The following is a 461,373-nucleotide window of genomic DNA, read 5'->3' on the forward strand; positions in this document are numbered from 1 at the left end:
GAGAAAGGAGAAGTCATTGATGAAAAACGAATTAATTCAAACTCAAAGTTTTGATAATCGCTATTCATTTTGTTTTGTTTTACAATTGAATCACAAGTGTCATAAATCATGTTTGCAATATCAATCTGTAAACGTTGTCCATCTAAAGCATGACGACGACGTTTGTAAACAAACTCACGTTGCGCATTCATAATATCGTCATACTCTAATAAACGCTTACGAATACCGAAGTTGTTTTCTTCTACTTTCTTTTGTGCTCTTTCAATAGATTTTGAAATCATAGAATGTTGAATTACTTCACCTTCTTTTAATCCCATTCTATCCATCATTTTAGCAATTCTATCAGAACCAAATAAACGCATTAAGTTATCGTCTAAGGCAACATAAAACTGTGATGAACCTACATCTCCTTGACGTCCTGCACGACCACGTAACTGACGGTCTACACGACGAGAATCATGACGCTCTGTACCAATAATAGCCAAACCACCAGCGGCTTTTACTTCGTCAGATAATTTAATATCTGTACCACGACCTGCCATGTTGGTTGCAATTGTAACAACTCCTGGTTTACCAGCTTCAGCAACTACATCTGCTTCACGTTTGTGTAGCTTTGCATTTAGTATATTGTGAGGAATCTTACGCATTTGTAACATTCTACCTAATAATTCTGAAATTTCTACTGATGTTGTTCCAATTAAAACTGGACGACCTTGTTTAGATAGTCCAACAACATCTTCAATTACAGCATTGTATTTTTCTCTTGTTGTTTTATAAACTAAATCTTGTTTATCATCACGAGCAATTGGTTTATTGGTAGGGATTTCAACTACATCTAATTTATAGATTTCCCAGAATTCACCAGCTTCCGTAATTGCTGTACCTGTCATTCCAGATAGCTTACGGTACATTCTGAAGTAGTTTTGTAATGTAACTGTAGCAAAAGTTTGAGTAGCATCTTCAATTTTTACATTCTCTTTTGCTTCAATTGCTTGGTGTAATCCATCTGAGTAACGACGACCGTCCATAATACGACCTGTTTGCTCATCTACAATCATTACTTTATTATCCATAACTACATACTCAACATCTTTTTCAAAAACAGTATATGCTTTTAAAAGTTGATTCATAGTATGAATACGTTCGCTCTTTACACTAAAATCTCTGTATAATTCTTCTTTTTGATTAGCTTTTTCTTCAGGTGAATTATCACTATTGTCAATTTCTCCAACTTTTACACTAATATCTGGTAAAACGAAGAAAGTAGCATTTTGAGTTTTTTCTGATAAGTGAGCAATACCTTTATCGGTTAAATCAATTTGATTGTTTTTTTCATCAACAGTAAACCATAATTCAGCATCTACTTCTGGCATTAACTTATTGTTATCTTGCATGTAGAAGTTTTCTGTCTTTTGAAGAATTTGTTTGATTCCTTCTTGAGATAAGAACTTGATTAAAGCTTTGTTTTTTGGTAAACCTCTGTAAACTCTCAATAATAAGAATCCACCTTCTTTGGTATCTCCCTCTTTTAATAAAGCTTTAGCTTCTGCTAATACACCAACTAAATATTTATTTTGGAAAGAAACTAAATCGGCAACTAAAGGTTTTAATTCGTTAAATTCATGACGATCTCCTTGAGGAACTGGTCCAGAAATAATTAAAGGAGTACGAGCGTCATCAACTAAAACCGAATCTACTTCATCAATAATTGCATAATTAGGAGCTCTTTGTACTAAATCCTTCTTAGAGCTAGCCATATTATCACGTAAATAATCGAAACCAAATTCGTTATTTGTACCGTAAGTAATGTCTGCGTTATATGCTTTTCTACGTTCTTCAGAGTTTGGCTGGTGGAAATCAATACAGTCTGTAGATAATCCATGGAACTCAAATATTGGAGCCATCCAAGCACGGTCACGTTTTGCTAAGTAGTCATTTACAGTTACTACGTGAACTCCGTTACCAGTTAAAGCATTTAAGTATACAGGTAGGGTAGATACTAAGGTTTTTCCTTCCCCTGTCATCATCTCTGCAATTTTACCTTGATGTAAAACAGAACCACCAATTAATTGCACGTCATAATGAATCATATCCCAAGTTACTTCTTTACCTGCTGCATCCCACGAATTCGCCCAATAAGCCTTGTCATCTTCTAAGCTTACATGATCTCTGGTTGCTGATAATTCTCTATCAAAAGCAGTTGCAGTAACTTCTAGTTCTTCATTTTTAGTAAAACGTCTAGCTGTTTCTTTTACAAGAGCAAAAGCTTCAGGCATAATGTCTAATAATACAGCTTCAGAAGCTTCATAAGCTTCATCCCTTAATTTGTCAATTTCTGCATAAATTTCTTCTTGACGATCAATGTCTGAATTTAAAGCTTCTTCTTCTAAAGTAGCTATAGAATCGTTAAATGATTTAGTAGCCTCCTTTATTTTAGATTTAAATTCGATTGTTTTAGCCCGAAGGTCATCATTAGATAAATTGTTTAATGAACTCTCAAAAGATCGTACTTTTTCAACGATCGGTTGTAGAGACTTTAAGTCTTTTTGTTGTTTGTCACCAACAAATAGTTTTAGAATCGAATTTAAAACGCTCATTTGTAAAATATTGTTTTATAGCAGATTAAATGTGTTTTTAATCTACTGCTGTATGTTTATAATTTATGTGCTTAAAAGTAAGCAAAAAAAAAGCCTCTAATAGAGACTTTTTATGATTGTATTTTTAGTATTCGTCTTCGTTCCAAAGATAATCTTCTTCAGTCGGATAATCTGGCCAAATTTCAATTATAGAATCGTATGCCTCACCTTCATCTTCAATATCCTGTAAATTTTCTACCACTTCTAAGGGTGCCCCAGTACGAATAGCGTAATCGATTAATTCGTCTTTAGTTGCAGGCCAAGGTGCATCTGCTAAATATGATGCTAGTTCAAGTGTCCAATACATTTCTTTATCTGTTTATTAAGATTTTCGCAAAAATAATTTTTTTTTGTAAAAAGTCAAGTTTTTTTTAAAAAATGTTAAATCAATAAAAAAAGAACTTAGTTATAATTTTTCCGGAATCCATTTAACTTCTTCCGCTTTTAAATCTTGGGTCAACTTTCGTGCCAGTACAAAAAGATAGTCAGAAAGTCTGTTTAAATACATTAAAATACTGTCATTAATGGTTTCTTCTTCGTTTAAAGCCACCGATAAACGTTCGGCTCTACGACATACACATCGTGCTATGTGACAAAATGACACTGTTTGATGGCCTCCAGGTAAAATAAAATGAGTCATTTGAGGTAACATTTTATTCATTAAATCAATTTCATTTTCTAAAAACTGGATAGAATCATCAGAGATTTTATAAATATTTAATCGTTCTTTTCCACTTTTTAAAGTTTCTTTTTCCGGAGGTGTAGCTAACATAGCTCCCAAAGTAAATAAATCACTTTGGATTTTGGAGAGTGTACTTTTTGTTAACGTATCAATATCTTGATCTCTAATTAAACCAATATAAGAATTAAGTTCATCTACAGTACCATAACTTTCTATTCTTAAATGATGTTTAGGAACTCGAGTTCCTCCAAAAAGAGAAGTAGAACCTTTGTCTCCTGTTTTAGTGTATATTTTCATTAATTATTTTTTAATATTCGTGTTCGTATTTATTTAACTTCTCCATTATATATTCTGGACAACGAATTGGCTTTTTTGTTTTCATATCAATAAAAGCCAAAATAGTATTACCTGTACATATTAACTCTCCTTCTTGGTTTGTGATTTCATAGTCAAATTCTATTTTTATAGAAGGTGCTTTTTTGATAAATGTACTAATAGTTAATTCATCATCATATAAGGCTGATTTTTTAAATTTACAAGATAATGAAATTACAGGAAGCATCACACCTGTTTTTTCCATATATTTGTATGTAACGCCTAAAGAGCGTAGCCACTCGGTTCGGCCAATTTCAAAAAATTGCGCATAATTACCATGGTAAACAACGCCCATTTGATCGGTTTCTGCATATCGTACTCGAACCGAAGTTTTATGTTTTTTCAAAATGTTTTTTGTATTTTAATTATAATTAACGTTACGGAAAAAATAATTAAAAATCAATAGCAATTTGATTTTTTTATACTGAATTTTATTCACACTTTTGTTCAGCCAGACGGAGAGTCTGGAGTCCCCAATAGATCTGAATAAAAATTTAACAACTTTAAAATAGTTTTTAACTCAAATGACAAAAACTGCTGATTCAGTTTGGATGGAATGTTTATCTTTTATAAAAGATAATATTAAACCCCAAGCATACAAAACTTGGTTCGAACCTATTAAGCCTATAAAATTGGCCGGGGAAGCGCTTACGGTACAAGTGCCAAGTAAATTTTTTTATGAATGGTTAGAGGAACATTATATTAAGTTATTAAGAGTAGCTCTAGTTCGTGAATTAGGAAATGATGCTAAACTGATTTATGATGTTCGTATGGAAAATACATACAGCAGTAATAGTCCACAAACAGTTAAAATTCCAAGTTCTAATCGTAACCCATTGAAGCCTCAAAAGGTAACAATGCCTTTGGAGTCTAAAAGAGAATTAAAAAACCCTTTTATAATTCCTGGATTACAAAAAGTTAAGATAGAATCTCAATTAAATCCAAACTATAATTTTGCAAATTTTGTAGAGGGTGATTCTAATAGGTTAGCTCGTTCTGCCAGTATGGCAGTTGCTAACAAGCCTGGAGGAACTTCATTTAATCCATTATTAATATATGGTGGAGTTGGATTAGGTAAAACACATTTAGGTCACGCTATTGGTGTTGAAATAAAAGATAAATACCCAGATAAAACAGTTTTATATATTTCTTCTGAGAAATTTACACAACAGTTTATCGATTCGGTAAAATCAAATACTAGAAATGATTTTATTCATTTCTATCAAATGATTGATGTATTAATTATTGATGATGTACAATTCCTTTCAGGAAAAGCAGGTACACAAGATGTATTTTTCCATATATTCAATCATTTACATCAAAATGGTAAACAGGTAATTTTAACTTCTGATAAAGCGCCTGTTGACATGCAAGATATTGAGCAGCGATTATTATCTCGTTTTAAATGGGGGTTATCTGCTGAACTACAATCTCCAGATTTTGAAACTCGTATTTCTATACTTCAAAATAAGTTATATAGAGATGGAGTAGAAATGCCTGAAGAAATAGTTGAATATATTGCAAAGAATATTAAATCGAATGTTCGTGAATTAGAAGGTGTTATTATTTCTATGATTGCACAAGCGTCTTTTAATAGAAAAGAATTTACAATTGAGTTAGCGAAACAAATTGTAGATAAGTTTGTGAAGAATACTAAGAAAGAACTTTCTATAGATTACATTCAAAAAGTAGTATCTAAATATTTTGATATGGATGTTGCTACTTTACAGTCTAAAACGCGTAAAAGACATATAGTTCAAGCACGTCAATTAGCAATGTATTTTGCAAAACGTATGACTAAGTCGTCTTTAGCTAGTATTGGAAGTCAAATAGGGAAGAGAGATCATGCTACTGTATTGCATGCTTGTAAAACAGTTGATAACTTAACTGAGACGGATAAACAGTTTAAGAAATACGTAGAAGATTTAAGAAAGAAATTAACTTTGTAATACGATTTTATGAAAAAAATACTGATGGTTTGTTTAGGGAATATTTGTCGTTCTCCTTTAGCCGAAGGTATTTTACAATCTAAATTATCGTCACAATCATTTTTTGTTGATTCTGCTGGTACTGCTGGATATCATGTAGGTGAGTTACCTGATAGAAGATCAATTGAAGTAGCAAAGAAATATGGTATTGATATTACCAATCAACAATCGAGAAAGTTTGTTAAATCAGACTTTAAAGATTTTGATTTAATCTATGCTATGGATGAGAGTAATTATAATAACATCGTTTCTATGACTGATGATTATAATGAAATTCAGAAAGTAAAAATGATTTTGAACGAGTTATATCCTAATGAAAATAGGAGTGTACCTGATCCGTACTATGGAGGAGATCAAGGTTTCGAGAATGTATATAGAATGTTAGATGAAGCATGTAGTATTGTTGCATCAAAATTAGAGAAATAATGAAAGGGAAATTATACTTAATTCCTACTACATTAGGAGATACAGAACCTTTAGAGGTAATGCCATTATCGGTAAAAAAAGTAATTGAGCATCTTGATTATTTTATTGTTGAAAATGAAAAATCAGCAAGAAGATTTATAAAAAGAATTACACCAACAAAAGCTCAATCTTCATTACAATTAATGTTATTAGATAAGTATTCTGATGATTTTGAAACACAAAATTATTTAGATATTTGTGATAAAGGAGTTTCTATTGGTTTGTTATCAGAAGCAGGAGTTCCTGCTGTTGCTGATCCAGGAGCTACAATTGTAAAATTAGCACATGAAAAAGGAGTGCAAGTGGTACCGTTAGTAGGACCTTCTTCTATTTTATTAGCAATGATGGGTTCTGGAATGAATGGACAAAATTTTGCTTTTAATGGATATTTGCCTATAGATAAATCAGATAGAAAGAGAGCGATTAAAGATTTAGAAAAGCTTTCTAGGGATAAAAATCAATCTCAAATTTTTATTGAAACGCCTTATAGAAATGAAAAAATGTTAGACGATTTACGTGCTACCTTATCGCCGGATACTCGTATTTGTGTGGCTTGTGATATAACATTGCCGTCTGAGTATATTAAAACACATACGGCAAAACAATGGAAAAGCGTAAAGCCAGATTTACACAAACGACCTACGATATTTATAATTCATAAATAAAAAAAAGACATCTTATCAAGATGTCTTTTTTTATAACATTAATTAATTTTGATTTATACAGTAGGTTTTTTATTTGCTGTAATGTTTGAAACATCATAACCAGCAAACTTCTTCATATACGATTGTATAGAAGTACCAAATGCATCATTGAATTGGAACACTCCATTTGAGCGTAAATACTTTTTAACATTACCTGCACCACTTAAATGTGCTGCGGCTAAAATACCAGACTCGGTTATTTTTACTCCATTAATAGTTTTACCAACACTTCTTCTGATGTCTTTTCTAAGAATCCATTTGTTTACTTTACAGTAAGCTATAAAAGCTTTTTCTTGTAATTCTGGATTTTTTAAGAAATGATTAGTGTTGTAAATTCTAAATCTTTTTAGAGTTTCTTTTCCGAATTGGTATTTACCTAAATAACCAAGCTTATTAATAACTCGGTACCTTCCTTGAGATTCTTTAAAAGCTAATGCTTCTTTAAAACCAACAAAATCTTTTAATAAAAAAGGTATGTTAACTCCAGTAGTACGATATTCGACTATTGGTGTAGTATTGGTAGTAATCTCTTTTTCTTTTCTTTCCCCTGGTGTTGTAAAACTAGCAAATAATACAAAACCTATGAATACAAATATTAAATATCTGATAATTAGTTACTTTCTGTTTAGCGCTGCAAATATACGACTATTTTTTGTAACTGTTTATAATTCAGTGTGTTAGGTGTTTTTGTGAATTGTCAAAATAAAAATAAAATCATTTTTTTTCTGAGAATTGAATAAAGAAAAACCTCTTTTTTTGATTTATTATCAGGAATTAAGATTTTTTTATGAAAATAAATTTTTGTTAAATTTAACGTCTAATACCTCTTTGACTAATCCATTTTTGATACTTAGCTGCGTTTCTGTTATGTTGCGCTAATGACTTTGCAAAATCGTGAAAACCAATTTTTTCTGTACTAGCACACATGTAATAATAATTGTGTTTTTTATAGTTTAAAACAGCATCTATAGAAGAAACATCAGGCATTGCAATTAAAGACGGTGGAAGTCCTGTATGCATATAAGTATTATAGGGAGATTTTATTTCTTTGTCTTTATTCAATACACGTTTTACAACAAAATCCTGACCTTTTAATTGTTTTATAGCGTATATAAGAGTTGGGTCGGCTTGTAATGGCCAATTATCTTTTAATCGATTTAGATATAATCCAGCTACAATAGGGCGCTCACTTTTTTGAGCTGTTTCTTTTTGTACAATTGAAGCAAGTGCTATAACTTCACTTTTAGTTAAGTTTAGTTTTTTAGCTTTATCTAATCTTGATTGATTCCAAAAACGTTTGTATTCACGCAACATTTTATCACGAAACTTATTTGCAGAAGTATTCCAGTAAAATTGATAGCTATTTGGAATGTAGATTTCTAAAGCGGTTTGTTTGTTGAATCCGTTTTTAGCTAAGAATGTTTCATCTGTCATAGCTTGTAACAAAGAAATAGAATCGGTTTCAATTTGTTGCGCAATTCTTCCTGCTAATTTTTCTAAGGTATCTTGATTATTGAAAGAAACTTTTACAGGAGTTTGATTACCACTTCTTAATAAGTTTACAACATCATTCATGTTCATTCCTTTTTTAAGAATGTATTTACCACCTTTAGGTTTGGTAAACTTTTTCTTTTCGGCCACCCAAATAAAATTTTCAGGTTTATTAATGTATTCAGTCAAAAGTTTTTTTACATCTATTAGATGGTAGTTGGAACCAATATAAATGGCTCCATCTTTTTTTACTGCGTTTCCAAATATTTTTTGGTAAAAGTTAAAACCAATAATTCCACCAACTACAAATAAGATGGCAATTACTCCGTATATTATTTTTTTATTCATTGATTAATTGAAATAAAATTTCGTCTTTATAAATTCCTTTGTTTAAAATCCAATCTTTTTTGACACCTATTTTCTGAAAGTTATGTTTCGAAAAAAGAACTATACTGTTAGTATTATCAAAAGTAATATTAGCATACAATTGATGTAGTTGCAAATGTGTAAAACTATAATTAATTAAAAGTTGAAGAGCTTCTGAAGCAAATCCGTTTTTTTGAAAGTCAGGGTGAATTAAGATACCTATTCCTGCTCTTTTGTGTAAAGGATTAAAATCAAAAAGATCAATCATTCCTATAGATTTTAATGAAACTTGATCTTCAATAACTAAACGTAGTTGTTTTGCTTCAAAAATATCTAAATGAGCATTTTCTAAATATTGTTTTAAAAGGTATTTAGAAAAGGGTACTTGAGTATGACTCACTTCCCAAAAAGTTTCATTGTTTTCAATTTGAAACAAAAACTCCAAATCTTCAGGCTCAAGAGCTCTTAAGTTTATATGTGTACCTTTTAAAGTATTCATTATAATTCTATTTCACCTTTGAATACACAAACAGCTGGTCCTTCTAAAAATATATTAGAATAACTACCATTGTTTTCTTCAAAATGAACTTTTAATAAACCACCTTCAACAGGAAGGTTAATTGAGGTTTCAGTTGTTTTTTTAGTGGCATGCATAGCAATAGCAACAGCAGTAACACCAGTGCCACAAGCTAAGGTTTCGTCTTCAACACCTTTTTCATAGGTTCTAACTCTAAAAGTATCAGTGGTAAGTTGTTCAACAAAATTAACATTACTGCCCGTTTCACCATATATGTTATAACGAATGTCTTTCCCTTTTTCAAAAACAGGAAAGTTATCTAAGTTGTCTACCATTTCTACATGATGTTGAGTACCAGTGTTCGCAAATGTATAAGTGTCTTTTATAATAACTTCATTAACATCTATCATATGAAGAGAAACTAATCCATTGTTTATTTCAGCATAATGCTTACCATCAAAAGCAGTAAAAGTTGTTTTAGAGTCAATAATGTTTAACTGTTTAGCAAAAGCAACGGCACATCTTCCACCATTACCACACATTGTTTCACTACCATCGGCATTAAAATAAATCATTCTAAAATCTGTAGCAGTATTATTTTCTAAAAGAATCACACCATCTGCACCAATTCCAAAATGTCTGTCACATAATTTAGTAATAATGTCAACGTTATTTTTTGGAAAGGTTTTTGTTCTATTATCGACTATAATAAAGTCATTTCCTGTTCCTTGATATTTGTAAAATGTCATCTTCATACGAGGCAAAGATACATATTTTCTTTGTTGAGCAGCAGTGTTAAATAGCGGTTAAAATCAGTTAAAAAGAAGTTAAACAGATTTGAGGAAAATGTTAAAATAGTATATTTGAGATATTAAATTTTGTAAGAATATGAAAAAAGTATTTAGAACCTTAGGGATAGCGTTTTTTGGTGGAGTTGTTGCACTTGCAGGATATAAAATAGCCATTGAAGAACCTCAAGTAATAGTTGAAAAAACTGTAGAACCAACTTTACAAACAGTAAAAGCGAGTTATACACCAACCGTAATTAATTCATCGTCTAAACCAACTGACTTTACAGAAGCAGCTGAAAAAACGGTAAATGCGGTAGTACACGTAAAAAATACAGCAATTAGAACACAACAAAATCCATGGGCAGAATTGTTTTATGGAAGTGGAAGCGGAACTAAAAAATATCAGCAAGTAGGAACAGGAAGTGGAGTAATAATTTCTCCTGATGGTTATATTGTAACTAATAATCATGTAATTGAAGGAGCTAATGAGATTGAAATTACATTAAATAACCACAAGAAATTAAAAGCTGAGTTGATAGGTGCAGACAAGGATAACGATATTGCTTTATTAAAAGTAGAAACAGACGAAGATTTACCTAATTTACCATTTGGAAATTCAGATAATGCAAAAGTAGGAGAGTGGGTATTAGCAGTTGGAAACCCTTATAATTTAACATCAACAGTAACAGCTGGAATTGTTAGTGCAAAAGGAAGAGATTTAGATGGGAATAGTAATGTTGAAGCTTTTATACAAACTGATGCTGCAGTAAATCCAGGAAATAGTGGAGGAGCCTTAGTAAATACAAGAGGAGAATTGGTAGGGATTAATACAGCAATATCTTCTAAAACTGGTTCTTTTATAGGGTATTCTTTTGCAGTGCCATCTAATATTGCAAAGAAAATTGTTGATGACTTATTAGAGTTTGGTTCGGTACAACAAGCAATTATTGGAATTAAAATTGATACTAGTGCTAATGATATTGAAGGGGTGAAAATTGGAGAAATTACTGAAGATAGTGAAGCATTAAAAGCAGGGTTGAGAAAAGGAGATGTTATTAAGGGGGTTAATGATGTGAAAATATCTAAGTTTTCAGATTTAAAAGGACAGTTGACTGCAAAACGTCCAGGAGATTATATTAATGTTACAGTGGATAGAGATGGAGATGAGTTAACTAAAGTTGTAAAATTAACTAAGTTAGTTAAATTACCTATAAGTAGATATTTAAGGACTGAGTTTGAAGATGTAAATTCTAAAGATAAAAAGAAGTTTGATATTAATGGAGGAGCAAAAATTAATAGAACAGAAAATAGAGACTTTAAAGAATATGGGATAGGCAAAGGCTATATCTTGACAAAAATTAACGGAAAAAAAGTTACTTCAGCAGCTGAAGCAGTTAGGATATTAGATAGTAATTCAAACAGAAGGTTTCTTATAGAAATGGTTAGTCCTTCTGGAGAAATAGAAAGATTTAGATATTAAGCTTTATGTATTAATAAAATAAAAAATCTCGTTAAATAATTTTAACGAGATTTTTTATTTGTAAAGGTTTACGAAATCGTTTGAAATAAGTATTTTTGCAGCAAAATTTAAAAATTTTAGTTAACACACAACTATGTCAACAATAACAAATTACGAAAAAGAAGTAGTAAGTCAAGCGCAAGTTCGAAGAGCTACGGTTGAGTTTATTAACATCGTTAACGATTTATGGTACGATAAGTCTATCGAATTAGTTTTATTTAGAAATCCATTAGTAGATAAAAGAGCTAGTGAAGTTTTAAATTTAATTGATTACGCAAAAGAATTCGTAGCCAAGCCAATTTCAATTAGCGATGCTTTAGAAATAGCAAAGGCAATTCAGTCAATCGATTTACCACCATCAAAATTAGATATTGGTAAATTAGCTTATGAGTATCATTTACAAGATGATGAGAGTGCTGACAAAGTTTCATTTGTACAAAATCAATTAAGTGATGCTACTGGAGCAGAAAGTATTCAGCCAAAAGATGTAGTATTATATGGTTTTGGACGTATTGGACGTTTATTAGCTCGTGAGTTAATGACTAAAATGGGTAAAGGTTCTCAGTTAAGATTAAGAGCTGTAGTTACTCGTGGTGAAATTAACGAAGCGGTATTAGAAAAAAGAGCTTCTTTATTAAGTATTGATTCTGTTCACGGAGATTTCTTAGGAACTGTTCAAGTTGATGCTGATAATAACGCATTAATTATTAACGGAACTACTGTGTATATGATTTCTGCTGCTAAACCAGAAGATATCGACTATACAGCTTATGGAATTAACGATGCTTTAATTATTGATAATACAGGTGCTTTTAGAGACGATAAAGCTTTAGCAAGACACTTAGTGCCTAATGGAGCAAGTAAAGTATTGTTAACAGCACCAGGGAAAGGAATTCCTAATATTGTGCATGGTGTAAACCATAAAGAAAACAATCCTGACAACGTAGATATTTTCTCAGCGGCATCTTGTACAACAAATGCAATTACACCAATCTTAAAAGTTTTAGAAGATAATTTCGGAATTAAGAAAGGGCATTTAGAAACAATACATGCATATACTAACGATCAGAACTTAGTAGATAATATGCATAAAAAATACCGTAGAGGTAGAGCAGCTGCTTTAAATATGGTAATTACAGAAACTGGAGCAGGTAAAGCAGTAGCAAAAGCTTTACCAGCATTAGAAGGAAAATTAACTTCAAGTGCTATTCGTGTACCAGTGCCAAACGGATCGTTAGCAATTTTAAATTTACAGTTAAATTCTAACACAACTGTTGAGGCAGTAAATGCTATTATGAAGCAGTATGCATTAGAAGGAGATTTAGTAGAGCAAATTCAATATTCATTAAATAATGAATTAGTGTCTTCTGATATTGTAGGAACTACTGCACCATCAATTTTTGATAGTAAAGCTACAATTGCAGACGGAGATACAATTGTAATATATATATGGTATGACAATGAATATGGGTATTCTCATCAAGTAATGCGTTTAGCTAAACACATAGCTAAAGTTCGTCGTTATACATATTATTAGAATATTAAGAAATTAATAATAAAAGCCGAAACATTTGTTTGTTTCGGCTTTTTTTTTATTTTTGGGTAGATTAATCCCCTAAAACCCCCTAAAAATGAAAAAAGTAATCACAATATTTGTGTTGATACTTAGCTTCGCTTCTGTTTCTTATTCTCAAGAAGCCAACTCTCAAGAAGCCAACTCTCAAGAAATTAACGAAAAAGAATTTTTAACTTCAGGTAAATGGTTTGTAGAAACTGTTCAAATAGGTAATGAAGTTCAAAAATTTTCTCAAAAAGACAGTTGGATGGTTTTTCATGCCGATGGAAATTATCAAGTGGTTATGAGTAACCATGAAAAGAATGGTCATTGGAAATTGAATAAAGAGCACAAAGTAATTTTAGAAGAAGAAAGTCAAGAAACAGATTTAAAAATTGAAGTTTTAAGTGAAACAGAACTTTTATTTTCTGCAACCGATGGTGATGTTGCTTATTCAATGAAGTTGAGTAAGTAGTATTAATCTTAAAAGTATTTAAAAAGCCGAAGTTTAGACTTCGGCTTTTTTGTTTATAAGATGTTTTTATGGAGTTAAAATCTAAAAATCTTTTCCTTAATTTAGCAATTAAACTACGTATATGAGAACACTAATAATAACACTATTATTTTTATTAATTACAAAAACTATGAATTCACAAGAACTACCTTATTATGAGATTCCTCAAGCACCTAAAGAATACACAGAAGGAACTGTAGCAAGTAGAATGATAGATGGATTAGGGTTTCGTTATTATTGGGCTACTGAAGGGTTAAAAGAAAAAGATTTACAATACAAGCCAAGTAAAGAGGCTAGAAATATGTTTGATACCCTTGATCATATTTTAGTGTTGTCAATAATGACTTTAAGTGCTGTTGAAGAAACAGAAATGAAGTTTCCAAAAGAAGGTTCGTTAACGTTTGCTGAGATGCGTAAACTAACATTAGAAAACTTTAAAAAATCAAGCGATATTTTAAGAACCTCTAATGATCTTTCAAAATACGTAATGAAAATAAATAGAGGAAATGGAAAAGTACAAGAATATCCATTCTGGAATCAATTAAACGGACCGATAGCAGATGCAATTTGGCATGTAGGACAAGTAGTTTCTTTCAGACGTACAGCTGGTAATCCATTACCAAAAGGACCTAGTTTTTTAACAGGAACAGTTAGGAAATAAGATGCAAAAGAATGGCATGCTACTAGCTTTGGTAGAAGAGTATAAAAGAGCAGCTAAAGATTATATAGAAATACTGAAATATATTTCTGACAAAGAGTTTCTGGAGATCAGAGATTATAAATCTAAAGATCCAGATTGTAAATCAATACAAACAGTAACATTTCATATAGTTCAGTCAGGTTATACATATGCTAATTACATACAATCTATTAGTAATAATAATTGGTTAGAGTATAAATCAAGTATGACTACTACTAAAGTTGCTATTAATGAAATAGAAAAAATGCTAGAGTATACTAAAATATCATTTCATGATAATTGGTATAAATCAAATAAAGAAATAGAAAAATATTCGTTTGAAACTAGATGGGGTGTAACCTATGATTTGGAACAATTGCTGGAACATGCAATTGTACATGTTTTGAGACATAGAAGACAGGTAGAGAATTTTTTGAAGAAAGATTAAATGACTATAGAACAAAAAATACAACAATTAAGAGAGGAATTAAGAGAACATAATCATAACTATTATGTGTTGGATAATGCAACAATATCTGATTATGAGTTTGATATAAAATTAAAAGAACTTGAAAAGCTAGAGGAAGAAAATCCACAGTTTTTTGATGCAAACTCACCAACACAACGAGTTGGAGGAGGAATTACTAAAAACTTTGAAACGCTTACTCATAAAAACAGAATGTATTCTTTAGATAATTCTTATTCAAAAGAAGATTTGTTAGACTGGGAAAAACGAATTCAAAAGATTTTAGGAACAGAAGATATTGAGTATACCTGTGAATTAAAATATGATGGAGCTTCTATAAATTTAACTTTTGAAAAAGGAGAGTTTGTAAAAGCAGTAACTCGCGGAGATGGTTTTCAAGGAGATAATGTAACCACTAATATTCGTACCATAAAATCAATTCCACTGAAACCAAAAGGTGATTTTGTTTCTGATTTTGAAATGAGAGGAGAAATTATTTTACCACTCGATGGGTTTAATAAAATGAATGAAGAGCGTTTAGCAAAAGGAGAAGAAGCTTATAGGAATCCTAGAAATACAGCAAGTGGAAGTTTGAAATTGCAAGATAGCACTGAAGTAGCAAAACGTCCGTTAGATTGTTTGTTGTATCAAGTAGTTACTGATGAGCGTAAATATAAAACACATTTTGAAAGTTTAGAAAATGCAAGGAAAGTGGGATTTAAAGTTCCAAAAACAATTGCATTGGCAAAATCGATAGATGAAGTTTTTGAGTTTGTCAATCATTGGGATGAAAAGCGACATGATTTACCTTATGAAACAGATGGAGTTGTAATCAAAGTAAATAATTTACAGCAGCAAGAAGAGTTAGGATATACAGCAAAGGCACCACGTTGGGCTATAGCATATAAGTTTAAAGCAGAACAGGTTTCTACAGTTTTAAATGAAATTACTTATCAAGTAGGAAGAACAGGAGCTATTACTCCAGTAGCAAATTTAGAGCCTGTAGAATTAGCGGGAACAATTGTTAAAAGAGCTTCATTGCATAATGCTGATCAGATAGAGAAACTAGATATTCGAATAAATGATACCGTTTTTGTAGAAAAAGGAGGGGAAATTATTCCTAAAATTATTAAGGTAGATTTGTCAAAAAGACCAGTAGATTCAGAACCTACCAAATACGCTACTAATTGTCCTGAATGCGATACTGAGTTGATAAGAACAGAAGGTGATGCCAAGCATTATTGTCCAAATGAGTTTGGTTGTGCGCCACAAATAACAGGAAGAATTCAGCATTATATCAGTAGAAAAGCAATGGATATTGATGGGTTAGGAGGAGAAACTGTTGATTTATTACGTAAAGAAGGTTTGATACAGAATTATGCCGATTTATATGATTTAAAGGTTGAGCAAGTAATTCCTTTAGAGAGAATGGCTGAAAAGTCAGCTCAAAATATGGTAGATGGAATAGAGAAGTCGAAAGAAATTCCATTTGAAAAAGTATTATTTGCATTAGGAATTCGATTTGTAGGAGAAACAGTAGCAAAAAAATTAGCAAAACATTTTAAGTCGATAGATAATTTAATGGCTGCCAATTTTGAAACGCTAGTTGCTGTTGATGAAATAGGAGATAGAATAGCCCAAAGTATTATTGATTTTTCTAACGATTTAGGGAATATTCAGTTGATAGATCGCTTAAAAGCTTATGGAGTGCAATTGGAAGTTTCAGCAGAAAGTTTAGAAAATCAAACCGATAAATTACAAGGAAAAGTGTTTGTAGTTTCAGGAGTTTTTCATCAGATGAGCCGAAATGAATTGAAAAAAGCAATTGAAGACAACGGAGGTAAGGTAAGTTCATCAATTTCTAAAAAAACAACATACATAGTAGCAGGAGATAATATGGGACCTAGCAAGCTAACAAAAGCAGAAAACTTAGGAATTCCGATTATTTCAGAACAAGATTTTATTGATATGATTAGTTAATACAAAAACTGTTATATGAAGTTTTATCGATTATCAGCAAACAGTTTCCAATGGCATGCAGTTTTAGAAAGGAATAAGCTTCATAAAGTTGTAGTACCAATAAATAAGGATGAATTTATTGTAAAAGAAAATTATCCTATTAAAATGGAATTGGTAGATGCATATAACAATATTAAAGAGTGGAAGGAGGAAACTCCCTTTGTAGATATTATTCGCTGGTCAAATGATTTCACTATAGGTGGAAACCAACCAGAAAAAGCAGCATTGTTAATCATTAACAAAAGACTAAAGCAAGTATTAGAAAAGTATAGGTTGCCACTACATCGTTTTTATCCAGTACAGATGTATTGTAAATACACGAAAGAAAAAAAGGATAATTATTTTTTATTTCATATGATTGGAGATGGTGTATATGGCGATGAAAATGTGTATTATGAAAAGTGCACTTTTGAAGAGTATACTAGAGATGAAGATGATGAAAAAGTATTTGTTCGAAAATATCCTGAAGGTATAATCAAATCAAGTAAAGATTATATTGATGTTAAGATGAATAGAAGTGAAAAAATAGCTTTAGGATCTTATGAGGATATTGATATACCAGGAGATATGTATACTAATGATTTTAATTATATAGATAAGGTATTTAAATATAATTATGATGTTTTATGGGGTACACCAAACGTCATTTATGTAAGTGAAGAAATAAAAAATGAATTAGTAGCTTTAAATTGTACTAATGCACTTTTTATTGAAGTTCCATATAATATGGTTCGCCCTTTTGAGTATAAGAAAGAATTATAAATGAAAATAGTATTATAAATAAAAGTATAATGACCAAACAAACCAAAATCGCTATTACATCAATATTATTTTTGTTAGTAGCCATAACAGATGTATATGCAGTAATAACAGAAACTAAAAGTTTAGAAATAGAAATAATTTTTAAACCATTATTAATGACAACACTAGTAATAGTGTATTTGGTTTCAGTAAAAAAGCCTAATTTTTGGCTAATTTCCGCGTTGTTTTTCTCTTTTTGGGGAGATGTATTTTTGTTAGATGAAGTAAATTATTTTGTGTTTGGACTAGGATCATTTTTAATAGCACATATTATGTATATTAAAATGACATCGCAGCTTTTAAAAAAGCCATCTATAAATAAAATACTAAAAGCAGCAATTATTTTTATTGCATTATTTGGAGGAGTATTATTCTTAATTATTGATAACTTAGGAGAGATGTTGTTACCAGTAATAGTGTATGGTGTGGCAATTTCAGCATTTGGAACGAGTGCTTTATTAAATTATCAACAAGAAAAATCAACAGAAAACACCTGGTTATTATTAGGAGCAATTTTATTTATTGCCTCAGATAGTTTAATCGCTTTAAATAATTTCTATACACCTAAAAAATTATTCGTAATAGCTATTATAGTATTATATGTGGTATCTCAATACTTAATAGTAAAAGCTATGATAGCTAAAAAACAGTAATTTTAAAATGGAAAAGCCAAGACTTTCTCGGTTAACACAATTAGTAACTATGTTACAATCTAAACGATTGATAACAGCAAGAGAGTTGGCAGAAAAGTTCAATGTAAGTATCCGAACTATTTATAGAGATATTAGAACTTTAGAAAATTCAGGAGTGCCTATTGTTACTGAGGAAGGAAAAGGATATTTTTTACAGGAAGGGTATCAGTTACCGCCAGTAATGTTTTCGGAAGAAGAAGCAAATGCTTTAATTACAGCAGAACAATTAATTATAAAAAACAAGGATACCTCATTTGTAGAAAACTATTCAAATGCAATTACTAAAATAAAAGCTGTTTTAAAATATTCACAAAAAGATAAAGCAGATTTACTTTCAAAAAGAATTGTATTTCGATTCAATCAAGAAAAAGAGCAATCGAGTAATTATTTGATGCAGTTACAAACAGCAATTACAAATTTTCAGTTATTAGAAATAGAATATCATTCACTTCAAAATAAAACAACCAAAAGATTTGTTGAACCATTTGCGATGTATAGTACCAATTTAAATTGGTTGTTAATAGCTTTTTGTAGGTTGCGTAATGAATTTAGAGCATTTCGAATAGATTGTATACAAAAAGTTGTTGTAACTGGAGAACACTTTGAGTCTCATAATATGACTTTGGAAGATTATTTTAAGATGTATATTCAAAAATATTCTGATACCCCTGACAAACCCTTGTCATAAGCTGCTTTTATTTTTGTGTAAACATTAAAAAATATAACAATGAACACATTAAAAAAAGAAGCATTTTATGTAGTTGGAATTTCAATAAGAACTACAAATGAAAATGGAAAAGCAATGCAAGATATTCCTGCATTATGGCAACGGTTTATGAAAGAGGGTGTTATAAACAAGCTTTCAAATAGAGTAGGAGATGAAAGTTATGCTGTTTATACAGATTACGAAAAAGATCATACAAAACCTTATACAATGATTTTAGGATACAAAGTAGAAAACTTAGAAAACATCCCAGAAGGAATGATTGGTAAAAAAATTGAAGCATCTAGTTATGAAAAATTTGTAGCGAAGGGTGATTTAACAAAAACAGCAGTTGTTGATGAATGGATGAAAATATGGAATTCGGATATTAACAGAACTTATACATCCGATTTTGAAATCTACGGGAACAAAGCTCAAGACCCAACAAATGGAGAAGCAGAAATATTTATAGCAGTTCAATAAATGACAAATTTAGATAACTTTTATTTCGATAAAGAAGAACCAGTTAAAGGTTGTTTATTGGCGTTAAAAAGTATTATCCAAAATTATCATCCAGATTTAAAAGAACAATGGAAGTATCGGTTACCTTGTTTTATGTTAAAGAATAAAATATTTTGTTATTTGTGGGTAGATAGAAAAACTCAGTTCCCGTATATAGCTATAGGAAATGGAGTTAAAATAGAGCATCCAGATTTGATTCAAGGAAATAGAACTTTTGTAAAGTTGTTACTAATAAATCCGAATGAAGATATTCCCATAGAAAAGATTCATCAGATTTTTGATATGGCAATGAAATTGCATTAAAAAAAGCGAGTTTAGAAAGTTCTAAACTCGCTTTTCAGTTAACAAATTCAAAAAAGGAAATTATAATTTGTTTCCTATAAAAGGAATATCTTTTCTATTTATAATTAATAAAATAATACCAGCAATTAAAGTTATAACTGCACTAATAAATAAAGCACCTCCATCATTATTATGCTCTATTCCTAGTTTTGTCAAGTGTCCCATAATAGCACCACCCATAAGACCAACAGTTAAAATAGCTCCTAGCCATGTTTTTTTAGGAATAAATAATAAAATTGAAGCTATCAACTCTAAAACTCCAGTTCCTATTCTCATACTAGCTTCATTTTCTCCAGCTAGTTTAGTAAATAAATCTATACTTTCTTGAGCACCAGAGAATTTAAAAAACAAAGTTTGTAGCATAATAATAGCAGCTATCAGTTTTAAAATAAGTGGTAAATATTTTTTCATTATTATTGGTTTTGTTGTTTTAGACGAGCTCTTTTTTATTCCTTACATATACATAAAGTACTATTTTTGCTTTATGAGAAAAATTATATTTTACCTACTAGTATTTTCGGTATTAACAGGATGCAAAACCGAAAAAATGTCATTAAATTTTTTGAATGAATTTGTTGTTAAAGATTCTTTACAGTTTGAAAATGCAATTGTTGGAGGAATTTCAGGAATAGATTATTATAATAATGAGTATTATATGGTAGTTGACGATGCCAGAAATCCAAGAATTTTAGTTGGAGATATACTTATTGAAAAAGATTCAATAAAATCGGTAGAATTCAAAAAAACAATTGAAATAAAAGATACCACAAGTTCTTTTTATAAGAATAATGTGTTGGATTTAGAGTCTGTTTTCGTATACAATAATCAGTTTAATTTAGTTAGTGAAGGTTCTATAAGAAGAGGGAAAAATCCATCGATATTTACAACAAATATGCAAGGTGAATTTGAAGAAGAAATAACAATACCAAGTTACTTTGAAGCAAATTCTAAAGCAAGACCAAAACATAATGGAGCTTTTGAAAGTTCATCTAAAAGTTTTGATAACAAAGGGTTTTGGGCAGCAATGGAAGCACCATTAGAAGCAGATGGAGAAGAACCAACATTTCATGAAACTAAATCACCTATTAGAATTACATATTTTGACAATGTAACTCAAAAAGCAACTAAACAGTTTGCGTATCAACTAGAAAAAATTGATAAACCAGCAAAAGGAAAAATAAATTTAAATGGAGCTACTGCCATTTTAGAGTATGCTGAAAATAGTTTTTTTATTGTTGAAAGGATATACCAAAGTGGTTATGGAAGTTATGGAAATACGATTAGAATTTTCAAAGCTACAAAAACAAAAGAATCAACAAATACTCTAAGTATGTCATCGTTGAAAAATGAAAAATATGTGCCTTTAAAAAAAGAATTGCTTTTCGATTTCAACAATGTTAAAAATCAGTTGGGAGAAGGATTTATAGATAATATTGAAGGTATTACTTTAGGACCTAAATTATCTAATGGTAATCAATCATTAATTTTAGTTGCTGATGATAATTTTCAAGTATATGGAAAACAACTAAATCAGTTTTTATTATTAGAAATAGTGGATAAATAATGTACATTAGCATTCGTAATTTTTTAAAATGATAAGTAAATTCAAATATAAATCGATTCAGAAGGCTTATAATGGTTTTGTAGACAAGAATATACATAAAAACCATAAAAGTAATTTAATAAAAAAGGTTGCTATTTTATTAGATAATGAATCTCTGGTTAATGTAATGATATCTAATTTAACAAGTAAATTACCTTTTAAAAAAGAAAATATTACAGTACTAATATTTAGAGAGTATTCTAAAAAAGATGAAGAATCTCCATTGTTTTTTTCAGACAATGATTTTGGCTTTAATGCGAGTTTAAAATCAGACAATTTAAAAGAGTTTGTTAAAAAAGAGTATGATTTACTTATTAATTATACAAAGACTCCTAATTTATATACGAATATGGTAACTTTGTTATCACAATCTGATTTAAAGGCAGGTTTTGCAAATATTGACGATAGATTATATGATATTGTTATATCAGATGAAGGTCAAAATGAAGCAATTTTAAATCAGGAACTAAAAAAATATTTAACGATTTTAAATAAAATATAATGCAAAAATTTGTTGGTACTGGAGTTGCATTAGTTACTCCTTTTAACGAAGATTTAAGTGTAGATTTTGAAGCACTTAGAAGGTTAGTAAACTTTAATATTGATAACGGAATTAATTATTTGGTTATTAATGGAACAACCGGAGAAAGCGGTACTATAACAAAACAAGAAAAGGAAGAAATTATAAAGGTAATAGTTGAAGAGAACAAAGGACGATTACCTTTAGTGTTAGGAGTAGGTGGAAATAACACTCAAGTAGTTGTAGATGAGTTAAAATCGTTAGATTTATCAGATATAGATGCAATTTTATCAGTAGCACCTTATTACAGTAAACCTACGCAAGAAGGTTTTTACCAGCATTATAAAGCAATTTCATTAGCAAGTCCGAAACCTATTATTTTATATAATGTACCAGGTAGAACTTCAAAGAATATGGAGCCTGCAACAACTTTACGTTTAGCGAATGATTTTGAAAATATTATAGCGGTAAAAGAAGCAGGAAATAATCAGCAACAATATTTAGAATTATTAAAAAATAAACCTGAAGATTTTTTAATAATTTCTGGTGATGATGATTTAGCACTAGGTGTAGTATTAGCAGGAGGATCGGGAGTAATATCTGTAATAGGTCAAGGATTACCTAAAGAATTCTCTAGAATGATTCAATTAGGTTTAGAAGGTAAAAATAAAGAAGGTTATGAAATTCATTATAAATTAATGGATATTGTAAATTATATTTTTGAAGAAAATAATCCAGCAGGAATAAAAGCAGTATTAGAAAAACAAGGAATTTGTTTAGATAAAGTGCGTTTACCTTTGGTTACTGCTTCAGAAGAGTTGCAAACTAAAATTTCAGACTTTATAGATAATCTATAATTTGTCTAAAGAAAAATTCAATATAACTAAGACTACAATTGTTTAATTGTAGTCTTTTTTTAGCATCTTTGTATAAAGAAAGATCTAGTTAAATAGAATAGAGAGTAAATATGTTATCAAAAAAAATCGAAAAAGCTTTAAACGAGCAAATAAAAATAGAAGCAGAATCATCACAAGTATATTTATCAATGGCATGTTGGGCAGAAATTCAAGGATTTGAAGGAGTTGCACAATTTATGTATGCTCATTCAGATGAGGAACGTATGCATATGTTGAAATTGGTAAAGTTTGTAAATGAAAGAGGAGGGCATGCTCATGTATCAGAATTAGCAGCACCACCAACAGAATTTGGGTCATTTAAAGATATGTTTCAAACATTATTTGATCACGAAGTAATGGTGTCAAAATCAATAAACGATTTAGTGCATATTACATTGGAAGAAAGAGATTATGCAACACATAATTTCTTACAGTGGTATGTTTCTGAGCAAATAGAAGAAGAAGCATTGGCAAGAACTATTTTAGATAAAATCAACTTAATTGGAGACGATAAAGGAGGGTTGTATTTGTTCGATAATGATGTAAAGCAAATAGTTGTTCAAGGAGCTGATAATACGGCAGAGTAAGATTAACAAACATTTAGGAAATCTTTGGATTTTTTATAACAGATTTTATAGTTTATTGCAATACTCTATTTAGAGTAAAAAATCGTTTTAATAATCCATAAATAATCACTAATTTTGCCAGATGCAAAAAATTAAAAATTTAGCGTACTTATTTGTCATGCTTTTGATATTATCTTCTTGTGGAGAATATCAAAAAGTGTTGAATAAAGGGACTATAGAGGAACAATACAAAATGGCTGTAAAAATGTACGAAGCACAAAAGTACAGTAAAGCCTTACGTTTATTTGAAAAAGTTACACCATCTTATAGAGGTAAACCCCAAATGGAACGTATACAGTTTATGGTTTCACAGTCAAATTTTAATGTAAAGAATTATAGTTCAGCAGGGTACTATTTTAATAGATTTACAAGAAACTATCCAAAGAGTTCTAAAAGAGAAGAAGCTGCATTTTTATCTGCATTAAGTTATTACAAAGCAGCACCTCGTTTTAGTTTAGATCCAACAGATACTGAAAAAGCATTAGAAGCTTTCCAAGGATTTATAGATAATTTTCCAAATTCAGAAAAATTAGGAGAGGCTAATAAATATTACGCAGAGCTACGAGGTAAATTAGAAAAGAAAGCATTTGAAATAGCAAAGACTTATTATCGTACTGCTGATTATGATTCTAGAAATTATAGAGCAGCAATAGTAGCATTCGATAACTTATTATCAGATTATTTAGGAACTAAATATAAAGAGGAAGCTTTGTTTTATCGTTTAAAAGCAGCTCACGATTTTGTATTAAAGAGTACAGAACGTAGAAAAGCAGAAAGAATTAAAGCAGCAATTAAAGCTTACGAAAAATTAAAGAAAAACTTTCCTGAGTCTAAATTCATGAAAGAATCTGATATAATGTTATCTACATTAAATAAAGAACAAGAACAATTAGTTAAAAGTTAGAAAATGGATTATAAAGAAACGAAAGCAGCATTAAGTACTATAACTTATGACAAAGAAGCTATCGAAGCTCCAACAGATAATATCTATGAAGCTATTTCAATTATAGCTAAAAGAGCTGCACAAATTAATTCTGATTTAAAGAAAGAATTAGTAGATAAGTTAGACGAATTTGCTACTTATAACGACAGTTTAGAAGAAATTTTTGAGAATAAAGAACAAATTGAAGTTTCTAAGTTTTACGAGCGTTTACCAAAGCCACATGCAATTGCAGTGGAAGAATGGTTAAATGATAGAGTATATCACAGAACTCCAGACTCAGAATAATATGTCTGTATTAAGCGGTAAAAAAGTTTTACTTGGCGTTACCGCTGGTATAGCTGCATACAAAACAGCGAACTTAGTTCGTCTATTTATAAAATCAGGCGCAGAAGTCAAAGTAGTAATGACTCCTGCGTCTAAAGATTTTATTACTCCTCTTACATTATCTACATTATCTAAAAACCCAGTTCATTCAACTTTTTATGAAAAAGAAGATGAAAATGAACTTTGGAATAATCACGTCGATTTAGGATTGTGGGCAGATTTAATGATAATTGCTCCAGCAACTGCAAATACCTTATCAAAAATGACTAATGGTACTTGCGATAATTTGTTATTAGCAACTTACTTATCAGCAAAATGTCCAGTATATTTTGCACCTGCAATGGATTTAGATATGTATCAACATCCATCAACAAAAGACAGTATAAATAGCTTGGAAAGTTTTGGTAATATATTAATACCAGCAGCTTCAGGTGAGTTAGCTAGTGGACTTGTAGGAGAGGGACGTATGGCTGAACCAGAGGATATAGTATCGTTTATTGAAAATGATATTGTTTCAAAATTACCACTCCGAGGAAAAAAAGTATTGTTAACGGCTGGACCAACCTATGAGGCTTTAGATCCTGTTCGTTTTATTGGAAATCATTCCTCAGGAAAAATGGGGTTTGAAGTAGCCAAAACAGCAGCTAACTTAGGTGCTGAAGTTTATTTAGTAGCAGGACCTTCACATCAAAAGGTTAGCCATTCATTTATTCATAGAATAGATGTAAAGTCGGCACAAGACATGTATGAGGCTTGTCATAAATACTATAAAGAGGTAGATATTGCAATTTTATCTGCGGCTGTTGCTGATTATAGACCAAAAAATATAGCTACTCAGAAAATAAAAAAGAAAGAAACAGCGTTAACAATTGAGTTAGAACCAACAAAGGATATTTTAAAATCACTTGGTGAGATAAAAGAAAATCAATTGTTGGTAGGATTTGCATTAGAAACAAATAATGAAGTAGAAAATGCAAAAAGTAAAATTGCACGTAAAAATTTAGATTTAATTGTATTAAATTCGTTACAAGATAAAGGTGCTGGTTTTGCTACCGATACTAATAAGATAACTATAATTGATGCCAATTTCAACGAAAAATCATTTGATTTAAAATCGAAGAAAGAAGTATCAAAAGATATAATTAACGAAATAATACATAAACTAAATGCGTAAGTTTCTTTTTTTAATTTTTATTTTATCATCAGTTTTTACAATTCAATCACAAGAATTAAATGCATTAGTAACTATTAATGCAGATAAAGTTCAGAGTAGTAATAAACAAGTATATGAAACATTGCAAAAAGCATTAACAGAATTTATTAATGATAAGCAATGGACAAATAAAAAATTTAAACAACAGGAACGTATTAATTGTGCATTTACAATTATAGTAGACGAGCAAAGCGGAAATAATTTTAAAGCGAGCTTACAAATACAATCTACACGACCAGTTTATAATTCAACATATGCATCGCCAATTTTAAATATTAACGATACTAATTTTAATTTTCGTTACAATGAATTTGATCCATTAAACTTTAATCCTAATGTTTATGAATCAAATTTAATATCAACGATAGCGTTTTATGTATATGTTATCTTAGGAGTTGATGCAGATACATTTGCTTTAAAAGGAGGAACAAATTATTTGCAACAAGCAGAAAATGTAATGCTGCAGGCTCAATCAAATGGAGAAACAGGTTGGCAAAATCAAGTAGGAAAGCAAAACAGATTTGCATTGATAGATAACTTATTAGCATCAAATTTTAGTACATTACGTACCATTTATTATGATTATCATAGAAAAGGTTTTGATAATTTTGCTGATAATGTTGATGGAGCAAAGGAAGTTATAGAATCTAGTGTTATAAACTTAGATAAGTTGCATAATGTAGCTATCGGAAATTATATGATTCGTGTTTTCTTAGATGCTAAAGGAGATGAAATAGCAAGAATATTTTCTGATGGTAAGCCAACTAGAAAAGTTCAAGAAATGAGAAGCGTACTAGAAAAAATAGCACCAACTTATAAAGATAAGTGGAGAAAAATAGAATAAAAATTTAGTGCAAACTAAGAGTATTATAAAAGCTATAATGTAATAATCATTATAGCTTTTTTTGTGATGTTAATTATCCTAAAAATAGTTTTTCAAATGGTATTTCTAATACTTTAGCTATCTGATGCAAGCGAATAATAGTTAGGGTTGTTTTACCACTTTCTATCTTACTGTAAGCATTTTGACTAATTTGAAGTAGATTAGCCATCTTATCTTGAGAGAGTCCTTTCCTTAAACGTTCTAAGCGTATATTTTCTTTAATAATTTTAATATTCTCATCCATACTTTTCAATATGTCTTATATATCAAGACAATAAATAATTAGTTTGTATAAGTCGGGAGAATATAGCTTAACAAATTTATTAAATTAAAGTTATAAAAACAGTTTAAAAAGTGAATTTTAAGAAAATCAAAACCTAAGGTTGTATTTTAAAACTACAAGCTATAAAACAATAGAGTTATTAATTTAATAAGTAAAGTTTTATTAAATCTTATATTATTCTTTCTATAAAAATGAATTTTTAATTCCCTCAAAATCCTTACTTTTATTTTTTCTAAAAAGTGAGATTTGTTAACACATTTATCTATACATAATTATGCATTAATCAATCAATTATCGATTGATTACACAAAAGGTTTATCAATAATAACAGGTGAAACAGGAGCTGGAAAATCCATTTTATTAGGAGCTTTGGGCTTGGTAATGGGGAATCGTGCCGATTTATCATCTTTAAAGAATACAGAAAAGAAATGTGTAATAGAAGCACAGTTTGATGTAGAAGGTTATTCTTTACAAAACTTATTTAAGAAGTTAGATCTTGATTATGAAGCGGAGACTATTATAAGAAGAGAGATTTTACCTTCAGGAAAATCAAGAGCATTTGTAAATGATACACCAGTTACTTTATCGGTATTAACTTCTTTAAAAGGAAGATTGATAGATATTCATTCACAGCATCAGACTATGGAATTATCTGATGTAGGTTTTCAGTTCTCTGTAATTGATGCTTTGGCTAAAAATCAAGCAAAAGTAGCATCCTACCAAAGAGGAATGGTGAAGTATAATTCTCTTAAAAAAGAATTAAAAACACTTCAAGAAGAAACTGAAAAATCTAAAGAACAATACGAATATAACTTACACTTATTTAAAGAACTTGAAGAGGCTGACTTAAAAGAAGGTGAGCAAGAGATTTTAGAAGAAAAGCTTGATAAATTAAATAATATTGAAGAGATAAAATTAAATTTATCAGAAGCTTTACAAACTTCTATCAACGAAGAAATAGGAATTCAGAGTTTGCTTCACTCATTAGAAAATAACTTACAGAAAATTAGTTCTTTTTCTAAAAATTATGAAGAACTATCTAATAGAATCTCTAGTGTAAAGATAGAATTGGACGATGTTATTTCTGAATTAGAAACAGCCAATGAAGATGTTGAGTTTAATCCTAATGAGATTGAGGAATTAAATGATAGATTACAATTAATTTATAATTTACAAAAAAAGCATTCGGTAGATTCTATAAAAGAATTATTAGCTATTTATGAATCGTTGTCGGAAAAAGTAGCTCAAGTTGAAGATGCAGGAGGTTTACTAGAAGCAAAAAAATCAGAAATTAATGAGGTTGCTAAAAAGCTCGATGAAGTAGCAGCCATGATTACAAAATCTAGAAATAAAGCAATTCCTAAATTACAAAAGGAGTTAGAGTTTTTATTAGCAGAGTTAGGAATGCCAAATGCTCGTTTTTCAATAGAGTTAACCGATTCTGAAACTTATTTATCAAACGGAAAAGATAATTTAGCATTCTTATTTTCGGCAAACAAAGGAGGGAATTTTGGAGAGCTTAAAAAAGTAGCATCTGGAGGTGAACTTTCTAGAATTATGTTATCGATTAAAAAAATATTATCAAAAAATATACAATTACCAACCATTATTTTTGATGAAATTGATACAGGAGTATCCGGTGAAGTATCTAACAAAATTGCAAAGATTATGGAAGATATGGGAGCTAACATGCAGGTAATTACAATAACACACTTACCACAAATAGCAGCAAAAGGAGCAAGACATTACAAAGTATTTAAAGGAGAAGAAAAAGGAGTTACTACTTCTAACTTAAAAGTACTATCTGAAGAAGAGCGTATTGTGGAAATAGCAGAGATGTTAAGCGGGAAAGATATTTCAGAAAGCGCCTTAACCCACGCCAAAGAATTATTAAATTAAGGTATATTTGCTGAACAAACGAACAACTATATTTAAAAATATAAAATAATATGTATAACTTATTAAAAGGTAAAAAAGGAATTATTTTTGGAGCATTAGATGAAAATTCTATTGCTTGGAAAGTTGCGGAGCGTGCTCATGAAGAAGGAGCGGAATTTGTTTTAACCAATGCACCTATAGCAATGCGTATGGGGCAAATTAAAGAGTTAGCAGCAAAAACTGGATCTGAAATTATTCCTGCAGATGCTACTTCTATGGAAGATTTAACAAACTTAGTTGAAAAGTCTATGGAAATTTTAGGTGGAAAAATAGATTTTGTATTACACTCTATAGGAATGTCGGTAAATGTACGTAAAGGACGTCATTATACTGATTCTAAATATGATTTTACAACAAAAGGATGGGACGTTTCAGCTGTGTCATTTCACAAAGTAATGAACGTTTTATACAATAAGCAAGCTATGAATGAATGGGGAAGTATTGTTGCATTAACTTATATGGCAGCACAAAGAGTATTTCCTGATTATAATGATATGGCTGACAATAAAGCTTATTTAGAGTCTATTGCTCGTAGTTTCGGTTACTTCTTTGGAAGAGATCATAAAGTACGTGTAAATACAATTTCACAGTCACCTACACCAACAACAGCTGGACAAGGAGTTAAAGGTTTTGATGGATTTATTTCTTATGCAGAAAAAATGTCTCCATTAGGAAATGCTACTGCTTTAGAGTGTGCTGATTATACAATTTCATTATTCTCTGATTTAACAAAGAAAGTAACGTTACAAAACTTATTTCATGATGGAGGATTCTCTAACATGGGAGTGAGTGATGCAGTAATGGAAAAATTTACTGAAGAGTAATTTTTAGATAAAGAAAAAAATAAAATGCAAATCGTTAGATTTGCATTTTTTATTGATATATACAGTTATGAACACAATTTTACACATTGAGAAGGAGCTTGAATCATTAAGACAAGAGCTAAAAACACATGATTTATATACATCGTTAAAAGATATTGAAGATGTAAAAACATTTATGGAATCTCACGTATTTGCAGTTTGGGATTTTATGTCGTTGTTAAAAGCATTGCAACAAAATTTAACTTGTGTTAATTTACCGTGGCTTCCAGTAGCAAACTCAACTACAGCTCAATTTATAAATGAAATTGTATTAGGAGAAGAAACAGATGTAAATGAGTTAGGAGAGCCTAAGAGTCATTTCGAGATGTATATCGATGCTATGAGGCAAGCAGGAGCAGATACTTCTCAAATAGCTAAATTTATATCAAAACTTATTGATGGTGAAAATATTCAAGAAGCCTTACAAAGTGTAAACGCTATTGATGAAGTAAAAGAGTTTATAAACTTTACTTTTGAAGTAATAGCAACTTCTCAACCTCATATTATAGCTTCAAGTTTTACATTTGGTAGAGAAGATGTAATACCAGATATGTTTTTAGAAATAGTAAAAAATACTGAAGAAAAGGAAAGTTCTAATTATAGTAAACTTACTTATTATTTGAATAGACATATTGAATTGGATGGAGATGAACATGGGCCTTTATCATTAAAAATGATTGAAGAATTATGTGGTACAGATCAACAAAAGTGGGATGATGTATTGTACTATGCAAAAGAATCTTTAGCAAAAAGAATTAATCTTTGGAAAGGTATTACTAAACAAATAAATGAAAGTGTTTTAGTATAATGGAATTAAATTTTTCTATAATAGTTCCGGTATATAATCGGCCAAAAGAAATTGATGAATTATTAGAAAGTCTTACCAAACAAGATTTTCAGCATAATTTTGAAGTACTTATTATAGAAGATGGATCAGAGAATTCTTCAGAGGAAATAGTTGATAGCTATAAAGAGAAATTAAATCTTCATTATTTTTTTAAAGAGAATAGTGGGGCAGGAGCTAGTAGAAATTATGGAATGGAAAAAGCTTCTGGAAACTATTTTATTATACTTGATTCTGATGTGATTGTTCCTCAGCAGTATTTATCTGAAGTTTACCAAAGATTAGAAGAAAAATACACTGATGCTTTTGGAGGACCAGATGCTGCACATGAAAGTTTTACAACACTTCAAAAAGCAATAAACTACTCGATGACTTCTATTTTAACAACAGGAGGAATTAGAGGTAAGAAAAAAGGAGTTGGGAAATTTCAACCGAGGAGTTTTAATTTTGGATTGTCAAAAAAAGCTTTTCTAGCAACCAAAGGTTTTTCTAAAATGAAAACTGGAGAAGATATCGATTTAAGTTTTCGATTATGGGAAGAAGGTTTTGAAACTCAATTGATAGAAACAGCCTATGTGTATCATAAGAGAAGAAGTACTATAAAACAATTTTTTAAGCAAACTTTTTCTTTTGGGACAGCAAGGCCTATCTTAAATAAAAAATACCCAGAAACAGCTAAAATCACTTTTTGGTTTCCAAGTTTATTCATTATTGGATTAGATATTGCTATTATAACAGCCTTATTTGGAATATGGCAGTTTTTAGCTTTTTATGGAGTTTATTTTACTTTTCTATTCATCGATTCATTATTTCAAAATAAAAGCTTTAAAGTAGCTTTTTTTAGTATTATAACTACACTTACACAGTTTTATGGATATGGTTTGGGATTTCTTCAATCTCAATTTATAAAAAAATAAAAGCTCCCAATTTCTTGAGAGCTTTTTTATTTATCTACTAATCAATATTATTTTTCAGGATTTAATACTCCTAGAATATAACCATTGGTTAAATATTTTTTAGCAACTTTCTGAATATCTTTTTTAGTTAAAGCATTTACGCGATCTTCAAAAGATGTAGCATCAGAATCATCATTCTTTTGGTAGTCAACATTTTTAATTGTTCTTAACCAAAAACGATTTTTCTTAAGATCTTCTTTATGATCAGCAATCATTGCTTTTTTAGTTTTCATTAAATCTTCTTCAGTTGGACCATTTTTAACAATGTCAGCAACTTGATTAACAGAAATTGTTTTTAATTTCTCAACATTTTCTGGAGCACAAGGGAATGAAATATTAAAACGATACCATCCGTATGGCATTTTTGAAATACGTCCTCTAGTTCTAGAAGAATAAACTCCTCCTTCTTTTTCACGTAATTTTTCAGTTAATTTAATACCTACAATTTCTCCTAAACTAGTAAAAGCTAAAGCGTCTTTCTTATTGTATTTAGCTTTACCTTGGTAAGTAATACTTACGTTACTTTTTGGATCTTTACCTTTCAATACAGTTTTTGAGTGTGATCCTGATAAAGGTCTGAAAGAACTTACTTTGTATGATTCATTAGAATTTTTACCAGGTAAACTAGCTATATATTTCTTAGAGAACTCTGCAAGTTTATTCTCATCAACGTTACCTACAAAATAGAAGTTAAAATCACCAGCATCAGCAAAACGCTCTTGGTACTTCTTATAAGCTAAATTATAATCAGCTTTTTCATATTTTTCAGGTGTTGGAAAACCAGTATAACGAGTATTTCCTTCGTTCATAAATTCAGACATTTCTTTTTGAAAGAAGAAGTTTGGACTAGCTAATAAGTTTCCTAAGAATCCTTTTTGCTTGTTAACATATGATTTAAATGCTTTTTCATCTTTATTTAAAGAAGTGAAATATAAATGAACCATTTGGAAAAGCTCTTCTAAGTTTTTAGGAGAAGCAGAACCTCTAAACCCTTCACTTAATCCACCAATATATGGATTAACACGTACAATTTTACCAGACATCATCTTAGATAAGTCATTTTTAGAGTAGTTGTTAATTCCAGCTTGCGATAATGCTCCATTAGCAAAAGAAGTAGCTTTTAACTCTTCATCTGTGTATAAAGAAGTACCTCCAAAACTGAATGCATCAAATAAAATTTCATCATTTTTAAAATCAGTCTTTTTGAAAGTAACTTTAGCACCGTTGCTTAATACAAATGTTTTAGTACCTAATTTTTTGTTTTCAGTTGTTTTAACAATTGTTCCAGCAGTTGGAGCTTTAGTAATTAAAGAAGTAGCTACAGCTTTATCTTCATAAGGCTTTAAATCTTTTGTTTTTACATTGTTTAAAGCGTCTAAAACTTGTTGTTCAGTTACTACCTTTTTAGGTCCAGTAATAACAACTACACGATTATCATCATGTAAAAAGTTTTTAATAATGTTGTTAACTTCATCAAGTTGAACAGAAGGTAATAACATTTGGTGAGCTTTGTATTCCCAATCAATACTAGGGATTGGTTCTTTGTCTAAATAGTTACTTACGTATTCACCAACAATTCTGTTAGACTCTCTTTTATCTTTGTCTTTAAAAGCTTTTTCAATACGAGCAACTACATTCTTTTTAGCTCTATCTAATTCACCTTGTTTAAATCCATATCTCTTTACACGCTCGCTTTCGTCTAATAAAGCTTGTAATCCTTTTAATTGACCATCAGCACTAGTTCCAGCCATAGATTGGTAAGCGTTTTTACCTCTAGCCCAAGTACCTCCATGGTAACTAAATCCGTAAACAAAAGGTGGCTTTTCGCTGTTACGTAATTCGTCTAAACGATTGTTTAACATTTGAGCGAATAAAGACTTCACTAAAGAGTTTCTATAGTCACCAACAGTTACTTCAGGTTTAGCTTCGTCATAATCTTTGTACATTAATTGTACTCTAGAAAAAGGAGCTTCTTTATCAGCTTCAATAGCGATAAAAGTTTCTTTATGATTCTTTAAAGGAGCAACCTCTCTTTTTCTTGGGTTTTTAGCCGCAGGAATTTTACCGAAGTGTGATTTAATTTTTTCTTCTAAGGTTTTTACGTCAACATCTCCAACAGCAACAACAGCCATTAAATCTGGACGGTACCAATCTTTATGAAAACGACGAATACTTTCATGTTTAAAGTTTTCGATGCTTTCTTTAGTTCCAATAGGTAATCTTTGAGCATATTTAGAACCATGCATTACCTTAGGTAAGTATTTTTCTAACATACGACTGTCTGCACCTCTACGAGAACGGTATTCTTCTAAAACAACACCACGCTCTTCATCAATGTCTTTTCCTTCTAATAATGCTCCATGTGCCCAGTCTTCAAGAATTTGAAAACCTTTTTCTAACTTAGTTTCATCATCACTTGGAATAGGTAAAATATATACTGTTTCATCAAAACCAGTATAAGCATTTAAGTGTGCACCAAATTTTACACCAATAGATTGTAAATAATCTACTAATTCATTTTTCTTAAAGTTTTTAGTACCATTAAAGTTCATGTGCTCCATGAAGTGAGCTAAACCTAATTGGTCATTATCTTCAAGAATAGATCCAGCGTTGACAGCTAAACGTAGTTCAACTTTGTTAGCTGGTTTAGGGTTTTGTTTAATGTAATATGTAATTCCATTAGATAGTTTACCTATCTTAACTGAAGGATCAGTTGGAATTTTCATAGAACGAATTTTTTCCTTTTTAGAAAGCTGTTGCTTTCTTTCTTTGGCAATTTGACTGTAACCAGATGTGGCTATCAAAGCGAGGGATAACCCCCATAAAATTTTTCTCATAGTATTATCTATAAATTGATTGAATTGCTAATATACTATGATAAAATTAGAAACTAAAAGTTTAGTTGTTAATTAGTGTTAAAAAAAAGGCTCTCAATTTTTTGAGAGCCTTTTTTTTAAATAATATCTAAAATATTTTCTGGAGGACGTCCAATAACAGCTTTGTTGCCATTAACAACAATAGGGCGTTCTATAAGTTTAGGGTTGGTTATCATTGCATCTATAATTTCTGAATCAGATAAATCTTTTCCTTTAAACTCTTCTTTCCATATTTTTTCATTTTTTCGGACTAATTCAATAGGGGATATGTTAAGTAAGCTAATAACTTCTGTTAATTCTTCTTTACTAGGAATATTATCTAAGTATTTTACTATCTCAAATTCTTTTCCAGATTCTTCCAAAATTTGTAAACCGTTGCGAGATTTACTACATCTATTGTTATGGTATATTTTTATCATTATTTTTCTTTTTGTCCGTTTAACATTAAATAAGCCTTTAAAAAAGGATTAATATTTCCATCCATTACAGCATCCACATTACCAGTTTCGTGAGCTGTACGAACATCCTTTACAAGTTTGTACGGATGCATTACATAGTTACGTATTTGACTTCCCCATTCATTTTTCATCTTATTGGCTTCAATATCGGCACGAGCAGCTAAACGTTTTTGTAACTCAATCTCATATAATTGTGATTTAAGCATTTGTAAAGCAGTAGCTCTATTATCGTGTTGAGAGCGTGAATTAGAACATTGAATTTGAATTCCAGTTGGTTTATGGTGTAATTGAACTTTAGTTTCTACTTTGTTTACATTTTGTCCACCAGCACCACTTGAACGTGCAGTTGTAATTTCAATGTCAGCAGGGTTTATTTCAATTTCTATAGAATCATCAGCAACAGGATACACATATACAGAAGCAAAAGATGTATGACGCTTGGCATTGCTATCAAAAGGGGAAATTCTAACTAAACGATGTACACCGTTTTCACCTTTTAACCATCCGAAAGCATAATCACCCTCAACTTCAATTGTTACTGTTTTAATACCAGCGGTATCTCCAGCTTGGTAGTTTAAAGTTTTTAATTTAAAACCTTGTTTTTCTGCCCACATGGTATACATACGAAATAACATCTCGGTCCAATCACAACTTTCAGTTCCTCCAGCACCAGCTGTTATTTGTATGGTAGCACTTAAACTATCTCCTTCATCAGATAGCATATTTTTAAATTCGATATCTTCTAAGTAAGTAGCGGTTTTTTCAAATTGTTCAACAACTTCAGCCTCTTCAACATCTCCTTCTTTATAAAAATCGTATAAAACCGTAAGATCTTCATTCATTGTAACAATTGAATTATAATCATTTACCCATTTTTTTTTAAAACGAAGGGATTTCATTAATATCTCAGCTTCTTTCGGATTGTTCCAAAAGTCAGGATCCGCAGTTTTTTCTTCTTCATTGTTAATTTCAATTAACTTCTTGTCAATTTCTAAATAACCTTTTAACTTGCCGATTCGTTCAGTAACATTTTTTAACTGTTCGTGTGTAATCATAATGCAAAAATACATTTAAAAATCGTAGTTAAAAATGGAAATAAACTTAATAAGCGATACAGTAACAAAACCAACCGAAGGAATGCTAAAAGCAATGATGAATGCTGAAGTTGGCGATGATGTGTTTGGTGCTGATCCTACTGTAAATTTATTACAAGATAAAGTTGCCAAATTATTTGGAATGGAGGCGGCTTTATTTTTCCCATCAGGAACCATGGCAAATCAAGCGGCTATAAAGATACATACGCAACCTGGTGATAGAATGTTTTGCGATAAATGGGCACATGTGTATAATTACGAAGGTGGTGGAGCAGCTTTTAATTCAGGGATAACTTCATATTTAATTGATGGTGATAGAGGAATGTTTACAGCAGAACAATTAGAAAATGCTGTATCTGGTAGAGCAGATATTCATGTTCCTTTTAATCGATTAGTTTGTATTGAAAATACAACTAATAAAGGAGGTGGTGCATGCTGGGATTTTGAAGAATTAGTAAAAATAGGTAAAGTAACCAGAGATTATAATTTAGCATATCATTTGGATGGTGCTCGTTTGTTTAATGCATTAGTTGCTAAAAATGAAACACCTCAACAATATGGTGAATTGTTTGATACAATTTCTATTTGTTTATCAAAAGGATTAGGAGCACCAGTGGGGTCAGTTTTAGTAGGAAGCAAAAAGCATATAGAAAGAGCATTACGTGTACGTAAGTTATTTGGAGGAGGAATGCGACAAGCAGGTTTTTTAGCTGCAGCTGGAATTTATGCATTAGACAACTTAATAGATCGTTTAGCTGATGATCATTCAAGAGCAAAAGCAATAGGTGAGGTTTTAGAAAATTGTTCGTATGTAAAAAAAGTAGAGCCTATTGAAACCAATATTGTAATCTTTTATGTAAATGATAATATTGATTCAATGGACTTTATTGAAAAAATGAAGCAAAAAGGTATTTTGTTAATTTCTATGGGAGAAGGCAAATTACGAATCGTTACTCATCTTGATTTTACAGATGAGATGTTAACTATTTTGCTTGATGAATTAAAATCATTCTAATAAAAAAGAGGAAGTTTTAACTTCCTCTTTTTTATTAGTTTAAATCTTCGAGTTTAGATAACTCTTTATAGTTTTTATTTAATTTTCTTAATAGAACTCCGTAGATTATTCTATAGAACAACCAAAGGATAAGTACCATAAATCCTAATAAGAAAACAGTAGCTACAATTAATGAAATTAATAAGTGCTGTTTATTGTCAGGCGTTGCAATTCCTTGACTATGATAATAATCTATTAACAAATCTAAATCTGAGAATACAAAACATAGCAGAAAAACATTTGCAAGTACTACATATAAAAGATTAAAATATACATAGTATTTTACTGTTTTTCTTGTTTTTAAAATTTTCTGAAGTAAGACTTTGGTAGTATCAGAAATAGAAATTGATTTATAATTTTTATAAAAAAAGTATAAGAATACAACTATAACAAAATAATGAAGATATACACTTACCTTAACTAAGCTATTTAAATGTAATTGCTCGTATACTTCTGTATAGGATGATCCTACAAAAAAGATGTTTAATCCAGCCCAAAATATGAGCTCTAAAATTCCAATAATAAAAATCCATTTAACAATAGATGACGACTTGGAGTGAGCCATCTTATAGATATCAACTTTAGAAACTCTATCGGTTTCTTCTGGCTGATTATCCCATGCTTTTTTATACTTATCTAAATCCATTTATTATTATGGGTTTAATATTTTTTTTAATTTTTCTTTAGCTCTGTTCATTTTTACTCTTGCATTTACTTCACTAATACCTAATGTTTCTGATATTTCTTTGTAAGGTTTGTCTTCTAAATACAAAAAGATAAGAGCTTTATCAATATCGTTTAGTTTTCTAATAGCATTATATAATGCTTTCAGTTGTAATTCTTCAGTCTCATCATAATCTTCAGCCTTAATTTTAAAAGTGTAGTCGGTAATGTCTTGAGTTTTTACAGTTCTGGTAGATTTTCTGTACAAAGAAATAGCAGTATTTAATGCTACTCGATACATCCATGTACTAAATTTAGCATCACCTCTAAACTTACTATAGTTTTTCCATAACTGAATTGTTATCTCCTGAAATAAATCATTGTGTGCATCTTGGTTGGTAGTATATATTCTACATACCTTATGTACAATGTTTTGATTTGCTTCAAAATCAGATAAAAATTTATTTTCTAGTTTCTTTTCCACTAAGTTTAGTCCAGTTGATAAATTATAAGTAGCTCAAAAATACAAATTGTTACAGTTCATCCTAAAAAAAATACAATTGAGTTCCTTTTAGTTTTAAAAACAGCTTAATGTCTAGACATTTGTAGTGTATTAACCAACAAATTAAAAGAGATGAAATTTTTTACAACAGTTTTTTTAGTAAGCTTGTTTTTTATAGTAGGAAAAATATCAGCACAAAATAGAACGGTGACAGCAACAGTTATGAATGCTACAACGGATGAAGGTAAAATAAGTTATGCTTTGTTTACTAAAGATAATTTTAGAAAAGAACCAGTTTTAGCAAAAACGTCAAAAATTACTAAAGGAAAAAGTACCGTAGTTTTTGAAAATGTACCTGAAGGAGAGTATGCACTTATTTGTTTCCATGATAAAAATAACAACGATAAAATGGACTTTGAACCGAATGGTATGCCAATGGAAGATTATGGAGTGTCTACTAATAATATAAATCGGTTTGGACCTCCTCAATATGATCAAATCAAATTTTTAGTTGATGATAAAAATGTATCTTTAGAAATTAGATTTTAATCACAATATTTAGAAGACAAAAGATGAAAACAAGAGCAGAAATATTCTCTCCAAAGGAATTAAAAAAAGGTGTATTCTTAGCTTTAAAAATTACATTAATATTTGGAGTATTCTTTTTCTTAATAGGAGGAGGGAGTTATACGATTAAAGGTTTTCTAATGTCGTTAAGTATATCTGCTTTATATTCTTTTGGATTAGGTTTTGGGCAAGGGCTTTTAAACGATTATTTAAGTACTAAGTGGGATTGGGTAACTAAAACGAATACACGTGTTTGGGTAGGTATAGTAGCTACTTTTTTATATACAGTACCAGCTATTTTAATAATAGATTATATACTGTTTATAATAATACAAGGAAGAGATATAGCGTTGTTTTTTAAGAGCCCCTTACTATGGATTCACTTATTTTGGATACAATTTTCTTTTGGAGTTTCTGCTTTTTTACATGCAAGAGGTTTCATGTTAGAGTGGAAAAGAGCAGCAAATAAAGAAACTACGCAGCATGAAATAGTAGCAAAGACTGAAACAGCGAAGTTTGAAACATTAAAAAGTCAATTAGACCCTCACTTTTTATTCAATAGTTTAAATGTATTAACCTCTTTAATAGGTGAAAATACTAGACAAGCTGAAAGGTTTACTACTAAATTATCAAAAGTTTACCGATATGTTTTAGAGCAAAGGAATAAAGAATTAGTACCAATAAAAGAAGAGTTACAATTTGCTAGAACATATATGGAATTGTTACAAATGCGTTTCGAAGATGCTGTCAAATTTACAATACCAAGTGAGATAAGTAATCCAGAGTTAAAAATAGTTCCATTATCGTTACAGTTGCTACTAGAGAATGCAGTAAAGCATAATGTAGTTTCTTCAGCAAAACCTTTGGAAATAAAGATTTTTGAAGAGAATGGATTTTTACAAATTCAAAATAATATAAACCCTAAAGAAGCAATAGGTAAGAGTACTAAAGTAGGGTTAAGGAATATAGCAGATCGTTATGGTTTAATAACTAACAGAGCTGTTGAAATAAAAAATAATAATAAAACATTTACAGTGAGTTTACCACTGTTAACAAAATCAAATACAATGAATTATAATACAAACGATTTAGAGAATAGTAAGTATGTAAAAGCAGTTGAAAGAGTAGAGAAGTTAAAAGAGTTCTATCAAAACTTAATATCATACTGTTTAGTAATACCTTTTTTAGTTTTTATCAATTTAAAGACGTACTCAGGTTTCCAGTGGTTTTGGTTTCCAATGATAGGTTGGGGAATAGGTTTAGTTTTCCATTATTTAGAAGTGAATAATTACAATTTATTCTTAGGTAAAAATTGGGAGGAGCGTAAGATCAACGAGATTTTAAAAGATGAAGAAAAATATAGATAAGATGGAAAGAGAACACACAGAAGAGTATAGGTACGCCAGAGCAAAAAAGAAGGTAGAAAAGATAAAAGGTTTATACATACATTTAATAGTAACAGTTTTAATAATTCCAGTCTTAATTTTTATCAACTTAAAGTTTGTACCTGATCATTACTGGTTTTATTACCCAATAATTGGGATGTCAGTAGGATTATTTTTTCACTGGATGGGAGTCTTTGGATTTGAAAGAATAGGATTTGGAAAAGATTGGGAAGAACAAAAAATTAAAGAATTTTTAAAAGAAGAAAAGTAATCATGGATACTAAATATACTGAAGAAAAACAATACTTAGCAGCTAAAAAAAGAATTAAAGAAATTAAAGGGTTTTATGCTCATCTTTTTGTGAATGTTTTATCAATCATAATAATAGTAGCAGTAAATTTAATATTCTCTCCTTATTATCACTGGTTTTGGTTTGCTGTAGCAGGAATATGTATTGCTACATTTATCCATTGGATGCTTGTTTTTGGAAAAGAAATTTTTGGATTTGGAAAAGATTGGGAGGATAAGAAAATCAAAGAGTATTTAGAAAAAAAGAAATAAAATGGAAAGAGATTATACACAAGAACATAAGTACTTATTAGCTAAGAAGAAAGTAGAAAAGATAAAAGGCTTCTATTGGCACTTAGCAGCATATATAGCGGTAAATATTTTTATATCAACAGTTATCGTTATAGGATTAACAACAGAAGAGAATAAATCTTTTGTAGAAGCTATAACTCATTTTGGAGTGTATGCAACCTGGCTTTTTTGGGGAATAGGTTTATTTTTTCATTGGCTAGGAACATTCGGAACAAATATCTTTTTTAATAAAGATTGGGAAAATAGGAAGATTGAAGAATATATAAAGGAGTTTGATGAAAAAAGAAGATAAATATTTACAGGCTCAGAAGAAAGTAGCTAAACAAAAGAGTTTTTATAATCACTTACAAGTGTTTGTCATAATGATGATTGTAATTATTGTTTTCTCAGATACAATATTCAACTTTTTTGAAGAGCATATTTCTAATCAAAATACTTTAAAATGGATAAGAACTAATATTTGGATAAATTCATTGTTATGGGCATTTGGCCTTTTTATTAATGGTATTTATGCATTTAAAAATAAGATTTCTATTATAGAAAACTGGGAAAAGAAAAAGATAGAAGATATAATGAATAAAAATTAACTGACTATGGACTCAAAACAACAATCAGATAAATATATAAAAGCTAGAAAAAGAGTAGAAGACATAAAAAAGTTTTATAAGCATTTAACATTCTATATTTTAATAAATTTAGTTTTCATAGGATATAGAATTTTTAAAGATATTGATTATGGTAGTACTTTTGTAGAAGCTTTTACAGATATTAGCAATTATAAAATCTTTTTTTGGTGGGGCGTGATTTTGATACTACATGGAGTTAGTGTTTTTGGAAAGGATGTACTTTTTAATAAAGAGTGGGAAGAAAGAAAAGTTAAAGAATACATGGATAAAAATTAAAAATTGATAATGAAAGTATTAATAATTGAAGATGAAAAACCAGCAGCTAGGAGGTTAAATAGAATGTTAGCTGAATTAGGAATAGAAATAGAAACAATGTTACATTCCGTAGAAGAATCTATTAATTGGTTTCAAAAGAATGAGCATCCTGATTTAATTTTTTTAGACATTCAACTATCTGATGGTTTATCATTCGAAATTTTTGAAGAAGTAGAAGTAAAATCGGCAATAATTTTTACTACAGCTTATGATGAATACGCGTTAAAAGCGTTTAAATTAAACTCCATAGATTATTTATTAAAACCAATTGATGAGGACGAATTAAAAATTGCTGTTGATAAATTTAAAGAAAACCAGCCTAAACAATCGGATGTTCAAGTTAATATTGATGATATTAGAAAGTTATTAATTAATCCAGTTGATAGGAAATTCAAAAAGCGTTTTACTATAAAAGTAGGACAACACATAAAAATTATACATGTAGATGAAATAGAGTGCTTTTATTCAGAAAATAAATCAACTTATATTCATACTAATTCAAATAGAAATTACTTGATAGACCATTCACTAGAACATTGGCAAGAACAACTAGATCCTGAGCAATTCTTTCGAGTAAATAGAACCTATATTATTCATATAAATGCTATAAAAGATATTATTTCGTATACTAATTCACGCTTAAAATTAGTACTACACTCATTTAATGAAGCAGAAATAATTGTTAGTAGAGAACGAGTAAAAGATTTTAAAAATTGGATAGATTAAATTTAAACTTAGTACTAGTAAAATAGACTAATACTAAGTTTAATTTAGGATGAGTTATTTTCCTTTAGCTTTAATAAAGTCGGAAATTAAATAACTTATAAATTTACCTACTTGTCCTGCGGCTGTTTCATTATTCATTACAGCAGGAGCTCCTTCACAAATATGTATATAAGAAGCATTTGGGTTTTTAGCAAAGAAATGTACAAACTGTCTAGCTTGTAAAGAAGTAAAACCACTAGGAGTCATAGCACTACTAGGAAAGTTTTGAATACAATCTAAGTCTATTTCAATACCAAAAGGTTTATCTTGAATAAAATTTGAAGCACGTTCAAGTTCACTCTCAAAAGAAAGGCTTTTATAAACCTCTAATTCTTCGTAAGTATTATAATCAATATTGGATTTATCTTGCATGTAATCAAAAATATACTGAGGCGTATAATTTTCATGCAAACCAAACATAAAGTACTTATCTAGATAATTACGTTCTATAGCATAAGAAAATCCATTTCCACTATGACGTTCTTCTAATTGACGTAAATCGGTATGCGCATCTAAATTGATAACATTAATAGCTTGTTGTTTCGCTTCAGAAAAACCTTTTAAATTTCCGTAAGAGTTATTATGTCCACCGCCAATTACAATTGGAATTTTATCAGCTTCAATAATCAATTTAATAACTTCTGAAAGTTTTTGATCAATAGCTTTTACGAGTAAGTCACCTTTATTTCGATCGCTTTTATCAAAATAAGAAACATCTTCTAAATAGTCTAAGTATCCTAAAACAAAAATATTTTCTCCGTTGATAAATTGATTTTCTTGTGTACTTAAGAATGCTTTTAAAGCAGGAGTAAAAGCTGTATGAGCACCACCATTTCCATAATTCATTTTTACACCAATATCTTCAGGTACTCCAAGAATTACAAATTTAGCAGATGAATTATTTAGTTCTTCAATAATGTTAGAACTATCAGATATGGTTTGTATTAGCTCACCAAGTTTAGTTTCTCCTCTTCTAAGACTAACAAAATTTTTGATGTCGTGTTCTGAAAATGTACGTAACATATTAAATAGCTTTTCCATTAATAAAAACGGAATCAATTAATATTGATCCAAAATTATAAGGAATAGCACCATAACTTAAAATTTCTTTTGTAATAATAAAGTTTGCTTTTTTTCCTTTAGTAATGCTCCCAACTTCATCAGAAAGGTTCATGGCATAAGCACCATTAATGGTTGCGGCATTAATAGCTTCTTCCGGAGTCATTTTCATTTTAATACATGCAGTAGCTACAACAAAATTCATATTACCAGAAGGAGTAGAACCAGGATTAAAATCTGTAGCTAAGGCTAATGGTAAACCAGCGTTTATAATATCGCGAGCAGGTGTGTAAGGAATACTTAGAAAATAAGAACAAGAAGGTAAAGCAACAGGCATTGTTTCCGAACCTTTTAATGTTTCAATATCATCGGCATTCATAACTTCTAAATGATCAACAGATAAAGCGTCGTGTTTAACACTTACTTGAACTCCACCTATAGTAGTAAATTGATTTACATGTACTTTTGGAGTTAAACCATATTGTTTTCCAGCTGATAAAATTCTATCAGTATCTTCAACAGAGAAATAACCAGTTTCACAAAAAGCATCTATAAATTCAGCTAAATTTTCTGATGCTATTTTAGGAAGCATTTCATTAATAATTAAATTAATATATCCTTCTTTATTATTTTTATATTCAGATGGGAAAGCATGAGCACCTAAGAATGTTGCTTTGATAGGTAAGTTATAATTTTCTCTTAATTTTTTTATAACACGTAACATTTTTAGTTCAGCATCAACAGTTAAACCATATCCAGATTTAATTTCAACTGCACCTGTACCTTGTTTCATAACTTCTTCTAAACGAACAGAAGATTGTTTATATAGTTCTTCTTCAGAAGTTTCTTGCAGCTTTTTTGCTGAATTTAAAATACCTCCACCGTTATTAGCTATCTCTTCATAAGATAAACCATTAATACGATCAACAAATTCTTGTTCTCTATTTCCTGCATACACAATGTGTGTATGAGAATCGCACCAAGTAGGAAGTATCATTTTACCAGTACAATCAACAGTTTCATCAGCAGAAACAGATAACTCATTCATAGGGCCAAAGTCAACAATTCTATCATCTTTTAAAAGTAAAAAAGCATTTTTTATGGTGGGTAAATTCTTCATTTCATTCCCACTTACTTTTTTTATAGAGTGATCTCTCACCTGAATTAATTCCTTGATATTTATCAATAATGTTGTCATATGTTGTTCTTAAATTTGGCTAAAACAAATTTACATTAAAAACGATTAATTATGGTTTATTTTTTAGGATTGATTAGCTTTTTAATACTCACATTTATTTCACTAATTCATTTATATTGGTTTGCAGGAGGAAAATGGGGATTTAATCAAGTAATACCAACGAAATTAAATGGGGAGGTAGTATTAAAACCAAAATGGATTGATAGCTTATTTGTTGGAGTATTTTTATTAGTTATTGCTATGCTCTTTGCTACTAAGGCAAATCTTTTTCAAATAGAAATGATACCTGAATGGTTTCTAAAGTATGGACTATATATAGTCTCTGGTGTTTTTACACTACGTGCTGTAGGAGAGTTTAAGTATGTTGGTTTTTTTAAGAAAGTAACAGAAACAAAATTTGCAAAAAACGATTCTAAATATTTTTCTCCTTTGTGTTTATTTTTAGGAGTCATCGCTATATTAATAGAAGTATATTAGATATAAAAAAAGCGCAAAACTAATATTTTGCGCTTTTTTGTTATTATCGAGGAATAAGTTTATTTTTTTCCGAAAATGCCACCTAATAGTCCACCAAGTAAACCACCAGATTTTTGTTGACTACTACCGCCTCCTAAAACCATTCCAGCAACATCATCTACAATACTTCCATCTCCATCAGCGTCTAAAATTTGTTCTAAAAAGCTTTGTTCTTTTTGAGCAGAACTTCCACCAAGTAATCCACCTAATAAACCACCAAGATCACCAGAATTACTTACATTATTTTGTCTAGATTGCTTTCCTAAAACTCCCATTAAGATAGGAGCAGCTGTTTTTAAAATATCACCAACAGCGCCAGCATCCATTCCAGATTTTTGCCCAATAACTTGTTCAACACCTTGTTGCTTGCTTCCTAACACGTGTCCTAAAATTTTACTACCATCTTGTAAAACATCAGCATTAACTCCTCCTTTGAATAAGTCACCTAAATTATCTAAAATACCACCATCGTGTTTATTTAAAGCTCCCATTAATCCCTCTGCTCCTTGAGAGGTAGCTGAATTACGTTGCATTGCTTTCATTAATACAGGTAAAGCCATTGTTAATACGCTACTAGTTTTGTTAGTATCTTGACCTGTTGAACCTGCTACACCAGATATAATTGTTTTCCCTAAGTCGCTGTTTAGTAAATCTAAAATTCCTGCCATTTTTTATTATAATAAGATTAGTAAATAGTTTTCAATAATTGAGACACAAGTTACATATTTAAGGTCACATTTTTTTTAAATATTTATTTTTACCTTACAGCCGTTAAAAAACTAAATAGATTACATGAAAAAACTGGCTTTACACTGGCAAATTTTAATAGGAATGGTATTAGGAATTCTTTTCGGGTTTCTAGCATTACAATTTGGTTGGAATAGTTTTATTAAAGATTGGATAAAACCATTAGGTACCATATTTGTTAAATTATTAAAATTAATAGCAGTACCATTAATTGTAGCTTCACTAATAAAGGGAATTTCAGACTTAAAAGATATTTCTAAATTTAAAAATATTGGTGTAAGAACAATGTTAATTTATATTGGTACAACAGTGGTAGCAATTACGATAGGATTAGCGTTAGTAAATATAATACAACCAGGAGATGGAATATCACAAGCTACAGTAGATAAGCTAACCAATACATATGCAAATAACTCTAGCATAACAGCTAAGATTACAGAAGCAAACAAACAGCAAAGTAGTGGACCATTACAATTTGTGGTTGATATGGTTCCAGATAATGCAGTAAAAGCTATGAGTAATAATAAAGCAATGTTGCAAGTAATTTTCTTTACTATTTTCTTAGGAATTTCAATGTTATTAATAGGAGAGAAGAAAGCAGAACCATTAAAGAACTTTTTCGATTCCTTAAATGAAGCGATATTAAAAATGGTAGATATTATAATGTTAATTTCACCTTATGCAGTATTTGCTTTATTAGCTAATGTTGTAGTTACTTCAGGAGATCCAGATATTTTATTAGCCTTATTAAAATACTCAGGAGTTGTTATTTTAGGTTTAATCTTCATGATTGTTTTCTATTCAATATTGGTAAGTGTTTATGCAAAGAAAAACCCATTCTGGGTATTAAAGCAATTAAGTCCAGCACAGTTATTAGCGTTTTCAACAAGTTCGAGTGCTGCAACTTTACCAGTAACTATGGAAAGAGTAGAGGAGCATATTGGGGTAGATAAAGAAGTGTCTAGTTTTGTATTACCAGTTGGAGCTACTATTAATATGGATGGAACAAGTTTATACCAGGCAGTAGCGGCTGTATTTGTTATGCAAGTTTTATGGCCAGAAGGATTAGGTTTTGCAAATCAAATGTCAATAGTTTTAACAGCATTATTAGCATCTATAGGTAGTGCTGCTGTACCAGGAGCAGGAATGGTTATGTTAGTAATCGTATTAGAATCAATAGGATTTCCAAAAGACTTGTATCCGGTAGCTTTGGCATTAATTTTTGCAGTAGATAGACCATTAGACATGTTACGTACAACAATTAATGTAACAGGAGATGCTACAGTTTCTATGATCGTAGCAAAATCAGTAGGTAAATTAGGAAAACCAAATCCAAAAAACTGGGATGATAATTATGATGAGGTAAAATAATTTTTAACCTTTATTCCATATAAAAAAAAATATTACTTTTATAAACACCACTGTAGCTTTTACATTGGTGTTTATTTGTCTAAAAAGACTGATAAAAACTAACTAAATTAACTTAATACAATTTTATTGAATGAACATTTGTTTTTTAATGTATCCTTGGGAGGAAATAAACCCTGAGAATGATTCAACATTAACACTTATTCATGAGTGTGCTAAAAGAGGACATGGTGTTGCCATTTGTACGCCTTCTAATTTAACAATACGTAATAGTATAACAAATGCATTTTGTACAATTATAGAAAGAATGGATAAAGTTCCTTCAAGTATAAAGTCTTATTATAAAAAAGCAACCACACGAGAAGAAATGTTGCCATTAGCAGGTTTTGACGCTATTTTTATGAGAGCAAATCCACCATTAGATCCATTAATGTTAAACTTCTTAGATTCTGTAAAGGATGATGTATTTGTAATAAATTCTGTTCAAGGAATGCGAGAAGCGAATAATAAGTTATATACAGCGGTTTTTGAAGACCCTAACAATGAAATTATTCCAGTTACACACGTTTCAAAGAATAAAGGATATTTAATTAAAACAATTGAAGAATCAGAAGCTGATAAAATGATTCTAAAACCATTAAATGGTTATGGAGGGTCAGGAGTAATTCTAATAGAAAAATCGGCAATGGGTAATATTAATTCATTATTGGATTTTTACATTAGTAAAAGTGATGGTTCATCAGATTATGTAATTCTTCAAGAGTATATTGAAGGAGCAGAAAAAGGAGATGTACGTATTTTATTACTAAATGGTTTACCAATTGGTGCTATGAAACGTATACCAGGTGAAAAAGATCACCGTTCTAATGTTACGGCTGGAGGAAGAGTGGAAAAACATAAACTTACCAAGGCAGAAAAAATACTTTGTGAAAAAATAGGGCCAAAATTAGTGAAAGATGGGTTGTATTTCGTTGGAATAGATGTTATTGGAGGTAAACTAGTTGAGGTTAATGTAATGAGTCCAGGAGGAATAACTTACATTAATAAAGTTTCAAAAGTAAAGCTTCAAGAAAAAGTAATAGACTTTTTAGAAAGTAAAGTATTAGAAAAGAATGCTGCTTTTATTAGAATGACTAATTTAAAAAGAACAGTAGATGAAGCTTAATGTAAATGAAGCGATTGTTACTGTAAAATGGTTATATCAAAATTTAAAAGCAGAAAACTTAATAATATTAGACGCTACCATAACTAAAGTAGGAACTACAGGAAATAAAGGGCAAGTAAAACAACAAATACCAAATGCTGTTTTTTTCGATTTAAAAAATGTTTTTTTAGATAAAAATGGAGAGTTTCCTAATACCATCCCTTCAGAAAAATATTTCCAAGAAGAAGTACAAAAGTTAGGAATAAACAAGGATAGTTGTATTGTTGTTTATGACGATTTAGGAGTGTATTCAGCTCCTAGAGTGTGGTGGCTGTTTAAAACTTTTGGTTTTAATAATATAGCAGTATTGAATGGAGGACTACCAAACTGGTTAAAACATGATTATTCAGTTGAGGTTCCAAAATTTAAAGAAATCGTTAAAGGTGATTTTACTGCAAATTATAAGAGTGAAAAAGTAGGTTTTGTAAAAGATGTATTAGAAGCATCAAATAAAGAAGAATTAATATTAGATGCTCGTTCAAAAGGAAGATTTCACGCCACAGTAGCAGAACCTAGAACAGATTTAAGAGGAGGTCATATTCCAAATTCTAAAAATTTACCATATTCTGAATTACAAAGAGAAGGAATGATGAAATCAAAAGAAGAGCTCCAAGAAATATTTCAAAAGTTAAATCCTAAAAATGAAGAAGCTATTTTTTCATGCGGATCAGGAATAACGGCTTGTATTTTGGCATTAGGAAGCGAAATATCAGGAAATAAAAATTATAAAGTATACGATGGTTCATGGACAGAATGGGCCAGTAAAATAGAATTACCAATAGAGAAATAGATGAGTTTAGATTGGACGAAAAGAGAGTTTGAAGTATATGTTTTATTATACGCAGCACACTGTAATCATATTGAAACAAAAGAAGAGCGAGCATATATATTATCGAAAGTAGATGAAGCTACTTTTAATAAAATGCATACTGAGATTGTGGTAGAAACAGAGCACCAAAATTTAGAAAAAATACAAACTTATTTGAATGAAAACTCGTATTCTATTCAAGATAAAAGAGAATTAATTCAAGATATAAAAGAAGTTTTTTTTGCTGATGGAACTGTGGATGCAGTTGAAAAAAAAGTATTTTCATTGTTGCAGAAAATTTTAAGTTAGTATGGTAAAACTTACTATTGAAGAGATTATTCAAAAAATTCAAAATGAAGAAATTTTTGAAGCAGTATCAAGCGATTATTCTTTTACTCTAAAAATAGAGGAGTATGTACCTTATGTGTGTGGAGCAGTTCATGATGGACATCAATTCAGAAAGGAATTGTGGGAAAACTGTATTCATACAGAATATGAAAGATGGTACGAAGAAGATCCAGCAACCAAAGCTATGGTTCAATCACATCCAATAGTAATCGCAGGTTTAGATTCTCGTTTTGAATACGATTTGAATAGAGCACCAGAAACGGCAATTTATAACGATGCTTGGGGAAAACAATTATGGAAAAAACCTCTTTCAGAAGAAAATAGAAATATAAGCCTAGCAAAGCATACTAATTTTTACAAAGTAGTATCGAGCCTTATTTCTAAAATAGAAGAAAAATTTGGCTGTTGTATAGTATACGATATGCATTCTTATAATTGGCAACGTTGGGATAGAGAAGTGCCTACATGGAACCTGGGGACTAAAAACGTAAACAATGAAAAATATGGTGATTTTATAGAATCGTGGAGAGAAATTCTAGAAAAAACACCAATGCCTAATGGGATTCAATCTACTTCTAAAATTAATGATACCTTTCAAGGAAATGGCTATTTTTTAAAACACATAACTAGCAATTTTACGAATACATTAGTTCTAGCAACAGAAATAGCAAAAGTATATTGTGATGAATTAACTCAGGTTATGTACCCAGAAGTTGTAATTGCAGTAGAAGATTACTTAAAAACGGCGTTAAAAAAGCATGCTGAAGCTTTTTATAAAGTACACAAGTTGTAAATTTGTACCACTTTTTGAAAACGAATAATGATGAATGAGACTCAAGTAGATAAGAAGTCACTTATTGAAATAGATAATTATATAGATACTTTAGTAAAAAAAATAGAGCTATTGAGCTATGTAAATCCAGTTAATATAGAAGAAGAAAAACAAAAGTTTTTTGCATCAAAATATTTAACAGATCCACAGTTTAAGTATCCTAAAAGAGATTTTGATAAGTTTAAATTACATCGTAAGTTTTTTACATTACCGTTAGAGTCGATAGAAGATGAGACAATTCGTAATTTATATGAAGAAATAATTTATTCTTATTCGGGTTTAATCCAATGTATAGAAACAATAGGAGAGGGTAAAAAGTTTTATTATAACAGCTTACGATCATTTGGAACACCAACAGAAGATGATGTAGAAAATGCGAAGTTTATTTTACATTTTGAAGATGAGGTGGATGTAGATAATATTTTTGCTCCGAAATATAGCCCAGAAGAAGCAGAAGAGATATTTAGGGAATATAGTACTAACTATGAGTTTGATTACAATATCAAACAATCAACAACTATGAGTGCTATAGCTATGGTTTTAAACAATATTAAAACCTTAGTTATAAATGGAAATCATACATTTTCAGAAAACGAAATGGCAATTTTAACTCACCATGAAATTGGAGTACATATGGTTACAACAATGAATGGCTTAGAGCATTCATTAAAGATTTTTTCACACGGATTTCCTAATAATGTAGAAACCCAAGAGGGGTTAGCAGTTTTTAGTGAGTATATGTCTGGAAACTTAACTCTTAAAAGGTTAAAAGAATTGGCATATAGAGTGTTGGCGGTAAATGGACTGGCAAAAGGTTATTCTTTTTCAAAAACTTTTAGATCATTGCATAATACGTATGATTTAGATAGAGAACATGCTTTTTATATAACAGTAAGAGCTTATAGAGGAGGAGGATTTACAAAAGATTATTTGTATTTAACTGGTTTAAAGAAGATTTACGATTATTATCAGTCGGGAAAAGATTTGAGTTTGCTGTTAACAGGAAAAGTTTCGTTAGATTTTATTGAAGATATAGAATATTTGATGAAGAATAATTATGCTGTAAAAGCGAAGCACGTAACAAAAGCATATTCTCAAAACTTGAATAAGAATACAACCATAGATTTTATTTTAAAAAACTTAAAATAAGGAAGTAAAAAGCTGTTATATCAGCTTTTTTACTTCTTGCTTTAAAAATGTTATTGATGTTTGTGTAGGATTTTCACTTTGGGAATAATCAATCAAAATATTTTCACGAAAATCTTTGGCAGTTTCAGCAGTTTCAGCAGATTTTCTAAATTTAGCAATAATACCAAGTTTTGCAGCTAAAATAGCTTTCCAACTATCTTCAGAAACATATAATTGTTGTACTAAGTTATGTTCAAATTCTTGTTCAATATTAGCAATTAATAATTGTAAATAATTATTGGTATCATCACCAATAGGTTTAACACGAGTTAATAATTTTGTAGGATTAATACGTTCGCAAAACAATAATAAACGCTCATAAGCTTGAAGCTTAATAGGTAAACTTTCACGTTTTTTCTCAACTAAAGCCTGAAATTTTTTTTCACTATTATCTTGTTCAATAAATCGGCTTAAAATTAAATAAGCAACACCTCCAGTAATTAAAGCAGGTAAGGCATAAGCTAATCCTTCTAAAATTTGATCTTCCATTTTTTATGTAATTATTCGAAAGGCTAAGATACAAGTCTTCTTTAAAAAGAAGATGTAGAAGCGATATAAAAAATAGAATTATATTTGTGAATAAAAAAAGGCGTACATTCTTTATAAAACCTAAAAGAATGGTTAATTTTCCGTTTTCAAAATTCTTTCAACTTTTTTCTATTGAATACTTATTTAGAACAACTTAACGAACCACAAAGAGCAGCCGTTTTACAAAAAGATGGCCCAATGATAATTATTGCAGGTGCAGGATCAGGAAAAACAAGAGTTTTAACCTACCGTATTGCACATATGATGCAACAAGGAGTAGATTCTTTCAATATTTTATCGTTAACCTTTACAAATAAGGCGGCACGTGAAATGAAAGAACGTATTGCAGGAGTTGTGGGACATAGTGAAGCAAAAAATTTATGGATGGGAACATTCCACTCGGTTTTTGCAAGAATATTACGTTCAGAAGCAGATCGTTTAGGATATCCATCTAATTTTACCATATACGATTCACAAGATTCAGTTCGATTGATTACAACAATAATCAGAGAAATGAAATTGGATAAAGACCGTTACAAACCAAAGCAAATTTTAAGTAGAATATCTTCGTTTAAAAATAGCTTGATAACGGTAAGAGCATATTTCAATAATTCAGATTTACAGCAGGCAGATTTAGAAGCTAGTAGACCTAGAGTAGGAGATATTTATAAGGCATATGTAGATAGATGCTTTAAGTCTGGGGCTATGGATTTTGATGATTTACTATTGAGAACGAATGAATTATTGACACGTTTCCCAGAAGTTTTAGCAAAATATCAAGATCGTTTTAGATATATCATGGTAGATGAGTACCAAGATACAAACCACTCACAATATTTAATTGTAAGAGCATTAGCAGATCGTTTTCAAAACATTTGTGTAGTAGGGGATGATTCACAGAGTATTTATAGCTTCCGTGGGGCAAATATTAATAATATTTTAAATTTCCAGAAAGATTATCCAGATGTTAAAACTTTCAAGTTAGAGCAAAATTATCGATCAACAGGAAACATAGTAGAAGCTGCAAATAGCGTAATAGACAAGAATAAAACGAAGTTAGATAAGGAAGTTTGGACAGCAAATGATGCAGGAGAAAGCATCAAAATAATGCGAACAATTTCCGATGGAGAAGAAGGACGTTTTGTAGCACAATCAATATGGGAAAACCAAATAAATAATCAGCTAACAAGTGATTCATTTGCTATATTATATCGTACCAATGCACAATCAAGAGCAATAGAGGATGCATTACGAAAGAAAGATATAAAGTATAAAATCTACGGAGGAATATCGTTTTATCAAAGAAAGGAAATCAAAGATTTGTTATCATACTTACGTATGCTAATAAATCCAAATGATGAGGAAGCTTTAAAAAGGATTATCAATTATCCAGCTCGTGGAATTGGAGCAACAACGGTAGATAAATTAGCAATTGCTGCAAATCATTATAAAAAATCAATTTTTGAAATCTTACTGAATTTAGATAAGGTAGATATTAAGATAAATTCAGGAACAAAAAACAAACTTGAGAATTTTGTTAGAATGATACAGCGTTTTCAAATTGAAGCTCAAAAGATGAATGCTTTTGAAGTTGCAGATTTGGTTGTAAAACAAACGCAGTTAGTAAAAGATTTACAAAAAGACGGTACACCAGAAGGAGTAAATAAGGTAGAAAATGTTCAGGAATTATTGAATGGAGTAAAAGACTTTATTACCGATAAAATAGAGACAGGAGAAGACGCGTCATTAACATCATTCTTAGAAGATGTAGCGCTTGCAACCGATTTTGATAGTGAAAAAGACGATACACCTTGTGTGTCTTTAATGACTATTCACTTATCAAAAGGACTAGAGTATCCATACGTGTACATAGTTGGTTTAGAAGAAAGTTTATTCCCTTCGGCAATGAGTATGAATACACGAAGTGAATTAGAAGAGGAACGACGTTTATTCTATGTGGCCTTAACAAGAGCGGAAAAAGTAGCGTATTTAACTTATGCACAAACACGTTATCGTTGGGGAAAACTTACTGATGGAGAACCAAGTCGTTTCTTAGAAGAAATAGATGATAAATTTGTAGAGCATTTAGCACCAAAAGCACCAGAACCATCGGCAAACAGGTTTATAGATGCTAGTTTATTTGATGATACACCAAATAAAATTCGTTTTCAAAAACCAATTAAGAAAAAACGAAAAGAGTTCTTATCGAAAAAGGAAAAACCAAATTTAGTACCACCAAAAAGTAAAATGAAGAAGGTGTCGGAAGTAAATTCAAAAATGAATTTATTTGATGGAGAAATAGTGGTAGGGAACTTTGTAGAACACAATCGATTTGGTACAGGAGAAGTAATTGCTTTAGAAGGTAAAGGACCAAATAAAAAAGCAGAAATTAAATTTGGTACAGTAGGGAAGAAGAAATTATTACTACAATTCGCAAAATTAAAAGTAATCGGATAGTTAATTCATAATAATTACCTATTTTGCGTATATAAATAAAGAGAAAATGACGTTTGATTTAGAATATAATTCGGAAAGGGATAATTTAATAATTCCCGAATACGGAAGACATATACAGAAATTAGTAGATCATTGTGTAGCTTTAGAAACAAAAGAAGAAAGAAACACAATGGCTAAAGCTATTATAGATGTAATGGGGAATTTACAACCTCATTTACGTGATGTTCCAGATTTTAAACACAAATTATGGGATCAGCTTCATATTATTGCCGATTTTAAATTGGATGTAGATTCGCCTTATGAAACACCATCAAAAGAAGAATTAACAGAAAAGCCAGCAAAATTAGCATATCCAAAATCAGCTTCAAGGTATCGTTATTATGGAAATAACATTCAAACCATGATTGATATTGCATTAACATGGGAAGAAGGAGATAAAAGAGAAGCTTTAGTGTTTACAATAGCAAATCATATGAAAAAATGCTATTTAAACTGGAATAAAGACACGGTTGAAGATGCAGTTATTTTTAAGCATTTATACGATTTATCTGGTAAAAAAATAGATTTGAGAGATTCGGAAGAAGTATTATCAGAAAGTAAAAGTTTACTAAGAAAAAGAAATAATCAAGGGCAGAATAAAGGAGGCCAAAAAGGAAAATCTAACTACAGTAATAAATATAGAAAAAAGTAAATGGCATCATTTAAAATTGAAGGAGGTCACAAATTAAACGGAGTAATTACACCTCAGGGAGCGAAAAATGAAGCATTACAAATTATATGCGCAGTCTTATTAACTTCAGAAAAAGTAATCATTAATAATATTCCAGATATTATTGATGTAAATAAGTTAATTTTTATCTTAGGAGAGTTAGGTGTTAAAATTGAAAAATTAGGACCAAACTCATACAGTTTTCAAGCAGATGATATTAATTTAGGATACTTAGAATCAGCTGAATTTAAGAGAGATGGAAGTTCGTTAAGAGGGTCAATTATGATAGTTGGACCATTATTAGCGCGTTTTGGAAAAGGATATATTCCACGTCCAGGAGGAGATAAAATAGGTCGTAGAAGATTAGATACACACTTCGAAGGATTTATCAATTTAGGAGCAAAATTTCGTTATAATAAAGAAGAATATTTCTACGGAGTAGAAACAGAAACAGGATTAGTAGGAACAGATATGTTACTTGATGAGGCATCAGTAACAGGAACAGCAAATATTGTTATGGCAGCAGTATTAGCTAAAGGAACTACTACAATTTATAATGCAGCCTGTGAGCCATATATTCAACAATTATCAAAAATGTTGAACTCAATGGGAGCGAAAATATCAGGAGTTGGCTCTAACTTATTAACTATTGAAGGAGTAGAGTCTCTAGGAGGTTGTGAACATAGAGTATTACCTGATATGATTGAAATAGGAAGTTGGATTGGTATGGCAGCAATGACACGATCTGAATTAACTATTAAAGATGTTAGCTGGAAAGATTTAGGTCAAATACCAAGTGTATTTAGAAAATTAGGAATCAATTTAGAAAAAAGAGGTGACGATATTTTCATCCCAGAGCAAGAGAGTTATGAAATTCAAAACTATATAGATGGATCTGTATTAACAGTTTCTGATGCACCTTGGCCAGGATTTACTCCAGATTTATTAAGTATAGTATTAGTGGTAGCTACTCAAGCAAAAGGAACAGTTTTGATACATCAAAAAATGTTTGAAAGTCGCTTATTCTTTGTAGATAAGTTGATTGATATGGGGGCTAAAGTAATTTTATGTGATCCTCATAGAGCTACAGTTATTGGACATAACTTCGAATCGCAATTAAAAGCTACTAAGATGACTTCACCTGATATTAGAGCTGGTATTTCTTTATTAATAGCAGCATTATCAGCAAAAGGAACTAGTATTATTAATAATATTGAGCAAATAGATAGAGGGTATGAAAATATTGAAGCCCGTTTAAAATCTATTGGAGCTAAAATAGAAAGAATTGAAGATTAGTCTATTTTAATAGAACAAAATACATTTAGAGTTAAAAAAAATCGTGTCGACTTGACACGATTTTTTTATTAACTTTTTTTAATGATGATCGTGATCGTCATGCTTTGATTTTTCTTCAGACATCATTTTATGATCTTCTTTTTTTATAGTGTTGTGCTCTCTTACTATTTTTTTATGATCCTCAATCATTTGTTGCTGCTCTTCTTGAATTTTTCTATGGTCTTTCATCATTTGTTCTAAAGAAATTTTTCCCGTCATATGATTTTCCTCAAGAGATTTATGCTCATTAATTAATCTTTTATGATTATTAATTAATACATCATGAGATTTTAAAATATTGGCATGTGCTTTTTCGTTTTCTAAATGCAAGGAGTCATTTTCTATATCTTTATGAGAATTCATCATATGAGAATGATCGTGGCTCATGTGATCATGTGTTTTTTCCATTTCTTCATGTATTTTAAGCATTCTTTTATATTCTACAATAAATGCTTTATGTTCATCAGAATCGGCTATGTTTTGTTTACAGGATAAGGTTGTTAAAAGAAATAAAAACAAAAATGTTTTTCCTAAGATTGATTTCATAAGAGGTAAAATTTGAATTACAAGATAAAAAAATAAGTTTAGATAAAGCTTAAAATGAAATATGAACGTGGCATAATTTTTATTATTAATAAAAAATTATTGAAGCACAGAGTCTCGTATTAAACTAAAAATTGGATGATAAAATTTTTATAGTTTTCTTTTTAACGGCTCATTAACAAGCCTACCAATAGATTTTCCTATTTTTGAAAAACAAAGAAAAGAATTTATGAAGTTTCAAAAACCCTTTACATTATTAATTATCTTTTTTACAATAACCTTATTTTCACAAACAAGTGATATATACAGAGGAGAAAAAGATAAAGTTCATGACTTGATTCATACCAAATTAAAAGTAGATTTTAATTTTGAAAATAAAGAGTTAAACGGGGAAGAATGGGTGACTTTAAAACCTCATTTTTATGAAACTTCAAAAGTAACATTAGATGCAAAGGCTATGCTTATTCATAAGGTATCTATGAATAACAAACCACTAGAATATAATTATGATAATTTTGAGTTAATTATAGATTTACCTCGTGCTTATAAAAGAGATGAACAGTTTACAATTTATATAAAATATACTGCGCGCCCAGAAAAGGTAAAGCAAAAAGGGAGTGCAGCTATAACTTCGGCAAAAGGATTATATTTTATAAATCCAACAGGATTGGATGAAAATAAACCTACACAAATTTGGACACAAGGAGAAACAGAGGCGAGTAGCTGCTGGTTTCCAACAATAGATGCACCAAATCAAAAAACATCACAAGAAATTTATATCACAGTACCTAATAAGTTTGTTACACTTTCAAATGGAAAATTAGAAAAGCAAACTAATAATGCTAATGGTACTAGAACCGATTATTGGAATTTTACTCAAAAACACGCACCATATTTATTCTTTATGGGAATTGGTGAATATGAAATAGTAAAAGATACTTATAAAAATATTCCAGTTGATTATTATGTAGAAAAAAAATATGCTCCATATGCAAAAGAGATTTTTGGAAATACACCAGAAATGCTTGCTTTTTTCTCTAAAATAACGGGGATAGAATATCCTTGGAATAAGTATGCTCAGATAGTTGGACGCGATTATGTTAGTGGAGCAATGGAGAATACTACAGCCGTTATTCATGGAGAAAAAGCTTATCAAGTACCAGGTCAGTTAATAGACGATAATGTACAAGAAAATACAATAGCACATGAAGCATTTCATCATTGGTTTGGAGATTTGGTAACAGCAGAAAGTTGGAGTAACCTAACAGTAAATGAAAGCTTTGCTAACTACAGTGAGTATTTATGGAGAGAGTATAAATATGGAAAAGAAGATGCAGATTCACATTTATTTGAAGATACAGAAGCTTATAAAAATGGTCAAAATTTCGACAAACATTTAGTACGTTTTAACTATGATGACAAAGAAGATATGTTTGATGCTGTTAGTTATAACAAAGGAGGAGCTATTTTACATATGTTACGAAAATACTTAGGAGATGAAGCGTTTTATGCAGGTTTAAATAAATATTTAACAGCAAATAAATACGGAGCAGCTGAGGCACATCAATTACGTTTAGCATTTGAAGAAGTAACAGGAAAAGATTTAAACTGGTTTTTTAATCAATGGTATTTTAACAGTGGACATCCAAAGTTAGAAATATCATATGATTATAATAAATTAAGAAAAACAGTAACAGTTAATATTATTCAAAATCAAGCAAATGAATTTAAATTCCCTTTTGCAATAGATATTTTTGAAGGAAACAAACGTACGCGTCATAATGTATTTGTAGAAGGAAAAGATGCATCGTTTACTTTTCCTTTTGTAAAACACCCAGATTTAATTCAGGTAAATGCTGATGGAGTTTTATTATGTGATGTAGTTGAAAATAAAGTTTTAAGTGATTATATACATCAACTAAAACATGCAGAAAATTATATGCATAAAAGAGAAGCTTTATTAGAAGTAGGAAAAAAGCAAGATGATAAAAAAGCTTTCAATGCAATAGCTAATGCTATGAGTGATGATTTTTATAAAATAAGAATTTTAGCATTAGAAAATATAAACTTAATTAATAAGTATTCTAAAAAGAGGGTTATTGATAAGATTATGCAAATAGCTATGAATGATCCTAAAACATTAGTACAAGCAGCAGCCATTGAAACTTTAGGGAAATTAACAGACCCAGAATTAAAGTCAGTTTTCGAAAAAGGTTTAAAAAGCAAATCATATTCTGTTTTAGGAAAGTCGTTAGTAGGAATGTATTATATAGACAAAGCCTTAGCTATTGAAAAATCTAAAACATTACCTATAGAGGTAAAGAAAATTATCGCAACTCCATTAACAAGAATCTATTTAGAAGAGAATGATGATGAGGAATTAACATTTATTGCTGGTAATGTAATGTCAGGTATGTTTTTAAGTCAGAATAAAAAAATACAGAAACTATACAAAAAAGCATTCGATAAAATTGCAAAAAGTAATAAAACAGCTGCAATTCAGAATTTAGCAGACGATATAGTAGCAAAAGGATTACAGTATAAGCAATATAATTTTGATAAAGTAGGTGTAAATTTATTACGCCAAATAGCTCAAAAACAAAAGAAAGAAAAGTTAAGTAATCAAGAAAAAAATATTGCAATCGTAAGAGTTGCGATGGCTAAATTACTAGAGTAAAAAAATAGTTTTTAAATAAAAAAGAATCCTTAGTTTTGGCACAATAGTTGTCTTTCCTATCGAAACTTAAATTTTATGAACAAAACTACTTTACTACTACTATCTTCAATCTTTATTATGCTTTCGTGTAGTAGTGTAAAAACTACAGAAAAAGCAATTAATTCAGGTGATTATGAAAAAGCTATTTCATTATCTATAAAAAACTTAGCAAGAAATAAGTATAAGAAAAAGAATCAGCCTTATGTTATTATGCTTAAGAATGCTTTTAATAAAGCAGTAGATAGAGATGTATCTAAAATAGAATTTTTAGAAAAGGAGAATAATCCAGAAAATTTAGAAACTATTTATAGTTTATATCAAAGATTAAATAATAGACAAGAACGAATCAAACCATTATTACCTTTAAAAGATGTTATATCAGGTAATAATGTTAGTTTTCGAATTGTAAACTATGACGATCAAATTATAACTTCAAAAGAAAACTATTCAAACTTTTTATATCAAAAAGCTAAAGATTTGTTAGCAAACGGAAGTTATAATAAAATGAATTATAGAAGAGCTTTTGATGAGTTTCAATACTTAGATAAAATCAATCCAAACTATAAAAATACGAGGAGTTTAATAGAGGAAGCACATGCGAAAGGAACTGATTTTGTTTTCTTATCGGTACATAATGAAACAAGACAAATTATTCCTAGAAGGTTAGAAAATGACTTATTAGCAATTGATACTTATGGGTTAAATGATTTATGGACAGTATACCATTCAAAAAGAGACTCAAGAGTAAGATATGATTTTGATTTAGAGTTAAATCTAAGAAACATAGATGTTTCTCCTGAACAAATTCGAGAAAAAGAAATTGTTAAAGAAAGACGAATCAAAGATGGATTTAAATATTTAAAAAACGATCAAGGAGCGTTTGTAAAAGATAGTTTAGGAAATAAAATTAAAGTAGATAAATTTAGAAAAGTAAGATGTCACTTATATAAATTTACTCAATTTAAAAGTAGTAAAGTGAGTGGTGTTGTTAAATATATAGATAATGCAAATAATCAATTAGTAGAAAGATTTCCAATTCAAAGTGAATTTGTTTTTGAACATATTTATGCAGATTATGATGGAGACAAAAGAGCTTTAGACGATACGTTTTTAGGATTAATTAAAGTTAGAGCAGTACGTTTTCCATCAAATGAGCAAATGGTTTATGATACAGGAAGGGATTTAAAACAAAAACTTAAAGCCATTGTAACACGTAATAAGTTCAGACATTAAAACAAGAATTAAATAATATAAAGCTCTCGCATTAAGTGGGAGTTTTTTATTTTTATACTCTATGGATTTATTTTCTCAATTTACCGAATCACCTATTAATCTACTTCCGAAAGACGGAACTGTAAACTATCATGGTATAGTTTTAAGTAGGGAAGAGGCTGATAAATATTATGATGTTCTTTTAAATTCTATAGCTTGGAAAAATGATGAAGCTATTGTTTTTGGAAAATTAATAACTACAAAACGAAAAGTAGCTTGGTATGCAGAAAAGCCATTTGAATATTCATATTCGAATAGAACCAAAACAGCACTTATTTTCAATGAAGAATTATTAGAGTTAAAAGAATTGGTTGAAAAAGAAACTAAAGAAACGTATAATTCATGCTTACTGAATTTATATCACGATGGTTCTGAAGGAATGGCTTGGCATTCGGATGGAGAAAAAGATTTAAAGAAAAATGGAGCAATAGCATCGTTAACTTTAGGAGCAGAGCGTAAGTTTGGGTTTAAACACAAAGAAACCAAAGAAACAGTTTATAAAGTCTTAGAGCATGGTTCTTTGTTGGTGATGAAAGATGAAACACAAACACATTGGTTACATAGATTACCACCAACAAAAAAGGTACATAGACCCAGAATAAATTTAACTTTTAGAACAATAGAAGAGTAAAAGCTTCTAAAAATTATTCAGCATATCCATTTTTAAGAGCATAAACTGCCAAACCAACTCTAGATTTTAATTCAAGTTTTTCAAATAAACTATCCCTATAATTTTCAACAGTTCTAGGGCTGCAAAACATTTTTTCAGAAATTTCTTTATAAGTCATTTCAGTGGTTGTATATTTTAAAAACTCAATTTCTCTTTCAGTTAAATTATTTTTTAAATCAGCATTAATTGTATCATTACTTATAGAAGTTAAAATTTTACTAGAAGCCCAATCAGGGAAATAATGTCCTTTTTCTATAAGTTTTATTAGACCTTCTTCGAGTAAAGCTGGTTGTGTATTTTTAAGCATATATCCTTTAGCACCATTTTTAATCATTTTTATTAAGCTTTGTTCATCGTCTTGCATACTTAAAGCCATGATTAATATATCCGGATAGTTTTCTTTAATCCATTTAGCAGTTTCAAAACCATCCATTATAGGCATACTAATATCCAGTAAAACTAAGTCAGGAATAATATGTTTAGATTCTAATTTGTTCTTAAAATCAACACCATTTTCACTAAGATGAACAACTTTAAATTGATTAAAGTTGGAGATAATACTTTTTAAAGCATTTGCAATTAAAACATGATCGTCAATGATAGCTATGGTATATTTCATATTACAGAGGGATTTCTATGGTAAATATAGTACCATTACTATTACTTTTCATATCAAACTTTCCGTTAATCATCTCAATTCGTTTTTTCATGTTTTTTAGTCCAATACCAGTTGTTTTAACATTTGCGATATCAAAACCATCACCATTATCTATTAATTTTAAAAATAAGGTGTTATGAGTATTAAAAATAGATATTTCTATAGAATCACAATTAGCATGTTTTATACTGTTTTGCAGAAATTCTTGAGTAATTCGTAATAAAATACTTTTAGTTTGGTATGAAGATAAGTTAAGATTCAAATCATCTTTAAAAAGAATAGTATGAGTTTTTAAAACTTCTATTTTTTTACATTCAACTTTAATAAGTTCAGAAATAGTGTTTTTTTCAACAGTGTCGTCTGTTAATGTTTTAGAAAGTAATCGTAATTCTGTTAAAGATTCATTGATAATATTATTAACTGTATCAATGTTTTTCATAATATCTTCAGTCTTATTTTCAAAAACAAGTTGTTGTAGATATAAACTAGATAAAGTTAATTTTTGACCTATATTATCATGAATTTCTCTACCTATATACTTCATTGTTTGACTCTGTATTTCCATTTGTGTTTTTAACAACTCTTTTTTATGGAGCACGTCAATTGTTTCTAGCTCTCTTAAATGAGCCCTTTTTTTTATTCTATATTGTCTAATGAAAATAATTATTGCAGATATAAAGGCAATAAAGATTACATTAAAAATGATTAGCATTATTTTGAATGATGTTTCCCCCATATAAAAGAAGCTGCAAATAATAAATACATTAAATAATTAGATATGAGAAAGTATATATAATACATATTCCAAATGTGTATATACTTATCTTTAATCAAAATATCATTAAAGGCAAAAAAAGGATATGTTCCAATATAGAATAAAATAACTCCCACAGTTATGTAAAACATTTTATTTCTATTAAACTCCAGAATATTATCGTTTTTAATTTGCTTTATAAATTCTAATACAACTAAAAAACTAAGTAAAATAGTTCCTACTGTTAAATTTATAGCATATGACAACCTCATTTTTTCTATATATAAGTCAATAGGTATATATGTAGATACATAGACTAGAAGAAATATAAAAAATAATCTTTTTAGTTTTAGAGATTTGTATGCGTATAGCCAATAGAAAAATATGTATTGAATGGGTATACCAAAAAAAGTATAATAATAATTATTGTAAAGTGGGTTGTCTCCCAAGGAAAATAAATCAAAAGTCCATACTAATTCTTGCAAGAAAATGAAGATAAGATATATGCAAAACCATTTCCAATAAGTTTCCTTTAATCTAAAAAAATAAATAAAAGCAACTAAAGCAGAAAGGAATTCAACTCCTATTAAGATTTTATGCAATACTGGGTAATAATTCAATGGAAAAAAGATTTAAAAACCAGATCCTTCAAAAGAATTAGGAGGGAATAATCCACCATGATTTTGAACAACACTACTTGTAGTAGAAGAGCTTGGAGCTTTTGATAACAAACTTAAAGTTACTAGAGGTGTTTCAGGATTAGAATAATCGTTATTTTTTTGTTTACCACGCACATCTTGTAGTTTTTTAGTATACGTTCTTACATCTGTGGGGTTAAAATCGTAATAAGTATCATCTCTTTTAATAGTAGGCATTATTACAATTGTATGTAGTTTTTCATATTGCTCAGTAATAGGATCGTTCATAAAAACATCTAAAGCACCAGCATATTTAGAATTTTTCCATTCTTTTCTTTCAGGATAAGCAGCATAATATATTCGTACTCCTAAATCTTTATCAGATAAAGTACTGTCTTTGCTTTTAGAAATGGCTTCTATATGATATACAAATCGTTTTAAGGTTTCTAAATCAAAAGAAATAGCTTGTGCATCATTGATTCCTAAATTTCCATTAATCTCATTTAATTGATTTTTTTTATAACCATTAATCATGTCTTTTACTAATCCAACAGGTAATTTACTCAAAGGAGCTCTAGAATAATTTGAACAGATAACTTTTTTTTTATGAGTACTAAAAATTTTAGAGGATGAACAGTTATAAATAGTAAATAGCGTGAAAGCTATGATAGCTGTGAAAATAAAATGTACTTTTTTCATAATTATTTGGTTTGTTGACTTTTATCTACTGCAAAATAACAATTAATAAGCATTTTTTAAGAAGAATAAAGGACCTAAAACGAAAAGGTTAATCAACCTATATATAATTAGTTATATACCGTTGCTTTTTTAGTTGAACACTCATAAAAATAACTTTGAGATTGAAGGAAATTTGGAATAGTTAAAACAGGGAAGCCGAAAACTGTATTGAATTAGAGTAGGTTAATAAAAATTTTTTACTATGGCAGTTAATGCAATCGGACCTACTCTCGCAGGTGGTCGACAGCCAATAGTGGCCAATGGGTATGAGCTACTTTATTATCCAGATGCCAACAATTATGAGCTTCAAAAGAATGGAAGCGCACCAGTATTTTATTGGTTACCAAATTATGTTCATCTTGCTAGAAAAGATGGTAAAGATGATGGAGATTTAATGTTTAATCTTATTCGTTTTGCAGGAGTACAAAGCTCAAATGCTAATGTTGGAGTTTCTGAAGAGGAAGGCCAAAGAGAGGTTGCAGGAGGAGTTTTAGGTTTTACAGTGAACAGTGCTCCACCAAATCATGTTTTAGAAGAATCTCAACGAAAAATTATTGAACAATTTGAAGGAAGTAGAGATTTTTTCTGGGGAATTAAAAATAATGTAACTCCTATTTTTAGACCTGTGATTATTACTGATAATCAAACAAGTATTACTAATTTATCTCCAAATGAGGATGGTAGTGTAATTGAGCCTGTTACTCCTGTTACAGATGAACCATTACCACCAGGAGCAAGAAGTACACAACCTGTAAACTATGTTAAAAGACCCGTTCCTTCTTTTTTGAGTAAGAGAGATTTTAGTGCAAGAAATTATGGGAAGAATAAATCAAAATTAGAGCCTTGGACTTGGAAAATGCAAGGAGAAGGAACAGGAAGTATTGACCCTATGGGACAAAACGCTTTTACAGCATTAGTTGGGACTTATCCTGCAAGTATTTTGTGGAGTGCATTTCATGGATCATATACGCCTATAAATGTAGCTATGAATGTAAAAATGCCTTTTTGGATACCTGCATTTGAAATAACAATAAGAGGTAATTGGGAGCGTATTTTCGAACATTTTTCAGCTAATGCAAAGGGAAGGTATTTATGGTATTCTGCTGATGTAAAGGCTGAAATTAATAATATGAGAATTAACGGAACCATAGATGTTGATGTAAAAATCAATAATGCTATGATTCCTAATCCTGAAGAAGTTGCTAAAGAAGTGGTGGAACGAACAGACTTTGTTGTTCAAAAGTTTATGGAGCAAGCTAAGACTGTAATTTTTGACCCACCAAAACCAGATGTTGAAGCAGCAGAAAGCTCTGGAGGATTGTTTGGTCTTTGGGGAGGTGGTATGGCTTTAAAATATAGAAGAGATAGCACTAACTTAAGTCTATATTACCATGAAACTAGACAAGTTTCTTATCTACAAGAACATCTAATTAGTAGTTCTTTAGAGGGAATGGCTGAAGAAATAGAAAGAAATCCAGAAAAAGAGCCTTTGTATTTTCAAACATTGTATTTAGATGATTGGCCAAGAAAATTAGCTAGAGTTGTAAAGCCAGTTTGCAATTGGCCAAAGCTTGGTGATAAATGGGTAGGTGAACCAGTATCACATATGAGTGTTCAAGTGGGATACCCAAATACTAGAGGAGAAATTATGTGGACAGGGTCTATTCCTCCATTCCAAGCATCAGATGCCTCAGATCGTACTTGGGAGTGTGCTATCACTCAAAAATTAGAAGAGCATGTAGAAAACCCTCCTATAGATTGGAAAGCTGGGTTAACATATGTGAAGCGAAAAGTGAGTATGCTTGAACCGCCAGATCCATTTGAGTTTCCAAATAATAGAGTTCAAATAGAAGATAATGAAATAGAACTTGATCCAGGTGAAAACGGAACTTTAACCAACGATATTATTCTAGAGGTAAGAGCTGATGATGCAAGCCGTATACGCCTAGGTCCAATTAATATGAATGTTTTCTTAGAAAATGCTAAACAGTTTGTAGAAGTTACTTTTCAAGCTACAGATGAAAATGGAGATGAAATTGTAGATGATAATGGTAATGTAAGATTTGATCCAGTAGCATTTAGATTCGATTATGATACTCAAACACAAGGAAAATATTGGTCTGTATTTACTTCAGATAAAACTGTACACGCTTATTATAAATACAAAGTACGTGTTGTAGTTCAAGGAAGTCTATTCACTAAAGGAATGGAATGGAGTGGACCATGGAAAAGAGGAGCAGGAAGTGGACCATTAATTATAAGTGTTCCTACCCCAGAAGAAGAAGGAGTTGTTGTGGTACGTACTGTAAATATTCCTGAGCGTTTAGCACATGATGAAGATTTTACACCACCAACGATTAACCAACCACCATCTACTAAATCTGTTAAAGAACCAGATGTTATAGTGCCTGCTAACGGAATATTTTCAGTAGGAGCTAAGAAGAATAAACCTATGAAGAGGGTTTTAAGTATGCAACCACCATCAATAAACTAATAGGTTAATAACTAATCAAGATAGCTGAGTTTGACAATTTACGTTTTGTCAAACTCAAGCTTTAAACTAAAATAAAAAGGAAATGTATTCAAAATTTACAACTTATACAGAAAAGATAAATAAGAACACTTCTGTACAATCGGAAAGAGCATTCCCTTTTTCTATTGGTTTTGATAAGGATAAGTCTAAAACAAAGCTAGATGTTGTTATGTCTAGAGAAAGTGACGAAATAAATACAGATAGTATTCTACACACTACATCAAATCTTAATATATTATTTACACCTTCTAGGAAGTCTCAATTACCATTTATACAAGAAGGAGAAATTTCTTTAATAGATAAAAAATCTAATATAATAGTAAATCAAACATTAGGAGGTTTATTAGAGTCTATTCAATTTCGAGTTAATTTTAGTAATGAGATTATAAGAAAACTTATAACTATTGAAGAAAGAGATGATAGGACTTTAAGTATAAAATATACTTTTAAATGTTATGATGTTTGGAAAAAAGAATCAGTCTTATTTAAGGATACTATTCCTTTATTTCATAGTATTAAAGAGGCTTTAAGAGAGAACATAAACTACTATTATATTGAAAAGAATACGTTACAGTTAAAGCAATATTTACCTAAGAAATATAAAAAGAAGTATATTCAAAAAACAATTGTTCATGCTACTAACTTACATAAAGCTAACCAACTTTTTAAATTAAATAATTCAAATAAGATTTCTTCAAATATCTTATCAACTAATGTAGCAACGGTTTTAAAACCAGAATTTAATCAGTTGTCATTAATTTCAAGTTTAAATATTATAAAGAAAGAAAGCTATCCAAAAATCAATAGTTTAAAAGATAATTTCTGGAGAGATTTTAAGTATAAAAAACTTTATTGGGTAAAACCAGATTTTAAAATTAAATTTCCTAAAAATGGAATTTCTTTTAATAACTCACCATTTAAATTTAGTTTTAAGAAAATAGGTATAATGCCCAATGGTTCTCAAGCTATAGAAGGTAAGTTTGTTATTAATATAGAGAGTTTTATAAATAAAGATTGGATAAAATCGATTCCAAAGAATACAAGAAAAAAGCTTTTAAAAAGATTAACAACAAATTATAAGATAAAGTTACCTTATATAGATAAAAATGGGAAAAAGAAACATACTTATTTATACTCATCTATATCTAAAAGAGAAGGACAAACAATTAGTTTAGAGTTTAATGTATCTAATAACTGGGTAAGATTATTATATGCCGCACTTTCCACACCAACATTGTCTGATAGTTCAAAAGCAAGTTTATTGATAAATTATAGTTTCAAATCTATGGTGAAAAAAGAGGATACAATGCTTCATTTATTTTCTGGACTACATATAGGAACATATTTATCTCTAAATAATTTTAAACCTAATTTACAAAAGAAGAATTTAAAGAACGTTTCAATCGATACTTCAGAGGTTACGAGAGTACTATCGAAAAAAACTAAAAATAACTTTACTCCTGTACTGGTAAATAACTATAAATTGAATTACAATGTTGCTAATCTCAATACGATTTTAAAAGATAAATACATTTATAAGGAAAGTAGTTTGAACAAAACAATACCTCTTTCTTTTGATTGTACAAAGTATGGAGATTATTATACAGAAGAAGTAAATGATGGTTTTAAGTCAATAGGATGTAGTGAGCCTATGAAAATTGGTCAAATAAAGCATGTACTTTATTCTAAAATAAATGAACTAACACATCCAAAATATGAAGTATACAAATCAAATATAAGTCCAGAGTTATTTATTGTGGTTCCTAACAGATATATTATATCGAGAAGATTGGAAAATCCAGAGAAGTTTTCTCCAGAATTATTTTTACATGGAGCTATAGACATAGAAGATTATGAAAATAGTTTGTGTGTTGTAGATTTAAAATTAGAACCAGATATTTCTTATCAGGAGAGAGTAGCACTAAAGAAATTATTAAATAATTATACAGCTCATGAACCTAATATAAAATATATTACAGAAGGCGATGGGGAAGAAACATTTAATTGGAATTTATCAGGAGCTATTATTGAAAATTCAAATACTTATTCATATGATCATTATATAAGAGGTACGTTTGAAACTAATATAAGAAATTCACAATTATGTAAGTCTCTTCTAGAAAATGGAGGTGTAACAGGACTTTATACTAAGAAATTAGATGAAGGTTTACTACTGAGAAGTCAATTAATAGTTTCTCTCGATTATATATCTCAACCATGGTCTGGCGAAGGAGTGAAAATAGAGTATCAAGGTAATAAAGTAAAATTGGTTAATAATTTAGAAAGTCCAATTTATATAGATAGACTTTATGTAGTTGATTCAAAAGATACTTTTATACCTGTTCAAAAGTATATCGTCTCTAAAGAGTATTCTTCGGTTAAAAATGAAGATAAGTCTAAAAATTTACTACCAATCTTTTCAATTCAAACAGATCAACAAGCTTTATCAGAAAACTATACATACATAGAAGATTTATTTCAACAAATTATTTGCTTCGATTTTCTTTCAAGTGATGATTTTGGACAGCTTTTAGAAGTTTATATAGGATGTGAAAACAAACCACCTTATACAAAACTAGAATTTTCTGAAGGTGTATTTCAAAAAGAAATAGATCTATTAATACCTATAGATGAAATAGTATCAAGTACTCAATTCGGATATTATATAAAATACAAAACAAAAGAAAACTTAATAGTTGAGTCTAATTGGGTGTCACACAATTTTTCTCAGCAAGGAAGTATAATTAACATAAAACAAAATACAATAACCTAAAACTTTTAATTATGGCAAGAGGAATTTCATTACACATCGGAATAAATGAGGTAGATCCAACAATATATGGAAGCAAGTTACCTTTATCGGGCTGTGTAAATGATGCGAACGATTTATCTCGCATTGCAAATAGACAAGGATATGAAACTACCGTTTTATTAGATGACCAAGCTACATCTTCAAATATCACACAACAAATTACTAGAGCAGCCAGAACACTTCAAAATGGAGACATCTTTTTTATTTCATATTCTGGACACGGATCTTCAATACCTAACACAACGTCTGATAGTGAGCCAGATGGACAAGATGAGTCTTGGGTACTTTATAACAGACAATTTTTAGATGATGAACTGTATAGTTTATGGTTGAGATTTAAAGAAGGTGTTAGAATTTTTGTTTTATCAGATAGCTGTCATAGTGGTACTATGTTAAAGTCTATGATTTTAAATCAGAAAATGAAGCGATCAAAAATGTCTTTAAAAACTATTACAAAAAACTTCGATAAAGAAGTTTTAAAAACTGTAGAAAAAGAAGCAGAGGATAATGTAAAAGTGAGATTACTTCCAGCAGAAAAGAGTTATGAAAACTATATGAATAACCAAGAATTCTATCAAGAAATTCAGTATAGAAATAGTAATGTAAAATCTCAAAATTTAAAAGCTTCTATTATTTTAATTTCTGGTTGTCAAGATCATCAATTTAGTTATGATTATGGAACAAATGGTCTTTTTACAAGTAAAGTAAAAGAGACATGGAATTCAGGAAGATATTCTAAGAATTATAGTCAATTTCACAGAGAAATAAAACAAAAAGTACTAGCTCAGCAATCAGATCAAGAACCAAATTTTATGAGTATTGGTAAAAACTTAAGTACATTTACAAGTAATAAGCCTTTTATTATTAATGCTCCAGGATGGCCAATTTCTGGAGTTAATAATAATAATGATACTTCTGATAATAATAACGAAAATAATTCAACAGGAGCTCCTAGAGTTATAGTACCAAGTACATGGAATACTGCAGATGGAATACCAGAATTTGAAATTATTAAAGGAGCTAATAATTATTATTACATAGAAATAGTTAATGACGAACAGCTTTTTGATTATGGATACTGGGAGAATAATGGAAATTCTCAAAACAGTTTCTTTTCTTGGGATGATAGTACAGTAAGTAACCGATTAACAAGTAATCGTTTTTCAATACCATTACATGTATGGAATCAATTGAGAGAATCTTCAACTTTATATGTTAGAATAGGAACTACATCTAGCGCAAATGATTCTGAATGGGATAATCATATGGTGTCAGAAAGTACTCCATCTATGCAAATCGTTTCGAGTAATCATTCAAATAATAATAATTCCAACAATAATCCAATAAACAATAACAATCCAATTGATAATGGAGATGATAATAATGGTTATACTGATTTATCTCAAAGTTTATCTGGATCTGTGGGAGCAAGAAGTGAAAACAAGCCTAGTGATGTATTATTAGTACAATCGTTACTTAATAAAGTACCTATTTCGGAAGGTGGGCCAACTACTCAGCTCAAAGAGGATGGAAAGTATGGTTCTAAAACTCGTAATGCTATTGCAAGATTCCAAAGAAATCAAGATTTAGTGGCTTCAGGAAGAATAGAGCCAGATGATTTAACATTTACTCAACTTAAATTAATGAGTGGAGTAGTACGATTATGTAGTGTGTAATTTAGATTAAGTATAAAACCCCTAGATAATTGTTTTCTGGGGGTTTTAGTTTTATTTCAATTGATCAAAAAAGGTTAAATTATAATCAGGTAATAATTTTGGATTGGTAATTTTTATAAAATCTTTTAAAACTAAATCAGGTCTAACAGGAGCTAATTCAAAGTATAAAAACCCACCAGTTTTTCCTCTTTTACTTCCAATAGTATAAACATTCCCATTATTTAAAGCATCAAATTCTTTGTAATGATTATTTGCACTTACTAATTGTTCTTTGGTTTCAAATAAGCCACAACCTATCCAATAATCGGCATGCTTACCTTTATCTAAAATACTTTCAAAACTCAATTGTAAACTACCAGTGCCTTTAGTATTTTTCCATAAATAATTTAAGTTAGCGTCTTTTAAATAAGTTGCCATAAAACTTTCTCCTGCAGGAACATTCCATACATTTTTAAACATACTACCAGATAAAACTGTAGGTTGTTTACCTTTATTGTTTTTAGCTATTTCTTTAGCTTTCAGATAATTTTGTTCTATAGTTTTAAAAATACTATCAGCTTCTTTTTCTTTATTAAGTAAAGCACCAAAAAATTTAATCCATTCAGCTCTCCCTAAAGGAGTTTCTTCTAGCCAATCTCCATTAAAAATGACAGGAATTCCAGTTTTTTTAATGTTTTCATATAATTTATTATTAGGATGTAATGAAAAAGCAATAACTAATTCAGGATGTAAATCCATTAACTTTTCAGTATTCATATTCTGTTCAGAACCTAGCTCAACAATTTTACCTTCTTCAATTCGTTTTCTAGTTTTTTCTGAAGAAATGTATTTTGTGTGAGGAAATCCTATTAATTTTTCCTCACTACTTAACAGTTCTAACATAGGTACGTGAGTAGTACTTGTAACAACTAATCTTTCAATAGGAGTTTTTATTTCATTTTTAGAAATATTAGTACTATTACTAAGAGTATAAACAAATTGTTTTTTTGAGTTTTGAAATACTCTTTTAAATACTAGTTTTTTTTGCCCATCTTGTGTGATAATATCAAATCCTTTGGCGTATTTGATAGGGCTACTAATAGTTTCTGATTTAGAAATTTCTTTATTTTCGGATTTCTTGCATTGAAGAAATAAAAAAGAAATGACGATAAGTAAAGTATTATATTTCATTTTAATTATAAGGTGAATTTTATAATATGACCGTAATTTAATTTTAAATCAAAAGATTTATCTAAAGGAGTTTTATTTATATAAGCCGATAAACTTCTTATAACACCAGCATGTGTTACAATAACAATTCGTTCTTTATTGAGTAATAATATTTCATTTAAGAAATTAACTGTTCTTGTATGTAAATCAAGATAAGACTCTCCATTTGTTGCAGGAATATTAACAAAATCATTCATCCATGTATCAAGTTCCTCTTTATTAATATCATTCCATTTTTTTAATTCCCAATCACCAAAATCAAGTTCTTTTAAACGATCGTCAAAGTTAATTGTATTACTTAATTCTTTAGCTAATAATTTACAACGCTTTAAAGGGCTTGAAAAATATAGAGTATCAGAATTATTAAAATTAATTTCTTTTACAATAGGTTTAATTTCTTCACGAAATGTGGTAGCTACAGTAATATCTGCTTGTCCATAGCAAACTCCTTTTTCAATATCTGGTGTTGTATGACGAACTAAAATAATTTCCATATAACTAATAATGATAAATAAAAAACTACTTCTGAAACTTGCTGTAAAGCACCTGCACAATCACCAGTTTGACCACCAATCCACTTTTTAAAAAAATACCCCATATATAAATATGTGATTATTAATGGAATTAGTACACCAAAGATTTTATAGTTTTCAAAAAATAGAAGAGGTAAAAGCCCAAAGAAACCAGAAATAATAATTGATTTAGTACTCATTTTCTGAGTTGTAGGTTTCACTTTAGAACTGTCAATATCTCTTACATATTCATGTGTATATAGTAATATTGTAGCTATAAATCTACTTATAGTGTGCCCAGCAATTATGATTAAAGGAATATTTTTTGAGTTTATGCTAAGTTCATATAAACTTACTGTTTTTAATGAAAGTATAGAGACCAAACCAACAACTCCAAAAGTACCTAACCTAGAATCTTTCATTATTGTTAGAATTTTTTCTTTAGTCCAGCCACCACCAAAACCATCACAAACATCAGCAAAACCATCTTCATGAAAAGCTCCTGTGGCCCAGATTGAAGCAACAATACTAAGTATAATAGAAATAGCTGGATTGAAAACATGAGAAGCGCCATAATATATAGTTGCAGAAATAGCTCCAATAAGTGCTCCAACTAAAGAAAAATATCGACTACTTTTATTTAAAATTTCTGGAGAGTGATTAATCCATTTAGGACAAGGGATTCTAGTGAAAAATAGTACTGCAGTCAAAAAATAGTGAACTTGTTTTTTCATAATAAATTTAAGCTTCTGAAACATTTGCACTTTTGAAAGTAGCCATTTCATTTAAAAAACTAATAGCTGACTTTACAATAGGAAAAGCAATTGCCGCACCTGTTCCTTCACCTAAGCGTAAACCTAAATTAAGTAAAGGTTTTATATTTAAAAAATCTAACATTTTTTCATGTCCTTGTTCACCTGACGTATGGCAAAAGATACAATAATCTAATACGTTTTTATCAATAGCTTGTGCAGCCAGTAATGCTGAAGTAACAATAAAACCATCAATTAAAATAGTCATTTTTAAAGATGCAGCTTCTAAAATAGCTCCACATATCATTACAATTTCAAAACCACCAAAAGAAGCTAATGCATCTATTGGAGATTGTATTTGTTTGATATGTAAATCAAAAGCTTTACGAAGAATTTCTGCTTTTTTAATAACACCTTCATCATTTAATCCTGTTCCTTTTCCAACACATTTTTCAATTGGAATGGTAGTGAAATAACTCATTAAAAGAGATGCTGATGAGGTATTACCTATTCCCATTTCCCCAAAGCCAATAACATTGGTACCGTTCTTAAATATTTCTTGAACAATTTGTTTCCCTTTATTTAAAGTTAACAAACATTCTTCAGTATTCATTGCTTTTTCTATACTGTAGTCTTTAGTTCCTTTTGAAATTTTAGCATCTATTAGGTTAGGAGAAGTTTCAAAATTAGCATTTACACCTGCATCTACTATTTTTAGCTTTATGTTGTTTTGATTACAAAAAGAATTAATAGCAGCTCCATTGTTTAAAAAATTATAAACCATTTGTTGCGTAACTTCTTGCGGGTATGGAGTAACTGAATTAGAATTTACAATACCATGATCACCAGCAAAAACAACTATTGAAGGCTTTGATAGAGTAGGAGAAAGAGTGTTTTGAATTAACCCTATTTGTAAAGCGATATCTTCTAATACACCTAAAGAACCTATAGGTTTTGTTTTAAAATCTATTTTCTCTTGTAATTGACCTTTAATATTTTCTGATAAAGGATTTATGTTAGTAGTATACATTGGTGGTTATTTTAAAGTTAAAGGTAAACCAGATACCATGAATGTGGCTTTATCGGCTTTTTTTGCTATATATTGATTTACCCAACCTTGTAGTTCTGTAAATTTTCTTCCAGATTCAGAATTAGCATGTAATCCCATACCAATTTCATTAGAAATAATAATAATTTTTGCATCTATTTTTGCCAAAGCATCAATTTCCTTTTTAGCTAATTTTAATGCTTGTTCAATATCATATTTAGTATCTACAAAAAAGTTGGTAAGCCATAAGGTAACACAATCAATAACTACGGTCATTTCTTTAGTGATTTTTGTACTGATTAGTTTTTCTTCTTCAATGGTAGTCCAACGTTCGTCTCTATCCGAAATATGTCTGTTTACTCGTTTTTTAAAATCATCATCCCAAATTCTAGAAGTAGCTAAATAATACGGAGTATTTGATAATGATTCGGCTAATTGCTGAGCATAACTACTTTTCCCTGATCGCTCACCACCTGTTATATAATAAATCATGTTGAAGAAATAAATTGTAAGCAAATATTGGAAAGATTTTTTAGAAAAAGAAAATTATAAATGAGAACTATGTATTTTTGCGAACCAAATTTAAATATCTATGAAAGTATCTTCTTTTATGCCAGCAGTAACTCAAATGATTTATGATATGGGGTTGCAAGATTATTTACAAGGAATCACATTTGAATGTCCAGCAATTGCTTTGCAAGAAAAGAAGGTTGCAGTTAGGTACAAATTAGAAGGTAAAACATTAACAAGTAAAGAAATTACAGCTATTTTTTCAAAGACTAAAGCTGAAGGAGGTACTTTATATTATGTAGATGAACCAGTTTTAGAGAATATAGCTCCAGATATTATTTTTACACAAGATGTATGTGATGTTTGTCAAATAGATACCGAATCGGTAGCAAAATCAGCATATAAATTAAAAAAGACTCCAGAGTTAATTTCTATAACACCAAATTCTTTAGAAGATGTATTTGATAATGCACTTACTATAGCTAGAGCTATGAATAAAGAAGAAGTAGGAATTAATTATGTAAATAAACTAAGAGAGCGAATTTATAATATTGTAGATGTTCAAAGAGCTAATAGAATTCAATCAAAAAGTGTAATGTTGCTTGAATGGATTGATCCCTTATTTAATTGTGGTCATTGGATTCCTCATCAAATAGGCTATGCAGGAGGAATAGACTTGTTATCGCATCCTTCTGGAGATAGCATTGTTATTTCATGGGATAAAATTGTAAAATATGATCCAGAGGTATTGGTAATTGCTCCGTGTGGTTATGGAATTGAAAGGGCGTTAGAAGATATGACGTTTTTAGAAGAAAAACCAGAATGGAAAAATTTAAAAGCTGTTAAAAATGGAGAAGTTTATATAGCAGACTTTGCTATGTTTACACAATCATCAGCTGGTACTTTAGTAGATGGAATAGAGTGTTTAGCGTCAATGATACACCCTAAATATTACAATATTTCTGATAATCTAAAAAGAAAATTCTCAAAATATAATGATTTAATTGGAGATAATTTATAATAAAGTTATAGATTTGCCCCGATTTTTGGTTTTTCTTTATTTTCAATAGAGAAAATTAAAAGGGAATTCAGTTAAAATCTGAAGCTGTTCCCGCAACTGTAAGCTGTAAAGCTTGTAACTAAAACTTTTTGCCACTGTTTATTAACGGGAAGGTAAGTTACAAGACGCAAGCCAGGAGACCTGCCAAGAAAAATATGTAAAACTTTCGGGATAAAAGTTAGCGTACTTAAAACTTTTTTGTACAAAAATTTAACCTGATTAATTGTAAAATTAAATCATTATCAATGAAAAAACAATTACTAATTGTTGGTGCGGTAGCATTGTCTTTTGCTAGCACAAAATCTTTTGCTCAAGAGCAAGAAAAATCAGAAATTTTAGATGAAGTGGTAATCACGGATTCAAGGTTTAAATTAAAAAAGGAAAATTCGGGGAAAGTTGTTCATAAGATAACAGCAGAAACTATTAAAAAAAATCAAGGGAGAAATTTAGTTGATTTAATTAATACTGTAGCAGGTATTGAAATTAATGGAAACACAAGTTCTAATGGACAAAACATAGGACTTTTTGTAAGAGGGGGAAGAACTAAAGAAGTTGTTGTATTAATTGATGGAGTTCAAGTTTCAAACCCAGCAGGTGTCTCAGGAGGCTACGATTTAAGGTTATTAGACCTAAATGAAGTAGAGTCTGTTGAAATTATAAAAGGTGCTGCAAGTACATTATATGGTACTGGAGCGACTACAGCAGTAATCAATATTAAGTTAAAAGAAGCAAAAAGCGGTCATGTTAATACAGATTTAGCTTTACTTTTTGGTACAAATAACACACAAGACTCTGAAGACGGAACTATTATTCAAACCAATGCTAATGTAAATGGTAAGATTAATAAATTTAATTATTTAGTTGGTTTTTCATCACTACAAGCAAACGGAATTTCGGCAGCAAAATCAGAAAATGCTAATCAAGTATTTGATGGAGATGCTTTTCAAAGAGTTGGAACTAATTTAAAATTAGGGTATAGATTTAATAACAAATTCAAAATTAACGCTTTTGGTAGTTATAGTGAATTTGATAATAATTATGATGCAGGTGCTTTTGCAGATGGAAATAACTTTTCAGAAGATGTAAGTTATAGAGTTGGAATAGCTCCAGAGTATAAATACGAAAATGGAAGTATTCATTTAAACGCTGCTTATAGTAAATATAAAAGTGATAGAACAGCAACATCATCTCCAGGGAGAAGTTATGGAGAAAACTATATCATTGATGCATATGTGAAACATAAATTTGATAATTTATACTTAGTTGGAGGTATTAACTATCAAGAGAATAGTATTGAGACTTATGCGATACCTTTTGGACAAACAGAAATTACTAAAACAGTATATAATGAAGAACCAATAGCTAGGTTAATTGATCCATACGTAAACGCAGTATATGTATCTGATTTTGGATTAAATATCAATGCAGGGGTTAGATTAAATAACCACAATAAATATGGAAATCATTTTGTATATAATGCAAACCCATCTTATACTATAAAGCAAGAAAATGGGTATGTTAAGTTTTTAGGATCATATAGTACTGCATTCTTAGCACCATCAGTTCAAGAATTATATGCATCATGGGGAAATGTAGATTTAGAACCTCAAGAAAGTACTACTTATGAAGGAGGAGTAGAATATAAATTTAATTCGCTTGTATTAAATGCAGTTTACTTTAACAGAGATGTAGAAAATATTATAGCATATAACTCAACAACTTTTAAAATGGATAACTTTGGAGATACTACTATTAAAGGTTTAGAGTTTACAGCAAATTATTCTGTAACTAAAGATTTACAATTAAATGCTAATTATGCTTATACTAAAAATGATGATTTAGCAATTAGAATTCCAAAGCATAAAATCAATGCTGGTGTAAACTATACTTATAAAGCAACAAACTTAGGATTAAATTATCAATATGTAAGCGATAGAGATGATACAGATTTTAGATCTTGGCCAAGTGTTAATACAGTTTTAGAATCATATTCTCTTTTAGATTTTTCAGCTAATCATAAGTTAAACGATAATATTAGATTAATGTTTAATGTATCTAATATCTTTAATGAAGATTACCAAGAAGTTTTCGGATTCTCAACAAGGGGAAGAAACTTTAAATTCGGTTTAGGATTTAATTTCTAATAGAAAAGAAAATATTTAAAATGAAAAACGCACTTTTAAGTGCGTTTTTTTATTCTAAAAACTTTTCTCGAATTTCTTTGGTAGGAATCATGCATTCTTCTTTTTTTCCAAACCATTTATATCTATTCTTAGCAATATAATCGTATACTAGGTTACGTAAAGCTTTAGGAAATATCATTAAAAAGTTAGTAAGTTTCCATATACCACCAAATTCCTTCATAACTTTTAAGGCTGCGGTCGATTTTATATAATAAGTACTACCAGGATCATAAAGAATTATGGAGTCAACTTTTGATATATCGATACTTAAATGATCTGTAATTTTTTTGCCAATTTCAGATTGTAATGAAGCAAAAACAAATTGATTTTTTTTGTCATAATTTATAGTTTTCAGCACAGCATTATTGCAAAAGTTGCAGATGCCATCAAATAAAATTATTTTTTTATTAGCAGGTAAATCAATCATTTATATATATTTAAAATAGGTTAAAAAATAAATAACCTTAAAATATTGTAACATAAATCAAAATTAAGCGTCTAGTAGAAAAGTAAATAGGGATTTAACATTTTATTACCAATAAAAATATGAATCAGTATTTATTTTAGTAAAAAAATAAACTAACGCAATGATTCGAATAGAAAACTTACACAAATCTTATCCTATAGGAAAAGACTCACTTCACGTTTTAAAGGGATTAGATTTACACATAAAGGAAGGAGAATTTGTATCAATCATGGGATCTTCTGGATCTGGAAAATCTACTTTGTTAAATATTGTAGGATTATTGGATGGGCATGATGAAGGTACTTATTACTTGAATGGTCAATTGATAGAAGATTTAAATGAGAAAAAAGCAGCAGTTTTACGAAATAAATTTTTAGGTTTTGTATTTCAATCTTTCAATCTAATATCTTACAAAACAGCTCTTGAAAATGTAGCTTTACCATTATATTATAAGGGAATGGCAAGAAAAGAGAGGTTAAAAATAGCTTTAGAGTATTTAGAAAAAGTTGGTTTAAAAGAATGGGCAAACCATTTGCCAAATGAACTTTCAGGAGGGCAAAAACAGCGTGTGGCAATAGCTAGAGCTTTAGTAACAAAGCCTAAAGTAGTATTAGCAGATGAGCCAACTGGGGCATTAGATTCTACTACAACAGATTCTGTAATGGATTTGTTAAAAGAAATTAATGACGAAGGGATGACAGTTTTTGTAATTACACATGAGGAAGAGGTTGCAGAGCAAACTAATAGAGTTGTTCGTTTGAAAGATGGTATTATTATTAGTGACGAACTTACTTCTAAAACTAAAAACAAAGCTAAAGCAGTATAATTATGTTTGATTTAGATCGTTGGAGAGAAATATTTCAAAGCATAAGTAAAAATAAGTTAAGATCAATAATGTCTGGCTTTACGGTAGCTTTTGCTATACTTTTATTTACCTTATTATTTGGTATTGTAAGTGGATTAAGTAATTCTTTTAAAGGTGCTTTTGTAGATGATGCACAAAACTCTATGTTTATTAGAGTATGGAAAACATCAAAGCCATATAAAGGATTGCAAACAGGAAGAAGAATTCAATTAAAAAATAAGGATTTTGATTACGTTAAAGATGAATATGAAGATAAAATTCAGCATTTAACAGCCCGTATATATAAAAGTGTAAATATTTCTTATAAAAATAAATCAGATAATTATCGCTTAAGAGCTGTTCATCCAGATCACCAGTTTTTAGAGAAAACTATAATGGATGAAGGAAGGTATATTAATGAAAGAGATATTAAAGAAAAAGCCAAAGTTATTGTTATTGGTAGACTTGTAAAGCAAGATTTATTTGGAGAAAAGCCAGCTTTAGGTAAAAGAGTAAATGTTAGTGGAATATCTTATAAAGTTATTGGAATTTTTTCTGATGATGGAGGGGATAATGAAGAACGTCAAACTTATATGCCAGTTACTACGGCACAAATGATTTATGGTAATAATGATCACATAAGTCAAATAAATATTGGTTATGATCCTAAGTTAACTTTAGATCAAGCGATTGCTTTTGGAAATCAAATGGAAAGAGATTTGCGTAAAAAACTAGGCATTCATCCAGATGATCAAAGTGCACTATCTGTTCGAAATATGGCAGAAGCAAATAAAGGAATTGGAACTTTTATGCTAGCTTTATATTTTATAGTAATTTTTGTAGGATCAGGAACTTTAATTGCTGGAATTATAGGAATTAGTAACATTATGATTTTTGTTATCAAAGAGCGTACAAAGGAATTTGGAATTAGAAAGGCGTTAGGAGCTAAACCATCATCTATTGTAGGAATGGTAGTACAAGAATCTGTATTAATAACAACAATAGCAGGTTATCTAGGACTGTCATTAGGAACTTATGTTTTAAGTTTAATAGGAGATAGTTTGGAAAAATATTTTATTAAAGATCCGAGTGTAAGTCCAGGAATTGTTATTGGAGCAACGATTGTTTTAATATTATCAGGTTTAATAGCGGGTTATGTACCAGCTAAAAGGGCAGCAGGAATCAAACCAATTGTAGCATTAAGAGCAGATTAATTATGAGATTTTTATTTGATTCAGATACTTGGCAAGAGATTTACGGAAGTATTCGTAAAAATAAAATTAGAACAGTAATTACTATTATAGGTGTTCTTTGGGGAATTTTCTTATTAGTTGTTCTTTTAGGAGCAGCTAGAGGAATGGAAAATAACTTTAAAAAGATTTTCGGGAATTTTGCAACTAATAGTGTATTTATATGGACTCAATCTACTGATACACCTTTTAAAGGATTTCAAAAAGGTAGACGATTCTTGCCAACTTTAACCGATGTTAAAATACTAGAAGAAGAATATAGTAAAGAAATAAAGTTATTAGCACCTAGAAGTCAAACAAATGCACAACTAATTAAAGGATTCAAGTCAGGAAGTTTTCAAGTAAGTGGAGATTATCCAGTATTAGATCAAGTACAAAAAAAGGACTTGATTTATGGAAGGTTTCTAAATGAGAATGACATTGCTTCAAAATCTAAGGTTGTTGTAATTGCTGAAGATATTTATAAACAACTGTTTGATAAAAATGAAAAACCGGTAGGTCAATACATAAAAGTAAATAATATTAACTTTAAAGTTATTGGAGTTTACAAAAGATCTAATGGTATAAGTTTTGACGGGGATACAGCTTATATTCCATTTACAACATATCAACAGATATATAATATGGGAGATAAAATTCATTGGATGATGATTACAGCTAATGAAGGAGTAAATATTAAACAGTTAGAAAAAGATGTATTATTAACTTTAAAAAACTTGCATAATGTACATCCTGAAGATAAGAGAGCTTTTGGAAGTGTGAATTTAGGAGTTGAAATTGCAAAGTTTACAGGTTTTTTAACAGGGATGCAATTTTTAACTTGGTTTGTAGGTATAGCAACCTTAATAGCAGGTGTATTTGCAATTGGTAACATTCTTCTAATAACCGTAAAAGAACGTACAAAGGAAATAGGAATAAGAAGAGCTCTTGGAGCTACACCAATTAGTATCAGACAGCAAGTTATATTAGAATCAGTTTTTTTAACAACAATAGCTGGTATGTTAGGAATTGTTTTTGGAGCGTTGGTTTTATTCTTTATAGATTCAGCGTTTGGACAAGGGCCAGATCCAACATTAGTAAATCCAACAGTAAACATTCCAATTATTTTAATAGCATTTACAACTTTAGTAATTTTAGGAACATTAATAGGGTTAATCCCTGCCTACATGGCAACAATAGTTAAACCAATAGAAGCATTAAGAGAAGAATAAATCAACAATAAATCATGAGTAAAAGAGCAAAAATTATTTTAGGAATTGTTTTAGTACTATTTGTAGTAGCATTAATTTGGTTCGGGAAAAAGAATAAGAAAAATATTGTAGAATTTGAAACTGAAAAACCATTTAGAACAACGATAGTTAAAAAAACGGTTGCAACGGGAAAAGTAATTCCTTTAGAAGAAGTAGAAATTAAACCTCAAATAACAGGTATTGTTGACAAAATTTTGGTTGAAGAGGGAGCAATTGTAAAAGTAGGAGATTTAATTGCTACAGTAAGAGTAGTACCAAATGTAGCTTCTTTAAATAGAGCAAATGGTAGTGTTAAAAATGCAAAGTTATCATTTGAAAATGCAAAGGTTCAGTTTGATAGAAATAAAAAATTGTTTGATAGAGGTGTAATTTCTCGCCAAGCATTTGAAACTTCAGAATTAAATTATAACAATGCTAAACAAGCATTATCTAATGCACGTTCTGACATGGATATTATAAAAAAGGGAACAACTTCTGGGTTAGGAAATGCAGCAAATACTAGTATTAGAGCAACTACATCTGGTATGGTTGTAGAGATTCCAGTTAAAAAAGGATATCAGGTAACACAAACAAATGATTTTAACGCAGGAACTACAATTGCTCGAATTGCTGATATGACCAAAATGATTTTTGAAGGAAAAGTAGATGAGTCAGAAGTAGGAAAGTTAATCAAAGGAACAGATATAGAAGTTTCTTTAGGAGCAATAGAAGAGAAAAAATTCCCTGCAAAGTTAAATTTCATAGCACCAAAAGGAACAGAAGAAGGAGGAGCGGTACAGTTTAAAATTAAAGCTGATGTAACTTTAGATGATAAATATTTTATTAGAGCAGGATATAGTGCAAATGCAGATATAGTTTTAGAAAAAAAGGACAGTGTTTTATCTATCAAAGAAGCATTATTAAAGTTTGATAAGAAAACAGAAAATCCATATGTAGAAATTAAAGTAAATGATGACAAGTTTGAGAAAAGAGATGTTAAACTTGGAACGTCAGATGGTGTAAATGTAGAGATTTTAGGAGGTATAACTAAAGATGATGAAATCAAAATTTGGAACAAAGCTTCAAAAGATAAAAAGAAGGATAGTTAATTAAAAGAAAAAAGATTATAATAAAAAAAAGCAGCTCAGTGAGCTGCTTTTTTATTGTTATAGGTTAAAATTATCCTTTATAAAAAGGCAATTTAACAACCTTAGCAGGTATTTGTTTTTTACGTACTTGTATAAAGATTTCAGAATCAACTTTTGATAATTCCTTAGGAACATAACCTAAACCAATTCCTTTACCTAAAGAAGGACTCATTGTTCCAGAAGTAACTCTTCCTATTTTGTTTCCTTCAGCATCTACAATGTCATAATCATGACGAGGAATACCACGTTCAGTTAATTCAAAAGCAACTAGTTTTCTAGTAACTCCAGCTTCTTTTTGAGCTTTTAAAGCTTCAGCATTTACAAAGTCTTTTGTAAACTTAGTAATCCATCCTAAACCAGCTTCAAGAGGAGAAGTAGTATCGTCAATATCATTACCATATAAACAGTATCCCATTTCTAAACGTAAAGTGTCACGAGCAGCTAAACCAATAGGCTTAATTCCCCAGTCGGCACCAGCTTCAAAGACTTTATTCCATACAGCTTCTACATCTTCGTTCTTAACATAAATTTCAAATCCACCAGAACCTGTGTATCCAGTAGCAGAAACAATTACGTTTGGTAAACCAGCAAAATCAGTAATTTCAAAAGTATAAAACTTAATAGCAGATAAATCTACAGAAGTTAACGATTGCATTGCTTCAGCCGCTTTAGGACCTTGAATTGCTAATAAAGACCAATCGTCAGAACGATCTTCCATTTCAACATTTAAATCGTTATGTTGAGAAATCCAATTCCAATCTTTTTCAATATTGGAAGCATTTACAACTAGCATATATTCGTTTTCGCTAATCATGTAAATAATCAAATCATCAACAATTCCACCATCAGCGTTTGGCATACAACTATACTGCGCTTTACCAGGCACTAATTTTGAAGCATCATTAGATGATATTTTTTGAATTAAAGCCAAAGCATTTTCTCCTTTTAAGAAAAACTCACCCATGTGACTTACATCAAAAACACCAACACCTTTTCTTACAGTTTCGTGTTCAATATTTACACCTTCATATTGTACAGGCATGTTATAACCAGCAAAAGGAACTAGTTTTGCTCCTAAGCCTTCATGAATATGTGTTAAAGCAGTATTTTTCATTTTAAAATTGTTTGTTTTAAAGTATCGCTAAAATATTGAAAAATTGAGAAACAAATAGTCAGATTCTATTTAATATTTTAATGAATTATTACCTAAAAATATGTTAATATTTCCTTGTTATCAGTGAAAGAATCTTACATTTGAGTGTAATAAAACTTAAAAAATGTTAAAGAAAATACTATTTGTTTGTTTATTAGGAACTCTTAATACTTTAATAGCTCAAACTCCGACTGATTATTTATCAGCAGATTTTCATAAAAATAGAAGAGAGATATTACGCTCTAAAATGCCTAAAAACTCTGTAGCAGTAGTATTTGCTAATCCAATTAGAAATAGAGCAAATGATGTTGATTATGTTTTTCATCAAGATCCAAATTTTTATTATTTAACAGGATATCGCGAACCTAATGCAGTTTTAGTATTGTTTTCAGAAAATCAAACGGATGCTAGCGGAAAGACTTATAATGAAATTTTATACGTACAAAAGAATGATCCTAGAGCAGAAATGTGGAATGGTAAACGATTAGGAATAGAAGGAGCAAAAAAAGAATTAGGTTTTAAGATTGCTAAAAATGCAGAAGATTTTATTTCAGACAAATTAAATTTTAAAAATTTTGATAAGGTTTTTATAGAAAAATTTAAAGACGATTATAGAAACTCAGAAGGAAATAAAGCTGAAATATATGACCTTGTTAATGAGTTTAAAAATAAATCAGGTTATAGTGCATCATCACTTTTATCAAAAGAAAAAAGGTATGTGTATGAGTTAATAAAATCTACACCTATAGAAAATAGTGCTAATGTTGCTCAAGTAATAGGAAAAGTAATTACATACTACCCAAGTTTTAAGAATGATGAATTATTAATGGGGTATAAAAATGCTACAAACAACAAGCTTAAAAAAGAATTTCAAGAGAAAGCAGCTGTAAAGCTTAATTTGAAATCTAATATTGATCTTCAGTTTTTACCAACTCGATTTGCAGAAATGAGAGAAGTAAAAACACCAGAAGAAATGAAGTTGTTAACCAAAGCAATTCGTATTTCAGCAATAGGACAAATTGAAATGATGAAAGCTATGAAACCTGAAATGTCTGAAACAGAAATTCAAGGAATTCATGAGTTTGTATATAAAAAGTACGGAGCAGAATATGAAGGATATCCATCAATAGTTGGAGCAGGAAATAATGGATGTATTTTACATTATATAGAAAATAATAAAACTAGAGTAAACGACGAGTTAGTATTAATGGATTTAGGAGCAGAATATAGAGGTTATACTGCCGATGTAACTAGAACTATTCCTGCTAATGGTAAATTTTCTCCAGAGCAAAAAGCAATTTATAATATTGTTTTAAAAGCTCAAAATGCTGGTATAGCAGTTTCTAAAGTTGGAAACCAATTTTGGCAACCAGGTCAAGAAGCAAAACAAGTTATTAATCAAGGTTTATTAGATTTAGGAATTATCAAATCATTAGATGAGAAACATATGTATTTTCCTCACGGAACATCGCATCATATTGGATTAGATGTACATGATCCAGGAACTTATGGAAAGTTTCAAGAGAATATGGTTATTACTGTAGAACCAGGAATTTATATACCAGAAGGAAGTAAGTGTGATAAGAAATGGTGGGGAATTGCTGTTCGTATTGAGGATGATATTTTAATAACTAAAAATGGTCCTGTAAACTTATCAGAAGAAGCACCGAGAACTGTAAAAGCAATTGAAAAAATGATGGCAAAGAAAAGTGTCTTGAACGATTTTGTATTGCCAAATTTAGATTAATGAAGTTTACCAAAAAATCAATATCAAACATTGTATTTGTTATCATTATTGGATTACTAATATATCCACCTACTAAAGTGTATTTTATTAGATTAATATCTTTTTCTCCATCTACCATCAAAGTAGAAAAAAGGGAGCATTTAAAAACATACAATTGGAATTTAAAAGGCTTAAATACTGAAAGCATAGATTTTAATAAGGTAAAAAATAAAGTAGTTTTTGTTAGCTTTTGGGCTACTTGGTGTCCTCCTTGTAGAGCAGAAATGCCAAGTATTCAGAAATTATATAATGATTATAAAGATAAAGTTGAATTTATTTTTGTGAGTAACGAAGATTGGAGTACTATCTCTGATTTTTATAAGAAAAACAATTACAAATTACCTACATATAGTCCTTTAAGTAAAAGACCAGTAGAGTTTAATAGCCAAACAATACCAGCTACGTTTATAGTAGATAAAAAAGGAGCTATTGCCATGATGAAAAAAGGACCAGCAGATTGGAATAGTACAAAAGTTAGAGAATTATTAGATAGATTGACTGAGTAAAACTATTACTTTTGCAATCTTTAAATCAAATATGAGTCAAGAGCAACCAAATAACCCATTACACGGAATAAAATTAGCAACAATGCTAGAAGAACTATATTTAGAATATGGTTGGGAAGAAATGGGAGAGATGTTAAACATTAATGTTTTTAAAAAGAATCCAACGTATAAATCGAGTTTAAAGTTTTTAAGAACAACTCCTTGGGCAAGAGCAAAAGTTGAAAAGTTATATTTAAAAATGATCAGCTAAAACTTTATTAGCTTAAAACCAGTTCACTCCATTCTTTTGGATTTTCAAGCATAGGGAAGTGTCCTGTGTTTTCTAACCATACTAATTTGTTATTAGGAATTTCTTTATGCAGTTGTTCGCCAATAGCTTTAACAGCAATAGGGTCGTGAGTAGCCCAAACTATTTTGGTTGGAATTTCAGTATTAATTAATGCACCAATCCAACGATTCCAAAAGAAATAACGTTCGTTTATATAATTGCTTAATAAGTGGATTACATTTCTACCATTGTTATAATTAATTTGGAACCACATTTCATCTAGCTCTTGTTGAGTTACTTTAGATTTATCAAAATAAATTTTACGAATATTTCTATTGAAAATAGCTTGATTGGCCAATTTAGCAACCCATTTACCAGTTAGTTTGTTCTTTAGTAATTTCTGAATAGTTCTTAGTTTAGCTAATTCAATATGCATGCTACCATTGCATAGAATAAGTTTATCAATTGTAATTTTTAATTGATGTTGATTACTTCTAGCAATAATTTCAGTAGCTACACTAGTTCCATAATCATGTGCTAAGAGAGTTACATTTTCCAGATTTAATTTTTCCCATAGCAAAAGAGCTATATCCGCTTGTTCAATTAAAGAATAAGAGTAATTTAAAGGTTTGTCAGAAAAACCAAAACCTAGATGATCGTGAATAATTACTCTATAATGTTTAGTTAAATAGGGGAGTGTTTTGTAGTAATCAAAAGAGGAGGTAGGATATCCATGTAGAATAACAAGGGTGTTATTAGATGTGCCTTCATCTATCACAAAAACTTGTTGATTATTAACTGTTAAGAATTTTCCTTTGTTTTTCCATTCTAATGAAGTCATAAATACACTGATTTTTCTGTTTACAATGTAGTGTTTTTTGTGTAGTTTTGAATTCATTCAAAAAATAGATTTTTATCCATTTCATCGACGTCATATTACCCATTCCTCTACAAAAAACCTTTACTTATTCGGTAACAGAAGCAGAGTTTTCATTCCTTAAAAAAGGAATGCGGGTAGCAGTATCTTTTGGAAAAAGTAAAATTTATACAGCCTTGGTATTTGATATACATCAGAATGCGCCAGAACTGTACGAAGCAAAAGATATTCATCAAATATTAGATGATAAGCCTATTGTAAATGAGTTACAATTAAAGCATTGGCAGTGGATTTCTAATTATTATTTGTGTTCTTTAGGAGATGTATATAGAGCTGCATTGCCTTCTGCATTTTTATTAGAAAGTGAGACTATTATTTATAAAAATGAATCTTTTAAAGAAGAAGATATTTTAACAGATGAAGAGTTTTTAATTTTTGAAGCTTTACAACATCATTCTCAATTAACTATTCATCAAGTCGCTGATATATTAGGGAAGAAAACAGTTTTACCCATTATTAATGGACTGATTGAAAAAAGTGCCGTTTACATTAAAGAAGAAATTTACGAAACGTATAAACCTAAGCTGGTTAAATATGTTCGATTAAATACTTTATATAATTCTAATGAGGCGCTTCAAGGTTTATTAGAAGAACTTTCAAGAGCTAAAAAACAACGAGAAGCTGTTCTTACATATTTTCAATTAGCAGCTTCTAAAAAGCCAATAAAAGCAAAAGAATTAGAAGAAAAATCAGGAGTTTCTTCTGCTGTTTTAAAAGCTTTAGTAGAAAAGGATATTTTAGAATTCTATCAAATACAAACTGATAGAATCAATTATCAAGGAGAAACGAATGAAACCAAAGCATTAAATAAGTTTCAAGAAGAAGCTTTTAATGAAGTAAAAACTTCTTTTGAAAATCAAAATGTTACTTTATTACATGGGGTAACAGGCTCAGGAAAGACAGAGATTTATGTAAAGTTGATTAAGGAAGTTATCGCTTCTGGAAAACAAGTATTGTTTTTGCTGCCAGAAATAGCTTTGACTACCCAAATAATAACTCGTTTACAAAATTACTTTGGAAACTTTATATCGGTATTTCATTCAAAGTATTCAATGAATGAACGTGTAGAAGTATGGAATAATGTGTTAGATAATAAACCTAAAGCACAAATAATTTTAGGAGCACGTTCTTCAGGTTTTTTACCTTTTTCAAATTTAGGATTAATTGTAGTTGATGAAGAACATGAATCTTCTTACAAACAGTTTGAACCATCGCCAAGATATAATGCACGTGATGCCGCCGTAGTTTTAGGACATTTGCATAAAGCAAAAGTATTATTAGGATCTGCAACACCATCTTTAGAAAGTTACTATAATGCTACTCAAAATAAGTATGGTTTTGTTGAGTTAACAAGACGTTTTGGTAATATTCAATTACCAAAAATTGAACTGATTGATGTTAAAGAGAAGCATCGAAAAAAGGAAATGAATGGGCACTTTTCCGATCGTTTATTAAAAATGATGAACGAAGCTTTAGAGGAAAAAGAGCAAGTTATATTATTTCAAAATAGGAGAGGTTTCTCGCCTGTAGTAGAGTGTACTACTTGTGGAGTATCTCCTCAGTGCCCTAATTGTGATGTAAGTTTAACCTATCACAAATTCCGAAAAGAATTAAAATGTCATTATTGCCATTATCAAAGAGCAATGCCTCATAGTTGTGGAGCTTGTGGTAGTAATACTTTAGATACTAAAGGTTTTGGAACGGAACAAATTGAGTTGGAGTTAAAAGAGCTATTCCCAAATCATAATATTGGGAGAATGGATTTAGACACGACTCGGGGTAAGTATGGATATCAAAAAATAATTGGTGCTTTTGAGGCTCAAGAAATTGATATTTTGGTAGGAACTCAAATGCTTTCAAAAGGGTTAGATTTTGAAAACGTATCATTGGTTGGTATTTTAAATGCCGATTCTATGTTGAATTTCCCTGATTTTAGAGCACACGAACGCGCATATCAGTTAATGGTACAAGTATCGGGAAGGGCAGGACGAACAAAGAAACAAGGTAATGTAGCTATACAAACGTACAATCCATATCATCAAATATTACAACAAGTTTCTACAACCAATTATGCAGAAATGTATAAGGAGCAATTACAAGATAGATGGCAGTTTCATTATCCTCCTTATTACAGATTGATTAAAATTACGTTGAAACATAAAGATTATACGAGGGTAGATAGTGGTATAAACTGGTTAGCAAAGTCATTACAAAATATATTTCAAGAAAATGTTTTAGGACCAACAGCGCCAGCAGTTTCTCGTATTCGAAATCAGTATATTAAGAATTTAGTGATAAAAATTCCACCGAAACAGTCACTAGGAAAAACAAAAGAGCAGTTGATGAAAGTTAAAAATACTTTTGAAGCTGTAAAAGATTTTAGACCTATCCGCTTTATTATTGATGTGGATGCTTATTAAGTGGTTACAATTAGTTTATTAAAAAAAAATCTTAAAGAAGATAAGATTACCTTCTTTAAGATTAATTAGTAGACTTTATTTAGCCCACCAAAGTTTGGTATCTAAATTATCAGGCCCTTGAGCAGCAATTGCAGCATCATAGTTAACCTTATTGATATTTGGAGTAGTAGTAGCGTATGCTTGTCTTTGTGGTATATCTGTACCTTGTAATAAAATAGCTGGTTTTACAATGGTAGCTGGACCTCCAATTCTTCTCCATTCTGCCCAAGATTCATAACCTTGCATAAATAAAGCTACCCATTTTTGTTCTGCTATTGATTGCATCCCATTGTAAGGATAATTATTAACAAAATTGTCAGCATCAGTAGAAGCAACATTCCATTGTTTCATAGATTCTTTTATACCATTTTTAAAATAAGTTTCAGCATTACCAGTCATCCATCCAAGTTCTACAGCCTCTGCCATAGAAAACTGTACTTGTGCAGCTGTAAATATAATACCTGGGGCTGTTGCGTTATAAATGATATCTTTAGTAATGAAAGAGAAATTGTCAACTAAGTCATTTCCACTTCCATAATCAGCTCCAATAAACCTTGTGCCATTACCAACAGAAGAACTTACAGCAGGGTCTGCATATTTGGCTAATCTAGGGTCTTGAGGAGCTGTATCAGTACCGTTTCCTATCATATAATTAACAATTACATCAGACATTAAATAATCTTTACGAGTTTCAAAAGCATCTTGCCAAGGATTATCATTGTTATCATTTGCTAAAAAAGTATAATAAATATTATCACCAGACTGTTTTATTGCGCCAGTAATAGCTTCGTTAAATTTAGACTTTGCGTATCCTCCCAATTCAGTATCTCTTTTAGATAAACGAAGAGCCATAATCACTTTTAAAGTGTTTCCAAATTGTCTCCATCGGTCCATATTACCATTAAATATAATATCTCCTTCTGGTACTCCAGAAGTTATTTTTGAAAGTGCATTATCAATCTCTTGAATTAGTCCTTTATAAACAGTTTCTTGAGAATCTAAACGAGGTTTTATTAAATCAAGACCTTTAAGAGCATCTGTATATGGTATATATCCCCATCTGTCTGTCATGGTATGTAATAGGTAAACACGAGCTAAAGTAGCAACAACAATAGTATTTGTTGAGTTTGAACTAGAATTAGCTTCATTTAAATCAATTACTGTTTTAAGATCATATAAAGGGTTAGCATAAAGCCCGTAATATGACCAATTTAAAGTAGCATATCTACTTTGATCTGGATATTGACCATTTGATAAATACTGTGTATAAAGCATTGGTGTTCTTTCAGTAACTTGTGTTCCTATAGACCTTAAAGCATTAGCCAATAATCCAGAACTAGAAGCTACTGATGATTGGTTTGGGTTTATATTTGTATCTCCAAAATCAACTGTTTCACAGCTTATTAGTAAAATACTAGAAAATAAGAACAGTAAAAATTTATTTATTATCGTTTTCATCGTATTGAATTTTTAATTAAAATGTTAGTTTAGCATTCAGACCAATAGTTCGAGCACTTGGTAATTGACCGTTTTCGATATAATTATAATTCCCACGGCCTTCAATTTCAGAAGGATCCACTCCTTTTATATCTGATTTTATAAGCCAAACATTATTTGCAAATAAACCTAGGTTGATATTTGTAAAAGGTGTTTTTTCTAAAATAGCACTAGGTAAGTTATAATCAATTCTAATAGTTCTGAGTTTGATGTATGTAGCATCATTTATAAATTCTTCATGAACATTTCTTAAGTTACTTCTCCATAAAACATAAGGGTTTACTAAGAATTGTTGCGCTACGCCATTAGCATCTACACCAGATGTTAATTGTCCTCCTGAATCAGAGTTAGCATTTGCAAGATTTACAGACCATGGAGTGCTAGTAGTACCTGTAATTGTGTTACGAACAGGGTTTCCTAAAGAGTTGTTTCCTACAGTTTCAATACCTTGTCCTCCATAATTGCTATATCTTCTAGTAACTCCATAAAATTTACCGCCAAATTGATAATCAAAACCTAAGGCTAGGTTAAAGTTTTTATAAGTAAAATTAGTAGTTAAACCACCTGTAAAGTCAGGTAAAATAGAGCCTAAGTATTTATTTGTATCATATTCATATAAACCATTAGATGTAAGTATTTTATTTCCATTAGCATCACGTCTATAGGCATTACCATAAATAGCTCCCCATTCTTCACCTACACGTTCTTGTAACTGTGGCCCCCAGCTATTTAAAATATTAATATCTACACCATCAGCAATGTAATCAACAGTTTTTTTAAGAGAAGCAATATTGAAGTCAATATTCCATTCAAAATTGTCTGTTTTTATAGGAACTAGATTTAATGAAAGTTCAAAACCTTTAGTAGTTTGTTTTCCAGCATTACTATAAAAACCAGTAATACCAGTAGAACCAGGTACAGTAACCCATGAAGGAAGTTCTTCATCATTTCTTTTAAAATAAGTGAAATCTAAACCAATCCTATTTTTTAAAAATTTAAGCTGAGTTCCAAATTCTAATTCTTTTTTATTACCTCCTCTTAGTGTTGGATTAACTCCAGCGTTTGGTACTGTTGATGTTCCTGTAGATCCATAAGGGACTTCTGTAGTGTATGTTTGAGTTAAAGCATATGGATTAGGGAAATATGGAGCTTCAGCTAGTCCAACTCTAATTTTCCCAAAAGAAATAAGATCATTGTTTTTAATCAGTTTAGAAAAAACAAAAGAACCAGAAATACCAAAACTAGTAATTTTATTCTTGTTTGGATTAGCTGTAGAGCCCCAATCATTTCTGTAAGTACTTTCTACAAATAACATATCTTTATATCCTACAGATAGTGAGGTAAACAAAGCTTTTCTTTTGGTTTCTACTTTACCTGCATCATAATCAGGTCTATTTACTGAAGTAGTAATGCTATAAAAACCAGGTGTTGTCATTCCTCCAACAGTATTAGTTGTACTATACCTATCTAGTTGGTTCGTTATTTCAAAACCTGCATAAGCAGATAAATCAAAATCGTTAAACTTTTTAGTATAATTTGCCATACCAGTAATTTCATCCTTGACATTACTTCTAATACTTTCGAAATACCAAGGAAGACCAGAGGTGTTAGAATTTAAACCTCCCCAAGCTGCTCTATCATTATAGTTATAACTGTTATATGATTTTTTGAAAAGGATATCTACATTTAAATTTTCGTTGAATTTATAATTCGCACCAAAAGCTCCAAACAAGGCATTTTTATCTTGCTCTTTTAAGTTTTCATAAATTTCAAAATAAGGAGAATCCCAATATAATGGCTTTGAATTAGTAGGAGAGGAAATGTTCCAAGAATAAATATTTCCATTATGCTTATAGTTTTTTAATCTTTTCATGTCTAACTGACGTTGCCACCATTGATTAAAGTTTGAACCTAAGTTACCATAGTTATTATCTGGATCGTTTTTTGTGTATCTATTTGTATAGTTAGCACTTACTCTAAAATTTAATTTTTTATTGATATCATAATCAGTGTTAATACTAACAGTAATAGTTTTACGTTTTGTATTTTCTAAAATTAGCTCTTGATCAATTTTTGTAATAGTAGTTCTAATATTATAATCTTCACCACCTTTTAAAAAAGTTAAAGAGTTATTTTGAGTAATACCAGTTTGGAAAAAATCTTTGATATTGTTGGGATTAGCTGTCCATGCTCTTAATTTTCCATACTCACTGGTGTTTGGTATCCATGAATCCCAATGACGTACCATTTGACCTTCTAACCTAGGTCCCCAAGATTCATCAGCGGAATATGTAGGGGTTTTTTGACCATTATAATCTGTAAAATAACCTATTGCATTGGTGTATCTTTCTGGATGACCACTTGGTTTTCCATCATTAGCATAACCACCTCCATATTCATTCTGATATTCTTGCATTAAATAAACCTCAGAAAAAGCAACACTTGTACTAAATTCAATAGAAGACTTGCCATCTTTAGCTTTTTTTGTAGTAATTACAATTGCTCCATTTCTACCTTCAGGACCATATATTGCTGTAGCTGCTAATCCTTTAAGAATTGTCATAGATTCAATATCTTCAGTATTAACATCAGAACTTGCATTTAATTTAATACCGTCTACTACATATAAAACATTACTTTCACCTCTTAATCTAATGTTTGAGTTTTTAAAAGTAGAAGTAGGTTGACCGGTGAATTGAACACCAGCAACTTTACCTGCTATAGCTGTACTGATATCTGTTTCTTTTGTTCTTGTAAGATCTTCTCCTTTTACGGTTTGTTGAGAGTAACCTAATGCTTTTGCTTCTCTTTTTATCCCTAAACCTGTGATAACAACTTCATTAAGAATATTATCTGCATTGGTCATTATTAAATTGATTTTGTTTGAAGAGCTTACTGTTACCTCTGTAGTTTTCATTCCCATAAAACTAAAAATGAGAACATCTCCAGTTTTTGCCTTGATGGTATATTTTCCATCAAAATTAGTTTCGGTACCTATGGATGAATCTTTTTTGATAATGTTTACTCCTGGAAGTGGACCTGCTGTGTCAGATACAATTCCTGAGATAGTTCTTTCTTGAGCAAATGTAATTTGGACAAGAAGCACTAGAATTAGCGTTAAAACTCCATTAAAGTTGTTTTTCATATGTGTTGTTTTTGATTAAAAAGTCATTTTCTATATGAAAACAGGAGTGAATACTTATGATTACTTGATACTTAAATACTATTTAAAGCCTAGTAAAAAAAAGTACTGTCTTGTATTGAAACTAACTATTGATTAAAATTGATTAGCATTAAAATTGATATGTTCTAGAAAACAATATGTTATAATGCGGCTCAATTTTAATTAAAATCAAAGCTTTTACACATGATGAATTAATAAACGGATACTTTTGTGTAATAAACGGTATGATATATTGAATAAACGGAAAAACCAAACAATTTATAAGACTTGAAAAAATGAAGAAGAAAGTAGAGAAAATTTACTGTTTTCGATTGTGTATTGAAAAATTGAATTATTGATTGTAATTTCTATTTTAAAGATTTTGTTTTCAGATTGATTAAAATTGCATTAAAATATAAAGGTAGTATCAAAGTTTATATTTTATCTTAGTATTATTCACTCGTACGAGTGAGCAACAATCACACGCTCGGGTGAGCATCTTTCACAGGTACGAGTGAGCAATACTCACTCGCTCGAGTGAATTTAAGTCACAAGATATGGTGAGTGGAATTAAGATATTATAGAGTCGCTTTAGGTTTAAACAGATTTACTGAAACCGTTGCTAAATCTGAATTAGGAAACTTTCTAAAAGTATTTTTATCAGAAACCAATCCAATATCTTCCATAGTTTTCATGTATTCGTCTAATTCTATAATATATTGATCTGAATATCCATGTGTAGCATCATAGGCAGTAGCCGCTGTTTTCCCTATGTTTTTAGCTACTAATTCTGGTTTAGATGTGTGGAGTTCTATTAATAACAATCCGAACTTACTAATAAAAGGTGTCCATTTATTAAAATGCTGTTTTAATGATTCTATAACATAGTTATTGTTTAAACGTTCTCCTTTGTACGCATAGGAACCAGTAGAAGAAGTAACAGTAAGATTTGAATTCGGTTTTGGTGTTTCCCAAATTCTATTATGATCTAAAAACGTACGAACATTTAATAAATCGGAGAGATTAATACCATATTTGTTTTGCAAGTCTTCCGACATAGCTTTAGGGTTTCCAATATCACCCCAAATTACTTTTGCCCAAATATCGGCTTGTACCAAGTTTTTTCTAGTTATTTTTAATGCAGCTTCGTTATAATCTACACCAATAAGCAATAGGGGATAGTCTTCTAAAACTTTTCCTCGATTGGTTTGATTTTCTATTACATTGAATAAGTGTTTTAAGAATGCACCGTTTCCACAGCCTACATCTAAAATACCTTTAGGTTGCTCATGAATTGGTTTGTTGAATAAATCAATCACAATTTCATCAATAACTCTAAAATATGCTGCATGAGCTCCACCGCTTCCCCAAACATTCATTTCTCTATCTACATGAATTTCATCGTTATGAATACTTGGAGTATCAAACATTTTTGGATCTCCAAAAATAAGCTTATCTAGTTTTCTAAGTGTAGGGATATAAGAAACCGTTACTCCATAAGCACTAGCTCTTCTGGCAAAAAACAATCCTTTATCGGTAAATTCATAAGAACCGTTACTTTTTTTAAACCAGCCTAATTCTGAAAGAATATTTAATAAGCGACCAAAGTTTTCTGCATCGCTATGAAACTCTTCTGCCGTGAATTTTGTTTGCATAAAGTATTTATGAAACATCCCACTCATTCCTAACAAAACTATAGTTGGACCTACAATGATTCCTTCTATATGTGTTAAGATTTGTTCTAGAATTTTATTGTTATCTATATTGTTTATTCCAAACTTAATTTTAAAGTTTTTATATAACTCTTCTAGTTTTAAAAAAGGTTCTTTTTCAAATTTTCTAGCACTATAAGCTTCCGAAAACTGTAGTAATTTAAAAGCTTCTTTATATAAATGAAAAAGTGAAAATGCTATTTTGGAGTTTTCATTTGTTTCAAAATGAACGTTGTTTTGAGTATTGTCCACTGTTTGAATAAGCCAACCTTGAGAGCATAGAGTTCTTAAAGCTACATTTAAATATCCTTCATTAGCTTTAAATTCTGTAGTTATTTCTGATAGTGTAACCGATTTGTTTTTTAAGATATAATCAGTAATTCCTTTTTCAAATAACACATAAGCTGATGGACATGTAACTATACCATCTAAATGTCTAAACAATTGACTTCTTAGGATGGTTTTTTCTTGTTTGGTTAGCATATAAGACTTTTTGTCTTAAATATAATTAAATAAGTTTAAAAGTGTCTTATAAACAGGGGGTTAATGTGTATGGTGTATTGAGTTTTTTACTTGTAAACTGGAGAGATTGTTTTTATCCAGATTTTTCCCGTTTTCGTTGATTCCTTTGTTTGTTTAATACAATTGCCTCTAGAATCTTTAGTTTTACAACTAACACGAATAATATCTACTGGTTTACCATCTTTATCGGTTATAATAATTTTTGAAAGCTCTTTATTAGTGTATTTATATTGATGTGTATAAAAAGTTGTAAAACGATCTTCTATTTTATTAATAAGGCCATTATCATTATGGTAAACAATGATTTCGTTTTTTTTGTATTGTTTTTGGGTATAGCAACTAATTCGTTCTCGTTGTTTTGTTTTCCAACGCATTTTGCAATAGTAAGGTTCTTTGTTGGGATAACTTCGTTTTTCAAACCATAACTTTTTTTCAGTTTCCTCTAATGTATTTCCTTTGCTGTCTATTGTTTTTGATATTTTTACTCGACCATTTTTAGTAAAATGAAGTGTTTTGGTAGAGATTAAATTTTCTTCTCCATTTTCTACAGTATACGTTTTTTCAACCATACTGATTATATCACTAGAGTAACCGTGTTTTTTTAAGTATTTCTTAGAAACACATGAAGGTAATAATAGTATAATAAGTAAGTAAAGTGCTAACCGTTTCATTAGTATGGTTTTATACCTTTTTAATATACTAAATATTTTTTAAGATTTCATCGTAAACAAAACTATAATAATCGTGATACTGAGGGAGTAATGTATTGCTAAGTTCTTTTGTTTTGAGTAAAGTTTTTAATTCAAATAGTTTAAGCTCATCAACTTCTTCTTCCTGAATTTTTAATTGATGGATAGGCACTGTAAGTTTAGTTATATATACATGATGAAACTCATTATCTATAATACCGTTAGCATGATTTACCATGTGTTTTCTAGTTCCTATTTTGCACAAACTTTCTGAAGAGATTGAAAAACCAATTTCTTCATAAACCTCTCTAAGGGCAGCTTCTTCTATGTTTTCTCCAGCAGCAACATGCCCAGCAACAGAAATGTCCCAGAGTCCAGGAAAAACCTTTTTTGTTAAAGCACGCTTTTGTAATAGTATTTGTTGATCTGAAGTGTATATCCAAATATGAACAGTAGGGTGGAAGTAGCCAAATTTGTGAGCTTCGGATTTTAAACAAGTTTCACCGGTATAGTTTCCAAATTCGTCAACAATATCAATTAATTCATCCATAGAAGCAAAAAATCCCGCGTAAAGCGGGATTATAATTTTATTTGAAATAAGAGAAATCTTCTCCGTTTTCTATTTTTAATAATGTTTCGTAAATCATTTTAATTACATTTTCTACATCTTCTCTGTGTACCATTTCTACAGTAGTATGCATATAACGTAATGGTAATGAAATTAATGCAGAAGCAACTCCTCCGTTACTATATGCAAAAGCATCGGTATCTGTACCAGTTGCTCTCGATAATGCTGAACGTTGGAAAGGAATTTCTTTTTCTTCAGCTGTTTCTGTAATTAAATCGCGTAGTTTTTGTTGTACAGCAGGAGCATAAGCTACTACAGGTCCTTTCCCCATTTCTAAATGACCTTCTTTTTTCTTGTCAATCATTGGGGTAGTAGTATCATGAGTAACGTCTGTTACAATAGCTACATTTGGTTTAATTGTTTGGGTAATCATTTCTGCGCCACGTAAACCAATTTCTTCCTGTACAGAGTTTGTTACGTATAAACCGAAAGGTAATTTCTTTTTATTTTCGTGAAGTAAACGAGCAACTTCAGCAATCATAAATCCTCCCATACGATTGTCTAAAGCACGGCAAACAAATTTATTTCCGTTTAAAACATGGAATTCGTCTGGATAGGTAATTACGCAACCTACATGGATACCTAATTTTTCAACTTCTTCTTTAGTTGCACAACCTGTATCAATAAAGATATTATCTGGCTTTGGAGCTTCTTCTTTAGCTCTATTACGTGTATGAATAGCTGGCCATCCAAAAACTCCTTTTACAATACCATTTTTGGTATGAATGTTTACTATTTTACTTGGAGCTATTTGGTGATCACTTCCTCCGTTGCGTATTACATAAATTAATCCGTTGTCAGAAATATAATTTACATACCATGAAATTTCATCAGCATGCCCTTCAATAACAACTTTATATTTTGCATCTGGATTTATAACTCCAACCGCAGTACCATAAGTGTCAGTAATAAACTCATCTACATATGGTCTTAAGTAATCCATCCAAATTTTTTGCCCTTCCCATTCATATCCAGTTGGAGCAGCATTGTTTAAGTATTTTTCTAAGAAATCAATTGATTTCTCATTTAAAATTGATTTATTTTCTGACATAATATCTTTAAATTATGATTTTTATTCTTCTTTTTTAACATCTGATCCCCAAAAACGACGACTTTCAATAAACTCTTCTTGTTCTTGTAACTGTTTTGGAGTTAATACTTTTAAAAATGAAGGATGCTGTTCTATTGCATATTCAATTTTTTCTACAATACTAGCTACTTCTTCATTTTCATAATCTATTTCTAAAGGCTCTTTTATAACCATAGATTGTAAAACATTACGTTTTTTAATCATCAATCCTTTTTTATCAAAAGAACGTCTAAAACCATCAATAACAATAGGAACTACTGTTGGTTTAAAGGTTTTTATAATATGAGCTGTACCTCTTCGAATTGGTTTAAATGGAGTAGTGGTACCTTGTGGAAAAGTAATTACCCAACCATCATCTAAGGCCTTACCTATGTTTGAGATGTCAGACATTTTTACTTGTCGTTTAATATCTTTACCAGAACTTCTCCATGTTCTTTCTACAGAAACCGAACCTACATAAGCAAATATTTTTGGTAACAAACCAGCACGCATGGTTTCTCCTGCCGCTACATAATAAATATTTAGTTTAGGATTCCACAAATAACCTACATTCCTAATATTGTCATCACGTCCTTTTAGGGCTGCATTGAATACATGGAACATGGCTGCTACGTCTGCAAAATATGTTTGATGATTTGAAATAAAAAGAACGTTCTTATCTGGAAGGTTTCTTAATATTTCAGATCCTTCAATTTGTAATTGATTAAATTTTCGATATCTACTGTGTGATATTACACCAAGTGTTTGTATAAGAAACCTTTTAATGAATAATATATGTCCAAAAGGATTCCTTTTAAATAAAGGCATTTATAGTTGATTTTATTAGTGTAAAAGCTAAATTACAAAAGAAAAAGAAAATATTTACTGTTTTAATAAATCTTTAATTTCTGATAACATCATTGCAGTAGCTCCCCAAACAATGTAATCGTTTAATTTAAAGCATGGTACGTCTATGTTTTTCATGTAAGAAGTTTCCATTTCTTTTGAGGTCAAATTGTCATCGTTTAATAAATCGCTAGTCAAAACTTCTATAAGGTTTGCAACTTCATTGTTAGGAGTAAACTTCGGTTTTTCAGAAAGTAAGCCTAAAAAAGGAGTTACTAAAAAGTTACTAGGAGGAATGTAAGAGTCTGAAAGTTGACGAATTACTCTAATTGTATTAGAAACAATTCCTACCTCTTCAAAGGTTTCTCTTAACGCAGTTTCTTGAAGATTCTTATCATTTTTCTCAATTTTTCCTCCAGGAAAACTAACTTGTGCAGAATGGGTACCGTTATAACTAGCCCTTTCAGTTAGCAAAAATCGAGTTTGATTGTTGTCATCTGGGTAAAACAAAGCTAAAACCGCAGCTTTTCTTGGATTTTTACTGTCTATTAACTCTTGAGAGAATTGAGTTCTCAGTTTAGGAGCGAGCTTAAATTGTGAAGTTAATCCGCCTAAAGGTTTGTTTTGTAACTCTTCTATTTGATTTATAAAATCAGAAAAAACCATTCGCTTTTAGTATTTTTAGAACAAACATATTAATTTACAAGGTGAAACGTAAATAATTTGGCTTGAATTTTGATTTAAAACCAATTAGAATAAAATTATAAGAATGAATAGAAAAAATAAATATCAAAAATTAGTACTGAGTTTAATTTTTGATGCTATGGGACTTTTATCGTATGCAATACCTGGTTTAGGTGAATTGTTTGACGTCGTTTGGGCACCAGCTTCTGCCTATTTAATGACAAAAATGTATAAAGGAAATAAAGGAAAGATTGCAGCTGCGGTTACTTTTATAGAAGAGGCTATGCCAGGTTTAGATATTATACCAACGTTTACACTTATGTGGTTGTATACCTATGTGTTTAAATCTTCAAAAGAACCTAAAAAAACAATAGAAGTATAATAAAAATAAAAAGGCAGCCTATAGAAGAGCTGCCTTTTTCGAAATTAAATAATTAAACAAATTACTTTTTCATAAACTTCTTGGTAAATGATCTTTGGTTATCATTTACTTCTATAATATACATTCCTGTATTTAAGTCACGTATGTCTATTTGTCTGTTAATTTTACCCTGCATTACAGTTTGACCTACATAATTTGTAATTTTATAATTAGCTTCTCTACCATCAGCTAATTTTAATACGATATAATCTGTAGATGGGTTAGGGTATACCTTAGCATCAAAGATAGGTTCTTCATTACCTAATTGTCCATCAATTTGAACAGTTGTCATAGCCTTAGAAGAATTACTAATATTTACTGTATAATCTTCAACTTCTCCATAAGAAATAGTTTCACAAGGAGTTGGAGCTGCATTCCATTTCATAGAAACACGCATTCTTGTTGTTCCTAATGTAGCAGATGAAGGTACAGTAAAGTTATAAGATAAATTTCCTGCACTAGAAGAAGAACCAGATACTACTTCTTCAGAAGATTCAAAAGTTCCATTTTGGTTGAAGTCAATCCATACTTTCCAATATTCTGTATATGAAGAACTAGCAAAACCAGCACTTACAACAATTGTATTGCTTCCTATTGCAATATTAGCTGTTTGAGAAGTGAAATCGCCATAACCTCCATTAGCAGATGTCACATTTGAAATGCCACCAATTGCTACGTTATCTATGTACTCATAGTTTACATTACTTCCTTTAGAATCACAATAAGTAATTGTAGGAGATTTAGTAGTAACCCCAATTACATTACTTGCTGTAGAAATATTACCAGCTTGATCTTTTGCTTTTACAGAAAAAGTATAATTTGTACCAGCTGTTAAGTTTGTAACAGTATAGTTTGTACTAGTTACAGTTGTTATTTTAGTACTTCCTCTGAATACATCATAACCACTTACACCAACATTATCAGTAGAGGCAGTCCATGCTAAGTTTACAGAAGTTTGTGTTACGTTTGAAGCTGTTAAACTACTTGGAGCAGATGGAGCTGTAGTGTCTGGAATTGATAATGTTGTAATAAATACTTTATTACTTAGTGCAGAAATATTACCAGCAGCATCTATTGCTTTAATAGAATAGTTATATGCGGTATCGGCAGATAAACCAGTTACAGCATAAGATACAGTTGTTACAGTTGCTATTTTTGAATCGTTTTGATATACCTCGTACCCAGTAACACCAACATTATCCATAGAAGCTGTCCATGCTAAATTTACAGTAGTTTGTGTTAAGTTTGAAGTAACTAAGTTAGAAGGTGCACTTGGAGCTGTAGTGTCAGCAGAAGAACCACCATCGATAGTATGACTACCTAATCCACTAAATGTATCTTTAGCTAAAGTATTCCATTCAGCTACTGTATAAGTGGTATTTGGTGATTTTACAGATGATTTTCTTTGGAATGTTTGATCTTTTCCAAAGTTAGCACTATTGTTTTGGTCTCCAATGATATCAATTAGAGTACTTCCTTTAAATAAAGCTACGGCATCATTACCATTAAAGTTCATTACTGAACTATTAGTTAATTGTGCTTTGTTTTTTACTGTAGTTGAAGCACTACTATGTGCAATAACAAAAACATCACCATTATTTAATTGACCAGTTAATGTTAAGGTATTAGACCATGTACCACCACCATTGGTTGCTTTTTTAATAGAGTATCCACTTAAATCAACTGTTGCTCCAGTAAAATTAGCTATTTCAATAGCTTTGTTATAAGAAGAACCTTCAACATATTCAGAGAATAATAATTCAGTTGCAGTTCCATTTCCACCTGAACCACCGCTTGTTGTGGTTACACTAACAGCATTACTTGCTGCAGAAACATTAGCTGCTGCATCGTAAGCTTTTACAGTAAAATTGTATGAAGTACCAGCTGTTAATCCAGTAACTGTTGTACTTGTACTTGTTGATGTAGCTACTTGTGTACTTCCATTGAAAATATTATAACCAGTTACAGCTGTATTATCTGTAGATGCAGTCCAAGCTAAATCAACAGTTGTCTGTGTAATATTTGAAGCTACTAATCCAGAAGGAGTAGTTGGTGCTTGTGTGTCTGTGTTTCCACCATTTCCAAATAAATCTTCCGCTTGTGGACCACCCCAAATTTGAGTTGCTAAAGCTGGATTATCTATAAAAGGGTTACGATTTCCTTGTAATTGTTCTAATACTGGGTTACGTTGTTTTTCTAAATCCGATACTGGATCTTCAGCATTCCATTGTAAGAATAAGTCGATCATGTTTGGATCTGTAGCTACAGTGTTACCAACACCAACACCAGTTGGCAAAGATTGGTTACCGTAACGCAAGTACATGTACATCATCATACGAGCTACATCACCTTTCCATTCGTCACCTGGATACCAGTTACCTTGTGGGGTAGCACCAGAATTTCCAGAACCAGCAGCAAACTTACGGTTACTACGTGATGAGTTTCTTTGAGCGTCACATGGCCTTAAGTTATGTGCATCAGCACCAGGACCACTTGTTCCTAAGTTAGGGTTAGCTAAAGATTTTGAATATACATGCTCACGATTCCATACGCCTGATCCTCCACCGTGGTTATCTTTTCCACGAGTACGATCGTTAGTAATATCAGAATCAGAATCATTCCAACCATAAATCAATACCACTTTAGTATTGTCTGTTGGATCTAGATCTGTTTGTTTTAATGCGTTCCAAACACCTGGTGTATAAGTTAAAATAGATGTATGTGAACCAATAATTTTAACAGCTAATGCATCTTTTAATGCAGCTCCTGTTTGGTTTAAGTTAACATCATTATAATAAGAAGGTATTTGTTGGGAGAAAACTGATAACGACGCTATCAGAAAAACGAAGGGTAATAGTTTTTTCATTGTTTGGGATTTAACGTTATGTTAGGTTTGGCAAAATTAACACTTTTTTAACATGTTTCTATGTTACCTAAATGTTAAGGATTAATAAGTTATCAACAGTTTTTATTGAAAATAACGTATTTTATAGTTAAAAGTCTTGTCATTTTCATGACAAGACTTTAATTTTTTTGAGGGGTGAAAGTTATTTTTTAATGAATTTTTTAGTGAATGAACGTTGTCCATCATTCACTTCAATAATATATAATCCATTATGTAAATTAGCTATATTGATAGTAGCATGGCTAACTTTTCCAGATAATACTTTTTGACCTATAGTATTGGTTATTTTGTAGTTAGCGTCTCTGTTATCGCTCAATTGTAATTTGATAAAGTTTACAGCTGGGTTTGGTGATACATTGGCACTAAAAATAGGAGCTTCATTTCCTAATTTTCCGTCTGCTATAATAGATTGATTAATGTTTTTAGCACTTACACCAATATTAACGGAATAATCTTCAACTTCTCCATAAGGGATTGTTTCACAAGGAGTAGGAGCTAAGTTCCATTTCATAGAAACACGCATTCTTGTTTTTCCTGACAATGCTGAAGAAGGAACTGTAAAACTATAAGATAAATTTCCTGCACTAGAAGAAGAACCGCTTACCACTTCTTCATTACTTTCAAAAGTTCCGTTTTTATTAAAGTCAATCCATACTTTCCAAAACTCAGTATAAGAGGTACTAGCAAAACCAGCACTAACAATAATAGTATTACTACCGTAGCTTAAATTAGCTGTTTGAGAAGTAAAGTTTCCATAGCCTGAATTTGAAGAAGTAGCATTTGATATACCACCAATGGCAACATTATCTATGTATTCGTAACTAGAATTATTTCCTTTAGAATCACAGTAAGTAACTGTAACAGACTTGGTAGTAATACCAACTACATTACTAGAAGCAGAAATATTACCAGCAGTATCTTTAGCCTTTACAGAAAATGTGTAATTAGTTGCAGCTGTTAGTCCAGTAACTGAATAACTAGTATTTGTAGTTGTTCCTATTTTGGTTGTTCCTCTATAAATATCATACCCAGTTACTGCAGTATTATCAGTAGCAGCTGTCCAAGATAAATTTGCAGAAGTTTGTGTTACTGATGATACTGTTAAGTTAGATGGAGCCGTTGGAACTTGAGTATCAGGAGGAGTTCCTCCTTCAATAGTATGGTTTCCTAAACCACTAAAAGTATCTTTAGATAAAGTATTCCACTCAGAAGAGGTATAACTTGAGTTAGGAGATGTAATAGTAGATTTTCTTTGTAAAGTTTTGTCCTGAGCAAAAGTAGATGAGCTAGTTGGGTTACCAATTAAATCAATTAAAGTATTACCTTTAAATAATCCAATAGCATCATTACCATTAAAAGATAAAACACTTGTATTGGTTAATTGAGCTTTATTTTTAATAGAAGTTGTAGCACTACTATGAGCAATTACATATACTTTTCCATTGGTTAACTGACCAGTTAAATTTAAAGTGCTAGTCCATCCGCCTCCGTTAGAAGCTTTCTTTAAAGAATATCCAGATAAGTTTATCGTAGTTCCAGTATAGTTAGCTAATTCTAAAGCTTTGTTATTAGATGAACCTTCAACATACTCAGAAATTAATAAGTCAGAAGCATTTCCTGAAGATGGAGTAGAAGAAGTAGTTATGTTTACTGTATTACTAGCCGTAGAAATATTATTTGCAGCATCTTTAGCTTTTATAGAAAAAGAATACGCTGTTGCAGCAGTTAAACCAATAACTGAATAAGTAATATTTGTTGTTGTACTTATTTTTGTTGATCCATTATAAATATCATAACCAACTACACCTACATTATCAGTAGCAGCATTCCACGATAAATTCACAGAGTTTTCAGTAATATTAGAAGTTGTTAAATTAGAAGGAGCAGTTGGAGCTTGTGTGTCTGATGATCCACCACCATTTCCAAATAAATCTTCAGCTTGAGGACCTCCCCAAATTTTAGTAGCAAAAGCAGGGTTATCTATAAAAGGATTACGATTTCCTTGTAATCCTTGGATAATAGGGTTACGTTGCTTTTCAAAATCAGACACAGGATCTTCAGCATTCCATTGTAATAATAGGTTAATCATATTACTATCTGAAGAGTTCGTTGTACCAATAGCTACGTTACTAGGTAAACATTGGTTTCCGTAGCGTAAATACATATACATCATCATACGAGCTACATCACCTTTCCACTCGTCACCAGGATACCATCCACCAGATGCGTTACCAGCATTTCCAGAGCCAGTGACAAATTTTTTACTACTTCTTTGAGAGTTAAAAGAAATATCTGCTGGTCTAACATGATGTGCATCTGCACCAGCACCAGAAGTTCCTAAATTAGGATTTCCTAACGATTTAGGATAAACATGTTCTCTGTTCCATTGAGTTCCAGCAGAACCACCATTTGCGTCTTTACTACGAGTTCTGTCAGTTATATAATTACCATCAGTATCACTATAACCATATATTAAAACTACTTTAGAGTTGTTATTTGGATCTAAATCAGATTGTTTTAAAGCGTTCCAAATACCTGGAGTGTATGATAAGTTTGTTGTATGTGTGCTAATTATTTTAGTTGATAATGCATTTTTTAAAGAGGCGCCTGACTGATTTAAATTAACGTCGTTGTAATAAGAAGGCACTTGAGAAAATACTGATATAGAAGCTATCAGCAAAATGAAGGGTAATAATTTTTTCATTTAAAAAAGTTATGATTATTTAATTTAAGAGGGGGATGCAAAAAAACAATAATAAAAAAGCATCAATGTTATCAAATCGTTAACAGTCAGTAAAGTAAATGCTATGAAAAAGGAATTCGATTTATTCCTTAAATTTATGTAAATTTGCGGGCTTAAATTAGAGATTGATTATGAAGATATCATACAATTGGTTACGACAATTTTTACAAACTGACTGGGAAGCAGAAAAAACAGGAGAACTATTAACAGATTTAGGTCTTGAAGTAGAAGGAATTGAAACTGTTGAAAGCATTAAAGGAAGTTTAAAAGGGGTAGTTGTAGGCGAAGTAAAAACATGTATTAAACATCCTAATGCAGACAAGTTAAAAGTTACTACTGTTGATTTAGGAGATGGTAATCCAGTGCAAATAGTTTGTGGAGCACCAAATGTAGATGCTGGACAAAAAGTACCTGTAGCTACTGTTGGAACAACCTTGTATGATGAAAAAGGTGAAGGCTTTAAAATAAAGAAAGGAAAAATTAGAGGAGAAGAGAGTCATGGAATGATTTGTGCCGAAGACGAATTAGGTTTAGGTAAAGGTCATGATGGAATTATGGTTTTAGATGAAGCTTTAGTTCCTGGAACTCCTTGTTCTGAGGTTTTTAATATTGAAACTGATTATGTTTTTGAAATTGGATTAACTCCAAATCGTGCTGATGCAATGAGCCATTTTGGTGTTGCTCGTGATTTACGCGCAGGATTAATTCAACAAGGAACAAACTTAGAGTTAATTTCACCTTCAGTATCAGATTTCCACGTTGATGAGCGTACTCAGAAAATTGATATTGAAATAGAAGATAAAAATTTGGTTCCTCGTTATTGTGGAATTACAATTACAGATATAGAAGTAAAGGAGTCTCCAGAATGGATTCAAAATAGATTAAAAGCGATAGGTATAGCTCCTAAGAATAATGTAGTAGATATTACAAACTATGTTTTACATGAATTAGGACAGCCATTACATGCTTTTGATGCGAATAAGATTAAAGGTAGTAAAGTAGTTGTTAAAACTTTAGAACAAGGTACTAAGTTTACTACTTTAGATGAAGTTGAAAGAGAGTTGTCTTCTGAAGATATTATGATTTGTGATGCTGATGATAATCCATTATGTATTGGTGGAGTTTTTGGAGGGATCAAATCAGGAGTAACTGAGCACACTACCACTATCTTTTTAGAAAGTGCTTATTTTAACCCAGTTTCTGTTCGTAAAACAGCTAAGAGACATGCGTTAAATACTGATGCTTCTTTCCGTTTTGAAAGAGGAATAGATATCAATTTAACAAAATATGCATTAAAACGCGCAGCTTTATTAATTGAAGAATATGCTGGTGGAAAAATGTCATCAGATGTTTTAGATTTTTATCCAGAAAAGATTGAAGATTTTCAGGTATTCTTATCGTATGAAAATGCTTATAGATTAATAGGGCAGGAAATTCCAAAGGAAACTATTAAAAATATCTTAGCATCTTTAGAGATAAAAATTAACAGTGAAACTGCTGGAGGTTTAGGATTAACAATTCCATCTTATCGAGTAGATGTTCAGCGTGAAGCAGATATTATTGAAGAAATTTTAAGAGTTTACGGATATAATAATGTTGAATTCTCACATAAATTAAATACTTCTATTTCTTTTGATAGTGATAAAGAGGTAAAAATTGAAAATATTGTTGCAAACCAATTAACGTCATTAGGATTTAATGAAACAATGGCAAATTCTTTGACTAAAGCTGATTATGTTGATTTATCAGAGAATTTAAATCCTGCATATAATGTAGAGATGTTAAATCCATTGAGTAATGATTTAAAGGTAATGCGCCAATCATTATTATTTAGTGGTTTAGAATCTGTTGCTTACAATATTAACAGAAAAAATAACGCATTGAAATTTTATGAGTTCGGTAAAACGTATCATAAATTTGAAAGCGGATATCAAGAAGATAAGCATTTAACATTATTTGTTACAGGTAATAGAACAAAAGAAAGCTGGAAAACAGCAACACAAACTTCAGATTTCTTTTACTTAAAAGGAATTGTAACAAATATTTTAAGTCGCTTAGGATTAGATAAATTAAAAACAACTCCAGTAAAAACTGATATATTCTCAGAAGGTATTGTGTTAAGTTTAGGAAAAACTAAACTGGTAGAGTTTGGTGTTGTTAAGAGAGGAATTTTAAAAGAATTTTCTATAAAACAAGAAGTGTTATTTGCAGATTTTAACTGGCAAAACATTTTAACTTTTGTAGGAAAAAAGAAAATCAAAGTAACCGATTTACCAAAATTCCCAGCTGTTAAACGTGACTTAGCTTTATTGTTAGACTCTAAAGTAGAATTTAAAGAATTATATAATTTGGCTTTTCAATCAGAGAAGAAATTATTAAAAGAAGTTGATTTATTTGATGTATATGAAGGAGATAAATTACCAGAAGGTAAAAAATCATATGCAGTAAGTTTTGTTTTACAAGACGAAAATAAAACGTTGGCTGACAAGCAAATTGATAAAATAATGAAAAAATTACAGCAAACATTCGAAAAGAATTTAGAAGCTGTTTTAAGATAATTCAGAAGCTCCAATTGTATTGGGGCTTTTTTTATATTTAATTATTATGTATAAACTAATCATCCGTCCAATATTTTTTCTTTTCGATCCAGAAAAGATTCATCATTTTACTTTTTCATTGGTAAAGTTTTTATCCAAAATACCATTAATGTCTTCTTTGTTTAGAGGATTATATCAGGTAAATGATAAAAAATTGGAAAGAAATCTATTTGGATTAACTTTTAAAAATCCTGTAGGACTTGCTGCTGGTTTTGATAAAAATGCAGTGTTGTATAATGAGTTAGCCGATTTTGGTTTTGGATTTGTAGAGATAGGAACTGTAACTCCTAAAGGGCAGGCTGGGAATCCGAAAAAGCGATTGTTTCGTTTAAAAGACGACCAAGGAATTATTAATCGTATGGGGTTTAATAATGAAGGATTAGCTACTGCAATAGAGCAATTAAAAAAGAACAAAGGAAAAATTATTCTTGGAGGTAATATTGGTAAAAATACCAATACAGCTCCAGAAGATTATACAGAGGATTATGTAGAGTGCTTTAAAGGATTGCATCCTTACGTAGATTACTTTGTGTTAAATGTGAGTTGTCCAAATGTTGGAAGTCACGCAAAATTAGATGATGTAGATTATTTAAAAGAATTAATTACGGAGGTTCAAAAGTTGAACAATCAAGAGTCTGTTCAAAAGCCTATTTTATTAAAAATAGCTCCAGATTTGAACAATCAACAGTTGGATGAAATTATAGAGTTAGTTGCTGAAACTAAAATAGATGGAGTTATAGCTTCAAATACTTCTGTAAATAGAGAAGGACTAAAAGCCTCAAAAGAACGATTGGAAAAAATTGGTAATGGAGGTTTGAGTGGACAGCCAGTAAAAGAAAGAAGCACAAGAGTTATAAAATATTTAGCAGACAATTCAAATAAGGCATTTCCAATCATTGGAGTAGGAGGTATTCATTCAGAAAAAGATGCTTTAGAAAAACTTGATGCTGGTGCAGATTTAGTTCAGATTTATACAGGTTTTATTTATGAAGGACCAAGCTTGGTAAAGAGAATCAATAAAGCTATTTTAGCAAAAAGTTAATAAATGATTGAAACCCTAATCTCTTTTGTTTTAGCTACTGGAACACTAGCTTTTTCACCAGGACCAGACAATATATTTGTTTTAACACAAAGTATCGTAAACGGAAAAAAATATGGATTAGCAACTGTAGCTGGATTAATGACTGGTTGTATTATTCATACTACCTTAGTAGCCTTTGGAGTTTCAGAAATTATAAATCAAAACCCTAAATTGTTTTTTATTATAAAACTATTGGGAGCAGGGTATCTTTTGTATTTAGCTTATCAAGTATATAGAAGCGATGCTAAAATTGCATTTTCAACAGAGAATGTAGAAAAAAAGACAACTTTTGAATTGTTTAAAAAAGGATTTTGGATGAATGTTTTAAATCCGAAAGTGACTATTTTCTTTTTGGCTTTTTTTCCGCAATTTCTGTTTTCGGATAGTCTTTCAAATGTATTACAGTTTTATGTTTTAGGAGGTTTATTTATACTAACATCGTTCGTAATATTTTCTACAATAGCTATTTTAGCAGGTACTATTTCAGAATCTATAAAAAAGAATGCCCAAATAGGAGTTTACCTAAAATGGGCACAAATAGTTGTTTTTGTTGGAATTGCAGTTTTAATTTTGCTATAAATTAATCTTCTTCCTTTTTAGTAAGTCTTTTTAAAGCTCTTCTAGAACTTCTATTTTCTGGATTAATAGCTAATGATTTTTTATAGTATTCTGTAGCTTTTATAGTATCTTTCATTTTTAAATAAGCATCACCGGTACTGTCGTAAGTATTAGAGCTTTTAGGGTATAATTCAATATTGATTTTAAAAACATTAAGAGCTTTTTCAAATTCTTTATTTGATAAATAACGATAACCTAAACGATTTAAACTTCTTTCTCTAATAACAGGGTTTAAACTATCTTTTTGCTTAATGGCTTTATATCCTTTTAAAGCGGCTTCAAAATTATTTTCAGCTAAGTATTCACTAGGAGTTTTTTCACCTTCTTTAAGTTTGTTGAAAATGTAAACTTTATCATGATGTTCACGTTTTTTTGCTAATTCAATTTTATTTTGTGCTGTGTTAAATATTAGTTTTTCGTTTAATTCACGAGCATAAAAAGTACTATCATTAACTTTTAGAGGTTCTAAATTTTGACCACGCCATGTTAAAAATAACTTTCCTTCGTTAAATTTTACTTCTATAGTTTCATCAGCATTAAAAAAATAACGACCAGAGGCATTCTTAATAAACTCTTCAGAGTTTTTATTTGAGGTACAGTTGGTTAGGAGTAGTAATAAGGAAATAAAAAATAGTTTAGTTTTCATTGTTTGGTATAGCTTTTTGTAAAAATATAATAATATGACGACTGATTGTAAAAATAGTTACAAGTTTCTTATAAAGAATTAGTTGGCATAAGAATTGACCTATATAAGGAAAGAAAACAAAAAAGCAACACGTATAGTGTTGTTTATTAGAAGATTAAGGTTTTTGTAGTGCTTTTTGTATTAAGTGTACTAATAGAAAAATGCCACTATGACAGATATAAAAGATTATGAGTAAACCCAAAATAATACATTTAGACAACTTGTCGCTTCAGGATGCTTTTAATGAAAATTCTGAATTAATTCCTTTGTTAACTCCAGAGGATGAAGAAATAATAAATAAAGAAGAAGTACCTTCTGAGTTACCAATTTTACCTTTAAGGAATACAGTGTTATTTCCAGGTGTGGTGATTCCTATAACTGCTGGAAGAGATAAGTCTATTCAATTAATTAAAGATGCTAATGAAGGAGATAAAATTGTAGGTGTAGTAGCACAAAAAAATAGTGATGTAGAGAATCCAGGTATAGATGATATTCATAAAACGGGTGTAGTTGCGCAAATTTTAAGAGTTCTTAAAATGCCAGATGGTAACACAACTGTTATTATACAAGGAAAAAAACGCTTTGAAATTGATGAGATTACACAAGATACTCCATATTTAAAAGCTAAAGTTAGAGAGGCAAAAGAGGAAAGAGATATTGATGATGAAAAAGAGTTTAATGCAATAATTGATTCTATCAAAGATTTAGCTTTAGAGGTAATTAAAGAAAATCCAATGTTACCTTCTGAAGCTTCTTTTGCAATTAAGAACATTCAATCAAATTCATTTTTAGTGAACTTTATTTCATCTAATATGGAATTGAGTGTTTCAAATAAACAAGTTTTACTTGAAAAGGATAACTTAAAAGAAAGAGCGCTTTTAACTTTAAAAAACTTAGATAAAGAGCTTCAAAAGTTACAATTACGTAATGATATTCAGTCAAAAACAAGATCAGATTTAGATCAACAACAACGTGAATATTATTTACATCAGCAATTAAAAACAATTCAAGACGAGTTAGGTGGAGTTTCTCACGACCAAGAGTTGGAAGAAATGAAAACAAAGGCAAAGTCTAAGAAATGGAATAAAAATGTTGCTGAAACATTTGAGAAGGAAATAAATCGTTTAAGAAGAATGAATCCTCAAATGGCTGAATATGGTGTGCAACGTAATTATTTAGAGTTGATGTTAGAATTACCTTGGGGAGAATATTCTGAGGATAAATTTGACTTGAAAAAAGCTCAAAAAATATTAGATAGAGATCACTTTGGACTTGAAAAAGTTAAAGAACGTATTATTGAACATTTAGCTGTATTAAAATTACGTGGAGACATGAAGTCACCAATAATTTGTTTATACGGTCCTCCAGGTGTTGGAAAAACTTCGTTAGGTAAATCAGTTGCTGAAGCTTTAGGTCGTAAGTATGTACGTATGTCATTAGGTGGTTTACGTGATGAAGCTGAAATTAGAGGACATCGTAAAACTTATATTGGAGCTATGCCTGGTCGTTTAATTCAAAACCTTAAAAAGGCGGGTACTTCAAATCCTGTATTTGTATTAGATGAAATAGATAAATTAAGTCAAAGTCATCAAGGAGACCCATCTTCTGCTATGTTAGAAGTGTTAGATCCTGAACAAAATACAGAGTTTTATGATAATTATTTAGAGGTTGGTTATGATCTTTCTAAAGTGTTATTTATAGCTACTGCTAATAATTTAGGACAAATACCTTGGGCATTACGCGATCGTATGGAGCTTATCAATGTAACAGGGTATACTATTGAAGAGAAGGTTGAAATCGCAAAAAAGTATTTATTTCCTAAGCAATTAAAAGAGCATGGATTATCAACTGAACATTTAACGGTTGGTAAAAAGCAAATAGAAAAAATTGTAGAAGGTTATACAAGAGAATCTGGTGTTCGTGGTCTTGAAAAGCAAGTAGCGAAAGTAGTGCGTTTTGCAGCAAAATCAATAGCGATGGAGGAGGAGTATAACGTTTCTCTAACAGATGAAGATATTGAAACTATTTTAGGGCCTGCTCGTTTAGAACGCGACAAGTATGAAAGCAATGATGTAGCTGGTGTAGTTACAGGTTTAGCTTGGACAAGTGTTGGTGGAGATATTTTATTTATTGAGTCTATTTTATCGAAAGGAAAAGGAAGCTTATCTATTACGGGTAATTTAGGTACAGTTATGAAAGAGTCTTCAACCATAGCAATGAAGTATATTAAAGCTAATGCTGAAGAGTTTGGAATTAAACCTGAGGTTTTAGATAAATACGATGTTCATATTCATGTGCCAGAAGGAGCAACTCCTAAAGATGGACCGAGTGCTGGTATTACTATGTTAACTTCATTGGTGTCTGTATTTACACAGAGAAAAGTAAAAAATAAAATAGCAATGACAGGAGAAATTACTTTACGTGGTAAGGTATTGCCTGTTGGAGGGATTAAAGAAAAAATATTGGCTGCTAAAAGAGCAAATATTAAAGAAATAATTCTTTGTGCTGACAACAAAAAAGACATTGATGAAATTAAAGCTAGTTATTTAAAAGGCTTAACTTTCCATTATGTAACTGAAATGAGTGAAGTAATTAATATTGCCCTTACGAAGCAAAAAGTGAAAAATGCTAAAAAGATATAATTAGATTTTATATAAATTTAAAAAGGGTTAAACTATTATAATAGTTTAACCCTTTTTTTTTAGATATAGCCTATATGCTCATCATCCTCTTCAACTGGTATAATACACCAGCATCCGTAATAAGTACAATCTAAAATCCATCCACGAGGACAATGTATTTGGCCTCCATTAATAGTTCGTTGTTCATCTTTTTTTAGGATAGTACCTAAGTTTGAAATTGATTTTAACATGGTTAGTTGTTTTTAATTTGTCCTTACTCTATTTAATGCTTTTCAGGTTTCGCATTTTAAGATTAGATCTTTTAAAGAATGATTTTTAATTTTTTTAGTAGGCTTATGCGATTATCATATTTTTTTCTGAAAAAGATTCTAATTCTTTTTTATAGAAAAAGTTTTTGTTAAAATCAGTTGAGTCTAAGTAGTTAATAATTTCTGTAGGATTAATTTTTTCTACATTTTCTTTTTCATGTAAGTCTGGAAAACAAGAAATAAAGTATCCTTGTATATGTGCTATAAGTTTAATTAAGTCTTTACAGTAAACAGATGGATTGTTGAAACCATTTTCTTTGCTATATCGATGTACCAATCTGCCTCCTTTGCAAATTACATTTAAAGGGCATTCTTGACATTGCTTACATAGTTTAGAGTTAATATTATTAAAGTATAACTTTCCTAGAGAGGTTTTTTTAATATCCTGAAAGCTATTGTCTTTAATATTAAAACCAGTTTTTGTAAAACCATGTCCACATGCTTTTAAAGAATCTATAGCTTCAATTTCCCCATTTGTTTCTATGACTAACACGGTAGATTCATTTATGGGGTTCTCGTTAAGCATGGTTAAGGAGTTTAATAGCCCTATAAAAATAGGGATTTTATATCGTTGAGAATCGTTAACCCATATGTTAAATAGCTCGATTAACCAGTCTCCCATAATAGTTTTTTCTTTATTAAAAGGATAGCTATTATGAGTATAATCTGGAATAAGGAAATTCACATAGCTAACTCTCATTTTTTTGAAACTATTGTAAACTTCTAGAGGAGTTTCTTTTACATTAATTACACATGCTATATCTGCAAAATTCATTTCTTTTTTTAAAAGAGTTACACCTTTAAAGACATCATTATAACTTCCATTACCTTTATGATCGACTCTAAACATGTCATGCGCTTTTTGTGTGCCGTCCACGCTAACGCTAGGGGAAATGTTTAATTCTTTAAATAAACGAATCCAGCTTTCATCCAATAGAACACCATTGGTTTGTAAATCAAAAGAAAAAACTACATCATTGAGTTCATTCTGAATTTCTTTTACTTTAGATGTAAAGTCTATAAAAAATTGTTTTGGAGCGAGTAGAGGTTCTCCACCATGGAATAGAAAAGAAAACTCTTTTTTATTATACTCTTGTATATATTTTTTGGTTTTGTTAATAATGTTATCAACAATTTTAGTAGACATAAACTTAGGTTGTTTTTTATAAGTTGTATCCCCTAAATTGTACATAAAACAATATGAGCAATTGAGATTGCATCTGCTGGCAACTTTTATAGCTAAAGAATTGAAATTCATGATTTAATTATTAATTAATATAAATCAAGGAAACTATATCAAGTATAATTTCCTTGATTTTTAAATTTATGTATTAGTGTGGAATACCAGTGCTAATACCTATTACTTCATGAGTATGGTCAGCTTCTAAAAACTTAACACATCTTTTTAATTTATTGCTCCAGACTAATCCTTTTGGACATCGTCCGCCACCGCCACCAGTAGGGTAATAAATAATGTCATCTGATGATGAACCTATACCTATGTCACCTCCTCTAATAGGTGACAAGTCGTTAATTTCTAAGTTTGAAAACTTTTCAATTCCTTTAGATAAAAAAAATGTTTTTTTCATTGGATTAAAATTTAGTTAGTATGCTTACTCTAGTTATTTTAATAGAATATCTACATTTTCAGCTTCCTATAGATATTTATAAGTTGTATTTAAGTTTATTAATGAGAATAAAAAGAAGTACTTATTTGTATCATTCTATATCACAAATATTGAATGTAAAATGTGATAAATGAAGGAAAGAAGGTTGTGATTTATAAAATAGGGAGGTACTATTTTAAAATTATGGTATAATAAAAAAATAGATAACATGTTGTTTTACAGTAGTTTTTAGAAGTGTAAGAAAGAGGAAACAAGAATTAAGTAATATCAGAGTTAAAAAGATATAAATTGAACTAACTTAAATTAATTAATCATGAAATTATTAACAATTAGCACTTTAGAATCTTTTCAGCTAACAAGAGTAGAGCAGAGGAATATAACGGCAAAAGGAACTAAATTAAATGGTGGACCTGACACGGATGGAGAAGAAGATTGTTCTCCACCACCTCCACCAGGAGTTATTTTAGAGAAAAAAACAGTTTACTGCTTAGAACCACCTGTTTTTATGTAAATATTATTTAATGATAACTTCCTTGTCAATTTTTTCAATGAATTGATAAGGAGTTATTCCTGTGTGCTTTTTAAAAATTCGAGTAAAGGATTTAGCATTTTTATAACCTCCAATTTCACCAATAGCTTGCGTTGTATACGCTCTGATTTTTTTGTCTTCACTCAATTTTTTTGTAATATAATTAATCCTTAGTTCGTTGGTGTATTCACTAAAACTCATTTTTTTGTATTCTTTTATTACTTTAGAAAGATAAGTAGTGTTAGTACCAATTTTTTTAGCTGCATTATATAGGTTAAAATCATCTTTTAAAAAATATAATTTTTCTTCAATTTTAGATAACCCCTTAATAATTTGTTGGTGTTGCTCATCTTTTATTTTTAAGTCACTAGTTGTAATAGTGTCTTTTTCTTTTTGAGAAACTCTAGTTAACAAATCATTTAACCGTGATTTTGCTTTCTTTTTTTCTCTTATATTTTTGAAAACAAAAAAGCTTGTAAATCCTAGTATTAGAATTAAGCTAATAACAATGATATTGTAGTAAAAAGCTCTTTTGTTATTGTCTTTATTTAGGGCGTTAATTTTTTTTGTAAAATTAATTTCCTTGGCAGTTTTATATGCTTCTTTGAATTGTTGCTTTTCTCTTGTAGATATTTTATCATATGCATTTAAAAAGGTGTTTAAGTAATAATTAGCAGAATCTACTTTCTTTTGGTTTAAGTAAATTTTAGAGAGATAATTATTTGCATGCATATAATTATAGTCCAATAGTGTGTCGTTTTTTATATGAAGGGCTTTTAAAAAGTTGTTTTTAGCTTTTTTTAAATTCTTAGCCATATAATAATTAACAGCAGTATTGTAATAGCCTTTATATAAATAAGAATATGATTTGTATTTATGAAAAATCTCTAAACTCTTTTCAAGATAAAGATTAGCTTTGGTGTATTCCTTTTTTAAAGTGTGAATAGTTCCCAAGCCATAATAAGTTCTACCGTAATAATAAGAATCATCCTTAAGATTATTGTTTTTAAGAATAGAGTTGTAATAGTATAAAGATGAGTCTGCATATTGTATTTGTAAAGTGTCGTTTTTATACATAGTAGCATAAATAGCGCCAATATTAAGAGAAGTTTTTAGTTTGTTGATTTGAAATTTACTTCCTAACTTTTCTTTACTTATTTCTAGTAAAAAGTGTTTTTCTTTAGTTTTTAATAAAGCTTCATTAAGCTCTTCCATGTCTTGATATATAAGAGCTATGTTTCCTTTTATTTTAATAATTCGCTCTATATCTTTTGTTTCAATGGCGTAGGCTTCTGCTTTTGTGTAGTTTTTAAGAGCTTGTTTAGTAAGACCTCTTCGTTTTTTAGTATTTCCTAGGAGTATGTGAATATCAAATAAGATATTGTAATTCTCTTTTTTTAAAGAAATTTTGGGTAAATATTTAGAGATACTATCTTTAAAAAAATTGATATCTACAATTTGTTTTTCTCTTGTTTTTATATATTCAATGGCGGAATATGCAAAAGTTTTATAAGGGATGTTGTTGGTTTTAACAAGTTTATTCATGTAAAATAAAGTACTGTCTATTCCGATTTTTCTATTTAAATAAAATTTCTTTTTTAAATCTATTAATTCATTTTCATTTAAAGTTGTGTTGGTTTGAGAAAATAAAAGAGTAGAGGAGAAGAATACTAAGAATAGTGAAGAGATATATTTTAGCATAAGGGTTGAGGGACAATTGATTATTTACTGCAAAATATAAAAAAAAGAGACTAGTTTAAAACAAAGTCTCTTTTATAAAGATAAAACTTATATAGAAATTATAATTAATACAAGTAGTTTAAGGCAATTCTGTCATTTTGGTTAAATTCCCCAGAAGAATTACTACTGAAACATGCTAGCATTAAAGAGGTTGGATCATAACCAGCTGTTGTACCAGGTATAGGAATAGCACCAACACCAGCTTGTCCTTCGTTTACATTTTGTCCACAACTTCGTCTAGTTTGCCAATCGGTATGTCTAAATCCAACAGAATGACCAATTTCATGTGTAATTACATGCTCAATTACATCAAGACTGAAGTTTCCTAAACCGTGAATTTCTACCCATTTATAAGGTTTTCCATTAGAAGGAAAGCCAGCAGATCCTCCAGCGCCAACAGCGTTTGCATCTACGTAAACAAGCATGTCTTGAGGAGAATAATTTGTACCGAAAGTTAAATTAAACTGAATATCTAAATTAAGTTCGTTATAGTTTTCTACAGCCATTCTTAATGCTGTTTGTTCTCTTGAAGATAAACCATAACCATCATTAGCATTATATCCCATTATATTAATAATAGTACCTCTGTCTACTAAATTACTTGTTCTATAATTTTTGCCTAAATATTGACCGACTTTTTCAAAGTTCATAATTTGCTCATGACTTAAATATATGTCGCCTTCTACAAGATATCTGTCTCTCGAAGTGCCATCAGGTAAGTGTTGTTTTGATAGAGTAACATTATCTGTGTTAATGTTAAAGTCTTTTAATTTAGTTAAGATTTGTTTTGGTATTTGTGCATCTTGATTTAAAGAAGTTTCATTATCACTACAGCTTGTAGTTAAAGTTATTACAGCTAATAATGATAAAATTTGAAGGGTGATTTTTTTCATTTTTTTAATTAGTTTGATTAATAATTAATTGCTAGAAATTTCTATGCATCAAAAATGAAATATTAAAACCGATTATATTTTGATTTAAATCAAAATATAATCGGTTTTTTTAAATATATAGTTGTTATTTAGGTGTTAGTTTAGGGAATATTTAGTTTTTTTAGTATTTATTTAACACTTAAATAAGAGAAGTTGTAGCTGATTCCGAAATTTAGATAAGAACTACTTAAACTTCCTCCACGAGCTTTAACATACCCTAATCCTGCTCGTAAATTAAGTTTGTCTGTTAGTTTGTAATTAACACCAGCACTTGGTTTTACTATTAAACCTTGTCCTGTGCTAATTCCGCCTCCACCAGCAGCTCCTGCTAATGCTTGTAAAAATACAGAAGTGGTATTATTAAAGAAAGTGTTTGATTGTACTCCTAAACCAACAATTCCTTCAGCATACGCTCCAGCATCACCAAAATTAGCAAAAGAAGTTTGTCCAGCACCGTAAATATATTTATTAAAGAAAAAGTTAACTTGTAAAGATATTTGGTGCATGTCTTGATTTATGCCAGTATCTCTAGCTGCATTTAAATATAAGTCTTGTTTAATAATAGCTTCTAACCCTTTAAGTTTTGCTGTAGAAAAACTATTTTCTTCAGATTCTATACCGTCTTTGTCAATATAATATTTAAGTCCAAAACCTAGAGTAGAGGAAGTGAAGTGTCCGTCAGGACTCATTAGATATCCTTTATTTATTGATCCATAAACATTGTTAAATAATTTTTGTTCAATAGAGATGTCAGGGTAAATTAAAAAACCCCCTTTAGTGTCTACACCACCGCCGCCTCCGGCTCCAACACCGAATTTAGCTAAAATATTAGTTCTATTTTTATTCATAGACAAATGATAACCACCTCCTAATAAGATGTCCATATAGCCTGCTTTGATTCCATGATAAGCCCCATCAGCCTTTACAAAAAAGAAAATATTATCATTCAAATAAGAATTAAATTCAAAACCAGCTAAGCGTATGGTTTTTCCTTTAAGATTTCCTTTGGTAACAGAAAGGTTGTTAAGATGAACTAATAAAGAAGCTCGGTTTCTTTTTTGATTCCATGAGGTATTGGTTAGGTTTTCTATTGAAAAAGATTGCTCTCTTTCTTTAAAGCTAGTAAAATCAAAAGATAAAGGAATTTGTACAGCAACATTAAACTGACTGCTATTGATGTTACCTTTATCAAAAAAGTTGATATAACTATAACCAGCGGTAGCAGAAAAATATTTGAAATCATAACCTAAGTTAAAGTGAGGTAAAATAAAAGCTCCACCACCATCAGGAGCAGAAGCACCACCACCGCCACCGAAATGGAAACCAGTATCTAAAAATAATTTTTTTGTTATTTTTTGTTGAATACCAGCATTGATTCCTAATGTGAAAAAACCGCCTCTAATTCCGCCCACAGCTCCATAGAATCCAAGCCCTGCATAACTCCAATCATTAAGTTTTAAATTATAATGAAGCCCTGTAAAATCCATGTTTTCTTCATTGCCTGGCATTTTTATAGATAAAAAGTCTAATTGTCCAAAACCTTTTTGGGTTTCTTTAGCTGGTATGTTAGTTTGGGCATAAAAAAAATGAACACTCATTATTAAACCTAATATGAGTGCTCTTTTACTAATTTTATTTAGCATTAAATATGTTTTGTTTTAATTGTGTATTTTTTGACGTTTTCCATTTATGTATGAAGCTACAAATGCATCATCAAATCCAACTTTTACTAATTCTCTTTGTAGTTTTTTAGCTTCTTTTAAAGTAGAAAATAAACCTATAGAATATTTAAAATATCCATCAGAACTTGTTACTGTAGAAGGAATTGTTTTTGAAGATAATAGCGGGTGATTTCTTTTAGAAAAAACACCTATTTGTACTGAATATATAGTTTTTCCAGAAGTCTTTTTTGATACATCAGAAGCAGCTTTGCTAATGTCTAAAGAACTGTTACTAGTAGATTCATCGTTATTGGTATTAACTGCATCTCCAGATTTAGCTTGAGCTCTAGCTTTTCTTTTAGCTCTAGCTTGTGCTCTTTTAACACTGTCTAATACTCTAAGAGCTTCATTTTTCTTTATAGTAGCTATTTCGTCAGTAGAAGAAAAAGAGCTACCACCATTGTTCGTGTAAAAGTAATAAGTGGCTGCTAAAGAAGCTCCTAATAAAAGGCCTAAGACGATAGGAATAATTTTAGACTTCTTTTTAAAAGAGTCATATTCTTCTTGAACTTGGCTTAATTCATTTTCAGCTTCTTCTCTTTTTAACTTTGAATTGTCTAAGTCTTCTTGCATTAACTTAAACTTTTCTTCTTCTATAAAAGGCATAATTGGTGGTTAATTAATGTTAAATTATTTTACTAAAATACAAATCTTTTTTAATTAGCCTTTTTCAACAGTTATTATTACTGTTTTAGAGGCTGGAGTATGACTAATTCTAGCTTTACTTTGTATTGGAACTAAAACATTTGCTTCAGGAAAATACGTAGCTGTACACTGTCTTGGTATGCTATATGGTATAACTAAAAATCCATTTGCAATTCTTCTTTCTCCTTTAAAATGACTTACTAAGTTTACTTTGTCAAGTTTAGATAAACCTTGGTTTTTCATATCATTTGGATTCATAAAAATAACTCTACGCTCATTTAAAACACCTCTATAGCGGTCGTTTAATCCATAAATAGTGGTATTGTATTGATCATGAGTACGAATAGTCATTAACATAAATTGATTGCTTTCTAAAGCTACATCTGATGGTAGGTTTAAAGTAAAGTTAGCTTTCCCCGTTGCTGTAGGAGTATAGTTATTATCTCTTGCGTTGTTTGGAAGGTAAAACCCACCTTTATTTCTAACTCGTTTATTATAATTGTCAAAACCAGGGATGGTAGCTTCAATTTTATTTCGAATTAAATCATAGTTAGTAACTAATGATTTCCATTCAGTAGTAGAATTTTTTAAAGTAGCTTCGGCAATTCCTGCTACAATAGCTGGTTCGCTAAGTAATTCTGAAGATGATGGTGATAAATGACCATTAGATTGGTGTACAACTCCCATAGAATTTTCTACAGAAACAAATTGTTCTCCACTAGCTTGAATATCCTTTTCAGATCGTCCTAAACAAGGAAGTATTAAAGCTTGTTTTCCATGTACTAAGTGACTTCTATTTAGTTTTGTTGAAACTTGAACGGTTAAATTACAATTTCTCAACGCTTCAGCTGTGTATTCAGTATCTGGTGTAGCTGAAATAAAGTTCCCCCCCATACCAATGAATACCTTAGCTTCATTTTTATGCATAGCTTCAATAGCTGCAACTACATCGTAACCATGTTTGCGAGGAGCTTTGAAATTAAATTCTTTTTCTAGATTGTCTAAAAATGAATCTTTTGGCTTTTCCCAAATTCCCATGGTTCTATCTCCTTGTACATTGGAATGCCCACGAACTGGACAGGTACCAGCTCCTTTTTTACCAATACTACCTTTTAAAAGAAGTAGATTGACTAATTCTCTAATATTGTCTACAGCATTTTTATGTTGAGTTAATCCCATTGCCCAACAGATTATAATCTTGTCGTTATTTATAATTAACTCTGTAGCTTCTTTAATGGTTTCAATAGATAAGCCAGTTTGAGGTAGTAACTCTTCTATGGTATAGTTGTCTAAATCATTTAAAAATTCATCTACACCATGCGTTTTTTCTTTTATAAATTGATGATTGAAAACAGTGTTTGGTTCTTTGTTTTCCTTTTCTTTCATCAATTTTAAGATGATTTTCAATAAAGCTACATCTCCATTTATTTTTACTTGAAGAAACAAATCGGTTAATTTGTCACCAGAACCTAACCATTTTAAAGGGTTTTGAGGATCAACATAATTCATTAATCCAACTTCAGGTAATGGATTAATAGTCATTATTTTTCCACCGTTTTTTTTAGTATTTCTTAATGCTGTAAGCATTCTTGGGTGATTGGTTCCTGGGTTTTGCCCCATTACAATGACTAAATCTGCATGATTAAAATCGTCTAAAGTTACAGATCCTTTACCAATTCCAAGTGTTTCAGATAAGGCGCTACCACTACTTTCGTGACACATATTAGAGCAGTCTGGTAGATTATTTGTACCAAATTGACGAACAAATAATTGGTATAAGTAAGCAGCTTCATTGCTAGTTCTTCCAGAAGTGTAAAATATAGCTTCATCTGGAGAGCTCAAGCTATTTAATTCTTTACCTATAAGGTTAAAAGCTTCTTTCCAAGATATCTCTTCATAATTATTTGATCCTTCTCTTAAAATCATAGGGTGCGTAATACGACCACTTTTTCCAATTTTATAATCAGACCATTCAGACATTTCTTGAACTGAATGTGTTGCAAAGAATAGGGGAGATACCCTATTTTTTGTAGCTTCTTCAGCAACTGCTTTTGCTCCATTTTCACAGTATTCTGCAAGAAAAGCTCTCTTTTCATCTGGGTCTGGCCATGCGCAACCTGGGCAATCAAAACCATTTATTTGGTTAAGATTTTGAAGCAGGCTAATTCCCTTACTAACTCCAGTTTCTGAAAAAACATGGTTTAAAGCAGATTTTATAGCTTTGGTTCCAACTGCTTTTTTAGGAATATCAATTAATTTAATTCCTGTTAGCTCTTCTGGTGGTTGAGCGTGTGTTTTTTTATCACTCATAATTTATATATTGAGGATTAGAATATATTGTCATTTTGTTGTTTCGGCTAAAACCGATTAAGCAAATACCAAATTCCTTAGCAAAATCTACTGCTAAAGATGAGCAAGCTGAAACAGCAATTATTATAGGTATTTTTGCTAGAAAAGCTTTGGAAACTATTTCGTAAGAAACACGTCCGCTTACTAGCATGTAATTGGTCGATTTTAAAAGATTTTTATTTAATAAATCACCAATACATTTATCTACTGCATTATGTCTACCTATGTCTTCCTTTATGGTTAAAAGGTTTTGTTTTCTGTCAAAAAGTGCACAGGCATGACTACCACCTGTAATTGAAAATAATTTCTGCATATTGTTCATTTTCAAATACATTGAGTCTTTTATGTGAAGTGATTCTTTATGTTTTTTAGTGAGTGGTTTGTCTTCTGTTTTTAAATCTTTTATTTCTTTTTTTCCGCAAATTCCACAGGATGAAACAGAAAGCAAAGTGCGTTTATTTAAGTATCCTTTACCTAGCTTTTCTTTTGGGATAAAAACATTTAAAATTGATGAATAATCTTTGTTTTCTTCAATCGTTTCTATTTTTAAATCTGAAGTTTTTTTGTAAATATCTTCAGCATACAATAAACCTCTAATAAGTTCTTTATCATCTCCAGGAGTTCTCATAACAACAGTATAAGATTCTGAATTAATGTTTATTTGAAGAGGAGCTTCAATAACAAGACTATCTTCAATTTCAGATACTTGATTGTTGGATAATTTTATGGATTGATAGGTACTTGCTTGTTTCATGCTGTAAACAAATGTACTTAAAAGTAAGTGAATTGAAAAGCCTTGTTTGAGGCCAAGGCCTTTCGGTATGTTTTATCACCCCTTAATAAACAAAACACACCCAGATAGGGTAACCTTCTTTAATGCACAACGAAAAAAAGAAAAATATATTGTAATAGTTTGATTACTCTTTGCTACAATCTACTATAATTAGTTCGTTGTTAAGGTTTTTTGTGAAAAATAGATAGGTGTCACCACCATCTTTAATTTTAGTTTCTAATCGTATTTGAGCTACTGTTTTAGGGAAATTTCGAGTGGAGATATTAGCTTTTTCTGCTTTTATAAATTTTTTGACTTTCTTTTTATTGTATGGGTAAATATTATTTATTTTAAATATTCTACCAGGGAAATTTTCTACTAATTCTTCAGAAGTATATAGATGAGAATGTTGCTGTAGTTTATTAATTTTTAATTGATAAGAAACCTCTGTAAATCCTCCAGATTTCAAAATTGAAGCGTTTGGCTCATATAGGTAATTCTGTGGTAAAGAATAGGTTTCTGTAGATTGGTTTTTAAAAATAAAATTAAAATATTGAACACTGTTATTCAGTGTGTTATGTGTTTTTATTTGAATTGATTCTTTATGGTTTTTTTCTAATAGGAATAATAATTCTTTTACTTCATTTTTTAGTGAAATAATATGAATTTCTTTTACAAATTTTAATTCATTAATAGTAGATGTAATGTCTAATATTGGTGAATTTTTAATGAGTATTTTATTGGCTTTTGTAAATAAGAAATCAATGTTTTCTGGAACATTAGGAAGGCAATCTTTAAGTAAAAACACTTTTCCTTTTATATCGTGTCTTCTAGAAGGATCAATATAAATACAGTCTAGTTTTTCATTAAACTGTTTTAAAAAATCAATTCCATTTTGAGCTATAGTTTGAATATTTGTAATACCTAGTTTTTCATAATTGTATTTTACAATTGCAGATAATTGTTCATTAATTTCGCAATGAACAACCTTTTTAAAATTTTTAGAAAAAGCTAAGCAATCGACTCCAAATCCACCAGTAAGATCAATGATAGTATCTCCAGAGACCAGTTTCGATTTATACTCGGCGGTTATTTCAGATGATGTTTGTTCTATACTTAATTTTTCTGGGTAATAGATATTCTGAGTATTAAACCAAGTAGGTAATTTCTTTTCAGATTTTTGTTTGGCTACAATCTGATTAGCTAATTCTTGGATAGTAATATTATTAAAAGGACTTCCTTTTAAAATCAGTTTATTAATATCAGCTTTTAAATTCTGTTGGATGTATAATTGAACATCTGGTTGTAAAATAGCTTTGTTCACTGTAAAATAAGAATCTTATAGTATTACTAATATTTTTGAAGCTCCATAATGATAAAAAAGGTTAGTTATATCCTTTTACATCTCCCATGTCTAATGTTCCAATTGAAAGCTCATGTTTAGTAGGTAAAATAGCTCCAGATTGAGTGGTTGTCCAATCATTCCAAGAGGCTTCCATACCTCCTGTAGGTATAATAGATACCCACATTTTATATGCAATGGGTTTGTAGTTATCGTCTAAAATCCATAAATAAGAATCACCAGGAGTTGATCCTCCAGTTGTATATGTAATCATAAGAGCATCCTTATTTTCGTGTTGTACTATTTTACGCTCTATACCATCTTCAAAAACTTTGTAAGGTGCAACTAACCAAAAACTATCGTTATTAAAATAATCGATAGCCTTTTTTAATGTTTTTGGAGCGTCAACTTGTTTGTTGTCGATGAATACACTGCTGTTTTCTTGATTTTTTGTGTGCAAAACCACTCTATTGTTATCCCAAGAAATTTCAACAATATTGTTTTGCTTATCCCATTTATAAAAATGTTTACCTCTAAAACTCCATTCTAAAAAACGAGTATTTTTATATGCTTCATAGTTTAATGCTTTTAGCATTTTATTAGCTAAAACATCAGCTTTTTTGTTGCTTTTTCCTTCAGGTAAACCTTCGTTGTTTACGTAGTAAAAAATAGTAAGTCCAATAATTAAAAGTAAAATTATTGCTCCGAAAATTTTTAAAAACTTCTTCATGTTTAACTTAGTAGTTGTTTAATTCCTTCTGCTAGTTTGTTTGCTGCTTTTGGTTGTTTTCTAAACCATAATTCTGGTTCTACAAGCTCTAATTCAGCGATAGCTAATTTACCATTATTATCTGTAAAAATATCTACTCTAGCATAAATAGGTTCTTCTTTGCAGGCTTTTATAGCTTTTTCAGCAAAATTGATTTCTTTCTGAGTTGGTGTGTAGTTTTCAATAGTACCTCCAAAGTCGTCTTGTACTCGAAAATCTCCTTTTTTTGCTGTCTTTAAAATAGCATGTGTAAATTTTCCATTAATTACTACAAGGGAAATTTCTCCTTTATCAATAATATTTTGTTGGAAAGGTTGAAGAATCATTGCTTCTTCTTTTATTAGTTGAGAGAATGTTTCTTCGTATTGTTCTATGTTTTTTGAATTAATTTTATAAGTGTGTCTTCCACCACCTGAAACACATGGTTTTAAAACAAATTCCGATAAGTTAAATTGAGTAGCTAGACTTTTTAGGTTTTTAGTTTCACCTATTTCTATAAAATAAGATTCGCATATATGAACTCCTTGCTTTTGTAAATCTAGCAAGTAATGCTTGTCGATATTCCATCTAATGATGTTTTCAGAGTTTAATAGGGTCGTTTGTTTACTAACTTTATTTAACCAACTTGAAAATTCTTGAAAGTGTTTATGGTAATCCCAAGTAGATCTAAACAGTATATATTTAGTTTGAGACCAATCAAAGTTTTTATCATTCCAAGATAATCGAAGTACTTTTAAATTAAGTTTTTCTAAAGCAACTTTAATATAGTTGTCCTCGTTAAGTACATTTTTTACGATGTTGTTATTCTCAACAGGTTTTAAGTGTTCATTGTCTGTAAGAATAACAACATCGTAAGTTTTCATAATATTAAATGATTTTATAAAATTATTTAGAATAGAATAATTGTGTAAAATAATAATGTCCGGCATTATTTTTTTCAACACCTATTCCAGTATGAGTATAGTTACCTTCAATGTTTTTTCTGTGTCCACTACTATTTAGCCAAGCGTTAACAACTTCTTCTGCGGTTTTTTGATGAGAGGCTACGTTTTCTGCTGCGCTTTTTGCGTTGTCTAAATTTTGCAATTCTTTGAATCGATCATCAAACATATCATGGTTAATTTTACTAATCCCAATCATATATTTTGTGTGTTTTAAAGCTATTGCTGAAACTTCGTTATTAAGAGTAAGTTCAGATTTACCTATACTAACTCTATGTTGATTAACAAGTTTATGAATTTGTTGTGTAATCGTGGCGTTTTCTCCAGAGATTAAGTTTTCAGAGTTGTTGTCGCTACAAGAAATAAAAAATAAAGTTACAAATAGGGTTATTAGGGATTTTTTTAACAACATAGTTAAATTTTAAGGGGGTTAATAAAGTCGGCTAATGTACTATTTATTTTGATTATAATAATTTGTAACGTGCTGAGGAATTTCAATTCCTTCTTTTAAATTTTCATCAGAAATAGGAGGTAGGACTATTTGTTTAATTGGTACCAAACCAGCCCAAACATCTAAATTGTAATCTTCTGGTTCATCAGCTACTCCAACATCTCTAATTTTAGCAGAAGCTGTTTCAATAGTCATTTCTACAACCATGGTTCTGTCTAATTCTTCTTGATGCATTGGACGTATTCCATCCCATCGACCTTTCATCATATGTTCCATAAAACAAAATAAAGCAGCATCTTTTTCTTCAGGATTTGTAACCTTTTTAACCGGCCCAAATAGAGTTGCTGATCTATAATTTACTGAATGATGTAATCCAGAACGCGCCAAGACTAAGGCGTCTAAATGCATCACGGTCATGCTCATTTCTTTAGCTTCTAGAAGAGCTAATAGCATTCTGTTGGCTTGTGAACCATGTAGGTATATTTTGTTGTCTTTTCTTCCGTAAGCCATTGGGAGTGTAATAGCTCCTCCTTGATAAACATAGCTTACATAACCAATAAAACCAGCGTCTAAAATGGTGTTAATTTTTTCAACATCGTAAGTAGCTCTATTTTGCCCCCTTTTTACTCTGTTTAGTTTTGATTTTGAATATTCTTTCATGATTTAATTTTTTTAGATAAAACGAAGTTTTCATAAGAGTTTCCATTAACTAAGAAATCTAATTTTCCTGTGTCTTTAAATTCATTTCTTTTGTAAAAACGTATGGCTCTTTCGTTTTTGATGTAAACAGAAAGCCATATGGTATCTAATTGTAATTCTTTAGCTTTCGATTCGATGAAGGTTAATAGTTGTTGTCCAATTTTTAAAGGAATAAAATCATTTAAAATGTATATTCTTTCTAATCTACAACTATTGGTAGACGTTATACTTTCATGTGTTGCATTAAGTACTAATTTTGCGTATCCGGCTGGTAGGTTGTTTACATATAAGATGTAGAATAAGTTGTTATCGTTATCTATATCTTCTTTAATTTTTGCGATTGAAAATGCTTTATTATTGTAGGCTAATAGGTCATTTTTATCATTAATAAAATGACCATGAGATTCACTGTAAGTTATTCTTCCAAGTAAAGCTAAAACTTCAACATTGGTTTCTGTTGCTTTTCTAATATGTATTGTTTTATCTTCTTTCTGGTTTAACATCTTTAAATTTTTCTGAGTTTATTTTTGTTTTTGATAGTTCTTTTGGCTTGAAAATGCGATTAGATGAAGCAGGATATTTTTCAATCATTTTTAAAGGTCGAATAGGCCTTTCCACAAAATTTCCCGAGCAACTTGGGCAAACATTTTCAAAAATTTCTAAAGCACAAGTTTTACAATAAGTACATTCAAAAGAGCAAATCATAGCCTCGGTTGATGTATTAGGCAAATCTTTATTGCAGTGTTCGCAATTTGGTCTAATTTCTAACATTATAAATAGCGTTCTTTAATAATCTCTATATGCCAAATGCTATGCCCTAATAAAACAAAAGCACAAGCTCTAGCTGATATTTGAGATTCACTGGCAGTTCCTATGTTTTGTAAGTTATTTTCTGAAATACTATTTATCAGGTTTATTGAATACAAACGAGTTGTAGTAAATTCATGAATTAATTCTTCTAACGATTTGTTGTTAGCTTGCGACGGAGAAATGTATATGTTTTGATCAAAGCCAGCTAAAGCAGTTTTATCGTTTCTGGCAATTCGTAAGAATCGATACATAAAAATTCGTTCAGTATCTATAATATGTTGCAATACTTCTTTAATACTCCATTTTTCTGGTTGATAGCGATACTCTAATTTATCTTCAGGTATGGAAGAAAAGAAGTTAATTACCATGTTTTTATCTTCTTCAAAGCCTTTTGAAAGACTTATATTATTAGCAACCTTATTGATGTATCTAGAAAAGTATTCGTTGTATTCAGTAATTTTTAAATCTTGTTTAAGCATGTTTTGTTGTTTTGTTATCCAAAAATACTATTTTTATGGACTATTATATTAGTCCAGAATAAAAAGAGTTTGTAGTCCAGATGTTTCCGTATAAAACTAGTTTCAAAATTAATAGAGATGTAAAAGAGCCTTTGTATTTGCAATTAGCAAATCAATTTATTGTTTTTATAAAGGAAGGAAATCTTTCATCTGGTACAAAATTATTGGGAACAAGAAGTTTTGCTGAATTACTGAATGTGCATCGAAAAACAATTGTAGCTTGTTATGAAGAATTGGCGTTGCAAGGTTGGGTTGAAAGCATTCCGAAAAAAGGAACATTTGTACATGGTAATCTCCCTTTGTTAAATACAACTAGTATTGTAGAAGAGAGTGTTAAGAAAGAAAAGTTGAAGGCAGGCTTTTCTTTTTATGAAAATAATGAGTTGTTGTCAAAAGGAGAAAAAGAATCATCTGATATGATTTATATAAATGATGGGACTTCTGATGAAAGATTAACTCCGATAGAAGAAATAGTTAGAACTTATAGAAGAATAGCGTCAAAACAAAGTGTTTATAAAGAGTTTGGCTATGGTTCAACTTTTGGAAATATTAAGCTAAGAGAAACATTGGTTGGTTATTTGAATGAGACAAGAGGGTTGCAGATTTCAAAAGAGAATATTTTAATTACTCGTGGTAGCCAAATGGGAATTTGGTTATCGTCGAAACTATTATTAAAAGAAGGAGATAATATTATAGTTGGTGAAACTAATTATGCTTCAGCTGATGTAACTTTTTTACATCAAAAAGCAAACTTATTACGTGTATTGGTAGATGAAAATGGTATTGTAACTGAAGAAATTGAAAAGCAGTGTAAAAAACAGCAGATTAAAGCTGTGTATGTAACATCACATCATCACCATCCAACAACGGTTACATTATCGGCTGAAAGGAGGATTCATTTATTAAACTTAGCTAAAAAATATAAGTTTGCGATTATTGAAGATGATTATGATTACGATTTTAATTATAATCATGCGCCAATTTTACCTTTAGCGAGCCATGATGTTAATGGAAATGTAATTTATATAGGTTCTGTTTGTAAAACTGTAGCTCCAGTATTTAGAATAGGTTATTTAATTGCTTCAAAAGAGTTTGTAGATGAAGCTTCTAAATTACGTGGTTTTGTAGATAGGCAAGGTGATGCGTTATTAGAACTTACTTTTGCCGATTTTATTAAGTCGGGAGATTTGGATAGACATATTAGAAAAGTATTGAAGATTTATAAAGCACGTCGAGATTTATTTTGTGGTTTGTTAAAAGAGAAGTTATCAGACTGTTTTCAATTTGAAATACCAAAAGGAGGTATGGCTGTGTGGATTCGCTTGAATAAAAAATATTCATGGAAACAGGTTTATGAAGAAGGATATAAACATCAGTTAGAGATAGGAGAGTGGTATCGATATGATATAGCAAAAACAGGACATAATGCTATAAGGATGGGGTTTGCGAGTTATAATGAAAAAGAAATATATGACTTGATAAATAAATTAGTTTTGGTTTTTAAAAAGTTAAAAGCACAATAATGTTATTTATTGTGCTTTTATTGTGGTTTTGATATAATTATATTTTAATGCTTTGTAAAGAAACTTAATTTAAGTTTTAAATGGCATTTTTAAGTTGATGTGAAAAATCCTTCATTAAATCATTAATACTATCATATTCTTTAAATAACAAGCTTAATAAACTCGTAGAATTTTCTTCTGATTTTTTTTGCTGTTCACTAGAAGCTGTACTATTATTTAAAACTTTTAGTTGATACTCTTGTTGAAATGATTTAATAAAGCTTTTGAATTCATCATCAGTATTGGTTTGCTGAATATTGATAGCTTTATAAGACTGCATTTAACTCGATTTTATATTTGTTTAGCATAGTTCTAGTTAAAGCTAAATTTGCTTTTTTGCTATCTACTGCTAGGTAAATAAAGTAATCACCTCCAGGTGACATATTAATAACGTGAATGTGGTTGTCTAATTTAAAATGGATATCTCTTAGGTTTTCGTCTAAACCAAGAGTTTTAATAGCTTCTCTTTTGGAATTAATGATAGATACGTTAAAAGCAGATGCTAATGCTGGGTCAAAATCTGGATCAACTGAATCTGACATTAATGATTCTCCTGTTGACATTTCTGCAACACTAATTGCAATAAATCCTGGGATGTTTTCTTTTACGTTTTTGATTAAATCTTTTAAAATTTGTTCCATGGTCTGGGGGACTTAAGTGTTTTTAAATAATTAATTTTTGAGTGTTTTTCATTTGTTTTTTTAACATTAAACTTAGTAATCCAATGTTGGTGGCTTTGTCTGTCAAAAAACATAAAACATACTCTTCGTGTTTAAAAAGTAAGAGCGTTTCATTAGTAGATTTTAAGATTATTTCGTTTAATTCTGTATTGAAGAACAGATTAAAAAAGTTTTCGGACATATTAAAGATAACAGCATCAAAAGCTGCTATTTTTTCTTTAAGGTCTACAAGTTCATTTTCCTTTGGAAAAAAGTCAACTATTTGCCCTTCATGATCTATTAAAAAAATAGCTTTGCTGTTTGTATCCGTAAGTAGTTTTTGTAAATCCAATTTTTCTTAATCTTTTGTCTTATTAGCTAATATACAGAAAATTAAGATTATAAAAAAAATGAAATTCGCTTTTATAAGTCGTTTTTTTTGGATATTTTAATCATTCTATCATTGTTAAAAATATCCTTTCTAAGCTCATTAGTTGAGAACTTTTTATCCTCTAACATTTTTAAAGTTTCTTGACCTAAATATTGATTTATTTCAAAGAATAAAAGCCCATTATTAGTTAAATGGATTTTAGCTAAATCAGCTATCTTTTCATAAAAAACTAAAGGGTTATCATCATCAACAAATAAAGCCAAATGAGGTTCGTTTTGTAAAACGTTATTTTTAATTTCTACTTTTTCTAAGTTTCTAACATAAGGAGGGTTAGAAACAATAATATCGTATTGTTTAGGTAAAGAATTGGTGTTAAGGATGTCTTTTTCTAAAAACTCAACATTTACCTGATTAAGTTTAGCATTTTGTTTGGCTGTTTCTAATGCTTTTTCAGAAATATCTATGCTTGTAACATCAACATTAGATAAATTCTTTTTTAAACTAATAGGAATGCATCCTGAACCGGTTCCAATATCTAAGATTGATAGCTTTTTATTAGAGTCGAACTCTTTTCTCATAGAATTGACCTCTTGAATAATCCATTCTACAAGTTCTTCGGTTTCAGGGCGAGGAATTAGTGTGTGATTGTTTACTTTAAATGGTAATCCAAAAAACTCAGTATGCCCAATGATGTATTGAATAGGTTCTTCATTTAAAAGTCTTTCTAAGGCATTATTTAAAACTGTTTCTTTTTCTGTAGGAATTTCAAAATCTGGTTTCATGATTATATCAATTCTCTGTAGTTCCAAATACTCTTCAACCAAATAAGTGAAAAAGGTGTCAATTTCTGTTGTAGGATAGGTACCAATTAATTTTCCTATGAATTGTTCTTTGTATTCTTTTAATTCCATTTGTTTTTTTTATTAATGTAGCTTATAGCTCTATAGAAATTAATATAATTGGCATCGTTAGAAAAAACTTCAGCAGTATCTATTGTATTATTACTTAAATTCTTTATTAATATTTTATTGTTTATTTGTTTGTGGAATGTATAGTTGAAATTTATCAAAGACTTATTTAGTTTTTGATAATTTATAAGGAGACTATTTATTGAATCTCTCTTTTTTAAAGAGTATTTAGTGCTTAATTTTATTGTATCGATATTAAAAAAAAATCCTTTAGCTAAAAAATTTTCTAGATAATAATGATATTCTATTTGATATTCTTTTTCTTTTTTAACTAAAGAATAATATCCACAAGTATCCCATATAGTATCTAATTTATCTTTTTTAAAATAAGATTCATCAATATTAAATTGATTATCAAAAGGGTTGTAAGTTGGTTTTTCTTTGCAACTTAATAGAAGTGCAAAACAAATTAAAATATGTTTTTTCATAACCTTATATCTTAATTCGTTTAAATATTATAATTTTTTAAGCATCCAAACATTACAAGAGTAATGTCCTGTATTTCCCATTGGCTTGTCTAGATTTGTAAAACCATTTTTTTTATACAAAGCTCTAGCAGCTTCCATGTAAGGCATGGTTTCTAAATAACACTGGGTATAACCTTGTTTTTTAGCTTCGGTTAAACAATGATCTATTAGTTTACTTCCTAATCCTTTTCCTCTAGTAATAGGTAAGAAATACATTTTTTGAAATTCACAAATAGCCTCTTCAGTACCTTCTAATTTTGCAAAACCTGCGCCTCCAACAATTTTGTTATTATGTTCAATTACAAAATAAGAAGCATTTTCTTTTTCGTAAGTTTCAAACATTTGATCGGTAGCCTTGTCTTCATAAGCAGTGCCTACTTTAGGAGCTCCAAGTTCAATTAATACTTCACGGATTATTTGTGCTACTTGTTGATTGTCATTAGGTTGTATTTCTCGAATAATAAAATCAGAGGGTGTCATAGGAATACCTTATTTTTGCACTGCAAATTAGCTAAAAAATGAGAATTCGTATGAAGAAATTGGTGTTTTTTGTAGTGGTATTACTTGTTATTGGTTGTTCTGTAAAAGAAAAACCAGTATTTATTAAGGTTGATGATGTAAAGATTATGTCTATAACACCAGATACAATACATTTAAATGCAAATGCTTTTTTTAAAAATCCTAACGATATTGGAGGGAAAATATCTACAGATGAAATAAAAGTTTTGGTTAATGGAGATGAAATGGCCAAAGTGTCTTCAGAAGTGTTTAAAGTTCCAGCAAGAAAGGAGTTTGCAATTCCATTAAAAGTTGTTATTCCTACTAAGAAAGTATTTTCTAGTGAAGGCGGTGGAATTTTAGGAGGATTGATTAATTCATTACTAAGCAAAAGTAAAAGTGTAAAAGTTCAGTTTAAAGGAGATATAAAATATAAAGTTTTAGGATTTTCACATATTTATTCCATTGATAAAACTGAAGATATTAAAATAAAACTATAGCTTTTTTGAATCACGAAAAATACATAAAACGCTGTTTAGAATTAGCAGAGAAAGGCATAGGTACTGCACGTCCTAATCCATCTGTTGGGGCAGTGGTTGTTTATCAAGATCGTATTATAGGCGAAGGATATACAAGCGCCTATGGGGGAAATCATGCAGAAGTAAATGCAATTCATGCAGTTAAGAATAAAGAACAGTTAAAGGAAGCTACTATATATGTAACGCTAGAGCCATGTTCGCATTATGGTAAAACACCACCTTGTGCAGATTTAATTGTTAGAAGTCAAATACCTAATGTGGTAATTGGTTGTATCGATACGAATAGTTTGGTAGCAGGAAAAGGTGTAGAGCGATTAAGAAAAGCAGGATGCTCTGTAACAGTAGGAATGTTAGAAAAAGAGTGTAAAGAGCAGCATAAACGGTTTTTCACAGTACAAAACAAAAAGCGTCCGTATATCATATTAAAATGGGCGGAAACCAATGATGGTTTTGTAGCTCCTATGACTAAAGATGAACAAAAACCAGTTTGGATTTCAAATCAATATTCACAACAATTAGTTCATAAGTGGAGAAGTGAAGAACATGCCATTTTGGTTGGAACTAATACAGTAATAGCTGATAATCCTTCGTTAACTGCACGCAGTTGGACTGGGCATAATCCTATAAGAATAGTATTGGATAAAAACTTGAGAATATCACAAGAAGCAAATGTATTTGATGGTAATGTGAAAACTATTCTTGTAACAGAAACTAGAGAAGAGGAGAGGCAGATTTCAGAAGAAAAAGAAAATGTTATTTATGAAGAAATAGATTTCAAAACAAATATTCCTCAGCAGATATGTGAAGTTTTACAAAAACACCATATTCAATCGGTAATTGTAGAAGGAGGTACAAAAACTTTGCAAACATTTATAGATGCTGAATTATGGGATGAAGCTAGAGTTTTTGTAGGTAATACAGAATTTGGAAATGGAGTTAAGGCTCCAGAGATAAAAGGAAAAATAATAAATAAAGAAAGCATCGATAACGATGTGTTAAAGATATATTTAAATGATTAAAAACATCATTTTTGATTTTGGTGATATATTCATCAATTTAGATAAGGAAGCAACCTATAGAGAATTAGCAAAATTAGGAGTAACTGATATTTCTCAAGATATGATAGAAACCTATTATAAATATGAGATGGGGCTAATTTCTACTGATGAATTTGTTGATTTTTATCAAGTAAAATTTCCGCAATTAAATAGAGAAGATTTAGTAAATGCATGGAATGCTATTTTGTTAGATTTTCCATTGCATAGGTTAGAGTTTCTTAAAGAACTTGTTGCTTCAAAAAAATACCGAATATTTTTATTAAGTAATACGAACGATTTGCATATTTCGTGGATTCAAAATGATTGGGGAGCAGCATTATATAATGAATTTAAAAGTTGTTTTGAGCAATTTTATTTATCGCATGAGATAAACTTTAGAAAGCCGAATGCGAATATTTATGAATTTGTGTTGAATGAAAATAATTTGAATCCATCTGAAACAATCTTTATTGATGATACAGAAGAAAATACAAATGCAGCAAAAGAATTAGGAATACACGTTTGGAATTTAGCTCCTGGAAAAGAAGATGTAGTTGATTTATTAAAGAGGAAAGAATTTTAAAGTGGATTATTTAATATTAAGTGTTTTAGTCTCTAGTTTATTGTTTGTAATCTTTAAGCTATTTGATGTTTTTAAGATTAATACATTACAAGCTATCGTAGTAAATTATGCTATAGCTTTATCTTTTGGTTTATTTACTTCCGATATATCAATGTCTGTAGTAGAAATACCAGATCAGCCGTGGTTTTTTGGAGCATTTTGTTTAGGTTTTTTATTCATAACAGTATTCAATGTTATGGGGCTTACAGCACAGAAAAACGGACTTTCGGTAGCTTCAGTTGCAGGGAAAATGTCGGTAGTTATTCCTATAATTGTAGGAATTGTTGTTTATAAAGAAAGTGTTGGTTTTGTAAAGGTTGTAGGGATCTTGATGGCTTTGGTAGCAGTTTATTTATCATCAGCAAAAAGTGATACTTCTCCCGTAAAGTTTAAAAATTTAGTATTTCCATTATTGTTATTTGTTGGTTCTGGATGTATTGATGCAGGATTGAAATATGTAGAAAGTACATCTGTACCAGACGGAACAGTACCTATGTTTTTAGGAACAATATTCGGTTGTGCATTTATATTAGGTACCTTTTTTGTAATTATCCAAATGATTAACGGTAAGTTTCAGTTTCATTGGAAAAATTTGATAGGAGGGATAGCTTTGGGTATTCCAAATTATTATTCAATGGAGTTTTTAATTAAAGCATTGCAAACAAAAGGATTGGAGAGTTCTACTATATTTACTATCAACAATGTGTCAATTGTAATATTGACTACTGTTTTTGCTTTGTTGTTTTTTAAGGAAAGATTGATTAAAAAGAATTGGGTGGGCATAGGATTAGCGATAATTAGTATTTTATTAGTAGCTTCGGCATAATGGAAGAGATTAAAGACACATATAAAACAATTGATGTTCCTTCAGAGGAAACCTTATTTAAAGATAGAAACAGTAAGTTTTTTGGTTATGCATTTCCTGTATTTTCTGAAGAAGATATCAAAGAAGCTTTAGAAGGTTTAAAAAAGAAACATCATTCTGCACGTCATTTTTGTTATGCATGGCAACTTGGTACTGAAAAGATTAGATTTAGAGCTAATGATGATGGTGAACCAAGTAATTCGGCAGGACAACCAATTTATGGGCAAATTCAGACCTTTGAAGTAACTAATATATTGATAGTATCTGTTCGTTATTTTGGAGGAACTAAACTAGGAGTAGGAGGTTTAATAAACGCTTATCGAACTTCAGCTCAATTTGCTTTAGAAGTATCAGAAATTATTGAGAAAACAATAGATATTCGATATAAATTGACTTTTGAATACGATATGATGAATAAAGTTCAACGTATTATAAAAGAAAGAAATTTAACTATCGTGGCTCAAAAATTAGAAATGAATTGCGAGTATACTATTTCTGTTCGTAAAAAAGAATCACAAACCATATTTGAAATTTTTGACACGCTATTTAAGGTGGAGATTGAAGAGTTAGAATAAGCTTTTAAGAAAAATGGTGTTAAAAAATAGTATATTATTAATAACTTCAATTTTTTTGTTCTCTTGTGTAGAGAAAAAGAGCTCTTTATGTATTGATAAGGTAAAATTAAAAAGGTTTTACAATAGACCAGCTCCAGATGTTATTACATTTTTTGTAAAAAAATAATGAATTGCTTGATAGTTCATTAGTAGAGAATTTGGATAAGTATTATTTTTTAAAAGGTGCTGATACTTTAGGGTACGGTAATTATCTTAGATTTTATAATAAGGATAATAGTATAAAAATAGTTTTACTTTCTTCAAGCTTTATGAATCAAAAAGATACCTCTTTTATAAAAAGACAACTTGCAGAAGGGGAACTATTATTAAACTTTGTAAATAATGATAAGTTATATTTAGGTCTTTGTCAAGAAGAATAGAATACCGGCTCCCGCACGATTGCATCGTGTGGTAAAAAGAAATAAGAATTAATTTCAGAATTTTTAATAGGAAAAACTACTTTAAGAAATTGAAGTAGTTTTTTTATTTTAGACGAAAATTGTAAAATGCTATGATTTTCGTAGAGTTTAATTAAATAAAACTAAATGTGTTTATCACTAGTCAGAGACTAGCGGGAGTTGGGTAGGTCAGATATAGTGGTCGGTGCTATTATAACAACAGTATTGTCTGGAGGTACTTCAACTTTATTAATACTTATAGCTTTTGGGATTTAACCTAATTTAAAAGGAATAAAATATGAATAAAACCAAAATATTATTAATAGTCGCTATTTTAAGTTTCTTTATTTATTACTTAATATCTCTTAGTTCAGCGATAGGAGATTCGTTTTCAAAAAAAGAATTTGTTAGTGAACCAAATGATTATAAAGATATTTTAAAAAGAGATAATTCTGATTTAGCTTATAAGTATACCTTATCTGTAGATTCTATATCTTCTGTTTCAGTTTATACTTATGATAAATTTAAATCCAAGTTTGTATTAATTGTTTTTAAAAAGAGAATTAATAAAATAACGAGTTTACAGAGTTCTACACTCTTTTTAAATGAACGATCTAATAAGTCTTCAAGAAAGGTTTATACTAACTTTTTTTCACTCAGTGGCTTGAGTTATTCGTTTGGTAGTCATTTAAATATTAATAAAATTAATTTATATATAAAGGGGTTTAAAGATGATTATATAAAAGATAAAACTGTAGACAAAGTATACCTATCATTTCCTTTAAACAAGACTTTTGGATTGTCTTACAATAATAACAATAGTATTGATTTACAATGTGATTTGAATGATTCAAACATTGAAGAGTTTAATGAACTAATGATTCTAAAAAGAAATGAATTTGTATACTTTATTTATTTGAAGCCTTTTAGTGAAAATAATAATGAAAGTTTAATACTAAAAGATTTGATTAAGTAATAATAAGTAATCAATGTTATTAGATATTCCCTCGCTCCCGCACGATTGTATCGTGTGGTATAAGAAAATAAGAATTAATAAGATTAACTCTTTCATGTAACTGAATAAGTGTAAATAAGAAAATTGTTTATGGTTATATAACCAGTAATGAGGTTAAATCTTTTAAAATCAAAAGCTTTGTAGGTTATTTCAATAAAACTTCGTAAATTTGCACGCCTTTTTACAAGAACAGGTTTATAAAAGGTGTAAAATATATTTATAAAAGTTTAATTTCTCTTTGAGTTAGTATTGTAAAAAATCTGGCTAACAAAAAGATACAAAATTTATTTCAGACATGTCTGAAGAAACAAAAAAAGCTGCAGAAGCAGTAAACCCAGCAGAATTTTTAGCTAACTTTAACTGGCACAAATACGAAGAAGGTATTGACGAAGTTGATGAGTCTAAATTAAAAGAATTTGAAAAAGCCTTAGAAGGTACAGTAGGTTTCGTAAACGAGCGTGATGTAATCGAAGGTGAAGTAACAAGAATTACTGATAGAGATGCAATCATCGATATCAACTCTAAGTCTGAAGGAGTTATTTCTTTAAACGAATTCCGTTACAACCCAAATTTAGCTGTTGGTGATAGAGTTGAAGTATTAGTTGATAAAAGAGAAGATTCTTCTGGTCAATTAGTATTATCTCACAAAAAAGCACGTGTAATTAAAGCTTGGGATCGTGTTAACAATGCACACGAAACTGGAGAAATCGTTAACGGTTTTGTTAAGTGTAGAACTCGTGGAGGTATGATCGTTGATGTATTTGGTATTGAAGCATTCTTACCAGGTTCTCAAATTGATGTGAAGCCTATCCGTGACTACGATCAATATGTAGAGAAAACTATGGAATTCAAAGTTGTAAAAATCAACCACGAATTTAAAAACGTAGTAGTATCTCATAAAGCATTAATCGAAGCTGATTTAGAAGATCAAAAACGTGAAATCATCGGTCAATTAGAAAAAGGACAAGTATTAGAAGGTGTTGTTAAAAACATTACTTCTTATGGTGTGTTTGTTGACTTAGGTGGTGTTGACGGATTAGTACATATTACTGATTTATCTTGGTCTCGTATCAACCACCCTAATGAGGTTGTTGAATTAGATCAAAAATTAAATGTTGTAATCTTAGACTTTGATGATAACAAGTCTAGAATCCAATTAGGATTAAAACAATTATCAGCTCACCCATGGGAAGCTTTAAATGCTGACTTAAAAGTTGGAGATAAAGTAAAAGGTAAAGTTGTTGTTTTAGCTGATTACGGTGCATTTGTAGAGGTTGAAGAAGGAGTTGAAGGATTAATTCACGTATCTGAAATGTCTTGGTCTACTCACTTACGTTCTGCTCAAGATTTCGTAAAAGTTGGTGATGAAGTAGAAGCTCAAATCTTAACATTAGATCGTGAAGATCGTAAGATGTCTTTAGGTATGAAGCAATTACACCCAGATCCATGGACAGATATTACTACTAAGTACCCTGTAGGTTCTACTCACACTGGTACTGTACGTAACTATACTAACTTCGGTGTATTCGTAGAATTAGAAGAAGGTATTGACGGATTAGTATATATCTCTGATTTATCTTGGACTAAGAAAATTAAGCACCCATCAGATTTCGTAACTGTTGGTGATAAGTTAGATGTTCAAGTATTAGAATTAGACGTTGAAAACCGTAAGTTAAACTTAGGTCACAAGCAAACTCAAGATAACCCTTGGGATGCTCATGAAGCTACGTATGCAATCGGATCAACTCACGAAGGTACTATTAAAGAAAAGAATGATAAAGGTGCTACAGTAGTATTCGCTGATGGAATTGAAGCATTTGCTCCAACTCGTTTCTTAGAAAAAGAAGACGGATCGAAATTAGCTAAAGGAGATACTGTACAGTTTATCGTAACTGAATTTAGTAAAGAATACCGTAGAATTGTTGTTTCTCATACTTCTATCTTTAGAGAAGAAGAAAAGAAAAACATCAAGGCTGCTGCTAAGAAAGCTGCTGATGTAGAGAAAACTACATTAGGTGATATCGGTGGATTAGCTGAGTTAAAGAAGAAAATGGAAGGAAAATAATTTTCTAAACATTTATACCTATAAAACCGCTACAATTGTAGCGGTTTTTTTATGCTCTTAATTGTAACATTTGTTACAGTTAAAGACGTTTAGTTTTTAAGTTAATTTCTTAAATACCATTATATTTGTACCCTAATAAAAATTAATATGACACTTATAAAATCAATATCAGGAATCAGAGGTACAATAGGGGGAGCTACAGGAGATAACCTTACACCGATTGATGCTGTCAAATTTGCTTCAGCATATGGAGCATTCATAAAAAAAAGAAATCCAGAAGCTGAAAAAATTAAAGTAGTTATAGGAAGAGATGCACGTATTTCTGGTAAAATGATAAGTAACCTAGTAGCCAATACTTTAGTTGGTTTAGGAATTAATGTAGTCGATTTAGGATTGTCTACAACACCAACGGTAGAAGTAGCAGTACCGTTAGAAAAAGCACAGGGAGGTATTATCTTAACTGCTTCTCATAATCCAAAACAATGGAATGCTTTAAAATTATTGAACGAAAAAGGGGAGTTTTTAAATGGAGCAGATGGTGAAGAAATTTTAAAGTTAGCTGAAAGTGAAGATTTTTCTTTTGCTGAAGTTGATGATTTAGGTTCATACAAAAAGAATAAGAAGTATCTAAAAAAGCATATCAAAGAAGTTTTAAAGTTAGATTTAGTAGACGTAAAGGCTATTAAAAAAGCTAAGTTTAAAGTGGTAGTAGATGGAGTTAATTCTACAGGAGGTGTATTTATTCCAGCTTTATTAAAAGAATTAGGAGTAAAATGTATCGAATTATATTGTGAGCCAAATGGACAGTTTCCACACAATCCAGAGCCATTAAAAGAGCACTTAACTGATATTTCAGAATTAGTAGTAAAAAAGAAAGCCGATTTAGGAATTGTTGTGGATCCAGATGTAGATCGTTTAGCATTAATTTCTGAAGACGGGTCAATGTTTGGTGAAGAATATACATTAGTTGCTTGTGCCGATTATGTATTAGGAAGATTAGGTGGAGGAAACACAGTATCAAACTTATCATCATCAAGAGCATTAAGAGATGTTACAGAAAAGCACGGGGGAACATATACAGCTTCTGCAGTAGGAGAAGTAAACGTAGTGCAAATGATGAAGGATACCGATACAGTAATTGGTGGAGAAGGAAATGGAGGAATTATTTATCCAGCTTCTCACTACGGAAGAGATTCATTAGTAGGAGTTGCTTTATTCTTATCGCATTTAGCACATAAAAAAATGTCTTGTAAAGAATTAAGAGATTCATATCCAAGTTACTTTATGAGTAAAAATAAAATCCAGTTGACACCACAAATTGATGTTGATAAGATTTTAGAAACAATGGCTGATAAGTATAAAAATGAAGAAGTAAATACTATAGATGGAGTAAAAATAGATTTTGCTGAAGAGTGGGTACACTTACGTAAATCGAATACAGAGCCTATTATTCGAATTTATACAGAAGCAAAATCACAAGAAAAAGCAGATTCACTGGCTGAAAGAGTGATAGAAGAAATCAAAGCAATAATAAAATAAGAAAATAACAACGCGTTGAAATTAAGAATAGTGAGTTTATTAATGATGTTATTAACAACATCATTAATAGTAGGGCAAGAGAAAGAAGAAAAAGTAAGAGAGAAAAAGAAAGTTACAAATAAAGGAAAGTTCTTTGTTTACTGGGGTTGGAACTGGGCAGATTACTCTGATTCTGATATCCGATTTAAAGGTGAAAACTACGATTTTACATTATCTAATGTAAGAGCAAAAGACAGACCTACTAAGTTTTCTTTTAGAGATTATTTTCACCCAGGGAGAATTACCATTCCACAAACAAACTATAGAATAGGATATTTCTTTAAAGAGAATTATACAATTTCTATTGGGGTTGATCATATGAAATATGTAATGGTAAATGATCAGGATGTAACCATAAACGGAAATATAAATATAGGAAACGCAAAGTACGATGGTACTTATAACAATCAGACAATTAAGTTAACAGACGATTTCTTACGTTTTGAGCATACTGATGGTTTAAACTATGTAAATGTAGAAGTAAAACGATTTGACGATGTAAGTCACTGGTTTGGATTAAATATGGAAAACTTACAAATTAACTTAACAGAAGGAGTAGGTGCAGGTATTTTATTTCCAAGAAGTAACACAAAGTTATTAGAAAAAGAAAGATACGATGAATTTCATTTATCGGGTTACGGAATGTCTATAGGAGCAGGGTTAAATATCGCTTTCTTAAAACACTTCTTTATACAAGCCGATTTAAAAGGTGGATACATCAATATGTCTGACATAAGAACAACAATGAATCCAGCAGATAGTGCTTCTCAAAGTTTTTACTTTTTTGAAAACACTATATTAATAGGAGGTAAGTTTAGACTATAATTAAACAAAAAATATTAATTGGTTAATATTATAAATCTATTAGACTAGATAGTTTATTAATCTTAATTTTAACTGTAATACAATCTAATTATGAATTTAGAGCAATATTTTGATAAATTTAGAAAAAACATTGTAGGAATCGATCAAACCTACCAGTCGCCTTATGGTGAACAAAAAATGGTATATACAGATTGGACTGCTAGTGGTAGATTGTATAGACCTATTGAGGAACAGTTATTATACAAATTTGGACCTTTTGTAGCCAATACACATACAGAAACATCAACTTCTGGTGCAGCTATGACCTTAGCATATCATGAGGCAAGAAATATTATAAAGCGTCATGTAAATGCATCAAAAGATGATGTTTTAATTACGGAAGGTTCTGGAATGACTGGAGTTGTAAACAAGTTTCAACGAATTTTAGGTTTAAAAGTAACTGAAAGTTTAAAAGATCATACACAAGTTCCAGCGGAGTTAAAACCAATTGTTTTTGTATCTCATATGGAGCACCATTCAAACCAAACATCATGGATAGAAACAATTGCCGATGTTGTAGTAGTACCATGTAACGATGCAGGTTTGGTATGCTTAAAAAAGTTTGAGGAAACAATCCAGAAATACAAAGACAGACCAATTAAAATAGCTTCAATAGTAGCAGGTTCAAATGTAACAGGAATTAAAACTCAGTACCATAAAGTAGCTGCATTGATACATAAATATGGTGGACTTTGTTTTGTTGATTTTGCTTGCTCAGCACCCTATGTTGATATCAACATGCACCCAGAAAAAGAAGATGAGTATTTAGATGCTATTTTCTTTTCTCCACACAAGTTTTTAGGTGGACCTGGAAGTTCTGGAGTACTTATTTTTAATAAGAAATTATACAAAAATATGGTGCCAGATAACCCAGGAGGAGGTACAGTAAGTTACACAAATCCTTGGGGAGAACATGACTATTTTGATGATGTAGAAACACGTGAAGATGGTGGTACACCAGCTTTTTTACAAACAATTAAAATAGCTTTATCAATTCAGGTAAAAGACCAAATGGGAACAGAAAACATGAAAAAACGTGAGGATGAAATAAATCCAATCATTTTTGATTGTTTAGAGAACTTAGATGGCGTTCAAATATTAGCACCAAACCATAAAGATAGATTAAGTATCTTCTCGTTTTACTTTGAAAAGTATCACTTTAATTTAGTAGTAAAATTATTAAATGATCGATTTGGAATTCAAACAAGAGGAGGGTGTTCTTGTGCTGGTACTTATGGACACTTTTTATTGAACGTAGATCAAAATACTTCACATAAAATAAAAGATCAAATATTAGAAGGATGTAATACCGAAAAACCAGGATGGGTACGTTTGTCAGTACACCCAACCATTACAAATGAAGAGGTTAATTACATCTGTAATTCATTAAATACATTAGCTAATAATATAGAAGAGTGGTCGAAAGATTATACATATGATATGCAAAAAAACGATTATATTCATATATCAGCCACACCTATAGAAAAAGAGCTAGTGGCAAACTGGTTTTCTTTATAACAATATATGAAACAAATAGCATCTTCTTTTTTAGAAAATAATTATTCAACAATTAAAGAAAGTGAAATATCTGGTAGATGGATTACCTTAAAAGATATTGAACCACTATATGAAAAATTAACTACTTCTATTCAAAAGAAAGTAATAGGAGTATCAGAAGAAGGAAGAGATATTTATCAATTAAAATTTGGTTCAGGAAAAAGAAAAATTCTTATTTGGAGCCAAATGCATGGTAATGAAAGTACAGGGACCAAAGCATTATTTGATTTCTTAAACTTTATAAAAGATTTTTCAGATTCTGAAATAGTAAAAGCTATTGAAGAAAGCTGTGAGATAGTTATGATACCAATGTTAAATCCAGATGGAGCAGAGGTATACACTCGAGTTAATGCTAATAATATAGATTTAAATAGAGATGCTGTAGCACTGGAAGCTAAAGAAAGTAAGCTGTTAAGAAAAATATTGGATGCATTTAATCCAGAGTTTTGTTTTAATTTACACGATCAAAGAACCATTTTTGGTGTAGAAGGAACTAAAAATCCAGCAACAATTTCATTTTTAGCGCCATCAGAAGATATTTCAAGAAAAGTTACAAATGGTAGAAAAGAGACCATGAATGTAATTGTAGCTATGAATTCGTTATTACAAGAATTTATTCCAAATCATATTGGACGTTATACAGATGAATTTTATCCAACAGCAACAGGAGATAATTTCCAAAAGTTAGGGCACAATACAATTTTAATTGAAGCAGGACATTATCAGGAAGATTATGACCGAGAAATGGCGAGAAAATTTAATTTTTTCGCACTATTACAGGGAATTTATCACATTTCTACAGCAAAAAACTTTGAAAATTATACCGATTATTTTTCTATTCCAAACAATATCAAGAACTTCTATGATGTAATTTATAGAACAAAAAATAATGAAAAAGATGTAGCATATCAGTATGTCGAGAAAGTAGAAAATGGTAAATTTGCACTCACCTTAACTAGAGAAAAGGAAGGAAATTTATCAACCTTTCTAGGTCATAAAGAATTCAATAAAAATAACTAAAAATTAAACTTTTGTTAAACTAAGTTGTTTTTATTTGTAAAAAAAACATATTTTAGCAGTATTACTTGAAGAAAACAAAAAAAATGAAGAAGTTCGTACTAGATGAAATCGATCACCAAATTTTAGACATTTTAATTGAAAATGCTCGTACTCCTTTTACAGACATAGCAAAGAAATTATTAGTATCGGCTGGTACTATTCATGTTCGTGTAAAAAAGATGGAAGATGAAGGAATTATTCAAGGATCTACATTAACCTTGAACTATGAAAAAATGGGATATTCGTTTATAGCCCATGTAGGTGTATTTTTAGAAAAAACATCTATGACGCAGCACGTTTTAGATAATTTACGCTTAATACCAAATGTAACGGTTGCTTATGTTACTGCTGGAAAATATAATATATTTTGTAAAGTAAGAGCAAAAAGCACAAACGATGCAAAAGATATTATTTATCAAATTGATGATATTCATGGTGTAAACCGTACAGAAACTATGATTTCTTTAGAAGAAAGTATTAATGATAAAAAGCGTTTAATGCACGCTATTTTTAAAGAAATTTAATTTTAGGATAAATTAATTAAAAAAGGGTTACATAAAAATGTAACCCTTTTTTAATATTATTAGTTTTTAAATATTCCAATTAAATTTCCCGAAAAGAATATTCCAATCATTAGGAAGCTTTGTTTCTAATATCATTTCCTTGTTAGATATTGGGTGCTTAAATGTCAAAGAATATGCATGAAGAAAAAGGTTTTCACAGTTAAAGTTTTCTATAAACATAGTATTATGATTCTTATCACCATATTTAGGATCACCAATTAGAGGGTGACTTATCTTATTCATATGAATACGTAATTGATGTAAGCGCCCTGTTTTGGGAGATAATTTAACTAAGCTATACCGTGAAGTATCATAAGGTTTTACAGGAATATCAAGAGTTATCTTATCTACTAATTCAAGTAAAGTCTCAGCTTCTTTATGCACATTTGCATCTCTACCTTTTACAGGAGAATCAATTATTTTTGCTTCAGGAGCATGTCCTCGAACAATTCCATAATATGTTTTTTGAATTTCATTATTGGTAAACAATTCTTGGAACTTAGAAACAAAAGAAGTTTCTTTTGCTAATAGAATAATACCAGAAGTTTTTCTGTCTAGTCTATGAATAGGGTAAAACTTCTTTCCAAATTGATTAAATAATAATTGTAATAAAGAGTCTTCATCAGAAACATTTCTAGAATGATGTGCATGATGTACAACAACATTATTAGGTTTAGATACACAAATAATATATTCGTCCTCAAAAAGTATGTCTAATGCCATAATTAGCTTTTTACTGCTTTAAGTTTAGTAGTTTTTAATAAAACTATTGATAAGGTACCACAAACTAGAAATCCAATGAATAACGGAAGGGTAGTGGTAATAACAAATTTACCTATAAAAGTAGCTATAGGTACAGCCATAATTGTAGAAACAAATCCATTAATAGCCGCTCCAATACCAGCAATATGTCCTACAGGTTGCATAGCAAGTGCTCTTAAGTTTCCAAATAGAAAACCAATTGCAAAAAATTGTAAAGCAAAGAAGGTTAATAAAATTACAATACTTGGGTTTTCTTTTTGATAAAATAAAAAGATATATAAAATTGGAATCAATGTAAATACAACCAAAAAGACAGAAACCAATTTATACATACCAAATTTCATAACGAAAGTTCCGTTTAAAAAAGTAGCAAAACCTACAGCTATTGCAAGACCTGCGAAGATGTATGGAAACTCATCTACTAAATGATATTGTTCTTGAAATATTTGTTGAGATGCACTTAAATAAACCATAAAGGATCCAGTGATAAATCCAGATATTAAAGTAAAAACAATGGCTTGTTTATGCTTTATGAATTCTTTAGTACCAGTAATAAATAATTGGAAAGAAAATTTAATTTTATTCTCTTCCTTTAAAGTTTCTGGTTGACGTTTCCATAGCCAAATCATGACAATAACTCCAAAAATTAACTGACTATAAAATATAGATTTCCACCCATAAATATCTAACATTAACTTACCTATTGCTGGTGCTACAACTGGAACCATGATAAAAATAACAACAATAAACGACATTATTTTAGCCATATAATCGCCACTAAAAGAGTCTCTAACCATAGCTATGCTTATCGTTCTAGGAGCTGATAATCCAATTCCTTGAAGTATTCTACCAAAAACCATCATTTCAATAGAAGAGGCACTTACACAAATAAAACTAGCAATGACAAAAAGTATAAAACCACCATAAATTATGGGTTTTCTACCTAAGCTATCGGAAATAGGGCCAGATATTAATTGACCAAAACCTAAACCTAAGAAAATCATTGTTACAAGTAATTGATTATCACTTGATGCTTGTTGTATGTTAAGAGATAATCCTATTTGTTCTAAAGCAGGTAATAAAGCATCTATTGATAAAGCTACTAACGACATTAATGAGGCCATTAAAGCTATGAATTCTAATTTAGAATTGTTTTCTTGTTTTTGCATTCGGCAAAAATACTGCGTTTATCTTCAGTATAACCATTTATAACCAAAAAAAGACCATTTTTATACAATGGTCTTTTTAAAACAAACAAATAGAAAAAACTACTCAATAATTTTTTCCAATAACCTAACTAAGTCTTTTATTTTTTCTTTATTTCTTACCGAAAGTTTTTTACCATTATACTTTAATATCGTAGAAGGTAAATCTCTTATAGTTTCATTTTTTATATTGAAATCAACTTTTTTAAGTTCATCTTCAATTTCCTGTAATTGATTTTTAGAAAGAGAGAATTTATGTTCACCTTCTAAAGTTACATTTTGTAATCCCTTATAAATTACTTTACCATCATTATAAACATACATGTCAAAAACGGGACATTTACCCATACATGGAGTTTTACCATAATATAATAACGGAGTCTCTTTCATGTTTTTAGATAAAGAACAGCTACTAAGAACAGTAAAAAATAATAAGTATAATAACGATTGTTTCATATTTAATAGTTTAAAAATGACGCCATCAAGAGATAAATGATTGAAGGGTAGTATAGAAGGGTATTTACTCTCAACAGCGCCTTTTAACGTATATAAATTATTAATGTCTACATTTAGTTTTATAAGGATTTCCAAAAGTATTAGCTTGTTTCCATTTACCAGGTTCAGGTAATTCAATTGCATAAGCTTTACCTTTTCCTCTGAGCTGTAAATTTTTTCTAATATGATTTCTAAATTCTAACAATTCATTCTTTTCATACATTAGAAGAATTTTCTTTTCAGCTATAGTATTACCAACTGGTTTATCTTTTCTAGTAATGAATGTTGCAAATACTTCGGCAATATCCTCAGGAGGGTTTGTTGAGGCATATTGGGTTACAAACTTTTCTTTATGTTTATTATAGAATTTTTGTTGAGACTCTTGATCTTTTTTAGCTATTTGATATTCATCCCAAATATCTTTCCAATATTTTCCATGTAATTCATTTATATAAGAATTGTCTTTAGCACAACCTTCTCCTGGAAAATAGTTTTTACAATTTTCTGCTGTAATGGCAGCATTCAATTGAGTGTCGTTTAAAGTTAAAACATGCCCAAATTCATGAATAATAGTATAAGAAACTTCTCCACCAGCATTAAAACCACCTTGATAAGCATAATTAATAGCAATACCCATTTTCCAACTAGATAAATCTTTTTTTAATTGTACTACAAAACCAGCACTTCCAGAAACTGAGCCATTGTAAATTAAAAATTCACCCATTTTTTTTCGTTGATTTAATGGTACTATCTTTTTTACTAAATCCCATATCTGATTATGTTTAGCAACATCTTTCTGATATTCTAAATCTTGCCCAGTAACTTTATAATCTTTGATTTTTGAAATATTATCGCCATCAATTTTATATAAAGTAATTTCACCATCACTACCTTGTTCTTGACTACCAGTGTTTCCAGAATTTGAACCGTTAGAGTTACCAGTAGCATTAGCATTAGAAGGGATTACAATAGTATCATCATTGTTACACGAGTTTATCACTAAAATTGATAAAACAATGAAAAGAGGTATAATTAATCTTTTGATTTTCTTCATAATGTTTAAATTTTAATTAGTAACTAAATCCGCGCGGTTATATAAGTTAAACAGCAATAACAAAATCTACCCTACTTAAAAAAATGCATCTATGATTTTTATCATAGAATAAAGAATTGTTTCTACTGAAATTTGTGCTTATAGATAATGTAAAATCGAATTATTATGAAAGTATTTAAATTTCTCTCAGCATTTTTACTGTTATTCTCATTAACAGGTTATGCACAACAATTACAAATTGATGCTGAAATACGTCCTCGTGCAGAATACAGACATGGCTTTAAAACGTTATTTCCAGATAACGCAAAAGCAGCTTTATTTACATCGCAAAGAACACGTGTAAATATTGATTATAGAATTGAGAAATTGAACTTTTATGTAAGTGTTCAAGACGTTAGAGTTTGGGGAGATGTACCTCAATTAAATTCAAGCGATTCAAATGGATTAAGTATACACCAAGCATGGGGAGAAATTATGTTAGACTCTAATTTTTCTTTAAAACTAGGGCGTCAAGAAATTGTTTACGATGATAGTAGAATGTTTGGTAATGTAGCTTGGGCACAACAAGCTAGAAGTCATGATTTGGCGCTATTAAAATATAGAAAAAACACTTTTAAGTTAGATGTTGGTTTAGCGTTCAATCAGTCTAGAGAAAATATTATTGGTACAAACCTAACAACACCCAATACATATAAAGCATTACAGTATGCATGGATTCATAAAGATTTTGAGAATTTCTCAGGTAGTTTTTTATTCTTGAATAATGGACTACAATCTACTTCTGGAATAAAATATAGCCAAACTGTTGGTACACATTTAAAAGCTAAAAGAAATAAATTAAATATAGCGGCTAATATCTTTTATCAGTTTGGAAACGATGTTAATAACAATGATTTAAGCGCTTATTTATTTGGTTTAGAATCAAACTACAAGGTAACAAACAAAACAACTGTAGGTTTAGGTGTTGAGTTACAAAGCGGTAACGATTACAATATTGCAAGTGGAAAGAACAATGCTTTTAATCCTTTTTATGGAACAAACCACAAGTTTAATGGGTTTATGGACTATTTCTATGTTGGAAATCACATAAACAGTGTAGGGTTATTAGATATTTATGCTAAAGCAAATTTTAAATTAAATCCAAAATCTAATTTAACAGCATTTGTTCATAATTTTTCTGCTGCTGCCGACATCAATAGCACAGTTTCAAAACAGCTAGGAACAGAAGTAGATCTTGTTTATGGATATAGATTTACTAAAGAAATTGGAGTTAAAGCTGGGTATTCTCACTTATTTGCTTCAGAAGGAATGAGAGCATTAAAAGGAAACTTTGAAAATACCAACAACTGGGGATGGGTAATGGTAACTATTAATCCTGTATTATTTAAAACGAAAAATAAATAGTTATGGTAGTGTCAAGAGAAAAAACAGTAGCAGCGTATGTTACCGAAAATATTAAAACTGCACATATTTTCAAGAAGCATGGAATAGATTTTTGTTGTGGAGGAGCTATTACGGTAGAAAAAGCTTGTAAAAAAAACAATGTTGACCAAGCAATTTTAGAAAAAGAGCTTTCTGAAGTAGATAAAGTGGTAGATAAATTGCAAGACTTTGATAGTTGGAGCTTAGATTTTTTAATAGTTTATATTGAAAATCTTCACCATACATATGTAAGAGAAAGTCTTCCTTTATTATCTCAATATGCTAATAAGGTAGCAAAAGTTCATGGACATCATTATGAAGAAGTAATTATAGTAAATAAGCTCTTTCATGAAGTAGCAAACGAGTTAATTTCTCACATGCAAAAAGAAGAGCAAATTTTATTTCCATTTATAAATCAGTTGGTAGATGCCAAAAAGAAAAAGGAAGTATATAAACGACCTCCATTTGGCACCGTAAATAATCCAATTAAAATGATGGAGCATGAGCATGAAAATGCAGGAGGTGTTTTAAAGGAAATAGCTAGGTTAACAAACAATTATACACCACCAGAAGGAGCGTGTAATACGTTTAAAGCTTTATATGCTAAACTAGAAGAGTTTGAACAAGATTTACATCAGCATATACATTTAGAAAATAACATTTTACATCCAAAGGCTATTAAGTTAGAAAAAGAGTTAACAGCCTCTTAAAGATAAAAACAAAAGACTTGAATTTTAATCGCGAAATATTACCAAATAAAAAATCTAAATGGAGAAAAGTAGCTATTGTTTTAATAGGAATAGTTACAGGATTAGGTTTTTTTATGGCAAAAGAGGCTTCTTTAGTTTCTTATATGTCAGATGATCCCTTGGCATGTGTAAACTGTCATGTAATGACGCCTATGTACAATAGTTGGATGCATAGTTCGCATAGAGAGCAAGCTTCTTGTAATGATTGTCATGTACCACATGATAATGTTTTTAACAAATATTATTTCAAAGCTAAGGATGGTTTATTTCATGCTTCGGTTTTTACAGCAAGAGCAGAACCAGAGGTAATGTTTATGAGAGAAGCTTCACAAGAAGTAGTACAAAACAATTGTATAAGATGTCATATACAACAGGTAACACAAGTAAAATACGACGGTTGGCTTGAAAATCATCAAGAAAATAGAACAGAACGTAAATGTTGGTCTTGTCATCAAGAACTTCCCCATGGTACGGTGCATGGAATTTCTACTATAAGAAATAACATTGCTCCAATCCCCACAGATAATGTAGAAACGGTAATTCCAGAATGGCTTAATCAACAAATAAAAAAGTAACAAAACAATGAAAAACAAATTATTATTCTTAGTAACTGTAGTAGTCGTTTTTCTACTAGGGCTACTAGCTTCAAGCATTGTAAATAGAAAAAATGAAGCAAAGTATAAATACGTACCTCAGGTAGAAATTAGCGAAAATGAGCCTAGAAATGAAGAATGGGGTAAAAATTTTCCGGCAGAGTATCAATCTTTCTTACAAACTGAAAAAAGTGATTTTGAATCTTTTCAAGGAGGTTCGAAAATGAGAGATATGTTAGAAGAAGACACTCGTTTAGTAGTACTTTGGGCTGGTTATGGTTTTTCAAAAGATTATAGTCAAGGTCGTGGTCACCAAAATGCAGTGGTCGATTTACAAAACAGTTTAAGAACTGGAGGGCCTAAAGGAAAAGGAGATGGACCAATGCCAGCTACTTGTTGGACATGTAAAAGTCCTGATGTACCTAGGTTGATGAATGAAGTTGGAATTACAGAGTTTTATAAAGGAAAATGGGCCGATAAAGGACATGAAGTAATAAATCCAATAGGTTGTGCAGATTGTCACGATTCAAAAACAATGAAACTTACAATTACCAGACCAGCATTGGTAGAAGCTTTTGAAGCAATGGGTAAAGACATTAACAAAGCAACTCACCAAGAAATGCGTTCGTTAGTATGTGCACAGTGCCATGTTGAGTATTATTTTGATAAGAAAAAACCAGGTAAAGAAGGAGTTCCATATTTAACATTTCCATGGAAAAACGGAATGTCTGTTGAGGCAATGGAAAAGTATTATGATGATATGAATTTTAAAGATTGGACGCACAAATTAAGTAAAGCTCCTATGTTAAAAGCACAACATCCAGGGTATGAAACTTATTTAACAGGAGTACACGCAGATAGAGGGGTTTCTTGTGCCGATTGCCATATGCCTTATAAGAGTGAAGGTGGACAGAAATTTACCGATCACCATATACAATCTCCAATGAATAATGTAGCAAATTCATGTCAAGTTTGCCATAGAGAAGAAGCAGATAAGTTAAAAGCAAATGTATATGAGCGTCAACAAAAATCTACAGAAGCAAGGTTAAAGCTAGAAGATGCTTTAGTAAGAATGCATGTAGAAGCAAAAAAATGTTGGGACTTAGGAGCTACAGAAGAACAAATGAAAGATATTTTGATGGATATCCGTCATGCTCAATGGCGTTGGGATTATGCAGCAGCTTCACACGGTGCTTCTTTTCACTCACCAGTAGAAACGGGTAGAGTTATAGCAAGTGGTTTGGACAAAGCTACAGAAGGACGTGTAAAATTAGCTCGTTTGTTAGCAGAATTAGGGTACAATAAGCCTGTAGAAATGCCAGATATTTCTACTAAAGAGAAAGCACAAGCATACATAGGCTTAGACATGGAAAAACTTCATAAAGAAAAGGAAGAGTTTAAACAAAATTTACTTCCAAAATGGTTAGAGGAAGCAAAAGAAAGAGAAAAGACTTACGGAAGTAAAAAAGTTTCTTTGAATTAATTAAAACTTCAGTGTTTAGATGTTAAAAGATAATTTTTAGAGGTTAAACTTTAAAAATTATCTTTTTTAAATAAGTAAAATATGCAAAAACTATATAAAATTTTATCATCATCTTCATTAGCATTACTATTATTGCTAGTATTTGCAATTGCTATGGGAGTAGCTACCTTTGTTGAAAACGATTACGGAACAGCTGTTGCTTGGGCTAGTATTTATGATGCTTGGTGGTTTGAAATAGTAATGTTAGGACTAGGAATTAGTTTCTTTTTGCATATTTTTAAATACAATTTGTTAAGTAAGCGTAAGTGGGCTATTTTTCTTTTTCATTTAGCCTTTGTTATTGTTTTGTTTGGTGCTGGAATAACACGTTATACTTCTTATAGCGGGATTATGCGTATTAGAGAAGGAGCAACTTCAAATGTAATTATTTCAGATACCAAACTATTATCAGCTACATTTATAAAGGACAATCAACGTAAAACGACTCAAGAAAAATTACAACTCTCTCCTTTAAGAGATAATAGTTTTCATTTTCAAGAAAATATAAAGAATACACCTATTTCAATTTCATTTAAAGAGTATGTAGCGGATGCATCTCCTGAAGTAATTACAGATAGCATTATAGGAGTTCCTTTACTTAAAATGGTTACAACGACAGGTAATGGAAGGAATACAATTTATTTACAAAAAGGAGAAATAGAAAAAATAGGAAAACATCAGCATGAAGTTGGATTTGAAGCTAATAAAGAAGGAATTATTAATATTATAGAGGAAGATGGTAAGTTTAAAATGATTACTCCACATCCAATAGATTTCTTTATGATGTCAAATCAGCAAGCTGGTAGAATTAAACATGATAGCTTACAAGAAATTAATTTAAGAACTTTATTTAGATCGGGCGATTTTTCATTTGTACCTACTTCATACCATCCAAAAGGAAAGTTTAAGTTAATAAGTTCAGCAAAAAGCAAAACAGATAACGATGTTTCTTTAGACGATGCTCTTATTGTAAATCTAACTGTAGGAAAAGAAACACAAGAAGTAAACTTATTATACAGAGAAGGTTTTTTACCAATAAAACATCAAGTAGATTTTAAAGATGGAACGCAAGTTATTTTGTCTTACGGAGCTGGAGCAATTCAGACACCATTTTCTATAAAGTTAAATGATTTTCAACTAGAAAGATATCCAGGATCGTCTAGTCCATCTGCTTATGCAAGTGAAGTAACCGTAATAGATCAAAAAGAAAACTTTGATTATCGTATTTTTATGAATAACGTTTTAGATTATAAAGGATTTCGTTTTTTTCAAGCAAGTTATGATACAGACGAAAAAGGAACGGTGCTTTCTGTTAATCACGATTTTTTAGGTACTTGGGTAACTTATTTGGGCTATTTATTAATGGGAATAGGGATGTTTTTTACTTTTTTTGGAAAGGCTTCACGTTTCCAACTTATAAATAAAAAATTAAAGAAATTGAAAATTAAAGCTACAATTATAGCGCTTCTTTTAATTACATTTAATTCAACATTTGCTATAACTAAACAAGATTCTATACCTAAAGAAATAGCTATTGAAAGATTAGTTTCTTCCTTAGAAATAGATAAACAACAATCAGAAATATTTGGACGTTTGTTAGTTCAAGATTTAGATGGTCGTATTAAACCAATTAATACATTGGCATCTGAATGTGTTCGAAAAATTTCTCGAAAATCAAATTTTAAATACCCAATTGCTACTGGAACAATAAAATTGGATGTAAATCAAGTTTTTTTAGGAATGCACATGGTGCCACAATTATGGCAAAGAATTCCAATTATTAAAGCAGATGTTGATAAAACAGGAGACTTATTAAAAGATGTAATTCAAGGTAAAAATGGTTTATACTCATTTATTAGTTTTTTAGATAAAGAAGGAAATTACTTATTATCAAATGAAGTAGAAGAAGCCAATAAAAAGAAACCTGCCGAACGTAATGAGTTTGATAAAGAGGTTTTAAAGATTGATGAGCGTTTTAATATTTTGTATAACTTATTTACAGGGAACTATTTAAAAATATTTCCTAAAAAAGGAGATGAGAATAATACATGGTATAGTTATAATCATCATTTTAATGATTTTACTGAAGAAGATGCACGTTTTACTAAAACAATTTTACCAAGTTATTTTAAAGATTTAGAACAAGGGAAATATAAAGAAGCTTATCAAAAAATGCTTTATATTAAAAAGTATCAGGAAGTGTTAAGTGCTGATATTATTCCAACAGAAGAAAGAGTAGAAGCAGAGCTATGGTATAACAAAGCGAATATAAATTTTTGGTTGTTCCAAGTATTTTTCACTGTAGGACTTTTACTTCTAATCTTAGCCGTGGTAAAGATGTTTGCTGAAAAGAGATGGATTAATTTTTTATGGAATGGATTAATTTTAATCACATTAGTATCTTTCTTATTCTTTACATTTAATATTATTTTAAGATGGTATATAGCTCAACACGCACCATGGAGTAATGGATATGAAATGCTTATTTTTGTAGCTTGGTGCTTACTTTTAAGTGGTTTGATAACTTTTAGAAAGTCAGATTTTTCATTGCCATTAGCTACTTTGTTTACTGGAGCTTTATTATTTGTAAGTTATTTGGATTGGTTAAATCCAGAGATAACCAACTTAATGCCTGTATTAAAATCGTATTGGTTAAAAATACACGTAGCTACAATTGTAAGTAGTTACGCACCATTAGCTTTATCGGCAGTTTTAGGAGTTATGGCGTTGTTTTTAATGTTATTTAAAACAAAAAAGAACAAAACTATTATAGAGTTAAAAATTAAAGAACTTAGCTATATAAATGAACTTTCTATGACTATAGGATTGTTTACTTTATCTATAGGAACGTTTTTAGGAGGAGTATGGGCAAATGAAAGTTGGGGACGCTATTGGGCATGGGATCCAAAAGAAACCTGGGCATTAATTAGTATAATAGTTTATGCAATTGTTTTACACTTACGTTTTGTACCAAAGTTGAATAATTTCTTTGTTATCAATACAGCAAGTATGTTTGCTTTTTGGTCAATTATTATGACTTCTTTTGGTGTAAATTATTATTTATCAGGTTTACACAGTTATGCTTCAGGAGATCCTGTACCAATACCAAGTTTTGTGTATGTAATTCTATTTAGTATGATTTTATTAACTGTTTTAGTAGTATACAAACGAAAGCAATCGATAAAATAACATTATGAATTTCGAATTTTGTTAGAAAAATATAATAGAAAACTCCATAGTCAATAAAGATTATGGAGTTTTTAATTATAAGGGGAGGGGAAAAATGAAAAGTTTTATAACGAAAATCTTTTGGCAGCTTCTCGTTCTAATTCTTCTCTAAAATTTGGATGAGCAATAGAAATTAAAGCTTTTGCTCGTTGCTTTAAACTTTTACCAAATAAATTAACTACTCCATATTCTGTTGCTACATAATGAACATGGGCTCTTGTTGTAGTAACACCAGCTCCTTCTTTTAAGAAAGGTGTAATTTTTGAAATTCCTTTAGGTGTCATTGATGGCATAGCAATAATAGCTTTTCCTTCTTTAGATAAAGATGCTCCACGGATAAAATCCATTTGACCACCTACACCAGAATACTGGTATTTACCAATAGTATCGGCACAAACTTGCCCAGTTAAATCAATTTCAATAGCACTATTAATAGCTGTTACTTTTGGATTTAATTTAATAAGTGAGGTATCGTTTGTATAACCAGCTTCTTTAAAGTGTACTAAAGGATTATCGTCAATAAAATCATATAGTTTTTGAGAACCTACAGCAAAACAAGTAACAATTTTACCTGTTTTAATTTCTTTCTCTTCACCAGTAATAATCCCTTTTTCTACTAAGGGAAGAATACCATCAGAAAACATTTCGGTATGAATTCCTAATCGTTTATGATTGGTTAGGTTATGAAGCACAGCATTTGGAATATTTCCAATACCCATCTGTAAAGTAGCACCATCATCAATTAATCCAGCAACGTGTTTTCCTATTTGAGATTCAATTTCAGAAGGACTTCCTGTAATAGATTCGTGTATTGGTGAATTTACTTCAACAGCATAATCAATGTTTTTAATATGGATTATTCCATCACCATGTGTTCTAGGTACATTTGGATTTATTTGAGCAATAACTACTTTGGCCGTTTGAATAGCTGGTAAGGTAATATCTACAGATACTCCTAAAGAACAATATCCATGCTTATCTGGAGGAGAAACTTGAATAAAAGCTACATCTAAAGGATAAATTCCTCTTCTAAACAACCAGTGAATTTCACTCAAGAAAATAGGCACATAATCACCATTATTTGTGTTAACTCCTTTTCTAACATTGTTTCCTACAAAACAACTAATCAACTTAAAAGAATTAGAATATGGTTCTTCTAAGTATTTAGCTTCACCATGTGTATGAATTTGAATAATTTCTACATTAGATAGCTCTTTATAACGCTCACATAAATTATCTATTAATACATTAGGAGTCATTGCTGCTCCTTGAAAAAATATTTTATCGTTAGATTTTACAATTGAAACAGCTTCCTCTGCGGTTACAATTTTCATCATATCTCTACTCATCATTTTGTTTTATTTATTGCAAAGTTCCGCCGAAAGCTGATGGTATAAAATGATAAAAATCATATTAGTTTTAAGATTATTTTTATCTCATATTCCGTATTTTTACAAGTATGCTATCATCAAATAATTTCTTGCAAAAACATAGTAAAATAGCTTTAGGTTATTTTTTTATCATAGCTTTTTTAGGCGTTTTATTGCGTTTGTTTTCTGTTTATGATTTATCGTTTACTTATCGGTTTGTAGTGCATACACACTCACATATTGCCTTATTAGGGTGGGTATATACAGCTATAACAACACTCATTTTTAAGATGTATTTGAGTGAATTAAATATAAAAAGTAAATATCAGAAAATATTTTGGGCAACTCAAGTAACTATCATAGGAATGTTAGTTACATTTCCATTTACTGGATATGCTTTATTTTCTATTATTTTTTCTACACTATTTTTAATTGTTTCATATATATATGCATACATATTGTTTAAGCATACCCCTGTAGAACAGAAAAAAACACATTCCTATCAATGTGTTCGTATAGCTTTATGGTATATGATTATCTCTAGTATTGGTCCATGGGCTTTGGGAGTAATTATGAAAACAGCAGGAAGTGGTTCCGATTTATATAAGAACGCAATTTATTTTTACCTTCATTTTCAATACAATGGATGGTTTATTTTAGCATTGTTTGGTATTGGATTCTATATTTTAGAAAAACAAAATATTCGAATTTCTAAGAGCGTTTTTAATATATTCTTTTGGTTAATGAATCTTGGAGTTATTTTAACTTTTGGTATTTCATTATTATGGATGAAACCTCATCTTGGAGTTTATTTAGTTTCAGGGTTAGGTGCTGTATTTCAATTAATATCATTCATTTATTTAATATATAAATTAAGAGATTCTAAAGAAAAAATTAAAAAGTCATATTCAGGTTTTTTCCTTAAAACATTAAAAGTGGTAGTTCTTTTATTTTTCTTAAAACTAGTGTTTCAATTATTAGGAACAATTCCAGAAATAGCAAATAGAACTGCTTCGAATATAGATTTAGTTATAGGCTATTTGCATTGGATTTTTTTAGGAGTAGTTAGTATTTGTTTACTACTGTTTTTGTATAGTTTTAAACTTGTAACTTTGTCAAAAAGAAGTATTGCTTTTTATGTAACTGGATTTCTTTTAACCGAAGTGCTAATTTTTTATAAGGCGCTAACTTCTTGGTTTAATCTATTACTAATTAATTTTTATTTCGAAGCTTTAGTTATTGTTAGTTTTATATTTTTTATAGCGATAACTTACATTTTTATGAGTCAGTTTAAACGAAAATAATAAAGACTAAAACATCTTTTTTATTACTTTTATATAAAAAACGTGAATGTTATCAAATGCTTGTAAATATGCTATTCGATCAGTACTTTATTTAGCTATTCATAATGAAGAAAATAGTAGAGTAGGAGTAAAAAAAATTGCTGAAGAGTTAAGTGTACCTCAACCTTTCTTAGCAAAATTATTACAACAGCTTACAAAAAGTAAATTAGTTTCTTCTTCAAAAGGTCCAACAGGAGGTTTTTATTTGAATGAACTCAACTTTAAGAATACTGTTTGGGATATTATAAAAAGTATAGACGGAACCGATAAGTTTGATCAATGCTTTATGGGATTGTCTTCTTGTGACGATAAAAATCCTTGTCCCGTTCATTTTACAGTTGCTCCATTTAAAAAGAAATTAATGGACGATTTTAAAGACAAAACCATTAGAGAGTTTACAAAAGAGATAAAAATTAAAGGAAGACATATTTCTTTAAAGCAATTAGATGTAAACTAATTCAAGTTAAAAGTCTTTCTTTTTTGATTTTAAAACAATTTTCCAAGTAGGTAAAACTACCCATAATATTAAAACAATACTTGAGAGTAACATTCCAAAGTTAGTTCCAAAGAACTTTTGAAACACAGCTCCTGTATAGCCTAATAAGGCTGAAATATCTAGTTTTAATAGAATTAATATTCTCGATAGGTCTACAGGATTAAAAAGTGTAGAGAATAGAGAAAATTGATCTAAAGGATACTCTTGAAAAACAATTAAAGAAATTAGAAATAAGCCGTCATAAATAACTGCTAAAAACAACCATAATAAAATAGCATAACCAAATCCTTTTATTTTGTTTTCATTAGCTAAACCAATATTAAATGCTAAAGCCACGAAAATAAAGGTTAAAAAAGCACCAATAGCTAATAAAGAAATAAAGTTAAAAATAGCAGAAGATTGTATTACTCCATAGGCTAAAAAAGGTATGCCTAAACCTAATACTAAACTTAGAGAAAGAGATAGAGAGACTCCAGTATATTGTCCTAAAAATATGGTACTTCTTTTTAAAGGTTGTGCTAATAAAAGTTCTGTAAATTCCCTTGAATTATAATAGTACATAATTCCGAAAATGGTTCCTATTAAAGGAGTTAGTACCACTATAATATTCATTAAGGTAATCACAGCTTTAGAGGTATCATTATTTAGAAATAATAAAACAAAACCAATAACTAAATAAAAGAAGAAATATACATAACTCCATCTACTTCGTAGTAAATCCGAAAAACTATATTTTAATATTTTAAGCATGTTCCTTAGTTAAAATGTTAGCAATTGCATGTTCTAAATCAGTTTGATTGGTTTGCTCTTTTAGTTGCTCAATTTTTCCTTTAAAGTGAATTTTTCCATCTAAAAGAAACACAATTTCATCAGACATTTCTTCAACAAAACTCATGATATGAGAAGTAATTAAAATGGTTTTTCCTTTTTCTTTCTCCCATTTAATCAATTCTTTTAAATGCAGTAATGAAATAGGGTCTAAACCAGTTGTAGGTTCATCTAGTATTATTAAATCACTATTAAACATAAAGGTTAACACCAAGTTGACTTTTTGTTTGGTACCTCCAGATAAATTCCCAAGTTTTTGTTTTAAAAAAGGTTGCAACCCAAAGAGTTCTATCAACCCTGAATCTAAAGCTTCTTTTGTACGAACATCTTTAATCATTTGAATTAACTCTGATACAGTAAGGTTCTCAGGGAAATTAGCAATTTGCGGTAGGTAATTTATGTTATTGCGATAGGTGTGCTTTTTTAAAATATCCTTGTCGTTTATTTTAATAGTTCCCTTATCAGGAATTACCATTCCTAAGATACTTTTTATAAGCGTAGTTTTTCCAGAACCATTTGGACCTAGTATTGCAAAAATTCCTTTAGACTGAATATCTAAATCCAATTCTTTCAATACAGTAATTTTACCAAAAGTTTTATGTAAGTTTTTAATGTGTATCATTTTATCTTGTTCATTGATGGTTCTTTATCTACTAAATTATCTGGAGTAAATGCTGGTGATATTTTTTCAGAAAAATTGATAATATCTACAAACAAACTTCTTAACAATACTATTGCTTCTGGAGTCTTATTTACTACATAAGAAAAGAGTTTTACAGGTCTGTATGGTACATCTCCAATTCCGTTTTTATCTAAATCATAACCTGTATAAGAGCTCCAGTAATTGTTATTAAAACTATTGTCATTTAGTTTACTATTGTATGATAAATCGAAAGAATTGTTTAAAAAATTATTTCTATAAAATTTATTAGCATAGCAAGCTCCGGCTATTTTTAAAGCCCATCCGTTACTAGTAAAAGTATTTTTAGAATAGTTAATTCTTGTAGATCCTTCAATATTAATTGCTGTAGTGTTTTCTTGAAAGGTATTGTTATTAATTTCAGCATCATAAATTTCTTTTAATAACAATCCATAGGAAGCTGTTCCCCAATTTTTTAAAAAGGTATTGTTGGTCATTGTTATAAACTTTGAAAACATTACTGCTACACCTGAACCGTTATTTTCAAAAGTATTATGATGATATTCATCGTTGTTAGAGAACATAAAATGTAACCCATATCGTAAGTTTTTAAAACTTGAGTTATTAAGAACCTTACTATGGGTTACAAATTCAAAATAGATACCGTCTCTTAAATTATGAACTTTATTCTCTTCTATGAGAACATTAGAACTATGCCATAAGTGAATACCATTTCCCGATCCTGCTTCATCTTTAGCTTCACTAGAAATATGGTTGTTTTTGATAAGTCCATGGTGAGATTTTTCAATTAAAATCCCGAAAAACACAGTTTTTAAACGAACATTTTCAATCTTAAAATGCTTGCTTTTAGAAATGTAGATAGCAGCAAAATCTTTGGTGTAACTTTTACCTACATTTTCTAAAGTAATTCCATTAATAGCAACACTATCTGAAGCTATTTTAAGAATGTATCCTTTTTTATTTCCATTAATAATGGCTTCTTTATTGCCTATAATAGTTAAAGGTTTATTTATAAATATATCATGTTCGTTATATACACCTTTTCCTAAATAAATGGAATCATGTTTAGAAGCTACTTTAACCGCTTCTTGTATTGTTTTAATTTTACAATTAGAACAAACACGTAGCTGTTGCGCATTCACAAACATTCCAGTAAAAAGGAAGATACAAGTGATTATATGATATGTAACTTTTAGTTTCATTTAAAATAGTAAACCAGTTCTAAAACTAACTCCAACCAATACAAATAGAATACTTACAAGGGTAACTAGAATAATATGAGCAGCTAATGGTTTTAGTTTTCTTTTTGGGATTAGAAAAAAACGTGCATGAATGGCTAATGCTAGTGTGGTTGCTAATAAAACTAGTTTTAGTATTATATGTTTAGAAAGATAAGACTCTAATGTAAACCAACTAGCTAGCTCAGGTACTCGAATTAAAGCCAATGATATACCACTAATAACCAGTACTAATAAAGCAGGTAACCCCACAGGTTCATATGCCTTTTCAAAATTTTCAACTATTGAAAAATCATTCTTTTTTAAGGCTTTTGGGAGAAAACGAATAGCCAGAATTAAATGGCCTCCAACCCAAATTGAAGCAGCAATAATATGTACAAAAATTAAAAGTGAATACATTTTTAATGTGTTAAATAGCGTATTTAATACCTAACTGAAAAGATAAATCTTCGTCCATTTGAATACCATTGTAGTTTTCATAAATAGGAGCACCAGCTTCAATACCAATTCTAAAATTTTTAAAGCTCGAATTTTGATTAAACATAAGATTAAAACCTAGAAATGTTTTTATTTTTTCGCCACCATAGTTATTGGTGTTTGCAGTAGGAACCATCATAGGGTTAAGCTCAGTATCTCTTCCTGATATTTTACCTTGAGAAATACCTAAAACTCTTCCGGAAATGCTAATCCAATTGGCAACTTTGTAAGCTCCCCAAATATTAATCTGTTGTGTATTTCCTAATCTGTAATCTTGACTATTGGTTCCTGTTCTGAAGGTAAATAAAGGTTGTACTCCCCAAGAAATGTATTCGGTATTTCCTTTATAAGTTGCACCCAGGGTAATATCAAAAGTACCAGAACCTAGCTGCATAGCATAAGGAAGTTTGGCATTTTGCATCATAGGAGTATCATCTTTCTGTTTAATGTTACCAATTGGGATGTTTAATGTACCATTTAAGTGGATAGAAGTATTCATTTTATTATAAATGCTATACAATGCACCTAATTTTAAATCCCCAAATCCAGAAGAACTTGTAGAAAAATCTCTAAACATGGTATTACCGCCCATCATCATACGAGCTTTTAAATTCATCTTATTTCTAACAAAATTTTGCATTAGCATAAGAGTTAACTTATCAGAAGGAGCATACATTACTCCTAACATATACATATCCATAGTCATATTTTGTGGAGCAACCATGTATGTATTAAAAATAGAAGTGTTATTTATAGTAGAAGTTCCAGAACGATTCCCGTCCATTTCCATATTCATATAACGAAACGAAACCATAAACCCATTTTTTGAGTGTAAATGATCTCCCATTACGCCAATTGGTGCATGTGCATCAGGCCTATTATGGTGCTTATGATGATGTTCTGTATGTCCAATTTTATTAGTATTAAAAGCATTTCTAATTTCTTGCCATGTATATAGTTTTCCTTTCTTAGTTTTTAGGATTAACTCAGCTTCTTTTTTAGTTTTAAAAGCAGATAAGTTAGCGCCCATAGGACTTTTAATAGCATTACTAATTAGATAAGTAGCTGTTATAGCATTAATTTGTTTACCACTGTTATAATCGGCAACTGTTAGGTTAGAAATAGTAGTTGTTTTTTGCTCTTTTAAATAATTAGCAAGGCATTCAATAGCATCAAAGTTTAGAACTTTATTAGTGTTTGTTGTTGCTTGAGCATTATGTAATTTATCTTTAATAAGCATATTACATTGAATACACTGATTATAAGAATCTTGGTTTTGAGAAATAGCTGTTTTATTTAAAAATAGAACAACAATTAGGCAAAACAAATAATATTTTGCTTTCATTTTTTTTGATTGATTTTATTGTTGAATTCTAGTTATATTGTCTTAATTGAAGTGCTCTTTGATAGCTTCCCAATTAAATATGTTATTTCCATTAAGTTTAGCCTCGCTTTCAGTAGCGTAAGCTGATAAATATGCGCCCATAGGGCTTTTAATTTGTTTATTTATTAGATAAGTAGCCTCAGTAGCATTAATTAATTTTTCAGGCTTTGTATAGTCTGTTACTAAGATATGTGCTAAAGAGTTTTCTTCCTTGTTTTTAATATCGTTTAGCATACATTCCGTTGCATCGTATTTAGATGCTCTCCCTTTTTTAGTAACAATTTGTGCTGCGAATTTCTTCTCTACAATTGTCATCTTACAAAAGCTACAAGCGTCGGTACCATAATCAATTTTTTGAGGTTCCACTGTACAGCTAGCTAATAGGAGTAAGGCAAATAAAAAGATAAAAGGCTTTATATAATTCATACTAATTCTTTTTGGTTTGTTTTTTTCCTATGAAATAAGAAGAAAGTGTTAATAACATACCTATAAACATAAAGTAAGCTCCTAATCTAGGATAAGAATGTGCTGTAAAGTTTAAGATTTCTTTAGTTCCCAATAAAGGAGGTTGAAATCCCATAACAGAGCCATCAGGGTTGGTAAACTTCATAATTGCTTTTGGATCTAAATTATGTCCGTAGTCATATTCCCATAAGTAGAAATCGTACATACCCGCAATACCTAAAATAGTCATCACTATAAACCAACCTAAATACCATTTGTAGTTTGCTTTTAATCCTATAAGTACTCCTAAAGCTACCATAATTCCAATTACTACAGGAAAAACTTTAAATTCAGGAATAGTTTTAGGTATGTATTGCATTCCTACATAATGATTCATTAAATTGATATTTTTAATATCAAACTCATTAGTATCAGAAAACTTATTGATATAAATATCCATTCCAAGCGGAGTAGGGTATTGTGGAGCTTCTAAGGTAATATTCCATAAAGGGAATATAAAGAGACCTAATAATAATAAAGCACCAGCTATCATTGTAATTTTAGGCTGTTTCATCTTTTGCTTATTTAATTTTTGATGAAAGGCTGCTTGAAAACATATTCAATCTCAAAACTCAAGCAGCCAGTCAATCAAAAAAAATTAATTACTCACCATCTAAAGACCAGGATAATTCTATGTTAGAGCTTTTAGGGGATACTCTAACATATCCTTGCATCTCTTGATGCAGCGCCGAACAAAAATCAGTACAATAGAATGGCCAAACACCTACTTGTTTTGGTTCCCATAAAAATGTTTCAGTTTGTCCAGGCATAATTAATAATTCAGAAGTATTTGCACCAATCATGCTTACTCCATGGGGAACATCGTAATCTTGTTCTAAGTTGGTAATATGGAAGTATACTTTATCGCCTACTTTAATTCCTTCAATGTTGTCAGGGGCAAAGTGACTACGAATCATGGTCATGTATACATGTACAGTATTACCATCTCTAACTACTTTAGCATCTGCTTCGCTTTTAGTTACAAAAGGATGTTTATTATCTTCTAATTTGAAAAACTTTTTAGAACGAGGTTTTACTAAATCAGCAGGAATACCAGCAGCATAATGAGGCTCTCCAACAGTAGGGAAATCTAGTAATAGCTCCATTTTTTCTCCAGAAATATCATATAACTGTGCCGACTGTGTTACTTCTGGACCTGTAGGTAAATAACGGTCTTTTGTTATTTTATTCATAACCAATACGTATTTACCAAATGGTTTACGAGAGTTTCCTCCAGGAACCATTAAGTGTCCAGGTGAATAATAAGTAGGCTTTCTATCGATTACTTCCCATGAACCTAATTTCCATTTTACAACTTCGGAAGAAATAAAGAACGTAGTATAAGCATTTCCTTCATTATCAAATTCTGTATGTAAAGGTCCTAAACCTGCTTGCTTTACACTACCAGCATTAATAGCTTCAAAATTCAAAATAGGAATTCCGTATGCGTCACCATCAAAAGATTTATCTTCAATAGCTTTCATCATCTTACTGTAAGAGTGTACCGTTAAATCTGCTGATAATTTTCCACTACCTACAATGTATTCACCATCAGGACTCACATCACAACCGTGAGGAGATTTAGGGGTAGGTAAGAAATAAATTGCTCCAGGTACTTCAGAAGGATCAATAACTAAAACTTCTTTTTTCATGGTAGATGTTGCTGAATGTGTATGCTCATCATATACATTATGGGCATAGTTAGCAGGCATCTTTTTTCCTCCTCCGTTTTTTACATAATCAGCTACTTTTTTCCAGTTAATAGCCGTAATAAAGTCTTTATCATTTTGTGAAGCATTTACTTCTAATAATGTATTTGCTTCTTCAGTATTGTAAGTGGTAAAGAAAAACCAATCTTTAGAATCTCCTCGTCCGGGATGTGCTTTGTCATAATCGAATCCAGGCATTAAAATTTGAAACTCTAAATCCATTCCTCCATCTTCTGGATCTACTTTAATAAATGATAAGGCTCCTTTAAAATTACCTTTGTATTCTTTAATAGGCATATCTCTTTGAGGGACTGGTATAGCAAAACGAGTTCCTGCTACTACATACTCTGTATTTTCTGTTACATATGACGAACTGTGGTTCCCTGCTGTATTAGGAATCTCAATGATTTCAGTAGTTTCAAAAGTAGACAAGTCTATCTTAGCAATACGAGGTGTATTGTTTCCATTGATAAATACAAATCGACCATCTAAAACACCATTGGTTTGAGAGATATCAGGGTGATGGGCATCATCCCAAGGAATAAAGCCATGAGAAGTATTTAGCATTGGTTTGGTTTCTTCGTTAAATCCCCAAGCTTTTTCAGCATCTACTGAAAATACAGGAATAACTTTAAATAATCTTCCAGATGGTAATCCATATACAGATAATTGTCCACTGAATCCACCAGATACAAAGGCATAGAATTCATCGTGTTCTCCAGGAGCTACGTATACTTTATCAGCATTATTTCCTGATAATACACCGTTGCTGGTTCCTTTTTTATTATTGTTCCCGCAGCTAATCAAAAACAGTGATGATGAGATTATTGCAAGAAATATTTTAATTGTAGTTTTCATAAATTCTTGTTTTTGGTTGTTATAAGGTTCTGAAATATTCTAATACAGCTCTTGATTCTTTTTCAGTTAAATTCTGATTTGCCATTGGAGAACCATTGAACTTGATTAGTAATTCTTTAGCTATAGGATCTTTTTTTACCATTTCTTCTGGGTTTAAAATCATATTCATAACCCATTCTGGAGAACGTCTTTCTAGGATACCTGTAGGGTTTGGTCCTATAAATTTTCTATTTACTCTATGACATGATGAACACTTATTTTTAAATAATAGTTTACCTTCTTCAGCCATTGCTGTATTAATTGTAGGATCTAATTTTAAAGATTTAACAGGACCTATTCCTTTATTGTTTAAATCAATTGTTCCGCTTTCAGTAGCTTTTTTTACTACTTTTTTAGCAGGTGTTTTCTTTACTGCTTCTTTAGATACTGTTGAAGAATTATAAGAAGGTCTTTTTTTATCATTACCACCACAGCTTATGAAAACTATGATTAGAAGCGTTGTTAGTAGGTTTTGTAATTTCATATGCTAAATTGATTTAAGGATTAGTTATCTTTAGGTACTAAGACATCTCCAATAACATGGACCCATCCGTTACTTACTTTTACCGATTTTAAAATTTTTGTATTTCCCACATATAAATCGTTACCTTGTTTTGTAACATCTAAATATTTCCCAGATGCCATATATAGCTTTCTGTTTTTTCTAACATTTTTCTCCAAAGTTTTTATTGGGTAATTAGCTGGAGCTACATGGTTTTTGAGTACAAAAGCTAACTGTGATTTGTTTTCTGGTTTTAATAATGTTTCTACGGTTCCTTCAGGAAGTTTATCGAAAGCTGTATTGATAGGAGCGAATACAGTTAATGGACCAGCATTTACAAGTGCATCTTCTACACCTGCGGCTTTTACAGCTACGACCAATGTTTTAAAATTATCTAAGGATTTTGCTACTTGTAAAGCATTTGCTTCAGAATCTTTATCAACTACTGCTGCTTGTCCTTTATGTACTGTTGTAGTAGCTTTTGTATCATTATTAGAAGCTTGATTTTTAGTCTCTTTACATGAGATAAAAAAGACCAAAAGTATAAATGATAGTAAGGGAATTTTTATTTTCATCTGTGTAAGATTTATAATTCATGTACAAATTTATGGAGCAGTTTTAAGTTAAAATATGATTAATATCATATTAAAAGACTTTTTTATCTTTTATTAATTTGTAGTTAATCTATTTCGTGTAATTTTTTTAACTGTTTGTCTAAATACTTCCAACAATTCATATTAATTGTATCGAAAATATCAATCATCTTTTTTCCATAGGGGGTAAGTTTAGTTCCACCACCTTTTGAGCCTCCAGTACTTTTTATAACAATAGGTTTGTGGTTTGATTTATTAACAGAGTCTATTAAATTCCAAGCCTTTTTATAAGACATTCCTAGTTCTTTAGCCGATTTTGATATAGAGTTAGTCCTATGAATAGATTTTAATAGTTTTATTCTTCCTTCCCCTAAAAACATCTTGTTATCAGCCTCAATCCATATCCTACTTTTTATTTTATATATCATAATCAAATGTTTAATAGCTCAAAACTATTTTAAATAGTAAAAGCTAACTATGATATATATCACTCTTGCTTATTCTTATTTATACTAAAAATAAATTAATAAAATATTAAAGGTTTTACGCTTTACTAAGTGATTGAAATCTAAGATTCTGTAAGGGTTTCGTTATATTTATGGAGATATAACGTTTTGATAAACTGTTAGTTATGATAAATGTCATATGATTCCTATTGAGTATTTCTGTAATTTGTTAAACAATTAAATATCAATTTTCTATGCCTATTAAAAGTTATTTAGCACATCCACACGAAGGAAAAAAAGAAGAGCTTCAACAAGCAATTTCTGTTTTAAATGGCTGTGAAATTATACCTGCTGAAAATCAAAATGTTCTTGTAGTTGTTACAGAGACTAAAGATGATGCAGAAGATAAAAAGTTAAAAGAAGTTATAGAAACCATAAAGAGTTTAAAATTACTAGCCTTGGTTTCAGGATTTAATACACCAATAAAATAGATACCATATGAGCGCCTCATTATCAAGTAGACGAAGTTTTATAAAAAAAATGGCTGCTACTGCAGCAATGACAGCTGCAGCAGCTATGTTCCCTGGAATTATTTTTGCTAACGAGCAATTAGAAGGAGTAGAGGGAAGAAGTTTAGATTGGAAAAAAGGACCATGTCGTTTTTGCGGTGTAGGTTGTGGAATTCTAGTCGGAGTAGAAAATGGAAAAGCAGTTGCCGTTAAAGGTGATCCAAATTCTACAGTAAATAAAGGATTACTATGTGTAAAAGGATACCATCAAATAATGTGTATTCAAGCAAAAGATAGATTAGAGCATGCTTTAGTTAAAAAGAATGGAGTCTATGTAAAAACACCACTTAATGAAGCTTTAGATATAGTAGCGAATAAGATGAAAGAAACCATTGAAAAACATGGTAAAGATTCTGTTGCAATGTATACTTCTGGGCAATCTACAATACCCGAAGGCTATGTAGCTTCTAAATTCATGAAAGGAGCTATTGGTACTAATAATTTAGATTGTAATGCTCGTTTATGTATGGCAAGTGCTGTTGCTGGTTTCTTAACCACGTTTGGTGCAGATGAGCCTATGGGATGTTATGAAGATTTCGATTACGCAGATTACTACATAACTTGGGGTAATAATATGGCTGAAATGCATCCAGTTTTATTTTCTAGAATGTTAGAGCAAAAAAATATTAGAGGTGCTAAGATTATCGATTTTGCTACTAGAACAACACGTTCTAGTATGGCAGCGGATAGATCTATATTGTTTCAACCTCAAACAGATTTAGCAGTTGGTAATGCTATTTGTTATGAGATTATAAATAATGGTTGGGTAAATAAATCTTTTGTAGAGAAGTACTGTAATTTTAGTAAAGGACTTACTAAGATGGGGTATGGATTAGAAGATAAATATAAGTTTAAAGACAAACCCACAAAAATAAACTTCGAAGAGTACAAGGCTTTTTTAGAAGACTATTCTCCAGAGAAAGTATCAAAACTAACGAAAGTTTCTGTAAAAGATATTAAGTATTTAGCTTCAATATATGGTGATCCAAACAAAAAAGTAATGTCATTATGGTGTATGGGAGTTAATCAACATACCAGAGGTACATGGATGAATAATATTATTTATAATATTCATTTATTAACTGGTAAAATTTCACAACCAGGTAATGGTCCTTTCTCTTTAACAGGTCAGCCTTCAGCTTGTGGTACTGCACGTGAGGTAGGAACATTTACACACAAGTTGCCTAAAGGAGTTGTAATGAATCCTAAGCATAGAGCTAAAGCAGCTAAAATATGGAAAGTTCCAGTGGAAAAAATCCCTGCTAAACCTACATATCATGCTACAGAGATGTTTAGAGCAGTAGATAGAGGTGATATTAAGTTTATATGGACACAAGCAGTAAACCCACTAGTGTCTTTACCAAGAACAAGTAGATTCCGTCCAGGGATGGAAAAAAAATCTTGTTTCGTAGTTGTATCAGATGTATTTCCAACTCCAACTTCTGATGTTGCAGATGTTATTTTACCTGCATCTTGGCATATAGAAAAATCTGGATTATATGGAAATTCAGAACGAAGAACTCAACACTGGGATAAAATGGTAGAAGGACCTGGAGAAACAACCCCAGATGCTTGGATGTTTATAGAAGTAGCGAAACGTATGGGGTATGGTGATTTGTTCCCTTATTCAAGAGAAAACCATGTTGAAGAAATTTATAATGAATACCGTCAATTTCATGCAGGTAAAAAGCATAACATGGCTCCAATTGAAGTTCTTAAAAAAGAATCGGGTGTAATATGGCCTTATGTAAATGGAAAATCGACACAATGGCGTTTTAATTCTAAATATGATCCTGCTTGTAGCAATGGAGAAGAGTTTCATTTTTATGGAAAGCCAGATGGTAAAGCTGTAATATGGCAACGTCCATACGAACCAGCGCCAGAAGTACCAGATAATGAATATCCATTTTGGTTAAATACAGGACGTGTAATTGAACATTGGCATACAGGCTCTATGACACGTAGAATCCCTGTTTTACATAAAGCAATGCCAAATGCTTATGTTGAGTTTCATCCAGAAGATGCAAATGCCTTAGGAATTAGAAATGGAGAAAAAGTTAAGGTTTCTTCTCGTAGAGGATCTTGTGTATTACCTGCATCAATAAACGAAAGAGGTTTACCAACTAAAGGTCAGGTTTTTGTTCCCTTCTTTGATGAAAACATGTTAATCAACGATGTTACTTTAGATGCTTTTTGTCCTATTTCTAAAGAGCCAGATTATAAAAAGTGTGCAGTTAAAGTAGAAAAAGTATAAGGTCATGAGAAAACGATTAGGTATTATATCTTTATTTGTAATTCTTTTTATTGCTTTTATTGCAATATGGAATTATAGCTATCAGACTGGAAGAGAGGATACATATGTTCTCATAAAAGAAAGCGGGCTAACTCCAATTATCCCATTAGAAAAAGGTGTTTTTAAACGTTCAAAGCATGCTTTAGATTATGTTGAAATGCCTGTAGATGAAACGCATCAACGAAGCATGAAAAATTATTATAATAATAGAGCCTTCTATGGTGCGCCACCAAGTATTCCTCATGATGTAAATAGTGAGAGAAACATGGGAGAGAATAGTTGTTTAAAGTGTCACGAAAATGGAGGATATGTAGAGAAATTTAAAGCATACACACCTGTTACTCCTCATCCCGAACTGGTAAATTGTCGTCAATGTCATGTTCCGCAGAAAAGTAATTCATTATTTGTAGCAAATAACTTTAAAAAAGGCACTATTCCTACAGTAGGTAATAATAATGCTTTATTGGGGAGTCCACCAGCAATTCCACATCAATTACAATTAAGAGAAAATTGTTTAGCATGTCATGCAGGACCTAGTGCACCTAAAGAAATTAGAGTATCGCACCCAGAAAGAATTAATTGTCGTCAGTGTCACGTACCTAATAATAAAGTAACAGTAGATATAGGAAACTTTATCAGAAAAATGGAAAACTAATGAAGAAAAATAAATACATAAAATTAGTTAGTTACTTGTTTGTCATTGCTTTTTTAATGATTTCATGTAAACACAAAGAACACGAGTATCATAGTATTACAGATAAGATAGAGGCAGAGAGTAAGCATTATAAAGGAGTGTCGGTTTCATCAGAAAATTTTATTGATGGTTTAAACATGATTGAAGTAACAGAAAACGAAATCACGTTTAAAATACCTACAAGAAAAGATAAAATTAAATCTTTTAAATGCACAGAATGTCATACACAACCTTTGGCTAAGATGAAATCTGGAGATATCAAAAAGGCGCATTGGAATATTAAACTAAATCATGCAAATTCTAATACAATGAATTGCACTACATGTCATAATAGCGATAATATGGATGAGTTAAGAAGTATTACTGGACATGGAATAGATTTTAATAAAAGTTACAAACTATGTAGTCAATGCCATCAAAAGCAATATAAAGATTGGACTGGCGGAGCACATGGAAAAATAATTAATAGTTGGGCACCACCTAGAGCATCAATGACATGTGTAAACTGTCATAATCCGCACTCGCCAAGTTTTCATACTAAGTGGCCAGCACGATTTAATACACAAAAAGTTAAAGAACGTAAATAATTTAGGCATGAGCAATAACAATAAAAAATGGTTTACTCTAAACCTAAATAGCAGACATAAACAAAAATCAAATTCTTGCGGATGTGGTAAGATAGAAGGAGGATGTAATTCTAATTCTTCAAAGAAAGAACTTAGCAAAGAAGAATTCTTTGAAGCAGCAGTTGATGCATCTATAGGGGAAGAACGTCATAGAGATGGTTTTGAACAAGTTTTTGATGTGAAAATGGATAGGCGTAGTGCTTTTAAAAAGCTAACAGCAAGTTTATTAATAGGAGCTGGAGCGGTAACAACTTCTTGTAGTGTAACAACAAGTAGTGATACTAAAGAGAAAGCTCAAATAGACTGGGAAGAGCAATTTAAAGGAAACTATAAATTGATGACGGATGAAGAGAAGGAAGCAACAGTGAATAGATTAGTTCGTTCATATCAATTACGTACAGGAAAAACAATAAACATGTCTTCTAAAAATGCAGAAGAGGATGTGTTATTTGGATATGCATTTAATATATCAAAATGTCAAGGATATATGGATTGTGTAAGTGCCTGTGTTGAAGAAAATAATCAAGATAGAAATTCTCAAATGCAGTACATTCGAATTCATGAAATGAAGGATGGAAAAGGCTTTAATTTTAATGAAGCTGATGATAATTATTATCATGAAGTACCAGCAGAAGGACATTTCTATATGGGAACCCAGTGTTTTCATTGTGATAACCCACCATGTGTTGAGGTTTGCCCAGTACAAGCAACTTGGAGAGAAAAAGATGGTTTGGTAGTGGTCGATTATGATTGGTGTGTAGGATGTAGATACTGTATGGCAGCTTGTCCATATGACGGACGTCGATTCAATTGGAGTAAGCCTGAAGTTCCTGAAGAAGAGATTAATAAAAATCAACATTACTTAGGAAATAGAATGCGTAAAAAAGGAGTCATGGAAAAATGTACTTTCTGTGTACAGCGTTCTAGAGCTGGAAAAAATCCAGCTTGTGTAGAGGCATGTCCTACGGGGGCTAGAATTTTTGGAAACCTACTAGATCCAAATAGTTCTATACGTTGGGTGCTAGAAAATAAAAAAGTATTCAGATTAAAAGAAGATTTAGGTACAGAACCAAAGTTCTGGTACTTCATGGACTAAAATATATAGTATGAGAAGACTTAAAGTTTTTACAAGTTTAGTAAAAGACAGTTTAAATATAATTACACAAGGTTCTAAAAAGTACCACTTATGGATGGCTTTTTTAACTTTAGTAATGCTTGTTGGAATGTATTGTTATTCAATTCAACTAGAACATGGACTTAGTGTAACCGGAATGACAGATAGAGTTAGTTGGGGATTATATATTTCTAACTTTACATTCTTAGTAGGAGTAGCGGCTGCGGCAGTTATGCTGGTAATGCCAACCTATGTATTAAAGGATATTGATTTTAAACAAGCGGTATTAATAGGAGAGGGGCTTGCAGTAGCAGCTCTTATTATGTGTTTAGCTTTTGTAGTAGCAGACATGGGAGGACCTTCTGTATTATGGCATATGATACCAGGTATTGGAGTTTTTAATTTTCCAAATTCAATGTTAACTTGGGATGTAATTGTTTTAAATGGATACTTATTTTTAAATATTACAATTCCATTTTATATATTATTTAGGCACTATCAAGGAAAAGAATCTAAAAAGAGTGTTTATGTACCAGGAGCAATATTATCAGTTTTTTGGGCAGTAGGAATACACTTAGTAACAGCATTTTTATATCAAGGATTACAAGCACGACCGTTTTGGAATAATGCCTTGTTAGGACCTCGCTTTTTAGCTTCTGCATTTGCAGCTGGACCAGCTTTAATTATTATAGTATTGGCTATTATAAGATCGTTTACAGCATTTAAAATAGAAGACAAAACTTTGAAGAAGTTAGCAATGGTAGTTACTGTTGCTGCTCAGATTAATATTATTATGTTAATTTCTGAATTATTTAAAGAGTTTTATGCCCCTACGCATCACAGTGAAAGTGCTTATTATCTGTTTTTTGGTTTGGATGGAAAAACGGCTTTGTTACCTTGGATATGGACAGCTATTTCTTTAAATGTATTAGCAACGGTAATACTAACGTTTCATAAGCTACGTAACAATTTAAAAGTATTATACTTTGCTTGTTTTATTCTTTTTATAGCAATTTGGATAGAAAAAGGTTTTGGCTTAATAGTACCAGGTTTTATTCCAGGACCTTATGGTAAAATAGCAGAGTATACGCCAACAGCAATAGAAATAGGTGTTACACTAGGTATTTGGGCAATGGGAGCTTTAATTTTTACAGTTTTAGCTAAAACAGCAATTGGTATAGAAACTGGAAAGTTGAGGTATAAGAAATAGTAAAAAATAATTGGAAATATTTTATTTGTAGAAGAGTGATTTTTTAAGGGAAATCACTCTTTTTTATACAGTGATTTTTTTGTTCTATTAATTTTGTCTATCGAAATAAACTTGTTATTTTCGTTCTCGAAATGTCAAAATTTAAAGCCGGGGGGCTTTTGTTAAGACTAACTTCGAAAAGGAACTGAAAGTGTTCCTTTTTTTTTGCCTATTTCTAGCAAAATCATATCCAAGTAAATCAGAAAATAAAAAAATAATGTAGCATAAAACTCCTATTAAGTTTAATGCTACATGTTAGTATAATTTGCTTTTTTTAAAGCCTTATAAGAATAAGGTTTAATTTAAGAAATAAGTATTAAGCAAGTAAAAGTGAATAATAAAAGAAGGAATAATAAAAAGGATTTAATTTTTCTCATAATGGCATTTATTTTAAATAATAACGGTTGAATAGCAGAAAACCCTACCAACACTGCCAATAAAATAGAAACCAAGGGAGTTTTTAAAATAAGAATAGTATAAAAAAAGAGAAGAAGTTATCACCTCCAGACACTTCTTCTCAAATAACTAACTAATCTATCAAACTGTAAAAATGAAAAATCAAATTTTAAATCTATACTTCAAAGATAGTTTAGAGATATACTTGTTTTAATGAAAATTAGATGAAGAGAAATAAAGTATCGATGAATGGTGTTTTTCTGAAAGTTAACAGAAATTAGAAATATTAAAAATGACAAGTAAATCATTAATTATAAATATTTTATTGCTGAAGTGAAATTTTTAAAAATTATTGTTTTTTTAAATTAAAAATACTATATTGTAGTTATCTTATTGAGACGTCAATAAGATTTCTTTTTCATAGCAATTTTCCCACTCAATTTTTTGAGTGGGTTTTTTTATTTATACTATTTAATTTATTTGCAATTAGAATTAATTCCTTTAAAAAAGCATTAATCAATAAGCTGTTTTATGACTAGTTTTTTGAGACAAGTAAGCCTGTTTTCCAGTAAAATGAGTTTTTATCAGCTGGTTCACTATCTAATACACAATCACCAGTTAATATAGTATACATATAAGTTGCTGAGGTTTTATCTAAGTATCTATGTATACCCAAGTTATCGTTATAAGAAGATTGAGAAGGAATAGCTTCGTTTTTAAATTTTAGAATAAATTTAAAAGCTATTTTTATTTTACAGAACCTTTTTGTAGTATCAAATACCAATAAAAATTAATACAAGTGTTCTAAAAATAAAAGTAAATACAAATGTATAGTAAACGTAAGTATTAAAAGATAAAAGAATATTTTTCTTATCGTAATACATTATACGTACCCCCGTAGAAATAAACATCAGTAAGATTGAGAAATAAAATATTATATTATGAAAATATGTAGCTGTGTTGATTAATAAAATTGTATAACCTATGGCAATTATAATACAAATTAGTATATCTAAAACATTGCATACTTTTTGAGTAAAACTAGTTTCATTAGCGTTTAGTTTCTCAGGTTCATTTTTAGATAAACTTAGTAGGGGGAATAAATTAATCATAGAGTAAAAATTTAAAATTTAACTCATGTAATAAATAGCTTTAAGAAGCTGGATTTAAACGATTAAATATATCTTTTGCACCATTACCTATGGTAGAAAATATTTTTTGATTCTTAATAGCTAAAGTCCTTAATTTTTTAATAGCTTTTAATCCATCAGAATCAATTTCTTTTATCTTATCAAGGTTAATTACCGTTTTCTTGTTTTTTGAAATATAATGTTCAAAATAGGTAATAAAAGACTTAACTGTTGTACAGTTAATTTTTCCTTTTAAATAAAAAATTCCTTTTTTTTCTGAGATTTGTAAAGCCATGATATAATATTTAAAGTGTTTGAGTATGGTAAATATCTGATTAATAACGTTTTTAAGTGTGTTTCTTTCGTTAAAACGCAATTTACCTTCGATAAAAAGATGAAAATTAATAGATAAAATAAAATTCTATTAAGTAATAAAAATACTTATGCTTCTAATTAAGAATGTAGAAGTAAATTATAGAACAAATAAAATTGGAATGCGAAAAAGCCTATAAAAAGCTTATGGCAGCTATTTTATAGGCAAGAATAATTATTGGTTAATATTTTCTAAGATGAAATTAAAGGGAGTAGCGCTTACACCAGATCCACCACCAGTCATTACTATATCAGCACTTTGAATTCCTGATAAATTAATTTCAGTATTAATATTAGATATTATGGAAGCATTCATTTCTTCGCCTTCCTGAATTTGAGAAACAACTCCAATGTTGATTTTAGGTTGAAATTCAAAAACAGCCTTTTGTCCTGGAACTAAATTGGTTTTAGAGGCTAATAGTTTACCATCTTTATAACAATTAGCATTGATAGCTCCAGATGTTAAATTATTTCTAATTTCAACTTCTTTAGTACTATAGGCAGGAGTAGCTGATTTTTGTAGAACATCACCAGATGCATCTTTAATCATTTCAAAAGCATCACCATCATATGCTTGCATTTGTGGAGTAAAATTTCCATAAGAATCGCTTGCGCTAACATCAAAATGCAAAGGATATGTAAAAGGATGATTATCCAACCTTCCACAGTTTTCAATCACTTTCCATGCAATTGCGGTTTCATTAAAATTTTCAGCAACATTTTGTTGAAAGATAACAATACTACTGTTATTAACATCAGCTGATCGATTGATAAAGTTTAATTTAATCTTTTCCATGATTAATATAGTTTTATAAAGTTTGGTTATAGTTGATACTTAATAATTTTTAAAAGCATCAAATTTTAATTATCTAAAGTACTGTATGAGGGTTAAAGTTTACATAGTTAGAAACCTCAGAAAAGGTGAGGTAAAACACTATATCTAAAAGAGGAAAATAATTAGAAAGTAAAACTCTGAAGAAGTCAAAAAAAGCTCCCGAAGGAGCCTAAGAAAAGGGAATTAAATTGTGAAAACTTATATAATCTCTTTTATAACTTTTTTCAAATAAAATATGAGGGCGCAAAAATATATGGTCACAAAATGTTTTTAATCTAAAAAACCGTAAAATAAGTAAGGTAATACCGTAAAATATGTACAAAAAAAAAGAAGCGTCCCCCCGGATAACTTCTTTTTAACTAATTAATCAAACTATAAAATGAAAAACAAAATCTTAATTTATACTTCAAAGATAGAGTAGGAGTCGAGTTGAATTTTGTCTTTTTAGATAAAAAGAGTTAAAGTATCGTTGAATAGTATTCTTTAACAAATAAGTAGAATATTGAGAGTGATTTATAAAAAGAATAAATAAAGAATTCAAAAATAAAAAAATCTGTATATCACAATAAATAGTGGTATACAGATTTTTTTCTGTGCACATAGCGGGAGTCGAACCCGCACGTCCTTACGAACACAAGCCCCTCAATTTAGTACACTAATTTTAGTGTATTTTTAAATACTGTTTTTCAGTAAGTTAGTTTTTTGAGTTAATATTAATTGTTTATTAGTTATATGTACTTTTTTATGTACTGTTTTCAAAAGTAAATTATTTAAAAATTTTTGAATATCAATAGTTTTATATGTTTGTTAATTATTTTTTAGACTAAAATATTCTTTTGTTTTTCTATCAACTATAGTCAAAATAGCATAGATTTCATTAAGACTGTTTTCGTTATCATTTAGAATTAATAAATCTTCATTTAGTCTATTTTGATTATTTAAGAGATCTTTTTCTACTTTAAGCCCTTTCCAAGTATCATTAATAAATTCTCTTCTTATTGATTTAATCTTATCAAATTTATCATGGAATAAGCTAATACCTATGTAACTTTCATAAATGAGAATTAAACCATATATTTTATCCAATTCTTTTTTTGATAATTGTTTACCATGCTCAAGTGTTTTATCAGTAATACTCTGGAGTTTTATAGTTAAAACTATATTCCTTAACTGATAAGTAAAATGGCAAAGGTTTTGAACATTCATAAGTAGCATAAAAATTATTCTAGGTTGAACAGTGTTTTTATGTTCTTCAAAGTCTGTTTTTAACTTGTGTGTAAATTCTCTTATTGAAAGAAGATCTTTTTTGGGTGAGTTTTAACACTAGGTTCATGATATTCTAATTTTTCCAATGTCAACAAATTCAATACTAATCCAATTTGTTTTTTTAAATAATATTGAAAATTCCTTTTTGCTCTAAATTCTTCATATTTTTTCTGAAAATAAGGAATCAATACAGACGCTATAAGAGCTAATATTGCAACAAGTAAAGTCCAAGCATTCCAGTTTATGTTATTTTGCATAAGTGTTTATTTTATTGTTAAGTTTTCCAATTCAGACCTTAACATTTCATGTATATTATCAATAATAGTATAATAGCTTTTATTGCTTTCATTATCAATCATTAAGCTGTTATACTGACTTTCTACAGACTCTGAAAATTCAAAAGAACGTTGTTTAATTTCAAACAAATACTTTCTTAAATCTCCACAAAATTGAATTATGGGATTTAGTCTATCATCATAAGCCTTAGTTTTTTTTAGTTCGAGAGCATTAGTTATGAAGAATAATAAAACATTTTCATTAATTTCCTCAAAATCGGTCTCATTTATTGGTTGATTATCATCATTAAAATTGCTATTGATAATATTGTAATAACGAGCTACTGTTTCATTAGCCAATCTACTTGCTTTGTATGATAAATATGTTTCTCTATTATTTTCAGATAAGTACAAATTAATAAACTTCGATAATTCATTCATCAATTGGATTAAATTATCTCTGATATTCATTTTCTTTTGAAATAAATCTTTTGAATGAGCCTCATGTTTTTCATAAATATCATCAAAAAACTCAGGTAAGAAATCTAATATATTATATAAATTACTAAAGTCTTTAATCCAATCGGTATTTTTATTTAGGAAATAACTAAAGCCCTTAAATATAGAAAGTCTATCAATTTCTAAAACTCGAGTGTATTTTTTTGACGGAGTTCTAAGTAAATTATTAGTTTTGAAAGGATTGTTTCTTTCTTCTTCATAATATTTTTTAATTTCCGTAGCCTTTAAGTTAATATCATTCTTTATTGTTCCTAGATCAACTTTCAATAAATTTAGTTTATTTAAACAGTCTTTTCTTTCATCTTCAATTTTTTCAGTTCTATCTTTTTCAAACTCTTCATTAAATTGAGATATCTGTATTTGATTTGCTTTAATCTGCATATAAAAAGCTAAAAAAGTAATTAGAACTCCAATTAATGCTATAAAAGGATTTAGAATACCTCCAATTGTATCACCGATTTGACCAGTTTTTGAAAAATCCAACCTTTCAATGGAAGACGGAGCTGTGAAAATTAAAGGTGATAAAAATGTAAAAATTAGTAGTAAAACTGATAGACCAATTATAAAGTAGGTAATTCCATCCCAATTTTTAATTTCTTTTTTGCTTTTTCTCATTTTATAATAACAATTGTGTTTAGTGTAAACTCAAATAAGGGTTTCTCAAAAATAGCAAAAAGAGTTATAATTAAATACGGAAAACAGTAATCTAAAATGGAATTATTTATATGTACTTTTTTTAAGTATATAATAGGAGAGAAGGCTTGTACGTATCACTATTTGAAACCTAGATAATTCAGTATTGTAAGAGTGGTTCTATGTCCTTTTCTATGTACTTTTTTTAAAAAAGTTACTAGCCTAATGAAAAGTATAAAAAAACACCTACAATTTAACTTGTAAGTGTTTGAAAATAAATAGTTTGATTTTGTGCACATAGTGGGAGTCGAACCCACACGTTCTTACGAACACAAGCCCCTCAAGCCTGCGCGTCTACCAATTCCGCCATACGTGCATAAACTAAAAAAGTTAAGCAAATGCTTAACTTTTTGGTGACCGGGCTGGGGCTCGAACCCAGGACCCTCTCCTTAAAAGGGAGATGCTCTACCAACTGAGCTACCCGGTCATTGCTTCCTTGCAAAAGCGGTTGCAAATATACAACTGTTCTTTAACCTAAAAAAGCTTTTTTGTAATAATTTTTACTCATATTTGTAACTGCTTAATTATTAGTTTATGAAAATTGTTTTATTAGGGTACATGGCGAGTGGAAAATCTACAATTGGTAGGTTATATGCCAAAAAAAAGGGAATTTCTTTGATTGATTTGGACGATTATATTGAAGAAAAGGAACAAAGATCCATTTCAGAAATTTTTGAAACTAAAGGAGAAATATATTTTAGAAAGCAAGAACATTTCTATTTAAAAGAATTGTTAGCCCTTGATGCAAGTTTTATTTTAGCTTTAGGAGGAGGAACTCCTTGTTATGCTGGTAATATGGAATTGTTGTTAGCAGATACAAATGTAAAAACAGTATATATGCAAACAAGCATAAATACAATTGTTGAAAGGCTTAAAAATGAAAGAAACAAGCGTCCTTTAGTAGCAAGACTTAGCGAAGAAGAATTGCCAGAATATATAGCCAAGCATTTATTTGAAAGAAGTTACTTTTATAATAAAGCAACTATAAAACTTAAAATAGATAATAAAAAAGAGGAAGAGCTTCTTTTGGAATTAGAAGAAAACATTAATCTAAATAAGCAATAGTTTCGTTTTCTTTAAACTCAACAGTTACATGCTCTTTAATAGAAGTAGAAAGAGATATTCCTTTAAAATCAGCTTTTACAGGATATTTCTTATGATTTCTATTCACTAATACAGCTGTTTTAAAACGTTTTAAAGGTACGTCTAAAAAATGCTTTACACCATATATAAGAGTCGTACCTGAATTTAAAACATCATCAACTAAAACTAATGATTTGTTTTCGTACTCATTTACTTTTAAAGAAGTTTTAATAGGTGTAATAGGATTTTTCTTATCTATAGAAACTTTACATAACACAGGCTTCAAAGTAGAAATCTTAGATAATACTTCCACTATTTTTTCAGCAAACAAATAACCATTATTAGCAATTCCAGCTATAATAATTTCATTTTCATTACTATTACTCTCATAAATTTGAAAAGCAATTCTACGAATTTTTTGTTCTATTTGAGTATTTGTTAAAATAATAGTCTCAGCAGATGTCATGTTGTTCTAATTTTGTGTAAAGTTATTATAAATTAAAGTCTTTTTCACTAGAATCTTCATAATAATCGTCAATATCACGTCGATCTTTTTTGGTAGGCCTTCCTGTACCTTTCTTTCTATAATAATCTTTCGAATATTTTAATAATTCAGTTTTATCAAATTCCTCTTTAGGAGTCAAATCTTTTCTATATAAATCAACCAATTTAGCACCAACTCTATTAGGTGGAATGTCTAAAACTTTAATCTTATAGTTGATTTGATTTTTTCTGATGGTAATTTCTTCGTTTCCAAAGATGTCTTTTGATGGTTTTAAATTGGTACCATCAATTTTAACATGTCCTTTTTTACAAGCTTCTGTAGCTATGCTACGTGTTTTAAATAAACGAATACACCACAGATATTTATCAATTCTCATATAAAAAGGTTAAAATTTAAAATACATTTTTTACAAAGGTATAAAAATGGTAAATTGCGCGTTAAAATTTCAAAACTAAATGATAAAATTTAAATCTTTTTTTTACGCCGCTATAGTTAGTGTTGTTTTATATTCATGTGGAGGATCAAGTACTGTTGCTAATTTTGACCATGAAGCTCAAGCTGTAATAGATAACGATTCTTTAGTAGCTTTTTTGAAGAACAACTATTACAATGCAACTTTAGACTCGGTTAAAGTAATTGATAATGGTCAAACGTCTTTATTTGATGATCCTAACTTAAAAACAAAGGATGTAAAAGAAAACGATATTGATTATAAATTATATTATTATGTTAATAGGGTGGGGACTCCAGTTCCAACTAAAGGATTTCCTACAGTAATGGATTCTGTATATGCTAAATATAGAGGACAAAGAATTATTAGAAGAGATAGTTTAAGCCCAGATTTTGATAAAAATACAACGTGGTTCTCACTTAATCGTGTAATTAGAGGATGGACACATAGTTTTGTACACTTCAAAGGAGGTGAAAATGTAACTAATAATGGACCTATCACTTATATAAATGGTGGTAAAGGAATATTATTTATACCTTCTGGTTTAGCATATAGAAATTTACCTCAAGGTTCTATTTTACCAAATGATAAATTACTTTTTTATATTGAGCTTTGGGATATTGTTGAAAACACAGATGATGATTTAGACGGTGTTCCTTCAATTTTTGAAGATGTTGATGGTGATGGTGACCCAAGAAATGATGATACAGATGGAGATAATAGACCTAATTACGCCGATACAGATGATGACGGTGATGGTAAATTAACGAAAGATGAAGATGCAAATGGAGATGGAGATCCAAGAAATGATTTTAGTGATCCAAACAATCCAACATTACCAGATTATTTAAATAGAGATATTAGATAAAATTAAAAAGCCGAAGTTTAGAAACTTCGGCTTTTTTGTGTATAAAATTATATTTTATAATCTATATGATAAACCAACAATAATTTGATTTACTCTTGTGTCAAAATTAACAGTATTCGTGTTTAATAAACTACTTTCTGTATCAGAAAAAGCCCTTTCCCAACGTACATCTAAACCTAATTTACCTAAGTCAATTCCAGCTCCTAGTTGCATTCCAACAGAAAAACCATCAGCTTTTACATTAGTTATATCGCTTATACTGAAATCTCCATCAAGAACATATTGAAAAGAAGGTCCAGCAAAAATACGTCCAATACCAAAAACTTTTTTTCCTAATAATACAGGAATATCAATTTTTCTAAACTCATAGCTAGTAGTACTTGGATTTGCAGATTTAGGTAAATAAACAACTTCGTTACTTAATTGTGTATACACTAATTCAGGTTGAATAAATAAACCTAAAATAGGAATTTTTCCACGTAACCAAATACCGGCGTGAAATCCTGTTTTACTTTTTGCTCCACTAAGAATATCACTACTTACATTTGAAATAGATTTAGAATTATAGTTAACTCCACCTTTAATTCCAAAATGTATTTGACTTTGTGCAAACTGAATACTTCCTATAAAAAGAAGCACGATTAAAATTACTTTTTTCATCTTTTTTTGATTTGAGTGTATGTATAAAACTTATTTTTAATTAATATATTGGATGAGTATAAATGAAGAAGCACCATTTTAGTATTAAAATGATGCTCCTAATTTTATGTTTTGAAAGTTTATTTTCTAGAAATTACTTTTTCAACAGCCTTAATGATTGCTTTATCATTTATTTCGTATTTCTCCATTAATTCAGCAGGAGTAGCAGATTCACCAAAAGTATCATTTACAGCAACAAATTCTTGTGGAGTAGGGGCGTTAGTAGCTAAACAGCGAGCAACGCTTTCTCCTAAACCTCCATATTTATTATGTTCTTCAGCAGTAACAATACAACCAGTTTTAGCAACAGATTTTAAAATAATCTCTTCATCTAAAGGTTTAATTGTATGTATGTTGATTACTTCAGCAGAAATTCCTTTTTCTTCTAATTGTTCTGCAGCTTGTAAAGCTTCCCAAACTAAGTGTCCAGTTGCTACAATAGTAACATCGTTTCCTTCTGTTAATTTAATTCCTTTACCAATCTCAAAAGGCTCGTCAGTCATAAATACCGGTACTTTTGGTCTACCAAAACGTAAGTAAACTGGTCCGTCAAAATCCGCAATAGCAATAGTAGCTGCTTTTGTTTGACTGTAATCACAAGTATTAATAACTGTCATACCAGGTAACATTTTCATTAAACCTATGTCTTCTAAAATTTGGTGTGTAGCTCCATCTTCACCTAAAGTTAATCCGGCATGAGAAGCACAAATTTTTACATTTTTATCTGAATAAGCAATTGATTGACGGATTTGATCGTAAACACGACCAGTAGAAAAGTTTGCAAAAGTTCCTGTAAAAGGAATTTTACCTCCTATAGTTAATCCAGCTGCAATTCCCATCATATTAGCTTCTGCAATACCAATTTGGAAAAAACGCTCAGGATGATTTTTTTGAAAATCTCCCATTTTTAACGATCCAGTTAAGTCTGCACATAATGCAACAACATTTTCGTTTGTTTTTCCTAATTCAGTTAAACCATCACCAAATCCAGATCTGGTATCTTTTTTTTCAGTATAAGTATATTTTTTCATCAGTTATGTTGTGTGAAATACGGGTCAAAAATAATCTTTTATAAAAATGTATGCTACAAATTTATCAATTCTTTGTAAAGTTTATGAACAGGAAAGCCCATAACATTAAAATAACTACCTTCTAGCTTTGTAATTCCTATTTTACCAATCCACTCTTGAATACCATAAGCCCCAGCTTTATCAAAGGGTTTGTAGGTATTTATATAATAGTTAATTTCATCATCGGTAAGTTCTTTAAATGTTACTATTGTTGTATCATTTAATATATGCTTATGTTCTTTTCCTGATAAACATATAGAAGTTATTACCTGATGCGTATTGTTTGATAACTCTTTAAGCATTTGAAAGGCCTCTTCATAATTTTTAGGTTTACCAAGTGCTTTGTTATTAAACCAAACAATAGTGTCTGATGTAATTAAAAGATCGTTATCATTTAGTTCATCTATAAAAGGTTTCGATTTTAAGTCTGCTAAAAAATCAGTTATTTCTGTACCTAATAATTCAGGTGGATAAATTTCTTCAACCTCTTTCGTTCTTATTTCAAAATCAATATCTAAATCTTTAAGAAGTTGTTGCCTTCTAGGTGAATTAGATGCGAGAATAATATTGTAATTGGATAGTTTATTTGATAACATATTTAAAATAGTAAGTAACAACAGGAATACTAAAAATACCTAGTAAATAGGCTATATTAATTGCTCTAGAGGCTAATTTATATCCTTTAGGACTATTCGCATTGATTAAATAATACATAATAATTAATTCAGGAATCGTGCAAAGTAGAAAAATAGCTAATAAAAAGACTCTACTTTTAATATAGGTTACAGAAAAATATAATACAATAATACATATGGCTATAACTAAAATTAAAGCTATATTTCTAGTCCTTTTTCTTCCTAAAATAACGGGCAATGTTGTGTTTTTTTGAGAATAATCATAATCTATTCTATTAATATCAATTACAGTATCTCTAAGGAGATTACTTAAAAAAGAAAGTATAGCAAATAAAATAGCAATAGATTGTAATTTAAAAAATAAATCCCATTGTGTTGGAGTTAAATTGATTGGAGCATCAAACCATAAAACGATTAGAATTATAAAAGGCTTTAAAAACGAGCTACCAATACTATTAATAAACGTTTTATTCATAGTGTTAGCTGCATAAATAATGGTAGCAATTAAGCAGCAAATGAAAATAAAACTATAATAAGGTTTGTTTATTTTAAATGACAATAAAGTTCCTAGGGAAATACCTAAAAATGAAAAAAGAATCACAAATTTCTTTATCTTATGAAGAGGAAAAACATTTTTTTTTCCTTTTTTTCGTCTGTAATAACTAGACAAATAACCTGTAGCTATTATAAAAGAAGTAGCTAATGCTAAAATGCTTAAATCTAAAAAAGACAGTGTTGTTTTAAAACCACAACCATATAAGAAGCAGTATTTAAAGAGAAAGAGGATAAAGGTAAAATAGAGAAGTTCTTTCCAACGAATTATATTAAAAAAAACAGAAAGCATTAATTAAATGCTTTTTTAATTCTTGCCAAATTCTTTTTGTTATCTCTATCTTTTATAGTTTGGCGTTTATCGTGAGTCTTTTTTCCTTTAGCTAAAGCTATTTCAAGTTTAGCCCAACCGTTTTCATTGATAAAAAGCTTTAAAGGGACTATAGTGTTTCCTTTGGCTTCAACTTCTCTTTCAAGTTTTTTTAATTCACGTTTATTTAATAATAAACGGCGTTCACTTTTAGGTTTATGATTATAGCTATTTCCAAAAGCGTATTCTTCAATATACATATTAATAACAAAAAGCTCTCCTCGATCATTAAATTCACAAAAACTTTCGGTAATACGAGCCTTACTAAGTCTTATCGATTTTATTTCAGTACCTGTAAGTTGAATCCCAGCTGTATATTTATCAAGTATCTCGTATTCAAAACGAGCTTTTTTATTCTGTATGTTGATGTTTTTTTGCATAAGTAATAGCAAATATAAATATAATTGTTAAGCTTATTTATAAAAATAATAAACTATGATTTTAGTCATGATTTTAGATAAACCTTCAAAGTAATTTTGTCTTAGAAATAAGTGAATAATTAAATTTAAAAATTATGAAAAAATTAGTGTTAGGCTTAATTTTCGGGGCATTATTAGTAGGGAATATAAATGCTCAAGAAAAAACAAAAGATGAGAAAAAATGGCAAGCTAGATTTAGATGGGTGTCTGTAATGCCTAATGAATCTGCTACAATAGGAACTATTGGAGGAGATGTTGAAATTAGTAACAGTTTTATCCCTGAACTTGATTTTACCTACTTTTTTACTGAAAACATTGCTGCTGAATTAATTTTAGGAACTACGAAACATAATGTAAATGCTGTAGGAACAGCTTTAGGTAATGTAGATTTAGGGCATGTATGGTTGTTACCTCCAACTTTAACGGTACAATACCACTTTAATTTAAATAAATTTAGACCTTATGTAGGTGCTGGTGGTAACTATACTATTTTTTATAGTGCTAATCCAGGTGCTGTTGTTGATGTATCTTACAAAAACTCTTTTGGTTATGCATTTCAAGCTGGATTTGATTATGATTTAGATGACACATGGTTTTTAAATGTAGATGCTAAATACATAGGTTTAAGTACAGATGTTACTGTAAATGCTGGAGCTGCTACTGTTCCTGCTGATGTAGATATTAATCCATTATTAATTGGTTTTGGTATTGGTATGAGGTTTTAATTACTATTTGATATTAATGAAAAAGCAACCTTTTTGGGTTGCTTTTTTTATTAACATAACTTTAAATTTTATCATATAATATTCTTGTAGTTTTGTTAAAACAAACAGTAAAATAAAACTTATGCGTTATATGTATGCAATTTGTATACTATTCTTAGTTTCTTGTAAACCTCAGTTTACAGCACAAGAGATAGTAGACAAATCAATAGAAAACTCTAATTTGAGTGCGTTAAAAAATGCTACAATTTCTTTTAATTTTAGAAAGAAATTTTATCAAGCTAACAGGAATAATGGTCTTTTTGAATTTATTAAAGAAGAAAAAAAAGATTCTTTAACTATTAAAGATATATTATCAAATGATAGTTTTAAACGATATGTAAATGATAGTTTGGTTGAATTATCAGAGAAAAAACAAAAAGGGTATGGAAATTCGGTAAACTCAGTACATTATTTCTCAATTTTACCTTTAGGATTAAATGATAAAGCTGTTTTTAAGAAAATATTAGAGGAAACTATCGTAAAAGGAAAAGACTATTACAAAATAGAAGTAACTTTTAGTGAAGAGGGTGGTGGAACCGATTTTGACGATGTGTTTATTTATTGGTTTTCTAAAGATAACTTTCAGTTAGATTATTTAGCTTATAAATACCATACAAATGGTGGAGGAATACGTTTTAGAGATGTAAAAAAAGAAACGTTGGTCGACGGAATTCGTATTGTAGATTATAATAACTACAAACCTTTAAATAAAGACATCGATTTTTATAAGATCGATAAATTATACGATGAAGGAAAACTTAAAAAAGTTTCTGAAATTATTCTAGAAAATGTTCAAATTAAATTAAACCAATAGAAGTTAATCTACTTTTAATAAAGTAGGAGACTTCACATTATCAATGGTTGTAATGATGTACAAATTTGCATTATTACGATCATTGATAAAATCATATTTTTCTTCATCTAAAATTTTATTAGCTAAAGTCGGAGTTGTATTGCTATGACCAACCACTAAAACTGTTTTTCCTTTAGTTGCTTTTTCAAATTCTGAATCAAATAAATTCTTTGGATTGTATGAAAGTACTTCTAAATTTTGATTTTTTGCCGTCGGAGCAGCAGTCTGTTGTGTTCTTTTGTAGTTAGTAGCATAAATCATATCGAAATCAACATCTTTAAGAACTTCAGCCCATTTTTTTGCTCGAGCTAATCCTTTTTCATTTAGATTAGGATCTTTATTAGTAGCATCAGTTCTGTCTTTTTCGGCATGACGAATTAAATAGTAAGTTGTTGTAACAGTTTCTTTTTTAGTACAAGAACTTATGATGAATAATAAGATAAAAAGTTTAAAGTATTTCATTTCCTAATCGTTAAAGTATCTAGCTTGTTTAATGTATAAATTTCTATTATTGCCATCAATTTTAAACTCGATGTCTAAGCCAAAATTAAGAAAGGTTTTTCGTCTTTTATAAACTTTTTTATAAAAGTATTTTTTTATAGTATAAAGTTGTTTTGATAAATTTAAAATTTCATCTTCAGAAAGTATCAATTTGTTTTTACTTAAGCTTGAATAGGTAATAACTTCAATAACTTCTTTATTAGAGTATAATTCAACATCAGCTCCTTCGTAACATAAAATTTGCTCGCTTACAATATCTTTATTTGGATTTACAACTGGTTCTTCACCTAGTTGGATATTGATGACATTTCCATAAAAATCTTTTCGATATAAGTTTTTTGTAATTGCTACACCATTTGCTATTTCATTAGGAAAAGAACGATGTGCTAAAATTCCCATTGCTACTGTTTTTTGATTGATATTAAATAATTCTCGTTCTAAAAATGCTGATTTGTTCCATAGGCTAGCCCAAACTTTTTTTATAGCCTTGGCAAATGTTTTTTTTGAATCATTTAAAACACCAGTTTTCGATGTGTATAAACCAGCACCGCTAAAACCAATAATATCTTCTGCATTGGTAGAGCTTCTAAAGCGAATTCTATCATAATTACAATTACTACTAATTCTTTTATTGATGTTAGCGATTAATACAGAATCAATAGGAGCTTTTTTTATTTCTTTTTTTATTTTTTTTAGGTTGATAAATAGCAAACTATCATTTTTAAATGTATTATAATCATCAATAGTTTTATGGATGAGTTTATCAATATTATGTTTTTTAATATGTTGTAAATAATAGTAAAAAGGAATTGCAAAAGAACATTCTGGAACTTTAAAATTAGAATTTAAAGATAACTTGTATAATTCTCCAAAATTAGCAGCTTTTCCACCTACAGCATCAATCATCTTATGATGTAAGTCCTTTCCAGAAATTAACTGATCAATTTTACTGTTAATGTCTAAATCTTTTAATTTTCTTTTTCTCTCTTTAGTTTTTCTATCAAATTTCTTTTTTGAAATAGTTTTAATTAAAAAAGTGTCTGGTTTAACTTCAAAAGAAACATAATTTCCATTTTTTTCTTTTAGAAGAGGGTTGGTATAAGCATTTTTATAGGTTGCAACAGGTATTTTTCTATTAATCCCTAAAACTGAGATATGACTTAAAGGTGTTTGCATTCTAGTAGTAATTACTCCATTTACAATGGGTAATCTTAAAACAGGTTTGTTTACCACAACAATATCAGTCTTGTCGATTTTTTCATTTTCTAAATTATCAATGTCAATGAAACGTAGTTTTCCATAAGATTTATTTAAAGAAATAGGTTGATAAATTTGGTTGCCATAAATCTCATTTGCTGAAATTGTAGGAATTGATAACTGTTTTTTTTCTTTAACTAATCTAGATGTGTTTAAGAAGAACTTAAAATTTTTAAAATAAGAAGTACTTTTAATCTTATTGTATAGAAAAATAATGTCTTGAACACTCATTTTATCAGCAGGAGATAGCTCTAAAGTATAAGTGTTTAGGTTTTGATAGTAGTTAATATTGGCGAGTAAGAATCGTTTGTTTTTGTGCTGTTCTTTGTAATTATACTTGTTGAAATTGTCTAAAGGAATGTTGTATTCTAAGTAGTTTATAACAAACTCATAGTGATATTTATAAGTTTTACTGTTGGTATAATACAGTTTTTTATTTTTTAAGTTGTAAACTATTTTTAGCGATTTTACAAAGCCATATTTGTTAGATAATGGTTTGTGAGATAGCTTATTAAATTCTTCAATTGTTTTTAAACTGCCTTTATAATTTTGCGCATGTAAGTTAAACGCAAGAAATAAAAAAGTTACTATTGTAATTAAAGGCTTCATCAAATTGTAGAATAATGGATAACAATATCCGTGGTGTTGTTAAGGTAGTCAATCTTTTTTACATCAATTTTTTGAATTGTAATGTTCAATTGTTTTTCAATAGATTTTATTAATTCTTGTTCATCTTGAAGATTAAAGTTTTCAGTGTTAGCATAAGTAATTGTAGTGGTTTTTAATTTCTTATGCATGAAGATTTTTTCTAATACTCCAATAAAAACTATAACGATGATGTTTGAAAGTATAAGCTCTTTATAGTAATGCCATTCGGTTAAAGAATTAATAATAGATAAGCCTATAATGGAGAATAGGTAAGTCATTTCTTTAATACTAATAGCCGAAGTTCTGTAGCGGATAATTCCAAAAATAGCAAAGAGCCCTAAAGCAAAACCTAGTTGTAATTCAATACTTTTAAGGAGATAACAAAGCAAAAAAACGATTAATCCGATAATGAAATAGGTAAAAACATAATCGCTGTTCTTGTTCGATTTATAATAAATAAAACGAATTATTATGACTGAAATAACAATGTTTATGAGTAGTTTAAGTAGAAATTCATTCATTGATGGCTGTATTGTTTCTACTAAAATAGGAAATTATTAGATTCCTATAAATAAGAAAAGCCAAAACACAAAGGTTTTGACTTTTCTAAATAACTATAGATAAACAAACTATTAATTTTCTACTAAATTGGATTGGTTTCTAAAAACTAATTTATCGTCAAAAGCATCCAATAAAATAATGCTGTCAGTTGTTATTTTACCTGATAATATTTCTTTAGATAATTGGTTTAATACCTGTTTTTGTATGACACGTTTTACTGGGCGTGCTCCAAATTCAGGTTGAAAACCTTTTTCAGCTAAATAACCAATAGCTTCATCCGTAGCATCTAGAGTAATTCCTTGCTCTGATACCATTTTCTTTACGCTGTTTAGCTGTAATTGCACTATTTGCTTAATATTATCTTGCAATAAAGGTGTAAACATAATAATGTCGTCAATTCTATTTAAAAACTCAGGACGAACTGTTTGTTTTAATAATCCTAAAACTTCAGTTTTAGCGGTTTCCATGGTAGAGTAAACATCTCCTTTAAAGTTTTCAAACTTTTCTTGAATTATATGACTTCCCATATTTGAAGTCATAATAATAATCGTGTTTTTAAAATCAGCTACACGACCTTTATTATCAGTTAATCTACCTTCATCTAAAACTTGTAAAAGAATATTAAAAGTATCAGGATGAGCTTTTTCAATTTCATCCAATAAAACTACCGAATATGGCTTTCTTCTAACAGCTTCGGTTAATTGTCCACCTTCATCATAACCAACATATCCTGGAGGTGCTCCAACTAAACGACTTACTGAATGACGTTCTTGATATTCACTCATATCAATACGAGTCATTGCATTTTCATCATCAAATAAATAATCAGCTAAAGCTTTTGCTAATTCTGTTTTACCAACTCCAGTAGTTCCTAGGAATAAGAAACTTCCAATTGGTTTATTAGGATTTTGTAATCCTGCTCTTGATCTACGTACAGCATCAGAAACAGCTTCAATAGCTTCTTCTTGTCCAACAACACGTTTATGCAATTCGTCTTCTAATTTTAGAAGCTTTTCTCTTTCAGACTGTAACATTTTAGTTACAGGTACACCAGTCCATTTTGCAACAACTTCTGCAATGTCATCGTAAGTAACTTCTTCTTTAATTAAAGCATTCTCACTTTGATTTGCTAAAATTTCTTGTTGTGTTTCTAATGCTTCCTGAGCCTCTTTTATTTTACCATAACGTATTTCAGCAACCTTTCCGTAATCTCCTTGACGTTCAGCTTTTTCAGCTTCTACTTTGTAGTTTTCAATATCTGTTTTTAATTGTTGAACAGCATCTACAACACTTTTTTCAGATTGCCATTTAGCATTTATTTCATTGCGTTCTTCTTTCAAGTTAGCAATATCTGCATTTAACGATTTTAACTTTATTTCATCATTTTCTCGTTTAATAGCTTCAATTTCTATCTCTAACTGCATTATTTTACGATCTAAGACATCTAATTCTTCTGGCTTAGAGTTGATTTCCATTCGTAATTTAGAAGCAGCTTCATCCATTAAATCAATGGCTTTGTCTGGTAAAAAACGATTGGTAATATAACGTTGCGATAATTCTACAGCTCCAATAATGGCCTCATCTTTAATACGAACTTTATGATGCGTTTCGTACTTATCTTTAATACCACGTAAGATTGAAATAGCGCTTTCAGTATCTGGTTCATCTACCAATACTTTTTGAAAACGACGTTCTAAAGCTTTATCTTTTTCAAAATACTTTTGATATTCATCTAGGGTAGTGGCACCAATTGCTCTTAATTCACCACGAGCTAAGGCAGGTTTTAAAATATTAGCAGCATCCATAGCTCCTTGACCGCCTCCAGCACCAACTAATGTGTGGATTTCGTCTATAAATAAAACAATGTCACCTTCTGAAGTAGTAACTTCTTTTACAACCGACTTTAAACGCTCTTCAAATTCACCTTTGTATTTTGCTCCCGCGATTAAAGCCCCCATGTCTAAAGAAAAAATTTGTTTTTCTTTTAAGTTTTCAGGAACATCACCACGGATAATCCTATGAGCTAAACCTTCTGCAATAGCAGTTTTACCAGTACCTGGTTCACCTACTAAAATTGGATTGTTTTTTGTTCTTCTTGATAAAATTTGAAGTAAACGACGAATTTCTTCATCACGCCCAATAACAGGATCTAATTTTCCATCTTGTGCTAATTGATTTAAGTTTTTAGCATATTTATTTAATGAATTATACGTTTCTTCTGCACTTTGAGATGTAACACGATCTCCTTTACGTAATTCATTAATAGCAGCCATGACTAACTTTTCAGTAGCTCCTTGATCTTTTAAAGCTTGTCCAATTCCGCTTTTAGATTTTATAATGGCAAGTATTAAATGCTCGATAGATACGTATTCATCGTTTATTTTTTTTGCAATAATACTTGCTTCATTTAAAGTTTTACTTGCTTCTCTAGAAAGCATTATATCGACACCAGAAACTTTAGAGTAACTTTCTAGTTGTTTGTCTAAAATTTGCTGTACAACATCTAAATTGATGTTGAGTTTTTTTAATATAAATGGTAACACATTTTCATCAACTAAAGAAATAGCCTTAAAAATATGCTCATTTTCTATTTGATTATGACCATAACTTTGCGCTAATTGCTGCGCTTGTTGAATGGTTTCTTGTGATTTTATTGTATAATTGTTAAAATTCATGTTTTGTAGATTTCAAATTCAATACCATTCAAAAAAAAGTGAATAAAACGGTCAAAATGTCTTTGTTTTTATTGTTTTCACTGACTTTTTGACTTGTTGAAAGGAATTGTAAATTGAGGCGACAGAATCAAAAAAATAGTAATGGGTATATTAAATTCAATATTTGGTAGTAAAAAAGCTAAAAAAGAGGAACAACAATCATTTGTAAATTGGATTCCTTTAACTTCAATAAATCAATTAGAAGAAATCAAAAAACAATCTAAAAATGAAGCTGTAGCTATTTTTAAGCATTCGACAAGATGTGGTATTAGTAGTATGGCTATAAAACGTTTTGTAAACAGTTTTGATGAGTCGATGAAAGACTTTAAAGTGTACTATTTAGATTTACTTTCTTATAGGGATTTATCAAATGAGGTAGGGTATGAATTTCAAGTTTTACACCAATCACCTCAGTTATTGGTAATTAAAAATGGAATAGCTGTAGCACATGCTTCACACTATAGTATTGCTCAAATTGATTTAAAAAGTTTTTAAAAAACCTAGTGTTTATTGTTGTATTTATCTAAATACATCGTAATTTTGCGTCTCCCAAAAAAGTTTAAAATTGAGTAACGAAACAACGACGACTTCACAAGCTCCTAAAGGAAAAAGCTTATATAGCTACCAAAAGGATGCGCTTAATAGAATTTTTAAAAGTTTTGAAAATGCTCCCCCAAATTATCATCTGTTATATCAGTTACCAACAGGAGGAGGGAAGACAGTAATTTTCTCAGAAATTACACGTCAATTTTTAAAACATTATCAAAAGAAAGTTTTGATAATGACACACCGTATAGAGCTTTGTAAGCAAACAGCTAGAATGCTAAGCGAATTTGGTGTTGAAAATAAAATTATAGATAGTAAAGCTAGCTTAGACGATCAAGGTCAATATGATTGTTTTGTAGCAATGGTTGAAACACTTAACAATCGTTTGAACGACGATATGTTAGATATTTCAGATGTTGGATTAGTAATTATTGATGAGGCTCACTATAATTCGTTTACCAAATTATTTAAGTTTTTTGATAAGTCGTTTGTTCTTGGTGTTACAGCAACTCCATTAAGTTCGAATATCAAATTACCAATGCGAGATAATTATGATGAGTTAATTGCTGGTGAAAGTATTGGTAACTTAATTCAGAATGAATATTTAGCAAAAGCAAATGTATATTCATATAATGTAGGTTTAACGTCATTAGAAGTTGGTGCCAATGGTGATTATACCGTAAAGTCTTCAGAGGATTTATATACAAATACAGACATGTTATCTAAGCTTTTACAAGCTTATGAAGAACGTGCTAAAGGAACTAAAACACTTATCTTTAATAATGGTATTAATACTTCATTACATGTATTTGATACTTTTAAGAAAGCAGGATATCCAATTGCTCATTTAGATAATACAAATACTAAAAAAGAGAGAGATTTTATATTACAGTGGTTTCATAAAACACCAAATGCTATTATTACTTCTGTAAGTATTTTAACAACTGGATTTGATGAACCATCAGTACAATCTATTATTTTAAATAGAGCTACAAAATCATTAACATTATACTACCAAATGATTGGTAGAGGTTCTCGTATTTTACCAGGGAAATCTGAATTCAATGTAATTGATTTAGGTAATAATTTCCACCGTTTTGGACCTTGGGGAGCTGATTTAGATTGGCAAAAAATGTTTAGATCACCTAATTTCTATTTAGATAATTTATTATCAGATGAAGAAATTGAAAGTGATTTTAGATATGAATTACCTGCAGATGTAAAAGAAGAATTTTCAAATTCTACCGATTTATATTTTGATGTAAAACGAGTGTATGTAGATACAATTCAGGCAGGTCAATCTTCTAAAAAGGTACTTGAAAAATCAATAGAACACCACGCAAAACTTTGTATTGAAAATAGTGAAGACGTTTTTGATGCTTTAATTTTAGCTAAAAAACTAGGTGGTGATATTGATGATAGAATTTTTAGATATTCTAAGTGTATTTGTAAGAGTACACACAATTTTATAGATTGGTTACAAGATGATTATAGAAAGAAATTAAATACGTATTTACGTAATAATTTTGATGAAGTTTACGAACAAATTCACGGTCATCCACCTCCAGAAGAAGAATAAAAAATAGATTCTTAGTTCAAATTATTTAGAGTCCTATTTAAACTACGAACCGTAATTCCTAAATAGTTAGCAATATCTTTTTTAGAAAATACTTTATCGAAGTTTGGATAGGATTTTTTTAGTTTTAAAATATTTTCTTCAATAGAATACGATTGTTGAAAAGAGTGTCTTGGTGCTTTGTAAGCAATTTTAGCTGCAAGTGATTTCATCACAAGTCTATTAAAAATAGGATCGTTTTCAAGTAATTGAGTATAGTTTTGGTGAGAAATTTTATATAACTCTACTTCAGAAATGGCTTCAATGCTACAAAAGCTTAATTTTCCACTAAAAACTTCTAATTCACCAAATTCCATTCCTTCTCCTAAGAATTCTTGAATAAAATCTTTTCCATTTTCATCAGATAAATAGCATTTAGTAATACCACTTTTGATAATGAATAATGAATGATAGCGCTTATCTTGTTTTAAAATAATCTCTTTTGAAGTATACTTTTCTAGTGTAAAATAATCTAAATGTTTTTCAACTAGAACTTCAACATAGGATAGAAAATCAGGATTTATTCGAATCATTTTTATAGTTGGGACATTTGTCCTTTTATAAGAATTATAATAGCTAGTTTTTTGCAGTGTAAAATTATAAATAATGAATTACATGAAGGGTTTTTTAGAGCAAATAAATTTTATAAAAGAAATAGATAAACTAAAGTATATACAACGAAAAACAAGGTTGTTTAATAGTGATAGATGTGAGAATGATGCAGAGCATAGTTGGCATTTAGCAATGATGACAATTATTTTAGCAGAACATTCTGATGTTAAGATAGATATTTTAAAAGTTTTAAAAATGGTTTTGATTCATGACATTGTTGAAATTGATTCGGGAGATGTTTTTATTTTTGATAATGATAAGAACCATAAAAATACTTTTGAAGAATTAAAAGCTGCCAAAAGAATATTTGGATTATTACCAGAGAAACAGGCTAAGGAATTTATTGAGATATGGTTAGAATTTGAAGAAGGAGAAACCAATGAAGCCAAATTTGCCAAAGCAATGGATCGTTTTGAACCTATTTTACAAAATGTTTCTAATAGTGGAGGAACTTGGAAAGAATACAATGTTCCGTTGGACAAAGTATTAAAAAAGACGAGTCCAATTGAAAATGGATCGAAATTAATATGGGATTATTCAAAAAAAGAAATAGAAGAAGTATTTACATCATTCTAAATGAAAACAACAAACACTAAATTATATTCTACAAGTTTTATTCTTGTTTGTATTAGCTCGTTATTTTTTTCAGCAAGTTACAATATGTTAATTCCTGAATTACCAAATTATATAAGTGGTTTAGGAGGAGCAGAATACAAAGGATTAATTATTGCATTGTTTACGTTAACAGCAGGTTTATCAAGACCTTTTAGTGGTAAGCTTACAGATACTGTTGGGCGTAAACCAATTATGATTTTTGGTGCGTTAGTTTGTATTATCTGTGGGGCTTTATATCCAATTTTAACAACTGTATCAGGATTTTTATTCTTACGTTTATTACATGGGTTTTCTACAGGTTTTAGTCCAACAGCCATTGCAGCTTATGTATCAGACATTATACCTAAAAATAGACTAGGAGAGGCCATGGGAATTCAAGGACTTTGTTTTAGTTCTGGTTTAGCCTTAGGGCCAGCTTTGGGGAGTTATATTAAACTTTATACAAGTTATACGATTCTTTTTTATAGTTCATCATTACTAGCATTGCTATCTATTGTATTAATTTTTAGAGTAAAAGAAACTTTAATCAATACTCAAAAAATACAGTATGCTACATTTAAAATAGCTAAAGGAGATATAATTGCTAAAGAAGCATTGCCGTCAGCAGTTATAACATTTGTAACTTACTTAGGTTTTGGAGTTATTTTAACCTTAATACCAGATTGGAGTGAGCATTTAACAATTATAAATAAGGGAACATTTTTTATTGTATTTACAATTTCGTCTTTATTTATAAGAATGATAGCAGGAAAAGTTTCTGATAAATACGGAAGAATAATAGTGATCCAAATAGGACTTTTAGTTTTAGCTATTTCACTGGTTTTATTGGGCTATTTAAATTTTAAAAATGGCTTATTAATTAGCGCAGCCATATATGGTTTAGCTATGGGGATTTTATCGCCAACAATTAATGCTTGGACAATAGATCTAAGTAATCCATTAACCAAAGGAAAATCTATAGCAACAATGTATATTGCTTTAGAGGCAGGAATTGGGCTTGGTGCATTTTTCTCTGGTTGGTATTATAGAGATGATATTTTAAAGATTCCTATTACTTTTTATACCTGTGCTTTTTTTGTTGTTGTTGGCTTGTATTATATTACTAGGTTAAAAAAGAAATAAAGATTATAAATAAAAAAAGATGCTCAAAATGAGCATCTTTTTATTATAAATTATATGGTTTTACTATTCTATAGCAGGTAAAATTTTACCAACACACTCACCAAAACCAATACGTACTTTATCGTTTTTAGAATATCCACGCATAATAACTGTATCGTGATCGTTGATAAACTTACGTTCTGTACCATCATTCATCTTAATAGGATTTTGACCTCTCCAAGTTAATTCAAGCATAGAACCAAAACTATCTTTAGTAGGACCAGAAATAGTTCCACTTCCCATCATATCTCCAGCGTTTACAGGACATCCATTTACAGTATGATGTGCTAATTGCTGAGCCATAGTCCAGTACATATACTTAAAGTTTGAATTACAAACTACAGTTTCTTCTGCATTTTCTGGTTGAATAGCCATTTGTAAGTTAATATCATAACTTCCTTTTCCTTCTTTTCTTAAGTATGGTAAAGGTTCGTGAACTTGTTTAGGATTTTCAACTCTAAAAGGCTCTAAAGCATCTAAAGTAACAATCCAAGGAGAAATAGTAGAAGCAAAGTTCTTTCCTAAGAAAGGACCTAACGGCACATATTCCCAAGCTTGTATATCACGAGCAGACCAATCGTTAAATAATACCAATCCGAAAATATAATCTTCAGTTTCTTCGATTGGAATACGTTCTCCTAGATGGTTAGAAGCCGTAGTTATAAATGCCATTTCCAATTCAAAATCTAATAATTTTGAAGGACCAAAGTTAGGAGTAGTTTCTCCTTCACTAGGTCTTTGTTGTCCTAAAGGGCGACGAATAGGTGTTCCTGATGGAATAATAGAAGAACTTCTTCCATGGTATCCGATAGGTATGTGTAACCAGTTTGGTAATAAAGCATTTTCAGGATCACGGAATAAAGAACCTACGTTTGTAGCATGTTCTTTACTAGCATAGAAATCTGTATAATCACCTACAGCAACAGGCAATTGCATTTCTACATCTTCCATTCTAAAAATTACCTTGTCTTTATGATCTGCATTGTCACGTAATTTACCATTAGTAACATCAAAAATATCGGCAATTCTATTTCTAACTAAACGCCAAGTTTTTCTACCGTCGGCAATAAAGTCATTTAAAGTATCTTGTAAGAAAATATCATCAGTAAGAGGAATACCTTCAAAATATCCAAGTTGGTGTAAGGCCCCTAAATCAATAGCAAAATCACCAATTCTAGTACCAATAGTAATAATATCGTCTTTAGTAATAAATACTCCAAAAGGAATATTTTGGATAGGGAAATCAGAGTCTTCTTTAACAGTTAACCAAGATTTTCTATTAGGATTATTCGCAGTAATTTCCATTGAATTTGTTGTGTTTTATTTTACATCAAACCTACATATTTTTTTCAATTTTACCCAATTTCATGGTTAAAAAATTAGAAAAGAAAATAATAATTTATTGTTATATAAAACTTAAAATAAATACAGATGAAATGAATTGACTTTATCGCATAATCGTAGCAGTAATGCTTATTAAAGTCTATTTTTAACTATATTCGCTTATAAAATGCTATACAATATTTCAAATTACTTCCTATATAAATTAATCTAATGAAAATGAATATAAGACAAGAAAGAATAACCGATTTTAAAGAAGTTTTCAGTTTAATAAAAAAAGCCTTTAAAGACGAGCAGTTTAGTGATCATAAAGAACAGTTTTTAGTAGAAAGATTAAGAAAATCAGAAGCTTTTATACCAGAATTATCTTTAGTTGCAGAGATAGACGGAAAAATTGTTGGTCATATTTTAATTACCAAGTTAAAAATTAAAAATGCTATGAATGAATTTGAATCTTTAGCATTAGCACCAGTTTCAGTATTACCAACATATCAAAATAGAGGAATAGGTGGGAAACTAATTATTGAAGCACATCAAAAAGCAACAGATTTAGGATATACATCAATTGTTTTATTAGGACACGAAAATTATTATCCACGATTTGGATACAAGCAAGCAAGTGAATATGGTATTGAGTTGCCATTTGAAGTTCCAAAAGAGAATTGTATGGTAATTGAGTTAGTAGAGGATGGATTGAAAGGTGTTAGTGGAACTGTTGAATATCCAAAAGAATTTAATGAATAAATAATGAAATTTATTACCCGTTCTACATTATCAACAATAGAAAAGCTAGAGATTTTTGAATTATGGAACAATGAATATCCAGAAAAGCTGTCTTATGCTACCATAGATGAGTTTGACCAATATCTTCAAAATTTGTTAGGTCAATCTCACATACTTTTAGTTGATGAAAACGAAAAAATTAGAGGTTGGTATTTTGATTTTGAACGTGATAATGAAAGATGGTTTGCTATAATTTTAGATTCAAGTGTTCATGGACATGGTTTCGGTACTAAAATATTAGATTTAGCCAAACAAAAGGAGAAAGAGTTAAACGGATGGGTAATAGATCATAATTTGGATAAAAAGAAAAATGGTGATTTGTATAGTTCACCCTTAAATTTTTACCTTAAAAATGGATTTAAAAAATTAGCTAAAAATAGATTGGAATTGGAAAAGATTTCTGCTGTAAAAATAAAATGGTCAGGGATAAATTAACATACTTTTTTGAATGAAAAATTTTGAAGAACGCTTAAAAGGAGGGCATCCAAATTCTTTGGGGAATACGGTTGAAATTGTAGAGGAAGTTTTAGCTGAAAACGAACTTTTTAATGAATTATTCAATTGTTATCACAGTAATGATGAAGTTGTTCGATTGCGTACTTCAAATGCAATGAAAAGGATTTGTAAGGTAAAAAAGATACTCTTAATTCCTTATATCGATTTGTTTTTAACCGACATAGCTCAAATAGATCAAGCGTCAACTCAATGGACTTTAGCACAATTGTTTGAAGTATTAGAAGCGGATATGAATGATAAACAAATTGAACAGGCAAAGAGCATTATGAAAAGAAATCTTGCTAGCCATAACGATTGGATAGTTCTTAATCAAACAATGGTTACATTAACAAAATGGTCAATAAGTGATATAGAGTTAAAAGAATGGTTATTCCCGCACTTGCTAAGGTTAACATCAGATAAAAGAAAGTCTGTTGCTGGAAGAGCAGAAAAGATGATTGATAAATTGAAAAAATAAAAAAACGGAAGGATTTTCCCTCCATTTTATTCAACATACATAATAGAATAATGACATTAGAAAAGTATTCAAAAGAATTAATTTTAGTTTTAGATAAGCTAAAAATAACCCCAACAGTAAAGTCAGATATCAATAACAATATTAAAGCACATTTAGAGAATAATAATGATTATCTGGCTCTGGAGTATTTACTAAATTGTATTTCGGAGTTAGAGTTAGAAGTTGATTCAGACTTAAAAAATAAAATATATTCACTTGGAGAATTTATAGAGTTAGATAAAGATGACATTGATGAATTAATCAAACCAATGCCAAGGATAGACCTACAAAATAAAACTGAAGCAGAAAAAGGAGAGGTTTTATGTTATTGGTTTGAAAATAAGAATATTGGTCTTGAAAAAAAGCGATATCATAAAATAATAATTCCATTAAAGACGTTTGATTCTGGTTTAGATGTATCGCAACCTGAAGAAACTAGCATTATATCAGAATGGATTTCATTAGATAGGAAGGATCCCTTTGATTTGGATAATTTAACTATAACTACAACTCCTGAAGATAATACTGAAACATCAGTATATATAGGTACTAGGTATAATCCATGTGATATAAAAAAGATGAAATTCGAAAAAGTTGATGATAATTTATATAAAGTAACCTGTGAATTATTTATTGAATTTGAATATGAAATGGTAGCTAAAAATGAGTTCTTTAAATTTTCTACTTTACTTGAAGTAAATAGAAATATCATAGAAGAATAAAGCTGAATTTATAGCTAGAATATCAACACTACTTAAGGAGTTAAAAAAATCTAATTAAAACCTAATAATGATAAGAAAAGCCACAGAAAAAGATGTTGATCAAATTTGGGAGATTTTTCAAGCTGTCATAAAAACAGAAGATACCTATGTTTTTTCACCAGAAACACCTAAAACCGATTTACAAAAACACTGGTTTGCAAGTTATATGCATACATACGTATTTGAAGAAGAAGGGCAAATTCTAGGAACTTATATTGTAAAACCTAATCAGATTGATTTAGGAAGTCATATTTCCAATGCAAGTTATATGGTTTCTCCAAAAGCTCAAGGAAAAGGTATTGGTAAAAAATTGTGTGAGCATTCTCTAAAATTAGCCAAAGACCTAGGTTTTATTGGAATGCAGTTTAATATTGTGGTGAGTACCAATAAAGGAGCAGTTGCTCTTTGGAAGAAGTTTGGTTTTGAAATTATTGGTACAACTCCCAAAGCATTCAAACATAAAACACTAGGACTAGTAGATGCTTATATTATGTATAAAGAATTATAAAAGGATATTTAAAATAGAAAAAAATCAGCACTCAATAAGTGTTGATTTTTTTTATACAAAACATCAAAGAAAAAGAGGTAAAATAAGATTAAAATAAAGCTAAAATTGCATAAATCTTAATTAATAAAATTAGTACATTTGACTACTTATTTAACAACATAGCAAGATGCGAAAAGATCATCAAATATTTGATTTAATTCAAGAAGAAAAAGAACGTCAACTACATGGTTTAGAGTTGATAGCTTCTGAAAATTTTGTAAGTGAGCAAGTAATGGAAGCTCAAGGTTCTATTTTAACCAATAAATATGCTGAAGGATATCCTGGTAAACGTTACTATGGAGGATGTGAAGTTGTAGATGTTGTAGAACAAATAGCTATCGATAGAGCTAAACAGTTATTTGGAGCTGAATATGTAAACGTTCAACCACATTCTGGTTCTCAGGCAAATACAGCTGTTTTTGCTGCTTGTTTAAAGCCAGGTGATACTATTTTAGGTTTCGATTTATCTCATGGAGGACATTTAACACACGGTTCGCCAGTAAACTTCTCTGGAAAATTATACAATCCAGTGTTTTATGGAGTAGATAAAGCTACAGGTATTATTGATTATGATCATTTAGAGCAACAAGCTAAAGAGCACAAGCCAAAGTTAATTATTGCTGGAGCTTCTGCTTATTCTCGTGATATCGATTTTAAAAAGTTTAGAGAAGTAGCTGATAGTGTTGGTGCTATTTTAATGGCAGATATTTCACACCCAGCAGGATTAATTGCAAAAGGTATTTTATCGGATCCATTACCTCATTGTCATATTGTAACAACAACTACGCATAAAACATTACGTGGACCTCGTGGAGGAATGATTATGATTGGAAAAGACTTTGAAAATCCGTTTGGATTAAAATTAAAGTCAGGGAAATTAAAGAAAATGTCAACATTGATAAATTCAGCAGTTTTCCCAGGAAACCAAGGTGGACCATTAGAGCACGTTATTGCAGCTAAAGCAGTTGCTTTTGGTGAAGCTTTAACTGATGAGTTCTTAGAATATCAATTACAAGTAAAAGAAAATGCACAAGCAATGGCTAAAGCATTTGTAGCTAAAGGATACGATATTATTTCTGGAGGAACTGATAACCACTGTATGTTAATCGATTTACGTAACAAAGACATTACTGGAAAAGAAGCTGAGGAAGCTTTAGGTAAGGCTGAAATTACAGTAAATAAAAACATGGTACCATTTGATACTCAAAGTCCATTTGTAACTTCAGGAATCCGTGTTGGTACTGCTGCTGTAACTACAAGAGGATTAGTTGAGTCTGATATGGAAACTGTAGTAGACTTAATTGATGAAGCATTAATGAACGCTGGAAACGACGAAGCTTTAGAGCAAATAGGAGAGAAGGTATACGATTTAATGCACGACAAGAGATTATTTGTAATGTAGAAATACCATTCTTATAGATATAAAAAAAGCGACCATTTGGTCGCTTTTTTTATTCGTTATCTTCAGCTCTTTCTATAATAGTTTGTGGTAAAGCCTTTTTAGCTTTAGCTCCCATTTTCTTTAGCTTTTCTACACTAGTTATTAGATTTCCTCTACCATCTACTAATTTGTTCATGGCAGCGGTATAATCAGCTTTGGTACCATCTATTTTCTTACCAATACTGATTAAATCTTTTAATAAACCTTCAAACTTATCGTATAAAGCACCAGCTTGCCTAGCAATTTCAATGGCATTACGCTGTTGCTTTTCGTTATTCCACATAGTATCAATAGTACGTAAAGTGGCTAATAAGGTAGTTGGAGTTACAATTACAATATTTCTTTCAAATGCTTTATTATATAAAGTATTGTCAAGGTTTAAAGCTACTGCAAATGCAGGTTCAATAGGAACAAAAAGTAGCACAAAATCAGGAGAAGCTATTTTATAAATATCTTCATATTTCTTGTCAGATAATTGTTCTACGTGACGTTTTAAAGAGTTTAAATGTTCTTTTAAAAAACGTTCTTTTTCTGCTTCATCTTCAGCATTTACATATTGTTCATAAGCAGTAAGCGATACTTTTGAATCGACAATCATTTTCTTATTGTCTGGTAAATGAATTACAACATCAGGTAAAATTCTTTTTCCTTCTTCATTGGTAAAACTTTGCTGAACAAAATACTCTCTATCTTTTTCTAAACCAGATTTTTCTAAAACTCTTTCTAAAACCAATTCTCCCCAGTTTCCTTGAGTTTTACTATCACCTTTCAATGCTTTGGTAAGATTTATAGCTTCTTTACTCATTTGAGCATTTAGTTCTTTTAAACCTAATAATTGCTCTTTTAAGGCAGAATGCATAGAAATACTTTCTTTTTGAGTATCGTCTACTTTCTTTTCAAAAGTTTTAATTTTTTCCTGTAACGGATTTAAAATATTTTGAATATTTTCTTTGTTTTGAGCGGTAAATTTAGTCGACTTTTCATCTAAAATTTTGTTCGCTAAATTTTCAAATTCTTTGGTGAATTTATCTTGAAGCTTTTCAACTTCTTCTTTATTTTCGTTTAATTTTAATTGAAGATTTTTCAACTCTTCATTTTTTCTAGCCAATTCAATACTAGAAAACTCTTTTTCACGTCTAATCTCTTCAATTTCCTTAACTTTTTCTTCAAGGCGATTCTGAATTTCTCTTTTTTGAACCTCCATATTAGATTGGTTAATTTCTATAGCAGACATTTCTTTTTCCAAATCAGAAACCACCTGTTTCGTCTTTAATTTAGAAATTAACGTACCAATTATAAAACCTAAAATAAGGGTAAATAAAGCTACTAATATGATTATAAGAGTTGTATTCATTGAGTTTTTATAAATTTAAAAGAAAACAAATATAGCACAAGATAGGTTAAAAATGTTTGATTTTTATAAGGAAAACCGTATCATTGGCTTTTCCTTTTTAATCGATGATATCAAAATTTATATATACCAAAGTTTTAGGTTGGAAATTAGAGGGTAGTTTCCCTGAAAACCTAAAAAAATATGTAGTTATAGGAGCTCCACATACGAGTTGGAAAGATTTTCCTATTGCTATTTTGGCTAGAAATTCATGGGGTGTTCCTATTAATTTTATAGCTAAAAAATCCTTGTTTAAACCACCATTTGGATTTATTTTCAGATGGTTAGGAGGGAGGCCTGTTGATAGAACTAAAACCTCCAATAAAGTAGATGCGATTGTAGCTGTATTTAATAAACACGATGAGTTTAGACTAGCTCTTTCACCAGAAGGAACTCGCCAGAAAGTAAAAAGCTGGAAAACTGGATTTTACTATATAGCCAAAGGTGCCAATGTACCAATTGTTATGTTCACTTTCGATTTTGAAAACAAAACCGTAAGAGTTTCTGAACCTTACTATACTACTGACGATATGGACAAAGACTTTAAACATTTTTATAATTATTATAGAAATGTAAAAGGTGCAATACCTGAGTTATTTGTGTTGCCAGACGAGGTTGAATAAAAAGATACTTTACAACATAAAAAAGGTTCTGATTAATACATCAGAACCTTTTTATTTTTAAGTCGTTATCTTAATTTCTAATCTCTGTTAATTTTGCCGATAATTCATCTTTCATAGCGCTATTTGCAGCACTCAAAGGAAGCTGATTAGCATTCATAAAATTTGTATTCTCTAAAGGATCGCTCGCTAAATTGAATAAGGCTTCGCTACCATCGTTGTATAAAATATATTTATGAGTAGCATTTCTAATAGTATAGTCTACAGTACCATCGTCGTTTCCATCTTCTATAAACGTATAATCTCTACTGTTATCATTGGTATTTTGAGTAAGTAAACTTTTAAAACTTCTACTATCGTGTATAGAAGAAACACTAACACCAGCAATATCGGCAATGGTTGCAAATAAATCGGTAAGATTAATCAATGCATCTTCGGTTTGATTAAATCGAGTAACACCTTTTCCGCCAATAATCATTGGTATATTGATTCCTCCTTGAAATAAGGTTCCTTTTCCTTTTTTATATCCCTGTAATACTTGATTTGGAGTACCGTTATCACCAATAAATATAATAATGGTATTATCTCTTACTTCTTGACTCATAGAGCTTAATAAACGCCCATATTCGCTATCCATAGCTTCAATCATAGCTAAATAGTACGGTAATGGATTAGCATCTATACTAGCTTGATCTGAAGGTAAAGCTCCTTGGCTATGTAAATCATTTGGTGGTAAGTGAAAAGGCGTATGTGGTGCATTGTATGCTAACCATAAAAACCATGGTTTTGTTTGGTCTTTAACCCAGTCTATAGCTAAGTCGGTAACCTTCGTGGTTGCATATTCTGTAGATGTTTGAGTTTGCCCATTAATGGTTAAATTCCAATTAGTATACGATTGTAAACCACCGCTTAATGGTCCAGCATAATAATCGATTCCCATATTATTAGGATGGTTGGCGTTTTTAGATAAATGCCATTTCCCAATTACGGCACTGCTATACGAATTGCTTGCATTTGATTTGATATAATCTTGTAAAGCAACTTCTGTAGTAGATAAAGGATCATCAACTTTTAAAACACCGTTTCTAATTCCGTATTTCCCAGTTATAATAGAAGCTCTGGTTGGAGAACAAGTAGGATTAGACCATGCATTATTAAATCGTACACCAGAATTAATTAAATTTTGCAGATTCGGCATTGTTGGTTTTTGATTTCCAATACTGTATCCTGGAGTTGCATCTAAGCCCATATCATCGGCAATAACAAACAGTATATTAGGAGCGCTTTCATTTTGTGTAGGGTTTCCATCTGGGTTTTCATTAACTATGGAGTCAGAAGAACTACATGAAATGATAAAGAAAGAAGTAACAGCAAAAAATAGTATACGTTTTATGTGAGTAGTCATATCAAGGGTTTTTAATGTGTTATGTTTATTTAGACAGCTAAAACCTCAAATAGTTTAATTTACTCAATAATTTTAAGCTTTTAAAAGCTTGTTTACGTTTATTTTATACAATTTTCCAATGGGAATGCTATATTCTTCTATAGTTATTTTATTGCCTTCAATGCTCTTAATATGTTTTAAACCAATGGCAAATGACTTGTGTACTTGTAAAAAGTTTTCTGGAGGTAAAACTTCTAACATTTCAGAAATTTTCTCTCTTACAGTAACTGTTTGTTTTGTTGTAATTACTTTGGTATAGTTTCCAGCAGCTTCAATAAATAAAATATCATCGGTTTCTACTTTGATATGACTTTTGTTTTGTCGCAAAAACAACTGTTTGTTAGTTTTAGAGGTCTCTGTATTAATAGTAGAAGACTGTTTAGTGCTATTTTGTGGTGTATCAATTACCTTATTTACGGCTTTTAAAAAACGTTCAAAACTGAATGGTTTTAAGAGGTAATCAACAACGTTTAGTTCGTAGCTTTCCAAAGCAAATTCACTATAAGCCGTAGTAACAATAACTTTAGGAGGATTTGATAATGTTTTTAAAAAATCGAAACCTTTTAGTTTGGGCATATTCAGGTCTAAAAAAATCAAATCAACAGTGTGTTCACTTAAATAGCTTAAAGCTTCAATAGCGTCGTAACAATGCTTTTTAAATTCTAAATTAGGAAGCAAATCACAATAATCTTTAATAATATCGTGAGCTATAGGTTCATCATCAACAATAATATAGGTAATCATAATTTAGAAATGTTCAATTGAGATTTGTATACATCATTGGTTTTATAAAAGGACAATGTATGTGTTTTTGGATATACCAATGCAAGTCTACGTTTTAAATTTTGCAAACCAATGCCTCCTTTTTCGTCATTAACAACAGTTTCATCAAAATTGTTTTCAATATCAAAATAAACGTTGTTTTTTTCGGCTTTCATATTGATATAAACATAAGCATTATTTCTTAAATTTTCTACTCCATGTTTAAAAGCATTCTCTAAAAGTATGATAAATAACAAGGGCATTACTTCATAATCGTTTCCTTCAATATCGTAGTTAAATTGAATATCAATGTTTTTGCGGTATCGCATTTTATGAAGCTCAATATAGGTTTGTAAATAACTTATTTCTTCCGATAAAAGCACGGTTTCTTTTTGTCCGTCGTAAATACTATATCGCATCATATCAGAAAGCTTTAAAATCAGTTCTTTTGCCTTTTTAGAATCTTTATCAACCAAGCCATATAAGTTATTTAGCATGTTAAAGAAAAAATGAGGACTTACTTGACTTTTTAAATGTAGTAATTCAGCATTTTTCTTTTCCTTTTTAAGACTCAAAATAGATTTTATCTGTTTAAAAATCCATCTAATCAATAAAAAGAAGAGAAGTAAGAAATAAAAAAAACTAAAAGTTACAAAAGGCTCACTGCTTCCAAAAGCATCATTAAATATCAGAATAATGACTGCTATAAAGATTAATATAAACCAAGAAAGTTTTTTAGGAATTCGTTTAAACATATGGGTATTTGCGTGTAATTCAAGTTCAATATTAGACAAATTAATTGCTACCAACAAATTAGTTGACAAACAAACTTTAGGAAGTGATAAACGTTAATTTTTAAGTGATAAAGAGCCTTTATAACGCCATGAAACCTTTGTAACACGGTTTGTATTCCATACATCACAAATACTTTTTTAGCGCATGGTTAGCGGTTAGGTTTGCTTTAAACAATTAAAAATTAACTACATGGAACTTATCATAGAAAACCTATCAAAAACCTATTCAAATGGCGTGCAAGCCTTGCAAAATATATCCTTAGAAATTCCAAATGGAATGTTTGGTTTGTTAGGACCAAATGGAGCGGGTAAATCTACTTTAATGCGTACGATTGCTACACTGCAAGAAGCAGACAAAGGTTCTATTAAACTTGGGAATTTAGATGTTTTAAAGCAAAAAAATGACATCCGAAAAGTATTAGGTTATTTACCACAACAGTTTGGATTGTACCCAAAAATATCGGCAGAAGTATTGTTAAATCATTTTGCTGTACTTAAGGGAATTACCAACAAAGGAGAACGAAAAGAAATAGTAGAAAGTCTTTTACACAAAACAAATTTATACAAGGTTAGAAAACAAAATCTTCATGGATTTTCTGGCGGAATGAAACAGCGTTTTGGTATAGCACAAGCCTTATTAAACAGTCCAAAATTATTAATAGTAGACGAGCCTACAGCGGGATTAGATCCTTTTGAACGCAATCGTTTTTATAATATTCTCAGTGAAATAGGGGAGAACACGGTGGTTATTTTATCAACTCATATTGTAGAGGATGTAAAAGAGCTGTGCACCAATATGGCCATTATAAACCAAGGACAAGTATTGCTTAAAGGAAATCCAGTGCAAATTATAGATAGTTTGAAAGGAAAGATATATGAGAAAACAATTCAGAAAGAAGAATTAAAAAGTTATAAGCAAGCTTATCATGTAATTAGCGAAAAGTTGTTTCTGGGAAAACCAATTATAAATATTCTAAGTGAAAGCAATCCACATAACGGTTTTACACCAGTTAAGGCAAGTTTAGAGGATGTGTATTTCTCTCAAATATTTGGAGCAAATAATCAATTAAAACAAGTTGTATAATATGTGGTACGAGATATTTAAATTCGAATTAAAGTACAGAGCTAAACGTGCAGATACTTATGTGTTTTTTCTAGTACTTTTCTTGTTTTCAATGGTTGGTGTCGACTTTATTTTTCAAGGAATGGAGTTTACCACAATTAAAAAGAACGCTCCATTGGTTATTGCCAAAACTATGGGCGCTATTACCGGAATTTTTATGATACTTGCTTCTATGATTATGGGAGTAGCTGTATTGCGCGATTTTGAATACAATATAGAATCACTAATGTATGTAAATCCCATAAAGAAAAAAGAGTATTTGTTAGGACGCTTTTTAGGTTCATTTACTGTATTATTTTTTGTGTTTACAGGGATTTTATTCGGAATGATTTTAGGCGAATTTATGCCATGGCATAATCCAAATGACCTGAATCCTTTTAGCTTGTCTGTTTACTTAAAACCATTTGTAATTATTACGTTGCCAATACTTTTATTTGGAGCCTGTTTGTTTTTTGTAACAGGAGCTTTAAGTAGAAAATTGGTGGTAGTTTACACGCAAGGAGTGGTGTTTTTTGTAGCGTTTATGCTAACAAAAGAGATAAAGAATGAGTATTTACAAGCTATTATGGATCCATTTTCCTTAACTACTTTAACCTTGCTTACCGATTCTTGGAGCATTGTAGATCGTAATGTATTTAATATTCCTTTTAGTGGAGTTTTATTGTACAACAAGCTGTTTTGGATGCTATTAGGCGTAGTTATTTTATGGTTTGGATATAGCAAATTCAGTTTTAATTTAATTCGAAATAAACGCTTAAAAAAGAAAGGTTTAGCAACAACAATTACAGAAGAGCATTCAAATTATGCGACTAAAATTCCGCAGTTTACATTTCAAAAAGAGTTGCAAACAAAATGGACACAGTTTTTACATTTATCGTGGTTTTATTTTGTCAATATCTGTAAGCAGCCATCTTTTTGGGCAATTATGATTTGCGGAATGATTATCATTCTCATCAATTCGGTAAGTTTAGGAACCATTTATGGTGTAGACAGTTACCCAAAAACATATTTTATAGTAGAAGAACTTCAAGAAACTTCTTCGTACTTTTTTATCATCTTATTAGTGTTCTATTCAGGAGAAATAATTTGGAAAGAAAGAGGCGCAAATGTAAACCTGATATACGATGCAACACCAATTTCAAACTTTATTAGTTTATTGAGTAAATACGTGGGATTATTGCTGATTTATATGGTGTTAATAGCTACGTTGATACTCACAGGAATCATTTTTCAAACCCTAAATGGTTATTATGATTATGAGCTGGAAGTTTACTTTTATGGATTCTTTTTAGAAGTATTGCCATTTTTAGCCTTGTACACTTGTATAGCCATCTTTGCGCAGGTAGTAACCAACCGTAAGTTTGTAGGAATCTTAGCTGTACTGTTATTTTTTATGTTCAATATAGCCTTGGCTGTTATGGGCTACGACCATGATTTGTATTGGTTTGGAGGAAGCTCTTTAGGAAAATATTCCGATATGAATGGCTATGGACACCTTTTAAAACCTTATTTATACATTAAAAGCTATTGGTTTTTAGTTGGATTGTTGCTACTTATTTTAGGAGCTATACTTTCGGTAAGAGGAACAGAAAACAGTCTTAAAAAACGATGGAGTAGTGGTAAGTACAGTATGAGTAAGCGCTTAAAAACCTTTACAATTGTAGTATTTTGTTCGTTTTTAGGGCTAGGAACCTACATTTATTACAATACTAATGTTTTAAACAAGTACTGGTCAAATACTGAAGAAATAGCCTTTAGAGCTTCTTATGAAAAGGAATTAAAGAAGTTTGAATATATCAAGCAGCCCAAAATAACTACCGTCAATTTACAGGTTGAATTGTATCCTGAAAAGCAAAATTATACAGCAAAAGGAAGTTATATATTAAAGAATACCAGTGAGATTCCAATTGACAAAATTCATGTTCAAAAGAAGATAGAAGACTATGTTTCGCTTAAAAATGTCACTTTTGAAGGAGGTGCTAAGCTAGACAATCGTTATCAAAAATACGATTATAGTATTTACCAATTAAACAAGACGTTACAGCCTGGAGACTCAATTAAAATGAGTTTTGTACAAGAATATACAAGTCAAGGTTTTGAGATGAAAAGCAGCAATCAAAGCATCGTACACAATGGTACATTTTTTAACAATAATAGCTTTCCAACCTTAGGATATAACAGAAAGTATGAGCTTAGAAATACAAACGATAGAGCAGAATTCGATTTGCCAAAACGATTGAATAAAGCTAGAAGGGAAGATGCTAACGAATTGGAAAATGCACGTTCTGGAAGCGACTCTGATGGAATACAGCTTGAAATTGTTATTGGAACTAACAAAAATCAAACAGCGGTAGCTCCAGGGAATTTGGTAAAGCAATGGAAATCAAACAATAGAAGTTATTTTCATTATAAAACTGCCATTCCAATTATTAATTTTTATTCAATAGTATCGGCAGAATATGAACTAGTAAAAGATACTTGGGTAGCACCAAAAACTAAAAACTTAGTTGAATTAGAAGTGTATTATCATAAAGGACACGAATACAACTTACAACGTATGATGGATGCTATGAAAAAGTCTTTTGAATATTATAGCACACATTTTAGTCCGTACCAATACGACCATATGCGTATTACCGAGTTTCCGCGTTATGCACAATTTGCACAGTCGTTTCCTGGAACGGTGCCATTTTCTGAAGCTATGGGATTTGTATTAAATATTGATGATGAAAAAGATGTAGACATGGCGTTTTTTATAACAGCACACGAATTGGCACATCAATGGTTTGGTATGCAAGTAGAGGCTGCCAATGTACAAGGACAGCATTTTATTTTAGAAACTCTATCACAATATGCAGCATTAATGGTGCTTAAAAAACATTTTTCTAAAGAGAAAGTAGCTCAGTTTTTAGAATTACAACAAACAGATTATAAAGAAGGATTGCGTAAGGAATCAAAGCAAGAACCTTCGTTAGCATTGGTTGAAAATCAGTCGTATGTATACTATGCAAAAGGAGCAATAAACATGTATAAATTGCAAGAAGAAATAGGAGAAGACACTGTAAATATGGCGTTAAAATCGTTTATAGCAGACTGGCATAGTCAACATGGAAAGCTAAAAACAGTCACTAAACGATACGCTACAAGCAAAGATTTACTAGCATATATTAAAAATGTAACACCAGAAAGCAAGCAAGAGCTTATAAATGAGTTATTTAAATAGTGAAATATGATTATAAAAAGGAATTTCTAAAAATTCCTTTTTATAGTTTTATCTATAATTAATTGATATTCAACGAGTAAAACTAACCGTTGAACGATTATTTTCCCAAATAGCTGATAATTTTCATAATATCAAGTATAAAATTTAGATATATGAAAACGCAGCCAACACCAATCAAATTTATCAAAGCTTACGGAAATCAGTACGAAATAAAGTTTCCGAATTTAAAAAAGCCTCTAACAGTAACACGTTATTATTACGAACGTTTGGTTAACAGTCCTGAAGAGTTTACGTTCATTTAATCTTCAGGACTAGAGGTGTTTATGAATATGATTGATTTCTATGAGAAAATATAAATAGGGCTGTTTTACAAACATTCTATTTAACATAATATAAATTATAGTACAAATGTCTTATTTTGTAATTTATGGGTTTTCGTCATTTGATAGCTATAATTCCATATTATGTAAAATATCCCAGAATATGCAGAACTACTATAGAAACATCTTGCTGGGGTCATTAAACATTTTTAAGCGGTTTGCTTCGCAGTGTTGTTTTCATTTGTATCTATAATTAGCCGTTATGTAAAATTGCCGCGCCCAACCGCTAGATTGTTTTTAAAAAATTAAATGCTTTATGGCATTTATTTTTAAACTCAATTTGCCATCGCTTGGCCACACCAAAAAAAGCTAAACCTTTTGCTCTTAATTATAATTCTCGTATTCGAGGAAAATCCTGCAAGATTTTTTTCTACGACATTCTCGTAAGATTGCCACAAGAGTATAAAATTTTCCCTGACTCAAATCCACGCTCTAAAATTTCTATACACTTGTTCACTATATAACTATAATTAAACATTTTTAGAGTTTGCATATCTTTTTGTCTTAATACAAAAAGAAACAAAAAAATCAAGGCTGCACAAAACTTTGGAAACAATGTACGGCTCAATCGCTATATTTTAGAAAACATTGGAACGTTTTAAGATTACTTAGAACTTGCTTTATAACTTAGTTATTATTAAGAATATGTATTGTTAACCCTCTAAAATATGCACGCTCATTCACCTATTGTTTTAGCCAAAGTTTTCTGAGGCCGTTTTGCCAACGCTAAATCTGGGTAAAAACGCAGGCTCTATTTTACATAATGTTATAATATTAGTAAATCTATAATTTTAGTATTCTATTCATCTGTATTTACGATTAACAAAAACTGCGGATTATAATCTTCATCAATATTTGATTGTTTTTCAGTTCGATTTCTAAATTGACTTATTAATTCTTCAGAATTGGTTTTCAAAATTGGGATTAAATCTTCATCATCAAAAAAGTTATCTCCTCCAAATGGAAAGAAAAAAAAGAAATTTAGTTTACCTGCTTTTTTAATTCTTCTGTATATTTTATTAATCTCTTCAGCCATTTGAATAGTTAAATATGACAATTCGTGAAATGGAACTGCAAGATGCTTTCTTGTCTTTTTATGAAAATAAAATAAATGAGGGAAATATCTTAAATCATATAAATTTGGTCTAATTCTTAAACCATCGTTAAAATGATAATCTCTGAATTTTTTACTTTGAAGCATTTTGACTGAATAAGCTGAAGCTACTGTTATTCCTAAACTTTTTTCATCAAATGATGTCACAGAATTATAGTGATTTTCTAAAATTAAGCTATTAGCAACAATATGATTAAAAAAAGCATACATTGCCAAACTAGAATTTTTTCTTGAGTAGTTAATTAATTTTTCTGTTTGAGGGAAATGCATTGAATCATAACTACTTGAAATATTCTTGCCAAACAATCTTTTAGCTTGTATAAAAAATCTAACATAATTCCCTTTGGACTTAGAACCAATTACTAATTCAAAATCGTAACCTTTTAATGATTCTTCATTACCTGAAATCATATTTATCTCTTCAATTTCTTTACAAGAACTTCTAATAATTTCTTTTAAAGCCATTGTAGTAAGCGCTTCCTCTCTAACTTCAAATATTTTAAACCCTTTTCCTTGAGGAACTGGTTCTAATTCATCCCATACTTTATATGCTGCTTTTTTTAAAGCATATTCTAATGTCATAATTTTTAAGGGTTTAATTTAGTTTTGTACTATAAAAAATCAACCTCTTCCCTCCCATCGTTTTTGATAATTAATTCTAAGTGATGGCGTTGTAATTCTGATTTTAGGAAATCTAAGGCAATCATTTTGTAGATACTAATAACTCTCTAATATCTACATCGAGTATTTCAGCAATTCTTTTTAAATCTTTTAAGTGTGGTTGTGATTTATTATTGCAAAAAGCTGTTACAGAAGTCGTGCTTTTCCCCAATTCTTCCGCAAGCCAAACTTGCGATTTGCCTTGAATTACTAAAACTTCTTTTATTCTATTTATCCTTTCTATTGCCATATTTATTAATGTATTCTACATTAAATATATAATACATACTTAACAAAACATAAGTTTAAGTTAACTTTTAGTAACCTAAACTTGTATTTTTAAAATTTAATTTATAAGTTTGAGTTAACTTTATGTAAGTTTAAATTACATAAATGTAATTTTTAATTAAATTTTCATTGTTAATAACTTTATTTCAAATTTTATGCCATATCCTAAATATACTAAAGCCGATCTAGAGAGAATCGTATATACACAACTAGATAACTTAAATGCCATTCACGACTTGTTACGCATTATGAAACTTCAAAATGAACTTATTGAAAATGCCAATAAGAAATTAAAAGATGAAGTGATTGACTTTAAGAAACGGGTTAATTATGGAAAATAATATAAATTTATTTTGCAAACGTCCATTTAAAATCTTTAAGTCTTAAAGGGAATAATTTATCAGATTCTATTTTTTCATTAATTAAACTATGTATGGTTAGCAAGGTTTTATATTTATCTTTTATAATCTTACCTTTTATAGATGTTTTGCTATGTAACGAATCAAGAATCTTAAAAAAATCTACATCATTATCTTTGATGGATTGTTCTAACTCTTGAAATTCTTCAATATTCATTATAACAAGTGGCCAAATAATATGGTCTTTAGATTTTAGATTAATATTTTCTTCAATTAACATTTTTTCAAATTGTTGCCGTAAAGGAAAATTAAAAAGCCCACAAGATAATATAGGTTCATTAACAAGTATTATAGGATATAAATGTATTTTTCGATTCAAATTCAGTCCCTCATCGCTAAGATGATGCTTATACGTATGGAAGTTCTTCATCGTATCTACCATTTGAGTTAATCCAAAGCTTTTATAAAATTTTCCTAAATCTAATGCTTTAAATTCTTCAACGTTCGTAACGCTTTTATATCCATCAACCATATTGATAAAATTGCTTTTCACTTCAATACAAGCAATTTTTTGTTTCTGACGAATATAGACATCTGCAATTTCTATTTCTGATTTAGCAGGGAGCATAATTTTTAACTCATCGAACATTTTTATTGTATAATCCTGTTTGTGGTTAAACGTATTGGAGATAACATCTTCCACAAGTGGTTCAAAAAATTTTGAACCAATAAAATTCCCCCAATCTGTTCGGTTTAAATCTGAATGAGTCTTTAAATAATCAAACCAAAAATCATTAATAAAAAATGAATCCATTTTCTCTAATAAAAATGCCATATCTAAAACTGCAAATCCAGTATACATATCAGAACTTAAAGGTTCCCATGAAAATATTGGGCTTTTTTTAACGGGTAGAAAATCTAATGTTTTTACATCATCATGATTTATAATTTTCAATGGTGTATCAGCACTAAAGCCTTTAATTATTTCGATTATTGCTTTTTGTTCATTATCAATTTTCAGGTGATAAATTTTTAGGTTTTCATCATACATTTTTAAAAATGAAAATATAAATACCTTAAAGAATTCTTCTATGTCGTCAAGCCCATATTTATCTTTGAAATAATTAACTAGATGTTCTTTAATAGAATCATCGTTCATTAAACTTTTAAGAAAAAAAGCTGATTTATATAGCTTCGTTAAGCTATTAATTGAAATATTATATTGATTTAAGGGTATTTGATTAAAAGCAAAAAACTCAAAATAATTAATTCCCTGTTCTGTAAATTTTTCAAGAGGTTCTTCATTTGAAAATTTTAAAATTCTCTCATTACAAACAAGTAAATAATCTAAAATACCAATTCTTTCATCAAACGTATATTGCGTTTTATTTTCAGTTAAAAATGAATTTGACTGCAAAATCTCATTTAAAGCGTATAAACATGTTCCTCTTGTAAAAAGGCTATATTGATTCGGTAGGTTACTTAAATGATAAGCATAATCTTGAAACTTTTTAATATACTCAACAGGAGAGTTTTTTTCGTCTTGCAACAAGATTGCTTTTAAACATTCGATTTGAGTTTCTCTTGAATCATCACTATTACGATATCCTTGAGGCTGCAGTAGTGTATTTATTTTTGAAATAGTTACTATAATCTCATTTTTAGGTAAATGTGCTAATAACTGAAGTGGATTTTCTGGAATTGGCTTATTATAGTAAATAGAGTATTTTAAAATTATTCCAATCAAAATGTTCTTATATATTTTTTATTTTTCTTAATGTTCCAATAATTAACAACGAATGTAATACTCGCTCACTTGTACTTCTACTTGAAGAACTAGGTTCACTCAATCCATGGCATATCTTATTTCTCAAATTCCAACCTCTCGGGTCTGTATATAAAGCTCTAAAATATAATTGAATATCTTCTCCTAAAGTATATTTAACAATGTCATCAAGTAATAGTTTATTGAATGTTTTTAGCTGAAATGCATCTAGAGAAGATGGTTCTAAAACAACTCCGTTATTCTGTTCTATTAAGTTTCTTATCGAAGTTTCAATCTGTGGAATAAGTAGATGTTCGCATACGACAAAATCATTATCAAAATATGCTTGAATACCTTTACGTATTACGTTAATTCTACTTTCAGATAAAATTGCAGAATCTTTTATAAAATTTACAAAATCATCAACAACATAATTAAGTTCGTTAATTAATCTGTAAAATATTCTATTCGTATAAAACGAGTTATATTGAAAATCTTGAGAAATATAATGGAGTATATTTCCAATTAAATCATTTTCAAGAGTACCTATATTTGCAATCTCTCTTCCTGTTTCGTCTATAATGCTTTTACCAAACAAGTTACTCAATACATGCTTTTTTGCAGACTCTTTTAATGACTGTATTACAAGGTCTATTCGTGGAGTAAAAAAATGAATTAACTTATAAAAGACTTCATTCTTTGTTCCTGTAGTTATAGGGATAATTATTTCATCAATTTCTTCTTTGGTTATTTGGACTTCTGAAGTTATCAATTGCATTTCATCCAATACCTTAGTGCCAATTTCTTTAATCTTTATTAATAATTCATCAGATTCATTTTTCATTCCATATTCGGAATACAATTTTTGTAAATCCTTAATAGCGCCTTGATACTGAAGAACCAACGGATATTCTTTTTTATTTATGATAGAATCTCCATGTATACGCAAAACTCTATGAGCATCATTAAGTTTATTCTTTTTTCTGTAATATGGTGCAAGTCTTTTAATAACACATTCAGAAGCCCAAGTGTTTAGTTCATTTTCTGAAGTTACATCAACTAAACGTTGTTCTAGCTTTTGTAGAATTGTTGATTTTTCAAGTTCAGATAATTGAATTTTAGGATTATTTAATAATACATCAAAAGAAAAGCCCCAAAGTCCAGGTTTGTCATTTTCTCCAATCTCATGTTCAAGTGCAAGTATTACTTCTTTAGATTTATTTATTAATTCTTTATTATTTATAGAGATTGCAACAGAAATTGCTCTTTTAATTTTCCGTATTAAATCAATTCCATTTTGTAGTCTACCCTCTACAATTATTATTAAAGATTCAATATATAATATAGCAATATGATGAGATGGTTTTCTAGATGTAACATGAGAAGTAAAATCCCATACTAATCCTGCATATCTAGCTTTTAGAACTGGATTTGTTACTTGATTTGCTCTTGTTTCCCAATAGTCTATAATATCACTATTAACGTCCTTAATTGATGGGATTTCAACTGACGTTCCATCTTCTTGTGGAAAACGAGCAAATGAACCAAAATAAGTTCCCCAATCACTCATGTTTTGATTATTTTCCATGAATTTAAAACCAATGATTTCCGCTTTTACTTTACTGCAATCATCAGTATTAGAAATACTTTGAAACTTTTTTAAGATGTTAGTTTCAAGATGATAATCATTTTCAAGTTCAATATAAATATCGTCTAACATATTTTAAATTTATTTCAAGAAATATAGTGCAACAGATTAATTAAGGGAGAGTTTAAATCTACAAAATATCGTAGGGATTATTATAAAGGAAAACCGTAAACATTTGAATATTTATCAATTTAATCCCATTCCATACACATTTTGCCTCCACTCCTCTGCCCTTTCTGCAAAAAGAGTATTCCATTACATTTTTTAAAGAAACTTTTGGAAAGAAAAAAATCCAAGAAAATTGGGTTTAAAAAACTTCGCTTTTCACCAAAGCAAAGTTACATAACGCAGAACATTATAGTACAAATGTCAATATTTGTTGTTTATGTGTTGTATGCCATTTGTAAGCTATAATTCTATACTATGTAAAATATCACAGAAACTGCTTTAATTCTTTTTAATATTCAGTACTTGGGTCATTAAAATTTCAAATACGCGATTCTCACAGATTGTGATTTTTGATTTACAAGGAAAGTCATTTGTAGCTATAATTTGCCATTATGTAAAATTGCCGCTACCAAACGCACGATTGTTTTTTAAAATCAAATTGTTATCACAATTTATTTTACACACAATTATCCATCGCTTGCCAACGCCAAAAAAAGCAAATGCTTTTAGCTTAGTATTTATAATTCGTCTATAATTGAAATTCTCGTTGTAAAAAGTTTTCAGAAAGTTATCGTTAAAATTACGCAACAGTACAAAATTTTCTCTTGCTCAAATCCTTACTTAAAAATTTCTGTACACTTGCTTTATTCTCACTTTCATTATAATATTCTTTTAATTGTAGCTTCTAATATTATGTAAAATAGAAATTGAAACTGTAGAACTTCTAAAGGTTTTATTTATCTTTTTTTCTTGATAAAAAAGAAACAAAAAAATCAAGACTGCATAAAACTTTGGAAACAATTAACGGTTCCTTACGCTATATTTTAGGAAACCTTGTAACTAACCAAGATTACTAAAGAAAATAGTTTAAAACGCATAAACACCAATAAAAACAGGAACTAAATCCCTAAAATATGGTCGCTCCACTCACCTATTGTTTTGACCAAAGTTTTATGAGGTCGGCAAAAAAACTACATCTGAATGCCATTTTGAGACTCGATTGGTCCAGGTATATCGGAGTCATCATCACCTATCATTTGTCTAATATCGATTTCTATTCCACGTGACATAGTTGTTATTGGAACATCATTAGCGATACCTTCAAATGGATTTTCAGAGACTTCTCCAATACGTTCCATAGTATGAAAAATCCAAGAAATTACAATGCTAAATGGAATTGTGAACCACACAAAATGGGTGCCAATAAATTCAATTATATAATGAAAGCCACCTTCAGGATAAGGTTTCCAAGTTTCAACCAATTCTAAGACTATATTACCAATTTTGTCAAACTCATGCATCATGCCAAAGGGTAATAATGCCACGAAAATCCAAATAAAGAAGCGGTTTAAAGTCGCAAACTGCCTTGGATATGGAAAGTTCTTAATGCGCTCTGCTTTACCTTGTAAGGTGAAGAATTCTACCATCATCTGCTCCATTTCTAAAAATGAAAACTCCCAAATATGTCCACTTTCTTTCAGCTTACGTAATTGTTTAGATTGTAAATTGATACAAGCTGTTTGTTTATTGTTTTTGCTTAAAATGTATTCTTTATCATCTTCGGTAACATAACCATCTAACTCTGCGGCTAAAGTGAACTTACGTTCATTAATCTGAATACCTTCCATATACTCCTTATCTGATTTATTTTTGCTAGAAAGTTCCCATGGTTTTGGTGTACGAAGCGCGTGACGCAATGAAGTCATCCACGCAACATGACGCATAATCAGTTGTTTTTTTATTTTAAAAAGTTCGTCTTCAGAATAGTGTTCTTTAGCATGTTCATTGGTAATAAAATCGTTTGCCATAATAGCAAATGATCGAGATGCATTAACAATACCTCCCCAAATTTTACGAGCTTCCCAAAGACGTCCATATGACGCATTGTTTTTAAATGAAATTATAAACGCGAGTGCTGTACCTACTAATCCAATTGGTAACCAAGGCAAGTGTAACCAATACCATTTAAATACTGAATATAATATGACAGGAATTAACGATAGAATTACAAAAATGTAAATATAACGCCTTGTCCAACCAAGCATTTCTTTAACAGAATAATTTCTTCTTGTTAACATGAATTAAAATTTAATATGTTGACTAAAATACGATTGATTTATCATAAAGCAATTTAATGCGAATTTAGATTGCTTTCAAAGCCTCTACTAACACATCAGGATTAGGACGTTTGGTATAGTCTATAGAATACTCTACGTATTTAATAACACCATCAGTTCCAATAATAAAACGCGCTGGTATTGGTAAGGTCCATGAATCATCGCCATTGTAATTTGGTAAGCTTATTTTGAAAGCATCCTTATATAAGGATTTAAGTGGATCTTTCATTGTCCAACGTAAACCAAATTGTGCTGCAATTTTATTTTCTGTGTCACTAAGTAAATCAAAGTTTAATCTTTGTCTCTCTACTATTTGCTTGTTTTGCTTTTCTAATTGTGGAGAAATACTTAACATCGTTGCGTTTTGTGCTTCGAACTGAGACTTGTAACGCTTTAAATTACCTAAATCCAAATTACAATAAGGACACCAAACGCCTCTGTAAAATGTAATGATTAAATCACCTTTTTGTAATAATTCTTTACTTGAAATCATTTTGCCTTCCTGGTTTGGAAGTAAAAATTCTGGCGCTATATCTCCTACTTTCAATATACTTTCTCCAATGCCAGAAGTTTCTAAATCTTTAGTTGCTTGATGCATAATAGCAACATTTTCTTGAGGCATACTTCCCTCTATCTTTGCTTTTAATTTTGCTAAACTCTCTTCTAATGTCATGACTTAATTGTTTAAAATATACTGCTTTATATGCTCATCAAAACGTATAAAATCATTTTCAATATCTGGGTTTTTCATAACGTCATAAGCTACAAATGTTGGTAAAGCTTCCATACCAAAGAATTTAAAATTTAGGTGTGTTGGCAAGAATAAATCGTCTACACTATTTCCTGAGAAGAACCATTGGCCTTTGTCATTAAAAGCATTTTTTGGTGCATTAAAGGTTAGGGACAACATGTATTTTTTACCAGTTAAGGTTCCTCCTGTTCCATACTGTTTTGAAGCATCTTCTCTTGTACGACCATCACCAGCACATAATCTACCATCCATTCCAAAAGAGTATACATAGTCCTGATATTTTTTGAAGCTCCATGGTGTTCCCATCCAATTTACAGGTGATTGTACAATAACAATGTCTGCCCATTGATGCTTAGAAATTTCATCATCAATATTATAGTCGTCTTTCATTGTTGTGGTTTTTATTTCAAAATCTTCGTTTGGCAACAGATCTTTTAAACGACTTACCAAACTCTTGTTAAGCTCTCCTTTAGAGAATTCGTATTCCTCATGAGCATTAATTATGAATATGTTTTTCATTTTCTTTACTTTTAAATAAATTGTTTCACAAAGATACTATTAATAGTTTATTTTTGATACTATTGTAAATTTTTTGCTTAAATTTGTGGTAACAAAAAAGTAACTATGGCACGTAAAGTAATTGATAATCCCAATCATTGTTCTTTGGTTCATGCAATGAATATCATTGGTGGTAAATGGAAACCTATTATAATTTATCTCTTAGCTAATGGCAGCTTAAGATTTGGGAAGCTCTTGATATTTATTCCAAATATTTCTAAAAAAGTACTGACTGAACAACTTAGAGAGTTAGAAAGTGATGGTCTAATTATTAGGGAACGCTTTTCTGAGATACCACCAAGAGTTGAATATTCGTTGTCTAAAAAAGGTGAAGCCTTACTCCCTATTTTAAAGCAGTTAAGTGAATGGACAGTTTCAAGCTTTGAAGATGTTGAATTTGAAACTTGTAGAATTATTAGTATTTAGAAAGCAATTAACCATTCCACACACATTATGCTTCCCTCCTACGTCGTCGCATAAAAAGTGTTTCATTAACTTTCAGAAAGAAGCTTTGGAGAAGAAAACTTTTAAAAGAAAATCAGCAAATGAAACTATTGCTTTTACCAAAGCAAAGTAACATAATGCTGGCCATTATAGTACATTTTTAGTGTTGGATTATCCAGTGGATGATTCAATATTAAAACCATATTTCATTATAAATTAATCTTATATCATTAAAATTTCAAATACACGATTCTCAGCAATTCAAAACTATCGATATTAAGCAAAGCTGTATAAAATTTTAGAAACAATTAATGGTTGGTTATACTATATATATTTTAGGATAAAATATTGAGAGCTTTCTAAATCTAAATCAATATGCTACTTGGTAGTTTTATCAGTTTCTTTTTTAAGTAAATCACTTAATTTATTTTGCGGCAAATGAAATTGTTCTGTTCAATATTAAATTTTGGAATACTCATTAACTCAAAAACACTAATACATTTCCTATTTAACATAATAATTTAATAAAGCACTATAAAATATGAAAACCTAATAAAAATATTGACTTCAAATTACACAAAAACCTCGGATTTTAGTACAACGTTTAATAAAAAGTTGAAACAAATCAGAAGATTTATGAGAGCACACTCCCCTACTGTTCTATTGTTATAAAAAGTTTAATTTGTTGATTTTTAAATAAATATGTTTTTTAGTGCTGTTTTCCACTATCCTAACCAGTGTTTTACCTTAATTAAAAATAGGGAAAACCCTTACTTATAGTAAGGTTTTCCGTAGAATTAAGAGTTTGTTTTATTTTACATTCGCTTTTTTATAAAAGAATTGTTTCTGCAGAAATCTTTGGTGTTTTTTTAGAAATAGCAGAACATTTTTTGGAAAATAATTATAAAGATTCTGCTGCTGTAATGATTGGAGGTGTTTTAAAGAACATCTAAGGAAATTATGTTTAAAAAATGAAATAGAGATTGCTTTTGAAAGAAATGGTAAGAAAATAAACTTAAGAGCTGGAATGAATAATGAACTTGCTAAATCATGAATATATAACAGATTAGAGTAAAAAAGTGTAACTGCATTCTTAGATTATAAAGAATAAAGCAGGTCATGGGAAATATAAAGAATACGATAAGAAGCAAGTAGAGTCAATAATGTGTAATTCTGTATTTAGTTTTAGAACAACAAATCAACTCAAAAAAATACAACTTTAATAAAAATTATTAATTAAGATATGGAGCATTTAGACATTATTTTGCCTTTGGTATTACTTGTTTTAGCTTTTTTTTTAAAACTTTCAATAGATAGAACAATAAAAGCTCCAAATGTTATTCAAGCTATTTGTGAATTACCAGTAGACATGATTTTTCTTTCTCTCTCCTTCTTAATTGCTTTCACTATTTCAAATACTTCTGGGACAAGTAAGGGGTTGTTTTTTACGCTCGGATTTATAGTTATAGCTATAATAATTGTAATTATTTGGAGGAAGAGTATAAAATTATATGATTCAAAGAATAAGCTTTGGGTATTACTTTTATGTTTAAACTTATTGATCTCAACATTCTCTCTATTACATTCAATGGATATTTTATTAGAGACAACTGAAATTACTGAAAATAAAATAAATAATACAAATCCAGATGGAAATAAGTAATATAACAATTATCCTAACAATCATTATTAGCATTACTATTAGTTTGATAACTTTAATTTTATTTAATAAACTTCAAACAAGTAGATATGATGACAAAAATAATAAAGCACTATTAGAAAGTATTAGGTATTCTCTTGAAGACAAAATGTATAGAATAAATGATCGGTTAATACAAAGTGAAGAGAGATGGAGAGATGTTAATCATTTATTATTAAATGAAAAGTATTTAGAAAAACAATCTATTTTATCTAAAAATAATAAAATCCATTACTCAGGTTTTTTAAAGGAAAATGGAATTGAGGAAAATGACTTAATTATAGATGAAAAACTAATATTTATTTTAACCCCATTTCATGATAAATACTATGAAGATTATAAAGTAATTCGAGATACTTGTACTCAAAATGGATATAGATGCTTTAGAGGAGATGAAAATTACTTTAAAAGTGATATATTCCCAGAAATGCTTAGATTAATTGTAAAATCTAAACTAATTATTGCAAATATAAATGGTAGAAATCCAAATGTTTTATATGAACTAGGAATAGCACAAGCATTAGATAAATCTATCTTATTAATTTCAAAAAACCCCGAAAACTTACCAATTGATATAAAATCAAAACGTTTTTTAATCTACACTTCTTATTCAGATTTGCAAGAAAAAATAAGACAGGAAATATTTAAAATGAATAATATTGTATGAGTAAGTTACAATCGATTGAAAATGCAATTGCTTCTTTAAATGGTGCTGTTTTTCAGGAACTTTGTGATTCTTTTCTTAGTATTAGAAATAACAATTATTCTGCCTTTTCTAGAACAGGAAGTCAAAGTGGAAAACAAAAGACAATAAAAGGAACACCAGATACTTTCCTTTTATTACCAAATGGTAAATTCATTTTTGTAGAGTATTCAACAAATATAACCAGTGGAATTAAAAAGCTTAAAGAAGATGTTATAAAATGTATTGATTCGTCTAAAACAGGAATACCAATAAATCAAATTTCTGAAATTATTTTATGTTTAAATTTTAATTTAACAACAAATGATATTCAAACTATAAAGAATTTATTAAAGAATACTAGAATTTTATTGTCTTTATATACACTGGATTCATTATCGATTGAAATAAAATTAAATCATAGAGATTTGGCGTATCAATATTTAGGAATAGCATTAGATTCTGGTCAAATAGTTTCAATTGAAAATTTTATAAGAGAATATAATAGAGCTTCAAAAGGAATTGCTACTCCGTTAGATAATAAATTTTTGCATAGAGAAATAGAGTTAAAAGAGTTACTTAATGCAATAGATAATCACGATTTTATTATTCTAACAGGAGCTCCAGGCGTAGGTAAAACAAAATTAGCAATTGAAGCAATTGATTATTATTTAACAAATAACAAAATATATAATGCTTATTGTGTTTCCTACAAAAATTATAATTTACTAGATGATTTATATCAATATTTTGATAAAGAAAAAGATTATCTACTTTTTGTAGATGATGGTAATAGGATTGACGCATTTGAACAAATAACAGGCTTTTTTAAAGCTAATAGAAAAGGAAATCTTAAAATAATAATTACCGTAAGAGATTATGCTTTTCAAGAAATAATACAAAAGTGTCAAGAATTTTCAGTTCAAAGAATAGATATAAATAAATTTAAAGATGAACAGATTATAGATATAATAAAATCTAAACCATTTGAAATTTTAAATTCAGAATATCATGAATTAATAGTTCGAATTTCGGAGGGCAATCCAAGATTAGCAATAATGGCTTCACTTTTAGCAAAAAAAGAAAATAATTTAGAAGCTTTACGTGATGTATCGGATTTATTTGAAAGATATTTTTCAACTTTTATTAATGATGATGGAGAATTTAAAAAAACTTTAAATATTAAATGTCTAGGGATCATAGCTTTTTTTTATACTATACCATATAAAATAAAAAAAATAACTAAACCAGTATTAAAAAAATTTAATATTAATTATAATGATTTTATAGATACAATAGATATACTGGATAAATTAGAATTAGTAGAAATACAATTTGAACATGTAAAAATCCCTGAACAAAATCTTGCTACATTTTTTTTCTATAAGGCATTTATAAAAGAGAATTTATTGTCTTTTCAAATTTTATTAAAAAACTATTTTGAAATTTACCCTAATAGATTTGCTGATACTATTATTCCAGCTAATAATACTTTTGGTCCACAAAATGTTATGGATAAAGTAAAACCAGATTTAATTATTTATAGAAACCTAATTCGGACAGATGTTGTTAAAACTTATGATTTCTTAAATTCATTTTGGTATTATTTGCAAAATGAAACATTAGAGTTTGCATATAAAAAAATAGAATCATTACCTGAAATCAAGGAAGCCTGTTATTCTATTTTATATGAAAAAAATAAATTTAATAATGACAAGGACGCCTTAATTAGTTTGTTAAGTAATTTTTTTCGTGTAAATAATAATTACATTAAAGATTCAATTGAGTTATTATTCAGTTATGTGAGACGAAAACCTGATAAATTAGGAGAACTTATAAAAAAAATAAGAGAATTATTAATTTTTGATAGAAATGATGAACGTTATGGCTTTTATAGACAAAAAAAACTTTTCAATTTTCTAATAGATAATTTAAATAAAGATGATAAATTAATTTCAATATCATTTTATGAACTTTCAAAAACATTTCTATCTTTCAAGTTTCAACAGTTTAAAGGAGGTAGAAATAATACTTTTACTCATTATCAATACCCTATTCCCAATAATAATATTATTAGAAAGTTTAGAAAAAGTATATGGAATGCATTAGAAGAAAACTATAATTATCACCCTCAATTATCATTCGATTTATTAATTAATTATTCAAGAATTCATCCAAGTATAATTAAAGAAATAATGGAATTTGACATTCCTTTTATTTTAAGAATTATTGACGTTCATTTAAGTAGAGATAATTTTGAACATTGCAAATATGTTCATAATCAAATTAGGTGGTTTAAAAGGCAAGGTATAAATTTATCAGAGTTTTCAAGATTTGAAAAAAAATTTATAAATGAGACATATTCGGTGTTTTTAAAAATAAATTGGGATAGATATAGAGATAAGGAAATATATGATTTTGATAATTATCAAGAATATGAACGATTAAAAGAAAAAGAAATAAGAACCTCGTTCATATTTAATACTATTAATGAACTTAATAAGTTTTATAATATTTTTATTTTATTAGGGAATTCAGAAGAGAATAATTGGAAAAATAATAATGCTCTTGATTTTATTATTGACGAAAATTGTTCAATTAATTTCACAATAGGTTTAGAAATATTTAAGAAAATAATTGAAAATGGTAATGAAATCAAATATGTACCAAGAAATGTCTTTAAAAATCATTTAAAACTTGAAAATACAACTAATCAAATTTGGAAAATTATTCAGCAATTTGAGTTTAAATTAAAAGAACTTTGGGAGTTGTCTTTTTATGAATACATTGATGATTCTTTAATTAACAGTGAGATATCTTTATCATTAATAAAAACTGTTTCTAAAATGAAGAACCCTAATAGTATTCATTTTGATAGATTAGAACGTTTTTTGAGAATAAATCCAAATTTATTTCAAATAATTTTAAAGACAATTACTGAGAAAAATGAATTAGAAGGAACGAAAATACAAGTTTGGATTGATTTTTTTAGTAAATATTTTAATAATTTAGGAGATGATATTGAATTAATAAAAAAAGCTTATATCCAACAATATCAATTTAATAATCATTTTGATTATCAGGGAAATGGTTTTTTAGAAATCCTTAAAATTGATGAAAGCTTTTTATTGGATTTTGTAAATAACTTATATTCAGATAAGTTTAGTCTTCATGGAGATTATAATGATATGAGTTATGTTTGGAGTATAGAAAATATAGAGAAAATATTGATACAAGTATTTGAGCTTGTAATTGAAAAAGAAGACTATTTTGGTATTTTAGAACACTTTTGTAATGTTTTCTTTAGAAATTTTAAAGATCAAGAGCATGAGAAAAAAGCTAATGATTTTATTAGACAATATGTAGTTGATAATAATCATGATTATAAAAAGATGGAAATAGTTGTGGATTTAATAAGACATTCCAGAAAAGAATTATTTGAAGAAATATTTTTACTTTTTATATCATTAAATCAAGATAAAGAAGTATTTGAAAAATTAATGTGGAGAGGAAACGGAGGGTCATATTCAGGAAATGTAATTATAGGTGATATTCAAGCTGCTGAATGGAGAAATTTATTAGAAATTACAAAAAAATCTAACCTAGGATTTAAATTAATTCCAATAAAAAACTATTTAAACGAGCAAATAGAATCTTGTTTACGAAGAGGAAATAAAGAAAGAGAAAGACGTTTTTTAGAAAGATTTTAATTTAAATAGTTTTATAAAGTAGCTTTTAAAAATATGTTAAATCAATGCTTGATAAAATTGTAAAATCAACACCAATAATTGGAGGTTTATTGGTGTTTTGTGGAGTTTTAAAATTAATATTTTATTATTCATATTTTAATATAGAAATAATTAATTATTTAGAGTTTCAAGAAATAATAACTTCATTTTTTTATGATATAAACATCATTGTAGTTTTCATCTTGACAATGTTATTTGTCTCAGTTGCTACTCTAGATTTATTTACTAAAAAGGTTAAATCCAATACTGATAATATTAATGTAGATGTTATTGAAGAAAAAATGATAGATACAATGTATTCTTTTAGATTTCAATACTTTTTTATCTTTTTATCAATATTCTTAATTCTTAGTTTGTTGCTATATTTAAATAAGATAAGTTTTAATTACTTTGTAATTTATTCTCTAGTATTTTGCTTTATTAATATTCTATCTCTTTTATTTGTTTCAAAATCAATTGATAAAGAAATTTATATGCCAAATTTTTATGGTTTTATAATTGTGTTTCTTAGTTTAACATTATCGATTTTTCTTTTTGCCAAAAAAAATATTCAAAATACTATTTCTAATAAAATAGAAACTAGAATAGAAACAACTAAAGGAGTAATAATATGCAACAAGAAAACGGGTAATTTGTATATAGGTAAAACAAATAAGTATGAGTTTATAAAACTCAAAAAGTCAAACACTATAATTGTTTTACCTAATAAAGAAATTTCAAAATATGAATTTAAATTACCATAGATTATTTTCTTTAATAAGTATGATAAATAGACAATGAAAAAGGTATTCGAGAATACAGTTTTAATTTATAGCATCAAAAAAAAGATTTAAATAATAAAAAATTATCCTTAAGGTTTTTAATAAGTCATGGAAAACATCGCTAATTCAATTATACAAGCATCAAAAGAAAGAATTAGAAGTCCTTTTTTCGGTGCGTATTTCCTATCATTTATTGCATGTAATTGGAAAAAAACAGCAATTCTTTTTTGGTCAAAGACTAGTATTGAAGATAGATTATCTAAAGTAACAGATAATACAAATATTGTTGAAGTTTTTATATTTCCTTTCTTAACTGCTTTATTATTAATTTATTTTTTTCAATTATTAAATTACGGTTTAGAATATACTTTATCCAAAATTAAAATAGGACGTAAAAATCTTCAACTTGATATGATTAAAGCGGAGTTAGAAAAACAAAAAGTAAATGCTGTAATTGAAGGAGAAATAAATGATTTAAAAAGTAATTTTAAGCTTTCTAAATCTCATGAAAAATTAAAAAAAGAGATTGAAAATAATATTACTATAATAGATAAATTAGAAAAAGAAAATGAAGATTTAAATGCCAAAATTATACAATTAAAGGAAATAAATGAGAGTAATTTAAAAGAACATAATACTGCAATTGAATTTGAAAAAAAATTATATAAAGAATTAGAAAGAAAAAATGATAAACTAGAAAATACGGAAAGTAAATTACAAGATGAATTATTTCAGTATTCTATACATATTCCAACTTATTTAAAGCTTCATAAGAGTCCAGATTTTAATAGTATTATAGCTTTATTAGATTCAATTAAGTCTAATAAGACAAAACTTTTAAGTAAGTCAGAATATGAACTTTTACTGAGTCAAAAGTTAATTACAGTTAGAGGTGATGAATATTTTCTAAGTAACTCAGGTGAATTTATTTTAAAAGCCTTTAATAGATTTCAACTTAAAAAAACTCCTTCATAAGATTATTCGATAATCTAAAAAATATCCCCCACTCTCCTACTCATTTTACTATAATTTACTGGTTTGATAATTTTTGCTTTTTAAATATCCCTTTAAAATAGTCTACCATAGGTTTAAATACAATGATAAACGGATTGTGCCCCATAAACCCAGTAGTAACTCCATAGGTTACTTTATCTGTTTCAGGAACATAAGTCCCAAAAACTCTATCCCAAAAAATAAGCATTCCACCATAGTTTTTATTTAAGTATTTTTCGTTAGAACCATGGTGTACTCTATGGGCAGATATGAAGAAATTTTAGTACAAAAAATTTTGTAAAAAACACTCAATTTTTGATCTCTCTGAGAATTGAGTATTCAGTACTATGATACAGAAATTTTAAAATAAGCGATTCTCAGAGAGGTCAAAAAAAGTAACAGATTTTAATATTTTTTATCTCGATTTACAAATTCTAAACAAGATGTTTAAAATTAATAAATTTGTAGTAAAATTAAAGAATGTCTTAATGGTATTAGTTAAGTTTATTTTATGTTTTAATTAAATAAAAATTAGTTATAGTTGTGTCAATAATAATTAATTCCCCTTAATTCTTTGCCAGAGTGTTTTCATTAAGAATTTGGCATCACGACCAGTTTTAGGAAGTTCAGTTGCTTGGATACTTCCCTCCTCTTCTTTTAAAAGATAAGAAAAAGTAAAAAATGAAGTACCATCTTTTTTAGGGATTAATCCAAAACGTAAATCGTTAAAATACCATTGGTTATCTTTTTGTTCTATAATATACCAACCTTCAGAAATATCTATAAGCCGTTGTACATTAGTGTATTTAGTCAATACATCAGATTTTTCACGATGCTTAGGATATGTAGTAAATTTTAAGGGTTGAGTATCAAAAAAAGAATAATCGGTAATAAGATAATTGTCTTTTGTACCGATATTAATATTCCATAAAATAGTATTCAAAGCTGCCGGACGTGTACTAATAGCAGTATATTGTATACCTTGATTTTTTAATTCGTTTTCTACTTTATTATAAACAATTAGCTTTAAAATCAAGGCGATAAAAAGATAGCTTGTAGATATTATAAGACCAAACTTATTAATGCATGTCCTGCGTTTTGATTCAGGTTTATAAAAAAGAACCGCGATACAACAAAAGAGGAATGGTAAAGTATATAAAGGATCTATAACAAAAATAGAATTGAAAGCTACTTTGATATCCAATGGCCAAAATATCTGGGTGCCCCATGTAGTAAAAGCATCTAACAATGGATGTGTAATCAAACTCCAAAAAAATAGTTTTGCCCAAGGTTGCCAACCAAGATTTTTATTTTTCTCTAATTTATTGACCAGCCAGCCCAAAAGTGGTGCCATAATGATAGAAAATAGAATAGAATGACTAAAACCACGGTGTAATTCTATAGCAGTAATGGTATCTGTAAAAGAACCCAGAAATACATCAAGATCAGGAATAGTACCTCCAATAGCTCCATAAAGTAAAGCTTTGTTACCAATTTTTTTTCCTAAAACAGCCTCGCCAACTGCTGCTCCTAATACAATTTGAGTAAGTGAATCCAATTTTAACTACTTTTCTTTAACAATAATACAATTATAATGTGTGAATTAAATAGGCTTTAGTAATTTAATAATACAATCTAAAATCGAGAAGTTTACAAAGTTTATAATGCTTTTTGTAGAGTTCTTCTACTGCATTTAACATGTCATCGTCTTTTTTAAATAGATTAAAAAACACTTTATCAAGATCTGAACTAGCTATTCCATTGAATTGATTACCATATCCAGAAATACCTTTTGCTCCTGTAATATCTAAAAAATACTGTGTTTCATCTTCATCTAAATCAAGTACTTTTGCATTAGAAAAATGCAAAAGTTTATCATTTAATCGACCTTCAAAAATCTCTGCAATTTCTTGTAAACTATAGTAATAATCATTCAAACAAATACTATTGGCTTCGCCTGTTATAACAAAGTAGATGATTTCATAGTTTTTAAAGTTATGATCATCTAAAACCAAAGTATTTAAACTTGCTTCTAAGCCTTCAATAGAATCGCATGTTTGATAAATACTAGCGATCCATATTGCATAGTTAACTCCTCTAATTTCTTTTGAGTAAGCGTATCCTCATTCATTTCAACATCGTCAACAGCTTCTAAACAGAATATAAAATAGTCTGTATCTCTATAATTTTCTTGGGGTAAATGCTCTATGTTTTTTAACAAGTTTCTGGATTTATAAAAATGAAAGACAAAAATACTACAACTCTTTCTATTATTTAACTCTAAATTGAGCGTAAAAAGTTAAGAGAATGTTGGTAATTTAAACAATACTTCGCTCCTTTTGTTTAATGTATTCAATTAAAAAATAGACTCTTTTTAATTATATTCGTTTTCCAATATTTTAATAATGAATAAAGGTGCTTTTTTAAATGGATTAAGGATTCTATTTGTAATCGTTTTAGTTTTTACTTCTTGTAGTAAGAGCAATACTATAAATCCTGAGAATGAATATGATGTACAAGAGTTTATCTCTGCAGTAGACATTTCTAGGTTTCCTGAAATATCAAGTTCCAACACAAAATTTTATGACTCAAACGGAAATTCGAGTAATTTTTTAGATATCCTGAAACAAAGTGGTATTAATACTATTCGGTTACGACTATGGGTAAATCCTGCGAATGTACATTCGGGTTTTGATGAAGTCCAAAAGTTTTCTAAAGAGTTAAAAACCAAAGGTTTTAAAATATGGTTAACGCTTCATTATTCAGATACTTGGGCAGACCCTAGTCAGCAAAAAATACCTGCGAATTGGATGGGACTCAATTTTTCTGAAATGAAAGACAAAGTTTATGATTATACTAAACAAGTAATAGAAAATTTACAGCCAGAATACATTCAAATTGGTAATGAAATTAATACTGGATTTTTGCATCCAATGGGACATATAACTGATAATTATGATCAGTTTAGTGCACTAATGAGTTCAGGAATTAAAGCTGTTAGAGATCACTCTAAGAGTACTAAAATTATAATACACTTTGCAGGTGTAGAAAATGCTGTATGGTTTTATAATCAAGTAAAAACACTTGATTATGATATAATTGGACTTTCATACTACCCAATTTGGCATGGGAAATCTTTGGATAAGTTGGCATCTACAATGAATCAGTTGACTAATGAGCATGATAAAAAAATACTCATAGCTGAAACAGCGTATCCTTTTACACTAGGTTGGAATGATTGGACTAATAATATTGTAGGTTTAGATAGTCACTTGATTTTACCTGATTATCCTGCATCACCAGACGGACAACAGTTATTTATACGAAAAATTAAAAAACTTACGAGTGAAGTTAAAAATGGAATAGGTTTTTGTTATTGGGGAGCTGAATTAGTAGCATGGAAAGGAACTCAAGCTACCGATGCATCTCCATGGGAGAATCAAGCTTTATTTGACTTTAGTAACAAAGCTTTGCCTGTTTTAGAAGAGTTTTAAAAATACTTTGATTTTTTATAAAATATAATGGTTTATAGAACTTTATATTTATCAATAAAAAAGCACCCAAGAAGGGTGCTTTTAACCATAAAACTATCTATTAATTTAGCCGTTCCCAACAGCTAAATACTCAACAGCGAAACAAATATAAATACAGTCTTCCCTCCTTTTCTTATTTGTAGAACTACAAAACCACTACAAAGGGCACTACATATTTACTACATCATATGACCATTTTTTCTTAAAAACTTTAAGACCAGTAAACTGTATTTTTTCTATTCGTTTCTAATTAAGCTTATATTTTAAAAAGAATCATTGTTATTTTATTTTTTCTAACGATGTTGATCTATCAAAATGATATTACCATCTGGATCGTTTAATGTAAAACTAGCAGGACCTTCTGTTGTTTCATCAGCTTCATTTGTTAAACTGATTCCATTAGTTTTTAAATGTTGTTGAATTTTACGAACGTCATCAAATTCATCAATATTTTTCCCATTTTCATCCCATCCAGGATTAAATGTTAAAATATTACCTTCAAACATTCCTTGGAATAGTCCTATAAGTGCCTTACCATTTTTCATTATTAAATAATGTTTATCTATATCTCCTCCTAAAACACTAAAACCTAATGTTTCATAAAATTTCTTAGACTCCTTTATATCTTTTACACTAAGACTTATTGAAAAAGCTCCTAATTTCATATGATTTTGTTTTTATAGTATTAATTTTCTGTACAAAAAAGCTCTATGAAATTACACTTTTTCTGCTTAATATGAGTTGGTTAGTTTAATTTTATAGTCTTTCTAATTTATTGAACAAATGCAGGTATAACGATTTCAGAAATTGGAGTCATTATCTTATCATCTCTATCATGTCCAGTAATAACAATAACTAAATCAAGTTTATCTACTACAATGATACGTTGTCCACCGCCTCCCCAGGCAAAAGCAGCATTATAACTTTTGTTACCAACTACAATAGGTGTTTGGTACCAGAAATACCCATAACGATAAGTTTTTGGCATCCAATCTTCAGTAGGCTTTACTATTCCACTAGTAGCTTTTTTAAGATATGCTACAGGGATAAGTTGTTCTCCATTCCATTTTCCTTTATCAAGTACTAATTTTCCTAATTTAAGCATATCTCGAGAGGTCATTTTTACCTTCCATCCAGATTCTGGTAAACCACTAACTTCGTTTTTCCAATTATAATTAGTAATTCCTAATTTATCTAGAAGTTCTCTTTTGATGAAATCTTGTGCTGTACCAGGAACCACAGCATCAATAACCTGCATAACTAATCTAGGATTAAAATTACCATATAAATAAGTTTGAGTAGCTTTTGTAATTGGTTTGCTATGTTTAAGAAGTGTTTGAACTAAACCTTGACCTTTTAATAATGCAGTATCTTTTTCAATTTCTTTCCACTTATCACGATCAATTGTAAGTCCACCATGCATGGTTAAAGCTTTATGAAGAGTAATTCTTTCTGCTCCTTTTACAAATTTTGTTGGGTCTAAATCCTTTAAAAAATGAACAAGAGGTTTATTTAAATCATTCATAGACAAATACCCCATTTGTATTGCACGCCCTAATATTAAACTTGTATGACCTTTAGTAGCAGAAGCTTGACCATGTGCAAGGTTAATACGTCCCTTTTTATAATAGGATTCAAAAACCAATTTATTTTTATGAGATATGAGTAAGCCATCATATTTACCGTGTTTTCCTTCTGCAATTTCTTTTGCTAATTGAACAATTTTGTCTTTTCCATTCTTATTTGTCAATTTACCAACAGAAATGCCATCATTTCTTTTATCAGGAGAAGTGTCGATAAAAGCTTTTTTAATATCTGGAATATTCCAAAATGTAAGTTTAGTTTCAGCTTCTGTTGCTTCGGCTTCCGAACTATGTATTTGTTGAGAAAAGCCGCTATGTGTTAGTATAAAACATAGTAAAATCAGTAGGTTATTTTTCATAATATTGAATATTTATAAAAGTTGAATAATATTTTATTGATTGGAATTATCAAGTTTCATTAGCTCTTTTTTAAGTTGAATGAAATCCACCCAGTGTTTACTAGATATCCAATAAGTAGTTCCATCTTCTTTTTGTTTTTCAATGGCTCTCCAAAAGCATAAATATTTTTTGTCTTTAGTTAGCCTTGCAGTATTTTCATCAATAGCAGTGTTTACCTTATTGCCTAAATTAATTGCTGTTCCCCAAGAACCATTTTTTTGTTTAAAACTGATATAAATGTCTGAACCTCCATAACCTTCTTCTCTTTCAGAATCCCACATTAAAAAAGATTCATCAGCTGCTATAAAAGGATGAGCTGTCCATTTACCAGTATTAATATTTTTACCTAATAACTTCGGCTCTTCACGCTTTCCATTTTTAATGGTTGATATACGAATGACATCATTATTTTTATAATCATCAAAAACATAAGTTCCTTTTGCAGATGCTGTTAAACGCATTATTCCCCAGTTATCTTTTTCAATTATAGAGCCTAGACTTTTAATTTTTGACCAGCCAGTATCGGTACGTTCTATATATTTGGTTTTAGCATATAAAATGTTATCATCACCACTATCCATTGCATGGAAATCGTATTTTTTCCAAGAGTTATACTTGTTTTCTTCTTTTTTAAATACAATAACGCTAGGTAAAAAAGGTGAATAATGAGAAGTAGTAAAAGAAAACTCTTTCATATCGGGAGAAAAGCTTCCTTTTAATTCTCTATCTCTTGATGAATGAAAATTTGCAGGAAACAACTCAGCTACTTTATCAGGTGTCTTTAGTCCTTTATAGGGAGTTTCTATTGTAGCTGTAACATTTTGAATGGAACTTGTTTTTTTAGTATCACAAGAGATATAAAAGAGTGTCAATACAAGTGTTGACAATAAAATTGGGTAGTTTTTCATACTTATTTTGTTAATGATTATTGAAAACTCTTCGATAAAAGTAGTGGATGAAAACCGTGAATTTATTTTTACAGGACAAAGGGAAAGATTAAATGATAAAACCATTTCATCATTGATATATCGCTTTTGTAAAGAAATTATGAAACTTGTAGTGATAGATAGTATCTTTATTTTTTAAAATAAAAGTATTCATGAAAAAAAAGTCTTGGAAAAATATACTACTCATTAATATAGGTGCTTTTTTATTGGTGCTATTACTTGAAATAATGAGTGGATGGCTAACCAGAGATCAATTTGAATCTGATCTTTCTTTTTACTTATGGGAATTAGAATATACAGTTATTATCATGACTTTGATATGGATAAATCATTTCATTCTTATTCCTTTTTTTTTAGATAAAAAACGATATTTCTTATTCATAACACTGCTCATGGGAAGTATATTTTTGGTGTCCTACATAAAAACTTACGGAAAAGATTGGGCTATTGTATCTAAAATTTTTTTCTTTTTTTTATATACTACAGGAACAGGAATGGCAGCTTTCTTTTTAAGAAGAAATATGATAGTTCAAAAAGAAAATGCGGAAAAAGAAAAATTGCAAAAAGAAATGGAATTAAATTATTTGAAAGAACAAGTAAACCCCCATTTTTTATTCAATTCATTAAATAGTATTTATGCCCTTTCTAGACAACAATCTCTCGAAACTCCTGATGTTGTAATGCAACTCTCTGAATTGATGAGATATCAATTAGAAAGTGCTAAAAAAGATACAGTGCTATTAAAAGAAGAACTTGAGTTTATAGAAAATTATTTATTGTTAGAAGAAAAAAGGTTAAGTAAACGTTGTACTATAGAATTCTTAATTGGAGGCGATTTATCTGGTTTTGAATTAGCGCCAATGCTTTTAATACCTTTTGTTGAAAATGCTATTAAGCACGGTGCACAAGCTACAAATGAACCAAGTAGTATTGATGTAACAGCTTCTATAAAAAATAGTACATTTTATTTTACTGTTGTAAATTCGATCCCAACCATAGTAAAGGAATCTAAGAGAAATGGAATTGGACTTGAAAATGTGAAGAGACGTTTAAATTTATTATATTCTAATGCTTATGAATTAGAAATAAAGCATAAAAAAAATGAATTCTGTACTAGTTTAACAATTGATTTAACTAAAAGAAAAAGAGATAAATGATTAAAATAGGAATCATAGATGACGAAATTTTAGCGCGTAAGGTTTTGGAAGAGTACTGTTCAAAAATTAACAATTTTGAACTGGTGTTAAGTACAGGAAACCCAATTGAATTTGTCAATTTTATACAACAAAATACTGTAGATTTAATTTTTCTAGATATTGAAATGCCTGAGTTAAATGGTATGGAAATTTTACGTTCCTTGATTAATCCACCAAAGGTTATTTTAACAACAGCTTACTCAGAATACGCTTTAGAAAGTTATAATTATGGCGTAGTTGATTATTTATTAAAACCTATAAAATTAGCCCGTTTTTTAAAAGCAATTAATAAAGTTTCTTCTTCTAAATTAATTGAACCTAAAAAAGAAAAAGAGAATGAAGAGTTACAAATCAAACACGATGGAATGCCGCTTAATATATCATTCAAATCAATTCAATACATTCAGAGTTTTGGAAATTATTTAAAAATATTTACTGATGCTAGAATGTATCTTATCACAGAAACTTTAATTAATATTGCTACTCTCATACCAGACAATTTTCAGCGAACGCATAAGTCTTATATTGCCAATTTAGATAGAGTTTCTAAAGCAACGCGTACAGATTTAGTAATAGAAGATAAAAAAATACCTGTAAGTGCTACCTATAAGGTTATGGTTTTTGAAAAAATAAAACTTCTAGCAGAAAACAAAAGCTAAAACAATAAAAGCCTGTAATTTATATACAGACTTTTAAAATTAATTTTCAAGGTTAATTTTTCAATTTAAGTAGTGTAGATAGTTTATAGATTCCGTAAGCAGGTAAAACAAATCTAAATACATTTAAAATCCCCCATAGTTTTAGTTTGCCTGTAATTAACTCTGTAGGAACACTATTTTCATTAAAAACAGGAACATTAATTCCTGTGATAATATATACAGAAATTACATAAGTTATTAAAAAAGCAATAAAGGCCATCCAAATAGCATTCTTTTCAGCAGCACTTTTCATAAAATTAGATTTTTTCCTAATCAACATGATAAAACCAACAAGTACAGTAGTTGAAACAGGGAAATGAAAAACACCAGCATCTACAGCATGATGAAATTTTCTAAAACTATCAGCATTTACAACTGGATCACCTACAAGCCAATTAATAACATATGTTATTTGTTCAAAAAGCTCTACCGCACCTAATGCTGTTAATGAGATAAAAGTAAGCATTAACCAAAAAAAATCTTTTCTTGATTTTGTATTTGTTATTTCAGACATAATTTAATTTTAATAATCATTTACAAATTTACAGTCGTAATACATGAGTATTGATATTAATAACTAGGTAATGATTATTAAAAGCTATGTTATTTATGATTTTTTCTATAAGCTGAAGGAGAAATTCCAATATGTTTTTTAAAAAATATACCAAAATTAGAAGTGTTAGTATATCCAACAGTATATGCAATTTCATCTATGGTTTTTGTCGATTGCAATAGCATAGAACTGGCTTGAAGAAGAACATATTCTGTAATAATCTGTTTAGCAGTTTTACCTGTGGCCTTTTTAACACATTCAGATAAATAAACACTACTGATATTTAGTTTATTGGCATAATATTCTATAGGTTTTCTTTTGTTAACCGTTTCTTTAATTTGGTTTTCAAAGGTAAAAGCTACTTCATTATGTCGAGATGCAACAGTGCTTTGGATTTCACCATTAAAAAACGATTTTCGACCTTCGTAAAGTAAAATTGTTAAATACAATCGGATAATTTCAAGATTTTCAGAACTAAACTCTTGGAAGAGTTTATAAATTTTTTCCATTAAATAAAAAAAATCAACAGTATTCTCTTTTAAAAAGTAGACAGGTGAATAGTTAACGTTAAAAAAAGGGAATTTTTGGATTAAATCAAATTCAGAAATTCCTAGACGCAAAAAATTAGAACTAAAAACTAGCATATAACCCAAGCCTAAATCTTCAACGCTCTTTACATTAGTAGATAATGTTTGATGTGGAGCCATAAAAGTAATGCTATCTTCCATAGCTGAAAAAGATACATTATCAACAATTACATCAACATTATGATTTTTCGTTATAACAATTTGAAAAAAATCACATTTACGAAAATCAGTTTTCATCGGAATTTCATCTAAATGATCTTTAAACTTAAGAATGTGAAAGTTTTGATGTTTTTGAAACTTAGAAATATTCATTTCTTCTAATAAGTCTTCAATAGTGTTAAATGTCATATTGATATAATTTGAAAACTAAGATACAAAACATAATTATTGATATTTATTTAGGTTATAATAATTTAAAAATTACGTTTTTAGTTTAGCGCTTCAAGTAAACTGAGTTTATAAAGTTTATCAAAATAACAAAAAAAGAACCCTACAAGTAGAGTTCTTTCTTAGCAAAAATAAGTCCCCCGACCTATACAATTGCTAGGTAATCTATTGATTACCAGTTGCAATATAGGTATAAAAATTTAAGTTTTAAAATTTTTGCTTACAAAAAATGCTAAAATATGATATTACTTATTAGTTAAAAGAACAAAAAGTGTCGATGAAATGTCTAAAAGCTTCGATTAATTAAAATTACACTTCTGTTGTTGATTTAGAGCTTGTTAACCATATTGATTAATTTTTATCTATTTGTTTTATTCTTTTCTCATACCCTGTTTTTATATCTATTAGAAAAAATAACAAATCAACTTAACGCATCTTTGTTGCATTAAAATAAAAAAGATGCATATATTTGCAACTAAGTTGCGTTTAATTGTAAAAACAAATAATGAAAATAACTTTAGCTAAACCAGATACTTTTGGTGCATTTGCAAGTGGTTTGTGTATGATACACTGTATTGCCACTCCTTTTTTATTTATAGTCCAAACTTGTGCAACTGGAGGTTGTGAAAATGCTCCTGCGTGGTGGAAAAGTATAGATTATGTTTTCTTAGCTATTTCATTTTTGGCTATTTATCGTTCAGCAGAAACAACAACAAATGAGTACATGAAACCAGCTTTTTGGGTAACATGGACTTTATTACTTGCTGTTATTCTTAATGAAAAATTAAGCTGGATTTCCATTCCAGAATATGCTGTTCACATACCAGCTACTATATTGATAGTATTACATGTTTACAATTTAAAATACTGTCAGTGTAAATCAGATAAATACGCCGTTAATCATGAATAAAGAACAGATAGAAATTATTGGAGATGATCATTTTTCATCAAATGTGAAAACTCCTTTACGTCCGGATGCTTTTGAAAAAACAGATGATGAAAAGATAAAAGGAATTCAATATCATTTCGGGAAAATAATGGAGGAATTAGGTCTTGATTTAACAGATGATAGTTTATCTGGTACACCTTACAGATTTGCAAAGATGTATGTAAAAGAGCTTTTCTATGGTTTGAATCCTAAGAATAAACCAAAGCTTTCAATTTTTGAAAATAAGTATGGATATAAAAAAATGTTGGTTGAACAGAATATAACCATTGATTCTGCTTGTGAACATCATTTTTTACCTATTACAGGCCATGCACACATAGCTTATATGCCAAAAGATAAAGTTGTAGGATTATCTAAAATTAATCGTTTGGTAGATTACTATGCACATAGACCTCAGGTTCAAGAAAGACTATCTCTCCAAATTCTTAAAGATTTACAAAATGCTTTAGATACTGAAGATGTAATTGTAATGATTGCCGCTAAACACCTATGTGTTTCATCAAGAGGTATTAAAGATAAGAACAGTTATACAACAACGATTGAATATAGTGGAGCATTTAAAGACGAAGGCTTAAGAAAAGAATTTCTAAATATTATCAATAATCCAAATATAGACTAATGAATAAAAAACTTCCTGTAACTGTACTTAGTGGTTTTTTGGGTGCTGGGAAAACAACTTTACTCAACCATATTTTGCATAACAAAGAGGGGCTAAAAGTAGCTGTTATTGTGAATGATATGAGTGAGGTAAACGTAGATGCTAACTTAGTTAAAAGTGAAAATACGTTGTCTCGAACAGAAGAAAAGCTTGTAGAAATGAGTAATGGATGTATTTGTTGTACACTACGGGAAGATTTAATGATTGAAGTTGAACGATTAGCAAGAGAAGACAGATTTGATTATTTACTTATTGAAAGCACAGGTATTAGTGAGCCTATTCCAGTAGCTCAAACATTTTCTTTTGTAGATGAAGAAAAAGGTATCGATTTATCTAGTTTTAGTTATGTAGATACGATGGTTACTGTGGTAGACGCTTTTAATTTTTTTAAGGATTTTGGAAGCTCTGAAACTTTAATAGATAGGGATTTAACAGATATTGAAGGAGATTATCGTACTATAGTTAACTTACTAACAGATCAAGTTGAATTTGCTAATGTTATCATTTTAAATAAAATAGATTTAGTCAAAAAAGAAGATTTAGCTCTTTTACGAGCTACCATTCATAAACTAAATCCGTCAGCAAAGATTATTGAATCAGCATTTAGTAAAATTAATTCTAAAGAAATACTTCATACGGGTCTTTTCGACTTTGAAGAAGCTGAGCAAAGTGCAGGATGGATAGAAGAATTAAACAAAGAAAATCATACTCCAGAAACTGAAGAATACGGTATTAATTCATTTGTTTATAGAAGTAAAAAACCGTTCGATCCTATTCGCTTTTGGAACTATGTAGCGCAAGAGTTTCCTCACACAATTATACGAAGTAAAGGTTTATTTTGGATTGCTTCGCGTCCAGAACAAGCACTTGTTTGGGGACAAGCAGGTGGCTCTTTAAGAGCAGACAGCGCAGGTGTTTGGTGGGCAAGTATGCCTTTTGAAAAGCGTTCGCAACATGCTTCATTTTTAAATAACCAAAGAACTATTGAAAGTGAATGGGACATCACTTTTGGTGATCGAAAAAATGAGATTGTTTTCATCGGTCAAAATATGAATAAAGCAGAGATAACATCCAAATTGGATGCATGTTTAGCAACAAACAAAGAATTATCAACTCACGAATGGGCAATTGGTTATGAAGATAATTGGCCTGTACAGAGAGCTTATGCAAATTAAAATATTAAACTTCAAATTATATTAAAAATGATAACAAAAGAACAAGTACTAGATGTACAAACCAAATGGGGAAATGGAGTAGTTAAAATAGGTTCGTTGAAAGATAATAGATCTGAATGTGAGAACTATGCAAAAGAGTTTTTAGATGAGCGTTATGCTTTTAAAACTGCTGCTGTTTTATTCAAACCAACCAAATGTGAGATAGAACAATTTAGACCAACAAAAGCAGAAGCTTTGTCATATTTTATTGCAGGAGAAGATAGAGCTTGTAAGGAAGATAAAGGTTTTGCTATTCAACCATGGACTAAAGTTCGATTTGAAAATGCAGGATTTATTTTTGAAGACAATCGTGCCATTGCTATGGGGAACTATTTCTTTACAGATTTAGAAGGAAATGAAGCTAAAGTAGAATACACATTTGGTTATCAGTTAGTCGATGGAGAATTAAAAATAGACTTACACCATTCATCATTCCCTTATACAAACCCAGATAATGTAGCCTAATGAATAAAGTTCTTTTTCTTTTATGTCCAACAGATTGTTTAGAAACAGTTGTCAATGATACTTTCAAGTATCAAAACTATTTTTATACATCACTAGGAAATTCTTTTTCACCAAACCATAAAACTTTAGACAGTTTAAAAGAATTAATCATAAAAAATCATATAAAGAACATTTGTTTTGTCCTTTCTAATGATAATAAAATCATTTTAGATGCATTAGGAGGACAATCTTTTTCAAATATAAGAGGGTTAGATTCATTTTATAATAAAATAACCAAAGAGAAAAGGCATTCAGAATTAGTTTGGTTGGGTGACCATAGACAAGACGCTATTTTTTCATATTTCCTTAATAATAAGATAAAAGAGTTACAGCTTAGTTTGGGTAATTTTCCCAGACAATCAGTAAAAATAAGTGGTAAAGTATATAACAGGTATGAAAATAATTTTAAGAGTATTTATTCAAATTTAACCTGTTTAAAAAAGCATTCTCTGAATTAAAGCATGGAATACAATCGAAGAAAATTTATATCCTTTTTAGGAAAAGCTAGCTTGGGAGTTTTAACAATACCTCCTTTTATAACTAGTTGTGGGAATACAACAACTCCCCTATCTAAGCAAAAAATATCTGAAGAGTTTTTAAGGAAATTAAAAGAAATAACAATAAAAGACTTAGCTCCTTCTGATAAAGATGATTTGTTACTTACAGATGAATTAAATTATCAAGTACTTATAAAATGGGGCGACAAGATTAACGATAAAGATACTTTTGGGTTTAATAACGATTTTACCTGTTTCATTCCATTAGATGAAAATAACCCCAAAGATGGTTTACTGTGGGTAAATCATGAGTATATAAATCCGATGTTTGTTTCAGGTTTTAATTACTGGGATTATGAAAATCCAGAAGAACACAGAACCATTGAACAAGTAAATAAAGAAATGTACAATGTTGGTGGTAGTATTGTTAGAATAAGAGAAAATAAAGGAGTATGGGAAATTGTAAAAAATGATCCATTAAACAGACGCATTACAGCACAAACACCAATAAAACTAAATTGGGACAGTCCTATAAAAGGAAAAACAACGGTTATGGGAACAAATAGTAATTGTTCTGGTGGAATTACACCTTGGAAGACTTTCATTACTTGTGAAGAAAATTATGACGGATTTTGGGGAGAAACAATTTATGATGAAAATAATCAACCAACACATCAACCTAGCGATTATGGATGGGAAAAATTTTACAAATATCCTCCAGAGCATTATGGATGGGTAGTTGAAGTTGATCCTTTAAAAGGAACAGTACAAAAGCACATTGCTTTAGGAAGGTTTGCACATGAATGTTGTACCCTTTACGAGTTAAAAGACAAACGTGTAGTTGCTTATACTGGAGATGATAGAAACAGTGAACATTTATATAAATTTATCTCATCTAAACCACACTCTCTTAAAGAAGGAACTCTGTATGTTGCCGATACAGTTAATGGTAAATGGTTAGCCTTAGATTGGGAAAATCAACCCGTTTTAAAAAATAAGTTTAAAAACCAAACAGAGGTACTTATAAGAGCAAGAGAAGCTTCAAAGCTTTTAGGAGCTACAGAATTAAATAGACCTGAAGACATTGAAATAGATCCTTTAACAGGAAATATTTTTGTTACACTAACAAATAACAAAGAGAAAAACGATTATCACGGTTCAATTCTCAAAATTGAAGAAACTAAAGGAGAATTTGATGCGCTAACGTTTAAAGCTTCTACTTATTTAGCTGGAGGCGAAGAAAATGGATTCTCTTGTCCAGACAATTTAGCATTTGATTTATCAGGGAATTTATGGATGACTTCAGATATGTCTGGTAGCTCAATGAATAGAGAAGATAAACCTTATATGCCTTTTAAAAATAACAGTCTTTTTGTAATACCTAGATATGGAAAAGAAGCTGGGAAAGTAATCAGAGTAGCCTCAGCTCCAAAAGATGCAGAGCTTACTGGACCTTGGTTTTCTCCAGATGGAGAAACTTTGTTTTTAAGTGTTCAACATCCAGGAGAACAAACAAAAGATATTAAAAACCCAACAAGCACATGGCCTTTTGATGCCGATAATATACCTAAATCAGCAGTAGTAGCAATTAAAGGAAATTTGATTGCAAAAATGAACAACCTAAATAAAATAGAAGAGTTATAAGATGATTCAAACTGAAAATCTTGTTTTTCAATATAAAGATCTGGGGTCTTTATTAAGTTTTCCCAATATCTCAGTAACTGAGAATGAGAGCTTGCTCATTCTTGGTAAATCTGGGATAGGGAAAACTACACTTCTTCATTTATTGGCAGGTTTGCTAAAACCATCAAAAGGAAAAGTAATAGTAGAAAATATAGATATAAGTTTACTTTCTAATAGCGAATTAGATGAATTTAGAGGCCAATATATTGGATTGGTTTTTCAAAAAAAATATACTATCCAATCGTTAAGTGTTTTCAAAAATTTACAAACACGTCTTTTTTTTAGTAAGAAAAAAGTTGACAATAACAAGATTAACAATCTATTAGAAGAACTAGGGATTAAACATTGTATAAATAGCAAAGTAAAAGAACTTAGTGAGGGACAATTACAGAGGCTAAATATAGCAATGGCTGTAGTTCATAATCCAAAGATCATTTTAGCAGATGAACCAACATCTAGTTTAGATGATGAGAATTGTAAGATAGTTATTGAATTACTTAAAAAACAAGCTAAACAACACAAAGCAAAATTAATTGTAATCACTCACGATCAAAGGATTAAACCATTCTTTCAAAATAAAATCACTTTAGAATGAATATTTGGAGGATCAGTATAGAAAATATAAAGTCTAAACCGCTGTACACTATTCTAAGTGTTTTCTCATTAGCACTTAGTATAGTACTTCTTTTAGGTACTCAGCAATTAAAATCATCTTTTGAATTTCAGAGAAAGAATAATTTAGGAGAAATAGATTTAGTTATCGGAGCTAAAGGGAGTCCTCTACAGTTGGTTTTAGCGTCTGTTTTACATGTTGATAATCCTACAGGGAATATTCTTTTTAGAGAAGTTAAACAAATTACTAATAGTCCTTTAATCAAAAAAGCTGTGCCTATCTCCTACGGAGATAATTATAAGGGCTACAGAATTGTGGGAACTACGAATGAGTTTACGACCTTATACAATGCAGGCTTAGCAAAGGGAACTCAAATAAAAAACACTTTTGAAGTAATTTTAGGTGCTACAGTAGCTGAAAAATTAGATTTAGATATTGGAGATACTTTTTTAAGTTCACATGGTTTAATAGAAAATGATATAGAATCACATGATGAAAAATATACTATTGTAGGAGTTTTAGAACAAACAGATAAAGTAATTGATAGGTTATTACTAACAAGTTTGGAAAGTATTTGGGATACACATGATCATGATAATGAACATCAAGAGCATGAACATGAAGAAATAGAAGATGATAAAGAAATTACTTCGTTATTAGTTTCATTTAAGAATCCTACTGCATTTTTAACATTTCCTAGAAAAATAAATAAGCAAACAAATTTGCAAGCAGCATTGCCTATATATGAATTAGACAAATTATATGAATATACAGGAATTGGTTTAAAAACCATTACATGGATAGCCTATTTAATTTTAATGTTATCTGGTATTACAATCTTTATAAGTTTATATAAAATAATAAAAGAACGAGCATTTGATTTAGCTCTTTTTAGATCTTTTGGAGCAAGTATATATCAACTAATAAAAATAGTTGCTTATGAAGGTCTTATAATTTTATTACTAGCCTTTGTATTGGCTCTAATTATTTTGAAAATAGGTTTAGAGTATGTTTTTAAATCAATTTTTCATCAAGATATTATTAAAGAATTATCATTTCAAGAAATATCTAATATCGGTTTATTGGTGTTTTTATTCATAGTTATGGCAATTACTTTAGCTATCTACCCTATTGTAAAAATGAATATTTCAACCATTTTAAGTAATGAAAAATAAAGTTTTATTCATAGTGTTTGTAAGTATTGTAAGTCTCTGCTTTAGTCAGCAGAAGGTTACATGGGATGATTTATCTAAAGTGAAGTTTAGAGATAAATATTTTCCAGAATACGATGACACTTTTTTACATCCAACATTTTCAGAATCGGTTAAAAGCTTAAATGGTAAGTCGATAGCTATTACTGGATATTTTCTAAATGTAGATCCAAAGGGAAAGATTTTTATTTTATCTAAAGGACCGATGTCATCTTGTTTTTTCTGTGGAGTTGGAGGTCCAGAAACAGCGATAGAATTGCAAGTAATAGGCAAAAGAAAGTTTAAAACAGATGCAATAGTCACTGCAAAAGGAATTTTAAAATTGAATAATAACGATGTAGAGCATTTTAACTATATCCTTACAGAATGTAAAATAGAGTTAAAGAATAAAAAGTAAAGAAATTTTATGATGAGAACACTTCGTTTACTCCTTTTATTACTGATTCTAGTTTCTTGTAAGAGAGAATCTAAGATCCTTAATAAAATAACAGCCAAAAATATAGCTGTAAGTATTACAATTGCATCTTCAGAAAAAATAGATAGTGTAATTGCTCCATATAAGGAGAAATTAACAAAAGAAATGCAAGAGGTACTTACCTATGCTCCTAAAGACTTTCTTAAAAATAATGAAGGGATGCAGACTTCCATAGGGAATTTGATGGCCGATTTATGTTATAGAATGGCAAATCCTATTTATAAAAAGAAAACAAATCAGTCTATCGATTTTGTAATGCTAAACAATGGAGGGATTAGAGCAACAATTCCACAAGGAAAAGTAACAGTAGAACGTGCTTTTAAACTAATGCCTTTTGAAAATGAACTTGTAGCGGTAACTCTTACAGGTGAGAAAATTACAGAGTTGGTAGATTATTTTATTAAAAATAAAACAGCGCATCCTTTCTGTAGAAATGTGAATTTAACATTAAGTAATAACGATTACTTGCTTAAAATTAGAGGAAAAGATTTTGATAAAAACAAATCGTATACAGTACTAACATCAGATTTTTTACAAAGCGGAGGAGATAAAATGACCTTTTTCAAAAATCCTGAAAAGTTAACGAAGTTAGATTGCAAAATGAGAGATGTAATTATAAACTATTTTAAAAAGGTAGATACCCTACAAGCTTCAATTGATAACCGCGTAATTATAGAGTAATGAAAAGAAGAGATTTTATAAAGCAAGTTGGAAGTGCATCTATTTTAGCGGCTAGTGGATTAACATTGCCATCATTTACAGGTAAGCAACAACGTCATATAACCATTTTGCATACCAATGATACACATAGTCATATTGAGCCTTTTAATGCAAATCATAATAGATATGCTAATAAAGGCGGGGTATCTAGAAGAGCTACTTTAATAGAACAAGTAAGGAGAGAAAACCCAAATACACTTTTATTAGATGCAGGAGATATTTTTCAAGGTACTCCCTATTTCAATTTCTTTGGTGGAGCACTTGAATTTAAGTTAATGAGCATGTTAAAATACGATGTAGCAACTTTAGGAAATCACGATTTTGACAATTCAATTGATGGTTTATATAAGCAGCTTCCCAACGCTAAATTCGATTTTGTATCTGCAAATTACGATTTCAAAAACACGGTATTAGACACACATGTAAAACCTTATAAGATTATAGTAAAAGACGGAATCAAAATAGGAATTTTTGGTTTAGGGGTTGAACTTGACGGCTTAGTAAATAAAAAGATGTATAAAGAAACTCGTTATTTAGATCCTATAACAGTAACTCAAGATATAACCGCAGAGTTGAAAAATAAGAAGAAATGTGATTTAATCATTTGTTTATCACATTTAGGGTACTATTATAAAAATAATCCAGAGCAAATTTCCGATTTAAATTTAGCAAAAGTAACAAAGGATATTGATTTAATAATTGGAGGACATACACATACTTTTTTACCTAAACCTACCATTGTAAAAAATATTGAAGGCAAAAATATGTTGGTAAATCAAGTTGGAGCTTATGGGGTTAACCTTGGTCGTATTGATTTTTATTTTGATGAATCGAAAAATAAATCATCATCAGGAACAACAATTTTGGTTTAAAAATAACCTAAAAATAAAGTTTGCTATTAATTATAGTAAGTTAAATGGGGGCTACAGTGGGAACTTAATATTGCTTTAAGTTTCCACTTGCCAATTTATATCCTTTCTGTTTTAATGCTTTAAAGTAAAAAAGTATACAACTCATGTAAAAAAGTATACGTTTTAGTTCTTTGTTGTTCAGAGATTTGTGCTAAGTAAAAATAAAAAACATGGCACAAATAACAGAAGAACAAAAAGCTACATTAAGTGCTTTGGCTAAAGGATATACAACAGTAAACCACCCTACTCCAATCTTAGAAACTCCAGAGGATTATGGAATGGGGTATAAAGATGTAAAATTCAAAGCTCAAGATGGTGTAGAATTAGCTGCATGGTTTATACCAGCAAAAAATTCAAATAAACTTATTATATGCAATCACCCAGCTACATTTAATAGGTATGGATTTCCCGGACACAAAGAACCTTGGAGTAATTTTCAGGATGTAGAAGTAAAGTTTGGAAATGTATACAAAGCTTTACATGATGCAGGATATAATGTATTAACCTATGATTTAAGGAATCATGGAGAAAGTGGTGATGCAGAAGCTAATATTTGGGGACAAGGATTCAATTCTGAATATAAAGACGTGTTAGCTGCTTTTGATTACTTAAAATCACAAGATAACCTTCAAAACATGAGTGTTGGATTATTTAATCCATGTGCAGGAGGAAATGCAGCTATGACTGCAATGACAAAGCATCCAGAGTATTTTAAAGAAGTAAAAGCATTTGTTTGTGCACAACCTGCATCAATCAATATTATGTCAAAAATAACTCTTGATAACATGGGATTAGGAGATTATATGACTGTTTTTGATGAAGAGTTAGAAAAAAATGGTGGATTAAAAAGTAGCCAAATGACACCTCATAATATTGCTCAAAATGTGAAAGTTCCAACCTTTATTATTCAGAATAAAGATGATGTTTGGACAATTCCAGAAGATGTTCAAAAAACATATGATTTAATTCCAGGAAAAGATAAAAAACTATTCTGGATTGAAGAAGATAATTCAAAACGTTTCATTGGTTATAATTATTTAGGTGAGCATCCAGAAATGATGTTAGAATGGTTTAATACTTATATGAAATAAAATCTTTTCACAAATTATAAATAATATAAAATTTCAATAATGAATTCAACAAATAAAACAGTATTAATAACAGGAAGTTCAACAGGAATAGGCAAATCAGCAGTAAAGATTTTTCAATCAAAAGGATGGAATGTGATTGCGACCATGAGAACTCCAGAAAAAGAAACTGAGTTAAATAAACTTGATAATGTATTAGTTACAGAATTAGATGTTACTAAACAAAACACTATTGATTTAGCTATAGAAAAAGGTTTAAAAACCTTTGGTAAAATAGACGTTTTAATTAACAATGCTGGTTTTGGTATGATGGGGATTGCTGAAGCTTCAGACGAGGCTTTAATGCAACGTATTTTTGATGTAAATGTATTTGGAGTAATTAGAACAACCAAAGCTATTTTACCTCATATGCGAGCCAATAAAAATGGACTTATTCTTAATGTTTCATCCATTGTAGGTTTATTTACATTACCGTATCAAGGTTTATATCATGCAACAAAACATGCTGTAGAAGGTTTTACAGGCTCTATTCAATATGAATTAAAATCGTTAGGGATTGATGTGAAATTGGTTGAACCAGGAGGTGTCAATACAGAGTTTATCAATAATATATCGTTAACTGGTAATAAGGAAATTAGCGATTATAAAGAAGGATTAGAAAAATATATGGCAGCAGTTCAAGAATATATGGGACATCTTAGTACTTCTGATAGCATTGCTGAAATCGTATATAATGCGGTAACTGACAATAAAGAACAACTAAGGTATTTAGCAGGTTCAGATGCAGAACAATTCATGGCAGCACGTAAATCGATGGATGATAAAGCATTTTTCGAAATGGTATCAAATCAATTTGGATTATTAAATTAAGAATAAAAGTTTTTACTTATCTTTTGTCAAAAGCATTTTAAAGTGAAGAGTTATGTTACATTTTAAAAGTATCTCAAACTACTTAGAATATATAAATGCTCCTAAATCAGAGCATCCATTATTGAGTGTAGTTTCAATAAATGAAAGTTTTATAAAGTCATTGCGAAAGAGCTCCCCTCCTATGATGAATAATTGTTATTCTATTTCATTTAAGAGAGTAATTTCAGGAAGTTTAAACTATGGGCGTACAAAATATGATTTTTCTAATGGTGCTATGGTTTTTATGGCTCCAAGGCAAATAATGCAATGGGATGAAACCACTGAAATGGAGCAAAATGGGTTTATAATTACTTTTCATGAAGATTTTATAAGAGGTACAGAGTTATCAAAAAAAATCAATGATTATGGATATTTTTCATATTCAACAAATGAAGCTTTACATGTATCTCCTAAAGAAGAGAAGTTAATACAGTCGGTTTTTGAAACTATTGAAGCTGAGTACCACAATAATCATGATGAGTTTAGCAAGGATATTATTGTTTCTCAACTAGAAACATTGTTGAAATACTCAGATAGGTTTTATAAACGTCAGTTTTTAAATAGAAAAGAAGTTTCAAGTATTTTATTAGATAAATTTAAAGTTGAACTGAGATATTTTTATAATGAAAATCAGTTAAGTGGTATTCCAAATATTGAAGATATAGCTTTAAGATTGAATGTTTCGCAACGTTATTTAAGTGATACCTTGAAAACAGAAACAGGAAAAAGTGCAAAAGAACATATAACTCTTTTTATTGTTGAAAAAGCGAAAAACAAACTTATAGGAACTTCTGAAAGTATTAGTCAAATAGCATATGATTTAGGATTTGAATATCCCCAACATTTTAGTAAATTATTTAAAAAACAAACGGGAAAGTCGCCCAAAGAATATAGACATACTCTGAATTAGATAATTAATAGAATTGTAGAAAATCCACTTATAAAAATGGATTTTTTTATTTATACCAAAAAGTATAAGTCTCATACCAAAATGTTTAAGTTTCAAGCTTGGATGCCGATTTAAATTTGCACTGTAATCATTAAACATTATAAAAAATGAAACAAGTTTTAATACTAGCAAGTATAGTAATACTAACTATAAGCTGCAAAAAAGAACAAAAAACAACGGTTTCAGAACAAATAACAACTAAAAAAGAAAATACAATGGAAAATTTAAAAGCAGGAAAAAACAGTGTAACATTTACATCATTTGGAGTTGATTTAGCAGGCGATTTATACTTACCTGAAGGTTTTGACCCAAACAAAAAATACAAGGCCATCGTAAGTGCTAGTCCATTTCCACAAGTTAAAGGACAGGTTATGGCAACCTATGGACCAGAAATGGCAAAAAGAGGTTTTGTTTTCTTAGGCTTTGATTATTTAGGAATGGGAGATTCTCCAGCATTACCAGGAGAGCATAAAAAATCTAGATATATGTTTAGATTAATAGAAAATACTTGGGATGCGGTTTCTTATTTAGGAACATTACCTTTTGTAGAAGAGATTGAAGGATTAGGTGTTTGTCAAGGTGGTTCTATCATTGCATCGGCAGCTGTTACCGACCATAGAATTAAGAAAATTGCAATGGTTTCTGGTATGATGGCAGCAGATGGTTTTCAATGGGCCGATAAAAATGCTGCTAATCAAATGATTGCTGCAGCTAATGCATCAAAGCAGAAAATGTATGAAACTGGAGAAGCAGATATTGTAGTTCCTTTTGGGCTTACTGATGATATGTCAAAAGAAGAAGCTATGGAAGCCGCAGCATATCCGGAAATGGCTGCTGAATCCTATGATTATTACGGAAGAGATGGTTTTAGAGGACCTAAAGCTGTTAAAACCTTTTCAAATTTACATATTGGCGACCAAGCTATGCAGTCATTAATTTCTATTGGAGAAGCATATGCAGATAAAATTGTGCAACCTACTTTAGTTGTATATGGTAAAAATGCAATGACTGCCCCTTGTTCAACACAATTTATTGACAAATTAACAAATGAACACGAAGTTATGGCTTTAGAAGAATTTGGACATGTAGATTTCTACTACAAGCCAGAAGCAGTAAAGGTATCAACAGATGCAGTAGCAGAATTCTTCAATAAATAATAATTTCCTTATACATTTTTATAAGATAAGAACCTTTTGATTTATCTAATGATAATAACAAAAGGTTCTTTTTAAAATGACTTTATATGACAATTCAAGAATTAGAAAAATTAATACAAAGTAAAAAAGTACATCAAATTAGATGTGGAGATCATCGTTTTATCGATATTACCATTGTTGCTACTGAAGGACGCTTTTTTGTACGTCAATATAAATTCGGGAAAAGAAGTTGGTACGATGCTTTTTTAGTTAATTCTAAGGGGGCTATGAAAATTGGAGGTCTAGAAGTAGAAATTAATGGTCTAGTACCTCATGATTTAGATGAAGTAAATCCTAAAGTAAATAAAGCGTATAGAAAATTATTAGGTCTCTTATATCCAGCAATGCGATTAACCTACAATACTAAAAAGCATGAAGCTTCTACTTTAGAATTGATTCCAATACTTGCTTAAGAGTATCAAAATTAAATAGTAAATTTATAATATAAAATAACAATAATGCCAGTATTTAGCTTCAATAATATATCAGAAATGCATAAGTATTATGATTTTCCAGAGCCAGAAAATCCATTGTTTAGCATACTGCATACAGATTTAAAAGAGAACGAGAAATCTAGTTGCGAAACCTATGCTTTTAATGAGCCAGTAATACTTTCATGTGATTTTTATAGTATTAGTTTTAAAAACATTATTTCTGGTGAATTGTCTTATGGACGTACCAAATATGATTGTACTAATGGAACTATGTTATTTACAGCTCCCAACCAAACTTTAACCTTTAATGATATGGTTTTTAGTTCGGAAAGTTATCATATTTCTTTTCATAAAGATTATATCAGGAATTTGGACATTTATGAAAGTATTAAAAAATATAATTTCTTTAATTATAATGTAAATGAAGCGCTTCATTTATCGCCTAAAGAAGAACAGATTATAAAAGATATTTTTAAAAATATTAAAACTGAATATCATAATAACCAAGATGAGTTTAGTAAAGAAATCATCATATCTCAGTTAGATACTTTATTAAAGTATGCGGATCGATTTTATAAACGACAATTTTTGAACAGAACGGATGAGAATAAAATTCTAATTACAAGATTTAAGGAGATTCTAAATAGTTATTTTGAACAAAATTTATTAGCAGAGGAAGGTATTCCTACAGTAAACTGGATGGCAGCTCAGTTAAATGTAAGTCATCGTTACATGAGTGATACTATTAAAGTAGAAACAGGGAAAACTGCTGTAGATCAAATTAACTTATTTTTAGTTGAAGAAGCAAAAAGCATGTTGCTAAATCCAAATTTATCCATATCAGAAACCGCGTATAAACTTGGTTTTGAATACCCTCAGTATTTTACAAGGGTATTTAAAAAGAAAGTAGGAATGAGTCCTAAAGAGTATATTAAAAATCATTCATTGAATTAAAAGGCGGATAGTTTTTTACCCGCCTTTTTTTAAATAAGACTTCTCTCCTATTTATTAATTAAAGCAACTAATTTCTCTAACTGAGTATCTTTACCTGTAAAAACTTGAGTTTTATCAACAGGGATATAAATATCAGGTTCTGTTCCATTTCCATCTAATGTTTTTCCGTTTCGTTGAAAAGATAGCATTGTAGATACTTTTACTCTTATTTTAGAATTGTTTAAATACACTTTTCTTGAATTTCCACTAGAGCCATCGGTAGTAACTCCAACAATTTTTACGTTTGGTAACCCTTTAAAAGCTGTAGTAAATACGGTAGCAGCGCTAAAACTGTTTTCATTCACAAGAATATATACTGGCTTTTGATATGGAGTTTTTCCACTTCGCAAAACCATATAAAAAGGATTGCTAAATTTAGACTTATCAAATTGTTGAGTTGTTTTATAAGTTTTATTGAAAGTATTTATGGCTACTCTATCTGACTCTGAAAACTCATTCGAATTATAGCTATTTAAATAACGAGTACTCATTGAAGTTTCATCAGTGGTTAATTTTTCATTAGTACGTAAATATGCGACATTGGCTATCCAAGGAGATTGTGCTGGTTGTACTATATATTTCGCAAAAGTTTGTAAAATAACTCTTCTTCCTCCTGGATTATCTCGTACATCAATAATTAGAGCTTTGGTATTTGAAAATTCCTTCATAGTATTTTCTAAAAAATCTTCATATCCTTCAACTCTCTTATAATTAAACATTCTTGGAATTTTAATGTAACCAATATTGTCAGTTAACAGCTTCTTTGTACCATTAAAACGTCCTGCTTGAATGTTCATCATAGAAATAAAACTATGAATGCTTAAATTTGAGATATATCCCTTTTTATCAAATGTTAACTCAACAGTTTCCTTTTTAGTTTTTTTATGGTTTGAAAACTCTACTTCTACTGTTTTAGGACAGTTTTTGTTGTTTTTAAATAAAAGAGCACCTAGCTTTTGAATAGCATTGGCTCCTCGTGTAAGTTTGGCTTCTTTAGGAGCTTTTTTATTTCCATAATTATAGTCATTCATTAAGGTTTCTATAGCAATACCATCAATACTTTTAATGTAAGGATATTCATTATTGTAGTAACTATATTCTTTTTTATTATTAGGTTTTTGTTGAACCGCTATAGCTTTTCCGTTTAAAATTGTAATACCAAAGGGTAACCTTAAATTATACGTATTATGTGCTTTTCTATTAAAAGCTTCATTTTTTATAGATGAGTGCCTATCTCCTATTTCAGCCATTATTTTACCTATTTCATGCGTCAATTTATCAATATTTATAGTTTCTTTATTACTACTTAATATAGTTGCAGTTAGTTTTTTTATAGCAGTATTGTAATCGTAGTTAGAAAGTTGAGCATAGGATGATTTATTATTAAGAATATCACTAAACTGTTTTAAATCATCAATGGCTTGCATTTTACTTACTTCTTTCAGAGCTTTTTTAACAGGCTTAGAGTTATTTTGAGCTCTATTGTAGAGTAAACATTTTCTTCTATTTTCAGCAGTAAACACTCCAGTATATTCCTTAGAAATACCTTTTTTAGATAAGGTTAGTTGTACTTTTTGATTCGGTGTATAATTTAACCCTTGTAAAACTTCTACAAGGTCTTCTGAAAAACGTTTTTTCCATTTATGTCCAAATTCCTTTTTGCAAAAGTTTAATATCTTATCTCTAGTAAAATTGTCTAATTTTTCAAAAGAATACCATACATTTTCAAATTGTACAATTGGTTGATTATTTTCCCATTTGACAGACGTAAAAGGAGATGCTTTTTCTAGTGTAAGTTTTTGTCCAAAAGCACTAAGGGAGCATAGAACAATTATAATTCCTATAATTTTTGCCTTCATTTTATATGTTTTTATAATTAAAATCTACTCAAACATATTTCTATTCTTATCCCAAGAAAAATGAAATCGACAAACGTAAACTTTGGATAGATAACCTTACTATGAGTCTCGATATAACTGAAAGGCATTTTAATATCTTTACAAAAGAGTTTTAAGGTTTAGCTATGTTTGAATTGTCAGATAAACAAATACAAGTTTTTAAAGTAACTTTTCATATAATTTTGATCAGCATTATTATGATAATGTTATTAGATAAAACAATGTCGTTATTACCAGATTATTGGTTGCTTTTTTTAACATGCGATGCTGTAGAGTATTTTGTATTTACAGTCCTTGCATATTTACTTTACTATTACGTGTTAAAGCTCCATAAGTTTTGGTTTAAAACAAGTTTTATTATACTATTTATAATCATAATTGCAGTATTGGCCGCAACAAAATCATATAGAATTCATGATGAAATATTAATAGATAGAACTTTTGATTTTTTTACAGAATTTATTGGGAAAACCTTTTTATTCTATGCTTTAATACAAATAGTGAATCGACTAGACTTTTTTAACAAATATGAAAAATTAAAAAATGAACTAGAATTGGCTAAAGGTCAATTATTAAGAAATCAATTACACCCTCATTTCTTATTTAATGCTTTCAATTCATTGTATAGTATGTCTTTAAGTAACAATCCGAAAACTTCAGATACTATTTTAAAACTATCAGGAATGATGCGTTATTTAACCGACGATTCGGTTCATAAACAAGTAAAATTAGAACATGAATTGAAATTTATTAACGAATATATTGCTATTGAGAAAATACGCTTTGGAGAGCAAGCAAATATAAGTTTACAAATAGAAGGAACTCCTCAAGGAATAAGCATAGAACCTTTACTATTAATTACTTTGGTTGAAAACGCTTTTAAGCATGGGTTTTATACAAATGATTCAAGTTCATTTGTAAATGTAAAAATAGATGTAGACGATAAATCATTGCTATTTAAAGTGAAAAACAGTATTCAAGATCAGCAACACTTTAATCAAAATTCAAGACAAGGAAAAGGGTTAGAAAATTTAAAAAACAGGTTACAATTATCTTATCCCAAAAAGCATGAATTATTACTAGAAAGTGAAAACAATGTATATTTAGCACAACTTAAAATTAACTTTTAAGCATGAAAAAGTATAAAGTTATTATTATTGATGATGAACCTTTGGCTATTGATGTTTTGGTTCATTATCTAAAAAGATTTCCTGAGTTTGAAATTGCTAAAACTTTTATAAACTCAGTAGAAGCCTTTAAATACTTGAATGAAAATAGAATAGATTTAGTTTTTACGGATATCGCTATGCCTCAAATATCAGGTATAGAAATGGTGAAACTGACCCAGAATAAAACACAATTTGTGATGGTTACCTCCTACTCTAAATATGCAATAGAAAGTTTTGAATTGAATGTGATTGATTATCTCTTAAAACCGTTATCGTTTGAACGATTTACTAAGACAATAGAGCGATTCAAATTCAATATACAGGAAGTAAACATAAAAGAAAAAGATCAAGAAAAGTCTTTTTTTATCAAAGAAGGTGATGAATTTGTAAAAGTATTTGTACAAGATATAGACTATATTGAAGGAATGAAAGATTATGCAAAAATTGTATGTGGCAAAAACTATTATTTAGCTTTAAAAACACTAAAATCAATAGAAGAAAAGTTAAGTAGTTCAGACTTTATTAGAGTGCATAAATCTTTTATAATTCCACTAAAAAAGATATCTCAATACAATAGTAAGTGTGTGTTGATCAATTCTCATGAAATACCAGTTGGTAATAGTTATAGAAATCAATTAAAAGAGTATTTAGAGAATAATAAGTTGTAATTATTATTATTATTATAAAAATAAAGTGAGAACTTAATAATAGATATTAAATTCTCACTGACATATAAACTAAGGGGAATTAAAGTTTATTCTTAAAAAAAGCACTTGTTTTTTCTACAGCTAAAGACACTTCTTTTTCTTGATCGTAAAACATGAATTGGTGCATTGGTGATTGAATTTCAGTATCAACCCAAAACAATTCTTTATCTTCTGAGTTAATTTCTTCAAAATATTTTTTAGTATAATCTGGTAATACAGAACCATCACTATGTAACATAAAAACAGGTTTGTTTAAGTTTTTTGCTGATGGAAATGGGTCTAAGGTTAACCAATCTTCCCAAGTTGCAACTGCAAACTTATCAGCACTCCATTGTGGAATTGCTCCTCTATCTGGATTTAAATAATAATCAAATTCACCAAACATAGCAGCTGTGTCATCAGTAGCTGAAATCGTTTTGATGTAAGTAAACTCACCTGTTTCAGCAAATTTCTTTTTAGCCTCTTGAGCTGCTTTAATACGTTTTTGTACGCCCTCTTCTCCACCGTAAAATAATTTTACAGCTTCTCCATCATGTAACCATGAAGCTACGGTTGCAACTGCTTTAATATCGTTATCTTCTGAAGCAGCTATTAAAGTATACATAGATCCAGCACATACTCCAAAAGCGCCAATTGCATCTCCTTTTACTTCAGGTCTGGTTTTTAAGTAAGCAACTGCATTTTCAATATCCTGAATCTTCATTGTTGGATTTTCCCAAGCTCTTGGTTCTCCTTCACTTTCTCCATAATTTCTAAAATCGAATGATAAGGTAATAAAACCTTGTTCAGCCAAACGTTTAGCATATAAACCTCCCATTTGCTCTTTTACAGTAGTCCAGCTTCCAGAACATACAATAGCCGGATATTGTTTTCCTATTTGAAAATTAGGTGGATAATAAATATTTCCAACTAAATTTAATCCTTCACTTTTAAAATTTACTTTTTTCATTTCTACCTGTTTTTTTATTGCTGTTTTGTTTGTTGAAGTTTTTACTTCTTCTGTTTTTTTCTCTGTTTTACAGCTCCATAAGCATAAAACACTTATTAAGCCTAAAATGTATGTTTTCATTTGTTAGTTTTATTTAATGTTTTCTAATAATCCAAAGCCACGAGCTGCAACAATTGGATTAAAAATTTCTACATATTCAGTTATTTTACCCTCAGTATTAAATTTAAATGTGGAATAATAATTATTGGTATACACTCCGGCATTGTTCTTTAGTTTGATATTCCCTGAATATTTTACAAAAACCATTGTAGGGTCTTCCATTGCATATATTTCCTTGATAGGAAAAGTCATACCGTCAAAATTTGGAAATACAGGAGTCCAATAGGTTCTAATTCCATCTTTTCCTGAAGTACCTTTTGGAAAAATACCTGAATGATATGGGTTTATATGCTTAGCATCGTCAGCAAATAAATCAACCAGTTTGTCTATATTTTCATCTTCTAAAGCCTTAAAAAAAGCTTTTACTGATGCTTTATTTTTAGTTGCTATATCCATAATCTTAGTTTGTTGTTCTTTTAACTTATGTAATTCGATTTCGAATTTTTTTATTTTTTCAGAATTGCTACATGATGTAAAAATCCCGATTAATAATAGGACTAATAACCTTTTCATCTTAGTTAGATTTAGCATTATCAATAGCTTTTTGTATTAGCATATTATTTCCATCTTGGTACTTGTAGTTGAACTTCATAGAAGTAATTTTCCAATTATTTTCAATGTTTTTAAGGATAAAATCATAACTACCAACAACAGTCCATATATTTCCATTTTCATCTTTTAAATAATGTGTTGCGGTACCATAACAAAAAGAATGTGCCTTATTTCCATCAATTTTTGTAATAAAATTTCCAATTTGATGATGTGTGTATTCAAATCCTGGTAATACAGTTTTCCAACCAGTTGTAATTTCATTAGGAGTGATTTCTGAGGCTGGATTACCAGTCATAGATGAATAATCAAGAGCTACTTTAGAAGCAAACAATTCTTCTACTTCTTTCCAGTTTTTATTATCTGTATTTACAAATAAGTTACTTATAGTCTGTTGAATTTTGTTAGTGTTATTCATAATATTTGTTTGTTTTTCAGTGTTTTGGCATCCTATGAAGAAAACCATTGTAATTAAAATTATTGCTGCTCTCATACCTCTTTGTTTTTGATAGTACAAAGATGCGACAGGCTTTTTCTGAAAAGTTTATGAAATCAAACTAAGAAGTATAAAAATCAAAGATTAGTGATTTTTTCTATATGAATTTGGTGTTTGTGAGGTGTTTTTTTTGAAAAAACTATTAAAATTGTTAGGAGCATCAAAATGTAATGAATAAGCTATTTCTTTAACGCTCATTTGAGTTTGTAGCAATCTTGATTTTGCCAAACGTAGAATATGATTTTGTATGTGTTTCTTTGCGGTATGCCCCGTAATTTGTTTTACTGTAGCATTTAAATGATTTGGGTGTATGGCAAGTTTCTTAGCATAAAAACTTGGAGAATGTACTTTTTTATTAGCTATGCTGCTTTCGTAGAAATTAGTTTCTATTAATGTTTGAAAACGTGATAAGAGATTTACATCCGCTTTTCTAAATTCTTCCAAAGCTTCTTCTTTATTTACTTGTGCATTGAAAAAACGCTTTACATAATTAAGTAATACTAATAACTGAGCTTCCATTATTAATAAAGAATCATCCTTTAAATTTTGCTGCTCTTGATGTATTGTTTCATAAATAGCCAGTAATTTAGATACCTCTTTAGGTTGTACTTCAAAAGGTATTGACTTATCTATTTTTAGAAAAGGAAACTCTTTTAGAAGCTGTTGCAAATGCTTAGATTGTGTAATAAATTCTTTTGAAAACATTAAATAATAGCCTTCCCAATCTGGAAGTATATCCCAAGAGATTAGTTGAAAAGGTGAATTGAAAAAAACGGTAGCTCCTTCAGGAAAATTAGTATGATGTCCAGAAATGGCCTTCCCAGTTCCTTCTACTTTTATAGCAATGGCATAAAATTCGTGCTTAAAAGATTCCATTTTAGAAACAACTGTAGGCATATTCTCTTCAAAGCTCCTAATATCAAAATAAGGATGCTTTGAAGGTGGAATATTAATTGCCTTACAATAATCTTGTATGTTTTTAAAATGCTTCACAAATCAAATCTATATTTTCTAATAAATATAAGCTATATAACTTTAAAGCTCTTTTATATCTGGTTTAGTCGTTCTGCAGCTGCAATTAAAGTTTCATCTGTTTTTGCAAAACAAAATCGAAGCATTTGTTTATCGGTTGCATCTTTATAAAAAACAGATATAGGAATAGCAGCAACACTATGATTGGTTATTAAATCTGTAGCAAAATCCATATCGTTTTTAGTACTGATTTCTTTATAATTGACTATTTGAAAATAAGTTCCTTCTGAAGGTAAAACCTCAAAACGACTATCTTTTAATAAGTTTTGAAATAAGGCTCTTTTTTTAGCATACATGGCCGCTACTTCATTAAAATTGACAATATCTAAGTATTCTGAAATAACGTGTTGTGAAATACTGTTTACACTAAAAACTAAGAATTGATGAATCTTTTTAATTTCTTTCATTAAAAATTCTGGAGCAATTAAATATCCAACTTTCCAACCTGTAACATGTAGTGATTTTCCAAAGGATGATGCTATTATCGCTTTATTTACTAGCTTAGGACGAGTATTTACGGATATATGTGAATGTTTAAACGAAATGTATTCATATACTTCATCACTTAATAATAAAACATGAGAATGTTTTTCTAAAATAGTTTCTAAAACTTCAAACTCTTCTTCCTTCCAAATTTTTCCTGTTGGATTGTGCGGATTATTTACAATAATCAATTTTGTTTTTGAAGTAATTGCCGATTCTATTCGATTGAAGTTTGGCGAATAATCGTCATTCAAAGAAATTCTTACTGGCTTCCCTCCTGCTACTAAAACTGAAGGCTCATAGCTATCATAACTAGGGTCTAAAATAATTACTTCATCTCCTTGGTTTACCAAAGCATTGATTGCTGTGTAAATTCCTTGTGTAGCTCCTGATGTAATTAATAATTCTGTAGAAGTGTTTATACTTCTTTGATAGTTTTCTTGCGTTAATAAAGCTATTTTTTGAAGCAAAGAAGGTAGGCCAGCCATAGGTGTATACTGATGAATATTCTCTGTTAATAAACGCTGAGATATTTCTAATAATCTTTCATCAACTGGGAAATTTGGAAATCCTTGTGATAAATTAATCGCATTATGCTGTTGTGCTAATTGCGACATTACAGAAAATATACTAGCTGTAGTACCAGGTAACTTTGACATAGAAATAAAACTTATTATTGCTAAAATACTATATTGATTATAATTTTGTTATTAATCCAAATACATAATTAGGATCTTTTCTATTAATTATTTTTGCTTTATATAAATATGTTTTTTCATTTAAAATCTCTACAATTTCAACTGAAATAATTCCTCCTTCTTTATGTTTATCCTTCTCTAAAGACATTTTGATAGTTTCTAGTTCATATTTATAATCATTTAACCAATTAATTTTATAAACTTGTCTGCCTCCAATGCCTCCTTTTTCTATTTGACGTCTTTTTCTTCTTTTTATTATAGTTTCATTATACGCAGGGCTTTCATATTTGAATTTACCACTATGAAATACCTTACATTTAACATAATCATCTTTGGATAGCTGATATGTTTTATATTTAGAATTTACAAAATAATAAACTGACTGCCAGCATTTATTAGTCATTTTCATCGGATGATATAATTTTGCTTTTTTAAAATGATCTAAGCAACCTAACCTCCAACCATTATGTCTATATGTGCTTTTTTCTTCATTAATTTTTATATCATATCGTTTACCATTTTCATCAACACAGTAGTCTATTACTACTATTGCAACTCTATCAATATCATCAACAAAAGTTTGTGAAAATGTAAAAAAAGGAATTATTAGAAATAGAAAGAAATATAGCTTTTTCATTTTTTTAGGCTAAAGTACTTTATCTCTATTTATTTAGAAAATATTCATTAGATAATATTATGAAAATTAAAAAGAAACTTGTTAAGCAAAAAATACTTTCCAAAAATTGAAAAGTATTTTTAATTAAAGCGGGGGGCTCTTACTACTTTGATGAAAAGTATTAAATACAAGAAACCTAAAAAAATGTAGAAAATAAAATGTATTGAAGGCTAAGTTTGCCTAAGGTTAAAATCAGATAAGAGAATGAGTAAATAGTATCTATTGATGATAATAAAAAACGAGAATTGAATACAATTCAATCCTCGTTTATACTTTTGCTTTAGAAGCTTAAATAGTCTAATCGATACTTATTTTTCTAATTTTGCTAACGATTTTAATTCTACACCTAATTGCGTAAGCATCATAGCGATACTGCTTATTTTTAAATCTCTTTCGTCGTATTCTTGAGTATTGATACTACAAGTAAACTCCCATAGTTCTACAACTTCAGAAATTGGGACATTGTAGCTTTGATAATTTCTATTGTCTGGAACTAACAATAATGTTTTATTCTCTTCAATTTTATCATATACTCTTTTATAGGTAATTCCGTCATTTTTAGTAACAATTATGTAGGAAACACCATCCTTAACTTCGTTAATATTTTCAATAAATCGAGCTACAACAAAAGATCCGTCTTTCATAGGATGCATAGAGTCTCCCTTAATTGGAAAAGCTCTATGCTTACCAACCGGTAAAAAAGGTAGTTTTATTCTTTGTAATTGTTCTATATATTCAGGATCATCATAACCCAATAAATAACCAGCAGATGCTTCTGTAGGTATTATTTCTATTAAGTTATCATCTTCGCTATCTACCATTATTGGGAAAAGCACTCTTTGACTCCCAATTTCTATGAATGATGATTCTTTTGAAAAAGTTAAATCGTTTTTCACTAAAACATCAATAGGTAGCTTAAAGTAATTTGATATAGTGATTAAAAACTCTATAGAAGGCTCTGATCTTCCTTCTTCATATGAAGAAACTCTAGACCTTGTTATATCTAGTTTTTCTGCAAATTGTTCTTGAGTTAATCCTCTTAATTTTCTTAAATGGCGTATATTTGTTGATATTTTTCTCATTTGCTACAAATATAAACAAGTACTGCTACAATTTGTAGTTTTAAGAAAAAATATTCGTAATTCTTTACATTAAATAATCACTCAAAAACCGATTGTTTTAATTGATTTTATGCACTAAATATACGCTTCGACTTGAAAATCAAAGTAGTTATTACGAATAAAAAGGATGGATTTATTTAAGATTCTGTAAGTTCAAGAATCGTATTTTTTTCTTTTAAACGTTCTCGTTGATGTTTTAACCAACCTCCGTTTTTAAGTATTCTTTTACCTTTTGCGGTAAGATTTAGAATCATTGCTCTTTTACGTTTTATTAAAGATTTGGCTTCCATTTCATCACCAAGTCTGTTACATTCGTAAACATCACTTAATTCTTTGTTGTCTAATCCTACGAGTCTCCAGATACTCGTGTTTGCTTTTTTTGACCTTGTAAGCTTCTCTATTAAAGGAAGGTTTTTGTCAATTAAATTGTTAATGTTGAGGGACATAATCTTATTTTTCTCTAATATAAGAAAAAAAAGAGTTTCGTCAAAAACTCCTTTTTTTCACATTTATATACCTCTATTTACATTTATAAACTTATTAATTATTAACCGTAAAAATTTCTTTTAACTGCTTTACAACATTGCCATTACCTGAAACTGTAATCTCACCAATTTTATCGGCAATTTTTTCTACATATTCCATTTCTTTTAATTTGAACAACATTTCATTATCTTCCATTAATTTGGCTGTATTTAATAAACTTCTAGTAGAAGCAGTTTCCTCTCTCCTAGTTATAATATTAGCTTGTGCTCTTTTTTGAGCTATTAAAACCTGATTCATGATGTCTTTCATATCACCAGTTAAAATAACATCTCTAATTCCGCAATTCACTATTTTTACACCTAATTGATTAGTGTTTTTAGAAACTTCTTCAAATACTGCATTAGCAATGTTTTCTTTTTTCTCTAACAATTCATCTAAGGTATAACCTCCAACATAAGTCCTTAAAGCCAATTGCATTAAAATGTACAATTGCTTTTCATACTCTTTATTATCTAATAAAGCTTTTTCAATATCAACTACTTTATACTGCGTATAAAAGTTAATTCTTACATTGGCTTTGTCTTTTGTTAACAATTCTTGTCCAGCTATTTCTAATTGCAATTGTCTCATATCTGCTTTGGCAATTTTAATAGATGTATCATTTCTCCAAAATCGATAAGTTCCTCCTGTTAATGTTTTTGTGTATACATCATTTACTAACAATAAGGCTTTTTCATAGGCTGCTACTTCAAAAGCTCTAATATGTTTATTTAATTGATAATTACTAAACAATACTTTATCTATATTTTCTGTAATATAAATTTTGCTTTTGTCTATTTTTTGAAAAGTTCTATTAATTAAACCTTTCCAATAAAAATGCCTGCCAGCTTCTAATACTCTTTTAAAATTATGGTTTTCATAAACTAATACGAATTCATTATCCTTTACTTCTACAATATCTAACATGTCTGCTAAAACTGTATCTTTTAATAAGATTTCTATGGCAATAGTTCCGATAAACTCACTTGTTAAATCATAAATAATGACGTTTTGATTTAAATACAACCAATGTGTACCTTCAGTAATTACTTTTTGATATTCACCTTTTTTAAATACCAATCCTACTTTTCCTGTGTTAATTTTTATTCTTTTCATTCTTCTATTTTTTTAATGGTTTTATAAAAACGATATACTTTAAATGCTTAAGAAAGCACGGAAATTGATCTTTTTAAAAAGGCTATAATTCGTTTTTTAAAATGGATTGAAATCATATATGAAATCAACTGATTTATAAAAAGGAACTACTTTTTTATTTAAAAAATTAAAAATTTCAAAGTTCTTTTTTAAGTGTTCTCGAAAGAACTCATAAAAAACATATCGTTTTTGTTAATAGTCATCAGTTTTACAAGTTGATGAGCTTCCTTAAATAATAGGCACTTTACTGCCCGAATTCTCTAGAACCCAAATCTAGTGTCCTACCAATTAGACGATATCCTAACGGATAGTGGGACTCGAACCCACACGGAATTCTCTATTGCATAACCGCTTTGCTACATAACTTTCGTTATGGAAGGATTCGAACCTCCGTACATAGAATGCTGATTATTTTTTGGTAAATAATCAAAACCTCCAAGACTAGTTGCATATAATAACCAAATACAAATACTGTACGGAATTATACAATGGTGTTATACTGAAACACTCAACAAGACTTGCTTGATATTTTTAAAATCTTATTTCTAAATCTAACCTCACTTCAGTCTTTTATAAAGTGAGGTGTTTTTGCAATTTTCCCACTTAGGCGTGATCTTTTTCATAATTACACTGCAAATATTATATGTTATTGCGCAACCTTTTTGCGTAGTAAAAAATATTTTACTTTTTCTTCTTCTTTTTATTATTTTTAGTTGCTTTTTTCTTCTTTGTATTGGGCATTTTTTCTTTTATACGATCTTTAGTTGTATCAATAGTATACATGAAATCAGAATTATAGCTATGCTCTTTTGCTAATTTGATAGACTTTAAAGCTGATTTATATTTTTTCTGATGTTCTTTTACAACAGTTTTCTTTAAATACAACATTGCTTTGTCTGATCCTTTTACTGTTAATGCAAAGTCAATAAAATCTTCCGCCTCTTTTAAATCTTCATTCCATAACAACACATTGATATAAGGTGAGTACACTTCAAAAGCATTGATATTGATAGCTAAAACCTCTTTATAATATTCAATAGCTTCTGAGTATTTATATAACTTTTCAGCATATACTCTACCCATTAATGTTAGTGCCATTGTATTTTTATCGTCATAAGACAAAGCATAATTCAAAGACTCCATTGTTTCTTCTAAATCGTAATAAAATGCGTCTAATGCCTTAAAAACATAATTATTTATATAGTTTTCCATGATTTTATTCTAATTGTTTACGCAAATCTGTTTTCAACTGATTACGTGTTGTTTTAAAAGATTTTTCTTTCTTTTTTTGTTTAAAATCGGAACCTGTAAATATTTTAATGGGGTTCCCTCTTTCTAAATTCAAATGGTTTTCCCATTCTTGTTTTACAGCTTCTTTTAATTGATTTGTATTATGTTCCGAAACTTTTTCTTTTAATCGTTCTACTGCTATTTTTTTATTTTGATGTTGTGATCGGCTATCCATAACTAAAACTTGAATTCCAGTAGGTAAATGTTTTGCTCTTATTGCTGAGCTTACCTTATTTACATGCTGCCCTCCTGCCCCAGAACTTCGAATAGCTTGAAATTGAATTTCTTTTTCATGAATTGTATTTTGCTGAACCTGATTCAATTCATAACATCCTATATACCAATTTTTACGTTTATGGTATTTTCTGAATGTAGATACTCCTATCCACTGAATTGTCCCTATCCAATTCTTTAATAAATTCGAAATCTCTTTACCATTTAATTTTATACTTACCGATTGTATCGTGCCATTTTCTATTCCGTTTTCTTTATGAAGTATTTGATATTCAATCTTATTAATCATCAATTCTTTTAAGAATATTTTTAGCACTTTAGCTACAACCCATGCACATTCTGCAGGTCCTTTTGCAGCTGTTAATTGTATTATTTTTGTTTCCATTTTAAGTATCCATTCTTACAATTTTTGGGGTAAATGTTCCTATTACTTCCACCAATTCTTGTTGATTTGCCATTACTTTTTTAATATTTTTATAAGCCATTGGAGCTTCATCAATTCCTCCTCCTATAAGAGTTACATCGTTCATTTTTAACTGATGTTTGATATCACTTTTAGTAAACTTTTCTTTACATTTTCTACGTGAATACAAACGACCTGCTCCATGTGAAGCCGAATTAAGACTCTCTTCATTACCTAAACCACGTACAATAAAACCTGGCGCTGTCATAGAACCTGGAATAATACCTAATTGCCCTTTATTAGCTGGTGTAGCTCCTTTTCTATGCACAATTAATTCTTGATTATTTACTTGTTCTTTCCAAGCGAAATTGTGATGATTTTCAATTTTTGCAATAGCTTTAGCTCCTAATAATTTTCCTATTCGTTTATGAATATTATCATGGCATGCCTTAGCATAATCTCCAGCTAAATTCATTGCTAACCAATATTCTTGTCCGTCATGTGTATTCAAATCTAACCATGCTAAATGTTGAACATTTTTGGGTAAAGGACATTGTTTTGCTGCCAAATAGGTATAGTGCTTTGCTATATTTGCTCCTAAACCTCGACTTCCACTATGGGTTAATAAGCCAATATATTCGCCAATTGGTAATTGAAATTCATTATTCTCATCTGTAATATTTACAATTCCAAATTCAACAAAATGATTTCCACTTCCAGAGGTTCCTAATTGTTGATATGCCTTTGTTTTTAATCGCTTAACTAAAGGAATGTCCTTAAATTCTGAACGCTCAAATATTTCATGATCATGTTTTACCTTGTGTGTTTCTCGCATACCGAACTTTGTGTGTTCTGAAAGGATGCTTTCTAATTGATGTCTTTTTCCTTTTAAATAAGATGCTTTTATCGGATAGACAGTTAAACACATTCTACAACCAATATCTACTCCTACTCCATAGGGGATTACAGTGTTTTCAGTAGCTAGTACACCTCCAATTGGTAAACCATAACCTGAGTGTGCATCGGGCATTAAAGCGCCTTGCACAGCAATTGGTAACTTTAAAGCGTTATATAATTGATATTTTGCTTGATTATCTATTTCATTTTCTCCGTAAATTGTAAAAGGAGCTCTTGTATTTTTTAATTCGTGAAAACGAACTTCTACAGGCTTTAGTAATCCTTCTACTACCTTACCCCAAATAGCATTTCCTTGAAATCTATCAGGCTCGAGTAATACTTCTTTAGCCTCCTCTAAAATACGTTCCTTCTTTTCTCTTTTCCGGTATCTGTTAATTTGCCCTAAAGCAATATTGATACTATTATTTTTTGGAAACCCTAATTTTATTAGGTCTTTTCCTTTTAATTTATTTCCCATGATTTAATTTTGAGATGTTTGATTTTAGGAACTCAACTTTGGTTGACTCCTATTTAACCTCGAATGTACTCGAGCTCACACTTCGGAAAATCTTTAGAAAATAGCCATAAAAAAATCCGAAGTTTTTGCTTCGGACTTTTTCATATATAGTATAATTAATTATCTATTTGTGAAGAAAGTCGCGAAGTAAATACTGTACACTAGAACCTGGTTCTATTACTGTACATATGTTGATTTGAAATTTAAACATGTTACTTCGTTTTAAAATTGTTTTGTGCTTTATTGCGGTGCAAACATAAAAGGACTTTTTCAATTATGCAAATCAAAAATTCATTTATTTTATTGAAAATCAGTTAACTACGCTCGATTTTAGACAAGAGGATACCTGTCCGCTTTTGTGCAGATATAATGAGTTTAGATAACTCTTTGATTTATTGTTATGTAGCTAAAACTTACACGATGTATTGGCATCTATTAGTTTTTGAAAAAAAATATAAAAAAAACGTCCAAAAAATCAATTTTGGACGCCTTAAATATGCTTTTTAAAGTTTTTAACCTAGAACACCGACCTAAAAAGTCGCAGTTTAGCGCCCATTTTATGTAATTTAATTATGCTCATAAGCTTTTTACTTTATTTTTATAAAATATAATTAATAATTTCTTTTTTAATAATGCCTATGGCATTGGAAGTATTTCTACTACTTTTCCATAAACATTTTTTGTCCATCCGTTAATTCTACCATGATTGTTACCAATCAATAGTCCTCTTTTATCATTTTTACCTTTTACAAGATGTGTAAAACAATTTCCACGAACCTTGCAATAAACAATATCTCCAGCTTTACAATCTTTCCAATTAATAGGAGCTAATTTTACTGGTTGTTTAGATTTTAAAAGGGGTAACATAGAATTACCTGGTTCTTTTGATATAATGGTTTCTCCATTAGTCAATTTTTGAATTTTCCAATTCATAATACTATATTTTATAAATTATGTAACGCATTATTGTGTTACATATCTTATAAAAATTAGATAAGAACCTGTCAATGAACTAAGGCAAAGATGAATAAAATACTTTTAAACTTCCAAATTTTGTTTGTAAAATTTTGTTCTAATAGCAACTAATAGGTTATTAACCTCTTTCATATCAGGCTTTTCTTTTAATTGTGCTTTTTCATATAAAATATCTAATTTCATTCTCAATTCTTCAGCTTTTTCAACTAAACCGTCATATTCGAACTCAGCATTTTTAATTGAAAGTAAATAATCTCTATCCTCTCTTTTAACTTTTATTTTGGCTTCCTCTGCTATTTCCTTTGCCATATGTAGCAAACGAAATGTATGCATCATGTTTTTAGCGTCATAATTCTTATTATGAGAAATATTGTTTTTATAACGTTCAGCATTTCTTTGTTCTACCCATAACCAGTACTCTCTATATTTTTTGCAATATGATGAATATCCATCTAAATTAAAGTATAACATAGCTATTGGCTCCTCCTCCTTTGGTATTGAACTTAAACATACTTCGTTTGCTTTTTCTTTTGAAATGCCTTTATAAAGTAAATTTTCATTGTAAAATAAATTATAACAATTTTTCATGTGAGCAATTTTTGCTAATCCACAATGTTTACTTTTTAAATTGCGCTCTTCTAAAAATAGCTTTAAAGGAATAGATTTTTTATCTTTTCTTATAAAACAAAAATCATCAACAGACTTTCTTTCCTTTTCAACAGGGTTGACTATTTTTTTATTCAATCCCCTAGCCTTTTTTATCTGTGTAAACGCATAATTTGCAAATGTGTTTTTGCATAATTTTGAAAGGAATATTTCTTTTTTTATTTCATCAAACAAAGGATTTTTTTGTAAAATAAATTCATCGGAAACGTTTAACATTTCAAGAATGTTTGGATTGTTTTTCAAACATAATTCAATGAATTTTTTTAGTTCATAATACACTATATCATTTGTTTCATTATTAATTTGGTCTGTATAATTTAGAGAATAGAATTGTTCTTTAGGTAATATAAAAACACCTCTAATGTCCGTGTCTGAATTAGGTGTAGCAAGACCATATGCTCTACTACCACTTATACATTCAAAAATTATACTACCAGATTTTTTTAGTTCTTCAACTGTTTTCATAAGTTAATGTTTTATATAAAAAACAATTTATTCTCTCAATATTGGGATTACCAGATGAAAGTGTTTTAGCATATTTACTATTTTCAGTTATTAAGTCTGAAATAAGATTTATAACTTCTATATTTTTAGAATGTAAATAGGCTTCGTTTTCATTACTTTTAATAGCTATTAAATCTTTAATCTCCCTTTCTAAATTAGCATTTATTAAACTAAGCATTTTTTCAAAAACAACAGGAGGTAATGAATTATTCTCTAATATCCACTTCCCAGCTAATGCTGCTCTTAAAGCGTAGAATAAGTCCTTTAATTTAATTTTTTCGTCCATTAATTTTCCTTCGTATTTTTTACTCATACTTAAATAATGAAAAATAGAAGCTATTGGTGAAAAACATTCTGTTCCAATTTCTCTTAATTCAGTAATTAAATTACTATTTCCTTTATAAATAATGGGAGAAAATAAATGTTCTAACGCAGGAATGTTAGATTTCATCATCAATCTTAATTGTTTTTTGAGTTCCCAACCTACAGCATCAAAATCTCCATCCATTATATCAATAGTATCCTTTTTGTCTGATACTGATAAATACCAATCTAATGGTTTTGAATAAATAAAACGTACATCATAATCTGAATCTGGAGAAGCAAAGCCCCAAGCTCTACTTCCAGATTCACAAGCAAAAAGTATTCTCGCTTTTCTATTTTTTTCTATCTCTAATAACTTATTTTTTATTTCTTTTTTCATTTTCTTTTTTATAAAAATCTAAATATTTTCTATTTAAAAATCACCATAAAACACTTGTAAACACGGTAATTTTAATTCTTTTCTCCAGAGATCAACAACTTGATTTCTATCATCTAAAACAAATTCTATAAAATATTTATTTTCTATTTCTCTTTTAAAAATCTCCAATTTAATAATAGCATCTTTTCTATTATCTTTAGGAGCACGCATCAATAATTTATCATAAATAATATGATTCTTTTCTAGCCATAATTTTGTTTCTGGTTCATATTTACCATCTCTACCAGACAATAAAATAATTTTAAAGCCTAAACTTTTATAGTTCTTTACTAAATTCATTATTGGTACGTTTGGTAAATCTTGTTCACACTTACTACCATCAAAGGGATTTCTATTATTTATTAAAGATAAAGTTCCGTCTAAATCACAAATAATTGCTTTTGGTAATGATTCATCTTGTTTTCTGTATTTATTTTTTTGCTTGTTATTTGTTTTCATATTTCTTTTTTTCATAATTAGAATGCAAATATTTAATCAATGTGCGCAATCTTTTTGCGTAGTATGATTTATTTTATAATTTTATCAAAAAATTGATATAAATGAATTTAGAACAACGTTTTTCAGAATTGATATCTAAGTATACGAATGATGTTACTATTAAAGAATTACTATGGAAAGAGATAGTAACAAATTATTCTGAAAAGCATAGAGCCTACCATAATCTTACGCATCTAAAAGAGATTTTCAATTATGTTGATACTTATAAGAATCAGATTGAACGTATAGATATAGTATCATTCTCTGTATTTTATCATGATATTATCTATAATATTTGGAGAAAAGATAACGAAGAAAAAAGCGCTTTATATGCTCTTGATTCTCTTTCTAAAATTAATTTATCTTCTAATAGTTTAGATGCTATTCACAAACAAATCATTGCCACTAAAACTCATGAGGCAAATGACAGTGATACCAAATGGCTTATCGATTTTGATTTAGGGATTTTAGGTACTTCCTCTGAGACTTATTTTAAGTATACTAAGTTGATACGAGAAGAATACAAATCGGTCCCTAATTTTCTTTATAAAAAAGGACGTAAGAAAGTATTGCAACACTTCATTAATAAGCCCTTTATTTATGCTACAGCAACCTTTAGAGATTTATATGAAGAACAAGCGAGAACAAATTTGAAAAATGAATTAAACTCTTTGTAAATGGCTTCTAATAAAAATGCGCTAATTCGATATAAAACAATAGATCAATGTTTGCGAAATAAAATGAAACGTTGGACTTTGGATGATTTAATTGAAGCTTGCTCTGATGCTTTATATGAATATGAAGGCAAAGATGTTTATGTAAGTAAGCGAACTGTTCAATTGGATATTCAATCAATGCGAAGTGATAAATTAGGCTACAATGCTCCTATTGAAGTATATGATCGTAAGTTTTATCGTTATTCTGAAGAAGAATACAGTATTATGAATATTCCTGTAACAGATAATGATGTTCAAATTATGAATGAAGCTATTCAAGTTTTACGTCAGTTTAAAGATTTTTCATTGTTTAAAGAAATGGATGGTGTTTTACAGAGGTTAGAAGATTCTGTTTATGCTTCACAAAAAACAAATCGAGCAATTATTCATTTAGATAAAAATGAACAATTAAAAGGTTTAAAATATATTGATCCTATTTATGCAGCCATTCAAAATAAAAAAGTTATAACAATTACGTATCAATCATTTAAAGCTCGTAAAGCAAGTAATATGACCGTGCATCCTCAATTATTGAAGGAGTATAATAACAGATGGTTTTTATTAGCTTCTCATAAAAAACAATACATCACTCTTGCTCTAGATAGAATATCAAATATAGTACAAGAAGAGAATAAAGAGTATAACGATTTGCAAATTGATGGAGATACATATTATAGAGATGTAATCGGTGCTACAGTGGCTAACACTAGAGCACAACGCATTGAATTTTGGATTGATAAAGAAAATGCACCTTATGTTATTACCAAGCCTTTTCATAGAAGTCAACGTTTAATAAAACGAATAGATGATGGAGTGATATTTAATATTTTAGTTCAAGTTAATTATGAATTGGAACGGAAAATCCTTGGTTTTGGTAATAGCATTGAAATATTAAAACCAGCACGTTTACGACAGCGTATGATAGACAAATTACATAAAGCAATAGAGAACTATACTTCTTAAGTTTCTGTTTTTTATTTGAAACTTGATTATAATTAAATATAGGTTACTAATACAAGTAACCTATATTTAAGAAAGTTATTAGTTTATAAATTAACTTTTTACAGGAACATTTTCTCTCTATTTATTTCAATTTGTAACGATACTATTGCTCCTTTTAATTCTTGCTTATAACTTTTTAGCAATCATTTGCTCCCCATTTTCCGTCATTATGAAACTATCTATATGAGTTGCTTTTTTCTTAAATATAAGGGATACATTTCTATTAGCTATAGAAAATTTAGTTTCTGATTTAGGAATTAATAGCATTAAAGATCTTCCAGGGAACTCTATATACAAACTACTTTGTTTTATTAAGATTTTTATTAAGTGTCCAGATTTTAATTGATATTTTCCTATATACTTTTTTAATATGTTTTTAGAGATATTTATAGTTTTAGGAGTTTTATTAGTATATGCAATACCTAATTCTTTTAATGATTTTATAGAAGTAGCAACAGTAGGATCCAATTTCAATGCTTTTTTATAAGATTTAATAGCATTTTTTATATCGTTTTTACTTTTATAACCATCACCTAATGAATCCCATAAATTGGCATTATCTGGAAATAAACGGACATTTAGTTTGAATAATTCAATCATCCAATTAGAAGGTTGATTCCTTTCTAAAAGCATGTAACCTATTTGGTTTAATACATTACTATCTGAAAAATCTGATCCGTATTTCTGTTTAATTAATGATAATAATCCTTTTGACTGATTAACGTTATTCTTCCCAATAAAATCTAAGACTAAAAGATAAGGGCTTTTCTGAATAGGTTTAGGTGAATAATTTTGATCAAATAGCATTTTTTCTAATTGCCATATAATTTCTACTTCTCTACTGTAAGCGTTTGTGAAAAATATTAATACCGTGTCTTCTTCTGGCAACCACATGAATTCATGAAAAAAGATACCATTTGATCCATTATGTGTTACAATTTTAGTTTTTCTATCTGAATTAAAAATAGCCCAACCATATGCATAATGACTTAAGTCGCTACCCTCCTGTTCTTGTATGTATGGAGTTGTTAAAAGTTTAATCGATGATTTTGACAATACAAGATTTGAGTTCAATGCTTGATACCACTTATACATATCTTCTGGTGTTGATTGTATTCCTCCATTTCCTTTTAAAGCCCAAGATATGTTACCTGCTTTTTGAAAACGGGGAATCATAGCTCCCCAATTTCTAATTCCATTGACATAACCGTTTGCTAATTTTTTATTTTCCCATTTAGGCATTAAATAACCTGTATGCATCATACCAGATGGTTTAAACAAATGTTCTAACAAAAAATCTTCATACTCTTGTTTAGAAACCAATTCAATAATACGCGCTAAAACACTATACCCAGCATTAGAATATCTGTGTTCTGTTCCTGGTTTAAAACGTAATTTTGTATTGAACAACGTTTTAAAAAAATTATTTGTAGATATATCTTCAAAGTCACCAATACCAATTCCACCTACTAAACCAGAAGCATGTATTAATAATTGATGTATAGTAATACTCTTCTTGTCTTCTGGTAAATTTTTAAAAAAAGTTGCTAATTTATCCGTTAGTTTTAGCTTATCTAATTCTACTAATTTGAGAATAGCTGCCGCAGTAAATTGCTTTGTTACTGACCCTGTAGAAAAAACAGTTTCAGAAGTTATAATTTCTTTCTTTTCTCTATTAGCTACCCCATATCCTTTGTTCAAAAGGATTTTTCCGTTTTTTACTATTAATACAGCTCCGGAAAAACCTTTTGCTTGTCCTTCAGTAAGATATTTATCTATTTTCTTCTCTAAAGCCTTGTTATTTTTATCTAAAGATTGAGAGTAATTAAGTTTAGTTGTTAAAAATAGAATTAGAATGATAATTTTTATAGTTGTTGATTTTGGTTGATTTGAAAACATAATTTTAATTTTTATTACGTTTTATTCTTTCTACAAACCTTTTTAAGATGTTCAAGCCTCTTTTAACAAAGTTTTTTTCAAAATTGCCAATACTTCCTTTGATAAACTCCATATCTCTTTTTATAGAGTCTTTTTCAAACTGACTGATATTTCCTTTAATAAATTCTACATCTTTTTTAATTGAGTTTCTTTCAAACTCAGTTGTTTTACTTTTTAATTCAATGATTAATTCTGACATAATTATATTTATTTCTTTACCCTGAGATGATTTATTCCATATGTTTTTTAAATCATCCCAAGCTTCTTGTTGTTTAGTATCCATATGACTTTATTTTAGAGGTTATACAATCCAATAATATTTTACGTATTCGCTTCATTTTTACTGCAATATGATTTTCAGTTAAATCCTTTGTTTTTGCAATTTCTTTATAAGCCAATCCTTCTAAAGAGAGAATTACAATTGATTTATTTTTAGGAGTTAATGCTGAAATACAATTTTGCAATGCTTTGTATTTTTTGTCTTCTAAGGCTGTTGTTGTTGTTGTTTCTTTTGAAGTAAATTGAATAGCATCTAAACGTATTGTTTTGTAATTCTTTTTGTTTAGTTTCTCTTTTGAGCGCATACATACATTTAAAGTAATTCTGTAAATCCATGTATCAATACTAGATTTTCTTTTAAATGAAGCATATGACTTCCAAATTTGGTACACTACTTCTTGAAACAAATCTTCAGGTTCTATAGGGTTTACAGCATAAATTCTACAAATCCTGTATATCTTTTCTTTATTGATTTCTATAACCTGTTCGAAAGTTTGATTTTTTTGATTTTGCATATAATTTCTTTTCTCTCTATTTATTTAGTACAGAAAGTTTTAAAATATGACAAAAAATTAAAAAAAATATTTTCACCGTTAAATAAGTCGATTATAATTTATGAATTTTTATAAATAAAAAGAGAGAACATAATAGTTCTCTCCTTGTATTATATTTTATAAATAAGATTTATCTCTGATAAGTTTCAATTATTGAACTTCCATTAGGTTTTATAAATTCATATGTATAAAGATTGTTAGCGTCCCATTGGTAATTAATCATATACTCTTCGGTATTCAATTGATAAGTTAAAGAATATGAATTGTTTCCAATTGATGAAAAGCTTGTTATTTCAGCTCCAATAAGAGGTTCTAAAGCAGGACGTACACCTTGACTCATGGCTTGTGGTATAATTTGATTTTCTGGTGCCGAAGTATTAGAGTCTATAGTTACTACACCTCTCATTCCAGCAATAAAATATGGATATTCGGTAATTGTATGATATTGATAGCTACCATCATTAGTAAATCTTCCTAAATACTCATCTAATTGTTCTGTGGTTTCTCCATAAACAGGAAAACCATCTAAAGCATAAGCTATAGGATTTCCTATACCAACTGTAGGTTGTAAATGAAGTGGTGGTAAATGGTAATGATAATCATCAGCTCTTCCACAATGACCTCCCTATTTATCTAATTCTCCAATAATATTTGCATCTTCTCCTCTATTATTAAGTGGGTTAAAAATTGGAATACCATTAGCTGCAATGGCTATTGCCCCTTTTAATAAATTAGTTTTAGTATCTAATGGATTATCTGATAATGTTGGCTGAATTGGAATAGCCCAATTATTAGATCCTGTATAAAAGTGATTTATAGGTACTTGCTGTTGCCAGTTAGTAATACCTGTCATCATCTCATGATTTGGTAATCCATTACTTTCTATATAAAACCATTCATTATCAGAAGTTGTTGAAACACTTGAAAAATTCCCAAAAATTTTGGTTAAAAAGCTTACGTTATTTGGAGGAATAATATGATTTATTGGACTATTTGTTATTGAATCGTTACCATTACTACAAGCAGAAATTGTAAGAATACCTAAACCAATTAATCCATATAGTATGTTAATTGTTTTTTTTTGCTTTAAGTATAAGAGAATTGAAACACATATTAGCAAGCAACCTAAACCTAGAGGCAATAGTATTTTTGAAAAATTTCCTGATTTTAGTTGCCGATGATTGAGATGTGAAATTTTAAGGTGTTCTTTTAAAATAGTTTCTTGACCTTTGGAAGAAAGAGCTTGAATATTATAAACAAGTAATTTGTGTTTTTGATTCAGAAAATAAACTTTGCCATCTTCATATTTTAGAAGTTCTGCTTTTACTTCTTTATTGTTTATTATCCATTGCTTTGTATTGTTGTGTCCTCCATCATGTGCAAAAGTTGATATTTGAAATGGAAATAGAAGGAAAAGAGTTAATAGATATCTCATAAATATATATCTTTTAAAAAGATGATTTTAAATAAAATTGTAAGCTTTTTATTTAGACCCTCTTTTTTATTAAAAGTTGAAATACTTATTAAAAAATATACCTTATAAGAACAGTTTTTCTTAGTTATAAGGATATACTAAAAATTTATATTGTTCTGGACTATTAGAAATTTTTGTGTAAAAATCTTGATTTACAGTCATATTAAGTTCTAATTCAGGAAATTTAATATCATATTTATTTCCACATATCTTAACTAGTCTTACTAAAATTGGTTGAACTTTCATTATTTCTTTAATTTTTTAGCTAAGATACTATGGCTATTTACTTGTTTTTTAATCTGTTAGTTTAAACAGGGTGAAGTGTCGACGAAATGAAGAAAACGTTCGATAAACTAAAAATTGAATTATATAGTTATTTGTATTACAGATTTTTAAATATTAGTTTGGCTTTTAATAGATTTAAAAACCAAACTAATAATACTTTTATATTAAAGACATTGTATTCATAGCACAATGTGCTATAATAAGCGGCCATAAATTTCTATCAAACTTCACGTAAGCTATTCCCATAATAATTCCAACCAAAGCTACAGACAAAGATCTGTCAGAAATATCATATGAATGTCTAAAACCCCATATACATGCTTGAATTATGATTGCTAAAGTTGTTTTAAACGATGTTTTTTCAAAAAGCCTCTCTAACCAAGTAATTAAAAAAGCACGCTCTAAAAGCTCTTCTAATGCAGATTGAAGCCAAATAAAAATTATAATAGAAAATACATATCCATAATCTCCATTGCTTAACGATTTTCCTGTTTTTATTCCTCTAGTAGGATTCTCTTTAACTAATGAAAAAGATTCTTGAATAAATTTAAAAATCAGAAATGTAGCTATTATAAATAAAAACAAAAAAGCTGCTTTCAAAAGTGTTATAAAAATACTTTTAGGCCTTTTCAAACCTATTGAGCTCCATGTGACTCCTCTCCTATTCATTTGCCATGTAGCGACTATAAAAGTTGTTCCAGAATACAAAAATGTATTTACTAAAAAGTGTGTATTAGGAGTATGTATTTCTCTAATAAGAAACATTATTGCTAAATATACTATCAGATCTAAAAAATAGCTTAATTGATTGTTTAGTTTGAAATTATTCATATTATAGTTTTTTAGATGAATAACTTGTTTTTTCAAACTTGGTTAAAATTTCATTAGTATCTTTTTTTGTCTGCAAATAATATGTTAATAAGCATATTATTAAAAAGTTAGTTATTTGAATCATTGATGTATTTTTAGCGTGAATACATCAAATATTAAGAACCTAGAGTAGTTTTTAAAATAAAATATACTCAGAACTCTTTTTTATAGAAGTTTTGGAGTATTTCATCTACTTTAAAAAATCACCTTCTATAAATTTTTGGAAATTTTCTTTATACTTTTCTGAGATAGGAATGTATTTTTCACCAAAGACAATTCGATTTCTTTCTACGGTTGTTATCATTTTTAAATTAACTAAAAATGAACGATGTACACGCATAAAGTATTTGTTAGATAATTCTTCTTCAAGCGATTTCATACTTTTTAAAGTCAGATATGGTTTTTCTGAATTAACTGTATAAAACTTTAGGTAGTCTTTCAATCCTTCTACATAAATAATGTCTTTCAGATTTATTTTAATCAATTTATAATCTGATTTGATAAATATATAATCATCCATTGAAGTTTTACTAGGTGCACTATTAAAAAGTAGCTGTTTGGCTTTGTTTGCTGCTGAAAAAAACTCAGTATAACTTATTGGTTTTACTAAATAGTCAATAGCATTTACTTTATAACTTTCGAGTGCAAACTCTTCAAAAGCAGTAGTGAAAATAACTTTGATATTTTTATTTAAAATCATTTTTGAGAATTCAATTCCAGACAAATTAGGCATTTGAATATCAGTGAAAATTAAATCTATAGTTTCATTTTCTATGATTTCAAAAGCTACAATAGCATTATTGCATTTAGCTTTTAATTCTAAAAATGGAATGGAATTAATGTAACCTTCTAATAAATTTAAAGCTAAAGGTTCGTCATCAATCAAAATACAAGATAGTTTCATTCTTTAAATTTAAGTTTTAATTCGGCAATGAATAGATTAGCTTCTTCTTTAACTTTTAGTTCAAATTTCTTTGGATATACTAATTCTAATCGTTTTTTTAAGTTTTCTAAACCAATACCAGAGTTAGTTACTTTTTCTTTTTCAGGGAATGAAGAATTTACTACCCTGTAATTTATATATTTTCCATTTATACTTAACTCTACATTGATAAAACTAGGTTTTACAGCATCTATACCATGTTTAAATGCATTTTCTACAAATGAAATTAATAACAAAGGAGCTATTTGTATTGGCTGATTTATGATAGGAAAGTTCTTTTTTAGTGTTACATTAGATGATACTCTTAATTGCATTAATTCAATATAACGTTCTATAAATTCAATTTCTTTAGTTAAAGAAACCTTGCTATTAGAGGCTTCATGCAATAAATAGCGCATCATTTTGCTCATAGTATGTATAGATTCTTTAGCTATTTCAGGAGCTGAATCAATTAATGCGTAAATATTGTTCAACGTATTAAATAAGAAATGTGGTTGTACTTGGTATTTTAAGTATTTAATTTCTGAATTTAATTGTGTTTGTTTTATTTGCTCTAGTAATAATTGACTTTTACGAAACCTTGTATTAACCTTTAAACCGAGACACATTCCAATACTTAAGATAATAGGTAAAATTAATTGGATAGTAGTCATTGCTCCGTTTCTTACTTGTCGTACAATTTTACCATCAACTGTGGGATGAAATAAGCTTAATTTTAACGTATGTCGTAATAAAACATAAAGCAATATAATTAACAGAACGTTGAGTATATAGAATAATGGTTTCTTATTTCTAAAGAAAAAAAGGTCTACTAAAACAAAGTAATTTATATAAAAAGCAATAAAAATACATGTTAGCGATAGCCAGTTTCTGTGAATAAGGTACTCTTCATTTAGTGAAGCTAAGGGAAAAGTAAACAAAAGCAACCATATTAAAATATGGAATAAAATTTTTAAATAATTTCTTTCTTGTAAGTCTAACATAATAAAAACTAAGGTAAAATAATCTACCTTAGTTTTTATTATTTTATTGATGTTCTTTTATTTTTTATAGACGTTTAAGAAGATTTTTTCGATTAGTCCTTTTGAAAATAAAAGAAATATATTCTCTCTTGTTTTTATATAAAAAAGCATCCTTTTTTCTAAAGATGCTTTTTATTGTTGCATTCTTACAATGTCCCCACATTCTACAAATACGGAGGCAAATATAGTTTCCTATATAATTGCTTGTAGGGGAAAAACCCCTTTTTACTACAAGTAATAATCCTAAAAAATATAAAGCTTTTTTCATTGTGCTTTTTTTAAATTATTTTGAATTTGAAATAGTCTAAAAAACTATATTCGCGGCATGTGGATGTATTTAGGTTTATTGGCCGCTCTTTTTTTAGGATTACATAATTTATGTAAAAAGCATGCTGTACAAGGAAACGAAGTCTTTCCTGTACTTTTAGGTACTATTTCTTCTGGTTTTTTGTTTTTAGTACCGTTTTTTATTGGTTCTATATTTTATCCTGAGTATACGCAGAAAATAGGTTTTCATATTAGTGATATTCCTTGGACAACTCATGGTTTTATTTTTATAAAATCAATGATTATGGCTTCTTCATGGATATTAGCTTATCAGGCATTAAAGCATTTACCTATTACTATTGTTACGCCAATTCGTTCTGCTGGTCCTTTTTTTACTTTTATAGGAGCTATCGTAATTTATAAAGAGAGTCCTAATTTTTTACAATGGATTGGTTTTTTCCTTATTATATTATCAGTAATTCTCTATTCTAAAATTGGGAAAAAAGAAGGAATTAATTTTAAAAGGAATAAATGGATTTTTGCCATTATTGGTGCTACATTTTTAGGAGCATCTAGTGGGTTATATGATAAGTTTTTAATTCAGAATTTAAGTTTAAATCCACAAACACTACAGTTTTGGTTTTGTTGGTATACGATACTTATTTTAATTGTTATTCTATCAATAACCTGGTTTCCATACAAACAAAAACGAAAGGATTTTAAATGGCGATGGACAATTATTGCTGTTGGTGTTTTATTACAAACCGCCGATTATTTTTATTTTAAAGCGCTACAAGATCCTGATGCTTTAATAATGTTATTATCAGCTATAAAACGCAGTCAAATAATTATTGCCGTGGTATTAGGTGGACTTGTTTTTAAAGAAAAAAACAAACGAAAAAAATTAGTTCCTTTAGCAGGTATTATGATAGGTGTATTTCTAATTTTATACTCTTAAAATTAGAAAAGAGAATATTACTAAATATTCTCCTTTCTAATCTATTTATTAGTTAGTTTTTTAGTTTTTCCAATGCTTTCTCAAGATTTTCCTTATAAAGTCTTAATGCACTATGATTTATCTTTTTTCCTATTTCTATAGCTTTCTTATAGCAGTTTATAGCTTCATTGTAATTTCCATAAGTCAAATATGCTTCTCCTAAACTATCCCAAGCATTAGATGAATACGGATATTTAGAAGTGTTTTCTTTAAAAAAATCTAAAGCATACTTAGGATAATCGGAGTTTAAAAAGTAATACCCAAATTCATTAAGAGTTCTTTCATCTTTATTAAAATTATTGATAAAAGCCATTTTTAAACTATCTGCTACAGTATGTTTTTTGGCCTCTAAATGAATACTCATAATACCTCTCATTGTACTGTTTGAAGGATTTACTTTATAACCACTGTATTTAGAGAGTCTATTAAAATAATCATGCAATACAGGCATTCCTCCTGCTTCTATAAACTTTGAATAGGAACTTCTATTTGGATATCCTTTTAACTTAAATTCATCTTTTAAATTATTTGCGCGTATATGTATTTGATGTAATATTTCTTCAGCTTTTAAATTATTCCTATTAGTCAAGTAAATAATTGTAGTTCCGTCATCATATAAAGCTATAAAAGCACTATTTCCGGCCAAAGCTCCTCCATGTCCATATAATCTTACGTTTATGTTTTTTTCTACAATATCATCCCAGTTTCTTACCAAACCATAACAATGCCCATGTTTATTTGGTGTTAGCATTATTTTTGTCAATTTAGGAGATAATAATTTGAATGTTTTTAAAGCTTTACTCCATGTAAATAAATCTCTAACAGTAGAATGCATTCCACCAGCAGAATAGGCAGTTGACTGATCTCTAAAGGGAGCTTGAGTGATTTTACCACCATGCTCTGAGGTCCACCAATCCAATCCATAAACTTCTCTATACCTATACCCTTTTGCTAATTCTTTAGCTACATATTCATTACTTTCAAAACCTGTATTTTTTAATCCAAGAGGTTTTATTATTCTCTCACTTAACAAGTCTTTGTATGTTTTACCTGATACTTTCTCTAAAATAGTTCCCAACAAGTCATAACCAAAACTACTGTAATAATATGCCGTTCCTGGTTTTCTTACCAAATTTGTTTTTCCAATCAATATTGCTAGCTCCTTTGGTGTATAACTTGTATTTCCAAATTCTCTTAAACTTACTCCTATGGCATCTAAACCTTCATAATGTGGCAATCCTGATGTATGAGCCAATAACTGATGAATAGTTATATTATCTTTTTTATCTTTAGGTAAATAAGGCAAATACTTTCCTATAGTATCTTGTAGATTTATTGTTTTTTCTGCTACCATTTGCATGATAAGCATTGCTGTAAACTGTTTTGTTACCGAACCAATACCAAATTTAGTATCTATTGTATTGAGTGTTTTTGATTTTCTATCAGATTCTCCATAAGCTTTTTCAAAAACTATTTTTCCATTTTTGGCTACTAAAACACTTCCACTAAATGGACTCCTTGTTTTAATTTTAATACCAGGATTCACATAGCTTTCCATTAAATCATTAATCGTTTTTGGAGCTGGTTTAAAAAAAACGAATCCTCCCCAAATTATTAATAAAGCTATAATAGCTAAGCTGATTTTTAAAATACTTTTCTTCATTCTGTTTATTTCTATTCTTTTAAAATTGAATAGTAAAACTAGAATGATGTCGGCTATTATCTTATGTCAATCCTATAGCTTTTTTACCGCATTTATATGTCATTTAAAAACAAATGGCTAAATATCAATAAGTTAATTAAGTCTGAGGTTAAAATAAATTTGGAATAAAGGAAAGTATATTTTCATCCTTATTATTCAACTTAAATGCTGTTTTAGCAATTGTAAAAATATTAAACAGCACAGCTAGTAAATAATAAATCATGATGAAGAAAAGACTATCACCCGCTCCAATAAGCAGGTTTCCTAAAAAAAGTGTAATTCCCATTCCTATCACTACAATAAAACTCCATAATAACTGAAAACTTAAAATTTTTCCTGCTGTAGAGTTTTTATTTTCTAACTCTTCATTCATTCTCCAGAATATAGTTGGAACTATAAGGTTTATAAAAGGTAGGAAAACAAAAAAAAGTGTTACTAAGTTTAACTTTTTTAAAGGAGAAATATTTGAAATTGAAGTTTCACTTTGAATAGTAGAGTTCATTAAACTTGTAATATCTACGTTTAATGTTTCTGCTAAAATTTTAATCGTAAAAGCACGAGGAGTAACTGTCCCTTTTTCAATACGTTGAATAGTACTCAAAGACACATTCGCTTTCTCTGCTAAAGCCTCTTGAGAAAGTCCTAAACTTTTACGATAAGCAATTAAATTAGTTGCTAAACTTGAATTTTCATTCTGCATAATCACATGTAAATAAATTCATTGAAATTTAATACGCAATATATAATAATTCATGTTCACTTATTCTTTTTTCATTGCTTATAAAGTGAAATAAAAAAAGAAAAGAAGCCTGTCCCCCCGGAATGCTTCTTTTCTAAACTTTTAATTAAAATTGTTAAAAATGTATATCAAACTTTTAATTACACTGTAAAGATAGTTTTGAATTAGGATTAAAATTTTAAAATTAGACGAGATGGATTAATCTTTAGACGAATTGCTTTCCTTTTTAAGTAAAGCGAAAAGAAATACTGTTGTTATTTATTTATTTGAACCATTGGACCTAATTTTTCTCCTCCTAGCAAATGCATATGTAAATGAAAAACAGATTGCCCTGCATCTTCATTAATATTCATTGATAAACGATACCCTGTTTCTGCAACACCTTTTTCTTTAGCTATTTTTTTAGCCACTAAAAACAATTTACCAAGCAACATTGCATCTTCTTCATTAATATCGTTAATGGTGGGAATTTCTTTTTTGGGTACTATTAATACATGTACTTTGGATTGTAATCTTATTGGTAGAAAAGCAATAACATCTTTATCTTCATATAAAATAGTAGCTGGTAGTTCTTTTTTTATAATTTTAGTAAATACTGATCCCTGCTTTATTTTTCTTTCTTTTTTAGCTTGATACTCTTTAGACTGGGCAAATCCTACAAGAAATTGAAATATAAGAATGATTGTAAAAAGATGTTTGTTTTGCATGTTTTGAGTTGAGTTTAATTATATTTTAATGATATCCCAAAGTAAACAAAAAGATATAATATGCTTTTATATAAAAACGGAGAACATGTTTAATATTCTCCGTTTCTTTATTATGTGCAAAAATATGTTGTCTATTTAGCCAATATTGCTGCTTGACCATATTGAAAATGAATACGGTTATGACCTGGATCTCTTTTGTACATATATAGCTCTTCAGGACTCTTTTCAAATAGCATGATAATATCAGAACCTCCAAATTGGAATTTACCAAACTCCTGCCCTTTTACCACTTCTTTTCCTTCTAAACCTGGAGTCATTAAAACACCGGATACTTGACACATTCCTATAGGAAGCACAGCTACTTTACCTAGTTCTAGAGTATCTAAAATTATCAATCCTCTAGATTGATTAAACTCATATCCATTATCTGCTCCATCTGGTGCATCCCATTGCCCATCAGGTTTTATTTGAACATTTAAAAATACTTTACCTGATATTTTTCTACTCTCTAAGACATATCCAGAAACTGGTGTATGGAAACGATGATAATCAAATGGTCCTAGAAAATAGTGTACAAAAGTTCCTCCGTTAAAAGCATCTGCATATTGACTTCCGTCTAAAAGTTCAGTAACTGAACCTATAGAATGTGTATGTTTTAAATTTACAGAGGCTTGTTTACCATCTTCTAATACATTCCCATTAGCATCAATAGCATAATCCTTTTTATATGTACAATCTGCTGGTGCAACTATAGTTTTGTTATTAGTAGGATCAGTTATAGGTCTTAAAGGACTTATTCCTGTTCCTTCTGCAGCATTATTAAACTCACGATAAAAGAACTTATTAAAAGTATCCCACTTTTCTTCATTATCTGAGTATAAATCCCAGTTGTACATTGGATTGGCTTTAAAAGAATCTTTTGACTTTTCTGTAAAAGAAGCCTTAGTCTTACAAAACTCTCCCCAACTATTAGCAAACGCTACAAGCCATTCTGCAAATTCTGGAAAACTTTGAATAGTTACATCAGAACCTGGTTCATTTTGATCTACTAACCAATAAAATTGGCATAATAAATCGTATACTTTTTGATTGTATCCATTTTGATTTGGACCACTCCTCCATGCTTTTGGATAGTTTTCAGATATTTCTTCATTAGGTACTAATTTTACATAGATATCTAAATAATCATAATAATCTTCTATGGTTGTTGGCCATGCATTATTATTAAAAACTTCATTCAAACCATTATACAATTGATCATTTAGTTTTTCTTTAGCCATACCAGAAGCTATCATTAAAGAAGATATTAATGCTCCTTTTAATTCTAAATTATTATTCAAAAGAACTTTTAATTGTTCAACAATTGGCTGATGTGTTTTAGTAGTAGAATCAGCTACATTAATTGTGTTTTCCATGTTTAGTTGATTTAGTTGGTTCCTACTCTTTTATAAGGTTTTTCAGATTTCACCTTTGTTAAAAATGATTATTAATCTTATTGAAAATCAATTGAATAATCATCGTTAACTACTCAAATTTGAATATTTATAAGATTTAAATGATAAAAAACACCATAGAACTTGATTATTTTTGAATAAGAGCAAGATTATTAGGTATAAAAGAAAACTCATCTTAAAATGTTATACACTTTATTATATTTGTGAAAATGCTATAAAATGAAATACTTAATTCTAATATTAAAAGGAACCTTGTTTTAAGTACTTAACTTAAAACAATAAAAAATTGAAAAATCTTAAGAGATTAAAAAAAGTTTTTGGATTAAATGAATACGGTTTCATCGATTTTCCAAAGAAAATTTCAAATGTAAAGGTTTCAAGGGAGATTAATTACATAAAAATGGGAGGCTGTTCTTTTTGCTTTCCTCATGGATTTGAAACTATTAATTCTACTATTTCTAAAAATACGAGATCTTGGAAAAAGAATCGTAAAAAGCAATGGAAATAAAGACTTTTAACATCAAGCAAACTTCGGTTTGCTTTTTTTATAAATACATATCAAGGTTTAACTATATTTGTGAAAAAATTGCAAAAAGTTTTACTTCACATTACTTTTAAAAAAAACTACTATGATATCAAAAAGTATTCTACCCGTTATTATTGTTTCAATTGTTATGTCTTTACTCTTAGCTGTTTCTAAAAAGAAACCTCGAAAAGATGAGAGTGGAAATTTAATTTTACAACTTCCTAAACTATACCCTATAATTGGAGTTTTTGTAATCATTGGAGGCGTTGCTCTGTTAATATTTGCCTTCTTTTTTGCTAAGGAAAATGATCAAATTTTAGCCATTATTTCAAGTATCGTATCTTTTATTGTGGGCTTATTATTATTTGCTAAAGGGTATATATCTTATATAAAAATAACTGATTTAGCAATTATTGAAAAAACACTCTTTGGGAAACAAAAAGAAATCAGATGGACAGAAATTCAAGATTTATCTTTTGGAAAACAAAGTTTAGAAATGAAGATCATTAGTGCTGATAAAAACATTAAAGCACACATGCATTTAGTTGGTTTTGATGAACTAGTTTCTACCTTAGAAAAGAAAACAGGAAAAACAAGAGCTCAAATTGGAATACCTCAATAAAATGAAACTCTCTTAAAACAATAATTTTTCCTTATGAAAAAGACATTATTAATCATATTCTCTATAATTACATTAGCTTCTTGTTCTAAATCAAACAAAGAAATATTAAAGGAGGTTTCTATTAATCTATCCAATATAAAAACAATAAAATATACCTCCTCTTTTGAGTTTAAGGACAAAGGAAAATTGATTTTTAAAGATTTAGATACTATATCTTTTGATTTTAGAATAGATAAATCAAATAATTTAAAATATCATTTTAATTCATTAGAAGGTGAACTTATTTACAATGGTAGTAAAACAATGCAGTCAAATCATAAAGAGAAAATTACTATTATAAATAACGATACCAGTAATGAATCTGTTAACAATCCTATACTACTTACTATAAGTGCTTTAAAACAACTCTTGCCAAAAATTATTCAAAATGATAGTATCTCTATTATAAGAAAAAATGATACTATTATTAATAACAATAAATACTTAGTCTTTAATTTTTTGCTTAAAAATAAATATATAGACTGGATTAATTATAACTTTAAAGAGAACGATAATAATGATTCTGAGTATTATTTAATTCTAAATAAAAGCAATTATTTTCCTTATAAAATAATTAGTCAAAGTGGAAAAACTGGTTTTATAAGTAGAACTATTGAAAACATGGTCTTAGATTACAAATTTGATAATAAACTTTGGACTGGAGAATATTTACCTAATGATTATCCTGTTTTTACAATAGAAGAATATCTTACTCTACGCAAAAATAGCATGCTTAACAATGTTGGAAAACAAATTACTAATTGGGTGTTACCTGAGTTAAATAATAATAGTACAGTAAATCTATCTAAATTAAAAGGAAATGTGGTCTTATTAGAATTTTGGTTTAAAGGCTGTGTAGCGTGTCTAAAAGCAATTCCAAGTCTAAATAAAATTAAAAACAAGTTTAAAAAAAACGATTTTAAAATTTATGGAGTTGAATATGTTGAAGACTATTCTAAAAAAGAACTAGAAAACTACCTTACCGATTATAAAATTGAATTCCCAAGTTTGTATAATGGAAAAAAGATGGCATTAACTTATGGAATTCAAAGAGCTCCTACCTTTATGGTTTTAGATAAAGATGGTAAAATTATAGCTATTAAAAATAGTTTTTCTGAAAAAAATATAAATGATATTGTAAAAATTATTGAAGAAAATATATAAATAGGATTCATTAAAAGCCAACTAATGTTAAATAATAAAAGAATCAGAGAACATTTAGAGTTTGAAATGAACTTGAATTTAAATCAGTACAAGTCAATTCAAAACAAACATCAAATATTATTAGACTTAGAAAAAAGAATTTCAACGTTTGACTTTAATATTTATAAATATAAAATTGAAAAAACATTAATTTCAAACATAGAACAATGGGGAAATACTTTATCTAAAATAGAAGCAGTTCCAAAACTTGATGCTTTATTATTTGAATACGATACAACTTGGTGGAAATCAAGACAAGCCCATGCTTATGGAATTTATGATTGGAAAAGTTATAAATTAAGTGAAGAAGAAGTAGACTTAGATTTGCAATATGAAATACTTGAAGAACTGGAGCATCATCCTAGTTTTTTATTGGAGTTTTACGATAGCTTTTCATTTTTAGATGACGATGATGAGATTGAGAAAAAATATGTTTTAGAAGATAATGAATATTGGGATTTAAAAGGTTTTGATGAATTGCATGATTTTTTATATTTTAAAGGGTGTATTGCAATACATGATGTTCTTATTAAATTACAAAAAAAAGGTCTTTTTGATCAATTCAATTTTAGACACCAAGCAATGATTTTAATTGGAGAACATGATATGGGTGAAAGATGTCTTTTAATTGTATAATAAACCATTAATCGAATAACAAATATGAAAGTTACAGCAAAGAAAAATGAACAGGTTGCCAATATGGTATTTGCTTCTATTTATCCACACTATGTGAATAGAATAGAGAAAAATGGTAGAACCATTGAAGAACTTAATCAAATTATAGAATGGTTAACAGGTTTTGATAAAAAGCAATTGGATGCATTCATCGAAGAAAAAGTAACTTTTAAAACTTTTTTTGAAAAAGCAACGATACATCCTAATGCATACCTAATAAAAGGAGTTGTTTGTGGTTATAGAATTGAAGAAATAGAAGATGAATTTTTATTATATAAACAATGTAGACGTATGGAAAAGCTGATTGATGAATTAGCTAAAGGTCGTAAAATGGAGAAAATTCTGCGATAAGAAAAGAAGTAATTCCTATACTGTAAATGCTTACAAACTTTAAAAGTTTACTAACTAAGATTCAACAAAATCCAAAAAAACTATTTTTAATAGATGGCTCTGGAGCAATAGTATCTTCTTTTATGTTGGGTGTAGTATTAGTACAATTTGAAGCTCTCTTCGGAATACCATCTTCAGCATTATACATCTTAGCCATTATACCTTTGTTTTTTACTTTATATGATATCTATAGCTTTAAACAAAAGTATTCAAAAACTGGTGTGCTATTAAAAGGAATAGCTATACTCAATCTATTGTATTGTTGTATATCCTTAGGCTTTGCTGCTTATCACTTTCATTTAATTACTTATATAGGATGGTTATACATTTTAACCGAAATAACTATTATATTATTGCTTGCTTTTGCTGAATTTAGTGTGGGAACTAGAGTAAAGAATTAATTTCTTTATTATGTTAAACTTACTATAAAACTGAGGCTTACGTATTAATTTTTAAAACTTTATCATTGTATTAAATTATATTCGCTTTTAACATTATTATCTAAAGTCTAGAAAGAAAATGAGTAAAAGCATTCAACCATTCTTTATAATCATCTTATTAGCTGTTTTTAGCACTAAATCTTTTTCACAGAAAATAGTTGAACATTACGCTCCTTTAAAAAAAGATAGTTTAAGAATAGGAAAAGGTTCAAAAGACTTCTTTCCTTATATTCAAGAAGGTTATACTTTAATGCTACCTAATTATAAAGAAATTGAGGGGATTTTTATTTTTCTAGAGGATTCAGGATACGATAAAAAGAACAAAAGTGCTAAACAAACTTATAGCGAAGCACTTAAAAAGAACTTTGCAGTATTGTCTGTTTCTACTGAAATTCCTTTTGATTTTTACTTTTCTAATTCTTCAATAATTTCAGCACATAAACTTATAGAAAAAGCTTTTACTGATTATAAACTACCTAATAAAAACATATTTTTCTTAGGAGCGAGTTTAACAGGACATAGAGCCATGAGATATATCAAAGTCTCAAAAGAGAATAATCTTGATTTTCAATTAAATATAAAGGGAATTGTAATTTGTAATTTTACATTAGACTGGACAAGAAAATGGTATCAACACAAACGTGAAATAAGAATCAAACGAAACAACTTATGGGAGCCTACTTTTATAAATTATATGTTAGAAACATATTTAAATGGAACTCCAAAAACTTCGCCCAACAGTTACCATAACTTTTCAGCATATAGCTATTATGATGAGAATAACAGAAATATTCCACTATATAAAAATTATGCTATAAGAGCTTATATAGAGCCCGCTATTAAATATAAATTGACAAAACAGTATAAGACCCTCTATGAAAATAACTCTACAGATATAGTTAGTTTTTTAGCTGAATTAAGGCTTGCAGGTAATGAAAATACAGATTTGATTGTATTACAACCTGGAGATAATCCTTCAAAAAAGAAAACTGTTCAATCAACTTGGGATGCTATAAATAAAGTTGAATTAATAGATTGGATTTATAAACAAACAGAAAAATAAATTAACCTCCTCTCCTACTATATAGATTTATACGATGTAAAAATGATTTAGAAATGACAATCATAACATTGCATATTATTAGAATTGCTGAAGATTCAAAAGGAACTCCATACTATTTATTAAAGAATTATGAAGGAAATAATAAATATGGAGGCTATATGTATATGTCTAAAAATGCATTATTATTAAAAACAATTTCAGTGTTAGTTCATAAAGATGCTATTCCTAAAGAGATAAGAAGAAAATTATCTAAAGAAAAATAGTCCGTAAATATTAATAACGATTATAAACATAATAATTTTACTACATTCAAAGCTCTCTTTGTATATTGCTTAATAAAAAATGAAAAGGAATGTGGTTCAATAAAAAAATTAGACCTAAAAGAATAAAGAAAGTAAATACTAGAAAACTAAAAAAAAATGGAATTGAAGTTATAGATCATCTTCCTTTTTTGGATAAACCTAACTTTAAAGACCCTATGGAAATTGCCGAAAGAATGATGATTCTAGTAGCTGTCTTTCAATTACATTTAGGTGCTCCAAATGAAATAATAAAACAATGGCTTTCTGGAAATGAACTTATGGATAAACTAACAGAAGAGGAATTATTTTTTTTAAACACAAAATATGCTGAATTGCCTGAACAAAGCAAAACTGATATTTATTGGTATATAGAAGCTGTTTGGTCTTTTGCTTGGGTAGGTGGATTACATAATAATCTAACTTTTAATACAGGAGTTGAAAATTCTTTAATTACATTGATTCCAAATATTCAGAAAAATGAATCCACTAAACAATTTATATCAAACTTTAAATTTAGGAATCAGATTGAAATATTTGAAATGTTAGATAAATTTTATCGAGTACATTGGTTTGCAAGAAATTCTAATCTTACAGGTGAAAAATCAGATAAAGTTAGCTTAGATATTATTATTGAGCGCCGAAAAGCTCTTGAATACACTGTTTATGAAAGCTTTAAATGGGATATGATACCATTAGACACATAAAGCTAAAACTAATCATATATTTAATTATAAATGACACAAATTAAACAAGAAACAAAAGGTGCTTTAGTAGAAATCTTAATAAAAATAGTGAATAGTAACAAGCGTGTTCGTAGAATTTCAAGTATGCTATTAGACTTTTTTTTCTTTTGTTTTTTTATTATACCTCTTATTATTATTATTATTATTATTATTGCTTCAACTATTTCTGAGTATTATAGTTGGAAATTGAGTTTTCAAATAGAAAACTTGTTTTTTTACTTAATCATTTTTATTTATTTCAACAAAGACTTTTTAAGAGGTAAAAGTCCAGCAAAACGCCTTTTAGGTTATCAAATAATTAATCAAAAAACTTCAAAACAAGCTACTGAACTACAATGTTTTATTCGGAATTTAACAATCATTATTGCTTGGCCTTTGGAAGTAATTATCTCATTTATAAACATCGAAAGACGAATTGGTGATTTAATTGCAAATACAAAAGTAATTCAATCAGAAAAAGAGGAGTTCGAATCAATATGGATTGATTTTAAGAATACAAAATTAAAACCAAACCTGATTGGAATCATATGTATTGGAATAATCTATTTTTATGGGTTAAGCTTACTGTTTTAATATATAGATAAACAAGTTTATTTTTTTCAAAATGATAAATCATATCCAAAATCATTAAAAGCTCTATGAAAACTCCAGAAAATCAGTTAAACCTACGTGCATGTCATCCTAATTTTCAAGATTTTTTAGATATTAATGAAAGTGAATCAGAAAGAGTCAGAAAAAACTACACTTGCTTTTTAGATAAGAAATATGGAGAGGAGCCATTACAAACCTTAGATATTTTTCCTTCAAAAGTTGCTAACTCTCCTATTTTAATATTCATTCATGGAGGTTACTGGAGAGGATTAGATAAGAAAAGTTATAGTTTTATTGCAGAGCCTTTTGTAAAAAACAATTTTACAGTTTGTGTTATAAATTACAGGCTTATTCCAACAGTTACTATGAAAATACTCATAGAAGATGTTAGTAATGCTACAAATTGGATCATAAAAGAAGCATATACATACAACGGAAACCCAAATAAAATAACACTTTCAGGCCATTCTGCAGGAGGACATTTAGCCTTAATGACTTATTTAATAAATGAGAATTTAAGAGTAAATATTAAAGCTATTTGTAGTCTTAGTGGCATTTTTGATTTAGCCCCAATAAAAAACAGTTATCTCAATGAAACTTTGCAATTGAGCGATAACGATGTAATGAATTATAGCATTATAAATAAAGATTTATCTGTTATAAAATGTCCAGTTTTATTAAGTGTAGGTTTAAATGAAACTGATTTGTTCATTGTAGAATCGAAAAAACTATATGATAAAAATAAGTCTAGAGCTTTGATTCAATATTATGGCTACGAGGATTTAAACCATTATCAAATAGTTCATAAACTAGGAGAAGAACAAAGTCCTTTGAAGAGTTTTATATTAGAAAGAAATAAAGAGTATTAAAATATCTTTTTTCTCTAAAGTCTTCTAAGAATAGCTTCTTGTAGATTAGATATAGGTTTTTTATCTTATTCTAATATTCTCATGTAACAACTTCATATCCAAATCGTCTTAAAATCAATCAACTAATTAATTTTAAGATATGAATTCAAACAAAGCAGTAGGACGAATTATTGGGATATTGTTTCTTATTATTTTTGCAAGCGGTGTTACGGCTTATCAAGTTTTTCAAGGATCAGTATTATTTTCTGACAACTATCTAACTAGTACTTCACAAAACTCAAATCAAATTATTATTTCCACTCTGCTTTTATTTTTAAATGGGATTCTATCAGTAATTATAGCAGCAGTTTTATTACCTATTTTTAAAAGATACAACACTAGTTTGGCTTTTTTATATTTAGCATTCAGTATTTTAAGTTTTATAGCTGTGGCTATAGACAATATTAATAGTTTATCCATGTTAGAAATAAGTTTAGAGTATTCTAAAAATGGAAATGATAACGCTACAATTTTAAACACCTTAGGAAGTATATTTTATAAGAAGCATTGGTGGTCACACTATTTAAGCTTGTTAATTTCTTGTTTCCCAGTTTTTGTTTTATACTATAACTTATTCATCTCTAAATTAGTTCCTAAAATCATTTCAATAGTTGGAATAATAGCAGTACTGCTTATGTTTATTGAAATGTTGTTTTCAATTTTTGGACAAAGTATAAGCATGAATATGCTTCTTCCTATAGGATTAATCCAATTAGTGCTTCCACTTTGGTTAATTTTTAAAGGCTTGAAATCATCTAGTTTAGAAACTCAAGCAAGATAATTAAACACCATATAAACACCTTTAAAACAATAATTTAAACCGTTTATTACATAAAACCTACCGTTTATTCATTTACTCTATGCATAAGCACTTTTTTTGATTAATATTAGGAAGAATTAAAATATATTTTTCCTTACTATCGAATCCTTATCCCTATTCAAAAAGTTAATAACCAATTGAATTAGGTATGAAAAAGAAAGTAATAAGTTTAAAGATTGTAATATCTTTAATAGGAATTATGTTATTGTTGAATTGTGAAAAGGAAGGGCACATTAACATAACTGACAATATAAACAATGAGTTCAATTACAAAACGGTGTCATCTGAAGAAATTTTAAATTTTCAAAAGGAAAGTAATCTCGCTAAAAAAACAGAAAACCAATTAAATTTAAAATTAGATTTTTCTGATATTAAACAAGAAAAAATCAAAAATACTTCTGAGTTTATTACATTAATTCCTGCTAAAACAAAATACCAAAATATTGATTCAAAAGTAATTTTATTAAAACAGGGCGATAACTTTATAAAAGCCTTAATAAACATAATACCTGATAAAAACATGTCTTCCAAAAAGTTTAGTGGAATATTAAGTATTACGCATTTAAATGGAAAGTTTATTAATGGATATAGAATAAAGAAAGGGGTGTTTATTACTCAATTTATTAAAGTTTCACCAAAAAATAAAAGAGGAACAACTTTAACGTCAAGTGCACCAGATGAAGGTAGTTGTGATGAAGGTTTAAATCCAGATTCTGATTTTTGTAATAATAATTTAGATGAAGTAGTAATAAATAGTAGCACTAGTAGTGGAGGCTTTGTAATCTCAATACCAATTTCTATCAGTAATTATTCAGATAATGGACCAGGTTTAAATGGTTACGGGTTAGGTTTTTCTTCTGGCGGAGGTGGTGGTTTTTCGGACTTTTCGGGTTCTTCGGATTTTTCAAATAACGTTGTTGTATTTCCTTGTGACAACCCTATTCATGGATGTGATAAAGAAGAATGTGACTCTGGTTTTTATAAAGATGTTTTTGGAAATTGCGTAGAAGAAGATCAAATTATAAATAAACTAACAGGGAAAGCTAAGTGTATTTACAATAAACTCAAAAATTTAAAATTATATAAAACTACAATTAAAAAGTTTGAAAATGACACTAAATATACTTTATATTTAAAACCAGGAATAGGAACTTGTGCAATTGGTTCTGAAGCTTGTACTGATGATAAAGATATTGATAAAGGAATAATAACTATATATTTTCCTAGTCATGGAAACACTAATTTAGATTTTGCTGCTACAGTTTTACATGAAGGGATTCATGCTCACTTATTTAGATACGTGAATGAGCATATTAAAGGGGTTAACCCTAATGATAAAAGAAGAATTTATGAATTATATTTTCATTATAAAAAATTTTCAGATCCCAATTATGCTAATGTTAATTTTCAACATCAATACATGAGAGAAAAATACATATATCCTATAGCAAATGCTATAAGAATTCTTGATAAAAAAAAGTATCCATTATATAAGTATTTAGGTTTTGCATGGGAAGGATTAAATACTGATTATGGTGTTGATAAATATTATGACGGAAATAAATGGATTGATATAGAAAAAACAGATTATTTTAAAGATAAAATTATTGTAAATAACACTAGTAAATTCAATAAAAATGACTGTAAGTAAATCCTATCTTTTTTTATTTTTTATTTTGATACTATCTTGTAAAAAATTAGAAACAAAAAATAATAATAACAACGAAGAAGAAAACACTTACAAAGTTTTAAGTTACCTCATTAATTTTTATTCACAAAAAATAAATTCTAATATTTTAATGCCACCTCCATTAAAACACAGAAACTTTAAAACTAAGGATAGTTTATTTTTTTATAAAAATTTTTATGAAAAAACTAATGGTATAAAAAAAATAGGAGTTTACGAAAACTTACTAAAAATGCCTGAGTATAATGAACTCTATTTTTCTGATTGTATAAAGTCAAAAAATAAACTAGACTTTTTTAAGAATGAAAATAATAAAAGTAAAATAGAAATTAATAAAATTTCATTATTAAAAAAAAATGATTCTATTCTTTTTATTAAGAATTCACAAAATAAAATAGACAATATTGATTTATACATGTCTTTTTCGAAAGTGAAATTTAATAAGAAATATACAAAAGCTATAGTCTTTTTAGGGATAAATTATGGAGCATTAAATGGTTTTTCTACATTAATTTACTTAGAAAAGAAACATTATCATTGGGTAATAAAATGTGAAAAAAGATTATCTATTTCATAAATAAAATGAAGTCTAAATGTATTATTAATTTTTAAAATAGTATGATTATTATAAAAATTAAAACCTTTTTAAAAGTTAATAAACCCACAGTATAGTGAGAAGAAATAATATATACTATGAAAAGATTGTTGATAATGTTATTAATACTCTTTGGTTGTAAAAAAGAAAAGAGTTTTAAAATGGAAACTAAATATGAAGTTTTACAAACTCTTTATAATTATACTACTAAAAATTATATTAATATTTTAGCTTTTCCTGTATCGCCTCCAAACCCTAAGATTAGGTTTGATTCTTTGCAAAAAATCTTAGAAAGAGATAGACAAATTATAAAGGATACAATTAGAATAGTTAATTCTTATATAAAAAAAGAGGGAAGGTTAATAGTATGTATAGATAAAACTCAAAAACCTGGCATAAATTTAAGTAAAAGAAAAATACCGTGCTTAACAAAAGAGTTTAAAAACTTGTTTTATAAGTTTATCCAAACAAAAGAAATCCAAACTTTAGATTTAACAAAAATAAAAGATAATAAGTATTCTGTCATTACATCTTATCATGATTATTATCCTAAAATGTCCAATAAAGGGTTTGAAAAATGTGATATGGTTTTAACTTTCTCAAGAATAGCAATCAATAAGGAAGAAAATAAGGCTATTGCAATTATGGGAACCAATTTTGGAAAATTAAATGGTTTTTCTGCTTTATTTCTTTTAGAAAAAGAAAATGGTAATTGGAAACTAAAGTGTAGAGAAGGTTTGTTTATATCATAACAATGAGGAAAAAAAATAGATATTATATAAAGTAGATATAACTATAATTTCACACTAATCAAAGTTGTAAATGATGAAAACAATAATTAAAGAATATATTCCTAACTAAAAACTAAACTACAACTGTATATATCAATTTATCTTTAATGAATAGCTCGTGCAAATATATTTTCTTAATCATATCTTTTATTTTTTTCTCATGTAAAGAAAAACAAAAGACTAGTATTCTAATAGAAGAAAATACTTATCAAATTTTTGAGAAAATAATAGGTGATTTAAGGGATTCAATAGTGTTAAAACCAGGTTTTCCACCACCACCAGATAAGAAGAGTTATAAATTTACAACAAAAGATAGTCTTCAAGCTTATAAATACTTTTATAAACAAACTGTGAGAAAAAAAATAATAGCTCTTTTACCTCAAACTTATATTTTAAATAAAAAATATAAAAAAGAAGTTTTGAAAACTATTAAAGAATGTACAAATAATAAGAATTTAATAAACTCATTTTTCAATTCTAAAAAGAATATTAAAATAGTTATTGATAAAATAGCTAATCATAAAAAAGACTCATTATTATATTATACCAAAAATTATGGAAAAAGATTAAGAACAGAATTTCAAGATATAGATATATTCTTAAGTTTTTCTAATATTATTTTTAACGAAGAGAAAACGAAAGCATTTTTAATTGTTGGAGTAAGTTATGAGAATTTAAATGGATTTTCTACATTGATTTATTTAGAAAAAGAGTACTATCACTGGACAATAAAGTGTAAAAAATATTATCTATTTCATAACAATAAAGAGAAGTTAAATATAAACTCAACTTCTTATCCTATGTATAATTATCTTATTTTTTTATACCAACTCCACTTCTCTCCTACTATGATTTTATTTCTCTTCTAATGAAAATAAAATTTTGCCCCTAATCAAAATAAAAAAATACTTAGAAGGGAATTATTGTTTTACTTAGAAGTAAAATAATATTTTCACTCTAGTAAAAATAAAACTTTCATTAGAAGCAAAATATTTTATAGATATCTAACTCTTAAAGCACTAAGTGATTACCCTTGTATAAAAACAGGTAAAACACCTATAAAATCTTAAGGTTTTTACCTGAGATAGTTTCAAATTATATGATAGATTTAAGTAGATAACAATAATTTAAAACCCTTCAGATTATGAGTAACAATCCAGAAACCATAGCAGTAGCAGCAAACTCAAGTACAAACAAAAAATACAGCTCAGGAAAATCTCCTTCAGTAGCTTCTAATAGTAAAAATGTAGTGATTGAAGTACACGAAACTTCTAATATTGCAACGAATACCTTGTATTATAAAGTAGGAATTATAGAAAATGGTAAGATTTCTTGGGGAAAAGACCATTCATTTGACAAAGGCTTTAATCCCTCTGTAGCTATTAATGATGAAGGTATGATAACTACAGTACATGAAACAACCAACACTGTAACATCTTCATTATATTACCGTTTAGGAAAAGTAGATACTAATAAAAAAGAAATTAACTGGAGCACCGATTTATAAATAGTTTCTAACATAAACATATTAAACCCGCTCATTGTTGAGTGGGTTTTAATTTATTTTCAATTACTTCTCTCCTATTTTCATTCTTTATAAATACTTTGTATTTTCACTTTTAAAAATTGTATTTGATCAAAATGAAGCTTAAAATATTATTATTGATATCAATAATCATAATATCTTGTAAAGCGAAAAGCAATGAAGTAATTATTAGTAATACTGATAAAGCAAGAATATTGAATGAGATATTGTCTGACACAACAGATTTAAAATTAATACCATACCAAAGAGTATTTATTTCTGACTTTAACTTTTTACCTCAATTACCTTATATGATTGAAAAAGAAGATGAAATTGAAACGGTTAGTTATCTTAAATATCTTTCACATAACCTTAAAGAGAATGATACTCTATTTCTTAAAAAGCAAATTCAGAAAAACAAAACATTTGATCTAAAAATGTTAGCTAAATATAATTATCAAATTCTCAATACCTGTGAACTTCTTAAAAAGGGAGTTCCTCATGATTCTTTAAGTCAAATAGTACATGGAAGAATGACTCCTTTTGAAAGGTTATATAACGAAAGTTATTTTTTAATTGATAAACCTATTTTTAACAAAAAAATGAATAGAGTATGTTTTGGTGTTCATAGAAAATCTTCTGGAGAAAATTTTGTACTTGAAAAAATAAATGGAAAATGGAAAAAGATAGGTTTAATATCCACTTGGGCTAGTTAATTAAGTTATTTTAGCATGTAAACACAGCAATAAACACAGATGACGTAAAGATGTCATAAGCATGCCGTCATCAATGTCTATAAGAGTAAATTACTTTTGTATCAAAGAATTATACAAATAGACATTGATGAAGAATCAGTACAAAGCAAATAAGCAACAAACGTTATTTCAAAAAGCATGTAAACTTGTAAAAACACCTATACTTCTTGCTTTACTACTTACACCGATCCGGTTTATACTCGAATTAATAGGCCTCCCAGAAAACCTTATATTTCTATTAGGATTGTTATGGTTAACAATAGGAATTACTATATATTGGACTATAAAGTATTATACAGATAAGCGTTTTTTTCTATTACTTCTTTTAAGTTTGGTTATATATTCACCAATATCAAGAATTCCAGTAGCCTTGGCTTGGTGGGCTGATACTCATTGGCAATTAGAAACGCATTATGGTCTTTATTTTGATAATTTCATACAAGTACTATGGAATCAAATCTTCTACGGATCACTTATCCAAATAATTTCTGGACTTTTAATAGGTTCAATTACCTTTGCTATTATGCAATACAAACAGGTTCTTAAACTAAAAAGTAATACTGTAAACAATGAATAAAAATCAATTAGCTAAAAGAGTAAAGGAATTAAGAACACAGAGAGGAATGTCGCAAGAATTTCTTGCTGAAGAATCTGGTTTAAGCTTAAGAACTATTCAAAGAATTGAAAATGGTCAATCCAATCCGACAGGAGAATCATTAAAACGATTGGCCAATGCCTTACAAGTAACTCCAAGTGAATTGATAGATTGGGCCATAAAAGAGGATACTAAATACCTAACCTTTCTCAATCTCTCTGCTTTAACATTTTTATTTTTTCCTTTATTAGGTATTCTACTACCATTTATCTTATGGACAGCAAGGAAGGATCAAATTAAAAATATTAATATAGTAGGAAAAAGCTTAATTAATTTTCAAATAACATGGATACTTCTATTATTCTTTATTCCCATAACATTGTATGTAATAGCTACAATAGGTATTGTAGAGAATATCTCATTAAGAGAGTTTTTTATTACTATAATCCTCTTATATTTAATAAACTTGATACTTATATTGTTCAATACTCTACGTATTAATAATGGGAAAAACGTTATATACCTTCCTCAAATAAATTTCTTAAAATAAATTATATAAACAGGTAAAATCATACCTTTCTGAAAACCAATCAAATAAAATAGCACTCAAAAATAATTGCTAAAAAAACGTAATTTTCTATCATTTTTTTTTGTGTATTTAAAGAACCGTTGTATATTTGCAACCGCTTTCAGGAAAGCAATTAAATGACCGGGTAGCTCAGTTGGTAGAGCATCTCCCTTTTAAGGAGAGGGTCCTGGGTTCGAGCCCCAGCCCGGTCACTAAAAAAGTTAAGCTTTTGCTTAGCTTTTTTGTTTTTATACGTTTCTGTTCCACTCCTAACCCATCAATTTCACAGTTTATTAACTAGTTTCATTGCAATTATTCTTATTATTGCAACATGCAAAATAAATATACTCTTTTAACCCTCTTATTATTTATTTCGTTTTTAGGTTTTTCCCAAGAACAGAAATTAAAAGGTCAAATAATTCATGCTGAGACTAAAAAACCATTAAGTGCAGCACACGTATTAAACTTAAATTCGGTAGTAGGAACCATTACCAACGAGAAAGGGCTCTTTGAATTAACTTCAAAAGCTAACGATACAGTATTGGTGTCCTTTTTAGGATTTTCATCAATTAAACTAAAAGTTACCAACGATCTTTTAAAAGGTAACGAAGTAGTAATCTCTTTAGAAGAAAAACCAGAGGAAGTAAAAGAAGTAGTGATTAAATCAACCAAACTAATTGGAGTTTTAGAAGTTGATATAAAACAAGTGCCTAAGGACAAGTTTACACGTATACATATAAATGGATTACCACAAACATATGAAATTGGTAAGCCTCAAAGAATCTCTTCTCCAATAGCTAAACTATTAAATCCGGTAGATTTGGTATACAACCTCTTTGGAAAGAAACCTAAACAGCTTAGAAAGCTGAAAAAACTAAAAAAAGAAGACGATTTACGAAAAATGTTAGCAGGAAAGTTTGATAGAGAGGTAATGATGGAATATTTAGAAATGGACCGTCAAGAACTTACTAAACTTTTAGACGATTGTAATTACTCAGAGTATTTTATAAAAAAAGCAAGCGATTTGCAAATGATTGAAGCTGTATTAAACTGCTACGAAAACTATAAAGCTCTTAAAAAAGGGAAAATAGAACGAAATCGAATTCCTGATAAAAGAAATTAAACTATAAAAAAGCGGCAAAAAAATGCTGCTTTTTTTATGCTTTTAATTCAATCAAAAGAATTAAATTTACGCCTTTAAAACAACACACAAACACAACAAACATAATGATTCATTTCTTTGGAAACGTAAACAGTAAAGTATTTGCTGTTCAAACAACAGAAGAATTAAGTACAGAAACAGTTTCAAAACTTACTTGGTTATTTGGCAACCAACCTAAAATAAACGCGGCGTCTTTGGACGTCTTTTTTGTTGGTCCACGTGCAGCTATGATTACTCCTTGGAGTACCAATGCTGTTGAGATTACTCAAAATATGGGAATCTCAGATATTATTAGAATAGAAGAGTTTGAAGCCGTTTCTGAAGAGTTTTCAGATTTCGATCCAATGATTTCTCAAAAATTCAACGGACTTAATCAAGATACATTTACTATTCAAATTCAACCAGAAGCTATTTTAGAGATTGACGACATTGCTGCGTACAATCAACAAGAAGGATTGGCTTTAAGTGAGGAAGAAGTTACGTATTTAGAAGAAGTATCAGAAAAAATTGGACGTAAGTTAACCGATAGTGAGGTTTTTGGGTTTTCTCAAGTAAATTCAGAGCACTGTCGTCATAAAATATTCAACGGAACTTTTATCATTGATGGAGAAGAAATGCCTACTTCATTGTTTAAATTGATTAAAGAAACTTCAAAACAAAATCCAAACGATATTGTTTCTGCTTATAAAGACAATGTAGCCTTTATTAAAGGCCCAAAAGTAGCGCAATTCGCACCTAAAACTGCTGACAAGCCAGATTTTTACGAAACTAAAGAATTTGATTCAGTAATATCTTTAAAAGCAGAAACACACAACTTCCCTACTACTGTAGAGCCTTTTAATGGAGCTGCAACTGGTTCGGGAGGAGAAATTAGAGACCGTTTAGCTGGTGGTAAAGGTTCATTACCATTAGCAGGAACAGCGGTATATATGACTTCATATTCTCGTTTGGAAGAAGATCGTCCTTGGGAAAAGAAATTTAAAGCTAGAGATTGGTTATACCAAACACCAATGGATATTTTAATCAAAGCTTCTAATGGTGCTTCAGACTTTGGAAATAAGTTCGGACAGCCATTAATTACGGGTTCTGTACTTACTTTTGAGCACAAAGAAAATTCAGCTGCAAGCGAATCAGAAGCTAGAAAGTTAGCTTATGATAAAGTAATTATGCAAGCTGGTGGTATTGGATACGGAAAAGCAGAGCAAGCATTGAAAGAAACACCTAATGAAGGTGATAAAATTGTGATTCTAGGTGGCGAAAACTACAGAATTGGTATGGGTGGAGCTGCCGTTTCTTCTGCAGATACTGGAGAGTTCTCTTCTGGTATTGAATTAAATGCTGTACAACGTTCGAATCCAGAAATGCAAAAACGTGCTGCCAATGCGGTTCGTGGTATGGTAGAAAGCGATGATAACTTTATTGTTTCTATTCACGATCACGGGGCTGGTGGACACTTAAACTGTTTATCGGAATTAGTAGAAGATACAGGTGGAAAAATTGATTTAGACAAATTACCTGTAGGTGATCCTACCCTATCTGCTAAAGAGATTATTGGAAACGAATCTCAAGAGCGTATGGGATTAGTAATTGCTGAAAAACATATAGAAACCTTAGAAAAAATTGCTGAGCGTGAGCGTTCTCCAATTTATACTGTAGGTGATGTTACTGGAAACAATCGTTTTACGTTTGAATCTGAAACCAAAGGTGACAAACCAATGGATTTAGCTTTGGAAGATATGTTTGGAAGTTCTCCAAAAACAATTATGACTGATAAAACAGTTGTAAGAAATTATAAAAACCCTCGATACAAAACAAGAAACCTACAAATCTATTTAGAACAAGTATTGCAATTAGAAGCCGTAGCTTGTAAAGATTGGTTAACTAATAAAGTAGACCGTTGTGTAGGTGGTAAAGTAGCTAAACAACAATGCGTTGGTCCATTACAGTTACCACTTAACAATGTAGGTGTAATGGCATTAGATTATAACGGAAAAGAAGGAATTGCAACTACTATTGGGCACTCTCCTATTTCAGGTTTAATTCACCCAGGAGCTGGAAGTAGAAATTCTATTACAGAATCGTTAACTAACATTATTTGGGCACCTTTAAAAGATGGATTAACATCAGTTTCATTATCGGCAAACTGGATGTGGCCTTGTAAAAACGAAGGTGAAGATGCTCGTTTATACAAAGCTGTAAAAGCTATTTCTGACTTTTCTATCGATTTAGGTATCAATGTGCCAACAGGAAAAGATTCGCTTTCTATGAAGCAAAAATATCCTGATGGTGAAGTAATTTCTCCAGGTACCGTTATTATTTCTGCTGCAGCTAACTGTAATGAAATTTCTAAAGTTGTTGAGCCTGTATTACAAAATAACGGACAAAGTGTTTATTACATCAATGTATCACAAGATACTTATAAATTAGGAGGTAGTTCATTCAATCAAGTATTAAATACTATTGGTAGCGAAGCTCCAGATATTCAAAATACTGCTTTTGTAAAAGATACTTTTAATACAATACAAGATTTAATTAAAGCCGATAAATTATCAGCTGGACATGATATAGCTTCTGGTGGATTTATTACAACTTTATTAGAAATGTGTTTTGCTGATGTGAATTTAGGTGCTGACTTTGATTTAACATCTTTAAATGAAGAAGACTCAATAAAAGTATTGTTCTCTGAAAATGCAGGAATTGTTTTCCAAGCAGATGCAAGTGTTGAAGCTGTTTTAGCTGACAAGAATATTGAGTTCTTTAAAATTGGTACTGCCAATAATAGCGGAACCGTAACTATTAAAAACAACGAAGACACTTTCTCTTTTAATGTTACTGAAATGAGAGATGTTTGGTATAAAACTTCATTCTTATTCGATCAAAAACAAACAACAAATGGTTTAGCTCAAGATCGATTTGATAATTATAAAGTACAACCGTTAACTTATACATTCCCTACACATTTTACAGGGAAATTAAGTGATACTGTTGGAAACGTAACAAACAGGCCTAAAGCTGCTATTATTCGTGAAAAAGGATCGAATTCAGAGCGTGAAATGGCTAATGCTATGTACTTAGCTGGCTTTGACGTAAAAGACGTACATATGACCGATTTAATCTCTGGTCGTGAAACCTTAGAAGATATCCAATTTATTGGAGCTGTTGGTGGTTTTTCTAATTCTGATGTATTAGGATCTGCTAAAGGATGGGCTGGTGCATTTTTATACAATGAAAAAGCCAATACTGCTTTAAAGAACTTCTTTAAACGTGAAGATACTTTATCGGTAGGTATTTGTAATGGTGCACAGTTATGGATGGAGTTAGATTTAATCAATCCAGATCATAAAGTACATGGAAGATTAATTCACAATGATTCGAAAAAACACGAGAGTTCATTTACTTCAGTAAAAGTTCAAAAAAATAACTCGGTAATGTTATCTTCTTTGGCAGGAACAGAGCTTGGTGTATGGATTTCACATGGTGAAGGAAAATTTAATTTACCTGAAAGTGAGGCGAACTATAATATTGTTGCTAAATATGGTTATGAAGGATATCCAAACAACCCAAATGGGTCTGATTATAACACAGCAATGTTGTGTGATAGTACTGGACGTCATCTAGTTACAATGCCTCATATTGAGCGTTCTACATTCCAATGGAACTGGGCAAATTACCCTGCTGGTAGAAAAGACGAGGTGTCTCCATGGTTGGAAGCCTTTGTAAATGCTAGAAAGTGGATTGAAAACGTTAAAAATGTTAAATAAATCTTAAGTGTAACAAATGTTACAGACCCTTTCTTTAATTCACATTACTTTTGTGGCTTATTATTAATCTATATTTGAAGGGTTAGATTAACAATATAATTTTAGAGGACGCATTTATGTGTCCTCTTTCTTTTTATATATACCCATTGTTACAATTTGTATTATTATTTTTACAAAAACTAACAACTAAAATGGACACCCTCACTAAAACCATAAAGGATTTAAATACTCCAAAAGGCAGTTTTTTATTAGGAAACTTAAAAGACTTCAAGAAAAAGAATAAACATCGTATTTTAGAGCAATGGGCTAAAGAATATGGTGAATTCTTTACAGTTAAATTAGGTCCCTTAAAAGCACTTGTTTCTGCTAATGTAGATTTTAATAATACTGTTTTAAAACAAAGACCTGATACCTTCAGAAGACTTTCTAAAATTAATGAAGTCTTTATAGAAATGGGATTTCATACTGTATTTAATGCCGAAGGAGCTCATTGGAAAAAACAACGCAAACCTGTAGCTGAAGCCTTAAGTGTAAAAAAGGTAAAAGGCTACTATCCTATTATTCAAGAAAAAACTAAAAACCTAGTTTCCAAAATAGAAGGATACGCTACCCAAAGCAATACTATAGATATTATAAATGACTTTATTGCCTTTACAATTGACGTAACAACAGAAATTGCTTTTGGTTATAAACTAAATACAATACATAATAAAGAGGATCGTTTTCAAAATTATTTAGAGCTAATTTTTCCAATGATTAATGAACGTATAACTGCTCCAATTCCAATGTGGCGCATTTTACCTTCAGCTAAAGATCGTTTGCTAAAAAAGTCGCTTAAAGAAATCGAAACTATTATTTACGATTTTATTAATGAAGCTAAGGTTAGATTAGCAAACAATCCTGAATTAAAAGAAGCACCTTCTAATTTTTTAGAAGCTTTATTGGTTGAAAGCGAAAAAGAAGACACTGTTTTTGATGAAAAAACCTTGTATGGAAATGTAATAGCCATGTTATTAGCTGGTGAAGACACTACTTCTAATACTTTAGGCTGGACTTTGTATTATTTAACACAGCATCCTGAAATAGTTCAAAAAATTAGAGAAGAAGCCTCTCAATATGATGGTTTTGTTCCTGATAATTATGATGTTATTTCTAGTTTAAAATATACCAATGCTGTAATTCAAGAAGCTATTCGCTTGAAACCTACTACTCCAATGCTGTATTTTCAAGCAAATGAAGCTACTACTGTTAATAATATTGCTATTCCAAAAGACACAAGCATTATTCTGTTGAATAGTTATGCAGCTATGGAAGAAGACTATTTTTCTAATTCTAATGATTTTGATCCCAACAGATGGTTAAAATCTGAATGTCCTTATCATAAAAACCATACTCCTAAAGCTATTAAAGCATTTGGTGGTGGTTCTAGATTATGTCCTGGTATGCATTTATCAATTATAGAAATGACAACCGCTATTTCTAGTATTTGTAAACAATTTGACCTTAGTTTAAGTGTAAAGCCTCAAGATGTTGAGGAAAACTTTGCTTTTACTGTGTATCCAGAAAACTTAAAGGTTCAATTTAAAAAAGCCAATTTATAGATTCGTATCTTTTTTAGCTTTTTCTAATAAGCCTAAAGCTACCGAATCCATAGAGTTATTTTCTATCAGTTTTGCCTTTGAAAAAGTTTCTTTAAATAGTTGCTTTACCAAAGGCATTTTACTGGTACCTCCAGTTAAAATCAGATAGTCAATCGATTTTTCATTAACTCCTGCTTGTAAACAACAATCATTAGCAGTAGCTACTATTTTGCTAATAACACCATTAATTGCATCTTCTAGTAGGCTTTTTGAAATTGTTAAATTGGTATTAGATAAAAACTCACTACTAAACATAAGCTCTTTAGTATCTGATAGTTTTATTTTTGTTTGCTCTATTTGATTTAATAAAGAATGGGCTTTTTTGTTCTCTATTAAGCTCTTTAACTGTACTACTTTTTCTTTATACTTCGCATTGTTAATCATTTTTCGAACTAAAAACTCAGTCTTTTTAGTATATAATAAAGTAGTTATCTTATTCCAATCGGAAGCTTGTCTGTATGGCAATGCTGGTAAGGTTAATCCTTTGAATTTATCTATTGTTTTATACCCCAATTCAGGAAAAAATACTTCTAAAGCAAAGTTACTATCAATATCTGTTCCTCCTAAAGAGATTCCGGAAGTAGCTAATATGTTTAAATCTTTTTTATCTTCATTTATTCCAACCACAGTAAAATCACAAGTTCCACCTCCTAAATCAGCCACAATAGCTAAGGAATTCTTATCTATTTTCTCTTTATGATAATAAGCTGCAGCTATGGGTTCTTCTAAAAAAGAATAGTTTTTATACCCTACACTCTTCAAAATTGATTCTAACTGTGTTATTCCTGAGTTTGCTCCTTTTTCTTTTTCAGAAAGTCTAACTGGTTTTCCCACAACTACATAATCAGTTTCACCTCCTAAAAAATCTTCAGTTTTCTCTTTTACATGTTTTAAATAGTTTACAATAATATCGTGAAAGAAGATATTGGTTCCTGGTTTTAAAGCTGTTCCTTGTTCAAAAAACTGAGTTCCAAGAATTCGTTTAAAACTTTTCATATATCTACCATAGCCATTGTTTACATAAGTATTGGTGGCTAAATCTCCATAAATAGGCTTATCTATTGCCTCAAATGGAAAAAACACACTACTTGGTAGCGATTTATTATTGTTTTCAAAAGGAACCATAATAGTCTTTCCTCCCTTATAAACTGTACTAATTGTATTGGAAGTCCCGAAATCTAATCCACAAATATTTTGCATAACACCTAGAAAATTGAAAGACGCGCAATTTACATTAATCTTTAGTTTTTCTAAGCAAAAAAGTATTCTTTTATAAAACAAAAAACTGCCTTTTAAAGGCAGTTTTTTTCTGAACTACATAAAATATTAATCTACTTTTTTAATAGTAGATCTTCCTATAACAATTCCTTTTTTAACTGTTGCGTTTCCTTTGTATAATACTTTAGCTTCTCCATACGCAGTAACTTTCAGTCTATCTGAAACATTAAGTTTAAAAGATGCTGCACCATACGAGGTCACCTTAGTTTCTTTTGTTTCTAAATTAGTTGCCATAAATTTCGCTTCTCCATAAGCTGTAACTTTTAAATTATCTACAACTCCTTTATCAACAGTTACTTTACTGTCTCCATAGATAGTAAAACGTAGTTTATTTGTTTTTACATTTTCTATAGTTGTTTTTGATTCACCATACAGTCGTATTTTACTCTCATTAGCAGCTGTTAAGTTTTTAAAAAGCACATCCTCCTCTCCTCTTATTGAAAATATTTTAACTGGTGTATGTTTTACAACAATCTGTGCCTTAGTACCTCTATAAATTGGTACTTTTCTTTTACCATTATTATACTTTACCTTTTTATTCTTTGTTACTGTTTTTGCTCCTTCTAAATAAATATGAAGCGTCTTATTTTTCAATTCATATTTAAACTTTTCTTCAGAAACATCTAAGTTTTTTATTTCAATACTAGATCTTTCTCCTTCAATAAATACAGTTTCTATGTGTGGACTAACTATTATTTTATTATAAGCTCCTTCTAAAGGAATTACCTTATTTTGAGCTACCAAACTGATATTCATTAAGAAAACTAGCAATAAGCCTGCAAATAAACCATTTCTCTTCATAATTATTTTATTCAAATTTTAAATATTTAATTAAATCTATCCTTGTTGCATTATAAGCCTTTATCCCTACAACTGCTAACACTAGTATAACTAATACTAAAGGAGTTACAATATATGGAAGTATTGGCATATCTATTCTATAAACAAAATTATCTAACCAATTTTGCATTAAATAATACGCTATCGGAGTTAAGAAAGCAGAAGCTATTAATGTTATTTGTAAAAAGCTTTTTACCAATTGGAACATAATTTCTTTTACTGATGCCCCTAAGGTTTTACGTATAGCTACTTCTTTTAAACGCTGCTGAATGGTTAATGTTGCTAAAGCAAATAGTCCTAACAAAGCTATAATTACCACAATTACTGATAATATTAAAAACATGCTTTGTTGTTTTTTATACTTATCATACGTTTTTGCAAACTTTTTATCTAAAAACTGATACGAAAATGGATATTTAGTATCTACATTTTCTTTCCAAAAACTTTCAATTTTTGCAATAGTATTATCTATATCACCAGATTTAATTTTAATTTGAATTGCTGGTATCCAAGACTTTGCTTCTTTATAAGTATCCCAAAGAACAAAAAACATCGGTGCTATTTTGGCGTCAAATCCATCAAAATGATAATCTTTTACCATTCCAACTACTTCTAAAGACATATCATCTGACCATCCTAAACCTAATTTTTCTCCAATTGGATTGTTATAAATACCTAGTTGCTTTGCTGCTGTTTCATTGATAATAATTTTATTAATACTATCTGAAGCCATGTTTTTAGAGAAAGTTCTTCCCTTTAGCACTTCTATATTCGCAAAATCTATATAATTATAGTCTACCAAATTTGAAGCTGAATTAAAGTTTTTATCGTTTATTTCATGTATTAAAGAAGTTCCGTTTACAAAACCTTCTCCAGGTACAAACATACTTGCTGTAACATCGACTATATCAGGATCATTTGACAAGACTTTCTTCGTTAATAAATATTTTTCAAACTCATTTTCTATACTATACACATCAACAGTTAATACTTGCTCTTTATCAAAACCTAAGTCTTTTTCAACCATATAATTAATTTGACTAGAAACTATTAACATACTGATAATAAAGAATCCAGAAATTAAAAACTGAAGCCCCAACATAATATTTCTTGCAAAATTTCCTTTTTTATTTTTAGAAATATTTCCCTTTAAAACTTCTACTGGTTTAAAGTTTGATAAGTATAAAGCGGAAATACCTCCTATTGAAATCGATATTAAAACCACACTTACCAATAAAGTTATTAATGATTTAACTTCAAAAATTGATATCTCTACTTGAATAAACTCATTAAAAAAAGGTAATGCTAACTCTACAATGATAAGAGCAAAAACAAAGGAAACTAAACCTTGTACAACAATTTCAAGTACATATTGAAATAATAAATTTGTTTTAGACAACCCCAGTGTTTTCTTTACCCCAACTTCCTTTGCTCTTTGACTAGCTGAAGCTATTGATAAGTTGATGAAATTTACACAAGATATAATGATTAACAGTATAGAAAGCCCTAACAATACCATTAATAATTGATAATTTCCTGTTCCACTAGGTCCAGCTCTATTTGCTGTACTATGTAAGTAAATTGTACTTAACTTATCTAATAAGATTCCTGGAGCATCAAACTTTTCGTCAAACTCTTCTTCTGAAACACCTTCTTGTAATGCATATTTTTTATGTACACTAACTAAAATTTGAGTCATTTTTTGCCTAACCAACTCTATATCTGCTCCTTTTGTAATTCTACAAAACAGCTCATTATTGTGATTTCCCCAATGTACCTCAAAAGGTGTATCGTATTGTATTACTAAATCAGGCTCTTGATGTGAATTTTTAGGAATCTTATAAACACAGGCCACTAAATAATCTTTACCATCAATTTTCACAGAATTTCCAGCCGCACTAGCTCCTTTAAAAATTCGTTTTGCATAGTCTACTGAAAGTGCTATGCTTTTCCTTGTTTCTGCAAACTTTTGAGTTGATCCTTCCACAATTTTAAAAGGAAAAAAATCGAAAAAATTAGGATCCGTAAAAATTGTTTTGTTATTAAACTCATTTACTTCATCATACTGTATAACTCTACTCCTATAGTAAGGTTTTACCATAACAGCATCTGTTACTTCTGGTATTTCTTTTGGGTAAGTAAGGTACATTCCTGGATTAACAGTATACCAAACTTCACCTGATTGAGGCTTTTTCAAATTTACCCTATATACATCATCTTTATTTGGATTCCACTGATTATAACTTTGCTCTTCATTTAAATATAAAAGCACTATTAATAATCCTGCCAATCCTAAGGTTAATCCACTTATATTTATAAAGGTGTTTAACCAATTTTTCTTACTATTTCTATAAAATATCTTGAACCATGTTTGAAACATATTACTCAAATTTTAGATATTTAATTAAATCTACTTTGGTAGCATTGAAAGCTTTTAAACCTACAACTAAAAATACTAGTACCATTAATACAACTGGCGTTACTATATATGGTAGTATAGGCATATTGATTCGATAGATAAAATTATCTAACCAACCTTGCATAAAGTAATATGCCATTGGTATTAAAAAAACAGATGCTACAACTACTACTTTCATAAAACTTTTTATTAGTTGAAGTATAATTTCCTGTACACTTGCTCCTAATGTTTTACGTATAGCTACCTCTTTTAACCTCTGTTCTATGGTTAACGTAGCCGATGCAAACAATCCTAATAATGAAATGATTATTACTATTACTGTTAGAATAAAAAACAAAGTCTTTTGATTTAAATATTTCTTATACGTTTTCGCAAAACGTTTATTTAAAAAAGTAGGATTATATGGATATCCTTGCTCTACATTTTTACTCCAATAATCTTCTATAAAATTTAAAGTATTATCCAAATTATCTGGTTTAATTTTAATTTGAATTGTTGAAAGCATACTTTTCATAAAATCAAACCCATTCCAATGTAAAAAGACTGTAGGTCTTATTTTGGTATCTAAGCCATCTACATTATAATCTTTTACCATACCTATAACTTTCATGTTTACATTCGAATAACCACCAAAACTAATAGGTATTTGTTTTCCTACAGGGTCGTGATATATATTTAATGATTTTGCTAAAGCTTCATTAATTAATATATTTTTTATGGTATCAGAAGCTATTTCTTCTTTAAAACCTCTACCTTTTAAAACCTCAATATTTAATGCTTTTAAAAAGTTATAGTCTATAGCATCTAAACTTGTTCTTTCTGAAGTTCCTTTATAATCAAGTCTAGCTCCCATTCCTATACCTCCTCCAATAATTGATAGATTACTTGTAACATCTTCAATATTTGGGTGTTTGGTTAATTCTTTCTTCGCTAATAAATATTTATTATATTTTTCATCGTTTTCATTCATAGGAATCATTAAAACTTGTTCTCCATTAAAGCCTAAATCTTTATTTTCCATATAATTAACCTGATGATTAATTATTATTGAACTAGCTAAGAAAAAACCAGAAACCAAAAACTGTATTCCTAACATTAGATTTCTTATAATAACTCCTTGCTTATTTCTAGACACATTACCTTTTAATACTTCAACTGTTTTATACTTTGATAAGTAAATTGATGGAATAACTCCTATGATAGCTGAAGCTAGTATGACAAAAAACAAGAATTTAACTAATAAATCTATTTTATATAGCGATATTGATTTGCTCATAAAAAGATTGAACGAAGGCATAATAAGCTCTAATAACAATAGAGAAAACATAAAAGCTATTAGTCCCTGAATTACAATCTCTAACACATATTGCATTATCAATTTTGTCTTAGCAAGTCCCAACGTTTTTTTAATTCCTACTTCTTTTCCTCTTTGTGCTGCTGTGGCTATAGAAAGATTGATTAAATTCACGTAAGAAATAATAATTATTAATATTGATAATGATAACATGATTAATATTAATTGATAATTACCCTTTCCTTCTGGTCCTGCATTTCCGGTTACTGTTTTTAGACGAATATCTTTAATAGACTCTAAATAAGGTGTTATTCCTTGTTTTTCTACAAACTCCTCTGGTGTAATTCCTTCCTTTTTAGAAAATGGTAATACATAGTTTTTGTGCCAAATATATGATGCCTTTTTCTCTATATCATCTTGATTTGTTCCTTCTGCTACCTTAACAAATAAATTAACACCTAAATTCTCCCAATCTTGATCCAGCAATTCATTTTTATACTGTATTATCATATTGGGCATATAATAATGCTTTCCTACAATTTTATATACCGTAGTAACAGTAAATACTCTGTTTAAAAACTCTATCGTTTTTCCTATAGGAGATTTATTGTCAAAAAAGATACGAGCTTGCTCTTCTGATATCGCGATATTATTTCTTGCCTCACTAAACTTTTTTTGACTTCCTTCTATAATTTTAAAAGGAAAAAAATCAAAGAAATTAGCAGAACCTTTTAAAATGTTTTCAGAAAATTGATTTTTCCCATTAACCTTTACTAATTCTGAATAATACCAATTTGGACTTACATAATAATCTAATATCTCTGGGATTTCTTCTTTATAAGTAACACCTTCCACTATAGTACTATGAGCTCCTACTCCTCCATTAGACATTCTATGAATAACTCTATAGATATTGTCCTTTTGTGGATTACTCGAATTATAGCTTTGTTCGTCATTTAAATACGCTAATACAATTAAAGCTGTAGTAAATCCTAAAGCTAATCCTAGAATATTAACAAGTACATTTAGCCAATTTTTCTTGCTATTCCTATAAAATATCTTGAGCCATATTTGGAACATACTATTCGAATTTTAGGTATTTAATTAAATCTACTTTTGTTGCTTTAAAAGCTTTTAATCCTACTACTAAAAACACTAAAATCATCAATATTATTGGTGTTATTAAGTATGGTAATAAAGGCATATCTATACGATAGACAAAATTTTCTAGCCAACTTTGCATAAAATAATATGCTACTGGAATTAATATTATTGAAGCTATTAATACTATTCTCACAAAGTTTTTAATCAATTGATACATAATTTCCTGCACACTCGCACCTAATGTTTTACGTATCGCAACTTCTTTTAACCTTTGTTGAATACTTAATGTTGCTAAAGCAAACAATCCTAAAAGTGATATCACTATTACAATTACAGTAAGTACAGTAAAAATTGTTTTTTGGTTTTGGTATTTTCGATATGTACGAGCAAAACGTTTATTTAAAAACTGATAACTAAAAGGATATCCTTGTTCTACATTTTGCTTCCAATAATCTTCAATATCTGCAATGGTTTTTTCTATATCATTAGACTTAATTTTAAACTGAACAACCCAAAAATTTTGTTTCATCCAATCAAAAGAATTCCAATGCATCATTATAATTGGTGGTATTTTGGCATCCATTCCATAGATATGATAATCTTTAACCATTCCTATAACATTTAAGTTTTTACCATCATTATCTTCAGAACTAAAACCTGTACTAATTTTCTTTCCTAGTGGATTATCGTAAATTCCAAATGCTTTGGCTAATGTTTCATTTATCAATACATTTTTAATAGTATCTGATGCCAAGTTAGCTTGTAACCCTCTACCTTTAATTACTTTCATATCTACCATATCCATGTATTCAAAATCCATTGCATTACTATTGGTTTGAACAGATAAATCTTTATATCCTACATTAGTTGAGTTGGAATTACCTCCACCAGGTAAGAAATAATTACTAGTTACAACTTCAATATTTGGATGTTTGATTAATTCTTTTTTAGCCAACAGATACTTTTTATATCTGTTTTCTGGATCGTTTAGAGAAACCGTAATTACTTGATTTCCATTATATCCTAAATCTTTATTCATCATATAATTTACTTGCTTATAAATTATTAATGAGCCAATTAAAAAGAATCCTGAGATTAAAAACTGAAATCCTAACATTATACTTCTAGCAAGTCTTCCTCTTTTACTTCGTGAAATATTTCCTTTAAGGACTTCTACCGATTTGAAATTAGCTAAATAAACTGCTGGTATATTTCCAATAATGAATGATATTACAACAGCTATTATAGCTACTTGATATATAGCAGTTCCATCTGCAATTGAAATACTTTTTCGCATAAAGTCATTAAAATATGGTAACAACAGTTCTACTAATATGACTGCTAGTACAAAGGCTATTATTCCTTGAAGAACTATTTCTAAAACAAACTGACGTGTTAAAGTCAACTTTGATAATCCTAATGTTTTTTTAACTCCAACTTCTTTAGCCCTTTGAGTTGCTGATGCTGTAGATAAATTAATAAAGTTTACACATGAAATGATAATCAATAAAATTGATAAGGTTAACATGATAAGTATTAACTGATAGTTTCCTTTTCCTTCTGGACCAGCATCTGTACCTAAAGACTTTAAACGAATATCTGTTAAAGATTCTAATAATACTTTTGTTCCGTATTTTTCTTCCCACTCTTGTGTTGAAATTCCATCTCTTTTTGCCTCTGGTTCTACTTGGCTTGTAAACCAAATATTATCCATTTTTTCAATTAAACTATTACTCTCAGCATTTTGAGTAGTTTTAATAAATAATCCAAAAGAAAAATTACCCCAATGCCCTTTCGGCTCTTTCTCGTATTGTACTACTATTTGTGGCATGTAGTAATGTTTCCCTGTAATTTTATAAACTAAAGCTACTTTGTATACTCTTTTGTTTATTTCTACTGTTTCTCCCAAAGCCAAAGACACATTTCCAAAAAGTGCTTTTGCTTTTTCCTCTGAAAGCGCCATATGATTTCTTACTTTCTCAAAATCTTCCACACTTCCTTTTACCACTTCAAAAGGAAAGAATTCAAAAAAGTTCGGTTGCCCCATTAAGATGTCTCTAGAATAAACTTTTTTCCCTGCTGCTATTAGTAAACTACTTTCATACCAATCATTAGACATGTATACAGAAGTAATTTCTGGAATTTCTTCTTTATATTTAGCTCCTTCTACAGCAGTACTACTCGTCCAAATATCACCATCAGACATTTTGTGTACTACTCTGTAAATAGATTCTTTATTAGGGTTTTTACTATTATAACCTTTTTCATCTTGAAAATAAAGTAGTACTATAAGTAAACCTGCTAATCCTAAAGTTAATCCTAAAACATTAATCAAAATGTTCAGCCAGTTTTTCTTACTGTTTCTATAAAATATTTTAAACCACGTTTGTATCATAGTAACTTTTTTATTGAATCAAAATGTCTACTTTGTGTTCATTTTTCTTTTCTGAAACAATTTCCCCATCTTTTAATGTAACTATTCTTGATGAAAATTGAGCGTCGTATGAAGAGTGCGTTACCATGATAATGGTAGCTCCACTTGCATGTAATTCTGTTAATAATTCCATGACTTCATTTCCGTTTTTACTATCTAAATTTCCTGTAGGTTCATCGGCAAGAATCAATTTTGGCTTCGTAACTAATGCTCTAGCTACCGCTACTCTTTGCTGCTGACCTCCAGATAATTGCAATGGATAATGTTTACCTCTATGTGCTATTCCAATACGCTCTAATATTTCATTTACTCTTTGCTTACGTTCTGATGATTTTACATTATTATAGATTAATGGTAATTCAACATTTTCATAAACTGTAAGCTCATCTATTAAATTAAAATTTTGAAAAACGAAACCTATATTAGCTTTACGTAAACTTGCTCTTTCTTTTTCTGTATAGTTTGCAACTTCAGTTTCATCAAACAAATAACTTCCTCCATCAGGTGCATCTAACAAACCAATTATATTTAATAAAGTTGATTTTCCACAACCAGAAGCTCCCATTATAGAAACAAATTCTCCTTCTTTTACTTCTAAACTTAATGCGTTTAATGCTGTAGTTTCAACATCTTCAGTTCTATATACTTTAGTTAATTCTTTTATTGCTATCATTTTGTTATTTTTTATTTCCATTTTAAATCAAATTTTCCAGAAGCATCATATCCTTTTACTCCTATTTTATAAATTCCTTTTTCTGTTATTGGAACATTTACTTCTTTAGTTCCATTTTTTATTTGTTTTGTTGAATTCCATAGTTTTTCCCCTTTAGTATCAATCAGTGAGAATTCTATAGCTCCCTTTTCTAAATTGGTATTCCAGATTAACTTTAATTCACCATCCTTTTCTATTGCTATGTCTTGATATACACTACCTGAGAAATAGCTGAATGATGCATCGAGTTCTTCTTTTTCTTTTTGAATACTCCAATCTCTAGCGCTTATGTTATTATAAGATATTTTTGGTGCGCAAGAAACCATAAATATCAGTATTAAAAATATGCTTAATCTAAGCATCATTTTATTATTCTTGAATATTTATTTCTTCTACATTTTTAAAATCGTCGTAATTAGAAGTAATTACCTTATCACCTTCTTTTAAACCTTCTAATACTTCATAATAAAAAGGATTCTCTCTTCCTATTTTTACATTTCGCTTAACAGCTTTGTTGTCTGAGTTTAATACAAAAACCCATTTTCCATTTGTTGAGTGATAGAACTGTCCTTTAGGTATTAACAAAGCTTTACTATTATTTGATAAAAAGACCTTACTTTTTAAAGACATTCCTCTTTTTACGTCCTTAGGTAATGAGTCTTTTTGAAATTGTAACTCTATTTGAAACTGTCCGTTAACTACTTCTGGTTGTATTTTTGAAAGTTTGATTTCATAATTTTTAGCATTGATAGCAACATTCCCTTTAATACCTTCATTCAATTTTGCAATGTAGTATTCATCTACTTTTGCCATTAACTTATAACCATCTAACACATCTACTTTTCCAATTGGTTGTCCTTGATTATAATTTTCTCCTAAAATTGGATTAAAAGAAGATAGCAATCCATCAACAGGAGCTTTAACTGTAAAGTTTTCTTTGTTCTTTCTAAGTAATTCCAAACTCTTTTGCATATTGGTTATCGAAGTATTTATCCTCAATAGTTGAGTATCTCTACTCTTTTTTTCCTCGCTAACACTTTGTTTTATAACGTTTTTTCTTTCTTTCTGAAACTGAAATTGTTGTGCTGTTTTTTGATAATCATTCTGTGCGACTACTCCTTTGTCAAAAAGTTTTTTATCTAAGTCGTATTGTCTTTTAGCGTTTTTAAAATCGTTATCAATACTTAACAATTGTTGATCTAGTGTTAACTGCTGATTCTTAATACTAACTCTAATATTTCTTAAATTATTTATTTGTTCAATAATTGCTGTTTCTTGAGTTAAGTAATTTAATTCTGCATTTGGATTGTATACTCTAAGTAAAGGAGTTCCTTTTTTTATCATTTGTCCACTTTCAACAAAAATTTCTGATACTGAACCTCCTTGAATTACATTTACTAAAACCGATGTTTTTGGTTCTACAGTACTATTAAATAAAACAACATCTTCAAAATCTCCACTCTTTACCTCACGTATACTCATATCCATACGCTTCAAATTTATTTGGCTTTTACGTGTAAGGTTCATTAGAATTATTGCTAGTAATAACACTATTGGAACACCCCATAAAATCATTTTTTTCTTCTTTTTATTTTTTGGTTTAATCTTCTTATCCATTATAAATTGCTTTGTTTGACCTAGTTAAGACGATAAATGTGCCACAAAAAGAATAAATATGTAAAATATTAAAAATCAGTGAGTTATGTTTTTAAAACAAAAATTAAGTGTTCAAAAACGAACATTTATTTGTCCAAATTCAAACAACTATGTAATTATGTAATATTATGAGAAAAAAAGATGCAACTATTTTAATTGTAGATGACGACGATGATATTCTATTTTCGGCTAGAATAAGCTTGAAAAAATATTTTTCAGAAATTATCACTACAAACAACCCTAAGAAAATTAGTAATCATTTAACCAATGCTACTATTGATGTTGTATTACTTGATATGAACTATAGGATTGGTTTTGAGGATGGTAAAGAAGGACTGTATTGGTTAAAACAAATAAAAGAGATTAGTCCTGAAACTACGGTTATTCTAATGACGGCTTTCGGATCGGTCAATTTAGCTGTTGATGCTATAAAACAAGGTGCTACCGATTTTATTTTAAAGCCTTGGAAAACAGAAAAGCTGTATGGTGTTGTAAATGCTGGTGTTGAATTAGCTCGTTCTCTAAGAAAAACTTCTCAACTTTCTACAGTTCAAGAACAACAGGATAAAGATTTCCATAAACAAACAGAACATATTATTGGAAATTCTCCAGCGATGAAATCAGCAATGAAGTTAATGCAAAAGGTAGCTCCAACCGATGCTAATATTTTAATATTAGGTGAAAACGGTACAGGTAAATACGTGTTTGCTAAGGAAATTCATTTATTATCTGAAAGAAAGAATCATCCTTTTATTCATGTTGATTTAGGTTCTTTAAACGAAAATTTATTTGAAAGCGAGTTATTTGGTTATGCAAAAGGTGCTTTTACAGGAGCTCAAAAAGATACTTTAGGACGTTTTGAATTGGCCAAGGGAGGAACAATTTTTTTAGATGAAATAGGCAACCTCCCACTCCACTTACAAGCTAAACTATTAACTGTTATTCAGAACAGAAAAATTACACGATTAGGTGAAGGTACACAACGTGATATTGATGTAAGAATCATCTGTGCTACTAATGCTCCAATTCATGACATGGTTGAAGAACAAAGTTTTAGACAAGATTTATTGTTTAGAATTAATACCATAGAACTAAATCTACCTTCATTACGAGAAAGAAAAGATGATATTTTATTATTAGCTAATCACTTTTTGAAAAAGCTTTCTAAAAAATATAGAAAAAGTATAATTGAATTTTCAAAGGAAGCTATCAATGCTATGAAAAATTATCAGTGGCCTGGTAATATTAGAGAAATAGAACATATTATTGAACGTGCCGTGATTATTACCGATTCTAATACTATTCAATTAGAAGATTTACATTTTTCTACAAAGAAATTGAATGTATCTTTAGGTGATAATCTTAATTTAGAAGAAACTGAAAAAATGCTAATTCAACAAGCTATGAATAAACATCAAGGTAATATTTCTAAAGCTTCAAAAGATTTAGGTTTAACAAGAGCAGCTCTTTACAGACGCTTAGAAAAATTTGGACTTTAATTTTGGGAAAATCACAACTTACACAGATAATACTACGAATTCTATTTCTGACAATTAATGGAATCATTATTTTTTATACTTATACTAAAGGTTTAATAGCCAATAGTGTTGGTTTTTCGTTAATATTTGTTTTTCAAATATTTCTGTTTATCGATTTTTTAAAAAAATTGTTTGCTGATATAGAAAAATCTATTGATTGCTTATTAAACAACGACTATTCTAATACTATTTCTAAAGAAAAAAGAGAAACCCCTTTATTTAATAAAACAGCTCTATTACTAGAGAAACATAGAAAGTTAAGTTTACAGACAACTTCAGAAACATTAATTTTTAGTAATATAATAGAAAGCTTAACTATTGGTGTTCTTATATTAAGAAAAGATCCTGAAGATACTATTGATGTATTTCAAATAAACAAAGCCTTTATTGATTTTTTAAAAATTCCTAAGTTTTATAATTGGAATTTGTTAAAAAATAGAATTGGAAATTTGTCAGAATTTATTTCTGAATGGAAGCACTTAAAGCATACGATCTCTTTAAAAGTAAATAATAAGGAAGAAGATTTCTTTTTTAAAAGTTCAGTTACACAAACAAATGAAGATCAGTATTTAGTTATAACTCTGGAAACCATCCAACAATTAATTAATAAAAAAGAAAAAGAAGCTTGGTATAAATTAATGAATGTAATGTCTCATGAAATTATCAATACCATAACACCTATAAGTAGTTTAGCTGAAAATTTAGAAGATTTAATTCAAGATGAAGTAGATGAGGAAACATTAGAAGAATTATCAACTGGTTTAAAAATTATAAAAAAACGTTCTAAACATTTAACTTCCTTTGTAGACACTTATAGAAAGCTAGCAGAACTTCCATTACCAAATAAGCAAAAACTAAATTTAGTTTCGCTTGTGGATAATACGTTAAACTTATTTAACAAAGAATTTCAGTCGAAAAACATCAAATTAGATAAGTTTACAAATGTAAACAATGAAATTTATGCAGATAAAGAGCAAATAGAGCAAGTAATTATAAACTTAATATCGAATGCGTTGCATGCTTTAGAAGGTATAGATAACCCAGTAATAACAATAGAAATAGACGTTAATAAGGCTAATAAGCCCTATTTAAGGGTTAAAGATAACGGTATAGGCATTTCAGAAGAGATTAAGGATAATATATTCGTTCCTTACTTCACTACACGAAAAGATGGCTCTGGTATTGGACTAACATTAAGTAAGAGTATAATAGAAGCTCATAATAGTATTATACAGTTTAAATCTAAGCCAGGCAACACAGTTTTTACTGTTACATTTATAAACTAACTTCTTTTTTACAATTGTAAACCATCAATTATCACTTTTTGATTAGATCAATCACACTATTTTTATGAGTTTTTAAGTCTTTTAATAGATTCTATACTATCATATTAGGTATTATATGTATCTCATACACTTATCTTTAATAAAATTACATATGTAAAGCTTATGAATACCTTAAATAACCGTGTTTTTAAGTATGTTACAAGTGTATACTAGTATTTTATTAATTAAATATTTGATTTTTAGCGCTATATAACTTTTTTTTATGCAAAACACCTAACTAACTGTTTATTAGATTATTAAATACTATTAAATAAAGTGTTTTTTAGGGTTAAAACACCCTTTTTATAAGAAATATTTAAATATATTTGGTTACAAAAGTAAATCTATATATATTTACAAACGTAAACAATAATTATACGTTCACAATTGTAAATGATAGAGAGATTAAAAAGCATATTAGACTATTACAATTTAACAGCTTCAAGTTTTGCTGATAGAATTGATGTACCAAGATCGAGTATTTCTCACCTGCTCTCTGGAAGAAATAAACCAAGCTTGGATTTTATTATAAAAGTTGAAAAGGCTTTTGAAGAAGTAGAATTAGATTGGTTAGTATATGGTAAAGGTAATTTTCCGAATACTATAAAAGAAAATTTTACAAATGTTGAAGAAACTACCACTTCTCCATCATTATTTTCAAATCCCTCTCCTGACGATATTTCAAAAAAAAACGAAAATATTTCCATACAGGAGCAACAGAGAATACTAGATAAAAAAATTAAAAACATTGTTGTGCTATATGAAGATGGCACTTTTGAGGACTATAAAAAAAGATAGTGTAAAAATATTTTCCCTGCCCCTTAATTAGACAATCACCCCTCTAAGAAAAACCCCTCTTTTCTTAGACCCCTACTAAGAAAATATTTATCTTCTTGATTCCCTCAAGAAACCCCTTATCATCTTGGCCCCCTCCAAGATACCCTTTAAGTTAAAAAGCCTGTATCAAAAAAATGATACAGGCTTTTTTTATTTAATTGAACTAGCTTTTTTAAAAGCTAATATTCCTATGTTAACATTCCTCCGTCTACAGATAAAGTTTGTCCAGTTACATAAGCACTCATATCAGAAGCTAAGAATACACATGCGTTTGCAATATCTTTTGGAGTACCTCCTCTTTTTAAAGGGATTTCATTTCTCCAACCTTCTACAACTTTCTCATCTAATTTAGCTGTCATTTCTGTTTCAATAAAACCAGGAGCAACTACGTTACTTCTAATATTACGAGATCCTAATTCTAAAGCTACAGATTTTGAAAATCCTAAAATTCCTGCTTTTGAAGCAGCATAATTTGCTTGACCTGCATTTCCTTTTAACCCAACAACAGAACTCATATTAATAATAGAACCTGCTCTTTGTTTCATCATTGGACGAATAACAGCTTTGGTTAAATTGAATACAGATTTTAAATTTACTTGAATTACTTTATCAAAATCATCTTCAGAAATACGCATTAATAAATTATCTTTAGTAATACCTGCGTTATTTACTAATACATCAATAGATCCGAATTCTTCTAAAACATTTTTTGCCAACTCTTGAGCCGCATCAAATTCAGCTGCATTTGATTGATATCCTTTTGATTTTACTCCTAATTCTGCCAATTCTTTTTCTAATGCAACTGCTGCATCAACAGATGAACTATAAGTAAATGCAACATTACATCCCTGATTTGCAAACTCTAAAGCAATCCCTCTACCAATTCCTCTGGTAGCTCCTGTAATAATTGCTGTTTTATTTTCTAAAAGTCTCATTTATTAGTTGTTTTAATAGGTCAAATATAAAAATAAAATCCTGCTAAAAAATAATCTTTAGCAGGATTTTAAGTAGATAAATTTTTATTTTACTAAGACTTTATCTTTTTTTCATTTACATAATTAAATAAGTAATCAACATCTAACTCTTGAATCTTACCTAATTTTTGTAATGACTTAACATCTAAGTCTTTTTTATTTCCAATTACCATTACGTTATATGACTCTCCTTTAACGTTTTTATCGAAAAATGCTTTTAAATCTTCGATAGTCATATTCTTAATAGTATTGTACATCTCTTCTCTGTTGTCATTATCAATTCCTAAATTCTTTAATCTTTCATAAGACCAGAAAATATTAGATTTTGTAATTCTTTGAGCTGCTAATTTCTTTAATGTAGCATTTTTAGCTGCATTAAATTGCTTTTCTGCTTCAGGCATGTTGTTCATTAAATCCATCATAGCATCTACTGCTTGTGATAATTTATTTGCCTGAGTACCAACATATGCCAATACATAGTTAGGATCATCTTTCTTTCTTGCATTACTATATGAAGCAAATGCTGAATAAGCTAAAGACTTACTTTCTCTAATTTCTTGGAATACAATTGATGATAATCCGCTTCCGAAATATGTATTAAATAAAGTTGAAGCTGCTAAATTTTCTGGCTTGAAAGGCTCTCCTTTTGCTAAGAAAATCATTTCTGTTTGAACCATATCGTAGTTTGTATAGAATACATTACCACCAGTTTTTAATTCTTCATACTTTTTAGCTTCTGGATAATCTTTTAATTCTCCATAAATTTTGTGGGAATTGTTTAAAGCTGTTACAGCTGCATCTACATCTTTACCATAGTAAAAAATACGCTGCTTGTAATTTTTCATTCCTTTAACAATGTTCACTAAATCTTCTGGGTTAATAGCTTTTAACTCATCAATTTGCATGATATCTCTTAAACGAGAGTTTTCACCATATTTACCATAGCTATATAATCCACTCCAAAGAATGTTTCCTTTTTGAGTTTTACCATCTAAACGACCTTTATAAATTTTCTCAACATATTTATTATAAGCATCTTGGTCAGCTTTTGCATTATCCCATAAGTGCTCTAATAACTCTAATCCTTTAGGTAAGTTTTCTTTTAATCCTCTTAAACCTACATAAGTTTTATCATCTTGAGCAATTACATAATAATCTACTCCTAACTTATAAAACTCTTTTTTAATTTGTTCAGCAGAATACTTGTCAGTTCCAAGATATTCAAGGTATCCAGCAGCAAGACTTAACTTTTTGTCATTGTCTTTACCCATATCAAAAATGATATTTAAGTCAAATAAATCATTGTTTTCATTTAAAACATATGATACTTTAATATCATTAGCCATTTTTGTTTCCTTAATAGCTGTTTTATAATCAACAAACTTAGGTTGTAATGGTGCTGATTTTTTCTTATTAAACTCTTTTAAGAATTCAGAACTCTTATCTCTGTTTAATTTAACAGGAGTAATTCCTGGGTTTTGAACTTTTACAATGTTCTTATCTTCTCCTTTACGTTTGTATGTTACAACGTAATTATTTTGGTAAAATTTATTAGCAAAGTCTACTAATTCTTTTTTAGAAATTTTCTTTAAATCTTCTAAGAATTTTACTTTATCTGCCCAGTTTTCATGGTGGATAAACGCATTAAAATATGCACTAGCTAACGCTGTATTATTCTCATATTGACGAGTTTGACTTAATTTTAAGTCGTTAACTACAGCTTCAATCATCCATTCTTCAAACTCACCTTTCTTTAATTTTTCGATTTGTTCTAATAATAAATCTTTTACTTCATCTAAAGATTGTCCTGATTTTGGATTTCCTGAGAAAGAATGATATCCATAATCATTTAAGAATGTAGGTGAACAGCTTGCTCTTTGTACAGCTTGCTTTTGGTTTAAGTTTAAATCGATTAAACCTGCATTACCATTTGCCATAATCATATCACAAAGAGTAACAAATTTTTCCTCTTCAGTATTAACTCCTCCTGATCTATAAGCAATAGATACTGATTCTGAAGTTGGTCCAAATACTTCTTTAATAATAGGTTGAGTAATTGGATCCTCTTTTGGTAAAACTGGGTGCTTTAATTCTTTTTTCTCAAACTTTCCGAAAGTTTCGTTTACTTTCTTAATTGTAGCATCAAAATCTAAATCTCCAACTAAAACTACAGCCATGTTATTTGGCACATAATATTTATCAAAATAGTTATGAATATCTACCATTGAAGGATTCTTTAAGTGCTCCCCAGTACCAATAGTAGTTTGTTGTCCGTAAGGGTGCTTTGGAAATAACCCGTCTAACATTGCTGCATAACGTTTTCTAAAATCATTGTCTTGTCCTCTGTTAAACTCCTCAAATACAGCTTCTAATTCTGTATGGAATAAACGTAATACTAACGTACTAAAACGCTCAGCTTCTAAATCTAACCATTTATCTAACTCGTTAGCTGGTATTTTGTTCTTATAAACTGTTTCTTCGAACCAAGTATGAGCATTTGTTCCTGTAGCTCCTAAAGAAGCTGTCATTTTATCATACTCATTTGCGACTGAATAATTAGAAGCTTCTAAAGATACTTTATCTATTTCTTTATAAATAGCTAACTTCTTTTCTGGATCCTCTTCTGCTCTATGCTTTTCGTATAAATCAGAAATTTGTTTCAAATACTCTTTTTCCTTCTCCCAATCAGCAGTACCAATTTTGTGAGTTCCTTTAAAAACCATGTGCTCTAAATAGTGAGCTAAACCTGTTGAGTTTTTTGGATCATAGTTTGAACCTGCTCTTACTGCTATGTAAGTTTGGATTTTTGGTTCATCAGTGTTTTTACTTAAATATACTTTTAAACCATTGTCTAAAGTGTATAATCGTAATCCTGTTGGATCATTAGTTACGGTTTCATATTTAAAACCGTCTTGACTTGTGTGTTGTTCAGTTATTACTTCATTTGCTGTAGAGGCAGTTGTTTTTTTACAACTCACGACAGAAACAAGTAACATGCTAAATAATAGCAATTTAAATGTTTTCATTTGTATTTGTGTTTGATTAAATTAAAAAATCCGTTGAATTTACAAATTCAACGGATTTTAGAGAAATATATTTTACCTTTTTAACAGTTTTTTACAAAAAAACTATGCTAAGGCTTTTGCTACCATTTCACCAATTTTAGCCGGAGACTCTACTACGTGTACTCCATTTTCTGCTAAAATCTTCATTTTTGCTTGTGCAGTATCGTCAGCTCCTCCTACAATTGCTCCAGCGTGTCCCATTGTTCTTCCCGCTGGTGCAGTTTGACCTGCGATAAAACCAATAACTGGTTTACGATTACCATCAGCTTTAATCCAACGAGCCGCTTCTGCTTCTAAGTTTCCTCCGATTTCACCAATCATTACGATTGCTTCAGTTTCGTCGTCATTCATTAATAACTCAACAGCTTCTTTTGTAGTTGTTCCAATGATTGGATCTCCACCAATACCAATTGCTGTAGTAATTCCAAATCCTTGTTTTACAACTTGGTCAGCAGCTTCATACGTTAAAGTACCTGATTTAGAAACGATTCCTACTTTTCCTTTTTTGAAGATAAATCCTGGCATAATTCCAACCTTAGCTTCATCTGGTGTAATTACACCTGGACAGTTAGGTCCTACTAAAGTACAATCTAAGTTATCAATGTAAGCTTTTACCTTAACCATATCAGCTGTAGGAATTCCTTCAGTAATACAAATAATTACTTTGATTCCTGCTTCAGCAGATTCCATAATTGCATCAGCAGCAAATGCTGGTGGTACAAAAATAATAGAAGTATCAGCTCCTGCTTTTTCAACAGCTTCAGCAACTGTGTTAAAAACTGGCTTACCTAAATGTTCTTGACCTCCTTTACCTGGTGTAACACCTCCTACGATGTTAGTTCCATAGTCAATCATTTGACCTGCGTGAAAAGTTCCTTCACTACCAGTAAATCCTTGTACAATAATTTTCGAATCTTTATTTACTAAAACACTCATTGGTTTGTTTTTTATTTATTTTTAAGTCAGACAAAAATAGTTTATTAATTGTTTTTTCACAATTAAATTTACGTTACTTTTTATTTGGTTTTGTTGCGTTTTTTAAATAGATAACTTCACGCAATGTTTGACGGTATTCTCTTTGCGGTGTTCCATAATAAGTTCCTTTCTTTAAAGACTTTGAAACTCCTGTTTGCGCCATTAATACTGTTCCTTTTTCTATAGTTAAACCACTAACTATTCCTACTTGCCCCCAGATAGTTACTTCATCTTCTATTACCGTACAACCTGCAATACCTGTTTGAGCTGCGATTAAACATTTTTCACCTATAACAGTGTCATGTCCAATATGTACTTGATTATCAATCTTAGTTCCTTTACCTATAGTTGTATCACCAGTTACTCCTCTATCTATAGTACAAGAAGCTCCTAAATCTACATTATTTTTTATTACAACTCTACCTCCAGAAATTAATTTATCAAATCCTTCTGGTCTATTTTTATAATAAAAAGCATCTCCTCCTAATACAGTATTGGCATGAATTGTTACATTATCTCCAATTACACAATCATTGTTAATTACTACATTGGCATGAATTAAACAATTTTTACCAATAGTAACATTCTCTCCAACAAATACATTAGGTTGAATTATTGTTTCTGCACCTATTACTGCTGAATCTGCAATACTTTTATTAGAAGCTATAAATGGATTGTAGTGCTTAGTAATTTTATTAAAATCACGAAACGGATCATCAGAAATTAATAATGACTTACCTTCTGGGCAATCTACTTTTTTATTAATTAGAATTGTAGTAGCTGCCGAGTTTAAAGCTTTATCATAATACTTTGGGTGATCTACAAAAACAATATCTCCTTTTTCAACTACATGAATTTCATTTATCCCTTTTACAGGAAAATCTTTGTCGCCAACAAATTCTACACTTAATAATGTAGCTATTTGTTCTAAAGTTTGTGCTTGCTTAAATTTCATTTAAAAGAAATTCCCGCATTTGCGGGAATTGTTTTTATTCTTTGATACGTTCTTGGTACGTACCTTTTGTTGTTTCTATTTTAATTTTATCTCCTTCATTAATAAATAAAGGTACATTTACTCGTGCTCCAGTTTCAACAGTTGCTGGCTTTGTAGCGTTTGTTGCTGTATTACCTTTAACACCTGGTTCAGTATGTGTTACTTCTAATATTACACTTGCTGGCATTTCAACAGCTAAAGGCATTTCATCTTCTGAATTAATAATAATAGTTACAATTTCTCCTTCTTTCATTAATTCTGGTGCATCTAAAGCACTTTTTTCTAATGAAATTTGAGAATAATCAACTTGATTCATGAAGTGAAATGTTTCTCCTTCACTATATAAATATTGAAACTTATGTGTTTCAACTCTAACAGCATCTATCTTTCTTCCTGAAGGAAATGTATTTTCAATTACTTTTCCGTTAGTAACACTTTTTAACTTAGTTCTTACAAACGCTGGACCTTTTCCTGGTTTTACATGTAAAAATTCAACAACTTTATATATATCGCTGTTGTATCTCATACATAATCCGTTTTTAATATCTGATGTTGTAGCCATTCTATTTATGTTTGTTTTATAAATTGTTCTAACGACAAAGTCTTTAAACAATCTTATTTTTTATTCTAATTTGTTTTAAAATATCCTTTCATAATTCCTCTATGAGAATCTTTTATGAACTGAACTATTTCATCTCTTTCAGGTGTAGCTTCCATTTCTGCTTCAATAATAGCTATTGCTTGAGTGTTATTGAAATTTTTCTGGAATAATATTCTGAATATATCTTGAATCTCTCTAATTTTTTCAGTCGTAAATCCTCTCCTTCTTAACCCTACTGAATTAATTCCTACATACGACAAAGGCTCTCTTGCTGCTTTTACATATGGAGGCACATCTTTACGTACTAATGACCCTCCAGTTACAAAAGCATGATTTCCAACCGATGCAAATTGATGTACCGCTACCATACCTGCCAAAACAACATTGTCTCCAATATTTACGTGACCTGCTAAAGTAGTATTGTTAGAAAAAATACAGTTATTTCCTACGAAACAATCATGTGCAATATGGCAATAAGCCATAATTAAACAATTATCTCCTACTACTGTTTTCATTCTATCTGTAGTACCTCTGTTTATTGTAACACATTCACGAATAGTTACATTATCACCTATTTCTACTGTAGTTTCCTCATCGTTATACTTTAAATCTTGAGGTATAGCTGATATAACTGCTCCAGGAAAAATTCTACAATTTTTCCCTATACGAGCTCCTTCCATAATTGTTACATTGGAACCAATCCATGTTCCTGAGCCAATTTCTACATTAGCATGAATTGTTGTAAAAGGTTCTATAACTACATTTCTAGCAATTTTTGCTTGGGGATGTACGTATGCTAGTGGTTGATTCATACTATTTTACTTTTGATATTTGCGCCATTAATTCTGCTTCTGCTACTATCTTTCCATTCGCATATGTATATGCTTGCATATGACAAATACCTCTTCTTATTGGAGTAATTAATTCTGCTTTAAAAATTAAGGTATCTCCTGGTAATACTTTTTGTTTGAATTTAACATTATCCATTTTCATGAAATAAGTTAAATAATTTTCTGGATCTGGTACTGTATTTAATACTAATACTCCTCCACACTGAGCCATTGCTTCTACTTGTAAAACTCCCGGCATTACTGGTGCTCCTGGAAAATGTCCAACAAAGAAATCTTCATTCATTGTTACATTTTTCATCCCTACTACATGCTTGTCTGATAATTCTAAAATTCTATCAATTAATAAGAATGGTGGACGGTGTGGTAAAATATCCATAATTTTATGAATATCCATTAATGGCTCTTCATTTAAATTAAATGTTGGCACATTGTTACGTTTTTCCTTCTTAATAATTTTAGCAAGCTTCTTAGCGAATAAAGTATTTACTAAATGTCCTGGTTTATTAGCAATTACTTTACCTCTAATACGAGTACCTACTAAAGCTAAATCACCAATTACATCTAATAATTTATGACGAGCAGCCTCGTTAGCCCAATGTAATTCTAAATTATCTAGAATTCCATTTGATTTGATTTTTATATCGTCTTTTTTAAAGGCCTTCTTTAATTTTTCTGTTGTACTCTCTGATAATTCTTTATCAACATATACAATAGCATTATTTAAATCTCCACCTTTAATCAGATCGTTTTCTAACAACATTTCTATTTCATGTAAGAAACTAAAAGTTCTTGCAGCTGAAATATTTTCTTTGAAATCAGAAATTTTATCTAAAGTAGCATTTTGAGTTCCTAAGATTTTAGTTCCAAAATCTACCATTGTAGTTACCTGATACTCATCTGAAGGCATTAAAATTATTTCGCTTCCAGTAGTTTCATCTTTGTATGATATAACTTCTTTTACAACATACTCTTCTATTTCTGCATCTTGCTCTACAATACCAGCTTCTTCTAATGCTTTAACAAAAAACTTAGAAGAACCATCCATAATTGGTGGCTCTGACGCATTAATTTCGATAATTAAATTATCGATATCCAAACCTACTGCCGCTGCTAAAACATGTTCTGAGGTTTGAATTTGTACTCCATTCTTCTCAAGATTAGTACCTCTTTGAGTATTTGTTACATAATCAGCTTTTGCTTCAATGATTGGTTGTCCTTCTAAGTCAACACGTTTAAAAGCAAATCCATTATTTACTGGTGCTGGTTTAAATACCATTGTAACTTCATTACCTGTATGTAACCCTACACCAGATAATGTAACTTCATTTTGTATTGTTTTTTGTAGTTTACTCATTTTTTATTTTTTGAGCATTGAACTCTTTTTCAATTTTATCTATTGTCGATGCTAGTTTTGGTAACTTTTTAAAATACACATAGGATTTGTTGTAATCTGAATATCCAAAGGCTGGTGTACCTTGTACTACATCTCCATCTTTTAAATTTCTACCTATTCCTGACTGTGCTTGAATTTTCACATTATTTCCTATAGAAATATGTCCTACAATACCTACTTGTCCACCAATCATACAGTTTTCTCCAATCTTTGTTGAACCTGCAATACCTGATTGAGATGCTATTACCGTATTTTTCCCTATTTCTACATTATGTGCTACTTGTATTTGATTATCAAGTTTTACTCCTTTTCTTATTACTGTTGATCCTAATGTAGCTCTATCTATTGTAGAGTTTGATCCTATATCTACATTATCTTCAATAATGACATTTCCTATTTGAGGAATTGCTTTATATTCTCCATTTTCATCAGGTGCAAAACCAAATCCATCAGCTCCAATAACACTTCCAGAATGTATTTTACAATTCTTTCCTATTTGTGTTTCAGAATAAATTTTAACTCCTGCAAAAATAACAGTATTATCTCCTATTACAGAGTTATCTCCTATATACGAGTTTGGAAAAATCTTTACATTTTCGCCTATTACTACATTATTTCCAATATAAGCATAAGCTCCTATATATTCATTTGATCCTATTTTAGCCGAATCTGCTATAAAATGAGGATTTTCTCTTCCTTGTTTATTATTTTTAGCTTCGTTATAAAACTCTAATAACTTCGAAAAAGATTGATATGCATCATCAACTTTTATTAATGTTGTTTCAATCTCTTTTTCTGGTTCAAAACTCTTATTAACTATCGCCACAGAAGCATTAGTTGTATATATAAATGAATTATATTTAGGGTTTGACAAAAAAGTTAAAGACCCTTCTGAGCCTTCTTCTATTTTAGAAAGTTTATCTACTTCTATATTAGGATCCCCTACAATCTCACCTTCTAATATATCAGCTATTTGTTTTGCTTTAAATTTCATTATCTGCAAAAGTAATTATTTTTGTTCAAATACATCTCTTTTGTGCTTTTTATGATTTTAATTAAATCATTTTTTTAGGATAACACAAGTAATGTTTTATAACTGGTTTTGTTAATGCTTTCAAGTTCAATTGGTCTGACGCCTTAGCTATATCTATTAATTCACCTGTTTTTTCATAAATTTTAATAGGCTTATCAGTATTGTAAGCTTGATGCTTAACTTTACTAGAAATTACAAAATAATTTATGTTCTCTTTTGTTACATGTTCATTTTTCAAAACCTTATTAAAAATTTCCTCTTCATATTCTTCTTTAAAAGATTTACCTTGAATTTCAATTTTTAAAAGATTGCGGTGAATAATCATTTTTGCTAAAAAAGATAATACATAATCCTCATGATTAACCCATTCTTTAATAGCTGCCATGACATCATAATCATCCAGCTCTGAGAATATATTTAATGTATCATTAGTAAAATTCTCTTCTGTTATTTTTGTATATAAAAAGTATTTAAAAGCTTTACTAGCTGGTAATTCAACACCTTTCATTGCTAGTTCCTTTGCCCTTTTTAAAACGTTCACCAATGTATTTTCTGCAACCAAACCTGTTTTATGCAAATAAACTTGCCAATACATTAAACGTCTCGCTATGATAAATTTTTCTACAGAATATATTCCTTTTTGCTCTATCACCAATTCATCATTCACAACGTTCATCATCGTTATCAAACGATCTGATGAAATATTCCCTTCAGCTACTCCTGTATAAAAACTATCTCTTTTTAAATAATCTAAACGGTCTATATCTAATTGACTCGATATCAACTGGTATAAAAATTCTCGGTCATATTTTCCTTCAAAAATTTGAATTGCTAAACTTAATTGTCCATCAAACTCTTTATTTAACGCTTTCATAAATTTTAAAGAAATTTCTTCATGCGTTATTCCATTAACAATGCTATGCTCTAAAGCGTGAGAAAAAGCTCCATGACCGATATCGTGTAGTAAAATAGCTATGTACAATGCATTTGCTTCTTCATCAGATATTTTTACTCCTTTTGTTCTAAGGATACGTACAGCTTTTTGCATTAAATGCATACAACCAATTGCATGATGAAAACGAGTGTGATTTGCCCCAGGATACACTAAATTGGATAATCCCATCTGGGTAACTCTTCTTAAACGCTGGAAATATGGATGTTCTATAATGTCAAAGATTAATGAATTGGGTATGGATATAAATCCATAAATCGGGTCATTTATAATCTTTAACTTGTTCGTTTTTTGGTTATTCAAAATATGTAAATACTTCTATTTAAAACAAAAGAATCATAATTTATTAACAAAAGCAAATTAACAAAAGCTTTATTAACGTATTTTTAGCTTTTTGAAATACAACAAAAGATCATTTAAACGTTATTTTTAGTGTAACACACAAAAATTTTATGAGAAACATAGACATACTTTGGGTTGATGATGAAATCGATTTATTAAAACCACATATATTATTTTTAGAAAAGAAGAATTACTCTGTTACTACATCTACCAATGGTGCTGATGCTATAGATTTAGTTGATGAGCAGAATTTTGATATTGTTTTTTTAGACGAAAACATGCCTGGTATTACCGGACTTGAAACTTTATCGGCTATCAAGCAAAAAAATGCTAATCTTCCAGTAGTTATGATTACAAAGAGTGAAGAAGAATATATTATGGAAGAAGCTATTGGTTCTAAAATTGCTGATTATTTGATTAAACCAGTTAATCCAAATCAAATATTATTAAGTTTAAAGAAAAATCTAGATCATTCGCGTTTAGTTTCTGAAAAAACAACTTCTAATTACCAGCAAGAGTTTAGAAAAATCTCTATGGATTTAGCTATGGTAAATTCTTATGAAGAATGGAGTGAATTATACAAAAAACTCGTTCACTGGGAGTTAGAATTAGAAAACATTAATGATACTGGGATGTTGGAGATTTTAGAATCTCAAAAATCTGAAGCTAATTCGCAATTCTTTAAATTCATTAAGAAAAATTATCAAAGTTGGTTAACTAGTGATGATAAGCCTACTTTTTCTCATACTTTATTTAAAGATTATATAGTTCCTAACTTATCAAAAGACCAAGGTGTTTTGTTAGTTGTAATTGACAATTTACGTTACGATCAATACAGAGTTCTTGAACCTTTTATTAATAATTATTTTAAGAAAGAAGAAGAACATTCTTATTACAGTATTTTACCTACTGCTACTCAATATGCTCGTAATGCTATATTTTCTGGACTGATGCCTTCTGAAATGGAAAAAAGACATCCTGAATATTGGAAAAACGATACAGACGAAGGTGGTAAAAACCTATTTGAAGCTAATTTTTTAGATGCTCAAATAAAACGTTTAAGTTTAAATATTAAGCATGAATATTATAAAATTGTTTCCTTAAAAAGTGGTAAAGATTTAGCAGATAATTACAATAGTACCAAACAAAATGATTTAACTGTAGTTGTATATAATTTTGTTGACATGCTGTCACATGCTAAAACTGAAATGGAGGTTATTAAAGAGTTAGCTGGTGACGATAAAGCTTACAGATCTTTAACGGTTAGTTGGTTTAAAAATTCACCATTATATGATATTATTCAAAAAGCTCAAAAACTTGGTCAAAAGCTTATTATTACTACTGATCACGGTACAATTAACTCTAAAAATCCATCAAAGGTAATTGGTGATAAGAATATCAGCTCTAACCTACGTTATAAAACTGGTAAGAGTTTGAGTTATGAAGATAAAGATGTGTTTGCAATTAAAAATCCAAAAGATATTTTTCTACCAAGTGTAGCTATAAATAGTCCTTTTATTTTTGCTAAAGAAGATTTGTTTTTTGCTTATCCTAACAATTACAATCACTTTGTTAAATATTACAAGAACACATACCAACACGGAGGAATTTCTTTAGAGGAAGTAATCATACCTTGTTCAATTTATAATCCGAAATAATGAGGTTATTATTCCTTTTTGTTCTTTTCTCTCAGATTATATTTGCTCAAGAAGATAAATTAAGCTCTGCTGGTTTAGAATTAACAAAACAAAAGGTTGTTTATGACCCTAGCTATTTTTCAATAGATTATCCTAATGGAGATGTACCTGCAGGTAAAGGTGTTTGCACTGATGTTGTGATTAGAGCATATAGAAAACTAGGAATTGACTTACAAAAAGAAGTACATGATGATATGAAAAGTAACTTTTCTTTGTATCCTAAAATTTGGGGTTTAAAATCTACTGATAAAAATATAGACCACAGAAGAGTTCCAAACTTAATGACTTTTTTTAAAAGAAAAGGAACTGTAAAAGTTATATCAAAAAAAGCTGAGGATTACATCCCAGGTGATATAGTTTGCTGGAATCTTCACGGTGGAATTACACACATAGGAATTGTTGTTGATAAAAAGTCAAAAGATAAAAAACGATATATGATTGTTCATAATATCGGTAGTGGTCAAGTACTTGAAGATTGTCTTTTTGATTTTAAAATCATTGGACACTACAGATACAAAAACTAAATTTTCTTAACATTTTTTAGTTCTTTATTTTTGCGCATTATGAATAAAAACTATTCTTTAGACGAATTAACTAAAATAGCCGAAGAAGTTGTACAAAACACTAAAAACAAAGTGCTTTTATTTTACGGCGATATGGGAGTTGGTAAAACAACTTTAATTAAAGAAATATGTAAAGTTTTAGGTGTTGACGATATAGCCCACTCACCTACTTTTTCTCTTGTAAATGAATATCAAACTAAAAACAGCGACATTGTTTATCATTTTGATTTCTATCGTATAGAAGACGAAGAAGAAGCTTATGATATGGGAATTGAGGATTATTTATATAGTAATAACTGGTGTTTAATCGAATGGCCAGAAAACGTTAAAAATTTATTACCTTTAGATGCCGTTGCCATAAAAATTACACTTTTAGAAAACGGTCAACGTAATATTCAACTATAAACTAACTAATTCAATGGGGTACATCTCACCTTTTACAAAAGAACAATTAATGCCACAACCTGAAATGCTTGAAATTAAAAAGCAGAAGGGCGAATTATTCATAGGGCTACCTAAAGAAACACATTTTGAAGAAAAACGTATTAGTTTAACTCCCGATGCTGTATCTGCTTTGGTTGCTCATGGCCATAGAATTGTTGTTGAAACTGGTGCTGGTGAAGGAGCTAATTATAGCGATAAAGAATATTCTGATGCAGGAGCTAAAATATCATACGATATTAAAGAAGTTTTTGGTTGCAATATTGTTCTAAAGGTTGAACCACCATCTTTAGATGAAATAAAAATGTTAAACCCTCAAGCTGTTTTAATTTCAGCATTACAGCTTAAAACTCAAAATAAAAAGTATTTTCAAGCTTTAGCAAAAAAGCGTATTACAGCTATTGCTTTTGATTATATAAAAGATGAACATGGGGTTTACCCTATTGTAAAATCGTTAAGTGAAATAGCAGGTATTGCCTCAATGCATATTGCAGCAGAATTGATGACTACTTCAAACGGTGGTAATGGTTTATTATTAGGAAATATTGGTGGAGTTCCTCCTAGTGAAGTGGTTATATTAGGGGCTGGAACTGTAGGTGAATTTGCCGCACGTTCTGCTATTGGATTAGGTGCACGAGTAAAGGTTTTTGACAATTCAATAACCAAACTCCGCAAGTTACAACACTGCATACAATCACCTATTTATACGTCTACTGTACAACCAAAAACATTAGCTAAGGCTTTAATGCGTTGCGATGTTGCTATTGGAGCCATTAGAGGGAAAGATAGATCTCCTGTGATAGTTACTGAAGGAATGATTGAACAAATGAAAGAAGGAGCTGTTATTGTTGATGTAAGTATCGATCGCGGTGGATGTTTTGAAACATCAAAAGTTACTACACATAGTAAACCTGCTTTTACACAACACGGTGTTATTCATTATTGTGTTCCCAACATTCCATCAAGATACGCCAGAACTGCTTCTGTTTCTATTAGTAATATCTTTACTCCTTACCTATTAGATATTGCGGAAGAAGGTGGTTTTGAAAATGCTGCTCGTTTTGACAATAGTTTAAGAAACGGTATGTATTTCTATCACGGAATTTTAACCAATAAAACAGTAGCCGATTGGTTTGATTTACCTTTTAGCGATATTAATCTATTAATTCTATAATAGTTTATTCTTTAGTACATTTATAGGGTAATGTAAATTCAAAACAAGTACCTTTATCCTTATTATTAGTAATTCTCAGCTCTGTTTGATGCAATTCTAGTATCTTTTTTACAATTGATAAACCTAAACCTATTCCTTTATTTTTATCAGAGGCATTGAGTTGTGTGTAACTTTTTAATATGTGTTTTTGTTCTCTTTTACATATCCCCTCTCCTGTATCTATAATTTTTAATACTACACATTCTTCATTTTCATCTAAAAGTTTTATACTAATTTCCCCATGATTAGGTGTAAACTTAATAGCATTTTCAATAATATTTTGAATAGCTCTTTCTATTAATAATTGATCAGCGTATACATGTGCTATATTATTTTTAATAGCTACAGAAAGTGTTATTTTTTTAGTAGTTGAAATAAGTTCATATCTTTTTTGCAACTCAAAAACTAGGTCCGTAACACTAAAAAAACTTTTTTTAACTGTTACTTTTTTTGCCTCAAACTTAGTATACTCAAAAAGTTCATTTATCATATTTCCTAAATGACTAGCACTATTTTCTATAATAGACATAAAAAGAAATCGATCTTTTATAGTTATATTCTCTTTCCTTTTTAAAGTTTCTATATAGCCTTTTATAGCAGTTAAAGGAGTTCGTAAATCATGAGCCACATCTGCTATAAACTCCTTTCTAAATTGATTTACTTCTGTTATATGCTGAATATTGTTTGCTATTGTCTCGGCCATACTATTATAAGTTAAAGCTAGTGTAGATAAATCAGAACTGGCTGCATTTGGGATTCTACTGGATAAATCTCCTTCTTTAAATTTATTTACATAATGTATAATTGTACGTAAATTTCCTGTTAAAAACCAAATACTTATCCACCCTACTACTATAGCAAACAACATAGTTATTAAAGTAGATCCTATACTTAAATCAAAAAAAAACTTAGTAAGTAGTTGCTCACAAATTTGTTGATACTTTTGACTTGCTAATATTATGTAGATATAACCAGCTTGACCATCTTTTTCAAAATAAGCCGCCGAAAAAATCTTTTTATTGGTTTCATCTCTTGGGTCATCTCCTAAAACATAGGATTGATTATTCTTAATAAACTCCTTAATAGGTTTTAAATCTACAGATTTAATATTCTTATCATTCTCATTATGCTCTAAAACAACAGAATAAACTATTCCTCCCTCTTCATTTAATAAATACACTTCAATAGCTCTATTCACTGCCATCATATCGTGCATCAAATCGTTAAATAGACTTTTATTTATTGCTCCATTTTCTAAAAATGGAGAATCATTTTTAAATTTTTCTTCAACTAAATGAGTAGCTACATTAGCATTTAACTGTTGAGTTGTTTGACTATAAAATTGTTTTAAAAGAAAAAAAGTAGTGTAAATGTAAACTCCTCCAATAATTAATATAATTACAAAAAAAGCACACTTAATTTTTTTAATTAACTTGTTTGAAACTGTTCTGTATAAATTCACCTTTCAAAGATTTTAGTTCTTCATTAAACTTATAACCAACTCCCCAAGAAGTTAGTATAAATTTAGGTGCCTCAGTATTTGTTTCAATTTTACTCCTTAATCTATTTATATGTGAATTTACAGTATGTCTATAACCATCAAAATCATAGCCCCATATTAAATCTAATAAAGTATCTCTACTAAAAACTTTACCTGGTGTAGAAGCCATTAAAACTAACAATTCAAACTCTTTAGGTGAAAGATTAACTTTTTCAGAATTAATTATTACTTTTCGTTTTTCAATATCTATATACAACTCTTCAAATTGTAATTTATCATGAATATCATGTTTTTTAGAATTTAAAACTGTTGTATTTCTTCTAATAACAGCTGCTATTCTAGCAAGCAATTCTCTAACACTAAAAGGTTTTGTTATATAATCGTCAGCACCAAGTTCAAGTCCTAAAACTTTATCTATTTCATTACTCCTAGCCGTTAACATAATTATAGGTGTTTGCTTGTTTTTTCTAATAACTTTACAAATTTCTATACCATTTAAATTAGGAAGTGTTAAGTCTAAAATAATTAAGGAAAAATCTTCTTCTAACGCCTTATTTAGACCTTCTACACCATCTAAACAAGTAGTTACATTATAGTTATTATCTAGTAAATTATACTCTATTAATTTGGCTATAGCAACATCATCTTCAATAATAAGTATTTTTTTCATCTTACAGAATTTCGGGGGTTCGTTAGCTAACATAAAGAAATATACTGTGATTTAAAAATGATTTTTATGTGATACTTCTGTGATAACATTCAAAGTTATTTACATCATTAAAACAAAGCTGCAGCGTAAAATCAATATTAATTTAATTAAATCACCATGAAAAAAACAGCCTCAAATGATGATATTCTATACGAAAGAAAGATAGAAATTGGTAAAAAGAAAATACATTACCTAAAACCATCAATACAAAAAAGTACAATTGGTAATTTATCTCTTAAAGATCAAGAAAAGTTTATTGAATACGGTATTGCACCATTAGTTCCTCCGAAACACAAAAACATTTTAGAAGCCTTTGAATACTGGGTTTCAAAAACACCAAAAGCTAATGCCGCAATTCATTTAAACAAAGTAATTACTTACAAAGAGTTAGATAACCAAGCCACTATTTTAGCTCTTTTATTAAAACAAAAAGGAATTTCTTCTGGAGACAGCATTGGTTTGTACATGCATCGTTCTTTAGACATGCTAATAGGCATTATTGCTTGCTTAAAATTAGGAGCAATCTATGTTCCTCAAGATCCTAGAATAGTTCCTAAAAACATGCTTAATTCAATTTACAAATTAAGTAATGCTTCAATAATAGTTTCGCATTCAAATTATCAAAATCAAAATTTATTTGAAAATGATAACAAAGTTGTGTTCATAGATAATGAATTATCTAAAGACATTTACAAACACTTATATGGAAATGTAAAACTGATTAATCAAAAAGGAAACACACCTAATTCCACATGCTTTATTTTATTCACTTCTGGAACAACAGGTGTACCAAACGGTGTTCAAGTCACTCATAAAAATTTGTGTAACATTTTATATACTTCACCAGGGAATCTCAATATAAAATCAGGAACTAAAGTAGCTCAAATACTCAATATTTCTTTTGACATGGCTGCTTGGGAAATTCTTGGCTGTTTAGGAAATGGAGGAACCTTATTGATTAGAGGTAAAAGCATACAAGAAACTGCCGAAAAAGCTAATGTAATTATTGCTACACCAACCATACTTACTACTATAGATGTAAATAAATGTAAGTTGGTAGAAACTGTTGCGGTAGCAGGAGAACCTTGTCCTGAGATTCTAGCCAATAAGTGGGCTAAAGTTTGTGATTTTTACAATTCATGTGGCCCTACTGAAACCACTATTGTAAACACCATGAAAAGATGTGATCTAAAAAATAAAGAGCTATCCATTGGTAAACCTACCCCAAACAACACTGTATATGTTTTAAACGAAAAGAAAGAACCATGTAAAATTGGTGAAGTAGGAATTATGTGGGCTGGTGGCAATTGCGTTACCAAAGGCTATATAAACAATGACGAGTTAAACAAGAAACGCTATGCCTATGATCCTTTTTTAAACAACGGAGATCAAATGTTTAATACTGGTGATCTTGGTAAATGGAATTCAGAAGGAGAACTTATCCATTATGGAAGAGTTGATGATCAAGTAAAAATCAAGGGATTTAGGGTTGAGCTAGATGCTATTTCAAAAATAATTGAACGAAATCCAAATGTAAAAAGAGCTGTAACTCTAAAGCACCAAAACTTTCTTGTTTCTTTTATTAGTGGATCTTTTAAAAATAGAACAGAAGTTTTAGAATTATTGAAAGAGAATATTTCTAAAGAACTCCCCTATTATTATTTACCTAGTGAATTCATTTTTATGGAAGAACTTCCAAAAACATCCCGAGGTAAAATAAATAAGGCTGAATTAAAAGATTTTTTAAACTAATTAAGATGGAAACAATAGTATTACCTCCTAAAAAAGGATTTTTATATCGTTTGGGAAAACATCCATGGCTCATACCTTATCATAGGCTATTTATCTTAATTACTTTGATAAACGCTTTTGTAATGATAAAAGCATTTACAACATGGGATTGGTTTTCTTTAAACAACATTCAACTTGATAAAATAGCTGAAGTGATTTTATATAATTTTTCTCTAGCTATATTAATAAGGCAACAATATATTATTAATATACTCTTTAAAATAGCTACAGGTGTACCTAAAAACTGGCCTTTGTTTATTAGAAGAGTATGTGCTAAAGTTTATCACTTTGGTGGATTACATAGCTCTAGTGCCACTATGGGAACCTTATGGTATGTTATTTTTGTTATTAGTTTATACTATAATTTCATACATAAACTTCATAACGTTAGTCTTCCTATTATTTTAGTTACTTCATTAATATTGATATTGTTAATCGGTATTGTAATAACTGCTTTACCTAAAATGAGAGCTAAATACCATAATCAATTTGAAATAGCACATAGATTAGGTGGATGGACAGTTTTATTCCTTTTCTGGGTTCAAATGATTTTGTTTTTAAACATGCAACATTCATTAGAAACTATTGCACAAAGCTCAAACTTTTGGATACTAGTAACCCTAACTATAAGTGTTATACTTCCATGGTTGCGCTTGAAAAAAGTAGAGATTGACATTGTAAAGCCATCAAATCATGTTGCTCTAGCTTCTTTTAATTATGGTGTAACTCCATTTGCTGGATCATCTACCGCTTTAAGTAGAAATCCTTTATTAGAATGGCATTCTTTTGCTAATGTTCCTTCGCCACAAAAAGAAGGTTTTCGTTTAACAATTTCAAGAGCTGGAGATTGGACAGGTAATTTTATTAATGATAAACCTGAAAAAATATGGGTAAAAGGTATACCAACTGCTGGCGTAGGAAATGTTGACAAGATATTTAATAAAGTTATTTGGGTTGCTACTGGTAGTGGAATTGGCCCATGCATTCCTCATCTTCTATTAAACGAAACTCCATCTTTGTTAATATGGGCTACTAGAAATCCTGAGAAAACATATGGTGAAGAACTTGTAAATGAAATTAAAGCGGTTCAACCAAATGCTATTATCTGGGATACTGATGCCAATGGCAAACCCGATTTAGTTAAACTAGCCTACAAAGCTTACAAAAGTTTTAAAGCAGAAGCAGTAATCTGCATATCTAATCAAAAGTTAACTCAAAAAGTGGTGCACAATATGGAATACTTAGGAATTCCAGCATATGGCGCTATTTGGGATTCTTAAACAATTAATCTAAAAATTTTTAAAACATGAATGTACTATTTAAACAAATAGACAGGGTTCTTATTGCCCAATTAAATCGTCCTAAAGCTTTAAATGCTTTGAATTCTGAGATTATGCATGAGCTTTTAATTGGATTAGAAAAATATGATTTAGACCCCAAAATAGGCTGTATTGTACTTACAGGTAATAAAGACTTTTTTTGTGCTGGTGCAGATATTAAAGAAATGAATAAAATGAATGCTTCTCAAATGATTGAAGAAGATTATTTTAACCATTGGGAGCGATTTACTAAACTAAAAACTCCAATAATCGCGGCTGTTTCTGGTCATGCTTTTGGAGGCGGTTGTGAACTCGCTATGATGTCAGACATCTTATATGCTTCAACCAATGCTGTATTTGGACAACCAGAAATAAAACTTGGAGTAATTCCTGGAATTGGCGGTACACAACGGCTTACTAAGCTTATAGGTAAAGCCAAAGCTATGGAAATCATTCTCACAGGTAGAGATATAACGGCAACAGAAGCTAATGCAATTGGTTTGGTTTCACAGCTATTTTCTGAAGAGAATTTTATGGAATCTGTGATGAATAAAGCTCATAACATTTCAAATTATTCAAAAACAGCTTTAAAAATAGCCAAAGAAGCAATTAATCAATCATTAGAAACTGGACTTACTTCGGGAATTGTTTTTGAACGAAAATTATTCCATTCACTATTCAATACCAATGATCAACAAGAAGGAATGAATGCTTTTATAGAAAAGCGAATTCCACAATTTAATACGCCTCATAAAAACTAAAAAACATGAAAAAAATATATTTAATTACAGTCATAAATTTATTATTAACCTTTACCCTTTATTCGCAAGAAAAAAAAGCTAGTAAAACCACTTTTGCAATCATGCCTATACATAATAGCGGTGCAGGTTTTAACAATGTATTTTTAGGTTCTTATGAATTAAAGCCTCGAAAGAAATTAACCTTTTATAGTGTTTTTTGGGTAAACCCTTCTTTTGGAAACCAAGGAAAAGATTTATTCTTAGAAACTGGAGTTGGTTTAGGGTTTGTATCCAAAAATAAAAAGTGGTTTATCAATCCTAGTTTAGGTTTTGGACATGGTAAACTATTATCACAAACAGCTGGAACTAAAATAGCTGAAAGTATTATACCTAGTCTATTTTTGGTACATAACTCAGGAAGATTTGAACTTGAAGCTTATACAGCTTACTATAAAAGCTTAAGGGGTGAAGGAAATTCACAAGACTTGATGTTAAACTGGGTTATTCCAGGGGTTAAAGTAAATAAACACTTATCGATTGGCGGTTTTTATGAACACTTAGGACAAACAAGAGTTGATAATGGAAATAAAGTAACCTTGTATCAATTCTTAGGCGGTTATATTAAAACTACTTTAGATAATGGTGTTTGGTTCCGTTTTGCCTTCGGCCCTAATATTTCTAACGATAATGTAAATGCTAACGAATTTTATAAAATACAAGCTTTTATACCTATTTAATAGGTATTGTTTGGGGAGAATGCTATTAGTAGAAAGTTAATAGCAACAAAACAGCGTAATCTGTAAAAAGATTGCGCTGTTTCATTGGGAATATTTTTTTTATCAATACTTTTGCAGCTCAAAATTAAATTATGAATTTATTAAAACGTTTTGGCTACTACCTTATAGGTTTAGCTCTTGGATCAATAGTTGTACTTTTTATTTGGAAAGGAAAAGATGTTACTTTTGATTATGGTATGGATGCACGTACTTTAAAAACTATCCGTATTAAAAAGCGCTTATTTTCAAACAGTGCTCAACAAACGTTAACAAATTCTCCTATAGACACCGCTACTATCTCCAATATTTTAAAATATGGTGATGTTAACTTTGGAAAAAGTAAACCACGTTTAAAACCTTGCGCTGAGTACTTTATTACTGGTAAAGATAGCTTGGATCACATTAATCTTTACGTTGTTAGATGTGATTCTACAGCGACTGTTAAAACAATAACGATAAACAACTAGCAGTTTTTATATTTATCATATAACCCAACTCCATTTAAAATCATTGGTATTATTTTTTCTAATCGTTTTAATTTAGTTGCTTCTCTTTTAGCTTCTGAAATATGATCTGAGAACTCTCTTTTTTTACTTAAGGTAAATTTTTCAAAGCTTTCTTTTAGCTTTTCATCTTTATCTAGTTCAGATTGTAGTTCGTCTGGTATTATTAATGGCTTTGTATTTCTCTTAGGCTTTAATTCTTTTCCTTCTTCAGAATTTTTAATAGCTTCAAGAACATAAGATTTTAGCAAATCAACATCTATTTCTTCTATCTTATAAAAGCGCCATTGACGCATTGCTTTAGTCTTTCCCTCTTGAGCGTTTTCTAAAACTTTTTGATCATCTTTTAAAAAACTCCCTTGAAAAAACCACAAACCACAATAGTTTTTGAAGGCAGACATTCCAACAATGTTTTTACCTTTATAAACATAAACTGGCGATCCCCATTTTATAGTTTCCTCTAAAGGTAACTCTATTAAAACCGAACGCAAGAGATTTAACTCTTGCGTCCAATTATTTTTATCAGTAATATATTGTACTACTTTTTCGTTCATTCTTTAACTTTACTTTTAATTAACTGATATGGCTATTAGTTAGCAATATCACTTGTAAACTTTATACGCATTAAACGTAATTCTTCATCATCATAATCTCCATCAAACTCATCTAATGCCTCTTGTATTTTATCAGTCTCTGACTCCATAAAATAATCATGAATTTCTTCTTGCTGATCTTCATCTAACAAGTCATCCACAGCATAATCAATATTCAATTTTGTTCCAGAAAATACAATAGCTTCCATTTCTTTTATAAGTTCAGCCATTTCCAATCCTTTTGATTTGGCTATATCTTCTAAAGGTAATTTTCTATCTGTATTTTGAATAATAAATAGCTTTAATCCAGAATTAACACCTGTACTTTTTACAATTAAATCGTCAGGACGCATAATATCGTTCTCTTCAACATAATTTGTAATAAGCTTTATAAAGTCTTTTCCGTATTTTTTAGCTTTCCCTTCTCCTACTCCATGAACTTTTGATAATTCTTCTAAAGTAATAGGATATTTTAAAGCCATATCATCTATAGAAGGGTCTTGAAATACTGCAAAAGGAGGCACTCCTAAACGCTTACCTACACTCTTACGCAAATCTTTTAGCATTTCTACTAACTTGTTATCTACGCCTCCACCAGCTGATTTGGTATTTGTTATAATAGTTCCATCATCATCTGTATCATATACATGATTCTCTGTCATCATAAATGATTCTGGATTAGCTATAAACTTTTTACCTTCTTCGGTTAGCTTTAAAACACCATATTGCTCAATCTCTTTTCTAATTAAATCTGCAACCAACACCTGACGTATAAGAGCCATCCAATAATGATTGCTTTTATCTTTACCTACTCCAAAGAAAGGTTGTCCTGTAGTTTTGTGAGATTTTAATAGAGCATTTTCTTTACCAATAATTGTATTTACCACTTCTTTAGGCTTATACATTTCATTAGTATCTTTTATTATAGATAGTAAAGTAACTACTTCATCCTTGGCTTCGTGCTTCTTTTTAGGATTACGCATATTGTCATCCATATCTGCTCCTTCACCGTTAACTTCATCAAATTCTTCTCCAAAATAATGAAGCAAATACTTACGTCTATTCATAGACGTTTCTGCATACCCTACAACTTCTTGTAATAACGCATGACCAACCTCTTGCTCTGCAACTGGTTTATTAGCCATGAATTTTTCAAGCTTTTCTATGTCTTTGTATGAATAAAAAGTTAAACAATAACCTTCTCCTCCATCTCGTCCAGCTCTACCTGTTTCTTGATAATAACTTTCTAAACTTTTAGGAATATCGTGGTGAATTACATAACGAACATCTGGTTTATCTATTCCCATACCAAAAGCAATAGTTGCCACAATAACATCGCAATCTTCCATCAAAAACATATCTTGATGTTTTGCTCTTGTTTTGGCGTCTAAACCTGCGTGATAAGGAAGTGCATTGATTCCATTTACTTGTAATACCTGGGCTATTTCTTCTACTTTTTTACGACTTAAACAGTAAATAATTCCTGTTTTTCCTGATCGTTGTTTAATAAAGCGAATAATATCCTTTTCAATCTCCTTTGTTTTTGGACGTACTTCATAAAACAAATTGGATCTGTTAAATGATGCTTTAAAAACATTAGCATCACTCATACCAAGAGTTTTAAGTATATCTTCTTGTACTTTTTCAGTTGCAGTAGCTGTTAAACCTATAATAGGCACATTATCTATCTGCTTAATAATAGTACGCAAATTTCTATACTCAGGCCTAAAATCGTGTCCCCATTCAGAGATACAATGTGCCTCATCAATTGCTACAAAAGAAATCTTTTGCTTTCTTAAAAAATCAACATATTCTTCTTTAATCAATGATTCTGGGGCTACATATAGTAACTTAGTTATTCCAGTCTCAATATCTGATTTTACTTGCGCAACTTCAGACTTGTTTAAAGACGAGTTTAATACATGGGCTATCCCATGATGTTCCGAAATACCTCTAATGGCATCGACTTGATTTTTCATTAATGCAATTAATGGTGAAACAACTATGGCTGTTCCATCCTTCATTAACGCTGGTAACTGATAACATAATGATTTTCCGCCCCCCGTTGGCATTATTACAAAAGTGTTTTCATTCCTTAGGATGCTATTTACTACATCCTCTTGTAGACCTTTAAATTGGTTAAAACCAAATATTTTTTTTAATGATCCATATAACTCCGACTGCTCTATATTCATCTTCTAATATCAAAAATTAAAAATGAGAACTAAACTACAAAAAAACTATTACAAATAAGAAAGAAATTTTCTTTTTATTAAAAAGTTTTTCTTCTTAAATATTCCTACTTTTACACTTTAAATTTTACTTAAAACTTTTTTAACTTGAAAGACGCAAACGCTATTCTCTCAACAGCAAAAGAAACTATACTTTTAGAAAGTAATGCTATTGCTAATTTAGCAAATTTATTAGACAGTTCATTTGTTGACGCTGTTAATTTTATCTTTAATTCTAAAGGACGAGTAATTGTTACTGGAATTGGTAAAAGTGCAAATATTGCCAATAAAATGGTTGCTACTTTTAATTCTACTGGTACTCCTGCTGTTTTTATGCATGCCGCTGATGCCATACATGGAGATTTAGGAAATGTTCAAAGAGATGATGTAGTAATTTGTATTTCTAAAAGTGGAAATACTCCTGAAATAAAGGTGTTAGTTCCTCTTATTAAAAATTCAAATAACAAAATTGTAGCCATTACTGGAAATCCTGATTCGTTTTTAGGAAAAAACGCAGATTTCTTATTGAATTCTTTTGTTGAAAAAGAAGCTTGCCCTAACAATTTAGCACCAACCACCAGTACTACTGCTCAGTTAGTATTAGGTGATGCTTTGGCTGTTTGTTTGTTAGATTTACGTGGTTTTACAAGTAGTGATTTTGCTAAATATCATCCAGGAGGAGCTTTAGGTAAACGTTTATATTTACGTGTATCAGATTTAATTAAAAACAATCTTTTACCTAAAGTTACTATTACTGATAAAATAACTAATGTTATTGTTGAAATTTCAGAAAAAAGATTAGGGGTAACTGCTGTTGTTGATAATAATAATAAATTATTAGGGATTATTACCGATGGTGACATTCGTAGAATGCTTAGTAAAACGACTAAGATTGATGAGTTAACTGCAGAAGACATTATGAGTAAGAACCCAAAAACTATTAATGTTGATGCTATGGCTGTGAAAGCCCTTGAAACACTTGAAAATAACAGTATTACACAAATTTTAGTTACAGATAATGATGATAATTATGTAGGTGTGGTTCATTTACATGATTTAATTAAAGAAGGTATATTTTAAATGGCTAAAGAGATGTCTTTTTTAGACCATCTTGAAGAATTAAGATGGCATTTGGTAAGAAGTTTTGCTTCTATTTTTATAGTTGCTATAATCATATTTGTTAATATTAATTTTGTTTTTAATGAAATTTTATTAGCACATTTAAAGCCAGACTTTGCTACCTACCAATTCTTTTGTAGAGTTTTTTCAGCTATTGGAATTGATAGTAGTTTTTGTAAAATAGAATTTGCACAAGAATTACAAGTTTTAAACCCTACTGAAGAATTAATGACAGGTATTTGGTCGTCATTAATTTTAGGTTTTGTTATTGCTTTTCCATACATCTTATGGGAATTTTGGAGATTTGTTGCTCCTGGCTTACATAGTTCAGAAAGAAAAAAGTCTAGAGGTTTTATTTTTACTTCTTCTTTTTTATTCTTTTTAGGAGTATTATTCAGTTACTATGTAATTTTACCAATGTCGGTATACTTCTTTTATAATTTTTCTATTGGAGATGCTATTGTGAAAAACTTTAAATTGGGTGCCTACATTAGTTTAATTACAAATACCTTGTTAGGTGTTGCTGTATTTTTCGAACTACCTGTAATCATCTTTTTCTTAACTAAAATAGGGTTAGTAACCCCACAGTTTTTAAGAAAATATAGAAAACATGCATTGGTTCTTGTATTAATTTTATCGGCTATCATAACACCACCAGATGTTGCTAGTCAGGTAATTGTATCAGTACCAATTATGATTTTATATGAATTAAGTATTTATGTATCTCAATTTGTTATAAAAAAACAACAAAAAAATGTCACAAAAAGTCCAAGAGTTTAACGACTATAGAGCTAAAATGAATGATAAGATTTTAGCTTCTGATAATAAAGTAATCAAGCGTATTTTTAACTTAGATACAAACGCGTACAAAGAAGGTCATTTATCTGTAAAAACTAAAGAATTATTAGGTTTAGTCGCTTCTGCAGTTTTACGTTGTGATGACTGTATAGCTTATCACTTAGAAAGTTCATACAAAAACGGTGTTTCTAAAGAAGAAATGATGGAAACAATGAGTATTGCTACATTAGTTGGTGGTACTATAGTAATTCCTCATTTGAGAAGAGCTGTTGAATTTTGGGAAGCACTAGAAGAAGAAAACAGTTAACAGATTATTAAGTCTTCTATTAGTAGTTTTACAGTACTTTCGTAAAACTATTCAGAAATAAATTAGTTATAATTAATGAAGTTAAGAGCAGATAACATACAAAAAGTTTACGGTAGTAGAAAAGTTGTAAAAGGAATATCTTTAGAGGTTGAACAAGGAGAAATTATAGGTTTACTTGGTCCAAATGGGGCTGGTAAAACCACTTCTTTTTATATGATTGTAGGTATGATAAAACCTAACGAAGGTCATATTTTCTTAGATGATGAAGAAATTACTACTGATGCTATGTATAAACGTGCTCAAAAAGGAATTGGTTATCTAGCTCAAGAAGCATCTGTTTTTAGGAAATTGTCCGTGGAAGACAACATCTTATCTGTTTTAGAATTTACAGATAGAACAAAAGCTGAAAGAAAAGAACGTTTAGAAGAGTTAATCGATGAATTTAGCCTTGGTCACGTTCGTAAAAACAGAGGAGATTTACTTTCTGGAGGTGAGCGTCGTAGAACCGAAATAGCACGTTGTTTAGCTTCTGACCCAAAGTTTATCTTATTAGATGAACCTTTTGCAGGAGTTGATCCAATTGCCGTTGAAGATATTCAAGGTATTGTAGCACAACTTAAAAACAAAAATATTGGTATCTTAATTACCGATCATGATGTACAAGCAACTTTAGCTATTACTGATAGAACTTACTTAATGTACAATGGTGGTATTTTAAAAGAAGGAACACCAGAAGAACTTGCTGCTGACGAAATGGTACGTAAAGTATATCTAGGTAAAGACTTCGAATTAAAGAAGAAGAAATTTTAAATTATTAATAAATAAAAAAGAGCTATAATAGCTCTTTTTTTATTTATTTTATAGACTAAAACTTGTATCCTAACCCTAGTTGAAAAGGTCTTGAATAAAATTCTGGTCCTACTCCACTTTCTACAAAATTAGATAGTCCATGGTTATATCTAGCCTCAAAAAATAAACCATCTTTAAGTTCATACCCTAAACCTCCATTCAAACCAAAACTTGCACTTTTTAAAGAGCTTTTACCAGTTTCCGCACTCAAAATATATCCTAATTGTGGTCCCACTTGAATATTTAACGCTTTTATCACAAAGTATTTAAGCATTATAGGAATATTAACAAAATCTACCCTATAATCTTTTGAACCTTCAGATGAAAACAAAAATTCTGGTTGTATATGAAATTTTTCTTTGACTTTAATATCTACCAATCCACCAACATAAAAAGAGATTCTCTCATCTGTATTACCAGAAGTTGATGGTAATTTCACTTTAAGTTTAGACACATTTAAACCAGCTTTTATACCAAACTTTTGCGCATAAGATATTGATGAAAATAATACAAAAGTAACTAGTAACGTTAATTTTCTCATAACATTGTTTTAAGTTTTCAATGACAAAAATATTTTTTTTCAAACATTTATAAAACTTTATTTCATAAAACTATAATGGTAAATAATACAACTGCTCAAAGCTATTTTTTATATATTTAAGTTTTTCAAACTAACACACATAATTATGTCAAAAAAAATTGGCTTAAAAGAAGCTATGTCTATTGGTATAGGTGGAATGGTAGGTGGTGGAATTTTTGCTGTTCTAGGTTTAGCAGCAGCCATGGCTAAAGGAGGAACTCCAATTTCTTTTTTAATTGCTGGACTAATTGCCTTAATTACTTCTTATAGCTATGTAAAACTTTCTCTAAAATATCCAGATCGTGGTGGAACTGTAAAATTTATTAATCAAGGATTTGGTATTAGTATTTTTAGTGGAGGAATTAATAATTTATTATGGGTAAGCTATATTATCATGTTAGCTTTATATGCATCAGCATTTGGCTCTTATGCTCCTAACCTACTTCAATTGACTAGCGACAAAATAGTTGACTCTCATATTTATGCTACCGGAATTGTAATTTTAGCTACAGCTATAAATTATTATAGTATTGCTGTAGTAGGTAAAATTGAATCTTATGCAGTAATTATTAAGCTTATTATTTTGCTAAGCTTTGTTGTTGTTGGTTTGTATGGATTATTTGGTAATTCACATTTAGAGCAATTATCTCCCGAACATTGGGAGTCTCCTTTTAAATTATTAACAGCTGGTATGGTTATTTTTGTTGCATACGAAGGTTTTGAACTTATAGCCAATGCTGCTCCTGATATTGAAAATCCTGAAAAAAATATTCCAAGAGCTTATTATTGGTCTGTTCTTTTTGTAATTCTATTATATATTATAATTGCAGCAGTTACTGTTGGATCTTTAGCTTTTTCTGATATTGCTACTGCTCAAGATTATGTATTAGCAGAGGCAGCTAAACCTATGCTAGGTAAAATTGGATTTACAATTATTACTGTTGCTGCATTAATATCAACATTTTCTGCTATTAATGCTTCTTTATATGGTGGTACTAGAGTTAATTATGAAATTGCTGAAGATGATGAACTACCTTGTGAATTTACTCGCAAACTATGGAATCAACCTATTGGCCTGTTAATAACAGCAGTTGCTACTATTATTTTGGTAAATACTTTAAAATTAGAAAGTATTTCTACAGCAGGAAGCGTTGGGTTTTTACTAATTTTTGCTGTGGTAAACTATGTTGGATTTAAATTATACAAAGAGGTAAATGGTAAAAAAATAATTCCTTTATTAGGTTTTATTCTTTGTACTGTAGCTATGATAGCTTTATTAGTACAACATTATTCAGTAAGTAAATCGGATGTATTTATAGCTTTAGGAATTATTCTATTTTGTTTCCTTGCTGAATTTATTTACAAGAAAACTGAACGAAAAAAAACGATTAATTAATGAACGATATTAAAAACATTGATCATTTATTAAATAAATGGCAACAATCAATTGTAGAATTTTTACCTAAAGTCTTGTTGGCTTTAATAGTTCTTATTAGTTTTTATTTTGTTGCTAAGTTTTTTAGAAATTTTGGGCAAAAATTTTATCCAAAAATTTTTAAATCCAAGCCTGAAGCAGTAAAAATTATTGCTTCAATCATATACTTCTTCTTTTTATTTTCAGGAGCTTTTTTAGCCCTTGAAGTATTAGGTTTAGAAAGCTTATTAACTAAATTATTAGCCGGTGCAGGTATTGTTGGTATTGTTGCTGGTTTTGCTTTTAAGGATATTGCTTCCAATGCATTTGCTGGTTTTTTATTAAATGTTCAACACCCCTTTAAAATTGGCGATTGGGTTGAAATTGATAATACCTTTGGAGTTATAGAAAACATTAGTTTAATTACTACTTCTGTAAAAACAGTAACTGGACAAGAAGTATTTATTCCTAATCAATTAATTTACAACAATACATTTACCAACTACTCTACATACGGTAAAAGACGAATTGTTTTAAAAAGCGGTGTTTCTTATGGTGATGATTTAACAAAGGTTAAATCTGTAGCCCTAGATGAAGTCAATAAAATTGATAGCTTACTTAAAAATGAAACTATCGATTTTTACTATACAGATATTGGTGCTTCAACCTATAATTTTGAAGTTCGTTTTTGGATAAATTTTAAGCATCAAAAAGATTTTTTAGAAGCTAAAAGTGATATTATTATTCGCATAAAAAAACGTTTTGAAGATGAAAATATCTCAATTGCATATAATGTTACTACATTAGACTTTGATGTTAAAGGAGGGGTTAATATTTTTGACAAACCTATTCATACTAAAACACAATAATGGTTACTTTTTTTAAAAATGTTTTCAGTTACTTTTTCAATAGTAATACTTTTCAAAAAGGTGCTGCTCTGGCATATTATACCGTTTTTTCTTTATTTCCTATCATAATAGTTATTACTTCTATACTAGGTTTAGTTTTTGGAAAACAAGCGGTTTCTGGTGAAATTTTCAACCAATTAAAAGATGTGCTAGGTAATGAAGCTTCTCTTCAAATTCAAGAAATCATAAAAAATCAACATACAAATCATAATTCAGTATTTACAGCACTTTTAGGTTTTGCTACACTAATATTAAGTGCTTCTGGAATGTTTAGTCAAATACACAATGCGTTTAATAGTATATGGAATATTAAAGAAAAACCTAAAAACAGTCTTATAAAGTATTTTACAAAACACTTATTATCTTTTTTAATTCTTATTTCACTTTTCTTTATACTAATTATTAGTACTTCTATAAATAGCTTCCTACTAAAACACTCTAATCATTTACAAGATAATTATTTACTCTCTTATGCTTTTGAACATATTATATCTTTCCTAGTTACTTCTGTTATGTTCTCTATTATGTTTATGTATTTAGGAGATGCAAAAATCAAGTTAAAACCTGTAATTATAAGCGGACTGTTTACCTCTTTTTTATTTTTGATTGGTAAGTATGCAATTAGTTTTTATTTAAGTAAAAGTCATATTTCAACCACTTTTGGAGCAACCAGTATCTTAGTTTTAATAATGTTGTGGGTATATTATACATCACAAATTATTTTTCTTGGCGCTTCTTTTCTTAAGGTTTTAAGTGATAAATTGAACCTTCCTATTTTACCAAATGAAAATTCAGTAAAAATAGTTCAACAAGAAATAGAACATAAATAATTAAGGCCTATTTAAGATCTTTCTTTAAAAAAATGAATTCTTGATTTTCTTTTGGATATCCAGAAATACGTCCAAACTCTTCATAACCATTCTTTAAATAGAAATCTTCTGCTTGAAAAGAAAAAGTATCTAAAATAGCTATTGTAGCACCTAATTCTTTAGCTTTATTCTCTGCTGCTTGAAGTAATTTTGTTCCTAATCCTAGCCCGCGAGTATCTTCACGCATCCAAAGAATATCGATTTTAAATCCAGCATAATAACCTATATATCCAAAAACTCCACCAATAATCTCATTTGCTTCATTTTTAACTACTAATCTTATACTTTCATGAATTTTTTCAAGAATCCTATCGGTTTGCGAATCGTTATAAGCGTTTATTCCTTTTAAAACTATTTCACCTTCTTCTTTACTAGTGCATTCTATTATTTTCATCAACCTTTGATTAAGTTATTAACCACTGAAAAAGCTACGTATAAAAGAATAATTAAAGGAATTGCTACAAATTTCAATACGATTAATAACAAAACAGCAACCAATAAAAATATATACTTCAAACGATTTTCTTTAAATCCGAAAGTTTTAAATTTTAAAGCAAATAAAGGAATCTCTGCATTCATTAAATACGTTAATAATAAAGTAACTACGATCAAGAAATATCGATTCTGAATTAAATTTACAAAAAACGATTGTCCAGAAAACTCAACAATTAAAGGTAAAGCTATTACGAATAATGTCATAGCTGGTGTTGGAATACCAATGAAAGAATCTGACTGACGTGTATCAATATTAAAATTTGCTAATCTATACCCAGCACCTAAAGTCAATAATAATCCTAAATATGGCAAATTACTTCCTGTTGCTCCATAAATATCAATACCAAAATATGCTGCTGCATCTACATTTAAAGCTATAATCAATAATTGTAGCATTACAATACCTGGTACTACTCCACTGGTAACCATATCTGCTAAACTATCCAATTGTTTTCCTAATTCTCCTTGAACATTTAACATCCTTGCTACAAAACCATCAAAAAAATCAAAAACAATACCAGTTACCACCAAAATAGCAGTGCCTACAAAGTCTCCTTTAATTGCAAAAATAGTTGCAATGGTACCACATAATAAGTTTCCTAAGGTTAATAAATTTGGAATATGTTTTTTGACGCTCATAGTTTTTAATATTTATAGCGAAAATAAGAAATCATTTTATCAAGTTTTACATTTTACTTTTTTTTTGTCATATTTGTTAATAGTAGCTATAAACAGAAAAACATGCCTATCCTTCCTTCAAATTTTAATCCTAGTTTTCCTTTTAAAAGTGCACACTTCAATACGGTATATCGTCCCTTATTTATGAAGGACACAATTAAATACTCTCGAAAAAGAATTACAACTTGGGATGCCGATTTTATTGATTTAGACTTTTCTATTATAGGTTCTAAAACATTAGCTGTATTAATTCATGGATTAGAAGGCAGTTCAGAATCAAATTATATGATAACCAATTCAAATCATTTAAACTCTATTGGCTTCGATACTGTTTGTATGAATTTAAGAGGCTGTAGCGGAGAAGATAATTTATTATTAGCTACATATCATAGTGGTAAAACAGATGATGTAGATTTTGTAATTAAGCATATAGTAGCTAACTATAATTATGAAAATATAGTATTAGTTGGTTTTAGCTTAGGTGGTAATTTAACTTTAAAATACTTAGGTGAATATGATGATGTTCCAAATCAAATTAAAGGAGCTATAGCGGTATCTGTCCCTGTCGATTTAACAACTTCTCAAGCTGAATTAGGTAAATTAAAGAACAAAATTTACATGAATGAGTTTTTAAAAACCATGAAAATTAAATTATTAGAAAAATCTGAAAAATTTCCTGATTTTAAACTTAATAAAGACTTATTATTTAAAGCCACAAAATTTCGTCATTTAGAAAAGCAATACACCGTACCTGTATTTGGTTTTGAAAGTTCTGAAGATTATTGGATAAAAGCTAGTGCTAAACCTTATATACCTCAAATAAAAGTTCCCACATTACTCATAAATGCTATGGATGATAGTTTTTTATCTAAAGAATGTTATCCTTTTGAAGAAGCCAAAAGTATGTCTAACTTTTACTTATTAACACCAACTTATGGAGGACATGTAGGTTTTATGTCTTCTTTTTCTAATGCAGAGAATAGATGGTTAGAACAAAGAATAACAGAGTTTATATCAAAAAACATAGGAATTAACATTTAAAAGAATGTTCAAAAAAAGCAAACTTTCTAATCATAAATTGTCATATTTGTATAGCTTAATTAGCTCTTTTTAGATTTTTATATCATGTTTAAAAAATACTTTTCTTTCTTAGTTGTATTATGTTGTTTAAACTATAGTTTCTCGCAAGTTTCTCCTACTTCAAACTTATCCAATTCTTCACAAATTAGTATTATTACTTCAGGCCCTGGAGATGTTTTATATGAAAAATTCGGACATACAGCTATTCGTGTAAAAGATCCCGTTTCAAATTTAGATTTGATATATAACTATGGTATTTTTGATTTTGACAACCCTAGCTTTTATGCAGATTTCACTAAGGGCTATATGAAATATAAATTAGCCAGATATCCTTTTTATTTAGCACTAAAAAGTTCACAACAAGACCAAAGATGGGTTAAAGAACAAGTATTAAACTTAACTCAACAACAGCGAAATCAGTTCTTTCAATTTTTAGAGACAAATGCACTACCTAAAAATGCAGGTTATTTTTACGATCCATTCTTTGATAATTGTGCTACAAAACCAAGAGATATTATTCAACAAATATTAGGGGATAAATTAATTTTTAATGAAAGTTTTGTTTCTGAAGATTTATCTTTAAGACAATTAATGAACAAAGAAATTCATCCGAATACTTGGGGTAGTTTAGGAATTAATATTGCCTTAGGCAGTAAATTAGATAAAATTGCTACTCCAAATGAATATTTATATTTACCAGACTATGTATTTAATGCTTTAAATTTATCTAAAGTTATAAAAGACGGAAAAGAGGAAAATTTAGTATTGAAAAGTAATACTTTACTAGATTTTAAAGAAAAAAAATCAACTAGTGATTTAATTAGCCCTTTCCTAGTCGTTCTTTTAATTTCTCTTTTAGGGATATTTATTACTTATAAAGACCTTAAAAATGACAAAAGAACAAAGTGGTTGGATGTTACCTTATTCTTTTTTTCTGGAGTTATAGGTTTTTTAATTATTTATTTATGGTTTTTCACAAACCATAGCACAGCTCCTAATAATTTTAATTTTTTATGGGCTTTTGCGCCAAATATTGTTTTGAGTTTTTATCTTTCTAAGGATAAAATACCTGATTGGGTTTTAAAATATATTAAATTATTGCTTTTATTATTATTCATAATTCCAATAATATGGGTTACTCATATTCAGTTATTCTCAATAGCTTTAATTCCTTTATTTATTTTGTTGGGAATTAGGTATTGGTTTTTACAAAAAACTTTGAATAGCTAATTCATAACTTTGTATTCCGAACCCAGTAATAACACCTTTTGCTCCTCCTGCAATATAACTAACATGCCTAAAATCTTCTCTTGAGTGTACGTTAGATATATGTACTTCTATTACAGGAGTTTCAATACCTTTAACAGCATCTCCTATACCTACAGAGGTATGTGTATAAGCAGCTGCATTTAAAATAACTCCATCGTATGAAAAACCTACTTCATGCAATTTATTAATAAGCTCACCTTCTATATTTGATTGAAAATAATACAACTCTACTTCGTTATATTTTTTCTGCAACCTTTTAAATATATCTTCAAAAGAATTAGATCCATAAATCTCAGGTTCTCGTTTCCCTAACAAATTCAAGTTAGGTCCATTGATAATAATAAGTTTTTTCATTGTTAAGTTTTGTGAAAAGTAAAAGTACTCTTTTTATTTTTCAAGTATAAAAAAAGGGAAGCAATTTTTGCTTCCCTTTTTTTATATATTAATATCTCTTTATAATTTGAATACTCCACCAATATTAAATGATGAAATAGCATTCATTTGTTTTACATTACTAGAAGATATATCATTTATATTAGTGATACCTACGTTTCCTTGAGCATCAAACATTAAACTAAAATTATCTGATATTTCTAATTTATATCCAATTCCGTATGAAAAACCTAATTGAAATCCTTTAACCTCTTCTTTAAAACTCATTCCATTTTGACCTTCAGCATCTAATAAAAAACTACTTGAAAGTCCAAAATTTAAATTCCATTTTCTTGTACTTCCAAAGTGCCAGTTTGCATTTACAGGAATAGTTAAATATGTAACATTTAAATCAAATCCATTTGCTTTAACAGAAGCTCCCATATTATCATACTGTAAACCACTTCTTAAACTCCATCTATCATTGAAATAATAATCCCCTCTTGCTCCAAAAGCAAATGATGTTTTATTTTCATATAAATTAGAATTGTCTCCGTTGAAGAAGGATTGAGAATAACCAATGTAAGGGATTAATTCGATATCTCCTGATTCTCTTTCTTGTGCATTTGCAGTTAGACCAAATGCCATCATAGCAACTAGTAATAGTTTCTTCATAATAATTTTTATTAAATTTTCTTTTTAAATTTTCAGCAAAATTATAACTTTTTTTAAAAGCTACAAATTTTTTTATAAAATAAAAAAGGCGCAGTTATATATTCATAACTGCGCCTTTTATAAACTTAATTTCTTTTATTATAAAGAGAAAGAGTAAGTTCCTCCAATACCAAATGTACCTAAAGTAGAAGTTACATCAGCAGTAACAGTTCCTAAAGGAGTTACAGTAGTAAAAGTTTGACTAGCTCTAGCTGCAGAATAATCAAGGTGTAAAGTAATATTGTCAGTTACTTTATAACCTACAAGAGCACGGTAATAAAAACCACCATCATTTGCATCAGGTCTAATACCAATACCATAACCTAAATCAGCACCAACACTAATTTTTTCAGCAACAGAATAACGTGCTGCAGCAGCTAATGGTAAAAATGCGAAATCAGCTCCTTCTCCATTGAAGTGGATATAAGATACAGATGGTCCAACTTGTAACTTTTCAGAAACTTTAAATAAGTAGTTTGCTTCAATAGCTCCAGTTACATCAAAAGCATCACTTGCATCTCCTACAGGTAAACCAATAGTACCTCCAACGTTTAATTGTCCTTCTTGTGCGTTAACAGCCATACCAAAAGCCATCATAGCAACTAATAATAATTTTTTCATAATTTTTAATTTAATTAATTATAATTTCGTCTGCAAATTTAGTTCTATTTTTAGTCCTGATTATCCTTTTTTAACATAAAAAAAACATAATTTTATAATGAACTGGGAACAAGCAACATCCGATTATAAAAGTTACTTAAAAATTGAAAAAGGGCTCTCAAAAAATACCATTGAGAGCTATTTAAGGGATATAAAAAAGTTAATTTTATTCGTAGAATTACTAAATGAGCACCTAACTCCTATAAATGTATCTTCAAATAGTATTCAAGAGTTCATTTATGATGTTAGTAAAACTATCAATCCTAGAAGTCAAGCACGATTGATATCGAGTTTGCGTAGTTTTTTTGATTATTTAGTTTTTGAAGATTATAGAAAGGATAATCCTACCGATTTAATAGAAAGCCCCAACATAGCGAGAAAACTTCCAGATACTTTAGAAAAAGAAGAAATAGACAATTTAATCGCTGCTATTGATTTAAGTCATCCACAAGGAGAACGAAACAAAACAATAATAGAAACTATATATAGTTGTGGACTTCGTGTTAGTGAGTTGATAAACTTACAACTTTCTGATTTATTCTTTGATGAAGAATATATACGTATATTAGGAAAAGGAAATAAATATCGTTTTGTCCCCATTCATATTACTACCATCCAACGTTTGGATTTTTACATAAATAATATACGTAGTGAAATAACTCCAAAAGTTGAAGATCAAGATACAGTATTTTTAAACAGAAGAGGTAAACGGTTAACAAGACAAATGATATTTATTATCTTAAAAGATCTCGCTACAAAAATCAATCTAAAAAAAAGTATTGGACCTCATACCTTACGTCATTCATTTGCTACTTATTTGTTAAAACACGGTGCAGATTTACGAGTAATACAACAATTATTAGGACATGAAAGTATTACTACTACAGAAATATATGTACATTTAGATACTAGTTTCCTTAAGGAAGTTGTTGAATTACATCATCCTAGAAGTAATAAAAATTTAAAGTAAAAAAAGGAAAATATCGGATACAAAAAATGGCAAGCTACCTACATCACACTGCTACAACCTAATACCCTTGCTGCGTTCCCGCCCTGGGGGATTCAAAGGGAGCTAGTTGTGTAGAACTTGCCGCTGCAAATTTACAGCCTTTTTTGAGAAAAACAACAAAAAAAAAGCAGTATTTTTTGTAACATTTTTAACTCTTTGAATACTAATGAATTGTTCGATAGATTTTTTTTAATTTAAAATCATCTAAAACAAAATAATATATTTGTTAAACTAACTAAATACAAACAATGGAAAATCAAGCAAACAGTAAAGGAACTATTTTAAACTACGGATTATACTTAGGTATTGCAGGAGTTTTTATTCATCTAATTTTTTATGCAACTGGAAACTTAATATCTCTAGGTTGGTTATCAGGGATTATAGGTTTTATAGCTATGGTCGTTTTAATTATTTTAGGTATTAAAAAATTCAAAGCTGATAATGGTGGATTCTTAACTTTTGGTCAAGCTGTAAAAGTAGGTGTTGGAATAGCCGTGATAAGTGGAATTATTTCAACTATATATACTTTAATTTTCACTAATGTTATTGACCCTACTATTCAAGAACAAGCTTTAGAAATACAAAGACAAGCGTGGATAGATGCTGGTTACAATGAAGATCAAATGGAAGCTTCAGAAGCTATGATGCAAAAAATGCAAAGTCCTATGATTACAGTTCCTTTATCAATTGTTGTTTCTGCTTTCTTTGGATTTGTAATCTCTGCTATTGGTGGTGCTATCATGAAGAAAACAGAAGAAAACCAATATTAAGAAGAGTTTAAGAGGTAATAGTTTAGCTGTTTTAAGAAAGACTTCGTAACTTTACCCTTTTAAATTTTGTAACATATTAATATGGATATATCGGTAGTAATACCACTTCTAAACGAAGAAGAATCTTTACAAGAATTACATGATTGGATTGCAAGAGTTATGCAATCCAATCAATTTTTATACGAACTTATATTTATTGATGATGGGAGTACTGATACTTCATGGCAAGTAATTCAAGACTTATCATCTAAAAACAAATCAGTTAAAGGAATACGTTTTCAACGAAACTATGGTAAATCGCAAGCATTAGATGCTGGTTTTGGATTAGCAGAAGGTAATGTTGTTATTACTATGGATGCCGATTTACAAGACAGCCCTGATGAAATTCCTGAATTATACAATCTTATCGTTAAAGAAAATTTCGATTTAATTTCAGGTTGGAAAAAGAAACGTTACGATAATGTTGTAACCAAAAACATTCCTTCTAAATTATTTAATTGGGCAGCTCGTAAAACCTCTGGTTTAAAATTACACGATTTTAACTGCGGCTTAAAAGCTTACAAAAAAGACGTAGTAAAAGCTGTTAAGGTAAGTGGTGAAATGCATCGTTACATACCTGTTTTAGCTAAAAATGAAGGTTTTAATCGTATTGACGAGAAAGTTGTGCAACACCAAGCTCGTAAGTATGGGGTTACTAAATTTGGTATGGATCGTTTTATCAATGGTTTTTTAGATTTAATTACCATTTCGTTTTTATCAAAATTTGGAAAAAGACCTATGCACTTTTTTGGTCTTTGGGGTAGTTTTATGTTCATTTTTGGTTTTTTCTCTGCCTTTTATATTGGTATGATGAAACTATATAGACTATCTGTTGGAGCAAAAACTATTCTAGTTACTAATAATCCTTGGTTTTATATAGCGCTTACTTCAATGATTTTAGGTACCTTGTTGTTTCTAGCAGGATTCTTAGGTGAATTAATCATCAAAAGTAGTCCTCAACAAAAACACTACTCTATTAAAGAGAAATTGAATTTTTAAACCCGTACCTTTGTACGTTTTTATTTTTACACATGGAAGAGATCTTAAACAAAGCAAAATTATGGTTATCTGATTCTTTTGATTCAGAAACTAATGAAGAAATTCAACAATTAATCGATACTAACTCTGATGATTTGGCTGATCGATTTTATAAAAATTTAGAATTTGGTACTGGTGGAATGCGCGGTGTTGTTGGAGCAGGAACCAATAGAATTAATAAATATACCTTAGGTAAAGCTACTCAAGGTTTAAGTAACTACTTACATAAAGTATTTCCTAATAAAGAATTAAAAGTAGCTATTGGTTACGATTGTCGTCATGATAGCAAATGGTTAGCTAAAGTTGTTGCTGATGTATTATCTGCCAATAATATTAGTGTAGTTCTTTTTGAAGATCTACGCCCTACTCCAGAATTATCTTTTGCAGTAAACCATTTAGGTTGTGATGTTGGAATTGTATTGACTGCCTCTCACAATCCACCTGAATATAATGGATATAAAGTGTACTGGACAGATGGTGGTCAAATCGTACCGCCAGAAGATAAAGGAATTATTGATGAAGTGAACTCTTTAGAATTTACTAACATTAATTTTAACGCTAAAGAAGAGCTTATCTCAACTATAGGAAACGAAGTAGACGAAGCTTTTTGGGATGCCTCTATCAAAAATGGTACTTTTAATATTAAAGGTCGTGAAGACTTAAAAATTGTATTTACCTCATTACATGGAACTTCTATTAAATTAATTCCAGAAGTATTAAAACGTGCTGGATATACACAAGTTCATATTGTTGAAGAACAAGCTGAACCTAATGGTAGTTTCCCAACAGTAAAATCGCCTAATCCAGAAGAGCCTGAAGCATTACAAATGGCTGTTGACTTAGCTAATAAAATTGGAGCTGACATTGTTTTAGGAACTGATCCTGATTCTGATAGAATTGGTATTGCTGTTCGTGATACAGAAGGAAAAATGAAATTATTAAACGGAAATCAGACTATGAGTATGATGACCGATTTCTTAATTAACGATTGGAAAAAACAAGGTAAATTAAACGGGAGTCAATTTATAGGGTCAACTATTGTATCTACTAATTTAGTCAATGAAATTGCCGATTCTTACGGTGTGGAAACTAAAGTTGGGCTGACTGGTTTTAAATGGATTGCTAAAATGATTAAAGACTTCCCTACTCTAGATTTTATAGGTGGTGGAGAAGAAAGTTTTGGATATATGGTTGGCGACTTTGTTCGCGATAAAGATGCAGTTACTTCAGCTTTATTAGCTTGTGAAATTGCTGCCGATGCCAAAGCAAATAATAGTTCATTTTATGAAGAATTATTAAGCCTTTATACACGTCATAACTTTTACAAAGAACATTTAATTTCTATTGTTAAAAAAGGAATGGATGGTGCAGAACAAATCAAACAAATGATGATTGATTTACGTAACAATCCTATTAAGGAGATAGATAACTCTAAAGTATCATATGTATACGATTATCAATCTTCTATTAAAAGAAACTTGATTACTGGTGAAGAAACAACAATTGATGTTCCTAAATCAAATGTACTAATCTATCATACAGAAGATGGTACTAAAATAGCGGCTCGTCCTAGTGGAACAGAACCAAAAATTAAGTTTTATTTCAGTGTAAAAACAGCATTAGATTCGGTTGAAAATGCTCAAGAAACTGAAAAGAAATTAGACACTAAAATTCAACGAATTATTAAAGAATTAAATTTATAATGGGATATTTTAAAGATATTTTAAAATATGAAAGAAAATACAGAAAGTTTACAGTTTTAAATATTGTATTCAATATTTTTTATGCACTTTTTAATGTACTTTCTGTATTAGCATTTATTCCTGTATTGAATATTCTTTTTGGCAAAGAAGAAAAGGTTAATATAAAACCTGAATATGAAGGAATAACTCATCTAGGTAGTTATGCTGAAAGTAGTTTTAATTACTTTATTTCTCAAAAAATAATTAATGATGGAGAGATTAATGTTTTATTTTTTATATGCATGTTATCGCTCTCACTTTTCTTTCTAAAAAACTTTTTTAGGTATTTAGCATCCTATTCAATAACATTTTTAAGAACCGGTGTAGTTAAAGATTTACGAGATAAATTATATAATAAACTTGTAGAGCTTCCTATATCATATTTTACTGAGAAAAGAAAAGGTGATATTATTGCCAGAATGACTTCTGATGTTCAAGAAATAGAAATTTCAATGCTTACATCTATTGAAGCAATTGTAAGAGAACCTCTTACTGTTATCATTGCTATTTCAATAATGATTTCAATGAGTGTTAAATTAACTTTATTTGTTTTTATTTTACTTCCAGTTTCTGGGTTTATAATTTCTTCTATTAGTAAAAAACTAAAAGCTAGCTCTTTAAAAGCTCAAAAAGAAACAGGTACGTTTTTATCATTCATTGAAGAAACGTTAACAGGATTAAGGGTTATTAAAGGTTTTAATGCAGAAAATGTAATTCGAAATAAGTTCTTTGATTCTACTCAGAGATTTAGAAAATTAATGACTAGTGTTTTTCATAGACAAACATTAGCTTCACCAATGAGTGAGTTTTTAGGTTCTGCAACTATTATAGCTATTTTGTGGTATGGAGGAAGTGAAGTTATAAACAAAACTAGCGATTTAGAACCTAGTAAGTTTTTAGCTTATATCCTTTTATTTTATACAGTTTTAAACCCTATAAAACTGATTACAACTGCATATTACAACATCCAAAAAGGAGAAGCTTCAGCGGAGAGAATTATGCATATTTTAAATACAGAAAACAATATAAAAGATAAAAAAAATGCTATTGTAAAGGAAAACTTCGAAAATGAAATTTCATTTAATAACATTTCTTTTAAGTATAAAGATGAATATGTTTTAAAAGACTTTTCACTAACAATTCCTAAAGGAGAAACAGTTGCTTTAGTTGGGCAATCTGGAAGTGGAAAATCTACATTAGCAAACTTAATTACTCGTTTTTATGATGTAAATAAAGGAGATATTACTATTGATGGAGAAAACATCAAAGAGATTTCTAAAAAGTCTTTAAGAGATTTAATGGGTATTGTAACGCAAGATTCTATTCTTTTTAACGATACTATTGCTAATAACTTAAAACTAGGAAACGAAAAGGCTTCTGAAAAAGAGATTAGAGAAGCTTCTGATATTGCCAATGCTTATGAATTTATAAAAGATTTACCTGAGCAATTTGAAACCAATATTGGTGATAGTGGTAATATGCTTTCAGGTGGTCAAAAGCAACGTTTATCTATAGCTAGAGCGGTTTTAAAGAACCCACCTATCATGGTATTAGATGAAGCTACATCTGCTTTAGATACAGAGTCTGAACAATTAGTGCAAGCTGCTTTAGAAAAGATGATGGAAAACAGAACTTCCTTAGTTATTGCCCATAGATTATCAACTATACAAAAAGCAGATAACATTGTCGTTTTAAGAAAAGGGCAAATTGTTGAACAAGGAAAACATGAAGAATTACTAAACAAAAAAGGTGAATACTTTAAACTTGTTTCAATGCAATCATTATCATAAATAAAAAAAGAGAAGTTTTAAAACTTCTCTTTTTTTATATCTTTAATTCTAAGCCTAACTTCTTTCCCTTCTCAATCATAAATTCATATGAAGCTTCATGTTCATTAGGGATTTTACCATCTAAAATAGCTTCTTTAATAGCTTCTTTTATTTGTCCTATTTCTCTACATGGAGTTAAATCGAAAGCTTTCATTATTTCTTCTCCAGTAATAGGTGGTTGGAAATTACGAATTCTATCACGCTCTTCAACTTCTTTTATTTTGATACGAACTAATTCAAAATTCTTATGATAACGTTTAAACTTCTTAGGATTTTTAGTAGTAATATCTGCCTCACATAAAGTCATTAGCGAATCTACATCGTCACCTGCATCAAAAACTAAACGACGTACAGCAGAATCTGTTACTTCACTTGCTAAAACAATAGGTCGAGAACTTAACAATACCATCTTTTGAACAAACTTCATTTTGTTATTCAATGGCATTTTTAAACGTTTAAAAAGTTTATAAACCATTTTAGAACCTACAAATTCATGCGCATGAAATGTCCATCCTTGTTTTTTGTGGTAACGTTTAGTTGGAGCTTTTCCTATATCGTGCAACAAAGCTGCCCAACGTAACCAAACATCATCTGTATTTTCAGAAATATTATCAACCACTTCTAATGAATGATAAAAATTATCTTTATGCTTTTGACCTTCAATCTCCTCTACTCCTTTTAAAGCAACCAATTCAGGCATTATTTTCTGCAATAAATTTGTTTTTTCTAAAAGCAAGAAACCAATAGAAGGTTTAGGTGATTCTAATATTTTGTTTAACTCTACAACTATTCTTTCCCTTGTAATAATATCAATTCGAGATGCGTTTTTTGTTATGGCATCTAATGATCCTTTTTCAATTGTGAAATTTAATTGCGTTGCAAAACGAATTGCTCGCATCATACGTAAAGGATCGTCAGAATATGTTATATCTGGATCTAAAGGAGTTCTTATAATTTTTGATTCTAAATCGGTAATACCTCCAAAAGGGTCTAATAATAAACCAAAAGAATCTTTATTTAAACTTAAAGCTAATGCATTTATGGTAAAGTCTCTTCTATTCTGATCATCTTGAAGCGTTCCTGCTTCAACTTCAGGATTTCTACTATCTTCTTTGTAAGATTCTTTCCTAGCTCCAACAAATTCTATTTCAGTGTCTTTATAACGTAACATTGCTGTTCCATACGTTTTAAAAACTTGTACTTTAGGCATATTAGGTAATAAAGAAGCTACTTTTTTTGCTAACTCAATTCCGCTTCCTACAGTAACAACATCTATATCTTTTGCATCTCCTCTTTTTAAAATAAAATCGCGAACAAAACCTCCAATTACATAACTTTCTAATTGTAGTTCTTCAGTTGCTTTTGATATATATTGAAATATTTCAGCAGTAATTGCTTCTTTATAATATTGCTGTTGCATGTATTTACTCTCTTATCACAATCACAGAACCATTATCAATTCTTAAGATTGTTGATGATTTTTGGGTTATTTTTTCTCTGTGCAAATCTACCACATAATCTACACTATTTAAAATAGCATTGCTTATTTCTGAAAATGATTTAGCTGTTGGTTCACCACTAATATTTGCAGAAGTTGATACAATTGGCTTCCCAAACTTTTTAATTAACTGCTTACAAAATTCATCATCTGGTATACGAATTGCGACAGTATTATTAGAAGCGATTGTATTCTTTGCTAACCCTTTAGGATTGTTATATATGATTGTAGTTGGTTTTTTATTTTCCTTTAAAATCTTTAAAGCATCTTCAGGAATTTCATCAATATATTGTTGCAACATTTCAATAGAATCTACTAAAATGATTAAACTTTTAGATTCTTCTCTATTTTTAATTTCAAAAATTCGTTTTACTGATTTTGTATCTGTTGCATCACAGCCTATTCCCCAAACAGTATCTGTAGGGTATAAAATAATTTCACCTTTTTTTAAAAAACTTTCTGTTCTGTTTATTTCTTCCAACATCTTTCTGTTATCTTTTGACTCTGTTTTTATAACAATTTAAGTACATTTGTTCGAGAATACAAAATTACAATTCTCTTTACATAAAAACTAAATATGGTAATTATAAGAATAGTTGGTGGTCTTGGAAACCAAATGTTTCAATATGCATATGCAAAGGCCCTTCAACTCTCAGGCTATGATGTAAAAATTGATATTACAAAATTCAAAAAGTATAAACTCCATGGAGGATATCAATTAGATAAATATAAAATTGATTTAGACTCTGCTAGTTCATTTGCTATCAACTTAGGAAAATTAGGCTTAAAAAAATCTTTAAAAGAAAAAAGTCTTCTTTTTAATCAAGATTTTAAATCGATAAAGGGAAATGAGTATGTTAAAGGGTATTTTCAAACTGAAAAATATTTTTCAGAAATTAGAGATACTTTACTAGAACAATTCACTATTAATATTGATTTAGCTGCCTCTACTAAAGATTATAGTAAGCAAATAAAAGAGGCAAAAGTTAGCTGTTCTTTACATATAAGAAGAGGCGATTATATTTCTGATCAAAAAGCTAATAGTGTTCATGGTACTTGTAGTCTAGAGTATTACAAAGAAGCTATTGAACTACTAAATAAAAAGTATGGTGAGGTGAAGTTCTTTATTTTCTCTGACGATATTGAATGGGTAAAAAGTAATTTACCTGTTGAAAATGCTGTATATGTAGATCATAAAACAATACCTCATGAAGATATTTATTTAATGAGTTTATGTAATCATAATATTACTGCTAATAGTACTTTTTCTTGGTGGGGAGCTTGGCTTAACAAAAACGAAAATAAAACAGTAATAGCTCCTAAACAGTGGTATATAGATAAAGAAAATGAAATAGTACCTCAAAACTGGGTTAGAATATGAAATCATACAAAGTATACTATATAAATTTAGATAAGAGCGTTCAGAGAAGGGACTTTATGGAAGATCAGTTTAAAAAACTGAATGTTCCATTAGAAAGGATGCCAGCTGTATACGGAAAAGAATTACCAAGTGATTTTTTAAGAAAGTCTAAAAAACAACATAACATACTTACACATTACCCATATTTAAACGATGGTGAAATTGGTTTAACAATGACCTATTTCAAACTTTGGGAAATTATTCAAAATCAAGAAGAAGATTATGCGATTGTTTTGGAAGATGACGCATTACTTACTGATGATTTTTTTACTGATCTACCTAATATATTAAACGATGTCACTACTGAAGATTTTGTTGATATTTCAGGAAGAAAAGGTTTTTACACCTTAAGTCAAACAGACTATACTACAAAGTTCTTAGTTCCACCATTGCAAACTACAGGGCAAATAATAGGTAAAGAGGCAGCTAAAAAACTATCCAGTAATTTAGGAGCCTATTATTCTCCTATTGATGTTATTAAACAAGATATTTTCAAACATAAGACACCTGTTTTAGTAACTCGAAAAGAATATGTAAAAAGTAATGATTTTAATATTGGAGGTACAACAATACAGCAAAAAAAGATGCCTTTATATAAAAAAGTGATTAGAGAAGTTCTTAGACCTTTATGGCAACTTATAGCATTACTTACCTATAAAACATACAGATTTATTAGAAATTATAGTTTTTATAAAAAATAAATCTAAAGTTTATAAAATAAAAAAAAACACCAAATTTCATTTGGTGTTTTTTTTTATTTTATATATTATTCGTTCTATACAGCTACATCATACTCTCTTAAAGCATCATTTAAAGAGGTCTTTTTATTAGTACTCTCTTTACGCTTTCCAATAATTAAAGCACAAGGAACTTGGTATTCTCCAGCAGCAAATTTCTTAGTATAGCTACCAGGAATTACAACAGAACGAGAAGGTACTACACCTTTCATTTCTACTGGTTCATCACCTGTTACATCTATAATTTTAGTACTCATAGTTAATACTACATTAGCACCTAAAACAGCTTCCTTCTCTACTCTAACACCTTCAACAACAATACAACGAGACCCAATAAAAGCACCATCTTCAATAATTACTGGAGCAGCTTGTAAAGGCTCTAAAACACCTCCAATACCAACACCACCTGATAAATGAACATTTTTACCTATTTGAGCACATGAACCAACAGTAGCCCAAGTATCAACCATAGTTCCTTCATCTACATAAGCACCAATATTTACATAACTAGGCATTAAAATAGTTCCTGCCGAAATATAAGCTCCATGACGTGCTACAGCATTTGGCACAACTCTAATTCCTTTTGCTTCGTAATTTCTTTTTAATGGAATTTTATCGTGATATTCAAAAATACCAGCTTCTAAAGTTTCCATTTTTTGAATTGGGAAATATAACACTACTGCCTTTTTTACCCATTCATTAACTTGCCAACCATTTTCAGTAGGCTCAGCAACACGTAATTCACCAGCATCTAATAAATCAACCACTTTTCTAATTGCATTAATCGTGTTTTCTTCTTTTAATAAATCACGATTATCCCATGCTTTTTCTATAATAGATTGTAATTCTGTCATTTTTAAAATTTTCTACAAATATAAAATCTCCGTTTCAATGTAACGCGAATATACATTTTTTAAACAGATGTTTGCGCATTGTTTAAAATGCGTATTTTTGTCAAAAACAAATATATTTGGGACGAATTTTAGCCATAGATTTCGGTAAAAAAAGAACAGGAATTGCTGTTACCGATGAACTACAAATTATCGCTTCTGGTTTAACTACTGTTAATACCAATGAATTAATAACTTTCTTAATTGATTATACTAAAAAAGAAAATGTAGAATTGTTTGTTATTGGTAAACCTAAACAAATGGATAATACAGATAGTCAAAGTGAAGAATTAATTCTTCCTTTTATAGAAAAACTTAAAAAATCAATCCCAACTATCCCTTTAAAAAGAGTTGATGAGCGTTTTACTTCTAAAATGGCTTTTCAAACTATGATTGATAGCGGTTTAAAAAAGAAACAACGTCAAAATAAGGCCTTAGTAGACGAAATAAGTGCTACAATCATTTTACAATCGTATTTATACAACAAATAGTTTTCTACACAAACCATTCTTTGTATTTTTGCACTCTTAAAAATTAAAAAATACATGATTTTACCCATTGTTGCTTACGGAGATCCCGTATTACGTAAAGTAGGACAAGAAATCGATAAAGATTATCCTCAATTAGAAAAATTGATTTCTGATATGAGAGAAACTATGTATAATGCACAAGGTGTAGGTCTTGCTGCTCCTCAAATAGGAAAAGCAATTCGTCTTTTTTTAATCGATGCATCTCCTTTTGCGGAAGATGAGGAATTAGAAGAAGAAGATAGAAATGTATTAAAAGACTTTAATCGTGTTTTTATTAATGCTAAAATCATCAAAGAAGAAGGTGATGAATGGGCATTTAATGAAGGTTGTTTAAGTATTCCTGATGTTAGAGAAGATGTTTTTCGTCAAGAAACCATCACTATCGAATATCAAGATGAAAACTTTGAAAAACACACTGAAACTATCAGTGGTTTAGCTGCACGTGTTTTTCAACATGAATACGATCATATTGAGGGAGTTTTATTTACCGATAAACTTTCTTCATTGAAAAAACGATTAATTAAAAAGAAATTAGAAAATATATCAAAAGGAAAGATTAACGCTGGATATAGAATGCGTTTTCCTAATGCGAAAAGAAGATAGTCTTAATAAGACTTAAAATATTTTAATATGGAATTTAACAAAATTATTGCCGTTACTGGTAAACCAGGATTATTTGAAATTTTATCACAAACTAAAACAGGAGTTATCGTAAAATCTATCGTTGATGGTAAGCGTTTTCCTATTACAGCTACACATAATGTAAGCTTATTAGAGAACATTGCTATTTACACATACGAAGAGGAAGTTCCTTTAGCTAAAATTTTCAAAAACATTGCTGATAAAGAAGATAATAAAGAAGCTATTTCTCATAAAGAAAGTGCTGCTAAATTAACAGAATACTTTTCTGAAATTTTACCTGATTTTGATGAAGAACGTGTATATGCTTCTAATATCAAAAAAGTAATTCAATGGTACAATACTTTAGCTAAAGCTAACTTTGACTTTAATACTTTAGCTGTTGAGGCTGTAACTACAGAGGAAGAAGAATAAATCATGAATAATCGTAAGGCTCAATTAGACGCATTTAATCGTTTGTTAGATATTATGGATGATCTTCGAGAGAAGTGTCCATGGGATAAAAAACAAACCTTAGAAAGTTTACGTCACTTAACAATTGAAGAAACTTACGAATTGGCTGATGCCATTTTAGACAATGATTTAGACGAAATAAAAAAAGAATTAGGCGATGTGCTTCTGCACATCGTCTTTTATGCTAAAATAGGAAGCGAAAAACAAGCTTTCGACATCGCTGATGTTGCCAACTCTATCTCTGATAAATTAATTAGTCGCCATCCTCACATATATGGTGATACTAAAGTTGAAGACGAAGAAGATGTAAAAAAGAACTGGGAAGCATTAAAACTTAAAGAAGGGAAAGACTCCGTTTTAGAAGGTGTACCTAAAAGCTTACCCGCTGTTGTAAAGGCTAACAGAATTCAAGAAAAAGTTGCTGGAGTAGGTTTCGATTGGGAAGAGCCACATCAAGTATGGGAAAAAGTTCAAGAGGAAATTTCTGAACTTAACGATGAAATCAAAAATGGAAACCAAGAGAATATAGAAAAAGAGTTTGGAGACGTACTCTTTTCTATGATTAACTACGCAAGGTTTATTAACGTAAATCCTGAAAACGCTTTAGAAAAAACAAATAAGAAGTTTATCAATCGTTTTCAATATTTAGAAAAAGCAGCAAAAAAAGAAGGAAAGAAAATTTCCGAAATGACTTTAGCTGAAATGGATGTTTTTTGGAATGCCTCAAAAAAGCACTTCAAATAAGACTTTAAAACTCACAAATACTTTATTGTACGAATTTCGTAGGAAAATCACCTTTTTTAAACAAGGGCTGTAAATCCGATTATTATATTTAGTATCTTTAATATCAAGCGATTACAAAAACTTAATATAATAATTATGAGAAAAATGCCCCCCGGCCTTCTATCATTAATTGCCGCTATGGTATTAATGGTAAGTTGTAACGAAAACGAGTTACAAAATGTGCAAGAAACACAGACCATTTCAGAAGAAGTACTTCAAAAACTAAAAGATTTTAACATCAATACTTACGATGTTCAACTAGTTAAACGACATTTACCAGATGGAACTACTATAGATAGCTATCTTGTTGAAGGAGATATTCATTTGAGCTACGAGCAAATTATGGAGTTTGATAAAATAACCAATCATTTAGGTAGAAATTATCGTACAAACAATTTAGTAACTCCTGGTACTACCATTGATATAATGGGATATACAGCTAACAATAGCTTAGGGTTATCTAGTAATGAACAAACCGCACTAACTATGGCTGTTCAAAATTACAATGATCTTAACTTAAGTATTACATTTAATTTAACTTTTGGAACTAATTTTAGCAACAAAGACATGGTAGTGTATGTAGATCCTTTTGTTGGTGGTTCTGGTGGTTCAGCTGGATTTCCTTCAAATGGTAATCCAAATAAATGGATAGAAATACATGGGTTATCAAATTTAAATTTAGATATTATAGAGCATGTTATTACTCATGAAATAGGACATTCTATTGGGTTTAGACATACTGATTGGCAAACAAGACAAAGTTGTGGACAAAACATCAATGAAGGTGATGGTGGCGTAGGTGCTATCCCAATACCAGGAACAACTCCAGGTTATGACCCAACTTCTTTAATGTTAGCCTGCTTTAATTCTGGTGTAACAGGAGAATTTAATAGCAATGATATAATAGCACTAAACTACTTGTATTAGTTTAACTTCATAACATCAAAACAATAAAAGCTTTCAAATATTTGAAAGCTTTTATTGTTTTGAATTGGTATTATAATCCTGTATTTTTACTTTATGGATATAATTATTATTACGGGAGGAAGTAAAGGTATTGGTAAAGCCTTAGTTGAAAAATACGCTTCTAAAAACTATAAAGTATATACACTTTCTAGAAGTATAAATAACTTAAAAAATTGCATTGAAATCTCTGTTGATTTATCAAATAATAAGACAACACAAGAGGCTTTTTCAACATTATTAGAAGAATTAAAGAATATCAATATTACATCTATTACACTTATTAATAATGCAGGAAGATTAGGTGTGATTTCAAATTTAGAAAATATTGCTGTAGATGATATTTCTAAAAGCATTCAACTAAACACCACTACTCCACTCATTTTGTCAAGTTTATTTATTAAAAATCTTGAAAACTTAAATTGCAAAAAGCAAATTATTAACATTTCATCTGGAGCGGCTACGAAACCTTATGAAGGCTGGAGTGTTTACTGTACATCAAAAGCAGCAATTGATATGATGACAAAAGCAATTGCAGCTGAACAAAACGAGTTAGAAAATGGTGTAAAATGTGTTGCTATATATCCTGGTGTCGTTGACACCAATATGCAAACTACTATTAGAAGTACCGATAAAAAAGACTTTAAAAACCTGCAACGTTTTATTGATTTAAAAGAAAATAACGAGCTTTATACACCAGAGTATGTTGCAGAGTCTATTTATTCTATAGACACCTTAAACAAGCTTAAAAATGGAGATATTGTAGATATTAGAAATTTTTAATAATGAATATTTCTTTTTATAAAAAGCTAGTCATCAAAATCATGAAAGTTTTCATCGTTTCATTTACATTGATACTATGCTACTTTTATATTTCAAATAGTTATGTATTCCCATGGGAAAAGCAAAACGTCATAGAAACAACACTTGAATGGGGTGGCTTAAATAAATTACCTAATGAAATTAAAAATCTAACAATAGAAAAAAGAGGAAATCCATTTACTCGTCAATTTATAATTGATTTTGAAGTAAATAATCCTAATGAAATAGATTTGTGGATAAAACAATCTAAAAGGCTTAAGGATAATTTTCCTAAGATAAAGGGTAACGTAAAAATCTATGAAGTTTATCCAGGAGAACAAAAATCTATAGGTGGCACTGTAGAAATTCAAGGAGAGAAAGTCAGAATTAATATGAGTTGGAGCTAAGTTTGTTTCAATTATCGATTTAACTCTAAGTAAAAATAAAAGCTTGCCTAATTAGGCAAGCTTTTATTTTGAAAAATTGTATCTAAATTACATTTTCATTGTTTCTTTTTTACTTTCTTCTTTACCAACCGATAACATGTTTGCAAATAATTTATATGCTCCGGAAACTCCTGCTGGTAACTCTCTAAAGAAACTTAAACCAGTATACATGTAATTTCCTTTACCATATTTAGCTATTAATAAACTTCCTGTTTTGGTTGATTCTCCTTTATCACTCATGGATAATATAGGTGTAAACTCTTTCCCCCATTGATTTGGAAAATACAAACCTCTTTCTTGTACCCAACCATTAAAATCAGACTCAGAGACTTTATTTGGATAATTTAATATTGAATGATTTTTAGCTAACATCGTAACTTTAGCATGCTCATCAGTAACTCTATCTCTCGATAATTTTAGTTCAAAAGGAGCTTTTACATCCACTCTCCTACTGGTATTATACTGAACAATCATATTTCCACCGTTCTTAACATAATCAAGTAAATACTTTTGCTTGAATTGTAATTCAGGTAATACATTATAAGCACGTATTCCTACTACTACAGCATCAAATTCTTCTAAATTCTTATCGTTAATATCTTTTGGATTAATCTCTATAACATCATAACCTATTTGACGTAAACTTTCAGGAACAGCATCACCAGAACCTTGAATATAAGCAATTCTTTTTCCTTGCTTTTTAATATTTAAACGCACCATTTTTGCTTCCGATGGCAATAAAACTGATTGTTTTGGTATATGCTCATAATTAATTTCAACCAATTCCTTATCAAAAGATTCTCCATCTACTTTCGCAACTGCTTTTAAAACTACTTCTGATTGTGCATTTGGCGGTGTTACTTTAAAATCAACTACCTGCACATCCCCTTTTTGTTCTATATTAAAAGAAACTTCATTAGGTGACACTTGCCATCCATTAGGCACTTGTAAAGAAACAGTTCCTTTTACATCCTTTGCTCCAGAACGTACTTCTAATGATACTTTTTGTGAATGTTCTTCTGAAAAGATCACTACTTTGTTTTTTAATTTAGTAGTTACTTTGGGAAGTATCTCAAATGGTTCATAAATTTCACCTTTATCTCTTTGAGAATATCTGTGTACAACTGGAATTGTAAATGATATTTCTTTGTCCTCTATTAATAAATTATATTGTACTTGAATTGGTCTCTTTGTTTCAGGATTCCCAATAACTTTTTTGTCAGCAACTTTGTACATCCCTAAATCCCAAGGAGTACTTAACCAATAAGGAGATGAATAATCTAAAGCTCCAATAGTAATATTTTCTTTGAAGTTTTTCTTTGAATTAGGTGCTAAGTCTAATCCTTTTTTTATTTCATTACCTCCTGGTAAAATTTTTATCGATGCTAACTCCATAGAAATTTTACTTCTATTTAGTACTTCAAAATTCACGTTTACCACACTATTAGGAGTTGTGCTAGAACTATTAGCTGATGCTTCTAAATATAATCCTGCACAAGCTTTGATTATAGCTTTAAGTTCTTTACTTTTTATTTTTTTCCAGTGTTCGTCTTTTAAGTTTTGAACTAACTCATATGCTTTTAATAAAGCTGGTAGATGTTTAGAAGGATTAACAAAATCAAAATTTTCTTCAACCTTATATAAAATGTCTCCAATATCTCCTCCTCCTTCTACTCTATTCCAAGTAGTATTGATTCCAGAGAAAATATCTTTTTTATCTTTAGGAAAATCTCCTTTTAAAAATTCAACATATTCAGTTTGAGAACCACGAGTTGTTAAACGCCCAAATCCTTGACATAAATGCTGACTACTAGCAATAGAAGCTAACTCATTATTAGATAAACCTTTTAAAGGATAGTAAGTTCCTATATCAAAGCTTAACATTTTACTTTTATCTGCTTTTGCAAAATTTTCTCTACTTCCATAAAACCACCAAGAAGTATTGAAAAATAATCGCTTAGGCTGCCAAACACTTGTATTTTTTAATTGGTTTGGATATTTCGTTTTATCATTAGCTAAATCAAATGCTTCTACACTTAGCATTGCTGAAGATGTATGATGACCATGTGTTGTACCTGGAGTTCTATGATTAAAACGATTGATAATTACGTCTGGTTTAAATGTACGAATAGCCCAAACTACATCGGCTAAAACTTTGTCTTTATCCCAAATTTCTAAGGTCTCATCTGGATGTTTAGAGTACCCAAAATCGTTAGCTCTTGAAAAGCGTTGCTCTCCTCCATCTACACTTCTTGCTGCTAATAATTCCTGAGTTCTTATTACACCTAACAACTCTCTTATTTCAGGGCCTATTAAGTTTTGACCTCCATCTCCTCGTGTTAACGATAAATATGCTGTTCTGGCTTTTTCATGATTAGCTAAATAAGCTATTAAACGAGTATTCTCATCATCAGGATGTGCTGCTACATATAATGCAGAACCTAAAAAATTAAGTTTCTGTATTTTTTCATAAATCTGATTTGATGATAGTTTTTGAGGTTTTTGTGCTAATATTGATAGGGATATCAATAAAAAAGAAAAACAAAAAAGTGTTTTTTTGTACATTTTTAACGTTTTGATTGGCTAACAAATGTAACTTTTTTAGTTTGAGATTCTATCAAATTAACAAAACGCTAACATTTTTTAATTCAAAAAATACTCATCCTTAAAACCTATAAGATATAATTTTTCTTGAGCTCTTGTAACCGCTGTGTACAACCATCTTAAGTATTCTACACTTGGTCCATCTGGTAAATAAGGTTGTTCAATAAAAACAGTATTCCATTGCCCTCCTTGTGATTTATGACAAGTCATAGCGTATGAAAACTTAACTTGTAAAGCATTAAAATATTTGTTCTTTTTCACCCCCATAAACTGTTTATATTTTGATTTCTCGTGAGCAAAATCCTCTTTTACCGCTTCATATAATTTATTAGACTCTTCATATGTTAATGAAGGACTCTCACTCGAAAGTGTATCTAAAAGTAATACTGTATCAAAAGGTTTCATATCAGGATAATCAATCATACGAATCTCTACTTCAGCAAATTTAAACCCATATAATTCCTTAATAGAATTTATACGCATTACTTCACAAATATCTCCATTAGCTATAAATCCGGCAGAAGAAGAATCTTTTAACCAGTAATAATTATTTTTTACCACCATTACATAATCTCCTGTAGAAATTTCATTCTCTTGTCCTCTAATTCTAGTTCTTATTTGTTCGTTATATTGATTAGCTCTTTTATTAGATCTAACTATAATTGCAGTATCTTCAACCCCTAAATCACCGTCGTAGGCCATAGTTATAGCATCTTGAATATCATAACTATCTTCTAAACGAATAATATCTGGGAAGTTTAAATCAAACTTAAAATGAGTTGCATCATTTTGTACTAACAAACGTAAATCGGTAGCGTTAGCTAAAATTCCCGAATCCTCTTGTTGCCTAACTACTTCATCTAATTCAATCTCTGTTACATCTTTATTATATTGAAACGAAAGATTATCTGCCTCTAAAGCTGGACTCACTGTTAATTTTACAGGAGGTAACTGTGCAGTATCACCTATAAAAACAATTTTACAATTTTTACCAGAGTATACATATGATATTAAATCATCTAACAATGAACCATTTTCAAATAGTTTTGCGTTTTGTCTATCGTCAGAAATCATAGAGGCTTCATCTACTATAAAAATAGTATTAGAATGCTTGTTAGGTTGCATAACAAAACTTACCCCTCCATTACTCTGTTTTTTTGGAAAATATATTTTTTTATGTATTGTAAATGCTTGTCTTTTAGAATAACCAGCAATTACTTTTGCTGCACGTCCAGTTGGTGCCAATAACACTGCCTTTTTTCCTGCCTTCCACAAATTATGAACTACAGTACTAATAATTGTTGTTTTTCCTGTTCCTGCATATCCTTTTAATAAAAAAAGGGCGCGATTATTGCTATCAAAAATAAAATGCGTTAACGTATCTAATAACTCCGTTTGTTTTTGAGTAGGTTCGTACGGAAATTTTTGTAATATTTCTTTATAAAAATTGGGTGCTGACTCTATCATATTTCAAATAATCGTCAAAGATAAATGTATTTATAGATAATTATTTTCATGATTGAAAAAAAATTGTAGATTTGCGTATATCATATATTAAAAACAAAAAAAATGAATTTATTATTAATGATTTTGGCAGCTGTTGTGGTTGCAATTCTTTTAGCTTTTCTTATCGTTAAGTTTGTACCACTGAAAATGAGATGGTTAATTTCTATATTATTATTAGCTGCTACTGCTTTTTTAGTATATAAAATTTATGGAGGTATTATGGAGCCTATTAATTTTGCTAAAAACAAAAAGGTGAAATATGCTAAAGTTATTGAGAATTTAAAATTAATTCGTGACGCCGAGGTAAAATATAAAGAGGTTCACAAAGTTTATACGGATAGTAAAGATTCTTTAATTAACTTTATAGAAAACGGAAAATTAGCTTTAACTGAAACTAAAAACGTTGAAGAAAAAGTAGACCGTGGAGGAGGAATTTTTATTACTATTTCAAAAAAGCAAATTGATACTATTGGTTATGAGCCAGTATCAAAATATTTTGAAGGAAAAGATTATAAAGGAATGTTTAATGTTCCTGGTACTGATAAAGAATTCCAATTAGCTATTGGTAGAGTAGAAAAAGTAGCAGGGTTATTAGTTCCTGTATTTGAAGCTAAAGCAGATAAAGCTTCAATCTTAAAAGGAATGAGTCCTTCTTTAGTTAAGCAAGAGTTAGAAGCTATAGAAACTGACCAAATTAAAGGTGAATTTGTTTCTGTTGGATCTTTAGAAGAAGTAACTACTGGTGGTAACTGGCCTCCTTACTACGATAAAGCTGAAGCACTTGCAAAAAAAGAGTAAAAAAATAAGCGCCTTAGCGCAGCATAAAACTCTATCCATCCAATTTAGTTTGGATGGATTTTCTTTTTGTATCTCTAATTCAGATACTAAAGAACCTATTGTTTTTACACAATATATTTTTGATAAACCTTTATCTTCACCAGAAGCTTTATTGAATGAAGTCATAAATATTTTTGCTACAGACAAAGATTTACAACAAGATTTTACTTCTATCTTTGCAATACACCAAAATAATTTATCTACGATTGTACCAGATAAATATTTTGATAAAAACAATTTAGATTCTTATTTAAAATATACAGTAAAAACACTTTCTACAGATTTAATTGCATATGATTCTATAGATAAAATGAATGCTCATACCGTCTATATCCCCTATGTAAATATTAATAATTATTTATTCCAAAACTTTGGAGAGTTTGAATTCAAACATCATTCTACTGTATTAATCAATAAACTTTTAAAACACGTAGAAAACAGCTCTAAACAGTCGTTTTTTGTACATGTGTCAGTAAATCAATTAGACATTATAGTTTTTGAAAAGAATTCTTTAAAACTTCATAATTCTTTTTCTTTCCAAACGAAAGAAGATTTTATCTATTATATATTGTTTATTGCTGAACAATTAGAAATGGATCCTAATGAATTTGAATTGAGTTTTATAGGAGATATTGAAAAAGAGTCAGAATTATATGATATTACTTATAATTATGTTCGTAATATTAATTTTATCAATTCAAAATCTGGTTTTTTCACCAACAGTACAGATTTTTTAACACACACAAATTTTATTCTAGTATCCTAATGCGAATTATTTCAGGAAAATATAAAAGCAAACGAATTTCTGCCCCAAAAAACTTACCTGTTCGTCCTACGACTGACATGGCTAAAGAATCATTATTTAATATTTTAAATAACTTATACTATTTCGAAAATATATCTGTAATAGATTTATTTGCTGGAACTGGAAACATTAGTTATGAATTTGCTTCTCGCGGAACTGAAACAATTTATGCTGTAGATGCTAATTATGGATGTATAAAATTTATAAATCAAACTTCTAAAGAGCTTGATTTAAACATAAACACCTATAAAAGTGACGTTTATAAATTTATAGAAAAAACACCTTTAAAGTCAGATGTAGTTTTTGCAGATCCTCCATACGACTTTGAAACTTCTCAATTTTTAAAAATAGCTGATCTTGTTTTTGAAAAAGAACTTTTAAACGAAGATGGAATTTTAATTATTGAACATTCTAAGCATACCGACTTAACAGAACACCCAAAACATAGTTATGACAAGCGTTATGGTGGAAATGTTTTTAGTTTTTTTGAATATTAAATCTTACTTCAACTATATAAACTTACCAATTAACTTAGGATAACTCCCATTTATCGAAAAAAGAAGAATTAAACTATTAATAACCTTAATTTAATTCTCGCATAACACTAAACTTATAATATGGGATTTAAAATTACACATTCTGACGGGCATTTGCATTTAAACGGGGAGTTAAATATAAATAATCTCTCTTTTGTTAAGAAAAATGTAAATTCTTACTTTAAAAAAAACGAGTCAATAGTTTTAGATATTGATAATGTAACTGAAATAGACCCACACGCTATTGATTACATTATAAAATTGTATCAAAAAGCTAAAACTTTAGAAAAAAAATTTCTTTTTTATGGAAAAGGATCTAGAGATATTATTGACGAATTACAATATAGAAATATCGAATAAATAAAAAAGAGAGCTAAATAGCTCTCTTTTTTATTTTTATGAATACATTTTGTTTCTTAACTCTTTTACTTTAGGATCAGCTAAGTAATCGTCAAAAGTAGAATATTTGTCAATTACTCCTTTTGGGGTAATTTCTATAATTCTATTCGCTACTGTTTGCGCAAACTCGTGGTCATGTGTTGAAAATAACACAGTTCCTTTGAAGTTTATTAATGAATTGTTCAATGCTTGAATCGACTCTAAATCTAAGTGATTTGTTGGTTCATCTAACATTACAATATTAGCACGAGTCATCATCATTCTAGATAGCATACAACGTACTTTTTCTCCTCCTGACAACACATTACTCTTTTTTAATGCTTCTTCTCCAGAGAAAATCATTTTCCCTAAGAAACCTCTTAAAAACACTTCTTCTCTCTCCTCTTCTGTTTTAGCGTACTGACGTAACCAATCTACTAAATTCAATTCTCCATTTTGAAAGAAACTAGAGTTATCAGCTGGTAAATACGATTGTGTTGTAGTAACACCCCAAGCATATTTTCCAGTATCTGCTTCTTCATTTCCAGAGATAATTTGATAAAAAGCTGTTACTGCTTTTGAATTTCTAGAAATAATAGCGACTTTATCTCCTCTATTTAAATTGATATCTACATTTGCAAATAAATCTTCACCTTCAAATGACTTAGATAATCCTTCGATATTTAAAATTTGATCTCCTGCTTCTCTATCTCTATCAAAAATAATTGCTGGATAACGACGTGAAGATGGCTTGATTTCATCCACATTTAACTTCTCTATCATTTTTTTACGAGAAGTTGCTTGTTTAGATTTAGCAACGTTTGCAGAAAAACGACGAATAAACTCTTCTAATTCTTTCTTTTTATCTTCTGCTTTTTTGTTTTGTTGTGCTCTTTGTTTAGCAGCTAATTGAGAAGATTCATACCAGAATGTATAATTTCCCGAATAATGATTGATTTTTCCAAAATCTATATCAGAAATATGCGTACATACCGCGTCTAAAAAGTGACGGTCGTGCGATACTACGATTACAGTATTTTCATAATTTGCTAAGAAATTTTCTAACCAAGCAATAGTTTCGAAATCTAAATCGTTCGTAGGCTCATCCATTATTAGTACATCTGGATTTCCAAATAATGCTTGAGCTAATAATACACGTACTTTTTTCTTAGAATCTAAATCTGCTAATAATGTATAATGATCTTCTTCTTTTATTCCTAAGTTAGATAACATTGTTGCTGCTGAAGAATCTGCATTCCATCCATCCATTTCTTCAAAACGAACTTGTAATTCTCCAATTTTCTCTGCATTTTCATCAGAATAATCAGCATATAAAGCATCTATTTCAGACTTTATTTTGTATAACTCTTTATTTCCTTTCAAAACAGCTTCTAAAGCAGTAAACTCATCAAAAGCATAATGATCTTGAGTTAAAACTGACATTCTCTTCCCTGGCTCTAAATGAACATGGCCAGATGTTGCTTCTTGTTTTCCTGATAAAATCTTTAAAAAAGTAGACTTTCCTGCTCCATTTGCTCCGATAATTCCGTAGCAATTTCCCTGAGTAAATTTAGTATTTACTTCATCAAATAAAACACGTTTACCAAACTGAACTGATAAATTAGAAACTGTTAACATTTATATTTTTTTAAATTTCCGTGCAAAAGTAAAAAATATACCAACGCAAAAAGAATTTGCAAGGAAATATTTAACATCTTACTTTTGACCCTTTTAATTCTTTTAACAACGAATTAACAGCTTGATTATATAGAGATGTCTATTTTTGAATACTATATCTTTATCAAGATAACAACAAAAACATGACTAGAAATTTTATATACATAATTTTAATCATATTTATTGGATGTAAAGATTCAAAACCCCCAAAATCAACCTATTTTGGTGGTAAAATCATTAATCCAAAGTGTAGTTACGTCATACTTTCTGATAATTACAATTTTAACGACACTATTTACCTAAAAAAAGACAATAGTTTCATTGGCAACTATAAAGATTTAAAAGAAGGTTTATATTTCTTTACTCATGGTCCTGAGCACCAATATATTTATCTAGAACCAAAAGATAGTTTACTTTTCCGTTTAAATACTTGGGATTTTGATGAGTCATTAGTGTTTAGTGGTAAAAATGCTGAACGTAATAATATTCTAATTGAAGCTTTTTTACAAACTGAACAAGAAGACAAATATATTTCTAAGTTTTATAAACTACCTCAAGATGAGTTTTTAAGAAAAGTTGATTCTCTTAAAGAAATTAGACAAAAAATTATTGATAACTACAAAAATAAAAACAATAATATCTCTGAAAAATTTAAAGAGATACTTAATGTTGCTTTATTGTACCCTATCTATAATTATAAAGAAAAATACGCTATACATAATTATGCTAAAGAAACACCTGAAAAATTAGTTGATTCTTATTTTAATCATCGTAATAATATTAGTGCTAAAAAAGACTCTTTAATTTTTTATGGTCCTTATTACAGGTTTATAAAAGATAAATTATATAATGATGTTTATCTTAAAAAGTTAAATTCTAATCCAGAGAATTTTACAGCTGATTTATTAAAAAACATTGATTCTGAAATTACTTCTGAAGAAATAAAAAACAAATTATTGTATAACACAATGATTCGTCATTTCTTCGAAGATCCTAAAAACAAGAATGAAGCATTTTTTACTTTTTTTAAGTTAAATACAGATATTGATCAGAAAAAAAATATCCAACGATTAAAAAATGATCTTAAAGTATTAAACAATGGTGAAAAAATTCCATCATTTGATTTAATAAATGCTAGAGGAGAAGTAAAAAACATTTCAAAAATAATTAAAGGGAAAAGTACAGTTCTTTTATTTAAAAACTATAGATATGCTTCTGATGAATGGGTATCTTCTCGTATAAACTACTTGATCAAAAACAATCCTAATATAAAATTTGTGGTTGTTAACTTATGTAGTGACTTTAAAAGATACACTAAAAATGTAGACATTAAATATCAATATACTTTACCTGCTAAGAGTGCTGTTTGTAATTTTTCTTCAAGTAAATTCCCTCGTATGCTACTAATTAATAAGAATGGTATCATTGTCAATGGATACACAAGTTTATCAGCAAAAGATATAAACCTGCAAGTCAACAACTTACAAAAAACAAAATAACACACTATAATTCATTTATTTAGTGTACTTTTGCGCCGTCCAAAATCTCACTAAGAGATATTTTATATTAATTTAGAATTCGCGGAGGGGCATCTGTGAGTTCTCTAAAAACCACAGTATGTCAAAATTTTTAGATTTAGGTTTGAAAGAACCTATCAATAAGGCTTTAATGGATTTAGGTTACGAAAATCCAACCGTAATTCAAGAAAAAGCAATTCCACAAATTATTTCTTCAAAAGAAGATTTAAAAGCATTTGCACAAACAGGTACAGGAAAAACTGCTGCTTTTAGTTTACCTATTATAGAATTAGCTGATCAAACAAGTTTAAATACTCAGGCTATTATCCTGTCTCCTACTCGTGAATTAGCTGTTCAAATAGGTAGAAACATTGAAGATTTTTCAAAATACTTACCTAACTTAAAAGTAGCTACTGTTTATGGTGGTGCTAATATCGAAGAACAAATTAAGAAACTTAAAAGAGGAGCTCAAATTGTAGTTGGTACTCCAGGAAGAACTGTTGACTTAATTAAAAGAAGAGCTTTAAAACTTGGAAATGTTCAATGGTTAGTACTTGATGAGGCTGACGAAATGTTAAACATGGGGTTCAAAGATGAGTTAGATCAAATCTTAGAAACTACTCCAGAAACTAAACAAACTTTATTATTCTCTGCTACTTTCCCAAGAGAAGTTGAAGCAATAGCTCGTAATTATATGTCTAATCCTGCTGAAATTACTTCAGGACAAAAAAATCAAGGATCAGACAATGTAAGTCACGAATATTATTTAGTAAATGAAAAAACTCGCTACCCTGCTTTAAAAAGAGTAGCTGACTTAAATCCAAATATTTACGCTATTGTATTTTGTAGAACTCGAAGAGAGACACAAGAAGTTGCAAACAACTTGATTCGTGATGGTTATAATGCCGATGCTTTGCATGGTGACTTATCACAAGGACAACGTGATAGCGTTATGGATAAGTTCCGTAAAAAAACTATTCAAATATTAGTAGCTACAGATGTTGCTGCTCGTGGTTTAGATGTAAATAACCTAACACATGTTATCAATCATAAGTTACCAGATCAAATAGAGAATTATAATCACCGTAGCGGTAGAACTGGTAGAGCTGGTAATAAAGGAGTTTCTATTGCTTTAGTTAGCAGAAAGGAACAAGGAAGATTACGTCCTATTGAGCGTATTCTTAAAAAGAAATTTATTCACACACCTGTTCCTTCTGGTAAAGAAATATGCCACAATCAATTATTCCATTTAATCGATAAGGTTCATAATACAGAAGTAAATACTGAACAAATCAATGGTTTCTTACCTAGTATTTATGAAAAACTAGAAGGTTTATCTCGTGAAGAATTAATTCAGAAATTTGTTTCTTTAGAATTTAACACCTTTTTATCTTACTACGAAAACGCTCCTGATTTAAATAATTTATCATCAAGAGAAAATTCAAGAGGTAGATCTACTAATGAGAACATGACTCGTTTCTTCATTAATTTAGGTAGAAAAGATAAATTAAACCCAGCTAAATTAATAGGTTTAATCAATGATCAGAACATTACTGATAAAATTGAAATTGGAGCCATTGATATTTTAGATACCTTTTCTTTCTTCGAAATTGATAAGAATTTTGAAAAGGAAACTTTAGATACTTTTAGTGCTAATAATCCTGATTTTAACGGTAGAACTGTTAATATTGAAATTACTAAATCTGACCGTGGTGGTAGAAAACCTCGTAGAAATGGAGGTGGTAAATTTAGCGGAAAAAGAAGAAGTAGCGACAATAGAGATAACAACAACAAAGGTGGATTTGGTAGAAGACGTAATAACGATAGTTCTAACAATTCATCTAGAAGAAGTAATAATAGAGCTTCTGCTGGATTTGGAAGAAAACGTAGAAGAGATTAATTCCATATCATATATACATAAAAAAACAGCTCAAATGAGCTGTTTTTTTTATGTATAATTACAGTTTTTAATATCTACAAAGTACTATTGATTCCCTAATATTATAGGCATTCCACTTTTACCAGCTCCTATTAAAACCACTTTACTATTAGGTGATTCTGATAATTTTAAAGTAGCTTCTATCCCTTTTTCTTGTAAAATCTTATCTGTTAACGAAGCACTTAAAATTTTATTCGCAATGGCTTTACCTTCTGCATCAATTTTTTGTCTTTCAGCTTCTTTCTTTGCCTTTGCTAATCTAAACTCATATTCTAAAGATTCTTGCTCTTGCTTTAACTTTGTTTCAATTGCTGTTCTAATCGTATTTGGTAATTTTACATCTTCAACTAAAACTCTTTTTACGATTAAGAACTGATCTTTTAAAACTGTTTTTACTTCATCTAAAATTTCTTGTTCAATTACATCTCTTTTACTTGAATATAATTGTTCAGGAGTATAACGTCCAACTACACTTCTTGCTGCTGCATTAATTGCTGGGTCTAATAATTCACGCTCGTAATCTTCTCCTTTTGTTTTAATTAACATCCCTAAGTTATTAAACTCTGGCTCATACCATATTGTTCCATTAACTTTTACTTCTAATCCATTTACAGAAAGCACATTCATTTCGTCTGATACTGATTGTTGACGTACTTTTCTTATAATCATCTTATTCCAAGGGGCTACAATATGAAATCCTTCTCCATATGTTTTCTCTGTATTAATACCATCTCCTAAAGTTTCAAATATAACTCCTCCCTCTCCAGGTCCTATTGTTACTGTTGATTTAGAAAATATAATTATTACTACAACGGCAATTATACCCAGTAAAAAAAGCCCTTTAGGTAATTGTAAATCTAATTGTTGTCTATTATTCATGTCTGTTTTTATTTATATCAAAAATACTGAATTAATTCTCTAAACTGAATAACTGTATGCTTTAAAAGAATATTTTATTGAGGTGTCTTAGTTAATATTTCTAAAACACCTCTAAAATTCTTATTTAGTGTGCATGTCCATCCATTCCACCTCCTTGTTGTAACAATTTCCCTTTTAAGAAATGAGCTCCTTTCGAAACTACCTTTATATTATAATTGTTATTCTGAATCGTTTTTATCTCTGTAAAACCATTATCTGTATTACCTAACGTAACTTCTAAAGGAATAAAATCTTTATTATTTTCTGACATGAAAATAAAATTTTCTCCTTCATTATCTATAATCGCTTCTTCTGGAACTGCAAATACCTCATTACCATCCAGTAAAACTTGTGCGTTGATAAACATTCCAGATTTTAAACGGTTTTGTTCGTCTTCAAAATGCCCATGAACATTTACTGTTTTAGTCTTATCATCTACTTTTTGGCTTATTAATTTTATATAGCCTTCATAAGAAACATCTAATCCTGAAGGTTTAAAAATAAAAGTATCTCCTTTTTTAACTTTTATAATATCAGTTCCAAAAACATTCAATTCAGCGTGCATATGATCGTTATCTATAATCTCCATCATTTCACTATTGGCTGCTAAAAACATCCCTTTATTTAAATTGTTTTCAACAATATACCCCTCTATTGGGGCCTTTACATAAACATACTGTTGAATTCCATTTTTTGCTACAGTTTGCGGCGATAATCCAGCCATTTTTAATTGAGAAGCATAACTACTAGCTAAACTCTTTGCTGAACGATAAATTCCTTCTGTTATTTGAAATGATTTCTTAGAAGTTATATCGTTTTCTAATAACATTTTTTTACGCTCATAATCAGCTTTGGCTACATTTAATTTATTAATTGCTTCTAAATATGCATACTGCAAATTGATAAAATTAGGATGTTGTAATACTGCTATCGTTTGCCCTTCACTAACTCTATCCCCAGGCAACAAATCTGTTTTAAATACAAAGGCTTCCATAGGTGCATATACAGTTGCTTTACTTTGAGGTGGTACCTCTATTGTTCCCGTTACTTCTATTCGATCTCTAATTTTCTTTTTACCAATACTTTCAACCTTAATTTTTGCCGTTTCAAACTGGGCTTTTGTTAAATGTATCTCATTTTCATTATGATTATCCTTTACTGAAGAAGACTTTGCTTCTTTGTTTTTATCTTCTTTAGCATGATCATGTCCTGAATGATCTTCTTTACAACTAATGGTTATTATTGTAATTAATATTAAAATGATTTTTTTCATATTATAATGTCTTTTAACTCTATAATTCTTAAGAGTTTTATAGATTAATTCTTATTCTTTAGTATAAAACTCGTATGCTATTACGGTTTGATTGTAATTATTTATAAGTAATAAATAATTCTGCATCACTTGAAAATAGGCATTAAAACTCTGGTTATATTGATAAGCATTAATTTCTCCAGACTTGTATGCTATTTCTAATTTTTCAATAAATTTTTCTGCTTGCTTTTTTGTTTCTTCAATACTTAAAAGTTCGCTTTCTAAATACTTTATTTGATTTTGTAAACTTTTAAAATTGTTTTGAATTGCTATTTTTTTCGATTCATTTTCAAAAACTATCTCTTCTTTAAGAATCTTTTGCTTTTTAATTTTTGCATTATTTGACCAAAATGACAATGGAATATTGACTCCTACATTGAAACCTGTATAGGCATTATTATTCCCCGTTTTTCTATTGATAACTCCCGCTTTTAACTCTGGAAAATAAATAGCTTTTGCTGTAGAAATACTTCTCTCTGCCACTTTGTTACTTTTTTCTAACGCCTGTAAAAACGTATCTGAAAGTGTATCTTTCTGAATTGAAATCTCTTTTTTCTTTGGAAATTTAGTCGCTGGAACTATTGCTGATGTCAATTGTAATAATTCTTTTAACTGATTCTCTACCAATAAAAAATCTTTATAAACTTTATTCTTCTGAGATTGTACTCCTAAAGATTGAATTGTTGTTAAATCATTTTCTAAACCGCCTATTTCTCCAGATTTATGTAACTTTTTAGCTATACTCTTTATTTGATTAGTATTATCTTGTTGTTCTTCCATTAGAGAAATCAATCCAAATAAATAATGCCATTCTTGGTATAGCTTTTTTACTCTTGTTATCGTTTCTTTTTTAGATACTTCTCTTAAAGATTTTGCTAAATCAAGTTTTGATTTTGCTAATTTTCTTTTTTGAATATGTGATAATATTGAACCGAAATTTTGATTTATAGCCCACTCCTGCTCTGTTAAACCTGGTGCTATTCCTACATCCTGATATTGTACTGATGTTGGGTTTAATGCAATAGCACCAGAAATTGCTGCTTTACTTTTATCTACATTTAAATTTGCCTTCTTCAATAAAACATCTTTTTTCAAAACCATGTTTATAGCTTCATTCTCTGTTAGCTTGTGAGGAATTTCTTGAGCTGTTATTATCGATACACTAAATAATAAAATAAGAACTGTTACTGCTTTATTAAACGCTACCTTTTTAACTTTTACTGTTTCAAAAATCATATATAAAACAGGTAATATTAATAGGGTTAATAGTGTTGCAGATATTAAGCCACCAATTACCACAGTAGCTAATGGCTTTTGAACTTCTGCTCCTGCCGATGAAGAAATTGCCATTGGTAAAAAACCAAGAGAGGCTACAGCTGCTGTCATTATTACGGGTCTTAATCGAATAGAGGTTCCCTTTTTAACTATTTCTTTTAAATCGGTTAAACCATCTTTCTTTAAACGATTAAACTCCACTATTAACACAATACCATTCAATACGGCTACTCCAAATAAAGCGATAAACCCTATCCCTGCCGATATTGAAAATGGCATATCTCGTAACCATAAAGCGTAGATTCCACCTATAGCCGACATTGGAATTGCTGTATAAATTAAAATACTTTGCTTAATTGATTTAAACGTTATGTATAATAATAGAAATATTAGTAATAAAGCTACTGGTACTGCTATTCCTAAACGAGCACGAGCTTCTTCTAAATTTTTAAAAGTACCTCCATAAGTAATATAATAACCTGGATCAAACTGAATTTTACTATTTACTTTCTGCTTTAACTCTGCTACTATACTTGCTACATCACGTCCCCTAACATTAAATCCTACTGTTATTCTACGTTTTGCATCATCTCGTTGTATCTGATTTGGACCAGTTTCAAAATTAATTGTTGCTACATTGGATAATGGTATTTGAACTCCATTAGGTGTTGTTATATACAATTTTCGAATATCTTCGATATTATCTCTATTCTCTTTTGCCAATCGAACTACCAAATCAAAACGCTTCTCCCCTTCATATACATACCCTGCATTTTGTCCAGCAAATGCCGCATTAATAGCTGTATTTACATCAGAAATATTCAAACCATAATAAGCTAATTGACTACGATTATAATCTATAACTATTTGTTTTAAACCAGTTACTTTTTCAACATACAAATCTTCTGCTCCAGCTACTTCAGGAATAATATTATTCAATTTATTGGCATATTTTACTAACTTATTTAAGTCTTCACCATAAATCTTTAATACTACATCTTGTCTTGCTCCGGTCATTAACTCATTAAAACGCATTTGTATAGGTTGTTGGAATCCATAGGAAACTCCTAACATATTATCTTCTAATACTTTTTGCATTTTATTAGTCAATTCATTTTTTGTCTTAGCCTTTGTCCATTTCTCTTTATCTTTTAAAATAATTATAATATCGGAAGCTTCAATAGGCATAGGATCAGTAGGGATTTCTGATGAACCAATTCTACTTACAATTTGTTCTATTTCATCTGGAAATTCTTTTAATAATAGCTCTGATGATTTATTAGATGCATCAATAGTATAAGACAACGAACTTCCTGTAGATACTACTGTTTGTACCGCTAAATCACCTTCATCTAATGAAGGGATAAATTCAGAACCCATTCTTGAAAATGTAAACAAACTCAACCCGAAAATAGCTACTGCTATAATGATTACTTTTTTCTGATTATTTAGCACTAATTCAAGCAAGGGTGAATATGCTCTTTGTATCGATTCTATTATTTTATCAGAAATATTTTTCTTGTTATTAATTGTCTTTTTTAAGATCAATGCGCTCATCATAGGCACATAGGTTAAGGACAAAATAAAGGCTCCTAGTATTGCAAAACTTACTGTCATAGCCATAGGCTTAAACATTTTACCTTCAATACCTACCAATGCTAAAATTGGCAAATACACTATTAAAATAATAATTTCTCCAAAGGCTGCACTAGTTCTAATTTTCGAAGCAGAATTATATACTTCTTCATCCATTTGCTCTTGTGAAAGTTTTTCTCCTGACTTTTTTAAGCCTAAATAATGCAAAGTAGCTTCTACAATAATTACAGAACCATCTACAATAATTCCAAAATCAATAGCTCCTAAACTCATTAAATTTCCCGAAACTCCAAAAACATTCATTAAACTAATTGCGAATAGCATTGCTAGTGGAATTACAGATGCTACTATTAACCCTGCCCTTAGATTTCCTAATAATAACACAAGGATAAATATGACTATTAATGCACCTTCTACAAGATTAGTAGCTACAGTATTAATTGCTTTATCAACTAGCTTCGTTCTGTCTAAAAATGGTTTAATTGCCACACCTTCAGGCAAACTATTTTCTATTTGAACAATTCGCTCTTTTACATCTTTAATTACTTTTGAGGAGTTTGCTCCTTTTAACATCATTACTATGGCTCCTACAACTTCTCCATCTGTATTTCTAGTCATCGCTCCATAGCGTACAGCATGCCCTAATTGAACTTTCCCTATATCTTTTATCAAAATAGGTGCACCATTTTTAGTGTTTTTAATAACTATATTTTTGATATCTTCTGGTTTATTAATTAAACCTTCACTTCTAATAAAATATGCTTTCGGGTTTTTATCAATATAAGCTCCTCCTGTATTTTGATTGTTTTTCGCTAATGCTTCATAAACTTCACTAATACTTACATTCAAAGCTTGTAATCGCTCTGGTTGAATCGCAACTTCGTATTGCTTTAAAAAACCTCCAAAACTACTCACGTCTGCTACGCCTTCTATTCCTAATAATTGACGTCGAACTATCCAATCCTGAATAGAACGCAGTTCCATTGCTGAATACTGCTTCTCAAAACCTTTTTTAGCATATAATGTATATTGATATATTTCTCCTAAACCTGTGGTTACTGGTGCCATTTCTGGAGTTCCTACTCCATCTGGTATTTGATTTTTAGCTTCAACAAGTCGTTCACTTATTTGTTGACGTGCCCAATAAATATCTACGTTATCTTTAAATACAACAGTTACTACACTTAGACCAAATCGAGAAAAAGACCTTACTTCTTCTATATCTGGAATACTTGACATGGTTAACTCTATTGGAAAAGTTACTAAACGCTCTATATCTTGAGCCGATTGTGATGGTGCTGAAGTAATTATTTGCACCTGATTATTAGTAATGTCTGGTACTGCATCTATTGGTAATTGTTTTAATGAATATATTCCCCAACCAATTAATGCGAATACCAAAGCTCCAATAATCAATTTATTTTTAATTGAAAATTTTATGATATTATCTAACATTTTTCATGTGTTTAATTCTATTTTAATACGATATGTTCCCGATTTATCTATAAATCCGGTATAGCAGATTTTAACTCTTGTAAATACAAGAATTATAAACTGTTAAACTTTAAAATGTTGAATTAAACCCTAGGAGGTTGGAAAAGTTCATCTAAATAATTAGATGCTTTTAAATGTTTGCTAAAAAGTATTTTCTTTTTTGCTTGAAGTGGTTTTACAAATAAATAATTAAATTCTTTTGTAATAATAGCATTAGATATTCCTAATAAAATACAGTGATGATGATGCTCTCTATTTCTTTCTTCCTCTGTGTCGTTTTCATGGTGAGAATCGTGATGCGCACTATCCATAGCTCCAATATGACTTTCCGTAACATCTTCATCAAAAATAATAGCATCTGTATGTGCTTGTACTGATGGTACAAACAATATTAAGATTAACATTATGATACTAGTATTTTTCAAACTGAATCTTTTAGGCTAGTTACAAAATTATAAAAAATATAATAATTCCTTTCTAAAAAGCTATTTAAGTTCTTTTCTTACTAATAGAAAAACCTGCATTCTTCAGAGCGAATACAGGTTTTTATACTAATGATATTAATATCTATTACTTCTTTTAGCGCTTCTATTTCTATCAGAAGGTTTTTGATTGAATTTATATACAAAACTCAATGAAAATCGTTGAGCATTTCTACTTCTATCTTGATAAATTGAAAAATTATTACCTATAATCTCTTCTCTAGATCTTCTTGTATCTAAAGCATTATAAACATTAAAAATTAAACTTCCTTTATTATTGAATATACTTTTTTGTAAACCAAAATTTAAATTTGTTATAGGTTTTGATTTAGTTTGTGCGTTACGTTCTTCTCCTTGGTGAAAAACTCGTGTTTGTAATCCTAATGTTTTAAATGGTCTTAAATTCATTGTTAAATTGGTAAACCAAGTATTACTAGAAAAATCAGCTACTTGATTGTTTAACATCCCTTTTTGTTGAAATCTATACGCATTAAAATCTCCTGAAAAACGTAACCATTTTAATGGATTATAAGATGCTGATAGCTCTACTCCATAACGTTTTTCATTATCTAAATTTACTGGTGACTGAATAAAAACGCCTTCATTATTTTGTACTGTTTCGTATTGAAATGCATTATTGGTATCCGAATAATAAACAGAAGGATTCAACTGAAATTTATTTCCTCTATACATTATTGAAAGCTCTATTGCATCCGTAAATGATGGTCTTAATGCTGGGTTTCCTGTAAACCTAGAAGTAAAATCTTTTAATTGAAAAAATGGATTTAACTGCCATAATGATGGACGTCCTATTCTTTTACTATAATTGATTTGTCCACTTAAGTTTTCTTTAAATTCATAACCTAAAGTAGCTGATGGAAATAAATTTGTATACGTATCTTTTAAATTTAACGTAACATCTGAAGCGTCAATATCAATTTTAGTGTTTTCTATTCTCAATCCTAACTGATAATTAATTTTTCCTTTTTTTGAATTTATTTGTGCGTAGCTAGACAATATTTTTTCTTTATAATCTAATTGATTATTAATGTTATCTATTATTTCAAACTGACCATTGATTAATTCTTCTGCCAAAAATTCATTTGTAATAGTTCTATTCTCAAACTTCGCTCCTATTTCTAAATTTGTTTGCTCGCTTAATGGTGTTGTAAAATCTGATTGAATTACAATATCATCTGTACTTCCCTTTCCTTTAGTTTGTATTGTTGTTTGAGCAATAATAGTTGTAGGAAATTTTTCATCTGTTTGTAAATACCAATCTTTTTCACTATTCCAAAAATCATATTGAAAATCAATTGTTAGCTTTTGTCCTTTTTTAGCAAAGTTTTTTGTGTAATTTGCTTCTAATTGATTGTAATCTCTTTCTTCTACAGAGTTACCAATAGTTTGTAAGGATTGTGTTAAAACTCCAGAGTTAGAAAAATCAAAGAATAAGTTGGTTACATCAGTATCTTTAGTTTCGTTTCTATAATAAGCTATGGTGACTGTATTTTTATCATTTATATAATAGTCGGTACCAAAATAAAACAACTGTCCATCATCATGCCTGTCTTCATCTTCACTTTGGTTTAAAAAAGTAGTTACATTATTATCTGTAGTAGTTTGTTTCTTAAAATACTCTCCTTCATAATCAGTATATCTAATTCCTAAATTTGTAAAAAAATTGAATTTATCCGCTTTATAATTTAAATTCCCTATTGCTCTATAATCATCTGGAATCCCAGCAACTAAACGTACTTGACCATTTAATCCTGATTTTCTATTCTTTTTAAGTATAATATTAATAATTCCTGCTGAACCTGATGCATCATATTTTGCTGATGGATTGGTAATTACTTCTATACTTTCTATAACCTCTGCTGATAATTGTTCTAACGCTTGCGATTGTGATAAAGCTGAACGTCTTCCATTAATCATTACCTGTACATTTGCATTTCCTCGTAAACTTACTGTTCCTGTAGGACTTACATTTACAGAAGGCACATTACTTAATACATCAGAGGCAGATCCACTTTGTGAAGTAATATCTTTTCCTACTCTAAATACTTTTTTACCCAATTTTAACGATACTTCTGATGTTTCTGCTTTAACTACTACTTCATCAAGTGTTTTAGTATCTTCTTTAACTGTAATACTTCCTAAATTAACTGTACTTTGCTCTTTTGTAATTTTTACTTTTCTCTCAACAGTTACAAAACCTATGTATTGAATTTCTAAATTATAATCACCAACCTTTACTTTAGAGAAGGTAAATCCCCCTTTATCATCGGTTACAACTCCTTCTATTAAATTATTCGTAGCATCTTTAAGTACAACTGTTGCGTAAGGTAATGTTTCGTTTGAAGCATCTATAACTTTTCCTAAAATTTTTCCGTTGCTAGATTGTTTTTGAGCTACTACTGAAATACTAAAAAGTAAACAGAAGAATAGATTCATAAGTGGTTTCATATTTTGTGAGTTTTAATTTTCATCAAAAATGAATAGAAAATTCTCCCTTTTCATTTAAAACTATGTGAACTGCTCTAACAATTTGCAAACTGCTCTAAAAACACTTTTATTTCGTTTACTTTTACCATACAATTAATATTCATGAAAAAACTATTCTATCTCATCCTTTTGTTATCTGCTATCTCTTGTAAATATGAATTCAAAAGATATAAGCATAAAGACAAGATGTATAAAATTCAAAGAAATTTTTTATTCAAAAATGGAGACAATCCGCTATGGGCCACAAAAGATTTTGATGATAGTAATTGGAATATTGAAAATAAAGTTCCTAAAGGAGATGATATTTTTTGGACTAGAAAAATAATTAATATAACTAAAGTTCCTGATTCTCTACAATTAATAGGTATAAACATCAATGCTTTTGGAGCATATGAAGTGTTTTGGGATGGTGTTTTAATAGGTAGAAATGGAAAACCTGGAAATGAATTAAACAATGAGAAAACCGGAAGAACAACCGATAGATATCTAATCCCAAATAACTTACTTGAATTAGGAAACCATACTTTAGCCTTACGAATGTCGCAACTTTACGAAAAAGGAGCTCCTCGTGGAATTTATATATACATAAAAGATTATAACGAACTAGTTACCGATAAGTTAAAAGATACTATTTATATCAATATTTTGGCTGGAGCATTTTTACTGGCTACTATTTATTATTTCTTTTTATACATAAGTGATAGGAAGCAATACACAATGTTGTTATTTAGTATTTCTAGCTTTTTATTTTTCTTACTAATTATACTAGAATATATTAAGTTTTACATTCCAATACACTATTCACATTTCGTTTTACGTTTAGAAGCTATTGGTTATTTAACTTTATTCATATCCTTTATAGTTCCTTATTATTTTTCTGTACAGTTCACTTTTCCTTTCCGAAAATGGTTTTTCTTAGCGTATAGTATTTTTTTAATATGGATTCATCAGTATTACTCACCTTCATATGATTATACAGCTTTATTTTTGGCTCAGATGATGTGGCTCTCTTCTACTCTAATTATCTGTTACGCTATATACAAAAAACAGAAAGCCGCTATTGTTGTTTTATTTGGTTTATTATTGAGTTTTACTGTATATAAAATATCCATTTTCGATGTAAGCTTATTTGTAAGTTTTGCTATTATTTCTTTATGTATGTTTTATATATTATCAATAAAACTAAAAGAGCAAAGACTCGCTTTTGAACATACAATAGCTGAATCTACTAGATTAAAATATGAATTATTAAAAAAGAAAATACAGCCTCATTTTTTAATGAATACCTTAACTTCTTTAATTGATTGGGTTGAAGAAGCTCCTGATAAAGGCGTTGAATTTATTGAAGCTTTAGCAGGCGAGTTTGATTTATTAAATCAAGTAGAAAATGAAACTTTAATTCCAATTTCTCAAGAAATAAAGCTATGTAAAAGTCATCTGAATATTATGAGGTATAGGAAAGAAATAGAATACCTTTGGGAAGATGAAGGTGTTTTAAATGATGATTCTCAAACCATTCCTCCTGCTATTATTCATACTTTACTTGAAAATAGTATTACACATTGTTTACCTCTTAAAAACAACTCTATGCGTTTTAAATTGGTCGTAGAAACAAGTGATAATAAACAAAAATACACCTTTCTAACCTATGCTAAAGTTAGAAACTCTCAAAAAGATAGATCAGACGGAACTGGTTTTAAATATATTAAAGCACGTTTAACCGAGAGTTATAAAAACAATTGGAACTTTAGTTCTGAACCCACTGAAAATGGATGGAAAAATGTAATAACGATTATAAAATAGCTTATGAAAATTTTAATTATTGAAGATGAAGCTCGTATTGCTAAAAGAGTGGAACGTATGACCAAAGAGTTTTTTTTAAATACACTTCAAGAATTAACCTGTGTGCATTCCTTAACAGAAGGTATAGAACATATTCAAAACAATCAATTAGACTTATTATTACTTGATTTAAACCTGAACGGTGAAAGTGGTTTTGACGTACTAAAAAATAGTGTTTCAGAATCTTTTCATACCATTATTATTTCAGCCAATAAACATCAGGCACTAACCGCTTTTGAATATGGGGTTTTAGATTTTGTTCCTAAACCTTTTAACAAAACAAGGTTAGAGCAGGCTTTTAATAGAATTATACGAAAAGAAGAAATAACTACAGAAAATCTTCAATATTTAGCTATTAAAAAACGTACTGGAGTGCAATTAATCGATATTAAAAATGTACGATATATAAAAGGTGCAGGCGTATATACCGAAGTGTTTTTAACAAACAATCAGAAAGAATTACACGACAAATCTTTAGAAAAACTTTCTCAATTATTACCAGAATCTTTTCAACGTATTCATAAATCATATCTAGTAAAAATTACTGAAATCAAAGAAATTATTGTACAAACTGGTAGTAAATATTCTGTTGAATTAAATAACGGCGAAATTCTCCCCGTTGGTAGAACTAAGTATAAAGAATTGAAAAAACTATTTTTATAAAAAAAAGGTTGAAAATTTATTTTTTCAACCTGTCTTTAGTGTATTCTATTTTTGTTTTTCCGTGGGCTATTGGACTTCCATCTTCATCTAAACTAACCATAACTATTTTATCAATAGCAATAATAGTTTTATGCGTAATCTTATTACGTACTTCACAATTTAAAGTAATTGATGATCTTCCAAATTTTACAACTTCAATACCAATTTCTATTATATCTCCTTTTTTAGCTGAGCTTACAAAATCTATTTCAGACATAAACTTTGTTACTGTTTTAGGAATTTCTAATTGAATAATAGCATATAAAGCTACTTCCTCGTCTATCCATTGTAACAATCGCCCTCCAAATAAAGTTCCATTTGGATTTAAATCTTCTGGTTTTACCCATTTTCTAGTGTGAAATCTCATATATTTTATTTTACTACAAATTTCAATATTTAGGTCTTGTTAACCTATCAAACATCATTTGTTTTTTATATTTTACCATAGTATTTTCTAATAAACCACTCTATAGATAAGAGTCCAATAATTAAAAACAACGTCCATTTCCAATTAATTAAATTTTCTTTATTGCTAATTGATTTTTGGGTTGTATAATAAGACTTGTTAAGCGATAAATCTTCTAGTAAATTATCAACTGAGTTTGTATAAAACAACTTTCCTTTTGTTTTTAAAGCTAATGAATTAAGCTTTTTATAATTAGCATTTGTAAACTGTTCTTCTATTTGATAATCGGTTATTTTAAATTTTCCATAACTATTTATATTTTGATTTTTTACCGACACTCCATAACTATAATCACCAGAAGTTAAGCCTTCAACCGATACTTGAAATGAATTATTTACAAGTGAAAATGGTAAAGTCTTTTTTTCTTTACTCTCTGTATTTGTAATTGTTAGCTGTAGTTCAGCTCTATTATCAAATTGGTAATTTTTATCTACATAAAAAGCTGTAATGCTAATTGGTACATTGGCCGCATATAAACGTTCTGCACTAACTTCTAATCTTTTTCTTTTTTTATTAGACGCTAAATATTGAGTTAAGCTACCTATAAATGTATCAAACGTTTCAAAAGATTGTTCTTTTAAAAAACTTGCTGCTCTCCATTTCCAAATTCCTTCTCCAAATAAAACTGCATACTTTTTTTCATTATTCTCAATGGTAGTTAACAAAGGCTGTTGCGTTTCTACTCCAGCAAATTTTTGATATAATAAACTTTGCGATTTACTATCTAAGGTAACTTCCCCAAACTTGTCTCTAAGCGGAGGAAACTCATCAAAACCAATGTCTTTTTGTAAAAAAGTTAAAAAACCATCATTATAAATAGCTGCATATTCTTCTACTTGATTAATCGCTTGCTTTCGAACACCTAATTTTAAAGAATTTAAAAAGTTCCAATCTGTCTTAGTTCCTGAGATTACTAAATAATTTGAAGAAACTTTTTCAAAAAACTTTTTAAAATAACTATTGGGTTGATACAATACATAAAACTGATACTCTGAAAAATTAATATTCCTATCGTTAATTAAAGCTATATCTGCCTTACGTTGTTTATTACTTTCTATTGACTTTTTAAGAGCTCCTAAATCAGGGTGTAAAAAAGAACTTACTATCAACACCTTTGTTTGTTCATCAAGTACTTCTACCGAAAAGTTTTTATAGTTATTCTTTGTGTTTTTTTCATTCCCAATTTTACTAATCGAAGCTGAGTAGTATTGTAAACCTTTTTCTCCTGATAACAAATTAGTCGAAACTGTTTGCGATGGGTTTGATGGAGAAAACTGTAGTTTTTTTGAAAAAATTCTTTTCCCTTTATGCGATATTGTAAAAGTAGAATTTACTTGCTCTTTTCCTTGATAATACAAAAGAGCTTCTACAGGAAACTTATTTTTTATATAACTGTATTTATTTACATTCAGTTGTGAAATTTGTATATCTTGATATGTAGTAGTATCACCAACAACTATTGGATATACACTTTTGTTTATATTTAAATATTCATAATCATTTCCTTTTGTTTGGTTACCATCACTAATTAAAATAGTAGCGCTATTTGCTTCTTTATTTAATTCGCTAATTGATGTTATTGCTTGTGAAATGTCTGTTTGAGTTTCTGAAAAAGATAAACTATCTAATGCTTTTATATTTTTCCCATAAGTAAACAATTGTACATCAAACTTATCTTGTATTTTTTTATTGTTTTCAATTTCTTGTACAATGCGTGTTACCTCTTTTTCCTGCTTAAAATGTTTAACTGACAAAGAATTATCAACTAAAACAGCTAAAACCGGTTTGTTATTTTCAGTTTCAACCATTTCAATTTTAGGATTGATTAATAGTAATAACAGTAAAAACAAACTCAATGCTTTTAAAAAGAATAAAAAAACATGGATTTTAGGCGTTTTTTTGGCTTTATAAAAATATTGAAAGAAAGCTATTGCAACGCTTACTAAAACGGCTAATACTATATAAAAAAGGGTCAATGATTCCACAAAAGATATTTTAATCTGTGAATATAAAAATATCTATTCAATTAAATTAATCTAATAAGTTTTCATTTATGATTTCGGTCATAAATTAATTAGTCTATGGGTAATAATTTTGTAGTAAATATTATTAGGCATGAGTACAACAAAACAATTAACTGTAAGTAATTTAAACGCTAAGACTTTAAATTTCAACCCAATAAAAACAATAAATCAAAAGATAGCAGAAGAAAAAAAGAATGCTATTGGTATATCTGTTATTTTAATAATGATAGGTACTATGATTGCATCTTTTTCTGCAGCCTTGGCTGTGCATGGAGAAGTAAATCTGTTCCCTTTAATATTTACCTGTGTTTCGGCTATGGGAGCAAATGCTTTAGCTATAAGTCAACGACCATTTAAAGTTGTTGCTTGGGGATTTATAATTAATATTTTAGGAAATATTTTATTAATTATTTACCAACTTGCCCTTTTGGCTTAGCATCAAACATTTTAAAAAAGAGCATGGAAGCTATATTTCGTGCTCTTTCTTTAGCTTCATGAGCTTTTTTTCCAATAAAAAGATTATCAATAGTTTCAAACCATAATTGAAGCCATCTTCCAAAATGTTCTTGAGAAATGCTATGATCAAAGTTTTTATCTAAATCTTTATGTGCTTTCATAGGATTTCCTTTAAACTTACGAACAAAGAAAAGATTGGTTTCCCAAAAATCGGTAAGTTTTTGCAAATGACTTTCCCAAGTTTCATCTGGAATGGTTTTTATAAAAATCGGACCAATAAAGTCATCTTCTTTAATTTTATCATAAAAAGTAGATACTAATAAATATACATCTTCTCTATTCTCTATTTCTTTTCTATTCATCAAAAACTATTTATTAATAAGCAACAAAAGTATATCTTTATACTGTTGCAATTTATGACTTAAATCATAATGATACCTAAAGAACTTTTACTAAGCTATAACGCTCAATATAAAACCTATAAAAAAGGAGAAATTATTTTTTCTGAAAATCAAACTGCTCATAACTATTTTCAAATTAGTAATGGAGCTATTAAAATGAATAATTATAATGAAGATGGAAAAGAGTTTATTCAAGGTATTTTTTATAAAGAACAAAGTTTTGGTGAACCTCCTTTATTTATCGATGTAAAATACCCTGCCAATGCAGAAGCAATTTCTGATTCAGAAGTTATAGTAATTTCAAAAGAACAACTATTTAATTTACTCCAAGAAAATCCAGAAATTCATTTAAAAATAACACAAAGTCTAGCCAAACGTTTATATTATAAAGCAATTATAGCTTCCGAAATTTCTAGTCAAGAACCAGCTCATAGAGTTCTTCGCTTTTTTGATTATTTAAAAAATGATGTTTATAAAATAAAGGGAGACTTTACTTTTAAAATAGAATACACAAGACAGCAAATTGCCGATATTCTAGGCTTACGTGTAGAAACAGTAATACGTGTAATAAAATTATTGGAAAAGAAAGGTGATCTTAAAATCTTAAAACGAAAAGTTTATCGTTAAATTCCTTTCAGATATCCTTTAACATAATATAAGTATTTTCTATTTTTGTTGCTTACAACACAACAACAAAAAATGAACTTAACACAATTAAATGCCATCTCTCCTATTGATGGTAGATACCGCAATAAAGTTGCGGATTTAGCTAATTATTTTTCAGAAGAAGCCTTAATTAAGTACAGAGTAAAAGTAGAAATAGAGTATTTTATTGCTTTATGTGAAATTCCTTTGCCTCAGTTAGTTGATTTCAACAAAGATTTATATTCAAACCTTCGTGAAATTTACACTTCTTTTTCACCTGATGATGCTCAGAAAATTAAAGATATCGAAGCAATTACCAATCATGATGTAAAAGCTGTTGAATACTTTATTAAAGAAAAATTTGATGCTTTAAATTTACAAGCTTATAAAGAGTTTATCCATTTCGGATTAACTTCTCAAGATATTAATAATACAGCCATTCCTTTATCTATTAAAGATGCAATGAATGACGTTTATTATCCAACTTTAGATACTTTAGTATGCAAATTAGCTGATTTATCTGAAGAATGGGAAAACATTCCAATGCTAGCTCGTACACATGGACAGCCAGCATCTCCTACTCGCTTAGGAAAAGAATTTTTTGTATTTGTAGAGCGTATTAATAATCAAGCAATACACATACAGCATACACCACATGCAGCAAAATTTGGAGGTGCTACAGGAAATTTCAATGCACATAAAGTAGCATATCCAGACATTGATTGGAAAAATTTTGGAACCCATTTTGTTGAAGAAATTTTAGGATTACATCATTCATTCCCAACTACTCAAATTGAGCACTATGATCATATGGCTGCTTTATACGATGGCTTAAAACGTATAAACACTGTTTTAATTGATTTAGACCGTGATGTTTGGACCTATGTTTCTAACGATTATTTTAAGCAAAAAATAAAGAAAGGTGAAGTAGGTTCTTCGGCAATGCCACATAAAGTTAATCCAATTGATTTTGAAAACTCTGAAGGTAACTTAGGAATTGCAAACGCTATTTTTGAGCACTTATCGGCTAAATTACCTATATCTAGATTGCAACGTGATTTAACTGACAGTACTGTTTTACGTAACATAGGAGTTCCTTTTGGACATACCTTAATTGGTTTTGCTTCAACCTTAAAAGGTTTAAATAAGTTATTATTAAACGAAGAAAAATTTGAAGAAGATTTAGAAAACAATTGGGCTGTAGTTGCAGAAGCTATTCAAACAATTTTACGTCGAGAAGCATATCCAAATCCATACGAAGCTTTAAAAGGTTTAACACGTACAAACGAAAAAATAACACAACAGTCAATTGCTAATTTTATTGACACTTTAGAAGTTTCTTCTGAAATAAAAAATGAGTTAAAAGCAATTACACCATCTAATTATACAGGAATTTAATGAAATATCTATTTACTTTTTTAGTCTTAACCTTAGTTTTATCTTGTTCTCCAGAAAAGAAAGGAGATCCAACTCGTTTTAAATATGGAACTTTTGAAATTCCAGCTGGAGAGGGCTATGGAAAAACTATTATTGTAAGGAAAGATAGCTTACAAATTGAAGAATACACTAAAAAAGTAAGTATTTCAACAGATAGTTTAACCACTGTTAAGGAAGAAAAACATATTGATACACTTTACATTAAGTGGAAAAATAATTTTGCCTATAACTTAAAAATGAAAAATCCAAAAACAGATTTGGATAAAGACCCTATATTTGTTCAAATTACAAAAGTAACCGATAGCTCTTATAGTTTTACAGCTAGAATTGGTTACTCTAATTTTAAACAAAAAGGAACTGTATATAAAGTAAAATAAACTATGGAAATTTTCTTACAACCCGACACCTGGGGTGCATTAGTAACCTTAACTTTTTTAGAAATTGTTTTAGGTATTGATAACATTATTTTTATATCAATAGCAGCAAATAAACTACCTGAAAACTTACAAAAAAAAGCCACTAATATAGGTTTGGTTTTAGCAATGGTATTACGTATCGTTTTACTGTTTGGTATTTCTTTACTTATAGCCATGAATGCTCCATTATTTCATGTAGACTTTTCTTGGTTTAAAGCAGGAGTTACAGGACAAGCTTTAATCCTATTTGCTGGAGGTATATTTCTACTATATAAAAGTACCAAGGAAATTCATCATAAAGTAGAAGGTCATGAAGAAGATACCGAAGATGGAAAACCTCAAAAAGGATATACATTAACACAAGCTATTATTCAAATTACATTAATTAACATTGTATTCTCTTTTGATTCAATTTTAACGGCAGTTGGTATGACAAACGGTGTTGAAGGAGCTATGATTATTATGATTGCTTCGGTTGTATTATCAATGGTTATTATGATGTTATTTGCTAATCCTGTAGGTAAGTTCGTAAACAAGCATCCAACAATTCAAATGTTAGGGTTATCATTCTTAATATTAATTGGATTTATGCTTATTGCTGAAAGTGCCCATCTATCGCATGCTAAATTATTTGGTGAAGAAATAGGTACAATTCCTAAGGGTTATTTGTATTTTGCTATTACCTTTTCATTATTAGTTGAAATGCTGAACATGAAAATGCGTGGAAATTCAAAAAAATAAAGCTAATTAGTTAAAATTATACTATTTTTAAATAAGACCTGTTTATAATTATAAATAGGTCTTATTTTTTTATACATTTGCGAACTGAGTTATGTTCAGCTTTAAAAGACATATTGCCCTTTTACTTATCTTTTCGTTGCTAACACCAACATTAGTTAGGGCTTCTCATGACCTTTTTGAAGATCATGAACATATTGCTTGTACTTCTAAAACAGAGCAACACTTACATGAATTAGAGAATGATTGTGGTGATTTACACCTACAATTAAAAGTTACTTATTTTGATTTAGGTAATAATTACGAATTATTTTCTGAAGATATTCATGTAGAAAAAGCTCTTAGAAGTCCAAAACAATTTAACTCAAATTTCACATCACTTAAATCATCACGCGCACCGCCTAGTTATATAATAATTACGTAATCTTTTTATTCAATTATTTATAACTAAAATTTAATGAACTTAAAAAATATTGTTCTGATGCTTTTGTTATGGAGTTTTTCTTCTATAATAATAGCACAAGAAGAATGTACATATACATTCTCAGGTTTAGTAGATGATTTTCATGATAAATCGCCCATAGTTGGAGCTACGGTTTTAATTAAAAATCAAAACAAATACACCACTACAGATATCAATGGAAAATTCACCATCAATAATGTATGTAAAGGTACTATTACTGTTGAAATTTCTCACGTTGCATGTGACCCTAGAACTTTAACTTTTACAATAGATAAAAACCTTTATAAAGTTATTGATTTAGAGCACCATATTGAAGAATTAAACGAAGTAAGTGTTAAAGGTAAAACGGGGTTAAAAACTAAAACTTCACAAGAAACCTTAATTAAAACAAAAACTTTAGAAAAATTCAGTAGTGCAAGTTTAGGTGATGCTTTGAAAGATATATCTGGTGTATCTTCTATTAATACTGGGAACTCTATTGTTAAACCTGTAATCAACGGTTTACACAGTAGTAGAGTGCTTATTTCTTTTAATAATGTGCGTTTACAAGATCAAGAATGGGGTATAGAACACGCTCCTAATATTGATTTAAACGCTGCAGAAACTGTTTCTGTTATAAAAGGAGCTAATGCATTACAATATGGTGGAGATGCTATAGGAGGAGTTGTTATTGTTAATCCCTCAAAAGTTCTGATTAATAAAGATACTTTGTATGGAAAAACAATTCTTTCTCAGCAATCTAATGGAAGACTTTTTAATATTACTAGTAGTTTGCAAAAAAATTATGCAAAAGGCTGGTATATAAATGGACAAGCTTCGTACAAAAGAGCTGGTGATTTTAGAGCACCTGATTACTATTTGACAAATACAGGAATAGATTCTAAAGCGTTTACAATTGCTACAGGATTTAAAAAGTTCAATAAAGGTTTTGAACTTTTTTATAGTCATATAGTTAATAAAATAGGAATTCTAAGCGCCTCTCATGTAGGTAGTGCTTCTGATTTAAGAAATGCTATTAACAGCCCTACTCCATTAAAAATAAGTGATTTTAGTTATACAATAGACAACCCTAAACAAGATGTTACTCACCAATTACTTAAAGCTAGCTACTATAAGCGTTTTAAAGGAATTGGTAAATTATCTTTACAATATGATTTTCAAAGCAACAATAGATTAGAGTTTGATTTAAGAAGAGGTGACAATAAAAATTTAGCTGCCACTGATTTATTATTAAAAACTCATTCTTTTAGAGCTGATTTAAAAATGGATGCAAATCCTGATCGAATTTATAAATTTGGAATTATTGGAAGCTATCAAAATAATTTCCCTGACCCAGCAACTAAAGTAAGAAGAATCATACCTGATTATGATAAATATACTTTTGGAGCTTATGGAATTGGAAATTTTAGATTTGAAGACATCTTATTAACTGCAGGTATTAGATACGATTTTGAACATATTGATGCTAAAAAGTTTTATCAAATTTCTAGATGGAACAGTTTAGGTTATCAAAATGATTTTAGCCACTTTATAGTTGATCCAAATGTGCAAGGCACTCAATTATTGGCAAATCCTGTATTTACTTACCATAATATTTCGGCATCATTAGGCATTTCTTATGACATTAATGAAAAGAGTTCTTTAATTGCGAACTATGGTTTAGCAAATAGAGCACCTAATGCTTCTGAATTATTCAGTGCTGGGTTACATCATTCTGCAGCTAGAATAGAATTAGGAGATTTACGTATACAACCAGAAACGTCTAATAGGTTTTCTGCAACTTATAATTTTAACCACAACAAACTTGATTTTTCTGTTGAAGGATTTTACAACTTTATAAATGATTTTATTTATATAGAACCTTCAGGAGCTGAATTAACACAACGTGGTACTTTTGTTACTTGGGATTATAAACAAGTAAACGCTCATTTATTTGGTATTGATACTAATATAAGTTATCAAATAAATAAAAATTTAAGTATCGGAAATAAAACTTCGTTTCTTAGAGGAAAGGATACAAGTAACAAACGTGATCTTATAGATATTCCTCCATTTAAGACGGTAACGCAACTTACTTTTAACAAAGCTGAATGGTATAATTTCAATGCTTCTGTTCAAAGTGAATTTAATGCTAGACAAAACAATTTCCCTAACAACAATTTTGACATTTTTATCCCTCAAACTAATAGTTATGAACTTGTTGATATTAGTACACCTCCCGATGCTTACCATTTATTAAATTTTTCGTCAGGTATAGAGTTTAATCTATTTAAAACCAATATGGGATTAACATTTTCTGTAGACAATATACTTAATACCAGTTATCGAAATTATTTAAACAAACTACGCTACTTTGCTGATGATTTAGGGAGAAACTTTAAAATTCAATTAAAAATTAATTATTAAAAAAACACATTATGAAACTTATTAAATTATTTTCAATACTTACTATTTTCTCTTTAGTATTCGCTTCTTGTTCAGATAGCGACCCAGTTCCTGTAAATGAGGAAGAAGTTATAACTACAATGAGAATTGTATTAACACCAAATGGTGGAGGTAATGCTGTAACTATCCAAAGTCAAGATTTAGATGGTGATGGTCCTAATGCACCTGTAATTACTCCAGATCCAATTACACTTGCAGCAAATACAACTTATAGTGCGGTTATTACTTTATTAAACGAAACTGAAAGCCCTGCTGGAAATGTAACAGACGAAGTAGCTGCTGAAGCTGAAGAGCACCAATTCTTCTACAATGCTAATGGAATTGCTGGTACTTTTACTTATGCAGGAAATAACGATTCTAACGGAAACCCTGTTGGAATTCAATTTACTGTTGCTACTGGAGCTGCTGGAACTGGAACTTATACAGTTACTTTAAGACATGAGCCTAACAAATCGGCTGCTGGTGTTAAAGATGGAGATATTACTAATGCTGGTGGTTCTACTGATATTGAAGTTAGCTTCCCTATTACATTACAATAATAAACCATTTATATTGTAAAAAACCTCAGGTTAATCCTGAGGTTTTTTATTTACTCTCTTAAATAGTATTAAGAATCAAAAACTCCCCAAAATTGGGGAGTTTTCTTCTTATATAAACAAACTTTAACTTAATAAAGTTTTAGTGCTTTTCCTTTTTAAGCAATTCTGGAAATTTCTGCTTAAAACGATTTAACCTAGGAATAGAAACCTTTTGTACATAAGGATTTTCTGGATGTAATCTCTCATAATTTTGATGGTATTCTTCCGCTGGATAAAACTTGGTAAACTTTGTTACTTCTGTTACTATTTTACCTTTATAAATTTCTTTATTTAACTTTTTAATTGTGTTTTCAATTATTTGTTTCTCCTTATTATTACTATAAAATGCAATAGATCTATATTGACTTCCATAATCTGGGTGCTGTCCATTTTTTGTTGTAGGATTATGAGACCCAAAATAAACATCTACTAAAGTTTGAAAACTCACTACCTTAGGATTATAGTAAACAGCTACTGTTTCTGAATGCCCAGTTCTTCCTGTTCCTATTTTTCTGTAAGTAGGATTTTTTGTGTGTCCACCTGCATAACCTGAAACTGCTTCCTCTACTCCTTTTACACTTTCAAAAATAGCCTCTACGCACCAAAAACATCCGCTTGCAAAATAAGCTACTTTGGTATCTTTTGAGTAAGATATGATTTTATCATTCTCTTTAATTTCTTCTTTTTTTGTGAAATTTGTAAAAATAATAGCTGATAAAAACACTGCTGAAAGTGCTATTGATTTTAGTATCTTCATAAATTATAATCTTTTATACCTATTCAGTCGTGTAAAAAAACAAGTTTTTACAATTGTTTACAACTTTAGGTTTTCCTTAAGAAAATTGTTTGTGAGTTGCCATCGGGTTTTTTACTTTTGTTTACGTAAATAGTAGCAATTAAATGGAACATTTTATAGTATCAGCACGTAAGTATCGTCCTCAAAATTTTGAAGATGTTGTTGGCCAACAAGCCATCACCAATACTTTAGAAAATGCTATAAAAAACAATCATTTAGCGCAAGCATTACTTTTTACAGGACCTCGTGGAGTTGGTAAAACTTCTTGTGCTCGTATTCTAGCTAAAAGAATAAATCAAGAAGATGCTACTAATGAAGATGAAGATTTCGCTTTCAATATTTTTGAATTAGATGCTGCTTCAAACAACTCTGTAGACGATATTCGAAACCTAACGGATCAAGTTCGTATTCCACCTCAAACTGGAAAATATAAGGTTTATATTATTGACGAGGTTCATATGCTTTCTCAAGCAGCTTTCAATGCTTTTTTAAAGACATTGGAAGAGCCACCAGCACATGCTATTTTTATTTTAGCAACAACCGAAAAGCATAAAATTATTCCAACAATATTATCACGTTGTCAAATTTTCGATTTTAAACGTATAGGTGTTTTAGATGCTAAAGAGTATTTAAAAACGATTTGTGCTAAAGAAAATATTACAGCTGAAGATGATGCTTTACATGTAATAGCTCAAAAGGCTGATGGTGCCATGCGTGATGCTTTATCTATTTTTGATAGAGTTGTTAGTTTTTCTGGTAGTAATTTAACACGTGAAGCCGTTACTCAGAATTTAAATGTATTAGATTATGATGTTTATTTTAACATTACTGATCTATTACTTGAAAATAAAATACCTGAAGTATTGATGGCTTTTAATGATGTTTTAGCCAAAGGCTTTGAAGGACATCATTTTATAAACGGTTTAGCATCTCACTTTAGAGATTTATTAGTTGCTAAAGATGAAGCTACCATACAATTATTAGAAGTTGGAGATAATACAAAGAAGAAATATTTAGATCAAGCTAGAAAAGCTAATATGCAATTTTTGCTTCCAGCTATTGATAAAGCCAACGATTGTGATTTAAAATATCGAGGAAGTAAAAACCAACGTTTACTGGTAGAACTTACCTTAATGCAAATAGCCTCTATCACTTTTGATGGAGCAAAAAAAAAATCTAGCAACTACATAATTCCGGCTACTTTTTTCACTTCTTTATCTCCTTCGGTAAAGAAGATTGCAATTCAACCAATTGTAAAAGCTACAGAGATTCCTCAGGAAACAAAACAACCTGAAGTTAAAGAAACTCCACAAGCCCAATCTACAAAACCAATGTTGAAAAACATTAAACGTAGGGCTTCTGCACTTTCTTTAAAAAGTGTACATAAGAAAAAGGTTGTTGTTACTAATGATGATGATGAAAACTTCGAAAATCACCCAAGAACTCCTTTTACTAATGAAGAATTAGCTGAAGCTTGGAAAAAATACTATTTTAAATTACAAGGGTTAGGTGAACGAAGTATGGCAGCTATTTTAGCTTCAGATACTCCATTATTAGGAGCTAATCATAAAATAAAGTTCTCTGTTCCTAACGAATTAATGAAGTCCCAATTAAGAAAAGGGAAACCAAAATTAATGCGTTACTTACGTGAAGCTTTAAATAACTATGGTATTGAAGTTGATATTGTAGTAAATGAAACTATAGAAAAAAAGTTTGCCTATACTCCTCATGAAAAATATGAGAAATTAAAAGAAAAAAATCCTTTAATTGAAAAGTTAAAGCAAACTTTTGGTTTAGATCTCTAATTTTTTACCTAAATAAACAATAGCGTTATTTTCTTTAATGTTTGCCGTATTAAATGTTGGTAATACTTCTAAGGTATCTCCTACTTTTACAAATAATGGTATTGATTTTATCTCTTCCTCAATTTTTTCAAGTTTAGCTACAAAATCTTCTTCTGATTTTACAATCAATTCATGTATCGTAGGATAATCTCTCGCGCTTTCATTCAGATTAAAGTAATCATCATTTTCTGTAAATAGATTCATTTCTTCTTTTATTTCACTATCCTTAACTTCTTTTGAACTAGCTACTCTATAGGCACCATGCTCACCATACAACTCAGATAATTGTGTTATTGCATATTTGTTAACCACATCACTACCAGTCATTGCTATCAGATAACCAACGTCACTCAATTCTACCTTATCATCTATACTATCGTTATAAATATCAATATCAAAAGCTTCAATTTCATTATTACGAGCTTTTTCAATATAATCTTTGTTCTGATCTAAAAGTATTACCCTTCTATCATTATCTTTTAAATATTTAGCAATCACTCTTGCTGCTTCAGAAGCTCCAATAATAACTATCGCTTCAGATTGTTTTAAGAATACTCCTACTAGTTTAGCAAATAAACGTGCTGTAGTTGCATTTAATAGTACTGTACCCAATACAATCATAAATACCAAAGGAGTTATGTATTCTGCGCCTACTACACCTTGTTTCATTAGTTTAGTTCCAAATAATGAAGCAATACCAGCAGCTACAATACCTCTAGGTCCAACCCAACTTATAAATAATTTTTCATTGAGTTTTAAAGTTGAACCTCGTGTACTTAGAAATACACCTAAAGGACGTATTACTAAAACTACAATAGCAAATAACAATAGTGCTTCCCAGTTAAAAATAAGTTGAAGCTGACTCATATCCATGTTTGCAGCCAACAAAATAAATAGGATAGAAATTAATAATACTGAAAGTGATTCTTTAAAATATAATAATTCGTCAAAACTGTGAATTTTACTATTTGCTATTACCATTCCCATTACCACTACCGATAATAAACCAGATTCGTGAGCAAATAAATCAGACAATACAAATACAAATAATACGGTAGATAATGATACCACGTTTAATAAATAATGTGGAACCAACTTCCTATTAACTATAAATATTAAAGCATGTGCAAACGTAAAACCAAAAGTTGAGCCAAATAATAAGATTTTACCAAACTCAAGTAAAGCTGTTTTTGTAAAACCACTTCCACCTCCAACACTAATAAATTCAAAAACCAATACTGCTATTAATGCTCCTATTGGGTCAATTAAAATACCTTCCCATTTTAGCACAGCTGCTACATCTTTTTTAAGAGGTACATTTCTTAATATTGGCGATATTACTGTTGGACCTGTAACTATAATTAATGCTGAAAATAACATTGAAATTTCCCATCCTAATCCAAAAATATGATGTGCAACAATACCTGAAACAATAAATGTTACTGCAGAACCTAAAGTAATCAGCTTTGTTATAACTGGACCAACATTAGAGATTTCACTTTGCTTTAATGTTAAACCTCCTTCAAAAAGAATAATACTAATAGCTAAAGACACAAAATAAAATAGACCATCGCCAGGAAATAATCCTTTTTTTCCATTCCATATAGGTTCAATCCATTTACTTCCATCAGAACTAAAAAATTCAGCAGCAACAGGACCTACTAATAGTCCTATTAAAATTAAAGGTAATATTGCTGGAATTTTAAATTTCCATGCTACCCATTGTGCTAAAATTCCTAAAATGATGATTCCTGCTAGTTCTACCATAGTCTTTATTATGTAAAAAATATTATTTCTCGGAATAAGAATAAAATTCTATCTTCGAAAACTTAAAAATAAACAATATTTTGATTAAAAAAATTTTAATTGGTATTGCTTTCTCTCCTAATTTAAAAGCGAATTTATTTGAAGCTTTACGATTGGGAAATATGCTTGGAGCTCAGGTAATTGGTGTACATGTTGGAGAAAAATCTGAAGAAAAAGAAAAACAATTACAACAACTTTTAGATGAAGTTTCAGCACTAGAACAACCTTTCAAAACGATCTGGCAAGAAGGTAAACCGGTCGATGTTATACTTCAAACGACAAAACAAGAGCAAATAGATTTATTAATATTAGGTGCTTTACAAAAAGAGAAACTCTATAAATATTATGTAGGTTCTATAGCTAGAGAACTTACACGTAAAGCTAAATGCTCTGTATTACTTTTAATAAAACCATCTATTGAAAGAGTTCCTTGTAATCATGTTGTTGTAAGTGGTTTGGAAGATGATAAAACAAAAGAAACTATTAAAGCTGCCTTAGCCATTTCTAAAAAGCTAGACTGTAAAAGAGTTACTATTGTTGAAGAAATTAGCCAAACAGAACTAAATGTAAAAGTTAACGACGATGCTTCTTTACGTAAAGCTACTTTAGCAAAAGAACGTTTAAAGGAACGTGAAGATTTCCGTGTACAATGTGTACTTGATGAAATTGACACCAAAGATATTATTATAAAAAAACAAAGTATTTTCGGACGTAGAGGATATTCTATAGGTCACTATGCTAAAGTAAAAAGGGCTGATTTACTTGTAATGAGTGCTCCTAAAAAAACGGGGATCATTGATAGAATTTTCCCGCATGATTTAGAATATATTTTAGCTGAATTACCAACCGATGTTTTAATCGTTAAATAAATGAGTAAGAAAAATCAATTTAAAACATTTTTAGGAGAATTACCTCAAAATATATTTTCAGGTTTTGTAGTTTCATTAATTGCACTGCCTTTAGGTTTAGGATTAGCTTTAGCATCTGGTGCTCCTCCTATTTCAGGAATTATTGCTGCAATTATTGGAGGTTCGGTAGTTGCTATTTTAGGAGGTTCTAATGTTACTATTACAGGACCTGGTAATGGATTGGTAGTTGTAATTTTAGCAGCCATTACTACTTTAGGTGCTGGCGATATGCATCAAGGTTTCTTATATACCTTAGCCGCCATTGTAGTTTCAGGAATTATCATGATCATCTTAGGTTTTTTACGACTTGGATCTTTGGGAGATTTTTTCCCTTCATCAGCAATTCAAGGAATGTTAGCTGCCATTGGTATTGGGATTTTTGCGAAACAAATTCATGTGATGTTTGGTAATTTAAATGCCAAAGGGAGCATTGTTGACCTATTAATACAAGTTCCTCAAGGTGTTATTGATTTCGTAAATACAGACAATACAAGTACTTTTTATGCTGGTTTGGTAGGTATAGGTAGTTTACTTATTATGGTTTTTTATAGTAAAATAAGGAATAAATACTTTCAATTAATTCCAGCACCAATGTGGATTGTTGTTTTAAGTGTAGGTTTATACTATTACTATGATATGTTTTCTGCAGCTCCATATCCGATTGATAAAAGTATATTGATTAATTTACCTGATGATGTATTATCTAACTTTGCCTTTCCTGATTTTAGTAAAATTTATCAATTCGACTTTATCAACGCTGTAATAGCTATTACTTTAATTGCTAGTATTGAAAGTTTATTAAGTATTAAAGCTGTTGATAAACTTGATCCTTTAAAACGTCGTTCTAATGTAAACAAAGACATTAGAGCCTTAGGTTTAGCTACAGTTATTAGTGGTTTATTAGGAGGTTTAAATGTAGTTACGGTAATTGCACGAAGTTCTGTAAATGTTAATAATAAAGGTAGTAATCGTTCTGCTAACTTTTTTCATGCAGCATTTTTAGTTGTTTTCATTTTATTATTTGCTACCGAATTACGTAAAATACCACTTCCAGCCTTAGCTGCCATTTTAGTATATACTGGATATAAATTAGCTTCACCAGAGAACATTCAAAAAGTATTTAAAATTGGTAAAGAGCAATTAGTTATTTTCTTAGCTACTTTAATTACTACAATTACAACAAGTTTAATTACAGGTATTTTAGCGGGAATTTTTATAACTTTTGTTATCCACGTTTTTATAAACAAAAACTTTATGTTTTTTCTTAAAAATCTATTAAAACCTAATGTTTTAATGTTTAAAGAAGACGATAAATACTATGTTTCTGTTGAAAATTTTTCAAGCTTTTTAAACTATACAAAATTAAAAGCTAAACTAGATCAAATACCAGAAAATGAAGATGCTATAATTGACTTTACATTATGTGATTTTGTTGACCATTCTGTAATGGAAAATCTTCATAATTATGCTGAGTCTTTCAAACGTAAAGGAGGACATTTTGAAGTAATTGGACTTGACGGTTATAAAACCGGTAGCGAACACCCTTTTGCTTTACGTAAAAATATTCCTCTTCAAACAGAAGAAACAAGAAAACCTAATAGCTTAACTAAAAGACAAAAATCTCTACAAAGTATTGGTAATGAATTAGGTTGGAATTATGCGGTTTTACCTAAAGAACCAGTAACACGAATTCCTCATTTTGGTTATTTTAAAACTAGGCAAATAAATAAAGTATCTAACATCTTATCTAATAAAAAATGTACCTTATTTGATGTAGAATTTCATGAGGGTGAACTTTTTGCTAAGCAAATTATAAAAGCTACCATGTTACACATTAATTTAGATCAAGAAGTACCTGAATTTACCTTAGATAGAGAAGGAATTTTTGAATACATATATCACTTTGCTGGTTTTAAAGATATTAATATTGAAAACCACCCTGACTTTTCAAAAAGGTTTTATTTATCTGGAAAAGACGAGTTAGAAATCAAGTCTTTCTTTACTGATGAATTGGTCTTATTCTTTGAAAGTAATAAATACTATCACATTGAAGCGAGTAATAAAGGTTTATTAATTATTGGTAGAGAGCGTTTAGCTGGTATTAAGGAAATTAAATCTTTAGCAGACTTTGGTATGCGTTTAAAGAATGTAATTACTGAGAAAAAAATGTCTGTTATTGAATCTGTATAAAACGAGTTTTTTCGTTTCCTGAATCATCAATAACAGTGATTTTATAAGTTCCTTCTTTAGGTTTTATAGATTGTTCATGATACTGCTGTGTTTTTCCTAGGTATTTATCATTAATGTACCAATAAACATTAGCGTTATCATTTGCATGCATTAACTTTAAAATGATTGGATTTAAAGTACCATTTTCATTTTTTGTTAAAGATAATTTTGAATAGTTTTTAGAAGGAAAAATAAAATCTATTGTATTATTTTCAAGTTGTATACAATCTCCTCTAAAATTTGGTAATACTCTATAAGCAGCATTTTTTTGTTGATAATAATACGCCATTAGAGGAGGCAGTTCGAACCAAACAATATTTTTCATGTTACTAATAGACTCACATGATGAATTTACTCGGTATTTTTCTGAAGTATCTACAGTTATTTCCTTGTGATACGGACATGATTTAGCATTTATTCCATTTTTAGGAATTTGTTTTAGTACCGATTTACATATTGGCAATGCTAAATAGCCACTTTGTTTACAGACTTTTTCTTCAATTAAATCTTCAAAAGGTTCTAAAAACCAATCTGATTTTGGTAAAATATCAAAAACATCAAACATTAAAGGTGCTGCACTTCCTACTCCTGTTAAATCTGGACGTCCCTCTCCATCTGAATTCCCCATCCATACTCCTACTACATATTTTGGAGTAACTCCAATTGCCCAAGCATCTTTGTTTCCGAAACTAGTTCCTGTCTTCCACCCTATTTTTTGTGAAGAATCAAAATATTTCCAAGCTTGATCTGTCAATGGCCTATTAACTTCTGTTAATGTATTTAAAGTAGTAAAAGCTGATCCAGCATCTATACTTAAATAACTTTCTTTAACAGCTCCAAAATCAACATCAGTAGCGTATGTATAACTTGGGTTTTGATATTCATTTTGATAATATTTATGCTTTAAAGTTTCGTAATTATTTACAATACCTGCATAACCAGCATATGTTTTGCATAAATCCCATAAACTAGCTTCTGCTCCTCCTAATATTAATGACAATCCGTAATAATCAGCAGATTTGTTAATATCGTCAATGCGGTAATCTTTTAAATCCTCTGTAAACTTCTCTAAACCATATCGCTGTAACATTCGTACTGCTGGAATATTTAACGATCTTGTTAAAGCTTCATTTGCAGGTACTGCTCCATCAAAAGTTAAATTAAAATTATTGGGACTATATCCTGCTATTTCAGTAGGAATATCAGCAACTAACTGTGTTGGTAACAAATCTCCCGATTGTAACATATGCGCATATAATAACGGCTTTAATGTACTTCCTGTACTTCTTGGAGCTATTATATTATTTACATCTTTTTGATGTTTTTTATCTGTTGGTGAATTCCCAACATAGCTAATCACTTTTCTTGTTTCAACATCCAAAACCAATACAGCCAAATTATATACTTCATTTTGTTTTTGACGTTCGTAATGTTGCTTTGCTAAATTATTTACTTGTCGTTGTATATGGATGTCAATAGAACTTTGTACGTATTTACCTTCCTCTTTTTTGGCTATTTCCTGTACTAAGTGTGGAGCTATATTAGGTAAAGCATAAGGTTTTTGAGGTAACTCTTCTTCAACTGCTAACTCATACGTAATTTGATCAATAATACCTTCCTTATACAGCTTTTGTAATAGACGATTTCTTTTTTTCTTTAATCTCTGTTGATTTTTTCCTGGATAAATTAACGAAGGTGCATTGGGTAATACTGCCAACGTTGCACTTTCGGCCCATGAAAGTTGGTGAGGTTGTAAACCAAAATAACGCCATGATGCCATTTCTAAACCTACTACATTACCTCCAAAAGGTGCATGAGATGCATATAGTTTTAAAATTTCTTTTTTCGAATAGCTAAACTCTAATCGAGTTGCTAATAGTAATTCTTTTAACTTTTCAAGATAAGAGCGTTGTTGGTTTTTACGAGCTAAACGAATTACTTGCTGCGTAATGGTACTTCCTCCTCTAACAATTTTTTTAGCCTTGATATTGTCTATCATAGCTTTTCCTATAGCAACTGGATTAAAACCAAAATGCTGATAAAAATAGGCATCTTCAAATTGTAAGACACATTGTTCAAACTTTTTGGGTACAGAATCTAATTCAGGAAATCTCCATTGACCATCTTTTGCTACTACAGCGCCTAGTAATTCATTATTACTTGCTGTAACCACTGTTGATGTAGGAGTTTCGAATATTTTTTTAGGCAAACAGAAATAGTAAACAACCATTAATACACTTAAAATGATTGTCTTTATTTTATGCTTTTTAAAAAAATTGAAACTAATTTTCATCTACAATTTATTCAATTCAAAAGTATAAAGTTTATGCTTAAAATATAAAGTTAAGAAAGTTATATTTGCAGCTTATTACATACTAATGAGTTTCACCTTACTTTCGTCTCCTTTACAAGGATTTACCGATTTTCGTTTTAGAAATGCCCAACACAAATATTTTGGTGGTATTGATACCTATTATGCTCCTTATATTCGTTTGAATGGGAAATTTAAAATAAAATCGAGTTACGAACGTGATTTATTACCCGAAAATAACACAACTTTAACGGTTATTCCTCAAGTTATTACCAATGATCCTGATGAATTTTTGTTTGTTGCTAAATATGTTCAGAGTTTAGGGTATAAAGAATTGAATTGGAACTTAGGTTGTCCTTACCCAATGGTTACTAAATCTGGTATGGGATCTGGATTAATATGTAATCCTACCAGAATAGATGAAGTCTTACACAAAGCTCATAACGAAACAGACATTATTGTTTCAATGAAAATGAGAATGGGATATGAAAATAGTGAAGAAATTTTGCACTCTTTTCCTATTTTAGATAAATATCCTTTGAAAAGTATAGCAATTCATGCTCGAATTGGAAAACAATTGTACAAAGGTAGTGTAGACCTAGATGCTTTTCAAAAATGTATAGATGTAGCTAAACATCAATTGTATTATAATGGCGATATTACTTCTGTTGAAGGCTTTAACGCTATGAAAGAACGTTTTCCTAGTATTATGCATTTTATGATTGGTCGCGGATTAATTGCTGATCCATTTTTACCACAAATGATAAAAGATAATACTACAGAATATCCAAAGGATAGATGGAAACGTTTTGAAGCTTTTCATGACGAGATATATGAACAATACGATGCTGCTTTATCGGGACCAACTCCTATTAAGATGAAAATGCTAGGTTTTTGGGAATATTTTTCAAAATCTTTTTCCGATCCTCGTAAGACCTATAAAAAAATTAAGAAGGCTACTAATCAAAAAAAATACCAAGCAGCTGTAAAGGAGATATTAAATGGGGAAAGAGACAACTAATTTTTTTATTTAATTTACTAATCTATTACTAGCATTTTTTTATTTACTCTATAGTTAAAGTGATTATTCTTTTTATAATCAATCTTTTAATTATATTTGGGAACTTGAATAAGAAAATTTTAAAATGCTATGAGTAGTTTCTACACTAGAATGTCGGCTAAGGTTCCGACTGGTTTAACACAACCTACAAAATCTTTTAAAAAACATGTATGGTTCTCAATATTGGGTTTATTTCTTTTTATAGTTCTATACTTTTCATTAACAATATGGTTTGCAAAATTAGCTTATAACTTATTTATTGATGCTAATAATTTTGATGGTCATTTTTGGAATTATTTACTCGCTGCTGGATTTGGTTTTTTATCATTATTTATGATTAAATCCCTTTTCTTTTTAGATAAAAAAGAGAAAAATCCAATGCAACTATATATTAATAAAGAAGATGAACCTTTATTATTTGATTACCTATATAAATTAGCCGATGAAGCTGGAGCTCCAAGACCACATAAAGTATTTTTAACTGATAGAGTTAACGCAAGTGTTTCTTATGATATTTCTTTTTTAAATCTTTTAATACCATCAAAAAAGAATTTAGAAATAGGACTTGGATTAGTTAATGTTTTGAGTTTAGGAGAGTTTAAAGCTGTATTAGCTCATGAGTTTGGACACTTTGCTCAAAAATCAATGTTATTGGGTAGATATGTATATGTTGCTCAACGTGTAGCTCATAAAATCATAACAAAACGAGATGCATTTGACAGTTTTTTAGCTGGTTTATCAAGCATAGATATCAGAATTTCTTGGGTAGGTTGGATTCTTTCTATTTTAGTTTGGGCTATTAGGTCTTTGATTGAAGTTTGTTTTAGTGTGGTTATTATTGCAGAAAGAGCTTTGTCTAGAGAAATGGAATTTCAAGCTGACTTGGTTGCTGTTTCATTAACAGGAAGTGATGCTCTAATCCATGCCTTGTATAAACTACAAATTGCTGATGAAGCTTATGCAAATACGATAACTTGTATTAATGATGATTTACAAGACAAAAAGGCTATTGAAGACATGTATATTTTACAAACAAATTACATACAACAAATGGCTAAGGTATTAGACAATCCTAGTTATGGTAAATCTCCTGAAATTCCTCAAGAAAATCGTGAAGAACATCGAATTTTCACTTCTGCTAAGTACAATCCTCCAAAAATGTGGGAAACACACCCAGCAGATATAGATAGAGAAAATAATGCTAAGAAAACTTATATATATGAGCCTATAGATAATAGAGTTTCTTGGGATTTATTTTCTAAGCCTTCTTTTTATAGAAAAGAACTTACCTCTCGAATTATTAAAACAAGTAAAGTTGAGACTACATTAATAAGTAATGATGATTCTATAAAAAAACAAAACGACACCTATTTTGATTGGTTATTTTTAAATCCAAAATATCATTCTACATTTTTTCAGAGACAGCCTTTTTTAAATTTCAAAACCTCTGACCTTTTATTTGAAGCTGATGTTCCTTCAAAACCAATAAAAGACGATTTTGATAAACTTTACCCTAAAAGTATTAGTAGTAAAATTAGTCTACTTCAAGAAATACAACAAGAAATTGCTGCTTTGATTATTAGTCAAAATGAAGCTATTACTATTGAAAAAAGAAGAATATGGCATAGAGGAAATGAAGTTAAAAGAAATGAAATCCCTGATCTTTTAGATTCATTAAATAAAGAAGCTGATGAAATTCAACAAGAATTAATAGACCATGATAAGCGTTGTAGAACCTTGCATTTTAAAGCTTCTAATCATATTAATGGAGAGGTAGGTATTTATTTAAAAGAATTAACTAAACTAGTACATTATAGTGAGCATAGCGTTTCTAGCATTGATGATATAAGAAATAGCTTTAACCACACCTTAATTATAGCTTTGGCTGATGGTAATGTATCTACATCTGAACTAGCAGATATTTTAAAATTAGCTAATGAATACTACGGTGTTTTAAGAAGAATTTACTTACATGGAAATCAGATTAAACTTTCTACTGAACTTCTTAAAAATATGAATATAGAAAGTTACTCTTCATTATTTGAAGAGTTCAAATTAACTCCTCCTGATAAAGAAAATATAAATAATTGGGTAAATGCTATTGACGGATGGTCTAATGTAGCTATTAGCGCACTTCAAAAATTAAGAAATGAATCGTTAGAACTTTTATTAGAAACTGAAGAGAGTGTTAAAAATGCCTATTTAAAGCAACAACAATTAGATATAAAAGCAAGTTCTTTTTCTATCCCTGAAAAATATGATACTTTAGTTACTGGTAATGAACGAAAAGTAAAACAAGAACTAAGTATGTGGGATCGTTTCATTGTTGGTGATGGTTTAATTCCATCAATAGCAAAGTTTGGTATTTCTGCTAGTATTGTTTTTGCTGCATTGTTTTATGGTAATTACTCTCAAAAATTACCATTATACATCTATAATGGATTACAAACAAATGTAAATGTATCTCTAAATAACGATACCTATTATATTCCTCCTAATACCTCTAAAAAATTACAATTAAATTATGGAGAAAAGTATCATACCATAACTACTACCCTTGAAGGTGATATTATTGAAGAAGACGATTTTGAATTTAACGATCATTCAGCTCATATTTATAATATTGCAAATGCTGGTGTTTTCATGGAATACCCTATTTTTTATGGTTATAACTATACTCCATCTGGAATAAACGAAAGATCTTTTTTAGGTGCTAAAAAATGGTTTTCTACTAAGGTAGATTATATTTTAGAAGAACCTCCTACGTCTATTAGTCTATCTTCTAGTAGTAGCGGTGAAAAAAGACATGCATTACATGCCTATAGTGACATTGCTCCCGAAAGTATTATGAGCATGGTATCTGATTCCATTCAACTAAATAATGTTATTAAAACTCATAGTAAATGGGATCATGAAGATAGTAAGCATTTAGTTATGTGGATGTACTATTTAAATCAAGTACCAAATGGTATCGATATTCCTAAATCTAGACTGGTTAAAAATCCAACTGAATTAATTAGTTTAAGAGCCATGCAAGATTTAAGTGATTCTTTATCTCATAAAAGTATTTGTGAGAAAAACACTCAATTATTACTAGATTCACCAAACAATCCTGATTATTTTTATTTAGCTACTAGATGTATTGAAAATGAGTCAGAGAAAAATTCACAATTTATTAAAGGATTTGAAAAATGGGAAAACCATAATTGGCTAGCTTATGCTGCTGGAAATTGTTACAGTGAAATAGGAGCTTATACAAAAGCATACAAAGCATTTGACGCTGTTAAAAATAAAGGTTTACAAGAATTAATTGCAAACAATGCTGAACGTATAAAAAGAGTATTAAATAATACTTTAAAAGAAAAAAAGTACACTACTATAATAGACAATGAAGAAATTAATTACTATAATAGTTTAGAAACAGGTAATATAGAAGAAAAATCTACTAATCCTGATTATGTCTATTATCTCTTACATAAAGGTGAAATACATAAAGCTTATGAATTAGCTCAAAAATTTGAAGAATCTAAAACTTATGCTCTTCGTTTAATTGGTGCTTCTAAAGGAGCTACCAAACAAATGATAACTTCGGCTTTGAATATTTCTGATAAAGAAGGAGTAAATTTAAACAACGTATGGTCTACACTAGCTCTTAGTATAAAAAACAAAAAAGACTATCAACAATTTTTATCTTTCTTTGAACCTCTTAAATTGGATCAAAAATATATTAACAAATTGGTTTCTTTAATTAAATCAAAAAAGTATACTCAAGTAGATAAGCACATCTCTAAATTAGATCTTAGATGGAAAGCACAGACTTATATTATGGCTAATATTATTTTAGATGGTGATATTCCTCAGAAATGGAAGCAGTTTTATAAAGGTGCTTTATTTGCTAACGAGAAACCATATTTATTATAGTTCATCACAATTAGTATTTCACAAAAAAGGAGTAACTTAAATAATAGGTTACTCCTTTTTTATTGCTCTAATCTTTTTAAACAATACTAATGCGTACTTTTTTATTCTTTAAACGTCTATTATTTAAGCTTTCAACTAGTCGTTTTGCTTCGGTTACAGGTACTGCTATAAAAGCACAATCTTGCTTTAACTCTATCACGCCTACTTGTTCTTTAGTTAAATCTCCTTTTTTAAAGAATAATCCTGCAATATCTCCTTTTGAAATTTTATCCTTTCTTCCTCCTGAAATAAATAGGGTTTCCCAATAACGAGATTTCATTTTTTCTTTATGTGAAATATCTGCGTTAGGTGCATCTTTAATAAACTCTGGTAAATTTTCTTTTTGCCATTTTAAAATATAAGCTGTCCCTTTTGCGTTTACTCTAGCAGTTCTACCATTTCGATGTGTAAATTCCTCTATTCGTTGTGGTAACTCATAATGAATTATATATTTCATTTCTGGAATATCAATTCCTCTAGCAGCTAAATCTGTAGCTAATAATACCTGACTAGTTCCGTTTCTAAACTTAATTAATGACCGTTCACGGTCTCTTTGTTCCATTCCTCCAGAAAAACAACTATGTGCTATTTTATTCTTGGTTAAAAATTCACTGACTTGCTGAATACTATCTTTTAAATTACAAAATATAATTCCTTGCTGATTTCCTATATGTTGTAATAATTCTACTAATGTTTGATTCTTATTCTTTGATGGAGATATCACTGTTTTTAGCGTCAGCTTTTTAGGTGTTTTTCCAGTTAAGTAATTTAATACTGTTGGATTGTTTAAACGTACAAAGTCTGGGATTTCAGTCTCTTTCGTTGCTGAAGTTAAGATTCGTTTATTAATGTTAGCTAATTGGTTTATAATTCCTCGCATTTCATATTCAAAACCTACTTCTAACGATTTATCAAACTCGTCTAAAATTAATGTCTTTATATACTCTTTAGAAAAACGATTATTTGCGAAATGATCAGCAATTCTCCCAGGTGTCCCAATTAAGATACTAGGTATATGTTTTAGTTCTGTTTTATCTTTCGCCATTGAACGTCCTCCATATACGGCATTTACTTTTAATCCTGTTCCCATTTCTCTAATTACCTGTTCAATTTGAATAGCTAATTCTCTTGAAGGCACTAATATTAGTACCTGAACTTCTTTTTTATTAGGATCTATTAATTTTAATGTTGGTAATAGAAAACTCAATGTTTTTCCTGTTCCTGTTGGAGAAAGTATTACGGTATTTGTAGTGGTATCAATTGTTGAAATGGCTTTTTGTTGCATTTCATTTAGTTCATAGATATTCAATTTGGCTAAAATATCTTCTTGTGTTTTTATACTAATTCCCATAATTCTTAAAATATCTATGAAATTTTTATTCAGGGCAAAGATAGGCAGTCTTTAACTAGAAAGGATTAAGTATTTAACAAATTAAAAAGCTTATTGAAAAATCAATAAGCTTTAAATTTATTCTACAAATTGTAGTCCTAATAAAAAAGTTACTTTACAGGTATTATTTCACTACATTCACCCACTGTCCTTTTGTACGTGCTATATAATCATTATCATACATAGCTTCTACTTGTACTCCTGGTAAATAATAGGTTCCTAAATACGATGCATTTAATAATACTCTAAACGTTTTTGTTTCGTACTTATTTAAAGTAAAATAGTTACTTATACTTGCATCTCTAATATCTGTATAATCTACTTTTGAAGAGGATGCATTGTTACCAAAATCGGTAAATCTAGTATTTACAATTTCCCATCCTGACGGTATATATTCTGTTAATGCAACATTTTCTACTTTATCGTTAGTTGAGTTTCTTATCGTAATTTCAGCTATAAAGTTTGTTCCTTGTGATATACTTGTAGGATCTATACGATCTCCTCCTTTTGTTTTATAATTTATTGTTGCTTCTAAATTCTTTTGAACTACTTTTTCTACACCTACTGGTAAAATTCCTTTGTTCAATAATCGTACATACAATACTCCTTTACTTTTATTCGAAATTTTAAATGTATTCTCTTTTTTAATTTCTTCTATATCTTCAGCATATAATGCTTTTTGAATATTGATATTTTTTGAATTACTATTGATAGTAAATTTAGCATGAATTCCTGTATTTTCTCCATTTTGCAATGCATACTGACTCATAGCTAATAAACTAAATGCTGTAGTTTGCGTACTCATCCATTGCTCACTAGACAAGGTTTCTGCAATCTCTTTAGCTAATTTTATTGCTTTCACTTCATCATTTAACAATGTATAAGTTTCTAATGCCATTGCTTTGTTTCTAGTTTCAGAACCATAATTATAATAATATCTTCTAGAATAATTCTCTGCTGTTAAAGTTCCTAAAATAACTTTTGCAATCGATTTTTTTCCAATCAATGCATATGCTGATGCTAAACGCATTTTTGCTTCATTTGAAATACTTCTTGTTTCTCTTAAACGATTCATTGAAGCTAAATCTGGACTATTTGCTAAACTCAAAGTATACAATCTATACGCTTGCGAAAGCGCATTATTACTATAGCTTGAATTATTTCTCCAATTGCGTGCTTGCTGCTTTTGATAACTAATCCAATTTGATTTAAAACCTATTGGTAATACATATCCTTTTTTGGCTGCTTCTATCATAAAATGCCCTGCATAAGATGTTCCCCAATTATCTGCTCTAGAATTTCCTTGCCAGTAAGACAAGCCTCCATTTGCTATTTGGAAGTCTGATAATCGTTGAATTGTCGCTTTTACATTTCGTTCTATCTCTCGTTGTTTTTCTTTTGATAATTCAAATATCTCAGGTAAATACAATTGTGGAAAAGCACTTGATGTTGTTTGTTCTACACAACCATGTGGATATCGTATTAAATATCCTAAACGTTTTGTAAAATTCATCGGAGGTAAAGTAGACAATTCAACGGTAGCTGAATTTGTTCCTTTGGTTCCAAAAGTAGTGAAATCAATTTCTTTATTTTCATTTGATTTTACCACTAAATCTTTTACTTCTGTAGTTACTGGATTTGGATTTAACACATCTATTTCTACCTCATAAGATGCTTTTTCACTTCCAGAACTTGCATTTATCTTTACTTTTCCTATTCCTTTAAAATCATTTACTTTTAATGTAAAGTAAGCCATTTTTTCATCTGGTTGGCTAAATGTAACTGTTTGCGTTTTGCTCCCCTCTATAGTATAAGCTTCGTTAGGCGCAACTGTAACCTTAACATTTTTAATTTCTGGTTTCATTGCAAAAACTGTTACTGGTAAGGTTACTGTTTCTTGCGGTGTTATTTTTCTAGGCAATGATGCTAAAATCATAACTGGTTTACGAACAAATGCTGTTTTTTCATCACTTCCATATGCTTCTTCTTTTGCATCTGTAGCTACTACCATTGCTCTTACCGATCCTACATACTTTGGTATTTTTATAGAATGTTTTTGAATATCTCCCTTTTCTAAATTAAATGGTCCTAAATAAGTAACCATTGGTTTGAATCGATTGGCTTTCTTATTCTTACTTCCTGCTTCTGCTTCATCTCCTCCAATACTCAATATCTGATTTACTTTTCCACCGTAAGCCCCTATTACATCATCAAAAATATCCCAAGTTCTAACTCCTAACGATTGTCTTGCATAAAATGTATTCCATGGATTTGGTGTTTTAAATCGTGTTAAATCTAATAATCCATCATCTACCAATGCTATTGTATACGTCATTGGTTTTCCATCTTTTTCTTTTACTCTAATATTGGCAACCGATTCTGGTCTTAATTCATCTGCTAACTGTATTTCTGGCGTCAATTTTGTTGCTGGATCATTGACCATCATTGGTATTGATCCATACATTCGTATTGGTAAATCATTTACTGTTTGACTATGTTTTTGTAATAAGGATATATTCACAAAAACATTAGGTGTATAGCTTGCTAATACTGGGAAAGAGAATTTTGTTTGTTTAGCCTTTGTTGGTACCCAAAAATGATCTAATACCTCTGTTCCATTTTCTATTGTAATTAACGCTCTTCCTCCTTCTGAGGACGGAAATGTTACTGTTGCTGTTTCTTTTACATTATAAGTTTCCTTATCTGTTGTAAAAACAAGCATTGTTGCATTGGTTTTATCTTGACTCCCTTTTTTCTTTCCATACCAAGATGGCCAGTCAAAATACACTACATTTGATGTTACGTGCCTGCTTTCTTTATCTGTAACTTTTATTAAATAACGTCCCCAATCATTTTCACTTATTTTTAAGTCAAATGATCCTTTTCCGTTTGCTCCTGTTTTAACTTGTACTGTTTTATAAGGCTCATGATAACGTGTTCCGTCATAACTAGATAATCCATTATCCGAAGTACTCCACCACCATCTCCATGATAATTTATATACTTTTACATCCAAACGATTTGCTATTCCTACTCCTTTTTCATTAACCGTTGCTACATTAAATGTATACTTTTCGTCTGTAAACAAATAGTTTTTTGATTGCTGTTCTTCTGCATTTAATAATCCTACATAACTTGTATATGGTGATACTTTTTTTGTGAATACATCCGTACTAAAGTCTCCTCCATTTTCGTAAACCTTTGTTATAAAGCTTGCTTTTAGCATTCCTGGTGCTTTATTGTCTAATTTTGGTTTTACAGAAAATGTAGTTTCTCCTTCATTATTTAATTTCCCTTTTAATACTGAAAACTCTTCTGTTCCAAACCTTCTTGTAACATCATCAAAATTATAATTCTTGAATTTTGAAAATGTTGTTTTGGTTTGTCTGAATTTTCCATTGATATCCAATTTTAAGTTTCTTGCAATTGCTCCATGTAGCCATTTTACTTCTACGTCGCCATTAATTGCCTCATTAGCTTTTATTACTTCCGATACTGTTTTTAATTTTATTTTTAAACGATTTGGTTTTATCGTTTCTATTTTTAATGTCTTTGTAAACACTGCTCCACCAATAGTCACTCTCAGTTTCCAATTTCCTGTAATTGCTTCTTGACTTGTTTTTGGTGCATACGGATATACATTATACTTGTTTTTATATAAAACTTTTCTCTCTATTATTTTGCCTTGTGGATTTATCAATTCAAATTTGATAGGATGTTTTTCTGGTAATGGATTTGCATTATCATTTAACACAAATGTTAGGTATAAATGGTCTCCTGGTCGCCAAACTCCTCTTTCTCCATAAATATATCCTTTGATTCCTTTTTGAAGTTTTGTTCCTGAAACATCGAACTTACTCATTGACAAAGCATTTCCTTCATTCAATTTAATGTAAGTTGTATTATTACTTTTAGTTGCTACTGCAAAAAATGCGTTATGAATATCTTCAAAAGTTGCTATTCCTTCTTTATTGGTAGTTACTGTTTTTATTGGCTGTTGCTGTAAGTTATACAAGGTAACTTTTGATCCTGCAGCTGGTTCTGCTGTTAATAAATCAGTTACAGCTACAAACGTTTTATTGTTATTTCCTTTTTTTACTATTACTCCTAAATTAGTTGCTAAAATATTTGTACTAATTTTTTTATCGTAGTAATAAGAAGTGGTACACGGATTTTCTCTATCTCTCCAGTTGTAATTATAATATCCATCACTATAATAGTTTTGGTTATCATATTGCTTAGTATCTATTTTCTTTTTTCCGTAAACAATCGTGTTATTATTAACTACGCCATCACATGTATAATTTGAGTATTCTTGGTTAAATGTAAATTCTACTCTATACATTGCTCCATCTTCAACAGCTAATATTTCTGACAAGTCAATAGCAAAAGCATTTTCTTTTGTTAAATCTACTCCTTGATTGGTTAAATTTATAGTATATTTTGCTTCTGGTCTTCCTACATAACGTAAATTTCCTTGGTTATTTAAGTTATTGTACTGTAAAAACTGTAGCACATTATTTTTATAAATTTTATAAACTGTTGCATCAACCGCTTTTAAGTTAACCGCTTTAAAATTGACTTTTAAATTACTTGAATTTGGTAAAATTGAACCGCTTTTTATAAATGAAACTGATGGTTTTAGCTGCTCAAAATGTAATGTCTTACTAAAGCTTTCTTTTAGAGCATATCCTTCTGTATTCTTTATTCCTTTAAAAATAGTTAAATCTACTTTATTTTTAAAAGTTGTTTTTGGATATACGTTTACTATATTATTACTAATTTTATAGGTAAATCTTCTCTTTTGTGTATTTTGAAATTGAATTAAACCTCTTAAATCTTGTCCTTTTTTAATTGGATCTGAGAAACTAATTTCTATATGCTGTTTATCTGCATTTACTACTTCTGCATTTAAAACTTTAAAGTTGTTTTTTCCAGTAATTATTAAATCTCTCTCTCCTTTTGATGTAGATTTTATAGCTGTTCCATTCCATAAAACTTTTAAAACCTTATCGTCATCAAAACGTTGTAAGCTGTCTATTTTAAAATGTACTTTTGAAGCAAACTCTTCAAACGTTTCAAACTTTACATTTACTTCGCTTCCATTATAATTTGCTTTGACTAGTTCTGGTAATTTTGAACTTTCTACTACATCACTAGCTGTTAAAATTCCTTCAACAACATACTTATCTTTATTGGATACTTTTGGTGAATTTAATGAGACATTAAAAAGTAGTTCTTTGGTTTTTACTTTAATTGTAAAGTCTTTTAAACCTGAATCAATATCATTATATAATTTTGATAAATGTAATGTTAATTTGTACTCTTGATTGCTTTGTAATTTTTCACTTGGGATGAATGAAATAACATTATCTTTAAAAGTTGTTTCTCCTTTTACTTTTGGACTAATTGTAAATACATCGTTATTTACAGTTGCTTCATCTATTTTTTTCTTTAAATAAAAATCGAACTTTGGAGTAATGGAAACTAGCTTTTCTGGAAATACAGAAACGTATTCTGTGTAAGCATTTATATCACTTTCTTGGTCTCCTGTTTTTTTACATGCATTAAGAGCTAACATTAAGATGATTAGCGCTAATATTTTAATAGTATTTCTCATAGCAAAATAGCTTTTCTTATTAATTTCTCGAAGTATATCAAAGTTACATATTTTAGAAATATCACGATCAAAAAATTACCTTAAAAAATTAGCTTTTTTAAAAGAAATTTGAGAACAATTCTTTCTTGAATTTAATAATGCTTAATTTTGCCATCCATATTGAAATAAGAACATGTTAGGATTAAAATTTGAAACGGAAACTTCTTGGGCCGATATTGCTAAAGATAATTTACAACAGATATTAACTGATCACGCTTTTTTAGAGCAAAAAGCCGCATCTAATGCTGTATCTATAATTATTAACTATTCTGAAGAAACTGAACTTGTACAAAGTATGAGTGCTATTGCCATAGAAGAAATGGAGCACTTTAAAATGGTACATGATTTTATGGTAAAAAGAGGAATGGTTTTAGGACGAGAGCAAAAGAATGATTATGCTATTCAACTGCAAAAATTCTTTACCAAAACTAAAGATCGTACAGAAGCTTTAATTCAACGTTTATTAATTGCTGCAATTATTGAAGCTAGAAGTTGTGAGCGATTCAAAGTTTTTTCTGAAAATATGGAAGACGAAGAATTATCTAAATTCTATAGAGATTTAATGATTTCTGAAGCGAATCACTATACTACTTTTTTAGGTTTTGCTAGAAAATATCAGGATAGAGAAATAGTTGACAAGAAGTGGAACGATTTAATTGCTTTTGAAGCTGAAATGATGAGAAATCGTGGAACTGTTGCTAAAGTACATGGATAATCCTAAAGACATCGTTTTTTGTTCTGAGTGTAATTCAGAATATTATAAACTTAGTTCTAAAATGCTAGCTTTATGCCCTGAGTGTTCACACAGATTATATAATTATGATAATTGTAAACATGATTTTAAAGAAGGACGGTGTATTAAATGTTATTGGAATGGTACTGTTTCTAATTATTTAAAATAATATTCTATGTTTAGTAAAGAAGAATCTGCTCGTTTACGTAAAGAATTTTGGACTAGCTTTGGAAAATCTTTTCCTAGAAAATGGCTTTTGTATAATACTAAAATTAAAGGTTTTGCTTTTAAATTTCAGGCTGATAGAAAAAAAGCGTCTGTTTGCTTAGATTTTGAACATCCTGAGAGTATTGCCAATGAATTACTATATGACCAGTTACTTTCTTTAAGAAAAATCTTAGAAACAGAATATTTACCTGAAGTTATTTACGATGATAACTTTGAGTTAGATAATCGTAAAATTATCCATCGAATTTATGTTCCTTTTGAGAAAAAATTCAGTATTCACAACAAAAATACTTGGCGTGATTGCTATGAATTTTATGTAGAAACTATGGAACAGTTTGAATTGTTTTTTTATGAATATGAGGACTTTATAAAACAGGCTATTTAATATAGGAAAATGCCCCTTTTTAACTAACAACCAACACTTTAAGTTAATTTACCCTTATATTTGTACCACATTTTTATAACCCCTATACCCCTATGAATAACCAACCCCTACGGTTATTGCTAGTGTTGTTTGCACTGGTTTTAACATCTTGTTCGTCAAATAGCGAAATAGAATTGGCTGGTAATCCTTCTGAGTCAACTACTGTTATCGCTGAGAAATCTATTGAGTCTGAAGTATTAGTACTCATCAATAACTACCGTGTTGCTAATGGGTTATCTGTTTTAAGCAAACTCCAAGCAATTAAATCTCAAGCAAATAATCATACCAATTACATGATTGATCAGAATAAAATCTCTCACGATTTTTTCTATCAACGTAAACAATATTTAACACAAAATGCTAATGCTACTGGTGTTGGTGAAAATGTTGCCTATGGTTATTCTACTGCCCAATCTGTGGTAAATGCATGGATTAAAAGTGAAGGTCATAGAAAAAATATAGAAGGTAATTTTACTCATTTTGAAATTTCTGCAGAGAAAGATTCAGAAGGTAAATGGTACTTTACTAATATTTTTATAAAGAAATAGTTTTATTGTTTATTTGAATTTTTAACAATAAGTAGAAGCCTTCATTTCATAATTATGAAATGAAGGCTTTTTTATAAACTACAGTTACGGGAGGAAGAAATAATTACTTATAATCATTTAATATTATAAACTTCGATCTTCTATTTTCTTGGTGTTCCTCTTCTGTACAAGGAACATAATTTTTACACTTATTTACTAATTGTTTTTCTCCATACCCTATGGCACTTTCTATTCTTTCTGGTGCTATATCTCTTGAAATGATATAATCTCTTGTTGATTTTGCTCTTTTATCTGATAATACTTCATTGTATAAATCGCCTCCTCTACTATCAGTATGTGATTCTATTTTAATAATCATATCTGGATGATTATTTAAAACCTTCACTACATATTCCAATTCAAAAGCTGCATCTGGCCTTATATTCCACTTATCAAAGTCGAAAAAGATAGGTGCTATCACAATTTCTTTATCAATTATCAATGGAGTTAGATATAAATCTTGTTTGATGTTTTGATGATGAATATTTGTTGTTTCTATATTCTTTAAATCGTCTTTATAATCTAATTTTGTTCCTCTAAGTGTGTATTTCTTTTTACATTCTGCTTCAAACTCAAAAGCTCCATCTTCTGTTGTTGTTATTTTTTTAATCACCTTTCCATCTTCACCAATAAATTCTACTAAAGCATTTGCTAAAATTTCGTTTGTTTTACTATCATACACTACTCCACTAACCAATTGCATACATTTATATGATTCAAAACTATAAATATCATCTTTTCCTTTTCCTCCTGGTCTATTTGATGAAAAGTATCCTGTTTTATTATCTTCATTCATAAAAAATGCAAAGTCATCATATCCACTATTAAATGGTGCTCCCAAATTTTTTACTTCTGCCGAATTATTTTTTAATAAATTCGATTTATAAATATCTAATAACCCTAAATTCTCATAACCGTCTGATGAAAAATAAAATGTATAATCTGATGACACAAATGGAAACATGTCTCTCCCACTTGTATTTATTTTTTCTCCCATATTTACGGGCTCTCCATACGTATTATTAGGTAGTATTGCTACTTTGTAAATATCTGTTAAACCATAACCTCCAGGCATATTTGATGTAAAGTACAATGTTTTATTATCTGGACTTAAGGCTGGATGTCCATTTGAATATACTTCATCATTAAATGGTAATTCTTCTATATTTGTCCATTCTCCATTTATTAGAGTTGCTTTAAAAATTTCTAAATGTGATGTTCCTTCTTTATCATAATCTAACTTATTTCTTTTGTTCAGATTATTTCTTGTAAAATACATGGTTTTTCCATCATTGGTAATAGCTATACTCGATTCGTGAAACCCAGTATTTATTTTTGATGATGTTAAAGGAATTACATTTTCTATTGACTTTGAATTTCCATAATCTATAATGGTCGCTTCATATAAATCCAAGTAAGGTTCATTATTCCATTCGTACATTTTTCCCTTCTCATTCTTTGTAGAAGCAAACATGAACTTATGCTTATGAACATAAGGTGCAAAATCTGAATTTTTAGTATTAACATCTAAGTTGGTAATTTTTATTGAATCGTTATTAAGTGCTTTTAGTTTCTCATAATCTACATTTACAATCTGAAAATTATTACTAGGCAGTTTTTCTAGCCACTCTTCAGCTTTTTTATATTCTCCTACACTTCTTAATGATTGTGCATATTTATAAATACTTTCATTAGTTAAGCCTTCATCTTTTTGGGCTGCTATAGCATACCATTTATTAGCTTCTTTTGAATTTGAATTATTGTAATAACAATCTGCCAACTTTGTCAAAGTATAAGAACTACTATCTCCTCTTTTAATTGCTTTTTTATAAAATTCTGATGCCTTTATATATGCATAGTTTTTAAAGAACTTATCTGCTACTCTTTTTTGTGAAAAAGAATAAGAAAAGCAAAAAATCAATATTAAAAATGTAATTTTTGTCTTCATATCTATACTTTTTAAAAATATCTAGGCGATTTTACTCTATTCACCTTAATTAACTCATACATTAATAAGACTTCATGTGTTCCGCTAGAAAATTGATTTATATCCGATAGAGGATACTCATATGCATATCCGACTCTAAATTGTCTAGATACTTGAAAATCTACGATAGCTCCTAAAGCTCCTGTAAATTCATTAAATCTATAAGATCCTCCTAACCAAAACTTTTCATTGAAAAGAAAATTTGCTGTTACATCATATGATAAAGGCGCTCCATTTGTTGCTTTGATTAAAGTCGCTGGTTTAAATTTTACACTATTACTTAAGTTAAATACATAACCTGCTGTTAGATAATAACTCACTTTATCTACAATTCCGTAATCAACTCCTCCAATTGTTAAATCGTTATGATCTATATTTAATAATCTTGGAGCTGATAGTCCTAAATACCATTTATTCGTATGTAAATAGAGCCCTGCTCCTACATTTGGTTCCCATCTATTTCTAACACCACTAATCCCAGGATCTCCTGCTTCTGCAGCAATCAATTCATCATCTAAATTATATTGAGTAAACCCAGCTTTTAATCCGAATGCTAGCCTAGTTTCTTCACTTAGATTAATTGTGTAAGAGAAATCTCCATACAGATATGTGAAATTCTCATATCCCAACTTATCATTTATAAATGACAATCCTAAACCTATTCGATCATTTCTAAGTGGTGTATGTATTGACAATGTTTGAGTTTCTGGTCCTTTTCCAAAACCTGCCCATTGGCTTCTATGCAATCCTACAATACTCAATACTTCTCTACTTCCTGCATATGCTGGATTTACCGATATTGTATTATACATGTATTGGGTAAACTGAGGTAACTGTTGACTTTCAACGTTAAATACAGTTGTAATTATTAAAATGAAAATTATATGAAATCTGTAATTTTGCTTCATAGCTTATACATTATTTGGTTCCTAAATAAATTGCTCCTGTAAATGGTTTTAATCCACTATTTTCTAACACTACTATGTAATAATAAGTTCCTGCTGGCAATCTTTTTGCCGATCCAAATGTTGATCCATCTGAAATTCCGTTCCAATCATTTGCATAGTTGTTCGATTCGTAAACTCTTGCTCCCCAACGATTAAATATCTTAACATTGGTTATGAATCCACACGATTCGATTCCTGTTACTGTAAAAAATTCATTCCATGTATCTCCGTTTGGTGTTACTGCTTTAGATATAATTACATCTTCTTGCCCACACGGTAATACCACACAATCATCATTAATATTTATTGTTAAACTAATTGATGATAAACAACCTTCATTAGCAACTGTATAGGTAAATACATAATCTCCTAAAGCTATATTTGAAGGATCGAATGTGTTATCTGTAGTAAGTGTTACATTTCCACTTGTTACTTCCCACTCACCATCTGTACTAATATTTATTAAATAATCGTTTAAGTCTACAATACCATCATCAATACATTTTGAATCTGCTATTGTTGTTGTTACTGTTTCTATTGTTACATTTATGTTTTGAACAAATTCTGCTGTATTTCCACAATCATCAGCAACTGTCCAAGTTCTTATTATTTGATAATCATTGTTTGTTCCATCAAAAGTATTTTCCTCTTCAAAATTTGTTTGTGTGACGTTACTTGAACAATTATCTACAAATTCTAATGTTGGTACTTCTGGAATCTCATCACAACTCACATTTATGTCTGTTAAGTTTGTAACCAGTTCTGGTGCCTCATTATCTTCTACTTTAATTTCTTGAGTATGACTCACCTTATTTCCTGCACAATCTTCAGATTCCCAAACTCTAATTATTGTATACTCTGAAGGACATCCTTCTCCTTGCCCTGTAATTGTTTCTGAGTAATTTACTGTTACCTCTGAATCACAATTATCGGTCGCAGTCAATACTTCAGCCTCTGGAATGGCATCACAACTTACTGTTGTATCCGCTGGTAAACTTTCTACAAACTCCGGTGCTTTGGTATCCTCTACTTCGATTGTTTGTGTATGTGTTGTGGTATTGTTTGCACAATCACTTACCGTCCAAGTTCTTGTTATTGTGTATACCGATGCACACTCATCATCCTGTCCTGTAATCACTTCTGAGTAATTTACCGTTACTTCTGAATCACAATTATCGGTCGCTGTTAATATTACTGCCTCTGGAATGGCATCACAACTTACTGTTGTATTCTCTGGTAAGCTTTCTACAAACTCTGGTGCTTTGGTATCCTCTACTTCGATTGTTTGTGTATGTGTTGTGCTATTATTTGCACAATCACTTACAGTCCATGTTCTTGTTATTGTATATACTGATGCACACTCATCATCCTGACCTGTAATCGCTTCTGAGTAATTTACTGTTACTTCTGAATCACAATTATCGGTCGCAGTCAATACTTCAGCCTCTGGAATGTCATCACAACTTACTGTTGTATTCTCTGGTAAACTTTCTACAAACTCCGGTGCTTTGGTATCCTCTACTTCGATTGTTTGTGTATGTGTTGTGGTATTGTTTGCACAATCACTTACCGTCCATGTTCTTGTTATTGTATATACCGATGCACACTCATCATCCTGTCCTGTAATCGCTTCTGAGTAATTTACCGTTACCACTGTATCACAATTATCTGTTGCGGTTAATACTTCCATTGCTGGAATATTATCACAACTCACAGTTATATCACCTGGCAAACTCTCTACAAACTCTGGTGCTTTGGTATCCTCTACTTCGATTGTTTGGGTATGTGTTGTGGTATTGTTTGCACAATCACTTACTGTCCATGTTCTTGTTATTGTATATACTGATGCACATTCATCATCCTGTCCTGTAATCACTTCTGAGTAATTTACCGTTACTTCTGAATCACAATTATCGGTCGCTGTTAATATTACTGCCTCTGGAATTGTATCACAACTTACTGTTGTATCCGCTGGTAAACTTTCTACAAACTCCGGTGCTTTGGTATCCTCTACTTCGATTGTTTGTGTATGTGTTGTGGTATTGCTTGCACAATCACTTACTGTCCATGTTCTTGTTATTGTGTATACTGATGCACATTCATCATCCTGTCCTGTAATTGCTTCTGAGTAATTTACCGTTACCTCTGAATCACAATTATCGGTCGCTGTTAATATTGCTGCCTCTGGAATGGCATCACAACTTACTGTTGTATTCTCTGGTAAGCTTTCTACAAACTCTGGTGCTTTGGTATCCTCTACTTCGATTGTTTGTGTATGTGTTGTGGTATTGTTTGCACAATCACTTACCGTCCATGTTCTTGTTATTGTATATACCGATGCACATTCATCATCCTGTCCTGTAATTGTTTCTGAGTAATTTACCGTTACTTCTGAATCACAATTATCGGTTGCAGTTAATACTTCAGCCTCTGGAATTGCATCACAACTTACTGTTGTATTCTCTGGTAAGCTTTCTACAAACTCCGGCGCTTTGGTATCCTCTACTTCGATTGTTTGTGTATGTGTTGTGGTATTATTTGCACAATCACTTACAGTCCATGTTCTTGTTATTGTATATACCGATGCACATTCATCATCCTGACCTGTAATTGCTTCGGAGTAATTTACCGTTACTTCTGAATCACAATTATCGGTTGCAGTTAATACTTCAGCCTCTGGAATTGCATCACAACTTACTGTTGTATTCTCTGGTAAGCTTTCTACAAACTCCGGCGCTTTGGTATCCTCTACTTCGATTGTTTGTGTATGTGTTGTGGTATTATTTGCACAATCACTTACCGTCCATGTTCTTGTTATTGTATATACTGATGCACACTCATCATCCTGTCCTGTAATTGTTTCTGAGTAATTTACCGTTACTTCTGAATCACAATTATCGGTCGCTGTTAATATTACTGCCTCTGGAATGGCATCACAACTTACTGTTGTATTCTCTGGTAAGCTTTCTACAAACTCTGGTGCTTTGGTATCCTCTACTTCGATTGTTTGTGTATGTGTTGTGGTATTATTTGCACAATCACTTACCGTCCATGTTCTTGTTATTGTATATACTGATGCACACTCATCATCCTGTCCTGTAATTGTTTCTGAGTAATTTACCGTTACTTCTGAATCACAATTATCGGTCGCTGTTAATATTACTGCCTCTGGAATGGCATCACAACTTACTGTTGTATTCTCTGGTAAGCTTTCTACAAACTCTGGTGCTTTGGTATCCTCTACTTCGATTGTTTGTGTATGTGTTGTGGTATTGTTTGCACAATCACTTACCGTCCATGTTCTTGTTATTGTATATACTGATGCACACTCATCATCCTGTCCTGTAATCGCTTCTGAGTAATTTACCGTTACCTCTGAATCACAATTATCGGTCGCTGTTAATATTACTGCCTCTGGAATTGCATCACAACTTACTGTTGTATTCTCTGGTAAGCTTTCTACAAACTCTGGTGCTTTGGTATCCTCTACTTCGATTGTTTGTGTATGTGTTGTGGTATTGTTTGCACAATCACTTACCGTCCATGTTCTTGTTATTGTATATACTGATGCACACTCATCATCCTGTCCTGTAATCGCTTCTGAGTAATTTACCGTTACTTCTGAATCACAATTATCGGTCGCTGTTAATATTACTGCCTCTGGAATGGCATCACAACTTACTGTTGTATTCTCTGGTAAACTTTCTACAAACTCTGGTGCTTTGGTATCCTCTACTTCGATTGTTTGTGTATGTGTTGTGGTATTGTTTGCACAATCACTTACCGTCCATGTTCTTGTTATTGTATATACTGATGCACACTCATCATCCTGTCCTGTAATTGCTTCGGAGTAATTTACCGTTACTTCTGAATCACAATTATCGGTCGCTGTTAATATTGCTGCCTCTGGAATGGCATCACAACTTACTGTTGTATTCTCTGGTAAGCTTTCTACAAACTCCGGTGCTTTGGTATCCTCTACTTCGATTGTTTGTGTATGTGTTGTGGTATTTCCTGAACAATCACTTACTGTCCACTTTCTTGTGATTAAGTATTCTGATCCACAAGCGTCATCATCACCACTGGTTACTTCACTTGGAACTACGGTTACCACTGCATCACAATTATCTGTTGCGGTTAATACTTCCATAGCTGGAATATTATCACAACTCACAGTTATATCACCTGGTAAACTCTCTACAAACTCTGGTGCTTTGGTATCTTCTACTGTAATTGATTGTATATGTGTTGTGGTATTTCCTGAACAATCACTTACTGTCCACTTTCTTGTGATTAAGTATTCTGATCCACAAGCGTCATCATCACCACTGGTTACTTCACTTGGAACTACGGTTACCACTGCATCACAATTATCTGTTGCGGTTAATACTTCCATAGCTGGAATATTATCACAACTCACAGTTATATCACCTGGTAAACTCTCTACAAACTCTGGTGCTTTGGTATCTTCTACCGTAATTGATTGTATGTGTGTTGTGGTGTTTCCTGAACAATCACTTACGGTCCATTTTCTTGTGATTAAATATTCTGATCCACAAGCATCGTCATCTCCACTAGTTACTTCACTTGGAACTACGGTTACTGTTGTATCACAATTATCTGTTGCGGTTAATACTTCCATTGCTGGAATATTATCACAACTCACAGTTATATCACCTGGTAAACTCTCTACAAACTCTGGTGCTTTGGTATCTTCTACTGTAATTGATTGTATGTGTGTTGTGGTATTTCCTGAACAATCACTTACGGTCCATTTTCTTGTGATTAAATATTCTGATCCACAAGCATCGTCATCTCCACTGGTTACTTCACTTGGAACTACGGTTACCACTGCATCACAATTATCGGTTGCGGTTAATACTTCCATTGCTGGAATATTATCACAACTCACAGTTATATCACCTGGTAAACTCTCTACAAACTCTGGTGCTTTGGTATCTTCTACCGTAATTGATTGTATGTGTGTTGTGGTATTTCCTGAACAATCACTTACTGTCCATTTTCTTGTGATTAAGTATTCTGATCCACAAGCATCGTCATCGCCACTGGTTACTTCACTTGGAACTACGGTTACTGTTGTATCACAATCATCCGTTGCTGTTAAAACTTCCATTACAGGAATATTATCACAACTCACGGTTATATCACCTGGTAAACTCTCTACAAACTCTGGTGCTTTGGTATCTTCAATTGTAAATTTAGCTGTACTTGTACTTGTATTACCACAAGCATCTGTAGCTGTAAATATTACTTCTACCTCTCCTACGAAACTACATGTGTAATCTAATTCAGTAAAATTATTACTCCATGAAACTACACTACAAGCATCTGTAGCACTTGCTCCTCCATTACTACTTAACCATGTATTTAGCTCACTTAAATTACCAGAACCATCACACTCTACTGTACTACTTGAAGCTTCTGTTGCTATTACTGGTGCTGTATCATCTTTTATTAAATATCCTGCAACTACAGAACTCTGATTACCACATGCATCTGTTGCTGTAAATGTTACATTGATATAACTTCCATCACATTTAATCGATGTATCATTTCCATAATCATTAGTCCAAACAACACTACTACAATTATCTGTTGCTGTTGCTCCTGCATTATTGTCTAACCAATCTTGTAACGTTTGTGTTGTATTACCTACTCCACATTCAATATCTATATTAGCTTTATTTGTTTCATCTATTATAGGTGCGGTATTATCTTCTACTGTGATGGTTTGTACTTTACTTGTAGTATTTCCACAATCGTCTGTTAAGCTCCATGTTCTTGTGATTACTTGTTCTCCCTCACAACTTCCTTCTGCTACTGAATCACTAAAAGTTGCCTCTAAACTTGTATCACAGTTATCTGACTCATCTGTTACATCGCCTGTTACTCCTACACTGGCATCATATGTACAATCGGCTGCTGCATAAATCGTTGTGTTTGCTGGAACTGTAAAGTCTGGTGCTGTGTTATCCTCTACTGTGATTGTTTGTACTTTACTTGTAGTATTTCCACAATCGTCTGTTAAGCTCCATGTTCTTGTGATTACTTGCTCTCCTTCACAGCTTCCTGCTGCTACTGAATCACTAAAAGTTGCCTCTAAACTTGTATCACAGTTATCTGACTCATCGGTTACATCTCCTGTTACTCCCACACTTGCATCATAGGTACAATCAGCTGCGGCATAAATCGTTGTGTTTGCTGGAACTGTAAAGTCTGGTGCCGTGTTATCTTCTACTGTGATTGTTTGTACCTTACTTGTAGTATTTCCACAATCGTCTGTTAAACTCCATGTTCTTGTGATGACTTGTTCTCCCTCACAGCTTCCTGCTGCTACTGAATCACTAAAAGTTGCCTCTAAACTTGTATCACAGTTATCTGACTCATCGGTTACATCTCCTGTTACTCCTACACTGGCATCATAGGTACAATCAGCTGCGGCATATATTGTTGTGTTTGCTGGAACTGTAAAGTCTGGTGCTGTGTTATCCTCTACTGTGATTGTTTGTACTTTACTAGTGGTATTTCCACAATCGTCTGTTAAGCTCCATGTTCTTGTGATTACTTGTTCTCCCTCACAGCTTCCTGCTGCTACTGAATCACTAAAAGTTGCCTCTAAACTTGTATCACAGTTATCTGACTCATCGGTTACATCTCCTGTTACTCCTACACTTGCATCATAGGTACAATCGGCTGCGGCATATATTGTTGTGTTTGCTGGAACTGTAAAGTCTGGTGCCGTGTTATCCTCTACTGTAATTGTTTGTACTTTACTTGTAGTATTTCCACAATCGTCTGTTAAGCTCCATGTTCTTGTAATTACTTGTTCTCCCTCACAGCTTCCTGCTGCTACTGAATCACTAAAAGTTGCCTCTAAACTTGTATCACAGTTATCTGACTCATCGGTTACATCTCCTGTTACTCCTACACTTGCATCATAGGTACAATCAGCTGCGGCATATATTGTTGTGTTTGCTGGAACTGTAAAGTCTGGTGCTGTGTTATCCTCTACTGTGATTGTTTGTACTTTACTAGTGGTATTTCCACAATCGTCTGTTAAGCTCCATGTTCTTGTAATTACTTGTTCTCCCTCACAGCTTCCTGCTGCTACTGAATCACTAAAAGTTGCCTCTAAACTTGTATCACAGTTATCTGACTCATCGGTTACATCTCCTGTTACTCCTACACTTGCATCATAGGTACAATCGGCTGCGGCATATATTGTTGTGTTTGCTGGAACTGTAAAGTCTGGTGCGGTATTATCTTCTACTGTGATGGTTTGTACTTTACTTGTAGTATTTCCACAATCGTCTGTTAAGCTCCATGTTCTTGTAATTACTTGTTCTCCCTCACAGCTTCCTGCTGCTACTGAATCACTAAAAGTTGCCTCTAAACTTGTATCACAGTTATCTGACTCATCGGTTACATCTCCTGTTACTCCTACACTTGCATCATAGGTACAATCAGCTGCGGCATAAATCGTTGTGTTTGCTGGAACTGTAAAGTCTGGTGCCGTGTTATCTTCTACTGTGATTGTTTGTACCTTACTTGTAGTATTTCCACAATCGTCTGTTAAGCTCCATGTTCTTGTGATTACTTGCTCTCCTTCACAGCTTCCTGCTGCTACTGAATCACTAAAAGTTGCCTCTAAACTTGTATCACAGTTATCTGACTCATCGGTTACATCTCCTGTTACTCCTACACTTGCATCATAGGTACAATCGGCTGCGGCATATATTGTTGTGTTTGCTGGAACTGTAAAGTCTGGTGCTGTGTTATCCTCTACTGTGATTGTTTGTACTTTACTAGTGGTATTTCCACAATCGTCTGTTAAGCTCCATGTTCTTGTGATTACTTGTTCTCCCTCACAACTTCCTGCTGCTACTGAATCACTAAAAGTTGCCTCTAAACTTGTATCACAGTTATCTGACTCATCTGTTACATCGCCTGTTACTCCTACACTGGCATCATATGTACAATCGGCTGCTGCATAAATCGTTGTGTTTGCTGGAACTGTAAAGTCTGGTGCTGTGTTATCCTCTACTGTGATTGTTTGTACTTTACTAGTGGTATTTCCACAATCGTCTGTTAAGCTCCATGTTCTTGTGATTACTTGTTCTCCCTCACAGCTTCCTGCTGCTACTGAATCACTAAAGGTAGCCTCTAAACTTGTATCACAGTTATCTGACTCATCGGTTACATCGCCTGTTACTCCCACACTTGCATCATATGTACAATCAGCTGCGGCATAAATCGTTGTATTTGCTGGAACTGTAAAGTCTGGTGCTGTATTATCTTCTACTGTGATTGTTTGTACTTTACTAGTGGTATTTCCACAATCATCGGTTAAGCTCCATGTTCTTGTGATGACTTGTTCTCCTTCACAGCTTCCTGCTGCTACTGAATCACTAAAAGTTGCCTCTAAACTTGTATCACAGTTATCTGACTCATCGGTTACATCTCCTGTTACTCCTACACTGGCATCATATGTACAATCAGCTGCGGCATATATTGTTGTGTTTGCTGGAACTGTAAAGTCTGGTGCCGTGTTATCTTCTACTGTGATGGTTTGTACTTTACTTGTAGTATTTCCACAATCATCGGTTAAGCTCCATGTTCTTGTGATTACTTGTTCTCCTTCACAACTTCCTGCTGCTACTGAATCACTAAAAGTTGCCTCTAAACTTGTATCACAGTTATCTGACTCATCGGTTACATCGCCTGTTACTCCTACACTTGCATCATATGTACAATCGACTGCGGCATATATTGTTGTATTTGCTGGAACTGTAAAGTCTGGTGCCGTGTTATCTTCTACGGTGATTGTTTGTACCTTACTTGTAGTATTTCCACAATCGTCTGTTAAGCTCCATGTTCTTGTGATGACTTGTTCTCCCTCACAGCTTCCTGCTGCTACTGAATCACTAAAGGTAGCCTCTAAACTTGTATCACAGTTATCTGACTCATCGGTTACATCGCCTGTTACTCCCACACTTGCATCATATGTACAATCAGCTGCGGCATAAATCGTTGTGTTTGCTGGAACTGTAAAGTCTGGTGCCGTGTTATCCTCTACTGTGATGGTTTGTACTTTACTTGTAGTATTTCCACAATCATCGGTTAAGCTCCATGTTCTTGTAATTACTTGTTCTCCCTCACAGCTTCCTGCTGCTACTGAATCACTAAAAGTTGCCTCTAAACTTGTATCACAGTTATCTGACTCATCGGTTACATCTCCTGTTACTCCTACACTGGCATCATATGTACAATCAGCTGCGGCATATATTGTTGTGTTTGCTGGAACTGTAAAGTCTGGTGCCGTGTTATCTTCTACTGTGATGGTTTGTACTTTACTTGTAGTATTTCCACAATCATCGGTTAAGCTCCATGTTCTTGTGATTACTTGTTCTCCTTCACAACTTCCTGCTGCTACTGAATCACTAAAAGTTGCCTCTAAACTTGTATCACAGTTATCTGACTCATCGGTTACATCGCCTGTTACTCCTACACTTGCATCATATGTACAATCGACTGCGGCATATATTGTTGTATTTGCTGGAACTGTAAAGTCTGGTGCCGTGTTATCTTCTACGGTGATTGTTTGTACCTTACTTGTAGTATTTCCACAATCGTCTGTTAAGCTCCATGTTCTTGTGATGACTTGTTCTCCCTCACAGCTTCCTGCTGCTACTGAATCACTAAAGGTAGCCTCTAAACTTGTATCACAGTTATCTGACTCATCGGTTACATCGCCTGTTACTCCCACACTTGCATCATATGTACAATCAGCTGCGGCATAAATTGTTGTATTTGCTGGAACTGTAAAGTCTGGTGCCGTGTTATCCTCTACTGTGATGGTTTGTACTTTACTTGTAGTATTTCCACAATCATCGGTTAAGCTCCATGTTCTTGTAATTACTTGTTCTCCCTCACAGCTTCCTGCTGCTACTGAATCACTAAAAGTTGCCTCTAAACTTGTATCACAGTTATCTGACTCATCGGTTACATCTCCTGTTACTCCTACACTTGCATCATAGGTACAATCAGCTGCGGCATATATTGTTGTGTTTGCTGGAACTGTAAAGTCTGGTGCTGTGTTATCCTCTACTGTGATTGTTTGTACTTTACTAGTGGTATTTCCACAATCGTCTGTTAAGCTCCATGTTCTTGTAATTACTTGTTCTCCCTCACAGCTTCCTGCTGCTACTGAATCACTAAAAGTTGCCTCTAAACTTGTATCACAGTTATCTGACTCATCGGTTACATCTCCTGTTACTCCTACACTTGCATCATAGGTACAATCGGCTGCGGCATATATTGTTGTGTTTGCTGGAACTGTAAAGTCTGGTGCGGTATTATCTTCTACTGTGATGGTTTGTACTTTACTTGTAGTATTTCCACAATCGTCTGTTAAGCTCCATGTTCTTGTAATTACTTGTTCTCCCTCACAGCTTCCTGCTGCTACTGAATCACTAAAAGTTGCCTCTAAACTTGTATCACAGTTATCTGACTCATCGGTTACATCTCCTGTTACTCCTACACTTGCATCATAGGTACAATCAGCTGCGGCATAAATCGTTGTGTTTGCTGGAACTGTAAAGTCTGGTGCCGTGTTATCTTCTACTGTGATTGTTTGTACCTTACTTGTAGTATTTCCACAATCGTCTGTTAAGCTCCATGTTCTTGTGATTACTTGCTCTCCTTCACAGCTTCCTGCTGCTACTGAATCACTAAAAGTTGCCTCTAAACTTGTATCACAGTTATCTGACTCATCGGTTACATCTCCTGTTACTCCTACACTTGCATCATAGGTACAATCGGCTGCGGCATATATTGTTGTGTTTGCTGGAACTGTAAAGTCTGGTGCTGTGTTATCCTCTACTGTGATTGTTTGTACTTTACTAGTGGTATTTCCACAATCGTCTGTTAAGCTCCATGTTCTTGTGATTACTTGTTCTCCCTCACAACTTCCTGCTGCTACTGAATCACTAAAAGTTGCCTCTAAACTTGTATCACAGTTATCTGACTCATCTGTTACATCGCCTGTTACTCCTACACTGGCATCATATGTACAATCGGCTGCTGCATAAATCGTTGTGTTTGCTGGAACTGTAAAGTCTGGTGCTGTGTTATCCTCTACTGTGATTGTTTGTACTTTACTAGTGGTATTTCCACAATCGTCTGTTAAGCTCCATGTTCTTGTGATTACTTGTTCTCCCTCACAGCTTCCTGCTGCTACTGAATCACTAAAGGTAGCCTCTAAACTTGTATCACAGTTATCTGACTCATCGGTTACATCGCCTGTTACTCCCACACTTGCATCATATGTACAATCAGCTGCGGCATAAATTGTTGTATTTGCTGGAACTGTAAAGTCTGGTGCTGTATTATCTTCTACTGTGATTGTTTGTACTTTACTAGTGGTATTTCCACAATCATCGGTTAAGCTCCATGTTCTTGTGATGACTTGTTCTCCTTCACAGCTTCCTGCTGCTACTGAATCACTAAAAGTTGCCTCTAAACTTGTATCACAGTTATCTGACTCATCGGTTACATCTCCTGTTACTCCTACACTGGCATCATATGTACAATCAGCTGCGGCATATATTGTTGTGTTTGCTGGAACTGTAAAGTCTGGTGCCGTGTTATCTTCTACGGTGATTGTTTGTGTGAATGTTCCACTTACTCTTCCACAAGCATCAGTAAATGTCCAAGTATTTGTATATGTTCCATTTGTGCTACAATTAACTGAAGGAACAAAGCTCCCTGATGTTTTTACTGTTGCTAAATTACAGTTTAATTCAGGTATTAGTTGCTGCGCTGCTTGTAGAGCTGCTGAATCATCACATGAAACAGTTCTATCTAAAAAGTTTGCTGCAGTTGTCCAACTAGCCTCACTTGGCTGATTAATATTTATAGTGTTGGGTAATTCATCTCCAATACCACAACTATCTACTGAATTGGAGCTTACTGTTGATTGTGAATTACTATTTTCTTCTCCAATATAATTTGCAGTCATTTGCATTTGAAACTTGTCTGAACAAGTATTTTCTAGAAAGTAACATTGTCCTTTTACTACTACCTGATAATTTAGGGTGTATGCTGCATCTCCTACATCTGTTATTCCATTTACAGCATTGAATGTTAACTTTCTCGTTCCACTATTATATGTATAAGTTACACCAGAAGGTAAACCTGTTATAGGTTGTGTTAACTCTACTTCTTGTGGTATATCTACTTCTATACTTAAATTTCTTACATCATCATTTCCATTGTTCTCTACATCTACAGAAAAGTCAACTGTATCTCCTACATTTACAGAAGAACCTGTTGTTGGTGAGCTTGTAAGAATTAATGGCGCTAAGTCTGGTTTCCATACATCTACTGATAGTCCTATTAAAAATAACCCATAGGTTTCTTGATTAGATGTTAATCTAATTGTTGCTGATGTTTGGTCATTATCAATAATTGAATTTCCTGAATTATTTAATGGAAATACATCTGCATCAAACCCTAATGTATTGGTACTTGCTGGATTTCTATTCGTAAAATCGGTTCCATCTTTTCCTATTCTACTATTAAAAAAGTTATTAGCACTACGTAAACTATACGATACATCTACCCAGTTATTACTAACGTTTCTTATTTGTAATTTATCTCCTGATAAATCTCTATCACCTTCTAAAGCTCCTATTACAACATCTACATTAACATTACCTGATGGTACTGTTTGAAAACCACTAAATCCAATCTCAAATTCATTAATACTACTCGTTACATTAGCATATCCATCAAATAATGATATATTTTTAGCTGGCATTGTTGGACTTTCATATACAAATACTATTTGCCAACCTCCTGATGTACCTGTATTTCCTCCTCCATGAGATTCTAGTTCTCCTTCTTTTGCCCTAACATTTGCTATTTGGTATGTTCCGTATGGAGATGATAATCCTTTTACATCGTTTGTTATATCTTTAAAACAGATATATGGGTCATTTACAAAATGCCCTGGTTCATCTCTTCCTCTAAAAATAACTTGATCTGCCGTTATAGTTTGATATGTTGAACTTCCTGGAAGTTGTAATTTTACTTTATTATAATCCCAATCTGGTTCATCATCTGGATCATCTTCTTCTAAATCTGCTGCTGCCCAGTATAAATATGCTTTTTTAATACTTAAACAACTAATTGATGGTTCTGGATTTACAAAATTTGCATTACTTGAGTTAAATGTAGTATTATCATTATCAATATCTACAAATACATTGTTTGTAAAATCGTGATTTCCATCATTTCCGTTATAGTTATTGCTTTCATGTCTAGATAAAACATTGTTAGCTATTAATGTTACGTTTCCATTTACTGCTTCTGAAAATCTAGGTTGAAAACTCTGTTTTACCTGAGCTTTCAATTCTTCTGAACCAAGTAAAAAGACCAGCCCAAAAAACAATAAAATTATGTGAGTAATTTTTTTCATAAGTAAACAGTTTTATAGCAAAAACTTATTAGTTATCGCTACTTGGGTTTGGTATATATGATTTTAAGGTAATTTTATCTAAGGCGGTTGCCCTTCTAAATACGTTTGGATTTGACACTTCAGATATTTCTAATTGCGTACAACTCCACTTACCAAGATTTAAGTTATTTGGCTTGGTTATTTTTAAATAAAATGTTTTTATTTCATTTATATCTACTGTTATCTCATTACGAATTGGATTCATATTTTCATCATACAATGAGTAATCAAATTCTGTAATTACAGTATTCTTCTTTTTACAAAGAACATTGGTTAAGTTAACTTGATAACTAGCTTTAGTTAAGCCATTATTTTTTATTTGCAACTTATGTATATGTTCTTTTTCGTAATCTGCTTTTTGACTATATTCTTTTACAGATAACTCTACTAAATTTTGAGATATCCCTTGAAATATTGTTGTTATTAATAAGCATATTGTTAACGTAATTTTATAAACCATACATTCTTTTTTATGTTATAATATTGTATAACACACTAATTCTAACTATTTAGAAATAGGTATTAATTAGGGTAAAAAGAGGGTGTAAAAGGGTATACGTTTTGCACGTAAACAACGTATTACTGTTTTTGAGTAATAGTAAAATAAATTCTTAAAATTATATAGGGAGGAAAAACTAATACTAATTGGGTAATAGTATTAATTTTGAGAGGTTAACGTTTTCGTAAGTTTTTAAAAACGATTATATCAAATATAGGATATCTTTTCGTTAAAAAAAACGATGTATGAAAAAAAAGGGGTTTTCCCCCTCTCCTTTTTTAAATGTAAAAATTCATTAAAGATTTTATATTTTTTGCTTCTTAATAGGTAATTTTGCATTATGATTCAAAACGATACTATTATTGCTATGGCTACGCCATCTGGGGTTGGAGCTATTGCCGTTATAAGACTTTCTGGTGAAAAATCTATTGAAATTGTAGATGCTTTTTTTCAATCTGTAAAAAAGGATAAATCTCTACTTTCTCAAAAATCTCATACCTTACATTTAGGTCATATTGTAAATAATGGAGTTATTCTTGACCAAGTTTTAGTATCTATTTTTAAGAATCCTAATTCTTATACTGGTGAAAATGTCGTTGAAATTTCATGTCATGGCTCTAGTTTTATTCAGCAAGAAATTATACAATTATTCCTAAAAAATGGTTGTAGAATGGCTGATAATGGTGAGTTTACCATGCGTGCCTTTTTAAACGGTAAAATGGATTTGAGTCAGGCTGAAGCTGTTGCTGATGTAATTGCTTCTAATTCGGCTGCTAGTCATCAAATGGCTATTCAGCAAATGCGTGGTGGAATTACGAATGAACTAAAAGATTTACGTGCCAAATTATTAGATTTTGCTGCTTTAATTGAATTAGAACTTGATTTTTCTGGTGAAGATGTAGAGTTTGCTGACAGAACCAAATTTAAAGAATTGGTTTCAAAAATCACCTTTGTTTTAAAGCGTCTTATTGATTCTTTTGCCTTTGGTAATGCTATGAAAAATGGAATTCCTGTTGCTATTATTGGTGAACCTAATGTAGGTAAATCTACCTTATTAAATTCTTTATTAAATGAAGAGAAAGCTATTGTTTCTGATATTGCAGGAACTACTCGTGATGCAATTGAAGATGAGATGATTATTGATGGTGTTGCTTTCCGTTTTATTGATACTGCTGGAATTAGAGAAACTGAAGATGTTGTTGAAAATATTGGTATTAAAAAAGCTTATGAAAAAGCTGAAAATGCTCAATTAATTATTTTCTTAATTGATTCTAATAAATACATACATTCAAGTGATTTATTCTTAGAAGAAATTGAAGCTATTAAAGAGCGTTTTCCAAACAAACGTTTGTTAGTTATTGCTAATAAAATTGATACACTTTCATGTCATGATTCTGCTGTTTTAGCATCTGAAATTGAAAATGTGATTTTACTTTCTGCTAAACAAAAAACTGGTATTAATGAGCTCACTGCCGAACTAACTTCTTTAGTAAATACTGGTGCTTTAAGTAATAACGAGACTATTGTTACCAACTCTCGTCACTTTGAAGCGCTTACCTTAGCTTTAGAGAGTATTGAATCTGTTAAAAATGGTATCGAATTAGATATTTCTTCTGATTTATTTGCTATTGATATTCGTGAGTGTCTTCGTCATTTAGGTAACATTACCGGTGAATATGATGTTGATAAAGACATTCTTGGACATATTTTTGGTAATTTCTGTATCGGGAAATAAATGCTTTTTGCTAATTTTAGTGATTCTACAATATTATTTAATATTCGAACTAATTAATAAAGTTTAGGAAACCATTGTAATAAATACTAATTTTTGATAATTAAGATTTCATCTAACATCTTTAATCAGTTAATTTTATATGTCAAT

Annotated in this window: 426 protein-coding genes, 3 tRNA genes, 1 other RNA gene, 1 pseudogene and 1 riboswitch (2 of these 432 cut by a window edge); of the genes and pseudogenes, 229 read left to right on the top strand and 202 right to left on the bottom strand. The window is 29.7% G+C overall.

The window, feature by feature from the left end; translation table 11 throughout:
• The 4 genes from secA to ACOQN8_RS13905 form a co-directional block, all read right to left on the bottom strand.
• Positions 1–2,597: the 5' portion of a preprotein translocase subunit SecA gene (gene secA / locus ACOQN8_RS13890; protein ID WP_420553128.1), read on the bottom strand. 754 nt of this gene lie to the left of the window's left edge; only the first 2,597 of its 3,351 coding nucleotides appear in the window; the start codon lies at positions 2,595–2,597; its stop codon lies off the left edge, out of view.
• Positions 2,598–2,721: 124 nt separating this feature from the next.
• Positions 2,722–2,943: a DUF2795 domain-containing protein gene (locus tag ACOQN8_RS13895; protein ID WP_047789198.1), complete on the bottom strand. Its 222-nt coding sequence runs from the start codon at positions 2,941–2,943 to the stop codon at positions 2,722–2,724.
• A 99-nt stretch (positions 2,944–3,042) separates the two neighbouring features.
• Positions 3,043–3,615 (bottom strand): cob(I)yrinic acid a,c-diamide adenosyltransferase, encoded by a 573-nt coding sequence (locus tag ACOQN8_RS13900; RefSeq protein WP_420553129.1) that lies wholly within the window; start codon positions 3,613–3,615, stop codon positions 3,043–3,045.
• A 10-nt stretch (positions 3,616–3,625) separates the two neighbouring features.
• Positions 3,626–4,039 carry an acyl-CoA thioesterase gene (locus ACOQN8_RS13905; protein WP_150898931.1) on the bottom strand — a complete coding sequence of 138 codons (414 nt, stop codon included), beginning with the start codon at positions 4,037–4,039 and terminating at the stop codon, positions 3,626–3,628.
• Positions 4,040–4,217: 178 nt separating this feature from the next.
• Here ACOQN8_RS13905 and dnaA point away from each other — a divergent pair, with 178 nt between their 5' ends.
• The 3 genes from dnaA to ACOQN8_RS13920 are packed head-to-tail and all read left to right on the top strand — an operon-like array spanning position 4,218 to position 6,811.
• Positions 4,218–5,642 (top strand): chromosomal replication initiator protein DnaA, encoded by a 1,425-nt coding sequence (gene dnaA, locus ACOQN8_RS13910; protein WP_150898930.1) that lies wholly within the window; start codon positions 4,218–4,220, stop codon positions 5,640–5,642.
• A gap of 9 nt (positions 5,643–5,651) precedes the next feature.
• Positions 5,652–6,107, top strand: a complete 456-nt coding sequence (locus tag ACOQN8_RS13915) for a low molecular weight protein-tyrosine-phosphatase (RefSeq protein WP_420553130.1) — start codon at positions 5,652–5,654, stop codon at positions 6,105–6,107.
• Complete coding sequence (locus ACOQN8_RS13920) at positions 6,107–6,811, top strand: SAM-dependent methyltransferase (RefSeq protein WP_272148937.1); 705 nt, start codon at positions 6,107–6,109, stop codon at positions 6,809–6,811. Before ACOQN8_RS13915 ends, ACOQN8_RS13920 begins: the two co-directional genes overlap by 1 nt.
• Before the next feature lie 849 nt (positions 6,812–7,660).
• On the opposite strand, the gene mltG is transcribed toward ACOQN8_RS13920, so the two are convergent.
• The 3 genes from mltG to dapF are packed head-to-tail and all read right to left on the bottom strand — an operon-like array spanning position 7,661 to position 9,979.
• Positions 7,661–8,689: an endolytic transglycosylase MltG gene (gene mltG, locus ACOQN8_RS13925; RefSeq protein WP_420553131.1), complete on the bottom strand. Its 1,029-nt coding sequence runs from the start codon at positions 8,687–8,689 to the stop codon at positions 7,661–7,663.
• Positions 8,682–9,206 (bottom strand): GNAT family N-acetyltransferase, encoded by a 525-nt coding sequence (locus ACOQN8_RS13930; RefSeq protein ID WP_420553132.1) that lies wholly within the window; start codon positions 9,204–9,206, stop codon positions 8,682–8,684. The genes mltG and ACOQN8_RS13930 overlap by 8 nt, the downstream gene beginning before the upstream one ends.
• Positions 9,206–9,979, bottom strand: coding sequence for a diaminopimelate epimerase (gene dapF / locus ACOQN8_RS13935; protein WP_420553133.1), 774 nt, complete (start codon positions 9,977–9,979; stop codon positions 9,206–9,208). The genes ACOQN8_RS13930 and dapF overlap by 1 nt, the downstream gene beginning before the upstream one ends.
• Positions 9,980–10,112: 133 nt before the next feature.
• Between dapF and ACOQN8_RS13940 the strand changes: the two genes are divergently transcribed.
• From ACOQN8_RS13940 to ACOQN8_RS13990, 11 genes are all read left to right on the top strand, one after another.
• The gene (locus ACOQN8_RS13940) at positions 10,113–11,495 is read left to right on the top strand and encodes a trypsin-like peptidase domain-containing protein (RefSeq protein WP_420553134.1); all 1,383 of its coding nucleotides are present in this window, start codon (positions 10,113–10,115) and stop codon (positions 11,493–11,495) included.
• A 133-nt stretch (positions 11,496–11,628) separates the two neighbouring features.
• The gene (locus ACOQN8_RS13945) at positions 11,629–13,071 is read left to right on the top strand and encodes a glyceraldehyde-3-phosphate dehydrogenase (RefSeq protein WP_420553135.1); all 1,443 of its coding nucleotides are present in this window, start codon (positions 11,629–11,631) and stop codon (positions 13,069–13,071) included.
• Positions 13,072–13,165: 94 nt separating this feature from the next.
• Positions 13,166–13,564, top strand: coding sequence for a hypothetical protein (locus tag ACOQN8_RS13950; RefSeq protein ID WP_420553136.1), 399 nt, complete (start codon positions 13,166–13,168; stop codon positions 13,562–13,564).
• A 121-nt stretch (positions 13,565–13,685) separates the two neighbouring features.
• Positions 13,686–14,264, top strand: coding sequence for a hypothetical protein (locus tag ACOQN8_RS13955; protein WP_420553137.1), 579 nt, complete (start codon positions 13,686–13,688; stop codon positions 14,262–14,264).
• A 1-nt stretch (position 14,265) separates the two neighbouring features.
• Positions 14,266–14,730 carry a DinB family protein gene (locus tag ACOQN8_RS13960; RefSeq protein WP_420553138.1) on the top strand — a complete coding sequence of 155 codons (465 nt, stop codon included), beginning with the start codon at positions 14,266–14,268 and terminating at the stop codon, positions 14,728–14,730.
• Positions 14,731–16,728 carry an NAD-dependent DNA ligase LigA gene (gene ligA, locus ACOQN8_RS13965; RefSeq protein ID WP_420553139.1) on the top strand — a complete coding sequence of 666 codons (1,998 nt, stop codon included), beginning with the start codon at positions 14,731–14,733 and terminating at the stop codon, positions 16,726–16,728. It begins immediately after the preceding gene.
• 15 nt (positions 16,729–16,743) lie between these two features.
• On the top strand, positions 16,744–17,529 hold the full coding sequence (locus ACOQN8_RS13970) for a hypothetical protein (RefSeq protein WP_420553140.1): 786 nt from the start codon (positions 16,744–16,746) through the stop codon (positions 17,527–17,529).
• A 29-nt stretch (positions 17,530–17,558) separates the two neighbouring features.
• Entirely contained in the window at positions 17,559–18,221 is a 663-nt protein-coding gene (locus ACOQN8_RS13975) for a lysoplasmalogenase (protein ID WP_420553141.1), read from the top strand.
• Positions 18,222–18,228: 7 nt separating this feature from the next.
• A complete protein-coding gene (locus ACOQN8_RS13980) occupies positions 18,229–18,948 on the top strand; it encodes a helix-turn-helix transcriptional regulator (protein ID WP_150898916.1) in 720 nt (239 codons plus the stop codon).
• Positions 18,949–18,987: 39 nt separating this feature from the next.
• Complete coding sequence (locus ACOQN8_RS13985) at positions 18,988–19,446, top strand: GyrI-like domain-containing protein (protein WP_420553142.1); 459 nt, start codon at positions 18,988–18,990, stop codon at positions 19,444–19,446.
• On the top strand, positions 19,447–19,788 hold the full coding sequence (locus tag ACOQN8_RS13990) for a DUF1801 domain-containing protein (RefSeq protein WP_420553143.1): 342 nt from the start codon (positions 19,447–19,449) through the stop codon (positions 19,786–19,788).
• A 60-nt stretch (positions 19,789–19,848) separates the two neighbouring features.
• On the opposite strand, the gene ACOQN8_RS13995 is transcribed toward ACOQN8_RS13990, so the two are convergent.
• The gene (locus ACOQN8_RS13995; protein WP_150898913.1) at positions 19,849–20,238 is read right to left on the bottom strand and encodes a DoxX family membrane protein; all 390 of its coding nucleotides are present in this window, start codon (positions 20,236–20,238) and stop codon (positions 19,849–19,851) included.
• 136 nt (positions 20,239–20,374) lie between these two features.
• On the opposite strand from ACOQN8_RS13995, the gene ACOQN8_RS14000 reads away from it, so the two are divergent.
• From ACOQN8_RS14000 to porD, 8 genes are all read left to right on the top strand, one after another.
• Entirely contained in the window at positions 20,375–21,391 is a 1,017-nt protein-coding gene (locus tag ACOQN8_RS14000; RefSeq protein ID WP_420553144.1) for an esterase-like activity of phytase family protein, read from the top strand.
• Between the two features lie 28 nt (positions 21,392–21,419).
• The gene (locus ACOQN8_RS14005) at positions 21,420–21,932 is read left to right on the top strand and encodes a DUF6913 domain-containing protein (RefSeq protein ID WP_150898911.1); all 513 of its coding nucleotides are present in this window, start codon (positions 21,420–21,422) and stop codon (positions 21,930–21,932) included.
• Positions 21,932–22,807 (top strand): 4-hydroxy-tetrahydrodipicolinate synthase, encoded by an 876-nt coding sequence (dapA, locus tag ACOQN8_RS14010; RefSeq protein ID WP_420553145.1) that lies wholly within the window; start codon positions 21,932–21,934, stop codon positions 22,805–22,807. Before ACOQN8_RS14005 ends, dapA begins: the two co-directional genes overlap by 1 nt.
• Positions 22,808–22,917: 110 nt before the next feature.
• Entirely contained in the window at positions 22,918–23,433 is a 516-nt protein-coding gene (locus ACOQN8_RS14015; protein WP_150898909.1) for a ferritin, read from the top strand.
• Between the two features lie 121 nt (positions 23,434–23,554).
• Positions 23,555–24,376, top strand: a complete 822-nt coding sequence (locus ACOQN8_RS14020; RefSeq protein ID WP_272148959.1) for an outer membrane protein assembly factor BamD — start codon at positions 23,555–23,557, stop codon at positions 24,374–24,376.
• A gap of 3 nt (positions 24,377–24,379) precedes the next feature.
• On the top strand, positions 24,380–24,700 hold the full coding sequence (locus tag ACOQN8_RS14025; RefSeq protein ID WP_150898907.1) for a DNA-directed RNA polymerase subunit omega: 321 nt from the start codon (positions 24,380–24,382) through the stop codon (positions 24,698–24,700).
• A gap of 1 nt (position 24,701) precedes the next feature.
• Positions 24,702–25,913: a bifunctional phosphopantothenoylcysteine decarboxylase/phosphopantothenate--cysteine ligase CoaBC gene (gene coaBC, locus ACOQN8_RS14030; protein WP_420553780.1), complete on the top strand. Its 1,212-nt coding sequence runs from the start codon at positions 24,702–24,704 to the stop codon at positions 25,911–25,913.
• Positions 25,906–26,796 carry a type IX secretion system protein PorD gene (gene porD / locus ACOQN8_RS14035; RefSeq protein WP_420553146.1) on the top strand — a complete coding sequence of 297 codons (891 nt, stop codon included), beginning with the start codon at positions 25,906–25,908 and terminating at the stop codon, positions 26,794–26,796. Before coaBC ends, porD begins: the two co-directional genes overlap by 8 nt.
• A 73-nt stretch (positions 26,797–26,869) precedes the next feature.
• On the opposite strand, the gene ACOQN8_RS14040 is transcribed toward porD, so the two are convergent.
• Positions 26,870–27,079, bottom strand: a complete 210-nt coding sequence (locus ACOQN8_RS14040; RefSeq protein WP_420553147.1) for a helix-turn-helix domain-containing protein — start codon at positions 27,077–27,079, stop codon at positions 26,870–26,872.
• 285 nt (positions 27,080–27,364) lie between these two features.
• Here ACOQN8_RS14040 and recN point away from each other — a divergent pair, with 285 nt between their 5' ends.
• The 4 genes from recN to ACOQN8_RS14060 all read left to right on the top strand — a co-directional run bounded on the left by recN (position 27,365) and on the right by ACOQN8_RS14060 (position 31,680).
• Positions 27,365–29,017 (top strand): DNA repair protein RecN, encoded by a 1,653-nt coding sequence (recN, locus tag ACOQN8_RS14045; RefSeq protein WP_420553148.1) that lies wholly within the window; start codon positions 27,365–27,367, stop codon positions 29,015–29,017.
• Positions 29,018–29,067: 50 nt separating this feature from the next.
• Positions 29,068–29,880 (top strand): enoyl-ACP reductase FabI, encoded by an 813-nt coding sequence (locus ACOQN8_RS14050; RefSeq protein ID WP_150898895.1) that lies wholly within the window; start codon positions 29,068–29,070, stop codon positions 29,878–29,880.
• A 67-nt stretch (positions 29,881–29,947) separates the two neighbouring features.
• The gene (locus ACOQN8_RS14055; protein WP_150898894.1) at positions 29,948–30,727 is read left to right on the top strand and encodes a DUF3050 domain-containing protein; all 780 of its coding nucleotides are present in this window, start codon (positions 29,948–29,950) and stop codon (positions 30,725–30,727) included.
• Complete coding sequence (locus tag ACOQN8_RS14060; RefSeq protein WP_420553149.1) at positions 30,727–31,680, top strand: glycosyltransferase family 2 protein; 954 nt, start codon at positions 30,727–30,729, stop codon at positions 31,678–31,680. The genes ACOQN8_RS14055 and ACOQN8_RS14060 overlap by 1 nt, the downstream gene beginning before the upstream one ends.
• Before the next feature lie 47 nt (positions 31,681–31,727).
• On the opposite strand, the gene ACOQN8_RS14065 is transcribed toward ACOQN8_RS14060, so the two are convergent.
• The 3 genes from ACOQN8_RS14065 to prfB all read right to left on the bottom strand — a co-directional run bounded on the left by ACOQN8_RS14065 (position 31,728) and on the right by prfB (position 36,108).
• On the bottom strand, positions 31,728–34,556 hold the full coding sequence (locus ACOQN8_RS14065) for a M16 family metallopeptidase (RefSeq protein WP_420553150.1): 2,829 nt from the start codon (positions 34,554–34,556) through the stop codon (positions 31,728–31,730).
• Positions 34,557–34,672: 116 nt separating this feature from the next.
• A complete protein-coding gene (gene arsC / locus ACOQN8_RS14070) occupies positions 34,673–35,014 on the bottom strand; it encodes an arsenate reductase (glutaredoxin) (protein WP_420553151.1) in 342 nt (113 codons plus the stop codon).
• On the bottom strand, positions 35,014–36,108 hold the full coding sequence (prfB, locus tag ACOQN8_RS14075; protein WP_150898890.1) for a peptide chain release factor 2: 1,095 nt from the start codon (positions 36,106–36,108) through the stop codon (positions 35,014–35,016). The genes arsC and prfB overlap by 1 nt, the downstream gene beginning before the upstream one ends.
• Positions 36,109–36,142: 34 nt before the next feature.
• Here prfB and ACOQN8_RS14080 point away from each other — a divergent pair, with 34 nt between their 5' ends.
• On the top strand, positions 36,143–37,162 hold the full coding sequence (locus tag ACOQN8_RS14080; protein ID WP_420553152.1) for a threonine aldolase family protein: 1,020 nt from the start codon (positions 36,143–36,145) through the stop codon (positions 37,160–37,162).
• A gap of 34 nt (positions 37,163–37,196) precedes the next feature.
• Here ACOQN8_RS14080 and ACOQN8_RS14085 read toward each other — a convergent pair whose 3' ends face one another.
• Together ACOQN8_RS14085 and ACOQN8_RS14090 are read right to left on the bottom strand one after the other, a co-directional pair.
• Positions 37,197–37,847, bottom strand: a complete 651-nt coding sequence (locus tag ACOQN8_RS14085; RefSeq protein ID WP_420553153.1) for a hypothetical protein — start codon at positions 37,845–37,847, stop codon at positions 37,197–37,199.
• Between the two features lie 6 nt (positions 37,848–37,853).
• On the bottom strand, positions 37,854–38,348 hold the full coding sequence (locus ACOQN8_RS14090; protein ID WP_420553154.1) for an RNA polymerase sigma factor: 495 nt from the start codon (positions 38,346–38,348) through the stop codon (positions 37,854–37,856).
• A 150-nt stretch (positions 38,349–38,498) separates the two neighbouring features.
• On the opposite strand from ACOQN8_RS14090, the gene ACOQN8_RS14095 reads away from it, so the two are divergent.
• The 8 genes from ACOQN8_RS14095 to ACOQN8_RS14130 are packed head-to-tail and all read left to right on the top strand — an operon-like array spanning position 38,499 to position 42,585.
• Positions 38,499–38,915: a DUF2141 domain-containing protein gene (locus tag ACOQN8_RS14095; RefSeq protein ID WP_420553155.1), complete on the top strand. Its 417-nt coding sequence runs from the start codon at positions 38,499–38,501 to the stop codon at positions 38,913–38,915.
• 23 nt (positions 38,916–38,938) lie between these two features.
• A complete protein-coding gene (locus tag ACOQN8_RS14100) occupies positions 38,939–40,300 on the top strand; it encodes a 2TM domain-containing protein (RefSeq protein ID WP_420553156.1) in 1,362 nt (453 codons plus the stop codon).
• Positions 40,281–40,589, top strand: a complete 309-nt coding sequence (locus ACOQN8_RS14105) for a 2TM domain-containing protein (RefSeq protein WP_420553157.1) — start codon at positions 40,281–40,283, stop codon at positions 40,587–40,589. Before ACOQN8_RS14100 ends, ACOQN8_RS14105 begins: the two co-directional genes overlap by 20 nt.
• Positions 40,590–40,591: 2 nt before the next feature.
• Entirely contained in the window at positions 40,592–40,879 is a 288-nt protein-coding gene (locus ACOQN8_RS14110) for a 2TM domain-containing protein (RefSeq protein ID WP_235273746.1), read from the top strand.
• Between the two features lies 1 nt (position 40,880).
• Complete coding sequence (locus ACOQN8_RS14115; protein WP_272148978.1) at positions 40,881–41,210, top strand: 2TM domain-containing protein; 330 nt, start codon at positions 40,881–40,883, stop codon at positions 41,208–41,210.
• On the top strand, positions 41,194–41,505 hold the full coding sequence (locus tag ACOQN8_RS14120; protein ID WP_420553158.1) for a 2TM domain-containing protein: 312 nt from the start codon (positions 41,194–41,196) through the stop codon (positions 41,503–41,505). Before ACOQN8_RS14115 ends, ACOQN8_RS14120 begins: the two co-directional genes overlap by 17 nt.
• Positions 41,506–41,511: 6 nt before the next feature.
• Positions 41,512–41,820, top strand: coding sequence for a 2TM domain-containing protein (locus ACOQN8_RS14125; RefSeq protein WP_420553159.1), 309 nt, complete (start codon positions 41,512–41,514; stop codon positions 41,818–41,820).
• 9 nt (positions 41,821–41,829) lie between these two features.
• Positions 41,830–42,585 (top strand): LytR/AlgR family response regulator transcription factor, encoded by a 756-nt coding sequence (locus ACOQN8_RS14130; RefSeq protein ID WP_272148982.1) that lies wholly within the window; start codon positions 41,830–41,832, stop codon positions 42,583–42,585.
• Between the two features lie 54 nt (positions 42,586–42,639).
• Here the strand turns inward: ACOQN8_RS14130 and ACOQN8_RS14135 are convergent, their stop codons facing one another.
• Together ACOQN8_RS14135 and hutI are read right to left on the bottom strand one after the other, a co-directional pair.
• Entirely contained in the window at positions 42,640–43,647 is a 1,008-nt protein-coding gene (locus tag ACOQN8_RS14135; RefSeq protein WP_420553160.1) for a formimidoylglutamase, read from the bottom strand.
• Between the two features lies 1 nt (position 43,648).
• Positions 43,649–44,881 (bottom strand): imidazolonepropionase, encoded by a 1,233-nt coding sequence (gene hutI / locus ACOQN8_RS14140; protein ID WP_420553161.1) that lies wholly within the window; start codon positions 44,879–44,881, stop codon positions 43,649–43,651.
• 51 nt (positions 44,882–44,932) lie between these two features.
• On the opposite strand from hutI, the gene ACOQN8_RS14145 reads away from it, so the two are divergent.
• Entirely contained in the window at positions 44,933–45,358 is a 426-nt protein-coding gene (locus ACOQN8_RS14145) for a DUF3995 domain-containing protein (protein ID WP_420553162.1), read from the top strand.
• Between the two features lie 59 nt (positions 45,359–45,417).
• Here the strand turns inward: ACOQN8_RS14145 and ACOQN8_RS14150 are convergent, their stop codons facing one another.
• A complete protein-coding gene (locus ACOQN8_RS14150; protein ID WP_235273739.1) occupies positions 45,418–46,065 on the bottom strand; it encodes a DUF937 domain-containing protein in 648 nt (215 codons plus the stop codon).
• A gap of 124 nt (positions 46,066–46,189) precedes the next feature.
• Between ACOQN8_RS14150 and ACOQN8_RS14155 the strand changes: the two genes are divergently transcribed.
• The 6 genes from ACOQN8_RS14155 (at position 46,190) to ACOQN8_RS14180 (ending at position 51,853) form a co-directional block, all read left to right on the top strand.
• Positions 46,190–47,515: a dicarboxylate/amino acid:cation symporter gene (locus tag ACOQN8_RS14155; RefSeq protein WP_420553163.1), complete on the top strand. Its 1,326-nt coding sequence runs from the start codon at positions 46,190–46,192 to the stop codon at positions 47,513–47,515.
• A 130-nt stretch (positions 47,516–47,645) separates the two neighbouring features.
• Positions 47,646–48,677 carry a glutathione synthase gene (gene gshB / locus ACOQN8_RS14160; RefSeq protein WP_150898874.1) on the top strand — a complete coding sequence of 344 codons (1,032 nt, stop codon included), beginning with the start codon at positions 47,646–47,648 and terminating at the stop codon, positions 48,675–48,677.
• Entirely contained in the window at positions 48,667–49,506 is an 840-nt protein-coding gene (locus ACOQN8_RS14165; RefSeq protein WP_420553164.1) for a sulfurtransferase, read from the top strand. Before gshB ends, ACOQN8_RS14165 begins: the two co-directional genes overlap by 11 nt.
• Entirely contained in the window at positions 49,507–49,833 is a 327-nt protein-coding gene (locus ACOQN8_RS14170) for a hypothetical protein (protein ID WP_150898872.1), read from the top strand.
• A 1-nt stretch (position 49,834) separates the two neighbouring features.
• Positions 49,835–50,665, top strand: coding sequence for an N-formylglutamate amidohydrolase (locus ACOQN8_RS14175; RefSeq protein WP_420553165.1), 831 nt, complete (start codon positions 49,835–49,837; stop codon positions 50,663–50,665).
• 30 nt (positions 50,666–50,695) lie between these two features.
• Positions 50,696–51,853 carry a peptidase MATCAP family protein gene (locus ACOQN8_RS14180; protein ID WP_150898870.1) on the top strand — a complete coding sequence of 386 codons (1,158 nt, stop codon included), beginning with the start codon at positions 50,696–50,698 and terminating at the stop codon, positions 51,851–51,853.
• A gap of 15 nt (positions 51,854–51,868) precedes the next feature.
• Here the strand turns inward: ACOQN8_RS14180 and ACOQN8_RS14185 are convergent, their stop codons facing one another.
• Positions 51,869–52,381, bottom strand: coding sequence for a DUF7935 family protein (locus ACOQN8_RS14185; protein ID WP_150898869.1), 513 nt, complete (start codon positions 52,379–52,381; stop codon positions 51,869–51,871).
• Positions 52,382–52,552: 171 nt separating this feature from the next.
• Here ACOQN8_RS14185 and ACOQN8_RS14190 point away from each other — a divergent pair, with 171 nt between their 5' ends.
• The 3 genes from ACOQN8_RS14190 to murA are packed head-to-tail and all read left to right on the top strand — an operon-like array spanning position 52,553 to position 56,882.
• Positions 52,553–54,877: an ATP-dependent helicase gene (locus ACOQN8_RS14190; protein WP_420553166.1), complete on the top strand. Its 2,325-nt coding sequence runs from the start codon at positions 52,553–52,555 to the stop codon at positions 54,875–54,877.
• 46 nt (positions 54,878–54,923) lie between these two features.
• Positions 54,924–55,568: a DUF4290 domain-containing protein gene (locus ACOQN8_RS14195; protein WP_150898867.1), complete on the top strand. Its 645-nt coding sequence runs from the start codon at positions 54,924–54,926 to the stop codon at positions 55,566–55,568.
• Entirely contained in the window at positions 55,569–56,882 is a 1,314-nt protein-coding gene (gene murA, locus ACOQN8_RS14200; RefSeq protein WP_150898866.1) for a UDP-N-acetylglucosamine 1-carboxyvinyltransferase, read from the top strand.
• A 78-nt stretch (positions 56,883–56,960) separates the two neighbouring features.
• Here the strand turns inward: murA and ACOQN8_RS14205 are convergent, their stop codons facing one another.
• Entirely contained in the window at positions 56,961–57,467 is a 507-nt protein-coding gene (locus tag ACOQN8_RS14205; protein ID WP_272148998.1) for a hypothetical protein, read from the bottom strand.
• Between the two features lie 226 nt (positions 57,468–57,693).
• Here ACOQN8_RS14205 and ACOQN8_RS14210 point away from each other — a divergent pair, with 226 nt between their 5' ends.
• The 3 genes from ACOQN8_RS14210 (at position 57,694) to ACOQN8_RS14220 (ending at position 62,083) form a co-directional block, all read left to right on the top strand.
• On the top strand, positions 57,694–60,141 hold the full coding sequence (locus ACOQN8_RS14210; RefSeq protein WP_420553167.1) for a M1 family aminopeptidase: 2,448 nt from the start codon (positions 57,694–57,696) through the stop codon (positions 60,139–60,141).
• A 75-nt stretch (positions 60,142–60,216) separates the two neighbouring features.
• The gene (locus ACOQN8_RS14215) at positions 60,217–61,413 is read left to right on the top strand and encodes a hypothetical protein (RefSeq protein ID WP_150898863.1); all 1,197 of its coding nucleotides are present in this window, start codon (positions 60,217–60,219) and stop codon (positions 61,411–61,413) included.
• Between the two features lie 61 nt (positions 61,414–61,474).
• The gene (locus ACOQN8_RS14220; RefSeq protein ID WP_420553168.1) at positions 61,475–62,083 is read left to right on the top strand and encodes an alpha-ketoglutarate-dependent dioxygenase AlkB family protein; all 609 of its coding nucleotides are present in this window, start codon (positions 61,475–61,477) and stop codon (positions 62,081–62,083) included.
• A gap of 13 nt (positions 62,084–62,096) precedes the next feature.
• On the opposite strand, the gene ACOQN8_RS14225 is transcribed toward ACOQN8_RS14220, so the two are convergent.
• The 4 genes from ACOQN8_RS14225 to ACOQN8_RS14240 all read right to left on the bottom strand — a co-directional run bounded on the left by ACOQN8_RS14225 (position 62,097) and on the right by ACOQN8_RS14240 (position 64,871).
• The gene (locus ACOQN8_RS14225; protein WP_272149002.1) at positions 62,097–62,741 is read right to left on the bottom strand and encodes a response regulator; all 645 of its coding nucleotides are present in this window, start codon (positions 62,739–62,741) and stop codon (positions 62,097–62,099) included.
• 1 nt (position 62,742) lies between these two features.
• On the bottom strand, positions 62,743–63,345 hold the full coding sequence (locus ACOQN8_RS14230; RefSeq protein ID WP_420553169.1) for a sensor histidine kinase: 603 nt from the start codon (positions 63,343–63,345) through the stop codon (positions 62,743–62,745).
• 146 nt (positions 63,346–63,491) lie between these two features.
• The gene (locus ACOQN8_RS14235) at positions 63,492–63,806 is read right to left on the bottom strand and encodes a hypothetical protein (RefSeq protein ID WP_272149004.1); all 315 of its coding nucleotides are present in this window, start codon (positions 63,804–63,806) and stop codon (positions 63,492–63,494) included.
• Between the two features lie 360 nt (positions 63,807–64,166).
• Positions 64,167–64,871 carry a hypothetical protein gene (locus ACOQN8_RS14240; RefSeq protein ID WP_420553170.1) on the bottom strand — a complete coding sequence of 235 codons (705 nt, stop codon included), beginning with the start codon at positions 64,869–64,871 and terminating at the stop codon, positions 64,167–64,169.
• 241 nt (positions 64,872–65,112) lie between these two features.
• On the opposite strand from ACOQN8_RS14240, the gene ACOQN8_RS14245 reads away from it, so the two are divergent.
• The 3 genes from ACOQN8_RS14245 to ACOQN8_RS14255 all read left to right on the top strand — a co-directional run bounded on the left by ACOQN8_RS14245 (position 65,113) and on the right by ACOQN8_RS14255 (position 71,931).
• Complete coding sequence (locus ACOQN8_RS14245; protein WP_420553171.1) at positions 65,113–67,404, top strand: hypothetical protein; 2,292 nt, start codon at positions 65,113–65,115, stop codon at positions 67,402–67,404.
• A gap of 82 nt (positions 67,405–67,486) precedes the next feature.
• Positions 67,487–70,216 carry a hypothetical protein gene (locus ACOQN8_RS14250; protein WP_420553172.1) on the top strand — a complete coding sequence of 910 codons (2,730 nt, stop codon included), beginning with the start codon at positions 67,487–67,489 and terminating at the stop codon, positions 70,214–70,216.
• An 11-nt stretch (positions 70,217–70,227) separates the two neighbouring features.
• A complete protein-coding gene (locus tag ACOQN8_RS14255; RefSeq protein ID WP_420553173.1) occupies positions 70,228–71,931 on the top strand; it encodes a caspase family protein in 1,704 nt (567 codons plus the stop codon).
• A 51-nt stretch (positions 71,932–71,982) separates the two neighbouring features.
• Here the strand turns inward: ACOQN8_RS14255 and ACOQN8_RS14260 are convergent, their stop codons facing one another.
• The 5 genes from ACOQN8_RS14260 to ACOQN8_RS14280 are packed head-to-tail and all read right to left on the bottom strand — an operon-like array spanning position 71,983 to position 75,944.
• Entirely contained in the window at positions 71,983–73,101 is a 1,119-nt protein-coding gene (locus tag ACOQN8_RS14260) for an ABC transporter substrate-binding protein (RefSeq protein WP_420553174.1), read from the bottom strand.
• A gap of 5 nt (positions 73,102–73,106) precedes the next feature.
• Positions 73,107–73,634 (bottom strand): alpha-ribazole phosphatase, encoded by a 528-nt coding sequence (gene cobC, locus ACOQN8_RS14265; protein WP_420553175.1) that lies wholly within the window; start codon positions 73,632–73,634, stop codon positions 73,107–73,109.
• Positions 73,619–74,386: an adenosylcobinamide-GDP ribazoletransferase gene (locus ACOQN8_RS14270; protein ID WP_420553176.1), complete on the bottom strand. Its 768-nt coding sequence runs from the start codon at positions 74,384–74,386 to the stop codon at positions 73,619–73,621. The genes cobC and ACOQN8_RS14270 overlap by 16 nt, the downstream gene beginning before the upstream one ends.
• Positions 74,387–74,393: 7 nt before the next feature.
• On the bottom strand, positions 74,394–75,434 hold the full coding sequence (gene cobT / locus ACOQN8_RS14275; RefSeq protein ID WP_420553177.1) for a nicotinate-nucleotide--dimethylbenzimidazole phosphoribosyltransferase: 1,041 nt from the start codon (positions 75,432–75,434) through the stop codon (positions 74,394–74,396).
• Between the two features lie 6 nt (positions 75,435–75,440).
• The gene (locus tag ACOQN8_RS14280) at positions 75,441–75,944 is read right to left on the bottom strand and encodes a bifunctional adenosylcobinamide kinase/adenosylcobinamide-phosphate guanylyltransferase (protein WP_420553178.1); all 504 of its coding nucleotides are present in this window, start codon (positions 75,942–75,944) and stop codon (positions 75,441–75,443) included.
• A 100-nt stretch (positions 75,945–76,044) separates the two neighbouring features.
• On the opposite strand from ACOQN8_RS14280, the gene ACOQN8_RS14285 reads away from it, so the two are divergent.
• Together ACOQN8_RS14285 and ACOQN8_RS14290 are read left to right on the top strand one after the other, a co-directional pair.
• Positions 76,045–76,983 carry an ABC transporter substrate-binding protein gene (locus ACOQN8_RS14285; protein ID WP_420553179.1) on the top strand — a complete coding sequence of 313 codons (939 nt, stop codon included), beginning with the start codon at positions 76,045–76,047 and terminating at the stop codon, positions 76,981–76,983.
• 9 nt (positions 76,984–76,992) lie between these two features.
• A riboswitch (cobalamin riboswitch) is annotated at positions 76,993–77,185 on the top strand.
• An 82-nt stretch (positions 77,186–77,267) separates the two neighbouring features.
• Positions 77,268–79,166 (top strand): TonB-dependent receptor plug domain-containing protein, encoded by a 1,899-nt coding sequence (locus tag ACOQN8_RS14290; RefSeq protein ID WP_420553180.1) that lies wholly within the window; start codon positions 77,268–77,270, stop codon positions 79,164–79,166.
• A 49-nt stretch (positions 79,167–79,215) separates the two neighbouring features.
• Here ACOQN8_RS14290 and ACOQN8_RS14295 read toward each other — a convergent pair whose 3' ends face one another.
• Positions 79,216–79,632, bottom strand: a complete 417-nt coding sequence (locus ACOQN8_RS14295) for a thiol-disulfide oxidoreductase DCC family protein (RefSeq protein WP_420553181.1) — start codon at positions 79,630–79,632, stop codon at positions 79,216–79,218.
• Between the two features lie 160 nt (positions 79,633–79,792).
• Between ACOQN8_RS14295 and ACOQN8_RS14300 the strand changes: the two genes are divergently transcribed.
• The 4 genes from ACOQN8_RS14300 to ACOQN8_RS14315 are packed head-to-tail and all read left to right on the top strand — an operon-like array spanning position 79,793 to position 84,103.
• Positions 79,793–80,497, top strand: a complete 705-nt coding sequence (locus ACOQN8_RS14300; protein ID WP_272149017.1) for an ABC transporter ATP-binding protein — start codon at positions 79,793–79,795, stop codon at positions 80,495–80,497.
• A gap of 2 nt (positions 80,498–80,499) precedes the next feature.
• Positions 80,500–81,729 (top strand): ABC transporter permease, encoded by a 1,230-nt coding sequence (locus ACOQN8_RS14305; protein ID WP_272149018.1) that lies wholly within the window; start codon positions 80,500–80,502, stop codon positions 81,727–81,729.
• A gap of 2 nt (positions 81,730–81,731) precedes the next feature.
• The gene (locus tag ACOQN8_RS14310) at positions 81,732–82,976 is read left to right on the top strand and encodes an ABC transporter permease (protein WP_272149019.1); all 1,245 of its coding nucleotides are present in this window, start codon (positions 81,732–81,734) and stop codon (positions 82,974–82,976) included.
• A gap of 14 nt (positions 82,977–82,990) precedes the next feature.
• Positions 82,991–84,103 (top strand): efflux RND transporter periplasmic adaptor subunit, encoded by a 1,113-nt coding sequence (locus ACOQN8_RS14315; RefSeq protein ID WP_272149020.1) that lies wholly within the window; start codon positions 82,991–82,993, stop codon positions 84,101–84,103.
• A 70-nt stretch (positions 84,104–84,173) separates the two neighbouring features.
• Here the strand turns inward: ACOQN8_RS14315 and gcvT are convergent, their stop codons facing one another.
• The gene (gene gcvT / locus ACOQN8_RS14320) at positions 84,174–85,256 is read right to left on the bottom strand and encodes a glycine cleavage system aminomethyltransferase GcvT (protein WP_299120902.1); all 1,083 of its coding nucleotides are present in this window, start codon (positions 85,254–85,256) and stop codon (positions 84,174–84,176) included.
• Between the two features lie 163 nt (positions 85,257–85,419).
• Here gcvT and ACOQN8_RS14325 point away from each other — a divergent pair, with 163 nt between their 5' ends.
• From ACOQN8_RS14325 to ACOQN8_RS14335, 3 genes are read left to right on the top strand one after another with little or no spacing between them, the layout of a single operon-like run.
• Complete coding sequence (locus ACOQN8_RS14325) at positions 85,420–87,042, top strand: aminopeptidase P family protein (protein ID WP_420553182.1); 1,623 nt, start codon at positions 85,420–85,422, stop codon at positions 87,040–87,042.
• Positions 87,042–87,587: a TlpA family protein disulfide reductase gene (locus ACOQN8_RS14330; protein WP_420553183.1), complete on the top strand. Its 546-nt coding sequence runs from the start codon at positions 87,042–87,044 to the stop codon at positions 87,585–87,587. Before ACOQN8_RS14325 ends, ACOQN8_RS14330 begins: the two co-directional genes overlap by 1 nt.
• Positions 87,588–87,618: 31 nt before the next feature.
• A complete protein-coding gene (locus tag ACOQN8_RS14335) occupies positions 87,619–87,837 on the top strand; it encodes a VF530 family protein (protein WP_150898846.1) in 219 nt (72 codons plus the stop codon).
• Positions 87,838–87,844: 7 nt separating this feature from the next.
• On the opposite strand, the gene ACOQN8_RS14340 is transcribed toward ACOQN8_RS14335, so the two are convergent.
• A complete protein-coding gene (locus tag ACOQN8_RS14340; protein ID WP_420553184.1) occupies positions 87,845–88,753 on the bottom strand; it encodes an alpha/beta fold hydrolase in 909 nt (302 codons plus the stop codon).
• 17 nt (positions 88,754–88,770) lie between these two features.
• On the opposite strand from ACOQN8_RS14340, the gene priA reads away from it, so the two are divergent.
• Positions 88,771–91,212 (top strand): replication restart helicase PriA, encoded by a 2,442-nt coding sequence (priA, locus tag ACOQN8_RS14345; RefSeq protein WP_475968348.1) that lies wholly within the window; start codon positions 88,771–88,773, stop codon positions 91,210–91,212.
• Between the two features lie 75 nt (positions 91,213–91,287).
• On the opposite strand, the gene ACOQN8_RS14350 is transcribed toward priA, so the two are convergent.
• The 8 genes from ACOQN8_RS14350 to ACOQN8_RS14385 form a co-directional block, all read right to left on the bottom strand.
• Complete coding sequence (locus tag ACOQN8_RS14350; RefSeq protein WP_420553185.1) at positions 91,288–92,709, bottom strand: SusD/RagB family nutrient-binding outer membrane lipoprotein; 1,422 nt, start codon at positions 92,707–92,709, stop codon at positions 91,288–91,290.
• Between the two features lie 16 nt (positions 92,710–92,725).
• The gene (locus ACOQN8_RS14355) at positions 92,726–95,893 is read right to left on the bottom strand and encodes a SusC/RagA family TonB-linked outer membrane protein (RefSeq protein ID WP_420553186.1); all 3,168 of its coding nucleotides are present in this window, start codon (positions 95,891–95,893) and stop codon (positions 92,726–92,728) included.
• Between the two features lie 596 nt (positions 95,894–96,489).
• The gene (locus ACOQN8_RS14360) at positions 96,490–98,106 is read right to left on the bottom strand and encodes a class I SAM-dependent methyltransferase (RefSeq protein ID WP_420553187.1); all 1,617 of its coding nucleotides are present in this window, start codon (positions 98,104–98,106) and stop codon (positions 96,490–96,492) included.
• Between the two features lie 86 nt (positions 98,107–98,192).
• Entirely contained in the window at positions 98,193–98,816 is a 624-nt protein-coding gene (locus tag ACOQN8_RS14365; protein ID WP_420553188.1) for a hypothetical protein, read from the bottom strand.
• Between the two features lie 28 nt (positions 98,817–98,844).
• Positions 98,845–99,384 carry an NUDIX hydrolase gene (locus ACOQN8_RS14370; protein ID WP_420553189.1) on the bottom strand — a complete coding sequence of 180 codons (540 nt, stop codon included), beginning with the start codon at positions 99,382–99,384 and terminating at the stop codon, positions 98,845–98,847.
• A gap of 37 nt (positions 99,385–99,421) precedes the next feature.
• Positions 99,422–100,513, bottom strand: coding sequence for a M42 family metallopeptidase (locus ACOQN8_RS14375; RefSeq protein ID WP_420553190.1), 1,092 nt, complete (start codon positions 100,511–100,513; stop codon positions 99,422–99,424).
• A gap of 21 nt (positions 100,514–100,534) precedes the next feature.
• Positions 100,535–101,359 carry a lysophospholipid acyltransferase family protein gene (locus tag ACOQN8_RS14380; RefSeq protein WP_150898832.1) on the bottom strand — a complete coding sequence of 275 codons (825 nt, stop codon included), beginning with the start codon at positions 101,357–101,359 and terminating at the stop codon, positions 100,535–100,537.
• A gap of 54 nt (positions 101,360–101,413) precedes the next feature.
• Positions 101,414–102,043, bottom strand: a complete 630-nt coding sequence (locus tag ACOQN8_RS14385) for an NUDIX hydrolase (protein ID WP_420553191.1) — start codon at positions 102,041–102,043, stop codon at positions 101,414–101,416.
• A 103-nt stretch (positions 102,044–102,146) separates the two neighbouring features.
• Between ACOQN8_RS14385 and ACOQN8_RS14390 the strand changes: the two genes are divergently transcribed.
• Positions 102,147–102,443: a hypothetical protein gene (locus ACOQN8_RS14390; RefSeq protein ID WP_150898830.1), complete on the top strand. Its 297-nt coding sequence runs from the start codon at positions 102,147–102,149 to the stop codon at positions 102,441–102,443.
• Between the two features lie 61 nt (positions 102,444–102,504).
• Here ACOQN8_RS14390 and ACOQN8_RS14395 read toward each other — a convergent pair whose 3' ends face one another.
• Complete coding sequence (locus ACOQN8_RS14395; RefSeq protein ID WP_420553192.1) at positions 102,505–105,348, bottom strand: endonuclease; 2,844 nt, start codon at positions 105,346–105,348, stop codon at positions 102,505–102,507.
• A 181-nt stretch (positions 105,349–105,529) separates the two neighbouring features.
• Positions 105,530–108,091 (bottom strand): endonuclease, encoded by a 2,562-nt coding sequence (locus tag ACOQN8_RS14400; RefSeq protein WP_420553193.1) that lies wholly within the window; start codon positions 108,089–108,091, stop codon positions 105,530–105,532.
• Between the two features lie 170 nt (positions 108,092–108,261).
• Between ACOQN8_RS14400 and pheT the strand changes: the two genes are divergently transcribed.
• Genes pheT through ACOQN8_RS14415 form a run of 3 tightly spaced genes read left to right on the top strand, consistent with a single transcriptional unit; the run spans position 108,262 to position 112,387 of the window.
• On the top strand, positions 108,262–110,688 hold the full coding sequence (pheT, locus tag ACOQN8_RS14405) for a phenylalanine--tRNA ligase subunit beta (RefSeq protein ID WP_150898828.1): 2,427 nt from the start codon (positions 108,262–108,264) through the stop codon (positions 110,686–110,688).
• Positions 110,689–110,734: 46 nt separating this feature from the next.
• Positions 110,735–111,769 (top strand): quinone-dependent dihydroorotate dehydrogenase, encoded by a 1,035-nt coding sequence (locus ACOQN8_RS14410; protein ID WP_420553194.1) that lies wholly within the window; start codon positions 110,735–110,737, stop codon positions 111,767–111,769.
• Between the two features lie 3 nt (positions 111,770–111,772).
• A complete protein-coding gene (locus tag ACOQN8_RS14415; RefSeq protein WP_420553195.1) occupies positions 111,773–112,387 on the top strand; it encodes a LysE family translocator in 615 nt (204 codons plus the stop codon).
• A gap of 1 nt (position 112,388) precedes the next feature.
• On the opposite strand, the gene ACOQN8_RS14420 is transcribed toward ACOQN8_RS14415, so the two are convergent.
• Positions 112,389–113,072, bottom strand: a complete 684-nt coding sequence (locus ACOQN8_RS14420; protein WP_420553196.1) for a tetratricopeptide repeat protein — start codon at positions 113,070–113,072, stop codon at positions 112,389–112,391.
• Positions 113,073–113,299: 227 nt separating this feature from the next.
• Here ACOQN8_RS14420 and lon point away from each other — a divergent pair, with 227 nt between their 5' ends.
• A complete protein-coding gene (gene lon, locus ACOQN8_RS14425; RefSeq protein ID WP_420553197.1) occupies positions 113,300–115,753 on the top strand; it encodes an endopeptidase La in 2,454 nt (817 codons plus the stop codon).
• 59 nt (positions 115,754–115,812) lie between these two features.
• On the opposite strand, the gene ACOQN8_RS14430 is transcribed toward lon, so the two are convergent.
• The 3 genes from ACOQN8_RS14430 to ACOQN8_RS14440 all read right to left on the bottom strand — a co-directional run bounded on the left by ACOQN8_RS14430 (position 115,813) and on the right by ACOQN8_RS14440 (position 117,650).
• Positions 115,813–115,983 (bottom strand): hypothetical protein, encoded by a 171-nt coding sequence (locus ACOQN8_RS14430; RefSeq protein ID WP_420553198.1) that lies wholly within the window; start codon positions 115,981–115,983, stop codon positions 115,813–115,815.
• 103 nt (positions 115,984–116,086) lie between these two features.
• Positions 116,087–117,319 carry a radical SAM protein gene (locus ACOQN8_RS14435; protein ID WP_420553199.1) on the bottom strand — a complete coding sequence of 411 codons (1,233 nt, stop codon included), beginning with the start codon at positions 117,317–117,319 and terminating at the stop codon, positions 116,087–116,089.
• A gap of 73 nt (positions 117,320–117,392) precedes the next feature.
• Positions 117,393–117,650 carry a hypothetical protein gene (locus ACOQN8_RS14440; protein WP_272149042.1) on the bottom strand — a complete coding sequence of 86 codons (258 nt, stop codon included), beginning with the start codon at positions 117,648–117,650 and terminating at the stop codon, positions 117,393–117,395.
• Positions 117,651–118,002: 352 nt separating this feature from the next.
• Between ACOQN8_RS14440 and ACOQN8_RS14445 the strand changes: the two genes are divergently transcribed.
• A complete protein-coding gene (locus tag ACOQN8_RS14445; RefSeq protein WP_420553200.1) occupies positions 118,003–118,200 on the top strand; it encodes a hypothetical protein in 198 nt (65 codons plus the stop codon).
• Positions 118,201–118,203: 3 nt separating this feature from the next.
• Here ACOQN8_RS14445 and ACOQN8_RS14450 read toward each other — a convergent pair whose 3' ends face one another.
• The 14 genes from ACOQN8_RS14450 to ACOQN8_RS14515 form a co-directional block, all read right to left on the bottom strand.
• The gene (locus ACOQN8_RS14450; RefSeq protein ID WP_420553201.1) at positions 118,204–119,919 is read right to left on the bottom strand and encodes a helix-turn-helix domain-containing protein; all 1,716 of its coding nucleotides are present in this window, start codon (positions 119,917–119,919) and stop codon (positions 118,204–118,206) included.
• A gap of 104 nt (positions 119,920–120,023) precedes the next feature.
• Positions 120,024–120,851 carry a M57 family metalloprotease gene (locus ACOQN8_RS14455; protein ID WP_420553202.1) on the bottom strand — a complete coding sequence of 276 codons (828 nt, stop codon included), beginning with the start codon at positions 120,849–120,851 and terminating at the stop codon, positions 120,024–120,026.
• Positions 120,852–121,018: 167 nt separating this feature from the next.
• Positions 121,019–122,533 (bottom strand): hypothetical protein, encoded by a 1,515-nt coding sequence (locus tag ACOQN8_RS14460; protein WP_420553203.1) that lies wholly within the window; start codon positions 122,531–122,533, stop codon positions 121,019–121,021.
• 15 nt (positions 122,534–122,548) lie between these two features.
• Positions 122,549–123,217, bottom strand: a complete 669-nt coding sequence (locus ACOQN8_RS14465) for an SPOR domain-containing protein (protein ID WP_235273685.1) — start codon at positions 123,215–123,217, stop codon at positions 122,549–122,551.
• A gap of 54 nt (positions 123,218–123,271) precedes the next feature.
• On the bottom strand, positions 123,272–125,566 hold the full coding sequence (locus ACOQN8_RS14470) for an FdhF/YdeP family oxidoreductase (RefSeq protein WP_420553204.1): 2,295 nt from the start codon (positions 125,564–125,566) through the stop codon (positions 123,272–123,274).
• Positions 125,559–126,359 carry a formate dehydrogenase accessory sulfurtransferase FdhD gene (gene fdhD / locus ACOQN8_RS14475; protein WP_420553205.1) on the bottom strand — a complete coding sequence of 267 codons (801 nt, stop codon included), beginning with the start codon at positions 126,357–126,359 and terminating at the stop codon, positions 125,559–125,561. The genes ACOQN8_RS14470 and fdhD overlap by 8 nt, the downstream gene beginning before the upstream one ends.
• Before the next feature lie 163 nt (positions 126,360–126,522).
• The gene (locus tag ACOQN8_RS14480) at positions 126,523–127,701 is read right to left on the bottom strand and encodes a THUMP-like domain-containing protein (protein WP_420553206.1); all 1,179 of its coding nucleotides are present in this window, start codon (positions 127,699–127,701) and stop codon (positions 126,523–126,525) included.
• A 61-nt stretch (positions 127,702–127,762) separates the two neighbouring features.
• On the bottom strand, positions 127,763–128,449 hold the full coding sequence (locus tag ACOQN8_RS14485) for a hypothetical protein (protein WP_420553207.1): 687 nt from the start codon (positions 128,447–128,449) through the stop codon (positions 127,763–127,765).
• 2 nt (positions 128,450–128,451) lie between these two features.
• On the bottom strand, positions 128,452–129,351 hold the full coding sequence (locus tag ACOQN8_RS14490; RefSeq protein WP_420553208.1) for an ATP-grasp domain-containing protein: 900 nt from the start codon (positions 129,349–129,351) through the stop codon (positions 128,452–128,454).
• A 22-nt stretch (positions 129,352–129,373) separates the two neighbouring features.
• The gene (locus ACOQN8_RS14495) at positions 129,374–129,841 is read right to left on the bottom strand and encodes a CAP domain-containing protein (protein ID WP_420553209.1); all 468 of its coding nucleotides are present in this window, start codon (positions 129,839–129,841) and stop codon (positions 129,374–129,376) included.
• Between the two features lie 39 nt (positions 129,842–129,880).
• The gene (locus ACOQN8_RS14500) at positions 129,881–130,540 is read right to left on the bottom strand and encodes a pyridoxamine 5'-phosphate oxidase family protein (protein ID WP_420553210.1); all 660 of its coding nucleotides are present in this window, start codon (positions 130,538–130,540) and stop codon (positions 129,881–129,883) included.
• Complete coding sequence (locus ACOQN8_RS14505; protein ID WP_420553211.1) at positions 130,537–131,082, bottom strand: GNAT family N-acetyltransferase; 546 nt, start codon at positions 131,080–131,082, stop codon at positions 130,537–130,539. The genes ACOQN8_RS14500 and ACOQN8_RS14505 overlap by 4 nt, the downstream gene beginning before the upstream one ends.
• Positions 131,060–131,350: a DUF1272 domain-containing protein gene (locus ACOQN8_RS14510; RefSeq protein WP_150898807.1), complete on the bottom strand. Its 291-nt coding sequence runs from the start codon at positions 131,348–131,350 to the stop codon at positions 131,060–131,062. The genes ACOQN8_RS14505 and ACOQN8_RS14510 overlap by 23 nt, the downstream gene beginning before the upstream one ends.
• Positions 131,350–131,868: a DinB family protein gene (locus ACOQN8_RS14515; protein WP_420553212.1), complete on the bottom strand. Its 519-nt coding sequence runs from the start codon at positions 131,866–131,868 to the stop codon at positions 131,350–131,352. The genes ACOQN8_RS14510 and ACOQN8_RS14515 overlap by 1 nt, the downstream gene beginning before the upstream one ends.
• Positions 131,869–131,948: 80 nt before the next feature.
• Between ACOQN8_RS14515 and ACOQN8_RS14520 the strand changes: the two genes are divergently transcribed.
• On the top strand, positions 131,949–133,430 hold the full coding sequence (locus ACOQN8_RS14520) for an aminotransferase-like domain-containing protein (RefSeq protein WP_420553213.1): 1,482 nt from the start codon (positions 131,949–131,951) through the stop codon (positions 133,428–133,430).
• A gap of 76 nt (positions 133,431–133,506) precedes the next feature.
• Here ACOQN8_RS14520 and ACOQN8_RS14525 read toward each other — a convergent pair whose 3' ends face one another.
• The 6 genes from ACOQN8_RS14525 to ACOQN8_RS14550 all read right to left on the bottom strand — a co-directional run bounded on the left by ACOQN8_RS14525 (position 133,507) and on the right by ACOQN8_RS14550 (position 136,434).
• Positions 133,507–133,749, bottom strand: coding sequence for a hypothetical protein (locus tag ACOQN8_RS14525; protein WP_150898804.1), 243 nt, complete (start codon positions 133,747–133,749; stop codon positions 133,507–133,509).
• Positions 133,736–134,110: a hypothetical protein gene (locus ACOQN8_RS14530; protein ID WP_150898803.1), complete on the bottom strand. Its 375-nt coding sequence runs from the start codon at positions 134,108–134,110 to the stop codon at positions 133,736–133,738. Before ACOQN8_RS14530 ends, ACOQN8_RS14525 begins: the two co-directional genes overlap by 14 nt.
• Before the next feature lie 22 nt (positions 134,111–134,132).
• Positions 134,133–134,480, bottom strand: a complete 348-nt coding sequence (locus ACOQN8_RS14535) for a roadblock/LC7 domain-containing protein (protein WP_420553214.1) — start codon at positions 134,478–134,480, stop codon at positions 134,133–134,135.
• Between the two features lie 71 nt (positions 134,481–134,551).
• Entirely contained in the window at positions 134,552–135,430 is an 879-nt protein-coding gene (prmC, locus tag ACOQN8_RS14540) for a peptide chain release factor N(5)-glutamine methyltransferase (RefSeq protein WP_420553215.1), read from the bottom strand.
• Entirely contained in the window at positions 135,421–135,915 is a 495-nt protein-coding gene (locus ACOQN8_RS14545; RefSeq protein WP_420553216.1) for a hypothetical protein, read from the bottom strand. Before ACOQN8_RS14545 ends, prmC begins: the two co-directional genes overlap by 10 nt.
• 27 nt (positions 135,916–135,942) lie before the next feature.
• Positions 135,943–136,434 carry a GNAT family N-acetyltransferase gene (locus tag ACOQN8_RS14550; RefSeq protein WP_272149061.1) on the bottom strand — a complete coding sequence of 164 codons (492 nt, stop codon included), beginning with the start codon at positions 136,432–136,434 and terminating at the stop codon, positions 135,943–135,945.
• Between the two features lie 38 nt (positions 136,435–136,472).
• Between ACOQN8_RS14550 and ACOQN8_RS14555 the strand changes: the two genes are divergently transcribed.
• The 13 genes from ACOQN8_RS14555 (at position 136,473) to ACOQN8_RS14615 (ending at position 149,189) form a co-directional block, all read left to right on the top strand.
• Entirely contained in the window at positions 136,473–136,952 is a 480-nt protein-coding gene (locus ACOQN8_RS14555; RefSeq protein WP_272149062.1) for an LEA type 2 family protein, read from the top strand.
• 5 nt (positions 136,953–136,957) lie between these two features.
• Positions 136,958–138,010: a bifunctional diaminohydroxyphosphoribosylaminopyrimidine deaminase/5-amino-6-(5-phosphoribosylamino)uracil reductase RibD gene (ribD, locus tag ACOQN8_RS14560; protein WP_420553217.1), complete on the top strand. Its 1,053-nt coding sequence runs from the start codon at positions 136,958–136,960 to the stop codon at positions 138,008–138,010.
• Positions 138,003–138,611: an HAD-IA family hydrolase gene (locus ACOQN8_RS14565; RefSeq protein ID WP_420553218.1), complete on the top strand. Its 609-nt coding sequence runs from the start codon at positions 138,003–138,005 to the stop codon at positions 138,609–138,611. Before ribD ends, ACOQN8_RS14565 begins: the two co-directional genes overlap by 8 nt.
• Before the next feature lies 1 nt (position 138,612).
• Positions 138,613–139,476, top strand: a complete 864-nt coding sequence (locus tag ACOQN8_RS14570) for an EamA family transporter (RefSeq protein ID WP_150898792.1) — start codon at positions 138,613–138,615, stop codon at positions 139,474–139,476.
• Positions 139,476–140,090: an IMPACT family protein gene (locus ACOQN8_RS14575; protein ID WP_420553219.1), complete on the top strand. Its 615-nt coding sequence runs from the start codon at positions 139,476–139,478 to the stop codon at positions 140,088–140,090. The genes ACOQN8_RS14570 and ACOQN8_RS14575 overlap by 1 nt, the downstream gene beginning before the upstream one ends.
• Positions 140,091–140,260: 170 nt before the next feature.
• On the top strand, positions 140,261–140,509 hold the full coding sequence (locus tag ACOQN8_RS14580; protein ID WP_420553220.1) for a hypothetical protein: 249 nt from the start codon (positions 140,261–140,263) through the stop codon (positions 140,507–140,509).
• 316 nt (positions 140,510–140,825) lie between these two features.
• Complete coding sequence (locus ACOQN8_RS14585) at positions 140,826–141,503, top strand: hypothetical protein (RefSeq protein ID WP_420553221.1); 678 nt, start codon at positions 140,826–140,828, stop codon at positions 141,501–141,503.
• 334 nt (positions 141,504–141,837) lie between these two features.
• Entirely contained in the window at positions 141,838–143,607 is a 1,770-nt protein-coding gene (gene rpsA, locus ACOQN8_RS14590; RefSeq protein ID WP_150898782.1) for a 30S ribosomal protein S1, read from the top strand.
• A gap of 147 nt (positions 143,608–143,754) precedes the next feature.
• Entirely contained in the window at positions 143,755–145,146 is a 1,392-nt protein-coding gene (gene glmM / locus ACOQN8_RS14595; protein ID WP_235275467.1) for a phosphoglucosamine mutase, read from the top strand.
• 42 nt (positions 145,147–145,188) lie between these two features.
• Positions 145,189–146,010, top strand: a complete 822-nt coding sequence (locus ACOQN8_RS14600) for a hypothetical protein (RefSeq protein WP_394350028.1) — start codon at positions 145,189–145,191, stop codon at positions 146,008–146,010.
• Between the two features lie 90 nt (positions 146,011–146,100).
• Positions 146,101–147,567, top strand: coding sequence for an aminotransferase class V-fold PLP-dependent enzyme (locus ACOQN8_RS14605; RefSeq protein ID WP_420553222.1), 1,467 nt, complete (start codon positions 146,101–146,103; stop codon positions 147,565–147,567).
• A gap of 6 nt (positions 147,568–147,573) precedes the next feature.
• Positions 147,574–148,626, top strand: coding sequence for a M14 family zinc carboxypeptidase (locus ACOQN8_RS14610; RefSeq protein ID WP_420553223.1), 1,053 nt, complete (start codon positions 147,574–147,576; stop codon positions 148,624–148,626).
• Between the two features lie 83 nt (positions 148,627–148,709).
• On the top strand, positions 148,710–149,189 hold the full coding sequence (locus ACOQN8_RS14615; RefSeq protein ID WP_182123590.1) for an Lrp/AsnC family transcriptional regulator: 480 nt from the start codon (positions 148,710–148,712) through the stop codon (positions 149,187–149,189).
• A 66-nt stretch (positions 149,190–149,255) separates the two neighbouring features.
• Here the strand turns inward: ACOQN8_RS14615 and ACOQN8_RS14620 are convergent, their stop codons facing one another.
• From ACOQN8_RS14620 to ACOQN8_RS14635, 4 genes are all read right to left on the bottom strand, one after another.
• Positions 149,256–149,951: a pseudouridine synthase gene (locus ACOQN8_RS14620; RefSeq protein WP_420553224.1), complete on the bottom strand. Its 696-nt coding sequence runs from the start codon at positions 149,949–149,951 to the stop codon at positions 149,256–149,258.
• A gap of 2 nt (positions 149,952–149,953) precedes the next feature.
• Positions 149,954–151,159, bottom strand: coding sequence for a multidrug effflux MFS transporter (locus ACOQN8_RS14625; RefSeq protein WP_272149073.1), 1,206 nt, complete (start codon positions 151,157–151,159; stop codon positions 149,954–149,956).
• Between the two features lie 99 nt (positions 151,160–151,258).
• A complete protein-coding gene (locus tag ACOQN8_RS14630) occupies positions 151,259–151,651 on the bottom strand; it encodes a DUF6438 domain-containing protein (protein WP_420553225.1) in 393 nt (130 codons plus the stop codon).
• 100 nt (positions 151,652–151,751) lie between these two features.
• Positions 151,752–152,744: a zinc-binding metallopeptidase gene (locus ACOQN8_RS14635; protein WP_420553226.1), complete on the bottom strand. Its 993-nt coding sequence runs from the start codon at positions 152,742–152,744 to the stop codon at positions 151,752–151,754.
• Positions 152,745–152,909: 165 nt separating this feature from the next.
• On the opposite strand from ACOQN8_RS14635, the gene ACOQN8_RS14640 reads away from it, so the two are divergent.
• The 5 genes from ACOQN8_RS14640 to ACOQN8_RS14660 all read left to right on the top strand — a co-directional run bounded on the left by ACOQN8_RS14640 (position 152,910) and on the right by ACOQN8_RS14660 (position 160,219).
• Entirely contained in the window at positions 152,910–154,148 is a 1,239-nt protein-coding gene (locus ACOQN8_RS14640; protein WP_272149077.1) for an alginate export family protein, read from the top strand.
• Between the two features lie 2 nt (positions 154,149–154,150).
• Positions 154,151–154,876 carry an iron-sulfur cluster repair di-iron protein gene (gene ric / locus ACOQN8_RS14645; protein WP_420553227.1) on the top strand — a complete coding sequence of 242 codons (726 nt, stop codon included), beginning with the start codon at positions 154,151–154,153 and terminating at the stop codon, positions 154,874–154,876.
• 17 nt (positions 154,877–154,893) lie between these two features.
• On the top strand, positions 154,894–155,490 hold the full coding sequence (nrfH, locus tag ACOQN8_RS14650; RefSeq protein WP_150898761.1) for a cytochrome c nitrite reductase small subunit: 597 nt from the start codon (positions 154,894–154,896) through the stop codon (positions 155,488–155,490).
• A gap of 7 nt (positions 155,491–155,497) precedes the next feature.
• On the top strand, positions 155,498–156,991 hold the full coding sequence (nrfA, locus tag ACOQN8_RS14655; RefSeq protein ID WP_150898760.1) for an ammonia-forming cytochrome c nitrite reductase: 1,494 nt from the start codon (positions 155,498–155,500) through the stop codon (positions 156,989–156,991).
• Positions 156,992–157,072: 81 nt separating this feature from the next.
• Positions 157,073–160,219 (top strand): cytochrome c biogenesis protein CcsA, encoded by a 3,147-nt coding sequence (locus ACOQN8_RS14660; protein WP_420553228.1) that lies wholly within the window; start codon positions 157,073–157,075, stop codon positions 160,217–160,219.
• A gap of 104 nt (positions 160,220–160,323) precedes the next feature.
• Here the strand turns inward: ACOQN8_RS14660 and ACOQN8_RS14665 are convergent, their stop codons facing one another.
• Positions 160,324–161,592: an acetyl-CoA hydrolase/transferase family protein gene (locus tag ACOQN8_RS14665; protein ID WP_370630572.1), complete on the bottom strand. Its 1,269-nt coding sequence runs from the start codon at positions 161,590–161,592 to the stop codon at positions 160,324–160,326.
• Positions 161,593–161,717: 125 nt separating this feature from the next.
• Here ACOQN8_RS14665 and ACOQN8_RS14670 point away from each other — a divergent pair, with 125 nt between their 5' ends.
• Entirely contained in the window at positions 161,718–162,932 is a 1,215-nt protein-coding gene (locus tag ACOQN8_RS14670; RefSeq protein WP_420553229.1) for a hypothetical protein, read from the top strand.
• A 46-nt stretch (positions 162,933–162,978) separates the two neighbouring features.
• Positions 162,979–163,428 (top strand): RrF2 family transcriptional regulator, encoded by a 450-nt coding sequence (locus tag ACOQN8_RS14675; RefSeq protein ID WP_150898756.1) that lies wholly within the window; start codon positions 162,979–162,981, stop codon positions 163,426–163,428.
• A 6-nt stretch (positions 163,429–163,434) separates the two neighbouring features.
• Here the strand turns inward: ACOQN8_RS14675 and ACOQN8_RS14680 are convergent, their stop codons facing one another.
• From ACOQN8_RS14680 to ACOQN8_RS14730, 11 genes are all read right to left on the bottom strand, one after another.
• Entirely contained in the window at positions 163,435–164,217 is a 783-nt protein-coding gene (locus tag ACOQN8_RS14680) for an ABC transporter permease (protein ID WP_420553230.1), read from the bottom strand.
• The gene (locus tag ACOQN8_RS14685; RefSeq protein WP_420553231.1) at positions 164,210–164,917 is read right to left on the bottom strand and encodes an ABC transporter ATP-binding protein; all 708 of its coding nucleotides are present in this window, start codon (positions 164,915–164,917) and stop codon (positions 164,210–164,212) included. The genes ACOQN8_RS14680 and ACOQN8_RS14685 overlap by 8 nt, the downstream gene beginning before the upstream one ends.
• Positions 164,914–166,158 (bottom strand): nitrous oxide reductase family maturation protein NosD, encoded by a 1,245-nt coding sequence (locus tag ACOQN8_RS14690; RefSeq protein ID WP_420553232.1) that lies wholly within the window; start codon positions 166,156–166,158, stop codon positions 164,914–164,916. The genes ACOQN8_RS14685 and ACOQN8_RS14690 overlap by 4 nt, the downstream gene beginning before the upstream one ends.
• Positions 166,159–166,593, bottom strand: coding sequence for a CopD family protein (locus ACOQN8_RS14695; protein WP_420553233.1), 435 nt, complete (start codon positions 166,591–166,593; stop codon positions 166,159–166,161). It lies immediately after the preceding gene.
• 10 nt (positions 166,594–166,603) lie between these two features.
• Positions 166,604–168,016, bottom strand: coding sequence for a nitrous oxide reductase accessory protein NosL (locus tag ACOQN8_RS14700; protein WP_420553234.1), 1,413 nt, complete (start codon positions 168,014–168,016; stop codon positions 166,604–166,606).
• Between the two features lie 42 nt (positions 168,017–168,058).
• Positions 168,059–168,481 (bottom strand): nitrous oxide reductase accessory protein NosL, encoded by a 423-nt coding sequence (locus ACOQN8_RS14705; RefSeq protein ID WP_420553235.1) that lies wholly within the window; start codon positions 168,479–168,481, stop codon positions 168,059–168,061.
• A 1-nt stretch (position 168,482) separates the two neighbouring features.
• Entirely contained in the window at positions 168,483–169,073 is a 591-nt protein-coding gene (locus tag ACOQN8_RS14710) for a hypothetical protein (protein WP_150898747.1), read from the bottom strand.
• Positions 169,074–169,161: 88 nt separating this feature from the next.
• Positions 169,162–171,126, bottom strand: a complete 1,965-nt coding sequence (nosZ, locus tag ACOQN8_RS14715; RefSeq protein ID WP_150898745.1) for a Sec-dependent nitrous-oxide reductase — start codon at positions 171,124–171,126, stop codon at positions 169,162–169,164.
• Between the two features lie 19 nt (positions 171,127–171,145).
• Positions 171,146–171,649, bottom strand: a complete 504-nt coding sequence (locus ACOQN8_RS14720) for a c-type cytochrome (RefSeq protein ID WP_150898744.1) — start codon at positions 171,647–171,649, stop codon at positions 171,146–171,148.
• A gap of 20 nt (positions 171,650–171,669) precedes the next feature.
• Positions 171,670–172,242 carry a fasciclin domain-containing protein gene (locus tag ACOQN8_RS14725; RefSeq protein ID WP_420553236.1) on the bottom strand — a complete coding sequence of 191 codons (573 nt, stop codon included), beginning with the start codon at positions 172,240–172,242 and terminating at the stop codon, positions 171,670–171,672.
• Positions 172,243–172,346: 104 nt separating this feature from the next.
• Positions 172,347–172,688 carry a winged helix-turn-helix domain-containing protein gene (locus tag ACOQN8_RS14730; RefSeq protein WP_235275447.1) on the bottom strand — a complete coding sequence of 114 codons (342 nt, stop codon included), beginning with the start codon at positions 172,686–172,688 and terminating at the stop codon, positions 172,347–172,349.
• A 272-nt stretch (positions 172,689–172,960) separates the two neighbouring features.
• On the opposite strand from ACOQN8_RS14730, the gene ACOQN8_RS14735 reads away from it, so the two are divergent.
• From ACOQN8_RS14735 to dsrP, 6 genes are read left to right on the top strand one after another with little or no spacing between them, the layout of a single operon-like run.
• Positions 172,961–173,197, top strand: coding sequence for a hypothetical protein (locus ACOQN8_RS14735; RefSeq protein ID WP_150898740.1), 237 nt, complete (start codon positions 172,961–172,963; stop codon positions 173,195–173,197).
• A 7-nt stretch (positions 173,198–173,204) separates the two neighbouring features.
• Positions 173,205–175,529: a molybdopterin-dependent oxidoreductase gene (locus ACOQN8_RS14740; protein ID WP_420553237.1), complete on the top strand. Its 2,325-nt coding sequence runs from the start codon at positions 173,205–173,207 to the stop codon at positions 175,527–175,529.
• 4 nt (positions 175,530–175,533) lie between these two features.
• Positions 175,534–176,223, top strand: a complete 690-nt coding sequence (locus tag ACOQN8_RS14745) for a nitrate reductase cytochrome c-type subunit (RefSeq protein ID WP_420553238.1) — start codon at positions 175,534–175,536, stop codon at positions 176,221–176,223.
• Positions 176,223–176,849, top strand: coding sequence for a cytochrome c3 family protein (locus tag ACOQN8_RS14750; RefSeq protein ID WP_420553239.1), 627 nt, complete (start codon positions 176,223–176,225; stop codon positions 176,847–176,849). The genes ACOQN8_RS14745 and ACOQN8_RS14750 overlap by 1 nt, the downstream gene beginning before the upstream one ends.
• A 7-nt stretch (positions 176,850–176,856) precedes the next feature.
• The gene (locus ACOQN8_RS14755) at positions 176,857–177,984 is read left to right on the top strand and encodes a 4Fe-4S dicluster domain-containing protein (RefSeq protein ID WP_420553240.1); all 1,128 of its coding nucleotides are present in this window, start codon (positions 176,857–176,859) and stop codon (positions 177,982–177,984) included.
• 10 nt (positions 177,985–177,994) lie between these two features.
• Complete coding sequence (dsrP, locus tag ACOQN8_RS14760) at positions 177,995–179,212, top strand: sulfate reduction electron transfer complex DsrMKJOP subunit DsrP (RefSeq protein WP_150898732.1); 1,218 nt, start codon at positions 177,995–177,997, stop codon at positions 179,210–179,212.
• Between the two features lie 1,587 nt (positions 179,213–180,799).
• On the opposite strand, the gene ACOQN8_RS14765 is transcribed toward dsrP, so the two are convergent.
• The 7 genes from ACOQN8_RS14765 to ACOQN8_RS14795 form a co-directional block, all read right to left on the bottom strand.
• Positions 180,800–181,072, bottom strand: coding sequence for an STAS domain-containing protein (locus ACOQN8_RS14765; protein ID WP_420553241.1), 273 nt, complete (start codon positions 181,070–181,072; stop codon positions 180,800–180,802).
• A gap of 252 nt (positions 181,073–181,324) precedes the next feature.
• Complete coding sequence (locus ACOQN8_RS14770) at positions 181,325–181,945, bottom strand: hypothetical protein (RefSeq protein ID WP_420553242.1); 621 nt, start codon at positions 181,943–181,945, stop codon at positions 181,325–181,327.
• Between the two features lie 846 nt (positions 181,946–182,791).
• Positions 182,792–183,190, bottom strand: a complete 399-nt coding sequence (locus tag ACOQN8_RS14775) for a hypothetical protein (protein WP_420553243.1) — start codon at positions 183,188–183,190, stop codon at positions 182,792–182,794.
• An 80-nt stretch (positions 183,191–183,270) separates the two neighbouring features.
• Positions 183,271–183,507, bottom strand: coding sequence for a hypothetical protein (locus ACOQN8_RS14780; RefSeq protein ID WP_420553244.1), 237 nt, complete (start codon positions 183,505–183,507; stop codon positions 183,271–183,273).
• Positions 183,508–183,513: 6 nt separating this feature from the next.
• Entirely contained in the window at positions 183,514–184,659 is a 1,146-nt protein-coding gene (locus ACOQN8_RS14785; protein WP_420553245.1) for a hypothetical protein, read from the bottom strand.
• Positions 184,660–184,969: 310 nt separating this feature from the next.
• Positions 184,970–185,053: transfer RNA gene (locus ACOQN8_RS14790), tRNA-Leu, on the bottom strand.
• Positions 185,054–185,088: 35 nt separating this feature from the next.
• Positions 185,089–185,164 (bottom strand) — tRNA-Lys (locus ACOQN8_RS14795).
• A 107-nt stretch (positions 185,165–185,271) separates the two neighbouring features.
• On the opposite strand from ACOQN8_RS14795, the gene ACOQN8_RS14800 reads away from it, so the two are divergent.
• A complete protein-coding gene (locus ACOQN8_RS14800) occupies positions 185,272–185,802 on the top strand; it encodes a shikimate kinase (RefSeq protein WP_420553246.1) in 531 nt (176 codons plus the stop codon).
• On the opposite strand, the gene ACOQN8_RS14805 is transcribed toward ACOQN8_RS14800, so the two are convergent.
• Entirely contained in the window at positions 185,783–186,286 is a 504-nt protein-coding gene (locus ACOQN8_RS14805) for a phosphoribosyltransferase family protein (RefSeq protein ID WP_420553247.1), read from the bottom strand. The two genes, ACOQN8_RS14800 and ACOQN8_RS14805, sit on opposite strands and share 20 nt — an antisense overlap.
• Before the next feature lie 25 nt (positions 186,287–186,311).
• Positions 186,312–186,701 (bottom strand): RNA-binding S4 domain-containing protein, encoded by a 390-nt coding sequence (locus ACOQN8_RS14810; protein ID WP_150898727.1) that lies wholly within the window; start codon positions 186,699–186,701, stop codon positions 186,312–186,314.
• A gap of 79 nt (positions 186,702–186,780) precedes the next feature.
• Here ACOQN8_RS14810 and ACOQN8_RS14815 point away from each other — a divergent pair, with 79 nt between their 5' ends.
• Positions 186,781–187,644 (top strand): FKBP-type peptidyl-prolyl cis-trans isomerase, encoded by an 864-nt coding sequence (locus ACOQN8_RS14815; RefSeq protein ID WP_272149151.1) that lies wholly within the window; start codon positions 186,781–186,783, stop codon positions 187,642–187,644.
• Between the two features lie 54 nt (positions 187,645–187,698).
• Here ACOQN8_RS14815 and ACOQN8_RS14820 read toward each other — a convergent pair whose 3' ends face one another.
• From ACOQN8_RS14820 to smpB, 5 genes are all read right to left on the bottom strand, one after another.
• Entirely contained in the window at positions 187,699–188,304 is a 606-nt protein-coding gene (locus ACOQN8_RS14820) for a porin family protein (protein ID WP_420553248.1), read from the bottom strand.
• Positions 188,305–188,423: 119 nt separating this feature from the next.
• Entirely contained in the window at positions 188,424–189,374 is a 951-nt protein-coding gene (locus tag ACOQN8_RS14825; RefSeq protein WP_235275434.1) for a transketolase family protein, read from the bottom strand.
• Positions 189,375–189,427: 53 nt separating this feature from the next.
• Positions 189,428–190,009 carry a Maf-like protein gene (locus ACOQN8_RS14830; RefSeq protein ID WP_420553249.1) on the bottom strand — a complete coding sequence of 194 codons (582 nt, stop codon included), beginning with the start codon at positions 190,007–190,009 and terminating at the stop codon, positions 189,428–189,430.
• Positions 189,996–190,892: a UbiA prenyltransferase family protein gene (locus tag ACOQN8_RS14835; RefSeq protein ID WP_420553250.1), complete on the bottom strand. Its 897-nt coding sequence runs from the start codon at positions 190,890–190,892 to the stop codon at positions 189,996–189,998. The genes ACOQN8_RS14830 and ACOQN8_RS14835 overlap by 14 nt, the downstream gene beginning before the upstream one ends.
• On the bottom strand, positions 190,892–191,350 hold the full coding sequence (gene smpB / locus ACOQN8_RS14840) for an SsrA-binding protein SmpB (protein ID WP_150898721.1): 459 nt from the start codon (positions 191,348–191,350) through the stop codon (positions 190,892–190,894). Before smpB ends, ACOQN8_RS14835 begins: the two co-directional genes overlap by 1 nt.
• Before the next feature lie 134 nt (positions 191,351–191,484).
• Here smpB and ACOQN8_RS14845 point away from each other — a divergent pair, with 134 nt between their 5' ends.
• Together ACOQN8_RS14845 and ACOQN8_RS14850 are read left to right on the top strand one after the other, a co-directional pair.
• Entirely contained in the window at positions 191,485–192,114 is a 630-nt protein-coding gene (locus tag ACOQN8_RS14845; protein ID WP_420553251.1) for an OmpW/AlkL family protein, read from the top strand.
• 130 nt (positions 192,115–192,244) lie between these two features.
• On the top strand, positions 192,245–192,967 hold the full coding sequence (locus tag ACOQN8_RS14850; protein ID WP_420553252.1) for a DUF6503 family protein: 723 nt from the start codon (positions 192,245–192,247) through the stop codon (positions 192,965–192,967).
• Positions 192,968–192,970: 3 nt separating this feature from the next.
• Here the strand turns inward: ACOQN8_RS14850 and ACOQN8_RS14855 are convergent, their stop codons facing one another.
• The 4 genes from ACOQN8_RS14855 to clpB form a co-directional block, all read right to left on the bottom strand.
• On the bottom strand, positions 192,971–193,468 hold the full coding sequence (locus ACOQN8_RS14855) for a SixA phosphatase family protein (protein ID WP_420553253.1): 498 nt from the start codon (positions 193,466–193,468) through the stop codon (positions 192,971–192,973).
• 3 nt (positions 193,469–193,471) lie between these two features.
• Positions 193,472–195,373: a PEP/pyruvate-binding domain-containing protein gene (locus ACOQN8_RS14860; RefSeq protein WP_420553254.1), complete on the bottom strand. Its 1,902-nt coding sequence runs from the start codon at positions 195,371–195,373 to the stop codon at positions 193,472–193,474.
• Complete coding sequence (locus ACOQN8_RS14865; protein WP_420553255.1) at positions 195,373–195,933, bottom strand: DUF4956 domain-containing protein; 561 nt, start codon at positions 195,931–195,933, stop codon at positions 195,373–195,375. Before ACOQN8_RS14865 ends, ACOQN8_RS14860 begins: the two co-directional genes overlap by 1 nt.
• Before the next feature lie 111 nt (positions 195,934–196,044).
• Positions 196,045–198,648 (bottom strand): ATP-dependent chaperone ClpB, encoded by a 2,604-nt coding sequence (gene clpB / locus ACOQN8_RS14870; RefSeq protein ID WP_420553256.1) that lies wholly within the window; start codon positions 198,646–198,648, stop codon positions 196,045–196,047.
• Between the two features lie 141 nt (positions 198,649–198,789).
• On the opposite strand from clpB, the gene ytxJ reads away from it, so the two are divergent.
• Positions 198,790–199,182 (top strand): bacillithiol system redox-active protein YtxJ, encoded by a 393-nt coding sequence (gene ytxJ, locus ACOQN8_RS14875; RefSeq protein ID WP_150898714.1) that lies wholly within the window; start codon positions 198,790–198,792, stop codon positions 199,180–199,182.
• Positions 199,183–199,252: 70 nt separating this feature from the next.
• Positions 199,253–200,812: a DEAD/DEAH box helicase gene (locus ACOQN8_RS14880; protein WP_150898713.1), complete on the top strand. Its 1,560-nt coding sequence runs from the start codon at positions 199,253–199,255 to the stop codon at positions 200,810–200,812.
• Positions 200,813–200,823: 11 nt separating this feature from the next.
• Here the strand turns inward: ACOQN8_RS14880 and ACOQN8_RS14885 are convergent, their stop codons facing one another.
• Positions 200,824–201,381 carry a Crp/Fnr family transcriptional regulator gene (locus tag ACOQN8_RS14885; RefSeq protein ID WP_420553257.1) on the bottom strand — a complete coding sequence of 186 codons (558 nt, stop codon included), beginning with the start codon at positions 201,379–201,381 and terminating at the stop codon, positions 200,824–200,826.
• Positions 201,382–201,454: 73 nt separating this feature from the next.
• Here ACOQN8_RS14885 and ACOQN8_RS14890 point away from each other — a divergent pair, with 73 nt between their 5' ends.
• Positions 201,455–202,036 carry an HD domain-containing protein gene (locus ACOQN8_RS14890; RefSeq protein WP_420553258.1) on the top strand — a complete coding sequence of 194 codons (582 nt, stop codon included), beginning with the start codon at positions 201,455–201,457 and terminating at the stop codon, positions 202,034–202,036.
• Positions 202,037–203,197: an MFS transporter gene (locus ACOQN8_RS14895; RefSeq protein WP_420553259.1), complete on the top strand. Its 1,161-nt coding sequence runs from the start codon at positions 202,037–202,039 to the stop codon at positions 203,195–203,197.
• A 63-nt stretch (positions 203,198–203,260) separates the two neighbouring features.
• Here the strand turns inward: ACOQN8_RS14895 and fahA are convergent, their stop codons facing one another.
• Positions 203,261–204,541, bottom strand: a complete 1,281-nt coding sequence (gene fahA / locus ACOQN8_RS14900; RefSeq protein WP_235275421.1) for a fumarylacetoacetase — start codon at positions 204,539–204,541, stop codon at positions 203,261–203,263.
• Between the two features lie 249 nt (positions 204,542–204,790).
• On the opposite strand from fahA, the gene ACOQN8_RS14905 reads away from it, so the two are divergent.
• From ACOQN8_RS14905 to glyA, 6 genes are all read left to right on the top strand, one after another.
• Complete coding sequence (locus ACOQN8_RS14905) at positions 204,791–205,321, top strand: GNAT family N-acetyltransferase (protein WP_420553260.1); 531 nt, start codon at positions 204,791–204,793, stop codon at positions 205,319–205,321.
• Between the two features lie 3 nt (positions 205,322–205,324).
• Positions 205,325–205,795 (top strand): GNAT family N-acetyltransferase, encoded by a 471-nt coding sequence (locus ACOQN8_RS14910; protein ID WP_420553261.1) that lies wholly within the window; start codon positions 205,325–205,327, stop codon positions 205,793–205,795.
• Positions 205,796–205,808: 13 nt separating this feature from the next.
• Positions 205,809–206,333: a hypothetical protein gene (locus ACOQN8_RS14915; RefSeq protein ID WP_420553262.1), complete on the top strand. Its 525-nt coding sequence runs from the start codon at positions 205,809–205,811 to the stop codon at positions 206,331–206,333.
• 50 nt (positions 206,334–206,383) lie between these two features.
• Positions 206,384–207,094, top strand: a complete 711-nt coding sequence (locus ACOQN8_RS14920) for a hypothetical protein (RefSeq protein WP_420553263.1) — start codon at positions 206,384–206,386, stop codon at positions 207,092–207,094.
• Between the two features lie 67 nt (positions 207,095–207,161).
• The gene (locus ACOQN8_RS14925; protein ID WP_150898703.1) at positions 207,162–207,641 is read left to right on the top strand and encodes a GNAT family N-acetyltransferase; all 480 of its coding nucleotides are present in this window, start codon (positions 207,162–207,164) and stop codon (positions 207,639–207,641) included.
• A 166-nt stretch (positions 207,642–207,807) separates the two neighbouring features.
• Positions 207,808–209,082 carry a serine hydroxymethyltransferase gene (glyA, locus tag ACOQN8_RS14930; RefSeq protein ID WP_150898701.1) on the top strand — a complete coding sequence of 425 codons (1,275 nt, stop codon included), beginning with the start codon at positions 207,808–207,810 and terminating at the stop codon, positions 209,080–209,082.
• 49 nt (positions 209,083–209,131) lie between these two features.
• Here the strand turns inward: glyA and ACOQN8_RS14935 are convergent, their stop codons facing one another.
• The gene (locus ACOQN8_RS14935; RefSeq protein WP_150898700.1) at positions 209,132–210,475 is read right to left on the bottom strand and encodes a DNA recombination protein RmuC; all 1,344 of its coding nucleotides are present in this window, start codon (positions 210,473–210,475) and stop codon (positions 209,132–209,134) included.
• A 104-nt stretch (positions 210,476–210,579) separates the two neighbouring features.
• On the opposite strand from ACOQN8_RS14935, the gene ACOQN8_RS14940 reads away from it, so the two are divergent.
• Positions 210,580–211,134, top strand: a complete 555-nt coding sequence (locus ACOQN8_RS14940) for a 1-acyl-sn-glycerol-3-phosphate acyltransferase (protein WP_420553264.1) — start codon at positions 210,580–210,582, stop codon at positions 211,132–211,134.
• A gap of 70 nt (positions 211,135–211,204) precedes the next feature.
• Here the strand turns inward: ACOQN8_RS14940 and ACOQN8_RS14945 are convergent, their stop codons facing one another.
• The 3 genes from ACOQN8_RS14945 to ACOQN8_RS14955 all read right to left on the bottom strand — a co-directional run bounded on the left by ACOQN8_RS14945 (position 211,205) and on the right by ACOQN8_RS14955 (position 213,912).
• Positions 211,205–212,536 carry a sulfatase-like hydrolase/transferase gene (locus ACOQN8_RS14945; protein ID WP_420553265.1) on the bottom strand — a complete coding sequence of 444 codons (1,332 nt, stop codon included), beginning with the start codon at positions 212,534–212,536 and terminating at the stop codon, positions 211,205–211,207.
• 72 nt (positions 212,537–212,608) lie between these two features.
• A complete protein-coding gene (locus tag ACOQN8_RS14950) occupies positions 212,609–213,319 on the bottom strand; it encodes a LytR/AlgR family response regulator transcription factor (protein ID WP_420553266.1) in 711 nt (236 codons plus the stop codon).
• The gene (locus tag ACOQN8_RS14955) at positions 213,316–213,912 is read right to left on the bottom strand and encodes a sensor histidine kinase (protein ID WP_420553267.1); all 597 of its coding nucleotides are present in this window, start codon (positions 213,910–213,912) and stop codon (positions 213,316–213,318) included. The genes ACOQN8_RS14950 and ACOQN8_RS14955 overlap by 4 nt, the downstream gene beginning before the upstream one ends.
• A 121-nt stretch (positions 213,913–214,033) precedes the next feature.
• Here ACOQN8_RS14955 and ACOQN8_RS14960 point away from each other — a divergent pair, with 121 nt between their 5' ends.
• The 4 genes from ACOQN8_RS14960 to ACOQN8_RS14975 all read left to right on the top strand — a co-directional run bounded on the left by ACOQN8_RS14960 (position 214,034) and on the right by ACOQN8_RS14975 (position 218,779).
• Positions 214,034–214,189 carry a hypothetical protein gene (locus ACOQN8_RS14960; protein WP_175578624.1) on the top strand — a complete coding sequence of 52 codons (156 nt, stop codon included), beginning with the start codon at positions 214,034–214,036 and terminating at the stop codon, positions 214,187–214,189.
• Between the two features lie 132 nt (positions 214,190–214,321).
• Positions 214,322–215,215 carry an ABC transporter ATP-binding protein gene (locus ACOQN8_RS14965; RefSeq protein ID WP_420553268.1) on the top strand — a complete coding sequence of 298 codons (894 nt, stop codon included), beginning with the start codon at positions 214,322–214,324 and terminating at the stop codon, positions 215,213–215,215.
• Between the two features lies 1 nt (position 215,216).
• Positions 215,217–218,477, top strand: a complete 3,261-nt coding sequence (locus ACOQN8_RS14970; protein ID WP_420553269.1) for an ABC transporter permease/M1 family aminopeptidase — start codon at positions 215,217–215,219, stop codon at positions 218,475–218,477.
• Positions 218,478–218,629: 152 nt separating this feature from the next.
• Complete coding sequence (locus tag ACOQN8_RS14975) at positions 218,630–218,779, top strand: hypothetical protein (protein ID WP_235275403.1); 150 nt, start codon at positions 218,630–218,632, stop codon at positions 218,777–218,779.
• 877 nt (positions 218,780–219,656) lie between these two features.
• On the opposite strand, the gene ACOQN8_RS14980 is transcribed toward ACOQN8_RS14975, so the two are convergent.
• Together ACOQN8_RS14980 and ACOQN8_RS14985 are read right to left on the bottom strand one after the other, a co-directional pair.
• Positions 219,657–220,553, bottom strand: coding sequence for a DUF6615 family protein (locus ACOQN8_RS14980; protein ID WP_420553270.1), 897 nt, complete (start codon positions 220,551–220,553; stop codon positions 219,657–219,659).
• 121 nt (positions 220,554–220,674) lie between these two features.
• Complete coding sequence (locus ACOQN8_RS14985; protein ID WP_233783279.1) at positions 220,675–220,881, bottom strand: helix-turn-helix transcriptional regulator; 207 nt, start codon at positions 220,879–220,881, stop codon at positions 220,675–220,677.
• A gap of 193 nt (positions 220,882–221,074) precedes the next feature.
• On the opposite strand from ACOQN8_RS14985, the gene ACOQN8_RS14990 reads away from it, so the two are divergent.
• Positions 221,075–221,260 (top strand): hypothetical protein, encoded by a 186-nt coding sequence (locus ACOQN8_RS14990; protein WP_130936097.1) that lies wholly within the window; start codon positions 221,075–221,077, stop codon positions 221,258–221,260.
• Positions 221,261–221,267: 7 nt separating this feature from the next.
• On the opposite strand, the gene ACOQN8_RS14995 is transcribed toward ACOQN8_RS14990, so the two are convergent.
• The 5 genes from ACOQN8_RS14995 to ACOQN8_RS15015 all read right to left on the bottom strand — a co-directional run bounded on the left by ACOQN8_RS14995 (position 221,268) and on the right by ACOQN8_RS15015 (position 228,246).
• Entirely contained in the window at positions 221,268–223,025 is a 1,758-nt protein-coding gene (locus ACOQN8_RS14995; RefSeq protein WP_420553271.1) for a hypothetical protein, read from the bottom strand.
• A 7-nt stretch (positions 223,026–223,032) separates the two neighbouring features.
• A complete protein-coding gene (locus ACOQN8_RS15000; protein ID WP_420553272.1) occupies positions 223,033–224,763 on the bottom strand; it encodes a DUF4209 domain-containing protein in 1,731 nt (576 codons plus the stop codon).
• 1,067 nt (positions 224,764–225,830) lie between these two features.
• Positions 225,831–226,937: a bestrophin family protein gene (locus ACOQN8_RS15005; RefSeq protein ID WP_420553273.1), complete on the bottom strand. Its 1,107-nt coding sequence runs from the start codon at positions 226,935–226,937 to the stop codon at positions 225,831–225,833.
• A gap of 64 nt (positions 226,938–227,001) precedes the next feature.
• Entirely contained in the window at positions 227,002–227,649 is a 648-nt protein-coding gene (locus ACOQN8_RS15010) for a peroxiredoxin-like family protein (RefSeq protein ID WP_420553274.1), read from the bottom strand.
• Between the two features lie 3 nt (positions 227,650–227,652).
• Positions 227,653–228,246 carry an NAD(P)H-dependent oxidoreductase gene (locus tag ACOQN8_RS15015; protein WP_420553275.1) on the bottom strand — a complete coding sequence of 198 codons (594 nt, stop codon included), beginning with the start codon at positions 228,244–228,246 and terminating at the stop codon, positions 227,653–227,655.
• Positions 228,247–228,351: 105 nt separating this feature from the next.
• On the opposite strand from ACOQN8_RS15015, the gene ACOQN8_RS15020 reads away from it, so the two are divergent.
• The 6 genes from ACOQN8_RS15020 (at position 228,352) to ACOQN8_RS15045 (ending at position 236,595) form a co-directional block, all read left to right on the top strand.
• Positions 228,352–228,711 (top strand): winged helix-turn-helix transcriptional regulator, encoded by a 360-nt coding sequence (locus tag ACOQN8_RS15020; protein ID WP_420553276.1) that lies wholly within the window; start codon positions 228,352–228,354, stop codon positions 228,709–228,711.
• A 1,261-nt stretch (positions 228,712–229,972) separates the two neighbouring features.
• The gene (locus ACOQN8_RS15025; protein ID WP_420553277.1) at positions 229,973–230,392 is read left to right on the top strand and encodes a hypothetical protein; all 420 of its coding nucleotides are present in this window, start codon (positions 229,973–229,975) and stop codon (positions 230,390–230,392) included.
• Positions 230,379–231,095, top strand: coding sequence for a hypothetical protein (locus tag ACOQN8_RS15030; RefSeq protein WP_420553278.1), 717 nt, complete (start codon positions 230,379–230,381; stop codon positions 231,093–231,095). The genes ACOQN8_RS15025 and ACOQN8_RS15030 overlap by 14 nt, the downstream gene beginning before the upstream one ends.
• Positions 231,092–234,820 carry an nSTAND3 domain-containing NTPase gene (locus ACOQN8_RS15035; RefSeq protein ID WP_420553279.1) on the top strand — a complete coding sequence of 1,243 codons (3,729 nt, stop codon included), beginning with the start codon at positions 231,092–231,094 and terminating at the stop codon, positions 234,818–234,820. The genes ACOQN8_RS15030 and ACOQN8_RS15035 overlap by 4 nt, the downstream gene beginning before the upstream one ends.
• A gap of 44 nt (positions 234,821–234,864) precedes the next feature.
• Positions 234,865–235,602, top strand: a complete 738-nt coding sequence (locus ACOQN8_RS15040) for a hypothetical protein (protein WP_420553280.1) — start codon at positions 234,865–234,867, stop codon at positions 235,600–235,602.
• A gap of 126 nt (positions 235,603–235,728) precedes the next feature.
• Complete coding sequence (locus tag ACOQN8_RS15045) at positions 235,729–236,595, top strand: hypothetical protein (RefSeq protein ID WP_420553281.1); 867 nt, start codon at positions 235,729–235,731, stop codon at positions 236,593–236,595.
• Positions 236,596–236,650: 55 nt separating this feature from the next.
• Here the strand turns inward: ACOQN8_RS15045 and ACOQN8_RS15050 are convergent, their stop codons facing one another.
• The 3 genes and pseudogenes from ACOQN8_RS15050 to ACOQN8_RS15060 form a co-directional block, all read right to left on the bottom strand.
• Positions 236,651–236,821: a hypothetical protein gene (locus ACOQN8_RS15050; protein WP_420553282.1), complete on the bottom strand. Its 171-nt coding sequence runs from the start codon at positions 236,819–236,821 to the stop codon at positions 236,651–236,653.
• Between the two features lie 348 nt (positions 236,822–237,169).
• Positions 237,170–238,171, bottom strand: coding sequence for a metal-dependent hydrolase (locus ACOQN8_RS15055; RefSeq protein WP_420553283.1), 1,002 nt, complete (start codon positions 238,169–238,171; stop codon positions 237,170–237,172).
• Positions 238,172–238,235: 64 nt separating this feature from the next.
• A pseudogene (locus ACOQN8_RS15060) lies at positions 238,236–238,744 on the bottom strand (DUF6642 family protein).
• Positions 238,745–239,018: 274 nt separating this feature from the next.
• Between ACOQN8_RS15060 and ACOQN8_RS15065 the strand changes: the two are divergent.
• Positions 239,019–240,107, top strand: coding sequence for a glycoside hydrolase family 53 protein (locus ACOQN8_RS15065; protein WP_420553284.1), 1,089 nt, complete (start codon positions 239,019–239,021; stop codon positions 240,105–240,107).
• A gap of 332 nt (positions 240,108–240,439) precedes the next feature.
• On the opposite strand, the gene ACOQN8_RS15070 is transcribed toward ACOQN8_RS15065, so the two are convergent.
• The 3 genes from ACOQN8_RS15070 to ACOQN8_RS15080 all read right to left on the bottom strand — a co-directional run bounded on the left by ACOQN8_RS15070 (position 240,440) and on the right by ACOQN8_RS15080 (position 243,036).
• A complete protein-coding gene (locus ACOQN8_RS15070) occupies positions 240,440–240,811 on the bottom strand; it encodes a VOC family protein (RefSeq protein ID WP_420553285.1) in 372 nt (123 codons plus the stop codon).
• A 107-nt stretch (positions 240,812–240,918) separates the two neighbouring features.
• On the bottom strand, positions 240,919–242,088 hold the full coding sequence (locus tag ACOQN8_RS15075; protein ID WP_420553286.1) for a serine hydrolase domain-containing protein: 1,170 nt from the start codon (positions 242,086–242,088) through the stop codon (positions 240,919–240,921).
• A gap of 33 nt (positions 242,089–242,121) precedes the next feature.
• A complete protein-coding gene (locus tag ACOQN8_RS15080; RefSeq protein WP_420553287.1) occupies positions 242,122–243,036 on the bottom strand; it encodes a hypothetical protein in 915 nt (304 codons plus the stop codon).
• Positions 243,037–243,227: 191 nt separating this feature from the next.
• Between ACOQN8_RS15080 and ACOQN8_RS15085 the strand changes: the two genes are divergently transcribed.
• Positions 243,228–244,232, top strand: coding sequence for a sensor histidine kinase (locus ACOQN8_RS15085; RefSeq protein ID WP_420553288.1), 1,005 nt, complete (start codon positions 243,228–243,230; stop codon positions 244,230–244,232).
• The gene (locus ACOQN8_RS15090; RefSeq protein WP_272149202.1) at positions 244,229–244,930 is read left to right on the top strand and encodes a LytR/AlgR family response regulator transcription factor; all 702 of its coding nucleotides are present in this window, start codon (positions 244,229–244,231) and stop codon (positions 244,928–244,930) included. Before ACOQN8_RS15085 ends, ACOQN8_RS15090 begins: the two co-directional genes overlap by 4 nt.
• Positions 244,931–244,982: 52 nt before the next feature.
• On the opposite strand, the gene ACOQN8_RS15095 is transcribed toward ACOQN8_RS15090, so the two are convergent.
• Together ACOQN8_RS15095 and ACOQN8_RS15100 are read right to left on the bottom strand one after the other, a co-directional pair.
• Positions 244,983–245,483: a hypothetical protein gene (locus ACOQN8_RS15095; RefSeq protein ID WP_420553289.1), complete on the bottom strand. Its 501-nt coding sequence runs from the start codon at positions 245,481–245,483 to the stop codon at positions 244,983–244,985.
• An 89-nt stretch (positions 245,484–245,572) separates the two neighbouring features.
• Positions 245,573–246,457, bottom strand: coding sequence for a helix-turn-helix domain-containing protein (locus ACOQN8_RS15100; RefSeq protein ID WP_420553290.1), 885 nt, complete (start codon positions 246,455–246,457; stop codon positions 245,573–245,575).
• Between the two features lie 544 nt (positions 246,458–247,001).
• Here ACOQN8_RS15100 and ACOQN8_RS15105 point away from each other — a divergent pair.
• The 17 genes from ACOQN8_RS15105 to ACOQN8_RS15185 all read left to right on the top strand — a co-directional run bounded on the left by ACOQN8_RS15105 (position 247,002) and on the right by ACOQN8_RS15185 (position 261,461).
• Positions 247,002–247,406 carry a MerC domain-containing protein gene (locus ACOQN8_RS15105; RefSeq protein WP_420553291.1) on the top strand — a complete coding sequence of 135 codons (405 nt, stop codon included), beginning with the start codon at positions 247,002–247,004 and terminating at the stop codon, positions 247,404–247,406.
• Positions 247,399–248,064 (top strand): GTP cyclohydrolase I FolE, encoded by a 666-nt coding sequence (gene folE, locus ACOQN8_RS15110; protein WP_420553292.1) that lies wholly within the window; start codon positions 247,399–247,401, stop codon positions 248,062–248,064. The genes ACOQN8_RS15105 and folE overlap by 8 nt, the downstream gene beginning before the upstream one ends.
• The gene (locus ACOQN8_RS15115) at positions 248,064–249,278 is read left to right on the top strand and encodes a GTP-binding protein (RefSeq protein ID WP_420553293.1); all 1,215 of its coding nucleotides are present in this window, start codon (positions 248,064–248,066) and stop codon (positions 249,276–249,278) included. Before folE ends, ACOQN8_RS15115 begins: the two co-directional genes overlap by 1 nt.
• A gap of 27 nt (positions 249,279–249,305) precedes the next feature.
• On the top strand, positions 249,306–249,782 hold the full coding sequence (locus tag ACOQN8_RS15120; protein ID WP_420553294.1) for a hypothetical protein: 477 nt from the start codon (positions 249,306–249,308) through the stop codon (positions 249,780–249,782).
• Complete coding sequence (locus tag ACOQN8_RS15125; protein ID WP_420553295.1) at positions 249,782–250,279, top strand: hypothetical protein; 498 nt, start codon at positions 249,782–249,784, stop codon at positions 250,277–250,279. The genes ACOQN8_RS15120 and ACOQN8_RS15125 overlap by 1 nt, the downstream gene beginning before the upstream one ends.
• A 3-nt stretch (positions 250,280–250,282) precedes the next feature.
• Entirely contained in the window at positions 250,283–251,962 is a 1,680-nt protein-coding gene (locus ACOQN8_RS15130; protein WP_420553296.1) for a PhoX family protein, read from the top strand.
• 1 nt (position 251,963) lies between these two features.
• The gene (locus ACOQN8_RS15135) at positions 251,964–252,596 is read left to right on the top strand and encodes an ATP-binding cassette domain-containing protein (RefSeq protein ID WP_420553297.1); all 633 of its coding nucleotides are present in this window, start codon (positions 251,964–251,966) and stop codon (positions 252,594–252,596) included.
• Positions 252,593–253,789: an ABC transporter permease gene (locus tag ACOQN8_RS15140; protein WP_420553298.1), complete on the top strand. Its 1,197-nt coding sequence runs from the start codon at positions 252,593–252,595 to the stop codon at positions 253,787–253,789. The genes ACOQN8_RS15135 and ACOQN8_RS15140 overlap by 4 nt, the downstream gene beginning before the upstream one ends.
• Positions 253,779–254,222 (top strand): hypothetical protein, encoded by a 444-nt coding sequence (locus ACOQN8_RS15145; protein WP_420553299.1) that lies wholly within the window; start codon positions 253,779–253,781, stop codon positions 254,220–254,222. The genes ACOQN8_RS15140 and ACOQN8_RS15145 overlap by 11 nt, the downstream gene beginning before the upstream one ends.
• A gap of 9 nt (positions 254,223–254,231) precedes the next feature.
• Positions 254,232–254,981 carry a 5'-nucleotidase C-terminal domain-containing protein gene (locus ACOQN8_RS15150; protein ID WP_420553300.1) on the top strand — a complete coding sequence of 250 codons (750 nt, stop codon included), beginning with the start codon at positions 254,232–254,234 and terminating at the stop codon, positions 254,979–254,981.
• Positions 254,981–255,892, top strand: coding sequence for a bifunctional metallophosphatase/5'-nucleotidase (locus ACOQN8_RS15155; RefSeq protein ID WP_420553301.1), 912 nt, complete (start codon positions 254,981–254,983; stop codon positions 255,890–255,892). The genes ACOQN8_RS15150 and ACOQN8_RS15155 overlap by 1 nt, the downstream gene beginning before the upstream one ends.
• A 209-nt stretch (positions 255,893–256,101) precedes the next feature.
• Positions 256,102–257,022 (top strand): alpha/beta hydrolase family protein, encoded by a 921-nt coding sequence (locus ACOQN8_RS15160; RefSeq protein WP_420553302.1) that lies wholly within the window; start codon positions 256,102–256,104, stop codon positions 257,020–257,022.
• Between the two features lie 39 nt (positions 257,023–257,061).
• Complete coding sequence (locus ACOQN8_RS15165; RefSeq protein ID WP_420553303.1) at positions 257,062–257,889, top strand: SDR family oxidoreductase; 828 nt, start codon at positions 257,062–257,064, stop codon at positions 257,887–257,889.
• Between the two features lie 52 nt (positions 257,890–257,941).
• Entirely contained in the window at positions 257,942–258,838 is an 897-nt protein-coding gene (locus ACOQN8_RS15170; protein ID WP_420553304.1) for a helix-turn-helix domain-containing protein, read from the top strand.
• 146 nt (positions 258,839–258,984) lie between these two features.
• A complete protein-coding gene (locus ACOQN8_RS15175) occupies positions 258,985–260,034 on the top strand; it encodes an alpha/beta hydrolase (RefSeq protein WP_420553305.1) in 1,050 nt (349 codons plus the stop codon).
• A gap of 86 nt (positions 260,035–260,120) precedes the next feature.
• On the top strand, positions 260,121–260,486 hold the full coding sequence (locus ACOQN8_RS15180; RefSeq protein ID WP_420553306.1) for a DUF2255 family protein: 366 nt from the start codon (positions 260,121–260,123) through the stop codon (positions 260,484–260,486).
• A gap of 45 nt (positions 260,487–260,531) precedes the next feature.
• Positions 260,532–261,461 (top strand): helix-turn-helix domain-containing protein, encoded by a 930-nt coding sequence (locus tag ACOQN8_RS15185; protein WP_420553307.1) that lies wholly within the window; start codon positions 260,532–260,534, stop codon positions 261,459–261,461.
• Positions 261,462–261,508: 47 nt separating this feature from the next.
• Here the strand turns inward: ACOQN8_RS15185 and ACOQN8_RS15190 are convergent, their stop codons facing one another.
• Positions 261,509–263,359: a S41 family peptidase gene (locus ACOQN8_RS15190; protein ID WP_420553308.1), complete on the bottom strand. Its 1,851-nt coding sequence runs from the start codon at positions 263,357–263,359 to the stop codon at positions 261,509–261,511.
• Positions 263,360–263,595: 236 nt separating this feature from the next.
• On the opposite strand from ACOQN8_RS15190, the gene ACOQN8_RS15195 reads away from it, so the two are divergent.
• A complete protein-coding gene (locus ACOQN8_RS15195; protein WP_420553309.1) occupies positions 263,596–264,528 on the top strand; it encodes a sensor histidine kinase in 933 nt (310 codons plus the stop codon).
• Between the two features lie 2 nt (positions 264,529–264,530).
• Positions 264,531–265,235, top strand: a complete 705-nt coding sequence (locus ACOQN8_RS15200) for a LytR/AlgR family response regulator transcription factor (RefSeq protein WP_420553310.1) — start codon at positions 264,531–264,533, stop codon at positions 265,233–265,235.
• A 79-nt stretch (positions 265,236–265,314) separates the two neighbouring features.
• Here ACOQN8_RS15200 and ACOQN8_RS15205 read toward each other — a convergent pair whose 3' ends face one another.
• The 16 genes from ACOQN8_RS15205 to ACOQN8_RS15280 all read right to left on the bottom strand — a co-directional run bounded on the left by ACOQN8_RS15205 (position 265,315) and on the right by ACOQN8_RS15280 (position 279,804).
• Positions 265,315–266,343: an alpha/beta hydrolase gene (locus ACOQN8_RS15205; protein WP_420553311.1), complete on the bottom strand. Its 1,029-nt coding sequence runs from the start codon at positions 266,341–266,343 to the stop codon at positions 265,315–265,317.
• A gap of 9 nt (positions 266,344–266,352) precedes the next feature.
• Complete coding sequence (locus ACOQN8_RS15210) at positions 266,353–266,895, bottom strand: nuclear transport factor 2 family protein (protein WP_420553312.1); 543 nt, start codon at positions 266,893–266,895, stop codon at positions 266,353–266,355.
• Between the two features lies 1 nt (position 266,896).
• Positions 266,897–267,424 carry a nuclear transport factor 2 family protein gene (locus tag ACOQN8_RS15215; protein WP_299121375.1) on the bottom strand — a complete coding sequence of 176 codons (528 nt, stop codon included), beginning with the start codon at positions 267,422–267,424 and terminating at the stop codon, positions 266,897–266,899.
• A gap of 87 nt (positions 267,425–267,511) precedes the next feature.
• Complete coding sequence (locus ACOQN8_RS15220; RefSeq protein WP_420553313.1) at positions 267,512–268,420, bottom strand: AraC family transcriptional regulator; 909 nt, start codon at positions 268,418–268,420, stop codon at positions 267,512–267,514.
• Between the two features lie 53 nt (positions 268,421–268,473).
• Positions 268,474–269,601: a methionine aminotransferase gene (locus tag ACOQN8_RS15225; RefSeq protein ID WP_420553314.1), complete on the bottom strand. Its 1,128-nt coding sequence runs from the start codon at positions 269,599–269,601 to the stop codon at positions 268,474–268,476.
• Between the two features lie 37 nt (positions 269,602–269,638).
• Positions 269,639–270,277, bottom strand: a complete 639-nt coding sequence (locus tag ACOQN8_RS15230) for a hypothetical protein (RefSeq protein ID WP_420553315.1) — start codon at positions 270,275–270,277, stop codon at positions 269,639–269,641.
• A 347-nt stretch (positions 270,278–270,624) separates the two neighbouring features.
• A complete protein-coding gene (locus ACOQN8_RS15235; protein WP_420553316.1) occupies positions 270,625–271,398 on the bottom strand; it encodes an XRE family transcriptional regulator in 774 nt (257 codons plus the stop codon).
• Positions 271,399–271,574: 176 nt separating this feature from the next.
• Positions 271,575–271,883, bottom strand: coding sequence for a hypothetical protein (locus ACOQN8_RS15240; RefSeq protein ID WP_420553317.1), 309 nt, complete (start codon positions 271,881–271,883; stop codon positions 271,575–271,577).
• A 94-nt stretch (positions 271,884–271,977) separates the two neighbouring features.
• The gene (locus ACOQN8_RS15245) at positions 271,978–273,078 is read right to left on the bottom strand and encodes a slipin family protein (protein ID WP_420553318.1); all 1,101 of its coding nucleotides are present in this window, start codon (positions 273,076–273,078) and stop codon (positions 271,978–271,980) included.
• A 720-nt stretch (positions 273,079–273,798) separates the two neighbouring features.
• Positions 273,799–274,329, bottom strand: coding sequence for a tetratricopeptide repeat protein (locus tag ACOQN8_RS15250; protein WP_420553319.1), 531 nt, complete (start codon positions 274,327–274,329; stop codon positions 273,799–273,801).
• A 4-nt stretch (positions 274,330–274,333) separates the two neighbouring features.
• The gene (gene prfH, locus ACOQN8_RS15255) at positions 274,334–275,026 is read right to left on the bottom strand and encodes a peptide chain release factor H (RefSeq protein WP_420553320.1); all 693 of its coding nucleotides are present in this window, start codon (positions 275,024–275,026) and stop codon (positions 274,334–274,336) included.
• 1 nt (position 275,027) lies between these two features.
• Complete coding sequence (locus ACOQN8_RS15260; protein WP_420553321.1) at positions 275,028–276,419, bottom strand: RtcB family protein; 1,392 nt, start codon at positions 276,417–276,419, stop codon at positions 275,028–275,030.
• A gap of 675 nt (positions 276,420–277,094) precedes the next feature.
• A complete protein-coding gene (locus ACOQN8_RS15265; protein WP_150898627.1) occupies positions 277,095–277,391 on the bottom strand; it encodes a phage repressor protein in 297 nt (98 codons plus the stop codon).
• A gap of 105 nt (positions 277,392–277,496) precedes the next feature.
• Complete coding sequence (locus tag ACOQN8_RS15270; protein WP_420553322.1) at positions 277,497–278,564, bottom strand: nucleotidyltransferase domain-containing protein; 1,068 nt, start codon at positions 278,562–278,564, stop codon at positions 277,497–277,499.
• Complete coding sequence (locus ACOQN8_RS15275) at positions 278,551–279,306, bottom strand: nucleotidyltransferase domain-containing protein (protein ID WP_420553323.1); 756 nt, start codon at positions 279,304–279,306, stop codon at positions 278,551–278,553. Before ACOQN8_RS15275 ends, ACOQN8_RS15270 begins: the two co-directional genes overlap by 14 nt.
• Before the next feature lie 33 nt (positions 279,307–279,339).
• Complete coding sequence (locus ACOQN8_RS15280) at positions 279,340–279,804, bottom strand: phosphatase domain-containing protein (RefSeq protein WP_420553324.1); 465 nt, start codon at positions 279,802–279,804, stop codon at positions 279,340–279,342.
• A 101-nt stretch (positions 279,805–279,905) separates the two neighbouring features.
• Between ACOQN8_RS15280 and ACOQN8_RS15285 the strand changes: the two genes are divergently transcribed.
• Complete coding sequence (locus tag ACOQN8_RS15285; protein ID WP_420553325.1) at positions 279,906–280,520, top strand: HD domain-containing protein; 615 nt, start codon at positions 279,906–279,908, stop codon at positions 280,518–280,520.
• Positions 280,521–281,522 (top strand): helix-turn-helix transcriptional regulator, encoded by a 1,002-nt coding sequence (locus ACOQN8_RS15290; RefSeq protein ID WP_420553326.1) that lies wholly within the window; start codon positions 280,521–280,523, stop codon positions 281,520–281,522.
• Between the two features lie 165 nt (positions 281,523–281,687).
• Here ACOQN8_RS15290 and ACOQN8_RS15295 read toward each other — a convergent pair whose 3' ends face one another.
• The 9 genes from ACOQN8_RS15295 to ACOQN8_RS15335 form a co-directional block, all read right to left on the bottom strand.
• Positions 281,688–283,460 carry a serine hydrolase domain-containing protein gene (locus tag ACOQN8_RS15295; RefSeq protein ID WP_420553327.1) on the bottom strand — a complete coding sequence of 591 codons (1,773 nt, stop codon included), beginning with the start codon at positions 283,458–283,460 and terminating at the stop codon, positions 281,688–281,690.
• A gap of 4 nt (positions 283,461–283,464) precedes the next feature.
• A complete protein-coding gene (locus ACOQN8_RS15300; protein WP_420553328.1) occupies positions 283,465–283,782 on the bottom strand; it encodes a hypothetical protein in 318 nt (105 codons plus the stop codon).
• A complete protein-coding gene (locus tag ACOQN8_RS15305) occupies positions 283,772–284,293 on the bottom strand; it encodes an RNA polymerase sigma factor (protein WP_420553329.1) in 522 nt (173 codons plus the stop codon). Before ACOQN8_RS15305 ends, ACOQN8_RS15300 begins: the two co-directional genes overlap by 11 nt.
• A gap of 169 nt (positions 284,294–284,462) precedes the next feature.
• The gene (locus ACOQN8_RS15310) at positions 284,463–284,738 is read right to left on the bottom strand and encodes a hypothetical protein (protein WP_420553330.1); all 276 of its coding nucleotides are present in this window, start codon (positions 284,736–284,738) and stop codon (positions 284,463–284,465) included.
• Between the two features lie 219 nt (positions 284,739–284,957).
• Entirely contained in the window at positions 284,958–285,767 is an 810-nt protein-coding gene (locus tag ACOQN8_RS15315; RefSeq protein WP_420553331.1) for a hypothetical protein, read from the bottom strand.
• 120 nt (positions 285,768–285,887) lie between these two features.
• Entirely contained in the window at positions 285,888–286,052 is a 165-nt protein-coding gene (locus ACOQN8_RS15320; RefSeq protein WP_420553332.1) for a hypothetical protein, read from the bottom strand.
• A gap of 198 nt (positions 286,053–286,250) precedes the next feature.
• Positions 286,251–286,922 carry a CPBP family intramembrane glutamic endopeptidase gene (locus tag ACOQN8_RS15325; RefSeq protein WP_420553333.1) on the bottom strand — a complete coding sequence of 224 codons (672 nt, stop codon included), beginning with the start codon at positions 286,920–286,922 and terminating at the stop codon, positions 286,251–286,253.
• 229 nt (positions 286,923–287,151) lie between these two features.
• Positions 287,152–287,865: a LytR/AlgR family response regulator transcription factor gene (locus ACOQN8_RS15330; protein ID WP_150898620.1), complete on the bottom strand. Its 714-nt coding sequence runs from the start codon at positions 287,863–287,865 to the stop codon at positions 287,152–287,154.
• The gene (locus ACOQN8_RS15335; RefSeq protein WP_420553334.1) at positions 287,862–288,650 is read right to left on the bottom strand and encodes a sensor histidine kinase; all 789 of its coding nucleotides are present in this window, start codon (positions 288,648–288,650) and stop codon (positions 287,862–287,864) included. The genes ACOQN8_RS15330 and ACOQN8_RS15335 overlap by 4 nt, the downstream gene beginning before the upstream one ends.
• A gap of 601 nt (positions 288,651–289,251) precedes the next feature.
• Between ACOQN8_RS15335 and ACOQN8_RS15340 the strand changes: the two genes are divergently transcribed.
• Positions 289,252–290,151, top strand: a complete 900-nt coding sequence (locus tag ACOQN8_RS15340; protein WP_150898615.1) for an EamA family transporter — start codon at positions 289,252–289,254, stop codon at positions 290,149–290,151.
• Positions 290,152–290,203: 52 nt separating this feature from the next.
• Here the strand turns inward: ACOQN8_RS15340 and ACOQN8_RS15345 are convergent, their stop codons facing one another.
• The 4 genes from ACOQN8_RS15345 to ACOQN8_RS15360 form a co-directional block, all read right to left on the bottom strand.
• Positions 290,204–291,853, bottom strand: coding sequence for a serine hydrolase (locus ACOQN8_RS15345; RefSeq protein ID WP_420553335.1), 1,650 nt, complete (start codon positions 291,851–291,853; stop codon positions 290,204–290,206).
• 148 nt (positions 291,854–292,001) lie between these two features.
• Positions 292,002–292,592, bottom strand: a complete 591-nt coding sequence (locus ACOQN8_RS15350) for a helix-turn-helix domain-containing protein (protein ID WP_420553336.1) — start codon at positions 292,590–292,592, stop codon at positions 292,002–292,004.
• A gap of 293 nt (positions 292,593–292,885) precedes the next feature.
• Positions 292,886–293,338, bottom strand: a complete 453-nt coding sequence (locus ACOQN8_RS15355; RefSeq protein ID WP_420553337.1) for a histidine triad nucleotide-binding protein — start codon at positions 293,336–293,338, stop codon at positions 292,886–292,888.
• A 131-nt stretch (positions 293,339–293,469) separates the two neighbouring features.
• Positions 293,470–294,753 carry a phosphatidylserine decarboxylase gene (locus tag ACOQN8_RS15360; protein ID WP_420553338.1) on the bottom strand — a complete coding sequence of 428 codons (1,284 nt, stop codon included), beginning with the start codon at positions 294,751–294,753 and terminating at the stop codon, positions 293,470–293,472.
• Positions 294,754–295,078: 325 nt separating this feature from the next.
• Here ACOQN8_RS15360 and ACOQN8_RS15365 point away from each other — a divergent pair, with 325 nt between their 5' ends.
• The 24 genes from ACOQN8_RS15365 to ACOQN8_RS15480 all read left to right on the top strand — a co-directional run bounded on the left by ACOQN8_RS15365 (position 295,079) and on the right by ACOQN8_RS15480 (position 316,154).
• A complete protein-coding gene (locus tag ACOQN8_RS15365; RefSeq protein WP_150898610.1) occupies positions 295,079–295,300 on the top strand; it encodes a phosphate ABC transporter substrate-binding protein in 222 nt (73 codons plus the stop codon).
• A 121-nt stretch (positions 295,301–295,421) separates the two neighbouring features.
• The gene (locus ACOQN8_RS15370) at positions 295,422–295,940 is read left to right on the top strand and encodes a hypothetical protein (protein WP_235275326.1); all 519 of its coding nucleotides are present in this window, start codon (positions 295,422–295,424) and stop codon (positions 295,938–295,940) included.
• A 33-nt stretch (positions 295,941–295,973) separates the two neighbouring features.
• A complete protein-coding gene (locus ACOQN8_RS15375; protein ID WP_420553339.1) occupies positions 295,974–297,143 on the top strand; it encodes a TlpA family protein disulfide reductase in 1,170 nt (389 codons plus the stop codon).
• A gap of 24 nt (positions 297,144–297,167) precedes the next feature.
• Entirely contained in the window at positions 297,168–297,818 is a 651-nt protein-coding gene (locus ACOQN8_RS15380; protein ID WP_420553340.1) for a hypothetical protein, read from the top strand.
• Between the two features lie 24 nt (positions 297,819–297,842).
• Entirely contained in the window at positions 297,843–298,208 is a 366-nt protein-coding gene (locus ACOQN8_RS15385) for a DUF2200 domain-containing protein (protein ID WP_420553341.1), read from the top strand.
• 26 nt (positions 298,209–298,234) lie between these two features.
• Positions 298,235–298,648 (top strand): hypothetical protein, encoded by a 414-nt coding sequence (locus ACOQN8_RS15390; RefSeq protein WP_420553342.1) that lies wholly within the window; start codon positions 298,235–298,237, stop codon positions 298,646–298,648.
• A gap of 118 nt (positions 298,649–298,766) precedes the next feature.
• A complete protein-coding gene (locus ACOQN8_RS15395) occupies positions 298,767–299,750 on the top strand; it encodes a hypothetical protein (RefSeq protein WP_420553343.1) in 984 nt (327 codons plus the stop codon).
• Between the two features lie 53 nt (positions 299,751–299,803).
• Positions 299,804–300,013: a hypothetical protein gene (locus ACOQN8_RS15400; RefSeq protein ID WP_420553344.1), complete on the top strand. Its 210-nt coding sequence runs from the start codon at positions 299,804–299,806 to the stop codon at positions 300,011–300,013.
• A gap of 89 nt (positions 300,014–300,102) precedes the next feature.
• Entirely contained in the window at positions 300,103–300,756 is a 654-nt protein-coding gene (locus tag ACOQN8_RS15405; protein ID WP_420553345.1) for a DUF4272 domain-containing protein, read from the top strand.
• Between the two features lie 30 nt (positions 300,757–300,786).
• Positions 300,787–301,368 carry an RDD family protein gene (locus ACOQN8_RS15410; protein ID WP_420553346.1) on the top strand — a complete coding sequence of 194 codons (582 nt, stop codon included), beginning with the start codon at positions 300,787–300,789 and terminating at the stop codon, positions 301,366–301,368.
• 65 nt (positions 301,369–301,433) lie between these two features.
• Entirely contained in the window at positions 301,434–302,255 is an 822-nt protein-coding gene (locus tag ACOQN8_RS15415) for an alpha/beta hydrolase (RefSeq protein WP_420553347.1), read from the top strand.
• A gap of 139 nt (positions 302,256–302,394) precedes the next feature.
• A complete protein-coding gene (locus tag ACOQN8_RS15420; protein WP_420553348.1) occupies positions 302,395–303,075 on the top strand; it encodes a DUF4386 domain-containing protein in 681 nt (226 codons plus the stop codon).
• Between the two features lie 187 nt (positions 303,076–303,262).
• Positions 303,263–304,765 carry a hypothetical protein gene (locus ACOQN8_RS15425; RefSeq protein WP_420553349.1) on the top strand — a complete coding sequence of 501 codons (1,503 nt, stop codon included), beginning with the start codon at positions 303,263–303,265 and terminating at the stop codon, positions 304,763–304,765.
• A 148-nt stretch (positions 304,766–304,913) separates the two neighbouring features.
• The gene (locus tag ACOQN8_RS15430; protein ID WP_420553350.1) at positions 304,914–305,378 is read left to right on the top strand and encodes a hypothetical protein; all 465 of its coding nucleotides are present in this window, start codon (positions 304,914–304,916) and stop codon (positions 305,376–305,378) included.
• A 179-nt stretch (positions 305,379–305,557) separates the two neighbouring features.
• The gene (locus ACOQN8_RS15435) at positions 305,558–306,148 is read left to right on the top strand and encodes a hypothetical protein (RefSeq protein WP_420553351.1); all 591 of its coding nucleotides are present in this window, start codon (positions 305,558–305,560) and stop codon (positions 306,146–306,148) included.
• A gap of 146 nt (positions 306,149–306,294) precedes the next feature.
• A complete protein-coding gene (locus tag ACOQN8_RS15440; protein WP_420553352.1) occupies positions 306,295–307,056 on the top strand; it encodes a hypothetical protein in 762 nt (253 codons plus the stop codon).
• A gap of 275 nt (positions 307,057–307,331) precedes the next feature.
• Complete coding sequence (locus ACOQN8_RS15445) at positions 307,332–307,694, top strand: hypothetical protein (protein ID WP_420553353.1); 363 nt, start codon at positions 307,332–307,334, stop codon at positions 307,692–307,694.
• Positions 307,695–307,828: 134 nt separating this feature from the next.
• Positions 307,829–308,428 carry a hypothetical protein gene (locus ACOQN8_RS15450; RefSeq protein ID WP_420553354.1) on the top strand — a complete coding sequence of 200 codons (600 nt, stop codon included), beginning with the start codon at positions 307,829–307,831 and terminating at the stop codon, positions 308,426–308,428.
• A 127-nt stretch (positions 308,429–308,555) separates the two neighbouring features.
• On the top strand, positions 308,556–309,044 hold the full coding sequence (locus ACOQN8_RS15455; protein WP_420553355.1) for a hypothetical protein: 489 nt from the start codon (positions 308,556–308,558) through the stop codon (positions 309,042–309,044).
• A complete protein-coding gene (locus tag ACOQN8_RS15460) occupies positions 309,037–309,612 on the top strand; it encodes a helix-turn-helix domain-containing protein (RefSeq protein ID WP_420553356.1) in 576 nt (191 codons plus the stop codon). The genes ACOQN8_RS15455 and ACOQN8_RS15460 overlap by 8 nt, the downstream gene beginning before the upstream one ends.
• A gap of 157 nt (positions 309,613–309,769) precedes the next feature.
• A tRNA-Lys gene (locus tag ACOQN8_RS15465) sits at positions 309,770–309,842 on the top strand.
• A 119-nt stretch (positions 309,843–309,961) separates the two neighbouring features.
• Positions 309,962–310,753 carry a carboxypeptidase-like regulatory domain-containing protein gene (locus tag ACOQN8_RS15470; RefSeq protein ID WP_272149284.1) on the top strand — a complete coding sequence of 264 codons (792 nt, stop codon included), beginning with the start codon at positions 309,962–309,964 and terminating at the stop codon, positions 310,751–310,753.
• 104 nt (positions 310,754–310,857) lie between these two features.
• Positions 310,858–314,553, top strand: a complete 3,696-nt coding sequence (purL, locus tag ACOQN8_RS15475; RefSeq protein ID WP_420553357.1) for a phosphoribosylformylglycinamidine synthase — start codon at positions 310,858–310,860, stop codon at positions 314,551–314,553.
• Positions 314,554–314,744: 191 nt separating this feature from the next.
• Positions 314,745–316,154: a cytochrome P450 gene (locus ACOQN8_RS15480; RefSeq protein WP_420553358.1), complete on the top strand. Its 1,410-nt coding sequence runs from the start codon at positions 314,745–314,747 to the stop codon at positions 316,152–316,154.
• Here ACOQN8_RS15480 and ACOQN8_RS15485 read toward each other — a convergent pair.
• The 8 genes from ACOQN8_RS15485 to ACOQN8_RS15520 all read right to left on the bottom strand — a co-directional run bounded on the left by ACOQN8_RS15485 (position 316,149) and on the right by ACOQN8_RS15520 (position 327,891).
• Positions 316,149–317,393, bottom strand: a complete 1,245-nt coding sequence (locus ACOQN8_RS15485) for an Hsp70 family protein (RefSeq protein WP_420553359.1) — start codon at positions 317,391–317,393, stop codon at positions 316,149–316,151. The genes ACOQN8_RS15480 and ACOQN8_RS15485 overlap by 6 nt on opposite strands.
• A gap of 126 nt (positions 317,394–317,519) precedes the next feature.
• Positions 317,520–318,287: a GIN domain-containing protein gene (locus tag ACOQN8_RS15490; RefSeq protein ID WP_420553360.1), complete on the bottom strand. Its 768-nt coding sequence runs from the start codon at positions 318,285–318,287 to the stop codon at positions 317,520–317,522.
• Positions 318,280–320,691, bottom strand: a complete 2,412-nt coding sequence (locus ACOQN8_RS15495) for an ABC transporter permease (RefSeq protein ID WP_420553361.1) — start codon at positions 320,689–320,691, stop codon at positions 318,280–318,282. The genes ACOQN8_RS15490 and ACOQN8_RS15495 overlap by 8 nt, the downstream gene beginning before the upstream one ends.
• A gap of 1 nt (position 320,692) precedes the next feature.
• Positions 320,693–323,104 carry an ABC transporter permease gene (locus ACOQN8_RS15500; protein WP_420553362.1) on the bottom strand — a complete coding sequence of 804 codons (2,412 nt, stop codon included), beginning with the start codon at positions 323,102–323,104 and terminating at the stop codon, positions 320,693–320,695.
• A 1-nt stretch (position 323,105) separates the two neighbouring features.
• A complete protein-coding gene (locus ACOQN8_RS15505; RefSeq protein WP_420553363.1) occupies positions 323,106–325,523 on the bottom strand; it encodes an ABC transporter permease in 2,418 nt (805 codons plus the stop codon).
• 10 nt (positions 325,524–325,533) lie between these two features.
• Positions 325,534–326,235, bottom strand: coding sequence for an ABC transporter ATP-binding protein (locus ACOQN8_RS15510; RefSeq protein ID WP_420553364.1), 702 nt, complete (start codon positions 326,233–326,235; stop codon positions 325,534–325,536).
• Positions 326,236–326,246: 11 nt separating this feature from the next.
• Positions 326,247–326,639 (bottom strand): hypothetical protein, encoded by a 393-nt coding sequence (locus tag ACOQN8_RS15515; RefSeq protein ID WP_420553365.1) that lies wholly within the window; start codon positions 326,637–326,639, stop codon positions 326,247–326,249.
• Positions 326,640–326,643: 4 nt separating this feature from the next.
• Positions 326,644–327,891, bottom strand: a complete 1,248-nt coding sequence (locus ACOQN8_RS15520) for an efflux RND transporter periplasmic adaptor subunit (protein WP_420553366.1) — start codon at positions 327,889–327,891, stop codon at positions 326,644–326,646.
• 167 nt (positions 327,892–328,058) lie between these two features.
• Here ACOQN8_RS15520 and ACOQN8_RS15525 point away from each other — a divergent pair, with 167 nt between their 5' ends.
• From ACOQN8_RS15525 to ACOQN8_RS15535, 3 genes are all read left to right on the top strand, one after another.
• Entirely contained in the window at positions 328,059–329,429 is a 1,371-nt protein-coding gene (locus ACOQN8_RS15525) for a sigma-54-dependent transcriptional regulator (RefSeq protein ID WP_420553367.1), read from the top strand.
• Between the two features lie 2 nt (positions 329,430–329,431).
• Positions 329,432–330,754: a sensor histidine kinase gene (locus ACOQN8_RS15530; protein ID WP_420553368.1), complete on the top strand. Its 1,323-nt coding sequence runs from the start codon at positions 329,432–329,434 to the stop codon at positions 330,752–330,754.
• A 432-nt stretch (positions 330,755–331,186) separates the two neighbouring features.
• On the top strand, positions 331,187–331,591 hold the full coding sequence (locus tag ACOQN8_RS15535; RefSeq protein WP_420553369.1) for a helix-turn-helix domain-containing protein: 405 nt from the start codon (positions 331,187–331,189) through the stop codon (positions 331,589–331,591).
• 227 nt (positions 331,592–331,818) lie between these two features.
• On the opposite strand, the gene fabG is transcribed toward ACOQN8_RS15535, so the two are convergent.
• The 9 genes from fabG to ACOQN8_RS15580 form a co-directional block, all read right to left on the bottom strand.
• Complete coding sequence (fabG, locus tag ACOQN8_RS15540) at positions 331,819–332,565, bottom strand: 3-oxoacyl-[acyl-carrier-protein] reductase (protein ID WP_150898578.1); 747 nt, start codon at positions 332,563–332,565, stop codon at positions 331,819–331,821.
• A 92-nt stretch (positions 332,566–332,657) separates the two neighbouring features.
• A complete protein-coding gene (locus ACOQN8_RS15545) occupies positions 332,658–335,630 on the bottom strand; it encodes a M16 family metallopeptidase (RefSeq protein WP_420553370.1) in 2,973 nt (990 codons plus the stop codon).
• Positions 335,631–335,732: 102 nt separating this feature from the next.
• Complete coding sequence (gene sucD / locus ACOQN8_RS15550) at positions 335,733–336,605, bottom strand: succinate--CoA ligase subunit alpha (protein ID WP_150898576.1); 873 nt, start codon at positions 336,603–336,605, stop codon at positions 335,733–335,735.
• A 73-nt stretch (positions 336,606–336,678) separates the two neighbouring features.
• Positions 336,679–337,599, bottom strand: coding sequence for a UDP-3-O-(3-hydroxymyristoyl)glucosamine N-acyltransferase (locus ACOQN8_RS15555; RefSeq protein WP_272149300.1), 921 nt, complete (start codon positions 337,597–337,599; stop codon positions 336,679–336,681).
• Between the two features lie 34 nt (positions 337,600–337,633).
• A complete protein-coding gene (gene efp, locus ACOQN8_RS15560; protein WP_272149301.1) occupies positions 337,634–338,200 on the bottom strand; it encodes an elongation factor P in 567 nt (188 codons plus the stop codon).
• Between the two features lie 65 nt (positions 338,201–338,265).
• Positions 338,266–339,051 carry an acyl-ACP--UDP-N-acetylglucosamine O-acyltransferase gene (gene lpxA / locus ACOQN8_RS15565; protein WP_272149302.1) on the bottom strand — a complete coding sequence of 262 codons (786 nt, stop codon included), beginning with the start codon at positions 339,049–339,051 and terminating at the stop codon, positions 338,266–338,268.
• A gap of 1 nt (position 339,052) precedes the next feature.
• A complete protein-coding gene (locus ACOQN8_RS15570; protein WP_272149303.1) occupies positions 339,053–340,444 on the bottom strand; it encodes a bifunctional UDP-3-O-[3-hydroxymyristoyl] N-acetylglucosamine deacetylase/3-hydroxyacyl-ACP dehydratase in 1,392 nt (463 codons plus the stop codon).
• A complete protein-coding gene (gene lpxD / locus ACOQN8_RS15575; RefSeq protein WP_420553371.1) occupies positions 340,437–341,477 on the bottom strand; it encodes a UDP-3-O-(3-hydroxymyristoyl)glucosamine N-acyltransferase in 1,041 nt (346 codons plus the stop codon). The genes ACOQN8_RS15570 and lpxD overlap by 8 nt, the downstream gene beginning before the upstream one ends.
• Positions 341,478–341,538: 61 nt before the next feature.
• The gene (locus ACOQN8_RS15580) at positions 341,539–342,771 is read right to left on the bottom strand and encodes an HD domain-containing protein (protein WP_420553372.1); all 1,233 of its coding nucleotides are present in this window, start codon (positions 342,769–342,771) and stop codon (positions 341,539–341,541) included.
• 149 nt (positions 342,772–342,920) lie between these two features.
• Here ACOQN8_RS15580 and porX point away from each other — a divergent pair, with 149 nt between their 5' ends.
• From porX to ACOQN8_RS15600, 4 genes are read left to right on the top strand one after another with little or no spacing between them, the layout of a single operon-like run.
• Positions 342,921–344,468 (top strand): T9SS response regulator signal transducer PorX, encoded by a 1,548-nt coding sequence (gene porX / locus ACOQN8_RS15585; RefSeq protein WP_150898569.1) that lies wholly within the window; start codon positions 342,921–342,923, stop codon positions 344,466–344,468.
• Positions 344,468–345,031 (top strand): DUF1287 domain-containing protein, encoded by a 564-nt coding sequence (locus ACOQN8_RS15590; protein ID WP_420553373.1) that lies wholly within the window; start codon positions 344,468–344,470, stop codon positions 345,029–345,031. The genes porX and ACOQN8_RS15590 overlap by 1 nt, the downstream gene beginning before the upstream one ends.
• A 39-nt stretch (positions 345,032–345,070) precedes the next feature.
• On the top strand, positions 345,071–345,475 hold the full coding sequence (gene tsaE, locus ACOQN8_RS15595) for a tRNA (adenosine(37)-N6)-threonylcarbamoyltransferase complex ATPase subunit type 1 TsaE (protein ID WP_420553374.1): 405 nt from the start codon (positions 345,071–345,073) through the stop codon (positions 345,473–345,475).
• Positions 345,476–345,488: 13 nt separating this feature from the next.
• On the top strand, positions 345,489–346,685 hold the full coding sequence (locus ACOQN8_RS15600) for an alanine dehydrogenase (protein ID WP_150898566.1): 1,197 nt from the start codon (positions 345,489–345,491) through the stop codon (positions 346,683–346,685).
• A gap of 4 nt (positions 346,686–346,689) precedes the next feature.
• Here the strand turns inward: ACOQN8_RS15600 and ACOQN8_RS15605 are convergent, their stop codons facing one another.
• Together ACOQN8_RS15605 and ACOQN8_RS15610 are read right to left on the bottom strand one after the other, a co-directional pair.
• Positions 346,690–348,186 carry a sensor histidine kinase gene (locus ACOQN8_RS15605; protein WP_420553375.1) on the bottom strand — a complete coding sequence of 499 codons (1,497 nt, stop codon included), beginning with the start codon at positions 348,184–348,186 and terminating at the stop codon, positions 346,690–346,692.
• On the bottom strand, positions 348,149–348,895 hold the full coding sequence (locus tag ACOQN8_RS15610) for a response regulator (protein WP_420553376.1): 747 nt from the start codon (positions 348,893–348,895) through the stop codon (positions 348,149–348,151). The genes ACOQN8_RS15605 and ACOQN8_RS15610 overlap by 38 nt, the downstream gene beginning before the upstream one ends.
• Positions 348,896–349,051: 156 nt before the next feature.
• Here ACOQN8_RS15610 and ACOQN8_RS15615 point away from each other — a divergent pair, with 156 nt between their 5' ends.
• The 5 genes from ACOQN8_RS15615 to ACOQN8_RS15635 all read left to right on the top strand — a co-directional run bounded on the left by ACOQN8_RS15615 (position 349,052) and on the right by ACOQN8_RS15635 (position 354,027).
• Positions 349,052–350,686 carry an AMP-binding protein gene (locus tag ACOQN8_RS15615; protein ID WP_420553377.1) on the top strand — a complete coding sequence of 545 codons (1,635 nt, stop codon included), beginning with the start codon at positions 349,052–349,054 and terminating at the stop codon, positions 350,684–350,686.
• Positions 350,687–350,691: 5 nt separating this feature from the next.
• Positions 350,692–352,005 carry a ferredoxin reductase domain-containing protein gene (locus tag ACOQN8_RS15620; RefSeq protein WP_420553378.1) on the top strand — a complete coding sequence of 438 codons (1,314 nt, stop codon included), beginning with the start codon at positions 350,692–350,694 and terminating at the stop codon, positions 352,003–352,005.
• A gap of 26 nt (positions 352,006–352,031) precedes the next feature.
• Positions 352,032–352,805 carry an enoyl-CoA hydratase-related protein gene (locus ACOQN8_RS15625; RefSeq protein WP_420553379.1) on the top strand — a complete coding sequence of 258 codons (774 nt, stop codon included), beginning with the start codon at positions 352,032–352,034 and terminating at the stop codon, positions 352,803–352,805.
• A gap of 5 nt (positions 352,806–352,810) precedes the next feature.
• Positions 352,811–353,521 (top strand): DUF6733 family protein, encoded by a 711-nt coding sequence (locus tag ACOQN8_RS15630; protein WP_420553380.1) that lies wholly within the window; start codon positions 352,811–352,813, stop codon positions 353,519–353,521.
• 131 nt (positions 353,522–353,652) lie between these two features.
• The gene (locus ACOQN8_RS15635; protein ID WP_420553381.1) at positions 353,653–354,027 is read left to right on the top strand and encodes a DUF4258 domain-containing protein; all 375 of its coding nucleotides are present in this window, start codon (positions 353,653–353,655) and stop codon (positions 354,025–354,027) included.
• Here ACOQN8_RS15635 and ACOQN8_RS15640 read toward each other — a convergent pair.
• Together ACOQN8_RS15640 and ACOQN8_RS15645 are read right to left on the bottom strand one after the other, a co-directional pair.
• On the bottom strand, positions 354,024–354,617 hold the full coding sequence (locus tag ACOQN8_RS15640) for a YdeI/OmpD-associated family protein (protein ID WP_420553382.1): 594 nt from the start codon (positions 354,615–354,617) through the stop codon (positions 354,024–354,026). The two genes, ACOQN8_RS15635 and ACOQN8_RS15640, sit on opposite strands and share 4 nt — an antisense overlap.
• Before the next feature lie 35 nt (positions 354,618–354,652).
• The gene (locus ACOQN8_RS15645; RefSeq protein ID WP_150898557.1) at positions 354,653–356,851 is read right to left on the bottom strand and encodes an ATP-dependent DNA helicase RecQ; all 2,199 of its coding nucleotides are present in this window, start codon (positions 356,849–356,851) and stop codon (positions 354,653–354,655) included.
• A gap of 144 nt (positions 356,852–356,995) precedes the next feature.
• Here ACOQN8_RS15645 and ACOQN8_RS15650 point away from each other — a divergent pair, with 144 nt between their 5' ends.
• The 4 genes from ACOQN8_RS15650 to lptB all read left to right on the top strand — a co-directional run bounded on the left by ACOQN8_RS15650 (position 356,996) and on the right by lptB (position 359,921).
• Entirely contained in the window at positions 356,996–357,967 is a 972-nt protein-coding gene (locus ACOQN8_RS15650; protein WP_420553383.1) for a KpsF/GutQ family sugar-phosphate isomerase, read from the top strand.
• Entirely contained in the window at positions 357,968–358,786 is an 819-nt protein-coding gene (gene tatC / locus ACOQN8_RS15655; RefSeq protein WP_150898555.1) for a twin-arginine translocase subunit TatC, read from the top strand.
• Positions 358,761–359,111, top strand: a complete 351-nt coding sequence (locus ACOQN8_RS15660) for a carboxymuconolactone decarboxylase family protein (protein WP_150898554.1) — start codon at positions 358,761–358,763, stop codon at positions 359,109–359,111. The genes tatC and ACOQN8_RS15660 overlap by 26 nt, the downstream gene beginning before the upstream one ends.
• A 75-nt stretch (positions 359,112–359,186) precedes the next feature.
• The gene (gene lptB / locus ACOQN8_RS15665; protein WP_150898553.1) at positions 359,187–359,921 is read left to right on the top strand and encodes an LPS export ABC transporter ATP-binding protein; all 735 of its coding nucleotides are present in this window, start codon (positions 359,187–359,189) and stop codon (positions 359,919–359,921) included.
• Between the two features lie 55 nt (positions 359,922–359,976).
• Here lptB and ACOQN8_RS15670 read toward each other — a convergent pair whose 3' ends face one another.
• Positions 359,977–360,501, bottom strand: coding sequence for a porin family protein (locus ACOQN8_RS15670; protein ID WP_420553384.1), 525 nt, complete (start codon positions 360,499–360,501; stop codon positions 359,977–359,979).
• A 145-nt stretch (positions 360,502–360,646) separates the two neighbouring features.
• Between ACOQN8_RS15670 and ACOQN8_RS15675 the strand changes: the two genes are divergently transcribed.
• The 3 genes from ACOQN8_RS15675 to ACOQN8_RS15685 are packed head-to-tail and all read left to right on the top strand — an operon-like array spanning position 360,647 to position 363,692.
• Positions 360,647–361,936, top strand: coding sequence for an APC family permease (locus tag ACOQN8_RS15675; protein ID WP_420553385.1), 1,290 nt, complete (start codon positions 360,647–360,649; stop codon positions 361,934–361,936).
• Complete coding sequence (locus tag ACOQN8_RS15680) at positions 361,936–362,823, top strand: mechanosensitive ion channel family protein (RefSeq protein WP_235275275.1); 888 nt, start codon at positions 361,936–361,938, stop codon at positions 362,821–362,823. The genes ACOQN8_RS15675 and ACOQN8_RS15680 overlap by 1 nt, the downstream gene beginning before the upstream one ends.
• Entirely contained in the window at positions 362,823–363,692 is an 870-nt protein-coding gene (locus ACOQN8_RS15685; RefSeq protein WP_272149326.1) for a YihY/virulence factor BrkB family protein, read from the top strand. The genes ACOQN8_RS15680 and ACOQN8_RS15685 overlap by 1 nt, the downstream gene beginning before the upstream one ends.
• 7 nt (positions 363,693–363,699) lie before the next feature.
• Here the strand turns inward: ACOQN8_RS15685 and ACOQN8_RS15690 are convergent, their stop codons facing one another.
• Entirely contained in the window at positions 363,700–364,125 is a 426-nt protein-coding gene (locus ACOQN8_RS15690; protein ID WP_420553386.1) for a GNAT family N-acetyltransferase, read from the bottom strand.
• Positions 364,125–364,865, bottom strand: coding sequence for a CDP-alcohol phosphatidyltransferase family protein (locus tag ACOQN8_RS15695; RefSeq protein ID WP_420553387.1), 741 nt, complete (start codon positions 364,863–364,865; stop codon positions 364,125–364,127). Before ACOQN8_RS15695 ends, ACOQN8_RS15690 begins: the two co-directional genes overlap by 1 nt.
• A 183-nt stretch (positions 364,866–365,048) precedes the next feature.
• On the opposite strand from ACOQN8_RS15695, the gene ACOQN8_RS15700 reads away from it, so the two are divergent.
• Entirely contained in the window at positions 365,049–365,945 is an 897-nt protein-coding gene (locus ACOQN8_RS15700) for a YheT family hydrolase (RefSeq protein WP_420553388.1), read from the top strand.
• 84 nt (positions 365,946–366,029) lie between these two features.
• The gene (locus ACOQN8_RS15705; RefSeq protein WP_420553389.1) at positions 366,030–367,214 is read left to right on the top strand and encodes a lipoprotein N-acyltransferase Lnb domain-containing protein; all 1,185 of its coding nucleotides are present in this window, start codon (positions 366,030–366,032) and stop codon (positions 367,212–367,214) included.
• Here ACOQN8_RS15705 and aroQ read toward each other — a convergent pair.
• From aroQ to ACOQN8_RS15720, 3 genes are all read right to left on the bottom strand, one after another.
• Positions 367,191–367,607 carry a type II 3-dehydroquinate dehydratase gene (aroQ, locus tag ACOQN8_RS15710; protein WP_420553390.1) on the bottom strand — a complete coding sequence of 139 codons (417 nt, stop codon included), beginning with the start codon at positions 367,605–367,607 and terminating at the stop codon, positions 367,191–367,193. The two genes, ACOQN8_RS15705 and aroQ, sit on opposite strands and share 24 nt — an antisense overlap.
• Positions 367,608–367,706: 99 nt before the next feature.
• Positions 367,707–368,300: a porin family protein gene (locus ACOQN8_RS15715; protein ID WP_272149332.1), complete on the bottom strand. Its 594-nt coding sequence runs from the start codon at positions 368,298–368,300 to the stop codon at positions 367,707–367,709.
• A 138-nt stretch (positions 368,301–368,438) separates the two neighbouring features.
• Complete coding sequence (locus tag ACOQN8_RS15720) at positions 368,439–368,960, bottom strand: hypothetical protein (protein ID WP_272149334.1); 522 nt, start codon at positions 368,958–368,960, stop codon at positions 368,439–368,441.
• Positions 368,961–369,057: 97 nt separating this feature from the next.
• On the opposite strand from ACOQN8_RS15720, the gene xerA reads away from it, so the two are divergent.
• The gene (gene xerA, locus ACOQN8_RS15725) at positions 369,058–369,969 is read left to right on the top strand and encodes a site-specific tyrosine recombinase/integron integrase (protein ID WP_420553391.1); all 912 of its coding nucleotides are present in this window, start codon (positions 369,058–369,060) and stop codon (positions 369,967–369,969) included.
• A gap of 24 nt (positions 369,970–369,993) precedes the next feature.
• Here xerA and ffs read toward each other — a convergent pair.
• Positions 369,994–370,092: signal recognition particle sRNA small type (gene ffs, locus ACOQN8_RS15730), an RNA gene on the bottom strand.
• A gap of 164 nt (positions 370,093–370,256) precedes the next feature.
• Here ffs and ACOQN8_RS15735 point away from each other — a divergent pair.
• The 4 genes from ACOQN8_RS15735 to ACOQN8_RS15750 all read left to right on the top strand — a co-directional run bounded on the left by ACOQN8_RS15735 (position 370,257) and on the right by ACOQN8_RS15750 (position 375,387).
• A complete protein-coding gene (locus ACOQN8_RS15735) occupies positions 370,257–370,778 on the top strand; it encodes a DUF4199 domain-containing protein (protein WP_420553392.1) in 522 nt (173 codons plus the stop codon).
• Between the two features lie 81 nt (positions 370,779–370,859).
• Positions 370,860–371,816: a glycosyltransferase family 2 protein gene (locus tag ACOQN8_RS15740; RefSeq protein ID WP_420553393.1), complete on the top strand. Its 957-nt coding sequence runs from the start codon at positions 370,860–370,862 to the stop codon at positions 371,814–371,816.
• A 32-nt stretch (positions 371,817–371,848) separates the two neighbouring features.
• The gene (locus ACOQN8_RS15745) at positions 371,849–373,558 is read left to right on the top strand and encodes a phospho-sugar mutase (RefSeq protein WP_420553394.1); all 1,710 of its coding nucleotides are present in this window, start codon (positions 371,849–371,851) and stop codon (positions 373,556–373,558) included.
• Positions 373,558–375,387, top strand: a complete 1,830-nt coding sequence (locus tag ACOQN8_RS15750) for an ABC transporter ATP-binding protein (protein ID WP_420553395.1) — start codon at positions 373,558–373,560, stop codon at positions 375,385–375,387. Before ACOQN8_RS15745 ends, ACOQN8_RS15750 begins: the two co-directional genes overlap by 1 nt.
• A gap of 34 nt (positions 375,388–375,421) precedes the next feature.
• On the opposite strand, the gene ACOQN8_RS15755 is transcribed toward ACOQN8_RS15750, so the two are convergent.
• The gene (locus ACOQN8_RS15755; protein ID WP_420553396.1) at positions 375,422–376,846 is read right to left on the bottom strand and encodes a CCA tRNA nucleotidyltransferase; all 1,425 of its coding nucleotides are present in this window, start codon (positions 376,844–376,846) and stop codon (positions 375,422–375,424) included.
• A 4-nt stretch (positions 376,847–376,850) separates the two neighbouring features.
• Positions 376,851–377,408: an L-threonylcarbamoyladenylate synthase gene (locus ACOQN8_RS15760; protein WP_420553397.1), complete on the bottom strand. Its 558-nt coding sequence runs from the start codon at positions 377,406–377,408 to the stop codon at positions 376,851–376,853.
• Positions 377,409–377,501: 93 nt separating this feature from the next.
• On the opposite strand from ACOQN8_RS15760, the gene ACOQN8_RS15765 reads away from it, so the two are divergent.
• A complete protein-coding gene (locus tag ACOQN8_RS15765; RefSeq protein WP_420553398.1) occupies positions 377,502–378,305 on the top strand; it encodes an alpha-1,2-fucosyltransferase in 804 nt (267 codons plus the stop codon).
• Positions 378,302–379,045 carry a glycosyltransferase family 25 protein gene (locus ACOQN8_RS15770; RefSeq protein WP_420553399.1) on the top strand — a complete coding sequence of 248 codons (744 nt, stop codon included), beginning with the start codon at positions 378,302–378,304 and terminating at the stop codon, positions 379,043–379,045. Before ACOQN8_RS15765 ends, ACOQN8_RS15770 begins: the two co-directional genes overlap by 4 nt.
• Before the next feature lie 74 nt (positions 379,046–379,119).
• Here the strand turns inward: ACOQN8_RS15770 and ACOQN8_RS15775 are convergent, their stop codons facing one another.
• Complete coding sequence (locus ACOQN8_RS15775; protein WP_420553400.1) at positions 379,120–379,935, bottom strand: 2,3,4,5-tetrahydropyridine-2,6-dicarboxylate N-succinyltransferase; 816 nt, start codon at positions 379,933–379,935, stop codon at positions 379,120–379,122.
• Positions 379,936–380,051: 116 nt separating this feature from the next.
• On the opposite strand from ACOQN8_RS15775, the gene ruvX reads away from it, so the two are divergent.
• The 7 genes from ruvX to ACOQN8_RS15810 all read left to right on the top strand — a co-directional run bounded on the left by ruvX (position 380,052) and on the right by ACOQN8_RS15810 (position 384,547).
• Complete coding sequence (gene ruvX / locus ACOQN8_RS15780; RefSeq protein ID WP_235275256.1) at positions 380,052–380,462, top strand: Holliday junction resolvase RuvX; 411 nt, start codon at positions 380,052–380,054, stop codon at positions 380,460–380,462.
• Positions 380,463–380,516: 54 nt separating this feature from the next.
• Positions 380,517–381,104, top strand: coding sequence for a peptide deformylase (gene def, locus ACOQN8_RS15785; RefSeq protein ID WP_150898532.1), 588 nt, complete (start codon positions 380,517–380,519; stop codon positions 381,102–381,104).
• A 27-nt stretch (positions 381,105–381,131) separates the two neighbouring features.
• Entirely contained in the window at positions 381,132–381,554 is a 423-nt protein-coding gene (locus ACOQN8_RS15790; RefSeq protein ID WP_272149348.1) for a DUF5606 family protein, read from the top strand.
• A gap of 3 nt (positions 381,555–381,557) precedes the next feature.
• The gene (gene mazG, locus ACOQN8_RS15795; protein WP_420553401.1) at positions 381,558–382,337 is read left to right on the top strand and encodes a nucleoside triphosphate pyrophosphohydrolase; all 780 of its coding nucleotides are present in this window, start codon (positions 381,558–381,560) and stop codon (positions 382,335–382,337) included.
• Positions 382,338–382,472: 135 nt separating this feature from the next.
• Positions 382,473–383,303 carry a M57 family metalloprotease gene (locus tag ACOQN8_RS15800; RefSeq protein WP_420553402.1) on the top strand — a complete coding sequence of 277 codons (831 nt, stop codon included), beginning with the start codon at positions 382,473–382,475 and terminating at the stop codon, positions 383,301–383,303.
• Between the two features lie 93 nt (positions 383,304–383,396).
• The gene (locus ACOQN8_RS15805; RefSeq protein WP_420553403.1) at positions 383,397–384,122 is read left to right on the top strand and encodes a (S)-benzoin forming benzil reductase; all 726 of its coding nucleotides are present in this window, start codon (positions 383,397–383,399) and stop codon (positions 384,120–384,122) included.
• Positions 384,123–384,163: 41 nt separating this feature from the next.
• Complete coding sequence (locus tag ACOQN8_RS15810; protein ID WP_420553404.1) at positions 384,164–384,547, top strand: hypothetical protein; 384 nt, start codon at positions 384,164–384,166, stop codon at positions 384,545–384,547.
• Positions 384,548–384,634: 87 nt separating this feature from the next.
• Here ACOQN8_RS15810 and ACOQN8_RS15815 read toward each other — a convergent pair whose 3' ends face one another.
• Positions 384,635–387,151 carry a PIG-L family deacetylase gene (locus ACOQN8_RS15815; protein WP_420553405.1) on the bottom strand — a complete coding sequence of 839 codons (2,517 nt, stop codon included), beginning with the start codon at positions 387,149–387,151 and terminating at the stop codon, positions 384,635–384,637.
• A gap of 78 nt (positions 387,152–387,229) precedes the next feature.
• Positions 387,230–388,657, bottom strand: a complete 1,428-nt coding sequence (locus ACOQN8_RS15820) for an ATP-dependent DNA helicase (RefSeq protein WP_420553406.1) — start codon at positions 388,655–388,657, stop codon at positions 387,230–387,232.
• 102 nt (positions 388,658–388,759) lie between these two features.
• Between ACOQN8_RS15820 and ACOQN8_RS15825 the strand changes: the two genes are divergently transcribed.
• From ACOQN8_RS15825 to ACOQN8_RS15840, 4 genes are all read left to right on the top strand, one after another.
• Positions 388,760–389,494: a hypothetical protein gene (locus ACOQN8_RS15825; protein ID WP_272149355.1), complete on the top strand. Its 735-nt coding sequence runs from the start codon at positions 388,760–388,762 to the stop codon at positions 389,492–389,494.
• A complete protein-coding gene (locus tag ACOQN8_RS15830) occupies positions 389,478–390,299 on the top strand; it encodes a DUF3822 family protein (protein ID WP_420553407.1) in 822 nt (273 codons plus the stop codon). Before ACOQN8_RS15825 ends, ACOQN8_RS15830 begins: the two co-directional genes overlap by 17 nt.
• A complete protein-coding gene (locus ACOQN8_RS15835) occupies positions 390,299–390,835 on the top strand; it encodes an RsmD family RNA methyltransferase (protein ID WP_420553408.1) in 537 nt (178 codons plus the stop codon). Before ACOQN8_RS15830 ends, ACOQN8_RS15835 begins: the two co-directional genes overlap by 1 nt.
• 120 nt (positions 390,836–390,955) lie before the next feature.
• Entirely contained in the window at positions 390,956–391,234 is a 279-nt protein-coding gene (locus ACOQN8_RS15840) for an STAS domain-containing protein (protein WP_420553409.1), read from the top strand.
• Between the two features lie 36 nt (positions 391,235–391,270).
• Here ACOQN8_RS15840 and ACOQN8_RS15845 read toward each other — a convergent pair whose 3' ends face one another.
• Positions 391,271–392,890 carry an ABC-F family ATP-binding cassette domain-containing protein gene (locus ACOQN8_RS15845; protein WP_272149359.1) on the bottom strand — a complete coding sequence of 540 codons (1,620 nt, stop codon included), beginning with the start codon at positions 392,888–392,890 and terminating at the stop codon, positions 391,271–391,273.
• A 182-nt stretch (positions 392,891–393,072) separates the two neighbouring features.
• Here ACOQN8_RS15845 and ACOQN8_RS15850 point away from each other — a divergent pair, with 182 nt between their 5' ends.
• Positions 393,073–394,428, top strand: coding sequence for a TlpA family protein disulfide reductase (locus ACOQN8_RS15850; RefSeq protein ID WP_420553410.1), 1,356 nt, complete (start codon positions 393,073–393,075; stop codon positions 394,426–394,428).
• Positions 394,429–394,546: 118 nt separating this feature from the next.
• Positions 394,547–396,346 (top strand): DEAD/DEAH box helicase, encoded by a 1,800-nt coding sequence (locus ACOQN8_RS15855; protein ID WP_420553411.1) that lies wholly within the window; start codon positions 394,547–394,549, stop codon positions 396,344–396,346.
• Positions 396,347–396,430: 84 nt separating this feature from the next.
• Here the strand turns inward: ACOQN8_RS15855 and ACOQN8_RS15860 are convergent, their stop codons facing one another.
• The 5 genes from ACOQN8_RS15860 to ACOQN8_RS15880 all read right to left on the bottom strand — a co-directional run bounded on the left by ACOQN8_RS15860 (position 396,431) and on the right by ACOQN8_RS15880 (position 405,931).
• Complete coding sequence (locus tag ACOQN8_RS15860) at positions 396,431–397,264, bottom strand: prohibitin family protein (protein WP_150898515.1); 834 nt, start codon at positions 397,262–397,264, stop codon at positions 396,431–396,433.
• A gap of 124 nt (positions 397,265–397,388) precedes the next feature.
• On the bottom strand, positions 397,389–398,576 hold the full coding sequence (locus ACOQN8_RS15865) for an efflux RND transporter periplasmic adaptor subunit (protein WP_420553412.1): 1,188 nt from the start codon (positions 398,574–398,576) through the stop codon (positions 397,389–397,391).
• Positions 398,577–398,627: 51 nt separating this feature from the next.
• The gene (locus ACOQN8_RS15870; RefSeq protein WP_420553413.1) at positions 398,628–402,941 is read right to left on the bottom strand and encodes a CusA/CzcA family heavy metal efflux RND transporter; all 4,314 of its coding nucleotides are present in this window, start codon (positions 402,939–402,941) and stop codon (positions 398,628–398,630) included.
• A gap of 122 nt (positions 402,942–403,063) precedes the next feature.
• Entirely contained in the window at positions 403,064–403,405 is a 342-nt protein-coding gene (locus ACOQN8_RS15875) for a hypothetical protein (RefSeq protein WP_420553414.1), read from the bottom strand.
• Positions 403,406–403,540: 135 nt separating this feature from the next.
• Positions 403,541–405,931, bottom strand: a complete 2,391-nt coding sequence (locus tag ACOQN8_RS15880) for a TonB-dependent receptor (protein WP_420553415.1) — start codon at positions 405,929–405,931, stop codon at positions 403,541–403,543.
• 141 nt (positions 405,932–406,072) lie between these two features.
• Here ACOQN8_RS15880 and ACOQN8_RS15885 point away from each other — a divergent pair, with 141 nt between their 5' ends.
• Together ACOQN8_RS15885 and ACOQN8_RS15890 are read left to right on the top strand one after the other, a co-directional pair.
• Entirely contained in the window at positions 406,073–407,773 is a 1,701-nt protein-coding gene (locus ACOQN8_RS15885; RefSeq protein ID WP_420553416.1) for a histidine kinase, read from the top strand.
• A gap of 3 nt (positions 407,774–407,776) precedes the next feature.
• On the top strand, positions 407,777–408,475 hold the full coding sequence (locus tag ACOQN8_RS15890) for a LytR/AlgR family response regulator transcription factor (RefSeq protein ID WP_420553417.1): 699 nt from the start codon (positions 407,777–407,779) through the stop codon (positions 408,473–408,475).
• A 16-nt stretch (positions 408,476–408,491) separates the two neighbouring features.
• Here ACOQN8_RS15890 and ACOQN8_RS15895 read toward each other — a convergent pair whose 3' ends face one another.
• Positions 408,492–408,881, bottom strand: a complete 390-nt coding sequence (locus tag ACOQN8_RS15895) for an acyl-CoA thioesterase (protein WP_150898508.1) — start codon at positions 408,879–408,881, stop codon at positions 408,492–408,494.
• Positions 408,882–408,946: 65 nt separating this feature from the next.
• Positions 408,947–410,965 (bottom strand): VWA domain-containing protein, encoded by a 2,019-nt coding sequence (locus tag ACOQN8_RS15900; RefSeq protein WP_420553418.1) that lies wholly within the window; start codon positions 410,963–410,965, stop codon positions 408,947–408,949.
• Positions 410,966–411,095: 130 nt separating this feature from the next.
• Between ACOQN8_RS15900 and ACOQN8_RS15905 the strand changes: the two genes are divergently transcribed.
• Entirely contained in the window at positions 411,096–411,440 is a 345-nt protein-coding gene (locus tag ACOQN8_RS15905) for a hypothetical protein (RefSeq protein WP_272149372.1), read from the top strand.
• Here the strand turns inward: ACOQN8_RS15905 and ACOQN8_RS15910 are convergent.
• Positions 411,412–411,822, bottom strand: a complete 411-nt coding sequence (locus ACOQN8_RS15910; RefSeq protein ID WP_420553419.1) for a group III truncated hemoglobin — start codon at positions 411,820–411,822, stop codon at positions 411,412–411,414. The genes ACOQN8_RS15905 and ACOQN8_RS15910 overlap by 29 nt on opposite strands.
• Before the next feature lie 69 nt (positions 411,823–411,891).
• Between ACOQN8_RS15910 and ACOQN8_RS15915 the strand changes: the two genes are divergently transcribed.
• The 7 genes from ACOQN8_RS15915 (at position 411,892) to ACOQN8_RS15945 (ending at position 418,544) form a co-directional block, all read left to right on the top strand.
• Positions 411,892–412,488 (top strand): Crp/Fnr family transcriptional regulator, encoded by a 597-nt coding sequence (locus ACOQN8_RS15915; protein ID WP_150898505.1) that lies wholly within the window; start codon positions 411,892–411,894, stop codon positions 412,486–412,488.
• A 72-nt stretch (positions 412,489–412,560) separates the two neighbouring features.
• Positions 412,561–413,904: an adenylosuccinate lyase gene (purB, locus tag ACOQN8_RS15920; protein WP_420553420.1), complete on the top strand. Its 1,344-nt coding sequence runs from the start codon at positions 412,561–412,563 to the stop codon at positions 413,902–413,904.
• Positions 413,904–414,320, top strand: coding sequence for a hypothetical protein (locus tag ACOQN8_RS15925; protein WP_420553421.1), 417 nt, complete (start codon positions 413,904–413,906; stop codon positions 414,318–414,320). The genes purB and ACOQN8_RS15925 overlap by 1 nt, the downstream gene beginning before the upstream one ends.
• Before the next feature lie 3 nt (positions 414,321–414,323).
• Positions 414,324–415,100, top strand: a complete 777-nt coding sequence (locus tag ACOQN8_RS15930) for a TerC family protein (protein ID WP_272149377.1) — start codon at positions 414,324–414,326, stop codon at positions 415,098–415,100.
• Between the two features lie 136 nt (positions 415,101–415,236).
• Positions 415,237–415,521 carry a hypothetical protein gene (locus tag ACOQN8_RS15935; RefSeq protein ID WP_150898501.1) on the top strand — a complete coding sequence of 95 codons (285 nt, stop codon included), beginning with the start codon at positions 415,237–415,239 and terminating at the stop codon, positions 415,519–415,521.
• Positions 415,522–415,554: 33 nt separating this feature from the next.
• Positions 415,555–417,966, top strand: coding sequence for a TonB-dependent receptor (locus tag ACOQN8_RS15940; RefSeq protein ID WP_420553422.1), 2,412 nt, complete (start codon positions 415,555–415,557; stop codon positions 417,964–417,966).
• An 11-nt stretch (positions 417,967–417,977) separates the two neighbouring features.
• Entirely contained in the window at positions 417,978–418,544 is a 567-nt protein-coding gene (locus ACOQN8_RS15945; RefSeq protein ID WP_420553423.1) for a type 1 periplasmic binding fold superfamily protein, read from the top strand.
• 139 nt (positions 418,545–418,683) lie between these two features.
• Here the strand turns inward: ACOQN8_RS15945 and msrA are convergent, their stop codons facing one another.
• Positions 418,684–419,340 (bottom strand): peptide-methionine (S)-S-oxide reductase MsrA, encoded by a 657-nt coding sequence (msrA, locus tag ACOQN8_RS15950; protein ID WP_150898498.1) that lies wholly within the window; start codon positions 419,338–419,340, stop codon positions 418,684–418,686.
• 143 nt (positions 419,341–419,483) lie between these two features.
• On the opposite strand from msrA, the gene dnaX reads away from it, so the two are divergent.
• Positions 419,484–421,184: a DNA polymerase III subunit gamma/tau gene (gene dnaX / locus ACOQN8_RS15955; protein ID WP_150898497.1), complete on the top strand. Its 1,701-nt coding sequence runs from the start codon at positions 419,484–419,486 to the stop codon at positions 421,182–421,184.
• Here dnaX and ACOQN8_RS15960 read toward each other — a convergent pair.
• Positions 421,173–422,990: a cation:proton antiporter gene (locus ACOQN8_RS15960; RefSeq protein ID WP_420553424.1), complete on the bottom strand. Its 1,818-nt coding sequence runs from the start codon at positions 422,988–422,990 to the stop codon at positions 421,173–421,175. The genes dnaX and ACOQN8_RS15960 overlap by 12 nt on opposite strands.
• An 80-nt stretch (positions 422,991–423,070) precedes the next feature.
• Here ACOQN8_RS15960 and ACOQN8_RS15965 point away from each other — a divergent pair, with 80 nt between their 5' ends.
• Both ACOQN8_RS15965 and ACOQN8_RS15970 read left to right on the top strand, forming a co-directional pair.
• A complete protein-coding gene (locus ACOQN8_RS15965; protein ID WP_420553425.1) occupies positions 423,071–423,898 on the top strand; it encodes a universal stress protein in 828 nt (275 codons plus the stop codon).
• Positions 423,899–426,127, top strand: a complete 2,229-nt coding sequence (locus tag ACOQN8_RS15970; RefSeq protein WP_420553426.1) for a SulP family inorganic anion transporter — start codon at positions 423,899–423,901, stop codon at positions 426,125–426,127.
• Here ACOQN8_RS15970 and pbpC read toward each other — a convergent pair.
• A complete protein-coding gene (gene pbpC / locus ACOQN8_RS15975) occupies positions 426,111–428,459 on the bottom strand; it encodes a penicillin-binding protein 1C (RefSeq protein ID WP_420553427.1) in 2,349 nt (782 codons plus the stop codon). The genes ACOQN8_RS15970 and pbpC overlap by 17 nt on opposite strands.
• 85 nt (positions 428,460–428,544) lie before the next feature.
• On the opposite strand from pbpC, the gene ACOQN8_RS15980 reads away from it, so the two are divergent.
• Together ACOQN8_RS15980 and ACOQN8_RS15985 are read left to right on the top strand one after the other, a co-directional pair.
• Positions 428,545–429,498, top strand: coding sequence for a tRNA dihydrouridine synthase (locus tag ACOQN8_RS15980; protein WP_420553428.1), 954 nt, complete (start codon positions 428,545–428,547; stop codon positions 429,496–429,498).
• Between the two features lie 129 nt (positions 429,499–429,627).
• Complete coding sequence (locus tag ACOQN8_RS15985; RefSeq protein WP_420553429.1) at positions 429,628–433,458, top strand: M48 family metallopeptidase; 3,831 nt, start codon at positions 429,628–429,630, stop codon at positions 433,456–433,458.
• A gap of 76 nt (positions 433,459–433,534) precedes the next feature.
• Here ACOQN8_RS15985 and ACOQN8_RS15990 read toward each other — a convergent pair whose 3' ends face one another.
• Together ACOQN8_RS15990 and ACOQN8_RS15995 are read right to left on the bottom strand one after the other, a co-directional pair.
• Positions 433,535–434,848, bottom strand: a complete 1,314-nt coding sequence (locus ACOQN8_RS15990; protein ID WP_420553430.1) for a DEAD/DEAH box helicase — start codon at positions 434,846–434,848, stop codon at positions 433,535–433,537.
• Between the two features lie 163 nt (positions 434,849–435,011).
• The gene (locus ACOQN8_RS15995) at positions 435,012–440,507 is read right to left on the bottom strand and encodes an alpha-2-macroglobulin family protein (protein WP_420553431.1); all 5,496 of its coding nucleotides are present in this window, start codon (positions 440,505–440,507) and stop codon (positions 435,012–435,014) included.
• 172 nt (positions 440,508–440,679) lie between these two features.
• On the opposite strand from ACOQN8_RS15995, the gene ACOQN8_RS16000 reads away from it, so the two are divergent.
• From ACOQN8_RS16000 to ACOQN8_RS16010, 3 genes are all read left to right on the top strand, one after another.
• On the top strand, positions 440,680–441,261 hold the full coding sequence (locus tag ACOQN8_RS16000; protein WP_420553432.1) for a MiaE family protein: 582 nt from the start codon (positions 440,680–440,682) through the stop codon (positions 441,259–441,261).
• A gap of 193 nt (positions 441,262–441,454) precedes the next feature.
• Complete coding sequence (locus ACOQN8_RS16005; protein WP_272149394.1) at positions 441,455–441,892, top strand: DUF4268 domain-containing protein; 438 nt, start codon at positions 441,455–441,457, stop codon at positions 441,890–441,892.
• A 92-nt stretch (positions 441,893–441,984) separates the two neighbouring features.
• Positions 441,985–442,479 (top strand): CAP domain-containing protein, encoded by a 495-nt coding sequence (locus ACOQN8_RS16010; protein WP_420553433.1) that lies wholly within the window; start codon positions 441,985–441,987, stop codon positions 442,477–442,479.
• A 103-nt stretch (positions 442,480–442,582) separates the two neighbouring features.
• Here the strand turns inward: ACOQN8_RS16010 and ACOQN8_RS16015 are convergent, their stop codons facing one another.
• From ACOQN8_RS16015 to ACOQN8_RS16030, 4 genes are read right to left on the bottom strand one after another with little or no spacing between them, the layout of a single operon-like run.
• Complete coding sequence (locus tag ACOQN8_RS16015; RefSeq protein WP_420553434.1) at positions 442,583–444,466, bottom strand: OmpA family protein; 1,884 nt, start codon at positions 444,464–444,466, stop codon at positions 442,583–442,585.
• 11 nt (positions 444,467–444,477) lie between these two features.
• Positions 444,478–445,413 carry a PorP/SprF family type IX secretion system membrane protein gene (locus tag ACOQN8_RS16020; protein WP_272149397.1) on the bottom strand — a complete coding sequence of 312 codons (936 nt, stop codon included), beginning with the start codon at positions 445,411–445,413 and terminating at the stop codon, positions 444,478–444,480.
• A 10-nt stretch (positions 445,414–445,423) separates the two neighbouring features.
• Positions 445,424–458,953, bottom strand: a complete 13,530-nt coding sequence (locus ACOQN8_RS16025) for a T9SS type B sorting domain-containing protein (RefSeq protein WP_420553435.1) — start codon at positions 458,951–458,953, stop codon at positions 445,424–445,426.
• 28 nt (positions 458,954–458,981) lie between these two features.
• On the bottom strand, positions 458,982–459,452 hold the full coding sequence (locus ACOQN8_RS16030; protein WP_420553436.1) for a hypothetical protein: 471 nt from the start codon (positions 459,450–459,452) through the stop codon (positions 458,982–458,984).
• Positions 459,453–459,831: 379 nt separating this feature from the next.
• Here ACOQN8_RS16030 and mnmE point away from each other — a divergent pair, with 379 nt between their 5' ends.
• Positions 459,832–461,226 carry a tRNA uridine-5-carboxymethylaminomethyl(34) synthesis GTPase MnmE gene (mnmE, locus tag ACOQN8_RS16035; RefSeq protein ID WP_420553437.1) on the top strand — a complete coding sequence of 465 codons (1,395 nt, stop codon included), beginning with the start codon at positions 459,832–459,834 and terminating at the stop codon, positions 461,224–461,226.
• A 125-nt stretch (positions 461,227–461,351) separates the two neighbouring features.
• Here mnmE and ACOQN8_RS16040 read toward each other — a convergent pair whose 3' ends face one another.
• Positions 461,352–461,373, bottom strand: partial view of a DUF885 family protein gene (locus ACOQN8_RS16040; RefSeq protein ID WP_420553438.1) — the final stretch only. 1,550 nt of this gene lie beyond the right edge of the window; 22 of the gene's 1,572 nt are visible here — the last part of the coding sequence; its start codon lies beyond the right edge, outside the window — the gene reads right to left on this strand; its stop codon occupies positions 461,352–461,354.

The organism is Tenacibaculum aiptasiae, from assembly GCF_965221665.1.
Classification (GTDB): domain Bacteria; phylum Bacteroidota; class Bacteroidia; order Flavobacteriales; family Flavobacteriaceae; genus Polaribacter; species Polaribacter aiptasiae.

Bases quoted from the DNA above. Each gene is read 5' to 3' on its own strand.
- nrfA (WP_150898760.1), top strand. From the start codon at position 155,498: ATGAAAAACAAATTATTATTCTTAGTAACTGTAGTAGTCGTTTTTCTA.
- ACOQN8_RS15805 (WP_420553403.1), top strand. From the start codon at position 383,397: ATGGATATAATTATTATTACGGGAGGAAGTAAAGGTATTGGTAAAGCC.
- ACOQN8_RS15810 (WP_420553404.1), top strand. From the start codon at position 384,164: ATGAAAGTTTTCATCGTTTCATTTACATTGATACTATGCTACTTTTAT.
- ACOQN8_RS15905 (WP_272149372.1), top strand. From the start codon at position 411,096: ATGAGTACAACAAAACAATTAACTGTAAGTAATTTAAACGCTAAGACT.
- ACOQN8_RS16025 (WP_420553435.1), bottom strand. From the start codon at position 458,953: ATGAAAAAAATTACTCACATAATTTTATTGTTTTTTGGGCTGGTCTTT.
- hutI (WP_420553161.1), bottom strand. From the start codon at position 44,881: ATGACAACATTATTGATAAATATCAAGGAATTAATTCAGGTGAGAGAT.
- ACOQN8_RS15050 (WP_420553282.1), bottom strand. From the start codon at position 236,821: ATGCTTATTTTTTGGGATAGAGTTTTTGGGACTTATGTTCCTGAAACA.
- ACOQN8_RS15715 (WP_272149332.1), bottom strand. From the start codon at position 368,300: ATGAAGAAACTATTACTAGTTGCTATGATGGCATTTGGTCTAACTGCA.
- ACOQN8_RS15340 (WP_150898615.1), top strand. From the start codon at position 289,252: ATGTGGATGTATTTAGGTTTATTGGCCGCTCTTTTTTTAGGATTACAT.
- fabG (WP_150898578.1), bottom strand. From the start codon at position 332,565: ATGAGACTTTTAGAAAATAAAACAGCAATTATTACAGGAGCTACCAGA.
- ACOQN8_RS15450 (WP_420553354.1), top strand. From the start codon at position 307,829: ATGAAGCTTAAAATATTATTATTGATATCAATAATCATAATATCTTGT.
- ACOQN8_RS16015 (WP_420553434.1), bottom strand. From the start codon at position 444,466: ATGAAGACAAAAATTACATTTTTAATATTGATTTTTTGCTTTTCTTAT.
- ACOQN8_RS14615 (WP_182123590.1), top strand. From the start codon at position 148,710: ATGAAGAAGTTCGTACTAGATGAAATCGATCACCAAATTTTAGACATT.
- efp (WP_272149301.1), bottom strand. From the start codon at position 338,200: ATGGCTACAACATCAGATATTAAAAACGGATTATGTATGAGATACAAC.
- ACOQN8_RS16020 (WP_272149397.1), bottom strand. From the start codon at position 445,413: ATGAAGCAAAATTACAGATTTCATATAATTTTCATTTTAATAATTACA.
- ACOQN8_RS14340 (WP_420553184.1), bottom strand. From the start codon at position 88,753: ATGAATTCAAAACTACACAAAAAACACTACATTGTAAACAGAAAAATC.
- ACOQN8_RS14725 (WP_420553236.1), bottom strand. From the start codon at position 172,242: ATGAAAATAAAAATTCCCTTACTATCATTTATACTTTTGGTCTTTTTT.
- ACOQN8_RS15200 (WP_420553310.1), top strand. From the start codon at position 264,531: ATGAAAAAGTATAAAGTTATTATTATTGATGATGAACCTTTGGCTATT.
- ACOQN8_RS15760 (WP_420553397.1), bottom strand. From the start codon at position 377,408: ATGTTGGAAGAAATAAACAGAACAGAAAGTTTTTTAAAAAAAGGTGAA.
- ACOQN8_RS14700 (WP_420553234.1), bottom strand. From the start codon at position 168,016: ATGAAAGCAAAATATTATTTGTTTTGCCTAATTGTTGTTCTATTTTTA.
- ACOQN8_RS14665 (WP_370630572.1), bottom strand. From the start codon at position 161,592: ATGAAAATTGTAACCGCAGAGGAAGCTGTTTCAATTGTAAAATCTAAC.
- ACOQN8_RS14550 (WP_272149061.1), bottom strand. From the start codon at position 136,434: ATGACACCCTCTGATTTTATTATTCGAGAAATACAACCTAATGACAAT.
- ACOQN8_RS14040 (WP_420553147.1), bottom strand. From the start codon at position 27,079: ATGGATGAGAATATTAAAATTATTAAAGAAAATATACGCTTAGAACGT.
- ACOQN8_RS14675 (WP_150898756.1), top strand. From the start codon at position 162,979: ATGTTATCAAATGCTTGTAAATATGCTATTCGATCAGTACTTTATTTA.
- ACOQN8_RS15425 (WP_420553349.1), top strand. From the start codon at position 303,263: ATGAAAAAGAAAGTAATAAGTTTAAAGATTGTAATATCTTTAATAGGA.
- ACOQN8_RS14360 (WP_420553187.1), bottom strand. From the start codon at position 98,106: ATGCTAACCAAACAAGAAAAAACCATCCTAAGAAGTCAATTGTTTAGA.
- ACOQN8_RS15190 (WP_420553308.1), bottom strand. From the start codon at position 263,359: ATGAAGGCAAAAATTATAGGAATTATAATTGTTCTATGCTCCCTTAGT.
- ACOQN8_RS15820 (WP_420553406.1), bottom strand. From the start codon at position 388,657: ATGATAGAGTCAGCACCCAATTTTTATAAAGAAATATTACAAAAATTT.
- ACOQN8_RS15175 (WP_420553305.1), top strand. From the start codon at position 258,985: ATGAAACAAGTTTTAATACTAGCAAGTATAGTAATACTAACTATAAGC.
- ACOQN8_RS15610 (WP_420553376.1), bottom strand. From the start codon at position 348,895: ATGAAAAAAATACTTATTATTGAAGATGATGTTGCTATAGCCAAATTA.
- ACOQN8_RS15040 (WP_420553280.1), top strand. From the start codon at position 234,865: ATGCTTGATAAAATTGTAAAATCAACACCAATAATTGGAGGTTTATTG.
- tatC (WP_150898555.1), top strand. From the start codon at position 357,968: ATGGCTAAAGAGATGTCTTTTTTAGACCATCTTGAAGAATTAAGATGG.
- ACOQN8_RS14745 (WP_420553238.1), top strand. From the start codon at position 175,534: ATGAGAAAACGATTAGGTATTATATCTTTATTTGTAATTCTTTTTATT.
- ACOQN8_RS15145 (WP_420553299.1), top strand. From the start codon at position 253,779: ATGAAAAATAAAGTTTTATTCATAGTGTTTGTAAGTATTGTAAGTCTC.
- ACOQN8_RS14835 (WP_420553250.1), bottom strand. From the start codon at position 190,892: ATGCTTTCTGTTTTTTTTAATATAATTCGTTGGAAAGAACTTCTCTAT.
- ACOQN8_RS14770 (WP_420553242.1), bottom strand. From the start codon at position 181,945: ATGGAAAAGATTAAATTAAACTTTATCAATCGATCAGCTGATGTTAAT.
- ACOQN8_RS15000 (WP_420553272.1), bottom strand. From the start codon at position 224,763: ATGTTAGACGATATTTATATTGAACTTGAAAATGATTATCATCTTGAA.
- ACOQN8_RS15825 (WP_272149355.1), top strand. From the start codon at position 388,760: ATGAATTTATTATTAATGATTTTGGCAGCTGTTGTGGTTGCAATTCTT.
- dnaA (WP_150898930.1), top strand. From the start codon at position 4,218: ATGACAAAAACTGCTGATTCAGTTTGGATGGAATGTTTATCTTTTATA.
- ACOQN8_RS15325 (WP_420553333.1), bottom strand. From the start codon at position 286,922: ATGAATAATTTCAAACTAAACAATCAATTAAGCTATTTTTTAGATCTG.
- ACOQN8_RS16010 (WP_420553433.1), top strand. From the start codon at position 441,985: ATGAATAACCAACCCCTACGGTTATTGCTAGTGTTGTTTGCACTGGTT.
- ACOQN8_RS15385 (WP_420553341.1), top strand. From the start codon at position 297,843: ATGAAAGTTACAGCAAAGAAAAATGAACAGGTTGCCAATATGGTATTT.
- ACOQN8_RS14180 (WP_150898870.1), top strand. From the start codon at position 50,696: ATGAATGAGACTCAAGTAGATAAGAAGTCACTTATTGAAATAGATAAT.
- ACOQN8_RS15320 (WP_420553332.1), bottom strand. From the start codon at position 286,052: ATGAAAGTTCAACCAATTTTAGTAAGACTAGTTAAGATATGTGGAAAT.
- ACOQN8_RS15290 (WP_420553326.1), top strand. From the start codon at position 280,521: ATGGCTTCTAATAAAAATGCGCTAATTCGATATAAAACAATAGATCAA.
- ACOQN8_RS15020 (WP_420553276.1), top strand. From the start codon at position 228,352: ATGGCACGTAAAGTAATTGATAATCCCAATCATTGTTCTTTGGTTCAT.
- ACOQN8_RS14185 (WP_150898869.1), bottom strand. From the start codon at position 52,381: ATGGAAGATCAAATTTTAGAAGGATTAGCTTATGCCTTACCTGCTTTA.
- ACOQN8_RS14215 (WP_150898863.1), top strand. From the start codon at position 60,217: ATGAACAAAACTACTTTACTACTACTATCTTCAATCTTTATTATGCTT.
- ACOQN8_RS15160 (WP_420553302.1), top strand. From the start codon at position 256,102: ATGGCACAAATAACAGAAGAACAAAAAGCTACATTAAGTGCTTTGGCT.
- ric (WP_420553227.1), top strand. From the start codon at position 154,151: ATGGTAGTGTCAAGAGAAAAAACAGTAGCAGCGTATGTTACCGAAAAT.
- ACOQN8_RS15035 (WP_420553279.1), top strand. From the start codon at position 231,092: ATGAGTAAGTTACAATCGATTGAAAATGCAATTGCTTCTTTAAATGGT.
- murA (WP_150898866.1), top strand. From the start codon at position 55,569: ATGGCATCATTTAAAATTGAAGGAGGTCACAAATTAAACGGAGTAATT.
- ACOQN8_RS15615 (WP_420553377.1), top strand. From the start codon at position 349,052: ATGAAAAAAACAGCCTCAAATGATGATATTCTATACGAAAGAAAGATA.
- ACOQN8_RS15705 (WP_420553389.1), top strand. From the start codon at position 366,030: ATGTTTAAAAAATACTTTTCTTTCTTAGTTGTATTATGTTGTTTAAAC.
- ACOQN8_RS15070 (WP_420553285.1), bottom strand. From the start codon at position 240,811: ATGAAATTAGGAGCTTTTTCAATAAGTCTTAGTGTAAAAGATATAAAG.
- prfH (WP_420553320.1), bottom strand. From the start codon at position 275,026: ATGGAAACAAAAATAATACAATTAACAGCTGCAAAAGGACCTGCAGAA.
- pheT (WP_150898828.1), top strand. From the start codon at position 108,262: ATGAAGATATCATACAATTGGTTACGACAATTTTTACAAACTGACTGG.
- ACOQN8_RS14145 (WP_420553162.1), top strand. From the start codon at position 44,933: ATGGTTTATTTTTTAGGATTGATTAGCTTTTTAATACTCACATTTATT.
- ACOQN8_RS15180 (WP_420553306.1), top strand. From the start codon at position 260,121: ATGACAATTCAAGAATTAGAAAAATTAATACAAAGTAAAAAAGTACAT.
- ACOQN8_RS14400 (WP_420553193.1), bottom strand. From the start codon at position 108,091: ATGAAAAAATTATTACCCTTCATTTTGCTGATAGCTTCTATATCAGTA.
- ACOQN8_RS15010 (WP_420553274.1), bottom strand. From the start codon at position 227,649: ATGACATTAGAAGAGAGTTTAGCAAAATTAAAAGCAAAGATAGAGGGA.
- ACOQN8_RS15380 (WP_420553340.1), top strand. From the start codon at position 297,168: ATGTTAAATAATAAAAGAATCAGAGAACATTTAGAGTTTGAAATGAAC.
- ACOQN8_RS13995 (WP_150898913.1), bottom strand. From the start codon at position 20,238: ATGAAAAAATATTTACCACTTATTTTAAAACTGATAGCTGCTATTATT.
- aroQ (WP_420553390.1), bottom strand. From the start codon at position 367,607: ATGAAAAAACTTATTATTATCAATGGACCTAACTTGAATTTGTTAGGG.
- ACOQN8_RS15185 (WP_420553307.1), top strand. From the start codon at position 260,532: ATGCCAGTATTTAGCTTCAATAATATATCAGAAATGCATAAGTATTAT.
- ACOQN8_RS15215 (WP_299121375.1), bottom strand. From the start codon at position 267,424: ATGAGAGCAGCAATAATTTTAATTACAATGGTTTTCTTCATAGGATGC.
- ACOQN8_RS14165 (WP_420553164.1), top strand. From the start codon at position 48,667: ATGAAGCTTAATGTAAATGAAGCGATTGTTACTGTAAAATGGTTATAT.
- arsC (WP_420553151.1), bottom strand. From the start codon at position 35,014: ATGATAAAAATATACCATAACAATAGATGTAGTAAATCTCGCAACGGT.
- ACOQN8_RS14685 (WP_420553231.1), bottom strand. From the start codon at position 164,917: ATGATACACATTAAAAACTTACATAAAACTTTTGGTAAAATTACTGTA.
- ACOQN8_RS15485 (WP_420553359.1), bottom strand. From the start codon at position 317,393: ATGCAAAATATTTGTGGATTAGATTTCGGGACTTCCAATACAATTAGT.
- ACOQN8_RS15395 (WP_420553343.1), top strand. From the start codon at position 298,767: ATGAGTAAAAGCATTCAACCATTCTTTATAATCATCTTATTAGCTGTT.
- ACOQN8_RS13920 (WP_272148937.1), top strand. From the start codon at position 6,107: ATGAAAGGGAAATTATACTTAATTCCTACTACATTAGGAGATACAGAA.
- ACOQN8_RS14335 (WP_150898846.1), top strand. From the start codon at position 87,619: ATGAGTCAAGAGCAACCAAATAACCCATTACACGGAATAAAATTAGCA.
- ACOQN8_RS15720 (WP_272149334.1), bottom strand. From the start codon at position 368,960: ATGAAAAAATTATTATTAGTTGCTATGATGGCTTTTGGTATGGCTGTT.
- ACOQN8_RS14445 (WP_420553200.1), top strand. From the start codon at position 118,003: ATGAAATTATTAACAATTAGCACTTTAGAATCTTTTCAGCTAACAAGA.
- ACOQN8_RS14415 (WP_420553195.1), top strand. From the start codon at position 111,773: ATGATTGAAACCCTAATCTCTTTTGTTTTAGCTACTGGAACACTAGCT.
- ACOQN8_RS15120 (WP_420553294.1), top strand. From the start codon at position 249,306: ATGATAACAAAAGAACAAGTACTAGATGTACAAACCAAATGGGGAAAT.
- ACOQN8_RS14330 (WP_420553183.1), top strand. From the start codon at position 87,042: ATGAAGTTTACCAAAAAATCAATATCAAACATTGTATTTGTTATCATT.
- ACOQN8_RS14585 (WP_420553221.1), top strand. From the start codon at position 140,826: ATGAATAAAACCAAAATATTATTAATAGTCGCTATTTTAAGTTTCTTT.
- ACOQN8_RS14735 (WP_150898740.1), top strand. From the start codon at position 172,961: ATGCCTATTAAAAGTTATTTAGCACATCCACACGAAGGAAAAAAAGAA.
- ACOQN8_RS15305 (WP_420553329.1), bottom strand. From the start codon at position 284,293: ATGCAAAATCAAAAAAATCAAACTTTCGAACAGGTTATAGAAATCAAT.
- ACOQN8_RS14350 (WP_420553185.1), bottom strand. From the start codon at position 92,709: ATGAAAACGATAATAAATAAATTTTTACTGTTCTTATTTTCTAGTATT.
- dnaX (WP_150898497.1), top strand. From the start codon at position 419,484: ATGGAACATTTTATAGTATCAGCACGTAAGTATCGTCCTCAAAATTTT.
- ACOQN8_RS15270 (WP_420553322.1), bottom strand. From the start codon at position 278,564: ATGAAAACAGTTGAAGAACTAAAAAAATCTGGTAGTATAATTTTTGAA.
- ACOQN8_RS14975 (WP_235275403.1), top strand. From the start codon at position 218,630: ATGAAAACGCAGCCAACACCAATCAAATTTATCAAAGCTTACGGAAAT.
- mnmE (WP_420553437.1), top strand. From the start codon at position 459,832: ATGATTCAAAACGATACTATTATTGCTATGGCTACGCCATCTGGGGTT.
- ACOQN8_RS14935 (WP_150898700.1), bottom strand. From the start codon at position 210,475: ATGAATACAACTCTTATAATCATATTAGTAGCTTTATTTACCCTTATT.
- glmM (WP_235275467.1), top strand. From the start codon at position 143,755: ATGACACTTATAAAATCAATATCAGGAATCAGAGGTACAATAGGGGGA.
- ACOQN8_RS14575 (WP_420553219.1), top strand. From the start codon at position 139,476: ATGGAAGAGATTAAAGACACATATAAAACAATTGATGTTCCTTCAGAG.
- dsrP (WP_150898732.1), top strand. From the start codon at position 177,995: ATGAGAAGACTTAAAGTTTTTACAAGTTTAGTAAAAGACAGTTTAAAT.
- ACOQN8_RS14915 (WP_420553262.1), top strand. From the start codon at position 205,809: ATGAAAAATTTTGAAGAACGCTTAAAAGGAGGGCATCCAAATTCTTTG.
- ACOQN8_RS14910 (WP_420553261.1), top strand. From the start codon at position 205,325: ATGAAATTTATTACCCGTTCTACATTATCAACAATAGAAAAGCTAGAG.
- ACOQN8_RS15895 (WP_150898508.1), bottom strand. From the start codon at position 408,881: ATGAGATTTCACACTAGAAAATGGGTAAAACCAGAAGATTTAAATCCA.
- ACOQN8_RS15225 (WP_420553314.1), bottom strand. From the start codon at position 269,601: ATGTCAAAGTTACCTGGTACTACAGCTAGTATATTTTCTGTAATGTCG.
- ACOQN8_RS14895 (WP_420553259.1), top strand. From the start codon at position 202,037: ATGAAAACAACAAACACTAAATTATATTCTACAAGTTTTATTCTTGTT.
- ACOQN8_RS14660 (WP_420553228.1), top strand. From the start codon at position 157,073: ATGCAAAAACTATATAAAATTTTATCATCATCTTCATTAGCATTACTA.
- ACOQN8_RS14195 (WP_150898867.1), top strand. From the start codon at position 54,924: ATGACGTTTGATTTAGAATATAATTCGGAAAGGGATAATTTAATAATT.
- ACOQN8_RS15480 (WP_420553358.1), top strand. From the start codon at position 314,745: ATGGACACCCTCACTAAAACCATAAAGGATTTAAATACTCCAAAAGGC.
- ACOQN8_RS15620 (WP_420553378.1), top strand. From the start codon at position 350,692: ATGGAAACAATAGTATTACCTCCTAAAAAAGGATTTTTATATCGTTTG.
- ACOQN8_RS15470 (WP_272149284.1), top strand. From the start codon at position 309,962: ATGCAAAATAAATATACTCTTTTAACCCTCTTATTATTTATTTCGTTT.
- ACOQN8_RS15025 (WP_420553277.1), top strand. From the start codon at position 229,973: ATGGAGCATTTAGACATTATTTTGCCTTTGGTATTACTTGTTTTAGCT.
- ACOQN8_RS15030 (WP_420553278.1), top strand. From the start codon at position 230,379: ATGGAAATAAGTAATATAACAATTATCCTAACAATCATTATTAGCATT.
- ACOQN8_RS14990 (WP_130936097.1), top strand. From the start codon at position 221,075: ATGCCATATCCTAAATATACTAAAGCCGATCTAGAGAGAATCGTATAT.
- ACOQN8_RS14450 (WP_420553201.1), bottom strand. From the start codon at position 119,919: ATGCTAAAATATATCTCTTCACTATTCTTAGTATTCTTCTCCTCTACT.
- ACOQN8_RS14705 (WP_420553235.1), bottom strand. From the start codon at position 168,481: ATGAATTATATAAAGCCTTTTATCTTTTTATTTGCCTTACTCCTATTA.
- ACOQN8_RS15770 (WP_420553399.1), top strand. From the start codon at position 378,302: ATGAAATCATACAAAGTATACTATATAAATTTAGATAAGAGCGTTCAG.
- ACOQN8_RS14390 (WP_150898830.1), top strand. From the start codon at position 102,147: ATGAATAGAAAAAATAAATATCAAAAATTAGTACTGAGTTTAATTTTT.
- ACOQN8_RS14500 (WP_420553210.1), bottom strand. From the start codon at position 130,540: ATGAAAGAATATTCAAAATCAAAACTAAACAGAGTAAAAAGGGGGCAA.
- ACOQN8_RS15090 (WP_272149202.1), top strand. From the start codon at position 244,229: ATGATTAAAATAGGAATCATAGATGACGAAATTTTAGCGCGTAAGGTT.
- ACOQN8_RS15045 (WP_420553281.1), top strand. From the start codon at position 235,729: ATGGAAAACATCGCTAATTCAATTATACAAGCATCAAAAGAAAGAATT.
- ACOQN8_RS15680 (WP_235275275.1), top strand. From the start codon at position 361,936: ATGAACGATATTAAAAACATTGATCATTTATTAAATAAATGGCAACAA.
- ACOQN8_RS14460 (WP_420553203.1), bottom strand. From the start codon at position 122,533: ATGCTAAATAAAATTAGTAAAAGAGCACTCATATTAGGTTTAATAATG.
- ACOQN8_RS15860 (WP_150898515.1), bottom strand. From the start codon at position 397,264: ATGAATAATAGACAACAATTAGATTTACAATTACCTAAAGGGCTTTTT.
- fahA (WP_235275421.1), bottom strand. From the start codon at position 204,541: ATGGAAATTACTGCGAATAATCCTAATAGAAAATCTTGGTTAACTGTT.
- porD (WP_420553146.1), top strand. From the start codon at position 25,906: ATGCGTAAGTTTCTTTTTTTAATTTTTATTTTATCATCAGTTTTTACA.
- ACOQN8_RS14965 (WP_420553268.1), top strand. From the start codon at position 214,322: ATGGAACTTATCATAGAAAACCTATCAAAAACCTATTCAAATGGCGTG.
- ACOQN8_RS14355 (WP_420553186.1), bottom strand. From the start codon at position 95,893: ATGAAAAACAACTTTAATGGAGTTTTAACGCTAATTCTAGTGCTTCTT.
- ACOQN8_RS14315 (WP_272149020.1), top strand. From the start codon at position 82,991: ATGAGTAAAAGAGCAAAAATTATTTTAGGAATTGTTTTAGTACTATTT.
- ACOQN8_RS15545 (WP_420553370.1), bottom strand. From the start codon at position 335,630: ATGAAAACATTTAAATTGCTATTATTTAGCATGTTACTTGTTTCTGTC.
- ACOQN8_RS14235 (WP_272149004.1), bottom strand. From the start codon at position 63,806: ATGAGGTTGTCATATGCTATAAATTTAACAGTAGGAACTATTTTACTT.
- ACOQN8_RS15790 (WP_272149348.1), top strand. From the start codon at position 381,132: ATGGAATTTAACAAAATTATTGCCGTTACTGGTAAACCAGGATTATTT.
- ACOQN8_RS14015 (WP_150898909.1), top strand. From the start codon at position 22,918: ATGTTATCAAAAAAAATCGAAAAAGCTTTAAACGAGCAAATAAAAATA.
- ACOQN8_RS15765 (WP_420553398.1), top strand. From the start codon at position 377,502: ATGGTAATTATAAGAATAGTTGGTGGTCTTGGAAACCAAATGTTTCAA.
- gcvT (WP_299120902.1), bottom strand. From the start codon at position 85,256: ATGAAAAATACTGCTTTAACACATATTCATGAAGGCTTAGGAGCAAAA.
- ACOQN8_RS13985 (WP_420553142.1), top strand. From the start codon at position 18,988: ATGAACACATTAAAAAAAGAAGCATTTTATGTAGTTGGAATTTCAATA.
- ACOQN8_RS15865 (WP_420553412.1), bottom strand. From the start codon at position 398,576: ATGAAAAAAATCATTTTAATATTAATTACAATAATAACCATTAGTTGT.
- ACOQN8_RS14455 (WP_420553202.1), bottom strand. From the start codon at position 120,851: ATGAAAAAAATCACCCTTCAAATTTTATCATTATTAGCTGTAATAACT.
- ACOQN8_RS14220 (WP_420553168.1), top strand. From the start codon at position 61,475: ATGGATTTATTTTCTCAATTTACCGAATCACCTATTAATCTACTTCCG.
- ACOQN8_RS15590 (WP_420553373.1), top strand. From the start codon at position 344,468: ATGAGGTTATTATTCCTTTTTGTTCTTTTCTCTCAGATTATATTTGCT.
- ACOQN8_RS15195 (WP_420553309.1), top strand. From the start codon at position 263,596: ATGATAATGTTATTAGATAAAACAATGTCGTTATTACCAGATTATTGG.
- ACOQN8_RS14945 (WP_420553265.1), bottom strand. From the start codon at position 212,536: ATGACTACTCACATAAAACGTATACTATTTTTTGCTGTTACTTCTTTC.
- sucD (WP_150898576.1), bottom strand. From the start codon at position 336,605: ATGAGTGTTTTAGTAAATAAAGATTCGAAAATTATTGTACAAGGATTT.
- ACOQN8_RS14440 (WP_272149042.1), bottom strand. From the start codon at position 117,650: ATGAAAAAAACATTTTTTTTATCTAAAGGAATTGAAAAGTTTTCAAAC.
- smpB (WP_150898721.1), bottom strand. From the start codon at position 191,350: ATGCAAAAAAACATCAACATACAGAATAAAAAAGCTCGTTTTGAATAC.
- ACOQN8_RS15850 (WP_420553410.1), top strand. From the start codon at position 393,073: ATGACTAGAAATTTTATATACATAATTTTAATCATATTTATTGGATGT.
- ACOQN8_RS14170 (WP_150898872.1), top strand. From the start codon at position 49,507: ATGAGTTTAGATTGGACGAAAAGAGAGTTTGAAGTATATGTTTTATTA.
- ACOQN8_RS13960 (WP_420553138.1), top strand. From the start codon at position 14,266: ATGCAAAAGAATGGCATGCTACTAGCTTTGGTAGAAGAGTATAAAAGA.
- ACOQN8_RS14255 (WP_420553173.1), top strand. From the start codon at position 70,228: ATGGCAAGAGGAATTTCATTACACATCGGAATAAATGAGGTAGATCCA.
- ACOQN8_RS13975 (WP_420553141.1), top strand. From the start codon at position 17,559: ATGACCAAACAAACCAAAATCGCTATTACATCAATATTATTTTTGTTA.
- ACOQN8_RS15125 (WP_420553295.1), top strand. From the start codon at position 249,782: ATGAATAAAGTTCTTTTTCTTTTATGTCCAACAGATTGTTTAGAAACA.
- ACOQN8_RS15015 (WP_420553275.1), bottom strand. From the start codon at position 228,246: ATGAAAAACATATTCATAATTAATGCTCATGAGGAATACGAATTCTCT.
- ACOQN8_RS14610 (WP_420553223.1), top strand. From the start codon at position 147,574: ATGAAACAAATAGCATCTTCTTTTTTAGAAAATAATTATTCAACAATT.
- ACOQN8_RS15170 (WP_420553304.1), top strand. From the start codon at position 257,942: ATGTTACATTTTAAAAGTATCTCAAACTACTTAGAATATATAAATGCT.
- ACOQN8_RS15435 (WP_420553351.1), top strand. From the start codon at position 305,558: ATGGAAACTAAATATGAAGTTTTACAAACTCTTTATAATTATACTACT.
- ACOQN8_RS15275 (WP_420553323.1), bottom strand. From the start codon at position 279,306: ATGAAAAAAGAAATAAAAAATAAGTTATTAGAGATAGAAAAAAATAGA.
- lpxD (WP_420553371.1), bottom strand. From the start codon at position 341,477: ATGAAATTTAAAGCAAAACAAATAGCTGATATATTAGAAGGTGAGATT.
- ACOQN8_RS14410 (WP_420553194.1), top strand. From the start codon at position 110,735: ATGTATAAACTAATCATCCGTCCAATATTTTTTCTTTTCGATCCAGAA.
- ACOQN8_RS14250 (WP_420553172.1), top strand. From the start codon at position 67,487: ATGTATTCAAAATTTACAACTTATACAGAAAAGATAAATAAGAACACT.
- purL (WP_420553357.1), top strand. From the start codon at position 310,858: ATGATTCATTTCTTTGGAAACGTAAACAGTAAAGTATTTGCTGTTCAA.
- ACOQN8_RS14855 (WP_420553253.1), bottom strand. From the start codon at position 193,468: ATGAAATACTTTAAACTTTTTATCTTATTATTCATCATAAGTTCTTGT.
- ACOQN8_RS15400 (WP_420553344.1), top strand. From the start codon at position 299,804: ATGACAATCATAACATTGCATATTATTAGAATTGCTGAAGATTCAAAA.
- ACOQN8_RS14365 (WP_420553188.1), bottom strand. From the start codon at position 98,816: ATGAAACGGTTAGCACTTTACTTACTTATTATACTATTATTACCTTCA.
- ACOQN8_RS14740 (WP_420553237.1), top strand. From the start codon at position 173,205: ATGAGCGCCTCATTATCAAGTAGACGAAGTTTTATAAAAAAAATGGCT.
- ACOQN8_RS16030 (WP_420553436.1), bottom strand. From the start codon at position 459,452: ATGGTTTATAAAATTACGTTAACAATATGCTTATTAATAACAACAATA.
- ACOQN8_RS15880 (WP_420553415.1), bottom strand. From the start codon at position 405,931: ATGAAACCACTTATGAATCTATTCTTCTGTTTACTTTTTAGTATTTCA.
- ACOQN8_RS15645 (WP_150898557.1), bottom strand. From the start codon at position 356,851: ATGAATATAGAGCAGTCGGAGTTATATGGATCATTAAAAAAAATATTT.
- ACOQN8_RS13990 (WP_420553143.1), top strand. From the start codon at position 19,447: ATGACAAATTTAGATAACTTTTATTTCGATAAAGAAGAACCAGTTAAA.
- ACOQN8_RS15095 (WP_420553289.1), bottom strand. From the start codon at position 245,483: ATGTCTGAAATAACAAATACAAAATCAAGAAAAGATTTTTTTTGGTTA.
- ACOQN8_RS13950 (WP_420553136.1), top strand. From the start codon at position 13,166: ATGAAAAAAGTAATCACAATATTTGTGTTGATACTTAGCTTCGCTTCT.
- ACOQN8_RS15600 (WP_150898566.1), top strand. From the start codon at position 345,489: ATGGGGTACATCTCACCTTTTACAAAAGAACAATTAATGCCACAACCT.
- ACOQN8_RS14105 (WP_420553157.1), top strand. From the start codon at position 40,281: ATGAAGAAAAATATAGATAAGATGGAAAGAGAACACACAGAAGAGTAT.
- ACOQN8_RS14100 (WP_420553156.1), top strand. From the start codon at position 38,939: ATGAAAACAAGAGCAGAAATATTCTCTCCAAAGGAATTAAAAAAAGGT.
- ACOQN8_RS15420 (WP_420553348.1), top strand. From the start codon at position 302,395: ATGAATTCAAACAAAGCAGTAGGACGAATTATTGGGATATTGTTTCTT.
- ACOQN8_RS14025 (WP_150898907.1), top strand. From the start codon at position 24,380: ATGGATTATAAAGAAACGAAAGCAGCATTAAGTACTATAACTTATGAC.
- ACOQN8_RS15445 (WP_420553353.1), top strand. From the start codon at position 307,332: ATGAGTAACAATCCAGAAACCATAGCAGTAGCAGCAAACTCAAGTACA.
- ACOQN8_RS14865 (WP_420553255.1), bottom strand. From the start codon at position 195,933: ATGAATGAATTTCTACTTAAACTACTCATAAACATTGTTATTTCAGTC.
- ACOQN8_RS15755 (WP_420553396.1), bottom strand. From the start codon at position 376,846: ATGCAACAGCAATATTATAAAGAAGCAATTACTGCTGAAATATTTCAA.
- ligA (WP_420553139.1), top strand. From the start codon at position 14,731: ATGACTATAGAACAAAAAATACAACAATTAAGAGAGGAATTAAGAGAA.
- ACOQN8_RS14395 (WP_420553192.1), bottom strand. From the start codon at position 105,348: ATGAAAAAACTATTACCCTTCGTTTTTCTGATAGCGTCGTTATCAGTT.
- ACOQN8_RS15210 (WP_420553312.1), bottom strand. From the start codon at position 266,895: ATGAAAAGGTTATTAGTCCTATTATTAATCGGGATTTTTACATCATGT.
- ACOQN8_RS14815 (WP_272149151.1), top strand. From the start codon at position 186,781: ATGATAAAATTTAAATCTTTTTTTTACGCCGCTATAGTTAGTGTTGTT.
- ACOQN8_RS14050 (WP_150898895.1), top strand. From the start codon at position 29,068: ATGTATAACTTATTAAAAGGTAAAAAAGGAATTATTTTTGGAGCATTA.
- def (WP_150898532.1), top strand. From the start codon at position 380,517: ATGATTTTACCCATTGTTGCTTACGGAGATCCCGTATTACGTAAAGTA.
- ACOQN8_RS15700 (WP_420553388.1), top strand. From the start codon at position 365,049: ATGAAGGACACAATTAAATACTCTCGAAAAAGAATTACAACTTGGGAT.
- ACOQN8_RS15750 (WP_420553395.1), top strand. From the start codon at position 373,558: ATGGGATATTTTAAAGATATTTTAAAATATGAAAGAAAATACAGAAAG.
- ACOQN8_RS15165 (WP_420553303.1), top strand. From the start codon at position 257,062: ATGAATTCAACAAATAAAACAGTATTAATAACAGGAAGTTCAACAGGA.
- ACOQN8_RS14905 (WP_420553260.1), top strand. From the start codon at position 204,791: ATGAAAATGAATATAAGACAAGAAAGAATAACCGATTTTAAAGAAGTT.
- ACOQN8_RS14280 (WP_420553178.1), bottom strand. From the start codon at position 75,944: ATGATTTATTATATAACAGGTGGTGAGCGATCAGGGAAAAGTAGTTAT.
- ACOQN8_RS15945 (WP_420553423.1), top strand. From the start codon at position 417,978: ATGAAACTTATTAAATTATTTTCAATACTTACTATTTTCTCTTTAGTA.
- ACOQN8_RS14605 (WP_420553222.1), top strand. From the start codon at position 146,101: ATGAATTTAGAGCAATATTTTGATAAATTTAGAAAAAACATTGTAGGA.
- ACOQN8_RS14245 (WP_420553171.1), top strand. From the start codon at position 65,113: ATGGCAGTTAATGCAATCGGACCTACTCTCGCAGGTGGTCGACAGCCA.
- ACOQN8_RS15265 (WP_150898627.1), bottom strand. From the start codon at position 277,391: ATGAATTGGAAAATTCAAAAATTGACTAATGGAGAAACCATTATATCA.
- ACOQN8_RS15890 (WP_420553417.1), top strand. From the start codon at position 407,777: ATGAAAATTTTAATTATTGAAGATGAAGCTCGTATTGCTAAAAGAGTG.
- ACOQN8_RS13970 (WP_420553140.1), top strand. From the start codon at position 16,744: ATGAAGTTTTATCGATTATCAGCAAACAGTTTCCAATGGCATGCAGTT.
- ACOQN8_RS14730 (WP_235275447.1), bottom strand. From the start codon at position 172,688: ATGATATATAAAATAAAAAGTAGGATATGGATTGAGGCTGATAACAAG.
- ACOQN8_RS14630 (WP_420553225.1), bottom strand. From the start codon at position 151,651: ATGAAACAATCGTTATTATACTTATTATTTTTTACTGTTCTTAGTAGC.
- ACOQN8_RS14620 (WP_420553224.1), bottom strand. From the start codon at position 149,951: ATGGCATTAGACATACTTTTTGAGGACGAATATATTATTTGTGTATCT.
- ACOQN8_RS15625 (WP_420553379.1), top strand. From the start codon at position 352,032: ATGAATGTACTATTTAAACAAATAGACAGGGTTCTTATTGCCCAATTA.
- ACOQN8_RS14380 (WP_150898832.1), bottom strand. From the start codon at position 101,359: ATGCCTTTATTTAAAAGGAATCCTTTTGGACATATATTATTCATTAAA.
- ACOQN8_RS15140 (WP_420553298.1), top strand. From the start codon at position 252,593: ATGAATATTTGGAGGATCAGTATAGAAAATATAAAGTCTAAACCGCTG.
- ACOQN8_RS16005 (WP_272149394.1), top strand. From the start codon at position 441,455: ATGTTTAGTAAAGAAGAATCTGCTCGTTTACGTAAAGAATTTTGGACT.
- clpB (WP_420553256.1), bottom strand. From the start codon at position 198,648: ATGAATTTTAACAATTATACAATAAAATCACAAGAAACCATTCAACAA.
- ACOQN8_RS14850 (WP_420553252.1), top strand. From the start codon at position 192,245: ATGTATGCAATTTGTATACTATTCTTAGTTTCTTGTAAACCTCAGTTT.
- ACOQN8_RS15460 (WP_420553356.1), top strand. From the start codon at position 309,037: ATGAATAAAAATCAATTAGCTAAAAGAGTAAAGGAATTAAGAACACAG.
- ACOQN8_RS15925 (WP_420553421.1), top strand. From the start codon at position 413,904: ATGAAATATCTATTTACTTTTTTAGTCTTAACCTTAGTTTTATCTTGT.
- ACOQN8_RS15510 (WP_420553364.1), bottom strand. From the start codon at position 326,235: ATGATAGCAATAAAAGAATTAACTAAAGTATATAGAACTGAAGATGTT.
- ACOQN8_RS14375 (WP_420553190.1), bottom strand. From the start codon at position 100,513: ATGTCAGAAAATAAATCAATTTTAAATGAGAAATCAATTGATTTCTTA.
- ACOQN8_RS14175 (WP_420553165.1), top strand. From the start codon at position 49,835: ATGGTAAAACTTACTATTGAAGAGATTATTCAAAAAATTCAAAATGAA.
- msrA (WP_150898498.1), bottom strand. From the start codon at position 419,340: ATGAAGATACTAAAATCAATAGCACTTTCAGCAGTGTTTTTATCAGCT.
- ACOQN8_RS15260 (WP_420553321.1), bottom strand. From the start codon at position 276,419: ATGGGAAATAAATTAAAAGGAAAAGACCTAATAAAATTAGGGTTTCCA.
- ACOQN8_RS15250 (WP_420553319.1), bottom strand. From the start codon at position 274,329: ATGGAAAACTATATAAATAATTATGTTTTTAAGGCATTAGACGCATTT.
- ACOQN8_RS14000 (WP_420553144.1), top strand. From the start codon at position 20,375: ATGTCATTAAATTTTTTGAATGAATTTGTTGTTAAAGATTCTTTACAG.
- ACOQN8_RS13940 (WP_420553134.1), top strand. From the start codon at position 10,113: ATGAAAAAAGTATTTAGAACCTTAGGGATAGCGTTTTTTGGTGGAGTT.
- ACOQN8_RS14430 (WP_420553198.1), bottom strand. From the start codon at position 115,983: ATGTTAAAATCAATTTCAAACTTAGGTACTATCCTAAAAAAAGATGAA.
- ACOQN8_RS14110 (WP_235273746.1), top strand. From the start codon at position 40,592: ATGGATACTAAATATACTGAAGAAAAACAATACTTAGCAGCTAAAAAA.
- ACOQN8_RS14150 (WP_235273739.1), bottom strand. From the start codon at position 46,065: ATGGCAGGAATTTTAGATTTACTAAACAGCGACTTAGGGAAAACAATT.
- ACOQN8_RS14775 (WP_420553243.1), bottom strand. From the start codon at position 183,190: ATGAATGTTCAAAACCTTTGCCATTTTACTTATCAGTTAAGGAATATA.
- ACOQN8_RS15500 (WP_420553362.1), bottom strand. From the start codon at position 323,104: ATGTTCCAAATATGGCTCAAGATATTTTATAGGAATAGCAAGAAAAAT.
- ACOQN8_RS14290 (WP_420553180.1), top strand. From the start codon at position 77,268: ATGAAAAAACAATTACTAATTGTTGGTGCGGTAGCATTGTCTTTTGCT.
- ACOQN8_RS15685 (WP_272149326.1), top strand. From the start codon at position 362,823: ATGGTTACTTTTTTTAAAAATGTTTTCAGTTACTTTTTCAATAGTAAT.
- ACOQN8_RS14525 (WP_150898804.1), bottom strand. From the start codon at position 133,749: ATGCAGTCTTATAAAGCTATCAATATTCAGCAAACCAATACTGATGAT.
- ACOQN8_RS14940 (WP_420553264.1), top strand. From the start codon at position 210,580: ATGATATCAAAATTTATATATACCAAAGTTTTAGGTTGGAAATTAGAG.
- ACOQN8_RS15735 (WP_420553392.1), top strand. From the start codon at position 370,257: ATGGAAAATCAAGCAAACAGTAAAGGAACTATTTTAAACTACGGATTA.
- ACOQN8_RS15245 (WP_420553318.1), bottom strand. From the start codon at position 273,078: ATGAAAAGAATAAAAATTAACACAGGAAAAGTAGGATTGGTATTTAAA.
- ACOQN8_RS15375 (WP_420553339.1), top strand. From the start codon at position 295,974: ATGAAAAAGACATTATTAATCATATTCTCTATAATTACATTAGCTTCT.
- ACOQN8_RS14310 (WP_272149019.1), top strand. From the start codon at position 81,732: ATGAGATTTTTATTTGATTCAGATACTTGGCAAGAGATTTACGGAAGT.
- ACOQN8_RS15960 (WP_420553424.1), bottom strand. From the start codon at position 422,990: ATGGTAGAACTAGCAGGAATCATCATTTTAGGAATTTTAGCACAATGG.
- ACOQN8_RS15405 (WP_420553345.1), top strand. From the start codon at position 300,103: ATGTGGTTCAATAAAAAAATTAGACCTAAAAGAATAAAGAAAGTAAAT.
- ACOQN8_RS14370 (WP_420553189.1), bottom strand. From the start codon at position 99,384: ATGGATGAATTAATTGATATTGTTGACGAATTTGGAAACTATACCGGT.
- ACOQN8_RS14780 (WP_420553244.1), bottom strand. From the start codon at position 183,507: ATGCAAAATAACATAAACTGGAATGCTTGGACTTTACTTGTTGCAATA.
- rpsA (WP_150898782.1), top strand. From the start codon at position 141,838: ATGTCTGAAGAAACAAAAAAAGCTGCAGAAGCAGTAAACCCAGCAGAA.
- ACOQN8_RS15300 (WP_420553328.1), bottom strand. From the start codon at position 283,782: ATGGATACTAAACAACAAGAAGCTTGGGATGATTTAAAAAACATATGG.
- ACOQN8_RS14495 (WP_420553209.1), bottom strand. From the start codon at position 129,841: ATGTTGTTAAAAAAATCCCTAATAACCCTATTTGTAACTTTATTTTTT.
- folE (WP_420553292.1), top strand. From the start codon at position 247,399: ATGAATAAAGAACAGATAGAAATTATTGGAGATGATCATTTTTCATCA.
- ACOQN8_RS13955 (WP_420553137.1), top strand. From the start codon at position 13,686: ATGAGAACACTAATAATAACACTATTATTTTTATTAATTACAAAAACT.
- ACOQN8_RS14095 (WP_420553155.1), top strand. From the start codon at position 38,499: ATGAAATTTTTTACAACAGTTTTTTTAGTAAGCTTGTTTTTTATAGTA.
- ACOQN8_RS15630 (WP_420553380.1), top strand. From the start codon at position 352,811: ATGAAAAAAATATATTTAATTACAGTCATAAATTTATTATTAACCTTT.
- ACOQN8_RS15410 (WP_420553346.1), top strand. From the start codon at position 300,787: ATGACACAAATTAAACAAGAAACAAAAGGTGCTTTAGTAGAAATCTTA.
- ACOQN8_RS14860 (WP_420553254.1), bottom strand. From the start codon at position 195,373: ATGAAGCCTTTAATTACAATAGTAACTTTTTTATTTCTTGCGTTTAAC.
- mazG (WP_420553401.1), top strand. From the start codon at position 381,558: ATGAATAATCGTAAGGCTCAATTAGACGCATTTAATCGTTTGTTAGAT.
- ACOQN8_RS13900 (WP_420553129.1), bottom strand. From the start codon at position 3,615: ATGAAAATATACACTAAAACAGGAGACAAAGGTTCTACTTCTCTTTTT.
- ACOQN8_RS13930 (WP_420553132.1), bottom strand. From the start codon at position 9,206: ATGAATACTTTAAAAGGTACACATATAAACTTAAGAGCTCTTGAGCCT.
- ACOQN8_RS15910 (WP_420553419.1), bottom strand. From the start codon at position 411,822: ATGAATAGAAAAGAAATAGAGAATAGAGAAGATGTATATTTATTAGTA.
- ACOQN8_RS15355 (WP_420553337.1), bottom strand. From the start codon at position 293,338: ATGCAAAACAAACATCTTTTTACAATCATTCTTATATTTCAATTTCTT.
- prfB (WP_150898890.1), bottom strand. From the start codon at position 36,108: ATGATTACACACGAACAGTTAAAAAATGTTACTGAACGAATCGGCAAG.
- ACOQN8_RS15995 (WP_420553431.1), bottom strand. From the start codon at position 440,507: ATGAGAAATACTATTAAAATATTAGCGCTAATCATCTTAATGTTAGCT.
- ACOQN8_RS14005 (WP_150898911.1), top strand. From the start codon at position 21,420: ATGATAAGTAAATTCAAATATAAATCGATTCAGAAGGCTTATAATGGT.
- ACOQN8_RS14065 (WP_420553150.1), bottom strand. From the start codon at position 34,556: ATGAGAAAAATTTTATGGGGGTTATCCCTCGCTTTGATAGCCACATCT.
- ACOQN8_RS14230 (WP_420553169.1), bottom strand. From the start codon at position 63,345: ATGGAAATACAGAGTCAAACAATGAAGTATATAGGTAGAGAAATTCAT.
- ACOQN8_RS15980 (WP_420553428.1), top strand. From the start codon at position 428,545: ATGAGTTTCACCTTACTTTCGTCTCCTTTACAAGGATTTACCGATTTT.
- ACOQN8_RS14825 (WP_235275434.1), bottom strand. From the start codon at position 189,374: ATGAAAAAATATACTTATACTGAAAAAAAAGATACCAGATCTGGATTT.
- ACOQN8_RS14820 (WP_420553248.1), bottom strand. From the start codon at position 188,304: ATGAAAAAAGTAATTTTAATCGTGCTTCTTTTTATAGGAAGTATTCAG.
- ACOQN8_RS15390 (WP_420553342.1), top strand. From the start codon at position 298,235: ATGCTTACAAACTTTAAAAGTTTACTAACTAAGATTCAACAAAATCCA.
- ACOQN8_RS14470 (WP_420553204.1), bottom strand. From the start codon at position 125,566: ATGAGTGATAAAAAAACACACGCTCAACCACCAGAAGAGCTAACAGGA.
- ACOQN8_RS15970 (WP_420553426.1), top strand. From the start codon at position 423,899: ATGAGTAAGAAAAATCAATTTAAAACATTTTTAGGAGAATTACCTCAA.
- ACOQN8_RS14285 (WP_420553179.1), top strand. From the start codon at position 76,045: ATGAAAGTATCTTCTTTTATGCCAGCAGTAACTCAAATGATTTATGAT.
- ACOQN8_RS15745 (WP_420553394.1), top strand. From the start codon at position 371,849: ATGGAAGAGATCTTAAACAAAGCAAAATTATGGTTATCTGATTCTTTT.
- cobT (WP_420553177.1), bottom strand. From the start codon at position 75,434: ATGTATACTACTAACATAAATCCTTTATCAGAAAATATTAAAGGTCAA.
- ACOQN8_RS14515 (WP_420553212.1), bottom strand. From the start codon at position 131,868: ATGCTTAAACAAGATTTAAAAATTACTGAATACAACGAATACTTTTCT.
- ACOQN8_RS14260 (WP_420553174.1), bottom strand. From the start codon at position 73,101: ATGAAATATAATACTTTACTTATCGTCATTTCTTTTTTATTTCTTCAA.
- ACOQN8_RS14305 (WP_272149018.1), top strand. From the start codon at position 80,500: ATGTTTGATTTAGATCGTTGGAGAGAAATATTTCAAAGCATAAGTAAA.
- ACOQN8_RS14985 (WP_233783279.1), bottom strand. From the start codon at position 220,881: ATGGCAATAGAAAGGATAAATAGAATAAAAGAAGTTTTAGTAATTCAA.
- ACOQN8_RS15315 (WP_420553331.1), bottom strand. From the start codon at position 285,767: ATGAGATATCTATTAACTCTTTTCCTTCTATTTCCATTTCAAATATCA.
- ACOQN8_RS14485 (WP_420553207.1), bottom strand. From the start codon at position 128,449: ATGAAGAAGTTTTTAAAAATTTTCGGAGCAATAATTTTACTTTTAATT.
- ACOQN8_RS14670 (WP_420553229.1), top strand. From the start codon at position 161,718: ATGCTATCATCAAATAATTTCTTGCAAAAACATAGTAAAATAGCTTTA.
- ACOQN8_RS15080 (WP_420553287.1), bottom strand. From the start codon at position 243,036: ATGAAAAACTACCCAATTTTATTGTCAACACTTGTATTGACACTCTTT.
- ACOQN8_RS15155 (WP_420553301.1), top strand. From the start codon at position 254,981: ATGAAAAGAAGAGATTTTATAAAGCAAGTTGGAAGTGCATCTATTTTA.
- ACOQN8_RS14970 (WP_420553269.1), top strand. From the start codon at position 215,217: ATGTGGTACGAGATATTTAAATTCGAATTAAAGTACAGAGCTAAACGT.
- ACOQN8_RS14125 (WP_420553159.1), top strand. From the start codon at position 41,512: ATGGACTCAAAACAACAATCAGATAAATATATAAAAGCTAGAAAAAGA.
- tsaE (WP_420553374.1), top strand. From the start codon at position 345,071: ATGAATAAAAACTATTCTTTAGACGAATTAACTAAAATAGCCGAAGAA.
- ACOQN8_RS14625 (WP_272149073.1), bottom strand. From the start codon at position 151,159: ATGCAAAAACAAGAAAACAATTCTAAATTAGAATTCATAGCTTTAATG.
- ACOQN8_RS15205 (WP_420553311.1), bottom strand. From the start codon at position 266,343: ATGAAAACATACATTTTAGGCTTAATAAGTGTTTTATGCTTATGGAGC.
- ACOQN8_RS14755 (WP_420553240.1), top strand. From the start codon at position 176,857: ATGAGCAATAACAATAAAAAATGGTTTACTCTAAACCTAAATAGCAGA.
- dapA (WP_420553145.1), top strand. From the start codon at position 21,932: ATGCAAAAATTTGTTGGTACTGGAGTTGCATTAGTTACTCCTTTTAAC.
- xerA (WP_420553391.1), top strand. From the start codon at position 369,058: ATGAACTGGGAACAAGCAACATCCGATTATAAAAGTTACTTAAAAATT.
- ACOQN8_RS15330 (WP_150898620.1), bottom strand. From the start codon at position 287,865: ATGAAACTATCTTGTATTTTGATTGATGACGAACCTTTAGCTTTAAAT.
- ACOQN8_RS14490 (WP_420553208.1), bottom strand. From the start codon at position 129,351: ATGAAAACTTACGATGTTGTTATTCTTACAGACAATGAACACTTAAAA.
- ACOQN8_RS15990 (WP_420553430.1), bottom strand. From the start codon at position 434,848: ATGGGAATTAGTATAAAAACACAAGAAGATATTTTAGCCAAATTGAAT.
- ACOQN8_RS13915 (WP_420553130.1), top strand. From the start codon at position 5,652: ATGAAAAAAATACTGATGGTTTGTTTAGGGAATATTTGTCGTTCTCCT.
- ACOQN8_RS15915 (WP_150898505.1), top strand. From the start codon at position 411,892: ATGATACCTAAAGAACTTTTACTAAGCTATAACGCTCAATATAAAACC.
- ACOQN8_RS15855 (WP_420553411.1), top strand. From the start codon at position 394,547: ATGTCAAAATTTTTAGATTTAGGTTTGAAAGAACCTATCAATAAGGCT.
- ACOQN8_RS14295 (WP_420553181.1), bottom strand. From the start codon at position 79,632: ATGATTGATTTACCTGCTAATAAAAAAATAATTTTATTTGATGGCATC.
- ACOQN8_RS15520 (WP_420553366.1), bottom strand. From the start codon at position 327,891: ATGGATAAGAAGATTAAACCAAAAAATAAAAAGAAGAAAAAAATGATT.
- gshB (WP_150898874.1), top strand. From the start codon at position 47,646: ATGAACATTTGTTTTTTAATGTATCCTTGGGAGGAAATAAACCCTGAG.
- ACOQN8_RS15235 (WP_420553316.1), bottom strand. From the start codon at position 271,398: ATGAGAAAAATATCAACAAATATACGCCATTTAAGAAAATTAAGAGGA.
- ACOQN8_RS14120 (WP_420553158.1), top strand. From the start codon at position 41,194: ATGAAAAAAGAAGATAAATATTTACAGGCTCAGAAGAAAGTAGCTAAA.
- ACOQN8_RS15440 (WP_420553352.1), top strand. From the start codon at position 306,295: ATGAATAGCTCGTGCAAATATATTTTCTTAATCATATCTTTTATTTTT.
- ACOQN8_RS14890 (WP_420553258.1), top strand. From the start codon at position 201,455: ATGAATTACATGAAGGGTTTTTTAGAGCAAATAAATTTTATAAAAGAA.
- ACOQN8_RS14555 (WP_272149062.1), top strand. From the start codon at position 136,473: ATGAGAATTCGTATGAAGAAATTGGTGTTTTTTGTAGTGGTATTACTT.
- ACOQN8_RS14325 (WP_420553182.1), top strand. From the start codon at position 85,420: ATGTTAAAGAAAATACTATTTGTTTGTTTATTAGGAACTCTTAATACT.
- ACOQN8_RS15690 (WP_420553386.1), bottom strand. From the start codon at position 364,125: ATGAAAATAATAGAATGCACTAGTAAAGAAGAAGGTGAAATAGTTTTA.
- porX (WP_150898569.1), top strand. From the start codon at position 342,921: ATGAGAAACATAGACATACTTTGGGTTGATGATGAAATCGATTTATTA.
- ACOQN8_RS14385 (WP_420553191.1), bottom strand. From the start codon at position 102,043: ATGGTTTTTTCTGATTTTATAAATCAAATAGAAGAGTTACAAAACAAA.
- ACOQN8_RS14060 (WP_420553149.1), top strand. From the start codon at position 30,727: ATGGAATTAAATTTTTCTATAATAGTTCCGGTATATAATCGGCCAAAA.
- ACOQN8_RS14765 (WP_420553241.1), bottom strand. From the start codon at position 181,072: ATGGCTTTACAAATCTCAGAAAAAAAAGGAATTTTTTATTTAAAAGGA.
- ACOQN8_RS14600 (WP_394350028.1), top strand. From the start codon at position 145,189: ATGATGTTATTAACAACATCATTAATAGTAGGGCAAGAGAAAGAAGAA.
- ACOQN8_RS15310 (WP_420553330.1), bottom strand. From the start codon at position 284,738: ATGAGAGGTGTAGTAACTATAGACTCTAATACTTCGGCACCAGAAAAT.
- ACOQN8_RS14810 (WP_150898727.1), bottom strand. From the start codon at position 186,701: ATGAGAATTGATAAATATCTGTGGTGTATTCGTTTATTTAAAACACGT.
- ACOQN8_RS14300 (WP_272149017.1), top strand. From the start codon at position 79,793: ATGATTCGAATAGAAAACTTACACAAATCTTATCCTATAGGAAAAGAC.
- ACOQN8_RS15535 (WP_420553369.1), top strand. From the start codon at position 331,187: ATGATAGAGAGATTAAAAAGCATATTAGACTATTACAATTTAACAGCT.
- ACOQN8_RS14545 (WP_420553216.1), bottom strand. From the start codon at position 135,915: ATGAAAAAACATATTTTAATTTGTTTTGCACTTCTATTAAGTTGCAAA.
- ACOQN8_RS14225 (WP_272149002.1), bottom strand. From the start codon at position 62,741: ATGAAATATACCATAGCTATCATTGACGATCATGTTTTAATTGCAAAT.
- ACOQN8_RS15085 (WP_420553288.1), top strand. From the start codon at position 243,228: ATGAAAAAAAAGTCTTGGAAAAATATACTACTCATTAATATAGGTGCT.
- ACOQN8_RS15840 (WP_420553409.1), top strand. From the start codon at position 390,956: ATGGGATTTAAAATTACACATTCTGACGGGCATTTGCATTTAAACGGG.
- ACOQN8_RS14750 (WP_420553239.1), top strand. From the start codon at position 176,223: ATGAAGAAAAATAAATACATAAAATTAGTTAGTTACTTGTTTGTCATT.
- ACOQN8_RS15515 (WP_420553365.1), bottom strand. From the start codon at position 326,639: ATGATGCTTAGATTAAGCATATTTTTAATACTGATATTTATGGTTTCT.
- ACOQN8_RS14465 (WP_235273685.1), bottom strand. From the start codon at position 123,217: ATGCCTTTTATAGAAGAAGAAAAGTTTAAGTTAATGCAAGAAGACTTA.
- ACOQN8_RS15695 (WP_420553387.1), bottom strand. From the start codon at position 364,865: ATGAGCGTCAAAAAACATATTCCAAATTTATTAACCTTAGGAAACTTA.
- pbpC (WP_420553427.1), bottom strand. From the start codon at position 428,459: ATGAAAATTAGTTTCAATTTTTTTAAAAAGCATAAAATAAAGACAATC.
- ACOQN8_RS14980 (WP_420553270.1), bottom strand. From the start codon at position 220,553: ATGACATTAGAATATGCTTTAAAAAAAGCAGCATATAAAGTATGGGAT.
- ACOQN8_RS14950 (WP_420553266.1), bottom strand. From the start codon at position 213,319: ATGATTACCTATATTATTGTTGATGATGAACCTATAGCTCACGATATT.
- ACOQN8_RS15675 (WP_420553385.1), top strand. From the start codon at position 360,647: ATGTCAAAAAAAATTGGCTTAAAAGAAGCTATGTCTATTGGTATAGGT.
- ACOQN8_RS14115 (WP_272148978.1), top strand. From the start codon at position 40,881: ATGGAAAGAGATTATACACAAGAACATAAGTACTTATTAGCTAAGAAG.
- lon (WP_420553197.1), top strand. From the start codon at position 113,300: ATGAGTAAACCCAAAATAATACATTTAGACAACTTGTCGCTTCAGGAT.
- ACOQN8_RS15930 (WP_272149377.1), top strand. From the start codon at position 414,324: ATGGAAATTTTCTTACAACCCGACACCTGGGGTGCATTAGTAACCTTA.
- ACOQN8_RS15370 (WP_235275326.1), top strand. From the start codon at position 295,422: ATGATATCAAAAAGTATTCTACCCGTTATTATTGTTTCAATTGTTATG.
- ACOQN8_RS14635 (WP_420553226.1), bottom strand. From the start codon at position 152,744: ATGAAGAAAATCAAAAGATTAATTATACCTCTTTTCATTGTTTTATCA.
- ACOQN8_RS15740 (WP_420553393.1), top strand. From the start codon at position 370,860: ATGGATATATCGGTAGTAATACCACTTCTAAACGAAGAAGAATCTTTA.
- ACOQN8_RS14130 (WP_272148982.1), top strand. From the start codon at position 41,830: ATGAAAGTATTAATAATTGAAGATGAAAAACCAGCAGCTAGGAGGTTA.
- ACOQN8_RS15505 (WP_420553363.1), bottom strand. From the start codon at position 325,523: ATGATACAAACGTGGTTTAAAATATTTTATAGAAACAGTAAGAAAAAC.
- dapF (WP_420553133.1), bottom strand. From the start codon at position 9,979: ATGAAGATGACATTTTACAAATATCAAGGAACAGGAAATGACTTTATT.
- ACOQN8_RS14020 (WP_272148959.1), top strand. From the start codon at position 23,555: ATGCAAAAAATTAAAAATTTAGCGTACTTATTTGTCATGCTTTTGATA.
- ACOQN8_RS14720 (WP_150898744.1), bottom strand. From the start codon at position 171,649: ATGAAATTACAAAACCTACTAACAACGCTTCTAATCATAGTTTTCATA.
- ACOQN8_RS15115 (WP_420553293.1), top strand. From the start codon at position 248,064: ATGAATAAAAAACTTCCTGTAACTGTACTTAGTGGTTTTTTGGGTGCT.
- ACOQN8_RS15240 (WP_420553317.1), bottom strand. From the start codon at position 271,883: ATGTCCCTCAACATTAACAATTTAATTGACAAAAACCTTCCTTTAATA.
- cobC (WP_420553175.1), bottom strand. From the start codon at position 73,634: ATGGAAATTATTTTAGTTCGTCATACAACACCAGATATTGAAAAAGGA.
- ACOQN8_RS14710 (WP_150898747.1), bottom strand. From the start codon at position 169,073: ATGAAACAGCCTAAAATTACAATGATAGCTGGTGCTTTATTATTATTA.
- ACOQN8_RS14205 (WP_272148998.1), bottom strand. From the start codon at position 57,467: ATGAAATCAATCTTAGGAAAAACATTTTTGTTTTTATTTCTTTTAACA.
- ACOQN8_RS15005 (WP_420553273.1), bottom strand. From the start codon at position 226,937: ATGTTAACAAGAAGAAATTATTCTGTTAAAGAAATGCTTGGTTGGACA.
- ACOQN8_RS14920 (WP_420553263.1), top strand. From the start codon at position 206,384: ATGACATTAGAAAAGTATTCAAAAGAATTAATTTTAGTTTTAGATAAG.
- ACOQN8_RS15065 (WP_420553284.1), top strand. From the start codon at position 239,019: ATGAATAAAGGTGCTTTTTTAAATGGATTAAGGATTCTATTTGTAATC.
- ACOQN8_RS15280 (WP_420553324.1), bottom strand. From the start codon at position 279,804: ATGAAAACAAATAACAAGCAAAAAAATAAATACAGAAAACAAGATGAA.
- ACOQN8_RS14925 (WP_150898703.1), top strand. From the start codon at position 207,162: ATGATAAGAAAAGCCACAGAAAAAGATGTTGATCAAATTTGGGAGATT.
- ACOQN8_RS15885 (WP_420553416.1), top strand. From the start codon at position 406,073: ATGAAAAAACTATTCTATCTCATCCTTTTGTTATCTGCTATCTCTTGT.
- nosZ (WP_150898745.1), bottom strand. From the start codon at position 171,126: ATGAAAACTACAATTAAAATATTTCTTGCAATAATCTCATCATCACTG.
- coaBC (WP_420553780.1), top strand. From the start codon at position 24,702: ATGTCTGTATTAAGCGGTAAAAAAGTTTTACTTGGCGTTACCGCTGGT.
- ACOQN8_RS15800 (WP_420553402.1), top strand. From the start codon at position 382,473: ATGAGAAAAATGCCCCCCGGCCTTCTATCATTAATTGCCGCTATGGTA.
- ACOQN8_RS15870 (WP_420553413.1), bottom strand. From the start codon at position 402,941: ATGTTAGATAATATCATAAAATTTTCAATTAAAAATAAATTGATTATT.
- ACOQN8_RS14885 (WP_420553257.1), bottom strand. From the start codon at position 201,381: ATGATTCGAATAAATCCTGATTTTCTATCCTATGTTGAAGTTCTAGTT.
- ACOQN8_RS15130 (WP_420553296.1), top strand. From the start codon at position 250,283: ATGGAATACAATCGAAGAAAATTTATATCCTTTTTAGGAAAAGCTAGC.
- ACOQN8_RS15495 (WP_420553361.1), bottom strand. From the start codon at position 320,691: ATGTTTCAAACATGGTTCAAGATATTTTATAGAAATAGTAAGAAAAAT.
- ACOQN8_RS15775 (WP_420553400.1), bottom strand. From the start codon at position 379,935: ATGACAGAATTACAATCTATTATAGAAAAAGCATGGGATAATCGTGAT.
- ACOQN8_RS15295 (WP_420553327.1), bottom strand. From the start codon at position 283,460: ATGTTTTCAAATCAACCAAAATCAACAACTATAAAAATTATCATTCTA.
- ACOQN8_RS15285 (WP_420553325.1), top strand. From the start codon at position 279,906: ATGAATTTAGAACAACGTTTTTCAGAATTGATATCTAAGTATACGAAT.
- ACOQN8_RS15350 (WP_420553336.1), bottom strand. From the start codon at position 292,592: ATGCAGAATGAAAATTCAAGTTTAGCAACTAATTTAATTGCTTATCGT.
- ACOQN8_RS15660 (WP_150898554.1), top strand. From the start codon at position 358,761: ATGTCACAAAAAGTCCAAGAGTTTAACGACTATAGAGCTAAAATGAAT.
- prmC (WP_420553215.1), bottom strand. From the start codon at position 135,430: ATGGAATTAAAAGAATACAAAGAACAATTCATAGGAAAATTAATTGGT.
- ACOQN8_RS14135 (WP_420553160.1), bottom strand. From the start codon at position 43,647: ATGTTACGTACATTTTCAGAACACGACATCAAAAATTTTGTTAGTCTT.
- ACOQN8_RS15105 (WP_420553291.1), top strand. From the start codon at position 247,002: ATGAAAATAACTTTAGCTAAACCAGATACTTTTGGTGCATTTGCAAGT.
- ACOQN8_RS14055 (WP_150898894.1), top strand. From the start codon at position 29,948: ATGAACACAATTTTACACATTGAGAAGGAGCTTGAATCATTAAGACAA.
- ACOQN8_RS13980 (WP_150898916.1), top strand. From the start codon at position 18,229: ATGGAAAAGCCAAGACTTTCTCGGTTAACACAATTAGTAACTATGTTA.
- ACOQN8_RS15430 (WP_420553350.1), top strand. From the start codon at position 304,914: ATGCCACCTCCATTAAAACACAGAAACTTTAAAACTAAGGATAGTTTA.
- ACOQN8_RS15670 (WP_420553384.1), bottom strand. From the start codon at position 360,501: ATGAGAAAATTAACGTTACTAGTTACTTTTGTATTATTTTCATCAATA.
- ACOQN8_RS15635 (WP_420553381.1), top strand. From the start codon at position 353,653: ATGAATTTATTAAAACGTTTTGGCTACTACCTTATAGGTTTAGCTCTT.
- ACOQN8_RS15360 (WP_420553338.1), bottom strand. From the start codon at position 294,753: ATGGAAAACACAATTAATGTAGCTGATTCTACTACTAAAACACATCAG.
- ACOQN8_RS14690 (WP_420553232.1), bottom strand. From the start codon at position 166,158: ATGAAACTAAAAGTTACATATCATATAATCACTTGTATCTTCCTTTTT.
- ACOQN8_RS14240 (WP_420553170.1), bottom strand. From the start codon at position 64,871: ATGAAAAAAGTACATTTTATTTTCACAGCTATCATAGCTTTCACGCTA.
- ACOQN8_RS14420 (WP_420553196.1), bottom strand. From the start codon at position 113,072: ATGAAAACTAAACTATTTTTTATTTCCTTATTACTACTCCTAACCAAC.
- ACOQN8_RS14845 (WP_420553251.1), top strand. From the start codon at position 191,485: ATGAAAAAATTAGTGTTAGGCTTAATTTTCGGGGCATTATTAGTAGGG.
- ACOQN8_RS15940 (WP_420553422.1), top strand. From the start codon at position 415,555: ATGAACTTAAAAAATATTGTTCTGATGCTTTTGTTATGGAGTTTTTCT.
- ACOQN8_RS14640 (WP_272149077.1), top strand. From the start codon at position 152,910: ATGAAAGTATTTAAATTTCTCTCAGCATTTTTACTGTTATTCTCATTA.
- ACOQN8_RS15985 (WP_420553429.1), top strand. From the start codon at position 429,628: ATGAGTAGTTTCTACACTAGAATGTCGGCTAAGGTTCCGACTGGTTTA.
- fdhD (WP_420553205.1), bottom strand. From the start codon at position 126,359: ATGAAACAAGCAAGTACCTATCAATCCATAAAATTATCCAACAATCAA.
- ACOQN8_RS14435 (WP_420553199.1), bottom strand. From the start codon at position 117,319: ATGAATTTCAATTCTTTAGCTATAAAAGTTGCCAGCAGATGCAATCTC.
- ACOQN8_RS16000 (WP_420553432.1), top strand. From the start codon at position 440,680: ATGTTAGGATTAAAATTTGAAACGGAAACTTCTTGGGCCGATATTGCT.
- lpxA (WP_272149302.1), bottom strand. From the start codon at position 339,051: ATGAATCAACCACTAGCATACGTACATCCCCAAGCAAAAATTGCTAGA.
- ACOQN8_RS14510 (WP_150898807.1), bottom strand. From the start codon at position 131,350: ATGTTAGAAATTAGACCAAATTGCGAACACTGCAATAAAGATTTGCCT.
- ACOQN8_RS15230 (WP_420553315.1), bottom strand. From the start codon at position 270,277: ATGAAAAAGCTATATTTCTTTCTATTTCTAATAATTCCTTTTTTTACA.
- ACOQN8_RS14830 (WP_420553249.1), bottom strand. From the start codon at position 190,009: ATGTTATCAAATAAACTATCCAATTACAATATTATTCTCGCATCTAAT.
- lptB (WP_150898553.1), top strand. From the start codon at position 359,187: ATGAAGTTAAGAGCAGATAACATACAAAAAGTTTACGGTAGTAGAAAA.
- ACOQN8_RS14680 (WP_420553230.1), bottom strand. From the start codon at position 164,217: ATGCTTAAAATATTAAAATATAGTTTTTCGGATTTACTACGAAGTAGA.
- ACOQN8_RS14080 (WP_420553152.1), top strand. From the start codon at position 36,143: ATGGAAATAAACTTAATAAGCGATACAGTAACAAAACCAACCGAAGGA.
- ACOQN8_RS15135 (WP_420553297.1), top strand. From the start codon at position 251,964: ATGATTCAAACTGAAAATCTTGTTTTTCAATATAAAGATCTGGGGTCT.
- mltG (WP_420553131.1), bottom strand. From the start codon at position 8,689: ATGAATAAAAAAATAATATACGGAGTAATTGCCATCTTATTTGTAGTT.
- ACOQN8_RS15075 (WP_420553286.1), bottom strand. From the start codon at position 242,088: ATGAAAAATAACCTACTGATTTTACTATGTTTTATACTAACACATAGC.
- ACOQN8_RS15525 (WP_420553367.1), top strand. From the start codon at position 328,059: ATGAGAAAAAAAGATGCAACTATTTTAATTGTAGATGACGACGATGAT.
- ytxJ (WP_150898714.1), top strand. From the start codon at position 198,790: ATGGGTATATTAAATTCAATATTTGGTAGTAAAAAAGCTAAAAAAGAG.
- ACOQN8_RS15100 (WP_420553290.1), bottom strand. From the start codon at position 246,457: ATGACATTTAACACTATTGAAGACTTATTAGAAGAAATGAATATTTCT.
- ACOQN8_RS15345 (WP_420553335.1), bottom strand. From the start codon at position 291,853: ATGAAGAAAAGTATTTTAAAAATCAGCTTAGCTATTATAGCTTTATTA.
- ACOQN8_RS15640 (WP_420553382.1), bottom strand. From the start codon at position 354,617: ATGAACGAAAAAGTAGTACAATATATTACTGATAAAAATAATTGGACG.
- glyA (WP_150898701.1), top strand. From the start codon at position 207,808: ATGCGAAAAGATCATCAAATATTTGATTTAATTCAAGAAGAAAAAGAA.
- ACOQN8_RS15835 (WP_420553408.1), top strand. From the start codon at position 390,299: ATGCGAATTATTTCAGGAAAATATAAAAGCAAACGAATTTCTGCCCCA.
- ACOQN8_RS14155 (WP_420553163.1), top strand. From the start codon at position 46,190: ATGAAAAAACTGGCTTTACACTGGCAAATTTTAATAGGAATGGTATTA.
- ACOQN8_RS14565 (WP_420553218.1), top strand. From the start codon at position 138,003: ATGATTAAAAACATCATTTTTGATTTTGGTGATATATTCATCAATTTA.
- ACOQN8_RS13895 (WP_047789198.1), bottom strand. From the start codon at position 2,943: ATGTATTGGACACTTGAACTAGCATCATATTTAGCAGATGCACCTTGG.
- ACOQN8_RS14210 (WP_420553167.1), top strand. From the start codon at position 57,694: ATGAAGTTTCAAAAACCCTTTACATTATTAATTATCTTTTTTACAATA.
- ACOQN8_RS15415 (WP_420553347.1), top strand. From the start codon at position 301,434: ATGAAAACTCCAGAAAATCAGTTAAACCTACGTGCATGTCATCCTAAT.
- ACOQN8_RS14785 (WP_420553245.1), bottom strand. From the start codon at position 184,659: ATGAGAAAAAGCAAAAAAGAAATTAAAAATTGGGATGGAATTACCTAC.
- ACOQN8_RS14805 (WP_420553247.1), bottom strand. From the start codon at position 186,286: ATGACATCTGCTGAGACTATTATTTTAACAAATACTCAAATAGAACAA.
- ACOQN8_RS15455 (WP_420553355.1), top strand. From the start codon at position 308,556: ATGAAGAATCAGTACAAAGCAAATAAGCAACAAACGTTATTTCAAAAA.
- ACOQN8_RS15555 (WP_272149300.1), bottom strand. From the start codon at position 337,599: ATGAAATTTAAGCAAGCACAAACTTTAGAACAAATAGCTACATTATTA.
- ACOQN8_RS15570 (WP_272149303.1), bottom strand. From the start codon at position 340,444: ATGAGTAAACTACAAAAAACAATACAAAATGAAGTTACATTATCTGGT.
- ACOQN8_RS15150 (WP_420553300.1), top strand. From the start codon at position 254,232: ATGATGAGAACACTTCGTTTACTCCTTTTATTACTGATTCTAGTTTCT.
- ACOQN8_RS14270 (WP_420553176.1), bottom strand. From the start codon at position 74,386: ATGAAAAAACAAGTTCACTATTTTTTGACTGCAGTACTATTTTTCACT.
- ACOQN8_RS14530 (WP_150898803.1), bottom strand. From the start codon at position 134,110: ATGGAACAAATTTTAAAAGATTTAATCAAAAACGTAAAAGAAAACATC.
- ACOQN8_RS14520 (WP_420553213.1), top strand. From the start codon at position 131,949: ATGTTTCCGTATAAAACTAGTTTCAAAATTAATAGAGATGTAAAAGAG.
- purB (WP_420553420.1), top strand. From the start codon at position 412,561: ATGAACTTAACACAATTAAATGCCATCTCTCCTATTGATGGTAGATAC.
- ACOQN8_RS15845 (WP_272149359.1), bottom strand. From the start codon at position 392,890: ATGTTAACAGTTTCTAATTTATCAGTTCAGTTTGGTAAACGTGTTTTA.
- ACOQN8_RS14085 (WP_420553153.1), bottom strand. From the start codon at position 37,847: ATGGATTTAGATAAGTATAAAAAAGCATGGGATAATCAGCCAGAAGAA.
- ACOQN8_RS14800 (WP_420553246.1), top strand. From the start codon at position 185,272: ATGAAAATTGTTTTATTAGGGTACATGGCGAGTGGAAAATCTACAATT.
- ACOQN8_RS14960 (WP_175578624.1), top strand. From the start codon at position 214,034: ATGACTGCTATAAAGATTAATATAAACCAAGAAAGTTTTTTAGGAATT.
- ACOQN8_RS15815 (WP_420553405.1), bottom strand. From the start codon at position 387,151: ATGTACAAAAAAACACTTTTTTGTTTTTCTTTTTTATTGATATCCCTA.
- ACOQN8_RS14695 (WP_420553233.1), bottom strand. From the start codon at position 166,593: ATGTATTCACTTTTAATTTTTGTACATATTATTGCTGCTTCAATTTGG.
- ACOQN8_RS14505 (WP_420553211.1), bottom strand. From the start codon at position 131,082: ATGTTAAACCAGAAAGAAGATAAAACAATACATATTAGAAAAGCAACA.
- ACOQN8_RS13945 (WP_420553135.1), top strand. From the start codon at position 11,629: ATGTCAACAATAACAAATTACGAAAAAGAAGTAGTAAGTCAAGCGCAA.